Source organism: Nitrogeniibacter aestuarii (genome assembly GCF_017309585.1).
GTDB lineage: Bacteria > Pseudomonadota > Gammaproteobacteria > Burkholderiales > Rhodocyclaceae > Nitrogeniibacter > Nitrogeniibacter aestuarii.
The window spans coordinates 3797672-4255589 of record NZ_CP071321.1; the positions used below are offsets into that span (position 1 = coordinate 3797672).

423 protein-coding genes, 4 tRNA genes, 1 other RNA gene, 2 pseudogenes and 1 riboswitch (2 of these 431 cut by a window edge) are annotated in these 457918 nt (G+C 63.8%); of the genes and pseudogenes, 179 read left to right on the forward strand and 251 right to left on the reverse strand.

The annotated features are described in order from the left end of the window. From J0W34_RS17600 to crcB, 5 genes are all read right to left on the reverse strand, one after another. Positions 1–340, reverse strand: partial view of a competence/damage-inducible protein A gene (locus tag J0W34_RS17600; RefSeq protein ID WP_227816559.1) — the 5' end (the start) only. 407 nt of this gene lie to the left of the window's left edge; the window shows 340 of its 747 coding nt (coding positions 1–340); the start codon lies at positions 338–340; the stop codon falls past the left edge of the window. A gap of 12 nt (positions 341–352) precedes the next feature. After that, complete coding sequence (locus J0W34_RS17605) at positions 353–1105, reverse strand: EI24 domain-containing protein (RefSeq protein ID WP_230969648.1); 753 nt, start codon at positions 1103–1105, stop codon at positions 353–355. Between the two features lie 156 nt (positions 1106–1261). Continuing rightward, positions 1262–2803, reverse strand: coding sequence for a sensor histidine kinase (locus J0W34_RS17610; protein WP_230969649.1), 1542 nt, complete (start codon positions 2801–2803; stop codon positions 1262–1264). Between the two features lie 133 nt (positions 2804–2936). After that, positions 2937–6899 (reverse strand): ATP-dependent RNA helicase HrpA, encoded by a 3963-nt coding sequence (gene hrpA / locus J0W34_RS17615; RefSeq protein ID WP_230971697.1) that lies wholly within the window; start codon positions 6897–6899, stop codon positions 2937–2939. Positions 6900–6942: 43 nt separating this feature from the next. After that, positions 6943–7326 (reverse strand): fluoride efflux transporter CrcB, encoded by a 384-nt coding sequence (gene crcB, locus J0W34_RS17620; protein WP_227816562.1) that lies wholly within the window; start codon positions 7324–7326, stop codon positions 6943–6945. A gap of 123 nt (positions 7327–7449) precedes the next feature. Here crcB and J0W34_RS17625 point away from each other — a divergent pair, with 123 nt between their 5' ends. Together J0W34_RS17625 and J0W34_RS17630 are read left to right on the forward strand one after the other, a co-directional pair. Further along, a complete protein-coding gene (locus J0W34_RS17625; RefSeq protein WP_230969650.1) occupies positions 7450–7965 on the forward strand; it encodes a sigma-70 family RNA polymerase sigma factor in 516 nt (171 codons plus the stop codon). Then, positions 7962–8663 carry a DUF3379 family protein gene (locus J0W34_RS17630; protein WP_227816564.1) on the forward strand — a complete coding sequence of 234 codons (702 nt, stop codon included), beginning with the start codon at positions 7962–7964 and terminating at the stop codon, positions 8661–8663. The genes J0W34_RS17625 and J0W34_RS17630 overlap by 4 nt, the downstream gene beginning before the upstream one ends. 5 nt (positions 8664–8668) lie before the next feature. Here J0W34_RS17630 and J0W34_RS17635 read toward each other — a convergent pair whose 3' ends face one another. The 5 genes from J0W34_RS17635 to J0W34_RS17655 are packed head-to-tail and all read right to left on the reverse strand — an operon-like array spanning position 8669 to position 18203. Continuing rightward, complete coding sequence (locus tag J0W34_RS17635; protein ID WP_230969651.1) at positions 8669–10795, reverse strand: putative bifunctional diguanylate cyclase/phosphodiesterase; 2127 nt, start codon at positions 10793–10795, stop codon at positions 8669–8671. A gap of 8 nt (positions 10796–10803) precedes the next feature. Continuing rightward, positions 10804–13599, reverse strand: a complete 2796-nt coding sequence (locus J0W34_RS17640; protein ID WP_230969652.1) for a hybrid sensor histidine kinase/response regulator — start codon at positions 13597–13599, stop codon at positions 10804–10806. A gap of 1 nt (position 13600) precedes the next feature. Further along, positions 13601–14131, reverse strand: a complete 531-nt coding sequence (locus tag J0W34_RS17645) for a YfiR family protein (protein ID WP_227816567.1) — start codon at positions 14129–14131, stop codon at positions 13601–13603. A gap of 4 nt (positions 14132–14135) precedes the next feature. Then, positions 14136–16163: a TonB-dependent receptor plug domain-containing protein gene (locus tag J0W34_RS17650; RefSeq protein ID WP_230969653.1), complete on the reverse strand. Its 2028-nt coding sequence runs from the start codon at positions 16161–16163 to the stop codon at positions 14136–14138. 12 nt (positions 16164–16175) lie between these two features. Then, positions 16176–18203: a TonB-dependent receptor plug domain-containing protein gene (locus J0W34_RS17655; protein WP_230969654.1), complete on the reverse strand. Its 2028-nt coding sequence runs from the start codon at positions 18201–18203 to the stop codon at positions 16176–16178. A gap of 213 nt (positions 18204–18416) precedes the next feature. Between J0W34_RS17655 and J0W34_RS17660 the strand changes: the two genes are divergently transcribed. The 7 genes from J0W34_RS17660 to J0W34_RS17690 all read left to right on the forward strand — a co-directional run bounded on the left by J0W34_RS17660 (position 18417) and on the right by J0W34_RS17690 (position 26222). Beyond that, a complete protein-coding gene (locus tag J0W34_RS17660) occupies positions 18417–20147 on the forward strand; it encodes a glutamine--tRNA ligase/YqeY domain fusion protein (RefSeq protein WP_230971698.1) in 1731 nt (576 codons plus the stop codon). Between the two features lie 50 nt (positions 20148–20197). Then, positions 20198–20626, forward strand: coding sequence for a molecular chaperone DnaJ (locus J0W34_RS17665; protein WP_227816571.1), 429 nt, complete (start codon positions 20198–20200; stop codon positions 20624–20626). 106 nt (positions 20627–20732) lie between these two features. After that, the gene (locus tag J0W34_RS17670; RefSeq protein ID WP_230969655.1) at positions 20733–21881 is read left to right on the forward strand and encodes a L,D-transpeptidase Cds6 family protein; all 1149 of its coding nucleotides are present in this window, start codon (positions 20733–20735) and stop codon (positions 21879–21881) included. A gap of 63 nt (positions 21882–21944) precedes the next feature. Continuing rightward, on the forward strand, positions 21945–23114 hold the full coding sequence (locus tag J0W34_RS17675; RefSeq protein WP_230969656.1) for an efflux RND transporter periplasmic adaptor subunit: 1170 nt from the start codon (positions 21945–21947) through the stop codon (positions 23112–23114). Positions 23115–23118: 4 nt separating this feature from the next. After that, a complete protein-coding gene (locus tag J0W34_RS17680) occupies positions 23119–23808 on the forward strand; it encodes an ABC transporter ATP-binding protein (protein WP_227816574.1) in 690 nt (229 codons plus the stop codon). Next, on the forward strand, positions 23808–25016 hold the full coding sequence (locus J0W34_RS17685) for an ABC transporter permease (RefSeq protein ID WP_230971699.1): 1209 nt from the start codon (positions 23808–23810) through the stop codon (positions 25014–25016). Before J0W34_RS17680 ends, J0W34_RS17685 begins: the two co-directional genes overlap by 1 nt. A gap of 6 nt (positions 25017–25022) precedes the next feature. Continuing rightward, positions 25023–26222: an ABC transporter permease gene (locus tag J0W34_RS17690; RefSeq protein ID WP_230969657.1), complete on the forward strand. Its 1200-nt coding sequence runs from the start codon at positions 25023–25025 to the stop codon at positions 26220–26222. On the opposite strand, the gene J0W34_RS17695 is transcribed toward J0W34_RS17690, so the two are convergent. The 13 genes from J0W34_RS17695 to J0W34_RS17755 form a co-directional block, all read right to left on the reverse strand. After that, positions 26208–27344, reverse strand: a complete 1137-nt coding sequence (locus tag J0W34_RS17695; protein WP_230969658.1) for a hypothetical protein — start codon at positions 27342–27344, stop codon at positions 26208–26210. The two genes, J0W34_RS17690 and J0W34_RS17695, sit on opposite strands and share 15 nt — an antisense overlap. Before the next feature lie 177 nt (positions 27345–27521). Beyond that, positions 27522–28349: a pseudouridine synthase gene (locus J0W34_RS17700; RefSeq protein ID WP_230969659.1), complete on the reverse strand. Its 828-nt coding sequence runs from the start codon at positions 28347–28349 to the stop codon at positions 27522–27524. Between the two features lie 70 nt (positions 28350–28419). Further along, complete coding sequence (locus J0W34_RS17705; RefSeq protein WP_230969660.1) at positions 28420–30108, reverse strand: Na(+)/H(+) antiporter subunit D; 1689 nt, start codon at positions 30106–30108, stop codon at positions 28420–28422. Beyond that, positions 30101–30325, reverse strand: a complete 225-nt coding sequence (locus J0W34_RS17710) for a hypothetical protein (RefSeq protein WP_230969661.1) — start codon at positions 30323–30325, stop codon at positions 30101–30103. The genes J0W34_RS17705 and J0W34_RS17710 overlap by 8 nt, the downstream gene beginning before the upstream one ends. Positions 30326–30328: 3 nt before the next feature. Beyond that, positions 30329–31825 (reverse strand): proton-conducting transporter transmembrane domain-containing protein, encoded by a 1497-nt coding sequence (locus J0W34_RS17715; protein WP_230969662.1) that lies wholly within the window; start codon positions 31823–31825, stop codon positions 30329–30331. After that, complete coding sequence (locus J0W34_RS17720; protein ID WP_230969663.1) at positions 31822–33300, reverse strand: monovalent cation/H+ antiporter subunit D family protein; 1479 nt, start codon at positions 33298–33300, stop codon at positions 31822–31824. The genes J0W34_RS17715 and J0W34_RS17720 overlap by 4 nt, the downstream gene beginning before the upstream one ends. Before the next feature lie 3 nt (positions 33301–33303). Further along, complete coding sequence (locus tag J0W34_RS17725; protein WP_227816582.1) at positions 33304–33681, reverse strand: cation:proton antiporter subunit C; 378 nt, start codon at positions 33679–33681, stop codon at positions 33304–33306. Continuing rightward, positions 33678–34118, reverse strand: a complete 441-nt coding sequence (locus J0W34_RS17730; RefSeq protein ID WP_227816583.1) for a Na(+)/H(+) antiporter subunit B — start codon at positions 34116–34118, stop codon at positions 33678–33680. Before J0W34_RS17730 ends, J0W34_RS17725 begins: the two co-directional genes overlap by 4 nt. Further along, positions 34115–34636 carry a DUF4040 domain-containing protein gene (locus J0W34_RS17735; protein ID WP_230971700.1) on the reverse strand — a complete coding sequence of 174 codons (522 nt, stop codon included), beginning with the start codon at positions 34634–34636 and terminating at the stop codon, positions 34115–34117. The genes J0W34_RS17730 and J0W34_RS17735 overlap by 4 nt, the downstream gene beginning before the upstream one ends. A gap of 23 nt (positions 34637–34659) precedes the next feature. Then, positions 34660–34989: a monovalent cation/H(+) antiporter subunit G gene (gene mnhG, locus J0W34_RS17740; protein WP_227816745.1), complete on the reverse strand. Its 330-nt coding sequence runs from the start codon at positions 34987–34989 to the stop codon at positions 34660–34662. Continuing rightward, positions 34986–35285 carry a monovalent cation/H+ antiporter complex subunit F gene (locus J0W34_RS17745; protein WP_230969664.1) on the reverse strand — a complete coding sequence of 100 codons (300 nt, stop codon included), beginning with the start codon at positions 35283–35285 and terminating at the stop codon, positions 34986–34988. Before J0W34_RS17745 ends, mnhG begins: the two co-directional genes overlap by 4 nt. Next, a complete protein-coding gene (locus tag J0W34_RS17750) occupies positions 35285–35767 on the reverse strand; it encodes a Na+/H+ antiporter subunit E (protein ID WP_230969665.1) in 483 nt (160 codons plus the stop codon). Before J0W34_RS17750 ends, J0W34_RS17745 begins: the two co-directional genes overlap by 1 nt. 145 nt (positions 35768–35912) lie before the next feature. Continuing rightward, positions 35913–36863, reverse strand: a complete 951-nt coding sequence (locus J0W34_RS17755; protein ID WP_230969666.1) for a D-2-hydroxyacid dehydrogenase — start codon at positions 36861–36863, stop codon at positions 35913–35915. 91 nt (positions 36864–36954) lie between these two features. Between J0W34_RS17755 and J0W34_RS17760 the strand changes: the two genes are divergently transcribed. Next, positions 36955–37740: an IclR family transcriptional regulator gene (locus tag J0W34_RS17760; RefSeq protein ID WP_230969667.1), complete on the forward strand. Its 786-nt coding sequence runs from the start codon at positions 36955–36957 to the stop codon at positions 37738–37740. Positions 37741–37792: 52 nt separating this feature from the next. On the opposite strand, the gene pbpG is transcribed toward J0W34_RS17760, so the two are convergent. The 3 genes from pbpG to J0W34_RS17775 form a co-directional block, all read right to left on the reverse strand. After that, the gene (pbpG, locus tag J0W34_RS17765; RefSeq protein ID WP_227816588.1) at positions 37793–38728 is read right to left on the reverse strand and encodes a D-alanyl-D-alanine endopeptidase; all 936 of its coding nucleotides are present in this window, start codon (positions 38726–38728) and stop codon (positions 37793–37795) included. Between the two features lie 151 nt (positions 38729–38879). After that, a complete protein-coding gene (locus tag J0W34_RS17770) occupies positions 38880–40010 on the reverse strand; it encodes a patatin-like phospholipase family protein (RefSeq protein WP_227816589.1) in 1131 nt (376 codons plus the stop codon). Positions 40011–40078: 68 nt separating this feature from the next. Beyond that, entirely contained in the window at positions 40079–42373 is a 2295-nt protein-coding gene (locus J0W34_RS17775) for an NADP-dependent malic enzyme (RefSeq protein WP_230969668.1), read from the reverse strand. A gap of 407 nt (positions 42374–42780) precedes the next feature. On the opposite strand from J0W34_RS17775, the gene J0W34_RS17780 reads away from it, so the two are divergent. Both J0W34_RS17780 and J0W34_RS17785 read left to right on the forward strand, forming a co-directional pair. Continuing rightward, positions 42781–44622: a phosphoenolpyruvate carboxykinase (GTP) gene (locus J0W34_RS17780; protein ID WP_227816591.1), complete on the forward strand. Its 1842-nt coding sequence runs from the start codon at positions 42781–42783 to the stop codon at positions 44620–44622. A 140-nt stretch (positions 44623–44762) separates the two neighbouring features. Next, positions 44763–45932, forward strand: coding sequence for a pyridoxal phosphate-dependent aminotransferase (locus J0W34_RS17785; RefSeq protein WP_230969669.1), 1170 nt, complete (start codon positions 44763–44765; stop codon positions 45930–45932). 47 nt (positions 45933–45979) lie between these two features. On the opposite strand, the gene J0W34_RS17790 is transcribed toward J0W34_RS17785, so the two are convergent. The 7 genes from J0W34_RS17790 to J0W34_RS17820 form a co-directional block, all read right to left on the reverse strand. Then, entirely contained in the window at positions 45980–46717 is a 738-nt protein-coding gene (locus tag J0W34_RS17790; RefSeq protein ID WP_230969670.1) for a transglycosylase SLT domain-containing protein, read from the reverse strand. A gap of 395 nt (positions 46718–47112) precedes the next feature. Next, positions 47113–47586 (reverse strand): peptidoglycan-binding protein LysM, encoded by a 474-nt coding sequence (gene lysM, locus J0W34_RS17795; RefSeq protein ID WP_227816594.1) that lies wholly within the window; start codon positions 47584–47586, stop codon positions 47113–47115. 60 nt (positions 47587–47646) lie between these two features. Continuing rightward, positions 47647–48267, reverse strand: coding sequence for a 1,6-anhydro-N-acetylmuramyl-L-alanine amidase AmpD (gene ampD / locus J0W34_RS17800; RefSeq protein ID WP_230969671.1), 621 nt, complete (start codon positions 48265–48267; stop codon positions 47647–47649). Then, positions 48264–49658: a sigma-54-dependent transcriptional regulator gene (locus tag J0W34_RS17805; RefSeq protein WP_230969672.1), complete on the reverse strand. Its 1395-nt coding sequence runs from the start codon at positions 49656–49658 to the stop codon at positions 48264–48266. The genes ampD and J0W34_RS17805 overlap by 4 nt, the downstream gene beginning before the upstream one ends. Beyond that, positions 49655–51208 (reverse strand): sensor histidine kinase, encoded by a 1554-nt coding sequence (locus tag J0W34_RS17810; RefSeq protein WP_230969673.1) that lies wholly within the window; start codon positions 51206–51208, stop codon positions 49655–49657. Before J0W34_RS17810 ends, J0W34_RS17805 begins: the two co-directional genes overlap by 4 nt. Beyond that, the gene (locus J0W34_RS17815) at positions 51201–51434 is read right to left on the reverse strand and encodes a PP0621 family protein (RefSeq protein WP_227816598.1); all 234 of its coding nucleotides are present in this window, start codon (positions 51432–51434) and stop codon (positions 51201–51203) included. Before J0W34_RS17815 ends, J0W34_RS17810 begins: the two co-directional genes overlap by 8 nt. A gap of 69 nt (positions 51435–51503) precedes the next feature. Beyond that, positions 51504–52661, reverse strand: coding sequence for a pyridoxal phosphate-dependent aminotransferase (locus tag J0W34_RS17820; RefSeq protein ID WP_230969674.1), 1158 nt, complete (start codon positions 52659–52661; stop codon positions 51504–51506). 160 nt (positions 52662–52821) lie between these two features. Between J0W34_RS17820 and J0W34_RS17825 the strand changes: the two genes are divergently transcribed. The 7 genes from J0W34_RS17825 to J0W34_RS17855 all read left to right on the forward strand — a co-directional run bounded on the left by J0W34_RS17825 (position 52822) and on the right by J0W34_RS17855 (position 62762). Beyond that, positions 52822–53580, forward strand: coding sequence for a helix-turn-helix transcriptional regulator (locus tag J0W34_RS17825; RefSeq protein ID WP_230969675.1), 759 nt, complete (start codon positions 52822–52824; stop codon positions 53578–53580). 110 nt (positions 53581–53690) lie between these two features. Beyond that, positions 53691–56747, forward strand: coding sequence for a PEP-CTERM sorting domain-containing protein (locus J0W34_RS17830; RefSeq protein WP_230969676.1), 3057 nt, complete (start codon positions 53691–53693; stop codon positions 56745–56747). A 99-nt stretch (positions 56748–56846) separates the two neighbouring features. After that, positions 56847–57899 (forward strand): S-methyl-5-thioribose-1-phosphate isomerase, encoded by a 1053-nt coding sequence (gene mtnA / locus J0W34_RS17835; protein WP_230969677.1) that lies wholly within the window; start codon positions 56847–56849, stop codon positions 57897–57899. Next, positions 57896–58543 carry a class II aldolase/adducin family protein gene (locus tag J0W34_RS17840; RefSeq protein ID WP_407941105.1) on the forward strand — a complete coding sequence of 216 codons (648 nt, stop codon included), beginning with the start codon at positions 57896–57898 and terminating at the stop codon, positions 58541–58543. Before mtnA ends, J0W34_RS17840 begins: the two co-directional genes overlap by 4 nt. Before the next feature lie 9 nt (positions 58544–58552). Continuing rightward, positions 58553–58882, forward strand: coding sequence for a metal-sulfur cluster assembly factor (locus J0W34_RS17845; RefSeq protein WP_230969678.1), 330 nt, complete (start codon positions 58553–58555; stop codon positions 58880–58882). Continuing rightward, positions 58875–59945: a hypothetical protein gene (locus tag J0W34_RS17850; RefSeq protein WP_230969679.1), complete on the forward strand. Its 1071-nt coding sequence runs from the start codon at positions 58875–58877 to the stop codon at positions 59943–59945. Before J0W34_RS17845 ends, J0W34_RS17850 begins: the two co-directional genes overlap by 8 nt. A gap of 63 nt (positions 59946–60008) precedes the next feature. Next, positions 60009–62762, forward strand: coding sequence for a putative bifunctional diguanylate cyclase/phosphodiesterase (locus J0W34_RS17855; RefSeq protein ID WP_230969680.1), 2754 nt, complete (start codon positions 60009–60011; stop codon positions 62760–62762). 239 nt (positions 62763–63001) lie between these two features. On the opposite strand, the gene J0W34_RS17860 is transcribed toward J0W34_RS17855, so the two are convergent. Continuing rightward, positions 63002–63877: an NAD(P)-dependent oxidoreductase gene (locus tag J0W34_RS17860; protein ID WP_230969681.1), complete on the reverse strand. Its 876-nt coding sequence runs from the start codon at positions 63875–63877 to the stop codon at positions 63002–63004. After that, complete coding sequence (locus J0W34_RS17865) at positions 63874–64752, reverse strand: NAD(P)-dependent oxidoreductase (RefSeq protein WP_227816609.1); 879 nt, start codon at positions 64750–64752, stop codon at positions 63874–63876. The genes J0W34_RS17860 and J0W34_RS17865 overlap by 4 nt, the downstream gene beginning before the upstream one ends. 95 nt (positions 64753–64847) lie before the next feature. Between J0W34_RS17865 and J0W34_RS17870 the strand changes: the two genes are divergently transcribed. From J0W34_RS17870 to J0W34_RS17905, 8 genes are all read left to right on the forward strand, one after another. After that, the gene (locus J0W34_RS17870) at positions 64848–66668 is read left to right on the forward strand and encodes an ATP-binding protein (RefSeq protein ID WP_230969682.1); all 1821 of its coding nucleotides are present in this window, start codon (positions 64848–64850) and stop codon (positions 66666–66668) included. A 54-nt stretch (positions 66669–66722) separates the two neighbouring features. After that, positions 66723–67643 carry a DNA-binding protein YbiB gene (gene ybiB / locus J0W34_RS17875; RefSeq protein WP_230969683.1) on the forward strand — a complete coding sequence of 307 codons (921 nt, stop codon included), beginning with the start codon at positions 66723–66725 and terminating at the stop codon, positions 67641–67643. Between the two features lie 151 nt (positions 67644–67794). After that, positions 67795–70521 (forward strand): nitrate reductase, encoded by a 2727-nt coding sequence (locus tag J0W34_RS17880; RefSeq protein ID WP_230969684.1) that lies wholly within the window; start codon positions 67795–67797, stop codon positions 70519–70521. Between the two features lie 140 nt (positions 70522–70661). After that, on the forward strand, positions 70662–71027 hold the full coding sequence (locus J0W34_RS17885; RefSeq protein ID WP_230969685.1) for a DUF2946 domain-containing protein: 366 nt from the start codon (positions 70662–70664) through the stop codon (positions 71025–71027). A gap of 109 nt (positions 71028–71136) precedes the next feature. Next, positions 71137–73227: a TonB-dependent receptor gene (locus tag J0W34_RS17890; protein ID WP_230969686.1), complete on the forward strand. Its 2091-nt coding sequence runs from the start codon at positions 71137–71139 to the stop codon at positions 73225–73227. A 10-nt stretch (positions 73228–73237) separates the two neighbouring features. Next, on the forward strand, positions 73238–74071 hold the full coding sequence (locus tag J0W34_RS17895; RefSeq protein ID WP_230969687.1) for a hypothetical protein: 834 nt from the start codon (positions 73238–73240) through the stop codon (positions 74069–74071). Then, positions 74064–75116 (forward strand): 4Fe-4S binding protein, encoded by a 1053-nt coding sequence (locus tag J0W34_RS17900; protein WP_230969688.1) that lies wholly within the window; start codon positions 74064–74066, stop codon positions 75114–75116. The genes J0W34_RS17895 and J0W34_RS17900 overlap by 8 nt, the downstream gene beginning before the upstream one ends. Continuing rightward, a complete protein-coding gene (locus tag J0W34_RS17905; RefSeq protein WP_230969689.1) occupies positions 75113–75841 on the forward strand; it encodes a sulfite exporter TauE/SafE family protein in 729 nt (242 codons plus the stop codon). Before J0W34_RS17900 ends, J0W34_RS17905 begins: the two co-directional genes overlap by 4 nt. Before the next feature lie 16 nt (positions 75842–75857). On the opposite strand, the gene J0W34_RS17910 is transcribed toward J0W34_RS17905, so the two are convergent. Then, entirely contained in the window at positions 75858–76301 is a 444-nt protein-coding gene (locus tag J0W34_RS17910) for a BLUF domain-containing protein (RefSeq protein ID WP_227816617.1), read from the reverse strand. A gap of 101 nt (positions 76302–76402) precedes the next feature. Here J0W34_RS17910 and J0W34_RS17915 point away from each other — a divergent pair, with 101 nt between their 5' ends. From J0W34_RS17915 to J0W34_RS17945, 7 genes are all read left to right on the forward strand, one after another. Further along, positions 76403–76591 (forward strand): hypothetical protein, encoded by a 189-nt coding sequence (locus tag J0W34_RS17915; protein ID WP_227816618.1) that lies wholly within the window; start codon positions 76403–76405, stop codon positions 76589–76591. Positions 76592–76665: 74 nt separating this feature from the next. After that, positions 76666–77172: a disulfide bond formation protein B gene (locus J0W34_RS17920; protein ID WP_227816619.1), complete on the forward strand. Its 507-nt coding sequence runs from the start codon at positions 76666–76668 to the stop codon at positions 77170–77172. 254 nt (positions 77173–77426) lie between these two features. Next, a complete protein-coding gene (gene nirB / locus J0W34_RS17925) occupies positions 77427–79868 on the forward strand; it encodes a nitrite reductase large subunit NirB (RefSeq protein WP_227816620.1) in 2442 nt (813 codons plus the stop codon). 20 nt (positions 79869–79888) lie between these two features. After that, positions 79889–80218: a nitrite reductase small subunit NirD gene (nirD, locus tag J0W34_RS17930; protein ID WP_227816621.1), complete on the forward strand. Its 330-nt coding sequence runs from the start codon at positions 79889–79891 to the stop codon at positions 80216–80218. Between the two features lie 125 nt (positions 80219–80343). Then, positions 80344–81810, forward strand: coding sequence for a NarK family nitrate/nitrite MFS transporter (locus J0W34_RS17935; protein WP_227816622.1), 1467 nt, complete (start codon positions 80344–80346; stop codon positions 81808–81810). A gap of 169 nt (positions 81811–81979) precedes the next feature. Next, the gene (locus tag J0W34_RS17940) at positions 81980–83698 is read left to right on the forward strand and encodes a bifunctional protein-serine/threonine kinase/phosphatase (RefSeq protein WP_230969690.1); all 1719 of its coding nucleotides are present in this window, start codon (positions 81980–81982) and stop codon (positions 83696–83698) included. A gap of 110 nt (positions 83699–83808) precedes the next feature. Then, positions 83809–85104: a nitrate regulatory protein gene (locus J0W34_RS17945; protein WP_230969691.1), complete on the forward strand. Its 1296-nt coding sequence runs from the start codon at positions 83809–83811 to the stop codon at positions 85102–85104. 14 nt (positions 85105–85118) lie between these two features. Here the strand turns inward: J0W34_RS17945 and J0W34_RS17950 are convergent, their stop codons facing one another. Then, positions 85119–86231, reverse strand: coding sequence for a mechanosensitive ion channel family protein (locus J0W34_RS17950; protein ID WP_230969692.1), 1113 nt, complete (start codon positions 86229–86231; stop codon positions 85119–85121). A gap of 194 nt (positions 86232–86425) precedes the next feature. Between J0W34_RS17950 and J0W34_RS17955 the strand changes: the two genes are divergently transcribed. The 3 genes from J0W34_RS17955 to J0W34_RS17965 all read left to right on the forward strand — a co-directional run bounded on the left by J0W34_RS17955 (position 86426) and on the right by J0W34_RS17965 (position 88631). Beyond that, positions 86426–87739: an APC family permease gene (locus tag J0W34_RS17955; RefSeq protein ID WP_230969693.1), complete on the forward strand. Its 1314-nt coding sequence runs from the start codon at positions 86426–86428 to the stop codon at positions 87737–87739. 81 nt (positions 87740–87820) lie between these two features. Beyond that, a complete protein-coding gene (locus tag J0W34_RS17960) occupies positions 87821–88123 on the forward strand; it encodes a ferritin-like domain-containing protein (RefSeq protein WP_230969694.1) in 303 nt (100 codons plus the stop codon). Between the two features lie 10 nt (positions 88124–88133). Then, a complete protein-coding gene (locus J0W34_RS17965) occupies positions 88134–88631 on the forward strand; it encodes a ribonuclease HI family protein (RefSeq protein ID WP_230969695.1) in 498 nt (165 codons plus the stop codon). A gap of 12 nt (positions 88632–88643) precedes the next feature. On the opposite strand, the gene J0W34_RS17970 is transcribed toward J0W34_RS17965, so the two are convergent. The 13 genes from J0W34_RS17970 to J0W34_RS18030 all read right to left on the reverse strand — a co-directional run bounded on the left by J0W34_RS17970 (position 88644) and on the right by J0W34_RS18030 (position 108099). Beyond that, positions 88644–88949 carry a PilZ domain-containing protein gene (locus J0W34_RS17970; RefSeq protein WP_227816629.1) on the reverse strand — a complete coding sequence of 102 codons (306 nt, stop codon included), beginning with the start codon at positions 88947–88949 and terminating at the stop codon, positions 88644–88646. Between the two features lie 182 nt (positions 88950–89131). Next, a complete protein-coding gene (locus J0W34_RS17975; RefSeq protein ID WP_230969696.1) occupies positions 89132–90895 on the reverse strand; it encodes an ABC transporter ATP-binding protein in 1764 nt (587 codons plus the stop codon). A gap of 30 nt (positions 90896–90925) precedes the next feature. Next, positions 90926–91942: an ABC transporter permease gene (locus J0W34_RS17980; RefSeq protein WP_230969697.1), complete on the reverse strand. Its 1017-nt coding sequence runs from the start codon at positions 91940–91942 to the stop codon at positions 90926–90928. Positions 91943–92009: 67 nt separating this feature from the next. Beyond that, entirely contained in the window at positions 92010–93413 is a 1404-nt protein-coding gene (locus J0W34_RS17985) for a CmpA/NrtA family ABC transporter substrate-binding protein (RefSeq protein ID WP_227816632.1), read from the reverse strand. A gap of 418 nt (positions 93414–93831) precedes the next feature. Then, entirely contained in the window at positions 93832–95391 is a 1560-nt protein-coding gene (locus tag J0W34_RS17990; RefSeq protein WP_227816633.1) for a SpoIIE family protein phosphatase, read from the reverse strand. Between the two features lie 58 nt (positions 95392–95449). Next, on the reverse strand, positions 95450–96349 hold the full coding sequence (locus tag J0W34_RS17995; RefSeq protein WP_227816634.1) for an ATP-binding response regulator: 900 nt from the start codon (positions 96347–96349) through the stop codon (positions 95450–95452). Beyond that, the gene (locus J0W34_RS18000; RefSeq protein WP_230969698.1) at positions 96346–100137 is read right to left on the reverse strand and encodes a PAS domain S-box protein; all 3792 of its coding nucleotides are present in this window, start codon (positions 100135–100137) and stop codon (positions 96346–96348) included. Before J0W34_RS18000 ends, J0W34_RS17995 begins: the two co-directional genes overlap by 4 nt. An 81-nt stretch (positions 100138–100218) precedes the next feature. Beyond that, complete coding sequence (locus J0W34_RS18005) at positions 100219–100443, reverse strand: YgaP family membrane protein (RefSeq protein ID WP_227816636.1); 225 nt, start codon at positions 100441–100443, stop codon at positions 100219–100221. Beyond that, the gene (locus tag J0W34_RS18010; protein WP_230969699.1) at positions 100440–103703 is read right to left on the reverse strand and encodes an efflux RND transporter permease subunit; all 3264 of its coding nucleotides are present in this window, start codon (positions 103701–103703) and stop codon (positions 100440–100442) included. Before J0W34_RS18010 ends, J0W34_RS18005 begins: the two co-directional genes overlap by 4 nt. Positions 103704–103707: 4 nt before the next feature. Beyond that, positions 103708–104745 (reverse strand): efflux RND transporter periplasmic adaptor subunit, encoded by a 1038-nt coding sequence (locus J0W34_RS18015; RefSeq protein ID WP_230969700.1) that lies wholly within the window; start codon positions 104743–104745, stop codon positions 103708–103710. A 113-nt stretch (positions 104746–104858) separates the two neighbouring features. Next, a complete protein-coding gene (locus J0W34_RS18020) occupies positions 104859–105779 on the reverse strand; it encodes an ATP-binding response regulator (RefSeq protein ID WP_227816639.1) in 921 nt (306 codons plus the stop codon). Beyond that, on the reverse strand, positions 105776–107629 hold the full coding sequence (locus J0W34_RS18025; RefSeq protein ID WP_227816640.1) for a sensor histidine kinase: 1854 nt from the start codon (positions 107627–107629) through the stop codon (positions 105776–105778). The genes J0W34_RS18020 and J0W34_RS18025 overlap by 4 nt, the downstream gene beginning before the upstream one ends. An 86-nt stretch (positions 107630–107715) precedes the next feature. Next, entirely contained in the window at positions 107716–108099 is a 384-nt protein-coding gene (locus J0W34_RS18030) for a sirohydrochlorin chelatase (protein WP_227816641.1), read from the reverse strand. Positions 108100–108158: 59 nt separating this feature from the next. On the opposite strand from J0W34_RS18030, the gene J0W34_RS18035 reads away from it, so the two are divergent. Then, entirely contained in the window at positions 108159–108971 is an 813-nt protein-coding gene (locus tag J0W34_RS18035) for a peptidoglycan DD-metalloendopeptidase family protein (RefSeq protein ID WP_230969701.1), read from the forward strand. Here the strand turns inward: J0W34_RS18035 and J0W34_RS18040 are convergent, their stop codons facing one another. Beyond that, the gene (locus J0W34_RS18040) at positions 108972–109751 is read right to left on the reverse strand and encodes a tRNA threonylcarbamoyladenosine dehydratase (RefSeq protein WP_230969702.1); all 780 of its coding nucleotides are present in this window, start codon (positions 109749–109751) and stop codon (positions 108972–108974) included. 56 nt (positions 109752–109807) lie between these two features. Between J0W34_RS18040 and J0W34_RS18045 the strand changes: the two genes are divergently transcribed. Continuing rightward, a complete protein-coding gene (locus J0W34_RS18045; RefSeq protein WP_230969703.1) occupies positions 109808–110434 on the forward strand; it encodes a tetratricopeptide repeat protein in 627 nt (208 codons plus the stop codon). Here the strand turns inward: J0W34_RS18045 and J0W34_RS18050 are convergent, their stop codons facing one another. Then, positions 110435–111382 (reverse strand): MBL fold metallo-hydrolase, encoded by a 948-nt coding sequence (locus J0W34_RS18050; RefSeq protein WP_230969704.1) that lies wholly within the window; start codon positions 111380–111382, stop codon positions 110435–110437. 177 nt (positions 111383–111559) lie between these two features. Here J0W34_RS18050 and J0W34_RS18055 point away from each other — a divergent pair, with 177 nt between their 5' ends. Both J0W34_RS18055 and J0W34_RS18060 read left to right on the forward strand, forming a co-directional pair. Next, positions 111560–111823, forward strand: coding sequence for a hypothetical protein (locus tag J0W34_RS18055; protein WP_230969705.1), 264 nt, complete (start codon positions 111560–111562; stop codon positions 111821–111823). Positions 111824–111897: 74 nt separating this feature from the next. Further along, positions 111898–113052 carry a MalY/PatB family protein gene (locus tag J0W34_RS18060; protein ID WP_230969706.1) on the forward strand — a complete coding sequence of 385 codons (1155 nt, stop codon included), beginning with the start codon at positions 111898–111900 and terminating at the stop codon, positions 113050–113052. An 84-nt stretch (positions 113053–113136) separates the two neighbouring features. Here J0W34_RS18060 and J0W34_RS18065 read toward each other — a convergent pair whose 3' ends face one another. Genes J0W34_RS18065 through J0W34_RS18080 form a run of 4 tightly spaced genes read right to left on the reverse strand, consistent with a single transcriptional unit; the run spans position 113137 to position 117060 of the window. After that, positions 113137–113550, reverse strand: a complete 414-nt coding sequence (locus J0W34_RS18065; RefSeq protein ID WP_227816648.1) for a hypothetical protein — start codon at positions 113548–113550, stop codon at positions 113137–113139. Next, positions 113544–114419, reverse strand: a complete 876-nt coding sequence (locus tag J0W34_RS18070) for an alpha/beta hydrolase family protein (RefSeq protein WP_230969707.1) — start codon at positions 114417–114419, stop codon at positions 113544–113546. The genes J0W34_RS18065 and J0W34_RS18070 overlap by 7 nt, the downstream gene beginning before the upstream one ends. Before the next feature lie 2 nt (positions 114420–114421). Beyond that, a complete protein-coding gene (locus J0W34_RS18075; protein ID WP_230969708.1) occupies positions 114422–116104 on the reverse strand; it encodes an ABC transporter ATP-binding protein in 1683 nt (560 codons plus the stop codon). After that, entirely contained in the window at positions 116104–117060 is a 957-nt protein-coding gene (locus J0W34_RS18080; RefSeq protein ID WP_230969709.1) for a molybdopterin-guanine dinucleotide biosynthesis protein MobB, read from the reverse strand. The genes J0W34_RS18075 and J0W34_RS18080 overlap by 1 nt, the downstream gene beginning before the upstream one ends. A gap of 489 nt (positions 117061–117549) precedes the next feature. On the opposite strand from J0W34_RS18080, the gene J0W34_RS18085 reads away from it, so the two are divergent. Continuing rightward, positions 117550–118566: a zinc-dependent alcohol dehydrogenase family protein gene (locus J0W34_RS18085; RefSeq protein WP_230969710.1), complete on the forward strand. Its 1017-nt coding sequence runs from the start codon at positions 117550–117552 to the stop codon at positions 118564–118566. A 65-nt stretch (positions 118567–118631) separates the two neighbouring features. Here the strand turns inward: J0W34_RS18085 and ssb are convergent, their stop codons facing one another. Together ssb and J0W34_RS18095 are read right to left on the reverse strand one after the other, a co-directional pair. Continuing rightward, positions 118632–119129 carry a single-stranded DNA-binding protein gene (gene ssb / locus J0W34_RS18090; RefSeq protein ID WP_227816653.1) on the reverse strand — a complete coding sequence of 166 codons (498 nt, stop codon included), beginning with the start codon at positions 119127–119129 and terminating at the stop codon, positions 118632–118634. Next, complete coding sequence (locus J0W34_RS18095) at positions 119130–120467, reverse strand: MFS transporter (RefSeq protein WP_230969711.1); 1338 nt, start codon at positions 120465–120467, stop codon at positions 119130–119132. It lies immediately after the preceding gene. A 172-nt stretch (positions 120468–120639) separates the two neighbouring features. Here J0W34_RS18095 and uvrA point away from each other — a divergent pair, with 172 nt between their 5' ends. Both uvrA and J0W34_RS18105 read left to right on the forward strand, forming a co-directional pair. Then, positions 120640–123468, forward strand: a complete 2829-nt coding sequence (uvrA, locus tag J0W34_RS18100; RefSeq protein WP_230969712.1) for an excinuclease ABC subunit UvrA — start codon at positions 120640–120642, stop codon at positions 123466–123468. A gap of 155 nt (positions 123469–123623) precedes the next feature. Continuing rightward, positions 123624–123935: a hypothetical protein gene (locus J0W34_RS18105; protein ID WP_230969713.1), complete on the forward strand. Its 312-nt coding sequence runs from the start codon at positions 123624–123626 to the stop codon at positions 123933–123935. A gap of 3 nt (positions 123936–123938) precedes the next feature. Here the strand turns inward: J0W34_RS18105 and J0W34_RS18110 are convergent, their stop codons facing one another. From J0W34_RS18110 to J0W34_RS18125, 4 genes are all read right to left on the reverse strand, one after another. Continuing rightward, a complete protein-coding gene (locus tag J0W34_RS18110; protein ID WP_227816657.1) occupies positions 123939–124856 on the reverse strand; it encodes a mechanosensitive ion channel family protein in 918 nt (305 codons plus the stop codon). A gap of 46 nt (positions 124857–124902) precedes the next feature. Continuing rightward, complete coding sequence (locus J0W34_RS18115; RefSeq protein WP_230969714.1) at positions 124903–125364, reverse strand: MarR family winged helix-turn-helix transcriptional regulator; 462 nt, start codon at positions 125362–125364, stop codon at positions 124903–124905. Between the two features lie 78 nt (positions 125365–125442). Next, positions 125443–126465, reverse strand: coding sequence for a UDP-glucose 4-epimerase GalE (gene galE, locus J0W34_RS18120; protein WP_230969715.1), 1023 nt, complete (start codon positions 126463–126465; stop codon positions 125443–125445). A gap of 123 nt (positions 126466–126588) precedes the next feature. Continuing rightward, a complete protein-coding gene (locus J0W34_RS18125) occupies positions 126589–127017 on the reverse strand; it encodes a copper chaperone PCu(A)C (protein ID WP_230969716.1) in 429 nt (142 codons plus the stop codon). A gap of 223 nt (positions 127018–127240) precedes the next feature. Here J0W34_RS18125 and J0W34_RS18130 point away from each other — a divergent pair, with 223 nt between their 5' ends. The 3 genes from J0W34_RS18130 to J0W34_RS18140 are packed head-to-tail and all read left to right on the forward strand — an operon-like array spanning position 127241 to position 129353. Continuing rightward, entirely contained in the window at positions 127241–128422 is a 1182-nt protein-coding gene (locus J0W34_RS18130) for an ATP-binding protein (protein ID WP_230969717.1), read from the forward strand. Beyond that, complete coding sequence (locus tag J0W34_RS18135; RefSeq protein ID WP_230969718.1) at positions 128419–128967, forward strand: response regulator transcription factor; 549 nt, start codon at positions 128419–128421, stop codon at positions 128965–128967. The genes J0W34_RS18130 and J0W34_RS18135 overlap by 4 nt, the downstream gene beginning before the upstream one ends. An 11-nt stretch (positions 128968–128978) precedes the next feature. Then, a complete protein-coding gene (locus J0W34_RS18140; RefSeq protein WP_227816663.1) occupies positions 128979–129353 on the forward strand; it encodes an RNA-binding S4 domain-containing protein in 375 nt (124 codons plus the stop codon). Between the two features lie 54 nt (positions 129354–129407). Here the strand turns inward: J0W34_RS18140 and rplQ are convergent, their stop codons facing one another. The 46 genes from rplQ to J0W34_RS18370 all read right to left on the reverse strand — a co-directional run bounded on the left by rplQ (position 129408) and on the right by J0W34_RS18370 (position 161508). Beyond that, positions 129408–129818, reverse strand: coding sequence for a 50S ribosomal protein L17 (gene rplQ, locus J0W34_RS18145; RefSeq protein WP_227816664.1), 411 nt, complete (start codon positions 129816–129818; stop codon positions 129408–129410). Positions 129819–129843: 25 nt separating this feature from the next. Further along, on the reverse strand, positions 129844–130824 hold the full coding sequence (locus J0W34_RS18150) for a DNA-directed RNA polymerase subunit alpha (protein ID WP_227816665.1): 981 nt from the start codon (positions 130822–130824) through the stop codon (positions 129844–129846). Positions 130825–130861: 37 nt separating this feature from the next. Beyond that, positions 130862–131491 (reverse strand): 30S ribosomal protein S4, encoded by a 630-nt coding sequence (rpsD, locus tag J0W34_RS18155; protein ID WP_227816666.1) that lies wholly within the window; start codon positions 131489–131491, stop codon positions 130862–130864. Between the two features lie 13 nt (positions 131492–131504). Beyond that, entirely contained in the window at positions 131505–131894 is a 390-nt protein-coding gene (gene rpsK / locus J0W34_RS18160) for a 30S ribosomal protein S11 (RefSeq protein ID WP_227816667.1), read from the reverse strand. 12 nt (positions 131895–131906) lie between these two features. Next, positions 131907–132269, reverse strand: coding sequence for a 30S ribosomal protein S13 (gene rpsM, locus J0W34_RS18165; RefSeq protein ID WP_227816668.1), 363 nt, complete (start codon positions 132267–132269; stop codon positions 131907–131909). Between the two features lie 53 nt (positions 132270–132322). Next, on the reverse strand, positions 132323–132436 hold the full coding sequence (gene rpmJ, locus J0W34_RS18170; protein ID WP_011767118.1) for a 50S ribosomal protein L36: 114 nt from the start codon (positions 132434–132436) through the stop codon (positions 132323–132325). Positions 132437–132458: 22 nt separating this feature from the next. Next, positions 132459–132677 carry a translation initiation factor IF-1 gene (gene infA / locus J0W34_RS18175; protein ID WP_173767272.1) on the reverse strand — a complete coding sequence of 73 codons (219 nt, stop codon included), beginning with the start codon at positions 132675–132677 and terminating at the stop codon, positions 132459–132461. Positions 132678–132682: 5 nt separating this feature from the next. Continuing rightward, positions 132683–133945, reverse strand: coding sequence for a preprotein translocase subunit SecY (secY, locus tag J0W34_RS18180; RefSeq protein ID WP_227816747.1), 1263 nt, complete (start codon positions 133943–133945; stop codon positions 132683–132685). A 75-nt stretch (positions 133946–134020) separates the two neighbouring features. Beyond that, complete coding sequence (gene rplO / locus J0W34_RS18185) at positions 134021–134455, reverse strand: 50S ribosomal protein L15 (protein ID WP_227816669.1); 435 nt, start codon at positions 134453–134455, stop codon at positions 134021–134023. A 1-nt stretch (position 134456) separates the two neighbouring features. Continuing rightward, a complete protein-coding gene (gene rpmD / locus J0W34_RS18190) occupies positions 134457–134639 on the reverse strand; it encodes a 50S ribosomal protein L30 (protein WP_227816670.1) in 183 nt (60 codons plus the stop codon). 4 nt (positions 134640–134643) lie between these two features. After that, complete coding sequence (rpsE, locus tag J0W34_RS18195) at positions 134644–135168, reverse strand: 30S ribosomal protein S5 (protein ID WP_227816671.1); 525 nt, start codon at positions 135166–135168, stop codon at positions 134644–134646. Between the two features lie 12 nt (positions 135169–135180). Then, positions 135181–135534, reverse strand: a complete 354-nt coding sequence (gene rplR / locus J0W34_RS18200) for a 50S ribosomal protein L18 (RefSeq protein WP_227816748.1) — start codon at positions 135532–135534, stop codon at positions 135181–135183. Between the two features lie 15 nt (positions 135535–135549). Beyond that, entirely contained in the window at positions 135550–136083 is a 534-nt protein-coding gene (gene rplF, locus J0W34_RS18205; protein ID WP_227816672.1) for a 50S ribosomal protein L6, read from the reverse strand. 10 nt (positions 136084–136093) lie between these two features. After that, complete coding sequence (gene rpsH / locus J0W34_RS18210) at positions 136094–136489, reverse strand: 30S ribosomal protein S8 (protein WP_227816673.1); 396 nt, start codon at positions 136487–136489, stop codon at positions 136094–136096. Positions 136490–136500: 11 nt separating this feature from the next. Next, positions 136501–136806 (reverse strand): 30S ribosomal protein S14, encoded by a 306-nt coding sequence (rpsN, locus tag J0W34_RS18215; protein ID WP_227816674.1) that lies wholly within the window; start codon positions 136804–136806, stop codon positions 136501–136503. A gap of 7 nt (positions 136807–136813) precedes the next feature. Continuing rightward, complete coding sequence (gene rplE / locus J0W34_RS18220) at positions 136814–137353, reverse strand: 50S ribosomal protein L5 (RefSeq protein ID WP_227816675.1); 540 nt, start codon at positions 137351–137353, stop codon at positions 136814–136816. Positions 137354–137362: 9 nt separating this feature from the next. After that, positions 137363–137680, reverse strand: a complete 318-nt coding sequence (rplX, locus tag J0W34_RS18225; protein ID WP_227816676.1) for a 50S ribosomal protein L24 — start codon at positions 137678–137680, stop codon at positions 137363–137365. Between the two features lie 9 nt (positions 137681–137689). Next, the gene (gene rplN, locus J0W34_RS18230; protein ID WP_227816677.1) at positions 137690–138058 is read right to left on the reverse strand and encodes a 50S ribosomal protein L14; all 369 of its coding nucleotides are present in this window, start codon (positions 138056–138058) and stop codon (positions 137690–137692) included. A 135-nt stretch (positions 138059–138193) separates the two neighbouring features. Next, positions 138194–138463: a 30S ribosomal protein S17 gene (gene rpsQ, locus J0W34_RS18235; RefSeq protein WP_227816678.1), complete on the reverse strand. Its 270-nt coding sequence runs from the start codon at positions 138461–138463 to the stop codon at positions 138194–138196. Further along, complete coding sequence (gene rpmC, locus J0W34_RS18240; RefSeq protein WP_227816679.1) at positions 138460–138654, reverse strand: 50S ribosomal protein L29; 195 nt, start codon at positions 138652–138654, stop codon at positions 138460–138462. Before rpmC ends, rpsQ begins: the two co-directional genes overlap by 4 nt. A 2-nt stretch (positions 138655–138656) precedes the next feature. Continuing rightward, positions 138657–139070 carry a 50S ribosomal protein L16 gene (gene rplP / locus J0W34_RS18245; RefSeq protein ID WP_227816680.1) on the reverse strand — a complete coding sequence of 138 codons (414 nt, stop codon included), beginning with the start codon at positions 139068–139070 and terminating at the stop codon, positions 138657–138659. Further along, on the reverse strand, positions 139070–139843 hold the full coding sequence (gene rpsC, locus J0W34_RS18250; protein WP_227816681.1) for a 30S ribosomal protein S3: 774 nt from the start codon (positions 139841–139843) through the stop codon (positions 139070–139072). The genes rplP and rpsC overlap by 1 nt, the downstream gene beginning before the upstream one ends. A 9-nt stretch (positions 139844–139852) precedes the next feature. Then, a complete protein-coding gene (rplV, locus tag J0W34_RS18255; protein ID WP_173768861.1) occupies positions 139853–140182 on the reverse strand; it encodes a 50S ribosomal protein L22 in 330 nt (109 codons plus the stop codon). Between the two features lie 12 nt (positions 140183–140194). Then, the gene (gene rpsS, locus J0W34_RS18260) at positions 140195–140470 is read right to left on the reverse strand and encodes a 30S ribosomal protein S19 (protein WP_227816682.1); all 276 of its coding nucleotides are present in this window, start codon (positions 140468–140470) and stop codon (positions 140195–140197) included. A 10-nt stretch (positions 140471–140480) separates the two neighbouring features. Then, a complete protein-coding gene (gene rplB / locus J0W34_RS18265) occupies positions 140481–141305 on the reverse strand; it encodes a 50S ribosomal protein L2 (protein ID WP_227816683.1) in 825 nt (274 codons plus the stop codon). Positions 141306–141312: 7 nt separating this feature from the next. After that, complete coding sequence (gene rplW / locus J0W34_RS18270; RefSeq protein WP_230969719.1) at positions 141313–141618, reverse strand: 50S ribosomal protein L23; 306 nt, start codon at positions 141616–141618, stop codon at positions 141313–141315. Then, positions 141615–142235, reverse strand: coding sequence for a 50S ribosomal protein L4 (gene rplD / locus J0W34_RS18275; RefSeq protein WP_227816685.1), 621 nt, complete (start codon positions 142233–142235; stop codon positions 141615–141617). The genes rplW and rplD overlap by 4 nt, the downstream gene beginning before the upstream one ends. Further along, positions 142235–142870 carry a 50S ribosomal protein L3 gene (gene rplC, locus J0W34_RS18280; RefSeq protein WP_227816686.1) on the reverse strand — a complete coding sequence of 212 codons (636 nt, stop codon included), beginning with the start codon at positions 142868–142870 and terminating at the stop codon, positions 142235–142237. The genes rplD and rplC overlap by 1 nt, the downstream gene beginning before the upstream one ends. A 113-nt stretch (positions 142871–142983) precedes the next feature. After that, complete coding sequence (rpsJ, locus tag J0W34_RS18285) at positions 142984–143295, reverse strand: 30S ribosomal protein S10 (protein WP_227816687.1); 312 nt, start codon at positions 143293–143295, stop codon at positions 142984–142986. A gap of 52 nt (positions 143296–143347) precedes the next feature. Beyond that, positions 143348–144538: an elongation factor Tu gene (gene tuf / locus J0W34_RS18290; protein ID WP_227816688.1), complete on the reverse strand. Its 1191-nt coding sequence runs from the start codon at positions 144536–144538 to the stop codon at positions 143348–143350. 33 nt (positions 144539–144571) lie between these two features. Beyond that, complete coding sequence (gene fusA / locus J0W34_RS18295; protein ID WP_227816689.1) at positions 144572–146665, reverse strand: elongation factor G; 2094 nt, start codon at positions 146663–146665, stop codon at positions 144572–144574. 109 nt (positions 146666–146774) lie between these two features. Then, positions 146775–147245 carry a 30S ribosomal protein S7 gene (gene rpsG, locus J0W34_RS18300; RefSeq protein ID WP_227816690.1) on the reverse strand — a complete coding sequence of 157 codons (471 nt, stop codon included), beginning with the start codon at positions 147243–147245 and terminating at the stop codon, positions 146775–146777. Between the two features lie 36 nt (positions 147246–147281). Beyond that, entirely contained in the window at positions 147282–147659 is a 378-nt protein-coding gene (rpsL, locus tag J0W34_RS18305; protein WP_173767320.1) for a 30S ribosomal protein S12, read from the reverse strand. Between the two features lie 131 nt (positions 147660–147790). Next, positions 147791–152071: a DNA-directed RNA polymerase subunit beta' gene (gene rpoC / locus J0W34_RS18310; protein WP_227816691.1), complete on the reverse strand. Its 4281-nt coding sequence runs from the start codon at positions 152069–152071 to the stop codon at positions 147791–147793. Positions 152072–152110: 39 nt separating this feature from the next. Then, positions 152111–156244: a DNA-directed RNA polymerase subunit beta gene (gene rpoB / locus J0W34_RS18315; protein WP_227816692.1), complete on the reverse strand. Its 4134-nt coding sequence runs from the start codon at positions 156242–156244 to the stop codon at positions 152111–152113. Positions 156245–156382: 138 nt separating this feature from the next. Continuing rightward, positions 156383–156763: a 50S ribosomal protein L7/L12 gene (gene rplL, locus J0W34_RS18320; RefSeq protein ID WP_227816693.1), complete on the reverse strand. Its 381-nt coding sequence runs from the start codon at positions 156761–156763 to the stop codon at positions 156383–156385. 63 nt (positions 156764–156826) lie between these two features. Next, complete coding sequence (rplJ, locus tag J0W34_RS18325; RefSeq protein WP_227816694.1) at positions 156827–157351, reverse strand: 50S ribosomal protein L10; 525 nt, start codon at positions 157349–157351, stop codon at positions 156827–156829. A gap of 285 nt (positions 157352–157636) precedes the next feature. Beyond that, entirely contained in the window at positions 157637–158338 is a 702-nt protein-coding gene (gene rplA, locus J0W34_RS18330) for a 50S ribosomal protein L1 (RefSeq protein WP_227816695.1), read from the reverse strand. A 2-nt stretch (positions 158339–158340) separates the two neighbouring features. After that, positions 158341–158772 carry a 50S ribosomal protein L11 gene (gene rplK / locus J0W34_RS18335; RefSeq protein ID WP_227816696.1) on the reverse strand — a complete coding sequence of 144 codons (432 nt, stop codon included), beginning with the start codon at positions 158770–158772 and terminating at the stop codon, positions 158341–158343. Positions 158773–158857: 85 nt separating this feature from the next. Beyond that, positions 158858–159391: a transcription termination/antitermination protein NusG gene (nusG, locus tag J0W34_RS18340; RefSeq protein WP_227816697.1), complete on the reverse strand. Its 534-nt coding sequence runs from the start codon at positions 159389–159391 to the stop codon at positions 158858–158860. A gap of 2 nt (positions 159392–159393) precedes the next feature. Then, a complete protein-coding gene (gene secE / locus J0W34_RS18345) occupies positions 159394–159741 on the reverse strand; it encodes a preprotein translocase subunit SecE (protein ID WP_227816698.1) in 348 nt (115 codons plus the stop codon). Between the two features lie 26 nt (positions 159742–159767). Then, a tRNA-Trp gene (locus tag J0W34_RS18350) sits at positions 159768–159843 on the reverse strand. 70 nt (positions 159844–159913) lie between these two features. After that, positions 159914–161104, reverse strand: a complete 1191-nt coding sequence (gene tuf, locus J0W34_RS18355) for an elongation factor Tu (RefSeq protein ID WP_227816688.1) — start codon at positions 161102–161104, stop codon at positions 159914–159916. Positions 161105–161173: 69 nt separating this feature from the next. After that, positions 161174–161248 (reverse strand) — tRNA-Thr (locus tag J0W34_RS18360). A gap of 17 nt (positions 161249–161265) precedes the next feature. Next, positions 161266–161339, reverse strand: a tRNA-Gly gene (locus J0W34_RS18365). A gap of 84 nt (positions 161340–161423) precedes the next feature. Next, a tRNA-Tyr gene (locus tag J0W34_RS18370) sits at positions 161424–161508 on the reverse strand. Positions 161509–161728: 220 nt separating this feature from the next. Between J0W34_RS18370 and J0W34_RS18375 the strand changes: the two genes are divergently transcribed. The 3 genes from J0W34_RS18375 (at position 161729) to J0W34_RS18385 (ending at position 166975) form a co-directional block, all read left to right on the forward strand. Beyond that, positions 161729–165268 (forward strand): indolepyruvate ferredoxin oxidoreductase family protein, encoded by a 3540-nt coding sequence (locus J0W34_RS18375; RefSeq protein ID WP_230969720.1) that lies wholly within the window; start codon positions 161729–161731, stop codon positions 165266–165268. Positions 165269–165366: 98 nt separating this feature from the next. After that, entirely contained in the window at positions 165367–166128 is a 762-nt protein-coding gene (locus J0W34_RS18380; RefSeq protein WP_227816700.1) for a class I SAM-dependent methyltransferase, read from the forward strand. Positions 166129–166219: 91 nt separating this feature from the next. After that, a complete protein-coding gene (locus J0W34_RS18385) occupies positions 166220–166975 on the forward strand; it encodes a P-loop NTPase family protein (RefSeq protein WP_230969721.1) in 756 nt (251 codons plus the stop codon). 53 nt (positions 166976–167028) lie between these two features. Here the strand turns inward: J0W34_RS18385 and J0W34_RS18390 are convergent, their stop codons facing one another. Continuing rightward, positions 167029–167664 carry a response regulator transcription factor gene (locus tag J0W34_RS18390; protein WP_227816702.1) on the reverse strand — a complete coding sequence of 212 codons (636 nt, stop codon included), beginning with the start codon at positions 167662–167664 and terminating at the stop codon, positions 167029–167031. Positions 167665–167949: 285 nt separating this feature from the next. Between J0W34_RS18390 and J0W34_RS18395 the strand changes: the two genes are divergently transcribed. From J0W34_RS18395 to J0W34_RS22340, 4 genes and pseudogenes are all read left to right on the forward strand, one after another. Continuing rightward, entirely contained in the window at positions 167950–169995 is a 2046-nt protein-coding gene (locus tag J0W34_RS18395) for a TonB-dependent receptor plug domain-containing protein (protein ID WP_230969722.1), read from the forward strand. Between the two features lie 7 nt (positions 169996–170002). Beyond that, positions 170003–170926, forward strand: a complete 924-nt coding sequence (locus J0W34_RS18400; protein ID WP_230969723.1) for an ABC transporter substrate-binding protein — start codon at positions 170003–170005, stop codon at positions 170924–170926. Continuing rightward, on the forward strand, positions 170923–172857 hold the full coding sequence (locus J0W34_RS18405; RefSeq protein WP_230969724.1) for a hybrid sensor histidine kinase/response regulator: 1935 nt from the start codon (positions 170923–170925) through the stop codon (positions 172855–172857). Before J0W34_RS18400 ends, J0W34_RS18405 begins: the two co-directional genes overlap by 4 nt. A gap of 99 nt (positions 172858–172956) precedes the next feature. Next, positions 172957–173346 (forward strand): annotated as a pseudogene (locus J0W34_RS22340) (PhaM family polyhydroxyalkanoate granule multifunctional regulatory protein); the annotation flags it as partial. 353 nt (positions 173347–173699) lie between these two features. On the opposite strand, the gene J0W34_RS18415 reads toward J0W34_RS22340, so the two are convergent. Then, complete coding sequence (locus tag J0W34_RS18415) at positions 173700–174599, reverse strand: AEC family transporter (protein ID WP_230969725.1); 900 nt, start codon at positions 174597–174599, stop codon at positions 173700–173702. 125 nt (positions 174600–174724) lie between these two features. Between J0W34_RS18415 and J0W34_RS18420 the strand changes: the two genes are divergently transcribed. Next, a complete protein-coding gene (locus tag J0W34_RS18420; RefSeq protein WP_227816707.1) occupies positions 174725–175312 on the forward strand; it encodes a ferritin-like domain-containing protein in 588 nt (195 codons plus the stop codon). A 246-nt stretch (positions 175313–175558) separates the two neighbouring features. Here the strand turns inward: J0W34_RS18420 and J0W34_RS18425 are convergent, their stop codons facing one another. The 13 genes from J0W34_RS18425 to J0W34_RS18485 all read right to left on the reverse strand — a co-directional run bounded on the left by J0W34_RS18425 (position 175559) and on the right by J0W34_RS18485 (position 189180). After that, positions 175559–176119, reverse strand: coding sequence for a cytochrome P460 family protein (locus J0W34_RS18425; protein ID WP_230969726.1), 561 nt, complete (start codon positions 176117–176119; stop codon positions 175559–175561). A gap of 162 nt (positions 176120–176281) precedes the next feature. Further along, positions 176282–176968 carry an anti-sigma factor gene (locus J0W34_RS18430; RefSeq protein WP_230969727.1) on the reverse strand — a complete coding sequence of 229 codons (687 nt, stop codon included), beginning with the start codon at positions 176966–176968 and terminating at the stop codon, positions 176282–176284. Beyond that, a complete protein-coding gene (locus J0W34_RS18435) occupies positions 176965–177540 on the reverse strand; it encodes a sigma-70 family RNA polymerase sigma factor (RefSeq protein WP_227816710.1) in 576 nt (191 codons plus the stop codon). The genes J0W34_RS18430 and J0W34_RS18435 overlap by 4 nt, the downstream gene beginning before the upstream one ends. Positions 177541–177614: 74 nt before the next feature. Then, a complete protein-coding gene (locus J0W34_RS18440; protein ID WP_230969728.1) occupies positions 177615–178703 on the reverse strand; it encodes a CaiB/BaiF CoA transferase family protein in 1089 nt (362 codons plus the stop codon). Continuing rightward, positions 178700–179284: a carbonic anhydrase gene (locus J0W34_RS18445; protein WP_230969729.1), complete on the reverse strand. Its 585-nt coding sequence runs from the start codon at positions 179282–179284 to the stop codon at positions 178700–178702. The genes J0W34_RS18440 and J0W34_RS18445 overlap by 4 nt, the downstream gene beginning before the upstream one ends. A gap of 33 nt (positions 179285–179317) precedes the next feature. Next, positions 179318–180547 (reverse strand): phenylacetate--CoA ligase family protein, encoded by a 1230-nt coding sequence (locus J0W34_RS18450; RefSeq protein ID WP_230969730.1) that lies wholly within the window; start codon positions 180545–180547, stop codon positions 179318–179320. Between the two features lie 111 nt (positions 180548–180658). Next, positions 180659–181486, reverse strand: a complete 828-nt coding sequence (locus J0W34_RS18455; protein WP_230969731.1) for an ABC transporter ATP-binding protein — start codon at positions 181484–181486, stop codon at positions 180659–180661. A gap of 164 nt (positions 181487–181650) precedes the next feature. Further along, positions 181651–182973, reverse strand: coding sequence for an ABC transporter substrate-binding protein (locus tag J0W34_RS18460; protein WP_230969732.1), 1323 nt, complete (start codon positions 182971–182973; stop codon positions 181651–181653). Positions 182974–183047: 74 nt separating this feature from the next. Next, positions 183048–184115, reverse strand: coding sequence for a branched-chain amino acid ABC transporter permease (locus J0W34_RS18465; RefSeq protein ID WP_227816716.1), 1068 nt, complete (start codon positions 184113–184115; stop codon positions 183048–183050). Between the two features lie 277 nt (positions 184116–184392). Beyond that, positions 184393–185319 carry a branched-chain amino acid ABC transporter permease gene (locus J0W34_RS18470; RefSeq protein WP_227816717.1) on the reverse strand — a complete coding sequence of 309 codons (927 nt, stop codon included), beginning with the start codon at positions 185317–185319 and terminating at the stop codon, positions 184393–184395. Positions 185320–185337: 18 nt separating this feature from the next. Further along, positions 185338–186120 (reverse strand): ABC transporter ATP-binding protein, encoded by a 783-nt coding sequence (locus tag J0W34_RS18475; protein ID WP_227816718.1) that lies wholly within the window; start codon positions 186118–186120, stop codon positions 185338–185340. A gap of 9 nt (positions 186121–186129) precedes the next feature. Further along, positions 186130–188094, reverse strand: coding sequence for an AMP-dependent synthetase/ligase (locus J0W34_RS18480; protein WP_230969733.1), 1965 nt, complete (start codon positions 188092–188094; stop codon positions 186130–186132). A gap of 174 nt (positions 188095–188268) precedes the next feature. Next, complete coding sequence (locus J0W34_RS18485) at positions 188269–189180, reverse strand: AraC family transcriptional regulator (RefSeq protein WP_230969734.1); 912 nt, start codon at positions 189178–189180, stop codon at positions 188269–188271. A gap of 273 nt (positions 189181–189453) precedes the next feature. Here J0W34_RS18485 and J0W34_RS18490 point away from each other — a divergent pair, with 273 nt between their 5' ends. The 6 genes from J0W34_RS18490 to J0W34_RS18515 all read left to right on the forward strand — a co-directional run bounded on the left by J0W34_RS18490 (position 189454) and on the right by J0W34_RS18515 (position 194714). Then, a complete protein-coding gene (locus J0W34_RS18490) occupies positions 189454–190215 on the forward strand; it encodes a nuclear transport factor 2 family protein (protein WP_230969735.1) in 762 nt (253 codons plus the stop codon). A gap of 185 nt (positions 190216–190400) precedes the next feature. After that, entirely contained in the window at positions 190401–191450 is a 1050-nt protein-coding gene (locus J0W34_RS18495) for a YihY/virulence factor BrkB family protein (RefSeq protein WP_230969736.1), read from the forward strand. Between the two features lie 71 nt (positions 191451–191521). Beyond that, positions 191522–192592 carry a flagellar motor protein MotA gene (locus J0W34_RS18500; RefSeq protein WP_230969737.1) on the forward strand — a complete coding sequence of 357 codons (1071 nt, stop codon included), beginning with the start codon at positions 191522–191524 and terminating at the stop codon, positions 192590–192592. Then, positions 192592–193695, forward strand: coding sequence for a peptidoglycan -binding protein (locus J0W34_RS18505; RefSeq protein ID WP_230969738.1), 1104 nt, complete (start codon positions 192592–192594; stop codon positions 193693–193695). The genes J0W34_RS18500 and J0W34_RS18505 overlap by 1 nt, the downstream gene beginning before the upstream one ends. A gap of 141 nt (positions 193696–193836) precedes the next feature. Next, the gene (locus tag J0W34_RS18510) at positions 193837–194037 is read left to right on the forward strand and encodes a hypothetical protein (protein WP_227816725.1); all 201 of its coding nucleotides are present in this window, start codon (positions 193837–193839) and stop codon (positions 194035–194037) included. A 137-nt stretch (positions 194038–194174) separates the two neighbouring features. Beyond that, the gene (locus J0W34_RS18515) at positions 194175–194714 is read left to right on the forward strand and encodes a hypothetical protein (RefSeq protein ID WP_230969739.1); all 540 of its coding nucleotides are present in this window, start codon (positions 194175–194177) and stop codon (positions 194712–194714) included. A gap of 9 nt (positions 194715–194723) precedes the next feature. Here the strand turns inward: J0W34_RS18515 and J0W34_RS18520 are convergent, their stop codons facing one another. Then, a complete protein-coding gene (locus J0W34_RS18520) occupies positions 194724–195194 on the reverse strand; it encodes a hypothetical protein (protein WP_230969740.1) in 471 nt (156 codons plus the stop codon). Positions 195195–195407: 213 nt separating this feature from the next. Here J0W34_RS18520 and J0W34_RS18525 point away from each other — a divergent pair, with 213 nt between their 5' ends. The 3 genes from J0W34_RS18525 to J0W34_RS18535 all read left to right on the forward strand — a co-directional run bounded on the left by J0W34_RS18525 (position 195408) and on the right by J0W34_RS18535 (position 197486). Then, a complete protein-coding gene (locus J0W34_RS18525; protein ID WP_227816728.1) occupies positions 195408–195755 on the forward strand; it encodes a NifB/NifX family molybdenum-iron cluster-binding protein in 348 nt (115 codons plus the stop codon). 56 nt (positions 195756–195811) lie between these two features. Then, the gene (locus J0W34_RS18530) at positions 195812–196354 is read left to right on the forward strand and encodes a flavodoxin (protein WP_227816729.1); all 543 of its coding nucleotides are present in this window, start codon (positions 195812–195814) and stop codon (positions 196352–196354) included. Between the two features lie 295 nt (positions 196355–196649). Continuing rightward, on the forward strand, positions 196650–197486 hold the full coding sequence (locus J0W34_RS18535; RefSeq protein WP_230969741.1) for a hypothetical protein: 837 nt from the start codon (positions 196650–196652) through the stop codon (positions 197484–197486). Between the two features lie 45 nt (positions 197487–197531). Here J0W34_RS18535 and J0W34_RS18540 read toward each other — a convergent pair whose 3' ends face one another. The 4 genes from J0W34_RS18540 to nirJ all read right to left on the reverse strand — a co-directional run bounded on the left by J0W34_RS18540 (position 197532) and on the right by nirJ (position 201436). After that, positions 197532–197867, reverse strand: a complete 336-nt coding sequence (locus J0W34_RS18540) for a hypothetical protein (RefSeq protein ID WP_230969742.1) — start codon at positions 197865–197867, stop codon at positions 197532–197534. Positions 197868–198135: 268 nt separating this feature from the next. Further along, complete coding sequence (locus J0W34_RS18545; protein ID WP_227816732.1) at positions 198136–198483, reverse strand: hypothetical protein; 348 nt, start codon at positions 198481–198483, stop codon at positions 198136–198138. A gap of 183 nt (positions 198484–198666) precedes the next feature. Further along, the gene (locus tag J0W34_RS18550) at positions 198667–200226 is read right to left on the reverse strand and encodes a cytochrome D1 domain-containing protein (protein WP_230969743.1); all 1560 of its coding nucleotides are present in this window, start codon (positions 200224–200226) and stop codon (positions 198667–198669) included. 13 nt (positions 200227–200239) lie between these two features. Beyond that, positions 200240–201436, reverse strand: a complete 1197-nt coding sequence (gene nirJ, locus J0W34_RS18555; protein ID WP_230969744.1) for a heme d1 biosynthesis radical SAM protein NirJ — start codon at positions 201434–201436, stop codon at positions 200240–200242. Positions 201437–201697: 261 nt separating this feature from the next. On the opposite strand from nirJ, the gene J0W34_RS18560 reads away from it, so the two are divergent. From J0W34_RS18560 to J0W34_RS18585, 6 genes are all read left to right on the forward strand, one after another. After that, on the forward strand, positions 201698–202009 hold the full coding sequence (locus J0W34_RS18560) for a BON domain-containing protein (protein ID WP_227816735.1): 312 nt from the start codon (positions 201698–201700) through the stop codon (positions 202007–202009). A 429-nt stretch (positions 202010–202438) separates the two neighbouring features. Further along, positions 202439–202804 carry a hypothetical protein gene (locus J0W34_RS18565; protein ID WP_230969745.1) on the forward strand — a complete coding sequence of 122 codons (366 nt, stop codon included), beginning with the start codon at positions 202439–202441 and terminating at the stop codon, positions 202802–202804. Between the two features lie 81 nt (positions 202805–202885). Further along, entirely contained in the window at positions 202886–203335 is a 450-nt protein-coding gene (locus J0W34_RS18570; protein ID WP_230969746.1) for a hypothetical protein, read from the forward strand. 93 nt (positions 203336–203428) lie between these two features. Further along, the gene (locus tag J0W34_RS18575; RefSeq protein ID WP_230969747.1) at positions 203429–204004 is read left to right on the forward strand and encodes a hypothetical protein; all 576 of its coding nucleotides are present in this window, start codon (positions 203429–203431) and stop codon (positions 204002–204004) included. Positions 204005–204089: 85 nt separating this feature from the next. Next, the gene (locus J0W34_RS18580; protein WP_230969748.1) at positions 204090–204356 is read left to right on the forward strand and encodes a hypothetical protein; all 267 of its coding nucleotides are present in this window, start codon (positions 204090–204092) and stop codon (positions 204354–204356) included. 64 nt (positions 204357–204420) lie between these two features. Further along, complete coding sequence (locus tag J0W34_RS18585; protein WP_230969749.1) at positions 204421–205053, forward strand: hypothetical protein; 633 nt, start codon at positions 204421–204423, stop codon at positions 205051–205053. Between the two features lie 86 nt (positions 205054–205139). Here the strand turns inward: J0W34_RS18585 and J0W34_RS18590 are convergent, their stop codons facing one another. The 8 genes from J0W34_RS18590 to J0W34_RS18625 all read right to left on the reverse strand — a co-directional run bounded on the left by J0W34_RS18590 (position 205140) and on the right by J0W34_RS18625 (position 212727). Next, the gene (locus tag J0W34_RS18590) at positions 205140–206534 is read right to left on the reverse strand and encodes a phospholipase D-like domain-containing protein (protein ID WP_230969750.1); all 1395 of its coding nucleotides are present in this window, start codon (positions 206532–206534) and stop codon (positions 205140–205142) included. A 221-nt stretch (positions 206535–206755) separates the two neighbouring features. Beyond that, the gene (gene ahbB, locus J0W34_RS18595) at positions 206756–207247 is read right to left on the reverse strand and encodes a siroheme decarboxylase subunit beta (protein ID WP_230969751.1); all 492 of its coding nucleotides are present in this window, start codon (positions 207245–207247) and stop codon (positions 206756–206758) included. Continuing rightward, positions 207244–207714, reverse strand: a complete 471-nt coding sequence (locus tag J0W34_RS18600; RefSeq protein ID WP_227818234.1) for an Lrp/AsnC family transcriptional regulator — start codon at positions 207712–207714, stop codon at positions 207244–207246. The genes ahbB (J0W34_RS18595) and J0W34_RS18600 overlap by 4 nt, the downstream gene beginning before the upstream one ends. After that, a complete protein-coding gene (gene ahbB, locus J0W34_RS18605; RefSeq protein ID WP_230969752.1) occupies positions 207707–208738 on the reverse strand; it encodes a siroheme decarboxylase subunit beta in 1032 nt (343 codons plus the stop codon). The genes J0W34_RS18600 and ahbB (J0W34_RS18605) overlap by 8 nt, the downstream gene beginning before the upstream one ends. A 10-nt stretch (positions 208739–208748) precedes the next feature. Then, positions 208749–209930, reverse strand: a complete 1182-nt coding sequence (locus J0W34_RS18610; RefSeq protein WP_230969753.1) for a cytochrome D1 domain-containing protein — start codon at positions 209928–209930, stop codon at positions 208749–208751. After that, positions 209927–210289 (reverse strand): c-type cytochrome, encoded by a 363-nt coding sequence (locus J0W34_RS18615; protein ID WP_230969754.1) that lies wholly within the window; start codon positions 210287–210289, stop codon positions 209927–209929. Before J0W34_RS18615 ends, J0W34_RS18610 begins: the two co-directional genes overlap by 4 nt. A 116-nt stretch (positions 210290–210405) precedes the next feature. Next, complete coding sequence (locus J0W34_RS18620) at positions 210406–210732, reverse strand: c-type cytochrome (protein ID WP_230969755.1); 327 nt, start codon at positions 210730–210732, stop codon at positions 210406–210408. Between the two features lie 264 nt (positions 210733–210996). Next, the gene (locus tag J0W34_RS18625; protein ID WP_227818229.1) at positions 210997–212727 is read right to left on the reverse strand and encodes a nitrite reductase; all 1731 of its coding nucleotides are present in this window, start codon (positions 212725–212727) and stop codon (positions 210997–210999) included. 156 nt (positions 212728–212883) lie between these two features. On the opposite strand from J0W34_RS18625, the gene cobA reads away from it, so the two are divergent. The 5 genes from cobA to J0W34_RS18650 all read left to right on the forward strand — a co-directional run bounded on the left by cobA (position 212884) and on the right by J0W34_RS18650 (position 216792). Beyond that, on the forward strand, positions 212884–213819 hold the full coding sequence (cobA, locus tag J0W34_RS18630) for a uroporphyrinogen-III C-methyltransferase (RefSeq protein WP_227818228.1): 936 nt from the start codon (positions 212884–212886) through the stop codon (positions 213817–213819). 84 nt (positions 213820–213903) lie between these two features. After that, the gene (locus J0W34_RS18635) at positions 213904–214386 is read left to right on the forward strand and encodes a TlpA family protein disulfide reductase (protein ID WP_230969756.1); all 483 of its coding nucleotides are present in this window, start codon (positions 213904–213906) and stop codon (positions 214384–214386) included. Positions 214387–214535: 149 nt separating this feature from the next. Then, positions 214536–215261 carry a DUF6683 family protein gene (locus tag J0W34_RS18640; protein ID WP_230969757.1) on the forward strand — a complete coding sequence of 242 codons (726 nt, stop codon included), beginning with the start codon at positions 214536–214538 and terminating at the stop codon, positions 215259–215261. A 406-nt stretch (positions 215262–215667) separates the two neighbouring features. After that, positions 215668–216177 carry a hypothetical protein gene (locus J0W34_RS18645; protein ID WP_230969758.1) on the forward strand — a complete coding sequence of 170 codons (510 nt, stop codon included), beginning with the start codon at positions 215668–215670 and terminating at the stop codon, positions 216175–216177. A gap of 78 nt (positions 216178–216255) precedes the next feature. After that, positions 216256–216792: a hypothetical protein gene (locus J0W34_RS18650; protein ID WP_230969759.1), complete on the forward strand. Its 537-nt coding sequence runs from the start codon at positions 216256–216258 to the stop codon at positions 216790–216792. Between the two features lie 283 nt (positions 216793–217075). On the opposite strand, the gene J0W34_RS18655 is transcribed toward J0W34_RS18650, so the two are convergent. After that, positions 217076–217984 (reverse strand): LysR family transcriptional regulator, encoded by a 909-nt coding sequence (locus J0W34_RS18655; protein WP_230969760.1) that lies wholly within the window; start codon positions 217982–217984, stop codon positions 217076–217078. Positions 217985–218132: 148 nt separating this feature from the next. Between J0W34_RS18655 and J0W34_RS18660 the strand changes: the two genes are divergently transcribed. From J0W34_RS18660 to J0W34_RS18675, 4 genes are all read left to right on the forward strand, one after another. After that, entirely contained in the window at positions 218133–218489 is a 357-nt protein-coding gene (locus J0W34_RS18660) for a hypothetical protein (protein ID WP_230969761.1), read from the forward strand. Between the two features lie 46 nt (positions 218490–218535). Continuing rightward, a complete protein-coding gene (locus J0W34_RS18665) occupies positions 218536–220389 on the forward strand; it encodes an outer membrane protein assembly factor BamB family protein (protein ID WP_230969762.1) in 1854 nt (617 codons plus the stop codon). Between the two features lie 96 nt (positions 220390–220485). Next, positions 220486–221151 (forward strand): cupin domain-containing protein, encoded by a 666-nt coding sequence (locus J0W34_RS18670; protein WP_230969763.1) that lies wholly within the window; start codon positions 220486–220488, stop codon positions 221149–221151. A 109-nt stretch (positions 221152–221260) separates the two neighbouring features. Beyond that, entirely contained in the window at positions 221261–223045 is a 1785-nt protein-coding gene (locus J0W34_RS18675) for an ABC transporter transmembrane domain-containing protein (RefSeq protein ID WP_230969764.1), read from the forward strand. A gap of 76 nt (positions 223046–223121) precedes the next feature. Here J0W34_RS18675 and J0W34_RS18680 read toward each other — a convergent pair whose 3' ends face one another. The 6 genes from J0W34_RS18680 to J0W34_RS18705 all read right to left on the reverse strand — a co-directional run bounded on the left by J0W34_RS18680 (position 223122) and on the right by J0W34_RS18705 (position 226708). Beyond that, positions 223122–223712 (reverse strand): molybdopterin-dependent oxidoreductase, encoded by a 591-nt coding sequence (locus J0W34_RS18680; protein WP_230969765.1) that lies wholly within the window; start codon positions 223710–223712, stop codon positions 223122–223124. Positions 223713–223745: 33 nt separating this feature from the next. Next, on the reverse strand, positions 223746–224210 hold the full coding sequence (locus J0W34_RS18685; protein ID WP_230969766.1) for a DUF4265 domain-containing protein: 465 nt from the start codon (positions 224208–224210) through the stop codon (positions 223746–223748). Between the two features lie 215 nt (positions 224211–224425). Continuing rightward, on the reverse strand, positions 224426–224665 hold the full coding sequence (locus J0W34_RS18690; RefSeq protein WP_230969767.1) for a hypothetical protein: 240 nt from the start codon (positions 224663–224665) through the stop codon (positions 224426–224428). Positions 224666–224886: 221 nt separating this feature from the next. Continuing rightward, positions 224887–225357 carry a T6SS immunity protein Tdi1 domain-containing protein gene (locus tag J0W34_RS18695; protein WP_230969768.1) on the reverse strand — a complete coding sequence of 157 codons (471 nt, stop codon included), beginning with the start codon at positions 225355–225357 and terminating at the stop codon, positions 224887–224889. Between the two features lie 43 nt (positions 225358–225400). After that, positions 225401–226063: a hypothetical protein gene (locus J0W34_RS18700; RefSeq protein WP_230969769.1), complete on the reverse strand. Its 663-nt coding sequence runs from the start codon at positions 226061–226063 to the stop codon at positions 225401–225403. Positions 226064–226213: 150 nt separating this feature from the next. Beyond that, entirely contained in the window at positions 226214–226708 is a 495-nt protein-coding gene (locus J0W34_RS18705; protein WP_230969770.1) for a DUF3592 domain-containing protein, read from the reverse strand. Between the two features lie 247 nt (positions 226709–226955). Between J0W34_RS18705 and J0W34_RS18710 the strand changes: the two genes are divergently transcribed. Then, positions 226956–227381 carry a c-type cytochrome gene (locus J0W34_RS18710; protein WP_227818213.1) on the forward strand — a complete coding sequence of 142 codons (426 nt, stop codon included), beginning with the start codon at positions 226956–226958 and terminating at the stop codon, positions 227379–227381. Between the two features lie 36 nt (positions 227382–227417). After that, positions 227418–228797, forward strand: a complete 1380-nt coding sequence (locus J0W34_RS18715; protein ID WP_230969771.1) for a cbb3-type cytochrome c oxidase subunit I — start codon at positions 227418–227420, stop codon at positions 228795–228797. Positions 228798–229154: 357 nt separating this feature from the next. Here J0W34_RS18715 and J0W34_RS18720 read toward each other — a convergent pair whose 3' ends face one another. The 4 genes from J0W34_RS18720 to vgrG all read right to left on the reverse strand — a co-directional run bounded on the left by J0W34_RS18720 (position 229155) and on the right by vgrG (position 236380). Then, positions 229155–229691, reverse strand: coding sequence for a T6SS immunity protein Tli3 family protein (locus J0W34_RS18720; RefSeq protein WP_230969772.1), 537 nt, complete (start codon positions 229689–229691; stop codon positions 229155–229157). 81 nt (positions 229692–229772) lie between these two features. Continuing rightward, positions 229773–230189: an effector protein Tle3 domain-containing protein gene (locus J0W34_RS18725; protein WP_331001544.1), complete on the reverse strand. Its 417-nt coding sequence runs from the start codon at positions 230187–230189 to the stop codon at positions 229773–229775. Positions 230190–230654: 465 nt separating this feature from the next. Beyond that, a complete protein-coding gene (locus J0W34_RS18730) occupies positions 230655–231473 on the reverse strand; it encodes a DUF7738 domain-containing protein (RefSeq protein WP_230969774.1) in 819 nt (272 codons plus the stop codon). Then, a complete protein-coding gene (vgrG, locus tag J0W34_RS18735) occupies positions 231470–236380 on the reverse strand; it encodes a type VI secretion system tip protein VgrG (RefSeq protein WP_230969775.1) in 4911 nt (1636 codons plus the stop codon). The genes J0W34_RS18730 and vgrG overlap by 4 nt, the downstream gene beginning before the upstream one ends. Before the next feature lie 168 nt (positions 236381–236548). On the opposite strand from vgrG, the gene J0W34_RS18740 reads away from it, so the two are divergent. From J0W34_RS18740 to J0W34_RS18775, 8 genes are all read left to right on the forward strand, one after another. Continuing rightward, positions 236549–237145 (forward strand): cytochrome c oxidase subunit 3 family protein, encoded by a 597-nt coding sequence (locus J0W34_RS18740; RefSeq protein WP_230969776.1) that lies wholly within the window; start codon positions 236549–236551, stop codon positions 237143–237145. 5 nt (positions 237146–237150) lie between these two features. Beyond that, the gene (locus tag J0W34_RS18745) at positions 237151–237414 is read left to right on the forward strand and encodes a cytochrome C oxidase subunit IV family protein (RefSeq protein ID WP_227816267.1); all 264 of its coding nucleotides are present in this window, start codon (positions 237151–237153) and stop codon (positions 237412–237414) included. Positions 237415–237431: 17 nt separating this feature from the next. Beyond that, positions 237432–238235, forward strand: coding sequence for a CbbQ/NirQ/NorQ/GpvN family protein (locus tag J0W34_RS18750; RefSeq protein ID WP_230969777.1), 804 nt, complete (start codon positions 237432–237434; stop codon positions 238233–238235). 12 nt (positions 238236–238247) lie between these two features. Beyond that, positions 238248–238661, forward strand: a complete 414-nt coding sequence (locus J0W34_RS18755; RefSeq protein ID WP_230969778.1) for a hypothetical protein — start codon at positions 238248–238250, stop codon at positions 238659–238661. After that, positions 238654–239640: a 4Fe-4S binding protein gene (locus tag J0W34_RS18760; RefSeq protein ID WP_407941107.1), complete on the forward strand. Its 987-nt coding sequence runs from the start codon at positions 238654–238656 to the stop codon at positions 239638–239640. The genes J0W34_RS18755 and J0W34_RS18760 overlap by 8 nt, the downstream gene beginning before the upstream one ends. Then, positions 239640–241478: a nitric oxide reductase activation protein NorD gene (locus J0W34_RS18765; protein WP_230969779.1), complete on the forward strand. Its 1839-nt coding sequence runs from the start codon at positions 239640–239642 to the stop codon at positions 241476–241478. The genes J0W34_RS18760 and J0W34_RS18765 overlap by 1 nt, the downstream gene beginning before the upstream one ends. A gap of 225 nt (positions 241479–241703) precedes the next feature. Next, on the forward strand, positions 241704–242558 hold the full coding sequence (locus J0W34_RS18770) for a lectin-like domain-containing protein (protein WP_230969780.1): 855 nt from the start codon (positions 241704–241706) through the stop codon (positions 242556–242558). Positions 242559–242753: 195 nt separating this feature from the next. Next, a complete protein-coding gene (locus J0W34_RS18775) occupies positions 242754–244016 on the forward strand; it encodes a phospholipase D-like domain-containing protein (RefSeq protein ID WP_230969781.1) in 1263 nt (420 codons plus the stop codon). Between the two features lie 6 nt (positions 244017–244022). On the opposite strand, the gene J0W34_RS18780 is transcribed toward J0W34_RS18775, so the two are convergent. Continuing rightward, positions 244023–244826: an SGNH/GDSL hydrolase family protein gene (locus J0W34_RS18780; RefSeq protein ID WP_230969782.1), complete on the reverse strand. Its 804-nt coding sequence runs from the start codon at positions 244824–244826 to the stop codon at positions 244023–244025. A 185-nt stretch (positions 244827–245011) separates the two neighbouring features. On the opposite strand from J0W34_RS18780, the gene J0W34_RS18785 reads away from it, so the two are divergent. The 10 genes from J0W34_RS18785 (at position 245012) to J0W34_RS18830 (ending at position 254583) form a co-directional block, all read left to right on the forward strand. After that, on the forward strand, positions 245012–246604 hold the full coding sequence (locus tag J0W34_RS18785) for a methyl-accepting chemotaxis protein (protein WP_230969783.1): 1593 nt from the start codon (positions 245012–245014) through the stop codon (positions 246602–246604). An 83-nt stretch (positions 246605–246687) separates the two neighbouring features. Beyond that, the gene (locus J0W34_RS18790; protein WP_230969784.1) at positions 246688–247824 is read left to right on the forward strand and encodes a hypothetical protein; all 1137 of its coding nucleotides are present in this window, start codon (positions 246688–246690) and stop codon (positions 247822–247824) included. A 372-nt stretch (positions 247825–248196) separates the two neighbouring features. Next, positions 248197–249627: a phosphatase domain-containing putative toxin gene (locus J0W34_RS18795; RefSeq protein WP_230969785.1), complete on the forward strand. Its 1431-nt coding sequence runs from the start codon at positions 248197–248199 to the stop codon at positions 249625–249627. 14 nt (positions 249628–249641) lie between these two features. Continuing rightward, positions 249642–250052: a hypothetical protein gene (locus J0W34_RS18800; RefSeq protein WP_227816257.1), complete on the forward strand. Its 411-nt coding sequence runs from the start codon at positions 249642–249644 to the stop codon at positions 250050–250052. Between the two features lie 81 nt (positions 250053–250133). Further along, a complete protein-coding gene (locus J0W34_RS18805; RefSeq protein WP_230969786.1) occupies positions 250134–250526 on the forward strand; it encodes a roadblock/LC7 domain-containing protein in 393 nt (130 codons plus the stop codon). 32 nt (positions 250527–250558) lie between these two features. Next, the gene (locus tag J0W34_RS18810; RefSeq protein ID WP_227816255.1) at positions 250559–252163 is read left to right on the forward strand and encodes a 2Fe-2S iron-sulfur cluster-binding protein; all 1605 of its coding nucleotides are present in this window, start codon (positions 250559–250561) and stop codon (positions 252161–252163) included. Then, positions 252160–252777, forward strand: coding sequence for a hypothetical protein (locus tag J0W34_RS18815; protein WP_230969787.1), 618 nt, complete (start codon positions 252160–252162; stop codon positions 252775–252777). Before J0W34_RS18810 ends, J0W34_RS18815 begins: the two co-directional genes overlap by 4 nt. A gap of 1 nt (position 252778) precedes the next feature. Continuing rightward, positions 252779–253171, forward strand: coding sequence for a roadblock/LC7 domain-containing protein (locus tag J0W34_RS18820; RefSeq protein WP_227816253.1), 393 nt, complete (start codon positions 252779–252781; stop codon positions 253169–253171). A gap of 22 nt (positions 253172–253193) precedes the next feature. Continuing rightward, positions 253194–254039 (forward strand): hypothetical protein, encoded by an 846-nt coding sequence (locus J0W34_RS18825; RefSeq protein ID WP_227816252.1) that lies wholly within the window; start codon positions 253194–253196, stop codon positions 254037–254039. Next, positions 254029–254583, forward strand: coding sequence for a GTP-binding protein (locus tag J0W34_RS18830; RefSeq protein ID WP_227816251.1), 555 nt, complete (start codon positions 254029–254031; stop codon positions 254581–254583). Before J0W34_RS18825 ends, J0W34_RS18830 begins: the two co-directional genes overlap by 11 nt. Here the strand turns inward: J0W34_RS18830 and J0W34_RS18835 are convergent. The 6 genes from J0W34_RS18835 to tmpT form a co-directional block, all read right to left on the reverse strand. Next, the gene (locus tag J0W34_RS18835) at positions 254580–255470 is read right to left on the reverse strand and encodes a ribose-phosphate diphosphokinase (RefSeq protein WP_230969788.1); all 891 of its coding nucleotides are present in this window, start codon (positions 255468–255470) and stop codon (positions 254580–254582) included. The genes J0W34_RS18830 and J0W34_RS18835 overlap by 4 nt on opposite strands. Then, positions 255470–257068 carry a thymidine phosphorylase family protein gene (locus J0W34_RS18840; RefSeq protein ID WP_230969789.1) on the reverse strand — a complete coding sequence of 533 codons (1599 nt, stop codon included), beginning with the start codon at positions 257066–257068 and terminating at the stop codon, positions 255470–255472. The genes J0W34_RS18835 and J0W34_RS18840 overlap by 1 nt, the downstream gene beginning before the upstream one ends. Positions 257069–257205: 137 nt before the next feature. Next, a complete protein-coding gene (locus J0W34_RS18845) occupies positions 257206–257748 on the reverse strand; it encodes an SRPBCC family protein (RefSeq protein ID WP_230969790.1) in 543 nt (180 codons plus the stop codon). Positions 257749–257862: 114 nt separating this feature from the next. Further along, positions 257863–258834: a cytochrome D1 domain-containing protein gene (locus J0W34_RS18850; protein WP_230969791.1), complete on the reverse strand. Its 972-nt coding sequence runs from the start codon at positions 258832–258834 to the stop codon at positions 257863–257865. A gap of 229 nt (positions 258835–259063) precedes the next feature. Beyond that, positions 259064–259834, reverse strand: a complete 771-nt coding sequence (locus J0W34_RS18855) for an oxygen-binding di-iron domain-containing protein (RefSeq protein WP_227816246.1) — start codon at positions 259832–259834, stop codon at positions 259064–259066. Between the two features lie 161 nt (positions 259835–259995). Continuing rightward, positions 259996–260634, reverse strand: coding sequence for a thiopurine S-methyltransferase (gene tmpT, locus J0W34_RS18860; protein WP_230969792.1), 639 nt, complete (start codon positions 260632–260634; stop codon positions 259996–259998). 155 nt (positions 260635–260789) lie between these two features. Here tmpT and J0W34_RS18865 point away from each other — a divergent pair, with 155 nt between their 5' ends. After that, positions 260790–263153: a fatty acid cis/trans isomerase gene (locus J0W34_RS18865; protein ID WP_230969793.1), complete on the forward strand. Its 2364-nt coding sequence runs from the start codon at positions 260790–260792 to the stop codon at positions 263151–263153. Here J0W34_RS18865 and J0W34_RS18870 read toward each other — a convergent pair. From J0W34_RS18870 to J0W34_RS18910, 9 genes are all read right to left on the reverse strand, one after another. After that, positions 263150–263848, reverse strand: coding sequence for an alpha/beta fold hydrolase (locus J0W34_RS18870; RefSeq protein ID WP_230969794.1), 699 nt, complete (start codon positions 263846–263848; stop codon positions 263150–263152). The genes J0W34_RS18865 and J0W34_RS18870 overlap by 4 nt on opposite strands. 16 nt (positions 263849–263864) lie before the next feature. Then, the gene (locus tag J0W34_RS18875; protein ID WP_227816242.1) at positions 263865–264152 is read right to left on the reverse strand and encodes a hypothetical protein; all 288 of its coding nucleotides are present in this window, start codon (positions 264150–264152) and stop codon (positions 263865–263867) included. Then, positions 264139–264630 carry a DM13 domain-containing protein gene (locus tag J0W34_RS18880; protein ID WP_230969795.1) on the reverse strand — a complete coding sequence of 164 codons (492 nt, stop codon included), beginning with the start codon at positions 264628–264630 and terminating at the stop codon, positions 264139–264141. The genes J0W34_RS18875 and J0W34_RS18880 overlap by 14 nt, the downstream gene beginning before the upstream one ends. Positions 264631–264696: 66 nt before the next feature. Continuing rightward, positions 264697–264939, reverse strand: a complete 243-nt coding sequence (locus J0W34_RS18885; RefSeq protein WP_227816240.1) for a hypothetical protein — start codon at positions 264937–264939, stop codon at positions 264697–264699. Next, entirely contained in the window at positions 264936–266780 is a 1845-nt protein-coding gene (locus J0W34_RS18890) for a Na/Pi cotransporter family protein (RefSeq protein WP_230969796.1), read from the reverse strand. The genes J0W34_RS18885 and J0W34_RS18890 overlap by 4 nt, the downstream gene beginning before the upstream one ends. A 184-nt stretch (positions 266781–266964) precedes the next feature. After that, on the reverse strand, positions 266965–267336 hold the full coding sequence (locus J0W34_RS18895; RefSeq protein ID WP_230969797.1) for a glyoxalase superfamily protein: 372 nt from the start codon (positions 267334–267336) through the stop codon (positions 266965–266967). A gap of 153 nt (positions 267337–267489) precedes the next feature. After that, positions 267490–267957, reverse strand: coding sequence for a type II toxin-antitoxin system RatA family toxin (locus J0W34_RS18900; protein ID WP_230969798.1), 468 nt, complete (start codon positions 267955–267957; stop codon positions 267490–267492). 151 nt (positions 267958–268108) lie between these two features. Then, a complete protein-coding gene (locus J0W34_RS18905) occupies positions 268109–268468 on the reverse strand; it encodes a hypothetical protein (protein WP_230969799.1) in 360 nt (119 codons plus the stop codon). A gap of 197 nt (positions 268469–268665) precedes the next feature. Then, positions 268666–269592 (reverse strand): LysR family transcriptional regulator, encoded by a 927-nt coding sequence (locus tag J0W34_RS18910; RefSeq protein ID WP_230969800.1) that lies wholly within the window; start codon positions 269590–269592, stop codon positions 268666–268668. 103 nt (positions 269593–269695) lie between these two features. On the opposite strand from J0W34_RS18910, the gene J0W34_RS18915 reads away from it, so the two are divergent. Continuing rightward, on the forward strand, positions 269696–270298 hold the full coding sequence (locus tag J0W34_RS18915; protein ID WP_227816233.1) for an FMN-dependent NADH-azoreductase: 603 nt from the start codon (positions 269696–269698) through the stop codon (positions 270296–270298). Between the two features lie 34 nt (positions 270299–270332). Next, entirely contained in the window at positions 270333–271181 is an 849-nt protein-coding gene (locus J0W34_RS18920) for a pirin family protein (protein WP_230969801.1), read from the forward strand. Positions 271182–271212: 31 nt separating this feature from the next. Here the strand turns inward: J0W34_RS18920 and J0W34_RS18925 are convergent, their stop codons facing one another. Together J0W34_RS18925 and J0W34_RS18930 are read right to left on the reverse strand one after the other, a co-directional pair. Then, a complete protein-coding gene (locus J0W34_RS18925; RefSeq protein ID WP_230969802.1) occupies positions 271213–272259 on the reverse strand; it encodes a methyltransferase domain-containing protein in 1047 nt (348 codons plus the stop codon). Between the two features lie 75 nt (positions 272260–272334). Then, positions 272335–272961, reverse strand: a complete 627-nt coding sequence (locus tag J0W34_RS18930) for a CGNR zinc finger domain-containing protein (protein ID WP_230969803.1) — start codon at positions 272959–272961, stop codon at positions 272335–272337. A 107-nt stretch (positions 272962–273068) separates the two neighbouring features. Here J0W34_RS18930 and J0W34_RS18935 point away from each other — a divergent pair, with 107 nt between their 5' ends. Both J0W34_RS18935 and J0W34_RS18940 read left to right on the forward strand, forming a co-directional pair. Next, positions 273069–273701 (forward strand): FMN-dependent NADH-azoreductase, encoded by a 633-nt coding sequence (locus J0W34_RS18935; protein ID WP_230969804.1) that lies wholly within the window; start codon positions 273069–273071, stop codon positions 273699–273701. Positions 273702–273722: 21 nt separating this feature from the next. Then, the gene (locus J0W34_RS18940; RefSeq protein ID WP_230969805.1) at positions 273723–273938 is read left to right on the forward strand and encodes a tautomerase family protein; all 216 of its coding nucleotides are present in this window, start codon (positions 273723–273725) and stop codon (positions 273936–273938) included. Positions 273939–273959: 21 nt separating this feature from the next. Here the strand turns inward: J0W34_RS18940 and J0W34_RS18945 are convergent, their stop codons facing one another. Next, entirely contained in the window at positions 273960–274337 is a 378-nt protein-coding gene (locus tag J0W34_RS18945) for a DnaJ family domain-containing protein (protein WP_230969806.1), read from the reverse strand. 186 nt (positions 274338–274523) lie between these two features. Here J0W34_RS18945 and J0W34_RS18950 point away from each other — a divergent pair, with 186 nt between their 5' ends. Both J0W34_RS18950 and J0W34_RS18955 read left to right on the forward strand, forming a co-directional pair. Beyond that, entirely contained in the window at positions 274524–276218 is a 1695-nt protein-coding gene (locus J0W34_RS18950; protein WP_230969807.1) for a methyl-accepting chemotaxis protein, read from the forward strand. 198 nt (positions 276219–276416) lie between these two features. After that, a complete protein-coding gene (locus J0W34_RS18955) occupies positions 276417–277007 on the forward strand; it encodes a CBS domain-containing protein (RefSeq protein WP_230969808.1) in 591 nt (196 codons plus the stop codon). An 89-nt stretch (positions 277008–277096) separates the two neighbouring features. Here the strand turns inward: J0W34_RS18955 and J0W34_RS18960 are convergent, their stop codons facing one another. From J0W34_RS18960 to icmF, 3 genes are all read right to left on the reverse strand, one after another. Then, a complete protein-coding gene (locus J0W34_RS18960) occupies positions 277097–277717 on the reverse strand; it encodes a hypothetical protein (RefSeq protein WP_230969809.1) in 621 nt (206 codons plus the stop codon). A gap of 177 nt (positions 277718–277894) precedes the next feature. Further along, the gene (locus J0W34_RS18965) at positions 277895–280732 is read right to left on the reverse strand and encodes a zinc-dependent metalloprotease family protein (RefSeq protein ID WP_230969810.1); all 2838 of its coding nucleotides are present in this window, start codon (positions 280730–280732) and stop codon (positions 277895–277897) included. Positions 280733–280944: 212 nt separating this feature from the next. Next, positions 280945–284208, reverse strand: coding sequence for a fused isobutyryl-CoA mutase/GTPase IcmF (icmF, locus tag J0W34_RS18970; protein ID WP_230969811.1), 3264 nt, complete (start codon positions 284206–284208; stop codon positions 280945–280947). A 127-nt stretch (positions 284209–284335) separates the two neighbouring features. Here icmF and J0W34_RS18975 point away from each other — a divergent pair, with 127 nt between their 5' ends. Continuing rightward, positions 284336–285412, forward strand: coding sequence for an AraC family transcriptional regulator (locus J0W34_RS18975; protein WP_407941108.1), 1077 nt, complete (start codon positions 284336–284338; stop codon positions 285410–285412). Positions 285413–285424: 12 nt separating this feature from the next. Here J0W34_RS18975 and J0W34_RS18980 read toward each other — a convergent pair whose 3' ends face one another. Further along, positions 285425–286276, reverse strand: a complete 852-nt coding sequence (locus J0W34_RS18980; protein WP_230969812.1) for an aldo/keto reductase family protein — start codon at positions 286274–286276, stop codon at positions 285425–285427. Positions 286277–286406: 130 nt separating this feature from the next. Here J0W34_RS18980 and J0W34_RS18985 point away from each other — a divergent pair, with 130 nt between their 5' ends. The 3 genes from J0W34_RS18985 (at position 286407) to J0W34_RS18995 (ending at position 289931) form a co-directional block, all read left to right on the forward strand. Beyond that, on the forward strand, positions 286407–288464 hold the full coding sequence (locus J0W34_RS18985; protein WP_230969813.1) for a PAS-domain containing protein: 2058 nt from the start codon (positions 286407–286409) through the stop codon (positions 288462–288464). Next, positions 288461–289168 (forward strand): response regulator transcription factor, encoded by a 708-nt coding sequence (locus J0W34_RS18990; RefSeq protein WP_230969814.1) that lies wholly within the window; start codon positions 288461–288463, stop codon positions 289166–289168. Before J0W34_RS18985 ends, J0W34_RS18990 begins: the two co-directional genes overlap by 4 nt. Positions 289169–289454: 286 nt before the next feature. Then, positions 289455–289931 (forward strand): VOC family protein, encoded by a 477-nt coding sequence (locus tag J0W34_RS18995; RefSeq protein ID WP_227816217.1) that lies wholly within the window; start codon positions 289455–289457, stop codon positions 289929–289931. Positions 289932–290147: 216 nt separating this feature from the next. On the opposite strand, the gene J0W34_RS19000 is transcribed toward J0W34_RS18995, so the two are convergent. Beyond that, positions 290148–290756 (reverse strand): Lcl C-terminal domain-containing protein, encoded by a 609-nt coding sequence (locus J0W34_RS19000; protein ID WP_230969815.1) that lies wholly within the window; start codon positions 290754–290756, stop codon positions 290148–290150. Here J0W34_RS19000 and J0W34_RS19005 point away from each other — a divergent pair. After that, positions 290755–290943: a hypothetical protein gene (locus J0W34_RS19005; protein WP_230969816.1), complete on the forward strand. Its 189-nt coding sequence runs from the start codon at positions 290755–290757 to the stop codon at positions 290941–290943. The genes J0W34_RS19000 and J0W34_RS19005 overlap by 2 nt on opposite strands. A 95-nt stretch (positions 290944–291038) precedes the next feature. On the opposite strand, the gene J0W34_RS19010 is transcribed toward J0W34_RS19005, so the two are convergent. Both J0W34_RS19010 and J0W34_RS19015 read right to left on the reverse strand, forming a co-directional pair. Continuing rightward, positions 291039–292133, reverse strand: coding sequence for an inorganic phosphate transporter (locus J0W34_RS19010; RefSeq protein WP_230969817.1), 1095 nt, complete (start codon positions 292131–292133; stop codon positions 291039–291041). Between the two features lie 140 nt (positions 292134–292273). Then, positions 292274–293239 (reverse strand): annotated as a pseudogene (locus J0W34_RS19015) (LysR family transcriptional regulator). 121 nt (positions 293240–293360) lie between these two features. Here J0W34_RS19015 and J0W34_RS19020 point away from each other — a divergent pair. Beyond that, the gene (locus tag J0W34_RS19020; protein ID WP_230969818.1) at positions 293361–294608 is read left to right on the forward strand and encodes an MFS transporter; all 1248 of its coding nucleotides are present in this window, start codon (positions 293361–293363) and stop codon (positions 294606–294608) included. Between the two features lie 47 nt (positions 294609–294655). On the opposite strand, the gene J0W34_RS19025 is transcribed toward J0W34_RS19020, so the two are convergent. From J0W34_RS19025 to scpA, 11 genes are all read right to left on the reverse strand, one after another. Next, on the reverse strand, positions 294656–296338 hold the full coding sequence (locus tag J0W34_RS19025; protein WP_230969819.1) for a methyl-accepting chemotaxis protein: 1683 nt from the start codon (positions 296336–296338) through the stop codon (positions 294656–294658). A 400-nt stretch (positions 296339–296738) separates the two neighbouring features. Continuing rightward, the gene (locus J0W34_RS19030; protein WP_230969820.1) at positions 296739–297182 is read right to left on the reverse strand and encodes a hemerythrin domain-containing protein; all 444 of its coding nucleotides are present in this window, start codon (positions 297180–297182) and stop codon (positions 296739–296741) included. A gap of 28 nt (positions 297183–297210) precedes the next feature. Continuing rightward, positions 297211–297663 carry a hypothetical protein gene (locus tag J0W34_RS19035; protein WP_230969821.1) on the reverse strand — a complete coding sequence of 151 codons (453 nt, stop codon included), beginning with the start codon at positions 297661–297663 and terminating at the stop codon, positions 297211–297213. Positions 297664–297686: 23 nt separating this feature from the next. Then, positions 297687–298166 (reverse strand): DUF4112 domain-containing protein, encoded by a 480-nt coding sequence (locus J0W34_RS19040; RefSeq protein ID WP_227816210.1) that lies wholly within the window; start codon positions 298164–298166, stop codon positions 297687–297689. A gap of 3 nt (positions 298167–298169) precedes the next feature. After that, positions 298170–299573 carry a mechanosensitive ion channel family protein gene (locus J0W34_RS19045; RefSeq protein ID WP_230969822.1) on the reverse strand — a complete coding sequence of 468 codons (1404 nt, stop codon included), beginning with the start codon at positions 299571–299573 and terminating at the stop codon, positions 298170–298172. 137 nt (positions 299574–299710) lie between these two features. Continuing rightward, a complete protein-coding gene (ypfJ, locus tag J0W34_RS19050; protein ID WP_230969823.1) occupies positions 299711–300568 on the reverse strand; it encodes a KPN_02809 family neutral zinc metallopeptidase in 858 nt (285 codons plus the stop codon). A gap of 177 nt (positions 300569–300745) precedes the next feature. Further along, positions 300746–302143 (reverse strand): KamA family radical SAM protein, encoded by a 1398-nt coding sequence (locus J0W34_RS19055; protein WP_227816207.1) that lies wholly within the window; start codon positions 302141–302143, stop codon positions 300746–300748. A 410-nt stretch (positions 302144–302553) separates the two neighbouring features. Further along, positions 302554–304542 carry an acetyl-CoA carboxylase biotin carboxylase subunit gene (locus J0W34_RS19060; protein WP_230969824.1) on the reverse strand — a complete coding sequence of 663 codons (1989 nt, stop codon included), beginning with the start codon at positions 304540–304542 and terminating at the stop codon, positions 302554–302556. A gap of 142 nt (positions 304543–304684) precedes the next feature. After that, positions 304685–306217, reverse strand: coding sequence for an acyl-CoA carboxylase subunit beta (locus J0W34_RS19065; protein WP_227816205.1), 1533 nt, complete (start codon positions 306215–306217; stop codon positions 304685–304687). 54 nt (positions 306218–306271) lie between these two features. Continuing rightward, entirely contained in the window at positions 306272–307279 is a 1008-nt protein-coding gene (gene meaB / locus J0W34_RS19070; protein ID WP_407941109.1) for a methylmalonyl Co-A mutase-associated GTPase MeaB, read from the reverse strand. A gap of 56 nt (positions 307280–307335) precedes the next feature. After that, the gene (gene scpA / locus J0W34_RS19075; RefSeq protein WP_230969825.1) at positions 307336–309495 is read right to left on the reverse strand and encodes a methylmalonyl-CoA mutase; all 2160 of its coding nucleotides are present in this window, start codon (positions 309493–309495) and stop codon (positions 307336–307338) included. Positions 309496–309910: 415 nt separating this feature from the next. Between scpA and J0W34_RS19080 the strand changes: the two genes are divergently transcribed. Next, on the forward strand, positions 309911–310582 hold the full coding sequence (locus tag J0W34_RS19080; protein WP_230969826.1) for a GntR family transcriptional regulator: 672 nt from the start codon (positions 309911–309913) through the stop codon (positions 310580–310582). 71 nt (positions 310583–310653) lie between these two features. On the opposite strand, the gene J0W34_RS19085 is transcribed toward J0W34_RS19080, so the two are convergent. Beyond that, positions 310654–312837, reverse strand: coding sequence for a patatin-like phospholipase family protein (locus J0W34_RS19085; protein WP_230969827.1), 2184 nt, complete (start codon positions 312835–312837; stop codon positions 310654–310656). Between the two features lie 131 nt (positions 312838–312968). On the opposite strand from J0W34_RS19085, the gene J0W34_RS19090 reads away from it, so the two are divergent. The 3 genes from J0W34_RS19090 to J0W34_RS19100 all read left to right on the forward strand — a co-directional run bounded on the left by J0W34_RS19090 (position 312969) and on the right by J0W34_RS19100 (position 317114). Next, entirely contained in the window at positions 312969–313751 is a 783-nt protein-coding gene (locus J0W34_RS19090) for an enoyl-CoA hydratase/isomerase family protein (RefSeq protein ID WP_230969828.1), read from the forward strand. 75 nt (positions 313752–313826) lie between these two features. Beyond that, positions 313827–315002: a mechanosensitive ion channel family protein gene (locus J0W34_RS19095; protein ID WP_230969829.1), complete on the forward strand. Its 1176-nt coding sequence runs from the start codon at positions 313827–313829 to the stop codon at positions 315000–315002. Positions 315003–315185: 183 nt separating this feature from the next. Beyond that, positions 315186–317114, forward strand: a complete 1929-nt coding sequence (locus tag J0W34_RS19100; RefSeq protein ID WP_230969830.1) for a PhoX family protein — start codon at positions 315186–315188, stop codon at positions 317112–317114. Between the two features lie 74 nt (positions 317115–317188). On the opposite strand, the gene J0W34_RS19105 is transcribed toward J0W34_RS19100, so the two are convergent. Next, positions 317189–317902 carry a phospholipase D-like domain-containing protein gene (locus tag J0W34_RS19105; RefSeq protein ID WP_230969831.1) on the reverse strand — a complete coding sequence of 238 codons (714 nt, stop codon included), beginning with the start codon at positions 317900–317902 and terminating at the stop codon, positions 317189–317191. Between the two features lie 139 nt (positions 317903–318041). Between J0W34_RS19105 and J0W34_RS19110 the strand changes: the two genes are divergently transcribed. Further along, positions 318042–319070, forward strand: coding sequence for an alpha/beta hydrolase (locus J0W34_RS19110; RefSeq protein ID WP_230969832.1), 1029 nt, complete (start codon positions 318042–318044; stop codon positions 319068–319070). A gap of 110 nt (positions 319071–319180) precedes the next feature. Here J0W34_RS19110 and J0W34_RS19115 read toward each other — a convergent pair whose 3' ends face one another. The 12 genes from J0W34_RS19115 to J0W34_RS19170 all read right to left on the reverse strand — a co-directional run bounded on the left by J0W34_RS19115 (position 319181) and on the right by J0W34_RS19170 (position 328354). After that, positions 319181–319402, reverse strand: a complete 222-nt coding sequence (locus J0W34_RS19115; RefSeq protein WP_227816196.1) for a glycine zipper 2TM domain-containing protein — start codon at positions 319400–319402, stop codon at positions 319181–319183. A 171-nt stretch (positions 319403–319573) separates the two neighbouring features. Further along, complete coding sequence (locus tag J0W34_RS19120; protein WP_227816195.1) at positions 319574–320380, reverse strand: sulfite exporter TauE/SafE family protein; 807 nt, start codon at positions 320378–320380, stop codon at positions 319574–319576. Further along, on the reverse strand, positions 320370–320849 hold the full coding sequence (locus J0W34_RS19125) for an EVE domain-containing protein (protein ID WP_227816194.1): 480 nt from the start codon (positions 320847–320849) through the stop codon (positions 320370–320372). The genes J0W34_RS19120 and J0W34_RS19125 overlap by 11 nt, the downstream gene beginning before the upstream one ends. A gap of 59 nt (positions 320850–320908) precedes the next feature. Continuing rightward, positions 320909–321283 carry a hypothetical protein gene (locus J0W34_RS19130; RefSeq protein WP_230969833.1) on the reverse strand — a complete coding sequence of 125 codons (375 nt, stop codon included), beginning with the start codon at positions 321281–321283 and terminating at the stop codon, positions 320909–320911. An 86-nt stretch (positions 321284–321369) separates the two neighbouring features. Then, positions 321370–322578: an ABC transporter permease gene (locus tag J0W34_RS19135; protein ID WP_227816192.1), complete on the reverse strand. Its 1209-nt coding sequence runs from the start codon at positions 322576–322578 to the stop codon at positions 321370–321372. Then, a complete protein-coding gene (locus J0W34_RS19140; protein ID WP_230969834.1) occupies positions 322575–323285 on the reverse strand; it encodes an ABC transporter ATP-binding protein in 711 nt (236 codons plus the stop codon). The genes J0W34_RS19135 and J0W34_RS19140 overlap by 4 nt, the downstream gene beginning before the upstream one ends. Then, a complete protein-coding gene (locus tag J0W34_RS19145) occupies positions 323282–324559 on the reverse strand; it encodes an efflux RND transporter periplasmic adaptor subunit (RefSeq protein WP_230969835.1) in 1278 nt (425 codons plus the stop codon). Before J0W34_RS19145 ends, J0W34_RS19140 begins: the two co-directional genes overlap by 4 nt. Further along, on the reverse strand, positions 324556–326004 hold the full coding sequence (locus J0W34_RS19150) for an efflux transporter outer membrane subunit (RefSeq protein WP_230969836.1): 1449 nt from the start codon (positions 326002–326004) through the stop codon (positions 324556–324558). Before J0W34_RS19150 ends, J0W34_RS19145 begins: the two co-directional genes overlap by 4 nt. 148 nt (positions 326005–326152) lie before the next feature. Continuing rightward, positions 326153–326336: non-coding RNA, 6S RNA (ssrS, locus tag J0W34_RS19155), on the reverse strand. 12 nt (positions 326337–326348) lie between these two features. Further along, positions 326349–326645: a cell division protein ZapA gene (locus J0W34_RS19160; protein WP_227816188.1), complete on the reverse strand. Its 297-nt coding sequence runs from the start codon at positions 326643–326645 to the stop codon at positions 326349–326351. Between the two features lie 5 nt (positions 326646–326650). After that, positions 326651–326845 (reverse strand): hypothetical protein, encoded by a 195-nt coding sequence (locus J0W34_RS19165; protein ID WP_227816187.1) that lies wholly within the window; start codon positions 326843–326845, stop codon positions 326651–326653. Positions 326846–326878: 33 nt separating this feature from the next. Further along, positions 326879–328354, reverse strand: coding sequence for a cobyric acid synthase (locus J0W34_RS19170; protein WP_230971704.1), 1476 nt, complete (start codon positions 328352–328354; stop codon positions 326879–326881). Between the two features lie 97 nt (positions 328355–328451). Here J0W34_RS19170 and cbiB point away from each other — a divergent pair, with 97 nt between their 5' ends. The 4 genes from cbiB to J0W34_RS19190 are packed head-to-tail and all read left to right on the forward strand — an operon-like array spanning position 328452 to position 332101. Continuing rightward, positions 328452–329387, forward strand: coding sequence for an adenosylcobinamide-phosphate synthase CbiB (cbiB, locus tag J0W34_RS19175; RefSeq protein ID WP_230969837.1), 936 nt, complete (start codon positions 328452–328454; stop codon positions 329385–329387). Continuing rightward, a complete protein-coding gene (cobD, locus tag J0W34_RS19180; RefSeq protein WP_230969838.1) occupies positions 329380–330384 on the forward strand; it encodes a threonine-phosphate decarboxylase CobD in 1005 nt (334 codons plus the stop codon). The genes cbiB and cobD overlap by 8 nt, the downstream gene beginning before the upstream one ends. 5 nt (positions 330385–330389) lie before the next feature. Next, the gene (locus J0W34_RS19185) at positions 330390–331280 is read left to right on the forward strand and encodes a cobalamin-binding protein (protein WP_230969839.1); all 891 of its coding nucleotides are present in this window, start codon (positions 330390–330392) and stop codon (positions 331278–331280) included. After that, on the forward strand, positions 331277–332101 hold the full coding sequence (locus J0W34_RS19190) for an ABC transporter substrate-binding protein (protein ID WP_230969840.1): 825 nt from the start codon (positions 331277–331279) through the stop codon (positions 332099–332101). The genes J0W34_RS19185 and J0W34_RS19190 overlap by 4 nt, the downstream gene beginning before the upstream one ends. Here the strand turns inward: J0W34_RS19190 and J0W34_RS19195 are convergent. From J0W34_RS19195 to J0W34_RS19225, 7 genes are all read right to left on the reverse strand, one after another. After that, a complete protein-coding gene (locus J0W34_RS19195; protein ID WP_230969841.1) occupies positions 332089–333240 on the reverse strand; it encodes a M48 family metallopeptidase in 1152 nt (383 codons plus the stop codon). The two genes, J0W34_RS19190 and J0W34_RS19195, sit on opposite strands and share 13 nt — an antisense overlap. Positions 333241–333514: 274 nt before the next feature. Continuing rightward, positions 333515–335212 (reverse strand): 2-isopropylmalate synthase, encoded by a 1698-nt coding sequence (leuA, locus tag J0W34_RS19200; RefSeq protein WP_230969842.1) that lies wholly within the window; start codon positions 335210–335212, stop codon positions 333515–333517. Between the two features lie 365 nt (positions 335213–335577). Further along, positions 335578–335898, reverse strand: coding sequence for a YggL 50S ribosome-binding family protein (locus tag J0W34_RS19205; RefSeq protein WP_227816180.1), 321 nt, complete (start codon positions 335896–335898; stop codon positions 335578–335580). A 69-nt stretch (positions 335899–335967) separates the two neighbouring features. Then, positions 335968–337335 (reverse strand): HD-GYP domain-containing protein, encoded by a 1368-nt coding sequence (locus J0W34_RS19210; RefSeq protein WP_230969843.1) that lies wholly within the window; start codon positions 337333–337335, stop codon positions 335968–335970. A 76-nt stretch (positions 337336–337411) separates the two neighbouring features. Further along, positions 337412–338632 carry an MFS transporter gene (locus J0W34_RS19215; RefSeq protein ID WP_407941177.1) on the reverse strand — a complete coding sequence of 407 codons (1221 nt, stop codon included), beginning with the start codon at positions 338630–338632 and terminating at the stop codon, positions 337412–337414. Positions 338633–338640: 8 nt separating this feature from the next. Continuing rightward, entirely contained in the window at positions 338641–339108 is a 468-nt protein-coding gene (locus tag J0W34_RS19220) for a MarR family winged helix-turn-helix transcriptional regulator (protein ID WP_230969845.1), read from the reverse strand. 68 nt (positions 339109–339176) lie between these two features. Then, complete coding sequence (locus J0W34_RS19225; RefSeq protein WP_230969846.1) at positions 339177–339725, reverse strand: YaeQ family protein; 549 nt, start codon at positions 339723–339725, stop codon at positions 339177–339179. A gap of 243 nt (positions 339726–339968) precedes the next feature. Between J0W34_RS19225 and J0W34_RS19230 the strand changes: the two genes are divergently transcribed. Beyond that, on the forward strand, positions 339969–341366 hold the full coding sequence (locus J0W34_RS19230; RefSeq protein WP_230969847.1) for a DEAD/DEAH box helicase: 1398 nt from the start codon (positions 339969–339971) through the stop codon (positions 341364–341366). A 29-nt stretch (positions 341367–341395) separates the two neighbouring features. Here J0W34_RS19230 and J0W34_RS19235 read toward each other — a convergent pair whose 3' ends face one another. From J0W34_RS19235 to J0W34_RS19255, 5 genes are all read right to left on the reverse strand, one after another. Continuing rightward, complete coding sequence (locus J0W34_RS19235) at positions 341396–341773, reverse strand: DUF779 domain-containing protein (RefSeq protein WP_230969848.1); 378 nt, start codon at positions 341771–341773, stop codon at positions 341396–341398. Between the two features lie 105 nt (positions 341774–341878). Beyond that, positions 341879–343399 (reverse strand): aldehyde dehydrogenase, encoded by a 1521-nt coding sequence (adh, locus tag J0W34_RS19240; RefSeq protein ID WP_230969849.1) that lies wholly within the window; start codon positions 343397–343399, stop codon positions 341879–341881. Positions 343400–343592: 193 nt separating this feature from the next. Beyond that, complete coding sequence (locus J0W34_RS19245) at positions 343593–344033, reverse strand: MaoC family dehydratase (protein ID WP_230969850.1); 441 nt, start codon at positions 344031–344033, stop codon at positions 343593–343595. A gap of 142 nt (positions 344034–344175) precedes the next feature. Continuing rightward, positions 344176–344469 (reverse strand): HU family DNA-binding protein, encoded by a 294-nt coding sequence (locus tag J0W34_RS19250; RefSeq protein WP_331001545.1) that lies wholly within the window; start codon positions 344467–344469, stop codon positions 344176–344178. A 370-nt stretch (positions 344470–344839) separates the two neighbouring features. Continuing rightward, a complete protein-coding gene (locus J0W34_RS19255) occupies positions 344840–345955 on the reverse strand; it encodes an ABC transporter substrate-binding protein (protein ID WP_230969851.1) in 1116 nt (371 codons plus the stop codon). 90 nt (positions 345956–346045) lie between these two features. Between J0W34_RS19255 and paaY the strand changes: the two genes are divergently transcribed. Continuing rightward, positions 346046–346648, forward strand: a complete 603-nt coding sequence (gene paaY, locus J0W34_RS19260) for a phenylacetic acid degradation protein PaaY (protein WP_230969852.1) — start codon at positions 346046–346048, stop codon at positions 346646–346648. Here paaY and J0W34_RS19265 read toward each other — a convergent pair. Then, positions 346645–347553 carry a LysR family transcriptional regulator gene (locus J0W34_RS19265; RefSeq protein ID WP_230969853.1) on the reverse strand — a complete coding sequence of 303 codons (909 nt, stop codon included), beginning with the start codon at positions 347551–347553 and terminating at the stop codon, positions 346645–346647. The two genes, paaY and J0W34_RS19265, sit on opposite strands and share 4 nt — an antisense overlap. A 98-nt stretch (positions 347554–347651) precedes the next feature. On the opposite strand from J0W34_RS19265, the gene J0W34_RS19270 reads away from it, so the two are divergent. The 3 genes from J0W34_RS19270 (at position 347652) to J0W34_RS19280 (ending at position 351085) form a co-directional block, all read left to right on the forward strand. Continuing rightward, entirely contained in the window at positions 347652–348044 is a 393-nt protein-coding gene (locus J0W34_RS19270) for a cupin domain-containing protein (RefSeq protein ID WP_230969854.1), read from the forward strand. A gap of 131 nt (positions 348045–348175) precedes the next feature. Continuing rightward, positions 348176–350335: a malate synthase G gene (locus tag J0W34_RS19275; protein WP_230969855.1), complete on the forward strand. Its 2160-nt coding sequence runs from the start codon at positions 348176–348178 to the stop codon at positions 350333–350335. Between the two features lie 108 nt (positions 350336–350443). Further along, positions 350444–351085, forward strand: coding sequence for a lipoprotein (locus tag J0W34_RS19280; protein ID WP_230969856.1), 642 nt, complete (start codon positions 350444–350446; stop codon positions 351083–351085). A gap of 15 nt (positions 351086–351100) precedes the next feature. Here J0W34_RS19280 and J0W34_RS19285 read toward each other — a convergent pair whose 3' ends face one another. After that, the gene (locus J0W34_RS19285; protein ID WP_230969857.1) at positions 351101–353179 is read right to left on the reverse strand and encodes an ABC transporter ATP-binding/substrate-binding protein; all 2079 of its coding nucleotides are present in this window, start codon (positions 353177–353179) and stop codon (positions 351101–351103) included. 101 nt (positions 353180–353280) lie between these two features. Then, positions 353281–354192: a LysR family transcriptional regulator gene (locus J0W34_RS19290; protein ID WP_230969858.1), complete on the reverse strand. Its 912-nt coding sequence runs from the start codon at positions 354190–354192 to the stop codon at positions 353281–353283. Positions 354193–354488: 296 nt separating this feature from the next. Here J0W34_RS19290 and J0W34_RS19295 point away from each other — a divergent pair, with 296 nt between their 5' ends. Further along, positions 354489–354773: a DUF1127 domain-containing protein gene (locus tag J0W34_RS19295; protein WP_230969859.1), complete on the forward strand. Its 285-nt coding sequence runs from the start codon at positions 354489–354491 to the stop codon at positions 354771–354773. Positions 354774–354786: 13 nt separating this feature from the next. On the opposite strand, the gene J0W34_RS19300 is transcribed toward J0W34_RS19295, so the two are convergent. The 6 genes from J0W34_RS19300 to J0W34_RS19325 all read right to left on the reverse strand — a co-directional run bounded on the left by J0W34_RS19300 (position 354787) and on the right by J0W34_RS19325 (position 358230). Beyond that, positions 354787–355134: a GFA family protein gene (locus J0W34_RS19300; RefSeq protein ID WP_230969860.1), complete on the reverse strand. Its 348-nt coding sequence runs from the start codon at positions 355132–355134 to the stop codon at positions 354787–354789. Between the two features lie 50 nt (positions 355135–355184). Continuing rightward, the gene (locus J0W34_RS19305) at positions 355185–355643 is read right to left on the reverse strand and encodes an SRPBCC domain-containing protein (protein ID WP_230969861.1); all 459 of its coding nucleotides are present in this window, start codon (positions 355641–355643) and stop codon (positions 355185–355187) included. After that, the gene (locus J0W34_RS19310) at positions 355640–356074 is read right to left on the reverse strand and encodes a VOC family protein (protein ID WP_230969862.1); all 435 of its coding nucleotides are present in this window, start codon (positions 356072–356074) and stop codon (positions 355640–355642) included. The genes J0W34_RS19305 and J0W34_RS19310 overlap by 4 nt, the downstream gene beginning before the upstream one ends. A 21-nt stretch (positions 356075–356095) precedes the next feature. Continuing rightward, complete coding sequence (locus tag J0W34_RS19315) at positions 356096–356524, reverse strand: YybH family protein (RefSeq protein WP_230969863.1); 429 nt, start codon at positions 356522–356524, stop codon at positions 356096–356098. 11 nt (positions 356525–356535) lie between these two features. After that, positions 356536–356880 (reverse strand): YciI family protein, encoded by a 345-nt coding sequence (locus J0W34_RS19320; protein WP_227816158.1) that lies wholly within the window; start codon positions 356878–356880, stop codon positions 356536–356538. Between the two features lie 96 nt (positions 356881–356976). Beyond that, positions 356977–358230 carry an RNA polymerase sigma factor gene (locus J0W34_RS19325; protein WP_230969864.1) on the reverse strand — a complete coding sequence of 418 codons (1254 nt, stop codon included), beginning with the start codon at positions 358228–358230 and terminating at the stop codon, positions 356977–356979. Positions 358231–358305: 75 nt separating this feature from the next. Between J0W34_RS19325 and J0W34_RS19330 the strand changes: the two genes are divergently transcribed. Continuing rightward, the gene (locus J0W34_RS19330; protein ID WP_230969865.1) at positions 358306–360060 is read left to right on the forward strand and encodes a CHASE2 domain-containing protein; all 1755 of its coding nucleotides are present in this window, start codon (positions 358306–358308) and stop codon (positions 360058–360060) included. Then, positions 360053–361195 (forward strand): FecR family protein, encoded by a 1143-nt coding sequence (locus J0W34_RS19335; RefSeq protein WP_230969866.1) that lies wholly within the window; start codon positions 360053–360055, stop codon positions 361193–361195. The genes J0W34_RS19330 and J0W34_RS19335 overlap by 8 nt, the downstream gene beginning before the upstream one ends. Before the next feature lie 6 nt (positions 361196–361201). On the opposite strand, the gene J0W34_RS19340 is transcribed toward J0W34_RS19335, so the two are convergent. After that, the gene (locus J0W34_RS19340) at positions 361202–361579 is read right to left on the reverse strand and encodes a hypothetical protein (RefSeq protein WP_227816154.1); all 378 of its coding nucleotides are present in this window, start codon (positions 361577–361579) and stop codon (positions 361202–361204) included. A 163-nt stretch (positions 361580–361742) separates the two neighbouring features. Between J0W34_RS19340 and J0W34_RS19345 the strand changes: the two genes are divergently transcribed. The 3 genes from J0W34_RS19345 (at position 361743) to J0W34_RS19355 (ending at position 364741) form a co-directional block, all read left to right on the forward strand. Then, the gene (locus J0W34_RS19345; RefSeq protein WP_230969867.1) at positions 361743–363245 is read left to right on the forward strand and encodes a protein adenylyltransferase SelO; all 1503 of its coding nucleotides are present in this window, start codon (positions 361743–361745) and stop codon (positions 363243–363245) included. A gap of 207 nt (positions 363246–363452) precedes the next feature. Further along, a complete protein-coding gene (locus tag J0W34_RS19350) occupies positions 363453–364226 on the forward strand; it encodes a hypothetical protein (protein WP_230969868.1) in 774 nt (257 codons plus the stop codon). Next, complete coding sequence (locus J0W34_RS19355; RefSeq protein WP_230969869.1) at positions 364223–364741, forward strand: PIN domain-containing protein; 519 nt, start codon at positions 364223–364225, stop codon at positions 364739–364741. The genes J0W34_RS19350 and J0W34_RS19355 overlap by 4 nt, the downstream gene beginning before the upstream one ends. A 49-nt stretch (positions 364742–364790) precedes the next feature. Here J0W34_RS19355 and J0W34_RS19360 read toward each other — a convergent pair whose 3' ends face one another. Continuing rightward, positions 364791–365234, reverse strand: coding sequence for a nuclear transport factor 2 family protein (locus J0W34_RS19360; RefSeq protein ID WP_230969870.1), 444 nt, complete (start codon positions 365232–365234; stop codon positions 364791–364793). Between the two features lie 283 nt (positions 365235–365517). Here J0W34_RS19360 and J0W34_RS19365 point away from each other — a divergent pair, with 283 nt between their 5' ends. The 7 genes from J0W34_RS19365 (at position 365518) to J0W34_RS19395 (ending at position 378167) form a co-directional block, all read left to right on the forward strand. Next, positions 365518–368064 carry a cytochrome c gene (locus J0W34_RS19365; RefSeq protein WP_230969871.1) on the forward strand — a complete coding sequence of 849 codons (2547 nt, stop codon included), beginning with the start codon at positions 365518–365520 and terminating at the stop codon, positions 368062–368064. A 14-nt stretch (positions 368065–368078) separates the two neighbouring features. Beyond that, on the forward strand, positions 368079–368978 hold the full coding sequence (locus tag J0W34_RS19370; protein ID WP_230969872.1) for a hypothetical protein: 900 nt from the start codon (positions 368079–368081) through the stop codon (positions 368976–368978). A gap of 18 nt (positions 368979–368996) precedes the next feature. Continuing rightward, positions 368997–370892, forward strand: a complete 1896-nt coding sequence (locus J0W34_RS19375; RefSeq protein WP_230969873.1) for a hypothetical protein — start codon at positions 368997–368999, stop codon at positions 370890–370892. Further along, complete coding sequence (locus tag J0W34_RS19380; RefSeq protein WP_230969874.1) at positions 370882–372387, forward strand: c-type cytochrome; 1506 nt, start codon at positions 370882–370884, stop codon at positions 372385–372387. The genes J0W34_RS19375 and J0W34_RS19380 overlap by 11 nt, the downstream gene beginning before the upstream one ends. 9 nt (positions 372388–372396) lie before the next feature. Next, positions 372397–373866, forward strand: coding sequence for a c-type cytochrome (locus tag J0W34_RS19385; protein ID WP_230969875.1), 1470 nt, complete (start codon positions 372397–372399; stop codon positions 373864–373866). A gap of 182 nt (positions 373867–374048) precedes the next feature. After that, positions 374049–376283 carry a GGDEF/EAL domain-containing response regulator gene (locus J0W34_RS19390; protein WP_230969876.1) on the forward strand — a complete coding sequence of 745 codons (2235 nt, stop codon included), beginning with the start codon at positions 374049–374051 and terminating at the stop codon, positions 376281–376283. A 12-nt stretch (positions 376284–376295) separates the two neighbouring features. Continuing rightward, positions 376296–378167, forward strand: coding sequence for a sensor histidine kinase (locus J0W34_RS19395; RefSeq protein ID WP_230969877.1), 1872 nt, complete (start codon positions 376296–376298; stop codon positions 378165–378167). Between the two features lie 4 nt (positions 378168–378171). On the opposite strand, the gene J0W34_RS19400 is transcribed toward J0W34_RS19395, so the two are convergent. Then, positions 378172–378639, reverse strand: a complete 468-nt coding sequence (locus tag J0W34_RS19400) for a winged helix-turn-helix transcriptional regulator (RefSeq protein ID WP_227816142.1) — start codon at positions 378637–378639, stop codon at positions 378172–378174. A 129-nt stretch (positions 378640–378768) separates the two neighbouring features. On the opposite strand from J0W34_RS19400, the gene J0W34_RS19405 reads away from it, so the two are divergent. From J0W34_RS19405 to J0W34_RS19430, 6 genes are all read left to right on the forward strand, one after another. Next, the gene (locus J0W34_RS19405) at positions 378769–380067 is read left to right on the forward strand and encodes a D-amino acid dehydrogenase (protein WP_230969878.1); all 1299 of its coding nucleotides are present in this window, start codon (positions 378769–378771) and stop codon (positions 380065–380067) included. A gap of 7 nt (positions 380068–380074) precedes the next feature. Continuing rightward, positions 380075–381145, forward strand: a complete 1071-nt coding sequence (gene alr / locus J0W34_RS19410; RefSeq protein ID WP_230969879.1) for an alanine racemase — start codon at positions 380075–380077, stop codon at positions 381143–381145. A 164-nt stretch (positions 381146–381309) separates the two neighbouring features. Then, positions 381310–382467: an FIST N-terminal domain-containing protein gene (locus J0W34_RS19415; protein ID WP_227816139.1), complete on the forward strand. Its 1158-nt coding sequence runs from the start codon at positions 381310–381312 to the stop codon at positions 382465–382467. Next, positions 382464–385457 (forward strand): EAL domain-containing protein, encoded by a 2994-nt coding sequence (locus tag J0W34_RS19420; RefSeq protein WP_230969880.1) that lies wholly within the window; start codon positions 382464–382466, stop codon positions 385455–385457. Before J0W34_RS19415 ends, J0W34_RS19420 begins: the two co-directional genes overlap by 4 nt. Before the next feature lie 160 nt (positions 385458–385617). Further along, entirely contained in the window at positions 385618–386775 is a 1158-nt protein-coding gene (locus J0W34_RS19425; RefSeq protein WP_230969881.1) for an FIST N-terminal domain-containing protein, read from the forward strand. Further along, positions 386772–389828, forward strand: a complete 3057-nt coding sequence (locus J0W34_RS19430; RefSeq protein WP_230969882.1) for an EAL domain-containing protein — start codon at positions 386772–386774, stop codon at positions 389826–389828. The genes J0W34_RS19425 and J0W34_RS19430 overlap by 4 nt, the downstream gene beginning before the upstream one ends. An 81-nt stretch (positions 389829–389909) precedes the next feature. On the opposite strand, the gene J0W34_RS19435 is transcribed toward J0W34_RS19430, so the two are convergent. From J0W34_RS19435 to J0W34_RS19460, 6 genes are all read right to left on the reverse strand, one after another. After that, positions 389910–390278 carry a group I truncated hemoglobin gene (locus tag J0W34_RS19435; protein ID WP_227816135.1) on the reverse strand — a complete coding sequence of 123 codons (369 nt, stop codon included), beginning with the start codon at positions 390276–390278 and terminating at the stop codon, positions 389910–389912. A 35-nt stretch (positions 390279–390313) separates the two neighbouring features. After that, positions 390314–390667, reverse strand: coding sequence for a c-type cytochrome (locus tag J0W34_RS19440; RefSeq protein WP_230969883.1), 354 nt, complete (start codon positions 390665–390667; stop codon positions 390314–390316). A gap of 11 nt (positions 390668–390678) precedes the next feature. Beyond that, complete coding sequence (locus tag J0W34_RS19445) at positions 390679–391236, reverse strand: Tll0287-like domain-containing protein (protein ID WP_227816133.1); 558 nt, start codon at positions 391234–391236, stop codon at positions 390679–390681. Between the two features lie 26 nt (positions 391237–391262). Then, complete coding sequence (locus J0W34_RS19450) at positions 391263–392795, reverse strand: cytochrome c3 family protein (protein ID WP_230969884.1); 1533 nt, start codon at positions 392793–392795, stop codon at positions 391263–391265. Positions 392796–392802: 7 nt separating this feature from the next. Then, on the reverse strand, positions 392803–394758 hold the full coding sequence (locus J0W34_RS19455) for an FAD-dependent oxidoreductase (protein WP_230969885.1): 1956 nt from the start codon (positions 394756–394758) through the stop codon (positions 392803–392805). A 321-nt stretch (positions 394759–395079) separates the two neighbouring features. Continuing rightward, positions 395080–395448: a hypothetical protein gene (locus J0W34_RS19460; protein ID WP_227816130.1), complete on the reverse strand. Its 369-nt coding sequence runs from the start codon at positions 395446–395448 to the stop codon at positions 395080–395082. A gap of 151 nt (positions 395449–395599) precedes the next feature. Between J0W34_RS19460 and J0W34_RS19465 the strand changes: the two genes are divergently transcribed. The 5 genes from J0W34_RS19465 (at position 395600) to J0W34_RS19485 (ending at position 399929) form a co-directional block, all read left to right on the forward strand. After that, on the forward strand, positions 395600–396100 hold the full coding sequence (locus tag J0W34_RS19465) for an SRPBCC family protein (RefSeq protein ID WP_227816129.1): 501 nt from the start codon (positions 395600–395602) through the stop codon (positions 396098–396100). 207 nt (positions 396101–396307) lie between these two features. Further along, positions 396308–396781 (forward strand): SRPBCC family protein, encoded by a 474-nt coding sequence (locus tag J0W34_RS19470; RefSeq protein WP_230969886.1) that lies wholly within the window; start codon positions 396308–396310, stop codon positions 396779–396781. Positions 396782–396805: 24 nt separating this feature from the next. Then, on the forward strand, positions 396806–398221 hold the full coding sequence (locus J0W34_RS19475) for a HAMP domain-containing sensor histidine kinase (RefSeq protein ID WP_230969887.1): 1416 nt from the start codon (positions 396806–396808) through the stop codon (positions 398219–398221). Further along, on the forward strand, positions 398196–398825 hold the full coding sequence (locus tag J0W34_RS19480) for a response regulator (protein ID WP_230969888.1): 630 nt from the start codon (positions 398196–398198) through the stop codon (positions 398823–398825). Before J0W34_RS19475 ends, J0W34_RS19480 begins: the two co-directional genes overlap by 26 nt. A 48-nt stretch (positions 398826–398873) precedes the next feature. Further along, complete coding sequence (locus tag J0W34_RS19485; protein ID WP_230969889.1) at positions 398874–399929, forward strand: hypothetical protein; 1056 nt, start codon at positions 398874–398876, stop codon at positions 399927–399929. A gap of 28 nt (positions 399930–399957) precedes the next feature. On the opposite strand, the gene J0W34_RS19490 is transcribed toward J0W34_RS19485, so the two are convergent. Beyond that, positions 399958–400635, reverse strand: coding sequence for a PEP-CTERM sorting domain-containing protein (locus J0W34_RS19490; protein ID WP_227816124.1), 678 nt, complete (start codon positions 400633–400635; stop codon positions 399958–399960). Between the two features lie 296 nt (positions 400636–400931). On the opposite strand from J0W34_RS19490, the gene J0W34_RS19495 reads away from it, so the two are divergent. The 6 genes from J0W34_RS19495 to J0W34_RS19520 all read left to right on the forward strand — a co-directional run bounded on the left by J0W34_RS19495 (position 400932) and on the right by J0W34_RS19520 (position 410414). Then, the gene (locus tag J0W34_RS19495) at positions 400932–401669 is read left to right on the forward strand and encodes a tetratricopeptide repeat protein (protein WP_230969890.1); all 738 of its coding nucleotides are present in this window, start codon (positions 400932–400934) and stop codon (positions 401667–401669) included. Then, positions 401666–402154: a MotA/TolQ/ExbB proton channel family protein gene (locus tag J0W34_RS19500; protein WP_227816122.1), complete on the forward strand. Its 489-nt coding sequence runs from the start codon at positions 401666–401668 to the stop codon at positions 402152–402154. Before J0W34_RS19495 ends, J0W34_RS19500 begins: the two co-directional genes overlap by 4 nt. After that, positions 402154–402498, forward strand: coding sequence for a DUF2149 domain-containing protein (locus J0W34_RS19505; protein ID WP_227816121.1), 345 nt, complete (start codon positions 402154–402156; stop codon positions 402496–402498). The genes J0W34_RS19500 and J0W34_RS19505 overlap by 1 nt, the downstream gene beginning before the upstream one ends. A gap of 73 nt (positions 402499–402571) precedes the next feature. After that, on the forward strand, positions 402572–404002 hold the full coding sequence (locus tag J0W34_RS19510) for a PAS domain-containing sensor histidine kinase (RefSeq protein ID WP_230969891.1): 1431 nt from the start codon (positions 402572–402574) through the stop codon (positions 404000–404002). Then, entirely contained in the window at positions 403999–406455 is a 2457-nt protein-coding gene (locus tag J0W34_RS19515; protein ID WP_230969892.1) for a two-component system response regulator, read from the forward strand. The genes J0W34_RS19510 and J0W34_RS19515 overlap by 4 nt, the downstream gene beginning before the upstream one ends. A 266-nt stretch (positions 406456–406721) precedes the next feature. Beyond that, a complete protein-coding gene (locus J0W34_RS19520) occupies positions 406722–410414 on the forward strand; it encodes an FIST N-terminal domain-containing protein (RefSeq protein WP_230969893.1) in 3693 nt (1230 codons plus the stop codon). 20 nt (positions 410415–410434) lie between these two features. On the opposite strand, the gene J0W34_RS19525 is transcribed toward J0W34_RS19520, so the two are convergent. Next, complete coding sequence (locus tag J0W34_RS19525; RefSeq protein ID WP_230969894.1) at positions 410435–410905, reverse strand: hemerythrin domain-containing protein; 471 nt, start codon at positions 410903–410905, stop codon at positions 410435–410437. A gap of 231 nt (positions 410906–411136) precedes the next feature. Here J0W34_RS19525 and J0W34_RS19530 point away from each other — a divergent pair, with 231 nt between their 5' ends. From J0W34_RS19530 to J0W34_RS19545, 4 genes are all read left to right on the forward strand, one after another. Continuing rightward, a complete protein-coding gene (locus J0W34_RS19530) occupies positions 411137–411799 on the forward strand; it encodes a response regulator (RefSeq protein WP_227816116.1) in 663 nt (220 codons plus the stop codon). Beyond that, positions 411796–413115 (forward strand): ATP-binding protein, encoded by a 1320-nt coding sequence (locus J0W34_RS19535; RefSeq protein ID WP_230969895.1) that lies wholly within the window; start codon positions 411796–411798, stop codon positions 413113–413115. Before J0W34_RS19530 ends, J0W34_RS19535 begins: the two co-directional genes overlap by 4 nt. Before the next feature lie 76 nt (positions 413116–413191). Then, on the forward strand, positions 413192–414658 hold the full coding sequence (locus J0W34_RS19540; protein ID WP_230969896.1) for a DegQ family serine endoprotease: 1467 nt from the start codon (positions 413192–413194) through the stop codon (positions 414656–414658). A gap of 193 nt (positions 414659–414851) precedes the next feature. Continuing rightward, positions 414852–415445 carry a response regulator gene (locus tag J0W34_RS19545; protein WP_227816113.1) on the forward strand — a complete coding sequence of 198 codons (594 nt, stop codon included), beginning with the start codon at positions 414852–414854 and terminating at the stop codon, positions 415443–415445. Positions 415446–415470: 25 nt separating this feature from the next. Here J0W34_RS19545 and J0W34_RS19550 read toward each other — a convergent pair whose 3' ends face one another. From J0W34_RS19550 to J0W34_RS19590, 9 genes are all read right to left on the reverse strand, one after another. After that, positions 415471–416304, reverse strand: a complete 834-nt coding sequence (locus tag J0W34_RS19550) for an HD-GYP domain-containing protein (protein ID WP_227816112.1) — start codon at positions 416302–416304, stop codon at positions 415471–415473. Then, positions 416301–416819 carry a hypothetical protein gene (locus J0W34_RS19555; RefSeq protein ID WP_230969897.1) on the reverse strand — a complete coding sequence of 173 codons (519 nt, stop codon included), beginning with the start codon at positions 416817–416819 and terminating at the stop codon, positions 416301–416303. The genes J0W34_RS19550 and J0W34_RS19555 overlap by 4 nt, the downstream gene beginning before the upstream one ends. Then, positions 416816–420511, reverse strand: coding sequence for a PAS domain S-box protein (locus J0W34_RS19560; protein WP_230969898.1), 3696 nt, complete (start codon positions 420509–420511; stop codon positions 416816–416818). The genes J0W34_RS19555 and J0W34_RS19560 overlap by 4 nt, the downstream gene beginning before the upstream one ends. A 20-nt stretch (positions 420512–420531) precedes the next feature. Beyond that, entirely contained in the window at positions 420532–421728 is a 1197-nt protein-coding gene (locus tag J0W34_RS19565; protein WP_230969899.1) for an ABC transporter substrate-binding protein, read from the reverse strand. 9 nt (positions 421729–421737) lie between these two features. Further along, on the reverse strand, positions 421738–422127 hold the full coding sequence (locus J0W34_RS19570) for a response regulator transcription factor (protein ID WP_227816108.1): 390 nt from the start codon (positions 422125–422127) through the stop codon (positions 421738–421740). A gap of 22 nt (positions 422128–422149) precedes the next feature. Beyond that, the gene (locus tag J0W34_RS19575) at positions 422150–423271 is read right to left on the reverse strand and encodes a sensor histidine kinase (RefSeq protein WP_230969900.1); all 1122 of its coding nucleotides are present in this window, start codon (positions 423269–423271) and stop codon (positions 422150–422152) included. Between the two features lie 279 nt (positions 423272–423550). Further along, entirely contained in the window at positions 423551–424126 is a 576-nt protein-coding gene (locus tag J0W34_RS19580; protein WP_227816106.1) for a hypothetical protein, read from the reverse strand. 81 nt (positions 424127–424207) lie between these two features. After that, positions 424208–425224 (reverse strand): UDP-N-acetylmuramate dehydrogenase, encoded by a 1017-nt coding sequence (murB, locus tag J0W34_RS19585; RefSeq protein ID WP_230969901.1) that lies wholly within the window; start codon positions 425222–425224, stop codon positions 424208–424210. Then, a complete protein-coding gene (locus tag J0W34_RS19590) occupies positions 425221–425667 on the reverse strand; it encodes a PACE efflux transporter (protein ID WP_227816104.1) in 447 nt (148 codons plus the stop codon). The genes murB and J0W34_RS19590 overlap by 4 nt, the downstream gene beginning before the upstream one ends. 137 nt (positions 425668–425804) lie before the next feature. Here J0W34_RS19590 and J0W34_RS19595 point away from each other — a divergent pair, with 137 nt between their 5' ends. From J0W34_RS19595 to J0W34_RS19610, 4 genes are all read left to right on the forward strand, one after another. Continuing rightward, on the forward strand, positions 425805–426236 hold the full coding sequence (locus J0W34_RS19595) for a DsrE family protein (protein WP_227816103.1): 432 nt from the start codon (positions 425805–425807) through the stop codon (positions 426234–426236). Between the two features lie 58 nt (positions 426237–426294). Beyond that, complete coding sequence (locus J0W34_RS19600; RefSeq protein WP_227816102.1) at positions 426295–426729, forward strand: acyl-CoA thioesterase; 435 nt, start codon at positions 426295–426297, stop codon at positions 426727–426729. Further along, entirely contained in the window at positions 426722–427090 is a 369-nt protein-coding gene (locus tag J0W34_RS19605) for a hypothetical protein (protein WP_230969902.1), read from the forward strand. Before J0W34_RS19600 ends, J0W34_RS19605 begins: the two co-directional genes overlap by 8 nt. Positions 427091–427419: 329 nt before the next feature. Further along, positions 427420–427893 (forward strand): FxDxF family PEP-CTERM protein, encoded by a 474-nt coding sequence (locus J0W34_RS19610; protein WP_230969903.1) that lies wholly within the window; start codon positions 427420–427422, stop codon positions 427891–427893. An 88-nt stretch (positions 427894–427981) separates the two neighbouring features. On the opposite strand, the gene J0W34_RS19615 is transcribed toward J0W34_RS19610, so the two are convergent. Next, positions 427982–429916 (reverse strand): ATP-binding cassette domain-containing protein, encoded by a 1935-nt coding sequence (locus J0W34_RS19615; protein WP_230969904.1) that lies wholly within the window; start codon positions 429914–429916, stop codon positions 427982–427984. Positions 429917–429982: 66 nt separating this feature from the next. Here J0W34_RS19615 and J0W34_RS19620 point away from each other — a divergent pair, with 66 nt between their 5' ends. Beyond that, the gene (locus tag J0W34_RS19620; protein ID WP_230969905.1) at positions 429983–430327 is read left to right on the forward strand and encodes a hypothetical protein; all 345 of its coding nucleotides are present in this window, start codon (positions 429983–429985) and stop codon (positions 430325–430327) included. A 42-nt stretch (positions 430328–430369) separates the two neighbouring features. Here the strand turns inward: J0W34_RS19620 and J0W34_RS19625 are convergent, their stop codons facing one another. Continuing rightward, on the reverse strand, positions 430370–430930 hold the full coding sequence (locus J0W34_RS19625; RefSeq protein ID WP_230969906.1) for a rhodanese-like domain-containing protein: 561 nt from the start codon (positions 430928–430930) through the stop codon (positions 430370–430372). A 211-nt stretch (positions 430931–431141) separates the two neighbouring features. Here J0W34_RS19625 and J0W34_RS19630 point away from each other — a divergent pair, with 211 nt between their 5' ends. The 4 genes from J0W34_RS19630 (at position 431142) to proX (ending at position 435769) form a co-directional block, all read left to right on the forward strand. Then, a complete protein-coding gene (locus J0W34_RS19630) occupies positions 431142–432764 on the forward strand; it encodes an ABC-F family ATPase (protein WP_230969907.1) in 1623 nt (540 codons plus the stop codon). Between the two features lie 24 nt (positions 432765–432788). Further along, on the forward strand, positions 432789–434039 hold the full coding sequence (locus tag J0W34_RS19635) for an MFS transporter (protein WP_227816095.1): 1251 nt from the start codon (positions 432789–432791) through the stop codon (positions 434037–434039). Between the two features lie 52 nt (positions 434040–434091). Further along, complete coding sequence (locus tag J0W34_RS19640) at positions 434092–434688, forward strand: 1-acyl-sn-glycerol-3-phosphate acyltransferase (RefSeq protein ID WP_230969908.1); 597 nt, start codon at positions 434092–434094, stop codon at positions 434686–434688. A gap of 61 nt (positions 434689–434749) precedes the next feature. Then, positions 434750–435769 carry a glycine betaine/L-proline ABC transporter substrate-binding protein ProX gene (proX, locus tag J0W34_RS19645; RefSeq protein WP_230969909.1) on the forward strand — a complete coding sequence of 340 codons (1020 nt, stop codon included), beginning with the start codon at positions 434750–434752 and terminating at the stop codon, positions 435767–435769. A gap of 4 nt (positions 435770–435773) precedes the next feature. Here proX and J0W34_RS19650 read toward each other — a convergent pair whose 3' ends face one another. From J0W34_RS19650 to J0W34_RS19660, 3 genes are all read right to left on the reverse strand, one after another. Further along, positions 435774–436673: an EamA family transporter gene (locus tag J0W34_RS19650; RefSeq protein WP_230969910.1), complete on the reverse strand. Its 900-nt coding sequence runs from the start codon at positions 436671–436673 to the stop codon at positions 435774–435776. Continuing rightward, positions 436670–437284 carry a LysE family translocator gene (locus J0W34_RS19655; RefSeq protein WP_227816091.1) on the reverse strand — a complete coding sequence of 205 codons (615 nt, stop codon included), beginning with the start codon at positions 437282–437284 and terminating at the stop codon, positions 436670–436672. Before J0W34_RS19655 ends, J0W34_RS19650 begins: the two co-directional genes overlap by 4 nt. Before the next feature lie 100 nt (positions 437285–437384). Then, on the reverse strand, positions 437385–437621 hold the full coding sequence (locus tag J0W34_RS19660) for a hypothetical protein (RefSeq protein WP_227816090.1): 237 nt from the start codon (positions 437619–437621) through the stop codon (positions 437385–437387). 219 nt (positions 437622–437840) lie between these two features. Between J0W34_RS19660 and J0W34_RS19665 the strand changes: the two genes are divergently transcribed. Further along, positions 437841–438482: a cupin domain-containing protein gene (locus tag J0W34_RS19665; RefSeq protein WP_227816089.1), complete on the forward strand. Its 642-nt coding sequence runs from the start codon at positions 437841–437843 to the stop codon at positions 438480–438482. 62 nt (positions 438483–438544) lie between these two features. On the opposite strand, the gene argC is transcribed toward J0W34_RS19665, so the two are convergent. The 3 genes from argC to J0W34_RS19680 form a co-directional block, all read right to left on the reverse strand. Continuing rightward, entirely contained in the window at positions 438545–439504 is a 960-nt protein-coding gene (argC, locus tag J0W34_RS19670) for an N-acetyl-gamma-glutamyl-phosphate reductase (RefSeq protein ID WP_227816088.1), read from the reverse strand. Between the two features lie 76 nt (positions 439505–439580). Then, entirely contained in the window at positions 439581–440066 is a 486-nt protein-coding gene (locus J0W34_RS22250; RefSeq protein WP_269144627.1) for a hypothetical protein, read from the reverse strand. 33 nt (positions 440067–440099) lie between these two features. Next, a complete protein-coding gene (locus J0W34_RS19680) occupies positions 440100–441047 on the reverse strand; it encodes a LysR substrate-binding domain-containing protein (protein ID WP_227816086.1) in 948 nt (315 codons plus the stop codon). Between the two features lie 110 nt (positions 441048–441157). Here J0W34_RS19680 and J0W34_RS19685 point away from each other — a divergent pair, with 110 nt between their 5' ends. The 8 genes from J0W34_RS19685 to J0W34_RS19720 all read left to right on the forward strand — a co-directional run bounded on the left by J0W34_RS19685 (position 441158) and on the right by J0W34_RS19720 (position 450533). Next, entirely contained in the window at positions 441158–441505 is a 348-nt protein-coding gene (locus tag J0W34_RS19685; protein ID WP_230969911.1) for a DUF2917 domain-containing protein, read from the forward strand. A 62-nt stretch (positions 441506–441567) separates the two neighbouring features. After that, complete coding sequence (locus tag J0W34_RS19690; protein WP_230969912.1) at positions 441568–442449, forward strand: alpha/beta fold hydrolase; 882 nt, start codon at positions 441568–441570, stop codon at positions 442447–442449. After that, a complete protein-coding gene (locus tag J0W34_RS19695) occupies positions 442446–443057 on the forward strand; it encodes a 2-hydroxychromene-2-carboxylate isomerase (RefSeq protein ID WP_230969913.1) in 612 nt (203 codons plus the stop codon). The genes J0W34_RS19690 and J0W34_RS19695 overlap by 4 nt, the downstream gene beginning before the upstream one ends. Before the next feature lie 74 nt (positions 443058–443131). Beyond that, on the forward strand, positions 443132–444430 hold the full coding sequence (locus J0W34_RS19700) for a dicarboxylate/amino acid:cation symporter (protein WP_230969914.1): 1299 nt from the start codon (positions 443132–443134) through the stop codon (positions 444428–444430). Between the two features lie 60 nt (positions 444431–444490). Further along, complete coding sequence (locus J0W34_RS19705) at positions 444491–444934, forward strand: rhodanese-like domain-containing protein (RefSeq protein ID WP_230969915.1); 444 nt, start codon at positions 444491–444493, stop codon at positions 444932–444934. Positions 444935–445046: 112 nt separating this feature from the next. Next, a complete protein-coding gene (locus tag J0W34_RS19710) occupies positions 445047–446336 on the forward strand; it encodes a glycerophosphodiester phosphodiesterase family protein (RefSeq protein ID WP_230969916.1) in 1290 nt (429 codons plus the stop codon). A 129-nt stretch (positions 446337–446465) separates the two neighbouring features. Further along, complete coding sequence (locus J0W34_RS19715; RefSeq protein ID WP_230969917.1) at positions 446466–449306, forward strand: CHAT domain-containing protein; 2841 nt, start codon at positions 446466–446468, stop codon at positions 449304–449306. 93 nt (positions 449307–449399) lie between these two features. Further along, a complete protein-coding gene (locus J0W34_RS19720; protein ID WP_227816078.1) occupies positions 449400–450533 on the forward strand; it encodes a hypothetical protein in 1134 nt (377 codons plus the stop codon). A 19-nt stretch (positions 450534–450552) separates the two neighbouring features. Here the strand turns inward: J0W34_RS19720 and J0W34_RS19725 are convergent, their stop codons facing one another. Continuing rightward, positions 450553–451557 carry a toll/interleukin-1 receptor domain-containing protein gene (locus J0W34_RS19725; protein ID WP_230969918.1) on the reverse strand — a complete coding sequence of 335 codons (1005 nt, stop codon included), beginning with the start codon at positions 451555–451557 and terminating at the stop codon, positions 450553–450555. Positions 451558–451803: 246 nt separating this feature from the next. Between J0W34_RS19725 and J0W34_RS19730 the strand changes: the two genes are divergently transcribed. Further along, on the forward strand, positions 451804–452496 hold the full coding sequence (locus tag J0W34_RS19730; protein ID WP_230969919.1) for a hypothetical protein: 693 nt from the start codon (positions 451804–451806) through the stop codon (positions 452494–452496). Here the strand turns inward: J0W34_RS19730 and J0W34_RS19735 are convergent. From J0W34_RS19735 to metH, 3 genes are all read right to left on the reverse strand, one after another. Beyond that, on the reverse strand, positions 452486–453463 hold the full coding sequence (locus J0W34_RS19735; RefSeq protein WP_230969920.1) for a PEP-CTERM sorting domain-containing protein: 978 nt from the start codon (positions 453461–453463) through the stop codon (positions 452486–452488). The two genes, J0W34_RS19730 and J0W34_RS19735, sit on opposite strands and share 11 nt — an antisense overlap. 181 nt (positions 453464–453644) lie before the next feature. Then, complete coding sequence (locus tag J0W34_RS19740) at positions 453645–454100, reverse strand: ribosomal protein L7/L12 (RefSeq protein ID WP_230969921.1); 456 nt, start codon at positions 454098–454100, stop codon at positions 453645–453647. Positions 454101–454108: 8 nt separating this feature from the next. Then, positions 454109–457801 carry a methionine synthase gene (gene metH / locus J0W34_RS19745; protein ID WP_230969922.1) on the reverse strand — a complete coding sequence of 1231 codons (3693 nt, stop codon included), beginning with the start codon at positions 457799–457801 and terminating at the stop codon, positions 454109–454111. Positions 457802–457863: 62 nt separating this feature from the next. Next, positions 457864–457918: riboswitch (S-adenosyl-L-homocysteine riboswitch) on the reverse strand (it continues 25 nt past the right edge of the window).

Here is a 457918-nt window from a genome sequence, read left to right on the forward strand (position 1 = left end):
TTTGCAGACGATGGTCGGTAATTTCGTCACCGAACTTGTCGCGAATGATCTGCTCGGCCTGCGGATGCAGGACCAGAGGCAGATCGAGCGCAGCGGCGGCGCACTGGCGCGTGTGATCGTCGGGTGTCGCGCCGATGCCGCCGAAACTGAAAACGATGTCGCCGGTCTCGAAGCTCTCGCGCAGCGTCTGCGTGAGCAGTGACGGGTGATCACCCACATAGCGCACCCAGCTGAGCTTCAGGCCGCGCTCGGAGAACAACTCGATCAGTTTGGTCAGATGCTTGTCCTGACGACGACCGGAAAGAATTTCATCACCGATGATGATGGCGCCGAAACCCATGATGCGTGTTCCTCAGTAAGTGCCGTGATTCGGGCTGGAGAGGTTGCCCGTCCGGTCCCGTCGCAACGCTTCGAGCAGATAGTGCACGAAGGCCAGACCGCAGAACGCCGGCGCGAAGAGATTGACGATCGGTACGTAGGCCAGCAATGCGCAGCCAACGCCCAGGCCGAGCATGGCGCCGCTGTGGCGCGAGCGCAAACGGGTCATTTCGCCCTTGTCGGCGTGGAGCATGAGGGCGTCGTAGCCGAAAGCCTTCTTGTTCATCCAGGCCGTGAGCATCAGCGACACCACCAGTCCGACACCGGGGATGAGCCAGAACGGCAGCGAGACCAGCATGGCGAGTATGAACAGCACCACCGCCACGACGGCATTGAACGCACTGCCCGAGACGGTGCCGCCCTTGCGCATCTCCAGATCGGAGTAGCGGGTCACGGCCACCTTCTCGAGCATCATCGGCAGCGCAAAGACGGCCACGATCAGCGCCGCGGTCACATACACCAGCGGCAGGAACAGCACAGCGAGCGAAATCTTGACCATCACGAGGACGAAAGCCGCCCCCAGGTCGCTGGTGCTCATCTGGTTGGCGGCCCAGTCCCAGCTGCCGATAAAGGCCATGACCGCATCGACCATGGGTTGCCAGAATGCCACGCCAACGCCCAGCCAGATCACGGCGGCGACCAGCGAAGGCCAGATCAGATGCCAGAGGACGCCTCGCTCGGTCAGGCTTTTGACGGCACGGGCATAGGCCAGCAGGATGTCTTTCATGGGTACGCTTGTCTTCCCTGATGATGATTGTATGACGCACGACGCGCCTGCTTCAGCACGACGATTGTAGCGCGCGCATCGAAACAGCGCGGCGTGGGAAGAGACAATGCCGGACGGCGGGCGGTTCCGCGAACAGAGCCAGGAAACTCGGACAATTCAGGCCGTCGCTTCCGGGTCACCATCGTGGGTTTGCGATATCGGCAGCCAGGCACACAAGGCCGTTCGACCATCGTCCTGCGCGAGCGACATGACACCACCGTGCAAGTGCGCGATCTGGCGGCAGATGGCAAGCAACAGGCCGGTGCTCGCGGCCTGGGCATCCATCAGCTCATCCTCAAAGTAGGCATCAAAGGCCCGTGCGGCCTGGGAGGCCGGGAGCCTGGCCCCGGTATCGGTCACTTCAATGAGGCAGCCCGGCTGCGCGCCATGCTCGTCCGGGCCGGCCTGAAAACGTGCCGACAACTCGACCGTCGAGCCCTCGGGCGCACGCGCGCAGGCGTGGGAGAGCATGGCTGAAACCAGACGCGACATGAGTTGCGCATCGGCGCGCAAACGCCCCTTAAGCAGAATCCCGGTCTCAAGCGTGAGAGACTGGCTGGTGAAGCGTTCGTGCATGTCCATGCAGGCCTGCTGCAGCAGCAGGCCGATATCGAGACGTTCGAAACACTGCGCTGCGGCCTCGGGATTGAGGCTGCTCAGAATCACGAGATCGTCAACGAATCGGTTCATTTCCTCAGCGCTGGTGTGGATGCGCTCCATGTAGCTGCGCATGCGCTCCGGCTGTTCGTTGGGCAGGCGAAGCCCGAGACTTGAAAACGCCTTGATGGCATGCAGTGGGGTACGGATCTGGTGCGACACATTGGCCAGGAAACAATCCTTGGCCCGTGCCACCGAGGCGACCACCTCACGGGCGCGCACCAGATCTCGCGTCTGGGTCTCAAGCAGACCGGCCATGATGGCGGCCTCCTGGGCACGGACCTGATCACCCGCACGCCGATCACTGATGTCACGCACGAAGCCGATCACGAAACGCTCGCCATCCAGGTCGATCACCCGCGCGTTGAGCTCGACCGGATAGCGGCTACCGTCCTTGCGCTGATGCACGGATTCGAAACGCGTCATGTGCTGCTCGATCTGGCCGGAGCGAATCAGCTCGCGCATCTGCGCCAGGCTTCGCTCCGACTGCCACAGCATGACACTGGCGCCGTCGAGGGCGTCACGATCATGGCCGACCATGGCGCAGAACGCCTCGTTGGCGTCGACCACCGTGGCATCGGCATCGAGCATCACGATGCCATCGCGACTCTTGCGAAACGCCTCGATGCCCAGCACGTGACGCACCGAACTCTGTTTCGCCAGCGCCCGGCTGTGCCAGCGCTCGGAGAGAAACCCGATAGCCATCGGGAACACCATCAGCGCCGCCGCATCGTCAAGAGAAACCGGCCCCACAAGGGCGGCAAGCGCGAGATTGAATGTGGCCAGCAAGCCGGCGCCCAATGGACGCAACATCACGGCGGCAAGCATGACGCACCCGAGTACCACCGGCGTCAGCTCGCCGGCGAGGCGCAGGCTCATGCCCGTCACCAGCAAGGTGGCCGGCAACAACCAGTTGATGGATGCGCCCAGCACGGCACTGCGTCGCGCATGCGTCAAGGGCTCTGCGGGTGTGGCACCAACCTCGGACAAGCGAGCATTCAATCCATTTCTCCAGTCTGAAAACGCTGGAAACAACCTCGGTCTGGCGACAGCTCGAGGGCAGGAAGACTTAACACTTTGGTAATAATGTCACAGCCAGCCGCCGACGACATGACCCGCATCAATCAATCGAGCCTCAGCGCGGCCGGCTCTCCCACATCTTTGCCATGCGTTTCACGGAAACGGGCATCGGCGTGCGCAACTCCTGGGCGAACAGGCCGACGCGCAATTCCTCCAGCAGCCAGCGGAAGTCCTCCAGAAACGGGTCGTCGGCCCCCGTGCGCTTCATCTCGATCCATTCGCGCTCGAAGGCGCGATGAAGCGCCTGCCAGTCGGCCGTGAGTTTGGCGTCGCGATCCGGATTGTTGCGCACCTTGTCCAGCCGCAGGTTGGCCGCTTTCAGATAGCGCGGGTACTGGCTCAGTCGTTCGTAGGGCACGGTCGTGAGAAAGCGTTTGACGATCAGCCCATCCAGCTGGCGGCGAATGTCGTCCACCAAGGCGTCGAGCCCCTTGAATCCGCCCAACCGCTTCTCCAGCTGGGTACGCTCGGTCAGGATGCCGTCGGTGAGCTTGAGCAACTCCTGCCCCACCAGCATGATGCGTGGCTTGGCCTGCTCGGTGCGCTGCTCGAAGCTGGCAGCGTCGGTCGGTAGCGGGTCGATCACGCAGGTGCGCCCGAGCGTCGCGCTCACCAGCTGATCCTTCAGCTCCTGCTCGCTGCCCAGCGTCGCGTAGCGCAGGGCGACATCGCGCAAGCCACTCATGCGATGCAGCGCCTTGACCTGATCCTTCAGACGCAGGGCAAACAGCCGCGCCATGCCGATGCGATGGACGCGCTCGGCCTCTTCCGGCGTGTCGTAAGGGCGCAGCGATACGGTCTCGCCATCGTCATGCAGCGCAGGGAATCCGATGATCTCCCGGTGGCCGACCTTGAGCGAGATGAGTTCGGGCAGCTCGCCAAAGCTCCAGTCGGTGAGCCCGGCGTATTCGGACACCGCGGTCTCCGCCTCGGGCGCCTCGGCCTTGTTCTGGGCGGGCGCCTCGTCCGACGGGATCACTTCTGCGGTTTCGAGCGCCGCCTCGAACGCGGCGGCAATCTGCTTCTGGAATCGCCCGCGCAGCTCCGCCAGATTGCGCGACTGCCCCATGATCCGGCCGTGCGGGTCCATGACCCGGAAGTTCATGAAGCAATGCGGATTGAGGTTCTCCGGGCGGAAGGATTCGAGCGGCAGTTTCAGCTGCACCCGCTCCTCCACGAATTGCTGCAAGACCTTGAGCAAGGGCTGATCCGGCGTCCACTCGCCCTGCTCGACCGCATCCAGAAACGCGGTCACGCTGTCGGCCATGGGCTGCAGCCGGTGACGATGTTTCTGCGGCACGGTGCGCAGCAGGCCGTTGACCTTCTCTTCGAGCAGGCCGGGCACCAGCCATTCACAGCGATGGGCCGGCACCTGGTTGAGCATGGCCACCGGCACGGTCAGCGTCACCCCATCGTCGGCCTCGCCCGGCGCATGGACGTAGTCGAGCTTGAGCCGCTGACCAAACACGCTCATGTGCGCCGGGAAGCGCTCGGTGGTGATGCCCTCGGCCTCGTGACGCATGAGCTGCTCGCGATCCAGGTAGAGCAGTTTCGGGTCCGTTTTCTCCGCCTGCTTGCGCCACTTTTCGAAGCTGGCCAGATCGGTCACGTCCTCGGGAATCTTGGCGTCGTAAAAGGCTTCGATCAGCGCCTCGTCCACCAGCACGTCCGGTCGGCGGGCCTTGTGCTCCAGGCGCTCGATATCCGCCACGAGACGGCGGTTGTGTTTGAGAAAGCCCATGTGTCTGAGCACGCCCGCATCCACCTCTCCCGGTACCAGACCCTCGCGGATGAAGATGCGTCGGCTCTCGGCCGGATCGAACTCCCGATAGGCGACCGGACGGCGCGCATAGAGCACCACGCCATGCAGCGTGCCGCGCTCCCAGGCCCGCACGCTGCCGGCCTGCTTCGACCAGTGCGGATCGAACACATGACGCTTGATCAGATGCGCGCCCACCTCTTCGAGCCATTCGGGCTGCACCCGCGCGATGCAGCGGCCGAACAGGCGCGTGGTGTCGATCAGCTCGGCACAGACAATCCACTTGCCCGCCTTCTTCGACAGGGTCGAGCCCGGGTGCGGCCAGAACTTGATCCCGCGAGCGCCGTGGTAAGCACCGGCGGGCTGGCCCGGGCTCGGCTTTTCTTCTTCCACCCGGCAGCCCAGGTGGCCGAGCAAGCCCGTCAGCAGGGCCTTGTGAATGGCCTCGTAGCGCGCCGGGATGCTGTTTTCCCTCCAGCCGTGCTCGGCACACAGGGTGTGCAGCTGGGCGTGAATGTCACGCCACTCGCGCATGCGCAGCGGCGACAGGAAGTGCTCCTTGCACCACTGGCGCTGCTTGTTGCTGCTCTGGTGGCGCTGCACCTCTTCAAAGGCTTTCCAGGCATTCCAGTACCAGAGGAATTCCGATTTCTGGTCATTCTCGCTGCCGCGGAACAAGGCGTGTTTCTGGTCGGCCGTGCCGGCCTGCGCCTGCGGGCGGTCGCGCGGGTCCTGCACCGACAGCGCGGCGGCGATCACCAGCACCTCGTTCAGGCAGCCTTGGTCGCGTGCGGCCAGAATCATGCGCCCGATCTTGGGGTCGATCGGCAGCTTCGCCAGCTCGCGACCGCGGTCGGTGAGCTGGTTGTCCTCATCCATGGCGCCCAGCTCCTGCAGCAGCTGATAGCCATCGGCCACCGCACGGGGCGTGGGTTGATCGAGAAAGGGGAACTGATCCACCTCGCCCAACCCGAGCGAACTCATGCGCAGAATGACGGCGGCCAGCGACGAGCGCAGGATTTCCGGATCGGTGTGCGAAGGCCGGCGGTTGAATTCATCTTCCGCGTACAGGCGGATGCAGATGCCGTCGGACACACGGCCGCAACGGCCGGCCCGCTGACGCGCCGCGCTCTGGGCCACCGGCTCGATCTGCAGCTGCTCGACCTTGTTGCGCACCGAATAACGCTTGACCCGCGCCAGGCCGGTGTCGATCACATAGCGGATGCCCGGCACCGTCAGCGAGGTTTCGGCCACGTTGGTGGCCAGCACTACGCGTCGCCCCTTGGAGCGGCTGAACACCCGGCTCTGCTCCTGCGCCGACTGACGGGCAAAGAGCGGCAGAATTTCGGTATCGGCCACATGGTGCGCCTTGCGCAAGGCCTCGGCGGATTCGCGGATCTCGCGCTCGCCAGGCAGGAAGACGAGGATGTCGCCCGGCCCTTCGCGCTGCGCCTCGTCCACCGCATCCACCAGCCCTTCCCACGTGTCCTGGTTGCGCTTGGTCTTGGTGGCGTCTTCGTCGGGCCGGTAGCGCACTTCGATCGGATACAGCCGGCCGGACACCTCGATCACCGGCGCCGGCTTGCCCGCCCGGTCGGCAAAGTGATTCGCAAAACGTTCGGCGTCGATGGTGGCCGAGGTGATGATCACTTTCAGATCCGGTCGCCTGGGCAGCAGGCGCTTGAGGTAACCGAGCAGGAAGTCGATGTTCAGGCTGCGCTCATGCGCCTCGTCGATGATGAGTGTGTCGTAGGCATTCAGATACCGGTCGCCCAGGGTCTCGGCGAGCAGGATGCCGTCCGTCATGAGCTTGATATGACTCGTCGGGCTCAGGCGGTCGGTGAAGCGGATCTTGTAGCCCACCGCCTGTCCAAGCGGGCTGTTCAGCTCTTCGGCGATGCGTTCCGCCGTGCTTCGCGCGGCAATTCGCCGGGGCTGCGTGTGCCCGATGAGCCCGCCAATGCCACGGCCCAGCTCGAGACACATCTTGGGCAGCTGGGTGGTTTTGCCCGAACCGGTCTCGCCGCAGATGATCACCACCTGATGCGCCTGCAGCGTCTCCAGAATCAGCTCGCGCTGCGCGCTGACCGGCAGTTCTTCCGGATAGGTCGGCGTGGGCACGGCCCTGGCGCGCGCCTCGAATCGCGCCATGGACGCCTTGATCTGTTCGCGCAGCTTCTCCGGCAATGCGTCGAGCGCAGGCGGCACGGGCTTCAGGCGCCCGAGCGCGCGAAGAAAGCGGTGGCGATCGGCCACCATGCACTGGTCGATGAGGGAACGGACGTCGGACACGGTCAGGAAATCAGGCGCGAATCAGCTGGAAGGTATAAATGCCCAGCCCGGTCATGAGCAGGGAGCCGAACAAGTGGGCGGCGGCGGTGATCAGTGCCCAGGCATACTGCGCCGCACCGATCATGGTCACCACTTCGGCCGAAAAGCTCGAAAATGTGGTCAGCGCGCCGAGAAAACCCGTGACGATGAACCAGCGCACCTCGGGCGGCAAGGCCGTCTGGTGGGCAAAATAGGCCACGGCAATCCCGATCAGGTAGCCGCCCAGCAGGTTGGCCACCAGCGTGCCGAGCGGCAACGAGATGAAGACGGGATTGAGGCGCACTCCCAGCCACCAGCGAATCCAGGCGCCGAGAGCCGCGCCGACACCGACGGCAAGGAATCCGGTGGGATTCATGAATGCGGGCTTCCATTGGGCAAGACCGCTGCATTCTACCGGCTCGGCGCCCGTGCCGAAATGTTGGCAACGATGTAAGTTATCTTCGCGCCCGCCTGTCTATGGGGGCAGGAGGACATTTTCATGCTACTCAATCTGGGCCAGCGGCGCGCTTTCGATCAGGTGGTGCGCGCCTACAGCAGCGACATGTACCGCTTCGCCTACTGGCTGTGCGGTGACCGTTTTGTCGCCGAGGACATTGTGCAGGAAGCCTTTACACGGGCCTGGCGCAATTGGGAACAGCTGCGCGACAAGAGCACGCCCAAACCCTGGCTGCTCACCATCGTGCGTAACGAACATGCCCGCCTGTATGAACGCAAGCGGCTCGAGATCGTCGATGCCGCACCGGAGGATCTGGCCATCGCCGCCGATGACAATCCGCTGGAATTGATGGAACTGGAACAAGTGATCGATCAGCTGTCGCTGTCGCTGCGCGAACCCTTTCTGCTGCAGACCCTGGGCGGTTTCAGCTGTGCCGAGATCGCCGAGCAGCTGGAGACGACCGAAGGGGCGATCATGGTTCGACTGACCCGTGCCCGCCAGGCCCTCAGAGGGCTGCTGGAAACGGCCACCGGTCAAACGCGTCGGAGAGCGAAATGAGCACCAACTACACCTGCATGGACCTGCGTCGGGAAAAACTCGCCGACCCCAAGCGTTTGAGCGCAGCGGCGAACGCACACCTGGCCGAGTGCCCGAACTGCCGCCGTTTTGCCCAGGGTATCGACGCCACCGAAATCAAGGCGGCTCAGGTCCTCAATGTCCCCGTCCCCGAAGGGCTCTCCGATCGTGTGCTGTTGCGTGTTCATCGCGGACAGAAGCGCCCGTGGCGCCTGTGGGCGATTGCGGCGGCCTTCGTGTTCAGCTTCGGCATCGGCATGGTGCAGTGGCAGCCTCGCCCGGACACCGACTATGCCAAGTTCGCCATCGAGCATGTGCGACACGAGCCGCAGTCATTCACGACGCATCGTCTTGCGGACCCGTCGCGATTCCAGCTCGTCATGGCCAACTTCGGCGGCACCATGAAGACGCCCATCGGCAAGGTCAGCTACATGCGCCTGTGCCCAGTCCCCAACGGGACCGGCTGGCACATCGTGCTGGAAACCGAGGCCGGCCCCGCGACCCTGCTGCTGATCCCGGGCGAAGACATCTCGGGGGCCGTGCTTGAGGCCAAGTTCGACGGACTGACGGCACGTGCCCTGCCCGGCGGACAAGGCTACTACGCCATCGTCGCGGAAACACCGGAGATTGTGGATGCCGTCGAAAAGCTCATGAAAGAGCGGGTGAGCTGGAAGGGCTGAACGCCTCAGGCGGTATGGCGCGCCAGCAGGCGTGCGTTCGGCAGGCCCACCTTGAGGGCCTTGCCGAACTCGCTGGCGGGAATGGGGCGGGAGAACAGGTAGCCCTGCATGATCGGACAGCCTTCGGCCTGCAGCACGCGCGCCTGGGCGACCGTTTCAACACCCTCGGCCACCAGCCCGATGCCGAGGCTGCGCGCCATCGCGATGATGGCGCGGACGATGGCCGGATCGTCCTGCCCGGCATCGCAATCCTGAACGAAAGAGCGATCAATCTTGAGTGTATTGACCGCAAAGCGCTTGAGATAGGCCAGCGAGGAGTATCCGGTCCCGAAGTCGTCAACGGCCAGCGACAAGCCCGAGTCATGCAGACGGCCAATCAGGTCGGCCGTGACCCGGGTGTCGCGCATCAGCGCCGACTCGGTGACCTCGATTTCGATCAGCCCCGGATCAGTGCCGGTTTCGGTCAGGACGCCCTTGACCTGTTCGAGCAGATCCTGTCGGGCGAACTGGCTGGCTGACAGATTGACCGCCACCGGCATGAGGGCGGCACCGCTCTCGCGCCAGCGCGCCAGATCCTCGCAGGCCCGGCGCAGCACCCACTGACCGATGGTGTTGATCAGGCCGAGTTCTTCGGCGAGCGGAATGAAGGCATCCGGCGTGATGGTGCCCTCCAGGGGGTGCTCCCAGCGAATGAGCGCTTCGCTGCCGACCACCATCCCGGTGTTGGCGTCCACCTTGGGTTGATAGAGCAGATTGAACTGCTGCTGTTCGACGGCTTGCTGCAAGTCGTTTTCCATCGACAGACGGGCGAAGGCGTCGACCTTCATGCGTTCGGTGTAGCACTGGATACTGTCGAGGGCCTCGCGCCGGCGCAACGCCCCGAGCGCCATTTCGGCGCACTTGAGCAAGCCCTCGGCCGTCTGCCCGTGCTCGGGAAAGAAGGCCAGACCGGCACTGAGCGACAGGCTCAGCGTCTGCTCCCCTTGCTGAACAGGGGAACTGGCCCGCTGCAACAGCATGCGAATCTCGGCTTCGACCGACTCACGCCCCTCGGCCCCTTCGATGAACAGCCCGAAATTATCGGCGCTCAGGCGGGCCATGCGGGGCGCATCCATGCTCTCCGGGCCGACCACGTTCATGTTGGCGCCGCCATACCCCTGACCGAGACGCACCGCCAGCACCTGAAGCACCTGGTCGGCGCTGTCCTGCCCCAGGGTTTCGTTGATGCGTTTGAAGCGGTCCACATTGATCAGCACCACCGCACAATGGCCGCCCCGGCTCGTTTCCCGCAGGAGCGCCGACTGCAATGCCTCCCGGAAGTGGGCGCGGTTGGGCAGGCCGGTCAGATCGTCGAAATAAGCCAGCTGGCGAATCTTGCGTTCGGCCTCGACGCGCTCGGAAATGTCCTGCAAGGTCCCTTGCACGCTCACCACGTCGCCATCGGGACCGACCGCGGGCACCGCCACTTCCTGGGCGGTGCTGACGATGCCGTCCGGCCGGACGATGCGGTATTCGAGGGTATAGCGCTGCCCGTGACGCGCCTGTTCGATGGCGTCACGCACCTTCTCCCGATCGGCCGGATACACCCGTTCGAACAGATCTTCCATGCGCGAGCCAAACGTCTCGACGCTTTCACCAAACAGGGCGCAGTAGGTTTCGGAACGCTCGCAGCGGTGGGTGGCGATGTGCAGCTTCCAGCTGCCGATACGGGCAATCTGCTGAGCGGAACGCAGGTTGCTTTCACTGGCCACCAGTTCATCGAGCGCCCGCGCCGCGCGCAGGGCGTAGATCACGCGGTGACGCAACAGGACCCAGTTGATCGGCTTGGTGATGAAATCGGTTGCGCCGCGCTCGTAGGCCTTTTCAATCGACTCGGTGTCTTCCAGACCGGTGAGCATGATGATCGGTTCGCGTGCGCCTTGCTGGCGCAGCAGATGGCAGGTTTCGAAACCATCCATGACCGGCATCATCACGTCGAGCAGGATCAGGTCGGGACGAAACTCGGCATAGGTCATGAGCGCACTTTGCCCATCGGCGGCTTCTGCCACATCGAAGCCGGCCTCCTTGAGCGCTTCGCAGGCCAGCATCCGATTGACATCATCATCATCCACTACCAGCAGACGAGTCTTCATGCTCTCCGTCATCCGTCGTTCCCCTCGACCGTCGAGGGGGGTGTCTCCGCCGAGATCCCGTGGGATTCCAGTGCGTCCATATATCCTGTGAAGGACAATCGCATCATAGCAGCCCGCTCGGCTGCGCCGTCGATCCCGCCCACTTTCAGTCGCGCATCCAGCTCGCGTGCCTGGGCCGCCAATCGACTGGCGCCCACCGACGCCGCAGCGGATTTCATTTTGTGGACGATGCGCTGCCCTTCTTCGGCATCGCCGACCGCCAGCACCTGTTCCAACTGGTCGAGCTGAATGCTGGTCTCGCGCACGAACAGCGTGAGCAAGCGCTTGAGCAAAGGCGCCTCGCGATTGCCTTTCACCCCCGGCACCCCGAGCAGGGTCTTCAGTTCGAACAGCGGCAATTCTGCCTCAGCCCGGGCCGGTGCGCTCGCCGAGGTCTCCTCGGCCGCGCTCTCCTCGGCCTTGGGCGCCGTCAGTTCGACCGCCGCCACGCCGGTGAGCCAGCGCGCCAGGGCCGCTCGCAGGCGCTCGCCGGTGAGCGGCTTGGTGAGGTAATCGTCCATACCGGCACTGAGTGCCGCACTGCGATCATCATGCAGCGCGTTGGCGGTCAATGCGACGATGGGCACACGATCATGCCCGGACTCGCGCTCGATCTCGCGAATGCGCTGGGTCGCTTCGACGCCGTCCATTTCGGGCATCTGGATATCCATGAGGACCAGATCGAAGGCCCCGGCCTGATAGGCCGCCACCGCTTCGCGTCCATTGGCCGCCACGGTGACACGGCAACCACATTCGCCAAGCAGCGCACACACGATCTCGGCATTGACCGGGTGATCCTCGGCCACCAGCACGCGGGCGTTGGTCCGCAGCCCGACCGTGCGCTCGGGCCGACGGGCGCTGGCGCTGACGGACTTGCCCTCGAGCACCCGGATCAGTTGGCCATCGAGCACCGGCTTGGACAGCGAACCGCCGGCGCCTGACTGGCGCGCATCTTCTTCATCGCTGGCCGAGCGCAACCGCACAAGCGCCACCATCCGATCGGCAGCCGCCTTGATCGTCTCGAAGCGATCGCGCCCTCGTTCGCCGGAGACCTGGCCGTCCACGAGCAAGACATCGAAGCGGCCATCACTGGCCACGGCGGTTGTCAGCGCGCCATCGTCCTCGAACGTGCTCACGTCGGCGCCATAGGCCTGGATATGACGCGCCAGCACCTCACGCTGCCGGGCCACCCCACCGACCACTGCCACGCGCAGCGGTCCGATCGCGACAGGCGTGGCGGCCGTGACCAGCGCGGCCTCGATGTCGAAGTTGAAGCGTGCGCCGCAACCGGGTTCGCTGTCTTCGGTCAGGCTGCCGCCCATCAACTGGGCCAGTTGCCGGGAGATGGCCAGCCCGAGGCCGGTGCCTCCGTAGCGCCGCGCCATGGAGCTGTCCGCCTGTGAGAAGGCCTGGAACAGGCGTGGCCGCATGTCGTCGGGAATGCCGATCCCCGAATCCTCGACCTGAACCTGAAGTCTCACCTCGTGATCGCGGACCGCCGAGCGCACGGCAATGCGAATGAACCCCGAAGCGGTGAACTTCACCGCGTTGGACACCAGGTTGTTGAGCACCTGACGGAAGCGGTGGCCGTCGGCACACACGGTTTCGGGCAGGTCCGGTGCAATATCGAGAATCAGTTCCACCCCTTTTTGCTGCGCCCGCTCGGCAAAAAGCAGCGCCACATCCTCGACCGCCTTGCGGGGCGAGAAATCCACCGAATCGAGTTCAAGCTTGCCCGCCTCGATCTTGGAGACGTCGAGCACGTCGTTGATGAGGTACAGCAGGGACTCCGCCGAACCGTGCAGGGTGTCGATCATGCGCGACTGGCGTTCATTCATGGGCGTACCGCGGAGCAGTTCCACCATGCCGAGCACCCCGTTCATGGGCGTGCGGATCTCGTGGCTCATGTTGGCCAGGAACAGGCTCTTGGCGCGGTTGGCGTCCTGCGCCTCGTCACGGGCGCGGTCGGCCTCTTCCTTGGCGGCCGAGAGTTCCTCTGTGCGGTGCGCCACCTCGATCTCGAGGCGATCCCGATGGGCCGCCAGCGCCGAGTCACGCTCCTCGATTTCACTGAGCATGCTGTTCACCCCATCGATGAGGTCGCCCACCTCGTCGCGGGGCCCGGCCGGTGCGCGCAGATCGAAGCGCGCGTGATTGCGCACATCCCGGACCATGGCCGCCAGGCGAATGATGGGGCGTACGATGGACTGCTCGGCACGCCTGACCAGCATGGTGGCCGCCAGGCCGCCGACCAGCAGGCCGACGCAGGCGAACAGCGTCCATTCCGCCAGGTCACTGAGGTTCTCGGCCAGCGACACATCCAGCACCAGATCGCCGAGCTTTTCACCGTCGTGCAAGACCGGCCAGGACTTGATATAACGAGGGAACTGCCACCGGCCTTCGCCCTCGCCCTGCGCCTTGATCAGATCGCCGAAGCGCTCGTGGGTCGCCACCAGATCGGAGGGATAGGTGGCGAAGACCTGTCCGTCGTTGCGCAACAGTACGGCCGCGCGAATGGCCCCCACATGGCGCAAGGAGCCAAGCAGGCGCTCGGCACTGGCCACGTCTTCAAAGCGCATGGGCGCAGAACCATTCTCGATCACCAGGTCGGCGTAGATGTTGGCCTGTGCGCGAATCTGCCCGAGCTCCTGGCGGAACTCGCTGCCCACCACGGTCATGAAGCTGATCAGCAGCGCCACGGCAATGCCGGCCAGCACAATGGCGCGCAGCTTTTCTCCGATCGAGCGATCACTGAAGCGTGCCATCTCAGGGCCCTCCGTCGCCGATCAACTTGCGCGCGAGTTTGAGCAGCTGCGCACTCAGTTTGATGTGATCGCGCTCAAGGGTGTTGCGGTTGATATCGAAACGCACCCGATCGTCTTCGGTCACGAAGCCGATCGCACCGCCCGCCTCCACAAACCCTTCAATGTCGCTCACCGTGAGCACCGGGGCATTGGCCAGTTCACGGAGGGTCACGTTGAGCCGGCGTAACTCCGAGCCGGAAACGAATACCACGTCGCATTGCCGGGCTTCAGTGGCCGTGGCCGGATACAGAATGCGCACGTCGCGCCCTTGTGCCTGACGAGATTCGAGCCCGGCCAGATGCGCCCCGAAGGGATCGCGGCCGAGCACGCAGATATCGATCGGATCGTCCTCCGGCAAAGACTGTTCAGGCCAGGTGGCGTAGCGCGCAAAGTTGAGCAGGAAGACCGCCTTGAGCTGATACTCCGTCGGGACGGCACGAGCCGTCGCGGCGAAGGACATCATCAGCAGGAGGATGAGAAGGCGGCGCAGCATGGGCTCAGAACTGCCAGCGTCCGGTCAGCACGGCGCGACGCCCGTCATAGGCGTAGGGCGAAGGAAACTGGTCCGAGTTGAACTCGGTGTGATGTTCATCGAACAGGTCATAGATACCCAACGACCATTCGAAGTTTTCGCTGACACGCTGCAGATACTGCACATCCGTCACGGTGTAGGAACTCACCCGCTCCGCCCCCGGCGTCTTGAGCGCACCCGAGTGTCGGATGGTGGTGTCGAGCTGGCGCCGCCCCGGCAGATCGACACGGGCCTGCACAGTCAGCCAGTGATTGGCATTGCGCGATTGAATCGCATCGTTGGCCGCCGCCTGTGTCGCGTCGTCGGTTTCGTCGAAATGCACCCGCAGCAGGGTGTAGGCGGCAAGCAGTCGGACGTTGCGGTGCACGCGCGTGTCGGCGGCCAGTTCCAGCCCCTCCGATACCGCTTTGCCTGCGCTGCCGCGGTCGATGTAGATGCGCTGCATGAGCGGATCGACGCTGCCCATGTGCTGAGAAACGAGCCCATCGTACCGGTGCCGGAACAGTACGGCTTCCAGGTTGCCGGCGTCCAGCTGACGGCGGTAGCCCAGCTCGATCGCACGAAGATTCTCCGGCTTCAGGTCCGGGTTGGCGCGGGAGATCACGGTGAACGGGAAGGTGCCGAAGGGCGGTACGCTGACCTGCTGGGTGCCGATGATGAAGTCGGTCGTGCGCTCGCCGATCGATGGGGTGCGCACGGCCCGCGACCAATGTGCCCAGAGACTGTCCCGATCCGTGGGCGTCCACATCAGCCGTGCGCTGGGTTGCCACTCGGGCGTGCTCTCGTTGCGCGCCTCGAACCGGGCCCCGAGGCTCAGACGCCATTGTTTGGGCACCAGCGTGATTTCGTCCTGGGCGAAGGCGCTGACCGTCTTGAGCTGAGTCACTTCCGGATCGAACCGCAAGGTCGTCTGCCGGGCGCGAGCCTCCGCATTCTGGTAGCGCACGCCAAGCCCCCAGATCCACTCATGCCGCCCCATCGGCATGAGTCGATGCTGGAAGTCCACGTCGCCGGTCGATACGATCGCGCCGGCCACCGGATTCATGTCAATGCTCTGGTAATCGAGATAGGCCCTCAGCGTGGCCTCGCCGCCCAGCCAGTCCCACTTGCGCGACGCCAGCAGATTTGCGCCCTCATAGTCGATCACCACATCAAGGGCGCCGGGCGCGGGTAGATCGACGGCTTCTTCTCCGCGGTGCTGATAGACCGAACCACTGACAGACCAGCGATCGCGCTCTTTTGAATCGATGCGAAAACCGGCCCGCCAACCGTTCTGCGCATCCTCGATCCGATGACCATCCATCGTTTCGAACGAGGCGCGATTGGTGGTCAGCGCATACACACGCCCATCGGCCCAGTCGCCAAGCTCGAAGCCCTGGCGCACGGCCGCTTCCGGCGTGCCGCGGTGGTCGACCGACAGACGCACGAGGGCACCGCTGGTCTCGCTGGCCCGCTTGGTCACGATATTGATGACCCCGTTGACCGCATTGGCGCCCCAGAGTGAGGCACCCGGCCCGCGCACGATTTCGATACGCGCCACGTCCTCGAGCATGAGGTTCTCGATGTCCCAGAACACCCCGGAGAACAGGGGGGAATAGATGCTGCGCCCGTCGATCTGCACCAGCAGCTTGGAGGCGTAACGCCCATTGAGACCGCGCACCGACACCGCCCAGCGGCCGCTGCCGATACGCGCCACCTGCACCCCCGGCACCAGCCGCAAGGCTTCGGGCACGCTGCGGGCGCCGGAGCGCATGATGTCGTCGTTGGTCAGCACGGTCACGGCGGCGGGCGTGTCGGCGAGGCGCTGCGCCTTGCGCGAGACCGACAGCACCTCCACGCCGGATAGTTCTTCAAGGCTCAGATCAAGCAGGTCGCTTGCGGCCTGACTTGGCGAAGTGGCGGCGGTCAGCACGGTCGCCAGGGTCACGGCCAGCCGGACCGGACGGCTACGGAAATGCGACCCCAGCCCCGGGATGATTGCGTTGCTTCTCATGACACTCCGGATTCAGTCCAGTGACCACTGGACGGTGACATGGACGGCCCTTTCGATCTCGCGCACGGCCATGGGCATGTAGTCGCGGCCAAACTCGGCATGGCGCGCATCGAGCAGGTTGCGCCCGACCACCGACACCGTGGTCTGGCGCGAATAGCGCCATGCGTATCCGAGATCGAGTTCGGTATAGGCCGGCGGGGTCTCGACGCCGGCCTGCTGATGAATCAGTGTGTCCACGTGCCGGATGATCATGTCCACCGCATGGCCGGAGTACGGCTTCCAGGTGGTATGCAGGCTGAAGGCCTCCTGTGGCACCCGGGCCAGGTAGGCCGCCGTGCTGTCGTCGACCACCGCGTTACCCGTATTCACGGCGCTGGGCTGGGTGCGCGTGTAGGCCAGGCGGTGCCGCCAATGGGCGGTTGGCTGCCAGTCGAGCGCCAGCTCGACCCCGGCCACGCGGCCCCCGGCAGAAAAGGACATGTCCACGTCCTGCACCACCCAGGGCGGCTCGACGGAGACGCTTTGCTGCGGCACCAGCGTCCTCAGATTGCGGTACTTCATGTAGTAGGCCGTGGCGTCGAAGTGCACGGTCGGATCCGGTTGCCCCCGGTAGCCGATCTCATAGGAGCGCATGCGCTCGGTGCGCAGCGACTCGGCGCCATTGACCCGCGAGATGACGGGCGGCATCTGGTTGAGCACGAATGGAAAATGACTGGTATCGGTCTCGATCGCCGCCGGCGTGCGTGTCGCTTCCGACACGGCACCCCACAGCAGGTGTTTCGGCGCGATCTGCCAGGCCAGACGGACATTGGGCAGCCACTCGTTGCCGGTCAGGGTGTGGTGCTCGAATTTCAACCCTGTGGTGAGGGTCAGCGTATCGGGCAGCAGGGTGAAATCGTCGTGAATGAAGGCGCTGACCAGGCCGTAGCGCCGATGCGGATGGTTGATCACGAACAGCCCGGAGTTGGCCTCGATCCACTGGTCGTTGAAGCGCAGCCCGCCGCCGATGATCAGTTCGTGCGCGCCGGTGCGGAACAGGTATTGCCCCTCGAGATCGAAGGTGTGACGCGTCTCGTCGAGCACGTCACCGGTCTGCTTAAAGTATTGCCAGGACCCCTGCACGGAGCGCTCCGTCTGGTCCGATTCGATCTGGTTGAGGCTGAAACTCAACGATGCCCCCGTGTCTCGCTGAGTGAAGGGGTTTGGCCTCAACAGACCCGGTGCGGTGATGTCGGGCACAAACCAGTAGTCTTCGCTCTCGTTGCGATAGACATCGCCCATGACCTGCAGCTCACCCCAGTCATCGGTGAAACGTTCCATGCGAAAGCCGATGCGGTGATTCACCCATTCGTCACTGCCATCCCGGCCGCTGGGCGTGATGCTCGACTCGCCACGCACACGCCCCTGGTAGCTGACCCGGTAGTGCCCGCCATCGAGCGCCCCACCATGGCGTGCATAGGCCAGGGCATGATCCACATTGCCGGTGGTCAGGCGCAGTTCCTCACCCTGGGTGGCGCGAGACCATTTGGTGATGATGTTGACGATGCCATTGACCGCGTTCGCCCCCCAGATGGACGCGCCCGGGCCGCGAATGACCTCGATCCGGTCCACCTCCGCCATCGGGATGTCGAGCGCCTCCCAGAACGTGCCGGAAAACAGGGGTGAATAGACCGTGCGCCCATCGACCATCACGAGCAGCTTGTTGGCAAAGCGGCCATTCGAACCGCGCACCGACACGGCCCAGCGGTTGTTGCCCAGTGCGGCCACCTGCACCCCCGGCACGAGACGCAGCGCGTCCGGCAGGGTCGTCACACCGGTGCGGGCAATATCCTCGGCACTGACCACGTAAACTGCGGCTGCCACGTCGCCGATTTCCTGACGCTTCTTGGCCACGGTGATCACTTCCTGCGTCACCAGCTCCCCGAGGGAAAAATCCAGGGGGTCAAGCTCCGCCGCAGCCGCACGATGAGCCCCGGCAAGAAGCGGCAGGAGGATCAGCAGCGCGCGGCAGTGGATCCCAAACGATTTGGGCTGACTCATGATCTTTTCTCGCATCGGGCAACGGCATTGGGGCCGGTGCCACGAACAGTCACATGGAATTTCGACTCAGTGTGAGATATCGGCACATCATCGGCCCCCTTTAGACACGATGTCACCCGCCGCCGTCAAGCACATCACCCCCCGCGCCGAATCGCGTCAAGCACGCCGCCATCCGCTACAATTCCGCCTTTGTCCGAATCGACCGCCTTGATCATGTCGTCTGCTCCGTCCAACGAGACCCAAGCCCCTGTCCAGAACTTCATCCGCTCCGCTGTCGAGGCGGACCAGCGCGCCGGCAAGTGGGGCGGGCGCATCGAGACGCGTTTCCCGCCGGAGCCCAATGGCTACCTGCACTACGGCCACGCCAAATCGATCTGCCTGAACTTCGGCCTGGCCGAAGAGCTGGGCGGCGCGTGCCACCTGCGCTTCGACGACACCAACCCGACCAAGGAAGAACAGGAGTATGTGGACGCGATCATCGAGTCCGTGCGCTGGCTCGGTTACGACTGGGGCGAGCACCTGTACTACGCCTCCGACTACTTCCCGCGCATGGTCGAGTTCGCCGAATACCTGATCAAGGCCGGCAAGGCCTATGTGGAGTCACTCTCGGCCGAAGAGATGCGCGCCTACCGCGGCACCCTCACCGAGCCCGGTCGCAACAGCCCCTACCGCGAACGGACCATCGACGAGAACCTGGATCTGTTCGCCCGCATGAAGGCCGGCGAATTTCCCGATGGCGCCCACATCCTGCGCGCGAAGATCGACATGGCCTCGCCCAACATCAACCTGCGCGACCCGGCCATCTACCGCATCCGCCACGCCAGCCACCACCGCACGGGCGACCAGTGGTGCGTCTATCCGATGTACACCTTCGCGCATCCCATCGAAGACGCCATCGAGAACATCACCCACTCCCTGTGCACGCTCGAATTCGAAGACCAGCGCCCGTTCTACGAGTGGCTGCTCGAGCAATTGGCCGAAGGGGGCTTCTTCGAGCGCCCCCTGCCCCAGCAGATCGAATTCGCGCGTCTGAACCTCACCTATGTGGTGCTTTCCAAGCGCAAGCTCATCGAGCTGGTCGAAGGCGGCCACACCGACGGCTGGGACGACCCGCGCATGCCGACCCTCATCGGCGCGCGTCGTCGCGGTTTCACCGCCGAAGGCTTCCGCAACTTTGCCGAGCGCGTGGGCATCTCCAAGGCCAACAGCTGGATCGACATGAGCGTGCTCGAAGAGTGCATGCGCGAGCATCTCAACGACACGGCCGAGCGTCGGGTCGCCGTGCTCGATCCGGTCAAGCTGATCGTCACCAATTACCCCGAAGGCCAGTCCGAGGACTGCAACGCGCCCAACCACCCGCTCAAGCCGGAACTGGGCAGCCGCACCATGCCCTTTTCCCGCGAACTGTGGATCGAGCGCGAAGACTTCATGGAAGAGCCCGTCAAGGGCTTCCGCCGCCTGTTCCCGGGCAACAAGGTGCGCCTGCGCTACGGCTACGTGGTCGAATGCACCGGCTGCGAGAAGGATGCCGAGGGCAACATCACGGCCGTCACATGCGAATACTTCCCGGACTCCAAATCGGGTACGCCGGGTGCGGACAACTACAAGGTCAAGGGCAACCTGCACTGGGTCAGCGTCGAACACGGCGTCGAAGCCGAAGTGCGCCTCTATGATCGCCTGTTCGCCTATCCGCACCCGGGGCAACGCCGCGAGGGCGATGCCGAAGATCTCGAACGCAACTACCTTGACGATCTGAATGCCGACAGCAAACGCACGATCCGGGCCTGTCTGGAACCGTCGCTGGGTGACACCACCGCGGAGTCACGCTACCAGTTCGAACGCCACGGTTATTTCGTGGCGGATCGCTTCGACCATCAAGTCGGATCTCCCGTGTTTAATCGCACGGTGACGCTGAAGGATTCGTGGAAGAATTCTGGCTCGTAAACCAGCACCCGAACGAGGGTGCGATTTTGACGTAGTCAGTTGTTCCATTGATGAAAACGCGCACCCTCTACGATGTCCTGCAGATCGCTCCCAACGCCGCGCCGCCGATTGTCGACGCCGCCTACGAGCACCTGCGCACACAGTGCGATCTTGGTGATGATCCAGCGGCGGGACGGCTCGTAGATGACGCTTACGCGACCTTGCGCAACCCCGAAGCCCGTCATGCCTATGACGCCAGGCTCGCACGTCTTGCCCTGGAGTCCGCGCAGCACTCGGCGCCGGCCACCCCGGTGCGAAGCAAGGGCGCGTGTCGTCTGGTCCTGATCGGCTGGGCCGTGGCAGCAGCCATGATCGGTTATGGCACCGCCACCGTCTGGCATGGCGCCAACCCACCGCGCGCCGACGCCTCGCTCGACACCTCCTCATCGATGGTTGCCCGCCCCCTGACGCAAACGGACACTCGGCCCACTGATCGCTGATCGGTATCCGGCCCGGGCAGCCGCCGCAGCGGCCATCCATGTGTCATTTTTTGCAATTGCATGACGCCGGGCACGCTACAATGCGGCCTTTTGCCCGCACGCCCTGATGAGTCGCGACACCCCAGCCCTGATTGATCGTATCCCCGGCATCGTCTGGTTCTTTGCCGGCATGCTGATCACGAGCCTCACCGTGGGTCTGCTGCTGGCCATTGCCCACCATCAGCTCAACAAGGACACTGCCGACACGGCCTCGCCCCTGACGCCCGGGGTTCAGCACAGCGCCGTGAACTCGCCCTGTCCGTCCTCCCCCGCGCCCCTCAGTCTGGCCCACGCCATCGCGTGCGGCGAGCTCGATGCGGCGCGCCGGTTGTTGTCCTCGGGCACGCCCCCCGACCAGATCGACACCCGGCCGGACTGGCATGGCCGCACGGCCCTTCACCACGCCGCCCTCATCGGCAATGAAGCGGCCGTTGCCCTGCTGCTCGAAGCCGGCGCCAATCCCACGGCCTCCGATACGGAAGAGAACACCGCGCTTCATCTCCTGCCCCAGACCAAGGACCCGGTCGCGGCGGTGGCCATCGCCAGGCGGCTGGCAGCTGCAGGCGCTACCATCGACGCCGTCAATCGCGCGGGCCAGACCCCCCTGCAGACGCTCGAAGGCGAGCCTTCGCGTCTGATGGCGCATCAAGCGCTGGCCCAATGGCTCCATCGCGGCCGTAAGGCCCGTGCCGACAAGGCGATCAGCCTCGCCGAAACCACCATGGCCCAAGCACCCACAGGGGCCGGGCCCGTGGAGAGCCCATCCGCCGCCGCCCTGGCTCAAGCGCAGCCCGCCACCGAGCAAGCAGCACTGCCGACTGCCGCCGACGTACCGACAGAGCCCGCACCGTCGGCCGCCGAGATGCAACGCACGGCCAAGGAAGACATCCGCAAAACCCTGCAGGCATGGACCATGGCGTGGTCCAGCAAGGACATGCCAGCGTATCTCGCGCAGTATCACGCCGATTTCACCCCGGACGAAGGGCTCGATCGCACGCGCTGGGCCCAGCTGCGTCACCAGCGCATTGCCGGCAAATCCGGGCGCATCACGGTCTTCCTGCGCGACATCGATATCGAGTTTGACGGCGAGCAAGCCATCGCCACCTTCGTGCAGGACTATGACTCCGGCAACTACCACGACAGTACGCGCAAGCGCCTGAGGCTGGCCCGTGCGCTCGATCACTGGCAGATCCTGAACGAACAGAGCATCGATTGACCTATGTCATGAGCGTGCGCTTGCACTGAAACGCCCAGGGCGGGAAGATCAGGGTTTCCCTATATGTTTCCCTCAGCCATGCGCGCCCGATACCTGATCCTGCTTGTCCTCATCCTCGGCATTGGTGCAGGTGTGTGGTGGGTCAAGCGTCCCAAGCCGATTCCGGTGGTCCTGCAAACCGTTGATCGCGGCACTGTCGAGGCGACCGTTTCCAACACCCGTGCGGGTGAAATCGAAGCCTGCCAGCGCGCCAAGCTGTCCACCATTGCCGGCGGCCGTATCGAATTCATCGGCGTCGCCGAAGGCGACCATGTGAGCAAAGGGCAGGTGTTGATGCGCCTGTGGAACGAGGATGCGGCCGCTCAGGTGGTCGTGGCGGAGCGCCAGCTCGACACGGCCCAGAAGCGCGTCTCCGAAGCCTGCACCATCGCCGCCAACGCCCAGCGCGAGGCCAAACGCCAAGAGGCCCTCAACGCCAAAGGGTTTGTGTCCAAGTCGGCCGTTCAGGCCGCCGAGACCGACGCCCGCGCCCGCACTGCCGCCTGCCAGAGCGCCCGCACGGCCATCGCCACCGCCGAAGCTCAGGTGGATGCCGCCCGCGCCACCAACGAACGTACCGTGCTGATCGCCCCGTTCGACGGCACCATCGCCAAGATCGAGGGCAAGCTCGGTGAATACACCACCCCCTCGCCCCCGGGCGTGGCCACGCCGCCGGCCATCGACCTCATCGATGAAACCTGTCTGTATGTGAAAGCCCCCATGGACGAGGTGGATGCCCCGCGCATCAAGGTCGGCCAGCCGGTGCGCATCACGCTCGACGCCATCTCCGGTCAGACCTGGGCGGGCAAGGTGCGCCGTATCGCGCCCTATGTGCAGGCGATCGAGAAGCAGGCCCGCACGGTGGATGTGGAGGTGGATTTTGCCAATCCTGACGAAGCCCGCGGCTTGCTCGTGGGCTACAGCGCCGATGCCGAAGTGGTACTCGACGTCGCGCAGGACACCTTGCGCGTCCCCACCGCGGCGCTGCGCGAAGGCAACACCGTGCTGCGCTTCAACCCGGCAGACAGCACGCTGGAAGCGCGCACCATCACGCCGGGCATCGCCAACTGGGAATACACCGAGGTGAAGGACGGCCTGGCCGACGGCGACCGCATCGTCACCTCGCTCGAACGCGAGGGGGTCGAGGCCGGCGCCTTTGTTACGCCGGACGACGGCTCCCGGAAGGCCGACTGAGCCCATGGCCCAGATCGAGCTGGAGAATATCGAGCGCGTCTTCCTGCTGGGTGACACGGAAGTGCACGCCCTGCACGAGATCAGCCTCGAGATCGAGGCGGGCGAGTACGTGGCCGTGATGGGTCCGTCCGGCTCGGGCAAATCGACCCTGCTCAACCTGCTCGGCCTGCTCGACCGACCCAACCAGGGCCACTACCGGCTGGAAGGGCGCGACGTCACCACGCTCGATGCCGATGAACAGGCCCGGGTGCGCCGCGAGCGCATCGGCTTCGTGTTCCAGAGCTTTCATCTGGTGCCGCGCCTGACCGCCGAAGAGAACATCGCCCTGCCGCTCATGCTCGCCGGCATCGACCCGAAGACCCGCAAGAGCCGCGTCACCAAGGCGCTGCAGGACTTCGGCCTCGCCAGCCGCGCCGACCATCGCCCCGACCAGCTCTCCGGCGGCCAGCGCCAGCGGGTGGCCATCGCCCGCGCCACCATCATGCAGCCGGCCATGCTGCTGGCCGACGAACCGACCGGCAATCTGGACCGCAGCACCGGCGACGAAGTCACCCAGCTGCTCGAAGCACTCAACGCCAGCGGAGTGACCCTCATCGTGGTGACCCACGACCCGAGCATGGGCGAGCGCGCCCGCCGCCAGCTTTACATGGAAGACGGCGCACTCAAGACAGACACGCGCAGGCCGACGCCATGATGAGCGTGCGCGACACCCTCGGTTTCGCCACCCGCGCCGCCACCGGCTATCCGGTGCGCACCGGCCTCATGATGCTGGCCATGGCCATCGGCGTCGCCGCCGTGGTGTTGCTCACCGCCCTTGGCGATGGTGCCCGGCGCTATGTGGTCGATCAGTTCAATGCCCTGGGCAGCAGCCTCATCATCGTGCTGCCCGGTCGCACAGAAACCGGTGGCGTGGGTGCCGGCAGCTTCTCCACCAGCGCCTCGCGCGACCTCACCACGGGCGATGCCGCTGCCCTCCGCCGCGCGAGCAGCGTCACCCGCACCGCCCCCCTGCTGTTGGGCAACTCGGAAGTGGCCTGGGGCGGCAAGCTGCGCGAGACCCTGATCGTCGGCACCAGTGCCGAGTTTCTCGACATCCGCAACCTGAAGATGGCGCAGGGCCAGTTTCTGCCGGTGGAAGACCTCGACCGCGCCACCCCGGTGGCCGTCATCGGCGCCGAAATGCGCGAGCAACTCTTCGGGGCCGAGCCGGCGCTGGGCAAGATGATCCGCGTGGCCGATCGCCGCTACCGGGTCATCGGCGTGCTTGCCGCCTCCGGCTCCGGCCTGGGCATGACGGCGGACGAACTGGTGATCATCCCCGTCGGCGCCGCCCAGGCCCTGTTCAACACCTCGGCCCTGTTCCGGGTGTTTGTCGAAGCCCGCAACCGGGACGCCGTCGCCAGCGCCAAGAAGGAAGTCCTCAAGATCCTCAAGGCCCGCCACGGCGGCGAGGAGGACGTCACCCTCATCACCCAGGACGCGGTGCTCGGCACCTTCGACCGCATTCTCGGCGCCCTCACCCTGGCGGTGGGCGGCATTGCCGCCATCAGCCTGGCCGTGGCCGGCATTCTGGTCATGAACGTGATGCTCGTGGCCGTCACCCAGCGCACCTCGGAAATCGGCCTGCTCAAGGCCCTCGGCGCCACCGCCCCCAACATCCGCTACGTGTTCCTGGCCGAAGCCGCCCTGCTCTCCATCGCCGGCGCCCTGTGCGGCCTCGCCCTCGGCCACGTCGGCGCCTGGGGCCTGCGCCAGGCCTTCCCCGACCTGCCCGCCTACCCGCCCGACTGGGCCATGCTCGCCGGCCTCGGCACCGCCATCACCACCGGACTGCTGTTTGGCGTGATGCCGGCGCGCCGCGCGGCGAGCATGGACCCGGTCGATGCGCTGGCCAAGCGGTAAAACCGAATGACCTGGCGTGACTTCCTCGCCCTCTCCACCCGTGCCCTGGTCGCGCACCGCATGCGCAGTTTCCTCACGCTACTGGGCATTGCGGTGGGCATTGCGGCGGTGATCCTGCTCACCTCCATCGGCGAGGGCATCCATCAGTTCGTGCTCGCCGAGTTCTCGCAATTCGGCACCAACGTGGTCGAAATCACCCCTGGCACCAAGGGGGCCAAGGGCGGGCCGCCGGGGCTGCCGAGCACAGCGCGCCAGCTCACGCTGGAAGACGCCAAGGCGCTGGAACGGGTGCCGGGCGTGACGGGCGTGATCGGTATCGTCTGGGGCAACTCGGAGATCGAGGGCAACGGCCGGGTGCGGCGGACCTCGGTCTATGGCGTCGGCCCCGCCATGCAGGACGTGTTCACCATGAAGGTGCGCAGCGGCCGATTCCTGCCCCACGACAATCTGGACCAACCCCGTGCCTTCGTGGTGCTGGGCAGCACCCTCAAACGGGAGCTGTTCGGCGCGCAAAATGCCTTGGGCGAGCGAGTGCGCATCGGCGGTGAGCGCTTTCGGGTGATTGGCGTGATGGAAGAAAAAGGCCAGCTGCTGGGCACCGACCTGGACGACACCGCCTACATCCCCACCGCCCGCGCCATGGCCCTCTACAACCGGGACGGGCTCATGACCATCGACGTGTCCTACCGCGAAAGCATGCCCGCAAAAATGGTCACCGCCGGCATCACCCGTGTGCTCGAGGCGCGCCACGGGCGGGTCGATTTCTCGCTGCAGACGCAGGAAGACATGCTCGACAGCCTCTCCAACATCCTCAACATCCTCACCGCTGCCGTTGGCGCGCTGGGGGGTATTTCGCTGCTGGTGGGGGGCGTGGGCATCGTCACCATCATGACTATCGCGGTCACAGAACGCACCGGCGAAATCGGCCTGCTGGTCGCACTGGGGGCGCGCCGTCGCACCATCCTCGGCCTCTTTCTCGGCGAAGCCATTGCCCTGGCTGCCGTGGGTGGCGCCTGCGGCCTGCTCATCGGCATGGGTCTCGCCCAGCTGGTGGGCCTGCTGGTGCCGGATCTGCCGGTACATACGCCCTGGAGCTTCGTCATCCTGGCCGAGGTCACGGCCGTCCTGATCGGCCTGCTGGCCGGCGTGCTTCCCGCGCGCAAGGCAACGACGCTCGACCCGGTCGAAGCGTTACGGGCGGAGTGATTCGGGGCTCAGTACAGGGGACGAGTCCGGCATGAGCATATCGCGCACCGCCTCATCAAGCGCGTCGATACGGTCAGCCTCCGCCAGGACGGCAATCGGCTCCCCCGCCCCGTCGGACAGCGCCATACCGGACGGCGCCAGACGGATGAAGAGCGTACGGTCCGATGCAACAAGGCGTCGCACCTGCGCAAACTCCCAATCCAGCGCTTCCGATTCGCGGGCGGATAGCACGAACACCACCAGCCGCGCCTCGTGCAAACACCGCAGCACCGCCTCCTGCCAGAAGGCATCCGCCACCGAAATGACCGGCAGGGGCCCGAGCGTGAGGGTGCTGGCACGGCGCCGAACGCGCTCGAGAAGCGTCTCCATCACCAGCTCCAGCTGATCCGCCGATTCAATGCGGCGCGGCAAGAGCAGCGCGCGCTGAATGCTGACAATCAGCCACCGGATCAGCAGCGCTGCCACAAACCAGGCGAGGCAGATTCCGGCGATCAGCACGATCGGAAAGACAAGGTCGCCGACACTGCCCCAGGATCGGGCAAGCTCGCGCAGCCAAGCGAGCCATGAAGCGTCCAGCTGCCCCAGCAGGACGAGCGAGATCAGCACCAGGCCAAGAAACAGACTCGTCCCCCACCAGCCGCCCACCGGCGGCGCATCGCCACGCGCGGCATCGTCCATCACCTCCGCGTCGCCCCCGAGACTCTCCTTGGCACGAAAATCGGCGTTTTCGAGGGTGACCCAGTAACCCCAGGCCCCGCCGCGCCGTCGCACGTACTCGGCCGCAAGCTCGGCCACGTCACGACTCTGAAAGTCGCGCAACAGCACCATGAGCTGTGGCGGCCGGCGCGAATGGCGCAGCAACCAGGGGCCGGCCACCGCGAGCAGTGCCGTCGCAAGCGCGCCGGCGGCAAGAAGCCGGTCGACTGTCCACGGCCCCCAGAGATGAACTTCCTTCAACGAGGCCAGCGGCGCCCACCACTGCGCTCCAATGCCGATGACAAGCAACGCGAGCCACCAGAGCGCACAGACCATGAGGGTCAGATTGGCCAGTCCGTCTCGACGTGCGAGAAAGCGTTGGTAATCGAACAACGGATCCAGGCGGGGTTCATTCGGACTCGACACCGACGCGGCACTCCTTCGGGTTTCAGCGATGGACTCGCCGTGTTGTGAAGGTCAGTTGCTATGGGAACATTATGCTTGCAGGCAGCATAAAATCACCAGCACTCTGGCTGCGCGGATGCTCTGGAGTGCGCGTGACCTCGGCTTGCGCGCCGTCGCCCCGCCCAAGGCCGTGACACGTCAGAACATCTCCCCGTCCCGCAGATACCGCCACTGCCCCATCGGCAGATCTCCCAGCCGCACCTTGCCGATGCGCACGCGCTTGAGGCCCACCACCTTGAGCCCCACCAGCTCGCACATGCGGCGGATCTGGCGTTTCCGACCTTCCTTGAGGATGAAGCGCAGCTGGTCCTTGTTCATCCACTGCACCTTGGCCGGGCGCAGGGCTTTGCCGTCGAGTTCCAGGCCGTGATTGAGCAGGGCCAGGTCGGCGTTGGAGAGTTTGCCCTCGACCCGCACCAGATATTCCTTCTCCACCTTGGTGTCGTCACCAATCAAACGTTTGGCGACCACGCCGTCCTGGGTGAGCACGAGCATGCCGGTGGAGTCGATGTCGAGGCGGCCCGCCGGCGCCAGGCCTTTGAGGTGCTGACGCTGAAAGCCTTGCTTGCCGCCGGGAGCGAGGTTGTCCGGGGTGATGAGTTCGACGGCCGCACTGTAGCCATGCTCCGGCTGGGCAGACACATAGCCCACGGGCTTGTGCAGGATGATGGTCACCCGGTCGGCCTGCAGGGCTTCGCCTCGACGGCTGAGCTTGATGTCCACGTCCGGGGGGAAACGCACCCCGAGTTCGTTAACCCGCTCGCCGTTCACGAAGACCCAGCCCTTTTCGATGAGGTTGTCGGCTTCGCGACGCGAACACAGGCCACGCTCGCTCATGAGTTTGGACAGACGCACGCCATCCGGATGGGCATTGGCCGCGGGCTGGGCTTCGGCGGCAGGTTTTGGGGCGCGTTGAAAGCGGGGCTTCGGCGCGTCGTCTTTCGGGGTTTTGTCGTCTTGGGTCACGGCGTCTGATCGTGTGCTCACAGGGAATGGTCACCGCCCTCCGGCAGCGACCGCCCCTATTGTCCTTCAATCAGCCCGGCACATAGAAGAGCAAGAGATACATCAGCAGCAAAATGGCCACCCACAACACCATATGGCCCGAGGCCCAGGTGCGCGCAAGCACGCCGGTCGGGCCATAGTGCTGGCGCAGACGACCGCCGATCAGGCCGATGGCGTTGCCCACGGCAGTGCCGAAGCCCCGCTGCAGCGCGCGGATGCCATTGCCGGCAATCCGTGTGAGCGCGGTGCCGAATTCGCGATAGACCCAGTCCAGATCCCACAGCCGCCCGCGCTCGGGCGCCAGGTATCTGCGCACGGCAAAGAACGCCACCATGCCCAGCAGCACGGCTTGCAGCTGATGCACCACATGGCTACCGGTGTAGGGCACGTAGTCGACCGCATAGGGCAGTTGCGCGTAGAGCACGTCCGGCATCACGCCCATGCCAACACAAATGGCCGCCATGACGATCATGCCCAGTTTCATGCTCAGGGGCGCAGGCTCGGGGCGCAGGCCAGCGTCCTTGCTGAAGAACACATAGAACGGGTAACGCACGCCTGCATTGAAGACCATGCAGGCCGAGGCCACCGACAGCCCCAGCCACACCCACAGCAGGTGTGCCTCAGCGGCGGCCGAGACCATCATCGACTTGGTCACGAAGGCGGAGAACAGCGGCAGCGCCATGGCCGCCATGGCGCCAATGAGCGCCAGCACCGTGGTGAAACGCATGGCGTGCCACAGGCCGCCCAGGTCGGCACAGTGACTGCGGCCGGTGCGGTAGAGCACGGCACCCGCCGTCATGAGCAACAGCGCCTTGTAGGCGATATGGGCGAAGGCGTGGGCCGCCACCCCGTTGAGGGCCAGCTCGGAGCCGATGCCCACGCCCACCACCATGAAGCCCACCTGATTGACGATGGCGTAGGCCAGAATGCGGCGCATGTCGCCGGCCACGGCCGCGTAGAAGATGCCGTAGAACACCATGGCCATGCCGATGGGGATGAGGATCTCCGTGCCCGGAAAGCCGCGCATGAGCACATACACTGCCGTCTTGGTGGTGAAGGCGGAGAGGAACACCATGCCACTCCAGGAGGCCTTGGGATAGGCATCGGCGATCCACGACCACAAGGGGGGCGCACCGGCATTGACCAGGAAACCGGCCAGGATCAGCCAGTGGGCGATGCCGTCGGCCTGCATGGCTTCAAAAGCAATGCCGTTACCGGCAGCCACATGCCCGGTGATCCCCGCCATGAGCAGCACGCCGCCGAAAAAATGCACCATCAGGTAGCGGAAGCTGGCCGCGCGGGCCGATTCACCTCCCGCCCAGATGACCACGGTGGAAGCGACGGCCATGAACTCCCACCACACAAACAGGGAGATCAGGTCAGCCGCGAGCACCGCCCCCACGGCGGAACCGGCATACACGAGCGCGGCTGGCAGTTCGATGCGACTGCCCTGGCGGGCACTGAAAATGGCCCCCGCAGTGGTGGTGATCAGAAAGACCGTGGCGAACAAGCGGCTCAGGGTGTCGAGTCGATACGGCGACAACTCGAAATCCAGGAACGGCACCGTGGGCCCGGCACCGAGCGGCGTATTCCACAGCGCCAGCAGCGCCAGGACCGGCACGCCGGCGCCGATGACGGTGCGCGGCAGCCCGCGCACGAACACGAGGACGAGGCCGGCCACGACCAGCCACAGGGCGGGATGCATCAGCAGATCAGGCATCTTCCGGGTCCTCCGGTCGGCTCAGCAGCGCGCGAAACACACCCGCGATCACGGCACAGAACAAGGCCCCGAACAGCGGCAACGCCAGACCAAAGCCGGGAATTTCCTCGATCTCGAAATACGGGTGGCCGTGATAGGCAAAGCCCGCCACGACAGACAACAACGTGGCCGCGAACAGAATCATCCAGCCGGTGCGTTCGGTTTTCTTGATCGCCATGGCTTACTCCATCCCGGCCACGCGTCGCGCCAGTGCCAGCACCGGCTCGTGATAGAGGAACAGCAACACGGTCAGCGCCGCCGTGGTGGTTTGCGCCGCCACCATGATGACCGGGGCCTCACCATGGGCCTCGTGGTGGTCGTGGCCATCGCCGTGATCGTCGTGGTGATCGTCCGCCGGTGGCGCGCGGAAGAAGGCACGCCACACGATGGGCAGAAAGTAGCCCGCGTTGAGCAAAGTACTAAGCACGAGCACGCCCACGGCCAGCCAGTGCTCGGTGCTCATGGCGCCCGAGAGGATGTACCACTTGGAGATGAAACCGGCGGCCGGCGGCAGGCCGATCATGGACAGCGCGCCAATGGCGAAGGCCGTCATGGTCCACGGCATGCGGCGGCCGATGCCGTCGAGCTGGCTCACTTCGGTCTTGTGCGCCGCCGTGTAGATGGAACCGGCCGCGAAGAACAGGGTGATCTTGCCCACCGCGTGGGCCGCAATGTGCATGGCGGCGCCGACGATGGAGATCGGCGCCAGCAGCGTGGCGGCAAGCGTGATGTAGGACAGCTGGCTCACCGTCGAATAGGCGAGGCGGCGCTTGAGGTTGTCGGCATGCAAGGCCACGATGGACGCGGCAATGATGGTGAAGCCGGCAATGAGCGGCACCCAGTCGGCGCTGCCGGTGGCCACCAGATGATCGACCCCGAAGATGTACACGATCACCTTCACCACCGTGAACACCCCGGCCTTCACCACTGCCACCGCGTGCAGCAGGGCCGAGACCGGCGTGGGCGCGACCATGGCCGCGGGCAGCCAGCGATGGAAGGGCATGAGTGCGGCCTTGCCGATACCGAACATGTAGAGCGCCATGAGCACCGTGGTGCCCAGCGCCCCCACCTGCCCGGCGAGGATGCCGCCCTCACGGAAGTCGAGCGTGCCGGTCATGGTCCACGTGGCGAGCGTGCCGGTGAGCAGGAAGGCGATCGAGGTGCCGATCAGAATGCCCAGATAGATGCGCGCCGACTTCTTTGCGTGCTCGGTGCCGCTGTGGGTCACCAGCGGATAGGTGACCAGCGTCATGAACTCGTAGAACAGGAACAGGGTGAGCATGTTGCCTGCCAGCGCAATGCCCTGCGCCGCAAAGATGGCCCCAGCAAAACAGGCGAAGAAGCGGGTGTGGTGCTTTTCGTTGTTGCCGCGCATGTAGCCGATCGAATACAGCGTGGCGATGATCCACAGCCCCGACGAAATGAGCGCGAACAGAATGCCCAGCGGCTCCACGGTCAGCTTGAGCGGCATGCCCGGGATCATGTAGATCAGCACCAGCTCCGGCCGGGCGCCCGCGGCGACCGCGCCATGCAGGCCAAGCACCTGGACGAACAGGGCCACCGCCGTGATCAGCGTGACCGACTCGCGCAGGTTCGGCCAGCGACCACACGCACTGCCGAGGAACAGCCCCACCAGCGGCGTGGCCAGAATGGCCAGCAGACTCAGGTCACCACTCATCGGCGGCCCTCCATGAGCGCTTCGGCTGCACGCAGCGCCAGATCCATGGACCAGCCCGAATCGAGACCGAACCAGACACAGGCGCCGATCATGAACAGGGCCGGCACCATCATGCTCAGTGGTGCTTCACCCGGCTTGGGCGCATCTTCGGGCGGATCGCGGAAGTAGGCGATTTCAACAAAGCGCCACACATAGATCACCGCAATCAGCGAACTGGCCACGATGGCGGCTGCCAGCCACCACATGCCCTGCTCCATCACCGCCAGCACCAGCGCCCACTTGCTGATGAAGCCGGCCGTACCGGGAATACCGATCAGGCTCAGGCCACCGATCACGAAGGCGAACGCGGTGATCGGCATGGTGCGCCCCAGGCCGGCGAGCCTGTCGAGCGAAGCGCCGCCACAGCGCAGCACCGCGCCGCCGAGTACGAGGAACAATCCGCCCTTGGTGAGCGCATGGTTGAACAGATGCACCAGCGCCGCCGTGGTTCCGGCCACCGAATCGAGGGCGATCCCCAGCGTGATGTAACCGATCTGCGACACGCTGGAATAGGCCAGCAGGCGCTTGACGTTGGCCTGGTAGATGGCCACCACGGCCGGAATGAACATGGCCGCCAGCGACAAGGCCAGCAGGATGGCCCCGGTGGCGCGCGAATCGAACACCACCGTGGCACCGAAGATGCTGAAGAAGAAGCGCATCAGCACATAGATGCTCACCTTGGTGGCCGTGGCCGCCAGGAAGGCCGACACCGCCGAAGGCGAATAGGCGTAAGCATTGGGCAGCCACAGGTGCAAGGGGAAGAGCGCGATCTTGAGCGACACGCCCACGGTGATGAAGGCCAGCCCCGCCAGCAGCGCGCGGGTGTCGGCCATGTGCAGCCGCGTCGCCATATCGGCGAGATTGAGCGTGCCGGTTTCGAGATACAGCATGCCGATACCGATCACGTACAGCGAGGCACCGATGGTGCCCATGAGCAGGTACTGGTAGGCCGACACCACCGCCCGCCGATCGCGCCCCATGGCGATGAGCACATAGGTGGACAGCGACGAGATCTCGAGGAACACGAACAGGTTGAAGGCGTCGCCCGTCAGCACGATGCCGATGAGGCCGGCGATGCACAGCATCATCAGCGAGTAGAACAGGTAGTGCTCTTCGCGCCGCACCTCGGCGGCAATGCTGACCCGGCAATACGGCATCACGATCAGTGCCATCGCCGCCACGATGAAGGCCACAAAGGCGTTGGCCGAATCGACGCGATACTCGATCCCCAGCGGCGGCTCCCAACTGCCCATGGCGTAGGAAATGATCTGCCCGCCCGACGTCTGGTGAATGAGGTCGATGGAAAACACCACGCTCACCAGCGCGGCAACCGTGGCCAATAGCCAGGCGAGTTCCGACCGGCGCACCAGCACGATGAGCGGCGCGGCAATCAGGGGGGCGGCAACGAGAAGAACCGGGGCGTGTTGGCTGAGCAAGGCTTAGTCGGCTGAGTGAGGTTGTTTTTCCTGTTCGGCGTCGGCGGCGAGAATTTCGTCCTCTTCCGCCGACCCGTAGGCTTCCTTGATGCGCACCGCCAGGGCGAGGCCCAGCGCGAGCGTTGCCACCCCGACCACGATGGCGGTGAGGATGAGCACATGCGGCAGCGGGTTCGAATACACCGCAAAGCCTTCACCAATGATCGGAGCCGTCCCGCCGATGAGTTTGCCCGGCGCGATATAGAGCAGATAGACCGCTGTCTGGAACAGACCGAGCCCGACCAGCTTCTTCACCAGATTGCCGCGGGCAATGACGATGAACAGCCCGACCATGAGCAGCAGAATGGTGACGAAGTAGCTATAGTGACTGGCGAAGCTCATATCACTTCCTCGTCGTCGGCGTCGCGCTGGCGCCCGGCAAACATGTAGAAGATCTTGAGCATGACGGCGGCCACGGTGATCGCTACACCGCCCTCGACCAAGAGAATGCCGCGGTGCTGGCCATGCACGCCGTCGTGGGCCAGCACGAAATAGTCCAGGAAATTGCCACCGAGCATGATGCCGGCCACCCCGACTGCCAGATAGAGCAGCACACCCAGTGCGACGCACACTTCCACCGCTGCGTAGGGCACCACTTTGCGGGCACTGGGCAGACCATAGATGAGCGCATAGAAGATCACCGCGGCAGCAATGATCACGCCGGCCTGAAACCCGCCGCCCGGCCCGAAATCGCCATGAAACTGCACATAGAGCGCGAACATGAGCGCAAACGGAATCATCAACTTGGCGATGACCCTCAGGATGATGTCGAGCTTCATGCGTCGTCACCCTCCTTGGGAAGGCGATCGCGCACACGACGCCGGCGCAGCAGTGCAATGACACCGATGCCAGCAGTGAACACCACCGTGGTCTCACCAAGCGTATCGAAGCTCCGGTAGCTGGCCAGCACCACCGTCACCACATTGGGCACCCCGGTCTTTTCAGGCCCCTCGGTGAGGTAGCGCGGCGCCACGTGCTGATGGATCGGCGCCTGCGGATCGGAAAAAGCCGGCAGCCCGAGCGTGCCGTACACCAGCATGCCGCCGGTCACCACCACCACGAACAAGGGCAGCCAGGGCTTGTGCACCGGCTTGGCCTCTTCACCCCCGATGAGATAGAGCGCACCGAACAGCAACACGGTCGAGATGCCGGCACCGACGGCGGCCTCGGTCATGGCCACATCGACGGCGTCGAGCACCACCAGCAAGGTGGCCATCAGGAAGCTGTAGATACCCGAGAGCAGTACGACACCGAACAGATTGCGCTGGCGCGCGATCCCGATGGCCGCAGCCCCCATGAGGGTCAACAGAACGACGGCGGTCAGCGTGGTGAGGATGATGACTCTCCTTCGTCGGTCAGGCCGGGCTTGATGCCTCGGCGCAAGGCAGCATTGGCCAGCGAATGCGTGGCCGTCGGCGAGGTAAAGAAGATCAGCAACCCCAGAATCAGCATCTTCACGGTCGCCAGCGACCAGCCCGACTGCAGGATCAAACCGAGAATGATGAGCCCGGCACCCAGCGTATCGATGATGCTCGCCGCGTGGGTACGGGTGAAGAACGTCGGCATGCGCAGGATGCCGACAGCACCAATGACGCAGAACACGCCACCGACAGACATGAGCACCCAGGAAACGATGTCCACCACCGTCATGCGCGCTCCTCCGTCGAAGGCGCATCGTCGCCCGGCTCGCCCAGGTCGCCATAGCGGAAGAACTTCTGCACGGCGATCGTGCCGATCACGTTCAGCAGACCATAGACGATCGCCAGATCAACGAACTCGGGCCGCTCGGCGATGAACTGAAAGATCGCCAGCAGCAGCATGCTCACCGTCCCGATCGCGTTCCCCGCCAGCGCCCGATCGAAGACGGTCGGCCCCTTGAAGGCGCGAATGAGCGCCAGCGTGAGCGTCACGAGCAGGGCAGCGACCACCACCGCGTAGAGCCCCATCACTGCATTCCCTCGAAAGACGACACGCGGGCATCCATGACGCCGTCAGCCACGTCCTCGGCACCCGCTTTGGTCAGTGCGTGGACGAGTATTTCGTCGCCCTCGATGACCACAGAGAGCGTCCCGGGCGTCAGCGTAATCGAGTTGGCCAGGACCACCTGGCCCACTGCGCTCTTCTGCGATGTCTTGATGCGCACCATGGTCGGGCTGATCGGGAGTTTGGGATCGAGGATGATACGGGTCACCTTGAGCCCGTCGGCAATGATGTGCCACATCAGCCAGGGCCAGTAGCTGAGCGCCCCGGGGCCGAGATGAATCGGGTGGCCTTCATGATCGACCACTTCCATGCGGTGAGAAAACCACACCACCGCAAGCGCACTGAGTACGCCCATGGCCAGCAGAAACGGGATGAAATAGCCCGATAACACCAACCAGAAGGCGAACAGCGTGAGCACGATACTCAGCGATCGGATCCAATGCATGGTTCTGGGTCGAGCCTCTTGTGATATCCCTGTGATGCGCCCCTCAGCGCCCCTTGTTCAAATGCGCGGCAGCCACACTATAACCACGCCTACGGCGGGCGACAAATGGCTTCGCTGCACTGCAAACCCTCAGTAACGACCGCCGTCACGCCAATTGGTTTCGCGGATTTCCTCTCGCAAACGCCTCAATGTTGTCGATGACCTGATCGGCCAGGACCTGCATGGCCGACTGCGAGGCCCAGGCCACATGCGGCGTCACGATCAGATTCGGAATGCTCGCATCGAGCAAGGGATGATCCTTCGGGGGTGGTTCGCTTGAGAGCACATCCAGCGCAGCACCGGCGATCACACCGTCACGCAGCGCCTGCGCCAGGGCCGGCTCATCGACCAGCGCGCCGCGGGCCGTGTTGATGAGGAAGGCCGTCGGCTTCATGCTCGCCAGGGTGCGGGCATTGATCAGGTGCTTCGTCTCCTCGGTCAGCGGACAGTGCAGTGAAAGCACGTCCGCCGTGCGCAACACGTCGTCAAATGCCACGTGCCCCTCACGCACACTGCTGGCCCCCGGACGTTCCGCAAAGATCACGTTCATGCCCAGCGCACGCGCACGATCCGCCACCCCGGAACCCAGGGAGCCAGAGCCCACCAGACCCAGGGTGGCCCCCGCCAGATCACGCACCTTGTGATCGAGCAGACAGAAATTGCGCGCCTCACTCCAGCGGCCGGCGGCCACGTCGGCGGTGTATTGAGGCAAACGCCGGGCCAGCGCGAACATCAACGCCACCACATGCTCCGGCACGGTGGTCACGGCATAGCCCCTGACATTGCTCACCACGATGCCGCGGGCCTTGCATGCTGCCAGATCCACGTTGTCCGATCCGGTGGCGGCGATGGCCACCATCTTGAGATCCGGGAGCGACGAAATCATGTCGGCCGTCAGACGCGTCTTGTTCACCACCGCCACATGAGCACCGGCCAATCGGGACACGGCGTCATCGGGCGCCGTCCACGCGAAGTCCGCCCAGGTGTGGCCGACATCCGGCCGGCGGAAACTCGCATCGACAGAATCTCGCTCGAGCATCACGATCCTCAGGGTCATCGTTGCCTCCTTTCGTTGAGCGGCACATCATTTCACTAGGCGAAATGTACGCCGTTCAAGTACCATCGCCCAATCAGGGAAAGCCGCATACATGACCATCAAGGAAGCCAAACCGTCCTCCATTCAGGTGATCGAGCGCATGATGACGCTGCTCGATGCGCTCGCCGAACATCCGGACCCGGTGCCACTCAAGCAGCTGGCCGCCGACACCGGACTGCATCCGTCGACGGCGCACCGCATCCTTGCCGCCATGGCGCACAGCGGATTCGTCGAGCGTGGCGAGAACGGGGTGTACCGCCTCGGCATCCGCCTGCTGGAACTGGGCTCCTTGGTCAAATCGAGGCTATCGCTGCGTGAAACCGCCATTGCCGACATGCTCGCCCTGCACCAGAAGACCGGTGAAAGCGTGAACCTCGGTATTCGCGACGGCGACCAGATCGTCTATGTGGAGCGCACCTCAAGCGGCCGCTCCGCGGTGCGGGTGGTCCATATCGTAGGCGCACGCGCCCCCCTGCACACGACCGCCACCGGCAAGCTCTTCCTCGTTGAAGATGGCGCCCAGGCCGTCAAGGAATACGCGCGCCGCACAGGCCTGCCCAGCAGCACACCCTCGTCGATCACCGAACTGGGCGCGCTGGAGAAGGAACTGGACCGGGTGCGCCGCCATGCGGTCGCTTTCGACCTGGACGAAGTGGAGAACGGCGTGCGCTGTATCGCCGCCGGCATCCGTGACGACAACGGCGAACTGATCGCCGGCCTGTCGCTGTCCACCCCGTCGGAGCGCTTCAATCCCGACTGGGCACCGCTGGTGCGGGAGACTGCGGAACGCATCTCCAAAGCGCTGGGTTACATCCCGCCGCGCAGCCAGAACCTCTAGAAAACAAAAAGGCCTGCAGTTCGCAGGCCTTTTTCGATGGCGGGGTCTTGTACTAACCCTTGATGCGATCCGCCCGGGCCAGGGTCTGGTCCCATTTGCGCTCGGCGAGCCATTTGCGCAAGCGCTGGGCATCGGCCGTGCGGGTGTACTTGCCGGTCGAATCGAGCAGCACGACAAGCAACGGGCGCCCTTTCAACCAGGCCTGCATCATCAGGCAGCGCCCGGCCTCGCGGATATAACCGGTCTTCGACAGACCGATCCGCCAGTCAGGATCGCGCACCAAACCGTTGGTGTTGCGAAACTCGCGCAAACTGCCGTTGGCCACGTCGACGGTGTAATCGGTGCCGGTGGAGAACTCGCGAATCAGCGGATAACGGGATGCCGCCATCAACATGCGCGACAGATCGCGTGCGGTCGACACGTTGCCTGCGCTCAGGCCCGTGCTTTCGGAAAAATAGGTGTTCCCCAGGCCCAGCAGGCGCGCCTTGGCATTCATGGCCTTCGCGAAGGCACGACTACCGCCCGGGTAATGGCGCGCCAGCGCCGAGGCGGCCCGGTTTTCAGAAGACATCAGGGCAAGGCGCAACGCCTCTTCGCGCGTGATGGTGGTCCCCACCGGCAAGCGCGAGCGGCTGTGGCGCAGCGTATCGACGTCCTGATAGCTGATGCTGATCGTCTCTTTGAGCGACTGCTGGCGGTCGAGCACCACCATGGCCGTCATGAGCTTGGTGAGCGAGGCGATCGGCACCACTTCATTGGCATTGCGGGACAGCAGAACCCGGCCTGTCAGCTGATCGACCACCATGAAGGCGCGTGATCGCAACTCCGGATCGTCATGGCGGGCCTCATCGGCCAGCATGGGCGCCTGTTGCGTAGACAGCGAAGGGATGGTGACCGAAATGCGCGCCAACGCGGCCTGGTCGGCGTGGGCAACACTGCCAAGAACGCCCCCAGCCAGGGCGATCAACCAGAATTTCAAACGACGCAAGATGTTCCCCTAACCAAATCCAGATATTCTTCTTTCACTACGGCGAGTAAGTGTCTGGACTTAAATTAATTTTTGATCACTCTACCCAATGCCAAAACGGAAAGGAAGGGGGTGGTCAGTCCGATTTTGCCGGGGCGTGATTCCGTGGAGTTCAGAGTTGCAGAAAATCGGAGACCTCCCCCCGCCGTTCCATGGTGTCCTCGTAACCCAGGTCCATCAGCGCCCGCGTGAATCCGGGTTCGAACAAAAGGTAGGACAACAGGGTGGAGCCCCCTCGCCGCATGCCGCCGATGCCGCCCAGCACGGCACGCATGGCCCGCGGCAATTCGGTCCGGTGATGCCCGGCGATCGCGTCGATGCGCCGGGATGGCGAGATCACCAGCGTATCGATGGGGCGCAGCGTAATGCCAGCGGCCTCGCGCTGCGTATCACTGAGGGTGCTCAGCGTGTGATTGATCCGTTCGAGCCGCTCCAGATCAACCGCCAGGCTGTCCAGAAAGATGCTGGACATGGCGTGACCGGCGATCTGCGCCAGCGATGGATAGGCCTCCGAACGCTGGCGCCCCTCCTCCGCAAGGCGCCCTGCCCCGATGACCAGAATGCGCTCGGCCCCCAGGTGCACCGCCGGGCTGATCGGCGCCAGTTGACGCATGGACCCGTCACCGAAATGCTCCCGATTGATCTTGACTGCGGGAAAGACGAAGGGAATCGCGCTGCTTGCCATCAGGTGGGCATAGTCGATCTGTGCCGGAAGCCCGACGCGCTGAGCCCGGCGCCAACCGGACACGTGATCCGCCGCCTGGAAGAAGGTGAGCGACTCCCCCGAGGTGTAGCCTGAGGCGGTGATGCTCAAGGCGTCGATATGCCCCGCCGCGATAGCCGGGCCGACTGCCGCCAGATCCATGGTCCGCCGCAGCAGCGCCTCGAGCGGCGCATTGTCCAGCAGGGACCGGGGCGTCTGATTGATCAACCAGCCGGTTGCGAGCGCCGAGCCCCAGCGCAATCCGGTTTCGAGCAGGGCCAGGGCGTCTGCCCGATAGACCTGATCCACATGAAAGTGACGCCAGATATAACCGATGCGGCGCACCGCCATGGAGAAATCATCGGCAAAAACCGCCAGCGCGGTGGCGTTGATCGCGCCGGCGGAAGTGCCACACAGGATGGGAAACGGGTGCCCCGCACGACCGCGCCAAAGCTCGCGGACGGCCCCGAGCACACCCACCTGATAGGCTGCCCGCGCACCACCGCCCGTCAGCACCAACGCTGTTTTCCCTTGCGCCATGGATTGCCCCCTCTGCCTCATCTACGGCGAAGGGGGCAACAGGCTTTAGGGTTGGAGCCCCGATTGTTTCAGCCCTTGAGCGCGGCCTCTTCACCCACATTCATCGCCTCGACCACCGTCAACGCCGTCATATTGACGATGCGCCTGACGGTCGCGGTCGGCGTCAGAATATGCACCGGACGCGATGCGCCCAGCAGGATCGGTCCCACCGTCATACCTTCGCCGGCGGCCGTCTTGAGCAGGTTGAAGGCGATGTTGGCCGAGTCCAGCGTCGGAAAGATGAGCAGGTTCGCATCGTCGCGCATGCGGGCATTGGGGAACACCTGCAAGCGCGTGCTGGCGTCCAGGGCGGCATCGCCATGCATCTCGCCTTCTACCTCGAGTTCGGGATGGCGTTCATGCAGCAGTCGCAGTGCTTCCTGCATTTTCGCGGAAGTCGGTGACGGCTCGGTCCCGAAGCTCGAGTGCGACAGCAAGGCAACCTTCGGCTCGACACCGAAGCGGCGCATCTCCTCGGCGGCAAGTACCGTCATCTCGACCAGTTGCTCGGGCGTCGGGTCGTAGGTGACATAGGTGTCCGCCAGGAACACGGTACGCCCGGGCAGGTTGAGCAGATTGAGCGTGTAGCACTTGCTCGCACCCGACTTGCGACCGAGCACCGTCTCGATGAAGGCCAGGTGCGCCTGGTACATGCCGTAGGTGCCGCAGATCATCCCGTCGGCGTAACCGAACTTGCACAGCAGCGCACCGATCAGCGTGGTACGGCGACGCACTTCACGCTTGGCGTATTCGACCGACACGCCACGACGCTCCATGAGCTCGTGGTAGTGGCCCCACAGGGCGTTGAAGCGGCTGTCTGAATCGGGATTGACCAGTTCGAAATCGGCATCGCGCCTGAGGCGCAGGCCGAAGCGTTCGATGTTGCGGGCCACCACGTCGGGGCGACCGATGAGGATCGGTTGGGCAATGCCTTCGTCCACCACGTTCTGCACCGCGCGCAACACGCGCTCGGATTCACCCTCGGCAAAGATGATGCGCTTGGGATGTCGTTTGGCCGCCGCGAACACCGGCTTCATGATCAGACCGGACTGCCACACGAAGTTGTTCAGCTGCGCGGTGTAGGCATCCCAGTCGTCCAGCGGGCGGGTGGCCACGCCGGATTCGATGGCGGCCTTGGCCACGGCCGGGGCGATGCGCACGATCAGGCGCGGATCGAACGGACGCGGAATGATGTAGTTCGGGCCGAAACCGGACACCTTCTCGCCATAGGCTGCGGCCACAATATCGCTTTGCTCCACGCGGGCCAGCTCGGCGATGGCGTGCACCGCCGCCATCTTCATCTCATCGGTGATGGTCGTGGCGCCCACATCCAGCGCACCGCGGAAGATGAACGGGAAGCACAGGACGTTGTTCACCTGGTTCGGATAGTCAGAGCGGCCGGTGGCGATGATCGCGTCATCGCGCACGGCATGCACGTCCTCGGGCAGGATCTCCGGACGGGGGTTGGCAAGCGCCAGCACCAGCGGATTCGGTGCCATTTTCGCCACCATGTCCTGCTTGAGCACGCCGCCGGCCGACAGACCGAGAAAGACGTCCGCGCCCTCGATGATCTCCCCCAGCGTGCGGGCATCGGTGGGCTTGGCGTAACGCGCCTTGATGTCATCCATCAACACCTTACGGCCCTCGTAGACCACCCCCTCGATATCGGTCACCCAGATGTTCTCGACCGGCACGCCGAGCATCACCAGCAGATCCAGGCAGGCCAGCGCGGCCGCACCGGCGCCGGAGGTCACCAGCTTCACCTCCTTGAGCGACTTGCCCTGCAGATGCAGACCATTGAGCACCGCTGCGCCAACGACAATCGCCGTACCGTGCTGGTCGTCATGAAACACCGGAATGTTCATTCGCTCGCGCAGCCGCTTCTCGATGTAGAAGCACTCGGGCGCCTTGATGTCTTCCAGGTTGATGCCCCCGAATGTGGGCTCCAGGGCCGCGATCATGTCGATCAGCTTGTCGGCGTCCGGCTCGTTCACCTCCAGATCGAACACGTCGATGTTGGCGAACTTCTTGAACAGCACGCCCTTGCCTTCCATCACCGGCTTGGCCGCCAACGGCCCGATGTTGCCCAGCCCGAGCACCGCGGTGCCATTGGTGATGACGCCGATCAGATTGCTGCGTGCCGTCAGCGTGGCAGCTTCGGACGGATCTTCTGCAATGGCTTCGCACGCAAAGGCCACGCCCGGCGAGTAGGCCAGTGAAAGGTCTTGCTGGTTGGTCAGCGCCTTGGTCGGCGTGACCGAGATTTTCCCGGGCCTGGGCTGGCGGTGATACTCCAGCGCGGCGTCACGGTTGGATGCGCTCATGGCGTCTTTTCCCCCTCGGATGGTGGCGATCCGGATCAGGTTCGTGTGGAACCACAACCGTTCGCCGTTAATCAGATTCCCGGCCTGAGACCCAACCTGGTAACAGGGTGTATCCAGCCTTGCCGGTTGTGCATTATTACCGCCGACGTATTTCCGTAAACCCTTACGGCGTGGCATAATAATAGGCTTTCACCGACGATACTGTCGTTCGTGATTTCCACAAGCGCTAGCACTGTCGAGGGACAGGCGGGCGTGAGTTGGCGGCCTCCGATCCGCGTGCTTCAGTCGGCGCAGCCCGACGGATGCATTGGGCACCAGACCGGCCGATCGCCATGAGAACAGCGGTGACGCATTGGGTGATGCGTCACCTGCAGGTTTACCATCGCAAATCTGGAGAGTTCTACCCAATGAGCCAATTCGCCGATGCCGCACTGGCAGCCGCACCGGACTACGTCCGCAATGAAAAACTCAAACAGTGGGTCGCACAGATCGCCGAGCTCACCGAGCCCGCGCAGGTCGTCTGGTGCGACGGCTCCCAGGAAGAATACGACCGTCTGTGTGCCGAAATGGTTGAAGCCGGCACGCTGATCAAGCTGAACGAAGAAAAGCGTCCGAATTCCTACCTGGCCTGGTCCGATCCGTCGGATGTGGCCCGTGTGGAAGACCGCACCTTCATCTGCTCCGAAAACAAGGGTGACGCCGGCCCGACCAACAACTGGGAAGACCCGGCCACCATGCGCAAGACCCTGAACGAGCTGTTCAAGGGCTGCATGCATGGTCGCACCATGTACGTCATCCCGTTCTCCATGGGTCCGCTCGGCTCCCCGATCGCCCACATTGGCGTCGAGATCTCCGACAGCGCCTACGTGGTGACCAACATGCGCACCATGACCCGCATGGGCAAGGGCGTGTTTGACGTGCTCGGCACCGACGGTGAATTCGTGCCCTGCGTGCACACCGTGGGCGCACCGCTAGCCGAAGGCGAGAAAGACGCCCGTTGGCCGTGCAACCCCGACACCAAATACATCGTCCACTACCCCGAAACCCGCGAAATCTGGTCATACGGCTCGGGTTACGGCGGCAACGCACTGCTGGGCAAGAAGTGCTTCGCCCTGCGTATTGCCTCCACCATGGCGCGTGATGAAGGCTGGCTGGCCGAGCACATGCTCATCCTTGGCGTCGAGTCCCCCGAAGGCGAAAAGACCTACGTGGCGGCGGCCTTCCCGTCCGCCTGCGGCAAGACCAACTTCGCCATGCTGATTCCGCCGAAGTCTTTCGACGGCTGGAAAGTCACCACCGTGGGTGACGACATTGCCTGGATCAAACCGGGCCCGGACGGTCGCTTCTACGCCATCAACCCTGAAGCCGGCTACTTCGGCGTTGCCCCGGGCACATCCGAGAAGACCAACTTCAACGCCATGGCCACCCTGAAGGAAAACATCATCTTCACCAACGTCGCACTGACCGACGACGGCGATGTGTGGTGGGAAGGCATGAGCAAGCAAGCACCGGCTCACCTGATCGACTGGCAAGGCAAGGACTGGACGCCGGAAATCGCCAAGGAAACCGGTCGCAAGGCCGCTCACCCGAACGCGCGCTTCACCGCCCCGGCCAACCAGTGCCCGTCCATCGACGCCGACTGGGAAGATCCTCAGGGCGTGCCCATCTCCGCCTTCATCTTCGGCGGCCGTCGCGCCACCACCGTGCCGCTGGTCTATCAAGCCTTCAACTGGAACTTCGGCGTGTACATGGCCGCCACCCTCGGCTCCGAAACCACGGCTGCTGCCTTCGGCGCCCAGGGCGTGGTCCGTCGTGACCCGTTCGCCATGCTGCCGTTCTGCGGCTACCACATGGGTGACTACTTCAACCACTGGCTGAAAATGGGTCACGTGGTCGAGAACACCCCGAAGATCTTCTGCGTGAACTGGTTCCGCATGAACGAAAAGGGCGAGTTCATGTGGCCGGGCTTCTCCGACAACATGCGCGTCCTGAAGTGGATCGTCGATCGCGTCAAGGGCAAGATCGGTGCGAAAGAAACCGCACTGGGCTGGATGCCGAAGTTCGAGGATCTGGACTGGACCGACGCCGACATCACCCGCGAAGAGTTCGATGCGCTGACCACGGTGGATGCCGAAGCCTGGCAAAAAGAGCTCGAGTTGCACAAGGAATGGTTCGACAAGCTGTCCGACCGCCTGCCGCGTCAGATGACGCTCAAGCGTGAGCTGTTCGAACTGGCCCTGTCCGCCTGAGCCAGCCCCCGCGGGCGAATCAACGCTCCATGACAAACGCCGGCCCTGCGCCGGCGTTTGTTTTTTGCAGGGACGCGCATCGGCTGACGGCGCCGCATGATCCGCCTATCATCTTCACATGCCCTCTTCCCGGATGTCTCATGAACCGTCCCGACCGCTTTCTTTCCGACCGCCTCCATGACATCGAGCCATTCCATGTCATGGAATTGCTTCGGCGCGCGCGAACGCTCGAGGCACAGGGGCGCGACATCATTCACATGGAAGTGGGCGAGCCGGATTTCAACACGCCTCAGCCCATCATCGACGCCGCGACGCGATTTCTGGCCACCGGCCATGTTCACTACACCTCCGGCCTGGGCATGCCGTCGCTGCGAGAGGCGGTCGCCCGCTTCTATGCCGAGCGCTTCAAAGTCGACATCAACCCAGATCGCATCATCATCACACCGGGGGCATCCGGCGCCCTGATGCTGGCTCTGGCCGCCACCACCAACCCCGGGGACATCTGGCTCATGGGTGACCCCACCTATCCGTCCAATCGTCACCTGGTCCGTGCTTTCGAGGGCTCGGTTCATCTGCTGCCGGTGGGGCCGGAGCAGGCCTACCAGCCCTCAGCCGCCCAGGTGACAGACGCCTGGCAGGCCCGTTGTCGCGGTCTCATGGTGGCCTCACCCTCGAACCCGACCGGTACGATCATCTCTCCGGAGCAACTCGATGCGCTGGCCACTGCCGTACGCACGAAAGCGGGCGTACTGATCGTGGACGAGATTTACCAGGGACTGACCTACGGGGTCAGTGACAGCACCGCGCTACAACACCTGGACGACGCTTTTGTGATCAACAGCTTTAGCAAGTTCTTCGGCATGACGGGATGGCGCCTCGGCTGGCTGGTCGCCCCGGAAGGTTTCGCACGCGACATCGAACGACTGGCGCAACATTTCTTCATCGCGCCATCAACCGTCGCCCAGCATGCCGCGCTCGCTGCTTTCAGCCCGGCCGCCATGGCCATCCACGAAGAACGCAGAGACGCCTTTGACGCGCGACGCAAGGTGCTGCTTCCGGGCTTGCGCGAACTAGGATTCAAGGTGGGCACCGAGCCGCAGGGCGCGTTTTACGTTTACGCCGATATCTCCGCACTCGCCGACGATTGCGAATCCCTGGCGCAGCGCCTGATCGAAGAGGCGGGCGTCGCCGCGACGCCTGGCATCGACTTTGGTCACCACCGCAGCCGCGCACACATGCGCTTTGCCTACACCACCGGGATTGACCGCCTCCACGAAGCACTCGAGCGGATCGCCAGAATCGTCAAATAATGAAAAGGCGACGCTCAGTGCGTCGCCTTTGCCACCACCTTGAACGCTCAGGCTGCACTGGAGGCAATCTTCTCCAGTTTGGCTTTCATGGACAGGACCTTGCGGGCATAACCCGCCTCAGGGTCGGAAAGCGCGCCGCCGTAGTACTGCAAGGCGCGGGTCAGAGACCCGTAGCGACGCAGACCCTCCTTGATCACCAATGAGCCGACACGGACATTGGTCACCGGATCGAAAAGTGCATTCGGCCCGGCGTCCTCGCCGATCTTGTCCATATGAAACTTCGGGATCACCTGCATCAAGCCTTGGGCACCGACGGTCGACTCCGCCATCGGATTGAAACTCGACTCGATCGCCATGACGGCGACGATCAGCAGCGGATCAATGCCAAGTTGCTCACCGGAAACGAGCGCACGCGTCATCGGCGCTTCAAGTGCGCTGGCTGACACACGGTAACGCTTGGCGACGTAGCGGCGCACGCGGTCGAGCTCGGGCGTCAATCCGGCCACATCGTCAGCCTGACCGTCCGACTCGAGCATCTTGGCAACGGCAAGGTCAAAATGAGTATCGACCTGAGCCTGTTGCGCTGGCGTGGGCACGGCTTCGGCGGCGTTGGCGGCATTCATCGCAGCGGCCAGAGGCACTTCGATGCGCTTGTGCTCGATGGCGTTGGCAGCAACGCCGATGATTGACATGATCCCCATGGCCAGCAAGGCACCGTGGGCAAGATGGGATGCAAACGCACCAGCGGCGCGAGAGCTTTGTTGGAGTGCTGTTGCGAACTTCATGTGGTACCTCCAAGTGGCCCGCCCGTTCGCCATGAATCCAGCCTGGATTCACTTGGTTCCGGCACCTCGCATCCGGCGCTCCGTGCCGGGGTATCGCGAGTGAATCTGGCGGGTCGCCAGTGGGGTTCCATCGCACCGCAACGTGTGTAGATGGAACATGTGCTGTCATGCCCGAAGGCACGAATTAACTATGCTGCACTGCAGCAGGAGTCGCACTTTATTGATTTGTAAGAGAATTGTCAATCCGTCCGGATCCCGCGTGTTTACAGGAGATGCAAAATGCATGAGCCTGAATGCCGCGCGTTTACTGAACATCGGGCACCGCAAAAAAACGGGGCCCGAAGGCCCCGTTCGTCGGATTTCGTCGGTCCGCGCCGACGATCACAGGCTGAAACTCAAGCCAGGGGCGGGATCCGCAGCACTTGACCCGGATAGATCTTGTCCGGATCGGACAACATCGGCTTGTTGGCCTCGAAGATCACCATGTACTTGTTGGCGCTGCCATAGAAGGTCTTGGCAATGCCCGACAGCGTGTCACCACGCACGACGGTATGGAACTGTGCCTCCGGCTCCGGGTTGGTCACGGTGATGGTGTCTTCCACCTCAGCCACCCCCGCGACATTGCCTGCGGCCAGCAGCACCTTCTCCTTGCTTGCCTGATCCGGCGTGGTACCGCCAACGGTGACGACAGACCTGGCACCATCGAATGAAACAGTCAGGCCCTCAACAGGCAGTTTCAGCGTTTCGATGTATTTCTTGATGGCTTCGGCCGCCTTGGCATTGGCATCGGGCGCACTTTCGGCCGCAGCCGCTTCGCCCGTACCGAACAATTTTTCACCGGCTTCCTTGATGAAGCTGAACAGACCCATGGTTCTGACTCCTGTCTTGATTTTTCACAACGCCGCAAACACCTTGCAGCCTATCCGACCTTATACGTCAGTTCGATGACACAGGGAAATCCCTGCAAAGGAAACTTGCGTGTCTTGCCCCGGCGGCAGTGCGCCCACGGCCTGTGCCAGCGCCGTCCAGTCGAAGTACGGCCCCGGATCCGTCTTGCGTCCCGGGGCGATATCGCTGTGTCCTGCAATCGCCATGATGGGGTAGTGCCGCCGCACCGCGGCGATGACCTCCGCCAACCGGACATACTGGCCGGGCTCGAAAGGCTGGGTGTCCGAGCCCTCAAGCTCGATGCCGATGGAAAAGTCATTGCAGCGCGAGCGTCCGTTCCACTCGCTGAGCCCGGCATGCCATGCCCGTTCGTCGAAGGAGACAAACTGGATCAACTCGCCGCTGCGGCGAATGAATACGTGGGCGGAAACCCGCAGGTGATCAATGGTGGCGAAGTACGGATGTGCCGCCGGGTCGAGGGTATTGGTGAACAACTGCGCCACCCCGGGTCCGTCGAACTGCTCCGGCGGCAGACTGATGGCATGGACCACGACCAGATCGATGGCGTGTCCTTCGGGCCGGGCGTCGCGATTCGGAGAGTCGATTCGCCGTACGCCTTCGAACCAGCCCTCGGCATCCACCACCAGCGCCGGGGCACTCATTCCTTCATGCCCAGGCGCTCCATGCGGTAACGCAAGGAGCGGAACGTCACCTTGAGCAAACGGGCCGCTGCCGTGCGGTTGCCATCCGTGCGCCCCAGCGCCTCGAGAATTGCCTGGCGCTCGGCTTCGTCCAGGTATTCCTGCAAACCATCACGCAGCGCCTGGCTGCCGTCGAAACCCGACTCAGCACTGGTGAGATCGGTATCTGCGGGCAACACCGGATCAAGGGCGAGATCCTCGACATGAATGATGTCGTCTCCACACAGGGCAAGCGCGCGTTCGAGGGTATTTTCCAGCTCCCGCACGTTGCCCGGAAATCCGTAGGCGGCGAGCGCCTGTGTAGCTTGCGTGGACAGCCGGGGAATGGGCAACCCGGCCTGTTCCGCCAAGCGGCTCAGGAGTGCGTCAGCCAGTGCCGGAATGTCTTCCTTGCGCTCGCGCAGCGCCGGCATCTTCAGTTCGATGACGTTCAGCCGGTAGAACAGATCCTGCCGGAAACGCTGGTCGTCCACGAGTTGCTTGAGGTTCTGATGGGTGGCACTGACGATGCGCACATCCACCGGCGTCTCCTCGGTCTCGCCGATGCGTCGAACCCGCTTTTCCTGGATCACACGGAGCAGCTTGACCTGCATCGACAGGGGCAGGTCGGCAACCTCGTCGAGAAACAGGGTGCCTCCATGGGCCGCATGGAAAAAACCGTCATGATCCTTGTCGGCCCCCGTGAATGCCCCCTTCCGGTAACCGAAGAACTCGCTTTCCATGAGGTTGTCGGGGATTGCGCCGCAGTTGACCGCCACAAAAGCCGAGTCGGCCCGCGGCCCTAGACCGTGAATCGCTCGAGCGGCCCGTTCCTTGCCACTGCCGGACTCGCCCGAGATGTAGACCGGCGCCTGACTGCGTGCGAGCTTCTCGATGAGCTTGCGCACCTGCTCCATGGCGCCAGATTCACCAATGAGAAAGGCACTGGCGTCTTTTTCACCAGCATCCTTGCCTTGCGTCGGCAGTCTGAACACCGACTTGACCAGCGCCCGCAGCTGTTCGAGCGATACCGGTTTGGCCAGATAGTCAAAGGCACCCGCCTTGAGTGCAACCACCGCGTTCTCCATGCTCCCGTAGGCAGTGATGACCGCCACCGGGAGATCGGCACAGTGCTCACTGATATGACGCACCAGCGCCAGTCCATCGCCATCGGGCAAGCGCATGTCGGTGAGGCACAGCCGGTATTCGTTCTCGTCGAGCAGCGCCCGCGCATCGGCCACGCTGCCGGCTGAATGCGAGCCCAAGCCCATGCGAATCAGCGTCATCTCGAGCAGTTCGCGGATGTCTTCTTCGTCATCCACCACGAGCACGTCCGCTCCGCGGGGCCCCTGGCGTCGATCATTCGTACTCATGGCTGGCTCAGTCCCGTAAGGCAGAAATGCGCACCACGCTCGCTGTCGAGGAGCGTCAGACTGGCGCGATTGGCTTCGGCCAGTTCCCTGGCGATGTAGAGGCCAAGGCCGGTGCCCTTGGCGTGAGTCGTGAAGAAAGGCTCGAACAGCTGGGCGCGGTGGTCAGGGCTGATGCCCGGACCGTCGTCGATCACGTGCAGGGCTGTCCGCACGCCGTCGCCTTCCACCCACAGGCGGATTGCGCCGGGGCGCTCGCTCGCATACCGACGTGCGTTGCCGAGCAGGTTCCACAGGATCTGGTGCAGGTGAGCGCGATCGAAGGCCAGCGTGGCGCGAGCGTCGATATCAGCCTCCACCTGAGCTTTCTCGGCCTCACCGTGCAAGGTGAATTCATCCAGAAATTCGGTCAGGTAGGCATCAAGCTTGAGCGATTCGAGATGTGCCCGGTCCCGCCGACCGAGTGACAGGACATCACGGACTAGCTGTTCGATCCGCTGAGCGTTGTCGTTAATGATGCGCGTCAGGCGAATCTGCCCTTCTGCCCGCTTCTCTTCACGCAACAACTCCGCGGCATGACTGACCGCCGTCAGCGGATTGCGTATCTCGTGCGCGATGCCTGCCGTCAGGCGCCCGAGGGCGGCCAGTTTGATCTGCTGGGCCTGCGCCTGAATCTGCTCCATGTCTTCAAGATAGACGATCAGATCGCCCCCTTCTTCCATGGGAGGGATCGCGCGAAAACGGATCGCTTTGCCGCTGGAGAGCATCAGTTGATGGCCTTCGGCACAGCTTGCGGGCTCGCTCAACGCGGTGGCCAGCACCGGCGCCACCGCGGCCAACGGGCGACCTGGTGCGAGTTCGCAGCCCAGCAGGCGAGCCGCCTGGGGATTGCCCTGGCTGACCGTGAGCGATTCATCGAGCACCAGCACACCATCGGGCATGTCTTCAATGATGCGCTCGTTGATCGTGCGCTGCTTGACCAGGTCGGCCCCACGGGCCTCGGCAAGTACTTCGTTCGCCAGCGCGCGGCTGGCCAGATAGCGGGCCACCAGGGCCACGCCGAAAAACCCGACGCACACCATGCCGACCAGCGCGAAGTCGGAAGCCTCCCGCCCGCCGAAAGTCCGGAACACGTTCTCGACCAGGACGGCCACAGTGGCCAGTGCCGCGTAGAACAGCACCAGACGCCCCTGGCCGACGAGGCCACCACCGGCCAGCATGATCATGAGCAGGGTCGGCAGTCCCCCTCGCACCCCCCCGCTGGCGTGCATCAGCAACGCCAAGGCGAGAATGTCGGCCACCATCTGGATGGTGACGAGACGATTCAGCCCGAGTTTGCGAATGGCGTCGGGAAAACCAAGGGCGAGCACCGTGACCAGGTAGGCGATCGACACGGCGACGAACATGACCGGCGCGTCCTCGCCCAGGCCGAGCGAACTGCCGAAGACGAGAAAAACGATCGCGATGAACAGCCGGAACAGGTTCAGGTAGCGCAGCGCCGCACTGCGCGACGCGTCGGCACTGGGGAGGACGACCGCTCGAGCGTCAGTCATCCTGGCCACGCGCATGCGCGTCACAGCAATAGAAGTGTTCGCGCTGGGTGACGCCTTCGCTTTCCGGCACATGGAGTCCGCAGCGGTGGCAGGCGAGCATGCGTTCAGCGTTCGGTGCCTGCTTTGAGGACGCCCGGGGCCGGGAGGCCTTGCCCATCTGGCTGATCAGGCGTCGCCCCCAGAAAATGGCGGCGAGGACGAGGACAAAAACCAGCAGTTTCAACACGACGGCGCACGCTCAGGAAGGAATCCGGCCGAGTTTAGCATGGCCCTGAAGAGGGCAATGTCACGCCGCTCAGAGCGCGCACAGGCGCTCGCAAGCGGCCGCCAGCGTGGCCTCATCCTTGGCAAAACAGAAGCGCACGACATGCGCGTCCCGGCCATCATGATGAAACGCCGAGACCGGAATCGCGGCGACCCCTACCGTCCGGGTCAGCCACTCGACAAAGCTGGTATCCGGCTCGTCGGAAAGCGCCGCATACGAGGCCAGCTGGAAGTAGGTGCCGCCGCAGGGCAGCAAGTCGAATTTCGACGCCCCCAGCGCCTCGCGAAAATAATCCCGCTTGGCCTGATAGAACGCGGCCAGACCGAGGTGACGCTCGGCCCGTTCCATGTAGTCGGCCAGGGCCAGCTGAACAGGCGTATTGACCGTGAATACGTTGAACTGATGCACCTTGCGGAACTCGACCATCAACTCGGCGGGCGCCAGCACGTATCCGACCTTCCAGCCGGTGATGTGATAGGTCTTGCCGAAACTGGACACGATGATGCTGCGCGCCGCCAGATCCGAATGGCGTCCACAGCTCTCATGACGCGCGCCGTCGAACACGATGTGCTCGTACACTTCGTCCGACACCACGACGATATCGGTTCCATCGACCAGTTGCGCCAGCGCACGCAAGTCGTCTTCGGTCCACACGGCCCCGGTGGGGTTGTGCGGCGTGTTGATCATGATCATCCGCGTACGCGGCGTGATGGCTGCCCTCAACGCCGTCCAGTCAGGGCGATAGTGCGGCGCGGCCAGTGACACTCGCACCGGAATCCCCCCCTGCAGTTCGATGGCGGGCACGTATGAGTCGTAAACGGGTTCAAGCACGACCACTTCATCGCCCGGATGCACCAGTGCGGCCACGGCCGTAAACAAGGCTTGAGTGGCCCCCGCGGTGACCGTCACTTCGGTTTCGGGGTCGTACTCGGCGCCGTACAGGTGGCTCACCTTCGCCGCAATCGCTTCGCGCAGGGCCGGCATCCCCGCCATGGGTGGGTATTGATTCATGCCGGCATGCATCCAGTGCGATACGCGATCGAAAAGGAATGGCTCGGCATTGAAGTCAGGGTAGCCCTGGGACAGATTGACCGCTCCCGCTTCATGCGCCATGCGCGACATCACGGTAAAGATGGTCGTGCCCACCCGGGGCAATCGGGATCGGGGCATCACGGCAGCGTGGGGCATGGGCAGCACTCTCGAGGGGTGAGGTTGGCCATTCTACCGGGCGGAAAGCCCGCGCTTCCACAGACCCACCTGAACGAACGAGCGGGAATATTCCACAGTCGTATTGACTGAGTCGCGCCCCCCGCCTTTACTGAGTTGATCAACCTGACCAGACTCCCCCATGCGTCTGCAAGACCACCTGGACAGCCTACGCCGCGCGACCGGCCTTGAAGCACTTCAGAAGGCTTTCGAAGGCGCGCTGACGTGCTTTGGCTTCCAGCACTATCAATTCGTCCTGCTCAACGACCATCCCCAGCTGCATGCCGGCGACAAAGGGGTGGTTCTGTGCACCTATCCGGCAGCCTGGACCCGACGCTATGAGCGCGAGGGGTTTGCCCACCTCGACCCGATGCGCCAGGCCGCCATCGAGCACCACACACCATTCACCTGGGACGCACTCAGGCAAAACCCGTCGCTGAACGGCAGCCAACAAGCCGTTCTGGATGCGATCGAGGAGGCGGGTCTGGTCTCAGGGATTGGCATTCCCCTGCATGGGCCCGCCGGCGCCTGTGCCACGATCGGCCTGGCCTCCACACAGGCTGACATCCGCCTGGACGCCCGCGTCCTCACCCAACTGCACATGCTCGGTCTCGGCCTGTACAACCGGTTCTGGAGCCTTCAGTTGCGTCGCAGCGAGGGGTCCGACCGCACCGCACTGTCAGCGCGTGAGCAAGACATCCTGCTGCTGCTGGCGCGAGGCCACACCAAGGCGGACATCAGCCGCATCCGGCACATCTCGATCCATACGGTCGACCATCATGTGCGCAACGTGCTCAAGAAACTCAATGCGCGCAACGCCACTTCAGCCGTCTATCACGCCACCAGCCGCGGGCTGATTCCAATGATGGGCAAAAATGGTGACGAATTGAAAACCACGTGATTACGTAGGTCCGGCACGCATTCATTTTCCATAAATTCAAGCATGCCAGCGCACTAACGCCAGCACGCTTGCGTCGGGCGCCTTCGTCCATGTCATCCAGGGGGTCTGTCATGACAATCCGCTCTGCCCGGCGCTTTCGCCTGGCGCCTGCCGCCGCTGCCATCGGGCTCGCGTTCTCCTGCGCACCCGCACTGGCGATCAATGTCACTGCGATCAACTCCGGCGACTGGATCAGCCCAACCACGTGGGATCAGGGTGCTGAACCCGGCTCCCTTGACAGCGCCAGCCTGGCGTTCTTTACACTGACGCTCGATGTGGACCGTGACATCGCCGGGTTTTTCCACACCAGCGGCACGCTGACCGGCACCGGCAACCTCATCGTCACCGGCGACTCGACCTGGACCAGCGGCACCCAGAGCGGCACCGGCTCGACCACCTACACCGGGCTGCTCAATCTCGAAGACGGCACCAGCACCATCAGCGGCCGTGCCGTCTCGGCCAGCAACACGCGCTGGAATGCCGGGCATCTGAACCTAACCGGTGGGGCCACCTTCAACAACAACGGTACTTTCGACAACGTCACCAGCACCAACTTCGTCGTCTTTGCCAACGCCGGCTCCGCGTTCAACAACACCGGCACCTACAACAAGTCCGGCGGGGCGACCAACCAGATTCAGGCGCTCTTCAACAACACCGGCACCGTCAACGTCGACGCCGGGGTGCTCCAGCTGAGCGGGGGCGGCACCCACACCGGCAGCTTCAACATCGCCTCGGGCGCCGAACTGGCCTTCTACGGTGGCACCCACAATCTGGATGCCGGCACCGCCGTCAGCGGCTCTGGCGGGCTGCGTGCCTACAACGGCACCATCAACGTCAATGCCGGCGCCAGTCTGGCCGACAACACCGCGCTGACCATCAACTTCGCCACCGTGAATCTGGCCACCGATGAGCAGATCGCCACGCTCGATCAGACCGGCGGCACGCTGACCGGCACCGGCAACCTCATCGTCACCGGCGACTCGACCTGGACCAGCGGCACCCAGAGCGGCACCGGCTCGACCACCTACACCGGGCTGCTCAATCTCGAAGACGGCACCAGCACCATCAGCGGCCGTGCCGTCTCGGCCAGCAACACGCGCTGGAATGCCGGGCATCTGAACCTAACCGGTGGGGCCACCTTCAACAACAACGGTACTTTCGACAACGTCACCAGCACCAACTTCGTCGTCTTTGCCAACGCCGGCTCCGCGTTCAACAACACCGGCACCTTCAACAAGTCCGGCGGGGCGACCAACCAGATTCAGGCACTCTTCAACAACACCGGCACCGTCAACGTCGACGCCGGGGTGCTCCAGCTGAGCGGGGGCGGCACCCACACCGGCAGCTTCAACATCGCCTCGGGCGCCGAACTGGCCTTCTACGGTGGCACCCACAATCTGGATGCCGGCACCGCCGTCAGCGGCTCTGGCGGGCTGCGTGCCTACAACGGCACCATCAACGTCAATGCCGGCGCCAGTCTGGCCGACAACACCGCGCTGACCATCAACTTCGCCACCCTGAATCTGGCCACTGATGAGCAGATCGCCACGCTCGATCAGACCGGCGGCGCGCTGACCGGCACCGGCAACCTCATCGTCACCGGCGACTCGACCTGGACCAGCGGCACCCAGAGCGGCACCGGCTCGACCACCTACACCGGGCTGCTCAACCTCGAAGACGGCACCAGCACCATCAGCGGCCGTGCCGTCTCGGCCAGCAACACGCGCTGGAATGCCGGGCATCTGAACCTGACCGGTGGGGCCACCTTCAACAACAACGGTACTTTCGACAACGTCACCAGCACCAACTTCGTCGTCTTTGCCAACGCCGGCTCCGCGTTCAACAACACCGGCACCTACAACAAGTCCGGCGGGGCGACCAACCAGATTCAGGCGCTCTTCAACAACACCGGCACCGTCAACGTCGACGCCGGGGTGCTCCAGCTGAGCGGGGGCGGTACCCACACCGGCAGCTTCAACATCGCCTCGGGCGCCGAACTGGCCTTCTACGGTGGCACCCACAATCTGGATGCCGGCACCGCCGTCAGCGGCTCTGGCGGGCTGCGTGCCTACAACGGCACCATCAACGTCAATGCCGGCGCCAGTCTGGCCGACAACACCGCGCTGACCATCAACTTCGCCACCCTGAATCTGGCCACTGATGAGCAGATCGCCACGCTCGATCAGACCGGCGGCGCGCTGACCGGCACCGGCAACCTCATCGTCACCGGCGACTCGACCTGGACCAGCGGCACTCAGAGCGGCACCGGCTCGACCACCTACACCGGGCTGCTCAATCTCGAAGACGGCACCAGCACCCTCAATGGCCGCGCCGTCTCGGCCAGCAACACGCGCTGGAATGCCGGGCATCTGAACCTGACCGGTGGGGCCACCTTCAACAACACCGGCACTTTCGACAACGCCACCAGCGCCAACTTCACGGTGTTCGGTAACGCCGGGACCGCGTTCAACAACGTCGGCACCTACACCAAGAGCGGCGCATCGGTCTCCAGCGTCAATACGACGTTCACCAACAGCGGCCTGATCGACATCCAGTCCGGGATATTGCAGATCAACACCCCCTTCGAGAACACCGGCACCATTCAGATCGCCAGTACCGCCATCCTGGTCGGGAATACCAGTGATTTCCGCAACGAAGGCGTGCTGACCGGGTCCGGGCACGTTGATGCCCCCCAAGCCGCAGGGTTCGTCAATCAGGGCGTGATCGCGCCGGGAAGCGGCATCGGCACAATGTCCTTCGGCGGAGACCTGCATCTGGGGACCGACAGCGTGCTGGAGATTCAACTGACCGATGCGGCCAGCTTCGACCAGATCGCCATCGATGGCGACATCAGCATCGGCGGCTTGCTTGCCCTCGAGAATCTCGGCTATAGCCCGACGGTGGGCGACAGCTTCGTGATCGCGACCTTCGATGCACAGACCACGCCGGGGTCCTTCTCGGACATCACCTGGAGTGGCTTTGGCGCGGGTGTCACGTTCTTTGCCACCTACAACGCCGACCACATCATCCTGAACGTGGCCGCGGTGCCCGAGCCCGCGGAATACCTGATGATGCTCGCCGGCCTTGGCGTCATTGGTGCCGTTTCCCGGCGACGCCAGAGACGCTGAGAGGTTCAGCCTGCCGAGGCGCCCGCTCAGGGCGCCTTTTCTTATTGCAGGAGGCTTCGTCGGGATAAAATCGCGCTCATGACCGACGCCGGAAGTTCGATGACACCCACACGCCCGATCACCTGGTTCGATGATCACGCCCTCATTCTCGACCAGACCCGACTGCCCCACGCAACCCACATGCTGACGCTACGCACGCTGGAGGCCGCGGCCGAGGCGATTCGCGACATGCAGATCCGTGGCGCGCCATTGATCGGCGCCACCGCGGCTTGCGGCGTCGCCCTGGCCTTGCGAGACGACGGATCGGACAGCCGCCTCGAATCCGCCCTGGCCCTCCTGGCCGCAACGCGGCCGACTGCGGTCAACCTGCATTGGGCGCTCGAACGCATGGCACGGCGTCTTCGTCCGCTACCGGTGTCTGACCGACATGCGGCGGCGGTTGCCGAAAGCCACGCCATCATCGAAGAAGACATCGACACCAATTGCCGCATCGGCCAACACGGGCTGGACATCCTTCGCGCGATTGCAGAACGCAAGCATGGCCGGGTGCGCGTCATGACCCACTGCAACGCCGGCTGGCTGGCAACGGCCGACCATGGCACCGCCTTGTCGCCCATCTATGCGGCCCACGCCGAGGGCATGGACGTGTCGGTCTGGGTCAGCGAAACACGTCCGCGCAATCAGGGGCTACTCACCGCCTGGGAGCTGCGCGCGCGGGGTGTCCCGCACACACTGATTGCCGACAACGCAGCCGGCCTGCTGCTGATGCGCGGCGAGGTGGATGTGGTCATCACGGGGGCCGATCGCGTTGCCGCCAATGGCGACACGGCCAACAAGATCGGCACCTACCTCAAGGCGCTGGCGGCCCACGACAACGCCGTGCCCTTCTATATTGCCGCGCCGGTATCGACCATCGACTTTGCCTGCCCCGGCGGCGAGCACATTCCGATCGAGGATCGCCATGGCGACGAAGTCCGTTGCATCGCCGGACTGACCCGAGACGGCCAATCCGCCGAAGTGCGCATTGCGCCGAGCGAAACGGCCGTGGCCAACCCTGCGTTCGACGTCACGCCAGCACGTCTGATCACCGGCATCATCACCGAGCACGGCATCTGCACGCCCGCGCAGGTCAGGGCACTCGGAGGGACATGAGCATGGAAACCACTGACCAGCTTCTGGAGATCGCCCGCGGCATGAGTGACGCCCGGCTGTCGGTGGGCACCGCGGGCAATGTCAGCCTGCGCACGCCGGCAGGCATGGTCATCACTCCTTCCGGTCTGGCCCCGCACCGCTGTACCGCTGCCGAAATGAGCAGTGTCGGCATGGACGGCAAGAGCACCGGCCGCCTGGCACCGTCGAGCGAATGGCGCATGCATCGGGACATCTACGCCGCACGCCCCGACATCAATGCCATCCTGCATGCCCATGCGCCCTTCGCCACCGCACTGGCCTGCCATCGGCTGACCATCCCGCCCTTCCACTACATGATTGCGCGCTTCGGTGGCGACGATGTGCGTTGCGGCGACTACGCCACGTTTGGGACCCAGGCCCTGTCGGATGCCACCCTCGCCGCCCTCCATGAGCGCAGCGCCTGCCTGATGGCCAACCACGGCATGATCGTGCTGGCCGAATCAGCCGACGAACTGCTGCCACGCGCCATTGAATTCGAAATGCTGTGCGAACACTTCTGGCGCACCCGCAGCCTGGGGGACCCGGTTCTTCTGAATCCCGACCAGATCAAGGAAGCCATTGTCCGATTCAGCGACTATGGACGTCCCCAAGACAATCCGGACTGACACCCCCTCATGAATCCCCACCCAGCCGCCCCCGACGCATCCGCCATCCGCGAAGCACTTCGCGCCGTTCAAGACCCCGAGATCGGCATGAACATCGTTGACCTGGGCCTCGTGTACGACATTGCGGTCGAGGGCAATCGGGTGGCCGTACGCATGACCATGACGAGCCCTGCGTGCCCGATGGGCCAGATGATTCTCGACGACGTGGATGAGGCCATCGCACGGCTCTGCCCGGATCGTGAACGCTCCGTCGAACTGGTGTGGTCTCCGGAGTGGTCGCCCGCCTTGATGAGTGAGTCCGCCAAGGCGCACTTCGGCTGGCAGGACGACGATGCCTGATCTGCCGCCGCCGGGGCGCGCGCCCTTGCTGATCGGCGGTTTTGCCGGATTGATCGCCGGTGTGCTGGCCGGGCTGTGGCGCTTCGGCTGGCCGATGCCCGATCTGGTGGCCGGCGCACCGCACGGCGTCCTCATGATGTGCGCGTTCTTCGGCACGCTGATCAGCCTGGAGCGTGCCGTCGCCGTCTCGCAAGCCTGGGCCTACACCGGTCCGCTGGCCGGCGCGCTCACGTCACTTGCGCTGATCGCCGGGGCGCCGGGTCTGAGCGTCGCGCTCGGTTTTCTGGTCTGCGGCGTCGTCCTGATCGCGGCCTCTGCGTGTGCCCAGCGACGCCACGACGCCGTTCACACACGCGTGCTGACCCTGGGCGCGGTCAGCTGGCTGGTCGGCGTCATGCTCTGGCTGTGGCAACAGACACCCGACGCGGCCCAATGGTGGTGGCTGGGTTTTCTGGTGCTCACGATTGCGGGCGAACGCCTCGAGCTGTCACGTCTGGTGCGCGTGAGCCCGACCATGCAGCGGCTGTTCGTCCTGATCATCGCGCTCATCGTGCTGGGCCTCGTCGCAGCCTCGGTGGGACACACCTCAGTGCTGGGCGGCGCGCTCATCGCACTGGCCGGCTGGCTGTTCAAGGAAGACATTGCCCGACGCAACCTGCGCGCCCGGGGTCTGCCGCGCTATATCGCCATCTGCCTGCTGTCCGGTTACCTGTGGTTGATGGCCGGCGGCACCCTTCTGCTGACAACCCCCTCGCCCGGTTCGGCTGGATGGGACAGTGCCATGCACACTCTCACGGTGGGATTTGTGTTCGCCATGGTATTTGGTCACGCCCCCATCATCTTGCCTGCTGTCTTGCGCGTGAAAGTCCCGTACCATTCGGGTTTCTATCTACCTTTGGTCGGTTTGCACCTGAGTCTGGCGCTGCGTGTCATTGGCGATCTGGGCGACCTGTTTGCGCTTCGTGCCCATGGCGCGATGGGTAACGCTTTGAGCATCGCCCTGTTTGTGCTCATCATGGTGACCACAGCCACACTTGCTCGCGCTCGGACGCCGACCGCCTGACATGCGTCTGGAAGACACTCTCCGCTCCGTGCGGCAACGATCGCTCTGGAAGTCCGGCCCGGCATGAGTTCCCTGCTGAGCCTGCCCACGTACTGGCTCAGGCGGCTGAGTCTGGCCACTGTCGTCCTGGTGGTGCTCGGCCTGGCCAGCGAATTCGTGTACCGCAGCGCGCTCACCGCCCAGCGAGACCGCGTCTATGCCGAATTCCAGCTCGCCGCTGCACAGCACATCGACACCCTGCGCACACGACTGTCGGCACTGCTCGACCTGCAGGAATTGCTGGCCAAGCACGTGGATGTGGCCGGCCCCGGCTCATCGAACGAATTCGGGCAGGTCACGCGGCCCCTGATGCGCGTGCATCCTTTCATCTCGGCCATTGTCTATGCCGAGGTCGACGCGCGCGAATCGGGCGTTCGCTATCCGGTACGTTACGCACTGTCCGATGGCGTCTGGCCGCAGCCCGGCGCCAACCTGGCCGAAGAAGGGCCGCATGCCGCGTCGGCCATCGTCGCCGCCCTGGGTTCATCCAGAACCTATGCCACGCCGCCCCTGGCCAGCCCGGATGACGGCACCCCCGATGGCATCCGCCTGTTCGCCGCCGCCGGCCAGGGTGTGACCGCCGTCTTCATGCATCTCAACGATCTGGCCGAGAGCACCCTGTGGGCGGGCATGGACCCGGATGCCCGCGACATTGCCTTCACCATCGTCGACACCACCGACGGCCCGAGCCGCGCCAACGAGATCTACCGCGACACGGTCGAGGATGGCTTTCAGACCGCCTATGTCGAGGCCATACCCTTCGCCAACCGCAACTGGCTGGTGATTGCCACGCCCATGCCGACTCACTACCAGCTCGACCCGCTGCCCTCGGTGAGCCGACAACGCTATGCTGGCTGGGCCATCACCCTGCTGGCCACGCTCATCGTCGCCTTCCTGCAGTCACGCAATACGGTGATCCGCGGCCATGTGGCCCGACGCACCGCCGAGCTGGCGCGCTCCAACCAGATGCTGGCCGAGACCAACGCCACGCTCGAAGCCGAAATTCGTCACCGCATCGCCTCCGAAGCCGCCCTGCGCGAGAGTGCGACCCTGCAGCAAGCCATCCTGCACAGCGCGGACTACGCCATCATCCTCACCGACAAGGACGGCCTGGTCCGCGTCTTCAATCCGGCGGCCGAACAGATGCTCGGCTGCTCGGCGGCCGACGTGGTCGGCAAGCGCACGCCCGCCGCCTTCATTCACGAAGACGATCTGGCGCGACTCAATCAGGGCACCGGCGAGACCGGCTTTGCCGCATTGCTCGCCGGCACCCAGGATCGCGATGCGTCCGACCCGCTCGAACTCGACCTCATCCAGTGCGACGGCGGACGCCTGCCCTCATCCATCTCGGTATCGCCGATCGTCGACGCCTCGCACGGCAGCATCAGCGGCTATCTGGCCATCGCAGCGGACATCACCCACCGCAAGGCCGCCGAGTCGCGCATCCTGCACCTGGCGCACTTCGACCCACTCACCGATCTGCCCAACCGCAGCCTGCTGCATGCCCGTCTCGAAGAGGCCCTGGACACCGCCGCCACCTGCAAGCAACCGCTGGCGGTGCTGTTCCTGGATCTGGATCGCTTCAAGTACGTGAATGACTCGCTGGGCCACCAGGCCGGCGATGCCCTGCTCAAGGCCGTGTCGGGCCGCTTCCGCCACTGCGTGCGCGAGCAGGACACCGTGGCACGCATGGGCGGTGACGAGTTCATCGTCGTGCTCTCCGACTTCGAAGGCCGTGAACACGCCGCCGAGGTGGCGGGGCGCATCATCGAAGCACTCAACGCCCCGTTCGAGATCAAGGGCCACCGGCTCACGGTCACCCCCTCCATCGGCATCGCCGTGTATCCGGAGGATGGCGACAAGGCCGACCTGCTCATCAAGCATGCCGACGCGGCCATGTACCACGCCAAGGAGCAAGGGCGGAACAACTACCAGTTCTATGAGCGGCGCTTCTCCACCGACGTATCGGCCCGGCTCAATATCGAGAACCGCCTGCGCCGCGCGCTGGAAAAGGCGGAGTTCGAGGTCTACTACCAGCCGCAGGTGGAAACGGCGACCGGCGAGTTCATCGGCCTGGAAGCACTCCTGCGCTGGCGCGATCCGGAACACGGCATGGTCAGCCCGCAGGAATTCATTCCCATCGCCGAAGACTCGGGGCTGATCGTCCCCATCGGCGAATGGGTGATGCGCACGGCCTGCCAGCAGAATCAGGCCTGGCGGGCCGCGCGCCTGCTCGATGTCCCGGTGGCCGTGAATCTGTCGGCCCGCCAGTTTGACGAACACACCCTGCTGGGCACGGTATCCCGCATCCTCGAAGACACCGGCCTGCCTGCCAGCCGGCTTGAACTTGAGCTGACCGAGACTCTCATCATGCGCAATCCCGAGATGACCGCCGATGTCCTCGATGCCGGCAAGCGTCTGGGCGTGCAGATCAGCGTGGACGATTTCGGCACCGGCTACTCCAGCCTCGCCTACCTCAAGCGCTTCCCGATCGACCGGCTCAAGATCGACCGCTCGTTCATCGCCGACATCGAGACCGAGCCGGACGACGCGGCGATTGCCCAGACCATCATCGCCATGGCGCACACCCTGCGCATCGACGTGCTGGCCGAGGGAGTCGAAACCGTGGCCCAACTGCGCATGCTGCGCAACTGGGCCTGCAGCGCCTATCAAGGCTACCTGTGCAGCCACCCGCTGCCCGCGCATGAGATGACGGCCTTGCTGCGCGGATTGCGGGCTGCGCACATGCTCGGGCTGCCCGAAGCAGGGCATGTCTGAACCCGGCGTGTCGGCAAGACCGAACTGACCACGCTTGTCTTGATCGCATCCCGGACGCAGCGAATGCCATCAACGTGAAGATCCGGGCAGCGCAGATGTACCTGGTGTCGCTGAACGCAAACCACGAGCCACTGAAACCCGGCCCAATGGCGGCGGTGCGCGACCAGAGCTCTGCCAGGCCGACAAGCGAGCCGGCCACTAAGGTGCTCGCCCTTCCCCGCTGATTCCGCGAACGGGCCTCAGGTCTTCCGGCTCATCGCCTCGATGACGGTCACCAGCGCGGCCGTATCCAGCCTCGCGCCACCGCGCCCCATCAGGGCATTGAGCTGTTGCCAGACCACCGAGGCGATGGGCAGTGGCGCTCCCAGCTCGTGGGCCTCGCCCAGCAGAATCCTGAAGTCCTTATGGTGCAGCCGGCAATCGACGCCGCGCTCGAAATGGCCCGTCACCATGCGCTCGCCCATCACCTCAAGCACCCTGGAGGCGGCCGAGCCGCCCATGAGCGCCTGGCGCACCTTGGCCGGATCCACCCCGTTGGCCTTGGCCAGATTCATGGCTTCGGCGGCCGCTTCGATGGCTGCGACCATGATCATCTGATTGCACGCCTTGGCCACCTGACCGGCACCGTTCTCGCCAATACGGACAATGCTTCTGCCCAGGATCTCGAGGACCGGAAAACTCCGGGTGAAGGTATGTTCGTCGCCACCGACCATGATCGCCAGCGAAGCTTCGAGCGCGCCCTTGGGGCCACCCGAGACGGGCGCATCCAGCCAGCCGATCTGCCGTTCGGCGTAGCACGCGGCGAGCATGCGGGCCGTGGCCGGCGCAATCGTGCTCATGTCCACGTGAATGCCCCCCGGCTCGAAACCGGCGAGCAAGCCATCGCCGCGCAGCACGAGATCTTCCACATCGGCGCTGCCGGTGACCATGGTGATGACAAGCTCGCTGCGTCTGGCCAGTTCGGCGGGCGTGCCACACCAGCCGGCGCCATCGGCGATCACCGACTCGGCCGAGGCTTCGCGCCGCGCCCACACGGCCACATCGTGGCCCGCGCGCATGAGGTGCCGCACCATCGAGGCCCCCATGTCACCCAGCCCGATGAAGCCGATCCTCATGCCTCGCCCCCGCTCATGGTCTCGAGCAGCTTGAGCATGGCAATCGAGTCATCCTCGCCCATGCCGCTGCCGACCATGGCATTGAACATCTGTGCCGTGATGGCCGCCGATGGCACGGCCAACCCCAGGCGATGCGCCTCTTCCATGACGATGCGCATGTCCTTCTGATGCATCCAGGCCTTGAAGCCGGGCTTGAAGTTGCGGTCAAGCATGCGCTGACCATGGTTTTCGAGGATACGGCTGTAGGCGAAGCCGCCCAGCAGCGCTTCGCGCACGCGGGCCGGATCGACCCCGCTTTTCTGCGCAAAATTGAGCGCTTCGGCGACAGCGGCAACGCCCACACCAGTGAGAATCTGGTTGCACGCCTTGGCCACCTGACCGGCCCCCGAGTCGCCCACCAGGTTGATGGTCTTGCCCACGGCCTGAAGGGCCGGCAAGGCCTTGTCGAAGGCGGCCTGTTCGCCACCGACCATCACCGTCAGCGTGCCGGCAATGGCGCCGACTTCACCACCGGAGACCGGCGCATCGAGCATGGAGACACCCCGTGCCTTGAGCTTGTCGGCAATGTCGCGGGCGGCCGCCGGGGCGATGGTGCTCATGTCCACAAAGACCAGACCATCACGGGCGCCATCGGCCACGCCCTGCTCGCCAAGTGCCACCTGGGCCACGTCGGGGGCGTCGGCCACGCAGGAGATCACCACATCGGACGCTGCCGCCACCTCGGCCACCGACCCCAGGGCCCTGGCGCCGTGCTCAACCACCGGTGCGAGAGAAGCCTCCCGCCGCGCCCAGACATTGACACTGAAGCCCGCCTTGAGCAGATTCAACACCATGGGGCGTCCCATCAAACCCAGGCCGATAAAACCGATATTCATTTAAGCTCTCCTTGCCACTTGGATGTCCGGCCGTTCACGGCCGACTTTGAGCCATTGTAACCAAGGCCCGCGACGCTGTCGGAAACAACACGCCCATGACTTCAGACGACCGGAACTTCGAGCACGAACGAAAACTCGACGCCCGAGTACGCACCGGACTGGTCCAGACACACCTGGAGAGCAACCGGGTCTCGCTGGCCGGGTCAGTGGTGGTCAGCACCCTCGTCCTGCTCTTCTCCGATGCGGAGGGCCACCTCTTTCAGGATGTCCTGATCTGGTGGGTCGTGCTCACGCTCACCACGGCATTGCGCCTCTGGCACGTGCTCCGATTCAAGAAAGCTGCAGACCCTGACCAACGTGCAGCGCGTCTCTATCCGATCCTGATTGTCGAAGCCGCCATCGCCGGCGCGCTCTGGGGCTTGCTGTGCACATGGCTATACCCGGAAGACTCCAGCGTACTCAAGGAACTGACGGTGCCGATCATCATGGGGGTGTCCTCGGCAGCGCTGGTGTCGCTGGGGCCCATCCTGCCCGCCTACATCGCGTTCTTCGGGTGCATGCTCATCCCGGGGACTGTCGCCATGGCCCTGCGGGACAGCTACGTGGAGCACATGCTGGCACTCGTGCTGGGCTTGCTGAGCATCGCACTGCTGCTCAACGGCATCCGCATCAGCCGCAACCACATGCGTGACCTGCGCCTGACGGCAGAGTTGGAGAGCGCGCTCCACAACGAGGCCCAGGCCCGCATTGCCGCCGACGCGGCCAGCGAGGCCAAGACCCGCTTTCTGGCTGCCATGAGCCACGAGATCCGCACGCCCATGAACGGCGTCATCGGCATGGGCCAACTGCTTTCCCGCACCGAACTCAATGAACGCCAGCGACGCTGCCTCGATTCGCTCAATGACTCCGGCAAGCACCTGCTCGGCCTCATCGACGAGATTCTCGATTTCGCCAAGGTCGAATCAGGTCAGCTCACGGTGCGTCACACCCCCACCGACCTGCGTCACCTGTGCCAGCAGGTGGTGGACATGTTCACGCCGCGCGCTGAAGAGAAGCGGCTCTCGCTGCTGTACAAGGTAAGCGACAGCGTACCGGCCATGATCGAGACCGATCCCCAGCGCATGCGCCAGATTCTTACCAACCTAGTGAACAACGCCATCAAGTTCACGAGCAAGGGCGGAGTGACCGTCAATGTATCGGCGCGACTCGACGCAGAAGGCGTCAAGCCCCTGCTCGAGATTGCCGTCATCGACACCGGCATCGGGATTGCGGCCGAAGAGCAGCACCGCATCTTCGAAGCCTTCGCCCAGGTGGACGACAGCATGAGCCGAGCCACCGGAGGCGTCGGGCTGGGGCTGGCCATCTCCCGCGATCTGGCGCGCCTCATGGAGGGCGACCTCCTGTGCAAGAGCGTGCCCGACGTGGGCACCACCTTCCGCCTTCAGCTCCCGCTGCGCGTTCCGGCGCAACCGCGTCAGGCGCAGGAGGTCCCGCAGGAGCCCCCGGTCGGCAACAGTTTTCCGCGCTTCAGCGGGTGCGTGCTGGTGGTCGAAGACAGCCCAACCAACCGGGAGGTGGCGGTCATGACCCTGCAGGAACTGGGGCTTGAGTGCGACATCGCCGAAGACGGCCGCGAGGCGCTCGAGCGCCTGCATGAGCGTCGCTACAGCCTGGTGCTCATGGACTGCCAGATGCCGGTCATGGACGGCTACGAAGCCACACGCGCCCTGCGCAAGCTCGAAGAAGACCTGGGCTGGCAGCGCACGCCCGTCATTGCACTGACGGCGAACGCGGTGGCGGGCAACGAAGCGCGGTGCTTTGGCGCCGGCATGGACGACTTTGTCCCCAAGCCCTTCGAAATCGAGGACCTGGTGAAGGCCCTGAAACGTTATCTGAGCGTTCAGCGCGCGGCCTGAATTTGCCGTCATGGAACGATGTGTGCGGCGCAAAACGCTGCCATAATCGCGCACATGAAATACGCCAGCACCATCAAGGAAATCGGCCGTGGCGCCAAGGGGGCCAAACCCCTGCCGGTCGATGCCGCCAGATCCCTGTTCACCGACATCCTCGCGCAACAGGTGCCCGAGCTCGAACTGGGCGCCATCATCCTGTCCATGCGCATCAAGAGCGAATCGCTCGACGAGCTCATCGGATTCAAACAGGCCATGGACGCGGTCACGCCGCAACTGAGCGTGCCGGCGGGCTGGCGCTGCGTGGTCCTGCCCAGCTACAACGGGGCGCGCCGCCAACCCAATCTCATGCCCCTGCTCGCCATGCTACTGGCGCGCGAGGGCGTCCCGGTGCTCATTCAGGGCCGGCATGACTTCGACGCCCGCGTCAGTCCCTTCGAGCTGCTGGCGGAACTGGGCATCACGCCGCAGCAAGACGTCCAGGCGGCCAGCGCACAACTGGCGGCCGGCCAGGTGGCCTGCCTCAAGCTCGACACCCTGTTGCCGGGGCTGGATGCCCTTCTGGCGCTGCGGCCCCGATTGGGTGTGCGCAACAGCGGCCACACCATGGCCAAGCTGCTCGATCCGGCCCGGGGCCACAGCGTGCGCGTGGTCGCGGTCACCCACCCCGAATACCTGGAGCGCATGGATGAGTTTCTCCTGGCCGATGGCGGCAGTGCCATGCTCATGCGTGGCACCGAGGGCGAAGCCTATGCCAACCCGCGGCGACGCCCGGCCATGAAACTCTATGCCGACGGTGCGCTGGTCGAGACGATCGAAGCAGAAGCCGGCGGTGCACCGCCCCACGCGGATGTCCCCGACGTGCCCGAGGTGCGCGAAAACGCCGGACTCATCCGCGACATGCTCGCCGGCAAGACACCCATCCCTGCGCCCATCCGGGCTCAGGCCGAGGCCCTGATCCGCCGCGCCCGCCTCACCTGACCCCGGCACCCGCCGCACCAGTGTTGTGCAAATTGCACCAAGCTGGCGCACCCGAATTCGACTCGGGGCGATTTTGCAGCGCAAAACCGCCTCAAGCACGCCAGATCTGGCTGGCACGCCGGTTGCTACATTGCGCAGCAAAGGAGTGCCCATGTCTGAGACCAAATCCACCTGTTGTTATTGCGGCGTCGGCTGCGGCGTCATCATCGAGCATGATGGCGACCAGATCACCGGCGTGCGCGGCGACCCCGACCATCCAGCCAACTTCGGTCGCCTGTGCACCAAGGGCTCGACACTCCACCTGACGGCGGCGCCCGAGACCCTGGCGGTGCGCGCCAAGGTGCCGCAACTGCGCACCACCCGCGACGCGGCCCGCCTGCCCAGCGACTGGGACACGGCCCTCGACCATGTCGCCGGGCGCTTTGCCGACATCATTCGCACCCACGGCCCCGACGCGGTTGCCTTCTATGGCGCCGGCCAGTTGCTGACCGAGGACTATTACGTCTTCAACAAGCTCGCCAAGGGCCTGATCGGCACCAACAATCTCGACACCAATTCGCGCCTGTGCATGTCCAGTGCCGTGGCCGGGTACAAGCTGAGTCTCGGCGCCGACAGCCCACCGTGCAGCTACGAGGACTTCGACCACGCGGGCTGTCTGTTCATCACCGGCAGCAATACCGCCTTCGCCCACCCGATTGCCTTCCGCCGCGTCGAAGACGCCCGCAAGGCCAATCCGGACATGAAGCTCATCGTGGTGGACCCGCGCCGTACCGACACCGCTGAAGCCGCCGACCTGTTCCTGCCCATCCTGCCCGGCACCGACATCGCGCTCTACAACGCCATGCTGCATGTGATGCTGTGGGAGGGGTGGATCGACCAGGCCTATGTGGACGCGCACACCGAGGGCTTCGATGCCCTCAAGAAGCTGGTGCGCGATTACAGCCCCACCAGTGCCGCCGACATCTGCGGCATCCCCAAGGCCGACATCGAAAAGGCCGCCGAGTGGTTTGCCACCTCCAGCGCCACCCTGTCGCTCTACTGCCAGGGTCTGAATCAGTCCAGTTCAGGCACCCACAAGAATTCCGCGCTCATCAACCTGCATCTGGCCACCGGGCAGATCGGCCGTGCCGGCGCCGGCCCCTTCTCGCTGACCGGGCAACCCAATGCCATGGGGGGCCGCGAAGTCGGCGGTCTGGCCAACCTGCTGTCCGCCCATCGCGACCTCGCCAACCCGGAGCACCGCGCCGAAGTGGCCGCTCTGTGGGGCATCGACGATGTGCCTGCCGAACCCGGCAAGAGTGCCGTCGAACTGTTTGAAGCGGTCAAGGAAGGTCAGATCAAGGCCGTGTGGATTGCCTGTACCAATCCCGCGCAATCGATGCCCGATCAGACACTCATTCACGAAGCACTCAAAACCGCCGAACTGGTGGTGGTGCAGGAAGCCTTCGAGCACACCGAAACCTGCGCCTACGCCGACGTTCTGCTGCCGGCCACCACCTGGGGCGAGAAGAACGGCACGGTCACCAACTCAGAGCGCCGCATCAGTCGGGTGCAGCCCGGCGTGGCCGCCCCCGGCGAGGCTCGCCACGATTGGGCCATTGTCTGCGACTTCGCCCAGCGCCTGGGCCACACGCTGGGCAAGGGCGCGCTGGCCGAGCGCCTGTTTGCCTACGACGGCCCCGAAGCCATCTGGAACGAACACCGTGAAAGCACCCGGGGTCGTGATCTGGACATCACCGGCCTGAACTACGCCATGCTCGAAACGGCGGGTCCACAGCAGTGGCCCTACCCGGAAGGCGCGACCGGCGGCCAGGTGCGCCTGTACGAGGACGGCGTCTTCCCGACCCCGAGCGGCAAGGCACGCTTCGTGGTCACCGAATACAAGGCCACGGCCGAAAAACCCAGCGCCCGCTATCCGCTGCACCTGATCACCGGCCGCCTGCGCGACCAGTGGCACGGCATGAGCCGCACCGGCCTGGTGGCGCGACTCTACAGTCACGAAACCGAACCGCTGCTGCACATGCATCCGGACGACCTCGCCCGCCGCGATCTGGGCAACGGTGACGTCATTCGCGTCAAGTCGCGCCAGGGGAGCGTCGTGCTCAAGGTGCTCGAGACCGATACCGTCCGCCCCGGCCAGTGCTTCCTGCCCATGCACTGGGGCGGCAATGCCATGGCGGGCACCCTGGGGGTGAACGCACTGATGCCCTCGGCCTTCGATCCCTATTCGAAGCAGCCGGAGCTGAAGCACGCGGCCGCTCAGGTCGAGAAGGTGACCAGCGGCCACCCGATCGTGGCCATGCGTCGGGTGGATGTCACCAAAGAGAACCCTTACGAGGTCATGGCCCGGATCCGCACCCGTCTGGCCGCTCTCCCGTACGCCAGCCTCACCCTGGCCGGCCGGGACGTGCCGGTCGTGATGCTGCAATCGCGGGTGGAAGAGCATGAGCCCGAACTCATCAACGCCATCGACGCAGCATTCTCGCTCGATGATCCGACCCAGGCCCTCAGCTATGCCGACCCGCGCCGCGACATCGGCAAGCGCGCGCGCATCGACGACGACATCCTCACGGCGGTGCGGCTGGTGGGCGAAACCAAAGCCGCCGAGTGGCTCGCCCAGTTGATGACGGTCGGCGCCTCCGCAGCGCCCATGCGCCGCTGGCTGCTGGCGCCGGTCACGCAACCGCCCGAGGGCGGGCCCACCCGCGGCAAGGTCATCTGCAACTGTTTCGACATTTCCGAGGACGCCATCAAGGCCGCCTTTGACGCTGGCGAATCCATCGAACAGCTTCAGGCACGCACCAAGTGCGGCACCAATTGCGGCTCCTGTGTGCCGGAACTGCGGCGCCTGAAGAATCAGTACCGTCTGCCGGCCTGACCACCGCCCCCTCGCCATCCCGGTGAGGGGCAGCCCCGTGACCTGACCAAGGTCTGAGCCTGCGCGGCAAAGTGTCGCAAAGCCCGCTTCCAGGGCGTCACGCTCGCTATATTCGCCGGATGCCTGATTTGCGCGTCCGGATGCCCATTCGTATCGCCGTGGCCTGGGTGGCCATGGTGATGCTGCTCGTGGCGCCCCTGGCCGCACAGCCGGGCACCGCCGGAAGCAGTGCCTCGTTCATCGAGCTCTGTACCGGGCAGGGGATAGAGCAGGTGAGGGTCGACGACGGCGCCGCCGGCGACGTCCCCGGTTCGGCCTGCGGCGGCGAGCGGTGCCCATGGTGCGTGCTCCAGGCCACGCCCGCCGTGCCCGCCACGCGCGTGTCGATGGCACCGCAACCGACCAGGCCGATCCTTCGCCTCAACCACGCGTTCGCCGACGCGCCCCTCGCCAGGCGCGATGCGGACCCACCCCCATCGCGCGCGCCACCCCGCCTGTATCACTGACCCCACGCCAAACCATAGCTGACACCGGCGGCCACCGGCCGACTGGTGCCCCTTCGTGCGTCCGTCGTCCACTGCACGCGGATGCCCACGATGTTTCCCGAGGTCCTCCATGCAGGTATTCCGACTCGCGCCGATCACTGCGGCGCTGTTCGGCACGGCGCTGTCGTGCCACGCCCAGACACTCGTCCAGCTCGACGAAGTGAGCGTCACCGCCACCCGTGAAGCACGCGCCACCGCCGACGTCCCGCAGGCCATTTCCGTCATCGGCCGCAGCGCGCTGGCCCAGAAGAAAATGTACAACCTGAAAGAAGCGCTGGAGGAGATCCCGGGCGTCATGGTCGACAGCAAGAACGGCGGCTTCGACGCCCGCCTGATCATTCGCGGCGCCGGCCTCAAGGCGCCCTACGGCATCCGCGAGATCATGGTGCTGCGCGACGGCGTGCCGCTGACCGACCCGGACAGCTTCACCCGGCTGGACTTCGTCGACACCCAGGACATCGAGCGCATCGAAGTGGCCAAGGGGCCGGGCAACCTGTTCGCCTCCGGCAGTGCGGGCGGCGCCATCCAGGTCATCTCGAAATCGGTGTTCGATGACAGCGCCAACAGCGCACGCATCGGTCTGGGCACCCAGAGCACCGAGAACTATCACCTGCGCTACGGCGGCATGATCAGCGACACGCAGGCCCTGGCGCTGACCGTGTCTCACCGCAACCAGGACAATGACTGGCGCCACTGGAACAGTTTCTCCACCACCCAGACCTCGATCAAGCATGGCTGGATGCTGTCCGGCGACGACACCCTGGAGAGCGAGCTGTCGTATGCGGAAGCCGACATGCAGTTGCCGGGCAGCATGGACGAGTCCCTGTTCAACGCCTATCTGCATGACGGCCGCCAGCGCGATACCGACGACCCGTGGAAGCACTCGGGCCGCTACTCCAAGGTCTGGTTTTTCAACACCCGCCTGGAGATGGTGCGTGGCGACTTCAGCTTCAAGCCGCGCTTCTACTACAACACCTGGCACCACTATCACCCGGTCACCGGCCTGATCAACGACCCCTCCTCCTGGGTCAGCAACATCGGTACCGATCTGGAGGGGCACTGGCGTCACACCGACGGCACCCTGGTGGCGGGGGTGTCGATCCGCCGGGAGAAGGCACCGGACCAGAAGAAGTACGAATACCGCGACGTGCGCACCCTGCCGAGCGGACGCATTCTCGCCACCCTGTCGGACGCCCGGGGCGACCTGGCGTCCACCAGCGACAGCGAGAGCCTGCTCACCGGCCTCTACGTCCAGGAGAGCTGGCGCCCCGGCGAGCGCTGGATCGTGGACTCCGGCCTGCGTTACGACGTGATCGAGATGGAGAACACCACCGACGAGATCACCCAGTACAGCTGGGCCCTCGGTCGCTATGTGGCTGGCGACGGGTACGAGCACACGAAGAAGACCTTTCGCCTGCCGGCTCCCAAGCTGGCCGTCACCTACAAGCTCGGTGGCGGCATCAACCTCTTCGGCATGATTGCCCAGGCCGCCCAGGTGCCCTCCTCCGGCGAGGTGTCGAGCAACCCGTCGCTGGACGCTTCGGTGTCGCGCAATATCGAGTTTGGCCTCAAGGGCCGCCACCGGGACTGGAGCTTCGACGCCAGCGTCTATCACACCACGGTGCGTGACGAAATCGTCCAGATCAACACCGGCGGGGTCACCGAATACGCCAACGCCGGGCGGACAGACAAGAAAGGCATGGAGCTGTCGGGCAGCGTCAACCTGGGCCACGGCGTCTCGCTTGGCGGTTTCTACGCCTGGTCGGACTACACCTATGACGCGTTCAGCGAGCCGCTGCGTGTGGGCTTCACCACGGTCAACGAGGACCGCGCCGGCAAGCGACTGCCCTTCATCCCCCGTCATCAGTACGGCGCCCACATGGCCTGGACCACCGGCGCCTGGAAGCTCCGCCTGGCCGGACTGAGCTGGGGCGAATACTGGATGGACAACGCCAACACGCAGAAATACCAGGGCTGGGACTGGGTGCTGAACCTCTCGGCGAGCTATCAGCAGGGCCCCCATGTCATGTCCGTCAACGTGGGCAATCTCACCGACAAGCGCTACGCCGTGGAGGCCAAAAAGGACACCAGCGGCAACCTGAGCTACACCGCGGCGGCGCCGCGCTCCGTGATGCTCACCTACCGATATGACTTCAACTGAGGCAGATCACATGAGATCGATCCTGATGATGATCACCGTGCTCGCCATGAGCCCCCATGCACTGGCTCAGCATCGCCACGACGGTGGCGCTTCGGGCGCAGGCGCCGACGCCACCTCCTGGACCACCGTCCCGCGCCTGCAGCCGGCCGGTGGCGGTCGTGGCGAGATGCGCCTCGCCCTGGCCGGCATCGATGCCCCCGAACTGGTCATCTACGCGCCCGGTGGCGCACCGGAGACCCGGGTGCGGCATGTGCCGGTCGAGGCGGGTCGCGCCCGTATCTCGCCGGCCGCGCCGATGACCGGCAACTACCACTGGGTTCAGGGCCGCGAGGTACGCCCGGGCATGTTCCACGTGGCCAGCACGGCGGTGTACTTTTCCAACCCCGGCCCGGCGCCCACGGCCCTGCTGGCCGAGCCCAGAAGCGAGCTGGAGATCGTGCCGACCCCGTTGCCGCGCGAGCATTCACGGTATCGCGAGGGGGAGCGCTGGCCGTTCCTGGTGCGCTGGCAAGGACAAGCGCTCGCCGCCCAGAAGCTCGTTCTGGAGACGGCCAACGGCAGCCGGACCGAGGCTCTGAGCGACGCCGATGGCCGCGCCGTGTTCGTCTTTCCGCTCGATTTCGACCCTGCGCAGCGCCCGGGCGGCCACGACCGGACGAGCGCGCCCTTCGTGCTGTGGACCGAGCACCGGAGCGACGGCGTGCACTACCTGAGTTCATTCACCAGCCAGTATTCGCCAGCCCCCGAACGCACCCGCAGCCTCGCCTGGGGTGCCGGCTTCGGCCTGTTCGGCATGGCACTCGCCGTGCCGCTGTTGTTTCGCCGGGAGCACCGCCATGACTGATGCCACATCCCATCGCCCGACCCTTGGCCGGATCCGTCTCGGTGTCCAGCTGTTCATGTTCGTTCTCACCGTCTGGGGCGCCAGTGTCGTGGGGCATTACGCGGCCGACAAGATTTCCGACGCGCTGCCCGCGCTGTCCTGCGCCTACGACATGGAGAACGGCAGCTACTGCGTGCTGATTCCCCTCCAGCACCAGATGCATCACCGGGTCGGTCAGGCCCTGGTCAGCGCTCAACAGGTGGGCCTCAAGATCCTGCTGCCGCTGGCCATGACCCTGCTGAGCTTCCTGGTCTTCTTTTTCATTCTCGGCAAGGCGTTCTGCGCCTGGGTCTGTCCCCTGGGAACGCTGCAGGAGCTGATACAGCGTGTGGGGCGGCGCTTCGGCCTGCCACTGCATGCGCTGAACAAGACCGGCACCCATCGGGTTCGCCCCGTCAAATGGCTGATCCTGCTGGGCCTGGTGCTGGCCCTGCCCCTGCTCACCGGGCTGGGGGTGACGCCGCACGAATTCGGCAATCCCTACTGCGACGTGTGCCCCGCCCGCATCGCCACCACCCTGCTCAGCGGCAACACCGAGCAGCTCTCGATCAACGCCGCCAGCCCCCTGAGCTTTGCCATCGGCGCCCTGGGCAACACCCTGTTCGGTTTCGTTGCCGTGAGCGCTCTGGCCATCCGCCAGCCCTTCTGCCGCATGTGCCCCATGCTGGCCCTCAACGGCGCCTTTCGCCACCTGTCCCTGACGCGACTGGTCAAGCGCCCGCACGACAAGTGCACCCGGTGCGGCATCTGTACCCAGGCGTGCCCCATGGATATCCACAAAATCCAGTCTCAATCGGGGCGCGCGGCCTTTCATGAAGACTGCACCCTGTGCGGTCGATGCGCCGAATACTGCCCCGACGACGATGTGATTGCGCTCAAGTTCGGCCCCTGGCGCCTGTTCCGCTCAAGCCGTGCCTACTACAAGCGCCGCGTCAAAGGCGAATCGCCCCAGGGGGACGTCAAGCCGCTCAAGCGCCTGCCCCGCCCCGCGCCGGAGCGGCCGTGAGCCCGGACGTTCTGGCCGCCTGGGTGGCACCTGACGGCCGGATCGGGCTGGCCGGCGCCCTGCTGCTGGGGCTGTCCATGGGCCTGACGGCGTGCACGGTCACGTGCCTGCCCTTCATGGGCACCTGGGCGCTCGGTCGTGCCGGCAGCCGTCGGGAGACCTGGCGCCATACCGCCGCCTTCATTCTCGGGCGTGTCATGGCCTATGCCGCGCTAGGGGCGGTGGCCGGTCAGATGGGGCAATGGTTGCTGACGGCGCCGCAGGGCCGTCCGGGGATGCTGGCCCTCGGCGTGGCCAGCACGCTGGCGGGTCTGTGGTTGATGGCCTCGGGCGCGCCCACCGGCCCGACAGCGCCGGCATCCGGCGACACGCGGCCGGTCACTTATCATCCGGCGCGTGCCGGCGCCGTGTCCACGTGCACCCGCCATCGCCTCAGCGCCACACCGCCGCTGCTCATGGGCGCCGCCATGAGCCTGACGCCGTGCGCGCCGCTGGGGTGGCTGATCGGGGTGTGCGCCAGCTCGGGCAGCCTGGCGCAGGGGTTGGGTCACGGGCTGGCCTTCGGCATCGGCGCCGGGGTAACACCGCTGATCCTGCTGGTGCCGGCCTTCGGCCTGCTGGGGCGGCGAATGGTGGATGATCGTGCCTGGCTGGGGTTCTGGCTGCGCCTGGCCGCTGGCGGCGTGCTGATCTTTCTGGGCACCCAGCGGCTGTTCTCGGCGTAGCGCGTCGGCGCGATGCTCAGGCGTGCCCGGGGCGACGCAGCATGTCGTCCCGCAAGGCCACCATGAAACGATGTGCCGTGGCACGGCGATCCGCCAACGCAGCCGTGTCTTTCGACGGGTCGAGAAACGGCGAAAACGCCACCAGCTGATTGGGGTCGATCGCCTCGGGCGGCACGAAGGCCATGGCCCAGGTCGCAAACTCGCGCACCGCAATCTTCGACTCGTAAAGCAGGTGATTCTGGCTGTTGCGCGGGTCGCGAACGATGTCCTCGTACAAGGCGCCGACACGAGGTTCGTCCCCTTCGAGCACCTGCATGAAGGTCTCGCCGTGATAGACCAGCAAGCCGGTGATGCCTTCGCGCTTGTTTCGCCGACGCGAAACCTCGAGCAAGGCCAGCAGATCGTCTGCCGCCATGGCCCGGGTGGCGCGGCTGATATACACCAGTTGAATCAGTTCCATGGTTCGCCCTGCCTGTCCAGCCATCGACCAACGGCACCGACAGCGCGACCCATCGTCGCAGCGCCGGCCTGAAACGCTGCTTTCAGTCTAGATTCTCGGAGATGCTCTCCCCAAGTACTGTGCGCATCGTCCTGCTGTGCGCCACGATCACCGTCATCGTCGTCTTCGCGCCCTGGCTGGCTGCGCAGACCGACCCTGCCGAGCCCGGCCTGTTCAACCAGCTGTGCACTTCGCTGGGGATCATCGACGCGCCGCCCGAGCCCGCGCCACCCGCTCATATGCATCACTGAGGCCAGTCAAAGCAACACGGTCGAAAAACACCTGCTGCTAGAATCGAGCCTTCCCGTTTCCGCTTCTGTCCATCATGCTGCTCGACCTGCTCCGCCGTCCCCGCCTGCCCTTTGCGGTCCTCACCGTTGTGGTTTTCGGCCTCCTGGGTTACGGCCTCTATCTTCAGCATGTGGTCGGGCTCGTGCCCTGCCCCATGTGCATCATGCAGCGTTACGCCTTTGTCGTGGTCGGTCTGCTGGGCGCACTGGCGGCGGCCCACGGTAGCCGTGGGACAGGTCGCAAGGTCTGGGGTGCCCTGATCGGCGGTGTCGCCGTGGCCGGCATCGGCGTGGCCGCACGCCAGAGCTGGATTCAGCGCTTCCCGCCCGAAATTCCCGAATGCGGTCCGGGGCTGGAATACCTGATGGAGAGTTTTCCGCTGACCGAACTGCTGCCGATGATTTTCCAGGGCGAAGGGGAATGCACGGCCATCGACTGGAGCTTTCTCGGTCTGTCGATCGCCAACTGGTCCTTCGTGTGCTTTGCAGCGGTGATCATTTTCTCGCTGTGCATCATTTTTGGGCGCACGCACCAGAAGTAATCAATGCGCACCAAAGGTGCATCTTGCACCACGGCAGTGCAAAAAACCGCTGCCCTCATCTGTTCTACCCCTCAAAAGCCCCGAAAATCGGGGCTTTTTTACGTGGCACACCGCTTGCTAAGAGTTTCACCGTGCAGCGCACAAACGCGCTGGTCTGAAATTGAAAGGCATCAGGCACCCGGTTAACGGCGATCGGCTGCGATTCGAAATCACGAATGGTTTCGAGTGCCAACTTCACATGCAAGGATTGAACGATGAGCAAGCTGAAGCTGGTGATGGTCGGGAACGGGATGGCCGGTGTGCGCACCCTGGAAGAACTGATCAAGATCGCCCCCGGGATGTACGACATCACGGTGTTCGGGGCCGAACCGCACCCCAACTACAACCGCATCCTGCTCTCGCCGGTGCTGGCGGGCGAAATGACCATCCAGGACATCATTCTGAATGACCTGGACTGGTACAAGGACAACGATATCGATCTGCGCCTGAACAACAAGGTGGTCAAGATCGATCGCAAGGGCCGCAAGGTGGTGGCCGAGAACGGTGACGAGGTTGAATACGACCGCCTGCTGCTGGCCACCGGCTCGAACCCCTTCATGCTGCCGATCCCCGGCGCCGACCTGCCGGGCGTGATCGCCTATCGCGACATCGCCGACACCGACGCCATGATCGACGCGGCCGCCAACCACAAGCACGCTGTCGTGATCGGTGCCGGCCTGCTGGGTCTGGAAGCGGCCAACGGCCTGGCCCTGCGCGGCATGGACGTGACCGTGGTGCACATCTCCGACTGGATCATGGAGCGCCAGCTCGATGAAGTGGCCGCGAAGATGCTGCAGAAGTCGCTCGAAGAGAAGGGCCTCAAGTTCAAGCTGCCTGCCTTCACCGCCGAGTTGCAGAAGGGCGAGGACGGGCGCGTTTCCAAGGTGGTCTTCAAGGACGGCTCGTCCATCCCGGCCGACCTGGTGGTGATGGCCGCCGGTATCCGCCCGAACACCGCGCTGGCCGAATCGGCCGGCATCCACTGCGATCGCGGCATCGTGGTGAACGATACGCTGCAGACCTACGACCCGCGCGTGTATGCCGTGGGTGAGTGCGCCAACCACCGCGGCATCGCCTACGGTCTGGTGGCGCCACTGTTCGAGCAGGCCAAGGTGTGTGCGAACCACCTGGCCATGTACGGCATCGGCCGCTATGAAGGCTCGGTCACCTCCACCAAGCTCAAGGTCACCGGCATCGACGTGTTCTCTGCCGGCAATTTCAGCGGCGGCGAAGGCACCGAAGACATCGTGCTGCACGATCCGGGTGCGGGCGTGTACAAGCGCGTGGTGCTCAAGGACGACAAGCTGGTCGGCGCCGTGATGTACGGCGACACCAAGGACGGCGCCTGGTACTTCCAGATGCTCAAGGACGAGCAGGACATCTCCGAGTTGCGCGACCACTTGCTGTTCGGCAACAGCCACCTGGGCGACGCCGGCCACAAGGGCCAGAACTCGGCCTCCGCCATGCCCGACGAAGCCGAAGTGTGCGGCTGCAACGGTGTGTGCAAGGGCGACATCGTCAAGGCCATCAAGGCCAACGGCCTCTTTTCGCTCGACGAGGTGCGCAAGCACACCAAGGCCTCCAGTTCCTGCGGCTCCTGCACCGGACTGGTTGAGCAGATCCTGGCCTCCACCATTGGCGGCGCCTACACCCCGGCCGATTCCAACAACAAGGCGGTATGCGGCTGTACCGACTATTCGCACGGCGAAGTGCGTGCTGCCATCCGCGAGAACAAGCTGCTGTCCGCCCAGGCCGCCATGGACTTCATGCAGTGGAAGACCCCCAACGGCTGTTCGTCCTGCCGTCCGGCGCTCAACTACTACGTGATCTCCACCTGGCCCCATGAAGGCACGGACGATCCGCAGAGCCGCTTCATCAACGAGCGCGCCCACGCCAACATCCAGAAGGACGGCACCTACTCGGTGGTGCCCCGCATGCTCGGCGGCCTGACCACGCCGGACGAACTGCGCGCCATCGCCGATGCGGCCGACAAGTACCAGGTGCCGACCGTGAAGGTCACCGGCGGTCAGCGCATCGACCTGCTGGGCGTGAAGAAAGCCGATCTGCCGCTGATCTGGCACGACCTCAACAAGGCCGGCATGGTCTCCGGCCACGCCTATGGCAAGTCCATCCGCACGGTCAAAACCTGCGTCGGCGCCGAGCACTGCCGCTTCGGCACCCAGAAGTCCATGGAAATGGGCGTCAAGCTCGAGAAGATGCTGTTCGGCATGTGGAGCCCCCACAAGGTCAAGCTGGCCGTGTCCGGCTGCCCGCGCAACTGTGCCGAGGCCGGCATCAAGGACGTGGGCGTGATCGGCGTCGATTCCGGCTACGAGCTGTATGTGGCCGGCAACGGCGGCATCAAGACGGAAGTGGCGCAGTTCTTCTGCAAGGCCAAGACCGATGAAGAGGTGAAGGAAATCTCAGGCGCCTTCCTGCAGCTGTACCGCGAAGAGGGTTACTACCTGGAGCGCACCGTGCATTACGTGGAGCGCGTGGGCCTCGACTACGTGAAGTCGAAGGTGCTCGAGGATGCCGAGAACCGCAAGGCCCTGTACGAGCGCCTGCTGTTCGCCCTTCAGGGCTACAACGACCCGTGGGCCGACCGTGCCGAGAAGCCCGAGCTGCGCGCCGCGTTTGAAGATTTCGCCGTCTGATTGCCAAGGAATTGAAGACCATGAGTACCACCATCGACAACGCCACCTGGCACCAGATCTGCGCGCTGACCGACATTCCCGTGCTCGGCTCGCGCGTGGTCAGGACCGAGGCCCACGGCGACATCGCGATCTTCCGCAACCGCGAGGATGAAGTGTTTGCCATGCATGACAAGTGCCCGCACAAGGGCGGGCCGCTGTCCCAGGGCATCGTCTCCGGTCGCACCGTGATCTGCCCGCTGCACAACTGGAAGATCCAGATGGAAAACGGCGAAGCCGTGGCGCCGGACGTGGGTTGCACCAAACCGTTTGCCGTCAAGATCGAAGACGGCAACGTGCTGCTGCAAACCTAAGACCACACACAAGCCCCACCACAAGACCACAGCTGGCGCCGCCGACGCGGTGCCGGCAGGGGCTTCGTACGCCTGAGCAAGACGCTGAGGCAGAGAGCAAATCTTTTATATTCAAGAGGTTCCCCATGAGCCAGGAAAAATTCAATCTCCTGTCCTTTACCGGCAAGATGAAAATCCTCCACCTGTCGTGGATGGTCTTTTTCATCACCTTCTTCGTGTGGTTCAACCACGCGCCGCTGCTCGGTGCCATCGCCGCGTCCCTCGGGCTTGAGAAAGCCCAGGTCAAGACGCTGCTGATCCTCAACGTGGCGCTGACGATTCCCGCGCGGATCCTCATCGGCATGCTCACCGACAAATACGGCCCGCGCATCACCTATGCGGCGTTGCTGTTCGTCTCGAGCATCCCGTGTTTCATGTTCGCCATGGCCGACGACTTCGCCCAGGCCGCCATCGCCCGTTTCATGATGGGTTTCATCGGCGCCGGCTTCGTGGTCGGTATCCGCATGGTGAGCGAGTGGTTCCCGGCCAATGAGCTGGGCACCGCTGAGGGCATCTACGGCGGCTGGGGCAACTTCGGCTCCGCCGCCGCGGCCATGCTGCTGCCGACCATCGCGCTGCTGTTCGGTGGTGACGACGGCTGGCGCTACGCCATCGGCGTGACGGGCGCCCTGTCGCTGGTGTTCTCGTTCATCTGGTATCTGAACGTCTCCGACACCCCGAAGGGTTCGACCTACTTCAAGCCCAAGAAGAGCGGCGGCATGGAGGTGACCAGCAAAGGCGATTTCTACTTCCTGCTGCTCATGAAGATCCCGATGTACGCGGCCCTGGCCGTCCTTACCTGGAAGCTCTCTCCGGCCGGCGTGACGCTCATTTCCGAAGCGGCGGCCAACGGCATCTACATCGCCCTGATCGCCATCTTCATCTACGACTGCTACGGCGCGTGGCGGGTCAACCAGGAGATCTTCCACACCCCCGTGCCCGAGATGCATCGCTACAAGTTCAAGCAGGTGGCCGTGCTCAACGTGCTGTATTTCGCCACCTTCGGCTCCGAACTGGCCGTGGTTTCCATGCTGCCGCTGTTCTTCTCCGAAACCTTCGGTCTGGACCCGGTCAAGGCCGGTCTTGTGGCCTCGGCCTACGCCTTCATGAACCTGATGTCGCGCCCGGGAGGCGGCTGGATCTCCGACCGTTTCGGTCGCAAGAAGACGCTGCTGATTCTCACGGCCGGTCTGGCCGGCGGTTACGCCCTGATGGCCATGACCAACGCCAGCTGGCCGCTGTGGGTGGCCGTGGTCGTCGCCATGGCCTGCTCGTTCTTCGTGCAGGCCGGGGAAGGCGCCGTGTTCGCCGCCGTGCCGCTGATCAAGCGCCGCCTGACCGGGCAGATCGCCGGCATGACCGGGGCCTATGGCAACGTGGGCGCCGTGATCTACCTGACCGTGCTGTCGATGGTCAGCTACCAGGCCTTCTTCCTGGTGATTGCGGCCACCGCCGTGGTGGGCTTCATCGCCCTGCTGGCCATGGAAGAACCCAAGGGGCACATGGCCGAAATCAAGGATGACGGCACCGTCGAACTGATCAATGTAGGTTGAGGGAGGGCGCGCGTCCGCCGAGCCCCGGCCCGGTCTCCTCCACCGGGGCACGGCATCACGCGCGATGACAAGGCAAGGGCGGCCCTCGGGTCGCCCGCGCCATTTCCGGGGGCACGACCACGGGGTTATGCTTGCCCCGTCAGCATCCCACCATCATGGACACACACCCATGAGCACCGAGCTCGAAGTCCGCTTTGGCGGCACATCCCAACCCGGGGTCAAGGCGGTCAATCAGGACGCCTTCGCCGCCTTGCTGCCGCCCGAGCGGAATGAGCGCGCACTCAAGGGGGCGATCGCGGTCATCTGCGATGGCGTGAGCAGCGGCAAGGAATCCGAAGTGGCCAGCCAGATGGCGGTCACCGGTTTCATCGACGACTACCTGGCCACGCCGCCCAACTGGGGCGTGAACAAGGCCGCCGGCACGGTGCTGCGCCAGCTGAACCAATGGGTCTATCGGCAGAACGCGTCGCGCCACCAGAGCCGCGACAGCATGCTCACCACCATCTCCGCCGCCATCATCAAGTCGAACACCCTGCATGTATTTCACGCGGGCGACTCGCGCGTGTGGCTGCTGCGCGGCACATCGCTCGAATGCCTCACCCGTGACCACGTGCTGCGCGAGGGCGGACGCGAATACCTCGCCCGCGCCCTCGGGGCCGACACCCATCTGGAAGTCGACTACGTGAACCGCGAGTTGCAACCTGGCGACACGCTGCTGCTCACCACCGACGGGGTGCATGGCTTCGTCAGCAACTCACGCATGCTCGAGCTGATGCTCCAGTACCGGGATCTTGAAGAAGCCGCCAGGGTGCTGGCCGGAGAGGCGCTCGCCAACGGCTCGGACGACAATGTGTCGGCGCTGGTCGTCGCCATCGACGAGCTGCCTTTCGAAACCCTCGAAGAAACCCATCGCCGGCTCATGCAGCGGCCGATTCCGCCGGTGCTTGAAGCGGGCAACAAGATCGACGGCTTCGAGGTGCTGGATGTCATCTTCTCCGGCACGCGCAGTCACATGTACCGTGTCAAGGACATCGAGTCCGGTGCCCACTACGTGCTCAAGGCGCCGTCCGAGAATTTCACCGAAGATGCCCTGTATCTGGACGGTTTCATCCGCGAGGAGTGGGTTGGCCAGCGTATCGATCACCCCAATGTGATGAAGACCTACCCGAGCCCGCGGGAGAAGCAGTTCATGTATTACCTGGGCGAACACGTCGAGGGCATGAACCTGCGCGAGTGGATGCAGGACAACCCCAATCCGCCACTCGATGCCGTGCGCGCGCTGGTCAGGCAGATCATTGCCGGACTGCGGGCTTTCCAGCGGGCCGACATGGTGCATCAGGATCTCAAGCCCGAGAACATCATGATCAACCGCGACGGCCGGGTGAAGATCCTCGACTTCGGCACCGTGCTGATCTTCGGGACCGACGAAATTGCCTCGCCCCTGGACAAATCGGTCCCCCAGGGCAGCGTGAATTATGTGGCCCCGGAATACCTCATGGGCGAAACCGGCAGCTTCAAGGCCGACCTGTTTTCGCTGGCGGTGATCGTGTACGAAATGATCACCGGCGCCCTGCCCTTCGATGAACCGTCGATCAAGCGGGTGAGCATCAAGTCCTACAACGAGTACCAGTACATCCCGGCCCGCCAGCGCCGGCGCGACCTCCCCGTCTGGGTCGAAGGCTGCCTGACCAAGGCCTGCCAGCCCAACCCGGCCAATCGTTACGACGCATTCTCGGAATTCGAGAAGGACCTCACCGTCCCCAATCCCCTACTCGAGGCGGGCATGCGCAAGAAGCCGCTGATCGAGAAAGACCCCGTGCTGTTCTGGAAGGTGCTCGCGCTGATGCTGCTGGTGGCCAATCTGGTTCAGGTCGCCTTCCATCACTGAACCCATGGCATGGCGCTTGCTTCGTATTCTGTGGGGAGCGGTTGGGAACGCTGACGGGCACCCGCCCGGCACGCGAAACCCGCTCGAAAACAGAACACAGAGAGAGCACCATGGACCTGTCCGTTTCCAGCATTGTGCTGGTCGCCAAGCAGCAGGAGATCGCTGAACTCAAGCGCCTTGAATCGCGCGCCCAGCTCGTCGGCGATATCGGCCACCTGATTCACTATCTGCAAAGCGAGCGTGGCGCATCCAGCCTGTTCCTGGCCTCGGGCGGCAAACGATTCGGTGATGTCCGCGCAGGCTTGATGGCATCGGCCGTCAAGCGCGAAACACATCTTCGCCAGAGCTTCCGGACCCAGCTCGAAGAAGGCCATCGCAGCGGAGCAAAACTGTATTCGCTGATGGCCTGGGTCCTCCTCGGGCTTGACCACCTGCCCGCGCTGCGCGCCCAGGTCGACGCCCAGCAGCTCACACCGGACGCCGCCGTGGCCGCCTACAGCCGGCTCATCGGCGGGCTCTCGTCGCTGATCTTCGAAGTAGCCGAAACCACCATCGACCCCAGCATCTCGCGCTCGCTGGTGGCCCTCTTTAACTTCGTTCAGGGCAAGGAGCTGGCCGGTCAGGAGCGCGCCGTGGGCGCGGCCATTTTCGCCTCGGGCAAGAACGACAGGACCCACCAGAAACAGCTGGGCGAACTCATCAGTGCGCAGGAGCGCAACTTCCAGGTGTTCTGCGAGTTCGCCGACGAGACCTCGGTGGCCATGTGGCACGAGATCCATGCCGCGTCCTATCTGCTGACCATCGAGCGGATGCGCCGGGTACTGATCAGCACCGAGTCTCAGCTCGATCCCGACCTGAGCGACACCTGGTTCGCCAGCTGTTCCGACCGCCTCGCCGCCATGTGGTCCCTGCAGTGCATTCAGGTCGATCGGCTCAAGAACGAGTGTGCCCGCCTGATCGCCGATGCCGAGCGCAACCTGCTCGACGTCGAAGGTCTGTTGCGCGACCTCAAGGACAGCCCGCCGCCCGATGCCGGCCTGGCCAACCGCTTTTTCGATCCGAACATCCCCATCGACCAGGCATTGCGCTTCACCCCGCGCGAAGGCAACGCCCCCGTGATCGAGCGCTCCATCATCGACGTGCTGCAGGCCCAGTCCGAGCGCATCGCCAAGATGGAATCCGAACTCGATCATGCCCGCCGCGCCCTGCAGGAGCGCAAGCTCATCGAGCGCGCCAAGGGCGTGCTCATGGCCCGCTTCGAGATGACCGAGGAAGCGGCCTACAAAATGCTGCAGAAAACCTCCATGGACCAGAACCGCCGCCTGGCCGACGTGGCCGAGGCAGTGCTGGCCCTGCCCGCCTTCTTCACCCCTCAGCCCTCCAACGTGCGGCCGGAGCTGCAGTAAAACGACGCACCATTTCAGTGATCAAGCACTGCCGTGGTGCGCTCCGCACCAACGAGGTCGCTACGGATCTGCGGCAGGAACTGCGGATACTCCCGCTGGATGAAGTCGACCATGCCCTCGCGCACCCGGCAGCGCAGATCCCAGGCTTTGGGGGCGTCGGGCGCGCTCACCAGGGCGCGTAGCTGAATGGCCCGGTCGCTGGCGTCGACCACCTGAATCAGCTGCGCCCGCCCATCCCATTCGGGGGCCGTCTCGCACAGGCGCTTGAGCTCGTCGCGCATGGGCTGCAGCGGCATGCGGTAATCCACCCACCAGTGCACACCGCCAATGAGCTGCGAGCTGTCGCGCGTCCAGTTCTGGAACGGGGTTTCGATGAAGTAGTTGAGCGGCACCACCAGGCGGCGCTCGTCCCACACGCGCACCACCACGTAGGTGGAAAAGATCTGCTCGATCCAGCCCCACTCGTTTTCCACGATCACCACATCACCGATGCGGATCGGCTGCGTGAGCGCAATCTGCAGGCCGGCCAGCAGGTTCGACAGCACCGGCCGGGCGGCAAAACCGATCACCAGCCCCGCGACCCCGGCCGAGGCCATCATGCTGGCGCCGATCTGGCGCACACCGGGAAAGGTCATCAGCATGCCGGCCACGCCCACCAGCCCGATCAGAAACCCGAGAATCCTCACCAGCACCCGCGTCTGCGTCTGCACACGGCGCGCGTGATATTCCCCGCGACCGTTGCCGTCACCGTAGTTGTCGAGCACACCGGCTCCCACGCTGCGCACGGCCGCCACCGCCACCCAGGTCAGTCCGCCGATGAGTAGCAGCAAGGCCCCGTGGCGCACCTCCTCGATGGCCACCAGGTCATCCGGCGACACATTGAACAAGGCCGTGAGCCCGGCCGCGATGAGCGTCCAGCGCATGGGGCCGCGTGTGCCGTTGACCAGGGCGTGCATCAGCGGCACGGGTCGCGTCACCCGTGTGAGCGCGAAGTGCAGTGCGACATGAATCATCCCCATCGCGACGATCACCAGCGCCACCACCACCAGCGTGGTGACCCAGGGATGCGACGAGGTGTCGATCAGGGCTTCGACCTTGCCCAGTTCCAGCGGCAGTTCTTCTTCCATTGAGGCGTCCTTTGGCGTGGCCCCGGGCCTGCCATTTTTTTGCGATGCAATAAATGGGGTCGCTTTGGCGCGCGAAGGTTCCGCAAAAGATGAAGGCCATGCCACACGGGACAATCAACCGCCCCGGCGAAACTGCGCGAAGTGCGCGTTGTCGGACCCGTGAGCGCAACGCACACATCACTGACGGAGAGTCAATGAGCGAGCATGCCCACGATCAGCAATACGAAAAGAACAGCCTGAGCCTCGGTGGCGCTGTCGCCATGGGCACCGGCGTCATGATCGGCGCCGGCATATTCGCGCTCACCGGGCAGGTGGCTGAACTTGCCGGCGTGTGGTTTCCACTGGCCTTCCTCGCCGCGGCCGTGGTCGCCGGATTCAGCGCCTACTCCTACGTGAAGATGGCCAACGCCTACCCCTCGGCGGGCGGCATCGCCATGTTTCTCAGGAAGGCCTATGGGCGCAGCGTCATGACCGGCGCCTGCGCCCTGCTCATGTACTTTTCCATGGTCATCAACGAGTCGCTGGTGGCCCGAACTTTCGGCACCTACGCACTGGAGCTCTTCGACGTGGGCAAGCCCGAATGGCTGGTGGTCACCCTGGCCGTCGGCCTGCTGGTGGTGGCCCTTCTGGTCAACATCCTGAGCAACAGCGTGATTGAGCGCCTGTCGTATCTGACCGCGTTTCTCAAGATCGGCGGTATCGCGGTCTTCGCCGTGGGCGGGCTGTGGGCCGCAGGGCTGTCCGTGGGCAGTCTGACCGCTCAGGGCAGTGGAGCAACCCCCGGCAGTTTCCTGGGTGCCACCGCGCTGGCCCTGCTGGCGTTCAAGGGATTCACCACCATCACCAACAGCGGCGGTGAAATCACCGACCCGCACCGAAACGTGGGACGGGCCATCATCATTGCCCTGCTCATCTGTCTGGCGCTCTATCTGCTGGTGAGCGTCGCCGTGGGTGCCAATCTGAGCATCGACGCGATCATCCAGGCGCGAGACTACGCGCTGGCCGAAGCCGCACGACCCGCCTTCGGCGACGCCGGACTGTGGTTCACCGTCGTATTCGCCATCATCGCCACCGTCTCGGGCGTCATCGCCAGCGTATTTGCCGTCTCGAGGATGCTGGCCATGCTCACGGACATGGAACTGGTGCCGCACCGCCATTTCGGCATGCCGGGCGATATCCAGAAGCACACCCTGGTCTACACCGTGGTGTTTGCCATCGTGCTGACCCTCTTCTTCGACCTGAGCCGCATCGCCGCGCTGGGGGCGATCTTCTACATCATCATGGACATGGCCATCCACTGGGGCATCCTCCGTCACGTCCGGGACGACATCGACGCGGCCCGCTGGGTCTTGATCACTGCGCTCGTCCTCGACGCCGTGCTTCTGGTGGCACTGATCGCCGTCAAGGCCAGCGACGACAGGGTCGTCATTTACGCGGCCGTCGCCGGACTGGCGATCATTTTTGCCGGCGAGCGCCTGTTCCTGCGCCATCACCCCGGCGAGGACTAGACGCCCGTGCAGCGGCCGATTGCGCTACTCTGTGGTCAGACGCCGGTTTTACCAACTCTCAATCACGAATGGAGAAGCATCATGGCAAGTGAGGGCTATCACGAACCGATCGAGGAGCTGAGCGACGAGACCCGCGACATGCACCGGGCCATCGTATCTTTGATGGAAGAGCTTGAAGCCGTCGATTGGTATCAACAGCGCGTGGACGCCTGTAAAGACCCGGATCTGAAGGCCATCCTGGAGCACAACCGTGACGAAGAGAAAGAACACGCCGCGATGGTGCTCGAATGGATCCGCCGCCGCGACAAGAAGTTCGACCACGAACTGAAAGACTGGCTGTTCACCGACAAGTCGCTCAGCCACGGCGACGGTCACGACCATTGATCGAACCGGCATGGGAGCGCTGAGCGCGGTGCTCCCGCCGCAACCGGCCGTGGCTCCTGCCGAGGCAGTCTCCCTGTGGCGGTTGTGGATCGATGGCACTGCAGCGCCCAACCCGGGCGCGCTCGGGATGGGCGTGGTGCTTGAAGCACCGGACGGCAGCACTCGCCGCGAGTCACTGCGCGGGCGTCACGGATGCAGCAACGCGGCGGAACTTCACGCACTGATCCATGGACTTGCGCTCGCGCGCGACGCCGGGATCACCGCCCTGACGATCTTCAGCGACAGCGACTTCGTCGTCCGACATGTTGGCGGCGAACACCAGACGCGCTCGGAAAGGCTTCGGGAGCTGGTGCTCGATGCCAGAAAAGCACTGCACGCCTTCGAGCACGCTGAACTTTTCTGGATCCCGCGTCACCGCAACAGCGAGGCAGACACACTGGCCCGAGGGGCGCTCGGCCTGGCGCCCAAGCCGGCGAACCGGCCGATTTCGCGAAAGCGCCGGCCTTAGCCCTGCCGTCGGCTACTTCATGACCTGAATGATCTGAGCGCCAAGCTGGTACTTGCCTTCCTCGGTGCGATGGCAACGCTTGACCTCGACCCGCACATGCAGCGGCGGGCGCTCGATGCCGCCATCGGGCTGATGCACCAGCACATCGAGCACTTCCGAGATACGCGGCACGTAATCGGTTTCGAGCGTCAGCCCACCCGGGCTGATCTCAAGACAGGCCGCCTCGTAGCGCTGGGTCTGGTTGGGCGGCTGGATCAGGGCGTCACAGCCGAGCGGAATGCGCCGGGAGGTGCGGCGGTCATCGCGAGCAGAGGTCATATCTCTCCACAATCAGGCAGAACGCGAACCGATTTTCGCGTTATCCGAAAGACTATCGGCACAATCGCGACGAGCTTCAACCCGAATACACGCCATGCGTGAAAAAAAACCGGCCCAGTGGGCCGGTGAAGCAGAGAGCAAACTGATTGCAAGTTCGTTTGCTGAGGTACTTCGGGGTGCGCTCAGTGGTTGTCACATTCCTCGAGGAAGGTGAGCAACTCTTCACGCAAGCGGTAGTAGTCCGGATGCTCGAGCAGCATCTTGCGGGTGCGCGGGCGCGGCAGATCCACTTCGAGGATCTTGCCGACCTTGGCGTTGGGGCCATTGGTCATCATCACCACGCGATCGGCCAGCAGAATGGCCTCGTCCACGTCGTGGGTGATCACCATGGCGGTGAGCTGTTCGCGGCTCCACACGTCCATCAGCACTTCCTGCAGATCCCAGCGGGTCAGCGAGTCGAGCATGCCGAAGGGCTCGTCGAGCAGCAGCAGCTTGGGCGACAGGGCAAACGCACGGGCGATACCCACACGCTGCTTCATGCCGTTGGACAGCTCGGCCGCCTTCTTGTGCACGGCATCGGCCAGTCCGATCCGCGCCAGGAAGTGCATGACGATATCGTGGCGTTCCTGCCGGGTGGCGTGCGGATAGACCTGCTCCACACCCAGCGCCACATTGTCGTAGGCCGACAGCCAGGGAATCAGGCTGGGGGCCTGAAACACGATGCCCCGGTCCGGACCGGCGCCATCCACTTCCCGGTTGTCGAGCAGCGCTGCGCCACTGGAGATCGGGTTGAGACCGGCCACCATCGACAGCACGGTGGATTTGCCGCAACCGGAATGGCCGATCACGGAGATGAATTCGCCCTTGCGGATGCGCAGGTCGAAGTCTTCCACCACGGTGAGCGGGCCTTTCTTGGTCGGATAGACCTTGCAGACCTTGGAGAACTCCACGTAGCGGTCGTAGTGCGGCAGCTCGGTCGCATCGGCCGCGCTGGCCGAACCCGGCCGCAGATCCTTGTTGATCCCGCCGATGTATTCACTGCTCGTGTTCGGCAGGATGTTCGGCTTGGCCACCACGTCGCCGGCCTCGGCGGCCTGCTCGGCACCGACGCGCATCAGGTACTCGGTCACTTCCTTGCGCAGGCGCTTGAACTCCGGATCGTGGTTCATCGCAGTACGGTCGCGCGGACGCGGCAGATCGATGACGAACTCGGGGCCGAAGGTGGCGCCGGGGCCCGGGTTGAGCGGGATGATGCGGTCGGCCATGATCAGGCCCTCATCCACATCGTTGGTGATGAGGATGACGGTCTTCTTCTCCTTGTTCCAGATCTCCAGGATCTCGTCCTGGAGATTGGCCCGGGTCAGGGCGTCGAGCGCCGAGAGCGGCTCATCGAGCAGCAGGATCTCGGGGCTGGCCGACAGGGCGCGCGCCACGTTCACCCGCTGGCGCATGCCGCCGGAGAGCTCTGCCGGACGGCGATCGACCGCGTGCGACAGGCTGACCATGTCGATGTACTTCTCGACGCGGCCCTTGCGCTCAGCGGCAGACAGGTCGGGGAAGATCTGATCCACGGCCAGCGCCACGTTCTGGCGCACGGTCATCCACGGCATCAGCGAGTAGTTCTGGAACACCACGCCGCGGTCGGGCCCGGGCTCGGTGACCTTCTTGCCCTTGAGCACCACCTCGCCCCCGTCGGCCTCGATGAGGCCGGCGATCAGCGAAATGAGCGTGGTCTTGCCACTGCCGGAGAAACCCACGATGGCGACAAACTCGCCCTCGCGGATGCTGAGATTGATGTCCTTGAGCACGCAGGTTTCATTGGCGCCGCTGCCGTAGCTCTTGGACAGGTTCTTCACTTCCAGGAAGGCCGGCGCCGTGGGCGCCACCGTGCGCAGCTCGGGCGAGCTGAGCACGGCTTCTTCCTTTTTCACGGGTAATGCATTCATCACGGTGTCCTCAATTCGATGGGCAGCGTCTTACTGCTCGTTTTCACCAAAGCTCACGAGCAATTGCAGCGTGTGCATGATGCGGTCGAGCAGGAAGCCCACGAAACCGATGGTGAACACCGCCACCATGATGCGGCCCAGCGAGTGGGAGGAACCGTTCTGGAACTCGTCCCAGACGAACTTGCCCAGGCCCGGGTTCTGCGCCAGCATCTCGGCGGCGATCAGCACCATCCAGCCCACCCCGAGGGACAGGCGCAGACCGGTGAAGATCAGCTTGAGCGAGGACGGCAGCACGATCTTGGTGACCTTGGTCCACCAGGACAGGCGCAGCACCTTGGCCACGTTGATCAGGTCCTTGTCGATGGAGGCCACACCCACCGCGGTGTTGATCAGGGTCGGCCACAGGGAACACAGGGTCACGGTGATGGCCGAGACGATGAAGCTCTTTGAAAACATCGGGTCGGCAGACACATACACCGCGCTGACCACCAGGGTCACGATCGGCAGCCAGGCCAGCGGCGAGACCGGGCGGAAGATCTGGATGAGCGGGTTGACCGCGGTCTGCACCATCTTGGACAGGCCGCACAGAATGCCCAGCGGCACGGCGATCAGGGTACCGATCGCAAAGCCGGTGAACACCGTGTAGAGGCTGGTCACGATCTGGTCGAAATAGGTCGGCTTGCCGGTATAGGGACGAATGCTCACCTCGGCCTGGGGGTTGCGCTCCAGGATGGCGGCGTTGCGCTTTTCCTGACGCTCGTAGAAGGCCACGGCCTTCTCGCGTTCGGCGTGATGCTCATCGATCAGGCCGATGGCCTCTTCCCACACCTGCGCCGGACCGGGAATCGCGCCCAGGGAGGTCTGCACGCCCGAGGCGGCCACATGCCACACGCCGAGGAACAAAGCCATGGCGATGATCGGCACGCCGATCATCATGAGAATGTTCTTGATCTGCGCGCTGGGGTCATCGCCCTGCACCAGTCGAACGAAAGGAACAAACCAGGTCAGCCCGGTCTTGTTCAGGAAGTTTGCGGTTGCGTTCAGCATGATTTTGCCCTCCGCCTGTATCTGCCCGGCCGGTCGGTGCCGGCCGGGTCAGCACAAGTCGTGATTTTTACTTGATCTCGTCTTTGCCCTTCAGGCCGATCTTGAAGCTGTCGATGTAGGCGTTCGGCTTGGAGCCGTCATAGACAATCCCGTCGAGGAAGTCGTCCTGGGCCGGCTTGAAGCCGGTTTCGGTGGCGAAATCAGGGAAGTCGGACGCCTTCATCTTGCCTTCGGCGATCAGCTCTTTCGCGGCTTCGGCGTAGATGTCCGGGCGATACACGCTCTTGGCGGTTTCCATGTACCAGCTATCGGGCTTGAACTCGGCGATCTGGCCCCAGCGACGCATCTGGGTGAGGTACCAGATGGCATCGGAGTAGTACGGGTAGGTCGCGTTGTAGCGGAAGAACACGTTGAAGTCAGGCACCTGACGCACGTCACCCTTCTCGTACTCGAAGGTGCCGGTCATGGAGTTGGCGATGACCTTGTAGTCGGCGCCCACATAGTTGGAAGCGGAAATCATCTTGGCCGCTTCCTTCCGGTTCTTGTTGTTGTCCGCATCCAGCCAGTAAGCGGCGCGAATCATGGCCTTGACCACGGCCTTGTGGGTGTTGGGATACTTGTCGTTCCACTCTTTGGTCACACCGAAAACTTTCTCCGGATTGTTCGTCTGGATTTCGTAGTCGGTGATGATCGGTGCGCCAATGCCCTTGAACACGGCCTGCTGGTTCCACGGCTCGCCCACGCAGTAGCCATAGATGGTGCCGGCTTCCATGGTCGCCGGCATCTGCGGCGGCGGGGTCACGGAGAGCAGCACGTCGGCGCTGATGGTGCCGGCGGTATCGCCCTTCTTCGGCGCGTAGTAGCCCGGGTTCATGCCACCCGAGGCCAGGTAGTAGCGCAGCTCGTAGTTGTGGGTCGAGACCGGGAACACCATGCCCATCTTGAAGGGCTTGCCTTCCTTCTTGTAGTCGTCGACCACTTCTTTCAGGTATTTGGCCTGAATCGGATGCACCGGTTTGCCGTCCGGCTGAAGGGGCAGCTTCTTCTTGAGCTTTTCCATGACCTCGTTGGACACGGTGATGCCGTTGCCGTTGAGATCCATGGAGAAGGCGGTGATCACGTGGGCCTTGGTGCCGTAGCCGATGGTGGCACCCAGCGGCTGGCCGGCCAGCATGTGCGCGCCGTCGAGCTCACCGGAAATGACGCGGTCGAGCAGCACCTTCCAGTTGGCTTGCGCCTCCAGGGTCACGTACAGGCCTTCTTCCTCGAAGTAGCCCTTCTCGTAAGCCACGGCCAGCGGGGCCATGTCGGTCAGTTTGATGAAGCCGAACTTCAGGTCCGGCTTTTCCACGTCCTCGGGCAATGCGTGGGCGGCGTTCATGGCACCGACCGCGATGAGCGTGGACGCCACGATGCCACGGATGGCGCTCTTGATGGCGGAATGGGAGGGCTTTTGCACTTGATGCGTCATGGATTCAACTCCTAATGCGAAATCAAAATATTTGAAATCAATGAGTTGCCCCCATCGTTAGAGGCGCTGACCGTAGCATCCTCGCCCGGCCCGGTCCGACAGACCGTTCAGCTCGTATCTCTCACCCGCACATCCGCTCGACCCGTCATTGGGATGATCGAATGCACCCGGTGTTGTCGCCTCAAACTACGCAAGCGGTGTGCCAAAAAACATAAACACATGTTTTATAAGGATTTGATTTGTTTACCCTCTCATTTTCATTCCTGGAGCCACTCCCTTTAAAGAGGCGCTGCGCACCCGGAACGTGCATCGGCACACGAATGGTGCAACGCAATAGTGCAAGCAAATGCTTCCTGAGGAATGCCGGGCAGAAAAAAACCCGGCACGCAGCCGGGTCGTCAACACGTCGGTGAGTCCGTCAGATCACGGGATCGATGGCGCGGGTCGCCGATTGCAACGCGTCGGTGTCGACCATGAGCAAGGACATGTCGTCATGGGCCGATATGCCCGCCAGATGGTCAGCGAGCGCCTCCTTGGCGGCGGTCACGCGCTGATCGCGGGGCGCACTGGCCAGCACCTCTTCCAGGCGCAGCAGACCGAATTCATGCCCATCGGCACCAATGGCCTCCGTGACACCGTCGGAATACAGGACCACCTGCTCGCCGCTCGACAGCTTGATACGCTCGGGCTCGCAGCCCTCGCGCGTACTCTCGATGACCCCCAGCGGCAATTGCTTGGACGGCACGCGCATGCGCACCCGGCCGTTCTCGCCCACCACCAGCACCGCCGGGACACCCCCTACCCACACATCCGCGGCACCACCGGCCGGTTCGATACTCATGATGGCGGCGCCGACAAAGCGCCCCACGGGCAGTGACTGGTTCAGCAGATCATTGATCTCGCTCACCAGCCGGGCCAGCGACACATCCTGGGCCACCAGTGCGTAGAACACCGGTAACACCGGTTGAACGCTCACGGCGGCAGACAGGCCATGCCCGGTGGCATCGGCCAGCATGGCATAGAGGCGGCCACTGGGCGACGCGGCCGCCACCACCAGATCACCCGAAAAGTTCTGCGCAGGCATCACCGTGTAGTGAATGCGCGGATCGAGCATGGCCTCGGCATTGATCTGGCTGGCCATGATCTGGCGGGCCAGCTCCTGCTCCCGGTGCTGTTCGTCATGAAACCGCTGCAGGTGCTCCGCATGCTGTTCGCGCTCTTTGCGCACCCGCACCCGCTCGCTGATGTCGCGCAGCACCCCGATGAACACCTTGCGATCATCAATGATCAGCTCGGTCACACCCAACTCAAGCGGAAACGATTCTCCATTGGCCCGCACACCGGCCAGTTCGCGAACGGTACCGATGATGTTCTTTGCACCGCCATTGGCATAGTTCTCAAGATAGCGGTCGTGGTTCTCCCGGTGCGGGCTCGGCGTGAGGATGCGCACGTTCTGGCCCACCAGTTCGCCCGCGCCGTAGCCGAACATCTGGTGCGCCGCCGGGTTGGCGGACTGGATGATCCCCCGCTCGTCCGTCGTGATGATGCCGTCGATCACCGCATTGGAAATCGCCTGCACCCGCCCCAGCAGTTCGCGCTGCCCGCGCTCCATGGCAAGCAGCCGCTGCATGGTGCGCATCTTGGCCGCGAACACGGTAAAGGAAATCGGTTTGACCAGATAGTCGTCCGCACCGGCATCCAGCCCGGAGACAATATCGGCATCGGCGTTGAGCGCCGACATGATGACGATGGGCGTCCACTCACCGAACTGGGCGGCTCGAATCCGGCGGGTGGCTTCGAAGCCATCCATTTCCGGCATCATCAGATCCATGAGCACGATGTCGGGCTTTTCCCGCTCGAAGGCTTCGACCGCGTCGCGGCCGTCGACCGCGCAGATCGACTCGAGCCCGAGTTTTTTCAGGAACAACTGCATCATGTTCCGGTTCGCGGAGGTGTCGTCCGCGATCAGAACGGTCATGGGCGCCGATTTGCTTGGGTCGTTAGCGTTCACGATAGGAAGCTCTGCCACAACGGCATCAAGAAGCCTGTCTCATCACCACGGCGCGAACAATATTGCCCTTGCCCTGATATTCAAGCGAACTGAAGGCCAGCTGGCGCGCCAGTGCGATGCCACGCCCGTTCGGCGCGAAGGCGCGTTCCGGAGCCAGCTCGAGAAAGTTGTGCCAGTCGAAGCCCGCGCCCTGATCCTCGATGACGAAAGTCCATGCACTTTCACTGACCGAGATGCCGAGTTTGGCCTGACGCTCCGCGTATTCGGGCATCTGCAGCCGACGCACGACCTCTTCCTCCCAGTCCCCGGATTCGCGCAGCCGGGATTTTTCGTCGAAATCGATCCCCAGATTGCCGTGCTCGACCGCGTTGATGAGCAGCTCCGACAGACCGAGCACCACGATCTCGGGCTCGTCACACAGGGATGCGGCCAGAGCCGCCAGCGCGTGGGCTTCATCCAGGGTGCGGAAGCGGAATTCGCCGTTGTTGAGCGTGCGCAGGGCCCCCACATGCAGTTCAATGCGTTGAGAGAGGCTGCGGCGGTGCTTCAGGTCATCGAGTGCGGCGCGCACGATGCTCTGCAGGCTTTCCGGCTCGAAGGGCTTGGTGAGGTAGTAGTAGGCACCCGCCGCCAGGCCCTCGCGCACCTGATCGGGGCTGGCCGCTGCGGTCTGCATGATGACCGGCAACTCATTCAGACGCGAATCCGCCTTGATGCGCCGGAGCACTTCCATCCCGTCAATGCCGGGCATCATGCGGTCGAGAATGACCAGATCGAACGATGAGAGGGGATCGAGCAGCTTGTCCCACGCCTCTTCACCGCTGGCGGCCATGTCGAGAAGGTAGCCCTCCTCTTCCAGGTATTCACCCACGATGTCCAGATTGAACGGCTCGTCGTCCACCACCAGAATCTTGGTCGAACTCATCTTGTGTGTCCCTCACTTTCCTTTTTCTCGTTTCGGACTACCGCGTCGGCTTCAGGCACTTCCATCACCAGAACAGCACCCGCGCCATCACGCAGGACCGCGTGAATGCGACCGCCATGCGCCGCCACGATCTCCCGGCAGATGGCGAGTCCGAGGCCGGTCCCACCCGCGCCGGTGCGCGTTTTACTGCTCTGGGCGAACTTGTCGAAAACACTTTCCAGTTCATCGGCAGGAATTCCCGGTCCTTGATCCATTACCGTCAACCGGACGGATCCGAGCAGCGTCTTTCCATCCATCATCTCACCGCGAGACACGCTCAAGGTGATCTGGCCACCGTCCGGTGAAAACTTGATGGCATTGGAAATCAGGTTTCGCACCACCTGCGCCATCCGGACCGGATCGCCGACGATATACGGTTCGTCCGCCTCATGATCGAACACCAACTCCAGCCTGCGCGCAGCACACAGCCCCTCGACCTCGTGCGCCACGTCCTCGCAGACGCGCGAGAGCAGACACGGTTGCAGATCGAGCACCATGCGCCGGGCCTCGAGCTTGGACAGGTCGAGCAGGTCGTTAAGCAGCACCAGCAGCCGCTCCCCACTGACGCGAATGCGCGAAAAATAGTCGCGCACTTTGCCTTTGTCGACCTTGTCGATCTTGTCCTCACCCAGACGGGCGTAGCTGAGGACCGCATGCATGGGTGATCGCAATTCATGCGACATGTTCGCCAGAAATACCGTTTTCGCCTCGTTGGCGCGCTCGGCGGCCTCCTTGGCGGACATCATGCTGGCGGTCTGCTGGTTGACCAGCTCGGTGAGGTGATCCCGGTGTTTCTGCAATTCGGCGTTGGCGTCATGCACTTCCGTCATGTCGGTGGCACAGCACACAAAGCCGAGGAATTCACCGTGGTCACCCAAATTGGGCGATACGGTGACTTTCACGACCGCATAGTTGCCCTCTTTGCGCCGGAACCGCGCTTCGGTCTCGAAGGGCGTTCGCGTGCGCCGGGCCTCGTCCATGAGCCGCTGAACCACGTCCTGGTCGTCGGGATGAACGAACTGGATCCAGGCACGCCCGAGTGTCTCGCGCTCGCTGGCGCCGGTCATTTCATACCAGCGGCGGTTGGTATAGGTGACGTTGAACTCCTGATCGCCGAGCCAGATGATCACCGGCGCGGCCTGCGCCAACAGCCTGAACCGGCTCTCGCTCTCGCGCAGCGCGGTAGCGCGGCGTTGCTGCTCGGTCACGTTCTTGATGAGGATCAGCACACCGCCCGTACTCACCGGCGCCACCCGTGCCTCATAGTGCTGCAAGGCATCGTTGGCATTCGGCGCACTGTACTCGACCACTTCGACGCGACGCTCGCGCATCACCTTGCGCACCACCGGCTCGACCATCGCATAGCGCTTGGGACTGAGGATGCGCTGCATGGGCAAGCCCATCACCGTGCCCGGATTGATGCGCATGGCTTCGTCCTCGGAGGCACGGAAGGCGATGAAGTGCAGTTGAGCATCGAACTGCACCAGCACGTCGGGAATGGCATCGAGCATCGACTTGTTGGTGGCGTTCATGCGCCGCAAGGCATCTTCGGCCGACTTGCGCTCGGAGATATCCTCGACCACCGTCCACACGCCGGGCTCGCCGTCCTGGCCGCGCACCAGTGCGCCACTGAGCACCACCGGCACTTCGGTCCCATCCGGCCGCACGAAAGCACGCTCGTAAGGCGTCACCGCGCCACGTCGCAGGGCATCGATGGTTTTTTCCCGATCGAGCGGATGGAAGCGTTCTGGCGTCAACTCGGCATAGTAGAGCCCGATCAGCTCACTCTCCGAGCGCCCCACAATGCGGGCAAAAGCCGCGTTGGCCCGACGGATCTCACCGCCCTTGGTCACCATGGCCATGCCCAGCGGCGAATTGTGGAACAGCCCGTCAAGCTCACTCAGTGACGTGCGCAAGGCGCGCTCGGCCCGGCGCTGGGCAGTGACGTTCGAGAGCACCACGATCACGACCTTCTGCCCGTCCGCACCGTCGACCGAGGCCTTGCTCACCACCACATCGCCTTCACGCCCGTCATGACTGCGCATATGGTATTCGCGGGCAATCACGCCCCCGGACCTGAGCACTTCGCTGTCGACCGCCAGATGTTCTTCGGACTGACCGGGCAACAGATCGGCCGTAGTGCCGTTGAGCAGCGCCTCGCGAGAGGTGCCGATGAACTCGCACGCCGCCGAATTGGCATAGATGTAGCGGTGATCCTGCGACTTGATCAGCACCGGATGCGGGAAGACTTCGAGCACCCGGGCATAGAAGCGCTGAACCCGCTCCAGCTCGTCTTCGCGCGAGCGCAAGGTGGTCACGTCGGAGATGGCACCGGCCACGCGAGTCACCCGGCCGAGCCCATCCCACTGGGCCTGCCCGCGCACGCGAAGACGTCGCCGCTGGCCTTCCCGGTCGAAGGAAATGATCTCCACATCAAGCGGTGTTCGTTGCTTCAGATGCGCACGCAAGGCCGTCAGCACCACGCTGCGCTCACCCGCCTCGATCTGTCGAAGCACCTCCCGGTAAGACACCGGACCGCGGTGCGGCAGATCGAACACGATCCGGCAACCCCGGCTCGACAGAAACATCGACCGGTCGCCAGGACGCCATTCCCAGATGCCGTCGCTGGTGGCCGCCGTGGCCAGCGCAAAACGGCTTTCACTCTCGGCCAGCTCACCGGTCATGCGCTTGACCGTATGCACCGCCTGACTGCGACCGGTCAGCAGAACGAAGCACAGCCACGCCAGGCTCACGCTCAACAGCCCCCCGGCCACTTCCGCCGTGAGCTGAACCAGGCTGCCGAGTTCCTCGTCCCGATGAAAGAAGCGCAGCGTGAGCTGCCGCCCACCCAGAGTGATGAGGTGCTCACGCCCCACCTGAGGGAGGCCCGCCGCCACCGGAATGAGCGCCCGATTGGCGCCGGCGGAGGGGTCGCGAAGCTCGACCGCGTAGCGATCCTGCCAGTCGGCCAGCACGGAGTCGATCCAGCTCTTGTAGTGAATGCCCACCGCCACGACACCACGCAACTGACTCAAGGGGTGAGTCTCGACGGCGGCACGGCTCAAGCGCTCTTCAAGGGGCACGACGAGCAACGCACCGGCCGAACGGTCGGCGCCCTGCCACAGCGACAGAGGCGCGGACAGCACCGGACCACGCACCGACATGGCATGCATCACCGCGTCGCGTTCCGCCTGCCCTTCCGCAAGGTCACGACCGACCTGCAGGCCGTGCGGGGAAAACTCGGGGGCGAAATACAGAATGGGCAAGGCCGGCGAACTGCCGAAGCTGGAAATACGCACCGGCTGCGAGTAGAGCAACTCGGCGCGCTTTTGCCATTCTCCGCGCTCGAAGGCTTCGACCTTGGGCGCATAGACGACGCCCGTCGCCCCTCGGCTGAGTACCACCTCCAGGCCGCTGGCACCGGAAAACCGCAGCCACTCATCGTAGGAGACATCTTCGGAGGCGTTGAACAGCCCGGCCATGGCACGGGCCAGCGCCTCGAAATCGGCCAACCGGGCGCGCAGACTGGCGCCGATGCGAGCCACTTCCTGCTCGCGATCATGCGCCCGATAGGATTCCTCAAGACGCCCCAGCAAGGTACTGCCCAGGGCCGTCAGCAACAGTCCGACCAGGAGCACGGCCAGGGTGGTGACCCACACCGACCGCTCAACGCGGACGCGCTTCGGCGCAGCGCCGCTGAAATGCGTTTCGGCGAGCGCAGGATGATCCTGAGGGCGGGAGGTCGTCATACGGGCAATATCGGCCCGTCTGCCTCAAAACTTAAGCGCCCCCGCCGGATTTAACCGTGTTCATTACAGGGTTTTACAAGTTCAGCTGCAACCGACGCTGTCCTTGACGCCAAGCTTGCGCAGAATGGTCTCCAATGGACAGATCCGGGTGAAGCCACTCTGAAAGAGATTGGCCCCCACGAAGGCGGTAAACCACAGGAAGTTCTTGCTCACGAACAACGGCGAGCCCTCGACACCCAACCCCAGTGAAATGAGGACGAATGCGCCTGCGAAAATACGGACGAACTGATTGACGGTCAGGGTCATGCGACCTCTCCTTGCTGGATTTCGGCCACGCGCTTGCGCATGGCGGCGTAGTAAAGCACCGGGATCACCACCAGGGTGAGCACGGTGGACACGAGAATGCCGAAGATCAGGCTGATGGCCAGCCCGTTGAAGATCGGGTCATCCAGAATGAACACCGCGCCGATCATGGCCGCCAGGGCGGTCAGCCCGATCGGCTTGGCCCGCACCGCGGCCGAGTGCACCACCGCATGGGCGAAGTCGGCGCCCTCGCGCATCTGGTGGTTGATGAAGTCCACCAGCAGGATCGAGTTGCGCACGATGATCCCGGCCAGCGCGATCATGCCGATCATGGACGTGGCGGTGAATTGCGCCCCCAGCAGGGCATGGCCCGGCATCACGCCGATGATGGTCAGCGGAATCGGCGCCATGATGATGAGCGGCACCAGGTAGCTCTTGAACTGCGCCACCACCAGCAGATAGATCAGGATCAGGCCCACCGCGTAGGCGATGCCCATGTCGCGGAAGGTTTCATAAGTGATCTGCCACTCGCCGTCCCACTTGATGCTGTAGCCGGTGTAGGGGTCAGCCGGTTGCTGGATGAACCACTCGCCCAGGGTGCCACCCAGCCGGTCGCCCTCCAGCGGCATGTCCAGGATGCGGCTGCGGATGTCGAACATGCCGTACAGGGGCGAATCGATCGGCCCGCCCATGTCGCCGGTCACATACACCACCGGCAGCAGGTCCTTGTGATAGATCACCTGCTCGCGGCCGGTGTGTTCCACCGTCACCAGTTCCGAAACCGGAATCAGCGTCCCGTCCCGGGCGCGTACCTTGAGCTGCAGCAGATGGTCGATGGACGACTGGCGCTCGGCGGGCAACTGCACCCGCACCGGGATCTCGTACTTGTTGTCGCGCCCGTGCACCGGGGTGACGTTCTGGCCGTTCAGCCCGAGCTGCATCACCTCGACGATGTCGGTCTGGGCCACGCCCAGGAGCGCCGCCTTGGCCTGATTCACGCGCAGGATGAGTTTTTCGGCCGTCTCGTCGACGGTGTCGTCGGCGCCGATGATGTCCGGCGTGTTGTCGAAGGCGTCGCGCACCTTCTGCGCCACCGCCAGCTGACCGCCGTAGTCTGGCCCATAGACCTCCGCCACGATGGGCGAGAGCACCGGCGGGCCCGGCGGCACTTCCACCACCTTGGCGTTACCGCCATGCGCCTTGGCAATTGCCATGATGCGGTCACGCATGCCGATGGCGATCTCGTGGCTCTGCTCGCTGCGATGATGCTTGTCGAGCAGATTGATCTGCAGGTCGCCCTGCTCCGGCGCGCTGCGCAGATAGTACTGGCGCACCAGGCCATTGAAGTTGATGGGGCTGGCCGCGCCCGCATAGGCCTGCCAGTTATCCACGAAAGGCGATTCGGAAACGTATTCCCCGATCTCGAGCAGCACCTGCGTGGTTTCTTCCAGCGGCGTGCCCACCGGCATGTCGAGCACCACCTGGTACTCGGACTTGTTGTCCAGCGGCAGCATCTTGAGCACCACCAGCTTGACCACCGCCAGCGACACCGACGCGGCAATGAGCACGATCACCGCGAGCCACAGCAGGCTTCGGTTGCGCCCGCCGCGGCGCTCGTCGAGCATCGGCCCCATCACCTTGCCGAAGAAGCCGGACAGGCGACGGGTCATGGCATCCTCCCCCCCTTCGGCGCCTTCCCCATGGTGGGCCTTGCCGAGGAACATGTTCGCCAGCCACGGTGTAACCATGAAGGCCACCAGCAGCGAGATGAACATACCCATAGAGGCGTTGATCGGGATCGGGCTCATGTAGGGGCCCATCAGGCCACTCACGAAGGCCATGGGCAGCAGCGCTGCGATGACCGTGAAGGTGGCCAGAATGGTCGGCCCGCCCACTTCATCGACGGCACCCGGGATCAGTTGCCACAACGGTTTGGACGGCTCCAGTGTCTTGTGCCGGTGGATGTTCTCCACCACCACGATGGCGTCATCCACCAGGATGCCGATGGAGAAGATGAGCGCAAACAGGCTCACCCGGTTCAGCGTAAAGCCCCAGGCCCAGGAGGCGAACAGGGTCGCCGCCAGCGTGAGCGTGACCGCAATGCCGACGATCAGCGCCTCGCGCCAGCCCAGGGTGAGCAGCACCAGCACCACCACCGCGCTGGTCGCGAACACCAGCTTGCCGATGAGCTTGTTGGCCTTGTCGCGGGCGGTGTCGCCGTAGTTGCGGGTGACGGTCACGTTCACACCGTCCGGAATCACCGTGCCTTCCAGACTGTGCATGCGGGCGATGAGCGCATCGGCCACATCCGAGGCGTTGGCGCCCGGTTTCTTGGAAATCGACAGGGTCACGGCCGGATACGCACCGGGCGCAGCGCCGCCTTCATGCCCGGCGCCGGTGCCGAACCAAACGTAGCGCGAGGGTTGGTCCGGCCCGTCCTCGATGGTCGCAACATCGGCCATGAACACCGGTTTGCCATCGGTGACGCCCACCACCAGTTCGCTCACGTCGCGCGCCGAGCTGATGTAGGTGCCGGTCTGCACCAGCACTTCGCTGTTGTCGCGCACCAGCTGGCCCGCCGGCTGCGATGCGTTGGACAGCTGCAGGGCATCCTTGATATCCGAGGCGGTGACGCCATGGGCGTTCATCCGCGCCGTGTCGAGCAGGATACGGATCACATGCCCGGGTCCGCCGATGGTGGTCACGTCGCGCGTGCCGTCGATGCGCTTGAGCGCGATCTCGGCCGCCCGGGAGACCTGTTGCAGGTCAAAGCCGGAGCGCTCGGTGTCATCGGTCCACAGGGTGAAGGCCACAATCGGCACATCATCGATGCCTTTTGGCTTGACGATGGGCGGCATCACGCCCAGTTGCGGGCTGAGCCAGTCCTTGTGCGATTCAAGCGTGTTGTAGAGTTTGACCAGCGCCTCCTGGTTCTTGACGCCGACCTCGAACTGCACGGTCATGATCGCCATGCCTGGGCGCGAGACGGAATACACGTGCTCCACCCCGGCGATGCGCGAGAGCACCTGCTCGGCCGGTGTCGACACCAGCGCTTCCACATCCTCAGCCGAGGCACCCGGCCAGGGCACCAGCACGTTGGCCATGGTGACGTCGATCTGGGGTTCTTCTTCCTTGGGCGTGATCAGCGTGGCGAAGATGCCCATGAGCAGCAGCACCAGCGCCAGCAGCGGCGTGATGGCGTTGCGGTCGAACGCCGACGCCAGCCGACCGGAGATGCCCAGCTTTTTTGCGGTCTCGGCCATGGCCTCAGTCCGCCGCTTGGGTCTGCTTGAGGCTCAGGCTGGCCTTGATCGGATCCAGCGCCACCTGTTCGCCATCCTTGAGGCCGGCCAGCACCTCGATGCGCCCATCTCCCACCGATTCACCCGGGCGGATCTGGCGCAGATGAAAGCCATCCTCTTTCCTGACATAGACGGCGACAATCTCGCCTCGGCGCAGCACCGACGCCGCCGGAATGGTCACCCTCGACGTTTCGCCCACGAACAGGTGCATGCGCGCGAACTGGCCCGGTGCGATGCCGTCCACGCCCTGCGGCAAGGTCGCGCGCACCTCAACGGTGAAGGTGCGCGGGTCGGCCGCCGGCAGCACGGTCACACGCTCGGCCGCCACCAATTGGTTGAGTGCCGGCACTTCGAGCTGGGCCCGCAGCTTGGCGGTGTTGGCCCGGCCGATGACGGTCAGCGGCACCTGGGCCACGACGCGCATCACGCCCGGCGAGTAGACCTCGATGAGCGGGCGGCCCGGCTGAGCCATGTCACCGGCGTCCACATGGCGCACCGACACGATCCCGTCGAAGGGCGCGGTAATCGTGGTGAAGTCCCGCGCCACCAGGGCTTGCCCCTGCCCCGCCTGCGCCGCCTTGAGGCTCGCCTCCGCCGCCCGCAGCGAAGCACGGGCCTGGTCCACATGGGCCTGACTGACAAACTTCTGCTTGAACAAGGCCTGGGTGCGCTCCCATTCAGCGCGCGCATTGGCTGCTGCCGCCTGGGCACTGGCCACGTTGGCCGCCGCCGCGGCCACCGACTGGTTGGCCTCGCTGGCGTCTACACGCATCAACACCTGCCCCTTGGTCACCGTATCGCCGGCATCGACGGCCGTGCTCAGGATGCGCCCCTGAACCTGAGCCGCCACGGTGGCCGAGGACACCGCCTCGACAACACCTTCAGCCACATGCTGAGTGGCCACGGCACCGCGTTCGACCGGTGCGATTTCGACGGATTGCGCCCAAGCCGACCCGAAGGGCAGCAGGCACGCCAGAACAAGCGGGATATGTCGGATCATCATGTTTATTAGTATATGCTTATATACGCGAATTTCAAGCACTCGACCCCGCTTGCACGCGGGCGCGCCCGTGACATGCGAAAGCATGGCACGGGGGGCAGACAGACAGATTGATCTCAGTCGCGAAAACGCGGTGCCGGGGTGGTGGTGATCTCGACGCAGCGACCTTCGTCGGAATAGTCCAGCACCGGGAAGGCCAACTTGCGCGCCAGTGCGATGCCACGCCCGGTCAACTGCGCGGCGTTGACGTCAGGCATGTCCAGATGACGCCTCGGATCGAAGCCAGCGCCCTGATCTTCGATCCGGAGGGTGATGTCTTCCGCGCGAATCCGGACGGTCAGGGAGGCCACACGATCGCGGTACGCTGAATCCGCCAGGCGGCGGGTGATTTCCTCATGCCACCGACCGGATTGCACCATGAGCGCCTTGGCGTCATAGCCGATGCCCAGGTTGCCATGTTCGACGGCATTGACCAGTAGCTCGAGCAAGGCAACCCGCACCAGATCGGGCGCCGAGCACAGCATCGACACCCCGTGCGCGAGCGCCGAAGCGTCATCGAGGGTACGAAAGCGGAATACCCCCTCGCCCAGGAGGCGCAACGCCGCGCTCAGGTCCGTGGCACGCTCGCGCAGGTCTTCGGTCTCGCGATGTTGTCGCAGCGCCGCCCGAACGATGCGGGTGAGCGCGCTGATTCGATAAGGCTTGGTGAGGTAGTAGTCAGCGCCCGCCTCGATCCCCTCGGCCACCTGCACCGGATCGGCCGCGGCCGTCTGCATGATGACCGGGGTCCGGCTCAGGCTGGGCGTCTCACGGATGTGGCGAAGAATCTCCATCCCGCCCGGTTCGGGCATGCGGCGGTCCAGCACCACCAGATCGAAGGGCGGGCCGCTGCGCTGGAGCATCTCCATGGCCTGCTGCCCGCTTTCGGCTGCGGTCACTTCGTAGGATTCGCCCAGCACATCGGACGCAATCTCGAGACTGAAGGGCTCGTCGTCCACCACGAGGATGCGTGCACGTTCGGCACTGCGCTGCATCATGCGTTCGCCTCCTCGGTTTCCTGCGTGAGCGGCATGGCCGGCAGGATGACGCGAAACAGCGCCCCGCCGCCCGTGCGGTTCTCGGCCTCGATACGCCCCCCGAAGGACTGAACGTGCTGACGACACACGGCCAGTCCCAGTCCGGCCGACATGGTTTCATCTTCCGCTGACACCTGCCGCGGAAAGGCTTCGAACAGGCGCTGCGGGTCCTCCTCATCCAGACCGAAGCCTTCATCAGAGACTTCAAGCACGACGGCCCCCGAAGGACTGTCCGGCGCGTCGGGCAGCGGATACAGGCGCAGGTCAATCGCCCCGTTGCTGGGGGAGAACTTGATGGCGTTGATGAGCAGATGCTCGACCACCTGACTCAGGCGTTTGGCATCGGCGCGGACCGGCCCCACTCCGTGGGCATCGATCACCTGCGCACGCAGGCGCTTGGCACCGAGCATGGGTGCGCTGTCGCGCACCACATCTTCGCAGACGGTTTGCCAGGGAACGGGCTCTAACTTGAGCGGACCGGCCGTCAATTCGGCGCGGGAGACATCCAGCAGATGCGCCACCATGTCGAGCATGCGCTGGGCGCTTTGCTCCACCCGATCGCAGTATTCGAGCACCGATTCGCCCCGTCGCCCCCTGCGCTCGGCCATCTGCGCGAAACCCATGATGGCGTGGAGGGGTTCGCGCAGCTCGTGGGAGAGCGACGCCAGAAAGTCGGCCTGCTGGCGCCGTGCCCGTTCGGCCGCATCCTTGGCCAGCAGCAGATCGATGGTCTGCTCGGCGACAAGCTCGGCCAGATTGTCCCGGTGCCGCCGGATCTCGGCCTCCTGCTCCTTGCGTTCGGTGATGTTGCGAATGATGCACAGGAAACCACCGGTGCTGATCTGGACCATGCGGCCCTCGAACTGCACATCCTCCGCCTCCATGGTGTCGAGCCGGTATTCCATACTTTCAACGGGACTGCCGACACGCAGTCGGGCACAGGCGTCGTGGAACTGGAGCGCGACCCTTGGCGGCAAGACCTGATCGACCTTGCGGCCCATAAACTCGTCAGGTGGCACCGCAAGATCGGATTCACGAGGCGCATGATAGCGAACGAAGACCAGAGACTCGTCGAGTTCGAACATCAGGTCGGGCATGGCTGCGAGCACACTGGCATGGCGCGCCGACAGCTCGGCCTCGGCCGTCTGCGCCAGTCGCGCATCGGTCACATCGGCAACGAAACCGGAAGCGCCCACCACCAGGCCCAGTTCGTCGCGCATCAGCCGACCGCGACTGCGCGCCCAGCGGGTCGCGCCATCCGGGCGCACGACACGATAAGTGACATCGTAGGGCACACCGTGCGCCTGGTGACGCGCCATGGCCTCCTTGACCATCGATCGATCGGCCGGATGCACCCGCGCAACCCACTGGTCGAACGGCACCCGGGCAACCCCTTCACCGCCCCCAACGCCATATATTTCGCAGGACCGCTGCGAGGCAGTAACCGTGCCCGTCGAGGCCTCCCAGTCCCACCAGCCCTCGCGGGTGGCTTCGAGGGCGAACAGAAAGCGGCGCTCCTGCTCATCGAGGCGGCTCTGGAATCGGGCGGCCGTCTGCGTGCTGGAGCGCCGCTGACGCTCGCGCAACGCAAATACGGTGGCGCCCAACGCGATCACGGCGAGCACGGCAACCAGCGCGGTGGCGCTCACGCCTTCGAGCCCATTGAGATCGGCACGGGCCGGTGCGCTCGCACACATGCCGACCAGGGCGACCACCCCGGAAAGCGACAGGCGACCCACGCCGTTCGGGCTTACGCAGTCAGTCTGACCGGCAATGGCTGGCGACACGCGATCGCGCAACTTCAATGGCATGACTTCCTCACTGCGCCAGGGAACTATTCTCAGAAGACCTATCGTCAAGCCTGCCAGCGACTTGAGCGCTTTATTATTCCATTGTTCTATCCCGCAAGGGCGTACTCAGCGATGGCATTGACGACAGGTTCGGCCTCGCCGGCAGCCGTGACCAGCGTCATGCCCACGTCCGGGTGGCGCGCGCGCGCCTGATCGACCAGAAGCGGCACATCACGCTTGAGGTGCCCGCCCTGGGCGAGAAACACCGGCACGATGCGGATCTGCCCTGCACCGTCGCGCACCAGCCGGTCCACCGCCTCATCCAGGGTCGGACTCATGAACTCCATGAAGGCCAGCGCCACTGGCGTGCCCGGCGCAGTCTCTTCAATGCGCGCGGCCATGCGCTTCATCGGCCCCGCCCACTCGGGATCACGGGCGCCATGCCCGAACAACACGATGCCGGCCCTACCTGTCTGTTCATTGCTGCTCACACTGTTTCCTTAAGCATAGTCGCCGATTGGCTCGTTATCATATGGCCATGATGACCTCAATGACGACCCGATTGTTCCTTGCCCTGGGTCTGGCATGCCTGACCCTGCCCCTCCACGCTGCCCCCAGGACCGCCCTTGTCCCCGGCGGCATCGCCCACATTCCCCTTGGCCCCATCAATAGCGGACGGCCCGAAGCGCGCTTTGGCGGTGCACCGGTGCTCGTCATGCAGGAGGACAAGCGCTGGGTTGCCTGGGTAGGCCTGCCGCTGGACCTGAAGCCCGGCATCCACACCGCGACCGTCAAGCAGGGCGGCGACACCGCCGAGATGCCGATCGAGGTCGGGGACAAGGCCTACCCGGTGCAGCATCTGAAGGTCAAGAACCGGCGCATGGTCAATCCCGATCCGGACGACCTGAAGCGCATCGAACGCGAGGCGGCCACCCAGAACGAGGTCAAGACCCTCTTTCGCGATGAGGCCCAGCCGGAGATCGACTTCGTCATACCGGTCAAGGGCCGACGCTCAAGCACCTATGGTCTGCGCCGGACCTTCAACGGAGAACCGCGAGCCCCTCACCGGGGGCTCGACATCGCGGCCGCCAGAGGCACACCGATCGTGGCCCCGTCGGGCGGCGTGGTCACGCATGTGGGGAACTTCTTCTTCAACGGGAATACGGTTTTCATCGACCATGGTCAGGGCCTGATTTCCATGTTCTGTCACATGGACCGGGTGAGCGTCGAAGCGGGCTCACGGGTGCGCCAGGGCGAGGCGGTCGGCACCGTGGGCAATACCGGCCGGGTGACTGGCCCGCATCTGCACTGGAGCCTGTTCCTGAACGGGACGCCGGTGGACCCGGCGCTTTTCATCGACTGATCATTTGACGCCGTTCGCAAGGGTGTCGATCACCCGACCGGCGGCCATGATGCCGAAGCTGGCTGTCACCGCCATGCTCGAACCGAAACCGGCACAGCTCAGCCCCTGTGGCCCGACGTCGGCTTCGCAGTGCCCCTCGGGATACTGAAGGGGCTCGAGCGAATAGACCGCCTCGATGTTGAAGCGCTTGTCGCCCCCGCGCGGGAAGCCATGTTTTTGCCGAAGGCGCTTGCGCAGGCGGGCCAGCAACGGGTCCTGCGACGCGCGCGCCAGATCCACCACCTCGATGAGGCGCGGATCCTTCTGCCCACCCGCCGCGCCAATGGTGATGACCCGCACCCCCTCCTGCCGGCACCAGCTGAGCATGGCCGCCTTGGCACTCATGTCGTCCACCGCGTCGATGACGAAATCAAGCGAGGTGTCGAGCACCTCGCCCACGTTGTCGGGCGTCACGAAATCATCGACACACATCACCTCGGTGCGCGGATCAATGGCCTTGATGCGCTCTGCCATGGCGGACACCTTGGCTTGCCCCAGCGTGTGTTCCAGCGCGTGAATCTGCCGATTCATGTTCGACTCGGCCACATGGTCAAGGTCGATCAGGCGCAGATAGCCGATACCGCTGCGGGCCAGGGTTTCCACCGCCCACGAGCCCACGCCCCCGAGCCCGGCCACGGCCACCCGGGCCGCGCGCAAGCGCGCCAGTCCGTCGGCCGCGTAGAGACGCGCAATACCGCCGTAGCGGCGGGTCTCGTCAACGATGTTGTCAGATTCGCTCACGTCAATGAACTCCGGGGCCAAAGCCCCCTCAAAACATAAAATCCCGGAGCTTGTGGATGTTCTCTCTTCCTGCCCCTCTTGTCCTCGCCCTGGGTCTGGGCATCACCACCGCCAGCAACGCTCAGAGTCTCGACACCGTGCAGATCGCACTGCGCGGCATCAATGCCTACGCCAACGGGCAGATGACTGCGGCGGCGCGTGACTTCGAGGTGGCAGGTCGGCGCGGGAACCGCCTGGCGCAATACAACTTCGCCATCATGGTTGCCCGTGGAGAAACCACCAGCGAAGACGCCTATCCGGTGTGGCGATGGCTGCGCCGCGCCGCTCATCAGGGACTGCCCCCCGCGCAGTACGCCTTTGCCCTGCTTTACGCCAATGGTGATGGCGTCGAGCGCAACCCGGCCACCGCGGCGAAATGGTATCGCAAGGCCGCGGTCCAGGGGCATGTGGACGCGCAAATGGCGCTGGCGCAAATGTATCTCGACGGGAATGGTTCGACGGAAGACCGAGCCCAGGCGGCTCACTGGCTGGCCGCGGCGGCGCGTTCGGGTGACCGCCAGGCACAACGCCAGCTGGCACACATGCTCGACACCGGCGACGGCGTATCACGCGACCCGGAAGCGGCTCGATTGTGGCGACAGCGGGCGGACGAAGCCGAAACGCGCGCCGCCGAGCCCCATTGATCAGGCCGTCTGTTTGTCCAGCCACACCTCCAGACCCTGGGCATTGAGCTCGAGGTCCATGGCGAAAAGGTCGAACAAGGTATTTTCATCCACCGGCCATTGCTGGCGCTGGGCTTCCTGACGCATGAGCGCTGACAGCCCGTTGCGAATGATCTGGTGCCGATGATCCAGCGCGTCAGCCCCTGAACGCGCAATCGCCACATGGGCGTCGATCAGCCGGTGCAGATCCGAAGCGAGCCGCGGCAGATCGGTCACCCTTGAGTAGTGCGTCAGATACATGGCAGTGGGCTGCTCGGCCATCAGGCGATCGATGGAGGCATGCAGCGCCTCGGGGTCGAACTGGACCGGCGTGGTGGACGGAAACACGAATTGCCGGCCGTCATGATCGAGTTCCCGATACGACAGACCGAAGGTATCGCCAGTAAACCAGGCGCGGGTCTGTTCATCGAAGTAGCACACATGATGCGCCGCATGACCCGGCGTGTCGGCCACGCGAATCTTCCGTCCGGCCAGATCAAGCACCAGTCCATCGGTCGCCTCGATGATGCGTTCGGCCGCCACCGGCTGGATCTTGCCGTACTTGGCAACGGCGTCATCCTCGCCATAGACCGCCACGGTGCCGGCCCACAACTTTGACGGATCGACCATGTGGCGCACGCCACGCGGGTGCACCACCAGTCTGGCGTTGGGACACGCCGCCATGAAGGCGCCTGCGCCTCCGGCATGATCCAGGTGGATATGGGTCAACAACACATACTTCACCTGCTCGGGCCGATAGCCGAGCTCGGCCAATGCCGACATCATCCGCGGGGCGGTGTCGTTGTTCCCCGTATCCACGATGGCCAACGCGTCGTCCGACACGATGACGTGAATGGCTGCGAGCTGTTCTCGGAGGTATCCGGATTCGATGGCATGAATGCCTTCAGGATAGGTGGTCAGCAACTGCATGAAACGCTCCCGGGCAAAATCCCCCACATTCTAGCGGCCAATGCCCCGTTTTTTGCCCAGGATCAATAAAGCCGTGCGCTTGCAGTGCTTCAATGAAACATGAATGCAACACATGGCGCCTGCCGCGCGTCATGTCGGCGGGCACACACAATGTCCATAATGAGAGGGAGACTCGCCATGCTGACACTTGACGACTGCATTGAACTGTCAGAACTGACAGAAGAGGAAATTCTCGCCATCGCCGAGCACGAACACCTGCCCGAAATGGTGGCACTGGAACTGGGCAACTACCTGACCCACACGTCGAGCGGCGAAAAGCGCATCAAGCGCATGATCTGCGACGACATGGAAGAAGCGCGAGCCAAGGGCGACGCGCATCGGATCAGCATGCTCAAGATGGTGCTCAAGCATTTCGTGGAGCACCATCACAGCGGCGCGTAAGTGCGTACGCCTGCGGGTGACAGGCCGGGACAGCTTCCCTACACTCGAAGCTTTCCCGCCTGCCACGCCGCACCATGAACCCAGCGACCGCCCCCTTCGACTTCACCACTCCCATTGACCGTACCACCACGCCGGGCGAGAAGTGGGGTAAATACGCCGGTCGGGACGTGATTCCCATGTGGGTGGCGGATATGGATTTTGCCGCGCCCAGCGCAGTGCTCGACGCCCTGCACTCGCGGATCGATCACGGCGTCTTCGGCTATACCGACGCCTGGCCCGGCCTGGTTGAAGCGGTCATTGACGGCATCGAGCGCGACCACCGCTGGCGCATCGAGCCCGACTGGATCGTGTGGCTTCCCGGCGTGGTCACCGGCTTCAACGTCGCCTGCCTGCTCGCCGGCGAACCTGGCGACAGCGTATTCACCACCACACCGGTCTATCCCCCGTTCCTGCAGGCACCGGGCAACACCATTCGCCAGTTGCAGCGCGCAGACATGGTCGAGCGTGCCGGTCGCTGGGAATGGGACTGGGACGCCGTCGATGCCGCCATGGACCCCACCACCCGCCTGGTCCTGCTGTGCAATCCGCACAACCCGATCGGTCGCGTCTTCACCCGGGATGAGCTGAGCGCGCTGGCCCAGCGCGCCGAAGCGCGCGACCTCATCATCTGCTCGGACGAAATCCATTGCGGGCTGGTACTCGATGGGGAGCACATTCCCATCGCCAGCCTTGACGAGCACATCGCACGCCGCACCATCACCCTGATGGCGCCCAGCAAGACCTGGAACATCCCGGCCCTGTACGCGAGCTTCGCCATCATCCCCGATGCTACCTTGCGTGTGCGCTACAAGCGCGCCATGCGCGGCCTCGTCCCCCACCCCAACGTGCTGGGTCTGGTGGCCACCGAAGCGGCCTATCGGGACGGAAACCCATGGCGCGAGGCCCTGCTCGATACGCTGCGAGAGAACCGCCAGCGCGTTCTGACCGCCATCGACGCCATGCCCGGCCTGCGCACCACATCGCCCGAGGCGACCTACCTGGCCTGGATCGACTGTCGGGACGCCGGCCTCGAGAACGCCGCTGATTTCTTTGAGACCCACGGCGTCGGTCTCTCCAATGGCACCTATTTCGGCGCCCCCGAGGGGTGGGTGCGCCTCAACTTCGGCTGCCCGGCCCAGACACTGGAGGCTGGACTGGCACGCATGGCGGCGGCACTGGCCTCACGCTGAACACGCGCCCCGCATCGAACGCGTCACCGGCTGCTGCTGCGCTGAAAAGAAACAGGCCCGAACTCGCTGTCCAGGCCTGTTCTTTCAGAGCTTCTTGGTGTTTCCGGGCTCGAAGCGCTCATAAACCACCGACAGCAACCAGCGCTTCTTGGAACGGCGATATTTCTTCACCACGCCATCGTCACCCATGGCGACCACTCGACAGCTGGCCTTGAGCGCATCGTCCATTTGCAGGCACATGCGCCCCTTGGGGTCGACGTACCAGATGCCCATGCGCTTACGCCCGTTACGCAACTGCCGTACCTGACCATCGTCGGTGTAATAGCTGACCGACTGTGTGTCCGTCCGAACATTCCGCGCGTAGACCGTCTTGCCTGCGAAGAGCGTGCGAATTTCGTCCTCCATGACATAGCGCCCACCCATGAAAGGCATCGACACACACCCCGACAACGCGACTGCCACCGCCCCCGCACTCAACCCAGCTTTCCATTTCAACATCGGATCGATTCCTCCTGGTGTTTGCGGACAGCGTCCTTATGCGCCGCCCTGTCGAAAAATTCGAAGACTTCGAACGTCATCCCGGGCACGCGTGCGCACGCGTCGAAGTCGTGATCGGCACCGGGCAGCAACATCAGCTCATGCTGTCCTTCCACACCGAGCAGTTGGGCGGCATGGCGCATTTCGGTCACCCAGGCCCGGGCACGCTCGACACGGTCGAGCCCCTGGAGTCGATTCACTTCAGCGCGCTGGCGCAATTCAGGGTCGCGATTCACATCGTTCCCGCCCACCATCACCAGGGACGGCACCCGCAGCAACGCGGGTAAGGAGAACCGCGCCTGCTTGAGGCGCGGATTCACACCGATTCCGAGGGGATACGGAAACGCAGGGTTCGGCAGGGTGTACCACCCCGCCGCCCCCATCACCATGGCCTGGACCCGCGCCGGATGAACAAAGGCGAAGCGATGCACGAACTGCGCGCCCCCTGAGTAACCGAACAGGCTCACACGCCGGGTGGAACACCCGGTGAGTGCACTGACTTCATCCAGGATCTCCAGCAATACCCGGTCTGCCCGACGACCGCACCCACTGCGGTTCAGGCGCTGATAATCGGCGAAGCGTTTTCGCCCGAAATACGGCGCCACCAGCACAACGCCCCGTCGCTCGGCCTCTGGCCGGAATGCATGAACCATCTGCGCGGCATTGCGCGAGATGCCATGGACGGTCACGACCACCTGTGCATTCGGACTCAGGTTGCGAGGGATGTACAGCAAGTAGCGCTGGGACGGACGCGTGCGCAAATGTCGCCACTGAGGATCGGCGCTCGGCAAGCCGTCGTGCAAATGTCGCTGAATGCCGGGATCTGCCATGCTCACGCCTCCACCCGTCGACGCAAAGGCAGCACCTGTCCTGCGCGGGCGGTGTGCGTCAGTCGCCCATCGATGCCGAGATACAGCATCTGATCAGCGCGATCGAACCTGCTTTCAGTGTGGGACACCCAGAGGACGGTCCCCGGGTAAGCCTCCAGCATGGCGTCGATGAGCGATACGCCATCGCCGTCAAGCACGCCGTCGATTTCATCCAGCAAGAGCACCTTCGGGGCGCTGAGCAGCGCACGGGCGAGCATGATGCGCACGCGTTGCCCGGCAGACAGATTCGCACCGCCATCGGTGATTCGATGCAAGCGCCCCTCCGGCCACTGCGACACCAAGGCGTCGATGCCGCACCAGCGTTCCACTTGCGCCCGCCATGTCGGGTCTGGTCGCCGACACGCATAGGTCAGGTTGTATTCCACGGTCCCGCGCAGCAGCGGCAGATCCTGGCTGACAAGGCCGACCTGGCGGCGCAGATCGCGCAGGTGAAGCTGCCCGATATCATGTCCGTCAAGAAAAATGCGCCCCTGTAGCGGCTCCACCAGCCGCACTAGCGCCGCGAGCAAGGTCGACTTCCCTGTTCCGTTGGCCCCGACAACGGCCACGCGCCCGCCTGCGGGCAGGGTCGCGCTCGCGTCCTGCACACTTCCGGGAAGACTCAGCCCCTCGAAACGGATGCTGCCTTCCGCCTCAGAGACGCGCACCGGCTCTGCCACTTGTCGAATCCGGCCCTTGAGCGCAAACAGATCATCGATTTTCCGAGCCGATACCCGGTAGCCATGCCAGTACTCAAGCACGCGCCCCAAGCCGCGCAACTGCGGCATCAGGATGCCGACCGTGGTCATCGCTGCAACCACCATGCCCACACTGGCAGCGCCCGCCATGACCTCAAGCGCACCGATGAGCAGCACGGCGGAATACGCCAGCAGCGCGCCGGACTCGGCAACCCCGCGCGTCAGACCGGCCCAGGCCATTCGCGCGACGGACGCCCGGCGCACCGCCGACAGATTGCGCCGCATGCGCCGCTGCTCGCGCAGGCCTTGTCCGCACGCGTGAATACTGCTGATGGCAAACACACGCTCATTGATGAAGGCCGCCAACCGGGAGGTACGACGTCGCGTCTCGAGGGTCCGTGGCCGCAGGCCCTCGCCCACCCGCCAGGCAGCCAACACGCCGGCCACCAGACTCAGCGCCAGGCCGACGGCCAGCCAGACTGACTCGGTGGCCAATACGATCAACACGCCCGTTGCCGTCATGCCGGTCACGATCAGCCGCGCCAGTCCGAGGCTGATCCAGCGCCTCAACGCCCCCATGTCACCGATGAATCTCAGGGTCAGGCCACCACGGTGTCGCGCCTGTAGCGCACGCGGTGACAGTTTCAGCAGATGGGCGAACAGTCGAGCTCTGAGGACCTCAACGTAAGACTGCCCCAGCTGTTCGGCAAAATGCGCATGCGCATACTGCACCCCAGGCCCCAGCACGGCCAACCCAATCAGGCCGGCGCCGACTCCCAGCATGTGATCGCCCTGCAACCCCTGTGCGGCAAGTGCATCGAAAACCCACTTGACGGTCAGCATCAAGGCCACTGCGAGGCTTGTCTGTGCCAGGCCGACCACGATCAGCGCCGCCAGATAACGCTTGCGCTCTCCCGACAGGATGGGCGGCCGACGAGGCGGGTTCATCAGGCCGCCACCGCCCGCGGCTGGCACTGACGTTCAAGCTTGAGGACATCAGCAATGCCAGGGTCGCTCAGCGCCATGGTGTGGATCACTGGCACCCGGATCGCTTCGCCTGCTTCCCGAATCGCCAGCGGTGCACTGGTGAGCACGCCAGACACCGCCAGCAAGGGCAGGCCCAGCGTATCGAGCACCGACACGCCGGCCATGGCGCACAGTGGATCGCCGGCCGCCAACAGGACACCATCGACCGTGTTGGAGAAACAGGCCGACCGGATCAGTGCCGCGGTTTCCTGCTGGAGCAGACCGTCTGCCACTTCGAGCATCACCACGTCGTTTCCCGGCGATGCGGCCGCCGCCAGATCGCTCACGAGCGCCTCGACCACATCGACCGGTTGCTGGTAGGTCGTCGCAACCCCCAGGTCGGAGAAATCCAGCACCGTCCGGGCGCCAGCATCGCGAAACTGATTGACGTCCCGGGGTGACGCCGTGCCGGTGGCCTTGACAGCGCCGACACGCCACCCGGCGCGGGTCAGCCCGCGGATCAACTGCGCCGTGACGGTCGTCTTTCCCGCATCCATGGTGGAGCCGAGCACAGCAATGGTCAGAGGGCGGCGGCCCGACGTGCGCACCGGCCCGATCCCGTAGTTGCGCAAATTCAGCGGCGTACCCGACGCATCAGTCACCAGTCCGATGGGCGTGATGGCGGTCGCACGGCTCATGCGCTGATGCGCGCTCAGGACGTCTCCTGCCACACCGCCGGCCGCCACCAGATGGCACGGGCCCAGGTTGCCTGGCACCACCGCTTCGAACTGGTTCATCGCGTATCGAGCCCCGTAAGCGACAATGATGGTGTCGCCCTCGTAGAGCACCACGCGACGCCCCTGGGCGGTTTCGAGCCCTTTGTGCTGACCGATACGGTCAATCCGCGCCAACACCAGATCACCGCTTCGGGGCGTCATTGCGCCAGTGCTGATGCCACGGATATGCTCGCTCGGCACATGGCGGCACGAGTACGCAATGTACGCATCCTGGGGGCGAAAATGGGTCCTTAACGCGCTGGGCGTCTCAAGGTGCAACCGGGTGCCATCTCTCAGATCGTTTTCGCTCATCATCGGGTCTCTCCGGATCAACTCGCCCCTGGCGGGCGATGTCCTCTAGAACATGATTGAGCGCCAGCTTTATTCCCCAACCTTAAGTGCCCCTTAAGAGAAATGCCTCATCAAGGGATGCTCGCACCAGTAACAGACTGTTTTATATATATTTTTTTCACACCCCCGAAATCCACCAATAAATCTCTAAATGTTGTCGGGCGCTGCAAATCGAAAAAAACGCCAGGCGCGGCCCCACCCTCACCGGGGTCGCGACCATCGGTCAATCGAGCGTCGTATGACACCGGCAGGCGATTCCGGATAAGCTGCCCCTCTCCCCGAACCACCCTCGGAGTCCTTATGCAGGCCTACCAGCTCACCCCGGGCGAATCCATCGCCAGCCTCCGTCTGATCGACGCAACCGAACCCACGCCGGGCGCCCACGACGTCACCGTGGCAATCAAAGCCGTCTCGCTCAACTTCAGGGATCTCATGATCGCGGCCGGTCACTACCCGGTGGGCAGCGACGGTCCGGTGGTTCCCTGCTCGGACGGTGCAGGCACCGTGATCGCCGTGGGCGATGCCGTGACCCGATTCAAGGTGGGCGACACGGTCGCCGGCAGCTTCTTCCCCGACTGGATTGCCGGGCCCCAGACGGCAGCCGGCGTGGCGCGCTCCCTGGGGGCGAACATGCCCGGCATGTTCGCCGAGCGCGTCGTCCTGCCGGAGACGGCCCTGGTCAAGGCGCCTGCCCACATGAGTGCAGTCGAAGCCGCGACCCTGCCCTGCGCCGCGGTCACGGCCTGGAATGCCATGTTCGATCTTGGCCAGCTCAAACCCGGCCAGCGGGTCTTGCTGCTCGGCACCGGCGGGGTGTCCATCTGGGCACTGCAAATGGCGCATGCCGCAGGACTTGAGACGCTGATCACTTCATCGAGCGACGATAAACTCGAACAGGCCCGCGCCCTGAGCGCCAGGCACACCATCAATTACCGCAACACCCCCGAGTGGCAGGACGAAGTGATGGCCCTCACCGGCGGGGAGGGCGTTGATCTGGTCGTCGAAGTCGGCGGTGAAGGCACTCTGCGCCGATCGGTCAACAGCACACGCGTGGGGGGGCTGACCGTACTCATCGGCGGCGTCAGCGGCTTCGGCGGGGATTTTGATCCGCTTGGCGTCATTCTCGGCGCGCGTCGCATGGCCGGGATTTTCGTCGGCAGTCGCGCCATGTTCGAAGACATGAACCGCTTCCTCGAGATCACCGGCATCCGACCGGTGATCGACAAGGTTTTCCCGTTCGCCCAGGCACAGGACGCCTACGAGTACATGAGTGCAGGCAAACACTTTGGTAAGGTGGTGATCGAGGTCGGCGCCTGAATCACGAGACAGACCCGGCATGAAAAACGGCGCCCACGGGCGCCGTACTTTTCTGACTCCGTCCTTCAGAACGGAATGTCGTCGTCGAAATCACCAAAACCACCGCCAGAAGACGACGGGGCCGGCGCACTACCGCCCTGCGCAGGCGCCTGGCGCGGCGCCGGGCGGCTGCTCTGGGCAGGCGCACCGTAATCATCACCACCGCCCATGGGCACGTCGCCACCTTCACCGCGGCCACCGAGCATCTGCATCTCGTTGGCGCGAATTTCGGTGGTGTAGCGGTCCTGACCGTTCTGATCCTGCCACTTGCGCGTGCGCAGGCTGCCTTCCACATACACCGGACGACCTTTCTTGAGATACTGCCCCGCGATCTCGGCCAGCTTGCCGAAGAAGACCACGCGGTGCCACTCGGTGTTCTCACGCTTCTCGCCGGTCTGCTTGTCGCGCCAGGTATCGGTGGTGGCGATGCTCACATTGCAGATCGCGTCACCCGACGGGGCGTAGCGGATTTCAGGATCGCGGCCCAGGTTGCCGACGATGATGACCTTGTTGACCGATGCCATTCAGATTTCTCCTCCGATGAGTTGGCGCAGGCGGGCTTCATCCCACCGGTCCAGATTCACTTTCAAATGCGCCATACGCGCTTCAGTTTCGATGACCGCCTCGCGCACGCCGGGCAGATCCACAATCTTCGCACGAAGCGCCTCGATGTCCACCCCGTCACCGATGGGATAACTCTTCGACGCCACCTTGGGTGGCGGCAACATGGTCGCCGCTGCGGCGAACCAGAGCACGGCCAGCACTGTGGTCAGGATGAACACGCTATCGGCACCGACGTGCTGGTTGAGCCAGCCCCCCAGGCTTGCCCCCAGGAACAACCCGAGGGCCTGCGTGGTGTTATAGACCCCCAAGGCGGCACCCTTCGCATTGGGCGGCGCCACGCGCGACACCAATGAGGGCAGGGTCGCCTCAAGAATGTTGAACGCCACGAAAAAGAACACCAGCCCGAGGGCAATCGGCCACAGCCCGGTGCGGCCGAACAGGAACCCGACCTGCGTGAGCGCCAGCAGGACGATTGCGCTCATGAAGATGGGCTTGAGCCGGTTCTTGCGTTCGGCCACGATGATGGCCGGCACCATGAAAAGGAAGCTCACCAGCACAGCCGGCAGATAGACTTTCCAGTGCGAAGCCACCGGCAGCCCGCCTTTGGCCACCAGCGCCGCCGGGATCACCACGAACATGGCCATCTGCACCAGGTGCAGGGTGAAGATCCCCAGGTTCAGGCGGAGCAACTGGGTATTGCGCAGCACGCCTTTGAAGCGAACCGGCTTGGCCTCCACCTTGGGCGGATTCGGCACCACGCGGCGCAGCACGACGATCGCCAGCAGGGCCAGCCCGGCGGTCAGCCAGAAGATCCCCGACATGCCAATCGCGGCATACAGCACGGGCGCAGCCACCAGCGACACGGCAAACACCATGCCGATACTGGATCCGATCATGGCCATGACCTTGGTGCGATGCTGCTCCCGCGTGAGATCCGCGGCCAGCGCGGTCACAGCGGCAGAAATGGCGCCCGCCCCCTGAATGGCACGCCCGGCGATCACCCAGTAGATGTCTGTGGACATGGCGGCAATGGCTGACCCGACGGCAAACAGCAGCAGCCCGGCAATGATGACCGGCTTGCGCCCGAAGCGGTCGGAGGCCATGCCGAAGGGAATCTGCAGACAGGCCTGGGTCAGCCCGTAGATACCCAGCGCGAGCCCCACCAGCGTCAGGCTGTCACCCCCCGGCAGGCCCCGCGCATGAATCGCGAACACCGGCAGGATCAGGAACAGCCCGAGCATGCGCAAGCCGAAGATGCCCGCGAGCGAGGCGCCGGTTCGGCGTTCAGCAGGAGTCATCTTTTCAGGCTGTGTCATGGGAAAAAACGGAACTTGGTCAGGGCGAAGCGAGTTGCGTATATTAGCAGGTTGCGCCGGCCCGAAGCAGCGCAACAGAACCACGGCGGCCGCCCCACCGGACGGCTACGAACCACGGAGCTTCCGCCCGCTATCCGCGGGTGCACATCAGGTCATGGACGATATTCGAATCCGCGGGGCACGCACCCATAACCTCAAGAACATCAACCTGGATCTGCCGCGCAACCGGCTGACGGTGATCACGGGCCTGTCGGGCTCAGGCAAATCCTCACTTGCCTTCGACACCCTGTACGCCGAGGGGCAGCGTCGTTATGTGGAGTCGCTTTCCGCGTACGCCCGCCAGTTCCTGCAGCTCATGGAAAAGCCGGACGTCGATCTCATCGAGGGGCTGTCGCCGGCCATTTCGATCGAACAGAAAGCAACCAGCCACAATCCGCGCTCGACCGTGGGCACCGTGACCGAGATTCACGACTATCTGCGCCTGTTGTACGCACGCGCCGGCATCCCGCATTGTCCCGACCACCCGGAGCATCCGCTCGAGGCCCAGAGCGTGAGCCAGATGGTCGACCATGTGCTGTCGCTGCCGGACGAGACCAAGCTCATGATCCTGGCGCCGGTAGTCAGCGGTCGCAAGGGCGAACAGCTCGAACTGTTTGCCGAACTGCGCGCACAGGGCTTCGTGCGCGTGCGGGTCAATGGCGAGGTGTTCGAACTCGATGCCGCGCCAAAGCTCGACAAGAACAAGCGCCATGATGTGGATGTGGTCATTGACCGCCTCAAGGTCCGGGCGGACGCCCGTCAGCGGCTGGCCGAATCTTTCGAGACCGCGCTGACCCACGCCGAGGGGCGCGCCATCGCGCTGGAGATGGACAGCGGCGACACCCATCTGTTTTCCTCGCGCTTCGCCTGCCCGGTCTGCAGCTTCGCCCTGGCCGAACTCGAACCCCGTCTGTTCTCCTTCAACAACCCGGCCGGCGCCTGCCCGAAATGCGACGGTCTCGGCCTGATGGAGTTCTTCGATCCGACCCGGGTGGTGGCACACCCGCACCTCTCGCTCGCCGGCGGCGCCATCAGGGGCTGGGATCGCCGCAACCAGTTCTACTTCCAGATGCTCACCTCGCTGGCACGGCACTACACCTTCGACGTCGAGACCCCGTTCGATGAATTGCCCGAGAGCGTGCGCGAGGTGGTGCTGTACGGAAGCGGCCGCACGACCATCGCATTCAACTATCTGTCGGACAGTGGCCGCGCCGTGCTCAAGGAGCATGCCTTCGAAGGCATCATTCCCAATCTGGAGCGGCGTTTTCGCGAAACGGACTCGATCACCGTACGGGACGAACTGGCGAAATTGCGCGCCGAACAACCCTGCCCGACCTGTGGCGGCACGCGGCTGCGGGCCGAGGCACGTCACGTGCGCATCGGGGAGCGCAACCTGCCCGAGGTCAGTCAGATGCCCCTGGCCGAGGCTGCCCGGTTTTTTGACTCACTCGAGCTGTCGGGGCACCGCGCACAGGTGGCAGACAAGATCGTGCGCGAGATCACCAGCCGCCTGCAGTTTCTCATCAATGTCGGCTTGAACTACCTCACCCTCCACCGCTCCGCCGACACCCTGTCGGGCGGAGAAGCACAGCGCATCCGGCTTGCCAGCCAGATCGGCTCCGGCCTGACCGGCGTCATGTACGTGCTCGACGAGCCCTCCATCGGCCTGCACCAGCGTGACAACGACCGCCTGCTCGGCACGCTCAAGCGCCTGCGCGACATGGGCAACACGGTGATCGTCGTCGAACACGACGAAGACGCCATACGGGCGGCCGATCACGTGGTCGACATGGGCCCGGGTGCGGGTGAGCACGGCGGCGAAGTGATTGCCGAAGGCCTGCCGGAAGACATCGCGCTCGATGAGGCCTCTCTGACCGGCGCCTACCTTTCCGGACGGCGAACGATTCCGGTCCCCGCCCAGCGGACCGAGCCGCAGGCCGACCGGCAACTCGAACTGATTCATTGCCAGGGCAACAATCTCAAGAACGTGAGCGTCTCCATCCCGGTCGGCCTGCTCACGTGCGTGACCGGCGTGTCGGGCTCGGGCAAGTCCACGCTGATCAACGACACGCTCTATGCCGTTGCCGCAAAGCATCTCTATGGCTCGAATACGGACCCGGCACCCCACGAAACCATCGAGGGGCTGGCCTTCTTCGACAAGGTCATCAATGTGGACCAGTCGCCGATCGGCCGCACGCCGCGCTCGAACCCGGCCACCTATACCGGCTTGCTGACCCCCATCCGCGAACTGTTTGCCGGGGTGCCCGACGCCCGTGCCCGCGGCTACGGGCCGGGTCGTTTTTCATTCAACGTGAAAGGCGGCCGCTGTGAGGCTTGCCAGGGTGACGGCCTGATCAAGGTCGAGATGCACTTCCTGCCCGACATGTACGTGCCTTGCGATGTATGCCACGGCAAGCGCTACAACCGGGAAACGCTCGAAATCCGCTACAAGGGCCGCACCATCCACGACGTGCTCGAGATGACGGTCGAGCAGGCACTCGACTTCTTCTCGCCGGTGCCGGTGGTGGCGCGCAAGCTGCAGACGCTCATGGATGTGGGGCTGGGCTACATCCGCCTCGGCCAGAGCGCAACCACCCTCTCCGGTGGCGAGGCCCAGCGCGTCAAACTATCGCTTGAACTGTCCAAACGGGATACGGGTCGCACACTCTACATCCTCGACGAACCCACCACCGGTCTGCACTTCCATGACATCGAGCTCCTGCTCGGCGTGCTGCATCGGCTGCGCGACCATGGCAATACCGTGGTGGTGATCGAACACAACCTTGATGTCATCAAAACCGCAGACTGGCTGCTGGATCTCGGCCCGGAAGGTGGCGACGGCGGCGGCACCATCGTGGCCACCGGCACCCCTGAGGACATCGCCGCCACGGCAGCCAGCCATACCGGCCGCTATCTGGCGCCCTTGCTCAACAAGGGGCATTGAACCCGGCACGTGCTTACCTATGACGAAGGTTGTAAGTGCTTGTTTCGCAAACAGCCGGTCATGCATCAAATCCTGCCGATCAGCGGCCTGAACTGGTGTGTACGCAGCGCCGTGCTAGCGTCCAGTTACCCCTCTTTTTTTTGAGCCTTGATCCCATGCCCGAAAACGCCTTGCCGGAAGACCCGAACGAGCGTTACAACAATCGCCTGGAGCGTCGTTTGAAGGTGCTTGAACTACTCGAGCAGGCCGGGTTTGGCCTTTATCTGCCGCCCGATGGCAAGCAGCGCAAGGACGCCGTCGACAAACTCGCACGTCTGATCGCAAGACAACGCGAACTGCCCAAACTGTCCCGGGCCACGCTGGATCAGGCCAGCGCCCAGCTTGAAAGCCGCCTTGAAGCCATGCAGAAGCACCTGCCCACCGACGTGCAATACAGGAACCGCATCCGTAGCCGGAACGACTGGTAAGCGCTACGCCGGCCGGCCCTGATCTGCTGGCTCGGGCATGGCGACCTCCAGCCGGCCGCTGCGCACATGCAGATCGCGCTGCGGGAATGGAATCTCGATCTGCGCGCCGCTCAGCGCCGTCTCGACAGCCCAAAGGTATTTGGCGAGCATCCGTCCGGGCGCCCGGACGCCGGACTCCCCCACCCAGACCAGCAGTTCGAAATCGAGCGAGCTTTCGCCGAAACTCACCAGCCACACCTCCGTCTGGTGAGTCGCATCTTCGACGGTGTCCTCGATTGATCGCGCGGCCTCAAGCACCACATCCCGCACCATGTCCTTGTCGGTCCCGTAGGCCACACCGAAAGGGACGCGAATCCGACGCAGCGAATCACCGAAGGTCCAGTTCACGACACGCCCGTTGATGAACTCGGAGTTCGGCACGAGCACGTCAACCGCATCATTGGTGATGATCCGGGTGTAGCGCATGTTGATTTCGGCCACGCGCCCCATGACGCCGGACTCCAGGTCGACGAAGTCACCCACTTTCAGGGTTTTTTCAAGCAGGATGATGATGCCCGAGATGAGGTTGCTGAAGATATTCTGCAACCCGAAGCCGATGCCGACACCGAGCGCGCCGCCCATGATGGCCAGAGAACCGAGATCGAAACCGATGAAACTCAGGCCGATCACCGAGCCGATGATCCAGATCACGTAGCGCATGATCCGGCCCAGCGCATACAGCGCCGAGTCGCTCATGCCGGTCTTGCGGCCAGACGACAGGCGAACCATGGTCCGCTCGATCATGCGCGCCGCCCACCAGGACAGAATCAGAATCAGCACGAGACCGACTATCCGCATCGCGTTGACGTCGGTTTCACCCACCGAGAAAAGCGGGGTATTCAACCAGCGGATGAGCTGATCCAGCGACAGTTCCAGATTCATCGGACGTCCTGTTGCGAAGCGTGTCCGTCAGACCGTGAAAGCGTGTTCAGAGTTCGGAGAATGGCTTGTCCGCCGCGTCGACCTTCACCGACATGGTCGACGCAAGCGTCTGGAGATCATCCCGCAAGCGGTCAAGGATGTCGTCGGGCAAGCGCCCCAGCGCATCGGGCAGAAGACCGGCCACCGGTTCGGGCGCCTTGGCCAGCACCTCGCCACCAGACTCGGTCAGATAAAGATGCACGACCCGCTGGTCACGCCTGGAACGCTCTCGACGGACCAGGCCTGCGCGCTCGGCCTTGGCCACCAGATTGCTCGCGGTCGACGGATGAATCGCCATGGCCGCCGCCAGCTCGGTGACCCGGATGCCGGGCTGGCGCGACACGGTCGCCAGCGCCCAGACCTGGGCACCACTGGCGCCGCATTGACGTTCGATATTCTGGAGGTGGTGGCGTACTGCGGCGTAAATGGAGCGAAACAGCCGCAGCGCCTCATGTGCGGAGGGGTTCAAATCAGACCGCCGATCTCGAGGTTGTCGCAGACCGCCGATCATAGGCGCGCGCGGGACACGCGTCCAGCATCGGGATCCTCAGCGATCGACAAATCCGTCGGGATTGAGGGATTGCCAGCGCCAGGCGTCGTCGCACATCTGCTCGAGACCGAAACGAGCCCGCCAGCCCAACTCGGCCTCTGCCCTCGCGGGGTCGGCAAAGCAGGTGGCGATATCACCCGGACGGCGCGGCGCGATCTTGTACGGCACAGGCCGGCCGGATGCCTTCTCGAAGGCCTTGACCACATCCAGAACACTGTAGCCTTGCCCGGTGCCCAGATTCACCGTCAGCACGCCATGGCCTGACATCAACTTCTCCACCGCGCGCACATGCCCCTGAGCGAGATCGACCACATGAATGTAGTCGCGTACGCCGGTGCCGTCATGGGTCGGGTAGTCGTCACCAAACACCTGAAGCTGGGGCAACCGGCCGATGGCCACCTGGGTGACATAGGGCATCAGGTTGTTGGGAATGCCGTTCGGATCTTCGCCAATGCGCCCCGAGGCATGCGCCCCCACCGGATTGAAATAGCGCAGCAGCGCGACATGCCACTGCGGATCGGCCGCCGCAATGTCACTCAGGATGTATTCGAGCATCCACTTGGTCCGCCCATAGGGGTTGGTCGGCCCGGTGGGGAAATCTTCACGTATGGGCACCGACGACGGATCACCATAAACGGTCGCCGAAGAGCTGAATACGATCCGTTTCACCCCCGCCTCGGCCATCACCTCGGCGAGCACCACGGTGCCGCTCACATTGTTGTCGTAGTACGCCATCGGCTGGCTGACCGACTCGCCGACTGCCTTGAGCCCGGCAAAATGAATGACCGCGTCGACGGCATGCTCGGAAAAAATCTCGGCAAGGCGGGCCCGATCACGGATATCGGCCTCATAGCGCGCTGTCAGCCGCTGTCCCGAGATTTCCTCCACCCGGTCGAGCGCGACCGGCTTGCTGTTGCAGTAGTTGTCGAGCACAACCACCTGATGACCGGCTGCCAGCAGTTCTACGCAGGTATGCGAGCCAATGTAGCCGGCGCCGCCCGTCACAAGGACACATGCCATGGTACTTTCCATTCCGTTACGTCAGGGTTCCCCGATGATAGCGCGCCCGACCCGCAATCACTGCGACAAAAAATGAAAAAGGCCGCACGAGGGCGGCCAGATTGGGGTCCCGGGCAGGAGGTGTCAATGATGCTTCATCTGCCCATGAGTCATGCCCCCGGCAGCAAGCGCACGGACCGGCGCCGCCACTGTCTGCTCGACGAGGCCACCGTCAGCCGTTTCGAGCTGCAGGGTGATATCAACCTGATCCCCTTCTGCGAGTGGTGCCTTGAGCCCCATCAGCATGATGTGATAACCGCCGGGTTTGAGCTCCACCGGCTCGCCGGCCGGCAGATTCAACACGTTGATCGGGCGCATCTTCATGATGTCGCCCTCCATCTTCATCTCATGAACTTCGGCCACGCTGGCTGCGGGGCAACTCGCGCCCACCAGGCGCATGTCAGCCGGGGCGGTCAGCGTCATGAAAGCCCCCGTCGCCTTCTGCGCTGCCACAGTCCCTCGCACCCAGGCCCCCATGACCTGCACCTCTCCGGCCCAAGCCACGGAACTCATCCATCCCGCCATCAACAGGGCCAACCCAGCCATTCGCCGCATTCCGAAGCTCCTTGCCTAGCAAAAGCCACAGCTTAGCGGCTACGACGCTGGAGCGCATGCGACCCGATGTCGCAGCGGCTTGGCGCGAACGAAGATCGGGGATAATGGCTCGGTGAGCTTCGACACGACAATCTCCCTACCCTCTGCCGCCATCGCCAATCCATTGCAGCGACTATTGTCGATGCGATGGCTCAGCATCTTCGTCATGCTGATGGTCGGGGTGGGCGCCGAGCCTCTCTTCGGCATTCGTGTACCGACGCTCGCCATCCTGGTCATTGGCACGGCCCTGACCGCCTGGAATCTTTTCGCCTACCGGACCCAACCCGCAGCTACAACCAGCACGACGTTTATGGAGTTACTGGTCGATCTCGCCGCGTGGGCGAGCTTTCTCTACCTCACCGGCGGCGCCACCAATCCGATGGCGTCCATGCTGCTACCCCTGGTCGCCGTCGGCGCCACGCTGCTTCCCATGGCACAGGCCTGGCTGCTCGCGGGCATTTCAATCTCAATCTATGCAACGCTCTGGTTTGCCCACCGACCGCTGTATCTGCCCAACCCCGATCAGGCCGCCATGTGGCACCTGGCGGGCATGGAGGCCACCTTCGCCGTCTCCGCAGGCGTGGTCGTGTGGTACGTATCGCGACTGACGCAAGCCATTCGGCTACGCGACCAGACACTGGCTCATGCACGTGAGCAAGCACTCCGGAACGAGCGCATCCTGGCACTCGCCAACCAGGCGGCGAGCGCCGCCCATGAGCTGGGAACGCCGTTGGCATCGATGCGGCTACTCGTCACCGAGCTGATTCCATCCATGCCCGACGCCAGCACTCGCGAAGACCTTCAGCTGGTTGATCAACAGATCGAACAATGCAAGACGATTCTGTCGCGCCTGACCGAGGTCGCAGGTCGCGCACGTGCTCGGGAGCAACGAAAGCAGCCCGTCGGCGAATGGATCGCGCAGCAAGTGCAGGCAGTTCGTGTCCAGCGACCTGACGCCGACGTGGCCCTAAGGGCGCCGGCCGAGAATCCGGCGATCGTTGCAGATGCGGCGCTCGACCACGCCCTGCATAACCTGCTGACCAACGCACTTAAGGCGGCGCCTGATACGGCAATAGATATCGAAGTCGTGCTCAGGGGCAATATCGTCGACATTCGCCTCATGGATCGGGGCCCTGGCATACCTGCCGGCGTACTCTCGAGCACCCTCCCTTCCGGTCGAAAGACCCTGCCGGGCGAGGGCTTGGGCATCGGTCTGTTACTCACCCACACGGCAATCGAGTCGCACGGGGGCTCGTTGACCTACCAACGGCGGCCCGGGGGCGGCACAATCGCCATCATGACACTCCCCACCGTCGCCCCATGAACACCGACTTTCACCTCAAAAGGGTCTTCATTATTGATGACGACCCCACGTTCAACCGCATTCTTCAACGCGCTCTGTCGAATCGCGGCATCGCCACCGCCGGCGCACAGAACGCTGACGGCCTCGCGCAGACACTCCACACATTCAAACCGGATGCGGTCATCCTCGATCTCAACCTGAACGGCCACTCAGGCCTTGAACTCATAGACACCATAAGGAAAGCGGTGCCAGGCGCGAGAATTCTCGTGCTCACGGGGTACGCGAGCATCACCACGGCTGTCGAGGCAATCAAACGCGGCGCCTACCAATATCTGGCCAAACCCACAGATGTGGACAGCATCCTTCGGAGCCTGGAAAGTCCGTCGGACGAAACGGCGGGCGGAGAGTTGGAGGCCAAACCCATGTCGGTCGGCCGACTCGAGTGGGAGCATATTCAACGCGTCCTGGCCGAACACAATGGCAACATATCGGCGACGGCGCGCGCACTCAAAATGCATCGGCGCACACTGCAGCGAAAACTCGCCAAACGACCGGTAAAGACCTGAGCACCACCCCTATGGACAAGTTACGACTCGACAAGTGGCTGTGGGCGGCGCGGTTCTTCAAGACGCGCTCTATGGCGACTACGGCCATCGATGGCGGCCGCGCACACCTCAACGGGTCCCGAGTCAAGCCGGCCCACACGGTTCATATCGGTGACGAAGTAGAAATCACACGCGGGCAGGATCGAATCACTGTCCGCGTCATTGCCTTGTCGGACAAACGCGGCCCTGCCCCAGTCGCGCAGGCGCTCTATGAAGAGACGCAGCAAAGTGTTGACCGGCGAGCCCAAGCCAGTGCCGCACCGGTCGAATCCGGCCGCCGTGGGGGACGACCGACAAAGCAGGACCGGCGTCGCCTCGGGAAAGTGCGGGGGTTCAACGACCTGTAGATAAAACAAAGCCGGCCCAGAGGCCGGCCTTGTTATTGCTACTTTTTACCCGACTCAGGCAGCCTGCCCCTCGGCAGCGGGTGCTTCCACCGGAGCCTCGGACTCTTCCGGCCGGTCAAGCAGCTCGACATACGCCATCGGCGCATTGTCGCCATCACGGAAGCCGAACTTCAGGATTCGCAGGTAGCCGCCATTACGGTTGGCATAACGCGGACCCAGCTCGTCGAAGAGCTTCACAACCATCTCGCGATTGCGCAGACGATCGAAAGCCAGACGACGGTTGGCCAGTGACGGCTTTTTGCCCAGCGTAATCAGCGGCTCGACGACGCGACGCAGCTCTTTTGCCTTGGGCAGGGTAGTTTTGATCGCTTCGTGTTCCAGCAGTGAGTTCGCCATGTTGCGGAACATCGCTTGGCGATGCGAACTCGTGCGGTTCAGTTTGCGAAGACCGTTACGGTGACGCATGATCTTGTTCCTCTATCCTGGCCGATCAACCGAGCTTCTCAAGCCCGGCCGGCGGCCAATTTTCCAGTTTCATGCCGAGGGTCAGGCCGCGGGAGGCCAGCACTTCCTTGATCTCGTTCAGCGACTTGCGACCGAGATTCGGCGTTTTCAGCAGTTCGGTTTCCGTCCGCTGGATCAGGTCACCGATGTAATAGATGTTCTCGGCCTTGAGACAGTTGGCCGAACGAACAGTCAGTTCGAGGTCGTCGACCGGGCGCAGCAGCACCGGATCAATAGCCGGCGCCTGAGCCTGCTCTTCTACAACCGGCGTACCTTCCAGATCGGCAAATACGGAAAGCTGATCCACCAGTACGCGTGCAGCGTAGCGAATGGCCTCTTCCGGATCGACAGCTCCATTGGTCTCGATATCGATGACCAGACGGTCGAGGTCGGTTCGTTGCTCGACGCGAGCACTTTCCACCTTGTAGCTGACGCGACGCACCGGACTGAACGAAGCGTCCAGCATGATGTGCCCGATGGCGCGAGACTCGGCACTCGTCGGACGCTGGTTGGCAGGCTGATAGCCCCGGCCTTCCTCGACCTTGATCTGCATGTCCAGTTTGCCACCCGGGGCCAGGTGAGCAATCACGAAATCGGGATTGATCACTTCAACGTCGTGAGTGGTTTCAATATCACCCGCCGTCACGACCCCTTCACCATCTTTGGTCAGACGCAGCGTGGCTTCGCCACGATTGTGCATCTTCAGTACCACACCCTTGAGGTTGAGCAACAGATCAACCACGTCCTCGCGGACGCCATCCAGAGTGGAATACTCGTGCAGAACACCATCGATGCTCACCTCGGTAGCGGCGCAACCTGGCAGCGACGACAGCAGGATGCGGCGAAGGGCGTTGCCCAACGTATGACCGAAACCGCGTTCAAACGGCTCCATGGTCACACGCGCGTGCACCGGGGAGAGGCTTTGCACGTCAATGATGCGAGGTTTCAGCAGTGCGTTGCTTTGCATCAGCAGTCCTTGGTTCGCAAATTACGACAATCCGCAATTAGCGGGAATAAAGTTCGACCACCAGACCTTCGTTGAGGGTCGCAGGCAGTTCGGCGCGTTGCGGATAAGCTTTGAAGGTACCCTTGCCAGCCTTGACATCCACCTCGATCCACTCAGGAAAACCGCGACCTTCCGCAGCCTCGAGAGCAGCCTTGACTCGCAGCGTGCCACGGGTGCTTTCCGTCAGCTCGACCACGTCGCCCGGCTTCACGTTGAAGGACGGAATATTCACACGGCGCCCGTTCACGAGGACGCCATTGTGACGGACCACCTGGCGCGCTTCAGCACGGGAAATACCAAAACCCATGCGGTATGCGACAGAATCCAGACGCCCTTCGAGCAGCTGAAGCAGGTTTTCACCGGTCTGCCCCTTGCGGCGATCAGCTTCCGCGTACACCTTGCGGAACTGACGCTCAAGCACGCCGTAGAGGCGACGAATCTTCTGCTTCTCGCGCAGTTGCACGCCGTAACCAGACATACGCTGACCGGAACGTTGACCATGCTGACCCGGCGCATACGCGCGGCGCTCGATAGCGCACTTGTCGGTAAAGCACTTTTCGCCTTTCAGGAAGAGCTTTTCGCCCTCGCGACGGCACTGGCGGCACTTGGGATCAAGATTGCGAGCCACGTTTTACTCCTTGTTAGATACGGCGCTTCTTGGGCGGCCGGCAACCATTGTGCGGAATCGGTGTGATATCGGTGATGCTGCTCACCTTGATACCCAGCGCATTCAGAGCACGCACGGAAGACTCACGGCCAGGGCCCGGGCCCTTGATGCGCACTTCCAGATTCTTGATGCCGCATTCCTGAGCAGCCTTGCCAGCCGCTTCGGCAGCCACCTGGGCTGCGAAAGGCGTGCTCTTGCGCGAGCCCTTGAAGCCAGCACCACCAGCGGTCGCCCACGACAGGGCGTTACCCTGGCGATCCGTGATGGTGATGATCGTGTTGTTGAAGCTCGCATGAATGTGAGCGATGCCTTCGGCAACGTTCTTTTTGACCTTCTTGCGAACTTTGGTAGCAGTCTTAGCCATATATATTCTCTATCACTTCTTGCCGGCAATCGCCTTGCGCGGACCCTTGCGGGTACGAGCATTGGTGCGGGTACGCTGACCACGACACGGCAGGCCACGACGGTGGCGCAGGCCGCGGTAGCAGCTCAGGTCCATCAGGCGCTTGATGCTCATCGTCACTTCGCGACGCAGATCACCTTCGACGACAAACTGACCGACCGCTTCACGCAGACGCTCCATGTCGGTCTCGGTCAGATCCTTCATCTTCGCGGAACGCTCAACGCCTGCCGCATCGCAGATTTGCTGCGCGCGGGTACGGCCGACACCAAAAATCGCAGTCAGTGCGATTTCGGCATGTTTGTGATTGGGAATGTTTACCCCAGCAATACGGGCCATCCGATCACCCCAGAAAGCTAAACTTTAAATTATAACCTTGACAGCCGAAGCCATCAACCTTGGCGCTGCTTGTGACGCGGGTCCGTGCAAATCACACGAACAACGCCCTTGCGGCGAATGATCTTGCAGTTGCGGCAGATGCGCTTGACTGAAGCCTGCACTCTCATTTTGATACTCCCGTAAATTCAGTTACTTGGAGCGGAAAACAATCCGCCCTTTTGTCAGGTCGTACGGGGTCAGCTGCACAGTGACACGATCCCCGGGCAAAATCCGGATGTAATGCATACGCATCTTTCCGGAAATATGCCCCAGTACTTCGTGGCCGTTTTCCAGACGCACCCGGAAGGTCGCGTTCGGGAGGTTTTCAAGCACCTCCCCCTGCATCTCAATGACGTCTTCCTTCGCCATTACACTTACCGCATCGGAATGCCTGCACCCTTGAAGTTAGCCTTCTTGAGAAGACTTTCATACTGGTGAGACATGATGTACGCCTGAACCTGCGCCATGAAATCCATGGTCACGACCACGATGATCAACAGCGAGGTACCCCCGAAGTAGAACGGCACGTTCCACTTCAAAATCAGAAACTCGGGCAACAGACACACCAGGGTGATGTAGATTGCCCCGGCAAAGGTCAAGCGCATCAGGATGCGATCGATGTACTTCGCCGTTTGCTCTCCTGGACGAATCCCGGGCACGAATGCGCCGCTCTTCTTCAGGTTATCCGCCGTCTCCTTGGCATTGAAAACCAACGCCGTGTAGAAGAAGCAGAAGAACACGATTGCAGCCGCGTAAAGCATCACGTATATCGGCTGCCCAGGTGACAGGGTTGAAGAAAGATCCTTCAACCACGACATGCCGGCCGACTCGCCGAACCACTGCCCCAGCGTTGCCGGGAACAGGATGATGCTCGACGCAAAGATTGGCGGAATGACACCGGCCATGTTCAGCTTCAGAGGCAGATGAGAGCTTTGCCCCCCGTACACCTTGTTGCCAACCTGGCGCTTGGCGTAATTGACCAGAATCTTCCGCTGCCCCCGTTCAACAAACACGACCACACCAGTCACGAGCACCACGAGAATGCAAATGAACAGCGCAGTAAAGGGGTGCATTGCACCGGTGCGAACCAGCTCGAACAACCCACCAATCGCATTGGGCAAACCAGAGGCGATACCCGCGAAGATGATCAGCGAGATTCCGTTGCCAAGCCCCCGCTCCGTGATCTGCTCTCCGAGCCACATCAAGAACATGGTGCCAGTCACCAGCGTGGCAACCGTGACAAACCGGAACATCAGACCCGGATCAATGACCAGGCCCGGCTGCCCCTCGAGCGCCACGGAGATACCGATGGCTTGGAACAACGCTAGGGCAACCGTACCGTAACGCGTGTACTGAGTGATCTTGCGACGTCCGGCCTCGCCTTCTTTCTTCAGCGCTTCGAGCTGAGGCGACGCTACCGTCATCAGCTGCATGATGATCGACGCCGAAATATACGGCATGATCCCCAATGCAAAGATCGTGAAGCGAGAGAGCGCACCGCCCGAAAACAGGTTGAACACCCCGAGGATGCCACCCTGCTGCGACTGGAACAAATCTGCCAGCGCCTTCGGATCAATGCCCGGCACCGGAATGTGCGCACCGATCCGATAAACGATCAGTGCGCCGATCAGGAACATGAATCGACGACGCAAATCGCCGAACTTGCCCTGATTTCCGATTGCTGCGGGTTGCTTTGCCACTTTGCCCTGACCTTAAGCCGCGATGGAACCGCCGGCAGCCTCAATGGCAGCCTTGGCACCCTTGGTCACACCAACACCCTTGATCGTCACTTTACGGGTGATTTCGCCCGAAAGAATGACTTTGGCAGTGATTGCGTCGGCAGCGATAACGCCGGCCTGCTTCAGCACCAGCATGTCGATTTCGTCCACCGGCAACCGATCGAGCTCGGAGAGGCGAACCTCAGCCTTACGACCTTTCATCAGCGACACGAAACCGCGCTTGGGCAGTCGACGCTGAATCGGCATCTGACCGCCTTCAAAACCGACTTTGTGAAAGCCGCCAGCGCGGGACTTCTGACCCTTGTGGCCCCGACCAGCGGTTTTGCCGAGACCGGAACCGATACCGCGACCAACACGCTTGGAAGCATGCTTGGCGCCTTCGGCCGGCTTGATGGTATTGAGTTTCATCTTAACCCTCGCACTTCACCAGGTAGCGAACCTTGTTGATCATGCCGCGCACTTGCGGAGTATCAACCAGCTCGACCGTGTGGTTCAGACGACGCAGCCCGAGACCACGAACAGTGGCACGGTGAGACTGCTTGGTACCGATCACGCTCTTGACGAGCGTTACCTTGATTTTGTTGTCAGCCATGATTTCACCCAATCAACTCTTCGACCGACTTGCCGCGTTTGGCAGCAATCTGGGCCGGCGTGCGCACGGCGAACAGGCCGTTCAACGTCGCGCGAACGACGTTGTACGGGTTAGACGAGCCAATGCACTTGCAGATGATGTCGGTCACACCCATGACTTCGAAGACGGCACGCATCGGACCGCCGGCGATGATGCCGGTACCGTGCGGAGCCGGCTGCATCAGGACGGTAGCGGCACCGTGCCGACCGACCACTGCATGGTGCAGAGTCCCTTCTTTCAGGGATACCTTCGCCATCTTGCGGCGGGCTTCGTCCATGGCCTTCTGGACGGCGACCGGCACTTCACGTGCCTTGCCCTTGCCCATGCCGACACCGCCGTCGCCGTCGCCGACAACCGTCAGTGCTGCGAAGCCGAGAATACGACCACCCTTGACAACCTTGGTGACGCGATTGATCGCCACCATCTTTTCGCGCAGGGAATCGTCCCGCTCTTCGGCTGCCTGGGCGCGCTTGGTTTGCTGTTTAGCCATTGCTACCCTCGCTTAGAACTTGAGGCCGGCTTCGCGAGCCGCCTCAGCCAACGCCTTGACGCGGCCGTGATAGTGGAAACCAGCACGGTCGAATGCCACCTGCTCTACGCCAGCAGCTTTCGCACGTTCGGCGATACGCTTGCCAACCTCTTCGGCCGCTGCGACGGTGCCACCCTTGCCATTCTCGGCACGGGCACCTTTCTCGTTGGTCGAGGCAGATGCCATGACCTGAGAGCCGCAGCCGGAAATGATCTGGGCATAGATGTGCTGATTGGAGCGATAGACCGTCAGACGGACCGTCTTGAGCTCGGAAATTTTGGCTCGAGTTTTGCGAGCCCGGCGCAAACGCACCGCTTTCTTGTTCATCATGACAAACCGCCCTTACTTCTTCTTGGTTTCCCGGATCACAACACGCTCGTCGGAGTAACGAACACCCTTGCCTTTGTAGGGCTCGGGCGGACGGTACGCACGCACTTCAGCGGCGATCTGACCAACCAGTTGTTTGTCCGTTCCCTTGATAACAATTTCTGTCTGGGAAGGGGTCTCAGCGGTCACACCGTCCGGCAATTCATGCTCGACCGGATGGGAGAAACCGAGGCTGAGGTTCAGCTTCTTGCCCTGAGCCTGAGCGCGATAACCCACGCCAACCAGGTTCAGCTTGCGCTCGAAACCCTTGCTCACGCCAACAACCATGTTGTTGACCAGAGCGCGCATCGTGCCAGACATCGAACGGGAGATCTTGCTACCGTCGTTTGCAGAGCAAACGAGCGCACCGTCTTCCTGGGCGACCGTCACTGCAGGGTGCACCGGGCGGCTCAGCTGACCCAGCGGGCCCTTCACGCTGATCTCGCCGCCTGCAATCTTGACCTCGACGCCAGACGGCAACGAGATCGGATTCTTAGCTACTCGAGACATTCTTGCCTCCTTACGCGACGATGCAGATGACTTCACCGCCGACGCGATTGGCACGCGCGGCACGATCAGTCATCACGCCCTTCGGCGTAGAAACAATGGCAACACCCAAGCCGTTCATCACGCGCGGCAGGTCGTTGCTACCCTTGTAAACACGCAGACCCGGCTTGGAAACACGCTCGATTCGCTCAATAACCGGTTCGCCGGCATAGTACTTGAGCGTTACGTCGAGCTCGGGCTTGCCTTCGCCTTCGCGAACGCTGAAACCGTCGATATAGCCTTCTTCCTGAAGCACCTTGGCGATAGCCACTTTCAGCTTTGATGAAGGCATCACCACGGAAGCCTTCTGAGCCATTTGGCCATTACGGATGCGGGTCAGCATATCGGCGATCGGATCGGACATACTCATTTCGTCTCTCCTTACCAGCTCGCCTTGGTCATGCCGGGCACTTCGCCACGGAATGCCACTTCACGCAGCTTGTTACGACACAGACCGAACTTGCGGAAAACACCACGCGGGCGACCGGTCAGCGAACAGCGATTGCGCTGACGCGTCGGGTTGGCATTGCGCGGCAACTGCTGCAGCTTAAGGCGAGCAGACATACGCTCTTCTTCCGACAGGCTGGAATCCTTGATTTGCGCTTTCAGAGCAGCGCGCTTGGCGGCATATTTAGCCACCAGCTTTGCACGCTTTTCTTCGCGATTGATCAGAGCCAATTTCGCCATATCGCCCTCAATTCTTGAACGGGAACTTGAATGCCTCGAGGAGCGCACGCGCCTCGGCATCCGTTTTCGCCGTCGTGGTGATACTGATGTTCATGCCACGGATCGCATCCACTTTCTCGTATTCGATTTCCGGGAAAATGATCTGCTCTTTGACACCCAGGTTGTAGTTGCCACGACCGTCAAAGCCCTTACCGCCAACACCGCGAAAATCGCGGACACGCGGCAGCGCGATCGTCACCAGACGATCCAGGAATTCGAACATGCGCGGACCGCGCAGGGTCACCATGCAACCAATCGGGTATCCATCGCGAATTTTGAAGCCAGCGATCGATTTACGAGCCTTGGTCACCACCGGTTTCTGACCGGCGATCTTGGTCATATCACCAACCGCGTGCTCAAGCACCTTCTTGTCACCGACCGCCTCACCAACACCCATATTCAGAGTGATCTTGGTGATTCGCGGAATCTGCATCGGCGACTTATAGCCAAATTTTTCGGCCAGACCCGGAGCAACGGTGTCCTTGTAAAATTCTTGCAAGCGTGCCATCACGAATCCTTACGCGTCGACCAGTTCGCCGTTCGACTTGAAGACGCGAACCTTGCGGCCATCCTCAAGCGTCTTCACACCCACGCGATCACCCTTCTGGGAGGCCGGGTTGAACAGCGCAACATTGGAAACATGAATCGGCATTTCCTTCTCGATAATGCCACCCACTTCACCCTTCATCGGGTTCGGACGAACGTGTTTCTTGACACGATTGACGCCCTCGACAACAACGCGCTCATCATCAACACGACGCAGCACGGAACCACGGCGACCGCGATCCTTGCCGGCCAGGACGATAACTTCGTCGCCAGTACGAATCTTGTTCATGACCGCTCCTTAAAGCACTTCAGGAGCGAGGGACACGATCTTCATGAAGCGCTCGGTACGCAACTCACGCGTCACCGGCCCGAAGATACGGGTGCCAATCGGCTCCAGCTTGGTGTTCAGCAACACAGCAGCATTGCCGTCAAACTTGATCAGGGCACCATCCGGACGGCGAACGCCCTTGGCCGTACGAACAACAACGGCGTTGTACACGTCACCCTTTTTAACGCGACCGCGAGGCACCGCCTCTTTGACCGCAACCTTGATGATGTCACCCACTCCGGCGTAGCGACGCTTGGAGCCGCCCAGCACCTTGATGCACATCACCGAACGCGCGCCCGAATTGTCGGCGACGTTCAGAATCGTCTGCATTTGAATCATTGAATTAGCTCTCCAACTTGCCCCGCACCGAAGCGGTCAGTCTTGGAACCCGTCTGGGTAAATTTGCCCGAAAAGGCAAAGAAGCGGAATTATAGGGGTTTGGCGCCCACTTGCCAAGCCCCTATCGCAACTTTTTTAGATGATGCGCGCTTTTTCCACAACGCGCGACACGCGCCAGGACTTCGAGCGGGAGATCGGACGGCACTCCTGAATCTCCACAGTATCGCCTGCAGCGGCCACACCGTCTTCATCATGTGCGTGGTATTTCGCGGAACGCACGATCACCTTGCCATACAGCGGGTGCTTCACGCGGCGCTCAACCAGCACAGTTACCGTCTTCTGCATCTTGTCGCTGACAACCTTGCCGTACAGCGTACGGGTTGCTTTCACAGTTTCCTGACTCATTGCTGAACCGCCTTTTCACGCAACAGGGTGCGGACACGTGCGATGTCGCGACGCACCTTGCCCAGTTGGCTGGTGTTGTTCAACTGCTGGGTCGCGTGCTGCATGCGCAGGCTGAATTGAGCCTTGAGCAGCTCCAGCAATTCCGTATTCAGTTCTTCTACGCTTTTCGCGCGGAGTTCACTTGCTTTCATGATTACCCCACATGCCGCGTGACAAAGGTGGTCGCGAACGGCAGTTTGGCGGCGGCAAGGCGAAACGCCTCACGTGCCAGCGCCTCGTCAACACCATCCATTTCGTACAGGACCTTGCCCGGCTGAATCTCGGCAACCCAGTACTCCGGATTCCCCTTTCCCTTACCCATACGAACTTCCGCAGGCTTGCGGGAGATCGGCTTGTCCGGGAAGACGCGGATCCAGATGCGGCCGCCACGCTTGATGTGACGGGTCATGGCGCGACGCGCGGATTCGATCTGACGGGAGGTCATACGACCACGGCCAGTTGCTTTAAGACCGTATTCACCGAAGGAGACCTTGTTACCACGGGTCGCCAGGCCAGTGTTACGACCTTTTTGCTCTTTACGATATTTTCTGCGTTTCGGCTGAAGCATTATTCACTCCTGCTCTCGGCGCCTTCGTTGCGCTCAGCATCGCGACGACCGCCACGACGAGCATTGCGCCCTTCGCCATCGCCACGGCCACGGCGTGAACGACGCGGCTCGTTTTCATTTTCACCAGCGGCCGGCTGTTCGTTGCGGCCCAGGACTTCGCCCTTGTAGACCCACACCTTGATGCCGATGATGCCGTAGGTGGTCTTGGCTTCCGAAGTGCCGTAGTCGATGTTCGCGCGCAGGGTGTGCAGAGGCACACGACCTTCGCGATACCACTCGGTACGGGCAATTTCGATACCGTTCAATCGACCCGCACTCATGATCTTGATGCCCTGCACGCCCAGACGCATGGCGTTCTGGATGGCGCGCTTCATGGCACGACGGAACATGATACGGCGCTCGAGCTGCTGAGCGATCGAATCGGCGATCAGCTGCGCATCCGTCTCCGGCTTGCGCACTTCTTCGATATTGACGTGAACCTGCACGCCCATCATCTTCTGAAGCTCGGCCTTGAGCTTCTCGATGTCTTCGCCTTTCTTGCCGATCACGACACCCGGACGAGCCGAATACAACGTGATGCGCGCATTCTTCGCTGGGCGCTCGATGAGGACACGCCCGACGGATGCGTGTGCAAGCTTCTTCTTGAGGAAATCACGCACCGCGAGATCGTCAGCGAGCGTCTTGGCGAAATCCTGCTTGTTGGCATACCAGCGCGCCGTCCAGTCACGTGTGACGGGGAGGCGGAAACCGGTAGGATGAATTTTCTGTCCCATAAGTCCCCCTTAGTCACCCACCGTGACGAACACGTGGCAGGTCGGTTTGAGGATGCGGTTGCCGCGGCCTTTCGCGCGCGCCGTGAAGCGCTTGAGCGTCATGCCTTCCTCAACGTGAATGGTCTTCACCTTGAGCGCGTCGATGTCTGCACCGTCGTTGTGTTCTGCATTTGCGATAGCCGACTCGACCACCTTCTTGATGATCTTGGCGCCTTTTTTCGGCGAGAAAGCCAGGATGTTCAGGGCCTGCTCGACGGATTTGCCGCGAATCTGGTCCGCCACGAGACGACCCTTCTGGGCGCTCAGGCGCACACCGCGGAGAATGGCTTTAGTTTCCATTTCCATCATTCCTTAGCGCTTGGACTTCTTGCTGTCGAGATGCCCCTTGAACGTACGGGTCAGGGCAAATTCGCCAAGCTTGTGGCCAACCATGTTTTCAGTCACGAACACGGGCACGTGCTGACGGCCGTTGTGAACAGCGATGGTCAGGCCAATGAAATCCGGAAGGATCGTGGAACGACGCGACCAGGTCTTGATCGGTCGCTTGTCGTTACTTACCCGCGCCGCATCCACCTTCTTGAGAAGGTGCGCGTCGATGAACGGGCCTTTTTTCAGAGAACGAGTCATCTGTTACCCCTTAACGCTTACGGCGCTGAACGATCATGGAAGTGGTGCGCTTGTTACTGCGGGTACGATAACCCTTGGTCGGCTGACCCCACGGGCTCACCGGATGGCGACCACCAGAGGTACGACCTTCACCACCACCATGCGGGTGATCAATCGGGTTCATAACCACACCACGAACCGTCGGGCGCACACCACGCCAGCGCTTTGCACCTGCTTTGCCCAGCTTGCGAAGGGCGTGCTCGCCGTTACCGACTTCACCCACGGTCGCGCGACACTCGACATGCACACGACGGATCTCGCCAGAGCGAAGACGCAGCTGAGCATAGCTGCCATCGCGAGCCAGCAACTGGACCGAAGCACCGGCGGAGCGCGCAATCTGCGCACCCTTACCCGGCTGCATTTCGATGCAGTGGATCACGGTACCGACCGGAATGTTACGGATCGGCAGGGCGTTACCCGGCTTGATGGGCGCCTCGGAGCCGCTTTGCACCTGCGCACCGACTTCAAGGTGACGCGGCGCAATAATGTACCGACGCTCGCCATCCGCGTAGCACAACAGCGCAATGTGCGCAGACCGGTTCGGATCGTATTCGATCCGCTCGACCTTGGCCGGGATGTTGTCCTTGTTACGACGGAAGTCGACAACACGATAGTGTTGCTTGTGACCACCGCCCTGGTGACGGACGGTAATGCGACCCGCGTTATTGCGGCCAGCACTCTTGCTCTTTTTCTCAACCAGACCTGCAAAGGGCTTGCCCTTGTACAGATCCTTATTGACGACCTTGACGACAGCACGACGGCCAGCGGAGGTCGGTTTGACTTTTACCAACGCCATGACTCAATCACTCCCCTGCCGCAAAGTTGATTTCCTGGCCAGGCTGGAGGCAGACAAACGCCTTTTTCCAACCCTGACGACGCCCGATCATGCGACCGAAGCGCTTTTCCTTGCCCTTGACGTTGCTGACCTGCACCGACTTGACCTTGACATCAAACAGCTGCTCGACAGCCGCCTTGATCTCAGGCTTGGTCGCATTGGAAGCAACGCGGAAAACGATCTGCTCGTTCTTGTCGGCTACGTAGGTAGCCTTCTCCGAAATCTGCGGGGCAAGCAGCACCTGGAGCAGACGCTCTTGATGAAGCTGACTCATTGCCAACCCTCCTGCATCTTGGCCAGCGCACCCTTGGTCACAACAACCTGCGGGAATCGCACCAGCGAGACCGGATCTGCTTCGGAAACTTCGAGCACCAGCACATTGCGCAGATTGCGCGAGGACAGGAACAGGTTTTCGTTCAGATCGTCGGTAATCACGAGCACCGAATCGAGACCCATGCTCTTGAGCTTTTCAGCCAGCAGCTTGGTCTTCGGTGCTTCGAGAGAGAAATCCTCAACCACGCAAATACGGTCCTGACGCGCCAGCTCCGACAGAATCGAAGCCACGCCGGCACGGTACATCTTGCGGTTGATCTTCTGGGTGAAGTTTTCATCCGGGCTATTCGGGAAAACCTTGCCACCCCCACGCCAGATCGGGCTGGACGCCATACCGGCACGAGCACGACCCGTACCTTTCTGGCGCCACGGCTTGCGCGTGGATTTTTGCACTTCGGAGCGATCTTTCTGCTTGCGATTGGCAGAACGGGCGTTGGCCATATAAGCCACTACCAGCTGATGCACCAGCGCTTCGTTGTATTCGCGACCGAAGAGCGTATCGGAAACCTGAACGGTTTCAGCCGACTGACCCTGGTCGTTGAGAAGCTTGAGTTCCATTACGCCCCCTTGACGGCCGGTCGAACGACCACATTGCCACCCTTGGCACCCGGGACCGCCCCTTTGACCAGCAGCAACTGGCGCTCGGCGTCCACGCGAATGATTTCCAGGTTCTGGGTCGTCGTACGAACATCACCCAAGTGACCCGCCATGCGCTTACCCGGGAAAATTCGACCCGGATCCTGCGCCTGGCCGATTGAACCCGGGGCGCGATGCGACAGAGAGTTACCGTGAGAAGCACGGTTTGACGAGAAGTTGTGGCGCTTGATCGCACCGGCAAAACCTTTACCGATCGACGTACCAACAACATCAACTTTTTGACCCACTTCGAACAGATCCACCGTCAGCGCGTCACCCGGCTTGAAATCGGGCAATGCATCCACGCGGAATTCCTGAAGCAGGCTGCACGGCTCGACGCCGGCTTTCGCAAGGTGACCGGCGAGCGGTTTGCCCACGCGGCTGGCCCGGCGCTTTCCAAAAGCAATCTGAACGGCCAAATAACCGTCTGATTCCTCGGACTTGATCTGGCTAACGCGGTTGTCGGACATGTCAAGCACCGTCACCGGGATGGACTGACCATCCTCGGCGAAAATGCGAGTCATGCCGACCTTGCGACCAACAAGGCCTAGACTCATTTTATTCTCCTAAACCCGGTTACGATTGACCGGGACCGTAAATAATCTTTTTTGCGCGAAAAACGCAAGGGCCGGATTATACCGGCCCAATCGCGCCAAACACAAGCCCTTGATTACTGCAACTTGATTTCCACATCGACGCCGGCAGGCAGATCGAGTTTCATCAGCGCATCAACCGTCTTGTCAGTCGGATCCACAATGTCCATCAGACGCTGATGGGTACGGATTTCGAACTGATCACGAGAAGCCTTATTCACGTGCGGCGAACGCAGCACGTTGTAACGCTCGATGCGGGTCGGCAGCGGGACGGGACCACGAACCACGGCGCCGGTGCGCTTGGCGGTTTCGACGATCTCGAGCGCAGACTGATCGATCAGGCGATAGTCGAAGGCTTTCAGACGAATGCGGATTTTCTGGCTTTGCATGATTTTTTCCAAAGAGCGAGGGCGGCCGACCATCGGCCGCCCGGTAGCATGATTACTCGATCACTTTTGCAACGACGCCGGCGCCGACGGTACGGCCACCTTCGCGAATTGCAAAACGCAGACCTTCTTCCATGGCGATCGGGGCGATCAACTTCACGGTGATCGACACGTTATCACCCGGCATGACCATCTCGGTGCCTTCGGGCAGCACGATCGAACCGGTCACGTCCGTGGTACGGAAGTAGAACTGAGGGCGATAGTTGTTGAAGAACGGGGTGTGACGACCGCCCTCTTCCTTCGACAGCACATACACCTCACCCGTGAAGTGGGTGTGCGGGGTGATGGAGCCCGGCTTGGCCAGCACCTGACCACGCTCGACGTCTTCACGCTTGGTGCCGCGCAGCAGCACGCCCACGTTGTCGCCAGCCTGACCCTGATCCAGCAGCTTGCGGAACATTTCCACGCCAGTGCAGGTGGTCTTGACGGTGTCCTTGATACCCACGATTTCCAGTTCGTCGCCCACGGTCACGATGCCGCGTTCGACACGACCGGTCACCACGGTGCCGCGACCAGAGATCGAGAACACGTCTTCGATCGGCAGCAGGAACGGCTTGTCGATGGCACGCTCAGGCGTCGGGATGTAGCTATCCAGCGCAGCTGCCAGTTCCATGATGGCCGGCTCGCCGATCGGGGACTGGTCACCTTCCAGGGCCTTCAGTGCAGAACCCTTGATGATGGGGATGTCGTCGCCCGGGAACTCGTACTTGGAGAGCAGTTCGCGAACTTCCATCTCCACCAGCTCGAGCAGCTCTTCGTCATCGACCATGTCGCACTTGTTCAGGAACACGATGATGTACGGAACGCCAACCTGACGGGCCAGCAGGATGTGTTCGCGGGTCTGCGGCATCGGGCCGTCAGCGGCGGAACACACCAGAATCGCGCCGTCCATCTGGGCGGCACCAGTAATCATGTTCTTCACGTAATCGGCGTGACCCGGGCAGTCAACGTGAGCGTAGTGACGGCTTTCGGTCTCGTACTCGACGTGTGCGGTGTTGATCGTGATACCACGCGCCTTCTCTTCGGGCGCGCTGTCGATCGCTGCATAGTCCTTGGCTTCGCCACCGAACTTGGCGGTCAGCACCGTGGTGATGGCGGCCGTCAGCGTGGTCTTGCCATGGTCAACGTGACCAATCGTGCCAACGTTCACGTGCGGCTTGTTACGCTCAAACTTTCCCTTAGCCATTATTGCTTCCTTGATTTCCTGAAAATTTCGAAATTACTTCTTGTTAATCACGGCATCGGCGACGTTTTTCGGCGCCTCGGAGTAGTGCTTGAACTCCATGGAGTAGGTCGCACGACCTTGCGTCAGCGAACGCAGCGAAGTGGCATAGCCAAACATCTCGGCCAGCGGCACTTCTGCACGGATACCCTTCATGTTGCCAGCGATGTCGTCCATACCCTGAACGATACCGCGGCGGCCGGACAGGTCGCCCATGACGTTACCCATGAATTCTTCCGGCGTCTCCACCTCGACAGCCATCATCGGCTCAAGCAGCACCGGGTTTGCCTTGCGCATGGCGTCCTTGAAGGCCATCGAACCGGCCATCTTGAACGCGTTTTCGTTCGAATCGACATCGTGATAGGAACCGAAGACCAGCGTGACCTTGACGTCGACAACCGGGAAACCGGCCAGCACGCCATTCGGCAACGTGTCCTGGATACCACGATCAACCGCAGGGATGTATTCGCGCGGCACCACACCGCCCTTGATAGCGTCGATGAATTCGTAGCCCTTACCCGTTTCGTTCGGCTCCAGCTTGATCACAACGTGACCATACTGACCGCGACCACCGGACTGCTTGACGAACTTGCCTTCCTGTTCAACGGTGGAGCGAATCGCCTCGCGATAAGCCACTTGAGGCGCACCCACGTTTGCCTCGACGTTGAATTCGCGCTTCATCCGGTCCACGATGATCTCAAGGTGCAGCTCACCCATACCAGAGATGATGGTCTGACCAGACTCTTCATCCGTACGCACACGGAAGGAAGGATCCTCCTGGGCGAGTCGCGACAGGGCGAGACCCATCTTTTCCTGGTCGCTCTTGGTTTTCGGCTCGACCGCGACGTGAATCACCGGATCCGGGAACTCCATACGCTCAAGGATGATGGGCGCAGCCGGATCGCACAGGGTTTCACCCGTGGTCACTTCTTTCAGGCCCACTGCAGCCGCGATATCACCTGCGCGGACTTCCTTGATCTCCTGACGATCATTGGCGTGCATCTGCAGCAAACGGCCAATACGATCCTTCTTGCCTTTGATCGAGTTCAGCACGGTATCGCCGGAATTGAGAACACCGGAGTACACGCGAATGAACGTCAGCTGCCCCACAAACGGATCCGTCATCAGCTTGAACGCCAACGCCGAGAACTTCTCGTCATCGCTCGACTTGCGGGTCGCCTCGTTACCGTCGTCATCGATACCTTGCACCGCCGGGACTTCGGTCGGGTTCGGCATGAATTCGATCACTGCGTCGAGCATGCGCTGCACACCCTTGTTCTTGAATGCAGTGCCGCACAGCATCGGCTGGATTTCGCAGGCGATCGTGCGCTTGCGCAAACCGGCGACGATCTGCTCTTCGCTCAATTCTCCGCCTTCGAGGTAAATATCCATGAGCTCTTCGGAGGCCTCAGCAGCTGCCTCAACCATCTGCTCGCGATATTCAGCTGCCTTATCCGCCAGATCCGCCGGGATATCGACATACTCGAACTTGGAACCCATTGAAGCGTCATCCCAGATGATCGCTTTCATCTTGACCAGATCGACCACGCCGGCAAAGTTTTCTTCAGCACCGATCGGCAACACCACCGGAACCGGGTTCGCCTTCAGCCGCGTCTTCATCTGCTCAACAACCTTGTAGAAGTCGGCACCCTGGCGGTCCATCTTGTTCACGAAGGCAAGACGAGGCACACGATACTTGGTCGCTTGACGCCACACCGTTTCGGATTGAGGCTGAACACCACCCACCGCGCAATAAACCATGCACGCACCATCAAGCACACGCATGGAACGCTCCACCTCGATGGTGAAATCGACGTGCCCCGGGGTGTCAATAATATTGATGCGATGCTCCGGCAAGGACAGATCCATGCCTTTCCAGAAGCAGGTCGTCGCAGCGGAGGTAATGGTAATACCGCGCTCCTGCTCCTGCGCCATCCAGTCCATGGTGGCCACACCATCATGAACCTCACCGATCTTGTGGTTCACACCGGTATAGAAAAGGATACGCTCGGTCGTGGTGGTCTTGCCGGCGTCAATGTGCGCGGAGATACCGATATTGCGGTAGCGCTCGATAGGAGTTTTGCGGGCCACGGTGTTGTCCTGCCTAGTTAAATCGCCAAAAGGATGCGATTTTCATTCCAAACGATGACAAAAAGTCGAGCCCCCTCACATGGGGGCTCGACTCACTGATACTTGTGAATCAGAAGCGGTAGTGCGAGAAAGCCTTGTTGGCTTCAGCCATGCGGTGAACTTCTTCGCGCTTCTTCATGGCAGAGCCGCGACCTTCAGCAGCTTCCAGCAGCTCACCAGCCAGGCGCTGAGCCATGGACTTCTCGGCGCGCTTGCGCGCAGCTTCACGCAACCAACGCATGGACAGCGCCATACGGCGGGAAGGGCGAACTTCAACTGGCACCTGGTAGTTTGCACCACCAACACGACGGCTCTTGACCTCAACCACCGGCTTCACATTACCGAGAGCGGTTGAGAACACCTCAAGCGGATCCTTGCCGGACTTGCTGGAGATGGCATCAAAGGCACCATAGACGATACGCTCAGCAACGGCCTTCTTGCCGTCCTGCATGATGACACTAATAAACTTGGACACATCCTGACTACCGAATTTCGGGTCAGGCAGGATTTCCCGCTTGGGAACTTCGCGACGACGGGGCATGACGATCTTCCTTCAGATTCTTGTGTGAGCCAACAATCAGGCTTGCTTCGGACGCTTTGCGCCGTACTTGGAGCGCGACTGCTTGCGATCCTTCACGCCTTGCAGATCGAGCGAACCGCGCACGATGTGATAGCGCACACCCGGCAGATCCTTCACACGACCACCACGAATCAGGACCACGGAGTGCTCCTGCAGGTTGTGACCTTCACCGCCGATATACGAGATCACCTCGTAACCATTGGTCAGGCGCACCTTGGCGACCTTACGAAGCGCAGAGTTCGGCTTCTTAGGCGTCGTGGTGTAGACGCGGGTGCACACGCCACGCTTCTGCGGGCAGGCTTCCAGCGCCGGGACGTTGCTTTTGACAACGGCGGATTTCCGCGGCTTGCGGACGAGCTGATTGATTGTTGGCATAGCTTGAGAATTTCCCAAAAAACCGAGGCAGCCACTCGGGCCGCCTCGGGCGGTTTATTCCGGCTGCAACTGACTACGATTGGCCAGTCTACAAAAAGAGGCCGGATTTTAACGCTGGTTTCTAATAAAGGTCAACTAGTCGGTGCATCTTCCTGCGGGAGGTCGATGATGATTTCCTCACCTTCGGCCCATGCATGCTGCCCACCCAGGTCTTCCCCTTCGTTCTGAGCACGTCGATTGCGGTGGTATGCCAAGCCGGTGCCGGCCGGGATGAGACGCCCCACAATCACGTTTTCCTTCAAACCACGCAGCTCGTCGCGCTTACCCATAATGGCAGCCTCGGTGAGGACGCGGGTCGTTTCCTGGAAGGACGCCGCTGAAATGAACGAGTCGGTCGAGAGCGATGCCTTGGTGATACCGAGGAGCACGTACTCATACCGCGCCGGCAGCTTGCCTTCGGCTTCCATCTTGTCGTTTTCGTCCAGCACTTCGGAACGCTCGACCTGCTCTTCGCGAATGAAACGGGTATCGCCGGAATCGATGATGACCACACGACGCAGCATCTGGCGAACAATCACCTCAATGTGCTTGTCGTTGATCTTCACACCCTGCAGACGGTACACGTCCTGCACTTCATCGATGATATAGCGAGCCAGCGCTTCGACGCCCTGCAGGCGCAGGATGTCATGCGGGTCCGCAGGACCATCGACGATCGCCTCACCCTTGTTCACCACCTGACCGTCGTGCACCATCACGTGCTTGTCCTTCGGAATCAGGAACTCGTGCGAGTTGCCGTCCGGCTCGGTGATCACGAGACGCTGCTTGCCTTTGGTTTCCTTGCCGAAGGACATGGTGCCGGTGTACTCGGCGAGCACGCCGGCGTCTTTCGGAGAACGGGCTTCGAACAGCTCGGCCACACGCGGCAGACCACCGGTGATATCGCGGGTTTTCGCAGATTCCTGCGGGATGCGAGCGAGAATTTCACCCACGTCGATCTTCTGACCGTCCTTGACGGCGATAATCGAGCCCACCTGGAAGGTCATGGCAACGGCGTGATCCGTGCCGGCGATCATGACTTCCTGACCGTTGTCGTCGAACAGTTTCACCTGCGGACGTGCGCCCTTGGACTGCGTGCTCGAGCCGCGTTTGGCATCGATCACGACCAGGGTCGACAGACCCGTGACATCGTCGATCTGCTTGGCAACGGTCACGCCTTCTTCCACGTTCTCGAACTTCACCGTACCGGCGTATTCGGTCACCACCGGGCGGGTGTGCGGATCCCATGTCGCAAGCTGCTGGCCGGCCTTGACGGTATCACCATCGTTGACCTGAAGGGTCGCACCGTACGGCACCTTGTGACGCTCACGCTCACGACCCATATCGTCGGCCACCAGCACTTCCGCCGAACGCGCGATGATGATCTTTTCGCCCTTGGCATTGGTCACGTAACGCATGTTCTGCGTGAAGCGGATCGAGCCGGCCGACTTGGATTCCACCGAGCTTGCAGCGGCCGCACGAGATGCGGCACCACCCACGTGGAAGGTCCGCATGGTGAGCTGGGTACCCGGCTCACCAATCGACTGCGCAGCAATCACGCCCACCGCTTCACCGCTATTGACCAGGGAACCACGTCCCAGATCGCGACCGTAGCACTTCGCACACAGACCATAGCGGGTTTCACACGTGAGCGGTGTCCGCACACGCACTTCGTCAATACCCAGGCTCTCGATCAGCTCACACGCGGCTTCGTCGATCAGGGTGCCCTGCTCAAGCACCGTTTCCTGACTGTCTGGATTGACCACATCTTCGGCGGTCACGCGGCCAAGAATACGATCACGCAATGGCTCGATGGTCTCGCCACCTTCGATGAGCGCCTTCTGATTGAAACCTTCGCGAGTACCGCAATCATCCTCGGTCACCACCAGATCCTGAGTCACGTCGACGAGACGACGAGTCAGGTAACCGGAGTTGGCGGTCTTCAGTGCCGTATCGGCCAGACCTTTACGCGCACCGTGGGTGGAGATGAAGTACTGAAGCACGTTCAGGCCTTCACGGAAGTTGGTGGTAATCGGTGTCTCGATAATCGAGCCATCCGGCTTCGCCATCAAGCCTCGCATCCCCGCCAGCTGTCGAATCTGTGCAGCTGAACCACGTGCACCGGAGTCGGCCATCATGTAGATGGAATTGAACGACTCAAGCGCGGTGTCCTTCGGCTGCGGTTTGTCGACGCCACCGGCATAGACGGCTTTCCACCAGTCTTCGCGCGGCAGGTCGCCGAAGGTATCCTGCACCCGGTCCTTACCCAGCTGATCCATCATGGCCTTGGCCACCTGATCACCGGTGCGACCCCAGATATCAACCACCTTGTTGTAGCGCTCGCCGTCGGTCACAAGACCGGAGGCGTACTGCTCGGCAATTTCCTTCACCTCGTTTTCGGCTGCGTGGATGATGTCTTCCTTCTGGGTCGGGACGAGCATGTCCTTGACCGCAATGGAAACACCAGCGCGCGTCGCGAGGCTGAAACCGAACTGCATCAGCTTGTCGGCAAAGACAACCGTTTCCTTCAGACCGCACTGGCGGAAGGAATGGTTGATCAGTTTGGAGATCTCTTTCTTCTTCAGCGGTTTGTCGATGAACTTGAAGGGCAGACCCGCAGGAAGAATCTCTGAGAGCAGCGCGCGGCCCGCCGTTGTTTCGTGGCGCACGATCTTCTCGACGCGTTCCCCCTCTTCGGTCAGATCGACTTCCTTGATACGCACGGTAATCCGGGCGTGCAGAGAAATCTTGCCGGACTCATAGGCACGCTTGACCTCGGAGATATCGGTCATGATCATGCCTTCGCCCCGCTCGCCAATACCCTCACGGGTGGCGTAGTAGAGACCCAGCACCACGTCCTGCGACGGCACGATGATCGGTTCGCCATTGGCCGGGGAGATCACGTTATTGGACGCCAGCATCAGGGTGCGGGCTTCCATCTGGGCTTCGAGGGACAGCGGCACGTGCACAGCCATCTGGTCACCGTCGAAGTCGGCGTTGAACGCGGCACAGACCAGCGGGTGCAGCTGAATGGCCTTCCCTTCGATCAGCACCGGCTCAAAGGCCTGAATACCCAGTCGGTGCAGGGTCGGCGCACGGTTCAGCATCACCGGATGCTCGCGGATGACATCTTCAAGGATGTCCCACACCACCGGCTCCTGGCTCTCGACCATTTTCTTGGCCTGCTTGATGGTCGTTGCCAGCCCCATCAATTCGAGCTTGTTGAAGATGAACGGCTTGAACAGCTCGAGGGCCATCAGCTTGGGCAGACCACACTGGTGCAGCTTGAGCTGCGGGCCCACCACGATGACCGAACGACCCGAATAGTCGACACGCTTACCAAGCAGGTTCTGACGGAAACGACCGCCCTTGCCCTTGATCATGTCGGCCAGCGACTTGAGCGGACGCTTGTTGGCGCCCGTCATGGCCTTGCCGCGGCGACCGTTGTCGAGCAGCGAGTCAACCGCTTCCTGAAGCATGCGCTTTTCGTTGCGCACGATGATCTCAGGCGCCTTGAGCTCGAGCAGACGCTTCAGACGGTTGTTCCGGTTGATGACGCGACGGTACAGATCGTTCAGATCCGAAGTCGCGAATCGGCCACCGTCCAGCGGCACCAGCGGACGCAGGTCCGGCGGTAGCACGGGCAGCACTTCCAGAATCATCCACTCGGGCTTGATACCGGATTGCTGGAAGGCCTCAAGCACCTTCAGGCGCTTGGAAAATTTCTTGATCTTGGCGTCAGAGCTGGTGGCTTCGAGTTCGCCGCGCAGCTTTTCGATTTCGAGGTTGACGTCCAGCGTGCGCAGCAGTTCGCGCACACCTTCCGCGCCCATGGCCGCGTCGAACTCGTCGCCGTACTCTTCCACCTTGGCAAGGTAATCGTCTTCGGTGAGCAGTTGCGCACGGTTGAGCGGCGTCATACCCGGCTCGACCACCACGAACGCTTCGAAGTAGAGCACACGCTCAATGTCACGCAGGGTCATGTCGAGCACCATGCCAAGACGGCTTGGCAGGCTCTTCAGGAACCAGATGTGCGCGACTGGCGACGCCAGTTCGATATGGGCCATACGCTCGCGACGCACCTTCGAGAGCGTGACTTCAACACCACACTTCTCGCAAATGACGCCACGGTGCTTCAGGCGCTTGTACTTGCCGCACAGGCACTCGTAATCCTTGACCGGGCCGAAGATCTTGGCGCAGAACAGGCCGTCACGCTCGGGCTTGAACGTACGGTAGTTGATGGTCTCGGGCTTCTTGACTTCACCATACGACCAGGAACGGATCTTGTCCGGCGACGCGAGACCAATGGTGATCGCGTCGAACTCCTCCTCGTTGGGGAGGGTTTGCTTGAACAGGTCAGCGAGCAAACTTTTCATGTATCACTCCATCCGATTGAGCATGTGAGCGCAATCGGCTCAGTAACGGTCCAGGTCGATATCGATACCCAGAGAACGGATTTCCTTCACCAGCACGTTGAAGGACTCCGGCATTCCGGCATCAATCTTGTGTTCGCCCTTGACGATGTTCTCGTACACCTTGGTACGACCGGTCACATCATCCGACTTCACGGTCAGCATTTCCTGCAGGGTATAGGAAGCGCCGTAGGCCTCGAGTGCCCACACCTCCATCTCACCGAAACGCTGTCCACCGAACTGGGCTTTACCACCCAGCGGCTGTTGGGTCACCAGGGAGTACGGACCAGTCGAACGGGCGTGCATCTTGTCGTCGACCAAGTGGTGCAGCTTGAGGATGTGCTTGTAACCGACCGTCACCTTGCGTTCAAACTGCTCGCCGGTGCGACCGTCATACAGCGTGACCTGACCGGACACGGGCAGACCGGCGATTTCGAACATGGCCTCGATCTCTTCTTCCTTGGCACCATCGAACACCGGCGTCGCAAACGGGACGCCCTTGGTCAGGTTGCCAGCGAGTTCGACCACTTCGGTATCGGACAGTTCGTCGAGCTTCTCCGCCTTGCCATTGGTGTTGTAGATCTGCTCCAGCAGACCGCGAACTTCCTTGGCGGTGGCTTCGGCGCGAAGCATGGTGTCAATCTTGGCACCCAGGCCTTTCGCGGCCCAGCCCAGGTGGGTCTCCAGAATCTGACCGATGTTCATCCGCGAGGGCACACCCAGCGGGTTGAGCACCACGTCGACCGGCGTACCGTCCTCCATGTAGGGCATGTCTTCGACCGGAACGATCTTGGACACCACACCCTTGTTACCATGGCGACCCGCCATCTTGTCACCCGGCTGAAGACGACGCTTCACTGCCAGATAGACCTTGACCATCTTCTGAACGCCCGGGGGCAATTCGTCGCCTTGAGTGAGTTTCTTCTTCTTCACTTCAAAGGCCAGCTCGAAGTCCTTGCGCGTCTTCTCGAGGCCTTCACGAACGGCCTCAAGCTGAGTTGCCAGCGATTCTTCCGCCATCCGGATATCGAACCAGTGGTATGACTCCAGACCGTCCAGATAGTCGTTGGAGATCTCCGTGCCCTTGGCAAGCTTCTTCGGTCCGCCGTTGGCCTTCTGGCCCACGATCATTCGACGGATACGAGCAAATGCATCGCGTTCAACAATACGCATCTGGTCGGCAAGATCCGTCTTGAAGCTACGGAGTTGGTCATCGATGATCGACTGGGCGCGCTTGTCGCGCTCGATGCCTTCACGGGTAAAGACCTGAACGTCGATGACAATGCCGTTCATGCCGGAGGGCACGCGCAGCGAGGTGTCCTTCACATCGGAGGCCTTCTCGCCAAAGATCGCGCGAAGCAGCTTCTCTTCCGGCGTCAGCTGTGTTTCACCTTTCGGCGTCACCTTGCCCACCAGTACGTCGCCCGCTTCGACTTCCGCGCCGATGTAGACGATGCCGGACTCATCGAGTCGGCTCAACTGAGCTTCGCCGAGGGAGGCGATATCGCGCGTGATTTCCTCAGGCCCCAGCTTGGTGTCACGGGCGACCACCGTCAGCTCCTCGACGTGAATCGAGGTGAAACGGTCATTCGCAACAACGCGCTCGGAAATGAGGATCGAATCCTCGAAGTTGTAGCCGTTCCAAGGCATGAACGCGACCAGCATGTTCTGCCCAAGAGCCAGTTCACCCAGGTCAGTCGAGGCGCCGTCGGCCACCACGTCGCCCTTGGCGATGATGTCGCCAACCTTGACGATCGGACGCTGGTTAATGTTGGTGTTCTGGTTCGAACGCGTGTACTTGATCATGTTGTAGATGTCGACGCCAACTTCACCCGGCAGGGTTTCATCGTCGTTGACACGCACCACGATACGATTCGCGTCAATGTAATCGACCACGCCACCACGCGTCGCCTGAACCGCGGTTCCCGAGTCAACGGCAACCGTACGCTCGATACCGGTGCCAACCAGCGGCTTCTCGGGGCGCAGACACGGCACGGCCTGACGCTGCATGTTCGCGCCCATCAAGGCACGGTTGGCATCGTCATGCTCAAGGAACGGGATCAGCGAAGCGGCCACTGACACGATCTGGCCCGGCGCCACGTCCATGTACTGAACCGTATCGGCGGTGGCCAGCGTGAATTCGCCCTTGTGACGGCAGGAAATCAGCTCACCCGCCAGGGTCTTGTCTTCAGCGATCTCGGCATTGGCCTGGGCAATGACGTACTGACCTTCTTCAATGGCCGACAGGTAATCGATCTGGTCGGTCACGGTACCGTTTTCCACCTTCCGGTACGGCGTCTCGAGGAAACCATAGCGGTTGGTACGGGCATACACGGCCAGCGAATTGATCAGGCCAATGTTCGGACCTTCCGGCGTTTCGATCGGACACACACGACCGTAGTGGGTCGGATGCACGTCACGTACTTCGAAGCCCGCACGCTCGCGGGTCAGACCACCGGGGCCGAGAGCCGAGACACGACGCTTGTGCGTAATCTCGGACAGCGGGTTGGTCTGATCCATGAACTGGGACAACTGACTGGAACCGAAGAACTCCTTGATGGCAGCACTGATCGGCTTCGCGTTGATCAGGTCATGCGGCATCAGGTTGTCGGATTCGGCCTGGGACAGACGTTCCTTCACGGCGCGCTCGACACGGACCAGACCCGCGCGGAACTGGTTTTCGGCCAATTCGCCGACCGAACGCACACGACGGTTACCGAGGTGATCGATATCGTCAATTTCGCCACGACCATTACGCAGTTCGATCAGGATGGCGATCACGGCTAGGATGTCGTCGTTCGACAGGGTACCCGGACCTTCCTCACCCGGCTGCCCGACCTTGTCGAGCATGCGGCGATACCATTCGGGCGTCTTGTTATCAATCTTCTCCGGATACGCACGGCGATTGAACTTCATCCGGCCAACTGCGGACAGGTCATAACGCTCTTCAGCGTAGAAAAGCCCCTGGAACAAAGCCTCGACGGCATCTTCCGTGGGCGGCTCGCCCGGACGCATCATGCGATAGATGGCGACCTTGGCAGCCCACTCGTCCGTGGTTTCGTCCGTACGCAGGGTCTGCGAGATGTACGCGCCGCGATCCAGGTCATTGATGTAGAGCGTCGGCAGCTCAGCAATCTTGGCGTCGCGGAGCGAGTCCAGCAGGTCCTCGGTGATCTCGTCGTTTGCGCGAGCAACGATCTCGCCGGTTTCAGCGTCGATCAGATCCTTGGCAATGACACGTCCGAGCAGGAACTCGTCCGGCACATTGATGGCGCTGACGCCTGCTTCGGCGAGCAGCTTGATATGACGGGCCGTGACACGTTTGCCTTCTTCAACAATCACGTTGCCGGCGTTGTCGGCGATGTCGAACTTCGCGACTTCACCCCGCAGACGCTCGGGCACCACCACGAAGGACGCACCTTCGGGCTGAAGCGTGAACTGGTCGAAGTCGTGGAAGGTCGACAGGATGTCTTCCGTGCTCATGCCGATGGCGCGCATGAGAATGGAAACCGGCATCTTGCGGCGACGGTCGACACGGAAGTACAGGAAGTCTTTCGGATCGAATTCGAAGTCCAGCCACGAACCACGGTACGGAATCACCCGCGCCGAGAAGAGCAGCTTGCCTGAGGCATGCGTCTTGCCGCGGTCGTGCTCGAAGAACACGCCCGGGGAGCGGTGAAGCTGGGACACGATGACCCGCTCCGTACCATTGATCACGAAGGAGCCGGTGTTGGTCATGAGCGGAATTTCGCCCATGTACACTTCCTGCTCCTTCACTTCCTTGATGGTGTCCTTCGGCGCTTCCTTGTCCATCAGCACGAGGCGCACGCGAGCACGCAGCGGCGCAGCGAACGTCAGACCACGCTGCTGACATTCCTTGACATCAAACGCAGGTTCGCCCAACAGATAATGGACGAACTCAAGACGGGCGTTGCCGCTGTGGCTGCTGATCGGAAAAATCGATGTGAAAGCAGCCTGAAGACCCTGGTTGGCTCGCTGGGCCGGCGGGGCCTCAGCTTGCAGGAAGGAAGCGAACGACTCGATCTGGGTCGCCAGCAGAAAGGGCGCATCAAGAACAGCTGCGCCTTTGGCGAAGCTTTTTCGAATACGCTTTTTCTCGGTGTAGGAGTACGCCATAGATGCTCCGGGTAGCGTTCAGACGTGGGAAGACAGGAGACAAAATGCTTCGATCAAAGCACGCTCTCTTCTGGCTTCAGAAAAGGACGAAAGGGCTGGCACCCTGAACAGGCGCCAGCCCCGCGAAACAACGGGATCTTATTTGATCTCGACAGTCGCGCCAGCTTCTTCCAGCTGCTTCTTGAGGCCTTCGGCCTCGTCTTTGGCAACGCCTTCCTTGATGGTCTTCGGAGCGCCGTCAACCATTTCCTTGGCTTCCTTCAGACCCAGGCCGGTAGCGGCACGCACGACCTTGATGACCTCGACTTTCTTGTCGCCGACAGTGGCCAGAACCACGTCGAATTCGGTCTTCTCGGCAGCAGCGGCGCCAGCGTCGGCAGCAGCCGGAGCGGCCACGGCGACGGCAGCAGCAGCAGCGCTAACGCCAAACTTCTCTTCCATTTCCTTGATCAGTTCGGACAGTTCCAGAACGGACATGGAAGCGATTGCTTCGAGGATATCTTCTTTGCTGATAGCCATTTGTGTAACTCCTGATATCGAATCACGTGTCTTCCTGCTCGGAAGACAGAATCTTTGAAAAAGTTATGCAGCCTCTTTCTGGTCACGGACCGCGGCGAGCGCACGCACGAACTTGGAAGGCACTTCATTGAGCGTCTGGACAAACTTGGCAACCGGGGCCTGCATCGTGCCGAGCAGCTTGGCAAGCAGCTCTTCACGACTCGGCATGGTGGCCAGGGCATTCACGCCGGCTTCATCCATGATGAAGTTCGGCATTGCACCCGCCTTGACGACGAGTTTGTCATTGTCCTTGGCGAAAGTCTTGAGCACCTTGGCCGGCGCCACCGGATCTTCGGAAATACCGTAGATCAGCGGACCGACGAGCTGGTCGCTCAGGCCTTCGAAAGGCGTGCCGGCAATGGCACGACGCGCAAGGGTGTTCTTCAGCACGTGGAGGTACACGCCCGCTTCACGCGCCTTCGCGCGCAATTCGGTCATTTGACCCACTTCGAGACCACGGTACTCAGCGATGATGATTGCCTGGGCGTTCGAGACCTGCTCGTTCACCTCGGCAACTACCGCCTTCTTACCTTCAAGATTGAGACCCACGGTCATCTCCCACTGAATGGTTGATCCCTTCCGATGAAGCATGGAAGGAACGACAACGGCGACCGTCATTCAGGAGAACAGCTCACGAGGCATCGTTCGACACCCCGACTAACCTGATTCGGGCAACGCCATCTACGCTGGGCCCACATGCTTGTGCATGCGGATTTGAGGTCTGCTCCGGCCATCCCGGCCCGGACGTCCCCCAGCGGTCTTTGACAACCTGCACGCCCGAAGGCGTGCAGCCCAAAGTTCCGACTCGCCCGCGAGCGGGTCGGAGATTCTTCGTCAAGCGGCGGTAACGACGCTCGACGGCTCCACGCGCACGCCCGCACCCATGGTGCTGGAGACGGCCATACGGCGCAGATAGAGACCTTTCGATGAAGCCGGCTTGGCTTTGTTCAGGGCTTCGATGAGCGCCTGGGCATTGGTGCGCAGAGCATCGACATCGAACGAAGCACGGCCGATCGTGGCATGCACGATACCCGCCTTGTCGGCGCGATACTGAACCTGACCAGCCTTGGCGTTCTTGACAGCGGTGTCGACGTCCATGGTCACAGTGCCAACCTTCGGGTTCGGCATCAGACCACGCGGGCCGAGAATCTGACCCAGCGCACCGACGACGCGCATGGCGTCCGGAGTTGCGATACACACGTCGAAGTCGATGGTGCCGCCCTTGACCTGCTCAGCCAGGTCGTCGAAACCAACGACGTCAGCCCCAGCAGCCTTGGCTGCCTCAGCCTTGTCACCCTGGGCGAACACGGCAACGCGCACGCTCTTGCCGGTACCGGCAGGCAGCACGACTGAACCGCGGACCACCTGGTCGGATTTACGCGGATCGATACCCAGATTCACGGCCACATCGATGGATTCATCGAACTTGGCGGTAGCGCATTCCTTGATCAGGTTCAGCGCTTCGTCCAGACCATAGACACGATTGCGATCGATTTTTTCGCGGAGCGCTGCAACGCGCTTGGAAACCTTAGCCATGATTACATGCCCTCCACAGTCACACCCATGCTGCGCGCAGAACCAGCAATGGTGCGCACAGCCGCTTCCAGATCAGCCGCAGTCAGATCGGGCTCTTTGGTCTTGGCGATCTCTTCGATCTGGGCACGCGTGATCGAGCCCACTTTGTCAGTGTGCGGACGCGGAGATCCCTTGGAGATGCCAGCCGCCTTCTTGATCAGAATGGACGCCGGCGGCGTCTTCATGATGAAGGTGAAGCTCTTGTCGCTGAAAGCGGTGATGACCACCGGAATCGGCAGACCCGGCTCAAGGCTCTGAGTGCGAGCATTGAAGGCCTTGCAGAATTCCATGATGTTCAGACCACGCTGACCCAGCGCAGGACCGACCGGGGGACTCGGGTTGGCTTTACCTGCAGGGATCTGCAGCTTGATATAGCCGATGATTTTCTTTGCCATTGCGGCTGACTCCTATGATGAGTGCAAACGCGCCAGCCCTGCGGCTGACGCTCCTCGACACCGCCCCGAGGAGCGGCGACTTTGGTCAGGTCTTTTCGACCTGACCGAATTCGAGCTCAACCGGCGTGGCGCGACCGAAAATGGTCACGGACACGCGCAGCTTGCTCTTTTCGTAGTTGACGTCTTCGACCGAGCCATGAAAATCCGTAAAAGGACCTTCCTTGACTCGAACAACCTCGCCAACTTCGAAGAGGACCTTGGGGCGCGGCTTCTCAACCCCTTCCTGAATCTGGCTCATGATCTTCTCGACCTCCTTCTCGGAGATCGGGGTCGGCTTGGTGGCCGTGCCACCGACAAAGCCGGTCACGCGGGGCGTGGACTTGACCAGATGCCAGCTTTCCTCGTCCATATCCATCTCAACGAGGACGTAGCCGGGAAAAAACTTGCGCTCGGAAATGGCCTTCTGACCACCCTTCATCTCGACGACTTCTTCGACGGGAACGAGCACCTGACCGAACTTGTCTTCCATGCCGGAACGCGCGATGCGTTCAAGCAAAGCGCGCTGCACCGACTTCTCGAAGCCGGAATAGGCGTGCACTACGTACCAACGCTTGGTCATGTTCACTTCCACCCCAGAACCAGGTCGTACAAGACCCACTCCAGGCTCTTGTCCGTCAGCCAAAGGAAGACAGCCATTGCCAGCACGAATGCAAAGACGATTCCCGTCATCTGCATCGTCTCCTTGCGGGTGGGCCACACGACCTTTTTGGTCTCGGTGATGGTCTCTTTCAGGAACACCGCGAAACGGCGCCCTGGCTCGGTAAACCACGCAACCGCCGCACCGGAAATCACACCGGCGAGCACAGCGAGCACACGCAACACAAGAACCTGCTCGGAGAGCAGGTAGAATCCGGCCACGCCGGCCGCGATCAAAATCAGCGCCAGCGCGAACTTGAGCTTGTCAGCCATTCAGGTCCAACGATTCAGAAACAATATGGCAGGGGCAGAGGGAATCGAACCCCCAACCTTCGGTTTTGGAGACCGACGCTCTGCCAGTTGAGCTATACCCCTGCAGCAGAGACTACAAAGCGCCCCGTCGGGGGACAGGGCGCTCCAGCCAGCCCTTACGGGCTTGCGTTTTTTACTCGATCACTTTTGCAACGACGCCGGCGCCGACGGTACGGCCACCTTCGCGAATTGCAAAACGCAGACCTTCTTCCATGGCGATCGGGGCGATCAGCTTCACGGTGATCGACACGTTGTCGCCCGGCATAACCATCTCGGTGCCTTCGGGCAGCACGATCGAACCGGTCACGTCCGTGGTACGGAAGTAGAACTGAGGGCGATAGTTGTTGAAGAACGGGGTGTGACGACCGCCCTCTTCCTTCGACAGCACATACACCTCACCCGTGAAGTGGGTGTGCGGGGTGATGGAGCCCGGCTTGGCCAGCACCTGACCACGCTCGACGTCTTCACGCTTGGTGCCGCGCAGCAGCACGCCCACGTTGTCGCCAGCCTGACCCTGATCCAGCAGCTTGCGGAACATTTCCACGCCAGTGCAGGTGGTCTTGACGGTGTCCTTGATACCCACGATTTCCAGTTCGTCGCCCACGGTCACGATGCCGCGTTCGACACGACCGGTCACCACGGTGCCGCGACCAGAGATCGAGAACACGTCTTCGATCGGCAGCAGGAACGGCTTGTCGATGGCACGCTCAGGCGTCGGGATGTAGCTATCCAGCGCAGCTGCCAGTTCCATGATGGCCGGCTCGCCGATCGGGGACTGGTCACCTTCCAGGGCCTTCAGTGCAGAACCCTTGATGATGGGGATGTCGTCGCCCGGGAACTCGTACTTGGAGAGCAGTTCGCGAACTTCCATCTCCACCAGCTCGAGCAGCTCTTCGTCATCGACCATGTCGCACTTGTTCAGGAACACGATGATGTACGGAACGCCAACCTGACGGGCCAGCAGGATGTGTTCGCGGGTCTGCGGCATCGGGCCGTCAGCGGCGGAACACACCAGAATCGCGCCGTCCATCTGGGCGGCACCAGTAATCATGTTCTTCACGTAATCGGCGTGACCCGGGCAGTCAACGTGAGCGTAGTGACGGCTTTCGGTCTCGTACTCGACGTGTGCGGTGTTGATCGTGATACCACGCGCCTTCTCTTCGGGCGCGCTGTCGATCGCTGCATAGTCCTTGGCTTCGCCACCGAACTTGGCGGTCAGCACCGTGGTGATGGCGGCCGTCAGCGTGGTCTTGCCATGGTCAACGTGACCAATCGTGCCAACGTTCACGTGCGGCTTGTTACGCTCAAACTTTCCCTTAGCCATATCGCTACCTCTGTACGAAATTCGGATTACGCGCTGTACGATTCACACCGGCCGCATCGAGTCGAGGCGTGGTGCCCATGGGCAGGATTGAACTGCCGACCTCTCCCTTACCAAGGGAGTGCTCTGCCACTGAGCTACATGGGCCTACCAATAACCAACTCTGGAGCGGGTGAAGGGAATCGAACCCTCGTCGTAAGCTTGGAAGGCTTCTGCTCTACCATTGAGCTACACCCGCGCACAACGCTTTGCGACCCTTTGCACCGCCCGCCTCGCCAAGAGCTCTTCGCTCTTTACGACGCAGTCCAACTGCCAAAAAATCTGGTGGAGGGGGAAGGATTCGAACCTTCGAAGGCTGAGCCGGCAGATTTACAGTCTGCTCCCTTTGACCGCTCGGGAACCCCTCCGCGAGAAGCGCCGCACTATAGCCCGCCCACTTAGGCATGTCAAACCCTTTTTCCAAAATAGTTGGCCGGGCGTGCAGTATCCAACAACAGCATCAGGGTATGCCGTGATTGTCACGGCGCGGAATCCGCCTATGCTGGAGGCGTCTGCCCCCTGTGTGCGACCGGCCTCACGAGGGCTGAGCATCGAACCGGAAAAACACGATTTTTTGCGGAGATTCACATGGATTCGTCTGCCGACAGACAAACGCCTCTCAGCCTTGATGACAAATACACGACCGCCAAGGGTCGCGTCTTTCTGACCGGCTATCAGGCACTGGTTCGCCTGCTGCTCATTCAGAAAGAACGCGATCAGCGCGCCGGACTGGATACGGCCGGATTCGTGTCGGGCTACCGCGGCTCACCTCTGGGCGGGCTTGACCAGACCCTGTGGAAGGCGCGCGACCACCTGGCCAGCCACCACATCGTTTTCCAGCCCGGCATCAACGAGGATCTTGCCGCCACGGCGGTCTGGGGCTCTCAACAAGTCGCGCTGAGCCAGAAGGCAAAGCACGACGGCGTGTTCGCGCTGTGGTACGGAAAGGGACCAGGCGTGGACAGAAGCGGGGATGCGTTCCGGCATGGCAACGCAGCCGGGAGTTCCGAGTTCGGGGGCGTGCTGGTCGTCGCGGGCGACGATCATGCGGCCAAGTCGTCGACCTTTCCGCATCAGACCGACCATTTTTTCAAGTCGATGATGATGCCGGTGCTGGCCCCGGCGGGTGTTCAGGAGTACATCGACTTCGGCATTCATGGCTACGCCCTGTCGCGCTATTCGGGTTGCTGGGTTGCTTTCAAAGCTTTGGCCGACACGGTGGAAACCTCGGCCTCGGTCGATGTCGATCCGGCCCGCATCGAGATCCGCACGCCCGCCGACTTCGAACGCCCACCCGACGGGCTCAACATCCGCTGGCCGGATCCCCCGCTGGTGCAGGAGCGAAGACTGCTCAATTTCAAGCTCTACGCGGCGCTGGCGTACTGCCGGGCCAATGAACTCAACCAGGTGGTGATCGACGCGCCGGAGCCTCGTCTGGGCATCATTACCAGCGGCAAGAGCTATCTGGACGTACGTCAGGCCTTTGACGATCTCGGTATCGACGACGCACTGGCGGCGAAGATCGGCATCCGGCTGTACAAAGTGGGGATGGTGTGGCCACTGGAGGCCTCGGGCGTCCGCGCATTTGCAGAAGGGCTCGACGAAATTCTCGTGGTCGAAGAAAAACGGCAGTTACTCGAGTACCAGCTCAAGGAAGAACTCTACAACTGGCGGGAAGACGTTCGGCCGCGGGTGGTCGGCAAGTTCGACGAGAAAGGGGAATGGTCCTCGACCCCCCGCAGTGACGGGACGGTCGATCACGGTCACTGGCTGCTCCCCGCCGCCGGAGAACTGACGCCGGCCATGATCGCACGCGTGATCGCGGCACGGATCGCCAGGTTCTTCACCTCCGACCGCATCAAAGCCCGCCTGACGTTTCTCGAGGCCAAAGAGGCTGCGCTGGCGGCACGTGATTTCTCAATCGATCGCGTCCCGACCTTCTGTTCCGGCTGCCCGCACAACACCTCGACGCACGTCCCCGAGGGCAGTCGCGCCCTGGCGGGTATCGGGTGTCATTACATGGTCACCTGGATGCCGGAGCGTCGCACCGGCACGTTCACGCAGATGGGCGGGGAAGGCGTGCCCTGGGTGGGTCAGGCCCCCTTCACCGAAGAGAAGCACATCTTTGCCAACCTGGGCGACGGCACCTACTTCCATTCCGGTCTGCTGGCCATCCGCCAGGCGGTGGCCGCCGGGGTGAATATCACCTACAAGATCCTCTACAACGACGCCGTCGCCATGACCGGCGGCCAACCCCACGACGGTGAACTGACGGTGCCCAAGATCGTCCGACAGCTCCAGGCAGAGGGGGTGCATAACGTCGTGGTCGTTAACGATGGCACTGCGCGCGACTACGGCCCGAGCGACATCGCCCATGTACCGATCCGGCACCGTGATGAAATGGACGCCATTCAACGCGAGTTGCGCGAATCGGGCGGCGTTACCGCACTCATCTACGACCAGACCTGCGCGGCCGAAAAGCGCCGGCGCCGCAAACGCGGTACCTACCCTGACCCGGCCCGTCGCGTGTTCATCAACGAGGCCGTGTGCGAGGGCTGCGGCGATTGCGGCACTGCAAGCAATTGCATGTCGATCCTCCCCGTCGAAACCGAGTTCGGCCGCAAGCGCCAGATCGACCAGTCCAGTTGCAACAAGGACTATTCCTGTCTGAACGGCTTCTGCCCCAGTTTCGTGACCATCGAAGGCGGGGGCTTACGCAAACCCTCCGCGCAGACCATCTCCGAGTCAGCATTTCCAAGCCTGCCCTCGCCCGATATCCCGGAGACATCGAGACCTTTCGGCATTCTCGTGACGGGCGTCGGCGGGACCGGCGTGGTCACCATCGGTGCGCTCATCGGCATGGCGGCGCACCTGGATGGCAAGGGCGTCACCGTGCTTGACATGACGGGACTGGCCCAGAAAGGGGGCTCGGTGTTCTCTCACATCCGGGTGGCGAATCATCCGGATGATCTGCACGCCGTGCGCATCGCGGCCGGAGAGGCGGATGCCGTCATCGGGGGTGACGTGGTGGTCTCGACCAGCTCGGAAGCCTTGGCCAAGATGTCGGCCGAGCGCACGCGCGCCATCATCAATTGCGCCGAAACGCCAACGTCCGAATTTGCCAAGAATCCGGACTGGCAGTTTCCCCTCGCCGACATGGAGCGCGCGGTTGGCGATGCGATTGGCGCTGCGCGTGCCGATTTCTTCGACGCTACTGCGCTGGCGACCCGGCTGATGGGTGACGCCATCGCCACCAACCTGTTCCTGCTCGGGTACGCGTGGCAAAAGGCGATGGTTCCGGTCAGTCACGCGAGTCTGATGCAAGCGATCGAACTCAACGGCGTCGCCATCGACATGAACAAGGCCGCCTTCCTGTGGGGGCGCCGCGCCGCGCACGACCTGGCGCGCGTCGAGCGCATCGCGGCGCCCGAGGCAGCCACTGCCGAGAAGGAAGTCGACCTCGACGCACTGATTGAGCGAAGAGCCCAATGGCTGAGCGGCTACCAGGACACCGCGTACGCCGAACGCTATCGCCAGCTTGTCGAGCGCGTTCGGCGCGCGGAGGCGACGCTGGGTTCGGAACGCCTGACGCAGGCCGTGGCCTTTCACTATTTCCGCCTGCTGGCCTACAAGGATGAGTATGAAGTCGCGCGCCTCTACTGCGACCCGGATTTCTGGGCCCGGATCGGGGCCACGTTCGAAGGCGAGTACGAGGTCAGATTCCATCTGGCGCCGCCGCTGACCGCACGTGTCGACCCACGCACCGGTCGCGTCCCGAAACGCAGCTACGGCAAGGGCATGCGGCACATCTTCCGTCTTCTAGCCCGGCTGAAGCGCTTGCGAGGGACGCGCTGGGATCCGTTCGGCTGGACATCCGAACGGCGCGCTGAACGCGAACTGATCACGCGCTATGAGGCGGACGTGGCCGAACTGCTCGATACCTTGAGCTTTTTGCGTCATCCCCTGGCGGTGCAGATCGCCGAGTGCCCCGCCACGATCCGCGGTTACGGGCATATCAAGGCTGCGAACATGAAGCGCGCCGAAGCAGAGCGCGAGCGCTTGCTCGAACAATGGCGCGACATGTCGACCGTCACCGCCGAAAGCACCGACAATCGCCGCGCCGCCTGAGAGGAGAAAAGCGCCCGTTTTTACCGCCACACACGGGGACTGGATGGCGCACTGGCGGACTACGATGCAGCATCCGCCCACAACCGCCGACTGTCGCCGTGCCTGTTCTGCGCTTCATCCTCGCCCAGGTGGTGGCCTGGGCACTCGTCTATGCCGCGCTGTACCTGGGCGTGCCATTGCGTGGCGTGGCCCTGGCGCTCACGCAAGCGGTCGCGGCGGCCGGCCTCGCTCACGTGCTGCGTTCCGAGCGCTGGTGGCGTTGGGTCCACCTGGCGTTCACGCCCCTGATCTGGGCGGCCAGCCAATTCAACGTTGCCCCCGGGTGGTATCTGGCTGCCTTCGCGGTTCTGGCCGTGTTTTACTGGAGCAGTTTTCGCACCCGGGTGCCACTCTTCCTGAGCAATCGGCCAACCCTGAACGCGCTGGCCAAGCTGCTGCCCACACACAGCATCCACTTCCTCGACGCGGGCGCCGGCACAGGTACCGTCCTTCGCCCCCTGGCCCGACAACGCCCTGAGTCAAGCTTTGTGGGCTTCGAAGCAGCCCCCGGCCCCTGGCTGATCGGATACTTGCTCAATCGGAGGCAGGCCAACCTGCTATGGCGGCGGGGGGATTTCTGGCAGCACGACTGGTCCATGTACGACGTGGTGTATGTCTTCCTGTCACCCGTGCCCATGGCCGATGTCTGGGGTAAGGCCCAGCGGGAGTTACGCCCGGACGCACTGTTGATCAGCAACAGCTTCCCGGTTCCGGATGTCGAACCGGACCGGGTGATCGACCCCGAAAGCGATGGAGCGCGACCGCTCTATGTGTACCACCCGGGCCGAACCCGCTCGGCCAAAAGACAGAAAAAGGGATAAAAAATCGGGTCAATTTCAGCCACGGGACTTCCCTTCGCCTGCGGATAATGCAATGCATGCGGCCACGTCGCCGCGCACAGGAACGACCGTTATGGCTGACATCATCTGCATCATTGGAAACAAGGGCGGCACCGGCAAGACCTCCCTGTCACACATGCTCTGCCAGGGACTGGGCCTGCTAGGCCAGCGCTCAGCCTGCGTATTGACCGACACCGCCCGCGAGCCCCTGCGACCGGATGGACGGCGTTATGTCACCGCCGACGCGCGCACGCCCGAGGCGCTGGCCAAAGTAGCGACCAAGCTGCGATCACTCGACGGCTGGATCGGCGTCATCGACGGTGGCGGCAATCGACACGAGGTGGATCGCCAGCTCTACGCACTGGCCGACATCGTGCTCCTGCCCTTTCGAGAATCGCACGAAGACATCCGCACCGTTCTCAACGATCTGGAACATTTCCCGCGCGCCTACGCCCTGCCCTCCCAGTGGCCGACAAACCCGTGGGCCCGCGAGGCGGCCGACCGCAACGTGGCACAGATGATGGGGGCCTATCGCCATCGCATCCTGCGCCCCGTCAACAGTCTGTCGTCGTCCAAGCTGCTGCTGCAAAGCGAGATTCCGGAGCAGCTGCCGACGCAACTGTCGAATACCTGCCGGCGCCTGGCCAGGCAGATGATGGAGGTGCTGGAAATTCAGTACACCGACGTCGCCGACGAACCGGAGACGTCATCGCCCGGGGCGAGCAACCTCCCCGAAACCGGCTTTGCCGCCCACGCACCTGCGGCAGAGCCGCCAGATGAGCCCTGCGAGGCGCCGGACGAAACCATGGACGCCTACGCCGCCCACTGAATGAAAAAGCCCCGGCAATCACCGGGGCTTTTCAGTTGCGCGTTCGATGCAACTCAGAGTCGGGCGCCGTGCCGGGTGATGACCAGCACTGCCTGGGCCCGATTGCTGACGTTGAGCGCGCGGAAAATGGCCGACATGTGCACCTTCACCGTGCCTTCGGACAGGCCCAGCAAGTCGGCGATTTCCCGGTTGGTCTTGCCCTGGGCAAGCAACTCCATGACGCGTGTCTGCGCTGTGGTCAGGCCGAAGCGCTCCTGAATCGGCGCACCGCCGCGCCGGCGGGCCGCCGCGCTGCTGCTGTCGTCCTTGGGTGTGTAGACACCGCCGTCAAGCACCGTGCGGATGGCACTGAGCAATTCCTCGCTGGAGCATGACTTGGGCACAAAGCCGGACGCCCCGGAGCGCATGGCACGCTGAATCGAGGCGCTGTCGTCCAGGGCCGAGACAACGATGCACGGCAACTCCGGAAAACGCTTGGCCAGGATGCCCAGGAGCGAGAAACCGTTCATGTCGGGCAGCATCAGATCAATCACGGCCAGATCGCGGTCAGGATCCTTTTCCAGCTCGGCCAGCGCCTCGTCCGCCGCCTTGACGCCAACGCACTTTACGTTGTCATCCAGACGAGAGAGCGTCTGCGCCATGGCCTCGCGCACCAGCACATGATCTTCAACCACAAGAATATTCGTCACGAAATCGCCTCCGATCGATTCCGGGTGCCGCGAAGGGAGTTCTTTAGCAGCAACTTGGTTCATCGCATTCATTCCGAAAGCATAGCATGATCGATCTATTGTCAACACGAATCCCGATATCACGCCGGAATTTCGCCCGTAGGTCTGAGCATACCTGAGGCACGACCGCATGACATCGGCGATCAACAACAAAATTCACGGCAACACCGATTAATGCAGTCCGGGCACTGGCCTCGGACGATAATTAACGCAACAATGGCCGGGTTAACCCAGTGCCTTTCCCACATGGCCCGTCTGTTGCCCCTCCTTGTCGGCGTCTCGATGCTCGGCGCATCGCTCTCTCCCTCGCTTGCGGCGACGCCCTCGGCGGCGGCCACCGAGCTGACCATCTTCGGCGACATGCCGGTGGTGCTGTCCGCCGCACGCTTGATTCAACCTCTGGATGATGCCCCGGGTGCCGTCACGGTCATTGACCGGCAAATGATCGAAGCATCTGGCGCGCGCGACCTTGCCGAACTGCTCAAGTACGCCCCGGGGTTCCAGTTGGGTCGTTTCAAAGGCGCGACGCCGCTGACCACATACCACGGACTTTCGGATGACCAGTCGCGTCGCATGCTGGTGCGGGTGGATGGCCGCTCCGCCTATTCGCCCTACTTCGGCAGCGCTATCGAGTGGGCCAAGCTCTCGGTCGACATCGACGATATCGAGCGTATCGAAGTCTTCCGCGGCTCAAATTCTGCGGCCTACGGCAGCAATGCATTTCTGGGCATCGTCGATATCGTCACCCGTCCTGCCGCTGATACGCCGCGCTTTCGCACACGGATCACCGAAGGGGCCAACGGTCTCCAAGACCAGATGGTCTCCGTAAGGCAACGTCTGGGAGACGCGACCGCGCGGCTCACGCTGGGGCAGAATCGTAGTGACGGCACCGACCCCAATCACGACAGCTACCGCAATCAACGCATTGACGGACGCATCGACTGGCCCCTGAGCCCTGATGACACACTCGAGATTCATCTGGGCTTTGTAGACACGCGCGCAGACGAAGGCGCGGCGGAAGACATCACGGACCCGGAGCGGAGCACCGACTCGTACACGGGCTTCGCACAAGCTCGCTGGCGCAGGCAACTGGCCAGCGGAGATGAACTCAAGCTCACCTATTTCCATCAGGAAGAGCGTTACACGGACCCCGGGTTCCGCCTCCCCTCACTGTCCTCCTACCTGATCAACGTGGCCGGTTTTTCTCCGGCAGCCGTCAATGCCTTCTTCGTGTCGAACGGCATTCCCGCGGACGCTTACGTGGACGGCTCCATCAACAACCGGGCACTGCGTGACGACATCGAACTGGAGCACCAGACCTTGCTTGGCGAGCGCGCTCGACTGGTCTGGGGCGGCGGCATCCGAAATGACCGCGTCCGTTCAGAACGCGTCTTCAGCCGCGACGACGACATTCACATCCGCCAGCGACGCTTGTTCGCCAACCTGGAGTACCGACTACCGCCGATGTGGACGTTCAACGCGGGCGCCATGATAGAAGACACCAGCGAAACCGGGCCGCGTGTATCGCCACGACTGGCGGTCAACCTCCATCTGAACAAACAGCTCACGACCCGGGCCGCAGTCAGCCGCGGGTATCGCAACACCTCTCCATTCGAGCGTCAGGCCGATGTCCGCTATGCCGAGGCCCGCAGCGGATACGTCCTCGCTCAGACCTTGCAGCCTTCGGGCGACCTTCGTCCCGAGAAGGTGACTGCCCATGAAATCGGACTGAGATTCCAGTCGACCGACGGTTTCAGCAGCATTGACCTGCGGGTTTTCAACGAAGAGATCAACCAACTGCTCGAGCGCAAGACAACCGCCAGCAACATCTCCCCGCCGCCGCCGCTCAACTCCAAAGGTGAGAGCCCGCTCTACATCAATGGTGCGTCTGCGACGATCAATGGCGCCGAGCTATCGGGCGTTTATCGCTGGGGTACAGACGCGTGGATCGGCGGTCACTACACCTACACCGATATCGACAGCAACGTGATCGAAGCTCAGATCAGTGCGCCGCGCGAGGCCTTCTTCCTGTTCGCAGCGACGCAACTTCCCTGGCAATGGCAACTCAGTGGCGGCTGGGGGTACATGGGCATGATGAGCTGGTACGACGATGATGACTGGATTCACGGCTACCACCACGCCAGCGCCCGAATTGCCAAGCGCTGGCGAACGGGCAACACCACGGCCGAACTTGCCGTCGGAATGGATCGAATCGCCGGAGCCGTCTCCGACTATCGTCCGGAAATCAGTCGCCCTCCAGAGGGCTACGTCACGCTTCGACTGACCTACTGATCCCGACATGCGCCGCGCCTGCATCTTCCTTCTGCTGATCTTCGCCGCCCTATCGGGTGGACGCGGTTCAGCGTGGGCGGGGCAGACGCTGCTCGTCCTCAGCGACGGGTCGGACGCCTACGAGCGCACGGCCACCCGGATACGCGAGCGCATGTCGCGGTTTTCGCCGGAGCTCGTCGTCCAGTCGGTTCCGGTGGCAGAAACGTCGTCCGCCCAACTGGCCAGCGCAACCCTGGTGGTGACCATCGGCACGCAGGCAGCAACGGATGTCATCATGTCGCATCAGCCCAACCGCCTGATCTGCGCCTTGCTGACACACCAGACCTACGATCGCATGCAGCCGCCACGGCCGGGCTCGCAGCGCACGGCCGTGTTCATTGATCAACCCGCCAGTCGACAGATTGCCCTGATCAAAGCAGCCCTGCCCCAGATCGACAAGCTCGCGCTGGTCTATGGTGATGCTTCGGTGCGCTATGCAACCGCCCTCTCGGCGGCGGGCCGCCAGCGCGGCCTTGATGTGCGCAGCGCTCGTGTCGATGATTCGGCCGATCTGTACAACGCACTGCGTGATGTGCTCGACCCGTATTCAGCGCTGATTGCCGTACCGGACAACGTGGTTTACAACAATTTCACCATCCAGAACATCTTGCTGACCGCCTATCGCCAGCGCACCCCCGTCATCGGTTTCTCCCCGGCCTATGTGCGCGCGGGGGCCGTGGCCGCCGTCTACTCCACCCCCGAACAGGTCGGTGACCAGGTGGCCAGCATCGCCATTGCCGCCCTGCAAGGCGTCAACCTGCCGCCGCCGGCCTACCCCACCCAGTTCTCGGTCTCCACAAACACGCACGTCGCGCATTCCCTGTCGATCGAGTTGCCCACCCCTGCCGAACTGGAGGCGCGCATTCTGGCCACCGAGGGACGTCGCCCATGAAGCGCTGGGGCATTCGCGCTCGGGTCGTGCTGGCAGCCGTCGTTCCGGCCATCGTGCTCGGGGCGTTCATGATTGCTTACTTCACCCACCTGCGCCTGACCGATCTTGAGCAGGCCTACACCGATCGCGGTCGCGCACTGGCACGACAGGTGGCCACGGCGACGGAATACGCCGTGTTTTCCAATAACGTGGAAGACCTCAACCGGCTGCTCGAAGCGGCGCTGAAAGAAGAAGGCGTGGAAGGCATCGTCGCCCTGAGTCCCGGGGGGCGCCTGCTGACCAAGGCAGGCAACCTCAATCCCACCCCCGCCTATCTGCCTGTCACCAGCGCGCAGCAGGAAACGCTGCCGACGCGGGTGCGCTTCTATGAACCGATTCTGCCGGCCCGCATCGTCATTGGCGATCTGGGCTTCGACGGCCTGACCTCGGTGCCCACGGCCTCGCCGCTGGGGGCCATCATCATCGACATTTCCAACGCCCGACTGATCGAACAGCGCTCTGAGCTGCTCTACGCCGGCGCCTCGGCGCTGATCCTGGTGCTGTTGGGCAGCGTGGCACTGGCGTCGCGCATGAGCCAGGGCGTGAGCGAGCCCATCCGCCAGGTCGCGGGCACCGTTGCGCGCATCGGCGCCGGCAAGCTGCATGAGCGGGTCCCGGTGCAAGGTGGCGGCAGTCTTCGCCGCCTGGGCATGGGCGTAAACGACATGGCCGAGCGGCTCGAATACGCCCATCGAGAGATGACGCAGAAAATTGACGAGGCCACGGCAGAATTGCGCCGCCGCACCGACGAAGCCGAGCGCGCCGACGTGGCCAAGTCGCGCTTTCTCGCCGCCGCCAGCCACGACCTGCGCCAACCCATGCATGCGCTCGGCCTGTTCATCGCCGAACTGGCCGACCACCCCCATCCGCCGGAAACCCACCGGCTGGTGCGTCAGATCCAGGCATCGGCCGATGCCATGGAGAACCTGCTCGACTCGCTCCTCGACATCTCTCGACTCGACGCCGGCGCACTCGAGCCGAAGATTGCCCCCTCGCCCATCCAGCCGATCCTGGATCGCATCGCCAATGATTTCCAGATCTGGGCCGAAGAGCGCGGGCTGCAGCTGCGGGTCCGCCCCTGCCGGGCCTGGGTGCGCACCGACCCCTTGCTGTTCGAGCGCATTCTCTCCAATCTGGTCAGTAACGCCATTCGCTATACGCCCTCGGGCACCATCCTGCTGGCCTGCCGGCCAGACGGGCGTCATCTGCGTCTCGAGGTCCGCGACAGCGGCAAGGGCATCGAGCCGGACAAGCAGGAGGTGATCTTTCAAGAATTCGTCCAGCTGGACAATCCCGAGCGTGCCCGCACCAAAGGGCTCGGCCTTGGCCTGGCCATCGTGCGTCGCCTCACCCAGCTGCTGGGTCATCACCTGACCTTGCGCTCGCGGGTCGGCCAGGGCTCGGTATTCGGCGTCCGGCTCGAACGCTGTGAGCCCGGCGTCACGCCCATCAGCGAACCCATGGTCCGCACGCCGGGCAACCTCTCCGGCACACGGGTGCTGATTGTCGACGACGATCCACTGGCATTGGCCAGCCTCGACAGCCTGCTGGCCGCCTGGGGTTGCGATGTCACCGGCGCCGCTTCGCTCGACGAAGCCCTCGCACTGACCGACCCGGACCTTCCACCCGAGGTGCTCATCACCGATTACCGGCTCCAGGGACACCAGACCGGCCTTGAGGTGGTTACCGGCGTGACCCAGCGGATCGGCTACCAGGTGCGTTGCATTCTCATCACCGGCGATACCGGCTCGGACACCATCAACAAGGCCCGCGCCGCCGGCGTGCCGATGCTGCACAAGCCCGTGCGCCCGGCCAAGATGCGTGCCGTGCTCCAGCGCCTGCTGCAAACCCACGAAGCGGACGAATCGGCCGCCACCCAAGACAGCCCTTGAAACACGCCGGCATGCTGCCGTGCATCATGCACCCGGCGTGCGTCTGCGCTAGGATGGTCGCTGAAACCACCTATTCATCGGCTTTTCGGGAGCAACGCCATGTCGCAGGAATCCAGCAACGACCCCCTCGAATTTGTGCGCAACATGTGGAAGGGCATGGGCTTCAATCTGCCGGGCATGGTCACCCCGACGATGGACGTGGACGAACTCGACAAGCGCATCACCGACATGAAGGCGGTTGAGGGCTGGTTGAAAATGAACCTGAACATGCTGCAGATGAGCATTCAGGGGCTGGAGATGCAACGCGCCACCCTGATGACCATCAAGCACATGGGCGACGCAGCGCGCCGTCACGCCGAAGGCGCCCCCGAGCCGGAAGAACAGATGGTCAATCCCTTCGCGGGCTGGCCCTGGATGCAGCAGGCCGAAGCGGAGCCCGAGCCCCCTGAAGAGGATGCGTCCGAGGACGACACCTCGGCCCAGAACACCGAGGCGGCAGCCAAGGCGGCACAGGCTGCGGGCGATGCGGCCAACGCCTTTGCCACCGCTGCGGCAGCCGCCACGAACGCAGCAGCGAGTGCAGCGATGTGGCCATTCCAGGTCATGGAGCACGCCGGCAAGGACACCGAAACCAAGGCCCCGGCGAAGAAAGCCCCTGCACGCAAGAGCGCCGGCACCGCCAAGCGCACGACAGCTGCGAAACCGGCCGCCAAGAAACCCGCCACCCGCAAGACCACAACGGCTGCGAAAAAGCCCGCTTCGACGGCAAAGCGCACGACCGGCACGGCCAGCACGCGCAGCACCACCAAGAAATAAACCGAGTCGTTGCCCCGGGCGCGCCGTCAGCCCGCGCCCAGCAGGGCGAGCCACAACGCCATGGTCGGCATGGCTGCCAGCGTGGTGGCCGAAATCAGCCAGGCCACGCCCGGTCCGTCCCCGCCCATGCGCGTCGCAAGGATGTAGGCTGAAGACGCGGAGGGCAAGGAGCCGAACAGCACCACCACACTGCGCTCAAGCCCTTCGAGGCCATACCAGACGGTGACAAACCAGGCGATGGCCGGCAAGGCCATCAGCTTGACCACCGCGATCCATACCGTGCCGCCCCAGTGCCCGCCGATGCGCCCCCAGCGCAGGGCAGCGCCCACCGCCAGCAGGCCGAGGGCGATCGAAGCGTCTGCCAACCGGCCCAGAAACGACGCTGCAGGCGTCGGCAGGGTGAGGCCGGTAGCGTTGAACAGCAAGCCTGCAAGCGTCGCCAGAATCAGGGGATTACGCACCAGCTCACGCCACACCCGCCCCTGCCCGTGCCGCGCCAGCAGACTGACCGCCATCACGTTGGCAAAGGGCACCATGGTGCCGGCCAGAACGCCCATGGTGGCCAGTCCGGCCGTACCAAACGCCTTGCCGGCGATGGCCATGCCGATATAGGTGTTGAACCGGTAGGCGCACTGCACGCGGGAGGCAAAGCTCATGTCGTCCAGCCCCATCCACTTGCGCGGCAGCAGGCCAAGCACGAAGCCGCTCACCATCACGGTGAGGCCCGCCAGGAACAAGGGCAGCGTCGTGGCCAGATCAATCTCGACCTTTGCCAGCGCATTGAACAGCAGCGCGGGGAAGAGGACGAAATAGACCAGCTTTTCCAGCCCCATCCAGAAGCCATTGGAAAACGCGGCCTGGCGGCGCAGCCACACCCCCAGCAGGATGAGCGCAAAGTCCGGCAGAAGCAGAAGAAAGGTGTCCATGACCGGAGCTTATCTGCTGCGGGATTCTCCCGTCGATCCGTAGCGTCCGCATCCAATCCGCGACGATGCCCGTACAGACATCAGCGCGGGCCACTCGGGCCGGCCGCACAGTTCTGGAGAGACCCATGAAAGTCATTCAAGATCAAAGCGTCGATACCACTCAATTCCGTCGCACGTTCCTCAAGACCGGCAGCCTGTTCGCCCTGGGGGCTGTTGCCGCCACCGGACTGGCCCTGCCCGGCCGCGCGCTGGCCATGAAGGGCAGTCAGTCGGAGCAGGACGACATCGCCATTCTCAACGTCGCACTGGGGTTGGAGTACCAGGCCATTGCCGCTTATCAGGTGGGTGCGGAGTCAGGTCTGCTGTCCAAGTCGGTCATGGTCACGGCGGTGGGCTTCCAGTCCCATCACAAGGCGCACGCCGACGTGCTGGCCGGCACCATCGCTCAACTCGGCGGCACCCCGGTGGTCGCGAAGAAGGCTGAGGACTACGGATTCCCGGTCGGCGATCTCAAGAGCCAGGCCGATGTCCTGCGCTTTGCCGCAGGCCTGGAAAAAGGCGCGGCGGAAGCCTACCTGGGCGCGGTGCCGCAATTCACCAACCGCGACCTGGCCAAGGCGGCAGCCTCGATTCTGGGCGATGAGACCATGCACTGGTCGGTGCTGCTCGGCGCCCTGGGCAAGGACCCGGTGCCGGTTGCCTTCATCGGTTGATCCATCCATGCCACCCTTCGGGCCGCTGCGGCGGCCTTTTTTGCGTCTGTCGACAACCGGATTCCGGGACTCGATCAGTGACACACCGATGTGCCGTCCCCTGGCGTGACGCCGACAGCGGGTGGCTCGCCGGGTGCCGGCCGCGCGAACCGTCGCGCGTCGTGCGGCCATGCCTCCGTCCGCTCCGGCATTGAACGCAAAAAAAGGTCGCCGCAGCGACCTTCCGGATGCTTTGCGCGCAGGCAACTACATCGCGAAATGCTCATCGTAGCGGGCTACGTAGTCAGCGTCCTTGAGGGGCGCGTGACAGCCCCGACAACTGTTGTAGTCCACCTTGGCCGGCGTCGTGCCGTCCGCTTCATACGCGGCATAGACCCAGTCACCGTTATCAACGGTGCCGGCCGGTTGCGCGGCGCCCCAGCCTTCACCCTTCTTCATGACGAAGACTTTCTTGAGGTCACCCTTGATGAGACGACCGTTGCCGTTCATCACCGGTTTGCCGTCCGCGCCCATCTTGGCCGCGTAAATCTCCATGACCGACTCGGTCCCGTTGGGAAAGGCATCGCCCTTGGTCATCTTCGTGCCCATGGTGTTGATGTAGATCTCGCGCACCTGGCCTGCGGCGGCCTTGTCCACGGTCTGCACGAACTTGGGCCAGGCGCGGTAGTTTTCAGGCGTGGCCACCTGCCCGTCCATGGGCGCGGCCATGGACGAATCGCTCTTCGCCATGTGATGACAGCCGGCCAGCCCGAGGGCTGAGACGATGACAGCGAGGGCCAGAGTGGTGGATTTTGTCGTGGTTTTCATCGGTGATTCCTCCAGGCATTGTTTTTTCAGCTCACACGTATCGGCATGGATACGCCCCCTGTACGAATCAGATTCAGTCCTGGATGCACGCCCGATCAAAATTGTTCAAAAAAAACGCCCGCACAGGGCGGGCGTGAATGACCATGCCTGGTCAGCGAAAAATCAGACTTGCGGATCAATCCTGCCCGACAGGATGATCGGCCCCGTCGGCGCACCGGTGGGAGAGCCCCCGGCGGGCTCGACCGACACGGCGAGGGTGTCACCACGGGTGATGAGCGCACGCAGGGGCTCGGGCACTTCGACCCGACCATCGAGCGCGGCCAGTACAGCCATCGACAGCGGCGCCGAACCATCCTTGCGCACCAGCCACACTTCGTAGCTCTGCCCCGGCGAGGCTTGCACCGGCCGGCTCGGCGTCATTTCCATCCACTGATGATCGGGCGACATGGACACCTTCACACCACTGGCCCCTTCGCCACTGCTCAGCGTGGACACTGCGACCAGTTGCGGTTGAACGACCATGAGGGACGAACCCACCCACACGGCCAGTGCGGCCGTTGTCACCAGTGCCCAGCCGCGCCACAGCCCGATGCGGGCGTACCACGGCGTTTTGTATTTGTGCAGCGACAGATCCTGCGAAATGCGCTGCCAGACTTTACGATCCGGTTGCATGCGCTGCGTCTCCGCGGGGTTGGGAATCATGAGGTTCTGCCAACTGGCCAGGCGGCTGGCCACGAAGGGCTCCTGCCGCAGTGCCCGCTCGAAGCGGCGGCGGGCCGCCCCTCGCAAGGTGCCGAGCAGGTATTCGCCACACAGGGCGTCAAGGTGCTCCGACCGCCCCAGTCTCATGATTGCACCCCCGAGCAGCTCTCGACACAGCTCTTGAGGCTGCGCATGCCCCGCCGCACCCAGGACTTGATGGTCCCGAGCGGCGCGGCCAGATGACTGGCCAGCTCCCCATGACTGAGCCCATGGAGGTAGGACAGCACCAGCGCCTGGCGCTCGCTACCCTTGAGTTCGGACAGGCAATGCTGCAGCCAGCTGTGCATCTGGCGGCCTTCCTCGTGGCTTTCGGCCGAGCCGTGCCAGTCGAAGTCGCGGTCGAGGATCACGTCCACATCCTCGACCTGTGCCACCCGGCTGACGTCGGCCCGGCTGACCACATCGATGGCGCGATTGCGCACGATGGTGGCCATCCAGGCCACCGGCCGGGTAGCGCTGGCATCGAAGCGGCTCGCGTCGTTCCAGATTTTCACGTAGGCGTCGTGCAACACCTCTTCGGCCAGCTCCTTGCGCAGCGTGACCTTCCAGGCCACCGACATGAGCACCGGCGAAGTCAGTTCATATAGCGTTTGAAAGGCATCCGCCTCGCGCATGGCACTGCGCAGGATGAGATGCTTGATCTGTTGGTCGTCTAACATAGTGTGCCCCCGGCACCTGGATGGCGCCGCTCTCCTCATTACGATTCAGACGCCCATCTGGATGCGCCAACGCGTCACTTTTTTTCGATGGGGGCGGGCGTGGCATCACTCAGGTTGATTCCGGCCATGCCGAACGGCGGCGCGAACTGACGCATGCCGCCGACGGTGCCGACCATGTTGCGCGCCTTGATCTGGACGTTGTCGAGCGACTCCTCCAGGCTCAGGACGGGCGTCACACAACAGTCGACGGCATCGAACACGGCCTCCCACTGCGCGCGCGTCCTGTGCCGGAAGATGGCGGCCAGCTCCGCACGTGCGCGGGCGCCCGCAGCGCCCTCGCTCAAGTGCAAGGGCTTGAGATCAGGGCGCTGCAGCGTGTCGCAGAGCAGGTGCCAGAATTTCGCTTCCAGCGCGCCCACCGCCATATGCAGCCCATCGGACGTTTCATAGACACCGTAGCACGGCACGCCGCCGGTGAGCAGGTCTTCGCCGCGCGCCGTCGGCCGGCCGTCGGCCAGGGTCTGGACCATGGGGAAGATGTTGTGGGCCAGCGCGGCATCGGTCATGGCCACGTCCAGATAGCGCCCCCGCCCGTGGGTCCGGGCTGACACCAGCGCCGCCAGCACGCCCACCAGCGGCGTCAGTGCGCCACCGAGCAGATCGGCGATCTGCAGGTTGGACAACGCCGGCGCGCCGCCTGCCACACCCATCTGATCAAGCACCCCGGCGTAACCCAGGTAGTTGATGTCGTGACCGGCACGCTGGGCGTAGGGGCCGGTCTGTCCATAGCCGGTGATGCTGCAGTAGACGAGTCGTCTGTTGCGTTGGGCGAGGGTCTCGTAGTCCAGCCCGAGCCGCCCCATCACCCCCGGGCGAAAGCCTTCGAGCAGGATGTCGGCACTCTCGACCATTTCGAGCAGCACGGCCCGGTCGTCCGCCGACTTCAGATCAAGCACCCGGCTACGCTTGTTGCGGTTGATGAGCTTGAAGAAATAACTGGCGGCGCCATCCATGGCTCCCATCACCCGGGCGTAATCGCCCGCACCCGGGTCTTCGATCTTGAGCACATCCGCCCCCAGATCGGCCAGATGCAGGCTGGCCATCGGCCCCGGCAGCAAACGGGTCAGGTCGAGGACGAACACCCCCGCCAGCGGTTTGTTCATGCCTTGCCGGCCTCCAGTGCCTGGATGCGACCGGAACTCATGTCATACACCCAGCCGGAGAGCCGCAGCTTGCCCTGCTCCATCGCGCGACCCACGAAGGGATAGCTGGCCAGATGCTCCAGTTGCAGGCGCACGTTCTCTTCGACAATGCGATTGTGACGGGTCGTCGCGTCCAGCCCGGGCTCGCGCCGGTCCACCCGGTGAGCGGCCTCGCGGGCGTTGTGCAGCCAGATGGGCACGTACTGGTCGTGCTCACTGCTCTGGTCGAGGGCCAGGATGCCGCCGCAGCCATAGTGGCCGCAGATGACGATGTCCGGGATGTTGAGGTGGTTGATCGAGAATTCGAGGACTGCCGACAGGTTCCAGTCATTAGGCGCGACGATGTTGGCCACGTTGCGATGCACGAAGATTTCGCCCGCCGGGGTCTGGGTGATGGTGTTGACCGGCACCCGCGAGTCGGAGCAGCCGATCCACAGCACCGTGGGCTTTTGCGCCTTCGCCAGCTCGGCGAAATGCTCGCGCTCGTTTTCGAAGACGGTTTCGACGAAGCGGGCGTTACCGCGCAGCAAATCGTTGATCATGCGTTCTCCAACGGACGCCGGCGCGCCACCGGGTCAATCGTAGGTACGGATGTCGTCGATGACCTTGCCGTCATTGGGCAGGCCCCCCGGCGCCACGAACTCGATCTCGCCACGCAGCTTGGTGATGTCACGCAGGCTGGCAATCAGGGCCTCACCAAGGGCTTCGCTGCCATGGACTTCGCACCGCAAGGTCATGCGATCCGTCAGGTCCGGGTTGTCCACGACGAGGCGTGCGCGCGCCACCTCGGGGTGGCGCTTGAGCACTGCGGCGACCTGCCCCGGATGCACGAACATGCCCTTCACCTTGGTGGTCTGGTCGGCACGGCCCATCCAGCCCTTGATACGCGTATTGGTACGGCCACACGGGCTCTGTCCGGGCAGGTAGGCGGACAGATCGCCGGTGCCGAAGCGGATGAGCGGGTAGTCCGGATTGAAGGTGGTGACCACCACCTCGCCCACTTCGCCTTCAGCGACCGGATCGCCCGTACCGGGCCGTACGATCTCGACCAGCACATCCTCGTCGATCACCAGGCCTTCGCGGGCCGGCGTCTCGAAGGCGATGAGGCCGATGTCGGCGGTGGCATACGCCTGATAAGCCTCGATGCCGCGAGCGGACAGCGCCTCGCGCTGGCTGGGCGGGAACGCCTCGCCCGACACGAAGGCCTTGGTGAACGGGACCGTCATGCCCGCCTCGTCAGCCTTTTCGATGAGAATGCGCAGGAAGGACGGCGTGCCCGAATAGGCATTGGGTTGCAGGTCGCAAATCGCTTCGAGCTGCTGATCGGTCTGACCGACGCCGCCCGGGAACACGGTACACCCCAAGGCATGCGCGGCCGTTTCCATCATCGAGCCGGCCGGGGTCATGTGGTAGGAGAAGGTGTTGTGGACCAGATCACCCTCACGGAATCCAGCCGCGTGAAAGGCCCGGGCCAGTCGCCAATAGTCGGGGCGATTGCCTTCGGGTTCATAGATCGGCCCCGGCGACGCAAACACCCGCGCCGTCGTCCGCCCCCAACCCGCCGCGGCAAACCCACCGAAAGGCCGCGCGCCCTTCTGCAGCTCGAGCAGTTCGGACTTGCGGGTCACCGGCAGTGCCGCCAGTGCCTCGCGGGAAGTGATGGTTGACGGATCGATGTTCGCCAGCAACCGGGCAAATGCCGGCGCCTTGCTTCGCGCATGGGCGATCTGCCCCGGTAATCGGGCCAACAGATCGCGCTCCCGCTCGGCGGGGTCACGGGTTTCTCGCGCGTCGTAATGGGTCATGGTGATTCCTTTGTTGCTTGCGTACCACTGGCCTTACTTGAGTCACATCGTCCCCGGCGTCGCCTTGCTCGGCCGGGCTGGGTTTGCAGCCGCGATGATTGCTCCAAGGCGTCACGACAGCCAGCGCTTGCGGCGGCGATAGTGCTTCACATCCCGGAAGCTCTTGCGCCCCTCGCCCGACAGACCGAGGTAGAACTCCTTCACGTCCTCGTTGTTGGCCAGATCCTTCGCGTCGCCTTCCATCACGATGCGGCCAGACTCGAGGATGTAGCCGAAGTCGGCATAGCGCAGGGCCACCATGGTGTTCTGCTCGGCCAGCAGGAAACTCACGTTTTCCTTGCTGTTGAGGTCCTTCACGATCTCGAAGATCTCTTCCACGATCTGCGGCGCCAGCCCCATGGACGGCTCGTCGAGCAGCACCATTTCGGGGTTGGCCATGATGGCGCGGCCAATCGCGCACATCTGCTGCTCGCCGCCCGAGGTGTAGCCGGCCTGTGAGCCGCGACGGGTCTTCAGGCGCGGGAAGTAGTCGTAGACCATGTCGAGGGTGCGCTTGATGCCGGCGTTGCCATCGGGCCGGGTGTAGGCGCCGGTGAGCAGGTTTTCCTCGATGGTCAGATGCTCGAAGCAGTGGCGCCCTTCCATCACCTGGATCACGCCCTTGCGCACCAGATCGGCCGGGGTCATCTGGTCGATGCGCTGGCCCTTGAATTCGATGTTGCCCTTGGTCACATCACCGCGCTCGGCGCGCAGCAGATTGGAGATGGACTTGAGCGTGGTGGACTTGCCCGCGCCGTTGGCGCCCAGCAAGGCCACGATCTTGCCCTTGGGCACTTCGAGTGAGACGCCCTTGAGCACGAGGATCACGTGGTCGTAGATGACCTCGATGTTGCTGACGCTCAGATAGACATCATTGGGTGCGGCGGTCGCAGTGTTCATGAAGTTCGTCCTGCCTGCGTGGGTTCGGGATGCCCCGAAGGGCATTCGGAGGGTCGGCGAAACGCACGCGCGGTCCTGCAGCACATGCGCTTGGCCGACCTCCCGGTGGGGAGGTCGCCGGCATCACCCGAAGGTGACGCCGGTCACGGTGGCTACCGCGGCAATTACATTTCCTTGGAGCAATCGCGCGGGGTGATGCCCTTTTCCTTGGCGTAGGCCGCGGCGGAGGCCTCGATCATCGGACGCACCACTTCGCGGTCGGCCTCGATCCAGTCGGTCACCACGTTCCACTTGGCACCGTCCCAGGTCTGGAACTTCACCTTGCCGGCACCTTCGTGATCGGAGCAGGTGACCTTAAGGTCGGGCAGGAAGCCTTCGGCACCCAGGGTCTTGAGGCGGGCAGCGTCGATGTTCAGGTGCTCGAAGCCCCAGCGCACCTGCTCGCCGGTCAGGGCCTTGCCCTCACCGAACTTGGCCTGGGCTGTGCGCAGCGCCTCGACCATGATGATTCCGTGCACCACGCCGCGGTTGTAGAGCACGGAGCCGACCAGGTCCTTCTTCTCCATGTTGCCGTGGCCCTTGGCGTAGACGTTGGATTCGATGTCCTTGATCACCGGGTAGTCGGCGCCAGCGACGTTGAAGCCGGCGGCGGTGTAGCCCTTGGCCACGTTACCGGCCGGGATCACGTCTTCCTCGGAACCGGACCACCACACGCCGACGATGTTGTCGGCCTTGTAGCCGGTCTTGGCGGCCGTCTTGATGGCGGTGGAGTTCATCACGCCCCAGCCCCACAGCACGACATAGTCCGGGCGCTCCTTGCGGATCTGCAGCCACTGGGCCTGCTGCTCGTTACCCGGGTGGGCCACGGCAATCTTGAGGACCTCGAAACCATGCTTGGCCGCCAGCGCATCCATGATGGCGTGGGATTCTTTACCGTAGGCGGAGTCGTGATAGAGCAGGCCGATGCGCTTGCCCTTGAGCTTGTCCATGCCGCCGGCCTTCTGACCGATGTATTTGACGATGGTCGAGGCCTGGGACCAGTAGGTGGTCACCAGAGGGAACACCCACGGGAACACGGAGCCATCGGCCGCGTCGGTGCGGCCGTAGCCGATGGTCACCAGCGGGATCTTGTCTTCGGCAACCTTGTCGATCACCGAGTAGGTGATGCCGGTGGACACTGGCTGGAAGGCCGAGTTACCGGTCTCCCCCTTGTTCTTCAGACGCTCGTAGCACTCGACGCCACGGGCGTTGTTGTATTCGGTCTCGCACTCTTCCCAGACCAGCTTCACGCCGCCAACGCCGCCATCGCGCTCGTTGATCATCTGCATGTAGTCGATCCAGCCGCCGAACAGGGAGGCCCCGTTGGCGCCATAGGGGCCGACACGGTAGCTGGGCAGACCGATGAACTGCTCGGCCGACCAGGCCGCGGCGGAACCGAGCATGCCGGCAATGGCAGCACCGAGTACGACTGTTTGCTTGAGCTTCATGAATGTCTCCTCTCTTTATTTGGTGTGTCGCGCTTACTACAGATGAACAGTGGCCTTTCCCGAACGGATTGGCCTCAGTGCGGGAACGGCCAGAGCCGCAGTTTTTCCTTGCCGATCTGCCACAGGCGCGCGAGCCCGTGCGGTTCGACAATCAGGAAGAAGATGATCAGCCCGCCGAAGACGATGAGCTGGAGGTTGGATACGAAGGATGCCGACACCAGGTCGCCGAGCACCACCGGCACAAAGTTGTCCAGGAAGATCGGCAGCAGCACGATGAAGGCCGCGCCCAGGAAGGAGCCCATGATCGAACCCACCCCACCGATGATGATCATGAACAGGATCTTGAAGGACAGATCCAGGTTGAAACCCTCGGGCTCCACCGTGCCGATGTAGGCGTAGGCGTAGAGCGCCCCGGCCACGCCGCAGTAGAAGGACGACACCGCAAAGGCCAGCAGCTTGGTGCGCATCAGGCGGATGCCGATCACCTCGGCCGCCACGTCCATGTCACGCACCGCCATCCACATGCGCCCGGTGGTCGAGCGCACCATGTTCTTGGCCAGCAGCGCCATGACCACCACGATGGCCAGGGTGAGCAGGTATTTCGACTCCGGGCTCGCAAAAGTGTAGCCGAGGATGACGATATCCTGCGCCGTGATCACGCCCGAAGACGAGTAATTGGAGAACCACTCTACCTTCACCAGCACCCAGACGATGAAGAACTGCGCCGCCAGCGTGGCCACCGCCAGATAGAAGCCCTTGATGCGCAGGCTGGGCAGGCCGAACAGGATGCCCACCAGCGCCGCGCACACCCCGCCGAGGATGAGCGCCAGGATAAAGGGCATGCCGTCGATGCGCAGGATGAAGTTGTAGGCCCCGAAGGCCCCCACCGCCATGAAGGCGGCCGAACCGAGCGAGAGCTGACCGGCGTAGCCGGTGAGGATATTCAGGCCCAGCGCGGCGAGCGAAAAGATCAGCACCGGGGTGATGATGGCCTTGAGCCAGTACTCGCTGGCGATCATCGGCACCACCAGGGCAAAGACCCCGATGAGCAGCAGGATGCCGATGCGGTCCTGCGCGATCGGGAAGATCTGCTGGTCTGCCTCGTAACTGGTCTTGAACTGACCGGCTTCACGGTAAAGCATGGGTTGTCTCCGGACTCATTCTTGTCATCAATTCAAACGTGTTCATCGTGTCAGGCTGAGGCGTCATTCTTCGTAGGCCTCGTCCCTCCCCCTTCAAGGGGGAGGTCAGGAGGGAGATGGGTTGCCGTTCGATTCGCCCCCATCCCCACCCCAACCCTCCCCTTGAAGGGGAGGGAGAAAACAGCACCCTCACCCGCCGCCGGGCCGCCCCAAGGCGGGTGACAGCCCCCTCGGGGGGCAGCGCCGAGGCGCCAGCCCCAAGCGTGGGGGCTTACACTCACACTCGATCAATGTGCTTTTCGCCGAACAGACCTTCCGGTCTGACCAGCAGGAAGCCCAGCGCCAGCATGTACGGGAACCAGGATTCGATACCGCCGCCCACGAACGGGCCGACATAGACCTCCGCGAGCTTCTCCGATGCACCGATGATCAGGCCGCCCACGATGGCCCCCGGCACCGAGGTAAAGCCCCCCAGAATCAGCACCGGCAGCGCCTTGAGCGCGGTGTAGGTGAGCGCGAACTGCACGCCGTTGCGGGCGCCCCAGATCATGCCGGCCACCAGGGCCACAAAACCCGCCACGCCCCAGACGATGGCCCAGATGTGCTTGAGCGGGATGCCGATGGACAGCGCCGCCTGGTGATCATCCGCCACCGCGCGCAGGGCACGCCCGATGCGGGTGTATTGGAAGAACAGCGCAAGCACCGTCACCAGCACGCCGGCGGCGACCGCCGCGAACACATCGAAGGTCGAAACCAGAATGTTGAATTTGTCGAGCAGCCACTCGACCGGCACGTCCTCGATGCCCAGATCCAGACCGCGCACACTGGCGCCCCAGATGCCCTGGGCAATCCCTTCGACCAGGAAGGTGAGACCGATGGTGGCCATGAACAGGGTGATCGGCGGCTGATTGACCAACGGGCGCAGCACGAACTTCTCGGTGCAGATGCCCAGCACGATCATGCTCGCCAGCGCCAGCAAGAAGGCCAGCCAGAACACCGCCTGGCCACCGGCTTCCAGTCCGGTCCAGCCGGGCAGCACCTCGAGAAAGCCCACGAAGGTCAGCGCGGCAAAGAACACCATGGCGCCCTGGGCGAAGTTGAACACCCCCGAGGCCTTGAAGATGAGCACGAAACCGAGGGCCACCAGCGCGTACAACACACCGGAGAGCAGACCACCGATAAGCACTTCGAAAAAGAAAGTCATTTCATCTGTCTCCCGTGCTCAGTGCGAGGTGCCCAGGTAGGCCGCAATGACCTCGGGGTTGTTCTTCACTTCATCCGGCTCGCCGTCGCCGATCTTCTTGCCGTAGTCGAGCACCACGACGCGGTCGGAGATGTCCATCACCACGCCCATGTCGTGCTCGATGAGCACGATGGTGGTGCCGAACTGGTCATTCACATCGAGGATGAAGCGACACATGTCCTGCTTCTCTTCCACGTTCATGCCGGCCATGGGCTCGTCGAGCAGCAGCATGGAGGGCTCGGCGGCCAGCGCCCGGCCCAGTTCCACCCGCTTCTGCAGGCCATAGGGCAGGCGCCCCACCGGCGTCTTGCGGATGCTCTGGATCTCGAGGAAGTCGATCACTTCTTCCACCTTGTGGCGGTGCTCGATCTCTTCCTTGCGCGCCGCGCCCCAGTGCAGGGCGTGCTGCAGGAAGTTGCACTTCATCTTGAGGTTGCGCCCGGTCATGATGTTGTCGAGCACACTCATGCCCTTGAACAGGGCAATGTTCTGGAAGGTGCGGGCGATGCCCTGCGAGGCGGCCGTGTAGGGCTCCATCTCGCGGCGCACTTCGCCACGGAAGGTCACCTGCCCCTCCTGCGGGTGATACACCCCGTTGATCACGTTGAGCATGGAGCTCTTGCCCGCGCCATTGGGGCCGATGATCGAACGGATCTCGTGCTCGCGCACGTTGAAGCTGATGTCGGTCAGTGCCTTGACGCCCCCGAAGGAGAGCGAAATGTTCTCCAGGTTCAGGATGACGTCGCCGATTTCCCGTGCCATGTCCTCTCCTCAGGCAGCAGGCCGGGCGGCCTGGGACGCGAAGGTCTTCACGTCGAGAATGCGCAGGTCCGCCGAGACCTTGCCCCGACGACCATCTTCGTACTTCACTTCGGTTTCGATGTGCTGGCGGGTCTTGTCCGAGAACAGCGCCTCGATCAGCTCGCCGTACTTCTCCGAGATGAACTTGCGGCGCACCTTGCGGGTACGGGTCAGTTCGCCGTCGTCGGCGTCCAGCTCCTTGTGCAGGATCAGGAAGCGTTTGACCTGCGACTCGCTCATCATCGGGTCGGAGGCCAGTTGGGCATTGACCTCTTCCAAACACTCGCGGATGAGCTCATAGACCGCGTCCTGCCCGGCCAGATCGGTATAGCCGGCATAGGACAGGCCACGTCGCTCGGCCCAGTTGCCCACGGCTTCCAGGTCGATGTTGATGAAGGCGGTCACGAAGTCCCGATCACTGCCGAAGGCCACGGCCTCCTTGATGTGCGAGAAGAACTTGAGCTTGTTCTCGATGTAGTTGGGCGCGAACATGGCGCCGCTGTTGAGCTTGCCCACATCCTTGGCGCGATCGATGATCTTGAGGTGGCCGTCTTCGTCGAAGAACCCCGCATCGCCGGTAAGGAAGTAGCCCTCGTCATTGAGCGATTCGGCCGTGGCATCCGGGCGCTTGTAATAGGCCTTGAGCAGCATCGGGCCTTTCACCAGAATCTCGCCGTTCTCGGCCAGCTTCACTTCCACGCCCGGCGCCGGCTTCCCGACCGAGTCGAGCTTGATCTGGCCGTCCGGCTGCAGGCACACATAGGCGCAGGTTTCGGTCTGGCCGTAGAGCTGCTTGAGGTTGATGCCGATCGAACGATAGAAGCGGAACAGGTCCGGCCCGATGGCCGCGCCGGCCGTGTAGGCCACGCGAATGCGCGAGAAACCGAGCACGTTCTTGAGCGGGCCATAGACGAACACGTTGCCCAGCGCATACATGAGCTTGTCGCCCGCCGACACCGGCTTGCCGTCCAGGATGTCCGCGCCGCAGCGCTTGGCCACGTCCATGAATTTGTTGAACAGGGTGCGTTTGATCCAGCCGGCGTCTTCCATGCGGATAAGCACGGTGGTGAGCAGGTTCTCGAACACGCGCGGCGGGGCGAAGTAGTAGGTGGGGCCGATCTCGCGCAGGTCGGTCATCACCGTCTCACCCGACTCCGGGCAGTTGATGGTGAAGCCGGTGACCATGGCCTGAGCATAGGAGAACAGGTGATCGCCCACCCACGCCATCGGCAGGTAGGAGAGGATGTCTTCGTTCTCGGTAAGCTTGTCGAACTGCTGGCCGCCGCGGGCCGATTCGATGAAGGCAAGGTGCGTCTGGCACACGCCCTTGGGCTTGCCGGTGGTGCCCGAGGTGTAGAGCATCACCGAGATGTCGTTGCTCTGGCCCTTGTCGATTTCGTTGTCGAGGAAGTCCGGCTGGTTCTTGTCGTGGGCCTCGCCCATGGCAATCAGCTCGTCCAGCCCGAGCAGGAAGGTGTCGGCGTAGTGGCGCATGCCCCGGGCGTCGTCATAAACCACATGCTCAAGGAAAGGCGCATCGCCCTTGATCTCGAGCATCTTGTCCACCTGCTCCTGATCCTCGACCACGGCGATCTTGATCTCCGCGTCCTGGAGCACATAGACCATCTCCTCGGCCACCGCGTCCTGATAGAGCATGACGGGGATGCCGCCCAGACACTGGCACGCGGCCACCGACCAGTACAGTCGGGGCCGGTTATCGCCAATGATGGCCAGCCGGTCGCCGCGCTTGAAGCCCAGCTCGGCCAGCCCGCAGGCCATGGCCCGCACCTCCCGGGCCACATCGGCCCACGAGTAGGTCTGCCAGATGCCGAATTCCTTCTCCCGCATGGCGGGGTGATCCGGTCGAGTCCGTGCGTGGTGCATCAGCATGCGCGGGAACGTGTCCAGCACTGCCTGACCATGGGGGTCTGACATACCCGTCTCCTCTCCTCCGTTATTCGTCCCGCCTCTGTCGAGCGCGGTTGGGGCGTCTAGGCCCCGAGTTGAGGATGGAGTCTGCCGGCGCACCTTTGCGCAACTTCTTCGCAAATGTACGCAATTGTGACAATCAAGAAATCGAACAGATACCGCCGTCGCACCGAGGCCGGGTCAGCCGTCGCGATCGCCGGTATACCGCTGCCGAAAGGCCGCCGGCGTCACCCCGGTCATGCGGCGAAAGAACTTGACGAAGTTGGTCGGCTCCGAAAAGCCCAGCTCATGCCCGATGGTGGCCACCGGCGTATCCGCATGGGCCAGCAGACGCTGCGCTTCGAGCGTCACCCGCCGATCGATGACCTGTTTGGCGCTGCGCCCTTCCATGCGAAGACAGGCCCGGCTCAGCGTACTGGCGGCATACCCCAGGCGCGCCGCGTAGTACTGCAGGCTGTGCTGCGCGCGAAAGCCTTGCTCCAGGGCATCGACAAACAAACGATAGGGGCCTTGTGTCACGCCGGCGCTTTCCGATATTGCCCCGGTCGCGGCATGGCATTTGGCCAGCTGCAGCATGACCACCAGCAACTCGTGCCGTATGAGCTGCACGTCGCGCTCGCTGCCGTCGTAACGCGTGAAATCGGCCTCCAGACCCCCCGCACTGGCGCCAACCCGGGCGTGCCCGGGCCCGTCGAGCCAGGCATGCGTCGGCCATTGATCGAGCAACAGCAGATCACGCTCGCGCCGCGCATCACCCACGGCGGTGTTCTGCGGCAACGCGACCGGCGACACCAGCGCCAGCATGCCCCCGTAGTCCCCCTCGAGATGCCATCGCTGAACCTGCCCAGGCCGGACGAAGATCACCGCCCCCGGCCCCAGAGGGTAATCGACGAAATCCACCGTGTGACGCCCCGAGCCGTCTGACACCAGCATCAGCATGAAGAAGTCCACACGCTCCGGCTGGGCCATCACCCCGGCATCGACGCGCTGCCGGAAGCGGGCCGGGCTCATCAGTTCGATCCCCAGCCGCTCAAGCGCTGGATTGTGGAAAGCGACATGCCGAAACGGCGGCTGGACATCCACGCCGCTCATGACCGAACCCGCTCGATCAATCCAGCAGGCGCCAGTCCATCAGACGCTCGATTTTGATCATTGAAACGCACCATACGACCTGCCTGATCAGCACTCAAATATCCAGAATATGGCTCATTAGAACCAACAACCCGACAAATCATCAAGCGCATTCAATCTGACAAGGAAACGAAAATGATCACTTCATGCATCCAGCACCTCGGTCGTGCCGCCGTGCTCCTCGCGTGTCTCACGAGCGCCGCCACTGCCGCCACCCCCTCAACGGAGAAACCCATGTCCAATACCGAAAAAGTCGTCGCCCTGCTCAAGAGCATCGAAACCGGTGACACCGCCCCCGTGGCCTACATCAACCCCACCCGCTACACCCAGCACAATCTGGCGGTCGGTGACGGCCTGGCCGGCTTCGGCGCAGTGCTTCAGGCGCTGCCGCCCGGCAGTGCCCGCGTCAACACGGTGCGCGCCTTCGCAGACGGGGATTACGTCTTCACCCACACCAAATACAACTTCTTCGGCCCCAAGATCGGCTTCGATATCTTCCGCTTCGACAACGGACAGATCGTGGAGCATTGGGACAACCTGCAGGTCACGCCCGAGGCCCCCAATCCGTCGGGCCGTTCGATGATCGACGGCCCCACCCAGAGCGAAGCCCTTGAGAAGACGGAAGAGAACAAGGCGCTGGCGCGGCAGTTTGTCGAAGACATCCTGATCGGCGGCAAGATGGCCCAGCTTCAGCAGTACTTCGACGGCGACAACTACATTCAGCACAACCCGCAGATCGCCGACGGGCTGAGCGGCCTCGGCGCCGCGCTTGAGGCCATGGCCAAGCAAGGCATCGAGATGAAATACGACCGGATCCACAAGGTGCTTGGTGAAGGCAACTTCGTGCTCGTGGTCAGCGAAGGATCGCTGGGCGGCACCCATACCGCGTTTTACGATCTCTTCCGCATCGCCGATGCCAGGATCGCCGAACATTGGGATGTCATCGAAGCCATCCCGCCGCGCGCCGAATGGAAGAACGACAACGGCAAGTTCTGAGCCCTCCGGCTCCGGGTCGTTCACCGCGCCCCGGAGTCCGCACGGCCGGGGCGCCCGCGGGCGGCGCTCCCGGCCATTGAAACGTCATCATCGGCAACACACGCCCTTATCAGCCGGCGCTGACACGCGAACGGGCGAGAAACTGGGTAAAGTTGGGCTGACAGCCACTCGACCCGATCCGCCGCATGCGCCCTCGCCACATCATCCGACTGCTGCTCGTTCCCATCCGCGCCGTCATCAAGACGCTCTCGGACCGCTGCACCACCTACGCGGCGGCACTGGCCTACTACTCGGCCTTTTCGCTCGCCCCGATCCTGGTGCTGGCGGTCTCGGTGGCCGGCCTGTTCTTCGGGGAAGAAGCCGCCAGCGGCCGCATCGTCGGCGAGCTGCAATCGCTGATCGGGCCCGATGGCGCGGCACTGGTCCAGCGCCTGATTGCCGCCAGCGCCCAGTCGGGCGACGGCCTGATCGCCACGCTCATCAGTACCGGCGTCATGCTGCTCGGTGCCACCGGCCTGTTCATGCAGATGGGCCACGGCTTCGAAGCGGTCTTCGGCCGTCCCAACAAGTCACGCGCCGCCTGGGTGAACCTGCTCATGGCCCGCCTCAAGGGCCTGACCGTGGTGTTCGGCATCGGCTTTCTGCTCATGGTCTCGCTGGTGGCCAGCGCCGCCATCGTGGCGGTGGGCGAGTACGCCACCCGCGGCATGACGGCCCTGTTGTGGCTGGCCTCCATCCTGCAGCTGGCCATCACCATCAGCCTGCAGAGCGTCATGATCGCCATCCTCTACCGGGTGCTCATTCCGGCGCGCCTGACCAAGAAGTCACTGCTCGCCGGCGCCATGGTCACGGCGGTGCTGTTCGAGGTGGGCAAGTGGGGCGTCGGCCTCTACATGGGCCGCGCCGGGCTGGACAGCACCTTCGGCGCCGCCGGCTCACTGGCGGTCATTCTGGTGTGGGTCTACTACGTGTCGCTGATTCTGCTTTACGGCTCGGAGATCACCTACCAGCTCGACCGCCTCGATCGCATTGACGGACGGATCATTCGCCATCCGAAGAAAAAACAGCGCAAGGCCGATGTGGCCGCGGCAAAACAGCGCCAGGTCGCCGACGCGCTGCGCGCGGACGAAAACACGCCGGTACTGCTCAAGCCCGCCGCCGATGGCATCGCTCCCGCCGCCCGACCGCTCACCCCGGCCGCAAACACCCGGGAACAGGTCAGCCCGGGCGCGTGACGCATCCAACGAAACCGGGGCCGCCAACTGCGCTAGACTGAACGCCATCGCCCACGATGGAGTCGACGCGCATGCAGCCTCAGGTTTTCACCCGGCCCGCCAAGGCCACCACCTGGATGAGCGTATTCCTCGCCGTGGTCGCGGTCATCGCGGCCATCCTGGCCCCGCAGCTGGCCGATGCCTTCATGGCCAACATGGCCTTCAACGGCCTCATCCTGCTGGTGTTGCTGGTGGGCATCGGCGTCAATCTCCGTCAGGTCTGGCGCCTGCAGCGCGAGGTGCTGTGGGTCGATGACTTCGCCCAGCGCCCCGACGCCCCCCCCAGTGCCGAACGCCCGGTGCTGCTCGCCCCCATGGGCCGCATGCTGGCGGGCCGCTCACAAGGCCGCTTCCATCTCTCGCCGGCGTCCATGCGCTCCATCCTCGACAGCGTGCAGATCCGCCTCGAGGAACAGCGTGACCTCTCCCGCTATCTCATCGGCCTGCTGATCTTCCTCGGTCTGCTGGGCACCTTCTGGGGCCTGCTGGCCACCATCCGCTCGGTGGGCGACATCATCGGCTCCATGAACGTGGGCGCCGATGCGGTGGCCATGTTTGACGCCCTCAAGACCCGTCTCGACGCGCCGCTTTCGGGCATGGCCACCAGCTTCTCCACTTCATTGTTCGGACTGGCCGGCTCGCTGGTGGTGGGTTTTCTCGACCTGCAATCCGGCCACGCGCAGAACCGCTTCTACAACGAGCTGGAAGAGTGGCTCTCGCACATGACGCGTCTGCCCTCGGGCACACTGAGCGAGGGCGACGGCGGCTCGGTGCCGTCCTATGTACAAGCCCTGCTCGAACAGACCGCCGAGAGCCTCGACCGCATGCAGCGCACCGTGGTCGAGAGCGAACGCGAACGCCGCCAGAGCGGCGAACAGCTGGGCGAACTGAACAACCACCTCAACCGGCTGGCCGACCTCATGGGCCGCGAGTCACGCGACCTGGCCACCATGGCCGAAGACCAGAACGAGCTGCGCGCCCTGATCCGGCAAATGGCCCAGCACCCGGCCCAGGCCAACGCCCTGTCCGAGGACATCCGGGCCGAACTGCGGCTGCTGTCGCGCACCATCGCCGCGGCCCTCGACAACCGCAAGGCCGACTGATGGCCGTGCTCAGACGCCGCCGCGGGCTCGACTTCTGGCCGGGCTTTGTGGACGCCCTGGCCGCCCTGTTGATGGTGATGATCTTCGTCATCCTCATCTTCACCATCGGTCAGTTCGTGCTCAGCGACGCGGTCAGCGGCCGCGACCGGGCCATCTCGCGCCTGAATGCCGATCTGGCCGAAATCGCCCGCCAGCTCAGCCTCGCCACCGACGCGAAAACCCAGGCCGAAGCCCAGATGGCCGAACTGTCTGCCAGCCTCGCCCAGTCGCAGGAAAAAGAGCGCACGCTGGCCATCGACCTGAGCGCTTCGGAAGACGCCCGCCTGGCCGCCGAAGAAGAGTCGGCCCGGCTGGTCAACGACATCGCCGCCCTGCAGCGCCTCAAGGCCGAGCTGGAAGTCGAGGCCGCGCGCCTGGCGGTGGCCCTCGACACCAGCGAGACCAGCCTCACCGCCGAGAAGGAAGTGTCGGCCCAGAGCATTGCGCAGATGGAGCTGCTCAACCGCCAGCTGGCCGCCGTGCGCACCCAGCTTGAAGAACTCAACAACGCCCTCGATGCCGCCAAAGCCGCGGCTGCGGACAAGGACCTCAAGATCGAGGAACTGGGCAAGGAGCTGAACATTGCCTTGGCCCAGCGCACCCGGGAACTGGCCCGCTACCGCTCCGAGTTCTTCGGCCGCCTGCGCGCGGTGCTCGACAAGCGCGATGACATCCAGATCGTGGGCGACCGCTTCGTGTTCTCCAGCGAAGTGCTGTTCGACAGCGCCTCGGCCGATGTCTCCGAAGCCGGCAAGGCACAACTGGCCCAGCTGGCCAGCACGCTCAAGACCCTGGCCAAGGACATTCCCGACGATCTGCCCTGGGTGCTGCAGGTGGACGGTCATACCGATCGCCGCCCCATCAACACCGAGCGCTACCCCTCCAACTGGGAGCTGTCCACCGCCCGCGCGGTAGCCATCGTCAAGTTCCTGCGCAACGCCGGCATCCCGCCAGCGCGCCTGGCCGCCACCGGCTACGGGGAATACCACCCGCTCGACCCCGGCAACTCCGCCGAGGCCTACGCCCGCAACCGGCGCATCGAACTCAAGCTGACCAGCCCCTGAGCGACACCCGGACGCCAGCGCCACGGTGACGCGACGTCTATACTGAACATGGCTCTTGATGCATTGCACGGGCGCTTCCGCCAGGGAGACGTGCCGGCCGTCGGCCGGCATTCAACGCAGCGCATGAAAGGAGGACCCATCATGGTCAAGACGCTGACCGCCGCCTACGGATCGCTGGATGCGGCACGCAACGCGCTCGATGAACTGATCTCGGACGGTATCGACCGGGAAAAGATGTTTCTCGACACCTCGCGTGCAGAACTCAAGGTGATGATCCCCGACGCCATTGAGCGGGAGATCACCGAGATCCTCGCGCGGCACGACCCCAAGTCGCTCCACTGAGCGCACCCCACGGCCCTGCGCCGGAGGCTGACGCCTTCGCCCAGGGCCGTTTCATGTGCAGCAGGCGCCCCTGGAGCAAGTGGCATCAAGCTTGCACGCCTGTCGGCTGTCTTCCGCAATCCGACATCGACACCGACATGCTGACGCCAGACGAAGCCCGCGCCCGACTTGCCGCCCGCCCCCTGCCCGACAACCCGTGGATCGAAGTGACCGAACAGGCCATCCTGATCCACGCCGGCTACACCGAGACCATTGAGCACCTGCTGCGCTGGGTGCCGAAAACCCGGTGGTCGGCCCGCCATCGCTGCTGGATCGTCCCGCTGACCGGTCTGGAAATGGTGCGCACGGCCCTGCCCGAAATCAGCCGTCTGGCCGAAGCCATGCATGGCGCACCGCCCAGCGTTGCCGACGACCCTGCCCAGCCCCTGACCGAGGCCACGGCCCGCCGCCTGTTTCGCGACAATGCCCGCCTGCTTTTCGGCAGCGACTGGCAACGCGAGACCGCCCGCGCACTCGGCCGGGACGAAGCTGCGCTGGCCCAGTGGCTGATCGGCGAAGCCGTCCTCGAAGCGCCCTACCAGACCCTGCTCGTCGAGATGCACGCGCTCATGGTGCGTCGGGCAGCCGCCATCACCAGCGCCGCGGAACAGCTCGCAGCGCGCGTCAATCCGCAGTAGGTCGCCCTCTCAAAGACGACGCACGGGGGCAGCCAGGGCGGTGAATTCGATTGCACTGGCGCGATCGAAAACCGTCGGCTCCAGATCGAACACGAACTGGTTGTCGTACCAGGTACCGGCATAGGGCAGGAAGCACGGGCTTTCGGGCAATTCGGCCACCGCCTTGCCCTCGGCCAGCAACGCCGGCTTCACGCCCCGTTCCGCTTCGAGCGGCACATTGTCGTCACCGAAGACCTCGAACTGCAGAAACAGCTTGACGCTCTTCTGCCCGCCTTCGGGCGTCTCCACCAGGGTGGCGCGAATGTTCTGGTAACGACGACCGACGGCCTCGTCTTCCAGGGGCTGCAGAAACTCGTTGAGCTGGCCCTTCTTGAGCCGGGTCTCGTCCGACAGGGGAATGCCCAGCGATCTGAGGCTCAATCCCTTGGCCTTGCCGGGGGCCAGTTCGATACGGGTCGTGTCTTCCTTGAGTGCGATCACACCAAACTCCTTGTCATGTTTCCGACATCACGCCGGGGTCTCGACAGGAAACAGCAGGTTTGATGCCAGGCAGACTGTCCACATGCGCGGCCTCAATCGCCCGCGCTGGCGGGCGTTGCGGCGCATCCGGGCGAGCGCTGCGCCGCCCTGGCCCGGCCAGGCACGGTTTTCGCAGAACAGGACTGAGCCCATCACTGCCGTGCGCACACCACCATGCCGACCGACGCCCAGCCCCTGCTCGTTGCCGTCTCGACCAAGGACCAGCACCAGATCGACCAGCACTTCGGCCATGCCGACGTGTTCGCCATCTATGCCCTCGATGATGCGGGCGCCCGCTTCGCCGAGACGCGGGAAGTGGCCCACTACTGCCAGGGCGGCTACGGCGACGAGGACAAGCGCGAGGTCATCCTGCGCACGCTGGCCGACTGCACGGCGCTGTTCACGGCCCGCATCGGCGACGGCCCCCGATCACGACTCGAAGCGGCCGGCATCCAGGCCGTCGACGACTACCCCTATGGCGCCATCGAGCCCTCGCTGTGCGACTGGTTCGCCAAGCGCTAGACACGCCACCAGACACTCACCCCCGCCCCTCATCTGACCTCCAGGAGTTCAACACCATGGCACGCATCGGCATTTTCTTCGGCACCGACACCGGCAAGACCCGCAAGGTGGCCAAGCAGATCAAGAAAGCCTACGACGACGAGACGATGGACAAGCCGGTCAATGTGAACAAGGCCGACCCGGACGCATTCGCCGCCTACGACTACCTGATTCTCGGCACCCCCACCCTCGGTTCCGGCGATCTGCCCGGCCTGTCGGCCGACGCCCAGGAAGAGAGCTGGGAAGAGTTTCTGCCCAAGATCGAGGACAAGGATTTCAGCGGCAAGACCATTGCCCTGTTCGGCCTCGGCGACCAGGAAGGCTATCCGGACGAGTATGTAGACGCGCTGGTCGTGCTCTACGACTTCTTCAGCGACCGCGGCGCCAACATCGTGGGCGCCTGGCCGACCGATGGCTACGAATTTGCCAGCTCTCAATCGGTGATCGACGACAAGTTCGTCGGCCTCGCGCTCGACCTGGACAATCAGGCCGACAAGACCGACGAGCGCGTGGCCGCCTGGCTGGCACAGATCGCCCCGGCCTTCGATCTGCCGACCTGAGCCTGCCCTGTTCTGACACACGGCGCCATCAGGCGACGAGCGGACCGGAAGACCGCCAACGCAGGGCATTTCACGCCATCTCGCGTGCGGAACGAGGCTCTTCTCTAATAGCGCGGGCTTTTGATGGCGAATGCCCGAACGACACGGCGTCCTCCGGGCGTGTCAGCACGGCGGCGATCAGCCGCCATCGCCATGCGTCACCCGTCACCGGGGCTTGAGTCCGGCCGCACGCCTCCGTTAGGGTATTGAGCCTTGCTCGAATCCTTGATCCGATGGCGTAAGGAGTCCTGACACCATGCGCTGGCAACACGCCGCCCTCTCCCTGCTGCTGGCGCTGGTCCTCACGGGCCCGGCCCGAGCCGCCTCGCCGCTGGACGACCCGCGCCAGCATGGCATGGTGCGCGTGGCCGAAGACATCTGGGCCGATGCGGCCATGGAGGCCGAGGCACGCGAGCAACTGGTGCCGCTGGTGCGCCAGGCGCAACAGCGAGTCGCACGTCATTACGGCACACTGGCCGGGGCGGCCAACGTCGTTTTCTGCGCCACCCGGAGCTGCTATCAGCGCTTCGGCGCCCATGGTCTCGGCTTTTCCGATGGCAGCCATGTTCTCATCGCGCCCCGTGGCCGTCGCGTCGCCATCGTGGCCCATGAACTGGCTCATGTGGAGTTGGCCACACGCCTGGGGGGCATGGATGCGGTCATGCGTTCGGTGCCCCAATGGTTCGACGAAGGGCTCGCGGTACTGATCAGCGGGGCAGAAGAGTTCAACGAAAGCACCTGGCGTGCCGCCACCGACGAAGGGCGCAGCGCCCCCGCCCTCGACGAGCTGGCCGACATGGACAGCTGGAACCGGCTGACCGGCACCGACGGCGCCGGCATGCACCTGACCTATGGCACGGCTTGCCACGAACTGCGTCGCTGGACGCAAGCCGCTGGCCCCGAGGGGCCGCGCAACGTCGTCAGCGCCCTGCGCAATCATGAGCCCTTCGCGGCCGCCTATCGCCGTATCGAGGCGCAGTCCGACCCGTTGCCCGTGTTTGCGGCCCACGACGGCCAAGCATGGACCTCGGCCAATGCCGCCGATGGCGGGCTGACCCCGCAAACGATTCGGGCCTCGGTCGCCCGCCCATGAAAAAGCCGCTTGTGAAAGCGGCTTTTGGCTGAAGGCTTCACCCGATCAGTTCGGGTTGAACGCGCGATCATAGATCGCATGCCCATCGGGCGCCCAGCCCCCCTCCCGGCTCATCGGCTCGATCACCCCGCGATTCAGGGTGTTGCGGTTGTTGCCGCTGAGAATCTTCCGGCTGTAGCGCTCGCTGTTTTCGGTGGGTGCGCCATACACGGCCTTGCCGGACATGCGCATCGGGCCCACACCTCGCGGCGGGGTCATGGTCTCGTTCATGCCATAGAAGGCATTGTAGTAAGCATCGTGCGGTGTCACGTGGGCGCTCGCCACGCCGGTGCTCATCATGGCGGTCATACCCATCGCTGCAATGATCATTCTGGTTTTCATGTGTGCTCTCCTGTTGCTTTGAAACGGGACCAGCGCCTGATATTGGTCGCTGGTTACAGTCTGTACGGACGTACTGCCGATCTGGATGCAGTTTTTTTCACCCATCCGGTCTCGCGATCCGCGCCAGGCATTCGGACATGCACGCTTGCTCGCGAGGCGCCTGAAGCGCTTTCCATCGGCTCAGGACAAAATCAGCCCCACGGTCAGCGCCCACTCGAGAAAGAAAAAACCGCCCGCAGGCGGTTTCTTCATCCGTCGCGAGCGGCGATCAGTTCGGCTCGGTCGCCTTGTCATAGGCCTTGTGGCCCGCGCCCTTCGGCAGCGTCTCGCCCGTATGGACCGGATCCGCCACGTCGTTCATCTCGTTCTTGTTCTGACCGCTGAGGATTTCTTCGGAGTAGCGGGTGTCACCGTCGCTGGGCTCGCCGTAGGCCGACTTGCCTTCCATGGTGTCGATGTCTTTCTTCATTTCGCCATGCGGCGGCGTGGCCAGCTGGTTATCGCCCTGGATCGCCTCATAGTAAGGCTCCTGCGGCACCTGGTCGGCAGCCAGCACGGCACCGGTGGTGAGCATGGAAGAGACGCCGATCACGGCAGCAATCATCTTGGTTTTCATGTGTGTTCTCCTTTTCAGTTTCTTGGTGATCTGTCCAGAAGCTGTCATGTCGTCGTGCGACTGAACATGGCTCAATGCTAAGGAGCAGGCCGGGCGCCCAGCATCGGCACAGACTGAAACGCCTGTCGGCACAGGCTGACAGGCGTCGGAGAAGACTCACAGGACCACGGATCGGGTTCCGGGTCAGTGACTCGTGCCCTCGGAGCGACGGGTCTTGTTGAACACGTTGTACTTGCCGATAGGCTTGGACGCCGGCAGGCGCTTGATCTCCTGCCAGGTGGTCGCGTCGTAGAAGATGATGGCGCCGTCCATTTCCATGAGGCTGGCAATAGCGTAGCGCCCGTTGCGCTCGAACTCGATGTGCGCCAGCGTCTTGCCCGGCTCGCTGACGGTGCCCACGATCTCGAAGGTCCGCTTGTCGAGAATCTGCAAGGTGTCGTGGCCCTCGCGGCTCATCATGGAATCGATCCAGGCGTAGGGCGAGTTCTCATGACTGCGCATGAAAAAGCCGGGGCCGAGGGTCTTCACCTCCTTGAGCAACGACCAGTCCTTCATGTCGATGATGCTGATCTTGCCCTCCTTGAGATTGGGGGAGGCCATCACCGTGCGCCCCTCCCACTGCCAGGTGATCCCCGAGCCCAGATGCGGCATGCCGCTGATGGCCAGGTCGGCGATCTTGCGACGCACGTCGAGATTGACCACCTGCCCCTGGTGCGTCTTGCGCGCCGTGCCCATCACCTCGGCGTAGTCCTGGGTGAAGAAGAAATCATCCAGCACGTCGTCGAGCACGGTCCGGCGCGGGTTGAGGTAACCCGGCACGAAGCTGCCTTCCTTGTACTGATAGTCGTGGATGTAACCGGTCGCGACCGCTTCGGCCTTGGGGTCGTAGCTGATCTCCCACAGTTCGGGCACATCCTTGAGCGCGGCCACAAAGCTCTTGCGCGGCGCGGCGTCATATACGGCCGAGACGCGTGAGCTGTGCTCGCCAGTGGCGTCTTTCGCTTCGATCACCTTGATGAGATTCAGATCTCCGTCGAGCAGCACCAGCGAGTGCGGCAGGTAGTTGGCCACGGCGATCACCTTTGCATCGGAGGACACGGCCAGGTTGCGGGTGTTGATGCCGGCGCGGATCTCGGCAATCGGGGTCAGGTTCCAGATGTCGTACTTGGTGATCCAGCCATCGCGTGAGGCGAAGTAGACAAAGCGCCCGTCGGGGGTGAACTTCGGCCCGCCATGCAGGGCAAAGCGCGAAGCGAATCGATGGACGCGCTCCATGCGGTCGCCGTCGAGCACCGACACATGATGGTCGCCCTGCTCCACCACCAGAAACAGGTTGAGCGGGTCGGCATCGAAGCTGATCTTGTTCGGCAGCGTGCTCGCATCCGCATGAACGATGCGGGATGCGCGAATCTGCGCCGCGCTCCACTCAGGCACAACGCCGGTGTCGGTGTAGATCCATGCCGCCACGGCATCGATCTGCGCGCTCGAAAGCGTGCCGGCAAAGGCCGGCATCTGGGTAGCGGCACGCCCATTGGCAATCACCTGTTTTGCGACGGCCGGCTTCAGGCGCGCCAGACTCTCGGGCAGCAAGGCCGGCCCCATCTGACCGATGCGCCCGGCACCGTGGCAGGCGGCGCAATGCTGCTCGTAAATGCGTTCGCCTTCGCCCGGCGCATCGGCGCGCGCAAACGACACGCCCAGCGCCAGGGCCACCAGCACGATCACATGAATGAGGGTGTGCATTGCCGTGGCTCCGTCAGGCCGAGCGTCGCACGAAAGGCGTGAGCTGCACGCGCGGCTGACGCAGCCCGTGGCGGACGCCGATTTCGTCGTCATCGAGATAACAGGCCGGGTCTTCCTGCCAGGCGTCGCCGGTCAGTTGCTGCGCCCGCACCCGCGTGTTGCCACCGCAGATGTCAAAGAAGGCGCAGTCGCCGCAACGCCCCTTCACCTGCCGGGGCCGGGCCTTGAGCCCCGCCATCAGCGGGTCGGAGGTATCGGACCAGATCTCGCCAAAGGCCCGCTCCTTCACGTTGCCCAGGGTGTGGTGCCACCACATGGTGTCCGGGTGCACATTGCCCAGGTTGTCGATATTGGCCACGTTCACGCCGCTGGCGTTACCGCCCCACTGGACGAGCTTCGCGCGCAGGTGCTCCGCCTTCTCCGGGAAGTGCCGTTCCACCCACTGCAGGAAATAGACGCCATCGGCATCGTTGTTACCGGTGGTGAATTCGCGCACCCGACCGGCGAGCACGTCGCTCCAGCAGGTCTCGAAGAGCAGATCCATCGCCCAGCGGGTGAGCTGGTGGTGGGCATCGTCCTTGCGGTTCTTGTTACCCCGCCCAGCGTAGTTCAGGTGTGAAAAATAGAAGCGGTCGATGCGCTCTTCCTCCACCAGGTCGAGCAAGGCGGGCAGATCGTCGGCATTGTCCTGTGTCATGGTGAAGCGCACGCCCACCTTGACACCCAGCTCGCGGCACAGGCGAATGCCGTCCAGAGACTCGTCGAACGCCCCTTCCTTGCGGCGGAAGCGGTCGTGCGTCCCGGCGATGCCATCCAGGCTCACGCCCACGTAGTTGAAATCGACGGCGGCAATGCGATCAATGTTCTCTTCGGTGATCAGCGTGCCGTTGGACGACAGCGCGGTGTAGAAACCCATCGATTTGGCACGATGGGCGATCTCGAAGATGTCGGGGCGCAACAGCGGCTCGCCGCCCGAGAGGATCAGCACCGGCACTTTGGCGGCTTTCAGATCGTCCATCACCGAAAACACCTGCGACGTGTTCAGCTCACCCGGGAAATGCGTGTCCGCCGAAATGGAATAGCAGTGCTTGCAGGTGAGGTTGCAGCGGCGGATCAGGTTCCAGATCACCACCGGGCCGGGCAGGTCGCGGCGCGGCCCGGCCTCGGTCGGCTTGACCAGTTCCTGCATGTACTGTGAGAGGCGAAACATGCCAGAGCACTCCTCGAAGTTCGTGCAGGCATTGTCCGGCGCCACCTGTCCGTGTGCGTTGATTGGCGTCAAGCGCATCGGCCATGCCGACGAATTCCCCAGCCGCTCCGGATGCCCGTGCAGGAATCGGCTGACAAGGCTATCAGCCGTGGCGGACAGGCCCGGCCATCGGCGGCACGTACAGTGGATTCGTCGCTTCCACGGTGTCTCTCCCACCCACCTTGGCCGCGAACAACAACTCAACAGACCAAGGAGCAACCCATGAAAAGCACAGTCATGAGTGTCGCCCTCGCCGGACTGCTCTCGCTGTCCGCCGTCGGCTGCGCCGTCACCCGAGACCAATCCACCGTTGGCGAATATGTCGACGACGCCACCATTACCACCCGCGTGAAGGCGAAGTTCGCCAAAGACCCCGTGGTGAGCGCCATGGCCATCAGCGTCGAGACGCTCAAGGGCACCGTCCAGCTCTCCGGCTTCGCCAAGTCTTCCCTTGAAAAGAACAAGGCCGAAGCCCTGGCACGCCAGACCCCGGGCGTGAAAGATGTAAACAACGAGATCCAGGTCAAGTCCTGACCTATTCCCGCTGATACGTCGAAACTCTGAAAAGGCGACCTGACCAGTCGCCTTTTTTACGTTTACTGCTTCGGGGATGTGCGGGAGGCGTATGCGAATGATCGCCACTGGCGAGGAGCGGTCTGTCGAGCTCTCGCGCTAACGGTCCCCTTCGGACCTGAAGCGGTCCTTGGCGTAAGCCGCTCGAACACATTCGATAGACATGACGTCATGCCAATCGTATGCTCGTGGGCACGAAATGCTCCTGTCACGACTGCGGGGTTTGTTGATTTGGTTATCACTGCACATAAATACAGTTTCTGTTGTAAGTCCCAGTGTCATCAAGGGATTCAGCCTGCCGGCTTCGGCAGGTTATACCGCAGTCCCGTGGTTACGCCCGCAATTTTGCGGTCTACAACGAGTTAGTTTTCTATAGCTATGAATGTGATATTGGATTTTGAACGCTTGGCTTACGAGGCGAGTGCTGAGGTGGAAAGAACGGGCAACATTTCCAGCATTGTCCCTTTTTGCACAGGTATGCTTGATCTGATTAAGCGAAACCCTGCATTGCGTTCGGAATTCTGCGAAGCAATTAAAAGACTCTGGTACAGCAAAAAAGTTGAAGAGGGGCTAATTGAATTATGTTGTCATGCACTCCAATGGCATGAGTTAAAACGTGATTTTGCTGAAGCCCTCGTTGAGGCAGAGAAAAATGGGCCTTGGAATGACCGGCAGTATTTAGGCCGTGTAGTTGAAGCGTTTGATTCAGACTGGGAAGACGCCAAGGATTTTTATGCTGACTACTTCAACAACTAACAATCGCGTCAACGGGACCGGTTTTCCGCTGGCGCTCCAAACCGGCTCGTTACGCTAGCGTTGGGCATCTCTGGGAGGCATATGTCATTCGTTAGCTGGTTAAAACGCTCTTTCGGTCGTACCGCCGAAGGTACAAAAGCTCATCTCGTTGGAACAGCTCAGTTGCTCGGCGCTGATGCAATTATTCTTGAGCGCATGAAAAATGCATCTGACGAGGAAAGCGAGCAAATATTATTTGAGAGCATTGAGGGAAGACATGGAACAGTGGTTGATTGGAAGGCATCTCTTGAAGACATTCTGGAAAACTTGGAGTACCTATCCGACCAAGAGCGCGACGCGCTAATGAGGGCGTCGGCATCATTGGCGAAACAGCGGATCTATGAGGTGCCGCGCCAACTCACGGAACTACTTCAGCCGCCGCTGAGGGCGCTCCGAATCGTGGAAACCTTTGGTGATTCCTACTTTATTTTCTTGGTTCCGCCTCAGTTGGTCGAAGCATTTGATCGCACTAATAAACATTGGCTTATCTAGCAAATACCCAACCCTACGGTCAAGTTCGCTCCGCTTCGCTGCGCTGGGACTGCGCTAAAGCGCAGCCCCTTACCTTCACGTTATGGTTGAAAAATGACATTTCCACTGACGAAGGAAGATCGAGCGGGATGCATTGTCAAAGAGACAGCGAAAATGTCGTACCCTTCTTCGATGAGCCGAGGAAAGAAGCCCGTCGTTATGAAGGGAACTAAGGCGCTAGTCGCGGACTATTTTGTTAAGCAATTTTCTCTAGCCAGCCTCGAAAAAATAAAAACCGCACAAGAATATGAAAAATGGCACTTCACATTAACTCGCGAGCTTGCCCGGCATATATGCAAGCATGTTCATAATTACAACGAACCAATGTCGGTGGCCGCAAAATTTGCAAACACATTCATGCATCAATTAACGAAATATTCTGAAGCACGGCACCTACTGCCTTTCCTGCATGTCCCCTTGGATGCTCGGGTATTTGCGAAACTGCGAAAATCCAAAACCACCGCCCTTTCAATATGCCACTCTGTCTTGAAGCAGTCGCCATATTCTTTACGTTATCGCCACCATTTGCGAGTCCAAAAACAATTGCTTGTATGGATGAAAGAGCTAAATGAACGGTCCAATACAGATATCTGTGTATCACGAATCGATTTCAATTGGCTATGGCTATAGAAAACCATAACAATCACATCAAGTTCGCTCCCTGCGGTCGCCGGACCTCGCTATCGCTCGGCCGCTTATGTGGGCGTTGGGCGTCATGAGCGATAGCATCGCCGTACATTTGTCGCGCGATGAAGCCCTTGTGCTGTTCGAATTTTTTGCGCGGTTTGATCAAGACAACCAGTTTCGTCTAAGGAACAACTCGGAATTCGTTGCGTTCATGAAAATTGCAGGGCAATTGGAGAAGACTCTATCTGAGCCGTTTCAGGAAAACTACCTTGATCTCCTTGCGAGCGCGCAAGCGAATTTGGCGGTTGGGTATGAAGCGCTTGCTCTGGGTGTGGAACCAAAAGGCAAAACATAGCTATGTCCAGTAATTGGCAAAAGTACTTGCACGCGATCACGCGCACACCAAGAAAGGGGCGTTGATGCTTACCAATCTTCGAATGAATGATGTTTTTTCCCACTATCAGCGCCGTATCGCGGCGCAGCAGCGCCTCAGAGGCTATTTCTCCTCAGCGAACATCCAGAATTACGTCGATTTGGCCCTCGGCATTTCGGATCCGGCTGGTAACTACAGCGCCGCCGAGCATGGTCTCGGCCCCCAAGTCCTTAGCAATAGTCGGCCAGATTCAGTGTTTGCCTTAGCTCGAGATTTGGATGCGCTATCCGACTCTAACCACGTTCCCGACACTATTTATCGCGCGAATCTCCCATATCTGCGGATTAGCCTAGGCTCAGAAATGGCGATGATGCTCAGGCCCGAGGCATTCTGGGTCGGCAATGTTCGAACCGTATATTCTCATCTGCTGCTAAAACATCACGGCAATCAGACATTGGCTGATGAGGAACTTCGACTTTACCGCGAGCCAGATGGGGCTAGACCTTCTCAAATGGAATACAGAATTTGGCGGGACATATACTTGGCACTGGAAAGCAGCCTTCGAGAGATTTCGCGCATGGGTCACGAAGAGGCGCAGCGCCAGAACGCGCAAAGCGGCACCGAATTGTTCATTTGGGCAGACACAATCTGCTCACATTTATATGAAAAGCATGTCTAACAACGCGCTTCGAGGGAGTAGCAGCGGTGCATCTCCAGCGCCCGCCAACATCGACACGAGGTCTCTCATCGACTCAGATTCTCCCGTCACAACCAGTACTGCCACACCTGCCCGACCATCTCCATCACCCGGCGCCCCAGCCCCCGGTCCGACCATGCCTCAGGCGTGACGCGTTCGGCGGCTTCGCGATCCTTCGCGAACAGGGTGTCCATCTGCTGACCCACTTCGCGACCGAGGATGACGACGTTCACCTCGTCGTTGTGCAGGAAGCTGCGCCAGTCGAGGTTGGATGAGCCAACCGTGCTCCACACGCCGTCGATCACCGCGGTCTTGGCGTGCAGGAAGCGGTCGTGCCGCTCGAAGATCTTCACGCCGGCGTCAAGCAGGTCGTCATAGCGGGCCTGGCCGGCGCGCAGCACCAGCAGTGAGTCGCTCTTGCCCGGCAGCACCAGTTGGGTATCGACGCCGCGGCGAGCGGCCGCCTTCAAGGCGTCGAGCATGGTGGGGTTGGGCACGAAGTAGGCCATGGTGATGTGAATGCTGGAACGGGCGGTCTCGATGGCGCCGAGCAGGGCACGGTAGAAGCGGCCGGAGTCGCCATCGCCCTGGCTGAGGATGGCGAGCACCAGGCGGTCGTCCGGCTCGCCCGGCGTGGGCTCTGCTTGACCGGCATCACGCTCTGGCAGATCGAAGGGTGGCCCACCACACGCCTGGCGATGCCAGGTGTCTTCGTAGCCCCTCAACAGTTCGAGGGCCACGGGCCCCGACAGCCGGGCATGGGTATCGCGCCAGCCCGCCCCTTCGCCCGACTCACCCTCATCACTGGCAGCTTCGTCGCGACTGAAAGAGCCTCGGGAATACACCGAGCTGATATTCACCCCACCCACAAAGGCAATCTTGTCATCGATGAGCAGGAGCTTGCGATGATCGCGGTGGTTCACATCGAGTGGCGCTGCACGGCCTTCATCCACGCCTACCGGGTTGAATTCACACACTTCGATGCCGCCCTCGCGCAGGCTGTCGAAGAACCGGCCCGAGGTGGTCAACGCGCCCACGCCGTCGTAGATGATGCGCACGTCCAGCCCTTGGGCCTTCTTGGCCAGCAGATGTGTGCGCATTTTCTTGCCGATGTCGGTGTCTTCGAAAATGTAGCTCTCGACGAACACCCGGTGCTCGGCCCCCTTGATGGCGTCGAACATGGCATCGAACGTGGCGGGGCCGTCGATCAACAGGTCGACAGAGTTGTTGCTGGAGAGGGTTTCGCCCAGCGCCGTGAGCCGGGCCAGGTGGGCCTTGAAGGCGCGGCTGCGCCCCTCTGCCTCAGCCTGTTCGATCGCCTGCCGACTGCGCGCTTCATCCTGAAGCCCTTGCCGGCCCTCCACGACCACGGCCACGGGCGGGGCCACCACATGCCCCGGCTCCGCGGCGGGTTCGGCCCCCAGACTGGCGCAGCCGGTCAGGATGCTCAGCAATACGATCATGAGGCCAGCGCTACGGATGGATGTGGGACTCGTGCCGGAATCGCCTCGCATCATCACTCCTGTCGCTTGATGGCGGGGCCGAATGAGCCCCAGACAAGCTCATCGTATGCGCTCAGGCAAGGCGTGGCTGTAGGCAAGGCACGACGGTGCGTGTCAGACAGATCCGTCATGTGCGCCACTGGTCAAAGGCGCCGCAGGCGGCGCGTATCCAGCGCGAGGCCTCAGGCGCCGATGCGAAGCCCGGTCTTCTTGAGAATCTTCGAGCTGAAGAGAATGTCCCGCCCGCGCAGGGCGTCGCCCAGCAGTTCGGCGATCTGGTTGGCCAGGTGCTCCACCTCACTGCGATCGGCCGCATGCACCATGGCGAACAGGTTGTAGGGCCAGTCGGGCAGATGCCGGGGGCGGTGATAGCAGTGGGTCACGAAGGGCAGCGCGCCGACGCGTTCGCCCAGGGCGTCGATCTGCTCGTCGTCCACATCCCACACGGTCATGCCGTTGGCGGCGTAGCCGATGGCGTAGTGGTTGGGCACGGCGCCGATGCGGCGGATGATGCCGGTCTCGAGCATGCGCGCCAGCCGGGCCTTGACCTCGTCGGCACTGATGCCCAGCTCGGCGCCCAGCGCGTGATAGGGGCGCGACACCAGGGGCAGCCCGCCCTGGGTGGCAACGATGAGCGCGCGGTCGAGGGCGTCGATGGGCTCGGGGGCGCTCATGCGGACAGCTTCATTTCCACGAAGTACTCCTTGAGCTTCGGGAAGGGGTAGACCGGCAGGCCGGTGTCGGCCTCGATTTGCGCGACGGCTCGATCAATGCCCTCCGGCGTTTCGGTGGCGAGCACGAACCACATGTTGAAGGCGTGATCGCGGCGGTAGTTGTGGGCCACCTCGGGCAAGGCGTTGACCTGCGCGGCGACGGCGTCGAAGCGCGCTTCGGGCACCGCCATGGCGGCGAGCACGAACCTGCCGCCCATGCGCTCGATCTGGTACATGGGCCCGAAACGGGTCAGCACACGCATGTCGAGCAATTCGCGCAGACGATCCAGCAAGGCGTCTTCGCTGATCCCCAACGGGTCGGCCATGTCGCGATACGGCGTGTCGGTGAGCGGAAAGCCGCCCTGCATGGTGTTGATGATGCGCCGATCAAGCTCGGTGAGTTCGGCGCGGGCCTGGCGCTCACGCATGCGCCACCTCTCGCGCGTAATGTGCACCGCACTGCTTGAAGCGCTTGGTGGAGAAGAGCACCGCCGAAGCGTAGTCGCGGAGTCCGCAATCGCTGCGAAGCTGCTCCCAGCGTTCGCGCACTTCGTCGCGATCCTTGCCGTGCAGCATGCAGTACAGGTTGTAAGGCCATTCGGACCCGGCGCGTTCGCGCCGATAGCACAGGTTGACGCGCTCGACGCCCGCGAGGCGGGCACCCATTGCTTCAACCAGCGCATCCGGCACGTTCCAGACGCACATGGCGTTGGCGCGGTAGCCCAGTTCGTGATGACGCACCACCACGCCGAAGCGCTTGATGACCCCTTCGTCACCCCAGGCCTTGATCTGATCGAGCACGGTGCGCTCATTGACGCCGATGCGATGCGCCACGCTGGCAAAGGGGCGGCTCACCAGGGGCAGTCCGCCCTGCAATGCCTTGAGCAACCGGCTTTGTTCCACCGACATGTCCACCGGTCGCATCGGGACACGTGGGGCACGGGCGGTGGTGCGATGACCATGGACAAGATCGAAGCCCAGATCGATGTGGTACTCGCTGCGCAGGGGCAAGGCGATCACTTCACAGCCGGTGTCGCGGCGAATCTGACGCAGCACGCGCGCCACGCTGACGGCGTCCGGCGCGGTCACCACGAACCAGAGGTTCCATTCGTGCTCGCGGGCGTAGTTGTGATTGACCTCTGCGTGCATGCTGACCATCTCGGCAATATCGTCGAGAATGCGCGGCGGCGCCTTGAGGGCAGCCAGCGTGCTGGCGCCGATGCGCCGCGGGGCAAACACCGGGCCCACGCGGCTGACCGTGCCGTTGCCACGCCACTCGTCCAGGGTCGTGAGCACTTGATGCTCGTCCAGCCCGGTCTCGCGAGCAATGCGCGCAAAGGGCCGGGTGATGAGCGGGAAGTCCCGCTGGTACTCGTTGAGCAGCTTCAGTTGAGCGCCGGCTGCGGCCTCGGGGGGCTGCATGACGGTGCGGTCGGGCATGGCGAGCAACATGGCGCGCTCCTCAGAAGCCGATGCGACTGGCGCGATGGGTGAAGAAGATGCCCGAAGGGGCTTCCGCCGGCAGCACGGTGCGCGCTTCGAAACTCGCCGTGTCATAGACCGTGACCCGGTTCGAGTCGCGGGCCGACACCCACACCGCTTCGCCGCGCGGGGTGAATTCCATGTGCAGCACCGCCTTGCCCGGTTCGAGGGTCTTGGCCACTTTCAGCGTGGGCACATCGATGACCTGCACCCAGCCGTTGTCGGGGAAAGCGAAGTTTACCCACACCTGGCGCCCGTCGGGGCGTGCCATGACGAATACCGGCTGGCTCTTGACCGGGATGCGCCCCGCCTCTTTCCAGGTGTGCGTATCGACCACGAGCACTTCATGACGCCCCACGGCCGGCAGGAACGCATAATCCCCCGCCATGGCCCAGCCGCGCAGATGCGGCATCTTGTAGACCGGCAGCTTCTGCTCGCCGCGCCCGTAGCCGTCGAGAATCTTGCGCACCCCTTTTTCCGGGTGCCACAGATCGAGCAAGGCGATGCCGTCTTCGCCGAACAGGCCGGCCAAGAAGTAGCGGCCATCCGGGGTCACCAGACCGTCGTAGGGTTGCAGTCCGGCCTTGTGGCGTTCGGTGGTCGGGTGCTTCGGATCGGAGAAGTCGGTGACCCAGATTTCGCCTGCATCGAAGAGCGCGTAGGCAAACTTCTGGCCCGGCACGTCCGCCAGCCCGACGACTTTCGAGAACTGCCCCGGTGCATATTCGGCGGGCACCTCGGCCACCAGTTCAAGCGTGTCGGCGTCGAAGGCCTTGATGCCGCCGGGCTCGTAGTTCTGCGCCACCACCAGCGAGCCGTCCTGCGACACCGAGCCGCCAATGGAGTTGCCCGCCTGAATGATGCGTTTGACAATGCTTTGGGTGAGCAGATCGACCTTGGTAAGCCCGCCGTCGCGTCCGAACACGAAGGCATAGCGGGCATCGCGCGAGTAGGTGACGTGGGCGTGGGAGAGATCGCCCAGCCCCTCGACCCGACCCAGGCTGGTGCGATGGGTGTTCTCCACCACCTGCACCGAGCCGCTGGCGCGTTCGATGACCACGCCCAGATCGCCGGTGCCGCGCAAGGGCGGCATCTGCGTACAGGCGCTCAGCAGGCCGACAAGCAGACCGGCGATTGCAACACGCAGGCGCGGGGTTCTCATTGCGCCCCCTCGGCCTGTGCGACCTGCGGGAACCCTGCCTTGAGGCGGCTCACGATCCATTCGGCTTCCGGCTCGGACATGAACCGCGACCAGCCGGGCATGGCGGTGCCGGGGCGACCGTTCATGATGGTGGCGACCAGCGAGTCGTCCGGCTTGTCGGCAATGGCATCAGGCACCAGCGCCGGGCCGAGGCCGCCCTTGAGGGTCATGCCGTGGCAGGAACCGCAGTCCTGCCGGACCATGTTGATGATTTCATGCAGGCGTTCGCCACGCGGCTCGGCGTGGGCGGTGCCGACGGCCAGGGCAGCCAGCGCCACCATGACCACGATGTGGGTGAGATCGGCCCGTTCCAGCTTCATTGTCGTGTCTCCGATCGAATGCTGGCGTCACATTAACGATCAGGGGCAAAACGGGCCTTGATAAGCATCAAAGGGGGCCAATGGCCCCCTTTGACTTGACTCAGATCACGCCGTGATTACAGCGTGAGGATCCACTTGACGATGGTGTGCAGCTCTTCGTCGGAGACACGCTCCGGCGGGTTGGGCGGCATGGGGATGTTGCCCCAGTTGCCGGCACCACCAGCGCGCACCTTGTTGAACAGTTGTTCCTCGGCGCCCTCTTGCCCCTTGTACTTGGCGGCGACGTCCTTGAACATCGGGCCCATGCGCTTCTTGTCCACCTGGTGGCACGCGGCACAGCCCGCCTCCTGGAACAGGGTCGCGCCGTCAGCCGCATGAGCGGCCGGCATGGCCATCATGCCCACGAAGGCGACAGGGATCATTTTGATGATGATTTTTTTCATTGCTTCTTGCCTCTCCATTCACACAAAAAAACGCCCAATCTCGCTTATTGAACGCTTGCTGCTCCCGTGGTGTGATCGTGCCGCAACACCGCGACGCCGGACCGGGGCACCACCCGGTGGCCATCCTCGCCACCAGTGCAGGTCAACGATCATGCCATCAATCGGTTGACAGACAAACACGCGCCACCGACTTTTGCAGGTGGCGCGTGCGCCGGGGGCCTTGCGCCCCCGTTCTTGCGGACGGCCGTAGTCGCCCTGGGTCGATCAATACACGTCGTGCTGCGTGTTATAGACGTTGAAGTGACCGGTCGGGGTGATCAGCTTCGGATCCTTGATCACCGTCTTCAGTTCAAGGGTCTTGTCATCGACCACCACGATGGCCGAGGCCTTGTCCTTGGCAGACCACACCGAGAACCACACCTCGTCACCCGCCTTGTTGTACTCGGGCTGAACCACGCGCTTGGCACCACCGTCGTCCGGCAGGCCGGCCCACTCGCCGATCGGCAGCACCTTGTAACCGGCATCCAGGTTGTTGATGTCGTACACCGCAACCGACTGGCTCACGCCGGTGTCCGGGTGCAGCGGGTTATCCACATACAGATGCTTGGACTTGGGATGCGTCTTGATGAAGAGTGATCCGCCGCCCTGGCTCTTGAGGTTGGCCACCAGCTGCCACGCCTGCTTCGGATGCTTGGCCGGATCGGTGCCGATCAGGGCGATGGAATCGTCGCCCAGGTGACCCGTGGCCCACACCGGACCGAACTTCGGATGGACGAAGTTGGCGCCGCGACCCGGGTGCGGAATCGCGCCCACTTCGGTCAGGCCGACCAGCTTGCCTTCCTTGGCATCGATGGCCGCAATCTTGTTGGACTTGTTCGCCGCCACCATGAAGTAGCGCTTGGTGCTGTCCCAACCGCCATCGTGCAGGAAACGGGCGGAGCCGATTTCGGTGGTCTTGAGGTTCTCGATGTCCGAGTAGTCGACCATCAGAGTCTTGCCGGTCTCCTTCACGTTGATCACGAACTCGGGCTTGAAGTGCGAGGCCACGATGGAGGCCACGCGCGGTTCCGGGTGGTACTCCTGGGTATCGACGGTCATGCCGCGCGTGCCCACGACCTTGAGCGGCTCGAGCGTGTCGCCCTTCATGATCACGTACTGGGGCGGCCAGTAAGAGCCGGCCACCGCGAATTTGTCTTCATACCCCTTGTACTTGGAGGTATCGACCGAGCGAGCCTCGAGACCGACACGGATTTCGGCCACGTTGTCCGGCGTCTCCATCCACAGGTCGATCATATTGACCTTGGCATCACGGCCCACCACGTACAGGTAGCGTCCGGAGGCCGACAGGCGGGAGATATGCACCGCGTAGCCGGTCTTCACGATGTTGATGATCTGCTTGGTGTCGCCGTCGATCAGTGCCACTTCGCCGGTATCACGCAGCGTGGTGGAGAAGATGTTGCTGATGTTGTAGCTGTTCATCTTCTTGGTCGGACGCTTCTCGGGCGGCACGATCACCTTCCAGGTGGCCTTCATTTCGGCCATGCCGTATTCCGGCGGCTGCGGAGGCGTCTGCTGGACATAGCGGGCCATGAGGTCTACTTCATCCTCGGTCAGTTCGCCCGAGGTGCCCCAGTTCGGCATGCCGGCCGGGGAGCCATAGTTGATGAAGGTCTTGAGATATTCGGTGCCACGCTCAAGGGTGATGTCCGGGGTCAGCGGCTTGCCGGTGGCGCCCTTGCGCAGCACGCCATGACACCCGGCACAGCGCTCGAAGTAGACCTTGCGGCCCTTCTCGAACTCTTCCTTGGACATGGCGGGCGCCTTCGGATTGACGTCCTGGTGCATCTCGACGTCACCCAGGGGCGAACCACCTGCGCCTTCGTACTTGATTTCAGCTGCCGGCACATTCTTGTCGGCCGCAAAAGCCTGACTGACGGCAAACGGCATCGCCGCCAGCGCAAGCATCGTTAGTCCCAGTGTTCGACTCGTCTTCATGCTCGGTCTCCCTTTGATTGATCAAGCGGATGCACTTCGATCCGTTGCGGGGCGAACAATGAACCTCGCATCAGGTCGCGTCCTTGACTCGCGTCAAACTTATTCCGGTGCCCTCGGCGATAGAGTCTCCCCAACGATGCCAATGGAGAAACGGTCATGACCCGCCTGCCCGACTGCACGCACACGATGCGCCTCGACACCGACGCCCTGCCCTTTGTCATGCGGCGCCTGGTCGAACGTTTCGACGCCCGCGGCGTGACCCTGCGCAGCACCACCGGCCACCCGGCCTGTCCGGAGGGCGCACGCCAGCCCGCGCTCAGCCCGCGCACCGGCAAGGTGAGCCTGGTCGGCGCCGGCCCCGGCGACCCCGAACTGCTGACCCTGCGCGCCGCGCGCCTGATCGCCGCCGCCGACGTGGTGGTGTACGACGCCCTGGTGGGCGACGGCATTCTGGCGCTGATTCGTGATGACGCCGAGCGCATCTATGTGGGCAAACGTTCGGGCCATCACACTCTGCCGCAGGAAGACATCAACGTGCTGCTCGTGCGCCTGGCGCTGGCGGGGAAACAGGTGGTACGCCTGAAGGGGGGTGACCCCTTCATCTTCGGGCGCGGCGGCGAAGAGATCGAAGAGCTGGTCGACGCCGGCATCCGCTTCGAGGTGGTGCCGGGCGTCACTGCCGCCTCCGGCGTTTCGGCCTATGCCGGCATTCCGCTGACCCATCGCGACTACGCCCAGTCCTGTACCTTCGCCACCGGCCACCTCAAACAGGGCTCGGCGGATCTGGACTGGGAGGCCCTGGCCCGCCCCAATCAGACGGTGGTGATCTACATGGGCGTGGGCGCCCTGCCAGAGATCTCGCGTCAGCTGGTCGCCCATGGCGTACCAGCGAACATTCCGGCGGCGGCCATCCAGAACGGCACCCGGGACGATCAGCAGACCGTGGTCGCCACACTCGAGACGCTGCCCGCAGCGCTCAAGGCCGCCGGCCTCAAGCCGCCCTGCCTGCTCATTATCGGCGAGGTGGTGCGACTGCATGACCGGCTCAACTGGTTCGAAAGCGCCGCCGCGAAAGACCGCTGCGCCGCTTGAGCGGCGCACAGCTCACACGACCCGCATCGCCCGTTTCCAGTACGCTGTGGCAGTGGCGCCCTGACACGTACTGGAAGACACCTCATGATGCGACTGCTATGTACCCTCGCCCTGCTCCTGGCCACCAATCTGGTTCAGGCGGCCGACGCCAGCGCCTTCTTTGCCAGCGCACTGCCCGACCTCAGGAACCAGCCCATGCCCATGGCTCAGTTCAAGGGCAAACCGGTGGTGGTCAACTTCTGGGCCGAATGGTGCAAGCCATGCCGCAAGGAAATCCCCGAATTCGTCGCCCTTGCCGAGCGCGCTGGTGACCGCCTGACCGTGGTGGGCGTCTCGCTGGACGACTACGCCGACGAATCCGCTGAATTCGCCAGCTCGCTGGGGATCAACTACCCACTGGCCTTCGCCGGCGCCGCCGATGGCATCGACCTGATGCGGGCACTGGGCAACGCGCAGGGCGGCATTCCCTTCACCGCCATCATCGACGCCCACGGCGAAGTGGTGTTCGCCAAGCTCGGTCTGATGAGCGCCGAGGATCTGGAAGCGGCCACGCGCGGCCTGTACTGAAGTTGCGGCGGCGTAAACGCGCCGTTACGTTTCCCGTTGGACCCGCGCGACACTCGCGCCTATGCTGTTCGCATCCATTCGCATCGAACAGCCCGGCCCTGCGGGCGACGCAGGTCGATGCGCCCCATTGCCCGGACACCGCCGCCACCATGCACGCCCATCACCGCACGCCCCGACACCCGTTCCATGCCCTGCTGCTGGCATCGTTTCTGATCACGACAACCCTCGCGACGCCCACAGCCCAGGCCTTCGACTTCGCCCCGCCACCGCCGCCGGTGTATCAGGGCCTGATCTTCCCCCTCTTTCCCAATGGCAAGACCATTCCGTTCAGCGGCCGTCGCAGCACCTCGTCCGACTCGAAAACGTCTCGGCCCGACACCCGCGCCACGGGCAAGGCCCAGGTGCAGCAAAACGCCCTCGCGCTCGCCGCCCGGCTGCCGAACAACTACCGCGCGCAGATGAAAGACGTGTATGTCCAGTCCTTCGACGTCTTCACCCAGGTAGAGCAAAAGCTCAAGCTGCAGCGCGAAGATGTCGCCAACGGGCTGGCCGCGTTCATCGTCGGCAACTACATGGTGGCAAACAACGTGGAAGTGCCGGACGAGGACTTCGCCCGCGTGGTGCCCCAGGTGCGCAACGGCCTGCTCGCGAGCAAGCGATTCCAGACCCTGTCACCGGATCAGCGTCGCCAGCTCTACGAACAGACGGCGATGGTCGGCACCTTCATGGTCATCGCCCGCATGGCCTTCCGGAAGACCCCGAACCCACAGGCCGAAGCCTCGTTCCGGGAAACGGCACGCGCCAATCTCGCCGCCGTGCTGGACCGGCAAGCAGATCAACTGCGGGTGGATAGCGAAGGCCTGCACTTTCGCTGAGTGAGGCGACGGCCTTCGCGGCATTGTGTCGGATGTCCTCGACGACGAGACGGGACTCCTTCGCCTGCCAACGCATCTCAGCATCCGGGACACGAGGGCCCACACAAAATGGCGCAGAAGGTGAGCCGGTCGGGGGAATGTGCCCTCAAAACCGCGGGGCTGACTATGAGCCTCAGTGACGCCATTCGGCCAGGAGCAGCCGTTCAGTTGTGAGACTAAATATCCATTGGGCATTGCTCGCGATTGGCCGCAGAGGCAATATGGAACCCCATTTGGAATAACGCCCTTCGGCTCTTGTCCTATATGAGCTGTACTGGCAGGGCTGACGCCTAATATTTCCAATAGCGGTGACCTGCGTTCGGCAGACCTGCTACCTCAAACTTTGGGTGTGTTATAGGAGTCTCGCTTGCTCAGCCTAGACGATCCGCACTGGTCCGATCTTCAGCATGCATATGGCAGTGCCGGGGACATCCCAGCGTTGTTGAGGAAACTCGCTGACCTTCCGTCGTCCGAGAACGACAAAGAGCCGTGGCATTCCATCTGGAGTTCCTTGGCGCATCAAGGCGACGTTTACTCCGCTTCTTTCGCAGCAGTGCCTCACATTATTGAGGTTCTCGCCTCTGCTCCGTCGAGGGCGGACGTATCCTACTTTCAATTTCCGGCCTGGGTTGAAGTCTGCCGCGCCAAGACGGATGTCCCCATTCCCGAAAATCTTGCCCCAGACTATTTCGACTCGTTGTCCCGCTTGCCCACGCTTGTCGCTGCTGCATCTTCGCGCCAGTGGGATGAAAGGCTTCTTCGTGTTGCGCTTTCAGCGGTCGCGGCAGCAAAGGGACAACCCGCAATTGCCAAAGCGGTTTTGGAGCTTTCGCCCGAGGTCGCTGGCAAGTTTATTGAGTGGTTTTATGAACGCTAAGAGGCCCGACTACTCGGTAGAAATGGCACGCCGACCAGCTGCGCTTTCGTGCCGCCTAGCACGTTGGGCCTCGGCATCATGAGCCTCGACTTTTATGTGGCGCTGAATCGAAAGGATATCCCTTCTACTGACCAATGGGCTTCTGCGCTGCGAGACCATGGCTTCACTGTTCTCTTGGACCCTTCGCTCGACCCCTCAACTTCCTCCGGCTTCTGGCCATGCCCCGACTCAAACCAGGGGTTTGAGTACTCAGTGGCCCCACTTACCCGAGAAGAACTTTCAAACCTCGGGCTCTCTTCCAAGAATGAGGAGCGACTGCGGCATTTCGATTCGCTTGCGGTTTTGAGTTACAAAACCGAGGCTGACTTAGCCGTTACGCAACCTGCATCAGCAGTTCTTTCCAATATCTGCGGCGGCGTTCTGATCGAGGGAGAGTCCGGGGCATTCATTCCCGCCGACCAAGCGCTAGATTGGGCCAGGGGCGGGTATGAGCCGGCAAGCGAAACCAAAATGCAACCGCTTCTGGCCAAGAGACGAATATCGAGTGTCACTTTGATCAAGCTCGCACTTTTTATATGCATTGCGGGCTATTGGCTATACCGATGGGCAACTTAATATTGGCCATCCTTGATGTCGCGAGCCTGACCCTTCTTCGTTTTCATACACTTCTTCATAGATTGCCTCATTCTTGGACTGCCCCAGGGTGATTCAGGGCCTTGGTCCGTGAAACGCTTTATGCGGTGGATCCAGTGGACGGCTTGCGACTGCCGGCATATCCAAACGTTCCGGCGTCTGCTTCGGGTCGGATGCAGCCGCCAAGAGCCCCCCAGCAGAACGAAGGGCGTCCCCGGAAGGCCTTCCGACAATTCGACCACTATCTGTGGCGAAGGCATCTCACCTATCGTGCGCCCGGCACCGCCTCCACCGCGGCACTCATGAGGTGCTCCCTGAATCTCTGCCAGGCGCCTTCACGCACATCATCCCGCCGCCACGCGGCCTCGAACTCGATCATGGCCGGTTGCCCGGCCTTGTCCACGATGGGCAGGGCGACGTCGCTGGTGGTGATGCTCGAGCGCGGCAGGATGGCCGCGGCGATGCCGAGCAGGGCCCAGTCCTGCAACACCTGATAGCTCATCGCCTCGCCCGAGTATTCGATCAATTTGCGCCGGTGGGCGCGGAACAGTTCGCGCGTGGCGCGGGCCAGGCCGCAGGTGTCGGGCACCATCACGAAGGTCTCGTCCGAAATGTCTGAAAGCCGCACCCCTTCGACGCTGGAACGCTCCATCGAGGGGCCGCCCCGGGGCACATACAGCAGCGGCTCGCGGTAGAGCGTGGCGGTGGTCCAGGTGCCGCGCTGCTGCCCGGCCACACCGATGACGACATCGAACTGGGTCTCGTCGAGCAGCCGGTACAGGTCACTCATGTTCATTTCGCTGAGCACCACATCGACGTCCGGATGCGCCATGCGGAAGGGTTCGACGATGCGCCCCAGCAGCGCGGGCCGCACCAGTGGCGAGGTGCCGATGCGGATGGTCTCGCGCGCCGGGCCGAGCAGCTCGCGCGCCTGACGGGTGAGCGACTGCTGCGCGCGCAGCACCTCTTCCATGGCCGGCAGGAGCTTTTCCCCATGCGCCGTGAGGCCGACGCGCCGCGTCGTGCGCTCGAACAATCGCACGCCCAGCTCCTGCTCTAGCTGCGCGATGGCGTTCGACAGGGTTGGCTGGGTCACACAGCACTCGGCCGCTGCCGCGGTGAAGGATCCGGCGCGTGCAACGGCGCAGGCGAAACGAAGCTGACTGAGATTCATCCGCTATTTATAGACCATTTCAATAAATGACATGTGAAAGAAGAATTTGTTGAGGGAAACAAGGACTCGTAGCCTTTGATCTGTCGGGACCGGCCTTGAATTGCGGCCCGCACAAAACCATCGCCCCAACTCTTTTCGGAGCATCACCATGTCCCAGTCACTGACAAAACGCCTCGCCCTCAGCGCTGCCCTGCTCGCCCTGCCCCTCTGGGCGCATGCCGGCGGAGCCTATCTGGAAATCACGCTGAAGGTCGATCCCAAGGACCGCCCGGCCGCCGGGGCCGTCTACACCAAGTATCGCCAGCCCTTCCTCGACCAGATTCCAGGCGCGACGTCCAAGGAGCTGCTGATCCGCGACGAGGACGTGCAAGTGCTGCACGGCTTTAAGACCAAGGAAGAAGCCACGGCCTACCTCGGCAGCGATCTGTTCACTCACGACGTGGTCAGCGAGCTCAAGCCGCTGCTCAAGGCCGACCCTGAAGTGCGCATCTACACCACCAACTGATTCCCCAGGCCCGGCGGTTTTCGGCCACCCCTCCAGGAGAAGAAGCATGTCATATCGCCCCCGGCGCCGCAGTGCGGCGCTTGCGGCCATCCTTGCGATGGCTGCCCACGCCCCGTTCGCCATGGCGGACGATGCGGGCAACTGGCCGGTGTATTCGGCCGACGCATTCAATACCAACTGGAACCGGAACGAGACGATCATTTCACCCCGTAACGTGGCACGACTGACGCGGGCCTGGAGCACATTCAACGACGCGCAATGGCGGCCGGAACCACCGCCCACCGGCTTCATCCTCGAGGACGCGCTGGACCTGCGCTTTCCGGCGTCGGTCGTCGGCGTGGTCGCCCCGCCGCTGGTGATCGACGGCACCATCTACTACATCGACAGCCTTGGCACCATGTTCGCGCGCAACGCGAGAACGGGCACCATCACGCACACCCGCCGGCACTGGACAACCACGCTGGTCGACCCTGATTTCACGGCGCAGACCCCACCAGTCGCCCCGGATCTGTATTACTCCGCGCCGGTGGTGGACGATGGCCTGATCTGGATTCACAGCTCCCTGAACGGCCGGCTTCACGCCATCCGGCAGATCGGTGGGCAGGAGATCGACTTCGACCCCGCCACACCGGGCATCCAGCCCTATGCCATCACCCCGGGGGAAATCCTGGCCTCCAACCTGGGGGAACCGGTGATCGTGACCACTCCGGTGGCCAACCCCGCCCTGCCCGGCCTGCGCAAACTCTTCATCACCGAGGTGAACGTCATCATCAATGACGCCGTGGAGCAGGGCGATCAGGTGGGATTCGTCGTCGCCATCGACATCACCGACCCGAGGCGCCCGGTCGAAGCCTGGCGCACCGCTACCATCGACATCGACCCACAGACCGGCAAGCGCTATGGTTCGGGCGTCTCGGCAGGTTCGGGCCTGGCGGTCGACCGCGCACGGCACCTGATCTACGGCGGCACCGGACAGAACACCAGCCGCCCCTACCCGGGCTACCCCGATCCTGCTGCGGCCCCTGCCGGCTATGTGGACCGCAGCGACGCGATCTATGCCATCGATTACCGCACCGGCGCATTCGTCTGGGTCAATCAATTGCATGTGGGAGACGTGTTCGACCTCAACAATCCGACACCCGCCGGCCCGGGCTCGCCCCCGACCGACGCCGACGTGCTGTCACCGCCGGTGCTCTTCACCGCGCGCACGGCGGACGGTACCCGACGCGATCTGGTCGGCTGCGGCAGCAAGGGCGGCCTCTACCGGGTGGTCGACCGGGTCACCGGTGAAACGGTCTGGGAGCGCTGGATCAGCAAGCCTACCGGCCTGGGCGGCATTCAGGCAGGTTCAGCCTACGCGGACGGCGTTGTCTATGTCGCTGGCTTCGAAGGCATCGACGACGGCTTCTCGGACGCCAACTTCGACGCGCCGAACAGCCGCTTCCTGAACGCGTTCTTCGCCACCTTCAGCCCGGTCTTCTGGGCCGATGTGGAAGATGTGAGCGACGACGGGCTGGCCATCACCGGCATGCAGACCAAGGTCTACGCTCTGGATGCCGGCACCGGCGAGCCGTTGTGGTCGCCCCCGGACACCGGTCTCGACCATGTCGTGCTCAAGGCCGGCGCGGCCTTGCGCCATGTCTCGGTCGCCAATGGCCTGCTCTACGTCACCACCTCATCGGGCCAGCTCTTCGTGCTCAACGCCCGCAACGGGCGTCAGCTCTTCACGGACCAGACGCTGGATCTGAACCAGGAATTCCCGCTGGGTCTGGGCAAGCCGCATCACGCGAGCATGAACGCGGGCACCGTGATCAGCAACGGCATGGTCTACGTGCCCTACGGCGCGCAGAACAATCCGTCCGGTGGCATGCTGGCGTACAAGATCGGCCCGCTGGAGTAAGCGTTCGTCCTCCGTCAGATCAAGGCGATCCACCTTGATCTGACGGAGACACGGTCAGAAGACCGCGCTGCGCGAGACCTTCGACAGGAGCATCCCATGTCAATGAACATGAAGCTGAACGACGACATGACCGGGCGGGTCATCGTCGACACCGTCAGCACCCCCTGGGTCGAAAGCCCGACACCCGGCGTTCGCCGCCGCATGCTGGCTCGGCACGGCGGCGAGCAAGGCTTGGCGACCAGCATCGTGCGCTACGATCCGGGCGCACGCTTTCCCGAGCACGCCCATCCGGAAGGAGAAGAGATCTACGTGCTGAGCGGCTGCTTCGAGGACGAGCACGGGCGCTACCCCGCGGGCACCTATCTGCGTAACCCGCACGGTTCGACTCACACGCCGTTCAGCCAGACCGGCTGTGACTTGTTCGTGAAACTGCGCCAGTTGCCCGCCCATGCCACACGTTCAGTCGTCGCGCCTCCCGGCCCCGCGGACTGGCGACCGGGCCTGGTTCCCGGGCTGTCTGTGTTCAGTCTCGACGCGCAGGGGCCGGGGCACACCGCGCTGGTCCGCTGGTCGCCGGACACCCGTTTTCAGCGCCATTGGCACCACGGAGGCGAGGAAATCCTGGTGCTCGATGGCACATTCGAAGACGAACATGGACGTTACCCCACCGGCACATGGATCCGCTCCCCGCACATGAGCACCCATGAGCCCTTCTCCCGCGAAGGCTGCCTCATCCTGGTGAAGGTCGGGCATCTGGCCTGAGTCCGCTGCTCGTGCGCGTGTGCACGGGGGCAGCAACGTACTGCCGCACTTCCAGGCGCCGCACCGCAGCCCCAAGTCACGTCTGCGCGCCGGGGCTCATAATGGGCGCATGCCAGACCAGACCCAAGCCCCGCTTCGCATCCCGCCCCTCACCGCCCTGTGGCCCTTCATGCGGCCCTACCGGGCACGCATCGCACTCGCCTTCGTGCTGCTATGCCTGGCGTCGGCCACCATCCTGCTGGTTCCGCTTGCGTTCAGGGATGTGGTCGATGCCGGCTTCGGCGCGCCCGCGCAGCCGCACGACACCCTGCTGGGCGGACTCGGCCTCAATGGCCAGTTTCTCGCCCTGTTCGGCATGGCCAGCTTCTGGGCGGCGATGGTCGCTGCGCGCTACTACACCGTCTCGTGGATCGGTGAGCGCGTCAGCGCCGATCTGCGCGCAGCGGTCTATCGGCGGGTGCTGTCGCAGTCGCCGGAGTTCTTCGAAACCACCCAGACCGGCGAAGTGCTCTCCCGACTGACCGGCGACACCACGCTCATCCAGACCGTGGTGGGCAGCTCCGTCTCGCTCGGGCTGCGCAGCCTGTTTCAGTTCGTGGGCGGCATGATCATGCTCGCCGTCACCAGCTTTCATCTGTTTGCGCTCAACCTGGGGCTGATGGTCGTCCTGGCCCTGCCGATTTTCGGCATCGGCCGCAGCGTCAAGAAGCTCTCGCGCGAGTCACAGGACCGCATCGCCGACACCTCGGCCCTGGCGGGCGAAATCCTCAATGCCATGCCCACGGTGCAGGCGTACACCCAGGAACACCGAGAGGCCGAGCGTTTCACGCAACGCACCGAAACCAGCTTTGTCACGGCCATCCGCCGCACCCGGCTGCGCGCCCTCATGACCGCACTGATCATCGCTGCGGTGATGGGCATCATCGTGTTCGTGCTGTGGGTGGGTGCGCGCCAGGTCAATGAGGGCCTGCTCACCCATGGCGAGCTGCTGTCGTTCGTGCTCTATGCCGCACTGGTGGCCGGCGGCGTCGGGACCCTGTCCGAGGTATGGGGCGAAGTCATGCGCGCGGGCGGCGCGGCCGAGCGCCTGCTTGAGCTGCTGCACGCGCAACCGGCCATTCGCGAAACCCCGCGGCTCACCCGCCCCGCCAGTGCGGCACCGGTCGGACTGAGCTTCGAGCATGTGAGCTTCAGCTATCCGGCACGCCCTGACACGCTGGCGCTGGATGACATCAGCCTGCAGGTGGGGGCCGGCGAGAGCGTGGCGCTGGTGGGCCCGTCGGGCGCCGGCAAGAGCACGCTCTTTCAGGCCCTGTTGCGCTTTTACGACATCTCCGCCGGCACCATCTGTATCGACGGGCAGGACATCCGCGACCTGAGCCTGCACGATCTGCGCCGCGATATCGCCATCGTGGCGCAGGACCCGGTCATCTTCTCGGCCAATACGCTCGAGAACATCCGCTACGGCCGCCCCGACGCCACCGACGACGAGGTCAAGGCGGCGGCCCGCGCTGCCTTTGCGGAGGAATTCATCGAGCGCCTGCCCGAGGGCTACCAGACCTTCCTGGGCGAGCGCGGCACCCGCCTGTCGGGCGGCCAGCGACAGCGCATCGCCATCGCCCGCGCCATCCTCAAGGGCGCGCCGGTGCTGCTGCTGGACGAGGCCACCAGTGCGCTCGATGCCGAGTCGGAAGTGCTGGTCCAGCGCGGACTCAAGGCCGCCATGCAGGGGCGCACCACCATGGTCATCGCCCATCGACTCGCCACCGTGCAGCAGGTCGATCGCATCGTGGTCATGGAGCATGGACGCATCGTCGAGATCGGTACGCCGGCCCAGTTGCGTCAGCAAGGCGGGCTCTACGCACGACTGGCGGCACTGCAACTGGAGGGCTGAGCGAGCCACCCGTGAGCGGATTCAAGCTGCGACCGGCACGACTCGCCACGTCATCACACCACCGACGAGCCGCGACCTACCCCGGCACGACGTGAATGGAATACAGCCCCCACGGACACCCGGCGAAGCGCTCGGGCAGCGGCCGGGCCGCGAATTCGGGGATGCGGTCAGCATCGTACAGCGCCCACAACGGGCCCAGACCACCGAGCGCCATGGGCGTGTCGTCGAGGGTCAGCGCGAGGATGAAGCCGAGCCGTTCGATTTCGCCGACGCGGCTCTCCAGCGTGTAGCCATCGAAGGCCCGCAGGGTGACCTGTGTGGCAGCGCCAGCGGGCGCGCCGGCGTCTGCAAGCACCGTTGAAAGCCTCGGGCCGCGCAGCGTGTGGGCACGGCCGTCATACTCAAGCGTCGGGGCAATGGTGTGCTGGGCCATGGCGGCCAGCGTGGCGTAGCGATACGTGCGGGCGCGATCGAACTGCACGCCGTGCTTGCTCATGAGCACATCGCTGGCCGGGTCGAGCGGACCGCGATTGGGGTGCGTGACCGCCCCGGAGACCGTGAGCAGCACCGGCCCGTCGGGTTCAGAGGACGCCGCTTGCACCGCCGGGGCCGCTGTCGCAGCCATCGCCAGCCCGGCCCCCCGCTGGATGAAAGCGCGTCGATCCATGTCACACCCCCCGGCGTGGATGCAAGGCCACAATCAGGCCTCTTCAGGAAACAGCGAATCGTAGGTGGGGTCGGCGTATTCCCATTCAGTGTCGTTTTCGACCAGCAGCTCGCAGACGGTGTCCAGGTCGACGCCCGGCGGAAGATCCACCGAGAAGAAACGCGGATCTGCCCCTTCGTAGGTACACCCGAGTTTGACCAGCGCCTGCAGCACGCGATCGGCGCGACCTTTTTTCCTGGCCCGCTCCTCGAAGATCACACGCACGGTCCGGTGCCCCGACTTCGCATCCACGCGCTCGACGCACGGCAATTCTTCAGCCGGGTCGAACGGAGCAAACACCGTGTCCTTCCAGGACACGCCGTAGGCATAGAAGGGGGAATTGGCCAGTTCGTAGCGATCGTCCCCAAGCGGCTTTGCCCACAGGGTCTCGACATCGTCGGTACCGTCATCCGCGGGGACACGGAAGAGAATCTTTGCAAAGCCGTCTGGATTCGTCATGAAACACCCTTGTCGTTGAATACACCCCAGCCGTCGAGATCACCGTCCATGGCCGACGGGCGCTCGAACGCCACGACCTTCTCAACCGTCACTTTCATGATCGGGAACCGTTCGCGCCATACCGTCACCCGACACCCAGACGACGGAAGAGCCCCCTGAATTGAGCCGAAACAGGCGTAAGGCCGTCAGCGGAACGCGGTGGCGTGATCGGGATTCTACTTCCGGCTGATGCGCTCCGACACCCGCTGGAGCATGGCGCGCATCGGCTCGTCGATCTCGTGGGGCTTCACTTTGGAAATGATGCTGTGGAGCACCCGGATTTCGTTGGGGTCGATCACCCCGTCTCGCTCGGCGATCGCCAGAATTTCCCCGAGTTCTGCTGCCGACAGTTTGCCGTCGTCGGCAAAGCAGTTGATCGACCTGAAGGTCATTTCCAGATAATCCCGTGATTCCATCGCATACACCTCAATCAGACAATCATCTTCCCGGCGCCATGCAGCGCCAGATCACGGACGGCGCATGGGGCGCGCCGCCAACTCGAACGGCATAACTATACGCGGATCACGAGGTCAATCACCTGCGCGTCGTCGATGCCCGGTTCTCTGCCGAGGGCAAACACCAGAGGCACCACAAAGAACGGCGCGCGGGCGTCGAACAGCGTATCCGCAAGCCCCCTTCACTCGTCGAGCACGAGATTCACACGCGTGCCGTCAGGCAGGTCTTTGATCTGCTGGTGGATCTGTGCGAGCAGCCCGTAATTGACGGCCAGATCCACCACCTCGATATTCCCGGCTTCGTACTTGCCGCCGAGCACCGGCGCAATCCTGAAGCTGTAGCACTGGCCGGGCGCGAGCGTCAGACCGGCGGCCACGCATTCATTGGTGAGCGAGATCAGCAGCCAGTAGTCGGCGTTGTCCCCGGTGTCGATCAGGGTGCAGAAAGTCTCACGACTATCGGCCAGCGGCGTCACCACGCCGGCGCCGATGTCGAGTAACTGAACGCTGCCGTCGTCCGGCACGAAGATGATGTCCCCGAAGCGATTGACCATCCACACGGTCAGATCTTCCGGCAGCAGCCACGCCCAGTCCGACAGCATGGCTGCCCAATCGTGGCCGGCCTGATCGATCAGGTAATCCGAAATATTCATGTCTGTCTCGATTCGACGTGAGCGGTCGATATGCCGTTACCGCTCACCGTGCGTCGTTGAAATTCTTCAGGACGACGTATTCGATTTCCTGGTTGGTCGCCCGGATGACCTTCATGCGCGCGCCCTTGTAGATGATGACGTCGCCTTCTGACTGATCCATGGTGAAGTTGGTCGTCACTGGCGCGTTCATGCGACTGCCGAAGTACTCCCGGTAGGTGAAGTTGAGCACTTCGCCGGCCTTGCCGTTGTATTCGATGATCTTCTGCTGTGCATTCGGATCGGAGCACACCGCGTCGCTTCGATACTTGATGGAACCGAACTCGCTCCCGAAGCAGCCCGACCACATGTCGTCCAGGCACACCTCGTTGGTGGCAGGCTTGTAGGTGAACTTGTTGGTCGACCCGCGCGATCCGCCCAGGAAGTTGAGGAACACGATGGGCCGGGAACCGAAGTTGAAGAAGGTATCGGTGCCGGGGACACGGCAATAGGCCCCTTCACCGATGATGGCGTACTTGCCCCGCAGGGTGCTCACATCGACGATGTCCGTGCGAAAGCCGCGCCCCTGCATCATGAGTCGATCACCCAGATAGGCGGTGCTCGTCTGGTTGATGGGTGGATAGGACACGTCCTGAAAGTTGAACCTGGGCGTGCTCGCGCACCCGGCGAGCAAGGCGACTGAAGACAGCAAGGGGATCGAGATTCGCATGTTTTCTCCGTGAGGGTGCTTTGGGTGTATCTGGCTCGGAACGCATTCGCGTCCCGACGCTATTCTTTCGTGAGGCTCAAGCGAGCCGGGACATCCACCCCATCAAGGTCGACGCTTCTGGCACGGTCTGCACGTCGAATTCCAACCGGATCATGTGTGGAACTCAAGCGCGTAGTAGATGCTCGGCAGCACGGCAAAGGCCAGGGTGACCAGCAACCCGGTCATGCCGGGGCGAATCAGAAAACTCTTCTCCGGTTTTTTCGGATTGTAGAAAACGTCGACGCTGCCGTCCTTATGCCTGCGGATCTTGTTCAATTGCCTGCGCAACAGGAAGCGGGCATTGTGGGACGCGACGATGACCCATGGCGACACCCGCGTTCCGCGAAACGTCTGCCCGGAAACGACATATTCGTAGAGTGAATCGACCTTGTAGTCCTGTTCGGAAACAAGCGGCTCGGTGCCGCCCCATTGCTTGACGGCCGCATCCAGCAGCACCCCGCTGACGCAAGGCCATTGCCGCACCAGAAGCTGTCGCACGAACGAGTAGACACAGATCACGAGCGCATACACGGCCACCAGGAACAGGACACCCTGCCGGTCACCGTCGAGGGCAAGCGCCCACATGTCTTTCACGTAGTCGATCATCGTCTGGATCACTCTCCCGACCAAGGGGAAACGCGCGCTGCCGCGGCACATTGACCAGCTTACCTGACGCAGCGTCATATGCCAGCCGCTTTCGCCCGCGACCCACAAAACCCCACTATTCAAGCGGTTTTTAGCCCGACTGCTAGCCCGCCCGCGCCCTTGACCCGAGTCAAGGAGCCAACCCCCGTCCCCGCTGCACACTGCCCCCCATGCTGCGAGCGCAGCGTTGACCAATACGGGAGGCCCCATGAGCGGCACATTCACAAAATCGATGGCGCGAAACATCTTTTACGGGGGGACAGTGTTCTTTGCCCTGCTGTTTCTCGCGCTCACGTTCGACACCACCAGCGCATTACCGAAGCGCGACAACCGACAGAACCTGACCGAGTCGGTGGCCCGCGGGAAACTGGTGTGGGAGACCAACAACTGCATTGGCTGCCACACGCTGCTGGGCGAAGGCGCCTACTTCGCGCCGGAGCTGGGCAACGTCTATCCGCGTCGCGGGCCGGAGTTCATCAAGGCCTGGATCCAGTCGCAGCCGACCGGCGCGCCGGGCCGTCGCCAGATGCCGAACTTCAATCTCACCGAGCAGCAACTGGACGACCTGGTGGAGTTCCTCAAGTACTCCTCCGAGATCGACACCAACAACTGGCCACCCAACATCGAAGGCTGATCGGCTGAACGACACGGACTCTCAGGAGATAGAACAATGCAATACAAATCCCAGGCTGTCGCGAAGCCTTACTTCATCGCGGCCATCGGGTTGTTCGTCGGGCAGATCCTGTTCGGCCTCATCATGGGCCTGCAGTATGTGGTTGGCGACTTCCTCTTCCCCACCATTCCGTTCAACGTGGCGCGAATGGTCCATACCAACCTGCTGATCGTGTGGCTGCTGTTCGGCTTCATGGGCGCGGCCTACTACATGGTGCCGGAGGAATCCGAAACCGAGCTGTACTCGCCCAAGCTGGCGATCGCCATGTTCTGGATCTTTCTGGTCGCCGGCGCGCTGACCATCGTCGGTTACCTGACGGTGCCCTACGCCACGCTGGCCGAATACACCGGCAACAACATCCTGGCCACCATGGGGCGCGAGTTCCTGGAGCAACCGCTGATCACCAAGGTGGGCATCGTGGTGGTCGCGCTGGCCTTCCTCTTCAACCTGACCATGACCATGCTCAAGGGCCGCAAGACCTCCATCAGCCTGGTGCTCATGCTCGGGCTGTGGGGCCTGGCAGTAATGTTCCTGTTCTCGTTCTACAACCCGGATAACCTGGTGCTCGACAAGTTCTACTGGTGGTGGGTGGTGCACCTTTGGGTGGAAGGCGTGTGGGAACTCATCCTCGGCGCACTGCTGGCCTTCGTGCTCATCAAGGTGACCGGCGTCGATCGCGAAGTGATCGAGAAGTGGCTGTACGTGATCATCACCCTCACCCTCATCACCGGCATCATCGGCACCGGTCACCACTACTTCTGGATCGGCACGCCGGAGTACTGGCAGTGGTGGGGTTCGATCTTCTCCGCGCTGGAGCCGATCCCCTTCTTCGCCATGACCGTCTTCGCCTTCAACATGGTCAACCGTCGCCGCCGCGACCACCCGAACAAGGCCGCCACCCTGTGGGCCCTGGGCACCGGCGTGATGGCCTTCCTGGGCGCTGGCGTGTGGGGCTTCCTGCACACCCTGGCACCGGTGAATTACTTCACCCACGGCACGCAGATCACTGCCGCCCACGGCCACATGGCCTTCTACGGCGCCTACGTGATGGTGGTGTTGTGCATCATCAGCTACGCCATGCCGATCCTGCGCGGCCGCGCCGCCAACAGCAACAAGTCGCAGGTGATGGAAATGTGGAGCTTCTGGCTGATGACCATCTCGATGGTGTTCATCACCCTGTTCCTCACCGCCGCGGGCATCCTGCAGGTATGGCTGCAGCGCTACTCCGACACCCCCATCCCGTTCATGCAGGCACAGGACCAGATCAGCCTGTTCTACTGGATGCGTGAATGGACCGGCGTGGTCTTTCTGATCGGCCTGGTCATCTACATCGCCAGCTTCTTTGTCAAAGGAGAAGAGAAGGCCGCAACGGCTTGACCCGATCACACACAGAGCATGAAAACGGCGGGTCTTCGGGCCCGCCGTTTTTCTATTCGAGACACCCGGGCGATTCGATGTCCGAACCGTCATCATCTGGAAGCATGTTGCTTCGGCGTGGACGTCCCCGCGCGAGAACTATTCGTCAGTCACCTACACCGGAGGCGACGGAATGCTCTAAACCACCCTGACGAGAGCAAGCCCTTCCTTCACGAATTGAGCGCAGGCGTTCGAACAGCTAACAATGACACTTTGCGATCTTGCCCCGCAACCGCATGTCGCATAAAAAACAGGGCGCCGCAGCGCCCTGTTTGCTTCCTGCCTGAAATGCCATGGCCCGTGGCGTGACCTCGACAGTCAAAGATTCGGATCGCAGCGCATCTGCGTCCAGCCCTTGTAGTTTTTCACCTCGGGGACTTTGGTGGGGAGGCCTTGGAACTCGGGGAGTTCAGCGTAACGCTTGGTAGGTAAATCATTCACAACATCGACCACTCTCATTCCCCAATAATCACCAAACGGCTTCGACGTCATGAAAAGCCGCCCGTCCTTGGATTCAATGAAGGCTTGCTGGTTGATGATGGTCAACTTGGTGATCTCTTCCACCCATGGACGCGTTCCGACCCAACGAGCGGTCGAAAATGTGCGACCTCCATCGCGTGAAACACGAAAAGCCGACACGTCGCTAAATGGTATGAAAACGTAATCCCCGTCGTCGTCAGCGTGGGTGATATCTGGAAGAAACACCCTGGCGAACTGGCTAATCACCTCGGTATTCAGGCCACGTTTTTCATCAACATAGAACAGCGCACCTTCGCATTCGTGGCCCGTCAAGGTCAGGTATCTGTGGTCGTCGAACCGATACACAACCTGCGTTGGCATCTTGTCACTGGGCATCGGTGCCTTACACCCAAAAAGCGCCCCGGTTAGCAGCAAGAACGTGAGTACAACGCGTAGCTTTGACACGTCTTTTTATCCCTAAATTGAGCCTAAAACGTACGAATCTGATGAACGCTCGGGGACTCTTTTGATTTCATTCAAGACTCCTGGCACAGCCAGAGGCCGACTCATTTGGGTTTTGATTTCTCGCGGCAGCTCCCCGGTGTTGTAATACTTAACGTCGTCCGGCTCCCTACTCAATCGCCAATCCGCCATCAGCAGCAGACGCTCCCAGAACGGCCCGCCATTGGGCAGGTTCGGATCGTAGCTCTTGCACCGTCCGATCGCCAGATCGAACGCTGCCGCATATTTCGAGGCGTTCATGTCCAGCACCATGGCTGAATGGTGGCTATTGACCGTCTTGGTGCTCGCGACCTTGGACCTGACCTCATCTTCATGATCAATGGGGTCAGAGTCATTGTTTTCTGCCTTCCCTGAGCGCCACCGACTTTCGATCTCCGCCCCGCCCCAAAGGCAAACAAATTAATGACTCTGACCCCATTGATCCTAGCGGCTGACCAGACTCCCCTAGGCTAACAAGGCCATCAGCGGGAACAAACGTGCACAGAAGCTCATTCCATCGGACACCTTTTTTTGAGCATCTTCGACCAGACCCGGCAAGCAACTGCTCAGTGGCTATCAGGTCCTCAGGGATTGTCGAGCCTAGTCGACTTCTTGCCGCCATTGCGCTCGCGGGCGCGCCGGTACACTGCTTCGCGCAACGGCTCTTTACCTAGGGTTTCATCCGCCGTTTGGGCCGATGGGGCGGTCTGGCTTAGGGATTCTGGTTGGTCGCTGGCGTGACACGCCGGGGCCAGCGCAGCTGAGAGCAAGAGCACACGCGTAAGAGTGCTCACTTCTTACGTTGATTCCTATCGTTGAAAGGCGACATCATTCACGGCACACAGGCCTTAAGGAGAGTCATTCTTCATAGCCAGAAATGCTGAACTCATAGACGTTTCCATGTTCAGATGCGCTATTGAGTCGCAAGTAAATGCGGGCTTTCTCACTGAATCCTCCGAATGGATGACTACAGTCGTTCGAGCCACAACGCAGCTTACGTTCAGGGTTGGCTCTTTCGCGGATTTCCCAGAACTCGGTTTCTGCATCAATGCCAAAGCCGTCAAGCTCCAAGTAGCCGGGAAACGGGTTCCTCGGACTTAGATCTGGAGGTTCAGGCATGGTCGACCCGTCAGGCATCAAAGGATTCCATGGCTCCCGTTCTTCTTTGATAATCGTAATCATCAAGAAATTCGCGATCTTGTGGTCTTTAAGAGACGAACCGACTTCTATACCTAAATCATCCCACGCACAAAGCACTCTCGAGTTTATCCCAGACGTGCACCTCGGATTACCCGGCAGCGCCAATTGCCAATTTTCTATGGGGTCGCCGACCGAGATGAGTGTGCCATCAATCATGATCTGCTCGCCCTGAATAACAATTTCGGGCTTCGCACCACGGACAATTGTGCGTGGCGTGCCATAGTCCGTGACCGCTCCGGTTTCCTCGTATGCCTTTCGGGCAAATTCGTTAATAAGTTCAAGCCTGGTAGGCTCCTTGCCTCCATTGCGTTCACGGGCCCTTCGGTAGATTTCCTCGCGCAACGTCTCTTTACTTGTCGCCTCTTTCGCCCCTTGTGATGACGGGGCAGACTGCCGTGAAAATGCCGATTGGTCGCTGGCGTCACACCCCGTGGTCAAGGCAGCTCCGAGCAGGAGCACTAGAGCGTAAGCCTTCATTTCGTCACCTGATTCTTTTCACCGAACATCGCTTCGAAATTCTCGTTTATGTAGTCCCAGAATTCCTGGCTACGTTGGCCGAATTTGTTGATCCCATCGCGTACTTCCTGTTCATGCGCCTTTCGTAGGGCCTCCCACTCGGTGGAAGACTCACCACGTTTGATCTGCTCAGGGTGGCTTTGGCCCCACGCCGTCACCGTCTGATCCTGCCAATTGGTATCGAAAGGGTGAACTAGGAACGCAGCCGCAACGGCGGCGGGATCCACGCTGACATCACCCCGCCAGCGGGCAGCCATGGCGGCGCCAACGGTCTTTACGGCCGATTGAGCAAGCTTGGCCGCCAAGGTGTGGAACGGATGGTTGTCATGGTCCTTCGCGAGCTGCGAATGTGTGGGGTCGGTGGACCCGTTGGTATTTGGGTCACCGGCACGATAGACCTGTTCGTCGCTCACACTGTTGGCGATCAGATGCAACAAGCTGTTGTAAACAAAACTGTAGAGGTTGCCAACCATGCCAAAAGTGTAATGCATCAGCGCTTCCGGGACTTGATGCCCTGGCACGCTCGCCCACTTGTCTCGCAGCCAAAGATATTGCTTGAATCGCTTCAAGTACGCCGGGTCGCTATGTTCTTCAAGGAGGATGAGCATCGCCCGATCGCTCGGCGTGCGCTCCCCGGGTTTGTTGGCCTGGAATTCCCACTGAACCTTGAACAGCATGTCGGCAATCATGCCGAAGGTGCTGGCAATCACGTCTTCGGAATCAAACATGCCGGTCACGACCGGGTAGGGGTGCTTGCCCGCCGCCTTGGACGTCCATGGCAGCACATTGGTGTAGCCCACCTTACGCAGGCTCAGTTCGACAAAGTTACTGTGCGCAAAATAGTCTTCCAGCACGTGCAGGCCGGCACCAAAATGGCGGTATCCCTCGGGCGTCCTTCCGGCCATGGCAGCCGTGTCCATCTGCGAGCGCATGTACTCGCGTGAGGCCGCGATGTAGCGCTTCATCGAGGTGACCGGATCCACGCCCAGCGATTCACGCGTAGGGAGCGGCTGGAAGTCCGGGTCGATGCTTCGGGGATCTTTGGCGGCCGGATCGTTGTTGGTGGGGTTGTCGATGTGCTCGACCGGACGGTAGACGCCGAGTATTTTCGGCGTCACGGCATAGAGTTTCCGCTCTTCGCGTTTATCGCCGAACTCGATTTCCGCCTTAAGGGCGACCAACTTGGTCAGGGTTTCGCGTGAAAGATAACGCCCAATATCCTTGGGCAGGTTGGGCGGACGGACGATTTTCGGATCAAGGACTTGAGAATAGTCTCGCAGCCAGTTACCAAAGTAGATCTGTTTACGAATTTCGGGTCTTGCATACTCCTCACGGTCGCTATCTAACAGCGCATCTTCAATCGATTGGTGCCCAAACGAGCTCTCCGGCCGTTCCTCGGCATGCTCACCCCGGCCTGCGCCAAAGTACTCCAACGTGCCGCTCTTGCCTTCATTGCGCTGAGCCTCCTCCCCTTGGGCCAGCTGGATGGCTTTTCGGGCCGCGTTGTAGTTGACGCTCAGTGGCCCGGTGTAGTCGGGCGAGGCGTAGTGCGCGAATTCGGTCTTGGATGTGTTTTCCAGGTCGTACTGTGCAATTTCATAGGCAAACTTGGCACCCTCATCTCCGGAGGCATCGGGCTCAACACGTGGACTGCCATCCGCGTTTTTGTCTGCCAGATCCTCGCGCAGCACGGCGTCAATGTAGTGACCGAACTCGTGAAGTAGCACAGTCAGCAGATGCCACGCCTCAGCGTTGTCTTCGGCGGCGCGATCCGCTGCGACGCGATGAACGCGGATCTCCCGCGTCTCGTTGTCAAACGCGGCCGGGTACGGCCCTCCCGACATCAGCACGATCTTTGCATTCGGGATGGAACCGCTTTTCAAGCCCTCCTGCAGTTTGATGTATGTCTTGGCGTCAATGTCAAAGCCAAAAATTGGCGCAACCAAAGCGATGAACTCGGCCCTTGTCGACTTTTGAGCGAACTGAGTCAGTTGATCGTAGGCGAAGGTGCTTTCCAAGCGTCGCTCCGGCTCCGGTGCAATGAAACTCGCGGGCAGCACCGGCAACGCATAGCTTTCACTCGTCGGCCCACTAAAACTCTTCTTGCTCGCATGCACCGTGATCGTCCCCGGGCACTGCACGGTGATGCCCCCGTCGATGGTGATGCTGGCCCCGCCACCGACTGACATGACGATCTTCTTCGCCGCCGCAAAGTCGATGTTGGCGCTGGCCGAGACGAGTTTGAGGTCTTTCTTGCTCTGGAACTTCATCTCGTCGCTCTGGGCCTGGGCGTCGATGTCGCCCTGGGCGGCAATGAGCTTGATGCCGGTGTTCTGCTCGCCGGGCTGAATGGCGCCGGCGAGCAGGCCGATGGCCTGGCCGGTGTGGATGCGGGTCTTGCCGGCGATGGCAAAGTTGGTGTCCTGACCGCTCATGAGGGTGGCGGTCTCGCCCACGGTCCATTGCAGGTGTTGCCCGGCAACCATGGCCAGGCCGGCTTTGGCGGCCTGGACGATGGCGGCATCGGTGAGGTGCGGGACTTTGCCATCGCCCACGGCGGTGTTCTTGGCGCCCGCGTCGCTGTTCGCGGCGCCGGTGCTGTCTTTGGCGACCATGCCGCTGGCGACGGTGTGCAGGGCCTTGATGGGGGCGGCGTCGGGGTCGATGGCGCTCTGGTTGGCGGCCTGGGTGCCCAGGGCGCTGGCCAGTTGCACGGTCTGGTGGGTCTTGGCGGCGCCCGAGAGGGTTTCGCCGAGGGTGGTGGCTTGCTTGAGCAGGGCCATGCCGGCGCTGTTGTCGCCGGCCGGTTCTCGGTCACTGCCTTTGGCCCAGGTGCTCATGAGCAGGCCGTTGCCGGCGCGCAGGGCGCCCCAGGCGTCGGTTCTGAGTTCGACGCCGGTGCCACGGAAGGAGCCGCGGTAGTTGTCGGCCTGGTGGATGAGGTGGCCGAGGTTGAGTTCGCTGGTCGATTCGGTGCTCTTGAGCTGCACGCGCTGCTGGCTGTCAGTGTCGTCGAAGACGAGCTGGTTGTAGCCGGCGTAGCTGCCGTTGGCACCAAACTCTTTGGTCTTGAAGCCGGTCAGGGCAGCGGCGTGGCCGTGGCCGGTGGAGGCGCCGCCGTGCCAGGCGGGGCTGTTGCCGGCGCTGAGGTTGCCCTGGGCGGAGGGGCTGTGGTCGGTGGCCTGGGTGAAGACGCTGGTGTCCGATGCGCTGCCCGCCTCGCCGCCCGGGGTCGGCACCACGCCGCCTTCACCCCGGCCGTTGTAGAGCGCGCCGATGACGATGGGGCGGTCGATGTCCTGCCCCAGGAAACCCACGAGCACTTCCTGCCCGATACGCGGGAGAAACTGCCAGCCCATGCCTTCGCCGGCCTGGCGGCTGGCCACGCGCAGCCAGCAGCTGCGGTTGTCGTCCGCTTCGAGGCCTTGCTGCCAGTGGAAGCGCACCTTGATGCGTCCGTATTTGTCGCAGTAGAGCTCGTCGGCGCCGTTGGGGCTGGCTTCGCCCTGCGGGCCGACGACGATGGCGGTCATGGGGCCGGGGGCGGTAGGGCGCGGGTTGAGGCGCTCGCCGGTGCCGTCGGCCAGTACGGGGCGCCAGGGCACGCTGAGGCGTTGGGTGTCGAACTGGTTGCCGTAGCCCCGTTCGCAGGCCAATTCGAGGATGCGATCGGGCAGTTGGGCGGGGGCGTGGGCGATGTCGGCGCGGGGTGTCTCGGCCTCTTCCCAGGCGCCGGGGTCGGTGTGCAGTGCGCCGGACAGGCGCTTGGCGATGCTGGCCATGGCTTCGCCGGTGAGGTTGTTGATGCCCACATGCAGCACCGAGCGCAGGCCGAAGCGGGTGGCGTTCTCGTCGGTGGCGTCGTCGGGTGAGTCGACCAGGGCGTCGAGCGTCGATTCGCTCAGGCTGAAGGCCAGCCCGGGGCGGAAGCTGCGCACGGTGCCGCGGCCGATGAAGGTCTTGAAGCGTGCTTCGCGCGCTTCGAGCATGAGCCCGGCGTAGTGCTCGGCTTCGGCCCGGTCGGCGTAGGCGTAGAGCCCGGCGTCGTCGAAGTCTTCGAGCACCGGGGCGTTGGGGCCGCCGGGGCGCTGCACGCTGGGCAGGCTGGTGGCGACGATCTTCTTGTGCTTGTAGTCGTAGCTGAGCGTGGTGCCCACCGACAGGCCGAGCTTGCGGTGGGCGCCGAGCGCGACGATGGCGTCGCTCTCTTCCTGCGAGTCGGCGCGGTGAAAGCGGATGCCGCCCGCCTGGGACTGGACGTCTTCGGGGAAGGCGCCGCTGTCGGCGAACAGGCGCATGCGGTGGCCGGCCGGGGCGCTGTCGTCTTCTTCCATGCACCAGCCGATGCCTTCTTCGGCCAGCAGGCGGGAAATGAAGGCGTAGTCGGTTTCGCCGTATTGCACGCAGTAGCTGCGGGGGCGCACGCGCTCCAGAAAGCCTGCCACTTCATCGCTCCACTGCCAGGCAGCGAACTGCTGGTGGGTGGCGAATACCTGCTCAACGATCTGGACCACGCTCTTGTCCTGGAAGACGCGGTTGTTGCGCGTTTGCGTGAGCAGCCAGCTCCAGGACACCACCACCAGCCGGTGGCGGGTGAAGCCGCCGTCGCTGCCCAGTTTGAAGGCGGCGCGCACGAGACCGCTGCGGGTGCTGGCGCTGCCGTCGGGCAGGGCGCAGCGCAGGCTCACCGCCTTGCCCAGAAAGTCCTTGAGCGCCAGGTGCGCGTCGGTCGACAGCGCGTCGATGCACAGCTCGAACCCCTGCGACAGGGCCTCATGGCCCCACCAGGCTTCGACCAGCACCGCAGGGCCGCTGTCGCGCCAGCTCAGATCGTACAGCCGCGTGGCGGTGGAAAACTCGGAAAACATGGGCTTGAGGAAATGACAAGAGGGTTGGATTTTCGCAAAACACCATTCGAATGTCATTTGCAATTTGTCACATGCGGACACAAATCCTCATGCCGCCCTCCACCGTCGCGTCACGGACTTTTGGTCGACATCAAGGAAAGCATGTGCCGTCCCGGCCAAGATGCCGTCATGGAAAACGTGCTCCAACCCACCGCCCCCCCCACCCGGCAGGATGCCCCGCCGGGCGATCTGGCGATCTGGTTCTTCATCCTTGCAGAATTGCTGGCCTTCGCCGTGTTCTTCGCGGCCTATGCGTTTGCGCGGGCGCATGACGTCGCGCTCTTCAACGAAATGCAGCTGCAGGTGGATCGCAACGCCGGAGCCCTCAACACGGTGTTTCTCATTACCGCCTCCTGGTGCGTGGCACGGGCGGTCAATGCCGTTGAGCAACGTGGCGATTCGGTGCGCGGCGCGCGCTGGCTGGCCGGCGGCATGGCCTGCGCGAGCGGGTTTCTGGTGGTGAAAATCTTCGAGTACGCCGCCAAGTTCGGCGCCGGCATTTCGCTCTCGACCAACACCTTCTGGATGTTCTACCTGTCGCTCACCTTCTTTCACTTCATGCACGTCATCCTCGGCATGGTGATTCTCGCGGTGCTGTGGCATCAGACCCGGCGCGGCGCCTACGGGCCGGACAACACCAACGGGCTGGTCAGCGGTGCGGCCTACTGGCACATGGTCGATCTGGTGTGGATCGTCCTGTTCCCGCTCGTTTACGTTATGCGGTGAGCACCATGAAATTCGATCGACTCGACCTCGTCTGGCTTGTCCTGCTCGCCGCCACCGCGGCCACCTGGGTGCTGGGCGAGCGTGGCGCCAGCGGGCTGGGTGTCATGGCGGCGCTGCTGGCGCTGTCTTTCATCAAGGGCCGCTTGGTCGTGCTCGACTTCATGGCCCTGCGCGGCGTGCGCCTGATGTGGCGCGCACTGCTCATTGGCTGGCTGGTGCTGGTGGCCAGCCTGATTGCCCTGGCCTACTGGCTGAGCCTGGGCGGATAACCCAACGGAAAAAGACAATGGATACCCGAGTGAACCCCACCACCGAGCCCCCCTTCTATCAGAGCACCGGCAACGAGATCGAACTGTTCGAGCTGGCCTGGAAGAACCGCCTGCCGCTGATCATCAAGGGCCCCACCGGCGTGGGCAAAACCCGCTTCGTGGCGCACATGGCCGCAAAGCTGGGCCTGCCGCTCTATACCGTGGCCTGCCACGATGACCTCACCGCGGCCGATCTGGTCGGTCGTCACCTGATCGGTGACGGCCAGACCGTCTGGTGCGACGGGCCGCTCACCCGGGCGGTGCGAGAGGGCGGCATCTGCTATCTGGACGAAGTGGTCGAAGCACGCAAGGACACCACGGTGGTCATCCACCCGCTGGCGGACGACCGGCGCATCCTGCCCATCGACCGCACCGGAGAGATCCTGCAGGCGCCCGACAACTTCATGCTGGTGATGTCGTACAACCCGGGTTACCAGAACTTCATGAAGGGCCTCAAACCCTCCACCCGCCAGCGCTTTGTCACCCTGCGTTTCGACTTCCCCACCGCCGAGGCCGAGGAATCCATCCTGCTCGGCGAAACCGGTTGTGAGCCGATGCTGGCCAAACAGCTGGTGTCCATCGCCCGCTCGTTGCGCGCGCTCAAGGATGTGGATCTGGAAGAAGCCGCCTCCACCCGATTGCTGGTCTACGCCGCCCGCCTCATCGGCGTGGGCATGGACCCGGTCGAAGCCTGCCGCGCGGCGCTCATCGAAAGCCTGACGGATGAAGCCGAGGTGGTCGAGGCGCTCATGGAAGTGGTCTCGGCCACCTTCGGGCGCTGAAGGACCGCGAACATGACGCCCGACCCGATCCCGCCACAGGAGACCCCGTCTGCCGTGCCCGGTTTCGGTATCGCGGTGGCGGCCGAGGCGCTGTATCTGGTCAACCTGATGCTGCTGCCGGGGGTGGCCTTTGCAGCCTTGCTGATGTTGTGGTGGCGCCATCGTAACGGCACCCCGCCGCTGGCCCGCAATCATCTGGCGCAGACGATGGCCGGGAGCCTGTGGGGCGGGGCTGCCCTGGTCACGGGCATTGCGACCATCCTGCTCATGGGGGGGTTCGACGCCCCGCATACCTGGGTGGTGCTGGTGCTCTACTTCACCACCTGCCATTCCACCCTCATCCTCTTCGGCGCGCTGGGCTTCGCCAAGGCCTTGTCGGGCAAGCCCTATGTGTATCCGCTCATCGGGCGGCGCCTTGATGATTGAGCACGCTCTCATGCCCAGCCTGTGCGACCGCCCCGCGAGCGATCCCCGCCAACGCCTGCGCCTGATCACGCAGGTGGGCTTCTTCGTGCTGTTCGTGATGGCCCCGGTGTTCGACTGGCTGCGCTATGACCTCACCGCGGGTCACGCCTGGTTCCTGGGCATGGAATGGCACGCCGGGCTGGAAGACTTCTCCGCCGGGCGCGTCAGCGCCGGCGAGGCCGCAGGCAACATCCTGCTGCGCGTGTTTTTGCCCCTTGTCGGCGCGGGGGCCGTGCTCATCGGGGTGGCGTGGAAATGGGGCCGGCTCTACTGCGGCTGGCTATGCCCGCATTTTTCCGTGGTCGAGACCATCAATCGCGCCATGCGCCGCGCCACCGGCAAACCCAGTGTGTGGGACAAGCGCGCCCTGCCGCCCTTCGAGCCGGACGGCACGCCCATTCGCATCGACCGCCGCTGGTGGTTGGTGACCGTGCCGCTGGCCGTGGGCTTCGCCTTCGTGTGGGCGGTGGTATTGCTCACCTATCTGCTGCCCCCCGTCGAGGTGTATGGCAATCTCATCGCCGGCACGCCCACGCGCAACCAGTTCATCTTCATCACCGCCGCGACGGTGGTATTGAGTCTGGAGTTTCTCTTCGCGCGCCACCTGTTTTGCCGCTTTGCCTGTGCGGTGGGGCTGTTCCAGTCCCTGGCCTGGGTGGGCAACCGCCGGGCGATGGTGGTGGGCTTCGAGCGTCAGCGCGCGGGCGACTGCGCCAGTTGCCATTCGGCCTGCGATCACGTGTGCCCCATGCGACTCAAGCCACGCACGCTCAAGGCGGGCATGTTCACCTGCACCCAATGCGCCCAGTGCGTGTCGGCCTGCGAAACCACCCAGCGCGACAACCCGAACGGGCCGCTGCTGCAATGGGTGCGCGGCGCGGCTGCCGAGGCCAACGAGGCGCCCGTCCTGCCGGTGCAGGGCGCGCCCAGGAGACGGTAATGGAAGAATTCGTCGGCGGTCTGTGGCACCGCTTCATCACCCGCGCCGCGCGGCAGACCTACCCCGAGGCGGCTGTCTCTCTCAGCGAAGTGGAGCGCATGGCAGGGGTCATGTTCCGCGCCTTCGGTGGCGACCCCGGCCTGCGGGTCACCGCCGCCGCCCATGAACACCACGGCGCCCGCCGCCGCTGGCTGGCCCGCGTCGCCCATGTGGACGACACCGTGGCCCATGCCCGGCGCGACGCCCAGACCCTGAGCCTGCCACCGTCGCTCGACCTGTTTCCCGACAAGACCGCCAACCGCGACCTCTACCTGTGGCTCATCGCCCAGGCCGCCGCCACCCATGAAGGCAACGCCGCGTGGATCGTCGCCTGCCAGCAGGCCACCGTGAGCACGCTGGCGCGCTTTCCGGGCATGCGGCCCCGCTACCAGCGACTGGTCGATGCGGTGCTGGCCTTGCGGCTGCCCATCGACAAGATGCCGGCTGACGAAGCGGCGGCCGAAGCCGCCATCCGCCAGGCACTCACCGAGCCCGGTTCGGTCGATCACCTGCCCGCGGCGAAACATCCGCCGCAGCCAGTGCCGCTCTGGATGTATCCCAGCCCGGCCGCGCAAGAAGCGGCACCACGCCGGGCCGACAGTGATCTCGATAGCGACGACGGCGCCGAATCGGGCGACTCCCAGGACGCCAGCCAGAAGCGCCGCAAGGCCAAGCGCGAGGACGCGCCCACCGGCCACAACGCGCTGATCCTGCCCTTCCGCGCCGAGAGCCTGCTGTCCTTCGGCGAGTATGTGAAGGTCAATCGCGGGCTGGACGACGACCCCGAGGCCAACGCCGGTTTCGCCGACGACTTGGACGAGATCGCCATCGCCAACGACGGCCAGCGCACTGCATCGAAAGTCCGCTTCGATCTCGACCTGCCCTCGGAGGCGGTGGATGACATCCCCCTGCGCGAGGGCATCCTGCTGCCCGAGTGGGACTGGAAGCAACGCGTGCTCAAACCCGACCAGTGCAGCCTGACGGTGCTCGAACCCAAGGACGCGGCCCCCTGCACCCTGCCGGACCGCCTCGCCCGACCGGCCCGCAAGGTGCGCCGGCAGCTCGAAGCCATCGCCCCGGGCCGTCGCTGGCTGCGCAATCAGCCGGATGGCAGCGAGGCGGACATCGACGCCTGCCTGCGTGCGATGGCCGACCACAAGGCCGGTCACCGGGTGGGCGAGCTGGCGTCTTATCTGGCCTGCGAACGACGCGAGCGCGACCTGGCCACACTGGTGCTGGCGGATCTGTCGATGTCCACGGATGCGTGGGTGGATAACGAGGCCCGCGTCATCGACGTGATCAAGGACAGCCTCATGCTGTTTTCCGAAGCGCTGGCCGCCATCGGCGACCGCTTTGCGCTTTACGGCTTTTCCTCGCGTCGGCGCGACCACATCCGCTTCTCACGCATCAAGGATTTCGCCGAGCGCCACGGCCCCAATGTGCTCGGCCGCATCCACGCCCTGCGCCCCGGCTACTACACCCGCATGGGCGCCAGCATCCGTCAGGCCACGCACATCCTCCAACGCCACCCGGCCGCTCTGCGCCTGCTGCTGATCCTCTCGGACGGCAAGCCCAACGACCTGGACCACTACGAGGGGCGCTACGGCATCGAGGACACCCGTCACAGCCTCATCGAAGCACGCAAGGCCGGCCTCAAGCCCTTCTGCGTGACCATCGACAAGGAAGGCGCCGGCTACCTGCCGCATCTGTTCGGCCCCGACGGATTCATGGTGGTGCGCAAGCCTTCGGAGCTACCACTGGTGCTGCCGAGGCTGTACTCGCGGCTCACGGAAGATTGAACGCTGACTGACGCCCGGTGTGCGGGTCGCGTCGTCGGCTTTCTTTACAAAACATTGTGCCGCTGCGTTGCGGCAAGCGGTTGCGCACGGCAACTTATTGATTTTTCGTAAATAAAAACCCAAACAGTTCATTGGCATGGAGTATGCCTTCTCCAGCGATAGATTCTTCGTTCGCCCGAATACGTGCTTTCGGGCGTCAGAAAACGCCAACTATCGGAGACAACAATGCACCCGACGATTCGTCATCTCGCTGGCCTGGCTTCGCTGCTTGTCATGGGCTCCGCTCACGCCGTGGCCATCAGCTACACCGACTTTTCCGACCTGTCCGCATTCCAGCAGAACGGCTCAACGGCCGCCATTGCTGATCCGACCGTCGACAACCTCGGACGCAGCGTCCTGCGCCTGACCAACAGCACCAGTCAGAGCGGTAGCGCATTTCTCACCAACACCATCAGCCTGGCGAACAATGCCTCCTTCAGCACGGCATTCTCGTTCCGCATCAGCAACCCGCTCGGCATCAGCGACGCAGATGGACAAGGGGCCGACGGTATCGTCTTCGTGGTTCAGACAGTCTCGAATACGGCTGGTGGCGTGGGCGGCGGCATCGGTTACACCGGGATCGGAAACAGCCTTGGCGTCGAATTCGACACATGGATGAACGGCGGCGGTTTCAACGACCCCGATGGCAATCACGTGGGCATCAACCTGGGCGGCGCATTCAATGGCCCGACCGCATCCGTTGCGACACGCATGAACGACGGCGACGACTGGTATGCCTGGGTTGACTACAACGGAGCAACCAATGTCATCGAACTGCGCCTGGCAATGGACGCAGTGCGGCCCAGCGACGCCCTTGTGAGCCGGACAGCCGACCTGGCCGCCGTGCTCGGCACGACTGACGCATACATCGGTTTCACCTCCGGCACCGGCGCCGCCGGCGGGTATCACGACATCGTCAGCTGGCAGTTCGTGGATGATTTCCAGCCGATTGGCGGTAACAACAACGTACCCGAGCCGGCCACGCTCGCCCTCCTGGGCCTCGGCATCGTCGGCATTGCGTCGATGCGCAAGCGCCGCTGAGCGGCAACCTGCTTTGGCAGAACAACCCCGCTACTGCGGGGTTGTTTGTCTGGTGCGCTTCGTGAGCGGAAAGAACCGTGGCACATCGCACGTGTAGGACACGCGCCTACGACGCCTTCATCCTCGGCCTACGCGCAGCGTCATCCGGGTGAGTTAGCCTTGCACTGAGATATCGTCGCAAGGAATCAGCGTTCCATGGATCAGGCAGTGCTCGAACCGGTCAGGCCCTTTTCGCGTCGCCCTCAGGTGGATGAAGGTCTTGCCGTGCTCGAGTATCACCGCAAGTGGATGCAGCATTGCGGCTACGCCCTGTCCGACGACAACGCTGCCCGGCTGTTGATTGACGGCCCGTCCACCTACGACGCCATGTTCGACGCGGTCAGCCGAGCCAAGTGTTCGGTCGACGTGGAGAGCTACATCTTCGAGAACAAGGGGCCGGGTGAAACGCTCGGCAACCTGCTCATCGAGCGTGCCCGAGCGGGCGTGAGCGTGCGCGTGCTCTACGACAGCGTGGGCAGCTTCGAAGTCGATGACGCCTTCTTCGAGCAACTCGAAGCCGAGGGCATCACGGTGTGCGAGTTCAACCCGATCCGCCCGTGGCGACGCCTCACCGGCCTGCTCGATATCAACCACCGCGACCACCGCAAGGTGATGATCATCGACGACACGGTGGCCTTTGTGGGCGGGGTGAACATCAGCCATGTTTACTCTTCGTCATCCATGAAACTGAAGCGCGCCAAGAAGGTGCGTGGACGCGGCGGCTGGCGGGACACCCACATGCGACTGCGCGGCCCGGCCGTCACCGAGCTGGCCAGGGCCTTCGATGCCAACTGGGATGCTCAGGGCTGCAGCAACGCCCGGGAACGCCCGGCCTGCGATCCGGCCACCGATTGCGACACGGAGGAGTGTGCCGCTGCCGTTGGTATCGTGGCGTCCAACGCCGATGAGGGCGACAGCCCCATCCGCGCGTTGCTGCGTGATGCGCTGGTCAATGCGCGCGACTCGGCGCGGCTGACCATGGCCTATTTCGTCCCCGATGACGCCATGCTTGACGCGCTGGTGCGCGCAGCGCGACGGGGCGTGAAGGTGGAGATCATGCTCCCCGGCAACTCGGACTCGGCGGTGATGGCCTACGCGGGGCAATTCCACTATCAGAAGCTGCTCGAGGCGGGCGCCCGCATCTTCGAACACAAAGGCCAGATGCTGCACGCCAAGACAGCCGTTGTGGACGGCGTGTGGTGCACTATCGGCTCGTGCAACTTCGACTGGCGCAGCTTCCGCCACAACGACGAGATCAATGCGGTCGCCATCAGTCGGGATCTGGGCGCGGCCATGGAGGCCTTGTTTGCTGAAGATCGCGACAATGCCCGCCAGATTCATGCTTCCGACTGGCGCCGTCGCGGGCTGTGGCAGCGGTTTTGCGAGCGCTTCGTCATGCTCGGCGCCTACTTTCTCTGAGCCGGCTCACGCCAGGCCGATCTCCTCAAGCACCGGTTTCCAGGCGGTTTTCGCCAGCTTCCGGAACCCCTTGCCCTTGGGGTGCAACTCGTTGGACCAGTCCTTTTCCTGCAGGATGTTCCGGCTGTCCACCCGCCGAATGCGCACCGGGTCGGTGGCCACGATGGGCACCAGCGCGTCTGCGAAGCGATCGATGAGGGTTTTGACGCAGGCGTGACGCAGGGGGTCGGGCACGCCGGCGTCGACCAGCGCCGGCAACAGCCATCGACTGTTCTTGCCGAACACGCCCCGGCCGGTCGGAAACGCATGATCGTAGGTGTGGGTCACGATGCGGATGTCCGGATGCGTGCTCACCATGATGCGCCCGATCAGCAGCCGGTAGCTGGTGGCGATCTTGTTCATCAGCCAGCCGATGGACTCGGGTTCGGCATCGGGTCTGAAGCACGCCGCGGCACTGCTCGCACCCCGGCAGTCCGGATTCAGCAAGGGGCGCAGATCGTTGAAACCGGCAAAGTCGTTTCCGGCGCCACTGATGAACACGGCCGACAGATTCTTGCCGTAACGGTCCAGCAGCATCTCGATGCGTTTCTTGTATTTGCCAAACATGTAGTCGTAGGCTTCGGCACCATTCTCGCCCACCGCGAGAATCACATGCCCCTTGTCGGCCACCATCCGGGCCAGAGGGTTGAGCAGGCTGCCGCCGGGCATGGGATACCAGAACCAGGAATCCCCGATCGCCAGAATCGTCGGCTCGACGCCCTGTTCGAACATGTCGTGAGCATTCCAGAATACATTCGGCGCAAGCGGCATGGCGCTCTCCCCGTCCCTGACGCTATCAGCATAGACCATTGATTCCACATGTCATTATCAGTCCACGACAGGCAGAAGAACTCGCACATTCTCCAGGAAAAATATCCTAAAGGGCTTGAGTTAAAATCCGTTAAGCCGGCTGTGTGCGCCTGACTCAAGCCAGGGGCAGAGGGAGAGAAAACCACATGAAAAACAATCAACCGGTCACAAGTGTCGAACACTTCCTGCAACCGGGCCGCCCCATCGTCACCAAGACGGACCGCAAGGGCATCATCACCTACGCCAACCCGGCATTCGTGGACATCAGCGGCTTCACCAAGGAAGAACTGGTCGGGCAGAATCACAACGTCGTTCGCCATCCCGACATGCCGGTGGAAGCCTTTGCCGACCTGTGGAAAACGGTGCATGCCGGCCATACCTGGCGCGGTCTGGTGAAGAACCGCAGCAAGGACGGCGGCTTCTACTGGGTCGATGCCTTCGTCACGCCCATCACGGACAACGGCCAGATCACCGGTTACATCTCCGTGCGCTCGACGCCGCAGCGCAGTGCGATTGCCGAGGCGGAGAAACTCTACGCCTCCATCCGCAACAAGCAGGCCAAGATGCCCGCGACCGTGCCACCGCGCCCGGCCTCGCGCGATCATCTGGCCTTCATCGGCACACAGGCCCTGTGCGCGCCGCTGGCCATCGCTGCCGCCTTCATGGACGGCACGCCGGCCATCGTGCTCGGAGGGGCCGCCGCGGCACTCGCGCTGGCCGCCGCCGCACTCGTTCACACCCGTATCTTTGCCCCGCTCGACGCGCTGAAACGACACATGTTGCGCATTGATGAAGGTCAGCTGGATCAGGCACTCGAACCCCGAAGCACCGGCGCGCTGGCCTCGGTCACCAGCCAGGCCGAAGCCCTCCGGGTGCACCTCAAAGCCATGTTTGCCGACGTACTGGTTGCCACCCGCGAGGTCAACGGCCAGGCCGTGGCCCTGGAAAAATCGTGCGCGGCATTGATGACCGCCAGCGACGAGCAGGGCGAGCGGGTCATGCAGGCGGCCGCCGCCATGGAAGAGATGAGCACGTCGGTGAACGAGATTTCCAGCAATACCGAAATCAGCACCAAGGCGGCTCAGGATACCGAGACAGCGCTCGATCAGGCACAGTCCGACATCGAGAACGGCATCAGCAGCAGCAGCAGCGTGATTGCCGTGGTCAACAGCGCCCGCGATCAGATCGTCGAGATGGACGCCGCGCTGCAGAACATCGGCAACGTCAGCCAGATCATTCAGGAGATCGCGGAGCAGACCAACCTGCTGGCGCTCAATGCCGCCATCGAGGCGGCACGGGCGGGCGAGCAGGGTCGCGGCTTTGCCGTGGTCGCAGACGAAGTGAGGAAACTCGCCGAGCGCACCGCGCTGAGCACGGCCGAGATCGCCACCTCGATCGCCGAAGTGGGCTCCAAGTCGAACCGTGCGATGTCCACGATCGAAGCGGCTGCCAAGGACGTTCAGTCCGGCTTCGACCAGGTGGCCCAGAGCGCGGACAGTCTCAACAACATCCGCCAGGCCAGCCAGCGCACCACCGAGGTGGCCAAGGAAATCCGCTCCATGCTCGAACAGCAGGCGGCCGCGTCGGAAGACGTCGCCTCGGCCATGGAAAGCATTTCAGCCCGCGTTGAGCGCAATCACGACAGCGTCACCCAGGTCGGGACCAGCATTCGCGGGCTGACGCACATCAGTGGCGAGCTCAACGAACTGATACGTCACATCGAGAAATCCATTCAGTAAGATCCCGCAACGTCATATCACCATGGCGTGAAGAATCCGCTCGTCTAGACTCAGGAGATCGACAGTCTGGCAGGAGCGGATTCATGGCCTTGCAATTCGAAGGAGACTTTCTCGTCGGGGGCGGTGCGCGCGAGCGTGCCACACCCAACTTCACGGTAGGCGAATATGCCGCGGCCGACGGCTCTGTGCGCATGCATCGCGAGGTGCTGGCGGCCGTTCAGATGCTGCGTGAAGCGCTCGGTCGTGCGGTCCGGATCGCCTCGGTTCGCGCTGCGGACGGCCTGGGCGCGGGCCGTCGTGGGCAGTTCGTCTGGATCGAGTCGGGCGACCCTGAAGAGGTCGCAAGCGCCGCCCGGGCGCTGATCAAGGATGGCACACTGGATCGCGTCGAGATCCGGGGTCAGCGCGTCTTTCTGCAGATGCCCGATGCCAACGCCCTGCCCGCGCTGGTGCCGCAATCGGCGCTGGAACGCGCCATCCAGGTGACCGCCGCGTTCGAGACCTCGGGCAACCCCTACCATCAGGTGACCGGCAATTTCGATGGCGCCGGCCTGTCGTACGGCCCGATCCAGGTCAACTTCGGCACGGGCACGCTGCCCACCCTGTTCAAGCGATTCGAGATGCGCAGCCCCGCCCTGCTCAAACGCTGCTTCGGCGATCTGTGGGACGAGTGGCAGTCGGTCATGAAGATGAGTCGCACCCGGCAGATCGCCTGGGCCGACGCGCTCAGCCGTGGCCGCAACAAGGCCGACTTCGACCCCGACTGGAAAGCGGCCTTTGAGCGCATCGGCGACACCCCCGCCTTTCGCGACGAGATGGTCAACTACGCCTACGACGTCTACGGCCGCAAGCTCATCGCCGCCCTCTCGTGGCTCAACGGCGTGTGCCCGATCACCATTGGCAATTTCCGCTGCCTCGCCGCACTGTACGACCTGTGCGTGCAACAGGGCAGCCTAACAAAGGCCGACAGCGCCATCCGCAAGCGCATCGAGCAGGAACAACCCCTGGACGAGTTTCACCTGACCCGCATTGCGGTGGAGGAACGGGGTCGAAAAGCCAGCCCCCGCTGGCGGGCGGACTGCATCAGCCGCCGCTTGAGCATTCTGGAATGCGCCCCGGTCAGCGTGGCCGAATCCGGTCAGACCGCCCGACGCAACAACCCCCGCCTCTACCTGCTGCGCAATGCGCCGGTGAAGGATATGGCGCGCTATCTCCTGTAGGTGAGCGCTGCCACGCGCGCTGGCTGACCGGGCTGCCATTGAAAACACCTCATGAAAATCCGTATGACGAAGGTGTTCTCGCAATCACTTCAAACACAAACCAGGAAAGTAGAGGGATTCCGGCGTAGAAGCACGGCATAACCCCTTACAAATCGGCATTACAGCAGCTTTTCGGCGAACTCAGATTTCAAACACAACATATCGTTTGTCATATTTCTTTCGTTGTAATCCAAGGCCGACATTCCTTTCTTCATAGCCCATTTGCTTACATTGAATCGTTAAAGATTTCCTTGGCATCTCCGTAATCCGTCCACATTGAAAGTCATTCTCAAATGACATCGTCAACCCAGGACGTACTTCGGAAACATGCAGATGGGCGTTTCAACCGGCCGAAGCTCGCATGCGGCAAGCACCTCGCCCACCGCGGCGAGTCCCTGCGAGGCCTTGCTCGAGCTCAATGGCTTCGGCATCGCTTTCGGCGAGCGCGTGGTCCTGAGCAGCATCGACCTGCAGGTACCGGACCGCGGTGTGCTGGTGATCCTCGGCCCTGCCGGCACCGGCAAATCCACCTTGCTGCGTACGCTGGCGGGCTGCAACGACGCCAATCCGTCACTGCGTCGATGGGGCGAGGCGCGCTATCGGGGCGAACCTCTCGAACTCACCGAACCGCCAGCGCTGGTCGCCCAGAGCGCAAGACTGCTGATGTCATCGGTGCTCGAAAACCTCATGTCGCACCTGCCCGAGCGCAGCACCCTCACCAAGCCGGCCCAGCGCGAACTGGCCCGGCGGTTGCTCGCCACAGCCGGGCTGGCGCCACTGGGCGACCGACTCGACGCGCCGGTCCGCGAGCTACCCCTCTGGCAGCAACGGCAGATGGCCATCCTCCGCCTGTGTGCCGGCAATCCGCCCTTGCTGTGCGTGGACGAACCCACCGTAGGCCTGTCGGCCGACGAAGCATCACGGGTGCTCGACTACCTGCGGGCGGAGGGCGAACGCCGCGCCGTGATGGTGGTGCTGCACAACCAACTCGAAGCGCGCCGCCTCGGCGGCCAGAGCGTGTTGCTCGCGGGTGGCCGTGTGCAGGAGCAAGGCCACACTGACGCGTTCTTCGCCGCCCCGCAAACCACGCCCGCCCAGGACTTCGTTCGCAGCGGCAGCTGTGCCCTGCCGGCACCGGATGCACGACAGGAGGACCTGGACGAAACCGTGGCGCCTCCGCCTCCGCTGCCCCCGGCCGCGCGCGACTACGTACCCCACTCGTTCGGCCCGCGGGGCTTTTTGTGGCTCAAGAAAGGCCGCCTGGCGGGCACACCGCGACCGGGCGTGGTGCACGACCTGGGCTACGACCTGAGCGCCCTGAAACGCGTCGGGGTCACCGTGCTGATCAACCTGACCGAGCAGGCGATGAGCGACGCGGCCATTGCCGAGGCCGGCATCGAAAGCCGCTGGTACCCCATCGATGACATGCATGCACCCGAACTCGCCCAGGCCATCGACATCTGCACCGAAATCGACACCCGGCTCGCCCGCAACGAAGTGCTTGCCGTGCATTGCCTGGCCGGACTCGGCCGGACCGGCACCGTGCTGGCCGCCTACCTGATCTGGGAGGGCCACAACGCCCTCGATGCGCTCGAATCGGTCCGCCGGATCGAGCCACGCTGGGTGCAGTCCGACCGGCAGGTGGAATTCCTGCAGCGCTTTGAGACGCATCTGAACCAACACCCCGAACCTGGCCGCCGCCGCAAGGCAGACGACCAGACAGATCCCCCCGAGGCCGGCCCGGGTCGGCCCCCATCTCCCTGACAGAGGAAACAACCATGACAACGTCCCTCGACAATGCGCTCCAGAAAGCCGTCACCAACGTGCCCGAATGTGTCGCCGCCGGTTATGTGGATCTGTCCACCGGCATGCTGCTTGCCATCAAGACCGTGGACTCCCACCCCGACGAGGTGATCGAACTGCTCGCCGCCGCCACCGCCGACCTCTTCCAGGGCAACAACGTCACCCTGATCGAGAGCATGTTCAAGAAGTCGCGCGGCCTGGCCAACAACGACCACCACTATTTTCAGGAAATCATCGTCAACAGCGACAACCTCATCCACGTGTTCATGCGCGGCAAGCAGTACAGCGACCATGTGACCACCTTCGTGTGCCGCAAATCCGCCAACCTCGGCATGGTGCTCACAAAAGCACGCTCCAGCCTGCCGGACATCGAAGCCAACCTGTAACCACGCGCCGCCATTGAACCCGAGGCCCGCACCCGGCCGAGCTCCGGCATCGCCCGGTGCGTGCCTCCTGACGGAATCCCCATGCAAGCAGACGAACTTCGTGCAAAACGCATCCGCTCACTGTTGAGAAACCTTGCCGTCGCCAACGGCGACATCGAGTCCTCGGCGGTGATTTCCTCCGATGGGCTGGTGATCGCAACCGTGCTGCACGCCGGCGTGGATGCCGACCGCTTCGGCGCCATGTGTGCCTCGCTGCTGGCGCTTGCCGAACGCGCGGCCGGCGAGGTGGGGCGCGGCAAGCTCAAGCAGACCCTGGTCGAAGGCGAGGCCGGCAGCATGCTGCTTGTGCAGGCCGGAACCGACACCGTGCTGGCACTGGCGGCACGCACGACCCAGAACCTGGGCCGGGTTTTCCTCGACGCACGCCGCGCAGCGGCGGAAATCGCCACCCTGATGGCCGGCAACGCGGCCTGAGCCCCTGAAAGAGATCAAGAGGACAGGAACCCATGGTCGCGCATATCGATTTCGAAGGCCGCACGCTCACCTGCCGCGAGGATGAAACCCTGCTCGATGCGCAACTGCGCCAGGGGGCCAATGTGCCGTTTTCGTGCAAGCGGGGCATCTGTCATGTGTGCATGCAGCACTGCGCCGAGGGGCAGGTGCCCGCCGAAGCCCTGGCCGGCTTGCGCCCGTCGCTGGTGCGTGACGGTTATTTCCTGCCCTGTCGCTGTCACCCGAACGGCGACATGCGGGTCGCCCGCCCCGACCCCACCACCCTGTTCCAGACCGCCGTGGTGCTCGACCACCAGCGCCTGTCGGACGACGTCTGCCTGATCCGGCTCGGCCCGACGCATCAGATGGACCACCGGCCCGGCCAGTTCATCCAGCTACGCCGGGCCGACGGCCTCACCCGCAGCTACGCGCTGGCCAGCCTGATCGAAGACTGCCTGCTGGAAATCCACGTGCGCCGCCTGGCCCGCGGCTCGCTGAGTCAATGGCTGACCGACGAACTGAAGATCGGCATGGATGTGGAGGTGGCCGGCGCCATGGGCTCGCCCTTCGTCGACGACCAGTTCGGTGACCGGGCCCCCTGGTTACTGCTGGCCGGCGAAACCGGCATGGCCCCGCTGTCGGGCCTGTTGCGCGAGGCGCTTGCGCGCGCACCCGCGCGCCCCATCCGCATCGTGCACGAAGCGCCGGACCGCGATGGCCACTATCTGGACGATGCCCTCATTCAACTGGCCGACGACTATCCCAGCCTGAGCTACACCACCTGCCTCAACCCGGCCGGCAGCACCGCCCATGCGGAACTGATTGCCCAGACCATGGCCACCCCGGCGAACGTGGCCGGCAAACAGATCTTCCTGGCCGGTCCTGAAGGTTTCGTGGCCGATCTCGAAGCGCATCTGGCGGCGCTGGGCGTTCCGCCGGAATCGGTGCACGCGCGCCCCTTCATGTTCCGCGACCTGCGCCGCAAGGCGCGCGAGGACGAGCCCGCCCCACTGGCGAACCGCCCCGCGCCTGAACGCGAGGACCCACCCCCCGACCCCGAACTGTGGCAGGCCCTGGACGACGGTCGGCGTCTGAACGCCATTCTCGACGACTTCTACACCCGGGTCTTCGCCGACGAACGCCTCTCGCCCTTCTTTCATGGCACCACCCGCCGACGCGCAATCGAGAAGCAGTTTCTCTTCCTGCGACAGCTCATGACCGGCGAAAAGGTCTACTTCGGCGACCGCCCGCGCAACGCCCATCACTGGATGGTGATCTCCGACGAGCTTTTCAACTATCGCGCCCGTCTGCTCGCCCGCTGCATGCGCGCCCACGGGCTCGACGAAGCCATGATCGGCCGCTGGCTGGACATCGAAGAGCACTTCCGCGACCAGATCGTCAAGCGCGAACCGATTGCGCGCGTCATGAACGGGGTCGAGCTGCCCCTGGACGGTTTCGAGGAGGCCGTCATGGAGGTGGGCACCCTGTGCGACTCCTGCCAGACCGAGATCGCGGCCGGCGAGACGGTGCGCTACCACCGCCGCACCGGCCACACCTACTGTTCGGCCTGCATGGGCCACACCCGGGCGCCGGCCCCCACGCCCCGGAAGGCCGGATGAACACCCCCACACGCTACCTCGTTCCGCGTCCCCGGGGCGCCAGCTGGGCGGTCAGCTCACGTCAGGACGAGCCCGACCGCCGCATCATCCTCACCCTGATGGGCAAGGCGGGCGAACAGCCCATGGACCTGGATGCGCTCGCCGGCAGCGCCGGGATGGCGCCGGGGACAGAATTCGGCAAATTCGTGTTCGGCCTGCAGCGCCGCGGCTATCTCACCTGCGACACCGCGCCATTGAGCCTGCCCGAACACCCCACTTTCGCTGAAGCCATCAACGACTGCCTGGCGCAACTGGCCCTGTCAGGCACGGCCATTCTCGCCAACGAACACGGCCTGGCCTATGGCCGGGCAGGCGCCTCGGTGACCGACGCCAACCTGATGGCCAGCATGGCCTGGCGCATGTTCGAGATGCGCGAGCGACTCCGGCGCAGCATGAGCCGCCACCCGTCGAGCGAGCACATGAACCTCACCGGCGCCTACGTGATTGAAGACCTGCAGCTCATGCCCATCGACACGGGCAAGCGCCGCTTTCATCTGGTGACGCTCGGCCAGCCCGAGTTCACCAATGGCGCCTACGTGGCGCTGATCGCCCTGCTGATCAGACGGTACCAGTGACATGAACACCCCGACCGGACATGACCCCGACGCCCCGCAGACCGTGCGCGGGGTGCTCGACTTCCTGCTGCGTTCGAGCCCCGACATCGAAACCTGCCTGCTGTTCACCCACGACGGTTTCGTCATCGACTGGGTCGGCGAAGACGACCGTGAACACGCCGAGCGCGCCGGCATGACCTGCACCGACCTGTTCACCCGCTGTGGCCACATGATCAACGACCTGCGCGAAGGCCAGCTCAGGCAACTGGTGGTCCGGCGCGACACGCAGATGGTGGTCATCCAGTGCGTGAACCGGATCACCGAACTCGTGGTGCTGTGCAAGCCCGAATGCAGTCTCGGGCTTGCCCTCACCGAAACCGAACATGCCGCTGACCTCATCAGCCCGCTGCTCTGACCCCGGCTGCGAGAACCCCGCCATGGAAGCCACAACAATGACGAACCCGCTGCCCGACACCCCCCGCGCCCCGGACGAGGCCCCGACACGGGTCGCCCCGCCCGAGATCCAACCCCTCGTCCCGCCGGGGCTGACCACCGAGCGTGCGCCCCAGACACTGGCCGACAAGGTGCATGGCTCGGTGGAGCACGACGTGTGCGGCAACCTGCCCGACCTGGCGCCCGCCGAGCTGCGCGCCGTGCCCGAGCGACATCAGTTCGACGCCAGCAATTACTTTCTGCATGTGCTCAGCCGTGCCTGCCAGAGCGTTCGCAACGGCGGGGAATCACTCGAACTGCGCGGCATGCGCTGGCCGATCCGGATTCAGGGCTCCACCCCCATGTTGGTTCATGTCGGCTGCAAGGACACGGTGCTGCGCCCCTTCTGCGTGATCCGCACCGAACCGGGCGCCATCATTCCGGTGCCCGCCAGTGCAGCGCCCGAGGACGGCGCTCGCCTCATGCGGGCGGAAGACGTCCTGTGGAACGTGGCCTTGTGGACCAGCCGGGGCCGGCTGCCCAGCGGCACCGACCCGCTCAAGCCGGTCCGCCTGCGTGCCTGGCCCAACTTCACCCGCGTGGCCGCCGTCCCCAACGCCATGCGCATCACCGCGCTGTGGACGAGCGCCATGTTCAGCCCGATCGAAATCGCCCAACGGCTCAAGCTCCCGCAGCGCGTGGTGTTCACCTTCTACAGCGCCGCCGTCTCCGCCGGGCTCATGGTCACGCAAGGCGAATCCCGCGCCGAACCCGCCGCGCCGCCGGCCACCGAACCCAAACGCCGCAGCCTGTTCGCTCGCATTCTCCGGACGCTGACCCATGCACGATAAACAGCACAACAAGATCGTCTTCGCCGGCCCGGTCGGCGCGGGCAAGACCACCGCCATCGGCGCCATCAGCGACATCGACCCGGTCAAGACCGAAGCCAACGCCAGCGACGACGTGGCGCTGCTGAAGCAGAACACCACGGTGGCCATGGACTACGGGGTGCTCAATCTCGACGGCGGCGAAAAGCTGATGCTCTACGGCACCCCCGGCCAGACCCGCTTCAGCTTCATGTGGGACATCGTCTCCAAGGGGGCCATCGGCCTGGTGCTGTTGATGGACAACCGCCGCGACAATCCCATCGACGATCTCAAGACCTTCATCGACGCCTTCGGGACGCTGGTGGTCGACACCGCCTGCGTCATTGGCGTCTCTCACTGCGACGAAGCGCCCGCGCCCGACCTGGTCCAGTACCGCCAGGCCCTCACCGCCCTCGCCCTGCCCCGCGTCCCGCCGGTGTTCCAGGTGGACGCGCGCAGCCACGACGATGTGGCCACGCTGGTCAAGGCACTGCTGTTTGCACTCGATCCGGAGCAGGCCGAGGTCTAGCTCAGCAGACCGATATCGCGCAGAGCATCCGCCAACATCGGCGCGACCGCAACCGCATTGCTCGGGTGAGCCACGCTGTCGGTGCTCCAGACCTCACCCACGCCGGCGGCCTTGACCACCTCGAGCGCGTCATCGGCGAAAAGCGCGTGGGTCAGCGCCACATCCACCGAGGCAGCACCGGCCGCCAGCAGCGCTTCTGCGGCACGGGCGACGGTGCGACCGGAGCTGGCCATGTCGTCCACCAGCACCACGGCGCGGCCCACCGGATCGAGTCCGGCAGGCAGCTCGATCACCACCTCGCGGTCGCCATGGCGCTGTTTGGTGCACACCCCGGAGGCCCAGCCATGCGCCGCCGCGGCCTGCGCCACCCATTGTGCCGACTCGGCATCCGGACCGATCAGGAGGGGATGCTCATGGTGAGCCGCGATGAGTTCGCCCAGCAGCGGCGCGCCTGACAAGGCCACGGCATGCATGACCGGAATGGCCTCGTCGAGCGAATCGATGCGGTGCAGATGCGGGTCGATGGTGATCACGTCGTCGAACAGGTCGGCCAGAAAACCGCCCACCACCTGCTGGCTGACCACCTCACCCGCGTTGAACGCGATGTCCTGACGCATGTAGGCCAGGTAGGGGCTGACGAGCGCGACGCGCTCTGCCCCCAGCTGGCGCGCGGTGCGGGCCACGAGCAGCAGTTCCAGCAACTTTTCGTTGGGGTGGTCGAGGCTGCGAAACACCACCACGGTGGCCGGCAGTGAGGGCGGCAGGCGCAGGCGCAGCTCGCCGTCGGGGAAGCGGTGGCGCTCGATGGCCACGGCGTCGAGCCCGGCCGCGTCGGCCAGACGCCGCGCGGCGTCGCGCTCGTCATCGAAATGCACAATCAGGCTCATCAGAACTCCACAAAGACGTGGGGCATGGCGTCGGCGGCACCGATTCGATAGCCGCTGTCGTCACCGGTCGCGGCGCGGGCAAAGGCCAGTTCGGACGCGTAATCGGCGTACACCCGATAGAGCACCTGCCCGGGCTCGACGACATCACCCAGCTTGCAGAACAGATCCACTCCGGCTCCCTGGATCTTGGGCGCGCCGGCCAGGCGGGCGATGCTGGCGATCTGCAGGTTGTCGATGCCGATCACCGTCCCCGCGGCGTTCGCGGGCACATCGAAATAGTGCCGTGCCACCTGGGGTGCATGGCGATCAAAGGGGCGCGCGCCCTGCGCACGAATGATGTCGTCCATCTTGGCCAGCGCGCGACCGGACTCGAGGATGTCGCGCGCCATCGCAAAGCCGTCGCCGCCGCGCACATCCGGATCGAATTCGAGCATGCGCCCGGCCAGACGCAGCGCTTTCTGTCGCAGGTCCGTGGGCGCGGCGGGATCGTTTTCGAGCACCTGCATGACGTCGCGCGCCTCCAGCACCGGACCGATGCCATTGCCGATGGGCTGACGGCCATCGGTGATGACCACATCCACCGTCAGGTTCATCTGACTGGCCACATACTGGAACAGGCGGCGCAGGGCCTGCGCCTCGGGCATGGAGCGCACTTTGGCACTCGGGCCCACGGGAATGTCGAGCACCAGGTGGGTCGAGCCGGCGGCGATTTTCTTGGACAGGATGGAGGCCACCATCTGACCGGCCGAATCGACCGCCAGCGGGCGCTCGACGGAGATGAGCACATCGTCCGCCGGGCTCAGTGCTGCGGTACCGCCCCAGGCGAGGCAACCCCGATGGGTGCGGACCAGCTCCGACAGCTGCCCCATGGGCAACTCCACATTGGCGAGCACCTCCATGGTGTCGGCGGTGCCCGCCGGCGAGGTGATCGCACGCGACGAGGTCTTGGGGCACAGCATGCCGTGGGCGGCCACGATGGGCACCACCAGCATGGAGGTCCGGTTGCCGGGGATGCCGCCGATGCAGTGCTTGTCCACCACCGGGCGCTCGTGCCAGTCGAGGCGTTGCCCGACCGAGGCCATGGCGTCGGTCAGGAAGTGCACCTCTTCCCGGTCGAGTTCGCCCTGATTGCAGGCCACCACGAAGGCGGTCAATTCGATCTTCGAGTAACGATGCCCGGCAATGTCGTGCACGATCGCGGCGAAGTCGTCACGACTGAGGCGCTCGCCGGTGATCTTGCGCTTGAGCGCCGGGATGGACGAAGCCAGGGGCGCCTGCGAGATGCGCGCCGAGTGCCCGTCCTGCACCCCGAGCTGGGCAAAGGCGTCTTCCGACAGGCCGATCTCGTTGCAACCGACGATGTTGGTGTCGTCCACCACATTGAGGGTGGCCAGAATACGCTTGCTGTTGGCCCGCACCTCGACCTTGGCCAGGGCCTGAAACCCCTCGGCGCGGTACAAGGCACAGTCCCGGTGCAGGTAGGCCACGTTCTCGCGCCAGGTGTCGATGGCCACCCGCTTGAGCACGAGCGGGAATGCCTCGCTGTCGACCATCCCGCCTTCCGGTTCGTGCTCTTGTGCTTTCTTGTCTGGACTCATGCCGGCCCTTGATCACTCCTGGCTGATGAGACCGATTCTACGCGCCGCTACCCGCTGCGTATTGCGGCAGCGCACACCGACGCGCCAGACGGAGACGCCCGGCCGGGGCCGGGCGTCTCAGGCGCTGCTATCGGGGCCTACTTGCCCTCGACCATCTTCTTCAGATTGGTCAGACCGCTCTGATAGATGCCGGTGATGGCCTTGATGGCGGCCTCGTCATTCAGTTCCGGTGGGGGGTCGTTGTTCGGGTAGCCGCGATAGAACGCGCCTTTCCATTCCACCTCGGTGCCGCCGTCCTTGGGCGTGAGGCTGAACCAGGATGAATAGTTGCTCACCGGCACCGGGCCGGGGTCGGTCATGCGGTAGAAGAAGCTCATTTTCTCGGCGTCGTACTTCTTGAGCACCTCGACCACCTTGGCCCCGCCATCGAGCGTCAGCGTGCGGACCGATTCGATCTCGTTGCCCTTGGGGGCGTCGGTGGCCACGACCGGCGGCAGCCAGGTGTGCAGGGCGCCGAAGTCCTTGACCACGGCCCACACCTTCTCGGGCGGTGCGTCGATCTGGATGGTTTCGACCACTTTCTGACGGGTCGGCCCGTGCGCCTGACTTTCTTTCGACACGCCCATGAGGGACATTGCCATGACGAAGGACAGGCCTGCAGCCTGCAGGATTCTTTTCATCTTTCTAACTCCCGGATGTGGAACTGGCCCGTGCTTTGCCGTTGGGGGCAGCGACGGCACGGACATTGAACATGCCCGCGGGCGGGCAATCTTGAATACGGTGTTGCCGGCCGCTCACTGGCCGATCTCGGGCACGGTGGCCGTCAGGAAGGGGCCAAAGCCCCGGGGGTTGCTGCCCAGATCGACGCTGGCCACCTCCTTGCCGCTGTGTTCGTCGAGCAGTTGCAGGCGGTCTTCCATCCAGCTGACCACCCACACCCGACCGCTGGACCAGGCAATGCCTTCCGGCGCTTCGGCAGCCGGCCAGGTGGCACTGACCGTCAGACGGGACAGATCAATCACGGAGACCGAATCGGCGTGCTGATTGGTCACAAAGGCGCGCGAGCCGTCGGCATTGAAGGCGATGCCATAGGGCGCCGTGCCGACCGGGATTCGCGTGGTCTCCCTGCGCTCGGCCACATCGACGATGCTCACGTCGTTGCTCACCACATTGGCCGCCAGCAAGCGGCGGCCATCCGGCGTCAGTCCAATTGCAAACGGGTGCTCGCCCACCGGCACACGCCCGATCGATTCCCCATCGCGCGCGTCGATGATGCTCACATCGTTGTCTTCACGATTGGCCACGAAGACCCAGGCACCATCCGGACTGACCACCACGCCGGCGGGCACGTGCCCCACCGGCACCGAGCGCTGGATGCTCAGCGTCGCGGTGTCGACCACCAGCAGCTGATCGCGATACCAGTCGGCCAGATACAGGGTTTTGCCATCGGGGGCGGCGGCCATGCCGACCACGGTGCTCTCGAGCTTGAGCTCGGCCACGAGCGTACCCGTGCGCAGATCAATCGCGGAAATGGAGGGTGCGTCGGCGTTGCTGATGAACACCCGGCGGGCAGCTTCGGACACCACCACCCCGGCCGGGGATTTGCCCACCGCCACACGGGCGACTTCAGTGAGGCGCTCGCCATCGACGATGCTCACATCGTTGGAGGCCTGATTGGTGATGTAAGCCCAGGGCGCGGCGCTTGCCGGCCCCATGGCCGAAAGCAAGACGACGCACGCCAGCAGGGCACGCCCGAAGCGATTCATGACATCCGATACCTGTGTTTGGGGCCACAGCGGGTCGGCACCCCGTCATGCGACGGAGCAATACAACCTGTCGAGCGTCGGGTGTCCGGGGTCTTGTGCCCCGATCTGGTGTCTCCTCCAACCCTCATCGGTCTGGGAGACATGGTGGTCGGATCGATGGCCGGGGGCCATCGCGGTTTACCCTAGGCCGGGCGCCTCACCCGCTCGGGCGCGCGCCCCGCCAGGGACCTCAGGGCACGGTATAGAGCGATTCGTCCACCAGATCGACACCGCACTGCAAACCGTCAATCCAGTTGATGAACTGATTGCACATGGCCTTGCCCTCGAAACGGGCACCGTGCTGCGGCACGATCATTTCGATGTCGAGACCGCGCACCATGCGCGCCCACAGCCGGCAGACCTTGTTGGAGATCATGTAGCGGCGATGGAAGCCGATCATGCTGTCCACGTGACGATCGAAATCGGTCACCGGCAGGGCGGCCACATCGTGGTCGACCAGCGAGGCGCCCAGGTCACCCGAGAACAGGATCTTGGAGATCGGATCGTAGAACTGGAAATTGCCTTCGGAGTGAAGGAAGTGGGCCGGTACCGCCTTGAGCTGGCAATCGCCGACCGGAATGATCATGCCCGTGTCGGGGATGCCTGCGATGCGATCGGAGTAGTCCTTGCCGGAGGTGAAATGCGGCACGAACCGGGTCCACAGCTTGGAGATCAGCACTTTGCAATGGCTGGCCACCATCCACTTGTTGAGTGATGCCAGGATGTCCGGGTCGGCATGGGAAGCCAGAATGAAATCGAGCCCGCGCGACGGCACGTACTTCTGCATGGCCATGAGCAGATCGTTGTAGGTCATGTTGCCACCCGGGTCGATCAGTGCCCCGTGTTTGCTGTTGGCAATCAGGAACTGGTTGCACTGGACCGCGTGGTCGCGCTCTTCATCAACCAGATCATAGAAGGCCACACACACGTGTTTGCCATCGTTGTAAAGCTCTACCGGCATGTTGTTCCCCCTCAAGGAAGCGTTTTTATGGCTGTCGGAATATCGACATTTTTTAACATTCTAGCGCGCTTCTCGCCGATGTTCCGCCAGCCTCAAGCACTCACAGGGTTTCAACGACACCCGCATCTATGCCTTGAGGGTGTTTCATGCCGATTCATTGCTCACGCCAGGGTCATCAGCCAGGCACGGTTGATCGCAGCCACCTTGCCCTTGAAGCCGCCTTCGATGTCCTCGATCTGCAGCGAGGTGACGTCATGGCTGTCACCGTACAAGGCCCGCACCTCGGCTTCTTCAACCGAAAACGGCGGCCCGTCGAGCAACTGCTGGTCGTATTCGAAGGTGATCAGCAGCACGGGCACCCCACCGCTGATGCTCACCACCTGCGGGACATAGCGTGCGCGCATGGGCGGGGGCAGCGCCACCAGCGCGGCCCGGTCGTAAATGGCGTCGACCGTACCGAGCATCTCGGCCGTCAGGTCGAACAGGTCGCCCACGAAAATATCGAGCCCGTCCGCCTGATAGACCCGCATGCCCGCATGCTCGGACACCTGCGGGACCACATCCAGCTCTTCGAAGAGCTCCTTCACGGCCATCTCGCTCAGCTCGACACCCACCACCGGATGCCCCTGATCGAGCAGCCATGCAATGTCGCGGGTCTTGCCGCACAGGGGCAGAAAGAGGCGCGCGCCCTCACTCAGCCCCAGACGGTTGAGGTGCCGCGCCAGCATGCTGTTGACCTCGCCTTCGTGAAAGGCAATGTGCCGCTGTTCCCATTTGCTGTGCCAGAAGGCTGCGTCCATGTGTCATCCCTGTCATGTCCTGGATCAAGGCGCCCATTATCGCCGCGCATGCGCCCGAGTGCCTTCCGGGTGGCTTGATCGCCTCAAAAGGCGTACCACGGGAACAGCCCATCGCTTACGATAGGCCGCTCAACGATACGGGGTGACAGGAGAGCATGAGCGCCTGGAAGGAGTGGGGTCGAGGTCTGGCCATGGTGGTCACGGCCGTGCTATTGGCCGCCTGTGCGGCAGACGAATCGGTGACCGAGCCGGTCACCCCAACCCGCTACGACACTCGCCAGAGCTTTCCGGACGCCGTGTCGTATCAGCAGAGCGTCCAGCCCATTTTCGCCAATCGCTGCATTGTCTGCCACGCCTGCTACGACGCCCCCTGCCAGTTGAAGCTCACCGCCTGGGAGGGGGTTGCCCGTGGCGGCAGCAAGACGCCGGTTTACGGCCAGCCCCGGCTGAACGAAATCCCGCCGACCCGCCTGTTCGAAGATGCCTCGAAGGCCTCCCAGTGGCGGCAGATGGGCTTTCATCCGGTGCTGGATGAAAATGCGCCGCCCGGGGGCGATACCGCCGCCCGTTCGGCCAGCCTGATGGCCCGCATGCTGCGGCTCAAGGCGCAACACCCCGGCCCCACCGCCGGGCCTCTGCCGGCCGAAGACTTCGAGTTCGACATCAATCGCAAGCTCAGCTGCCCGGCGCCGGACGAGTTCGAGGACTTCGCCGAGGCGAATCCCGAATGGGGCATGCCCTATGGCTTGCCGGCGATTCCCGCGGACGAGCAGGCCACGCTCATCCGCTGGCTCGACCAGGGCGCCCCCGCCGATGCGCTCCCCGAGCTGACCGCGCAGCAGCGCGGTTCCGTGCAGGCCTGGGAGGCGTTCTTCAACGCCGACAGCCTCAAGGCCCGGTTGATGAGCCGCTACATCTACGAGCACCTGTTCCTGGGGCATCTGTATTTCATTGACGATCCGGAGCGCCGCTACTTCCGCTTGGTGCGTTCGAGTACGCCACCGGGCCAGCCGGTGGCGCGCATCGCCAGTCGCCGGCCCCATGACGACCCAGGCGTGCCACGCGTGTGGTACCGGCTGGTGGCGGACAACGAGGTGGTCGTGGCCAAGACGCACATGCCCTATCGGCTCGACGCCGAGCGCATGGCCCGCTGGCAGGCCCTGTTCATCGACGCCGACTACACCGTGGACGCCCTGCCCGGCTACCGCCCGGAGGACATCGCCAACCCCTTCCGCACCTTTGCCGCCATCCCCCCGGCCAACCGCTACCGCTTCATGCTCGACGAGGCGGCCTTCACCATTGGCGGCTTCATCAAGGGGCCGGTGTGCCGCGGCCAGGCCGCGCTGAACGTGATCAACGATCATTTCTGGGTGTTCTTCGCCGATCCGTCCAACGATCTGCGCGATGCCCGCGTGGACGAATACCTGCGCGATCAGGCCACCAACATGGCCCTGCCGACCAACTGGGCGAGCGACCTGCCCCTGGCCATCAACTGGGTGAAGTACAGCGAGCGCGAAGTGAAGTATCTAGAAGGCCGCTCGCGCTTTCTCGACAAGGTGCTGGACGGCCCGCTCGATCTGGACCTGAACCTGATCTGGGACGGCGACGGCCGCAACCCCAACGCGGCCCTCACCATTTACCGTCACCTGGACAGTGCCACCGTGCTGCAGGGGCTGGCCGGCGACACGCCCAAGACCGCCTGGGTGTTCACCTACCCGCTGCTCGAACGGGTGCACTACCTGCTGGTGGCCAATTTCGATGTCTTCGGCTCGGTGAGTCACCAGCTCGAAAGCCGGCTTTACATGGACTTCCTGCGCATGGAGGGGGAATTCAACTTTCTCGCCTACCTGCCCAAGGCGCTGCGCAAGCCGACCCGCGACGCCTGGTATCGCGAATCCTCCGACGAAGAAAAGAAGTTCATCTACGGCGAGTACGCCTGGCTCAACCACGAGACCGGCATCCACTACCGGAGCGCTCACCCCGAGACCGAGCTGTTTGAACTGATGCGCGAGCATGTGAGCCCGGCCATCGGCCAGCGCAACCGTATCGAGGCGCTGCCCGACGCGGCGCTGCGTGACGCCCTTGCCCCGCTGGCGGCACTGACCGGCCAGGCGCTGGCCTGGCTCCCCGAAAACGTCATCCTGCGCATCGACATGCCATCGGGCGAGTCGCAATACATCAGCCTGATGCGCAACACGGCGCACCTGAACGTCTCGCAGATTCTCGACGAGGCCGACCGGCTCGACCCCGATCGCAACACCCTGTCGCTGGTGCCGGGCGTGGTGGGCGCCTACCCGAACGCGCTCTATCACATGGCCCTGCACGAGCTGCCCGCCTTCATCCCGGCGGTGGCATCGCTCGACTCAGAAGAAGCCTACAGCCACCTGGCGGCCCGCTACGCCATTCGCCGCACCGCGCCGGCATTCTGGACCGAGAGCGACGCGCTGCATGCGGCGTACCGCAAGCTCGCCCCCATCGAGGCCGGCATGCTCGACTACAACCGGCTCGAGAACCGCTAAGCCGACCCGACCCAGCCGCGCAGAATGGCGGCCAGCGCGTCCGCTTGGGACAGCGGCAGCATGTGCCCGGCCCCCTCGAAGGCATGCGCCCGCACGCCGGCACCATCGCGCAAGAAGCGCTCGCGCCAGCGGGCGTCGAGCATGGGATCGTCACGGCTGAAGACGAGATCGATGGGGATGCCCGCAGCGGCCAGCGGCGCGGCCAGGTCTGCGCGCTCGGTGGTGACACGCAGCTGGTGCATGAGCACCGTGCCCCCCAGGGCAGCATCCATGGCCAGTATCGTGTCGACAATGCGGGCCTGCTGCGGCCCATCGCCCGCCATGGCAAGCGCCTTGGTGCGGCTCAGCCCCTTGTAAGTGTGGTGCTCCAGCCAGGCCATGGCCGCCAGCCGCTGGGTGCGCTCGCTCGCCACCAGCGCGCACGGGGTGCTCGACACCAGCATGAGCCGACCAATCCGGGCCGGCTGTGCTGCCAGCACGGCAGCACTCAGGTAGGCGCCCAGCGAAAAGGCCGCCACCCACGCGCCCGGCCCCTCGATACGCTCGGCCAGTGCGGCCACCGTGGCGGGCTGATCCGCTTCGAGCGGGATGTCCACATGCACCGGTTCGATCACCTCGGAGACGCGCTCGACCACCGGCGCCCACAGGGCCTCGGTGCACATGGTGCCGGGGATGAAATGGACGCGCGGCCTCACGCGGTGCTCACCGGGTTCAGCTCGGCTCGATGGTGTGCCGCGCGACCGCTTCGGCATAACACTGCACACAGACGATGGCCAGATCGTTGAATTCGCGAAAGGCCTCGGTCATGCCGTCTTCTTCCATGAACTTCTCTTCGCAGTCGTAACACCAGGCCTGCAGGTCGTCCGGGTCGTCGCTGTTCTCGATGACACCGCGCGCCGGCCCGTCGGTCGCCAGCATGTGCCGGCAGATCACGGCAGCCACGCGACGACCGTGGTCACCGCAATTGACCATCAACACATCGCCTTCACTGTCGTCCATGCGCTTCACCCTCCTGATACCGGGCGGCCGAAATGAATTCGCCGAAGGTTTCGCACCACACGATGGCGGTGCGGTAGGCGCCCACGTCGATGCTCGGCGGGACGGCGACGATGAAGTTCTTGAAGGTTTTCACCTCGCCCACCTGCACCATGGTGTGCTTGAGCCGTTTGAAGTCCGCCTCGGTTTCGACGAACTGCGGCGACAGGTACAGCCGGTAGTCCGGCCCCGGCGCAATCTCGCCCGCCAGGCCGATGCGCTCGTTCGACACCGACAGTGTGCCCTCGCCCCAGTGCAGCGCATCGCTGTCCTTGAGGTCGCGCCGGAACGTGCCGGTAAACCGGGCGGCCGCCGCTTGCGCCTGCACGTCGGCTGGTGACGGTGGCGGGGGCGCAATGAGAATGGGGAGTGCGTAGATCCCGGCGGCGAATCCCACCACCAGCATCAGCCCGTGCGAGACAACGAGCAGGAGTTTTTTCATCGGGCATGCCCCGGGCATCGGAGAAGCCCACAGCCTAGCGCCGGCGCCCGGCCACGACAAGCCGCCTCAGCCGGTCTTGATCTCCCGGTAGCGCTGCTGGCCCTTGAGCCGCTGGGCGCGGATCACGTGAATCTTCTGTTCCAGGCGCTGGCGCGCCCGTTTGCCCTCAGTCTGCATCAGCCGCGCTTCGAGTTCGCGCTGTCGGGCCTTGAGCGCCTTGATGGCCTTGCAGATCTTCTTGCGCGGGGTGTCCTCAAGCGGGCCGCGCAGCAGCGCACGCAATTTTCCGAGCATTTTCTGCGTCTTCATTTTGCGTGCTCCACATGACTGGGCGCACGCTCCGGTTCGTCATCGATCCGGTCAAGCACGGCCTCCACCTCGTCTGCACTGAGGGTCAGGTCCGTGGGCAGACGCTCGGGGGAATCGAGCGCCTCGACCAGGGCCGTGGCCATCCCCAGCAGATGCGTCATCAGATCGTGTGCGTAGGCACTGTCGTTCATCAGCGAGGTGGCCATCTGCGGCGTGATTGCGCCCTCCCGGATCAGGGAGGCCACGGTGCGCTGGCCGTGCCGGCGCTCGTCCGCCAGATGCACCTTAAGCGCGTCGAGTGACAGTTGTGTGACGGCGTCTTCATCGTCGCTGCGCAGCACCGCCAGCTCACGCAGCATTTCGCCCACATTGATGCGCAGCCGGTTGTATTCCCTGCGGATGTGGGTGTTCTGGGCGGCGGTGTAGTGCACCAGGTTCTTGCGCAGGTGCTTGGTGGCCTTGATGGCCGCAATCAACTCCATGTTGGCCTGCCACACATGCTTGAAGCGCTGTGCAAGCGACTCATGCATGGGCTTGGCGGTGGCCTGCGTGTAGAAGGCCATGTTGGCGCTGTAGATATCCTTGATGACCAGCTCGTACTGACGCCCGATGTCGATCTCGATCTCGTCCGCCTTCGGCTCGAGCAGCGTCTGCAGATCGCGCCCGGAGGTGACGTCCGAGCGGGTCAGGTTCATGCCGTGGGCAATCAGGGTGAAGGCGTTATCGAACAGGTGAAGCGTCTCGCGTCGCAAGGCCGTGATCGCCACCTCCGGGAACTCCAGCGCAGTCGCACTCAGGAAACGCGGCTGGTCGCGGGTCACGACCTTGCCCTTGATCGACACCGTCAATTGCTCGGCCAGGCGGCCGATGAAGGGGGTGAACAAGGCCACCCCGACCCCGTTGAACACCGTGTGGAAGACCGCCAGCTTGAGCGTGTAATCGTCAGCCGCAATGCCCACCCCACGGCTGATCGCATCGACCGCCATCACGAACACCGGCATCATCACCAGCGCAATCAGTCCGGTCGCCACATTGAAGAGCAGATGTGCCGCTGCCAGCCGCTTGCCCTCGACCGGCGCGCCGATGGCGCCGAGCAAGGCCGTGATGGTCGTGCCAACATTGGCCCCCACCGCCAGCGCCAGCGCGTTCTCGTAGGTGGTCTGTCCCGCACCCAGGGCGGTGATGATCAGCACCATGGTCGCGTGGCTCGACTGCATCACCACCGTGGCAATCACCCCGAACAGGGTGAACACGGCCAGGCCGGCGATGCCGGTCATCGCGTAGCGGGTCAGATCCAGTTCATTGGAAAAGCCCGCAAAACCTTCTTTCATGAAGTGAATGCCGAGAAACAGAAAACCCAGCCCCACCAGAATCCAGCCGATACCCTTGCTCGCGCGCGCCTCGCGCAACAGCATGAGCACCCCGAAGATGAGCATCGGCATCGCGTAGGCCGAGATCTTCACCTTCAAGCCGAACCCGGCCACCAGCCACGCCCCGGTGGTGGTCCCCAGGTTGGCCCCGAAGATGATCCCGATCCCCTGCGCCAGCCCGATCAGCCCCGCGCTGAGAAAACTGATGGTGATCACCGACACCAGCGAGGACGACTGCATCAGCGTGGTCGTCACCACCCCGAAGCCCAGGCTCTTGGCCACCGTGTCGGTCGTGCGCCGCAGAATGCCTTCGAGCGTGCCCCCCGAGAACGCCTTGAAGCCCTCCTCCATACACAGCATGCCGAACAGGAATACGGCCACGCCCGAAGCAATGTCGGTAAAGGTGGAGCTGGTCCACAGCCCCCAGGCCAGCGCGGCGAAAACGACGGCGAGGGTCAGGCGGTTAAGCATGGGGGCCGGGTGCGGCGGGAATGGAAAGGGAGCGCTTCATCCATGTGCGGATGATAGGAGGGTGCGCTGACAGGCGCCAGCATGCACTGACCGACAGCTGCCCGGCGAGATGGGTGCCCCACCGGAAACGCGATCGCGTGCAATAACCGGGCAACCCGATTGATCCGTGGGGCGGTCGAATGACCTATCGCGATTCGCTCGATGCCTCGTTGAACAAGACCTTGTTCGAAAACGGATCAGTCACCGTGAAACACCGTCCGCCCCAGGGCGCCTGCTCGATACCGGGCTTGCAGTAGGTGTATTGCCGCGAGGAGACCTCGCGATACAGCGCGTCGAGGTCTTCGACATCGACGAAGACCTTGCTCCCGGGCGTGCAGTCACCCGAATGCTCGCTCAAATGCAGCACCAGATCGCCCTTTGACACCTGCATGTAGATCGGAAAGCCCGGCTCGAACCGATGCGCCCAGTCCAGTTTCATGCCCAGAAAGCCCAGATAGAAATCCTTGGCCTTCTCTTCATCAAAGATGCGGAGAATCGGTATGACCTGACATTTCATGCTCACCTCGTGACCCTCAATTGACATCGCGTGATATTCCCGAGAAACGGTCTGATCAGGGCGAGTGGGGGCAAAACGACGGATATCGAAGCCGTGTTGGGTCGGCCCAAAGCTACACACTCCCAGACTACGCCATGCCCCACATGTCGTGCATCACGCCGGCTCGCTCTTGAAGCTTGATTCGCAATATTGCTTGAGGCCAGCCAGACGCTTTCTCGTGGTCCAGGAAAAGTAGGCGGAGGCAATTCGGTCTCCAGCCCACGCGAACCAGGCCGGTCGTGTCGAGATCGAATACCGAAATTTCACGATCGTGCCTGCGTCCCCCGCGCACTCGAATATCCAGGAACCCGCAAAGCGCTTCAGCAAGGCGGGCCCTTTGATCATCTTGATTGCAGCCCGCTGCGGGGGTGCGATCTGGACAAACTCAACCCACATTTTCATGCCCAGTTTGGATCTTACGAGTACCTGGGAACCGATGGCCGGCGGACTCATGGAGCCGCGAACCACTTCGATGGACTCGGGAAACGGATCCCATTCATAGCGGACGCCGTAGTCTTGCGACACTTGGTAAACATGCTCGACCGGCGCGCTGATGGCGATGCATTGCTCGATGATGGCCATGGAAGACGTCTTGAAAGTAGCGACAAAGCGCGCTTGATCAGAAACAGGGACTTGATTTCCCGAAGGCAGCAATCCGGTGGCAGTTTGAAGTGATGTCTCGTTTTGACCTCAAGTAACACCAAAGAGTGGCGCGCTGGGCCACGATCATGCCTTACGCAGCCATCAAGAGACCGAACTTGTACAAGCCCTGGAGCACCGCCAGCTGGATCGCAACGATCAGGAACGTGAGAAGGAAAGCGCCAAGAAACGAAGGGCGTAAAACGAGCCAGTAGACAACAGAAATGGCGACGTAAGGAGCGAGAAGCCCTGCAAACCCGGGAAACGCATAAAAGGATGCAGCGGTCGCGATGACCCCGAAGAACACTGCGATTGCGCTGGACACCAGCGTTGTGTTCTCCGCACCGATGAGGCTGGCCCCGACTTTGACGGGAATCACCGTCGTGAGAAGCAAAAGCACCCCCAGGACGAGCAGCGAATTGCTTGAGTAGTGAAGATTGATTGCTGATTCCATCTGTTTCCTTCCTGAGGACATTCCGTCTGCGAAATTCTCGGCACGCCGCGGCCCTCGCGATGACGCCATCAGCCGTCCCGGGAACGCGAGTCATTGCGGCTTCGCTCGACTCGCGGCGCACGACGCAATACTAAACAACCCCTTCGTCATACGCCATTCAAATAATCATGCTGCCGAAAAAGTGCCAGTGAAAAGTCTCACTGAAGCGAACGGGCAGCGCTCCTGACGGAACATTCCGCATCTACGACCTCTCGGGCAATCTCCACCAATCTCGCCACCCCCCGCCCCGCGAAGTCCGGCTCCGCCATTACCAGATAAAGCGTCACCTTCATCTCACCGCCATCGCGCATCTCCAGCGGCGCGAGCTCACCTCGCGCCAGCGCCCACCGGATGTGCTCTTCCGGCAACCATGCAAACCCATGACCCGAGGCCACCGCGTCGATGGCACTGGCCATCTGGCTGAAGGTCCATCGCTGTTCGACTTCCACCGACCGGGTTTTCCGGTCGCGGGTGGTGCCGCTGTCACGCACGACGATGTGGCGGTGGCGTTTAAGGTCACTGCCGGTGACCGGTCGGCCGAGGGCATGCAGAGGGTGGGACGGGTGGGCGACCGGGATGATGCTCAGGCTCATGAGCGGGTGGCCGAAGAAGCCGGTCGGTACATGGGGGGTGATGGCGATGTCGGCCTGGCCGGCGAGCAGCGCTTCGGTGGTGCCGTGGAGGACGGATTCGAGGACTTCGACGCGGGTGTCGGGTGCCTCTGCGCCGAAACGGGCCAGGCATTTGAACAGCAGCCAGGTGGGGAACAGCACTTCGGCGGCGAGCCAGATTTCCGGCTCCCAGCCGGCGGAGAGGCTGCGGGCCGACTTTTCCAGCTGGGCGGCTTCATCCACCAGCACGCGGGCGCGGCGGTAGAGGAGCTGGCCGACCTCGGTGAGCTGCGCGCGGCGCCCGACCAGTTCGAAGGCTTTCACGTTCAGTTGCGCTTCGATGCGCTGCACCGCGTAGGTCACGGCGGACTGGCTCTTGTGCAGTGCTTCGGCGGCCTGGGCGTAGCCACCCGCCTCGACCACGGTGACGAGGGCGCGCCATTGCTCAAGGCTGATGTGGGGCACAGGCGACATAGATCAATTCATTCGATAGGAATCGTCAAAATATTCTGCTTTTTTATCAACCTGTTCAACCTTAAATTCACTCCATACCCCCAACACGTTAAGGAGTGACCCCATGAGCACCCTGCTTCAGATTCGATCCAGCCTGTTTTCCGACCAGGGCCAATCCAGCCAGTTGGCCGATCAGTACGTGGCCCGTTGGCAAGCCGCCCATCCGGAGGGCACCGTGGTAACCCGAGATCTGGCGGCCAACCCGATTCCGCACCTGACGGCCGAGCGCTTTGGTGCCTTTACCACGCCGGCCGAGCAACGCACTGCCGAGCAGCAGGCCGTAGTGACCGAATCGGACGCGCTGATTGCCGAGCTGCGCGCTGCCGATGTGGTGGTGCTGGGCCTGCCGCTGTACAACTTCGGCATGCCCTCGACGCTCAAGGCGTATATCGACCACATCGCCCGCGCGGGTGAGACCTTCCGCTACACCGCCAACGGCCCCGAGGGTTTGCTGGGCGGCCGGCAGGTGCGCGTGTTCGCGGCGCGCGGCGGGCTGTATGCGGGCACGCCGCTCGACACCCAGAGCAGCTACCTGCGCAACTTCCTGGCCTTTCTGGGCATCACAGACGTGGAGTTCATCTACGCCGAGGGCCTGGCCATGGGCGATGAATCCCGTCAGAACGCCCTGTCGCAAGCACACAGCCGCGTGAGCGCGCTGGCCGTCTGAGGCCGCGACGCGCTCCGCCTCACAGGAGAGACACATGACAACCAGAACCCTTGCCCAACGCATTGTCTCGGCGCCCACGTCGGATGGCGCCGGGGTACGCCTGCGCCGTAGCCTGGGGCAGCACCAGGGCGCCCGGCTCGACCCCTTCCTGATGCTCGACGAGTTCTCGAGCGACAAGGCCGATGACTACATCGCCGGCTTTCCGTCGCATCCTCATCGGGGCTTCGAGACCGTCACCTACATGCTCGACGGCCACATGCTGCATGAAGACCACATGGGCAACCGGGGCGATCTGCTGCCCGGTGGCGCCCAGTGGATGAGCGCGGCGCGCGGCATCATTCATTCGGAAATGCCCCAGCAGGAGTCGGGCCGCATGCGCGGCTTCCAGTTGTGGATCAACCTGCCCGCGGCGGAAAAGATGAAGGACGCCGGCTATCGCGACATCCGGCCCGAGGAAATCCCCGAGGCAACGCTGCCGGGCGGCGCTCAGGTGCGGGTGCTGGCGGGGCGCATCGAGACCGCATCCGGCACGCTGGAAGGCCCGGTCACGGGCGTGACCACCGAGCCGGTGTATATCGATGTCAGTCTGCCGGCGGGCGGCCGTTTCGAGCATGCCGTACCCGAGGGCCACAGCGCGTTCGTGTATGTGTTTGAAGGTCGCGCCGCGATCGGCACGGACACGCTCGACACCCATGCGGCCGGAGTGCTCACGGAGGGCGACCGGGTCGAGATGGCCGCCCACGAGGGGCCGGTGCGCTTTCTGCTCATTGCCGGGCGGCCGATCAGGGAGCCGGTGGTGCAGTACGGCCCCTTCGTGATGAACACCCGCGAGGAGATCGAGCAGGCACTGGCGGATTACCAGTCGGGGCGGCTGACAGCCTGAGCCTGTCGGCGGCCGTCAGCCCACCCGGGGTTCAGCAGCAGGCACCCGGTGTGCCTGCACGCTGGGCCACGTCGAAGGGCACCGCCTCGCCGCAGCCTTCGAACAGGCCGTAGTGGGTGTCGAAGTTGCCGATGAACTCGAAGTGCGGCGCAAAGCGGGTGTCGTGCAGCATGCGCCAGGTGTTACCACACACCGGGAAGATGCGGCCGGTGTCGATGCTGTGGTGCTTGTCGAGCACGAAGCGGTGCGGGTGCTGCGGCACCGTGCCGCGATAGATCACGGCCTGGCCGTAGTCTTCGCAGGCGGTTTCGAGCCCGTCGAGCTTGAAGAGGCGATAGGTGGCCGAAAAGAAGCGGATGTTGCCGGTACGCTCGGCCAGCGTCGGGTCGGTCACTTCCAGCGGGCGGTCTTCGAGCAGGCGCGGGTCGGCGAAGCCGGCGGCGTGCGAAAGCCGGTTGAAGTCTTTCCAGTACAGCGCACCACCCAGGCATTCGCCATAGAGCACCGGGTCGTTGCGCACCGCGTCCGGCACGCGGCGATCCGCATATACGTCCGAGAAGTAGAACTCACCGCCCGGCTTGAGCAGGCGAGCGACACCGTCGAGCACCGCCGCCTTGTCGGGGGAAAGATTCACCACGCAGTTGGAGACGATCACGTCGAAGCTGCCGGGCTGCAGCTCGAGCGCGTCGAGCTGCTCGATGTAGCCATGCTCGAAGCGCACATTGCTTTTCGCGTAACCGAAGACCTCGCGGTGAAAATCTTCATGCGCGCGGGCAACCGCCAGTTGCTCGTCGGTCATGTCCACACCGACCACCTCGCCGGCAGGGCCCACCAGTTGCGCCAGCGCATACACATCGCGGCCCGAGCCGCAGCCCAGGTCGAGCACGCGGCAGCCTTCGATCTGCGGGGGCGCGACCAGCCCGCAGCCGTAGTAGCGGCTGAGCACTTCCGGGTGAATCTTCGCGAGCAGCGGCTTGAGCCATTCGGGGATGAGGGTGATGTCGCAACACGCGGTGGTCTTGAGGTCGTCGCTGCTGCTCAGTTGCTTGCCGTAGTAATCCTGAACGATGTCGTGCATGAATGCTGTCCTGTGGGTGACTTCAGTGTTTGACCCCGCCAAGGCGCCACGCCTTACATCGGCCCGCCCCGATCATCACTTTTTCCGGGCCCGGTGGGCGGCGGCCTTGGCGCGGTTGCCGCACACCGCCATGGAGCACCAGCGGCGCTTCTGGTTCTTGCTGGTGTCGACAAACCACAGCGTGCACGGCGGCCATTCGCAGTTCTTCACGCTCACGAGCTGATCCGACGCAATCAGTTCGGCCATCTGCGCCGCCAGCGGTGCGAGCAGATGCTCCGGCCGGCTGAAGCTGGCCTGCCAGTGCAGATGCACATGCGATCCCACGGCCTCGATGACACGCACCTGCTTGTCGCGGGCGAGCCAGCGGTTGAGCGGCTCGAGCTCGTCGATGGCGCTGGCAGGAAAGGGGTCACCGGCATATCGGGTGATGAGGTCGCGGTACCACTCGCGTAGTTGCCGGGCCTGAGTGGCGAGCTTGTCGAGCACGTCCTCGCCCGCCTCGCTCGCAACGCGCTCGATCACATCGTCGTCCACCAATCCCGCCGCCCGCAGCCAGTCGAGCAGCCCGGCGCCATCGCCCCACCACTCGATCTCGTTGCCCCACGGCGCGCAACGGCTGTTGAGCGCATCGAGCGCCGGATGCTCGGCCACCAGAAACGGCGCCGGCTTTTCCTGACCCGCCTCCATCGTCATTCCTTTCATGAAACCGAAACAAGAATAACCATCAAAAAACATGTTGACAAGTTACCAATACCCACAATAACTTGTTAACAGCGATTTTGCTGGTTACTTTTATTCAGGAGTTCATCATGACTCGTTTGCTGCACATCATTGCCTCGCCCCGCGACGAGGCCTCCCATTCCAACACCCTCGCCAAGGCCTATCTGGAAACGCGCCGCAAGGTCGATCCGGGGGTGACGGTGGACACCATTCACCTGTGGCATGCCAAGCTGCCGGAGTTCGACGGCGACAAGGCCGCCGCCAAGATGACCTTCTTCGGGGTCGGGTCCATGGACGACACCCGCCAGAGCGCGTGGGACCAGATCGTGGACATCACCGAGCGCTTCCGCCAGGCGGACGAATACGTGTTTGCGGTGCCCATGTGGAACGGCGGCGTGCCCTACAAGCTCAAGCAGTACATCGACCTCATCACCCAGCCCGGGCTACTGTTCGGCTTCGACCCGGAGCGCGGCTACTTCGGTCTGCTGGAAAACAAGCGGGCCACGGTGTTCTACACCGCCGGCGTCTTCGCCCCAGGCGTCGAATCCAAGTACGGAGAAGACTTCCACTCCACCTATCTGAACTGGTGGCTCAAGACCATTGGCGTCAATGACATCGATGCCGTGCGTCTTCAGCCCTCTTTGCTGACAGCTGACCCCGCCGGCGACCAGGCCGCGGCCGTCAAGCGCGCGGAAAACCTCGCGACCACGCGATTTCAATAATCCCAATCAAAGGAGCACACCATGCCCATCATCGACATCAAGGTCTTCAAGGACGAACTGAGCCCGGAGCAGTCCCGGGCACTCATTGCGCGCATCACCGATGCGGTCACCGAAGTGACCAGCGAAAAACTCAGGGAGGTCACCTGGGTGACCATGACCGAAGTGAAGGACGGTCACTGGGGCGTCGGCGGCAAGGCCATCGGCCTGCCCGATGTGAAGGCCATGATCGCCAGCTGAGGCGGGCATGGCGTCGGGTCGTCAGAGGCGGCCCGACACCCGCATGCCTTCCAGTCGCAGGGCAATGGCCTGCTCGATGTCGTTCAGTTGCGAGCGGATGCGCGCGGCCTCGGCCGGGTCGGTCGTGTGTTCGAGTGCGTCTCGCAGTTCGGCCCGTTTGCGGAACATGAAGATCTCGGGCGGGACCGCATCGGCATTGCGCAGCACCTTGAAGGGCATGCGGAACTCGCCCGGCGTTTCAACAAAGCCGTCGGCCTTCATGGGCTTGCCGAAGCTCTCGGCACTCTGGATTTCACCCGTCTCGTACGCGCGGGCGATGAGCTTGCCGATTTCGTCGTCCTGCGTCTGGATCAGCAGGTCACGTTTCTTGCGGCGCTCGGATTCGGCAGGATCGGTCATAAGGGCGTCCAGACGGGCGTTGACGGAAATTATGACCCCCCAGTGGGGCGTGATGGTTCCCCGGTCGCCGCCCTGCCGCCCGTAAAATGACAATTAAATTGTTGATAACGAAGCTTAAAGTTCTGCGAACGAACGGTCGATAGCGCTCCTAGAGAATTAATAAAATTCCAAAGGGAGACACTCCGCATGTTCACGCTCACCCAAGGCATGAACCTGCGCCATCAGTTTGCACTGCTGAGCGCACTTGCCTCTTTAATCCCCATCGCTCTCATCGTTGCCATCGTCAATGCGCTTGGCACCCCCCTGAACGCAACCGCCCATGCCCTGCTCTGGCCGACGGCCGTGGGCACCGTCTGGCTGTTCAGTTTCTTGATTGCCGGCGCCCTGCTCAAACCCCTGGACAGCCTCAGCGAACACCTGGCGCGCGTCGAAATGGGGGATCTGCAGACGCCATTGCGCCTGCCCGGTTCGCTACAGGACAGGGCCGAGGCCAGCGTGCGCGAATACCAGCAGGGACTCACGCGTCGCCTCGAAGCCATCGCGGGCGACTTCCAGTCCATGTTCAAGGCGCCCTTCACCATGAAGCAGGACACACAGGTCCAGCTGGGCGGGCTTCGCGTGCCAGAGCTGTGGTCTGGCTCGTCACAGCTCTCGGGCAACAATCAGTCACTCGAGTCCTTCACCGCGCGCACCGGCTGCCCGACCACGGTCTTCATCAAACTCGGCAAGGAGTTCGTCCGCGTGGCGACCACCTTGCAAAATGCCGAGGGCAACAAGGTGGTGGGCACCCCACTGGGTATTTTCCACCCGGCCTATGCGCCACTCACCGAGCAGCGCGAGTATGTCGGCCCGGCGCAGCTGTTCGGCCGCAACTATGCGACCAAATACACCCCCATCAAGGACGCCAGCGGCGAGGTGGTGGCGGCGCTGTTCGTGGGCGTGCATGCCGACGGCGACGTCACCGGCAACCAGCTGGTGCGCATGGCCATCGCGCTGTCGTCGCTCACCGGCAAATATGTGCGCCTGCTCTCGCGCATCAAGAACTCGTCGGGCATGTCCACCGATGCGGCCGGCAAGCTCGGCAGCAATATCGAACAGACACGCCAGATCGTCCAGAACCAGCAGGCCCAGGCCGTGGAAGCGGTGCAACTGATGGAACAGCTGCAGTCGCGTGCGGACAAGCTCTACGAAAACTCCGTGCAGGCGTCCGAACTGGCGGCGCGCGCCGATGCCGAATCCACCAACAACCGGGCCACCATCGACTCGGTGCAGGCAATGTTCAGGTCCCTGACCGAATACGCCGAGGAAACCCTGGCGGTGGTGCATCAACTGGTCGAGGAGTGCGAACAGATGAGCGGCATTACCGAGGCCATCAACCGGCTCACCGAGCAGACCAACCTGTTGGCACTCAATGCCGCCATCGAGGCGGCCCGCGCCGGCGAGGCCGGTCGCGGCTTCGCCGTGGTGGCCGACGAGGTGCGCAACCTCGCCAACCAGACCAAGGAGTCGGCGGGCGGCATCATGCACAACATCCAGAACGTGCAGGCCAAAGCCAAGGCGACCGACCAGATCATGTCGAAGCAGCGCGACCAGGTGACCGCCGGCGTGGCTCAGGTTCGCCAGGCGGGCGAGGCGATGACCTTCATTACCGACTTCGTCCACGACATCAGCCAGTACAACAAGAACAACGCCACCTTCTCGTCCGAGCAGTCGGACCTGGTGCGCCACATGAAAACCAACGCGAATGCACTGGCCGACATGGTCAGCCAGATCGTTCAGGGCAATGACGACATCGAGGACTCGGCCTCGCGCATGGGCGAGATATCGCATCAGCTCAATTCCATCGCCAACCAGTTCCGGGTGGGCGCGGCGAGTCACTGATTTTTTCACGCAGTACGCGAACCGGTCAGGCGCTGGCCGGTCCGAATACAGGTAGGGTCGCCGCGCGTCCCGCGTGGCGACCGCTCAGGTCATTTCAACCTGGAGATGACCGTTGCGCACGTGGCGGCACTCGCACGCACGGTGTCGCGCCGCCAGCGCTCCTCGGTCGTTCCCGGGATCAACCCAGGAGGGACCACCATGAACGACTCAACCCACCGTCTTCAGAACGTACGCCTCGGCGATGTCCGCTATCAGGTGCCGGAGCCCGGCATGCCCCGCCATGTGGATGCGCGCTCGTCGGCCATCGAAGTCATGACCGACCTGCACCGCGTCCCCGCCGCCACCGTCTCGGCCTCAATGCCTTTGGACATGACCCGTCAGGCCATGATCCTGCGCGGCGTGCGCATGCTGCTGGTGGTCGACACCGAGCGCGCGGTCAAGGGGCTCATCACCGCCAGCGACCTGCTCGGCGAGCAACCCGTGACCATCTCCCAGGCCCGCGGCATCAAGCCCTCGGAACTGACCGTGGGTGACATCATGACGCCGGTGGCCCAGATCGAAGCCTTCCGCTTGCATGACGTCCTCAAATCCAGCGTGGGCGAAATCGTCACCGCCCTCAAGCAGATGGGTCGCCAGCACGCCCTCGTGATCGAAAGTCATGCCGGCGAAACGCCCAGCATCCGCGGCATTTTCTCGGCATCGCAGATTGCCCGTCAGATGGGCATCCCGCCGTTCGTGGATGAACTGGCGCGCACGTTTGCGGAGATCGAGGCGGCCGTCGGCGCCTGAGTCGAGCGGGTCGCCGCCTGCCCGCTCCCCTGAACGGCCACGCTGATCGCCCACGTTGGCGCGGTCCGCCTGTGACCGCGCCTCGAGCTTTACTGCGCCGACGTGCGCTCCAGTTCGAATTCGGCGCACGGACTCACCGCGCCGGTGGCGCATTCGAAGGTGAGTTTACGGAATTTGAGCGTATTGGCTGCGCTCCAGCGCACGTCAGCCGGGCCCCAGTCCGGCGTCTGCACCTTGTGGACGAGTGTCAGATCGCCATCCACATAGCGATGGATTTCGAGCACATTGGGGTCGTAGTCGGCTTCAACGTCCTGCTGTGCCATGGCCACCAGGTCGCCCTCGGGGGCAAACAGGGGGTATCCGCTCAGGGTCCGATACGCGCCGGAGCGAAGATCAAGCCAGCCGAATCGCCCGCCCTCGGCCGTCTGCTCGAACACCACCAGGAGTCGGCGGTCCGCCAGCAGTTCGATCGCCACGTAGGTGACACTGCCCGCCTCGAGCACCCGAGCATGTCCGTTGTCGAGCGTCACGCGCAAGGCGCCGGTCGCGTTGCGTTCAACCGGCGCATCCAGTTGCGCTTCGAGCTGGCGCGCGCAGTCGAGCGAGTTCGACAGGGCCGGGCACTCGAATTTGCCCTGAACCGCGCTGAACTGTCCGGCGGTACACACGGCAGACATCAGGCTCAGCCACATGGTCAGCAGGATCTTCATGGTCGGACCTCGTGATCAGCTTGTCATCATCGCCGGGGTCACCGGCAGCACACCTGCACTGTAGCGTTCGCCCGTGCGCGCGCCCATGGGGCATCCACCCCATCCTGGCGCATCACCACGCAAAAAACCGGCTCGCGGGAACCCCCGCGAGCCGGTTCAAGAGGCCTTGGGGCCGGATCAGTAAGGTGAGGTCACGATCACGCTGCCCGCCCCCGAACCATCGAAGCCGAGCGTCGCGTGCGTTACGGTGCTGACCGTAAAGCTCACGCTGGGTACCGTGCTCTTGAGGCTGGACTTGCCCACTGCACACTGTCCATTGGCATCACTGGTGCACGATGCGCTGCCGTTGGCGCCATCGCCCCAGTTACCGCTCAGGGTGGCATTGGCGACCGGGTTGCCCAGGTCATCAACCAGTTGCACATAGACGATGGCCGTCCAGCGCTGGCCCTTGTCGGTACTCACGCCGGTCTGCAGATCCGCCACCCGCACGGTGCTCGCCACCGCCTGGTCGGTGATGGTGACCGACACGGTTTCGCTCACGGTGTTGCTGGCCGAATCGGTGACCGTGGCCGTGATGAGGTGATCCCCCAGGCTCAGGGTCGTGACGGCCAGATTGGGGCCGCTGCCAATGAAGCCATCCAGGCTGGAGCTCCAGCTGATGCCGGAGGACAGGTCGCCGTCCTCGTAATCATCGGCGCTGGCGCTGAGGACCACGGGCTCGCCCTGGAGCACCACGGCGCCATCGGTGGGCTCGCTCACCGTAAGGACCGGCATCTGCTCGCCCGGCTGGCCCTGGCTCTCGATACGCACCAGCGACACACTGACGCTATCGGTGTTGCCGTTGCCGGTCGTGCGATCGGTGTCCTGCACACGGACGATCACGGTGCCCGAGGTGGTGGCCGGCAGCGTCGTGCTCAGGGTCTGCTCGCCCGTACCGTTGTCCAGCACGCCGAAGGTCGTGAAGGTGCTGCCATCGTCGGACCAGGCAAAGCTGAAGTCATCGCCCTCGCTGTTGGCCGGCGCATTGGCGACCACCGACAGCGTCATGAGCGCACCCGGTTGCACGCCGGTGATGTTCCAGCGGTGATCCAGGCTGCTCACACGGTTGCTGGGGCGACCGCCCTGATGCGTCTCGGACAGCTGTTCGCTGCCGGTGACGACGGTGGTATTCACATAGGAACCGGCGCTCACCGTGCCGTCCACCGTGGCTTCACTGGTGGCATGGAAACGGCTGGGCAGGCTGATGGTGACCGCTTCGCTCAGGTTCGACCAGGCCGAACCGGCGCTGTTGTAGGCCTCCACCTGGTACACATAAGTGCCGCTGGCGAGGTTGTTGTCGCTGAAGCTGCCTCCGTCTTTGGCCACGGCGCCGACCTGCACAAACAGGCCGCCATCGACCTGGCGCATGACACGGTAGCCGGCTTCGTTGCTGGTGGCGGTGGAGGCCGGATCGGTCCACACCAGGGCAATGCCGTTCTCGCCCACGAGCGAAGCCGTCAGATCGGTCGGTGCGCTGGGCGGCTCGGTGGCCACCACGTCTTCGGGCACAGAACCGCTGATGGTGTATTGCCCCAGGCTGCCATAGCTGGAATAGCCGGTGGCCGGATCGCCCTCGCCCACCCCGGCGACGGCCAGATAGTAGCGGCCTGCAGCGACGCTCACCGACACGCTGGCGTCGGTCTCGCCGATGGGGTTGCTCTGGGCGATCAGGTTGCCGGCCCCATCGTAGAGGGAGGCCAGGACATCCAGGTCGGAACCGCGCAGGTTCGAGCTGGCATAGCGCTCGCGCCAGTCGGGCACGACGCTCAGGTCGATCACGCCAGCCCCGGAGTCAATGTAGAACAGGTCGATATCGCTGCTGTCTTCGATCACGCCCTTGTTGTGGGAGAACACATTGTCAGGGTCGCTGACCGGGGTGCTCGAAGCGATGGTCGTGCCGCTGCGCACCAGGGGCGTCGCATTGGCCAGCACGATGTCTTCGTGATCGTCGGCGCGATAACCGAGGCGCCCGGCGATGATCGCCAGGTCGTCCTGGGTGTTGTTGGCATCGGCGTATTCGCCGCGGCTCCACTGGGTGACGTTGGTGTAGTAGCCCGCACCCATGATCGGCGCCCACGAGGTGTTGCCGCTGCCATGCCCCAGGTAGTAACCGGTGGTGGAGGTGCCGTCATGGGACAGCCCCAGGTTGTGACCCAGCTCGTGCGAGGCCGCTTCGGCGATGGTGTGGACCGAGTTCACGCCGTCCTGGAACACCAGGGCCGGTTGATAGTAGGGGTAATTGCTGTTGCCCCACACGCCCACGTAAGCCACACCGCCACAGGAACAGGTATAGATCGGGTTGCCGTTCTGGTCCGCCTTTCGGGTCACGAGAATATGACCCACATTCGGGCCGAAGCTCGCCGGCTGTTCGGTCGTCACGTCGATATCGAAGGCGGCGAAATCCTCGGCAATGCGCTTCCACACATCGGCGATGGCATTGACCTCGGTCTGCGAGAAGCTCGCCGGATTACCGTCGGTGTCGTAGGGCTTCATGATCAGCGGATCGACCCCGGCATTGGCGTTCCAGACCGTGCCGGACACCGTGTGACCGTCCATGTCCAGATAGACCGTGCGCGAAGCGCCCGGCTTGCTGTGCAGCAGGAAGACATTGCTGGCATCCACCTGCTCGATGCCCGGCGTGGCAGTAACGTCGACCGTACCGGCCTGCTCGATGGTCGGGTCTTCGTAGAAGATGCCGCCGCGAGGGTCCACGCGCAATTGAGCCGCATCGGCCGCCGGGAATTCGAACCCCTGCAGCCAGCGCAATGCACGTGCCTTGGCGGCAGGCGGCAGGTTCTCCAGATTGGAGCGCAACAGGCCCGGGGGCAGCTCGGTGATGTCACCGGGCTGTCCAAGACCGAAAGCGGCCGCCTGCGGGGGCGCGGCGTTGGCGTCGGCAATGACAAAGCCGGCACTGGCCAGCCCCACCATCACAAGACGCATGAAACGCGTCGACATGCGAACGGAATAAGTCATCGGCATTGCCTCCTCAGGCTGGCGTTCTCGGGGTCCGAATCCTAACGTCAGATGAGTCCGTGTCTTGAGTCACACGACGTAAGCGCGGTTCGAACGGCCGGATCGCCTGACCAACGGTCGACACCGCCCGAGGCAGACCCCAAAAAAACGGCCTGCAGTGCAGGCCGGGAAGAGACAAGCAGGTAATCCTGCAAGCAATGGACGGGCGACGCTTACATGCTGCGGCGGTACTGGCCACCCACCTCGTACAGCGCGCTGGTGATCTGGCCGAGCGAGCAGTGGCGCACCGCGCCCACCAGCAACTCGAACACGTTACCGTTCTCGATCACGGTCTGGCGCAGCTTGCCCAGCCAGGCTTCGGCCTCGGTAGCGTTGCGCTGCTGGAAGTCGGTCAGTCGGGTGAGCTGGCCCTGCTTTTCCTCTTCCGTGGAGCGGGCCAGTTCGATCTCCTGATCCACATGCCCCTTCGGGTTGAGGAAGGTGTTCACGCCAATGATCGGGTAGGAGCCGTCGTGTTTCTTGTGCTCGTAGTAGAGCGACTCTTCCTGGATCTTGCCGCGCTGGTAGCCGGTTTCCATGGCGCCGAGCACGCCGCCGCGATCGGAGATGGCTTCAAACTCGCGCATCACCGCCTCTTCGACCAGATCGGTCAGTTCGTCGATGATGAAGCTGCCCTGGTTGGGGTTCTCGTTCTTGGACAGGCCCCACTCGCGGTTGATGATGAGCTGGATCGCCATCGCCCGGCGCACCGACTCCTCGGTGGGGGTGGTGATCGCCTCGTCGAAGGCGTTGGTGTGCAGGCTGTTGCAGTTGTCGTACAGCGCAATGAGCGCCTGCAGCGTAGTGCGGATGTCGTTGAAGTCCATCTCCTGCGCATGCAGGGAACGGCCCGAGGTCTGGATGTGGTACTTGAGCTTCTGGCTGCGCTCGTTGGCGCCGTACTTGTTCTTCATGGCCACCGCCCAGATGCGGCGCGCCACACGGCCGATCACGGTGTATTCCGGGTCCATGCCATTGCTGAAGAAGAAGCTCAGGTTGGGCGCGAAGTCATCGATGTGCATGCCGCGCGCCAGATACGACTCCACGTAGGTGAAGCCGTTGGCGAGCGTGAAGGCCAGCTGGCTGATCGGGTTCGCGCCGGCCTCGGCGATGTGATAGCCGCTGATCGACACCGAGTAGAAGTTGCGCACCTGGTGGTGCACGAAGAACTCCTGAATGTCGCCCATCATCTTGAGCGCAAACTCGGTGGAGAAGATGCAGGTGTTCTGGCCCTGGTCTTCCTTGAGGATGTCGGCCTGCACCGTGCCGCGCACGGTGGAGAGCGTCCAGGCACGGATCTTCTCGGCTTCTTCCTCGGTCGGTTCGCGGCCGTTGTCGGCGCGGAACTTGTCCATCTGCTGATCGAGCGCGGTGTTGAAGAAGAAGGCCAGGATGATCGGCGCCGGGCCGTTGATGGTCATCGACACCGAGGTGGTCGGCGCGCACAGGTCGAAGCCGTCGTACAACACCTTCATGTCGTCGAGCGTGGCGATAGAGACACCCGAGTTGCCGACCTTGCCGTAGATATCCGGACGCAGATCCGGGTCGCAGCCATAGAGCGTGACCGAATCGAAGGCGGTCGACAGACGATGCGCCGGCATGCCTTCGGACACTTTCTTGAAACGACGGTTGGTGCGGAAGGCATCGCCCTCGCCCGCGAACATGCGGGTCGGGTCCTCGCCCTCGCGCTTGAAGGCGAACACGCCGGCGGTGTAGGGGAAGGAACCGGGCACGTTCTCTTTCATCAGGAACTTGAGAATCTCGCCTTCGTCCTCGTACCCGGGCAGCGCCACCTTGCGGATCTTGCTGCCGGAGAGCGATTGGCTGGTGAGCTGGGTGCGGATCTCCTTGTCGCGGATCTTCACCACATATTCGTCAGCGGCGAACAGCGCCTTCTCGGTCGGCCACTGTTCAAGCAACTTGCGGGCGGTCGGCGTGAGCTCGCCGTCCTTCCAGTTGATCAGCTCGTCGAAATGGGCCGCCGGCTTGTCGCACTGTTCGAACAAGGCCTTGGCCGTGCGCAGGGACTGACGCTCGCGGGCGATGCGCGACTGACGCTCGATCTCCTTGTGATAGCCGCGCACGGTGTCGGCGATTTCGGCGAGATATCTAACCCGCTCCGGCGGCACGATGGCACGGCCGCGGGAGGAGGAACGCACCGTCACGCGGGGCAGCTTGCCCGGCTTGGCCTGCAGGCCATGCTCGACCAGGGTCGGGAAGATGGACTGATAAAGCGCGGTCACGCCGTCATCGTTGAAGCGCGCGGCCATGGTGCCGAACACCGGCATCTCGTCCGGGCTCAGGGAGAACAGCTCGCGGTTGCGCTGGTACTGTTTGCGCACGTCGCGCAGGGCGTCTTCGGCGCCCTTGCGGTCGAACTTGTTGATGGCCACGACATCGGCGAAGTCGAGCATGTCGATCTTCTCGAGCTGGCTGGCCGCGCCGAACTCCGGCGTCATCACATACAGCGAGGTATCCACGAAAGGCACGATGGCCGCATCGCCCTGGCCGATGCCGGAGGTCTCGACGACTACCAGATCGAAGCCCGCCAGCTTGCAGGCGGCGATCACCTCGGGCAGCGCCGCCGACACCTCCGCGCCCGTGTCGCGGGTGGCGAGCGAACGCATGTAGATGTGCTCATGCTCGATGGCGTTCATGCGGATGCGGTCGCCCAGCAGCGCACCGCCGGTGCGCTTGCGCGACGGGTCGATGGAGATGATGGCCAGCTTGAGCGCGTCTTCCTGATCGAGGCGGAAGCGACGCACCAGCTCGTCGGTGAGCGAACTCTTGCCCGCCCCGCCGGTGCCGGTGATGCCCAGCGTCGGCACTGTGAGCTTCTCTGCCGCGGCGATGATGGCCTTGCCGGTGGCCGCGTCGTAGGCGCCGTTCTCCAGCGCGGTGATCACCTGCGCCAGCGCACGGCGGTCGCCCTTTTCGAGCAGCTTGACCACATCCTTGCCCTTGGGCGCGAAGGCAGTGGCCTCGAAATCCGCCTGCTCGACCAGATCGTTGATCATGCCCTGCAGGCCCATGCGGGCGCCGTCTTCGGGCGAGTAGATGCGGGTTACGCCGTAGTCGTGCAGATCCTTGATCTCGGACGGCACGATCACGCCCCCGCCGCCGCCGAAGACCTTGATGTGCTCGCCGCCATGGGCCTTGAGCAGATCGATCATGTACTTGAAGTACTCGACATGACCGCCCTGGTAGGACGTGATGGCGATGCCCTGTACATCCTCCTGCAAGGCCGCGTTCACGATTTCGCCCACCGAGCGGTTGTGCCCCAGGTGGATCACCTCCGCCCCCGAGGATTGCAGAATCCGCCGCATGATGTTGATCGAGGCATCGTGCCCGTCAAACAGGGAAGCAGCGGTGACGAAACGCACCTTGTGCTTGGGCTTGTAGGGTGCCAGTTTGTTGGCAACGCTCATATCGGTCATGGTTGTCTCTCTCGCTCTTCGGGCGGTGATCCTCTGCATCTTAGAAGGGCAAGGCCCGTCCCGCCATTGCCGACGCAGACGTCAATCGTGCAAAATCGGTCAATCTCATCAAACCCGCTGACCGACCGTGCCCGCTCACCCGACAGCCCCCGACGCCGACCAGACCCGCGCCGCCCCGCCCCGCGCCACGGTTGCCAATGGCTTCGTCACCGGCATGCTGGCGGGGATGACGCGCCAGGGCCGGGACACCGGGGCGCTACTGACCCGCTTCGGCATCGACCATGCAGACCCGGCCAGCCGCATTCCCATCGAACGCTATGCGGCGCTCTACAACGCGGTCATCGACGCACTCGACGACGAGGGCTTTGCCCTGTTCAGCCAGCCCATGCGCCGCGGCAGCTTCGAGTTCCTGTGCCGGGCCGCCCTGGGTGCGCCGACACTGGCCATCGGGCTTGAGCGCGCCAGCCGCTTCCTGGATCTGGTCTTGCCCGACATGCGGGTGCAGATCGAACGCGGCCGCGAGTTCGCCTTGCTGCACATTGCCGAGCGCCGGTCGCTGGCCGACGATCCGGACGACGCCGGCCGGGTGTTTGCCTTCGAGTGGCTGCTGCGCCTGTTTCACGGCGTGGCCAGCTGGCTGGCCGGGCGCGGGCTGGCGCTCGATGCGGTGAGCTTTCCCTACTCGCCCCCGGCCCATGTGGCCGACTACGCGCTGGTCTATACCGCCGACTCGCGCTTTGGCACCGGCATGCTCACGGCGCAGCTGCGCGACCATCTGCTCGATCTGCCCATCCGCCGCGACGAAGCCGCCCTGCAGGCCTTTCTGGACGGCGCTCCGGGCAAGATCTCCATGCTCTACCGGCGCGACCGCAACACCGTGCTGCGGGTGCGTGATCTGCTGCGCTCGGCGCTACCCGACACGCTCACGGTCGACGCAGTGGCCGAACGCCTGCATATCTCGCCCCGCACCCTGCACCGCCGGCTTGAAGAGGAAGGGGCGGGCTTTCGCACCATCAAGGACGCCCTGCGCCGGGACATTGCCCTGGCCCGGCTGGCCAAGACCGACCAGCCGGTAGCGGCACTGGCGGCGGAACTGGGTTACGCCGACCCGTCGGCGTTCTACCGGGCCTGTGTGGCCTGGACCGGACGCTCACCCGACCGGTATCGACGCGAACTCAGGGCCGGCAAACAGCCCCGGCGCTGAGTCCGCACCCGCTCACCCCGCCCGCAGGGCGTGCGTGACGGCCTGCATCTCGGTCTCATCGAGCGTGAAGCCGAAGATCGCCAAGTCATCGCGCATGTGCTCGTCGTCACTGGTGCCCGTGAGCGGCACGATCCCCAGCTGGGTGACATGCCGCAACAGCACCTGGGCGGGCTCGCAGCCATGGCGGCTGGCAATACGACCGAGCGCCAGTGCCCCCAGGGCATGGGTGTTCGCGGTCAGCGTCCAGAAGCTCTCGTAAATGATGCCGCGGGTGTCGCACCAGGCACGCAGCGCGACGTCGTATCCCGATTTGGCATAAAAACGGTTCTGCACGATCGAGGGCTTGATGTCGGCCTGAGCCTCCAGATGCTGCAGCAGGGTCAGGTCGTCGCAGTTGCTGATCCCCAGCAAGCGCACCTCGCCCTGCCGATGGAGCTGTTCCATGGCCCGCCAGGCGCGCAAGGTATCGTCGGCCGTGGGCAGGGGCGAATGCAGGATCAGTGCATCCGGCCGCGCAGGGGCGAGATTCGCGCAAGACACCGAAAAGGACGCGACCACCTGAGCCTCGATCGGTGCGTTCGGCGCGTACGGCACGTTTGCCGGGTCCTGGCCCGACGGCGGCGTGAACTTGGTCTGGACATACAGCGGTGGGCTGTCGGCGGCACGGGGTGCCGCCGCAATGCCCTGCCCCACGCCGGGCTCATGGTAGTGCTTCGGTTGGCAGGCGGTGTCGATGCCGCAGAAGCCGGCCGCCAAGGCGCGGCTGACCAGCCGGGCGGTGTCGGCCTTCTTCCAGGCGGTCCCGTAGAGGATCGGCGGTATCAGCACCCCGTCGCGGGTGCGCCTCCAGTGAGCGAGATCCATGATGCGTTCCGGTGATTGCGCTTTGCCAGTGTGCCGCAGGCCTGCCCCGTGTGAAAGCGCGGCCGCCCCGGCACGCCCGATTGACGCACCGCGCAATGTGTTCGCACGCCCGTTTCGGTTACATTTCGGCATGGCCCGAAAACCCGCACCACTGCCCGACGCTCCGCCCGCCCCGGTCCGCTCGCCCGAAGACCTGCGTCGCTACGACCTGCTGCTGGCGGGGTTGGACCTGCTTGACCAGGCCATTGCCGTGTTCGACGCCACGCCCAAGCTGGTCACCTGGAACCGTGCCATGGTGCGACTGCTGGAGTTTCCCGAGTCGCTCATGAAGGTGGGCACACCCTTTGAGGCCTTCGTGCGCTTCAATGCCGAGCGCGGCGAATATGGCGAGGGCAACATCGAGCAGCAGATCGCCCAGCGCATGGCCTCGGTGCATGCCTTCGAACCCCACTATGTGGAACGCACCCGCCCCAATGGCAAGGTGCTGGCGATTCGCGGTGTGCCGATCCCCAACCTCGGCTTCGTCTCGCTGTGGACGGATGTGACCGAACAGCGCCGCTACGAGACACTGATCCAGCAGCAGAACGTGTTGCTCGAATCGCGGGTGCGCGAGCGCACCGCCGAGCTGCTCTCCGCCAAAACCGAACTCGACGACATCGCTGCCGCGCTCGGGCGCAGCGAGGCCCGCCTGCAGACCATCGTCGACTCCATTCCCGCCCTGGTGGCCTATACCGACGCCAGCCTGGTCTATCAGTTCGTGAACAAGGGCTACGCCGACTGGTTCGGGCTGGACAAGGAGGCCCTCATCGGGCGCAACATCGCGCAGGTGTTCGGCGCCGAGGCGTATGAACAGATCCGCGCCCATGTGGATCGCGCCGCAGCCGGCGAGCAGGTCAGCTATGAATACGTGCGCACCGGCGACAAGGGCCGCCAGGTCTATGCGCGCAGCGTGGTGGTGCCGGATGTGGACCCGAACGGCGAGGTGATCGGCCTGTTCGTGCTCTCCATCGACATTACCGAGCAGAAAGCCAGCGAAGCGGCGCTGGTGCAGGCGCAGAAAATGGAAGCGGTCGGCCAGCTCACCGGCGGGCTTGCACATGACTTCAACAACCTGCTCACCATCATCATGGGCAACCTGGACGCGGCGCGCGCCCAGGTCGACCCGCTCGTGGCCGCCGATTATCTCGACCCCGCCCGGCGCGCTGCCGAGCGCGGCGTCGAACTGATCCGGCGTCTGCTGACATTCTCCCGTCGCCAGACCCTGGAACCCACGGCGGTGGACGTGGGCAAGCGCATTCGGGAATTCACCCATCTGCTGCAACGCTCATTGAGCGAGTCGATCCATATCCACACCACGTTGCCCAATGCGCCGCTGCATGCGCTGGTCGACCCCCACCAGCTGGAAAACGCACTGCTCAACCTGGCCATCAACGCCCGCGACGCCATGCCCGGCGGCGGCACCCTGAGCATCACGGTCAGCGAACGCCATATTCCGGAAAGCCAGTCGGCACTGGTGGAACTGCCGGTGGGCCACTATGTGCAGATCGATGTCGCCGACACCGGCACCGGCATCGAAGAAGCGCTGCTGACACGGGTGTTCGAACCCTTCGTCACCACCAAGCCCTTCGGTCAGGGCTCGGGGCTGGGCCTGTCGATGGTGTATGGCTTTGTGCGTCAATCGGGCGGCAACATCCGCGTGCGCAGCACCCCGGGTAAGGGCACCACGGTCACCTTCGTGCTGCCGCGCACCGAAGCACCCGCCCCGGTTGCCCCCGAACCGCCGCGTGCCAGTAGCGACCGCAAACCGGTGCGATGCCCGGTCCTGCTGGTGGAAGACGACCCCGAGGTGCGCAAGGTGATCCGCCTTCAACTGACCGAGCTGGGGTACCCGGTCGTCGAAGCCGACAACGGCGTCGAAGCGCAGACCATGCTCGAACACGTCCCCGACATCGGCCTGCTCATCTCCGACACCGTCATGCCCGGCGGCATCGGCGGGCGCGAACTGGTGCAGATCGCCCGACAACTGCGCCCCGAGCTGCCGCTGCTGCTCATCACCGGCTACGCCAGCGGCCAGGCCATCGCCGAAGTGCAGGATCTGGACGTGCCCATCCTGCGCAAACCCTTTGACCGCAGCGTGCTCGAGCGCACGCTGGATCAGTTGCTCAGCCACGTAGAATCTCCGGTATGACACAAGCGCGCATCCTCATCGTCGAAGACGAGCCCGATATCGCCCGGCTCATCGCCCAGTCCCTGGACGGCTATGGTTTTGTCACCGAACTCGCCCCCAACGGACGCCGGGGCCTCGATCAGGCCAAACGTCAGGCGCCGGACCTGGCCATCGTCGATCTCGGCCTGCCCGACATGGACGGCATGGAAGTCATCCGCCAGCTGCAACAGCAGACCCCGTGCGCGGTGCTCATCCTCACCGGGCGCAACGACGTGATGGACCGGGTGCTGGGGCTCGAGCTGGGCGCCGACGACTACCTGGCCAAGCCCTTCGAGCCGCGCGAACTGGTGGCCCGGGTGCGCTCCATCCTGCGCCGCTATCTGCGCACCAGCGCCTCCGAGTCCGGGAGCACCCCGGGCATTGCCCGCTTCGCCGACTGGCAGTTCGACATCGGTCGCCACATGCTGGTCGCACCCGACGGCCACGAGGTGAGCGTCTCCGCCACCGAAGCGAGCATGCTGCAGGCCCTGCTCAAGAACCCCAACCGCATCCTCTCCCGCGAGCAACTCATCGGCGAACGCGACATCGACCCCTACGACCGCAGCGTCGACGTGCGCGTCTCGCGCCTGCGCCGCAAGCTCGAAGACGACCCCCAGAACCCGCGACTCATCAAGACGGTGTATGGGGCGGGGTATCTGTTTACGGCGACCGTCGAGTGGGCCTGATTGATCGGTCGGGCGGAAGCATCGAAAGGGTCATTCGCCATCGATCAGGACGGGCGCAATTCGTTTGGGCGAAGTGACAGAGCGCGACCTCCCCGCCCATGAAGTCTCCAGCCATCAACCTGCAGCCGGGAACGGCGCTGAGCAAAGAGGCGTTGATTGACGGACGAAGCCTTCGGCGCTCCCTCACTACGCCTCAGCCACTTGAACACACGCGCTTGAAACAGGACTCGACATCCCCTGACAGTCATTTCATAATTATGGATTATTGATTTTCCCGGAGACATCCATGAGCCAACGCCCCTTCAAGGTTCTCGGCATCCAGCAAATCGCCATCGGCGGCCCGAGCAAGGACCGCCTCAAGACCCTGTGGGTCGACAAACTCGGCCTCGACATCACCGGCAACTTCGTCTCCGAGCGCGAAAACGTGGACGAAGACATCTGTGCCATGGGCACCGGCCCATTCAAGGTCGAAGTGGATCTCATGCAACCGCTCGACCCGGAGAAGAAACCTGCGGTGCACACCACCCCGCTCAACCACGTGGGCCTGTGGATTGACGACCTGCCCGCAGCCGTCGAATGGCTCACCGCCGAGGGCGTACGCTTCGCCCCGGGTGGCATCCGCAAGGGCGCCGCGGGCTTCGACATCTGCTTCCTGCACCCCAAGGCCAATGACGAGTTTCCGGTCGGCGGTGAAGGCGTGCTGATCGAGCTGGTCCAGGCGCCACCCGAGGTGGTGGATGCGTTTGCGAAGCTGGCGGGATGACCTGTCCACGGTCGTGACATCACATGCCATGAAAAAGGGCTCCATCGAGGAGCCCTTTTTCATGGGTCGCCGCTTTTCGCGCGACAACTTCCGGCCATGTCAGACGGAGGAGATGCGCTCCATCACCCGGATGGCGCGCAACCGCTTCCGGGGGAAACGGTCAATCCATCGCGCTGTGCCGGAGCCACCGGCGCACTTTGCCCGACCCGGTCCCGCTCACGGTTCACCACACACCAGCCGCACCGCAAACAGATAGCCGCGATAGCGGTGGCTGAACTCGAGATCACCCGCGTTGAAGCCGACATACCACCCTTGCGAGGCATCAGACGGCGTACTGCTCCAATACCCGTAGTTGATTTTGTCCAGATTCGGGAACGCTACCGGGTCAATGGTCGGGGTGCGCTTGGCTTCCACGCGCGCTTGATCGACCAGACTCCCCAGCTCTTCCTTGGTCGGGACTCTCCATTGGCCGCCGCCCTGCTCCTGGGCCTCGTCAAAACTGAAAAACCTCACGTCGCCAACGCACCCCCTAGCGTTGTCCCAGCGCTGCCCGACGCTACAGCGCTGCCAGGTCAGTTGCGTGTCCTGATCGAAAACGATAGCACCATGAAGGACATATCGACCGAAGGCTCGCGGTTCGGATTGCTCCGCGCCTGCGCCTGCTTTGCATCCGACAGCCCCCTCGGCGTCACCCGCATGCCCCATGAGCGGGGTAAGTGGCGCGCAAAGCAACACGCCAACCATCTGTAACCATTTCACCGATCGCTCTCCCACACAGCTCGCTTCCGACAACGCCTGCCTGCCCTGCTTTTTCGATCGCCGCATGCTCTCACATTCTCTCTGGGCCGCCCTCGATTCGTTTCGTCCGGTGGTGTCGTCGCCCAGGTGCAGCGAAACGGAATCCGGGCTCCCGGAGGCGGCCGGTCGGACCGTGTCCCGGCAACGCTTGCTGATCAAGCAGATTCAGGCACTGCCCGAGATGGTGGGCTCGCTTTCGAAACTGGCGGGCTGACCGAGCCGCACACGACATCTTCAGCCGCGTTCGCTGAACGACAAGGGCTCCCTCGGGAGCCCTTTACATTGATCGAACACACGACCGAGACGACGTCAGCGCCCGAGTACGGCCATCGCGCCGGCACCCAGCAAGGCCCCGGTGGGCAGCGTGATCAACCATGCGAGCGCGATCTGGCCGATGACACCCCAATGTGCACGGTGCGTACTGGCACCGATCCCGAACAGCGCACTGCAGGAAACGTGTGTGGTGGAAACGGGAACCCCCAGCTTCGAGGCGAAAATGACCAGGCTAGAGGTAATCAGGTTGGCCGTCAGCCCCTGCCCCGGGTTGATCTCGGCGATGTCGTGGGACATCTTTTCGGCGACACGACGCGCACTGATCAACCCTCCCACGGCCATGAGGACGCCCACCGCAATCAAGGCCATGTCGGCATCGATGGTGCCACCTGCGAGAAGCAGCGCAGCAATCTTGGGGGTGTCGTTGAGGCCGCGAGCAAAGCACACTGCGCCAGCGCTCAGGTAATGCAGTCCATCGAGGAGACGCCCTACCGAAATCCCCATCACGGCCCCCTGATAGCGCACCTTGCAGTTCGCGCTTTCATCCAGCGTCAGGCTGACGGATTGCAACGCGGCCGCTGCCCCGGGATTTCCCGGCAGCGTGGCAACAACGTCCTGACCCACACAGACGCAGGTTTCGTGGGTCACCCCCAGGCGGCGCCGAGCGCGCCGCACGAGCGGATAGAGGGTCACGGCCAGCGCCATGGCGAGCAACGGACTGACCAGAAGCGGCACCAGAAACTTGTCCGTGAGGCTGCCGAGATTCAGCAGATCGCCTGCGGCCACCAGGCCGGCTCCCACCAGCCCGCCAATGAGGGCATGCGTCGTTGAAATCGGGAAGCCGAGTCGCGTTGCCAGCAGGACCGTGCCACCCGCAGCCAGCCCGACCGACGCCGGAAATGCAGGGGAGGCGATCACGCCGGGCGGGACCAGCCCTTTACCCGAGAACGCCGCCAAAAGACCATTCGCCAGCACAAGGGCAACCGCCGATCCGGCCAGCGTCGTCACCGTTGCCCAAACAAGCGAGCCCCGGTACCGGGCGGTGCCGCTACCGAACAGCGTCGCGACCCCCTTGAAGTTATCGTTCGCACCATTGGCGTATGCCAGAAGCAAGCCCGCGATGAATACCATTCCAACTATGCTCACCGTAATCCCCACGCATCCTGTTCATCGATGCTTAATGAGAACCGGCTCAAGCAGGCCAACCTTACGTCGGCGCATCACGGTGGCATGAAAACCGACGGCTGCTCGCCCGCTGACGAAGACCCGACTCAGACCGATACCACCTCCGGCAAGGCCTCACGGAACATGTCGATGAACAGCTTCAAACGCGCCGGGTAATAGCGGGCATAGCGATACACCAGACTCACCGGTGAGGGCTCCGCTGCCCATCCGGGGAGCAGCTGCACCAGCCGGCCGCTGGCCAGGTCGTTGGCAAACACCCAGCTCGATCCGACGCACACACCCAGGCCGTGCAGGCAGGCGCTGCGCAGGGCGTAGAGGCTGTCGGTGGACACCCGGGGGCGGAAACTCACCGCGTGCGAGGCACCATCGCCGGCGTGATGCAGCGTCACTTCAGTCCGTTAGAAGCTGCGCAGCGCGAGCCAGGGCAAGGTGGCCAGATCCGCGGGGGTGGCCGGCATGGGGCGATCGTTGAGCAAGTCGGGGGCGGCCACCACGATGCGGGGTACTTCGGAGATGCGGATCGACACCAGTTCAGGGTCGGTCACTTCACCCACCCGGATGGCGCAATCGATGCCGGCGGCGATGAAGCTGTCGATGGCGCGGTCGTCGTGCAGCAGCCACTCCACCCGCATGTTGGGGTAGGCGTTCAGATAGCGGGCCAGCGGTTCGACGAGACGATCTTGCCCGAAGGCGTGGGGTGCGATCACCCGCAGCACGCCTTCGGGGGATTCATGAGCGCCGAGCAGCTCGCTCTCGAAGGCTTCCCAGTTGTCGATGAGTTCGCGCGCACGCCGGTAGCAGCGCTCGCCGTCTTCGGTCAGGCGCATGCGGTGCGTCGAACGGTGAATCAGGCGCACCCCGAGCGTCTGTTCAAGCGCTTTCAATCGACGACTGACGGTGGGCTGGGTGGTCTGCAGTTGCTCCGCAGCGGCGGTCAGGCTCCCCGCTTCGACAATGCGCACGAAGGTGCTGACCAGTTCGATGCGCCCGCCATGGGTGCCGGTGTTTGCCGCTGCGGCGGCAAGTGGGGCACGCCCTTTGTTTTCACTCACGATCCATCCCGCCAGCCTCTATATACAACCAGCGTATAAAAGCCTTACGCTTTTGGCTACTACCGCAACGGGCAACAAGGCACGAAAATCGCCCGGAACACATTTCCGCCCCCCGGCTTTCATGACCTCAGCACACTCAAGCACCTGCGACACGGACGCCCCTCACCCCCCCATCGGCACGCCCCCTGCGCAGCACCCGCTCTCCCACCGACTCGTGCTGATCATGGCCACGGCCACCGGTCTGGGTGTCGCCTGTCTCTACTATGCGCAACCGCTGCTCGGCGTCCTCACGGCAGAGCTGGGGCTGAGCGCGCAGACAGTGGGCTACATCCCCACCCTCACCCAGCTGGGCTACGCGCTGGGCATCATCTTTCTGGCACCCCTCGGGGACCGCCATGACCGACGCGTCATCATCCTCATCAAGGCCATTCTGCTGACCGCGTCGCTGCTCGCCTTCGGGCTGTCTTCCCATCTGTCTGCCCTGCTGATCGCTAGCTTCGCCATCGGGCTCACGGCCACGCTCGCGCAGGACATCGTGCCCACCGCCGCCACGCTGGCCCACGACACTCAGCGCGGGCGCATTGTGGGTACGGTGATGACCGGGTTGCTGATGGGCATTTTGCTGTCGCGAGTGTTCAGCGGGCTGTTCGCCGAGCAGTTCGGCTGGCGCAGCGTGTTTGTCCTGGCGGCGGTGAGCATGGCGCTGACGGGGGCCGTGATCTGGCGCACCCTGCCCCATGTGGCGCCGACCACCACCCTCAGCTATGGCGCCTTGATGCGCTCTTTGCTGGCGCTGATCCGCGAACACAGTGCGCTGCGCCGTGCGGCGCTGGCACAGGGGCTGCTGTCGGTGGCTTTCAGTGCGTTCTGGTCCACCCTGGCGGTCATGCTGCATGCCGAACCCTTCGAGATGGGCAGCGCGGTCGCCGGGGCTTTCGGGCTGGCCGGAGCGGCGGGCGCACTGATCGCCCCGATTGCAGGCCATCTGGCCGACCGGCACGGGCCACAGGCGGTGACGCGGGTGGGCACCGCCGTCACCACTGTGTCGTTCGCGCTCATGTGCGCCGGCGTGTGGCTGGCCCCGACGCCTCAACTGGTGGTGCTTGCGGTGGCGACCCTGGGCTTCGATCTTGGCCTACAAGGCACCCTGATCGCGCACCAGACCATCGTCTACGGTATTGCGCCCGAGGCCCGGGCACGACTCAACGCCATCCTGCTCGGTGGCATGTTCATCGGCATGTCGCTGGGCTCGGCGATCGGCAGCCTGCTGCTCGACCGTTTTGGCTGGCTGGGCGTCACGCTGCTGGCCACGGCAGCGGCCGGCAGCGCGTTTTGTCTGCGTATGCTGCCGCCGCCGCGCAGCGCATGAAACAAGGCGCCCGGAAGGGCGCCCTGTCCATTCGCACCGACCTGCCTTCAAGCCACGCGGAATCGCCCGGCCAGGCCTGACAGCTCGGTCGACAGCTTCGCCAGCTCACGCGCGGACTCTGCGGTTTTCTGGACCGTGCGGTTGTTGGCTTCCGTACTGTGCGCGATGGTATCGACCTTGCGGGCCACATCACGGGCAGCCGCGGTCTGCTCCTCCAGGGCCTGCGAGATCATTTCCACCACGGACGCGGCCCGGTCGGCGTGACCGCGCAGGGCGGTGACCGAATGTCCCGCCCGGTTGGCCACCTGCACGCCTTCACTGACCCGCGCAACGCCAGCCTCCATTTCACGCACGGCCCCCTGGGTGCCTTCCTGGATCTGGTCGATGACGCCGGAGATTTCCAGGGTTGAGGCGCTGGTGCGCTCGGCGAGCTTGCGCACCTCATCGGCCACCACCGCAAAACCACGCCCCTGTTCACCCGCGCGCGCAGCCTCGATGGCGGCGTTGAGGGCCAGCAGATTGGTCTGGTCGGAGATCTCTTTGATGACCTGCACGATGCCGGAGATCTGCGCCGAAAACTGCTCGAGTTCGCGGATGGTGCCGGCGGTGTTGTTCACGGCCCGGGCCACCCCTTCCATCTCGGTGGCAGTTTCGTGAATGATGCGGCCGCCCTCGGCCGCTTCGGCACTCGAACTGCGGCTCACGCTGTGGGCTTCACGGGCGTTGTCACCCACCTGATCGATGGACGACGACAGCTGTTCGACCGCCGCCGCCATGCTCGATGCGGCGCGGGACTGGTCTTCGATGGCGGATGCACTTGTGTCCGCCGCACTCGAGAGCGCTTCGGCCTGCTGGCTCAGCGCTTCCACATTGCCGCGAATGGCGGTCACCAGCTGATTGAGGCCGCTGCGCATGGTGGCGAGCCTGGCCATGAGCTGGCCGATTTCGTCCGAGCCCGCCACGGGGATCTGCGTGACCAGGTCACCGTCGGCAATGGCAGACGCCGCGTCGCCAGCCTTGCGCAGACTCGTGGTGATGTACCGCAGCGTCAGCAGCGCCGGGATACCCACCAGCACGGCGCCGACCACAAAGAACACCATGAGCAGCGTCTTGCTCACCTCGTAGCGGTGTTCGGCCGCCTGATATTCATGCTGCGCCACCTCGGCCTGGTAGGCCATGAGCTTGCCCATGGCGTCCAGCGTCACCTGACGCTCTTCGCGCACCGAATAGAGGAAGTTGATGAGCATGGCCGTGTCGTTCATCTTGCGCGCTTCGATTTTGGCGAGCGTTTCCTGAAGGCGGCTCTGCCACGCCTCATGCGCGTCGAGAAAGGCCTTGATCAAGGTCCTTTCGTCGTCTGTGTGCGCAGTGGACATATACGACGCCCACAGCTCGGCAAAGCGTTTCTGATTCCCTCGAACAGCCTCGGTCAACGAGGTGACCGAATCGTCCATGAGACCCGAGGCCGGCCGACCCGGTGCGTTCTCGAACGCGAACAGAATATTGACGCTGTCCTCACGGATGTTGGCGTCGATCTGGGCCAGTTCCTGCATGGGCACGGCCCGGTCTTCATAGACCGTGCGCAACGAGTCACTCGCCTCGCGCAGGCCCATCCAGCCAATGACCGCCGCGATCAGGTAGAGCACGATGGAAAACACCGCAATGTACGCAATGCGGTACGAAATCTTGAAACCCGAAAAAAAGCGCTGACGTCCGATGTCGATCGCCATGTCCTGTCATCTCCTTCCTCTGCTGAGCCACGCCGTCGTGACGGCGCAACAGACCACAGCATGCTTCCTGCGCGCACGAAGGCTGATGCACGCGCAGGATCAATGCCCGATGTCTGCTACCCGAGTTGTCTTGTATCTGGATTTTTTTGCGCCCCGAAATCCGGCGTGTCGTCACTCCTCTCCGAGTCACGCACACCAGAGGCGTCTGTGCTGCCCGGTTGTTCCGGGCTGGCAGTGCTCACGTTTTAGCGACGTCCCGAACGCCACGCGGCCTGCCATTTTTCTTACGGAAGACATGGACAAAACTTTAGGACAGACACATGCCCAGCCCATGACATCCGAAAAGCATGAAAAGAAAAGGCGCCCCGAGGGCGCCTTGTGCACAGCGCGGCTGCGATGATCAGGCGGTTTCGATGCGCTTGTTCATTTCTTGCCGGTAGGCACCGGCAAGGCTTTCTTTCTGCGTCTCGCTGAGCGCCTTGCCCGCGAGCTGGAAGACCTCGTGTTCTTCCTCGGCCAGGTGGTGGAACACCTTGTGATGCAGCTTCTTGGCCGTCACGAGCCAGGCCGGCGAACTGGCATCGGTCGTTTCAAGCATCTCGACCAGTTCATCCAGCTCGTGATGCTCCGCCACGCTATGGCGCGACTTCTCCTGGGTCAGGTCGTGTTGCATGAGCGGCACGTAGAAGTGGCGCTCTTCGGCATCAGCATGCGCCGACAGCTCGTTCTTGAGCCGGGTGAACAGCGCGTCGCGCTTGTCGCTGTCGCCATGGGTCTGGATCAGCGCATCGGCCAGTTCACGCTGGGTGTCGTGGTCCTCGCGCAGGGCTTCGAAAATGTTCATGTCAGTCGTCCTTCTGAAATCGAGTCAATCAGTTCACGGGCGCAGACATCACACCGTGGGTCATCTGCTGGCGATAGCGCATGGCGATCTCGGCCCGTTTATTGTCATCGAGCACGTGGCTGGCCAGGCTGAACAGCTGGTGCTCTTCCTCGGCCAGATGAAAATGCAGACGATGGTGCAAGGTGCGCGCGATCGCCAACCAGCGCGTGGACTCGTATTCGGTCTCCTCGAGCATGTCGATCAGCATGAGCAGGGCGCGGTGGTCCGAGAGGCTGCCGAACGAGGCCTCACGCGTGAGGTCGTTGGTGAGCAGCGCGTGATGCAGATACTCGGCCTCGGCATAGACATGGGCGGTGAGTTCGCGCTTGAGGCGCGAGAAGACTTCCATGCGCGTGCCGGCATCGGTATGGGTGTGGATCAGGGCGTTGGCCAGTTCGCGCTGGAAATCGTGGTCCTTGCGCAGGTCGTCGAAAATGCACATGCGTATTCTCCTTGGGTGTCTGGTCAGGCAAAGAGGCCCAGGGCACCGATCACCAGCGCCAGCCCCAGGGCCACGAGGCCCACAACGATTGCCGCGAGCACCAGCAGGCCCACGGCAACCACGGCGGCACCACGGCGTGCCGATGTCGGAAAGGATCTTGGCGTGCCGATTGCGCCGGCTTCGATGGCCTCGCGCATGATCGCCACATTGCGTTGATTGGCCTTGTAGCCCATGTCGAACAGGTCACCAATCACCGGAATCGTCCCCACCAGTGATTCGAGCGCCACGTTGCCTGCCATGCGGATCACCACATGCCAGGGCAATCCGAGACGCACGGCATGGGCCACGATCCACGCCGACGCACCGCCAGCGATCAGGTCACCAATACCGGGGATGAGGCCGATCAGGCCATCGAGCCCCACACGCCACTTCGTGCCCGGCACCTTGAAGGCGGCGTCCATCCACCAGGCGAGTCGATCGAGTTTTCTGAGTTCTTCGTCCATGGCTTACAACTCCGCAGGGGCGGCGGGGTCCAGCAGGTTCTCTTCTTCATGGCGGCGCGCATCGGCCTCGACGCGAGACTCGATGGTGCGGTCCGCCGTCACGTCCTGCATGTCGCTGCGCTTGTTGGCCGGGCGGCTGGGTGGCGCCGGTGTCTCGGGCGATGGCCGCTCGGCGGCAGCCGTCGAGGTGGTCAAGGCGGTAGCCGCGTCCGCATTGACCAGCCGCAGCTTGTAGATGGGCTCCGGCATGACGATGTCGGCATCGTCGAAGGCCTGTTTGACGTTGCGGATGGCCTCAGAGCGCACTTTCACGAAGCTGTATTCGCGCTGATCGACCCAGCCGAAGACGCCGAGCACCACGTTCGAATCGCCGATGGCCTCGACCACCACCATGGGCGCCGGATCGTCCAGCACGCCTTTCATGGCTTCGAGTGTCGTGAGCGCCACCGACTGGGCTTCGAGCAGATCCAGGTCGGTATCGACCCCGATCTCGAAGCTGAAACGTCGCTCGGGGTGCCGGGTGTAGTTGGTGATGACCGCCTTGAATACCGCTGCATTCGGAATACGGATGTGATTGCCATCGGCCGATATGAGCACGGTGGCCCGTGTGGTCATGCGCGCCACCGTCCCTTCGTGACCGTCCACATTGACCAGATCGTTCATCTCGAAGGGATTGCGCAGGCTCAACAGCAGACTGGAGATGTAGTTCTCCACCGTGTCCTTCACCGCAAAGCCCAGCGCCAGACCGAGAATACCGGCCGCACCGAGCAGGGTGCCGATGATGGCCGTGGCATCAAGCAGTACCAGTGCGAGCACCAAACCGAGCACAAGCACGCCCAGTTGGGCGAACTGCGCGGCAAGCGTGGCCACGAACGGATTCCTGATGAGACGTCGGAACAGGGTCTGCTGGCGCCCGACCCAGCGGGAGAGAAAGAAAAACGCCACGACCACGACACCCGCGGTGACGATCAGCGGCAGCGCGCCAATCCCGCGTTCGACAAGCGCGGCAAGCTGATCCCAGGTGGCGTTGATGCGCGCACCCAGCGCCTGATTGACGTCCAGCTTGTTGATGGTTTCGACAACGCCCTCGATCTGGCCGGCCAGCGCCAGTGCTCGCTGCTCATCCGCAATCGCATTGACTTGGCCAGACAGCGTGACCACGCCCTCTGTCACCGACACCTCGACCTGATCGAGCCCGCCAAGCGCCCCGAAGATCTCGTCGATGCGGGCGGCAATACGCTTGTCCTGGGCGCCATCGTGACTCAGCGCAATGGCAGGCGCCTGCACCGGGTCGGCACTCTCGGCCGTCTGTCCGTAGGCGCCATCCACCACGATCAAGGTCAGCGCCATCATCCACACGGCGATCAGGCCGCGCAGGTGGAATCGACGATAGGGCGCAGCGAGCATGCAGTTGTCTCCGAAAGCCACCGGCAAAGCGCCTGGGCGATGACAACATGCTAGAGACAAAAAAGCCCGCCACCTGTCGGCGCGGGCTTGTTTCGGGTGTCAGCCGCTTCCTACGCGGCCTCCTGCGACCGAGTGGCTTACAGATTGCGGGTGTTGAAGGTATCGCAGGACTTGAGTGAACCACTCTGCAGACCGGTCTTGAACCAGCGCACGCGCTGAGCCGATGAGCCATGGGTGAAACTGTCGGGCACGGCATAGCCCTGCGACTGTTTCTGCAGGCGATCATCGCCAATGGCGGCGGCTGCCGTGAGCGCTTCTTCCACATCACCGGCTTCGAGCACCTGACGCGCCCGGTCGGCATGATGCGCCCACACACCCGAGAAACAATCTGCCTGCAGTTCGAGCCGCACCGAGAGCTGGTTGGCGTCCGCCTCACTCATGCGCTGACGCGCCGACTGCACCTTGTCGGAGATGCCCAGCAGATTCTGCACATGGTGACCCACTTCGTGAGCGATGACATAGGCCTGGGCAAAATCACCCGGCGCGCGGAAGCGGGTGCGCAATTCATCGTAGAACGACAGGTCGATGTACACCTTCTGGTCCGCCGGGCAGTAGAACGGCCCCATCGCCGCCTGTCCGACCCCGCAGGCGGTGCGTGTGGCACCCGAGAACAGGACCAGTGTGGGCTCGCGATAGCGACTGCCGCCTTGTTCGAAAATGGCGCTCCAGGTGTCTTCGGTGTCGGCCAGCACCATGGAGATGAACTTGGCCTGACTGTCGTCAGCGGGAATTTCCCGGGCCGGCTCGTTGCTGACCATGCTCCCACCACCACCGGAATTGAGCACCACACTCGGGTCCACGCCAAAGTACATGGCCACCAGGGCCAGCACGATGGTGCCGATACCGATCTTGCCGCGCCCGACGCGCATGCCACCACCACGGCTGCCTCGGCGGTCCTCAACGTTGCTGCTTTGACGTCCGTTATCGAATCGCACGGCATGTCTCCTTCATCTCTGGCCTCACCCGGATTCTGGCACGTCTGAGGCAAAAAACCGTCAGCCCTCGCGGAGAAACTTGCATGCTGTAACACCGCCGAGGGATCAAGCGATCACGACAAAAGAAAACGCCACCTGGCAAGGTGGCGTTTTCCTCATTCCAACCGCGGTGTTCGATCAGTCCTGAACGGCCGCCAGTTTGCCCTCACGGAGCTCCTCGTATTCATCCTCGAAGAAGAACTTCTCTTCGCCGAACGCGGGCTCGAGATGATGCAGCCAGGTGGCCTCGGGGTTGTACTTGGCAAAGAACGGGCGCTGGACCCAGTCCGGATTGCGGCCCTGGATGAAGCGCAGGGCGAAGACTTTCTCGCCATTGATTTCGGTCACGCCCTGGATCTCGACCTTGCCCGGGCTGGCGGACATGGACGGCCCCCGCGCGGTACGAGCCAGACCCGACACCTGCTGCATGGCCTTGCGGTAGATCTCCCAGGCACGCTCGAGCGGCACTTCGAAGTAGCCACGGGCACCGGTATCGCGCTCGACGAACATGTAGTACGGGATGATGCCGAGCTTGACCTGCATCTTCCACATCTTGGCCCACACGTCCGGATCGTCGTTGATGTTGGCGATCAGCGGGCCTTGCGCGCGGATCTGAGCGCCGGTGGAGCGGATGGAGCGAATCGCCTCGCGGGCCGCTTCGGTATCCAGTTCTTTCCAGTGGTTGTAGTGCGCCATCACGGCCACATGCTTGCCGGCACGGACCATCCTCTTGAGCAGGTCGATGAGTTCGCCCGCATCTTCCGCCCCGAGGAAGCGGTGCGGCCAGAAGGTCAGCGCCTTGGTGCCGATGCGGATGGTCTGGATGTGGTCGAACTCCGGCTCCAGCAGCGGCTCAAGGTAGGCCTTGAGGTGTTTGGTCTTCATCACCATGGGATCGCCGCCGGTGAACAGCAGGTCGGTCACCTCGGTGTGACGCTTCAGGTAGTTGTGCAGGTTGCTCGCTTCGGAGGCGGCAATGCGCAGCTCCTTGTCACCCACGAACTGCGCCCAGCGGAAGCAGAAGGTGCAGTAGGCATGACAGGTCTGGCCCTGACTCGGGAAGAACAGCACGGTTTCACGATACTTGTGCTGAATGCCGTCGAGGCGGTTGCCCTCCTCGTCACGCGGCATGTTCATCTCCATCTGGTCCGCCGGATGGGGATTGAGCTCGTGGCGAATCTCGTGCACGACCTCATTGATGAGCGCCTTGTCGGCATCATCCTTCAGGAGTTTGGCCACGCGGTCGTAGTGCTCGGGAGTGAGCATGCCACGCTGCGGGAAGGTCAGTTGAAAGATCGGGTCTGCCGGGATGTTGTTCCAGTCGATCAGCTCATCGATCACATACTGATTGACACGGAACGGCAACACGGTCGAGACCACCTTCATCTCGAAGCGCATGGCTTCGGGCAGTGTCTGCAGCGGTTCGATCCTGTCCAGATCGCGCTGGGTGAAGACCTTGAATGGCACGTTCTCGTAACCACCATCCAGGGCGTGAAGCGGCCACTGCTGCAACGGTTTCTGAGCCTGCTGAGGCATAAGCATGTCTCCTTAACGGCTGGGCCGCCACGGCAATCCGGCTGCGGGCGGCGTCAGCGGGGCCCCGCGTGCGAATCGCATGCGTGAGTCTCGCCGAGTTGATACGGGCAGTGCCGGAAATGGTGGGCGCACTTGATTGAGATTGCGCAGGCAACTGCCGGGGTGAGCATCACGGCCATCTTATGCCGCGATTCAAGCCCGCCAATGTTATTGCACAAAACAATTTTTGGCAAATTATTTTATTAGTCGAAAGTAATAGAGCGGTCACATTCGCAGCGATGGCTCAAAAAAAAGGCCCGCACACAGTGCGAGCCTTCGGGGTCCGACAAGGCCCCACCCTCTTGTGTGGCGGGTCTCCCTCCCTATCGTCCTCTAAATCATGGGGGGCAAGCCCCCCGATCCGCCAGAATCTATTCGAACTCCACGATGATCTCGTCAACGCTCAGGCTCGCGCCGGCTGCAGCAACCACTTTCTTGACCACGCAATCGGAGTCGGCCTTGAGCACGTTCTCCATCTTCATGGCCTCGATCACGGCCAGCTTCTCACCCGCCTTCACTTCCTGCCCTTCCTTGACGGCCACTTCGCGCAGCAGGCCCGGCATGGGCGAAAGCAGGAACTTGGACAGGTCGGGCGGGAGCTTCTCGGGCATCAGTGCCTGAAGCTCAGCAGCGGTTTCCGACAACACCATGGCCTCGACCTGCAGGCCGAAGTGCGAAATGAGGAACTTCAGATTGCGTCGCTCGATCTGCAGGCACACCGGCATGCCGTTGACCGTACCGCTGAACAGCAGATCGCGGAAGGTCCAGTCGGAGACGATCTCGTAGACCTTGTCGGCATGAGTGATGCGCATGCCGCCCGGAATCGGATCCACCGACACAGCGTATTTCTCGCCGGCCATGAGCACGACAAGATCGTGCACCACCTTGCGGCCGTGCCCCGGCATCTGGCCGGAAATGTTCACCACCCGGCCGATGTAGCGCATGCGCGCGAACGTGGCGACTGCGGCCAGCAGCGCCGGATCGTCGTGCGGCACCATGGAGGCGTCGAAGCCGTCCGGGTACTGCTCGGCGATGAAGCCGGTGTTGAAGTTGCCTGAGCAGAATACAGTGTGCTGCAGCAGCGCCGCCTGGAAAGGAATGTTGGAGCTGATGCCGCGGATCACGAAGCCGTTGAGCGCATCGCGCATGCGGCGGATGGCGTCGGCGCGATCGGTGCCATGCACGATGAGCTTGGCAATCATCGAGTCGTAGAACATGGAGATCTCGCCGCCTTCGAAGACGCCGGTATCGACACGCACACCATCGCCTTCCGCGGGCGCCTGGAATTTGACCAGACGACCGGTCGAGGGCAGGAAGCCGCGGAACGGGTCTTCGGCGTTGATCCGGCACTCCATGGACCAGCCGTTGATCTTCACGTCGTCCTGCGTCAGTGGCAGCGTCTCGCCGTAGGCCACGCGGATCATCTGCTCGACCAGGTCGAGCCCGGTGATCAGTTCGGTGACAGGGTGCTCCACCTGCAGACGGGTGTTCATCTCCAGGAAGTAGAACTCCTTGGTCGCACCGGAGACCACGAATTCCACCGTACCGGCGGACTCGTAATTTACCGCACGCGCCAGCGCGACGGCCTGCTCGCCCATGGCCTTGCGCATCTCGGGATCGACGAAGGGGCTCGGCGCCTCTTCGATGACCTTCTGGTGACGGCGCTGGATGGAGCAGTCGCGCTCGTTGAGATACACATAGTTGCCATGCGAATCGCCCAGCACCTGGATCTCGATGTGGCGCGGCTCGAGCACGTACTTCTCGATGAACACGCGATCGTCGCCGAAGGAGTTGCGCGCTTCATTCACGCACGAGGAAAAGCCTTCGTGCGCCTCCTTGTCGTTGAAGGCCACGCGCAGGCCTTTACCGCCACCACCGGCGGAGGCCTTGATCATCACCGGGTAGCCGATGCCCTTGGCGATCTCGACCGCTTCGTCCGGACCGGAAATGGCATCGTTGTAGCCGGGGATGGTGTTCACCTGGGCCTCGATGGCCAGCTTCTTGGACTCGATCTTGTCGCCCATCTTGGCGACCGAGTAGTGCTTCGGCCCGATGAACTTGATCCCTTCCGCTTCCAGACGACGGGAAAACTCGGCGTTTTCGGACAGGAAGCCGTAGCCCGGGTGCACCGCTTCGGCGCCGGTCTGCTTGCAGGCGTCGATGATCTTGTCGATGACCAGATAGGACTGGGCGGACGGCGCCGGGCCGATGCACACGGCCTCGTCGGCCATCTCGACAAACAGCGCTTCGCTGTCGGCCTCTGAGTGCACGGCCACGGTGGCGATACCCATCTTGCGGGCCGTCTTGATCACGCGGCAGGCAATTTCACCGCGGTTGGCAATCAGAATTTTCTTAAACATATCGGATCTCCGCGGTGAAATCGCCTGAGCACGCTGCGCATGCAAGGCAATTTGACTTCGTCGCTGCGCCGCGTTGCGGCTGGTCACCGCGGTTGGCAATCAGAATCTTCTTGAACATTGGATGCTTTCCTTTCGCGGCCGATCAGAGCGGGATGTTGCCGTGCTTGCGCCACGGATTTTCGACTTCCTTGTCACGCAGCATGGCCAGCGAGCGGCACACGCGCTTGCGGGTTTCCTTGGGCATGATCACGTCGTCGATGAAGCCACGGGCGCCGGCCACGAACGGGTTGGCGAACTTGGCCTTGTACTCGGCCTCGCGCTCGGCGATCTTCTCCGGGTCGTTCTTTTCCTCGCGGAAGATGATCTCCACCGCACCTTTCGGGCCCATCACCGCGATTTCGGCGGTCGGCCACGCCAGGTTCACGTCACCGCGCAGGTGCTTGGAGCTCATCACGTCGTAGGCACCACCATAGGCCTTGCGGGTGATGATGGTGACCTTGGGCACGGTGCACTCGGCGTAGGCGTAGAGCAGCTTGGCACCGTGCTTGATGATGCCGCCGTATTCCTGACTGGTGCCCGGCATGAAGCCCGGCACATCCACCAACGTCACCACCGGAATGTTGAAAGCGTCGCAGAAACGCACGAAGCGCGCTGCCTTGATGGAGCTCTTGATGTCCAGGCAACCGGCCAGCACCAGCGGCTGGTTGGCCACGATGCCCACGGTGGAACCTTCCATGCGGGCAAAGCCGATGATGATGTTCTTGGCGTAGTCGGGCTGCAGTTCGAAGAACTCGCCGTCATCCACGATCTTCACGATCGCTTCCTTCATGTCGTACGGCTGGTTCGGATTGGCCGGCACCAGGGTGTCGAGGGAGTGGTCGAGACGGTCGGCCGGATCCTCGCAGGGCACCACCGGCGGCTTCTCGCGGTTGCTCGACGGGATGTAGCTCATCATCCGGCGGATGACCATCAGCGCTTCGACGTCGTTTTCAAAGGCCAGGTCGGCCACGCCGGACTTGCTGGTGTGGGTCACGGCGCCGCCCAGTTCTTCGGCGGTGACTTCCTCGTGGGTCACGGTCTTGACCACTTCGGGACCGGTCACGAACATGTAGGAAGAGTCTTTCACCATGCAGATGAAATCGGTCATGGCCGGGCTGTACACCGCGCCACCGGCGCAGGGGCCCATGATCAGGGAAATCTGCGGCACCACGCCGGAGGCCATCACATTGCGCTGGAACACGTCGGCGTAACCGCCAAGCGAGGCCACGCCTTCCTGGATGCGGGCACCGCCCGAATCGTTGAGGCCGATCACCGGGGCGCCGACCTTCATGGCCTGGTCCATCACCTTGCAGATCTTTTCCGCGTGGGTTTCGGACAGGGAGCCGCCAAACACGGTGAAGTCCTGCGAGAACACGAACACCAGACGGCCGTTGATGGTGCCGTAACCGATCACCACGCCATCACCCGGCACATGGCTCTTGTCCATGCCGAAGTCGGTGCAGCGATGCTCCTTGAACATGTCCCACTCTTCGAAGCTGCCGTCGTCGAGCAGCAGTTCGATACGCTCGCGGGCCGTCAGCTTGCCCTTGGCGTGCTGGGCATCGATGCGCTTCTGGCCACCACCCAGGCGGGCCTTTTCGCGCTTCTCCTCCAGTTGGCGGATGATTTCTTGCATGGGTTTTTCTCCGTCTAGGAAATCGTCATTCAGCTCGGGGGGATGCCCCTCGCCTCAGTGTTCTTCACTCAAATATTTCAGTAGCTTGTGCGCCGCGGCGGCCGGCGTTGTCAGCCCTTCGGCGACCGCCTGCTGCAGGCCCGGCAGCTCGTGCTTGACCGAGGTGTTCTCGCGGAAGCGCTCGCGCAGACCGCTGTCGATCAGCTCCCACATCCAGTGCTGCGCCTGGTCGCGGCGCTTGGCCTCGAATTCGCCCGAGGCCTGCATGGTTTCCCGGTAGCGTTCGATCTCGCCCCAGAACTGTTCGATGCCATCCTTCTTGAGCGCCGACAGGGTCAGCACCGGCGGCAACCAGTTGGGCGACGTATGACGCAGCATGTTGAGCGCCGACTTGATCTGGCTCTTGGCCAGCGTGGCCAGGCGCGGATCGATGTCGGCCTTGTTCACCACGATCAGGTCGGCCAGCTCCATGATCCCTTTCTTGATCGCCTGCAGATCGTCGCCCGCGTTGGGCAGCTGCAGCAGGCAGAAGATGTCGGTCATGCCGGCCACGGCCGTCTCGGACTGGCCCACGCCCACGGTCTCGACGATGATCACGTCGAAGCCCGCGGCCTCGCACACCATCATGGTCTCGCGCGTCTTGCTCGCCACGCCCCCAAGACTGCCCGCGGACGGGCTGGGGCGGATGAAGGCCTCGGTACGTTGCGAGAGCAATTCCATGCGCGTCTTGTCGCCGAGGATGGAGCCGCCGGTCACGCTGGACGACGGATCCACCGCCAGCACCGCGACCTTGAGGCCCTGCTCGATCAGATACAGGCCGAGCGCTTCGATGAAGGTCGACTTGCCCACCCCCGGCACACCCGAGATGCCGACGCGCATGGCCTTGCCGCTGTGAGGCAGCAGGGCCTCGAGCACACGGCGGGCGCGGGCACGATGGTCCGGGCGGAGCGATTCGATGAGCGTGATGGTGCGGGCCAGCGGCCGAAGCTGCTGTGCCAGCACGCCATCGACCAGCAGCTGGTCGGTGGCGGGCAGTTCGATGGGATCGTGCGGCATATTCATGGCGTCGGAATGGCGGGCTGGCACGTCGCGAAACGTGCCAGCGTCATCCTGCCTGATTATGCGGTTTTGCGCGCTGCGCGGATGGCGGCCAGCACTTCACGGGCGGCTTTCGGAATCGGGGTGCCCGGTCCGAAGATGCCCTTGGTACCCGCCTCGACCAGCATGTCGTAGTCCTGCGCGGGAATCACGCCGCCCACGAACACGATGATGTCGTCGGCACCCTGCGCCTTGAGGCTGTTGATCACCTGCGGCACCAGCGTCTTGTGGCCGGCGGCCAGCGACGAGCAACCGACGGCGTGCACATCGTTTTCCACCGCATGGCGTGCTGCTTCTTCCGGGGTCTGGAAGAGCGGACCGATGTCGATATCGAAGCCCAGGTCGGCAAACGCAGATGCGACCACCTTGGCGCCACGATCGTGACCATCCTGACCGAGCTTGGCGATCATGATGCGCGGGCGACGGCCTTCTTCGGCGATGAACGCATCGATGTCGGCCTTGAGGGTCTTCCAGTCTTCGGTGTCTTCCACGACCGAAGCATACACGCCGGATACGGCCTGCGGATTGGCGCGGTAGCGACCCCACTCGGATTCGAGCGCGTCGGACACCTCGCCCACGGTGGCACGCAGACGGATGGCGTTGATGGCCAGGTCCAGCAGGTTGCCCTCGCCGGTCTTGGCACACCGGGTCAGCGCCGCCAGGGCCGCATCGACGGCCGACTGATCACGGGTCTCGCGGATGGTGTTGATGCGTGCGATCTGCGCTTCGCGCACGGCATGGTTGTCGATGTCGAGAATCTCGATCGGGTCTTCCTTGGCGAGCTTGTACTTGTTCACGCCAACGATCACGTCCTTGCCCGAATCGATGCGCGCCTGCTTCTCGGCAGCGCACTCCTCGACCTTCATCTTGGCCCAGCCGGACTCGACCGCCTTGGTCATGCCGCCCATGTCCTCGATTTCCTCGATGAGCGCCCAGGCGGTGTCGGCCATGTCCTGGGTGAGCTTTTCCATCATGTAGGAACCGGCCCAGGGGTCGACCACGTTACAGATGTGGGTCTCTTCCTGGATGACGATCTGGGTGTTACGGGCGATGCGCGCCGAGAACTCGGTCGGCAGCGCAATGGCCTCGTCCAGGGCGTTGGTGTGCAGCGACTGGGTGCCGCCGAACACGGCCGCCATGGCCTCGATGGTGGTGCGGATCACGTTGTTGTACGGATCCTGCTCGGTGAGCGACCAGCCCGAGGTCTGCGAGTGGGTGCGCAGCATCATCGACTTCTGCGATTTCGGGTTGAACTGCTTCATGATCCGCCACCACAGCAGACGCGCGGCACGCATCTTGGCGATCTCGAGGTAGAAGTTCATGCCCACCGCCCAGAAGAAGGACAGTCGGCCAGCGAAGGTATCCACATCCATGCCGGCCTTGATGCCGGTGCGCACGTATTCGAGGCCGTCGGCCAGCGTGAAGGCCAGTTCGATGGCCTGGTTCGCCCCCGCCTCCTGGATGTGGTACCCGGAGATGGAAATGGAGTTGAAGCGCGGCATGTGCGTCGAGGTGTACTCGAAGATGTCCGCGATGATCTTCATGGACGGCTCGGGCGGATAGATATAGGTGTTGCGGACCATGAACTCCTTGAGGATGTCGTTCTGGATGGTCCCGGAGAGCTTCTCCTGCGACACGCCCTGTTCCTCTGCCGCCACCACGTAGCCGGCCAGGATCGGCAGCACCGCGCCGTTCATGGTCATGGAGACGGAAATCTTGTCGAGCGGAATGCCGTCGAACAGGATCTTCATGTCCTCGACCGAGTCGATGGCCACACCGGCCTTGCCCACGTCACCCGTGACGCGCGGATTGTCCGAGTCATAACCGCGGTGCGTGGCCAGATCGAAGGCCACCGACACGCCCTGACCACCGGCGGCCAGCGCCTTGCGATAGAACGCATTGGAGGCTTCGGCGGTGGAAAAACCGGCGTACTGGCGGATGGTCCACGGACGCCCGGCGTACATGGTCGCCTGCGGGCCTCGCAGAAAGGGTTCGAAGCCCGGCAAGGTGTTGGCGTAAGGCAGATCCTTGGTGTCTTCGGCCGTATAGAGCGGCTTGACGGTGATGCCCTCCGGCGTCACCCAGTTATAGCCAGCAAGATCGTTGCCGGGGGCGTGCTTGGCGGCAGCCTTCTGCCATTCTTCAAGCGAAACCTGGGGCAACTCAGGAGCCTTGGACATGTTTCCCTCACTCATCATCTGTCGTGTCTGTGGGGCGCGGCCTCTCACGTACCGTCACCACCGAAAATGCAAACGGGGCCTGAAGCACATCCTCACAGGAACAGCTTCAAGGCTCCGCATTGAGTATTGTTATAGACCGGCGGCGACTGCGCCGCCCGCGACACCTGCGCGGGCGGCCGTCGACGCTCCGTGTTGCATCCCTCCCTCTCCACGAGATCCGCAGCGACGCTGATCCTCGTGCCCTTCACTTCTGGATACCGCACGGAAACTTGACCCGGTCAGGCGTGAATAATACTTTATCCATAATTATGAATGCAAGGCGTGACCATCTCGCGTTATCATGTCGGCTTGCACGCGGTCCGGACGGCTGGAGCAGCGGCCCCACCAGACCCGAACCCAGGAGATAGCACACACCATGAACGCATCCCGCATCGCTCCGCTGGCGCTCTATCAGGAAGTGGCCGAACGGTTGCGTGAGCGCATCTTCTCTCACGAACTCAAGCCCGGCGCCTGGATTGACGAACAGGCCATCGCCGAACAGTACGGCATCTCGCGCACGCCGCTGCGCGAAGCCCTCAAGGTACTCGCCTCGGAAGGTCTGGTCACCCTCAAGCCGCGTCGCGGCTGTTACGTGACCGAGATTTCAGAGCGCGATCTGGACGAGATCTTCTCCGTCATGGCGCTGCTCGAAGGCCAGTGCGCGCGGGACGCCGCCGGCAAGGCGAGCGAGTCCGACCTTGCGCAGTTCAAGAAACTGCACGATGCACTCGAAGCCGCCGCTGAAAAGAACGATATCAACGGGTTCTTCGAAGCCAACCAGGCGTTTCACCACGCGGTTCAGAGCGTGGCCGACAACCACTGGCTTCAGCACGTGATCGAAGACCTGCGCAAGGTCATCAAGCTGTCACGTCACCACTCCCTGTTCAGCGACGGCCGACTGGAGCAATCGCTGGCCGAGCATCGCGACATTCTCAAGGCCATGCTGGCCCGGGATGCCGCCGGCGCCGAAACCGCCATGCGCACGCACATCCACAGCGGGCGAAAAGCACTGGCCCGCATAGCGGCGGCACGCACCGAAGCGGCCTGACCAGCACCCCAGAATCAAAAGCCCCCGCCTGGCAACGCCTGCGGGGGCTTTTTCATGGGCGCAAAGTCGCGTCAATACGGCTGACCGAACAGCAGGTAATAGCGTACCTGCCCGATTTCGGGCGCATAGCCGGCACCGACATACAGCGGCCCGAGTACCGTATCGGCCCCGGCGAACAGGGACGCGGAGCGCGCGCGACCGCTCTCGGTGGTGTTGCCCGCCACGTAGTCGGACAGATCGGCCCATTCATAGCTCGCCCCCAGGTACACCCCGCGGCCGAAACTGTCCGGCAACTTGCTCACCCGGTGATAGTAGGCACCGCGCAGCATCACGATCTGGTCCGCGTTGATTTCCCCGTAGCGGTAACCGGACAGCTGGAATGGTCCCCCCGCCAGCGAGCGGGCGGCGGTGGGCAACTCGCTGTCCGGACTGCCCACGGCCCAGAGGCCCAGGCGCACGCTGTGGTCGCCCCACGACATGGCGGTATCCGCTGTCAGGCTCGAGAAGAGAAACGACAGTTCGCTGCCGTAGGCCTCGTCATGCTGCTCGATGTCCAGCCGCGCCGCATAACCCCGGCGCGGAAAGAAGGGGCTGTCGAGCCGGTCGAGCGTTGCCGACACGCCGATCCAGCCATCGTCGAGCTCGACCGCCGGATACAGCGGCAAACCGGACAGCACGTTGGCCCGTATGCGGCCGCGGTGCACACCCGCGCGCACCTCGCCCCAGGCCCCCAGCTCGACCCCCACATCGAGGCCGATCGATCGCTCCCGCACCTTGTATTCAGCCAGTTTCAGTCCCTCGACATACACCGGAACGGAGCGCATGTGATAGTCGAACGACGGCGCCACGAACCAGTTGGAACGCAGGCCCAGCGGCTGATAGAACTCGGCGCGGAAACGGTTGTTGGTGCCCAGCAAGAGGTCCACGTTGGCCTCCGCCCCCCAGCGATTGAGCCAGCGTCTCGACAGCCCGCCATAGAGGCCGACCACGCCACCGCCGTCAAAGTCCGAGGCAAAACCGCCGCCGAAGCGCAGGTACGTCGGCCCCCAGGATTTTTCCACTGCCTCGATGTTGAGATCGGCCTGCGGGCCGTCACGCAACAGGCTGTAGCGAAGGCGTTCATAGTCCCCCTCGCTGTAAAGCGCGGCGAGTTTGCGCTCCAGTGCAGCCTTGTCGAGGGGCTCGCCCACCATCGCATCCAGTTGCGCCTTGAGGGCCGCTTCGGGAACATAGCGCAGCGGCGACACCTTGACCGAGCGAATCACCGGCGCGGGTAACTGCCAGCGCGCTTCGCGTTGTTGTTTCCATTTGGCGTAGGTCGCCTCATCCACGCTGAAGCGCGACAGCTCGGCCGCTGCGGCGCGGGCCGCCTGCTCCCCGGCCGGGATGGTCTCGAGCACCCGATCGAAATCCGTCGACACCATGTCGCCGATGTTCACATCGACGAGCACATCGCCCGGCCCCAGCAGCGCACGCTGGGCGGCCACGTTGTGTCCCAAGGCCAGATGGATGGACTGCAGCACGATGTCTGCGGCCGAGCGCAGGCGCTCCCGCGGCAGCGGCGGCGTGCCCACGTCGATGGCAATGACACGCGGACCGCACAACTGACGCCCCACGGAGACCGGCAAGTTCATGGCCAGGCCACCATCGACGAGTAGCCGGTCATGATGCTCGATCGGCAGGAACGCGCCGGGCACCGCCATGCTGGCGCGCATGGCGCGCCACAGCGGGCCATCATTCAACTCGACGGATTCCCCCGTGACCAGATCGGTGGCCATCGCCCGAAACGGCAGGGACAGGGTGTCGAAGGTATCGAGCTCATCCGGCGTCCCCACCAGGTCCTGCAGGAAGCGGTCGAGGTCCTGCCCGGCGATGGCGCTGTGCGGCAACAACACCCGCCCCTCGCCATACCCCATGGTGATGGCGCTATGGCCGGAGACCGCATCCTGCTTTTCCCGGAAGGGCTGATCATCCCGTGGCGTGGAACTGGAGAAGATGCGCTCCCAGTGCGCCGCGCGCACCTTGCGCTCCAGCTCCTCGAGCGGCACACCCGAGGCATAGCTGGCGCCCACGATCGCCCCCATGCTCGTGCCCACCACGCAATCGACCGGCACTCGCAACTCTTCGAGCACCTTGAGTACCCCCAGGTGGGCCACGCCGCGAGCGCCGCCGCCCGACAGCACCAGCGCCACGCCATCGGCAGCGGCCACGGGGAAACTGAACACACATGCCACGAGGGCCAGAAAAACGCGCACGAAACCGTCCTGCCAAACATTCGGATCAATCGGACGCGAGTGTAATCCCTCTGCCGGCGTGCGCCCATGATTCACACCGGGTTTCGCTATCATGGCGGGGCACCAACGACTCGCACGCTTCGGAGACCCTCATGCCCGGACAGGTTCTGCTCACCATTGACGAGCACATCGCCACCATTACCCTTAGCAACCCCGGCAAGCTCAACGCGGTCGACTCGGTCATGTGGCAGGCCCTGCGCACTCACATGAAGGACATCGCCGAGCGCGACGACGTCCGATGCGTGATCCTGCGCGGTGAGGGTGACGACGCCTTTGCCGCCGGCGGCGATATCGAAGAGTTCCTCTCCGTCCGTGCCACCGTGGACGACGCCCTGCACTACCACGAGGCCTGGGTGGCCACCGCGCTCGACGCCATCCGCGAATGCCCGGTGCCCACCATTGCGGCCATTCGCGGCGCCTGCGTGGGCGGCGGGCTGGAGATTGCCGGCTGCTGCGATCTGCGCATCGCAGGGGAAAGCAGCCGCTTTGGCGCACCGATCAACAAACTGGGCTTCTCCATGTACCCGCGCGAGATGGCCGGTCTGCTGGAGGTGGTCGGCCCGGCAGTGCTGCTCGAAATCCTGCTCGAAGGGCGCATTCTCCCGGCCAGCGAAGCACTCGCCAAAGGCCTGCTCACCCGGCTGGTCACCGATGAGAGCGTCATGGACGAAGCCGGCGCCGCGGCAAAGCGCATCAGCGCCGGTGCACCGCTGGTCGCCCGCTGGCACAAGCACTGGGTGCACCGCCTCGCCCATGACACCCCGTTGTCGAACCACGAGAAGCGCGCCGCCTTCGCATTTCTCGACACCGAAGACTATCGCGAGGGCATGCAGGCCTTCTTCGAGAAACGCAAACCCCGGTTCAAGGGAAAATAGAACACTCGCCCACCGCCTGGGTCGCCAAGCGCATTGCATTGAACTTTGCGCCCGGGCCCGCTTCTGACATGGGACATGAAAAACGCCAACACACCCATGGAATTCATCCAGAAGTTACTGGAAAACAACAGCACTGAAGCCTTTGCGATTGCCGCCGGCATCGCCACCGTGGCCTTCTTCGTATTCATCAGCATCCGGGGGTTCATCAACACCCGCCTGCGCAAGCTGGCCGACAGGACATCCCTCGGCTGGGACGACCTGCTTGTCGAGGTGCTTGGCGGCACCTACGGTTGGATGCTGTTTCTGTTTGCCGTGCTCATCGGTGCGCAGTACATCGAGTTTTCCGACAAGATCGAGACGCGTCTGGGCCAGGCGCTCATGGCACTGGTGTTTCTGCAGATCGGCTTCTGGCTGAGCAGTGGCGTCGCCTACTCACTCAAGAAGAAGGCCGCGCGCCACGAGGCCAACAACGAGGGGGCCAGCGCCACGGCCATTGCGGTCGCCGGCTTCACGATCCGCCTCGTCCTGTGGTCCATCGTGGTCATCCTGGTGCTCGACCAGTTCGGCTTCAACGTCACCACCCTGATCGCCTCGCTGGGTGTCGGGGGCGTGGCGGTGGCGCTGGCGGTGCAGAACATCCTCGGCGACCTGTTCGCGTCCCTGTCGATTGCGCTGGACAAGCCGTTCGTGATCGGCGATTTCATCATCGTGGGCGACGTGACCGGCACGGTCGAGCATGTGGGTCTGAAGACCACACGCATCCGCGCCCTGTCCGGCGAGCAGATCGTGGTCTCCAACGGCGACCTGCTCTCCTCCCGCATCCACAACTACAAGCGCCTGCGCGAACGACGCATCGTGTTCCAGTTCGGGGTGCTCTACGACACGCCGGCAGATCTGCTCGAGTCCATTCCCGGCATGGTGAAATCGATCATCGAATCGACCGACAACACCCGCTTCGACCGCGCCCACTTCTTCTCCTTCGGCGCGTCATCACTGGACTTCGAAGTGGTCTATTACGTCACCTCCGACAACTACACCACCTATATGGACGCCCAGCAGCGCATCAATCTGGCCATGGTGCGACAGTTCGGCGACAAGGACATCGGCTTCGCTTTCCCGACCCGCACGTTGCACCTGGAAAGCGTTCCAAAAGGCTTCGGCGCCGTCGAACCGCCCGCCGGCGACAAGGACTCGCCGTCGGAGGATACCCCCAGAAAGGCGCCAAGCGCGGCTCAGGCAGAGCCCTCCTGAGACGGCCAGACGGTGCGCTCAAGGCTCCGTCTGGGGCCGCGCGTGGACTGGCGTTGCGGCATCGCGCGAGTATCCGCAACTTTTCATCGGACTGTCACCAGCGTGTCACGCACCGTCGATAGCTTTGCCGGGTTCCGGTTCGCGGGAAGGTGGACCGGATTTCAACCCTTTTGGAGACTTTCGATGTCCGATTCCGTTTCGCTGTCTCGCCGCCGTGCCCTGCAACTGCTCACCGGCGCGCCGATGCTCCCGATTGCCGCCTCGCTCGCCGCTCTTCCGCTGACCGCGGCCGCACATGGCGAGGGTCGTCACATGGGTGGCCACCCCCGCTTCGGCAAAGGCATGCGCTACGAATTCGGGGGCATGGCAGCCCCGACCCTGGCCGAGCCGGCCAACATGGCCACCACCCATGTGGCCTCCACGCTCACCCGCAGCATCGGCAAGCACAGCGAGACCTTCGCCCTGGGCTATGAAGCCTTCTTCCTGACCGGTGAGACCGTCCCGGCCACCGGCGGCGGCACCATCGTGGCCGGCAGCTACTTCGACATCAACGGCGCACCGATCATGGACGCCACCGCCGCCACCCCGACCCAGTTCTACTCCGACTGCCCGGACGGCATGTCCCTGCTGCAGGTCAAGCGCGGCCGTTCGCACCGTCGCGGCTGCAACCGTCTGTTCGCCGTGGTGCAGTTCGAATACACCTCGGCCAACGCCGCCGGCGAATCCATGTACGGCAAACTGCCCTCCCCGATCGCCATCCTCACTCTCGACCAGAACCAGCGCACCGGCCAGCTGTCGCTGGTGAGCTACTACAACGTGGACACCGCCCCGGTCCGTGGCCTGTGGATCACCTGTGGAGCCAGTGCCTCCCCCTGGGGCACGCACCTGTCGTCCGAAGAATACGAACCGGATGCCACCCTGGCCTCCAACAGCCAGCTCAAGGCCTTCAGCCTGAACCTGTTCGGTGACGAAAACGCCGCCAACCCCTATGACTACGGCCATCAGCCGGAAGTGTTCGTCAACGCCAACGGCACCGGTCACATCGTCAAGCACTACTGCATGGGCCGCATCTCCCATGAACTGGTTCAGGTCATGCCGGACGAGCGCACCGTGCTGATGGGCGATGACGCCACCAACGGTGGCCTGTTCATGTTCGTGGCCGATCGCAAGCGCGACCTGTCCGCCGGCACGCTGTATGTGGCCAAGTGGACCCAGACCTCCAGCGTCGGTCCGGGTGCCGGCGACATCGGCTGGATCAACCTGGGTCACGCCACCAGCGACGAAATCAAGGCGCTGGTGGACAGCGGCATCACCGCCGCCGACATCATGGATGTGAAGACCTCCGACCCCGCCGACCCCGAGTACACCCGGATCCGTTTCAACGGCAAGAACAACTGGGTCAAGCTGGTGCCGGGCATGGAGAAGGCCGCTGCCTTCCTCGAGACCCATCGTTACGCGGCCCTGGTCGGTGGCTCGATGGGCTTCTCGAAGATGGAAGGCACGACCGTGAATGCCGCCGACAAGCGCGCCTACTCGGCCATGTCCTATGTGTACAAGTCCATGACCGACGGCACCACCGACATCCAGGTGGAAGGCCCGGTCGCCGGCGCAGTGTATGAACACATTCTCAAGGGCCACCAGTACGACCTCGGCGGCCAGCGCATCCACAGCGAATGGGTCTCGACCCACATGTCGGTGCCTGAAGGCCTGGCCGGAGAAGATCTGGGCAGCCCGGACGATATCGGCAACACCGCCCTGGCCGACAAGATCGCCAACCCGGACAACATCAAGTACTCCGAGGCCATGCGCACCCTGTTCATCGGTGAAGACAGCGGCATGCACGTGAACAACTTCCTGTGGGCGTACAACGTCGATACCGGCAAGCTGTCCCGTCTGCTCTCCTGCCCGGCGGGTGCCGAATCCACCGGTCTGCAGGCCGTCGATGACATCAACGGCTTCAGCTACATCATGAGCAACTTCCAGCACGCGGGTGACTGGACCGGCAGCCCGTCGGCCGAAACCAAGGCCCTGCTCGAGCCGCTCATCGATGCCAACTACAACAACAAGACCAGCGCCGCCGTGGGTTATCTGACCCTCGCCAGTCGCGTATAAACACAACGAAGCACCACGACCGCCCGCGCGGTCTTGCACGCCCGGTCAGACGCATCTGCGTCACCGGGCGTTTTTCATGCGGGCTCGGCGTAACGTCGCCACAAGGATTCGAAGCGATCGGTAAAGGCCCGTACGGCAACCGGATCGCCCGTTTGCAGCAGATTCTCCTCATTGTCACTGCTTGCGCTGCGCGTCCAGTTGAAACTGCCGGTGTGCAGGACGGCGCGATCGTAGAGTGCGAACTTGTGATGCATGTGCGCCGGACTGCGGTCCTCCGCGATGCGCAAGCCCGAGCGGCGAAGCCGATCGACATCGCTGCCCGCGTCGAATTGCTTGTCATTGTCGGTGAGAATGCGCACATCGACTCCACGCAGATGGGCCGCGAGAATCGCCTCGGCAATCCGGTCATCCGAAATGGTGAACACGCAGATGCACACCTGCTCACGTGCCGTCTTCAGTTGATGGATCACGCCGTTGCGGCAGGCATCGCCCGGACTGAACCAGGCGCGGGTCTCGACCGCACGGGTCGTTGGCATGCGGGCCACGTCGATGGCCTTGGCCACCCGCTCCAGCCAGCCCACCAGCGCGACCGGGTCCTCCGCGCCCTTGATGCGATCGCGAACCAGTTCAAAAGCGGCATTGCGCAGCCGGCGAAGGCCCTCTTCATTCGGACGCGCCTGCCCCAGCAAGGCGTCGAACCGACGCCGCTCGTCGGTGCTCAGCCGCAGATCCTCCGCACTGACGCGCAAATGGGCCAATATGTCTTCAAGGCCTGCATCCGGCTTCATCAAGTCGCCCTGTCCGTCATCAACAAGCGCCCATCATGCCCCACACCGGACATACCGTCATCCGCGGGGCGTGTTGCACTGCCGCATGTCAGGACATCAACATATAATGCTTTGGCACTAGTTCCTGGATTCACGCACCATGTTCGGAAGCCTCCGGCCTTTCCTGCTTTTGACTTCACTCGCCGTCGCCTCGATATGGCCGCCGATGGCGCAGTCGGCCGACGCGCCGACGGCTGAATCGCCAGCGCAGGCAAGTGATGAAGTGATGCAAGATGACCGGGAGGACGCGGGGGGCACCTGCGCCGAATGGGTCAGGCGCGTGAAGCTGCTCGAACGCTTCCGCGACAAGCAGGCCAGCCCCGAGCCGAGCATTGCAGACGTGCCTTACGGCCCTCACCCGCTGCAGACCTTCGATGTCTATCGCCCCGTCGCCGCGGAATCGGGCAGCGCCTCGCCCATCATCGTCATGGTGCATGGCGGCGGATGGTGCGTGGGCGACAAGGGCGCGCCGGGGGTGACGAATCTCAAGGTCGAACGCTGGGTCGGCAGGGGCTTCGTACTCATTTCCCTCAACTACCCCATGGTCAGCGATGGCAGCAACGCGCTGGCACAAGCCCGCGATGTGGCACTGGCGCTGGCGCACATTCAGGCCAATGCCCGGCGGTGGGGCGGTGATCCCGACAGGCTCATTCTCATGGGGCACTCGGCCGGCGCACACCTGGTGTCGCTGGTGAACGCCGACAGCACCTTGCGCGAGGCCGCTGGCGCCCGCCGCCCTCTGGGCACCATCTCGCTCGATGCCGGTGCCATCGACGTGCCCATGCAGATGCCCCGGGTCTATCGCTTTCTCGAAACCCGCTATCGGGAGGCATTCGGCGAGACGCGTGAAGAGTGGCTGGCGGCCTCACCCTACCATCGTCTCGACAGGCAGGCCTCGCCATGGCTGGGCGTGTGCTCGACCCGGCGCCGTGACGACCCGTGCGAGCAGGCGAAGCGCTATGCCGAAAAAAGCCTTGAACTGGGTGTGGCCGCCGAGGTGCTGCCGCAATCGCGCAGCCACGCCAAGATCAATGAGCAACTGGGCGAGCCCGGCGCCTACACGCGCGCGGTGGAGCGATTCATGGGGTCGCTCGATCCGGTCGTTGCGCAGCGTCTGAAGGGACGCTGACGCCGCTGCTCGCGCCATGCGGTCGCCCGGAACGCGAACAGGCCGGTGCTCTGCACCGGCCTGAACACACTGGCGGCTGAGGTCGCGTGAGCCCGCCTGCGCGTGAAAACCTACTTGTTCTTCTCGATCTGGTCACCAACGACACCGCCGATGGCGGCACCACCGACCGTCCCCAGCACGCTGCCGTTCGACACGGCGGCACCCACGGCGCCGCCAACGGCAGCACCGCCCACCGTGCTCTTCTCACGAGCCGACATGCCTTCCCAAGTTGAACAGGCACTCGTGGCCAGAGCGATGGCACCAATCACAATGAATTTGCTCGGGGTCTTCATGATCTGCTCCTTGTCTCTTGTTTTGAGTACGCCCGGCGCTCTGGAGGGAACACCAAGCGTTGGAACAATCATGGGCTGATGAGATGTCGAGCCGTGTCAGGCGAGGCGGATACAGCCGTCAGACACGGCTTTGCCTGCGCGTCGGGCGTCTCCGACACGCAGGCGCCCGGCTCAGCCAAAGACGCTATGCAGCATCTTCAGGCACAGCAGAACGAGCACACCGGCAAAGATCTTCTTGAGTGTGGCCACGGGCAGCTTGTGTGCCAGCCGCGCGCCGGTCGGCACGGTGATGATGCTGAAGGCAGTCACCAGCACGAACGCGGGCAGGTAGATGAAACCCGCCGTGTATTGCGGCATGCCTTCGGCGCCCCAGCCGTTCACGATGAAGCCGACAGTGCCGGACAACGCGATCGGCAGGCCGATGGCGGCCGACGTGCCGATGGCGTTCTGCATCTTGATGTTGCACCAGGTCATGAAGGGCACCGACAGCGACCCACCGCCGATGGCCACCAGCGCGGAAATGGCGCCGATGCCGAACCCCACCAGGCTCATGCCCACCGGCCCCGGCAGATCGCGGGTCGGCTTGGGCTTGATGTTGAGCATCATCTGGGCCGACACATAGGCCATGAAGCAGGCAAAGAAAATGGCCAGCGGTTCGGACGGGACGTGCGAGGCCACGAAGGTCGCGCCAAAGGTGCCGATCAGGATGGCCGGCGTGATGCGCTTGACCACATCCCAGCGCACCGCGCCATGGGCGTTGTGCGCCCGCATGCTGGAAAACGAGGTGATGACGATACTGGCCATGGAGGTGCCGAGTGCCATGTGCACCACCTTGTCCATACCGAACCCCTGGGCGATGAACAGGGTCGCCAGCGAAGGCACCATGATGCCGCCACCGCCCACCCCCAGAAGACCGGCAAAGAAACCGACAAAGGCGCCCAGGACCGGGTACGCCAGCCACCACACATCAAAGTTCATTGGGATTCAGTTCCAGAATCGTGCCGACGATATATTTCCACTCGTCCGGATCCACCGGCGTAATCGACAAGCGGTTGCCCTTGGCGAGCACGCGCATGTTCGCCAAAGCCGGATGCTCGCGCAATTCGGGCAAACCCACCAGTCGCGTCTTGCGCACGAAAGCCACGTCCACATTGAACCAGCGCGGCGTGTCCGGACTGGCCTTGGCATCGTAGAAACGGCTGTCCGGCTCGAACTGGGTTTCGTCCGGGTAGGCGGTCGACGCCACCTTGGCAATGCCCGCGATGCCAGGCTCAGGACATGAGGAGTGATAGAAGAACACCGGGTCGCCCGGCGTCATCTGGTTCATCATGAAGTTGCGCGCCTGATAGTTGCGCACCCCGTACCATGGCACGGTCTGGTCCGGCATGGCCGCCAGATCGTCGATGGAACAATCATCCGGTTCGGACTTCATCAGCCAGTAGCGCACGACATGTCTCCGGGGTGAGAGGGCGCTACTCTAGCAAGCTCGCGCCGAGCGTCAACGCCTCATGGCATCTCAAGCGACTGCGTGGAGGTGACACAGACGCGCTCGACCTCGGAAGGCGCATCGGCACGGCGCAGAAATGCCTCGCACTCGGCCACGCTCGTCTGCGGATTGAGCGCCAGTGAGGCCTCCCCCAGGACCAGTTCGTAAGCATGCCGCGGTGCCAATTGCGCCTTGGCATGCGAAAACCGCACGAAGCGCAGTTCGGAGGGGATGCAGCGCAACTGCTTCACGTCGGCGCCCCCCTGCCGGAGCACGGCACCGACGGATCCGGCGCGCGCCTCGCACGCCGCTGCGCTTTCGGTATTGACGAAGGCCGCCGACATCTGGCCATCGGCCAGCAGGGTCAGAATCACCAGCACGTGGGCAACACTCATGATTTGCCTCTCAACCTCGTGAAAGAGCGTTCAGGCTAATCCGGCCCGGGCCGGCATGCCCTGACACGGATCAGGAAACGGTTGATCTACTCGTGACGTAGCGCGTCAATCGGGTCCAGCCGCGCCGCCCGGCGTGCGGGGAAGAATCCGAAGACCACCCCGATGAGCGCCGAGAAACCGAAGGAAATCAGATTGATGCCCGGATCGAACAGGTAGGGGATGTTCATCAGGGACGACAAGCCGATGGATGCGGCCGTCGCCAGCACCACGCCGGTGAGCCCGCCAAGGCAGGCCAGCACCACGGCTTCGATCAGGAACTGGAGCAACACTTCTTTTTCCATGGCGCCGATGGCCAGGCGGATGCCGATCTCGCGGGTGCGCTCGGTCACCGACACCAGCATGATGTTCATGATGCCGATGCCGCCCACCAGCAGACTCACCGCCGCCACCGCGCCGAGCAGCGTGGTCATCACCTGGGTGGTACTCGACAGGGTCTGGGCGATCTGTTTGGTGTCGAGCACGTTGAAGTCGTCGTCCTCGCCATCGCCGATGCGACGCAACTCGCGCATGAGCAGCTCGAGCTGCCCCTTGGCCCGGTCGGTCGACACGCCATCATTCACCGACACCATCATGCGGCTGATGTCGGTGCTGCCGGTGAGGCGGCGCTGGGCGGTGCGCAAGGGCATCACGATGGTGTCGTCCTGGTCGGAGCCGAAGGCGGACTGTCCCTTGGGCGCGAGCACCCCGATCACCTCGCAGGTGAACTTGTTGATGCGCACCCGCTCACCCACCGGATTGCCGCCGCCGAACAGCTCACGCCGGATGGTATCGCCGACCAGGCACACGGCGCGCCCGGCACGCAGTTCGGTGGCGGTGAACTCACGCCCTCCGGCCAGGGTCCAGTTCCCGGCCACGAAATAGTCATTGGTCGACCCCGTGACGGTCGTTGACCAGTTCTGATTGCCCACCACCACGGTCACCGTCTTGAACACCGTCGGCGCCACGGCCTGAATGCTGCCCATCTGACTGCGCACCGATTCGACCAGTTCGGGCTTGAACGGCGCCGCCCCGGCCGAACCACTGCCGGGTCCGAGCCGCTGGCCCGGTCGCACGATCAGCAGATTGCTGCCCATGGCCGAAATCTGATCGGAGATGGCCCGTGTGGCCCCGTTCCCGAGGGTGACCATGGTGATCACCGCCGACACCCCGATCACGATGCCCAGCACCGTCAGAAAGGAACGCAGCAGGTTGCGGCGGATCTCCCGCAAGGCCAGCAGCAGCGTGTTCCAGATCATGCCGTTTCCTGCGGGGCGAGACTGTCGGTATCGACCTTGCCGTCGACGAAATGCACCTGCCGCGAAGCAAACTCCGCCATGTCGGGCTCGTGGGTGACCATCAGCACGGTGATACCCCGCGTGTCGTTGAGCTCGCGGATCAGCGTCATGATCTCGTGGCTGCGCTGGGTGTCCAGATTGCCCGTGGGTTCGTCGGCGAGCAGCACCTTGGGTTGGGTGACAATGGCGCGGGCGATGGCCACCCGCTGCTGCTGACCGCCGGACAACTCGGCCGGGGTGTGATCGGCCCAGCGGTCGAGCCCGACCAGTTCGAGCGCTTCGCGCGCCAGCCGATGTCGATCCGCCGCCGTCTCCCCCCGGTACAACAGGGGCAGTTCCACGTTCTCCTGCGCCGAGGTGCGTGCCAGCAGGTTGAAGCCCTGAAACACGAAGCCCAGATAATTCCGCCTGAGCATTGCCCGCTGATCACGATCCAGTTGCTCCACCGCGGCACCCATGAACCGGTACGAGCCGGTGGTGGGCGTATCCAGACAGCCGAGAATGTTCATCACCGTGGACTTGCCGGAACCGCTCGGGCCCATCACGGCCACGAATTCACCGCTGTCGATTCGCAGGTCCACCCCGCGCAGGGCCTGAAACATGGCCTGCCCCTGCCCGTACGTCTTGGTGACCGCGGCCAGCTCGATCAAGGGTGCTGGCGCATTCATGTCTCCGTGCTCACGCTGTCGGTGATGACCGCGTCGCCGGCCTTGAGGTCACCGCCCACGATCTCGGTCTGGCGACCGTCGGTCACGCCGATCGTCACATTGACGGCCTCCGCTTGATCGCCACGCAGTACCCACACCTGACGCGCCGTCGACCCCTCGATAGGCTTGGCAGTCTTGGGAGCCCGGTTACGCGGCGGGCGGGGCATCAGGCGCTCGACCAGCGAGCGGCTGCGCTCCGCCGCGCCCGTGACGGGCGTGAAGCGCAAGGCCGCGTTGGGCACGAGCAAGGCGTTGGCCCGCGTGACGGTCACGATTTCGGCGGTGGCCGTCATGCCCGGCCGCAGGGACAGATCGTCGTTATCCACCTTCAGGGTGGTCACGTAGGACACCACGTTGTCGGTGGTGGTCGCGCCGAAGCTCACTCGTGTGATCGTGGCCGGATACCTGCGATCGGGATAGGCATCGACCGAGAAGGAAGCCTGCTGACCTTCGGCCACCTGCCCGACATCGGCCTCATCCACATTCACCTCCAGCTCCATCTGTGACAGATCTTCTGCCAGGGTGAACAGCACCGGCGCCTGCAGCGAGGCGGCCACGGTCTGGCCCGGTTCGGCATCGCGCAACAGGACGACCCCGTTGATCGGGGACTTGATCGACGCCTTCTCCAGATTGGTGTCGGCCGAGCTGAGCTCGGCTTCGCGCACGGTGACCGCCGCCTTCGCCGCGGCCAGATCCGCACGCGCACGGCTCAGGGTCGCGCGTACCGTGTCGAGCTCCGCCTTCGAGGGGACTTTGCCCCCGGAGATCTTGAAGACGTTCTCCTGCCGCGCCAGGTTCGATTGGGCTTCGGTCACGGTCGCCTGCGCCTGCAGCACCCCGGCACGCGCCGATTCGAGCGAAGCCCGCGCGCTGGTGATGGCGTCCTTGAGTTTGGCGGTGTCGAGCTGCGCAATCACCTGCCCTTCGCTCACTTCGTCGTTATCCTCGACAAGCACGCGGGTGATGATGCCCGAGAGCTCGCTGCCCACATCCACCTGATTGGTCGGTTGCAAGGTCCCCGTGGCAGAGACGGTCACGGTCATGTCGCCGCGCACAGCGTCGGTGCTCTGGTAACGCACGCTGCGCTGCGAGTCCCCCGACGCCAGCCACCCCCAGAGGCCCCCGGCAATCAGCACCAGCAGAACAAGCCAGCGCCATGCCCGCCCCCCTGCGCGGCGCCTGGGCCCCAGGTCGAGGGTGCTCGCCTCGTCGGCAGCGCGTTTTGAATCACTCATGAAATCTGTCCTGCCATGTCATCGTCAGCCGGGTCTGCCCACGCGTCCGGCACCCAGCCGCCGCCAAGCGCCTTGATCAATTGAATGCGTGCCGTGGCCAGCTCCGCCCTTGCCGAGGCATGGCTGTCTTCGGCACTCAGTCGGGTGCGCTCGGTATCGAGCACGGTTTCGTAATCGGCGACGCCGGCATCGAACTGGTGGCGTGCCAGCAAGGCTGCGTTGCGGGCAGACTCCGCAGCCACCGCCAGCAATTCCACCCGGCGCTCGCCATTGCGCACGGCCACCAGCGCGTCTTCCACATCCTGCAGGGCGACAAGCACCGCCTGCCGATAGTTTTCCAGCGCCTCGTCGCGATTGGCGCGCTGCAGATCCACCTGTGCCACCAGCCGCCCCCCGTCGAACAGGGTGGCCGCAATGCTGGCCGCCAGCGAACGTGTCAGCGACTCGGCGCCGCCGAGAGCACCAAAGCTCAACGCCTCGAAACCGAGCGAGCCGCTCAGCGTGACACTCGGATAACGCTGCGCCTGTGCCGCACCGATCCGGGCGGTGGCCGCCGCCAGGGTGCGCTCCGCCTCCCGCAGGTCCGCGCGCTGGCGCAGCAGGTCGGCGGGGATGCCGAGAGCAACCTGAGCCGGAATGCTCGGCATGGGGCGATCCACCGACAATGCCTCAGTCAGCGCGCCCGGTGCCTGCCCACACAGCACGGCCAGCGCATTGGCGTAGCCTGCAAGCGTGGTTTCGAGGGCCGGAATCTGTGCTGCGGTCTGTGCCCGGTTGGCCCGTGCCTGTTCCAGCGCCAGCGAGGCGGACAGGCCGGCCTGAACGCGCCAGTCGGTAATCTGCAGTGTTTCGCTCTGGGCCTCGAGATTGGTGCGCGCGATGCTCAGACGCTGGCCGGTGCTGCGGTAGAGCACATAGTTGCTGACCACCTCGGCCACCAGGCTGGCCTGCACATCGGCCAACGAATAGCGGCTGACCTCGGCCGAGGCCTCGGCAGCCTCCAGCGCACGTCGATTGGCGCCGAACAGGTCGGCCTCCCAGCGCGCATCGAAACCCGCCTGATAGAGGGAGCGCGCCTCACCGGAACTGCCGGTCTCGCGGCTGCCTCGTGAGCGGCTCGCGCCGCCGGAGGCCTCGATGGTCGGCCCCAGATCCGCACCCGCGGCACGCCACTGGGCGCGGGCCGCGCGCAAGCGAGCTTCGGCTGCCGCCAGCGTAGGGCTACCAGCCAGCGCGGCGTCCACCAAGGCAATCAGTTGCTCATCGCCGGTGAGCTGCCACCAATGGGCAAGGACATCGGGCGCCTGCGCCGGTGCATGCCCTTGCCATGCACCCGGCACCGCCATCGTCGGGCGTTGATAGTCGGGTCCGACGGAAGCGCAGCCCACGAGCAGGAATGCGGCGGTCAGGGAGGCAAGGCGAGCAGATGTACGGGCGGGGGGCATGGATCGGTCGGGCCGTTGGATTCTTGTTGTCGATGATTGCCGCTGGCCGGGTTAATCCCGGTTAGTCCAGTGTAAAGACCCGTAAATCCATGCTGCGTTCGATGACTCGACATGAAAAAAGCGCGGCATGAAGCCGCGCTTTTCGTGTAGGTCCCCCGCTGATGCCGACCGGGCCGATCATCCTGAACCGAGGGTTCAGGGTGGCCGCGTTCCAGACGCTTCAGGCGCGCCCGACAGTGGGGTGCGCACAACGGCGTCGATTCGGTCCGCGGCCATGTCGCTAGACATTGGTTCAAGGAAATTACGGCCTAACGCGAACACCGCAGGGGATTAATCGGTGCTACCTAAAACAGCTTTTCCTGCTGAGCCACGACGTCATCCAGTCGCGAACTCATGGATTCGATTCTACGCTTCATGCCCGGCATGTCAAACCCGCCGGAACGCTGAAACTGGAGGTATTCATGAGCGATATTCAGCGCCGTCATCACGGCCAGTTTTTCGCCCGACGCCTGGGTTTTGGCCCCCAGATCGATGAAACGTTCTTCAAGGAAACGCACCGCCGATTCGAGCGCCTCGCGCTCTTCCGGCTGGCAGCCAACGCGGTATTCCTTACCCAGCAGGGTGATGTCCAGTGTGTCCATGGTGATCATTGCTCGGGAAGGGTTTCCAGCACTTGGGTGACGCTGCGGATGGCCGCCTCGACCTTGCCGGTGAGGCGCGTATTCTCCGCCTGCAACTCGCCGACGCGAGTCTTGAGCTCACGGTTTTCCTGCTTTTGAGCTTCGAAGAGCGTAATCAGCTCGCCGAGTTGTTGTTCGAGGCGTTCGAGTTCTGCGTCCATGGCACGAATGTTAGTGAGGCTTCTCGCAGCCGGTCAAGCGAGTAATTCATACAGTGTTTCATGCTGTGACGAATCAAAACACCGGGCAAGCCTGCGCATGTCCAGATGATTCGCCAGCGTATCGGCCAGCCGCTCGAGATCGGCCTCCCGACGAGCGGCAGCGTCGACCCGCTCGGCGCCCGCCAAGCCCGCCCATTCGAGCAATGCCCCGAGTGCTTCCGGCGTATCGAACAGCCCGTGTGCGTAGGTGCCGAGCACCTGCCCGTCCTCGCTGATCGCCCCGTCACCCCGACAGTCGTCAAACATGACGGCCGGCCGCTCCAGGGCCAGCCCGGTGCTCACCCCCATGTGGATCTCGTAACCGCTGACGGGCGCTTCAGCGCCAAACGTCAGGCGACCGCGGACATGTTTCAATTGCTTTTCGGGCGCCAGGCGCGTCTCCATCGGCAACCAGCCCAGGCCCTTCAAGCTGCCCGGCGCGCCCTCAAGCCCGAGTTCGTCATGCAACTGCGCCCCGAGCATCTGAAAACCGCCGCAGATACCGACCAGCTTGCCGCCGTAACGCAGATGGCGCGCAATCGCGGCCTCCCAGCCCTGATCGCGCAGCCAGGCCAGATCCGCCTGCACACTCTTGGAACCCGGTAGCACGATGAGATCGGCGGCCGGCATCGACTGCCCGGGGCCGACCCACTGAAAATCGACCTGCGGGTGCAGACGCATCGGGTCCAGATCGGTGTGATTGGAAATTCGCGGGAATGCAGGCGCGATAACCTTGATGGCGCTTTCCGACTTGTCGAGTTCGGCGCTGGCCAACGCATCTTCGGCGTCAAGAAAGAGGCCGTGCAGGTAGGGCAACACCCCGATCACCGGCTTGCCGGTCCGGGCTTCGAGCCATTCGAGCCCGGGTTCGAGCAAGGCGATGTCGCCACGGAAACGATTGATCACGAATCCCTGAATCCGTGCCTGCTCGGATGGCGACAGCAACTCGAGGGTGCCGACCAGGTGAGCGAAGACACCGCCCTTGTCGATGTCCGCCACCAGGATGACCGGACAGTCGGCCGCCTCGGCAAAACCCATGTTGGCAATGTCGCGGTCACGCAGATTGATTTCGGCCGGGCTGCCCGCCCCCTCCACCAGCACCATGTCGTAGGTGGCGGTCAGGCGCGCCCAGCTTTCCATCACCGCCGCCATCGCGGTGGGCTTGTAGTCGTGGTAGTCCTTCGCGCTCAGGGTGGAGATGGCCTTGCCGTGGATGATGACCTGCGCGCCGATGTCGGAAGACGGCTTGAGCAACACCGGGTTGAAATCGGTGGACAGCGGCACTCCAGCCGCCATCGCCTGCAGGGCCTGAGCGCGGCCGATCTCGCGGCCATCCGGCGTGACGGCTGAATTCAGTGCCATGTTCTGCGGCTTGAAGGGCGCGATGCGCACGCCCTTGCGCGCCATGAGCCGCGCCAGGCCCGCCACCAGGGTGGTCTTGCCTGCGTCGGAGGTCGTTCCCTGAACCATCAGGGTGGCGCATGGAGGCTTCACGTACAATTCCGCTTCGTTTTCTGATTGACGCGGATTATCCCGCAAGCGCGCCCCGCACGCTCGCCCATCGACCATGCCCCACTTCACCGCCCTCACCCTTGCCCTGTGCGCCGGCGTGCTGCTCGACCGACTCCTGGGCGAACCGCGTCGCTTTCATCCGCTGGTGGGTTTCGGACGTCTGGCGGGCGGGCTGGAGCGGCGACTCAACCCTGGCGCTTACCCGGTGGCCACCGGGCTACTGGCATGGTCACTGGCCATCGTGCCGATCGTCGGACTGGTGTGGCTGGTGCGCCTGCCGGGCGGCGCCTGGGCCTGGGCGATTGACACGCTGGCCCTCAGCCTGTGCATCGGCGCGCGCAGCCTGGAAGAACACGCCCGTGCCGTGGCCGCTCCGCTCGCCGCCGGCGATCTGACCCTGGCCCGCGAAAAACTGGGCTGGATCGTGTCGCGGGACACCGCCGCGCTCAACGCATCCGAGATCGCTTCGGCGACGACGGAGTCGGTCCTCGAGAACGGTCACGATGCCATCTTCGGCGCGCTGTTCTGGTGCCTGATCGGCGGCGCGCCCGCCGTCGTCCTGTTCCGGCTCGCCAACACCCTGGACGCCATGTGGGGTTACCGCACACCCCGCTTCGAACACTTCGGCCGGTTCGCCGCCCGCGCCGACGATCTCCTTGGCTACATCCCCGCCCGCCTGACGGCACTGACCTACACCGTGCTCGGCGACTCGGCGCGCGCCTGGCGCTGCTGGCGCACTCAGGCCCCCGTCTGGAAAAGCCCGAATGCAGGCCCTGTCATGGCGGCCGGGGCCGGTGCACTGGGCGTACGCCTGGGTGGCCCGGCACCGTATCATGGGCGGATTCAGTCTCGTCCGGTGCTCGGCGACGGCGCAAGCGCCAACGCGGACACACCCTCGCAGGCCATCGCACTGGTCAAGCGCAGCACCGTGTGGTGGTGCGTGATCAGCCTCATGCTCGGTCTGCTCACCTTGGGAATTTCACATGCTTGAACATGGTGGCAATCTCGTGCAGGCGATGGCGCAATACGGCCATCGCCGCGCCGACTGGGTGGATCTGTCCACCGGCATCAGCCCGCACGGATACGCCGTCCCCCCGATTCCGCCCGCGCGCTGGCACCGCTTGCCGGAGGATGACGACGCCCTGATCAAGGCGGCAAGCGCGTTCTACGGGAGCGACGCTCTGCTGCCCGTGGCAGGCAGTCAGGCGGCCATCCAGACGCTGCCGGCCATCGTCGGCGGACGCGATGTGGGCATCCTCTGGCCCACCTACAACGAACATGAACGCGCCTGGCAACGACATGCCCCGGTGAAAGTCAGCACAACCACCTTGTGCTCAGCATCGGAGCGCCTCGACACGCTGGTGGTGGTCAATCCGAACAACCCCACGGGGGAACGCATCAGCCGCGACACCCTCATCCACTGCCATGCGCGTCTGGCCGAACGCGGCGGCACGCTCATCATCGACGAAGCCTTCGCCGACACCGATCCGGGCGACAGCCTGGCGGACCTGGCCGGCCGCCCTGGCCTGGTCGTGCTGCGGTCACTGGGTAAGTTCTTCGGCCTCGCCGGCGCCCGCACCGGTTTCGTACTCGGCCCTGACAGCGTTCGCGCCGCACTGGCAGAACGACTGGGGCCCTGGTGCATCAGCGGGCCCGCCCAGTTCGCGGCCACCACGGCCCTGCTCGACATCGACTGGCAGGACAACGCCCGACAACGCCTGCTGGACGAGTCGACCCGACTCGATACGCTGCTCATGGCCCATGGCGCTCCGGCACGGGCGGGTTGCGCCCTGTTCCGCTGGATTCCCACTCCCGACGCGCGCCGCTGGCAGGAGCATTTTGCCCGCACGGCCATCTGGGTGCGTGCGTTCGACATGCCGACCGCCCTGCGTATCGGCCTGCCGGCCGACAACACGGGCTGGGCGCGCCTGGACGCCGCACTGGCTGCCGGGACTCGCGACGGCCTCCGCCTCACCAACGAGAATTGATCACCATGACCCTGTTCCGCCGCGGCCTTGCCCTGATCGCCGCTGCCATCACGGCAATCCCTGCCTTCGCCACCATCGATCTGACCGACGATATGGGCACTCCGGTGCATCTGGACGCACCAGCCCGTCGCATCGTCTCCCTCGCACCGCACGTCACCGAGCTCATCTATGCGGCCGGTGCCGGTGAAGCGCTGGTGGGCGTGGTGGACTACAGCGACTACCCCCCCGAGGCAAGTCGCCTGCCGAGCGTAGGCAGTTACACCCGCGCGGATCTGGAAGCCATCGTGGCCCTGAAGCCGGATCTGGTCATTGGCTGGCGCAGTGGCAATCCCCCCGTCCAGATCGACCGGCTCCGCGCACTGGGCATCCCGGTTTTCGTGAATGAATCGAGAGACTTGGGAGCCGTCGCCCGCACCCTGCGACGCATCGGCACCATGGCCGGCACTGAAACGGCGGCAAACGCCGCGGCTGACGCCTTTGAAGCACGCGAAGCCGCGTTGCGTGACCGCTACGCCTCGCTGGCGCCAGTGAGCGTCTTCTACCAGATCTGGAACAAGCCGCTCATGACCATCAATGGTGAGCACCTCATTTCCGCCGTGATCCGTCTATGCGGCGGTCGGAACGTGTTCGATTCCGAGGATCTGCTGGCCCCTAAAATCGGCGAGGAATCGGTGCTTGTCGCCAACCCGGAGTCCATCGTCGCCAGCGGCATGGGTGAAGCACGGCCGGAATGGCTCGACACCTGGCGGCGCTGGCCCCAGCTCAGGGCCGTCCAGCAGGACAACCTGTTCTTCATCCCGCCGGAACTGATCCAGCGCCACACGCCGCGCATCCTCGACGGCGCCACCCGCCTGTGCGAGCAACTCGACCAGGCGCGCCAGCGAAGAGCACCATGAAGGCCGGGCTGCCCGAGCGCATCGTGTGCCTGTCCACCGAAACGGTGGAAGTGCTCTACGCGCTCGGCGAGGCGTCGCGCATTGCCGGTATCAGCGGCTTCACCGTGCGCCCCGCGCGGGCCCGGAAGGAAAAGCCCAAGGTCAGCGGTTTTTCCACCGCCAGGATTGATCGCATCCTCGCGGTGCGCCCGGATCTGGTGCTCGCGTTCTCCGACCTTCAGGCGGACATGTGCGCCGACCTGATTCGTGCCGGCGTGGCCGTGCACGTGTTCAACCACCGGAGCGTCGAGGGCATCTACGACATGATCCTGACCCTGGGACGCCTCGTTGATGCGACGACGCGAGCCCAGGACCTGGTGAACGACCTGAAAGAGCGCGTCAACAGGGCGGTGACCGAGGCCGCTCGGCGCATTGAACGCGCGGGTCGACGGCCCCGGGTGTATTTCGAAGAGTGGGATTCACCGCGCATTTGCGGCATCGGATGGGTCTCGGAGATCATCACCCTCGCAGGGGGTGAAGACATCTTTGCCGAACGATCACGCCTGGGCAACGCGCGGGATCGCATCATTGCAGACGATGACGAAATCATCACCAAGGCGCCGGACGTGATCCTCGCATCCTGGTGCGGCAAGAAGGTCAGACCCGAAAGTATCGCCCAGCGCGAGGGTTGGTCAGCGGTCCCTGCCGTACAGCAGGGTCAGATCAGGGAAATCAAGTCCGCCATGATCCTGTCACCGGGGCCCGCGGCCATCGAAGAAGGACTTGACGCGGTAGGTCGAGCCCTGAACGCCTGGGCGAAGACGGCCGATCAGTCGTCCTGACCGATCTGGCATGCCTTGTAGTATTCACGCCATGCCGGACGTGTTGCCCGCCACCACATGCCATCGAATCGCTTCGAAAGACCCGGCAGGGCCGGGCGCAGGTAATGGCTCGCCGCCGAGCGTTTGGTCTTGCGGATCGGCACTCGCGGTGCGACACGCAGGGCCACGAGGCGATCGGTCAGGGTCGGGTGCATGATGCCGCCGCTTTCGTCGCTGATGAGCGAACGCAGCAAACCGTTCTGCGGTAGTGCCTGAAAACCGGCGGCCACACCCATGCCCATGTCGCGGAAGGGGCGAATGGTCGGCCGCGGCGAGTGCTCAGCCTGCGCCATGACCTTTTCCCAGTAGTCCCCCTCGATGAATTCCGATTTCATGGCCACTTCGACCAGGGTATCGCCCAGCAACTTCGCGGTCACCACGCGGGAGGCCACGCGATCGGCTTCGTATTCTTCGAGATGATTGAGTTCCAGCGCTTTCATGATGCCGGCTTCGGCCCAGGGGGTCAGCAGCCATGTCAGCAGGCGCGCGCTGGCGCTGCCATCCGAAGCAATACGCTCGCAGACCCGGTGCCACCAGGCACGCAGGTGGGCATCCCAGGCCAGCGATCCGTGACGCTGACGCACCAGATGGGCCATTTCATGTGCCAGGATCGCCGTGAGCTGACGGGGCGAAATGCTGTGCACGAGCGGCAGACCGAGAACAAGCGTGGTTTCCATACGGCCCCAGAGCCCCTTGACCGGGCGCTGATGGACGGCGGCGTTCATGTCGGCGGTGATGCGAATGCGGTCGACCATGGGCGCCGACATGCGACGCGCAAGGTTGTCCACCAGCATGTGCAGAGACGGCGCCTTGTCACGATCCAGCCGCACCCCTTCGGGACGTGGCGCAGGGATCACGAGCCAGGTGTAGATCCTGAACGTGGACCACCCCAGGAAGAAGGTGATCGACAGGTGGAGCAGCATTTCGCCCAGGCTCATGGCCCACTCACCGAAAATCAGCAGATAGACGCCGATGGCGCACAGCAGCGCGCACATCAGACCGATGGCGGCAAAAACGCCCAGACCCAAAGCAGCCCGCCGGCTCAATTGCCGGGCGAGTTTGCGTACAGTCTTCGCGGAACGGGGGCGGATGGTGTCCATCAATCAAACAGCCGATAAAGGATGAGCGCACTGTAGACGATCAAACCGGCAAGAAAAATACACCAAAGGTAATAGGCTAACGTGAACAAAACCCCGTTTTTCGATGCCAAATAACTATGACATTTGAGCATTACAAGCCACGGCAAGGGTTACACCCGTTTGGTATGCACAGGATATAACGGCAAAAATGCCTATTAAATCAAGGCGGTAATTTGTCACAGCAGACGAAAGAACGGGACGCTCCCTGCGTCCCGCCCTGTTGACCGAGGCCGACTCAGGCACTCAGGTGCTGCTGCGAGGCGACCGGCTGGCGCTGATGCGTGAGCTGATGGACGGCCGACACGATGGCACGAATGGACGCCGTCACGATATTGCCATCAATACCCACGCCGAAAACGCCGCCCGGCACGTCATCGGACGCCAGCTCGATGAACGCCACGGCGCGCGCATCCGACCCCTTGCCGAGACTGTGCTCTTCATAGCTGAGCAGGCTCGCCTCGGGCATGAGTGCATGCAAGGCGGCGTCGATGGGCCCATTGCCCACGCCACGCAAGGTCTGCCGCACGCCCGCCCGCGTTACGGTAAGGCTGATGCCCTGCTGATCGCCGTGCTCGAACAGGTGGTGTTCGACGTAAGCCACACCTTCCTGAGTGGACAGATAGGTCGACTCGAATATCTGCCAGAGACCCGCAGCTTTCATCTCGCGACCGGTGGCGTCCGTGGCGGCCTGTACGATGCTCGAGAACGCGACCTGCATGCGTCGGGGCATGGCAAGCCCGTATTCGCTTTCGAGCAGATAGGCGATGCCGCCTTTACCCGACTGGCTGTTGACGCGAATGACCGACTCGTAACTCCGACCCAGATCGGCAGGGTCCACCGGCAAGTAGGGCACTTCCCAGAGCGCCCCCGCCTGCTGGACCGAGAGTCCTTTCTTGATGGCGTCCTGATGCGAGCCGGAAAAAGCGGTAAACACAAGATCGCCGACGTAGGGATGGCGCGGATGAACGGGCAGCTGGGTGCAGTGCTCAACCGTGCGTGCGATCTCGTTGATGCGTGAAAAATCGAGCTGCGGGCTGACGCCCTGCGAGTAGAGATTGAGTGCGAGAGTCACGAGGTCCACATTGCCGGTGCGCTCGCCGTGGCCGAAAAGACATCCCTCGATCCGGTCCGCACCGGCCATGACGGCCAGTTCCGCCGCGGCCACGGCGGTCCCGCGGTCGTTGTGCGGATGAACGGAGATGACCACCGAATCGCGGCGATCGATATGACGACACACCCACTCGATCTGGTCGGCATACATATTGGGCGTGCTCATCTCCACCGTGGCCGGCAGGTTGATGATGCACGGACGTTCCGGCGTCGGCGCCCATTCGGCAATCACCGCGTTGCATACCTCGACGGCAAAATCGAGCTCGGTGCCCGAAAACACCTCGGGGCTGTACTGAAAGACAAACTCGGTCTCAGGCTGCGCCTCGGCAAGCTCGCGGATGAGACGGGCATGATCGACGGCGATCTGCTTGACCCCGGCCCTGTCCTGCCCGAATACGATCTGGCGGAAGTTGGGCGCCGTGGCGTTGTAAAAGTGAATGATCGCCCGGCGCGCACCGCGTACCGACTCGAAGGTGCGCCGGACGAGGTGCTCGCGCGCCTGGGTCAGCACCTCGATGGTGACATCGTCCGGCACGTGATCGCCGTCGATGAGTTCGCGCACGAAGTCGAAATCGGTCTGGCTGGCGGCCGGGAAAGCGACTTCGATTTCCTTGAAACCGATCGCAACGAGCATCTTGAACATGCGCATCTTGCGCTCGCTGTCCATGGGCTCGAAAAGCGCCTGGTTTCCATCGCGCAGATCGGTACTCATCCAGATCGGTGCGCGCTCGATGCGCCGGTCCGGCCAGCTGCGGTCGGTCAAGGTCTGCCCGCCCGGGAAGGGGTTGAAGGGGCGGTATTTCTGGTTCGGTTGTTTCAACATGGGATGCTCCAGTCAGTCAGTGATCGTCTAATGCGGCGCGCAGACAACCGGGCAGGCCTGATCCCTCGGCCCGGTTGCCGGTCGGCAGTCGTAGAACGGTCATCACTGAGTGGCACATGGAAACACTCCCATCGAAATCGGGACGCACGAAAAGCGTCATTCCCCTCTCGGGGTCTTTGAAACAAACAGCAGGAAGGGGAAAGGAATTAGCTGCGCGAGACGCGCAGCAGCAGGCCCAGACCGGCGAATGCGGTCGTGGAGAACGCCAGAAGCGTGGCGAAGGAGCGGGACTGCTGCGTAGTCATGCGTGTGAAACTACCGGCAGGCGGGCGCTCCTGTCAAGCACTCCGCTGCCGATCGGCACATCAACCGTGCCAGACGTCCATCAGCGGCCCCACCCGGAAGCCACTGAGCATCGGCTGAGAATCGAGCCAGGACGAGACCGAGGTGCGCTGCGCTTCGGTGACCGAGCCGCGCTGGCTGGAGCACACGAAGCCGGCGTCGGCCCAGCCGGCGAACACCAGGCCTTCAGGCATCACGGCTTCGGAGAAAAAACGGTCGAAGAATCCGTCCATCTGGGCTTCGTTCGCTTTGGCGTCAAATGACAGGTCCACTTCAAAGCCCAGCTCGCGGAATTCACCCACAAACAGCTTCTTCCTCAATCGGCGGCTACGTGTTTTGGACATGTTGACTCTCCTCATTGTGCGCCGGCCAATCGGACTGCACCGGGCAAAAGGGACCAGAGCCTACACGATTCATGCGGCGAGCGCCGCCGCTTCCGGATCGACGGCGATGAGACGATGCAAGGAGCGCTTGAGTGCGGCGAAGCATTCGGCGTCGATGGCCGTGCCCACATTTTCGGCCATCATGTCGAGCGCCTTGGGCAGCGGAATCGCGCCCCGATAGGGGCGTTCGGCGGTGATGGCATCGAAGATGTCGGCCGTCGTGATGATGCGGGTTTCGAGCGAAATCTGCTCACCCGAGAGCCCGTGCGGATAGCCTTTTCCGTCGAGCCGCTCATGGTGCGCGCCCGAGATGACGGCCAGCTCCCGGAATGCGGGAATCCGGCAGAGAATCTCCTCGGTATAGGCGGCGTGCATCTGCACCGCATGCCATTCGTCGCTATCCAGCTTGCCCGGCTTGTCGAGAATGAGATTGCTCACGCCCAGCTTGCCCACGTCGTGCAGCAGCGCCCCGCGCTTGAGCCAGCGACGTCGCGCCTCGGGCAGCCCCATGGCCTCGGCGATCACATCGGTATAGAGCGCCACCCGGGCACTGTGCCCGGCGGTGTAGGGGCTTTTGGCATCGACCACCTCGCCAAAGGCCACGGCGATCTCGTCCAGATAGTCCTCGTCGAGAGCCACTTCCGCCTGCCCGGGTTCCAGCTCGAACACCGCACGATCGATCTCGGGGCTGCGCAACATGGTCCAGAAAGCCCCGTCCCGCGCCACCGAGCGGAAGGCGTCGACAAGCGCCGGGTCAAACCAGGCACCCGCGCGGGCGGTGGCTTCTTCGAGCGCTGCGTGGTCGCCTTCGGACATGAAGAACACATCGATCACCTGCGACAGCAGCGCAATCTGAGAGTACAGCGGAATTTCGGTCCTGATCCGCTGGCCGGGCCGACCCGTGCCGTCCCAGTGTTCGTCAAGACAATGAATCCCTTCCGCCACGGCCTCGCTGAAACGCAGCCGCCGCGCAATATCGGCGCCGCGCTGACAGCGGGTCTGAATCAGTTCCTGGGCAATGTCATCGCCTTCGCGGAAGATCGTGAAGATCGCCCTGAAACGATCGGCAAGGTTGGCCCCCAGGCCCGTGTGCCCGATCACGAAGTTCAGCACCTTCGGCAGCGAACCGTTCACGAGCTTGAAGTCGCGCTTGAAGCTCAGGTCGTCCGCCAGATAGAGCTCACAGATCCGCGCCGCGTTGGAGCTGCACCCCAGATCCTTCAGCAGCAGGGTGTAGTACAGCTCGCGCATCTCCTGCTCCGGCAGCATCAGCTCGCGGCCGATGTGCGTACCGATCCAGCAGCAGCGCACGCAATGACCGGCCGGTTGCCCCTCGGTCATATCAAGGGCGTAACTGAGCGAACCGATCAGTTGAGACAGCTTGAGCGAATTGGGCATGGCGTGGGCTCCGGGACATCCTGGAGCGAGGGCTCCGATATCTCATGAACGGGGCCGGACGATCATTCTTGAACGCTCATGTGGTCGGAACGTGACGTACGACACGCCCTTCACGAATCGGCAGATTGGCCATCGCCGCCAGCGCGGCCAGCACCATGTCGGCGTACCACATCCACTGGAAATCACCGTGAGCGCTGATGGCGATCCCCCCGAGCCATGCGCCCAGAAAGCCACCGATCTGATGAGTGAAAATGGTGAGCCCGAACAGGGTGGCGAGATACCGTGAGCCATGGAGCTTGCCCACCAGCGAAGCCGTGGGCGGTACGGTCGCCAGCCAGGTAAAGCCCAGCCCGACAGCGAACAGGTAGAAGGTCAGTTCGGTTTTCGGGGCCATCAGGTAGATCGCGACCAGCACGGCACGCGAGCCATACATCCAGAACAGTACGTGCTTGCTTCGATAGCGTTGCACGCACCAGCCCGCATACAGGCTGCCGGCAATATTCGACAGACCGATGATGCCCAGTGACCAGCTGGCCACCGACGGCGGCAGGCCGCACAGCCCCACCTCCCCCGGCAGATGCGTGACCAGAAACGCGATGTGGAAACCGCAGGTGAAGAAGCCGGCGTGCAAGAGCAGATAACTGCGGTCGGCAAAGGCGTCCTTGAGCGCAGCCTTCATGCCGCGATCGACGGTCGTGCCCACGGCCGATGGCGAGGTGTCCGGTGCCGGCGTGCGCAGCACCCGCGCCAGGGGCAGCGCCGTGATGACGATGAGGGCCATCGCCCACATGGCGCCCATCCAGCCGATCATCGCGATGAAGGCCTGCATGAGCGGCGCGAAAATGAACTGCCCAAAAGAGCCACCCGCGTTGATGGCGCCGGAGGCCATGCCACGATACTGCTCGGGCACCCGCGAGACGGCCGCACCCAGCAGCACCGCCAGACTGCTGGCCCCGGCACCGCCGGCCAGGAGCACGCCCACCGTGATCGACAAGGTCAGGCCGGTATGGGCCCATGGCGTCAGGGCCGCCCCGAGCGCCATGCAGATAACCCCCGCCGCCAGGGCGCGCCCGGCACCATAACGGTCGGCGACCGCGCCGGCCAGGGGTTGAACCGCCCCCCAGGACAGCTGCGCCACCGCCATCACCAGGCTGATGGTCGTGATGCCCAGACCGGTCGAGGTGTTGAGCGGCGAGACAAACAGCCCGAGGGACAGACGCCCGCCGTTGGTGATGGCCAGCAGTGCCGCGGCGGTGGCGGCCAGCATCCAGTAGGACCACTTCGGATCGTTGGACATGCGCATGCTCAGTTCTCCGGCGACAGGGCAGGACGCAAGCGCTCGAGCGCTGCTTCGAGCTGCGCGTTGAGTTCGGCCGTGAAATCGCGACCCAGTACCGTCTCGAGTGCCAGCTGGGCCTCCACCCACACCACCTGGGCCTGATCCCGCTTCTGGCGCCCGCTGTCGCTGAGCGCGTACAGGCGCTGACGGGCATCGTCGCTCGCATGACGCACGACCCATCCGGCTTCCACAAGGGGTTTGAGCGCCCGGGTCAGGGTGGTGCGATCCATGTCCATGCGTTCGGCCAGATGGAGCAGCGACTGAGGCGCCCGTGTCAGGTGCATGAGCAGGGAATACTGAGGCAGGCGCAGGCCGGCCTCGCGCAGATAGCCTTCGTAGAAAGCCGTCATCCGGCGGGTGAGCCGCCTTGCACGCGCGCCGGTGCACGGCAAAGGGGGCAGTGCTTTGCTCTCTTGTGCGGTGCCTGATGTCATGTGACCAACCATCGAATTACGTGTATATGCACGTTATAAGATGCCGGGCCGACATGTGTCACGGCCAATCAGGTGCTCATTTCGCGCCAGGTGTCCGGTGTGAGCGAAACGCAATCGCTGCCCGTGGTGACCATCATCTCGCCATCCTGCACGGTGATCTGCCACTGGCAGGTGCGCTCGACGCTCTTTGCCAGCTGTTTGACCGCCGCCTCCGGGAAGGCAATCACGTCGAGCTTGCGCACCCGCAGCAACTCCTTGCGTACGCCTTCCCACCACAGGCTCGATGTCGGTCCGCCGTAGGGATGAATCGTCACGCGATCGGCGCGACCGGCCGCCTTAAGCACACGACGCGCGTCCGGCTGACCCACATCGATCCAGTGCTGGATTCGCCCGTCCAGCGTCTTGATGCACAGGTCGGGTTCATCCGGCTCGCACAGCGCCGAAGTCATGTCGATGCCCTCATCGGCAATGCGGCCGAAGGCCAGCACCCGGGCGACCAGGCGCTCGTCGGTCTCGGACGGATGACGTGCCAGCGTGAGCGCATGCTCGGCATAGTAGTGACGATCCAGATCCGAGATCTGGAGCTGGAACTTGAAGATGGTGGATTTGAGCGCCATGGCAGGAACCGGAAGACAGATGTAGCGAAAGCGCGACATTCTAGGCCGTTTGGCGCCGACCGATGGAAATACCTCAACCCGCGCGCCTTTTTTCCGTTAGACTGCGCGTCCGCACATTGCAACGACCAATCGGCATGTGCGCGTCTCTTATCACCCAGGCAGCCTGGCTGCCCGAATATCCCGTCCGCCTCGATTGGTGTCTCTCCTCGCGATAGACAGGCCGTCGCCGGAGACTCACACAACATGTCATCTGACACGAATTTTGCCGACCTCGGTCTGGCCGAGCCGCTGCTGCGCGCGCTTGCCGAGACCGGTTACACGAAACCCACCCCGATTCAGGCCCAGGCGATTCCGGTCGTCCTCACCGGCCAGGATCTGCTCGCTGCCGCGCAGACCGGCACCGGCAAGACCGCCAGCTTCGCGCTGCCGATCCTGCAACAGCAGATGAAACACGAAAAACGTGCCCGCGATGGCCGTCCGCGTGTGCTCATCCTCACCCCGACCCGCGAACTGGCCGCCCAGGTGGACGAGTCGGTGCGCGCCTATGCCGCCCACGTGCCGGTGCGTTCCTTCGCCGTCTTCGGTGGTGTGAACATCAGCACCCAGTCGCGCGCGCTGCGCCGCCCAGTGGAAGTGATGGTGGCCTGTCCCGGCCGTCTGCTCGACCACATCAACCAGGGCAACATCAAGCTCACCGACGTGGAAACCCTGGTGCTGGACGAAGCCGACCGCATGCTCGACATGGGCTTTATCCACGACATCAAGAAAATTCTCGCCAAGCTACCGGCCCAGCGCCAGAACCTGCTGTTCTCGGCCACCTTCAGCAAGGAGATCCGCCAACTGGCCGAGGGCCTGCTGAAGAACCCAGCCAGTGTGGACGTGGCGCCGCGCAACAGCACCGCCGAGCGCGTCAAGCAATCGCTCATGCTGGTGAACAAGCACGAGAAGCGCGACCTGCTGATTCATCTGGTGCGCGAGCGCCAGTGGTTCCAGGTGCTGGTCTTCAGCCGCACCAAGCATGGCGCCGATCGCCTCGCCCGCCAGCTGCACGCCGCCGGCATCAGCTCGGCTGCCCTGCATGGCGACAAGGCACAGAACGCCCGCATGCGTGCGCTCGATGCCTTCAAGGCCGCCAAGTTGCAGGTGCTGGTCGCCACCGACATCGCCGCGCGCGGCATCGACGTGGATCAGCTCCCCCATGTGGTGAACTTCGACCTGCCAAACGTGCCCGAAGACTACGTGCACCGTATCGGCCGTACCGGCCGTGCCGGTGCCGAGGGCGAAGCCCTGTCGCTGGTCGATCCGCACGAGGAAGCCAAGCAACTGCGCGATATCGAGCGCCTCATCGGCCAGAAGATCGAGCGCATCGAAGTCGGCGGCTTCACCATCGACGAGCCCGAGCATTTCAAGGCACCGCAGCGCCAGCCACGCGGCAACCAGGCGCCCAACCAGCGCAACAGCCACCGTCACCAGCGCAGCGGCAATGGCAATGGCGGCGAAGGCGCGCAGCGCCGTGGTCGCACTGGCCAGTCGGGCGATCGCCCGCAGGCCAAGGCCGACGGCGCGGGGGCCGGCAAGCCCCAGCAGCGTCGGCGCCGTCCGGCCCAGTCGGGCCAGGGCAGCCGCCCCAGCAAAGGCTGAAATCGAAACCGGGCGTCACGCCCGGTTTTTTATTTCACCACGCCCGAGGTTTCGAGCTCGGCCCACTCCTCGTCCGAGAACAGTCTCGACTCGGAAATGAAAGCGCGCCCTTCAGGCCCTTCGAGCGAGAAAGTGCCACCATGACCGCCTTCGACCACGCCGATGATGATCTGGGTGTGCTTCCAGTATTCGTACTGCGCACCACCAATGTAGAAGGGCAGCCCACCCACGTCGCCCAGATACACATCGGCCGGGCTGACCATGAATTCGCTCTTCTTGTAGCAGTTGGCGGCACTGTTGTCGCAGCAGCCACCCGACTGCATGAACAGCAACTCGGGACCATATTTTTTCTTGAGCACTTCGATCAGTTCGAGTGCTTCCGGTGTCGCAACGACACGATCAACCATGTTCGTGCTCCTTGGCTCGCCGGCCATCCACGCCGGCCGAAATGAAAAATGCGGACACTCCACAAGGAGTGCCCGCAAAGAAAAGCACCGGTCGGGTCAAACAGATCAGAAGAAGCCGAGCTTGTTCGGGTTGTAGCTCACGAGCAGGTTCTTCGTCTGCTGGTAGTGATCCAGCATCATCTTGTGGGTTTCGCGGCCGATACCGGACTGCTTGTAGCCACCGAAGGCAGCGTGTGCCGGGTAGGCGTGGTAGCAGTTGGTCCACACACGACCCGCCTTGATGCCACGGCCCATGCGGTAAGCGCGGGAACCGTCACGCGACCACACGCCGGCACCCAGACCGTAGAGGGTATCGTTGGCGATCTCGAGCGCTTCAGCTTCGGTCTTGAAGGTGGTCACGGCCAGCACCGGTCCGAAGATCTCTTCCTGGAAGATGCGCATCTTGTTGTGGCCCTTGAACACCGTCGGCTTGATGTAGTAACCGTCGGCCAGATCGCCACCCAGACGGGCCTGCTCACCACCGATCAGGCACTGGGCGCCTTCCTGCTTGCCCAGATCCAGGTAGGAGGTGATCTTGCTCATCTGCTCCTGGGACGCCTGGGCACCCATCATGGTATCGGTGTCCAGCGGGCTGCCTTGCTTGATCGCATTGATGCGCGTCAGGGCGCGGTCCATGAATCGGTCGTAGATGGATTCCTGAATCAGCGCGCGGGACGGGCAGGTGCACACTTCACCCTGATTGAAGGCAAACAGCACCAGACCCTCGATGGCCTTGTCGAAGAACTCGTCGTCGGCCTGAGCCACGTCTTCGAAGAACACGTTGGGGGACTTGCCACCCAGTTCCAGCGTGGCCGGGATCAGGTTGTTGGCGGCGGCCTGACCGATCAGACGACCGGTGGCGGTGGAACCGGTGAAGGCGATCTTGGCGATACGGGTGCTGGTGGCCAGCGGTACACCGGCTTCGCGGCCGAAACCGTTCACGATGTTCAGCACGCCCTTGGGCAGCAGGTCACCGATCAGCTCGGCCAGCACCATGATGGAGACCGGGGTGGATTCAGCGGGCTTGAGCACCACGCAGTTGCCTGCGCCGATGGCCGGGGCCAGTTTCCAGGCAGCCATCAGGATCGGGAAGTTCCACGGAATGATCTGACCGACGACGCCCAGCGGCTCGTGGAAGTGGTAAGCGACCGTGTTTTCGTCGATCTCGGAGAGCGCCCCTTCCTGGGCACGCAGGCAGCCCGCGAAGTAGCGGAAATGGTCTGCCGCCAGCGGAATGTCGGCCGCCAGGGTTTCACGGATCGGCTTGCCGTTGTCGCAGGTTTCCGCGTACGCCAGCTTTTCCAGGTTCTGCTCGATACGATCGGCAATCTTGAGCAGAATGCCGGCGCGCTCTGCCGGTGCGGTCTTGCCCCAGGCATCCGCTGCAGCATGGGCAGCGTCCAGCGCCTTGTCGATGTCGGCGGCGCCGGAGCGGGCCGCCTGGGTGTAGGGACGACCGTTGATCGGGGTGATCACGTCGAAGTATTGTCCCTCAACCGGCGGCACAAACTCGCCACCAATGAAATTGTCGTACTTGGCCTTGAACTGAACGGGGGCGTCGGCCTGGCCCGGCATGGCGTAAAGCATGAATGTCTCCTTGTGTACTGAGGGTGCGAAAGGTCAATTCGCAACGTCAGCACACCCGCATACGCCATGCCAGTATTGACAACTCATTGATTGAGCGATGGAAACCCCAATTATTGCAAAAGATTTCCTATTTAATAGGCAATTTCGTGCACTCCAAAATGGAGCAACTGTGTCTTTATGACACATGCGCCAGTCAGCGCTTGGGCACCATGATCTCGGCTTCGCCGGTCAGCACCACGGTGTCGCCCACCGTACATTCGGTCTTGAAGAGCGCCTTGCGCTTTTCCGGCACGAGCTCCAGCAGCGTTACACGCGCCACGACCGTATCCCCCGCGCGGACCGGTGCCTTGAACTTCAGGGTCTGGGAAAGGTAAATGCAGCCCGGACCGGGCAACTTGGTGCCGAAAACCGTCGAGATGAATGACGACGAGAGCATCCCATGAGCGATGCGACCCTTGAACATGGAGTCGGCAGCCAGCTCCTCGTTCAGATGCACCGGATTGGTGTCGCCTGAGATACCGGCAAACAGCAGGATGTCACTCTCGGTGATCGTCCGACCGTAGGCAGCCGTCATGCCCTCGGACAGTTCCTCAAAACGATATCCATAAAACTCTTCGAAGCGCGGGTCAGCCATGATTGAAACCTCCAATGAAATTGCGTTCATGTTGCGCTGGCACAGGTTTCATTATTTTGACGCAACGCAACAGAGCGCTTGATCGAGGCGATAAAAAACCCGGCCGGAGCCGGGTTTTTGCTGACAAGGCAATCGGAATCGATTACTTGCCGTTGACTGCAGACTTCAGGGTTGCGCCAGCAGAGAACTTGGGCACGCTGGAAGCAGCAATCTTGATCGAAGCGCCAGTCTGCGGGTTGCGGCCGGTGCGGGCTGCGCGCTTGGACACTTCGAAGGAACCGAAACCGGTGAAGGCAACTTTGCCACCCTTGGCCAGTTCTTCGGTGATGATGTCCAGGACGGCGGACACGGCACGGTCGGCTTGAGCACGGGAGACGTCCATACGGTCAGCCAGGGCTTCGACGAATTCACCTTTGTTCATGTTGATCCTCGAGATTGGGAGTGGATGGGTGTTTCTCAGTGGCGGATGATAGCACCGATATTTTCCGCGTGTAGCCCTGAAAGCAAGTAATGGCGCGGTTTTCGTGAAATCTGCCGCGCGAATGTCATGCGCCTCGAATACAAGATGTTCATGATGCAGCCTTCGCTGGCAACACGCTTGGCGCAATGCCACAGACTCGATATTGCAGAGCAACAAAGTCGATTTTGACGAAGTTGATTGATCTTGCAGGCGTTTTGGCGCCACACGTGCCAAATGCGGCGTATCAAGCACCCCGGAATTCTGCGGCGCAGCATGTCAAACGGGAAGATGAACCCGCCATTCGGGAACGCCCGTCGGATTCGTGAAAATTTACGCTTCTGTTACCTCAGTCCGCCCGCTTCCAGCCATTTTCATCAGGGGTGACCAGAATGACCGCGCGCTGATCCAGGCCCACGTGGTCACCTGCCGACATGGAAAAAACACCGTTGACGCCGGAGAGCGATCGAACCGATTCAAGCCCATTGCGCAGTGCCTGACGCGTGCCGGCAGCGTCCGCCATGCGCGTCGCCCGCGATCGGCGCAGTGCTTCTTCCAGCAGGATGCCCGCATCCCAGACGTAGCCACCGAAGGCCGTGGCGGCCGGCCCCAGCTGCGACCGGAATCGGGCCCCTGCGCCCTCCCCTTCCGCCAGCCGTGCGGGGCTCGCCGGCATCATCACGTCTTTGCATTGCCCTTGGCAGGCATGCCGAAAAGCGTCGACCGCAGCCGCGTTGGTCTGATAGATGGGCCCGTCGAAACCGGCTTTGCGCAGCGCCTGCACGGCGGCCACGGCGGCAGACCCGGCGGCCACAACCATGACCGCATCAGGCGATTCGCGCGCTACCGCCGACGGCCAGGGCCAGGCGGCCGGCCCGGCGTCGAAGCGACGGAAGGATTCCACCTCGAGCCCCCGCGTTTCAGCCAGCGTGCCGAACGCCGACCACCACAGATCGCCATAAGGGCCATCGATCGCGACAAAGGCGAGACGGCGTCGGCCATGGGCGAGCAGATGCGCAACCACGCCATTGGCCATCAGCCAGGGATCCGGCGCCGTGCGGAATGCCCAGTACCCTGCCGCCCCCGGCTGAATGCGGCCGAGTTCGAGCGCCGACGGCGTGATCACCGGGACGCCTCTGCCTGCCATCGCATTCACGATTTCATGCGAGCTGGCGACAGTGGTCGAACCGATGATCAGATCCACCGATGCTGCGTCGGCCAGATCGATCGCCAGCGCGCGTGCCTGCGCGGGGTCGGACGCGTCGTCGCGGACGAGATAAGCCACCGCTTCGCCATCCACCTGGCGGGGCAAATGATCGACCACCGGCGCTTGTGCACGCCCGACCGGCGCAGCCGGGCCGCTCAGCGAGAGCACGACCCCCACCACGATATCGGCGCGCGCACTGGTCGCGAGCACGCACAGGACGGCACAGATCAATCCCCTGGCGGCGCGTTGATGGAGCATGTCGTCGTATCCTTGGGTTTTCAGTTCAAGAGCTGGGCAGGGCGGCAGTGTAGCGCGCCCGGCCTGATGGTTTCGACCCGGAGAATGTGGATGGCCTGCTACGAAATTGACGGATTGCGACCGGTCATCGACCCGACCGCCTATGTTCACCCCGACGCCGTGCTGATCGGCGACGTGATCATCGGGCCGCACTGCTACGTGGCCCCGACCGCCTCATTGCGCGGCGATTTCGGACGCATCGTGCTCGAGGCCGGCTCGAACCTGCAGGATGGGTGCGTGATGCATGGTTATCCGGGGGCCGACACAGTGGTCGAAGAGAACGGCCACGTCGGCCACGGCGCGATCCTTCACAGCTGCCGGGTGGGGCGCAATGCGTTGATCGGCATGAACGCGGTCATCATGGACAACGCCGTGATTGGCGAGTCCGCGTTCGTGGCCGCGTGCGCCTTCGTGAAGGCCGGCATGATCGTGCCGCCACGTCGCCTCGTTGCCGGAATGCCGGCCAAGGTCATGCGCGAACTGACCGACGACGAAATCGGCTGGAAGGAAGACGGCACGCGTATCTACCAGCAACTGGCCGAGCGCTGCCACGCCAGCCTGCGTCCGTGCGAACCACTTGAGCGCATGGAGCCGGATCGCAAACGCCTCGAATTCGAGGGCGTCATGTCGCTGGATGACTTCAAGAAAGCCTAGCTCCGCTCCCAGTAGCCCGGCCGATTGTAGATCTCGCGCAGATACTCGATGAAGCAGCGGATCTTGGCCGGCAGGTAGCGCTGCTGCGGATACACCACCTGGATCGGATAGCTGTCCACCGCGAATTCATCCAGCACCGTCATCAGGGTGCCCCGGGTCAGCTCCGGCTGGATCTCCCAGGTGGAGCGCCAGGCAATACCAAGCCCCTGACGCACCCACTCGAACAGCGACTCGCCGTCGTTACAGGCCATGTCCCCGTCCACGCGCACCGACATGCGCTTGCCGTCCCGTGCGAATGCCCAGCCCCGCTGCTGCCCGCCCTGCGGATTGAAAGCCAGACAGTTGTGATCGACCAGATCCTCCGGCTGCTTCGGAATGCCATGTTGCCCGAAATACGCGGGCGTGCCGCACACCACGCGGTGGTTCGGGTACAGGGGCACGGCCACATAATCCGGATCGACCACCTCGCCGATGCGCACGGCCATGTCGTAGCCCTCGCGCACCAGATCCACCACGCTGTCGGTGAAATTGAACGACACCTTCAGATCGGGATACTGCTGCTTGAAGGCCGGCGCATGCGGGCCCACATGGCGGCGTCCGAAACCGGCCGGCGCGGTCACCACCAGATGCCCGCGCACATCATGACGCCGCGCGCTCACGCTCGATTCGGCGGCCTCGAAATCCTTGAGCAGCTGACGGCACTGCACGAGAAAGTCCCCACCCAGTTCGGTGAGCGTCAGCCCGCGCGTTGACCGGTGCATCAGGCGCACGCCCAGGCGTCGCTCCAGCGCGTCGAGCCGGCGCCCCATCACCACCGGCGTCACGCCCTCGATGGCAGACGCCGCGGCAAAGCTCCCCTGCTCGGCGGTGAGCACGAAACTGCGAATCTCGGTATATCGATCCATCTCGTTTTTCCGATCCATTCGATACTTTTAGTATCGACAGAAGCGACCTTAACAGGAATTCCCTTACCTGGCTTCAACAGCTATGCTCCAAGTGCCTGATGAAGGGGCCACAACGCCCCGTCATTTCCCTGTCCGACGACGAGGAGAACACGACCATGGCTGCCATCCAGCGCGGTTCGCTGCTTCACCCTCTGCCCGACGCTGGTGCTGACGAGCATGTGGATCTGCTCAAGGTGACGCCCAATGTCAGGATCGAACGCATCGTGTCGCATGGACAGGTCAGCCCGCCGGGTTTCTGGTACGACCAGACATCGGACGAGTGGGTGATGGTGGTGGCTGGCCGGGGCGTCATTGCCTTCGACGACGGCCACCGCGAAACACTGCAATCAGGCGACTGGATTTGGTTGCCGGCCGGGTGCCGGCACCGGGTGGAGGAGACAACCTCGACCACGGTCTGGCTGGCGGTGCATGCACCGCCAGCCGATACGTGAGCGAGTGAACTATAAGACTCAAGAGCGAGCGCACCCGAAACACGAGCCGGCACTTTGATCGGCAAGGTCTAAAATCCCAATTCATCCCGGCGCTCGGCGCCGGTTCATTTTTCTGACGAGGTTGATGCTCCATGACCGAACGTACCCAGATCGGTGGCCTGCAGGTCGCCAACGAACTCAAGTCCCTGCTTGAAAATGACATCCTGCCGGGCACCGGCGTCTCGGCCGATCAGTTCTGGTCCGGCCTCGAATCCATCGTCGATGACCTGGCCCCGAAGAACGCCGCCCTGCTGGCCAAGCGTGACGACCTGCAAGCCAAGCTCGACGCCTGGCACAAGGAAAACGGCAAGGGCAACTTCGCCGACTACAAGGCCTTCCTGCAGCAGATCGGCTACCTCGTGCCGGTCGGCGGCGACTTCAAGATCGAAACCGAAAACGTCGAGCCCGAGATCGCCATGCAGGCCGGTCCTCAGCTCGTGGTGCCGGTGATGAACGCCCGCTTCGCCCTGAACGCGGCCAACGCCCGCTGGGGCAGCCTGTATGACGCCCTGTACGGCACCGACATCCTGCCGGAAACCGATGGCGCCGAGAAAGGCAGCAGCTTCAACCCGGTGCGCGGCGCCAAGGTCGTTGCCTACGCCCGCAATTTCCTGGACGACGCCGCCACCCTGAAGGACGCCTCCCATGCTGACGCCACCGGCTACGCCGTTGAAGGCGGCAAGCTGGTCGTGTCCCTCAAGGACGGCTCCACCACCGGTCTGGCCGACGACGCACAGTTCGCCGGTTACCAGGGCGACGCCGCCAACCCGACCACCGTCCTGCTCAAGCAGCACGGCCTGCACTTCGAGATCCAGTTCGACCGCGAAAGCCCGATCGGCAAGACCGACGCCGCCGGTATCAAGGACGTGGTGGTCGAAGCCGCACTGACCACCATCATGGACTGCGAAGATTCCGTGGCCGCCGTGGACGCCGAAGACAAGGCCCTGGCCTACGGCAACTGGCTGGGCCTCATGAAGGGCACCCTGACCGAGTCCGTGAGCAAGGGCGGCAAGACCTTCACCCGCGCCATGAACCCGGATCGCGAATACACCGCGCCGGACGGCTCCACGCTGACCCTCAAGGGTCGCTCCATGCTGTTCGTGCGTAACGTCGGCCACCTGATGACCAACCCGGCCATCCTGTTCGACGGCGGCAAGGAAATCCCCGAAGGCATCATGGACGCCATGTTCACCACCTGCGCGGCCATTCACGATCTGAAGGGCAACGGCCAGTTCCGCAACTCCACCACCGGCAGCGTGAACATCGTCAAGCCGAAGATGCACGGCCCGGAAGAAGTGGCCTTCGCCGTCGAACTGTTCGGTCGCGTGGAGCAGGCCCTCGGCCTGCCGAAGAACACCATGAAGGTCGGCATCATGGACGAAGAGCGCCGCACCTCGGTGAACCTGAAAGAGTGCATCCGTGCCGCCAAGGAGCGTGTAGTGTTCATCAACACCGGCTTCCTCGACCGCACCGGTGACGAGATCCACACCAGCATGGAAGCCGGCCCCTTCGCACCCAAGGGCAAGCTCAAGACCATGAAGTGGATCTCCACCTACGAAGACCAGAACGTGGACGTCGGCCTGGCCTGCGGCCTGTCCGGTCGTGCCCAGATCGGCAAGGGCATGTGGCCCGTGCCCGACAACATGGCCGACATGATGGCCGCCAAGATCGGCCACCCGAAGTCCGGTGCCAACACCGCCTGGGTGCCCTCGCCGACCGCCGCCACCCTGCACGCCCTGCACTACCACATGATCGACGTGTTCGGCCTGCAGAAGGACATCGCCCAGCGTGCCCCGGCCAACGTGGACGACATCCTCGACATCCCGCTGCTGGGCGACCAGCAACTGACCGCCGAAGAGATTCAGCGCGAGCTGGACAACAACGCCCAGGGCATCCTCGGCTACGTGGTGCGCTGGATCGACCAGGGCGTGGGCTGCTCCAAGGTGCCCGACATCAACGACGTCGGCCTGATGGAAGACCGCGCCACCCTGCGCATCTCCAGCCAGCACATCGCCAACTGGCTGCACCACGGCATCTGCTCGGAAGCGCAGGTCATGGAAACCATGAAGCGCATGGCCAAGGTGGTGGACGGCCAGAACGCCAACGACCCGCTGTACAAGCCGATGGCCCCGGCCTTCGACGGCGTGGCCTTCCAGGCCGCCTGCGACCTGGTGTTCAAGGGCCGCGAGCAGCCCTCCGGCTACACCGAGCCGCTGCTGCACGCTCACCGTCTGACGGTGAAGGCACAGTAAGCTTCGGCCACTGTCGCAAACAAGCCGGTGCAGCGATGCACCGGCTTTTTCTTTTTGTATCCGCATGCGCGCGGGCGAACCCTTCTCGACACACAGGATCTAAACTGCATGCAGATCAATGTGCCGACGCCCTTTGCCATGACTCGATTGCTTCGCTGGTTTGTCCTGTTGCTGGCCCTGGTCTCCCTGACCGGTTGTGCCACCAGCCTCTACCGCCCGGTGTGGACGGCGCCCGACGCCGCCAACATTGCCCTGGGACGCAGCGCCGTCGCGGTCCTCGTGCCTTCCGAGTCGGAGCGCAGACTCTCCGAAGACGCCTTCGTCCAGTACCTGCAACCGGCCCTCGACATGACCGCGCTGCACATGGCCGCCGGTCAGGCGAGCACGGTGCCGGGCTCGGTGGATGCCGCCCGCAGCGAGGCCAAGCGGCTCGGCTTCCAGTCGCTGGTGGTTGCCGAAGTCGTCGAAACCTATGAGCGTGAGGTCTTTCGCCCCCGCTTCGGCGTGTTCGTGGGCTCCGGCTACCATTACGGTCTGTGGGGCCGCTTTCCCTTCGGCTACCCGGACTATCCCTATGGCGAGACGGTACGCCGCAGCGTCATCGAGGTCAGCCTCTTCAGCCTCACCAACAACGAACTGCTCTGGAGCGGCAAGGCCGAGTTGTTTGCCACCGACAGCTTTGTCGACTCGGTCGAACCGCTCGCCGATGCCCTCATCAAGGATCTGGTCGCACGCGGCATCGTGCGCTGACCGGCACGCGCCCGCTCACGCGGCGTACGCCCGGCCTCTCCGGCTGGCCGCGCTGACCTCGAAGCCGCGCAGGTAGCTGGCCATCTGTTCGCTGTCGAACAGGCGCCCATCCATGAAGTGATCACCGCCCAGCTCCAATCCGTCGGCGCGTCCATGCCAGCGCCACGCGGTCTCGTGCGTGCCTTCGCATTTGCTGTCGGCATCGGGCAAAGCATCACCGAACGCACTGGCCTGTCGGTAGAGATCGGTCCGATAGGTGGCGGCACACAGCCCGGCGACATCGTCGGGCAGACCGAACTGCCCCCAGCGCACCATCTGACTGACGAACCACGCCGCATGCGAATGCCAGGGAAAATTGGCCGCCCCGGCGCTGAACACCAGACGCGCATCGAAACCGGCAGTGCCGGAGAGCGAGCGCATGAGCACGTCGGGTGACTGATTCACGTAGCGCCCGTGGCTGAGCCACTCGCAGGCCAGGGGCCGGTTGCCCGGTTTGTCCAGCCACCAGCAGGCATCGAGCAAGGCACGAATGAGCGCCTGGTGTGTGTTGGGATGGGCCTCGGCCCAGGCGCGGGTCACGCCGAGCACCTTTTCCGGGTGGTTGTTCCAGATCTGCCAGCTGGAGTGCACCGGACGACCGGCGCCGGCATCGAGTGCCACGGTGTTCCACGGCTCGCCCACGCAACAGCCATCGATCATGCCCGCCGACAGATAGGCCACCATCTGCGACGGCGGCACGACACTGAGCACCACATCCTCGTCGGGGTCGATCCCTGCGCTGGCCAGCCAGTAGCGCAGCAGGTAGTTGTGCGTCGAGTAGTACCCGACCACGGCCAGCGCCAGGCGCCGCAGCCCGGCCCGCTTGCGCCGATCCACCTCGGCGCGTAGCGCAAGCGCCGTCTGCATGGGATCGAACGGCCCCTCGCCTTTGAGACCCAGGGTCTCGAACAGCGCATGCGACAGGGTGATGCCGTTGCCGTTGCAGCCCAGCCCCACCGCCGTCACCATGGGCACCGCGCCGTGGCCCAGTCGCGCCGCCAGCGGCATGGGCGCGAGCATCTGGGCCCCGTCGAGCAGCCCCAGCGACACCTTGTCGAGGATGTTGCTCCAGGACGACTCACGCGACAGCGTCACCGACAGGCCCTCGCCGGCAAAGAAACCTTCTTCGAGCGCGATGGCCAAGGGTGCGCAGTCGGTGAGCGGCAAAAAGCCGAGCGTGAGCTCACGCTTTTCGAGCATCTTGCCGGCCAGCCCCTGACGCGGCGGCGCATAGTGGCTCAGTTCGACCACGGTGGCACTCGGGGCTGGCGCCACATGGGCTGAGACGTCCGACGGCTCCCGTCGCCACAGGGACTGCACCAGAAGCTGGGCCTGCTGGTCGCGCTGAAGATCTTGCCGGGCCCGTGGCCGCGGCAGATGAACGTCGAAGTGCCGCGCCACGATGCGCCCGTCCACGGTGTCGAGACACAGCACCTGATCGGCGAACAGCACGGCCTGATCGATATCCCCGGTGGCCATGACGAGGGTCGGCGTCAGCGACTCCTGCAGTTCGAGGAGACAGTCGAGACAACGGTGACCGGACGCACCGCCAATGCCGTCAAACAGTTGGTCCAGGAACAGTACCGAGGCCCCCCCGGCAAAGGCGCGGGCGAGCTGTACGCGCGCCAGGGCGCCGGGCGACAGCCAGCGCAGGCGGTTGCCCGCCAGATCGGTCGCATTGACGAGCGACAGGTGGTGACGTACCCAGCGTTGCGTCTGCTCTCGCGACAGGCGCCGGTCCGCACCCGCACGCACGGCCGAGCGCACCAGCCTCTCGGCCCGCTGGATACCCAGCCCCGGCCAGTCGCGACGCACGATGGCAATGCGCGCATCGTCCGCGTCGAATTCGCGGCCGTCGAGCAAGACCCCGCCAAAGCCGGGTGCCGTCTGACTGGAAAGCACCTTGAGCATGGCGGAGGCCAGCCCGGGTCGGGAGGCCACGATGGCCAGTGTGGCCCCGCTGACCAGATGAAGATCGAAATCCCACAGGGGCCAGGTTTTTCCGTCCGCGTCCGCAAGCGTCAGACCGAGACGGCTGGCATGAAGCAAGGCCATGAAACCTCCTTACGCCCGGCCAGGGAAGCGCCGGGACTACGGTTTCATTGTAGGACGACGATGGCGCAGTGCAACATAAATGGAAAATAAAACGCGCCTGCTCAGCCGGCCAGCCGCGTTTCACTTGTGTCGCTCAGCTCCCAGACTTGCCGCACCGCAGCGACCACCGCACGAATCAACGGGTCATTGGCGCGCTTGCGGGCATAGACCAGATAGAGGGGATTGGGCGCCAGCGGCAGGTCGAGCGCGTAGATGCTGCCATCGCGCTGGGCGATCGCGACCACCTTTTCGGCACGCACGATGCCCAGGCCCACACCGGCGCATACCATATCGAGGAGTGCATCCTCCTGCTCGGCCACGACAACCCGTTTGGGTTCGCAGCCGGCGGCCTCGAACAGACGGCTCATCACCCGGTAATGCGGACAATTCGGCGAAGTATGAATCCACGGCTGACGCGCCAGCTCGGTCAGATCAGCCGCGTCGAACTGCCCTCGCAGGGACGACGGCACCGCCACCACCAGGGCCTCATCGGTCACCTTGAGTCGGTCGAGCAAGGGGTCGTCGAAGTGCCCGCCCACAAATCCGGCATCGAGTTTGCCGGTGCGCAGGGCCGGCAGATTGGCTTCGCTGCTACCGCCCATGAAGATGGTGGCCAGCTGTGGATGGGCCGCGCTGATGGCACGCTGGGTGTCGATGACGCGGGAGAAACGGGCATCGGTATTGAGCCCGATATGCACCTCGCCCACCAGCTCGTCGTGCATGGAGCGTGCCTCGTCGAGCAGATCGCCGGCGGCAGCCAGGGTGTGCTGGGCGCGCTCGAGCAATTGCCGGCCGGCAGCCGTCAGCTGCATTCCCTTGGGGGTGCGATCGAACAGAACCACCCCCAGTTCCTCTTCCAGCGCCTTCACATGAGCGCTGATGGCCGGCTGACTGGTGAACAGGCGCTCGGCAGCACGGGTCAGGTGGCCCTCTTCGGCCACGGTGATAAAGGTTCTGAGGTGGTACAGCTCCATGGGGCGGCTCCGTGTTCAATGCCATAACCTGGAAATCGCGGTTGGGCACGCCCTCGGGTGTGTAGCGCGCTGACTGGCCGGGTGCGCCTCGTCGGAGCACACATTCATCGACGCCCCCCCTTGTCCTGACGGACAGGCACAAGCGATCAACTGCGTTTTCCGGGTTTTATTGAACCGCAAGCCGCCAGACGACGCCATCACATTTTCCGAACACGCGCATCCGAATAAACGATTGGAATGAAATACGCACCTGCGGGAAGCTGCAAGCCATGCACAGCGCCCCACAGGAGAACGCCATGACCAGCCTCAGCCAACCCGCCACCCTCGTCCCCGGCCCTGCCGACGCGAGTGCCAGCCTCGGGCGTGATGTCGGTCCGGCCGCCTGCGTCAAGCCCACGGCACCGCGCGCCGACATCCGTATGTCCGCCTTCGAGCGGCTGGCCCGTACCCTGATCCTCTGGCACCACCGCAGCCGCAGCCGCGCCGCCCTGAAGAGACTCGACGACCGGCTGCTGCACGATATCGGCCTGGACCGCGACACCGCCCGGCGGGTCGCCGCCAAGCGCTTCTGGCAGGACTGAAGCGCGTCGGGCCTCAGATCGAGCGGCCGTCGAACGCCTGCACGCTCAAGGCGTCCAGATCGACCTCATCCAGACAACGCACGTTGATGGCCGCCATGGCGTTGCCGTCCGGCGTCTGCGCCTCGCCAAAGGGATGAATGCCGCAGCGCGGGCAGAAGCGGTGCTGGATGTTGTGCTTGTTGAAGGTGTAGGTGGCCATCGCCGAGTCGGGGGTCTTGAGCTCGAGCGCCACGCGTGGCACGAACCACATCATGGCGCCCTTGCGCTGGCAGATGGAGCAGTTGCAGGTGGTGACGCTGTCGAGTTCGCCCTCGACCTCAAAGGCGATGTCGCCACAATGGCAGCTTCCGGTGTACTTCATGGGGTCTCCGTGAGCGGGGGCGAGGCACTGGCCTCGCCTTAACATGGGGGTCAGGCAGGATCGCGGCCATCGAGCACCGCGCCCAGCCGGTCGAGATTATCCTCGTTTCCCTGCAGACAGCGTGCGCGCACGGCGTCGGCCGTGGCCGCATCGTCAAAGGCCTGCACCCAATCCAGCGCCGTGCCCTCATCGACCGCCGTCAACGTGATGCTCAGCGTGAACAGCGGTGCACAATCGTGACGCACCGCCACCCGCCGGCCCGGCTCGATGGCGTCGAAAACGGACGAGTTGGCGTAGCTTTGCCCGTCCGGCCCGTGCATCTGGAACACCCAGCGCCCACCAGGCGTGAACTCGAACACCTCGAAGGTATTGGTGAAGCCCGCCGGCCCCCACCAGCGGGCCAGTTGTGCGGGATCGGCGATGGCCTCGAACACCCGTTCCGGCGGATACGGCAGGACGCGGCCGGTCCGCATGATGCGCCGCGCGTCCTCCGGAGCGGCGGCGCTCATACCCCGGCCTCGCATTCGCGCGGCACGATGACCATCCAGCTGGCGCCGAAGCGGTCGGTGCACATGCCGAACTGCTCGGCAAAGAAGGTGGGCGCCAGCGGCATGATGATCTGGCCGCCCTCGCCCAGGGCATCGAAACAGTTGGCTGCCTGGATCTCGTCATCCGCAGTCAGGGACAGCCAGACACCCGGTGCGCCGGCGGTATGGTCGGGCGCATCCGAGGCCATGATCAGCGTCTCGCCGAGCATGAAGGCGCCATGCATGATCTGCTGTGGATCGCTGACCGGACATTGGCCCTGTTCGGCCTGCGGCGTGTCGGGGGCGTCGGCGTAGCGCATGAGGGCGGTGATCTTCGCGCCCAGGTGCTGTTCGTAGTAGGTCATGGCGTCTTCACAACAGCCGGCGTACATCACGTAAGGGGTGACATGCATGATCGTTCTCCAGTGTGGGGGTCAGGCGCCCGGCGCGCAGTCACGCGGGTCGAACGGCATCGAATAGTGTTCATGGCGGATCTTCCAGCCGGCGCTCGTGCGTCGCAGGAACACCGAGGCACGCATCTCGCCGGTCTGCTCACTGCCATCGGGCTTACGGCCGCCGCAACGCACCAGGTAGTGCACCAGCGCGGTGTCGCCGGTGGGCTCGATGCAGCGATCGCGCATCTCGAAGATCATCTCGCCGTCGCACATGTCCAGGCACTGCTGCCAGTGACTGCGGTAGGTGGCCAGGTCGTTGAATGAGAGCGCCCCGATGGCATCGAAAGCCACCAGATCATCGGTGTAGAGGCTGAAAATGCGCTCGAGATCGCCACATTTGGCGGCCTCGACCCAGGTATCGATCACGTCGCCGATGGCGCGGATGTCGTCTTGCAGGTTCTTGTCCATGGTGTTTCTCCTCAAACCTTGAGCTGGCGCACCGGGCGCACTTCGACACTGCCCACCCGACAGGCCGGAATGTTGGCCGCCAGCTGGATCGCTTCGTTCAGGTCACGAGCTTCGACGAGATAGAAGCCGGTGAGCTGCTCCTTGGTCTCGGCGAAAGGGCCGTCGGTGATGCTCACCTTCCCGCCGCGCATGCGCACGGTGGTGGCCGTGGCCACGGGCTCCAGGGCGTCGGCCGCCAGCATGCGACCGCTCTCGGCCACCTGCTGCGCATAGGCGAAGCATTCGGTGTCCTCGGGGCTGTCGGGCAGGCTGTGCAGCAGGGACTCGTCGGCATAGACGAGGCACAGGTACTTCATGTCGGACCTCCTTGGGGTTTGGTGTCTCACTCTCTTGTCGTCGGGGCGAGTCCGGATTCGACAGCACTGGCCGACCGTTCGTCGGGCACCGGGCGATCAGCCCAGCACGCCGCGTCGCGCCAGCATGTGATCGCGTTCGGCCGACGGCCGTGTCAGTGCAAGGGCCGCATCCCACGCTTCACGCGCGGCGGCCGCATCGCCCTGCTGCTGCAACAGCTCGGCCCGGGCGGCATGGGCCAGGCGGTAGTCATCCAGGCCCCCATCGGCCATCAGGGCATCGATCAGGCGCAGCCCGGCGGTCGGGCCGTCGCGCATGGCCACCGCCACGGCCCGGTTGAGTGCCACCACCGGCGTCGGCATGCGCTGCATCAGGGCGTCGTAGAGGCCGACAATCTGCGGCCAGTCGGTGGCGCCGGCATCCCCGGCTTCGGCATGAACGGCCGCGATGGCGCCCTGCAAGGCATAGGGGCCGATGCGTTTCGATTCGAGCGCGCGGGTCACCACCGCGCAGCCCTCTTCGATCATGGGCTTGAGCCACAGGCTGCGGTCCTGATCGCTCAGCAGGACCGGCCGCCCCGCCGCATCGGTGCGCGCCGGTCGCCTCGCTTCGGTCAGCAGCATGAGCCCGAGCAGGCCCATCACTTCCGGCTCGGGCAGCAGATCGACGAGCAGCCTCGCCAGCCGGATGGCCTCGGCGGACAGCTCCGTGCGCATGAGCGCTTCGCCACTGGAAGCCAGATAGCCCTCGTTGAAGATGAGATAGATCACCTGCAACACGCTGTCGAGCCGCGCTGGCAGGTCCGGCGCTTCCGGCACTTCATAGGGGATGCCGGCGTCGCGGATCTTGGCCTTGGCGCGCACGATGCGCTGCGCCAGGGTGGTCGGGCTCGTCAGATAGGCCGCGGCGATTTCTTCGGTCGTGAGCCCGCACACCTCGCGCAGGGTGAGCGCCACCCGCGCCTCGGGGGCCAGCGCCGGATGGCAGCAGGTGAAGATCAGCCGCAGGCGGTCGTCCTCGATACCCGGGCCGTCGGTGTCGGGGTGAGCCACATCCTCGCCGGTTTCCGCGAGCCGGAAGGCCAGATCGTTCATGGAGGCATCGAACCGTGCCCGCTGGCGGATGCGGTCGATGGCCCGGAAACGCCCGGCCGAGACCAGCCAGGCACGCGGATTGTCCGGCAAGCCGTCCACCGGCCATTGGGCACTGGCCGCCACAAAGGCTTCCTGAAGGGCCTCTTCCGCCAGATCAAAATCGCCGAGCAGGCGAATCAGGGTGGCCAGCACGCGCCGCGACTGCTCGCGGTACAGCCGACCGATCACATCGTCCATCGCCATCTTCGCTTGCGGCACACCGCCTCCTCATGCAAATTGAATCTGGCACTAGGTCATAGCAGCGCATTCACGCAGCATGTCTAGAATCAAGACATGACCGCGAAGCCTGCGCCATCCATTTTCATCAGCTACCGACGCTCGGACGCCAGTTCGCCCGCCGGCCGCCTGTGTGACTGGCTCAAACGCCAGTTTGGCAGCAAACGGGTCTTCCTCGATACCGATATCAACTACGGAGACAATTTCGCCCAGGTGCTCGAATCGCGCCTGGCCGAGGTCAGTGTGCTGATCGTGGTCATCGGCCCGGACTGGCTTGACTGCCGCAACGAGCACGGGCGCCGGCTCGACCAGCCGGACGACTATGTGCGCATGGAGGTGGAGACCGGTCTTCGACGCGGCATCCGGCTTATTCCGGTGCTGGTGGGCGGGGCCGAGATGCCCGCTGCCGACGATCTTCCGGAAGCGCTCAAGCCTCTTCACCTGCACAACGCCGCCCGCATTGACGACCACAGTTTTCGCCAGCATTTCGACGCCCTGGTGGATCAGCTGGTCGGCCCGCGCGACCCGCGCCAGCAGGAGCGGGACCGCCTCATGCGCCTGGTCCGGGGGCTGGGCGCCGGTGCCCTGCTGTCGGCGGCCATCGCCATCGCCATCGTCATGGCGGTGTGGACCGGCGCGCTGTCGCTGTTCAATCTCGACACCTACAGCGATGCCCTGCTGCTGAGCGCAGCGGATGCCGTCGATCCGCCGCCCGAATCGCCCGGCATCATGCTGGTGGGGATCGACGACGCCAGCGAAGGCGCGCTCGGCCCGCCTGCCCTGGGGGCCAACGCCCACTGGCGACAACTGCATGCCCGCCTCATCGAGCGCGCGCACCGTGCCGGCGCCGAGGCCGTGGTGTTCGACATGAGCCTGGTCACCCCCACGGACGCCGATGATGCCCTGGCCGGCGCCGCAGCGCGCGCCGCCTCGGGCGAGCCGCGCACCCGGGTGGTGATCGGTGGCAATCGTCTGAATGAATCGGATCTGGCCGTCGCGCCCGGCCTGCGCAGCCTGCCCGCTGGATCGACCTGCCTGCAGCGGCGCGGCCATCGCTACGCCGTGCCGCTTGCGGTGCTGGACCCGGCGGCGGATATCGAGGCCACCGTGCCCGTCATCCGACCGGCACTGGCGCTGCTCGCCAGTGTAGAAGGGAAGGCCATCGATGCCGACCTCGACCGTCGTCGCCTCAATGTCAATGGCCTGCGCCTGAGCGAGTCGCCCCGATTCACGACCATTGCGCGGGTTCGTGAGGGCGCCTGCCAGGCACTGGCTGCCAACGACGAAGTGGCCAGCCTGATGCTGCGCCCCACACCACCGGCCTACTGGCGGGATCCGGAACGCACCATGAGCTATGCCGCCGCGCTGGACGCGGCCACGCCCGACACGCGACTGGCCGGCCGCATTCTGCTGGTCGGCGACACCCGTAGCCAGTCGCGAGACCGCCACCCGGTACGACACGGCCTGAGCAGCACGGTAGTGCCGGGCGTGCAGTTGCATGCGGACGCCATTCTTTCGCTGCGCCACCATCGCGAGCCGGTGCAACTGACGGCCGGCGGCACGCTTGCCACCGCACTGCTGTGCGCACTGACCGGCGCCATTGCCAGCTTTCTGCTCTTTACGCGCCCGCCCTGGCAGCGCCGGCTCGCCTTCGGCGTGTTGTGCGTCGGCTATCTGCTCGTCGCCTGGGGCAGCGCCGTGTTCAACGTCTTGCTCAACCTGCCCTACGACCTCATCGCCTTCACCCTCGCCTACCTCATCGTGTGGCGCTGGCAACGACGCGACCAAGCCCCGGAGCTCCCCCATGACTGACCTGCGACGCCTGCCCTTCCTCTGGCTGACCCTCCTCGCCCTTTGCCTGACCGGTTGCGGCCCCAGCCTCAGCAAGGTCGTGCGCGAAGCGCCCGGCGGGGGCTTCGTGGCCGTCGACGCCGGCAGCGCACCCAACATCGTGTCGGTGACCCGCAACGGCGCGCCGCTCAAGGTGGGTGTGCCGCTGGCACTGCAGAAAGGCGACATCATCGAGACGGGCGACGGCGGCGCAGTGTTGCGGCTGGAAAACGGGGAAGTCGTGCTTGCGCCGCGCACCCGGGTGCGACTGGGCTCCATCGAAGTGTTCTTCGGCAAGGTCTTTGCCAGCGTGCGCGGCGTGTTCCGCGCCGAGGACGACACCGTGGCCGCCGATGTGGAGGGCACCCAGTTCATGTTCGAATCCACGCCGGGCCGTGGCATGCGCGTGGTGGTGCTCGAAGGGGTGGTGCGATGCTCGTCGAAGTCTGCCCAGTGGAATCCACTGCGCGTCGTGGCCGGCCGGGAAATGACGCTGTCCCGGTCCGATGCTACCCACCCGCATGTGAATCCGGCCAGCGAGGCCGACATGGCAGAGATTCACCGCTGGGTCGACCGTATCCGGAGCGCCCCCAGAGCCGGCTATTGCTGCGCCGGCGGCCGCATCAGCGAAAGCCTGTCAAACGCCTGCCGGGGGCACTTCTACGACAGCATGAGCACCGCTCAGCGCCAGTGCACACCCGGATGGTGCTGTGCCAACGGCAAGGTGAGCGACAGCCTGCGCGCAGACTGCCGGGGCAGTTTCCACACCGGGCAGCGCGATGCCATCCAGGCCTGTACCGAGCCGACCGGCTGGTGTTGCAGCAACGAGAAACTCAGCCAGACGAAACGCAGCCAGTGCCGGGGGCAATTCTTTGGCGACGACGCCTATGCGGCGCGACGTGCGTGCACCCCGCCAAGCAATCCACCCGCGTCCACAGGCACGGTGCGTGAGCCGATCCGGGTCGATCCGCGCACCATCGAATTGCTGCAACAGAAGGTCTGGTGCTGTGCCGGCGGCGTGGTCAGACAGCTCGACAAGACCAGTTGCACCCGCCTGAGCGGCAGCGCCTACCCGGACGAAGCCACCGCCCGGCGCCGCTGCGTGGTGATTCGCTGAGAGCGTTCAGCGGGTGCAGGCCCGGCGCACCTGGGGCGTAAGCAGCAGCGCGATGAACACCGCCAGCATGGCCACCACCAGCCACACGCCGGTGTCGGGCAGATGCGCGAGGCTGTGTCGCTGGACCACCCACCAGGCCACACGGCCCAGTTGCACCAGCGCCCCGACCAGGCCCAGCCACCAGGCCCAGGCAAAGCGCTTGCCCAGCCCCCACGCCGTGAGCATGGAGATGATGACGATCAACCAGGTAATCGGGTTGACCAGATTCACGCGCAGGCTGATGGCGGCCTGCGACAGGCCGATATGCAGCAGGCTGCCACTGGCCACGTACCAGGTGTAGAGCAGCAGCACCGAGATGGCGAGATAACGAAGGGCAGCGTTCACGGGGTTTGCAACTGAGGGGAACCGGAAAGGCGCGAAGCTTATCCCAATCAGTGACGTCGCGCGATCAAACCCCTGCAGCGCGCAGGGTCGAACATCGCCGCGATGCATGACACACTGGCACGAAGCCTGCAAAGACAGGCCCATCACCCCGAACGGAACTCAAATGCGTCGCAATACTGACAATCACGGCCGCCATCGCCTCGATGCCCTGCCCTTCGACAACAGCTTCGCCCGCCTGCCCGAGCGTTTCTACACCCGGCTCGACCCGTGGGGCCTGCCCGACCCGCACCTGATCGCCGTGAGCGAAACCGCCGCGCAACTGATCGGCCTGCATGCGGACGAACTGGCAAAGCCCGAGTTCGTGCAGGCCTTTGCCGGCAATGCCCCCCTGCCCGGCGGCGAGACGCTGGCGGCGGTGTATTCCGGCCATCAGTTCGGCGTCTGGGCCGGCCAGCTGGGCGATGGGCGCGCCCACTTGCTGGGCGAGATTCAGACCCCGGACGGCCCGTGGGAGCTACAACTCAAGGGCGGCGGCCAGACGCCCTACTCGCGCATGGGCGATGGCCGCGCGGTGCTGCGCTCGTCGATTCGCGAGTTCCTGTGTTCGGAGGCCATGGCCGCGCTGGGCATCCCCACCACCCGGGCGCTGGCGCTGGTCGGCTCCAACGCCCCGGTGCGCCGCGAGACCATCGAAACCGCCGCCATTGTCACCCGCATGTCACCCACCTTCGTGCGCTTCGGCTCCTTCGAGCACTGGGCGGCCAACAACGACATCGAGGCCCTGCAGACGCTCACCGACTACGTCATCGACCGCTTCTACCCGGCCTGCCGGGAGGACACCAACCCCGCCCGCGCCATGCTCGCCGAAGTCAGCCGCCGCACCGCCGAGCTCATGGCCGACTGGCAGGCGGTGGGCTTCATGCACGGGGTGATGAACACCGACAACATGTCGATTCTGGGCCTGACCATCGACTACGGCCCCTACGGCTTCATGGACCATTTCAAGTCCGGGCACATCTGCAACCACTCCGACAGCGCCGGGCGCTACCGCTTCAGTCACCAGCCCCATGTGGCCATCTGGAACCTGCAGGCCCTGTGCCATGCCCTCATGCCGGTGATGGAAAGCCCGACAGCCCTCAAGACCGCCGTGGAAGAGCCTTTCGTGGAGGCCTACAACCGCGCCTTCATCGGCAAGATGGCCGCCAAGCTCGGCTTCGAGCAGGCGCAGGCCAGCGACGCCGATCTGGTCGTCGATCTGTACAAGGTCATGCAGGAGAGCAAGGTGGATTACCCAAGCTTCTTCCGCGCGCTGGCCAGGCTGCCGAAATCCCCGGCAGGCGCCGAGGCCGACGCCCCGGTGCGAGACATGTTCATCGACCGCGACGCTGCCGACGGCTGGCTCGCCCAATGGCGCGAACGCCTCGCCGCCGACACACGCAGCGACACCGAGCGCCAGGCCGCCATGAACGCGGTCAACCCGAAATACGTGCTGCGCAACTGGGTCGCCGAAAGCGCCATCCGCGCCGCACAGCAAGGCGACTACAGCGAACTGCACACCATCCACGACTGCCTCAGCCGGCCCTTCGACGAGCAGCCAGAGAACGAGCGCTACGCCGCACCGCCGCCGGACTGGGCGGAGGATCTGGAGGTGAGTTGTTCGAGTTGAATTCGAAAGTTCGACTACGCGGTTGTGTCGTGAGGAAAGCGATTGCACTGGGCTGCAGCCAAATGCATCATGACAAAGCTATTTTTGAGACTCTTTGTGGGATCGCAATGGACAGAAGAGCTGATGTCGCAGCACTTAATCATTCATTCGCGATTCCACGAACAGCTCATGCTGACGGAACTACCTGATAAGCCTACAATTTGACTCATGGAACCGACAAACGAACTACGTTTCGCTGTGAGCGACCTCATCAGGGATGCTGAGGTCGGGCCACAGCACGTCCCGTTGAGCTTGCTTGGTGATTTTCAGAAAGACGTATCCGAGTTTTTGCGGGGCTCCTGCCGGGATGTTGACCCGACTGAGGTTATGGTTTCTGTAGAGGAGGGCTCGTTGGCACTCGTTGCGACAGGAATTCTGTCAGCTATGACGCTTTGGTCAGACATTGAACGCCTTCAGCTTCCTGACTCACTGAGTTCAATCGACAGCAAGCGCGCTGCAGTGATCGAACGCTGGCAAGCGGCTGCGCGACAAAATCCGCACCGAAAATATAAAGTTGTCGATAGCTCGAAGCAAATCCGCATATTCGTAGACTCGTCGTCGGATTTTCGAAGAATTGAGGACGCATGGGTTCACGTCGAAAAATACATCCCAGGTCAAGTCGTTGACTGGGGGGGCAAAACACGAGCGAACGTGCATCTCGAAACAGAGGGGGGATCCATACTCGTGGTCTCTGCCACACAAGAACTCCTCGCGAAAGAAGAGCAAAACCGTCTCTACCGGCAAGCGTTATTGCACATATCTGCTGAAGAAAATTTGCTCACGGGAGATCTAAGGAACCCGCGCTTACTGGGCTTTGAATCGCATCAGCCTGCTTTTGACGAAGAAGAATTCGCGCGAATGGTCAATCGCGGGACTGATGCTTGGGCCAACGTTCCAAATAGTACTGAGTGGCTAGAAAATCTCCGGGGAAGCAATCAATGACGGCAGCTGTTTTGCTAGATACAAGTTTCCTTATTTCGTTGGTAGATCAAAACCGAACAAATCATTCCGTTGCAACGCAGTACTACCGCGCACTTATTGAGCAACAAGTGCCGATGTATTTTTCTGCGATAGTCGCAGCGGAGTTTGATATCAAACAGCCAATTACTGATCTCCCACTAAAAAACTTCCGTGCAATCCCGTTCAACATCCCTCACGCAAGAGAGGCTGGGCGCTTATGGAATGAGCTCGGGAAACGGGATGACGGTGACGTACGCCATGTCGTCAGAGACGATGTGAAACTGATCGCTCAAGCCAATCATGAATCTATTCCGTTTATATTGACCGAAGACGAGTCGACACTTTACAAATACTGCGAGCGCCTGAAAGCTTCGGGGGCCTCGAAAACCCGAGCCATCAAATTGGCTGACGGCTTTGATGTGTGTGCTTTGAGAGAGGATGGGCAACGAGGGCTTGAGTTTGAAGGGAAGCACGACGATTTGCAGGAAGGCCGGTAAGCGCCCCTCACTCGACGCAGCTCGCGCGTCTAAAGCACCAAGCCCCGACTCACTCCCAACCCAACTGCGCCAACCGCCACGCCCCATCCCGGTACTGCCACAAGCCCCGCACCGAATACGCCCGCCCGGTCTCCGGAATCAGCCCTTCGGCGCCGGTGAGCACGACCGTGGCCTCGCTCCACGCCTGTTCCGGGTCGTGCGCCAGGGGTTCGACAGTGATGGCGGTCACGACCACACCGATGTTCTTGTAGCGCAGGAAGTAACCGGCCAGCATGCGTTGCGCGCCGCGCTTGTCGAGTGAGCCGGCCGCATCGCCCGGCCCGCCCTGGAAATCGTCCGTGAGATGCTCGCGCACCCCCGCGTTGTCCCGGGCGCTGATGGCCTGCTCGATGTCGGTGATGGCGTCGCGAATGCCCACTTCGGGTGCAGGCCGTTCGCAGGCCATCAAGCTCATCGCGAGCACACCTGCGCTGATGATGCGTTTGAACTCCAAAACCACCGCCCCTCCTTTTGTCCGCCTTGTCGCAATTCAACGACACCACTACACCGTTTGGATGATTGACAACGCCATTGTCATGTCATGAAGTGCACCATGTCACTTCCAGCTTGGCATTCCCACACCGCGTGCTACACCAAAGAAAAAACATACTGAAAACGCGTTGACGCGGATTCCCCTGTCTCGCGCGCATCCCGAAGGGGCAGCCCGGTCTCATGCCGACAAGACCTCACATGCTTTCAGCGCACTCGAACCCAGTCCAACCGAACGGAGAGAAGCCATGTTCCGCGCACTTTCGGCCGTCATCGCCCTGCTGCTTGCGATGGCGTTCCCTGCCGCCCACGCCGACAGCGTCGCCCAGCCGGCCCTTGCCATGGCCTCAACCGGCCAGATCCATGAACAGGATAGGCCGTATTACGAAGCCTGTGCCCGTGAGGGGCTCAATGCTTCGGAATGCGCGGGCCGGCTGATCTGGTTCAAGGCCACGGCCGGCAATGACCGCTTCCACACCTATGTGTTTCAACAGCGCGTGGGTGTGCTGATCGACTGGTTCCGGGTGCTGCGCACCGATGAACGCGGCGACCGCTTCCGTGCCTGGGGCGCCATCAACGACCCGAACTGCTGCACCCCGGGGTCGCCCAACTGCCCTGCCAAGAGCCTGGACGAAACCTTCGGCCTGGACTGGTGCCCGGGTGACGAAGAACTGCTCAAGTATGTGGGCAAGACGGGCTACAAGGACCCGGCCTGTGATTTCAGGGACGCGCCGCTGGCGTCGGGCGACCCGCACGGCCCCGCCGACCAGCGCCAGAGCGCCTGCGACCTCAAGTTCGGCACCTCCACCGGCGCACTGGGCATCCGCAAGTTCCCCAACCCGCGCTTCGACCTCGACAAATGGGTGGCCCTCAATGGCCGTGCCGGCAGCTGGGCCGGCTACAACGGCAAGATTCCGGCCGCCGGCGGCTCGGATGAGCCCGCCAAGAGCCGCCTCATGGACGGCAGCGTGGAACCGCCCTTCCTGATCGGCACCTCCTGCGGCTCCTGTCATATCTCCTTCGACCCGCTCAACCCGCCCAAGGACCCGGCCAATCCCAAGTGGGAGAACATCAAGGGCCTGCTGGGCAACCAGTACACCCGCATCTCCGAGATCATGGTCTCGGGCATGAGCACCAACACCCTGGAATGGCAGATGTTCGCCCACGCCCGACCGGGCACTACCGACACCTCGGCCATCCCCAACGATCAGGTGAACAACCCGGGCACCATCAACGCGCTCATCAACATCCCGCAGCGGCCGGTGCACGAGGGTGAGCAGGTGCTCAAATGGCGCAAGGCCACCTCCTGCGAGGGCAAGCCGGAGGCCATCTGCTGGTGCGAGCCGGAACGCGACGGCAAGTGCTGGGAGAAGTCGCTCAAGACCGAGACCGTGCATCACATCCTCAAGGGTGGCGAGGATTCCATCGGCGCGCTCGAGGCCATCCAGCGGGTGTATTTCAACATCGGCTCCTGCTCGGAGCAGTGCTGGGTGAATCATTTCTCCGATCTGCGCCAGCTCGACCCGCAGCAGCGCGGCTTCGGCCAGACGCCTTTCGATATCGGCCAGTGCCGTCGTGACTGCCCGAACTTCCGCGCCATCGAGGACCGGCTGGTCAACATTCTCGACTTCTTCCTCTCGGCCGAGGCCCGCGCCACCGATCTGCAAGAGGCCCGTCAGAACGAGTTGAAGAAGGTGTCGCGCACCGCCGAGTATTCCGAGCAGGATCTGCTCGCGGATCTGGAAGCGGAGTTCGGCGACGGCGCCGTAGCCCGCGGCGAGCAGGTGTTCAAGCAAACCTGCGCCCGCTGCCATTCGAGTTCCGAAGAGGCCGCCGCCGGCAACTTCGACGCCATCGACTTCCACAAGACCGACGCCAACAGCGGCTTGCGCGCCGACTGGATGGGCAACGACAAGCCCACGCTGGTCTCCGAGGTGGGCACTTTCCGCTGCCGTGCCCTGCATTCGAACCATATGGAGGGGCGCATCTGGCAGGAGTACGGCTCCGAGACCCTGCGCGCCCAGAAGGACGACCCCAACCTGGTCGAACCCTCGGACGGCGGGCGCGGCTACTACCGCAACATCTCGCTGCTCAACCTCTGGGCCCACGCCCCCTTCATGCACAACAACGCCATCGGCCCCGAGCTGTGCGGCAAGCCCACCAACGGCGACAACGCCTTCTACGCCCAGCGCCCGCGCTACGTGGATGGCAAGACCCTGTCGCTGCTGCCGCCGGATCAGCAACCCGCCTGCTGGGAATACGACCCGAGCGTGGCCGGCCGCTTCGAGCTCTACAAGGCCAGCATGGACGCCCTGCTGAACCCGGATGCCCGCACGCCCAAGGTCACCCTGCTCAACCAGGACGTGACCCTGCGCGTCGGCCCACGCCTCTACGACGGCACCGAAAAGGAGAAGCTGCTGGGCTTCTCGCTGACCATCCCCGCCGAAATCGACGGGCGCGGCGTCAACGCCGGCACCCTGGGCAACTTCAAGCACAAGGAGTTCGTGGTCGATCTGGTGCAGGCCAAGTTCAAGCCGGACGAAGCCAAGGCCCGCCTGGTCAAGCACTGGGGCGAATCCGAGGGCGAGAAGATCTTCAAGGATCTGCAAGGCATCACCGAAGAGGTGACCAGCCAGCCCAACGGCCTGGTCGAGGCGCTCAAGAAGCGGCCGTATCTGGTCAAGGAGATCTACAGCTCCTGCTTCGCCGAGGTGGAAAACGCCGGGCATCGCTTCGGCGAAGACCTCTCTGAAGAAGACAAGAAAGCCCTGACCGCCTTCCTGGCCACGATGTAACGGAGGACACGGACATGCATCCCATCAAGACCGGCCTCCTGGCCCTGACCGCCGCCACCGTGCTCGCCGCCTGCGGCAGCAAGGAAGACACCACCGCACCCGACGTGCCCTTCGCCGACTGGGGCGAATCGCACAGCGCCAAACCCGATTTCGCCACGGTGGAATACAAACACCCGCTGGCGGTGGACGACCTCTACAAACTCACCCCCAAGAACCTCGCCCTGCTCGATCAGGAACAGGTGGACCAGATCTACGCCCGCCTCACCGCCGGCCCGATCCCGGAAGGCCCCTATGAGGGGGACCTGTTCTTCCCGCGGGGCGAGAGCGGCAAGACGCGGCTCTCCGAAATTGCCGGCGGCAAGCTGCGCGGGCTGCTGGTGAACGTGGGCGTGAAGAAGCTCGACCTCATGGGCGAACTGCTGTGGAAGGGCAAGGTGTTCTACAAGGACGAGATGCTGCTGCGCAATCGCATCGAAGACCTCAAAACCCTCAAGGCCGTCGGCCTAATCGAAGAGACGGACGACAACCCGCTCATGGAGATCGAGGTCCATGGCCGCGACCAGTGGCTGCTCTTCCCGGCCAGGCTGTACTGCGGCCAGAGCCTGCTCGACGGTCGGCGTGAATCGATCATCATCGACTACGCCTTCACCGACCAGTTGCCCGGCTACCGGCGCATGCCCGACATGATGGCCGGGCGCGACGGCTTTGCCATCCGCGACGAGATCCGCATGGTGCGCCCCGGCTTCTACCTGGGCCGCGCCTATATCGACCGGGCCTTCGTGGTGAACTTCGTGCTCTACAACGAGGACGTCGCCGAGGCCGCCAAGGCGGACTTCATGAAGACCGGCACCGTGCCCGAAGACTGCTGGACCGGCACTCAGCCCCGCAAGATCATCACCGCATCGGCCAAGTGATCCTCAGTGCTTGCAAACATGGTTTGGCCGACCATTCTCCTCCTGTTGGTGGTGATGCCACTCGGCGCGCAGGCCGCGCCGGGTGGCAGCGTTTTCGAACAGGTGGCGGTGAAAGACAATGCCGTGATCTGGCCGCTGGACGCCCTGCTTGAACACATCGCCAGACAACTGGCGGACGGGCGCGACGGCATGCGCACCGTCCTCATCCCGGTGGGGCGCTCGCTGCAGCGCCACGCGGCCGGTGATGCCCACTACTTCGATTCACCGCGCGCCGTCATCGCCATCACCGGCGAACCGGTCAGCGCCACCGCCCCACTGCTCAAGGATCGCCTCTACCTCGGCCACCATGCCGTCGCCGGCATGCTGGAGGTGATCAGTTACCACGAGGGCAGCGGGCGCTTCGAATTCTTCATCGTCGACGATTACCGCGCCAGCGGCACGCCGCACCTGCGCGCCGGCAACCGGGGCATGTGCCTGGCCTGCCATCAGAACGACGCCCCCATCTTCTCGCGCCCGAACTGGGACGAGACCAGCGCCAACCCGATCATCGCCCGCCTGCTGGCCTCGACCGGCAAGGATTACGATCATCTACCCTGGCGCCACGGGGTCGATGTGCCGTTGGCCATCGACGAGTCCACCGAACGCGCCAACCTGCTGCCGGTCGCCCAGCGCCTGTGGGCTGCCTGCGGCGACACCGCCTGTCGTCGCCAGTTGCTCTGGCGCACCCTCAAGAGCCGCCTCACGGGCCTGCCCGAAACCGCTCCGCTAACCGAAGACCCCGCCCTCGCCTCACTGACCGACACCTGGCAACGCCAGTGGCCCGGCGGTTTCGTCATCCCCGAGCCCGACATTCCCAACCGACAGCCCTTCGCCGCCACCCTGCCCTGGCAAAGCGTGCCCACCGACGCGGCCACCTTGCGCCAACTGGCCGATGTGGCCGAGCGCTTCGACGCCCTCGCCCTGCGCCCACCGCGAGACCGATGGCTGCTGGACGACCGTCAGACACCGGCACGTGTTTTCCATGCCCTGGGCCAGTTCTTCTCGAACACCGACATCAACGCGCTGACCGATGCCCTGGCCGCCGACGACAACACCGTGACGGCCGCAGCGCTCGACTGCCGTTTCGCCCAGCGCGGGGCGCGTCGCAACGTGGACTGCCGGCTGGGCGAGACGCTGCACCTGCAAGGCCGCGAGCAGGGCGACCGGTTGATCGTGGACCGTCTCGTCATCGACGGACGCAGCCGGCCTGGCCTGGTCATGCGGGCGACTCAACAGGGCTTTGTGGCAGCAGGGGCGACGCCTCGCCTGAGCGATGGTCGCGCCATCCGCGCCCTGCGCCTCGATCCCTCACCCCCGGTGCTCGCCCTGGCCGATGATCTGACGCGCCTGAGCGCCGCCGTCGCCGCAATGCCCTTGCCGGACAAGACGCCCCTGCAGCGACGCACCGTCCTGTCGGCCTTGTTCGCCGGGCTCGACGCCGAGGGCCCGGCCCCGGTCGAAGCGTTTGCCCCCCTGGCCACAGCCGACCGGGGCGAGCGCGCCCGCGACCCGGCCCTGGCACCGTTCTACCGCCACTGTGCCCTGTGCCACAGCAGCACCGATGCGTTCCCGCCCGGCTTTCTGCGCGGCGATGACGACACCGTCCACCAGCGCCTCACCGACTGTGCCCCGCGCATGCTGCGTCGCCTGAGCATGTGGGAGCACCCGGCCGGCAGCAGAGAAAAAACCCCCATGCCGCCCCCCGCATCGGCCCAGGCCAGCGACATTCAGCGCGGCGACGATCTGACGACCATGCGCGCCTGGCTCGCTGGCCGCCTTGCAACCCGTGGTCAGCGTGTCGACACCTTCGCCCACACCGCCTACGCCGATCTACCGCCCTGCGCGATCTACCCGGAGTCTGCCCATGTCCGCTGACGCACCTGACACCCCCAACAAGACACACGGGATGCTGCGCACCCTCCTGTGGTTGCCCTGGGTGCTCGCACTGGTGTTCGGCATCTACGCCCTGGGCCGCTTCACCGCCGACATTCCGGTGGCCTACCAAGCCATCGACATGCACTTCAAGTACGGCTCTACCGGTGGCGAGCGCGAGTCGGGCTTTCCGTACTGGATCTGGAAGGTGCTGCCCAAGGTGTGTCCGGAGCACCTGCCCGGCGACGGTTACCAGTCGCTGGGCTTCATTTTCGAGCCCGGCCGCGACCTGCCCGTGGGCGTCTCCAAGCGGCAGCATCTGGGCATCGACCGGGTGTTCCTGAACTGCGCGGTGTGCCACGCCAGCACCGTGCGCGATGCCCCGGGCGCGGCCCCCAAGGTGGTGCTCGGCATGCCCGCGCACCGGCTCGACATCAAGGGTTTCGAGAGTTTCTTCTTCAACTGCGCGGCCGGGCCGAAATTCCGCACCGAATACATCGTGCCCGAGATCGAGGCGGCCGCCGGCGGGCTCTCGCCCATCGACCGCTATCTGGTCTATCCGGTCGCCATCAGCCTGATGCGCGAGCGCCTGCTCATGCTGAAAGACCGCTTCAGCTTCGCCTTCGAACAGCCCGACTGGGGCCCGGGGCGGGTGGATACCTTCAATTCAGCCAAGGTGTTGTTCAACTTCCCCATGCACAAGCTGCCTAAGAAGGAATTGCTGGGCGCCTCAGACTTTCCCTCCATCTGGCTGCAGGCACCGCGCATGAAGCGGGACGACGGTCACCGCATGGAGTTGCACTGGGACGGCAACAACACCCACACCGAAGAGCGCAACAAGAGCGCCGCCTTCGGTACCGGCACCACGCCGCCCACCATCGACCTGAAGGCCATCGGCCGCATCGAGGACTGGTTGCTCACGGTCGAGCCGCCGCCCTGGCCCTATCGCATCGACGATGCCAGGGCCGAGCGCGGCAAGGCGCTGTATGGCGAATACTGTGCGGCCTGCCACGGCCAGAGCGGACGCGACTTCTCCGGCAAATACGTCGGCCATGTGACCCCCATCGCCCAAATCGCCACCGACCGGGCACGCCTCGATTCCTACACCTACACCCTGGCGGTCAATCAGGGCACGCTCTACGCCGGCTATCCGCACCGCTTTGCCAACTTCCGCAAGACCTACGGCTACGCCAACATGCCGCTGGACGGCATCTGGCTACGCAGCCCCTATCTGCACAATGGCTCGGTGCCCACGCTGCGCGACCTGCTCGAGCCCACGTGGAAGCGCCCGACCACCTTCTATCGCGGCAACGACATCATCGACCGGGACAAGCTCGGCTTCGTCTCCGACGTGGCCGATGAGCCCGATCGCCGCTTCTTTCTGTTCGATACGCGCCTGCCCGGCAACGGCAACGGCGGTCACGAGGGCGCCGCCTACGGCACCGAACTGGCCGATGCCGACAAGGACGCGATCGTCGAATACATGAAGACCTTCTGAGGCCTGCGCATGACCACCCACACCACTCACTCCCGCTGGCGCGTCCTGCTCGCCATCCTCGGCATCACCGTGCTGGTCGCCGCAGCCGGCGCGGTCTATGGCTGGTTCAAGTTCTTTCGCGAAGTCCCGCAGCCGGCGTGGATCACCGAAGACCCGCACATGCGCTTCAAGTACGGTTCCATCGGCGCCGAGAACGATGCCGGCATCCCCTACTGGATCTTCTACGTGCTGCCCCGGGTCTTTCCCGACAAGCTGCCGGGGCCGGGCGGCTACGCGAGCTTCGGCGTGGCGTGGGAACAGGGCATGGAGCTGCCGGTGGGCTTTACCAAGAAAACCATCGGCTTCGAGCGCGTCGCCAACACCTGCGCGGTGTGCCACACCGCCAGCTACCGCACCACGGAAGACAGCAACCCGGTGTTCGTGCCCACCGGCCCCAACCACACGCTGGATCTGGCCGCCTTCTTCCGCTTCCTGATCGACTGCGCGAAAGACCCGCGCTTCGAGCCCGACGTGCTTATGCGCGAGATCAATCTGGTCACCGATCTGAGCTGGGACGACGCGCTCATCTATCGCTACCTGCTCATCCCCATCACCAAGAAGCGCCTGCTCGAGCGGCAGACCCAGTTCGCCTGGCTCTACCACCCGGCGTTCCCCGACTGGGGCCGCGGCCGGGACGACTCCATGAACCTCACCAAGTACTTCATGATCCAGTGGCCCATGGACGAGAGCTTCGGCCCCACCGACATGCCGTCGATCTGGAACCTGGGCAAATACCAGCCCGAGAAAGGCCACCGCATGAACTTTGCCGGCGACAGCCACAACGCCCGCTCGGTGGTCATCGACTCGGCGCTGGGCCTGCTCGGGGCGCCCCCCAAGCGCAACGAAGACTTCCTCGCCCAGGTGGCCTGGATGCTCGACTACCTCAAAGCCGCCCGCGCGCCGGCCTACCCCTTCCCGATCAGCACGGTGCTGGCGGAACAGGGCAAGACTGTTTTCGATGCCAACTGCGCGCAGTGCCACGCGTCGGCGCGAACCGGCACCGTGGTGCCGGTCGAGGAAGTCGGCACCAGTCGGGACCGCATGGACACCTGGAATGAAAAGGCGGCGGCCGAGGCCAATGCGGTGGTCACCGAGATGGGGATCGAGCGCGAAGGTCTGGTCGAAGCACCCTTGCGCGGTTATGTGGCGGCCTTTCTGGACGGCATCTGGCTGCGCGCGCCCTATCTGCACAACGGGTCGGTACCCACGCTGGCCGACCTGCTCAAGCCGGCAGCGGAGCGCCCGGTCACCTTCTGGCGCGGCTACAACCTCTACGACCCGGTCAAGGTGGGCTATGTCACCTCGGGCAGCACTGCCGAGTATGAGGGCTCACTGCATGACACCCGCCTCAAGGGCGGAGGCAATCAGGGACATGAATTCGGCATCCATCTGGCCGATGAGGAAAAATCGGCCCTGATCGAATACCTCAAGACCCTCTGACAAGAGCGCAGGATTGACCCGAATAGAATTGAACCGATCGCCAACATACGCTTTAAGCATGCCGCCTCAAGAATTGTGCAAAGGCGTCGTCAACCCGTCTAGTAGCAGCTATAAAGATTGATGGTTGCCCCACGCGTAGAATCGCATTGGGCGTCTGCGCCGACGCGAAAGAAAGACGAAACATGCTGGAAGATGATCATCCGCTGGACCCAGACCGGATCGTTTTCCGGCCTGAAGACAATGCCTCGCTTCCAAGGCTCAAGCCTTGGCGCATTCTGGCGATTGACGACGACATCGATTTCCAGGCCTCCCTGCAACACACGCTGAAGGGCGCCAACATCCTCGACCGTCCGGTCGAACTGCACCTGGCCAATGGTCGCCAGTCGGCTGCGCATCTGCTCGCCCGCGACCGCGATTTCGCGGTCATTCTGGTGGATGTCGTCATGGAAACCGACGACGCCGGTCTTCGGCTCATCAAGGGCATTCGCGAAATGCTCGGCATGGTTGAGCCACGCATCATCCTGCTCACCGGCCAACCCGGCTTCGCGCCCATCGAAGATGTCATGCGCGACTACGACCTGAGCGACTACTGCCTCAAGTCAGATCTGGCCAAGCGGGGCCTGAAGAACATCCTCACCGGTGCCATCCGTGCCTATCATCAGCTCGCCACCATCAACGGTGCGCGCAAAGGACTGCAACTGATCCTCGAGGCCAGCAACCGCTTCTCGGTTGCCCGCTCCGTCCCCGATATGGCCAGTGCGGCGCTCGCCGAGCTGGCCACGCTGCTCGGCATCCCCGAGGAGGGCATCGTCGCGGTCGAAGGCGCCTCTGTCGCGAGCCCGCCAAATGTCGCGGGTGCGGCCATCATCGGCGCCGCCGGACGCTATGCACCTCATATCGGCCAGTCCATCGCGGTACTGCCAGACACGTCGATTGCGCAATTGCTCGCGGACACGCTTGCTGAGCGAAGCAGTATCAGCGCGACTGCGTATCAGGTGCTCTACATACCCCGGCAACACGCACTGGCCGACTACGCCATCTATGTGGAAACCGGTCGACCACTGGGCGAGCCGGAGACCCAGTTGCTTGCCGTCTTTGCCGCCAATGCAGCCAAGGGCTTCAGCAATGTGGCGCTGATCAGCCGGCTTGACCGCATGGCCTACGAAGACGACCTGCTCGGCATTCCGAACCGGAACGGGCTGCTGCGCGAGATCGAACGTATCAGGCTCTCGCCCGAAGGCCACTCGGCGCAACTGATGCTCGTCGACCTGGACAACTTTGCGGGGATCAACGAGGCCTTCGGTGTCGCGGTCGGCAACGCTGTCCTGCGGGCCATCTACGCGCCCTTGCGCATTTTGTTTCCTCCCCCTTGCATTGTCGGGCGCATTTCCGCCGACCTGTTTGCCGTGCTGGGTCCGGAATCCAAAGTCGATCTCTCCCGAGTCGAACGCATTTCCCATGAGGAGCTGCACATCGCCGGGCAATCGTTTCGCTTCACGGTGTGTGCCAGCCAGATCGCAGTCGGCGAACTCCCGGGCGAAGCGGCCGATCTGATGCGGGCCGCCCGATCGACGCTCCGTCGCGCAAAACGGCAAGGTCAGGGCTCCTTGCTGAAACATGATCCACAAGTCGAACTCGAAGCCGGCGCGCGCTTCGAGCTGATGTCCCGACTGGCGCATGCAATCGAGTACGATCAGCTCGAACTGCATTTCCAGCCCATGGTGGACTTCGACACCGGCCGCATCATCGGCGCCGAGGCGCTGATACGCTGGCCCGCCGAGCACGGCGGCGTTGGCCCCGACGTGTTCATTCCACTGGCGGAAAAATCGAGCTATATCCACGCCATCGGCAATCGGGTGCTTGAACAGGCCTGCGCAGCGCTTCTCCGTTTCGACGCCGCCGGCCTGGGTGGCTTGACCGTGAGCATCAACGCGTCGGCCCGACAGTTCGAATCGCCCACCTTCATCGGACACATCGTGCACACGCTCAAGACGCGTGGCATCGAGGCCCGCCGCCTGAAAGTCGAGGTCACCGAAACCGCAGTTGTCGAGAACATTGTGCGCCTGACGTCCCAGTTGGCCGCTTTGCGCGCCACCGGGGTGCGGATTGCCATCGACGATTTCGGGACCGGTCAGGCCTCACTGGCGTACGTCCATCTGCTGCCCGCCGACCTCATCAAACTGGACATGAGCTTTGTTCAGCGCATCGGGCGCCAAGACCGAAGCGAGGCGATCACGAAAATCATGATCGACATGGGGCATGCCATCGGCGCCGATCTGGTGGCCGAGGGCGTCGAAACCGAAGCGCAGGCGATCTGGCTGCGCAAACACGGTTGCCAGATCGGTCAAGGCTGGCATTTCGGCCGCCCGATGCCCTTGCCGGAATTCATTGCTTTCTGCCTCGAGCAGCCGTCCTGACCGGGAGGCCGAGTGCGAACCCTCCTTAGGATCGGCGCGCCGCTCATCCTGCCGTGGTGGATTGTCATCCCCGCCATCACCTGGCTGGTCTACGAGCTGCGCCTGGAACGCGACCTCGAGCGCCTTGAGCAGCAAACTGTCGAGTCCATGGCGCAGGCCAACGACATCATCGTCGACAGCATCAGACAACTGTGGCTCGACTCGCGCATGATCACGCGCGTCGCCGCGACGCAGCTGGGCAACCCGGCGGCCACGGAGGGGCAGTCGGTGCTCGCCTCAGTAATGAATGACTTCATGCAGACCCATCCGCGCTACACCCAGGCGCGCCTGCTCGATACCGGGTGCAAGGAGCGGATTCGCTTCGATCGCCGTGGTGACCTCATTCTCCAGGCCACCGAAAAGGACCTGCAGGACAAATCCGACCGCTACTACTGCCGCGAAACGCTCTCCGTGCAGGCGGACCAGGCCTACTTGTCCCCACTGGATCTCAACGTCGAACGCGGCGAGATCGTCTTACCCCATGAGCCCACGTTGCGCATCGGCACCCGTGTCTTCGGGCCCGACGGCGAAGCGCTCGGACTGATCGTGCTCAACTTCAACGCCGGCGACATTCTTGCGACCTTCAGCCGCAGCGGGGGTGGTCAGATGTCCCTCCTCAACGACGAAGGCTACTGGCTTGCCAGCCAGGACCCGGCGGACAGTTTCGGTTTCATGCTCGAACGACCTGACCGCCGCATCTCGCTCACCCAGCCGGATCTGTGGCAGGCCATGACCAACAGCAGCGCGGTGGCCGGCCACGTCAAGACCAGCGAGTCACTCTGGCTGTACCGACGGCTGCCGGCAGTTCAGGTGAGCACGACCCTCAAGGGCCCGACCTGGTACATTGCGGGCCACCTCGATCCCGCCAAACGCGATGCACTCGTACAGGAGCAAGCCTGGCAACACGTGCTTCTCGGCGGGCTGGCCTTGATGGTCGTCACCGCGCTGGCTGCCATGCTCACCCAGCGAGACGCGCGCCAGGCACGCACCAGCGCCGCGCTCGCGGCGGCCAACATCCGGCTGCGCGAGTCGCTGGAGCGGCTCGAATCCTCACTCGACGAGCGGGTGCGCAGTGAAAAACTCGCCTCGCTCGGTCTGCTGGTCGCCGGGGTGGCGCACGAACTCAACACCCCGCTGGGCGGCGCCATGCTCACCAGTACCCAGCTTGAGGATGAGTTGAGGACACTGGAACAGGCCTACGCCGCCGGCCTCCGGCAATCGGACATTCAGCGCCACATCGAGCGCAGCCAAGAAGGGCTCCAGCTCCTGCATCGCAATCTTGACCGGGCTGGCCGACTCATCAGTCGCTTCAAGGGGGTCGCCTCGGACCGGGCCACGTCCGAACGCAGCCGTTTCACGCTGCGGGAAACCGTCGACGACATTCTGGCGCTGATCCACTCGGAAACGAAGCACAGCCCGATCCGGGTGACCGTGGATGTGGACGAAAGCATCGTCATGGACAGCTACCCCGGTCCGCTCGGCCAGGTGATCCAGAACCTGGTACAGAACGCCTTCCGGCATGGCTTTCGGAACGGCGCCACCGGCACGATCGTCATCACCGCGCGCCGGGCCGGAGACGAGGTGACGCTCACCGTAGAGGATGACGGCGGCGGCATTCCCCAAGGGGCTCAGGCACGCATCTGGGACCCGTTTTTCACCACGGCACGCAGCAGCGGCGGCACCGGGCTGGGCCTGCATCTGAGCCAGCAACTGGTCGGGAACGTCCTCGGCGGCAAACTGGAGCTCGCGCATTCAGCACCGGGAGAAGGCACCTGCATGCGCCTGACGATGCCCTGCACGGCGCCGGAGCACGTGACCGAAGAAGCGTCGACCGGCGCGACCTGAGTGCTCAGGGCGCCACCGGCAGTGAAAGCGTCTCCTTGAGTTCTTCCATGACCACGAGACTGCGTGATTGCGCCACGCCCGGCAGCTTGAGCAGGATGTTCTCGAGCAGCTGGCGATACTCGCTCATCTGCCCGATTCTGGCCTTGATGAGGTAGTCGAACTCGCCCGAGACCAGGTGGCATTCGAGCACTTCGGGCACGAACATCATTTCGTGGCGCACACGCTCGAAGGCCTGGGCCGACATGGCCGCCAGACGGATCTCGACAAACACCAGCATGGACTTGTCCAGCGCATCCGGGCTCAGGCGTGCGTGATACCCGGTGATGACACCTTCACGCTCAAGCCGCCTGACCCGTTCGGTGCAGGGGGTTGCCGAGAGCCCCACTTTCTCCGCCAGCTCGGTCATGGGCATGCGCCCGTTGGCCTGCAGCAGTTCGAGGATTTTCCGGTCCATCCGGTCCAGATCGCGCATTTCACTTCTCCGTGCCAGGTTTGACGTGACATTCACGCCGTGCCGCAGCATTTGATCGATATTTCAGTGAGTTTCACTACAGCAGCAACGTTACGCTGAGCAAACCCTCCAACAGAACAGGATTCACGCATGGAAGCCATCGTGCTCGGCAGTGGAGTGATCGGCACAACCACCGCCTACTTTCTCGCCAAACGGGGCGTCCGCGTGACGGTGATCGACCGCCAGAGCGGACCTGCCCTCGAGACCAGCTTCGCCAATGCCGGCCAGATCTCCCCGGGCTACACCACCCCGTGGGCAGCCCCTGGCATTCCCCTCAAAGCGCTCAAATGGCTCTTCGACCGGCACGCCCCGCTCATCGTCCGACCCGACGGCAGCCTGTTTCAGCTCGCCTGGATGCTGGCCATGTGGCGGGAGTGCGCGCCCGAACGCTATACCCTCAACAAATCGCGCATGATGCGTCTGGCCGAATACAGCCGGCAGACGTTGAAATCCCTGCGCGAAGCCGAGGATCTTGCCTACGAGGGTCGGACACTGGGCACGACCCAGTTGTTCCGCAGCGCATCACAAGTTTTGGCAGCGAAACGCGACATCGCCGTGCTGGACAGATTCGGCGTGCCCTACACCCTGCTGGCTCGCGACGATATCGCCGCCGCGGAGCCCGCGCTGGCCCGTGTCGGCCACAAGCTGGCCGGGGCATTGCACCTGCCTGACGACGAAACCGGCGACTGTCATCTGTTCACCCGCGCACTGGCCGAACGGGCCGAACGGCTCGGGGTCCGCTTCCGCTACAACACCCCGATCGACGGCATCGAAACCGGCGGCCAGCGGGTCACGGCAGTGCGCGTGGGCGATGAGCGCCTCACCGCAGACCGCTACGTGACCTGCCTGGGCAGCTTCAGCCGGCTCATGCTCAAGACGCTGGGACTGAATCTGCCGGTCTATCCGGTCAAGGGCTACTCCATCACACTGCCCATCAAGGATGCCGAGGCCGCGCCACGCTCCACCGTGCTCGACGAGAGCTACAAGGTGGCCATCACCCGGTTCGACCAGCGCATCCGCGTCGGCGGCATGGCCGAGCTGTCGGGTTACAACCAGCGTCTTGACGCCCGCCGGCTCGCCACCCTGAGCCATGTGGTGCGCGATCTGTTTCCCGATGCCACCGACCGCTTCGAGACCGAATTCTGGACCGGCATGCGCCCCATGACACCCGACAGCACCCCCATTGTCGGCCCCACGTCCTTGCGCAATCTGTTCACCAACACCGGGCACGGCACCCTGGGCTGGACGATGGCCTGTGGATCGGGCAAGCTCGTGGCCGACCTGATGACCGACCATGCTCCGGACATCAGCCCTGACGGGCTTGCACTCGATCGCTACGCGCGTGAGCGGCCGCCGCGCCGGTTGCATGTCTGGGGCAACGCAAACTGAGGACACCGTGAGCCGACCCGCCTTCGCGCACATCGATCTGGACGCCCTGCGCCACAACTACCGCGTTGCACGCAGCCGCCACGGCGGAAAGGCACTGGCGGTGGTCAAGGCCAATGGCTACGGTCACGGCGCCATTCGCTGTGCGCATGCGCTCGCGCCGGTGGCTGACGGCTTTGCGGTGGCCATCACCGAAGAAGCGGTCGCCTTGCGTGAAGCGGGCATCGAGCAGCCGATCCTGGTCCTTGAAGGCGCCTTCGGCGCGGACGATGTGACCCTGGCTGACCAGCACCGCCTGTGGCTTGTCGTCCATCAGGATGAACAGATCGACATGCTGCGGGCGCACACCCCCCGACACCCGATCCCCGTCTGGCTCAAGATGGATAGCGGCATGCATCGGGCCGGTTTCTTCCCGCACGCCTATGCCGACGCATTCGCGCGGCTCCAGACACTGCCATCGGCAGGCCCCGTCACCCTGATGACCCACTTTGCGCGCGCTGACGAGCCCGACGCCGACACCACGCGAGTGCAGCTGGCAAGCTTCGAGGCGGCCACGGCGGCCCTGCCCGGCGAGCGCAGCCTGTGCAATTCGGGCGCCATCCTGGGCTGGCCGGCGGCCCACCGGCAATGGTGTCGACCGGGGATCATGATGTACGGCGCCGACCCCATGCCGACCCCGGATGCCGACCTGAAGGCCGTCATGACCCTGGGCAGCGCGATCATCGGCGTGCGCGAACTGGGCGTGGGCGAACCGGTGGGCTACGGCGGGCGCTTCATCACCGGGCGACCGACCCGCGTCGGCCTGGTGGCCATGGGGTATGCCGACGGCTATCCGCGGACCGTGCCGGACGGCACGCCAATCATCGTGGGCGGGCAGCGCACCCGCGTGATCGGGCGTGTTTCCATGGACATGATGACCGTCGACCTGACCGATCTGCCCGAGGCCGGTCTCGGCACCCCCGTGGAGTGCTGGGGACCGCATCTGAACGTGAATGTCGTGGCGCAGGCCGCCGGCACGATCGCCTACGAGCTGCTGTGCAACGTCAAACGGGTCGCTTTCAGCGACACGGCGTCACGCTGATCCCGCTCTGCTCCGAACGCCGTTCGTCACCACCGGCGCTGAAAAACTCAAGGAGTCGGCGCAAAATCCGCTAGAACAAAGGTAATACATCAAACTATGTAGCCGGCGGGACCACGACGAAAGGGTCACCCCGGACGACGGGAATCGGATTGGGGGGCATCATCGTGGATTCAGTCCGCATTGCATCGGCATGCGAGGGGACCACGGAAGCAACGGTGGACGCGGTTATCGGCCAGTTGGGCCAGGCCACCGATTGCCTGTGGATCGTCTTTTGTGCTGCTCGCTTCGACACCGAGCTGGTGGCGCGTCAGCTGCGCGCCGCCGCCGACGGCAAGACTCAGATCATCGGTTGCACCACCTCGGGCGAAATCGGCCCCGGCGGGTTCCAGCAGGACTCCCTCGTGGTTGTCGCGCTGCCGGGTGGGGATTTCGTGGCCAGCACCACCGTGCTCCGCGACATCGACCAGCTCGAAACGCCCCGCTGGCGCGACCGCCTCGAAACGGCGATGGTCTATCTGGACACCCAGCCCCTCGACGGTCCGGAATACGGACGCTTCGCCTTCACCCTGATCGACGGGCTGTCGATGCGTGAAGATGCGGTGGGGCATGCCTTGCGCGCGGTGGTCGGCGACGTCCCGCTGTTCGGCGGCTCTGCCGGCGACGATCTGAGCTTTACCGGCACCCGGGTGATCCACGACGGTCAGGCCCACGACAATGCGGCGGTGGTCGCAGTGGTGCGCAGCCGCCGTCCGTTCCATGTGTTCCGCACCCAGCATTTCGAACGCACGGAAGTGCGCATGGTGGTGACCGGCGCACGACCGGCCGAGCGCATCGTCACCGAGATCAATGGCCTGCCCGCGGCTGAGGAATACCTGCGGCTGACCGGGCTCGATGTGCCCGCAAACCATCTCGACCCGATGGCCTTTGCCGCCTATCCGGTGCTGGTCCGCATCGGCAAGGGCGATCATGTGCGCTCGATCCAGAAGGTCAATGCCGATGGTAGCCTGACCTTCTATTGCGCCATCGAAGAAGGCATCGTGTTGCGTCTGGCACGGGGCGTCGACCCGCTCGAAAACCTCGCCCGGAGCTTTGCCAGCCTGCCGGCGGAGGTGGCCGACGCGGAGGCGATCATCACCTGCGATTGCATTTTGCGGCGGCTCGAATTCGCGCAGAACGGCACGCTCGATTCGGTCTCGCACTTCATGCGCCAGCACCGCGTCGCGGGCTTCTCCGACTATGGCGAGCTGTTTGACGGCATTCATCTGAACCAGACCTTTACCGGCGTTGCGATCGGCAAGAGCGCCCTGGGAGATGATGTGTGAGTGAAGCACCGCGCCCGTCGGTACCGGTGGACGTTGATGCCGAGCTGGCCCGGCGGGACAAGATCATTGAAGTCTTGATGGACCGGGTGGAGCGCGGCATGGATGCGCGACACCAGGACTACAGCTTCTTCGAAAAAGCCATCGTTCTCGGCCAGCAGGTCGAGGAACGGACGCGCGAGCTGGGCGAAGCACTCAAGACCGTGCGTGGACTGAACACCGCGCTGGCGCACGAATCGCGCGAAGCGGCCGCCTCCCAGGCGCGACTGATGGCTGCCATCGGTGCCAGCTCGGACGGCTTCGCCCTGTTCGATGCTACCGATGCCCTGGTGCTCAGCAATCCGGTGCTCGACCAGGTTTTCGGCGATGAGTTGATCGTCGAGGTGGGGCAAACCCACAGTGAGCTCATCCGCGACATTCGCACCCGTGACTGGGCCCTGCAGTGGAACCGGGTGCATGTCCAGGCGAGGCGTGGCAGCGCGGTACGCGATGAGGTGCGCCTGTCTGACGGCCGCTGGCTGCGCATCTCGGAACAACCGACCCCGGACGGTGGCATCGTCGGCATCTACACCGACATCACCGAGATGAAGACCCGCGAGATGGCGCGCCGCGAGCACGCCCTCGCCCAGCAGGCGGTGCTGCTGCAGACCACGCTGGACAATCTGGAACAGGGCGTGCTGGTGCTCGATGCCCGTGACCGGCTCGTGGCGTGGAACCAGCGGGTCGAGCAGATGCTGGCAAGCACCCAGTTGCAGCACGGCATGCCCTTTGAACGGCTGCCGGTGCTGGGCACCCTGCCTGCATTGCGCAATGTGTCGGAAACCAAGGACGAACTCGAACTCGAAGACTCACGCATCCTGAGCATCGTCGCGGCCGGCATGCCCGATGGCGGGCGCGTCATCACCCTGAGCGACATCACCGAAAAGCGGCGGCAGGCGGCGCGGATCCAGAACCTCGCCGACGAACTGCGCCTGATCTACGACAACGCGCACGTGGGCATCGCCTACGTGCGTGATCGCGTCATCGTGAACTGCAACAGCCGCATGGCCGAGATGTTCGGCTGGGCCTCGGTCGACGACCTGACCGGCCTGAGCACCCGGGTGATCTATCGGTCGGACGAGGAGTTCGAATCGCGCGGCGAACAGATCTACAGTGATCTCGACATCCGGGGCTACAGTGATCGCCTGGACTGGCACGCGCGGGCGGACGGCGGCGAAGTCTGGTGTCAGCGGACCGGACGCCTGATCCACCCCCAGCGCCCGCAGGATGGCTCCATCTGGGTCTTTGCCGACATGACCGACCGGCGCGAGCAGGAGCGCAAGCTGCATCTTGCCCAGACCGTGTTCGCCCATTGCGCCGAGGCCCTGATGGTGACCGACGCCAACGGGGTGATCATCGACGTCAATGCAGCATTTTCAATGATCAGCGGCTACGAACGTGACGAAGTGGTGGGACAGACCCCGCGACTGCTCAAGTCGAACCGTCATGGCGAAGAGTTCTACAAGCGCATGTGGCACCGGCTGACAACAGTGGGCAGCTGGAGCGGCGAGGTCTGGGACAGACGCAAGAACGGGCCGGAATACCCCAAATGGCTCTCCATCGCCGCCGTGCGTGACCAGGACGGGACCATCACCCACTACGTGGCCGCCTTCGAGGATGTCACCTCCCGCAAGGAGGCCGAGCAACGCATCCGCGATCTGGCAGAACACGACCACCTCACCGGCCTGCCCAACCGGTTGTTGCTGCGCGACCGCTTCGACCTGGCTATCAAGCAGCATCGTCGCCAGGGGCACAACCTGGGCTTCATGTTCCTGGACCTGGACCACTTCAAGCGGGTCAACGATTCGCTCGGGCACCCGACCGGCGACCGCTTGCTGATTGCCGTCGTCGAGCGCCTGCGCACGGTGCTTCGCGAAGGCGACACCATCAGCCGGCTGGGCGGGGACGAATTCGTCATCCTGCTCAACGACATCGGCACCTCTTCGGCCGCGGCGGCGATTGCCGAGAAGATCATCATGGCCTTCAAGACGCCGATCGACATCGGCGGCAATCCCCTGGTCACCTCCGCCTCCATCGGCATCGCCATGGCGCCGCAGGATGGCGAGGATTTCGATGCCCTGCTCCAGCGCGCCGACACCGCCATGTATCGGGCCAAGGAACAGGGTCGCGGCGGCTTTGCCTTCTTCCGCAAGGAAATGAACGAAGCCGCCACCTCTCGCCTCCGCCTGGTCAATGCGCTGCACGATGCCATCGGCGGCGATCAGTTTCACCTGGTCTACCAGCCACTGGTCAGTACCGATACCCGCAGGATCGAGTGCGTCGAGGCGCTCATGCGCTGGAACTGCGGCGGCCGCCCCATCCCGCCCGACGAGTTCATTCCCATCGCAGAAGAGACCGGGCTGATCCTGCCCATGGGCGAGTGGATCATGGAGACGGCCTGCCAGCAGGCACGGCGCTGGCGTGACGCTGGCCACGACCTGCGCATTGCAGTGAATGTGTCGGGTATCCAGCTCTACCGGACGGACATCCCGGCCCTGCTGGCAAAACATGCAGCGGCGGCAGGCATCCCGCCCAGTGCCATCGAGATCGAAATCACCGAATCGACCCTCATGCATGACAGTGCTGGCGTGGAGGGCATCATTGCCGACATCAAGCGTCTGGGCAGCTCGGTGGCCATCGACGACTTCGGCACCGGTTACTCGAGCCTGGCCTACCTGTCCCGCTTCAAGGCCGACAAGCTCAAGATCGACCGCTCGTTCATCGACAAGGTCGAGACCAGCGAGGAGGACCGCGCCATCGTCCAGATGGTCGCCAACATTGCCCGCGTGCTGAAGATGCACTGCGTTGCCGAAGGGGTCGAGAACGCACAGCAACTGGACTACATCCGCCAGTGCGGTTGCGACACCGTCCAGGGCTACTTCATCAGCCGACCGGTCCCCGCAGTGCAGATGGACAGGCTCTTCCGGCAAGCGTCCGAACACCAAGCCGCCTGACCCGATCATCAAGCCTTGAACATCACGCTCGCCCATGGAAATTAAAATTAATATTTTTTACTTATTTAACAGTTAAAGGCCAATACAGTACTAAAGTAATAGAACGACAGACTTGGGATGGGTCTGTCGCACCCGCCCACGACGGGCCAAGGAGTGCGAAATGGGGACGATTCAGGTCGCCAGCAGCAGCCGGCTCGGTGCCGAGCTTGCGGTGGCCGATGTGCGCAACCAGCTCAATGCAGAGCCCCTGTCACTGGTGCTCGCGTTCTGCTGCCCGCGGCAAGACCCGGACGCGGTCGCACAGATACTGCGTCAGCAGCTGCCTGCGCACACCCATGTGCTCGGCTGCACCACGGCGGGCGAAATCGGTCCGAAAGGCTATCAGTCGGACACACTGGTGGTCCTCGCGCTGCCGGCGGACGAGTTCATCGTCAGCGTCTGCGCCCTGACCGATCTGCGCGCACTTGAATCCACCCAATGGCAGACGGCGCTGGACGGCGCCCGGATCGAAGTGGAAAACGGCGAGCTTTCGCCGGGCGCCGAGACCAATCGTTTTGCCATCGTGCTGGTGGACGGACTGTCCCGATACGAAGAAGTGGTCGGCCAGGCGGTCCGTCGGCTCGTGCCCGACATGCCCCTCGTCGGCGCGTCGGCCGGAGACGGGCTGGCCTTCGAGCGCGCACCGGTCATCTGCCAGGGCCGGGCCATCGACAATGCCGCGGTGGTGGCCCTGGTGCGCACGACGCGCCCCCTTGAAGTCCTCCAATGCCAGCACTTCGAAATGACCGACACCCGCATGGCCATCACCGGGGCGCGGCCGGCCGAACGCATCGTCACCGAGATCAATGGCTACCCGGCGGCAGAGGAATACGCCCGGCTCACCGGCCTGGACAGCCAGGCGCTGGATGCCATGTCCTTCGCCGCGTTTCCGCTGGTGGTGCGCAATGGCGAAGGCGAATATGTGCGCTCCATACAGCAGGTCAATGCGGATGGCAGCCTGACCTTCTTCTGCGCGATCGACGAAGGCGTCGTCTTGCGTCTGGTGCGCAGCACCGACCCGAGACGGGATCTGGCCACGCGTCTGGGTGAGCTGGCGGGCCGGCTGGGCCGGGTCGACCGTGCGCTGACCTTCGACTGCATCCTCCGGCGCATCGAGTTCAAGCGCAGTCTGTGCCTGGATGCCATCTCGGACCTGCTTCGACAGCATCGCTGTGTCGGATTCTCGAGTTACGGCGAGCTCCTGAACGGGATTCACCTCAACCAGACCATGACGGTGCTCGCCCTGGGCGAACCCCGACCCGCGGAGGTCGTCTCATGAGCGCAGAGCAACGGGTAACGCCGCTACGTGTCCCGCCCGACGTCCCCAGCGAACTTGCCGACGAACTCGCCCGGCGGGACAAGATCATTGCCAAGCTCATGGACCGGATCGAAAGCGGCCTGGAGAGCGAGGGTTCCCAATATGCCCTGTTCGAAAAGGCGATCTCGCTCGGCCATCAGGTCCGCGCACGAACGGAGGAGCTGGAAGATGCGCTGACTCAGGTCCGGCGCCTCAACATGGCGCTGTCGTACGCCAATCGGGAGGCCGAGACCGCCCACAGCCGACTGGTCACCGCGTTGGGAAGCAGCTCGGACGGCTTTGCCATGTACGACGCCAGCGACAAGATCGTCCTGAGCAACCCGATGCTCGACCGGATCTTCGATACCATCCTGCTCCCCAGCATCGGCGCCTTGCTGTCGGACCTGCTGGCCGACCATGCGCACAGGCCCTGGGCACTGACCTGGCTCAAGGTCCACCGGGGCGCACGCCAGGGCATCTCCGGCAAGTGCGAGGTCCAGCTCCCCAATGGCCGCTGGCTGCAGATCTCGGAGCAACCCACGCCCGACGGCGGCGTCGTCGGTGTCTACACGGACGTCAGCGACATCAAGTTGCGCGCCACGGTCGAGCGGGATCAGGCCTTGGCCGGCCAGGCGCTGCTCCTGCAATCGACCCTCAACCATCTGTCTCAGGGCGTCCTGGTCACCGATCCGCAACTGAACGTGACCTACTGGAACGACCATGTCACGGAACTGCTCGATGGCGCCCGCCTTGTTCGCGGACAGAAGGCAGATGAGCTGCCGCTGATCGGCGATATCTTCAGCGCACGCTGTGTCGGGCGACCGATGTGCGACCGAGAGATCCTGACGCCCGCCGGGCGCCTGATCAGCATTTCCCAGGCTCCCATGCCCGGCGACGGACGCATCGTCACCCTCACGGACGTGACCGGGACGCGGGACTACGAGCAGCGCCTCAAGCGCCAGGCGACGGAACTGCAGCTGATTCAGGACAACACGCACGTCGCCATCCTGCTCATTCGCGACGGCCACATCGTCCGCTGCAACTCGCGAACGGCGAAACTGTTCGGATGGCCGGACGAAGCCGCGCTCGAAGGGCAGGACGCCTCGGTGCTGGCCTTACCTTCACAACCCTGGAACAGGATGCGCGACGACATTTTCAGTCGCTTGCACAAAGAGGGGTTCAGTCGGGATTCGGACTGGCACGCCAGAAAGGACGGCACCCTGCTGTGGTGCCACCGCACCGCCCAGCTGATCGATCCGGGGCAGCCGGAAAACGGCTCGATCTGGGTGATGGAGGATGCCACCCATCTGCGCAAGCAGGAGCAGCGCCTGTTGCGATCCCAGCAGGTGTTCGACCACTGTTCCGAGGCGCTCATGGTCACCGACATCGACGGGGTGATCGTGGAGGTCAATACCGCCTTCACCGCCATCACCGGCTACCCGCCTCAAGAAGCCATCGGCCGGACGCCGGGCCTGCTCAGGTCGTCCCGCCATGACAGCGACTTCTACAAGCGCACCTGGGCCCATCTGCTTGTGCACGGCCACTGGCGCGGGGAGGTCTGGAGCCGCCGCAAGGATGGCAGCGAATTTCCCCAGATGCTGGCCGTCTCGGCCGTGCGCGACGCCGACGGCAACATCGTCAATTACGTCTCCTCGTTCGAGGACATCACCGAGCGCAAGGCCTCCGAAGCCCGTATCCGCGATCTGGCCGAGCATGATCACCTCACCGGTCTGCCCAATCGTTTCCTGCTGCGGGCCCTGTTCGACCGGGCCGTGTCTCAGTGTCTGCGCGATGGCCGCCTGCTGGGGTTCATGTTCATCGACCTCGACCGGTTCAAACAGATCAATGACAGCCTCGGCCACAAGGCCGGTGATGAGTTGCTGATCAAGGTGGTCGAACGCTTCAAGCAGGTCTTGCGCAAGGGGGACACCATCAGCCGGCTGGGGGGTGACGAATTCGTGGTGCTCGTTCACGAGGCCGACTCCCCGCTGGCCGTCACCCGTGCCACCGAAAAAATCATCCAGGCACTCAAACCCCCGATGACGCTCGATGGCCACTCGATCACCACCTCGGCATCGATCGGCGTGGCCATCGCCCCGCAGGACGGGACCGAATTCGACACGCTGCTCCAGCGGGCCGACACGGCCATGTACCGGGCCAAGGAAATGGGCCGCGGCTGCTCCGCGTTCTACCAGCAGGAAATGAACGAAGCGGTGAACCGGCGGCTGAAAATGACCTCCGAGTTGCGCAGCGCCATGAGCTCGAACACGCTCGAACTGGCCTACCAGCCCATCGTGAACCTGGCCAAGGGCTGCATTGCCAGCGCCGAAGCCCTGTGCCGCTGGCCAACGCCCGAACGGCCGATCATGCCGGACGAGTTCATTCCGCTGGCCGAGGAAACCGGGCTGATGGTCGATCTCGGCGAATGGGTGCTGCAGAACGCCTGCCGGCAGGCACGGCTGTGGCAGGACGCGGGGCGCCCCTGCCCGATTGCGGTGAATGTCTCCGGCGTCCAGATCACCCGCAGCAGCCTGCCCGATCTGCTACTGCAGTGCTGCCGCGACGCCGGTATCCCGCCCGCGCTGATCGAGATCGAACTGACCGAATCCATCCTCATGGACGACGCCGACGGACTGCGCCGGGTCATCGAGGATCTATCGCGCATCGGCTCCAGCGTGGCGATCGATGACTTCGGCTCGGGCTACTCCAGCCTGGCCTATCTGTCACGCTTCAAGGCGGCGCGACTCAAGATCGATCGCACCTTCATCGAGCATATGGAAGCGAGCCACGAAGATCGCGCCATTGTGCGCATGGTGGCGAAAATGGCGCACAGCCTGCGCATGCAGTGCGTGGCAGAAGGCGTCGAGACACAGGCCCAGTTCGATATGGTGCGCCGCCTGGGCGGCCACCTCGTGCAGGGGTATCTGCTGGGCAAACCCATGGGTGCCGAGCAGTTCTCGCGGGCGGGTCTGCTCCCCTGCCAGGTCAAACCGCTCTCCAGCCGTCGGACAACGGCCAGGCCGACTGACCCCTGATCCCGTGCCCGATTGAAAGAAGGGGGCGCCGGCCTGTGGCCGACACCCCCTGACGGCGGCTGACAGATGCGACTCCGTCGATTACTTGCAGAGCACGTCGTCGCGGATCGACTCGGCCACCAGCGCCACTTCACCGATCAACTCGTCGGACACGCCCAGTTCCTTGAGCGTGGTCGCCAGATCGTCCACCACCGCATCGAAATGGCTGTCGTTCAGGCCCATCTTGTCCACCAGCGGCTGGTGCGCAGCGCGCATGCCGAGGCCGTTCCAGGTGCCGGAGCCGCCGAAGGCATAGGTGAGGAAGTTCTTCTGGTGCTGGCGCTGCTTGGCCATGTCGGTGTTCACGAAGAAGTGCTTGATGCGCTCGTCCGCAAGCACCTTGTCGTAGAAGATATCGACAGCGGCATCGATGGCGGGCGCGCCACCGAGTTTTTCGTAGAGGGTCGTCATGGTGTTACTCCTGTTTAACCTGGATTGAGCTGGATTCAGCGTTTCTGTTGTGCCGCGGCAACCATGTAGTCCACCGCCGCTTTCACGTCTTCATCAGACAAGTCGTCATTGGCACCCCGTGCCGGCATCTCGTCCCCGAGGGGGCCGGTGAAACCGGTCAGGGCATGGGTGTAGAGGGTCGGCTTGCCTTTTTCGATACGGGGCGCCCAGGCCTTGGCGTCGCCGATCTGCGGCGCGCCGGTGGCCGGTTCGGCGTGGCAGAGCTGGCAGGTCCCCGCCCATACCTCGCGACCACGCTCGAAGCCGTCGATCACCGGCGCCTCCGCGGCGCGTACCGCCGTGGCCCCGAGGGCCGCGGCAATCAAGGTCCAGACCAGCATCGAGCGCATGGGCCGTCTCCTTACATCGGCAGGCGCAGGACCACGCCACCCATCACGTCACCCATCTTGAAATCGGTGCGCGGGCTGTCCTTGTGATCGTTGTGACAGCTGATGCAGGCCTTGGCGATGGCCTTGTCCGGATACACGGCAGTGAAGTACTTCTTGCCGCCCAGTTCCTCTTCCTTGTAGAAGGGCTCGCCGGTCTTGGCGATGGCCTGCAGGCCTTCCTTCTCCACATCGGTCTTCGGTGCGTTCTGCTTGTTCACCGGCCACTCGGAGAGCAGGGAGTAGGAGAACTTGGCGCCCTTTTCGGCCACCATTTCGGAGCCGTAGCGGAACATCTGGGCAGGCAGCACGAGGGCCTTGTCGTCCTTCCAGTGCTCGCTGGCCTTGATGACCTTCTCCTGGTTCTGCAGGCGGTTGACGATCAGACGGGTGTAGACCGTGCGATCGGACTCCATCACCGAGTGCAGGGCGTCGGCGATGTCCTTGTGGGACCAGGCCTCGGCGCCCGCGGGCGCGGCAACACAGCCGAGGGAAAGGGCAATCGCGGTGGCTTTGAGGGTCAGAGCTTTCATGGGTATCTCCTGGGTCAGGGGGAAGGTCATTCCGGTCGGGGGTTGCCCGGCTCCGGATCTGTGGGGGATTCGGAATCTGTTGGCGCCGCGCTGGCCGCCTCGGCATCGGCACGGGCCTTTTCGGCTTCCTCGGCGGCGCGTGCGGCGGCCGCTTCATGCTCGCGGGTCACCGCCATTTCAATGCTCTCCACGTGCTGCGCCGGCCGGCCGTTGAAGTTGTTGCGCAGCAAACGCTCGTCGGCGAGGGCGTCGATCGAAAAGCCCAGCCCGTGACAGTTGAGGCACACCTGACGGGCCTGCTTGATGGGCGGGTTGAGGTTGGCGCCCTGGGCATGCACCACCAGCGTGCGGCGCACGAAGTCGGGGGTGTCATGAGCCACGCGCGGCATGTGGCAGGTGGCACAGGTGACGGCCGTGTCGGCGGCCGCTTCACCGGCCTTCACCTTGTCCAGCGTGCGGGCATGGGGCGAGTCGGCATAGGCCAGGGTGTGTTCGTCGTTGTGGCAGCTCTGGCAGGTGTCCACCGCCGCCTTGGCGGTATCGAAGCGGTGCGCGCCATGGCAGGTGGTGCAGGTCAGGGCGTCATGAGCACGATCCGCTTTCATGGGCAGGCGTGCTTCAGCCGGCGTCATCGGGGGCAAGCCGGACTTGATGCGCATGCCGTGCTTGCCGGCGAGAAATCCGCTCACCTCGGGGCCATGGCACTGGGTGCAGTTGTCCTGGGTCGGCTTCTCGATCCACGTGGCCTTGGACAGATCGCCGCCCTGCTGGTCGGCCGGCACATGGCAGCCGCTGCAGTTCACCCCCGCCTTGGCGTGGGCGGTACTCATGAAGTCGGCGTGCACCTCGTCGCTGGCCGGCAGCATGGGGCCGTTGTCCGCCTCTTCCACTGCCACGTTGGGCGGATAGGCCTCGTAGGGGTATTCGCTCAACTCTTCGATGATGCGGGCCAGATCGCGCTCGAGCACCTTCGGGTCATCCTGCATCATGCCCACCCCGGCATGCTTGACGAGGTAGTCCTCGTACAGCGCGGTGTTGTCGTGGTAGTTGTGGCAGCCCGCGTTGGTACAGGTCGTGAAGGCCATGCCCTCGTGGGAGGGACGCTCCTCGGCGATGTCCTTGTGGCAGATGACGCAGTAGTCTTTCGGCAGCGTCACACCGGCCCCATGGGTGACATCCGGCTTGTGCTCCACATGGCAGGTCACGCAGTGTGTGGCATCGAGCAGCGCGGCGCGCTCGGCGTTGCGCGGGTCGGTGAATTTCGCCTTGGGGTGGCTGTCATCCACGGCCTTCAGATCCGCGGCATGACAGGACTCACAGGTCTCCTGGACGTCTTCGCGGCTCGGGAAGGCACTGGCGTGACAGTCGTTGCAGGCCAGCTCGATCTGATAGTGCCCATGGCTGGTCGTGCCGGGCAGCAGCCAGCTGCGCAGGCTCAGATCCACCGGACCGGGCTTGGGGTTGTCGAGGCTGTCGATGGCGGCAAAGGCAATGCCGATGAGGGCGAAGGAGAACACCGCCCACAAGCCCCACCAGCGCAGATTCGTTTTTTTCTTCATCTGCGCCTCAGAAGTAGTAGGCCTTGAGGATGTGCAGGCCGAGCAGCGCCGGCAGTCCCCAGAGGGCAAGAATGTGAATCCACACGGCACCGCGCTGGGTCCGCTTCACGAAGCCCGGCGCCAGCGCCTGCTGGCGACCGACGATGAGTGCGAGGGCCGCCCCCGACAGCACGGCCACCACACTCATGAGCGTCATCACCATGTCGAGATTGGCACCGAGGCGCCCGCCGGTATGCACCAGCATGACCGCCACCAGCAGGGCGCCGAGCATCACGTGGACAACGCGCCAGCCCGAGAACTGGAACAGATTGCTCAGTGTCGGCCAGCGCTTGCGCAGGCCGATGATCGCCAGCAGCACCATCACGCCCAGGGCGCTGTAGCCGCTGATCTGCTTGTAGAGGCTCTCGCGCCAGATGACGTCCCAGCGCCAGGCCAGATCGGCGGTATCGGGGAAGGGAATCTTGAGCAGCAGGTAGAACAGCGCCGCCAGCAGGGCGACCCCACCGAAAACGGTGAGCGGCTTCCAGCCGCGCTCGGGCGGCAAGGGCCCGCCGCCGGCCAGATCGACCAGCAAGGGCTTGCAACTGCCACACACGGTGCCGGCCCCCGTGGCCTGGCTCAAGGCCTCGACGCTCTTGCACCCTTGCTGACAGGCCACATCGAGCTGACCCCGGGTCACGCCGGTGCAGTTGCACACGGTCGCGTCGGCGGGCCAGAGATTCACGTCGGAGGCGTCGGTGTCGGGCCACAGCTGGCCAATGCGCATGAAGCGCAGCGTCTGCCACGGGTAGAGCCGCCGCCCCTGGCGCACGGCCTCCTGCACGCGCGGCGTCTCGGGCCAGGGGCCTACCGCCTGGGCGCCGACCAGCTGGCCGTTGCGCACCATGATGCGTCGATAGCCATCGCCGTCGGGGTCGGCAAAGCTGTATTCGCGCACCGGATCGGCGGCACTGCCCCGCTCCACCTCGCCCAGGCTGAACACCTTGCAGCCGAGCACCTTGAGATTGGTGGCCAGTACACTGCCGGTGTAGACCGCCTCACCACCGCAGATCCTGTTGGCGGCAACGGCTGCCTGCTCGAGCCCCGGCGCAACCAGGCCATACACCTCGCCGTTGTGTTCGGCGCATTCGCCGACCGCGTAGATGTGTTCGTCGGAGGTTCGGGTCGCATCGTCGATCTTGATGCCGCGCCCCACCTGCAACCCGGCGCGCAGGGCCAGCTCGTTGTTGGGCACGATGCCGGTGGCGATGATGACCGTATCGCAGGCGATGACCTCACCCGAGCGCAGCAGCACGCCCTTGACCTCGCCCGTGCCTTCGATGCCCTTCACGCCCGCCGACAGGCGCACCTCGATGCCGGCGGCAAGCACTTCCTTGAGCAACCACTGGGCGCCCTCGCCGTCGAGCTGACGCGACATGAGGCGGTCGGCATGCTCGACCACGATCACATGGGTGTTGTAGCGGCGCACGGCACGCGCCGCCTCGAGACCCAGCAAACCGCCGCCGATGACCACGGTGGTGCGGCTGCGCACGCTGCGTGCCTGCAGTTTCTGGGCGTCGTTGAGGTGTCGGAAGGTGAATACGCCGGGCGTCTGCACGCCCGGAATCGAGGGCACGTGGGCCCGCGAGCCGGTGGCCAGCACCAGGGCACCATAGCGCTGACGCTGCCCCTGAACGTCGATGACCTGCGACTCGGCCCGGTCAATCCGCTCGATACGCAGCCCGAAGCGCGTCTCGACCGCGTCGGGGATCGGGGTCGCTTCGGTGATGTCGTCCCAGGAGGCCTCACCGGCGAGCAGGGAAGAGAGCTTGACCCGGTTGTAAGGCGCCCACGGCTCGTCGCCAAACCACACGATCGGCGTGCTCGGCGCACGCTGGCACACCGCCTGGATCAGGCGATGCCCGGCAGGGCCGCTGCCCACCACCACAAGGGGGTGATCGAGTGAAAGCTGTTCCGGCGACATGGCGTCTTCGACTTCGTCCGTCCTGATGAAAAATGGTCGGGTTCGACACTGCGGCGTACGCCACCACTGCATCGAAAGACCCGGGTTCCGGATCGGACTGCCGCCGTTAGCAGACCTGGCTTCCCCATAGCCAGCGCCGTGCCAATTTTGGTAACAAACTGTTTTTTAAAAACTTTATTGGGAAATCCGAGCCGACCGACTCAGGACGAAAGTGATACGGTCGCACTCTTGCAGTGCAACATATTCGCGACTTGCACCAACACGGAACGCGCCGACCTGTTTTCGTGCGCCGCATACGCGCGCATCAACGCCGGACGCGGATCAGGTCTCGGGCGTGTCGTCCTCAGCGCCGTCACGTGCCGGTTTCCTGCGCACGTCGGCGCCCAGCTCTTCGGCCATGAACCGCAGCAGATGCGTGCGTCCGCGGTGCGTACTCACCCCCACCCACAGCAGCACCACCACACTGCACACCAGCACAATGGCCAGCGCCTTGGGGTAGATCACCGCGCAGAGCATGATGGAGGCCATCACCAGCCACACCATCACGATGGCGTTGCGGCGGATGTTGCCCAGGCAGCGCTCGGCCTTCTCCAGCGAGTCGACGCCCGCCTCCCGGAGCGCTGCGCTCACGGCGACATAGTCACGGGCCTGCTTGGCGGCCTGGCGGCCAAAGGGATCGTTCAGGGACATGGCAATGGGCGTTCTGGGACGGCGCCCATCATACGCCTTGCGGCACAATCCGGCAGGCCGGGCAATTTGCCCGCCCGGTGGCAGGCAGCCCGCCCGCGCGTTCGCGCCATGACGCGCGCAAGATCGGAAGCTCCCGTAAGGAGGAGTCATCATGAAAAACAACCAGATCAAAACGCTTTTCGCCACCGCCCTGACCTGCGCCAGTGTCATGGCCCATGCCGGCGCCCTGTCCGTGACCGAAACCACTGTGCTGACCGCCCCCCCAGCCAAGGTCTGGGCGCAGATCGGCAACTTCGCCAGCCTCGGCTGGCATCCCGCCGTGGAAAAGACCGAAATGGCCTCGGGTGAAGCCGGGCATGCCGGCGCCGTGCGCCATATCACCCTCAAGGGTGGCGGCCTGATCGTCGAAGAGCAGACCGCCCAGGGCGAGCATTCCATGAGCTACAAGATCCTCGAATCGCCCCTGCCCGTCACCGGCTACGCGTCGGATCTGAAGGTCGAAGCCGACGGCGACAACACCAAGGTCACCTGGAGCAGCACCTTCGACGCCAAGGAAGGCGTCAGCGACGCCGATGCCAAGGGCGCCATCGCCGGCGTCTACACCGGTGGTTTCGAAGCCCTGGGCAAGACCTTCGGCACCCCCGCCAAATAAGCCCGCACAGCGCGTGGCAGGCCGGTCCGGCCTGCTGCGGCGCCACATTCCGCATGGGCGAATCCGGCCTATATTGGACTCAGGGGCGGCGTACCGCCGCCTCGCGCGCATTGAATTGAATCGATTCATCGGTGCCCTGCCCCTGGCGCTTCGAGCGCCCGTTCCGATCAACCTGGTCCTGATCCGGTCAGGCAAGGAGGCATGACGATGAACAACGATCAATTCAGAATGTTCGCCCCCTCCGGTTCGCTCTTCATCGAAGAGAGCACCACCCTGTGTGGCACGGCGGACGAGGTGTGGCCCGAGATCGGCCGCTTTTGCAGTCAGGACTGGCATCCGGGCATACTTCGCTCCGAAATCTTCGAAGGGCTCGACGGACAGATCGGCGCCCTGCGCGATCTGAAAACACGTGACGGCATGCACTGCATCGAAGAACTCCTTTGGCAGAATGACGACCTGCACACGCAGGTCTATCGCGCCATCGACACGCCGCTGCCGGTCAGGGACTATGTGGCGGAGATGGAGGTCTCCGACGAGGACGGGCACTGCCGCTTTACATGGCGCAGCCGCTTCGACCCCGACGAGACCACCACCGACAGCGAGGCGCTCAATGCGGTCGCCCAGATCTTTCAGGCCGGGATCCATGCCCTTCACCAACGTTTCGATGCTCCCCCTTCCTGATCACGCCCGACGGAACACCGGCGCGTGAGCGAGGCCGCGATACCCGCCCCGGCACCGCCCGGCTTCGACCTCAAGCGTCACCTGATCATCCGGGTGACGCTGTTTGCCTGCCTGATCTGCATCCTCGCCTCGGCGGTGATCTTCGATCAGGCCGCGCGCCGCATCCGCGAACACGTACAGCGCAGTGGTGCCACCATCGAGCAGCTCATCGCCCGCGAACTGGACGACGAGCGCCCCAGTTTCGACCGCCGCTTCGACCAGTTGCAGTTCAGCATGCTCAGCGAACTGGGGCTGCTGCTCAAGCTGTGCATTACCGTTCAGGACATCTACGGCTCCGACCCCTTTACCCGCTGCTTCGGCACCGAAGAGGCACGCGCGCCCGACTGGGTCACCGCCGTCCTCCACCGCTGGATCGGGGATGAGGCCCGTTACGCCGGCCTGATCCGTCGCTACCCGGGCATCAAGGTGGGCGAATTCCTGCTCAACACCGACGTGGAGAGCGAGTCGGCCGAGGTGTGGTCGCAACTGCAGCTGGTGCTGGCCATCACCGTCGGCGTGCTGCTGGTGAATCTGCTGGTGTACCTCCCGGTGCGCCGGGCGCTGCGTCCGACGGATCGCATCCTCGACACCATCGGCCGGCTCGAGGCGGGCGACCTCTCCGCGCGCATGCCGCGCCCCAAGCTCATCGAATTGCGTCGCATCGCCGAAGGCTTCGACCATCTGGCCGAGCGCCTGCAGCGCACCGACCGGCGCCAGCGCCAGCTGGCCCAGCGCCTGCTCTCGGTGCGCGAAGAAGAGCGCCGCCGACTCGCCCGCGAGCTGCACGACGAATTCGGCCAGAGCCTCACCTCGATTCGCGCCGAAGCGAGCATGGTGGCCGAGGATGCCGGCGACAAGATGCCCGAACTGCAGCCTTCGCTGACCGCCATCGGACGCATGACCGGTGACATGATGGAGAATCTGCAGCGCATCCTTCATCAGTTGCGCCCCGTGGCGCTCGAAGAATTCGGCCTGCACGCCAGCCTTGAACAGCTGGTCTCGTCGGCCCGACGGGCCCGCCCCGGCTGCGAGGTGAGCCTGAGCGTGGCCGGCGAGGTGGACGACCTGCCTGACGACCTCACCGCCAGCCTCTACCGCATTACCCAGGAAGGGCTCAACAACGCCCTGCGCCATGCCGAACCGCAGCGCATCGACATCACCCTCACCCGTGACGAGAGCGGCCTGCACCTGGCGATCATCGATGACGGGGCCGGCGGCCACCGCGACACCCGCGGCAGTGGCCTGGGCGTGCTGGGCATGACCGAGCGCGTCGAAGCCCTGGGCGGACGCTTTTCCATGACACCGCGCGCACCGAACGGCATGACCGTCGACGCCTGTTTTCCGAAGCGCGCAGCCGAACCCGAGGAGGATTGGGATGATCCGTCTGTTGCTGGTCGATGACCATGCGGTCGTCCGCGAGGGCTACCGACGCCTGCTTGAACGACGTGGCGACCTGACCATCGTCGCCGAAGCCGGCAGCGCCAGTGAGGCCATCGACGCCTTCCGTGAGCAGTCGCCCGACGTGGTGGTGCTCGACCTCTCATTGCCCGACATGGGCGGCGTGGAGCTCATCGGCCGGCTCAGGGCCCGCGATGCGGGCGCACGCATCCTGGCCTTCTCCATGCACCGGGAGCCGCTGTTTGCCGCCCAGGCCCTCAAGGCGGGTGCGCTGGGCTATGTCACCAAGAGCAGCGAGCCGAACGTGATGGTGCAGGCGATCTACAAGGTGGCCGCCAATCAACGCGTGATCAGCCCGGACATCGCCCCCGAGCTGGCGATGGCCCTGCTCGACGAAGCCCCAGACCCCCTGCGCGAACTGTCGCCACGCGAGTTCGAAGTCCTGCGCCTGCTGGTGGACGGCCTCACCCACGAAGCCATCGGCCAGCGCCTGTCGATCAGCCCCAAAACCGTGCAGAACTGCCACTATCAGATCAAGAGCAAGGTGGGCGCGCGCAACGACATGGAACTGGCCCGCATCGCCGCGCGCTTCGGCCTCGGAAACTGAACGGGGCGGGCGCTATCATGACGGCCTCGTCCGGCCGTCGACCCGCCCATGCCCCGCCACCGCCTCACGCTGCCTGCCATCGTCTCCTTTGTCCTCGCCCTGGCCGGTCTCGCCTGGCAATGGCTCAACGCACCCGCCCCGCTGGCCGATGGCCCGCTCGCGCGCTGTCTGGGCGCATCCCGGCCGCTGCAGATCGTGAATCAGATGCCTTATGTCGATGTCACGGTCGATGGCCGACCCGGTCATTTCGTCATCGATTTCGGGGCTGATGTCAGCGCCATGACGCCCGCCGGCTTCACCGGCATGCCGCCCCAACCGATGCCCGGCACCAGTGACCGCTACGCCCGTTTCGACTTCTTCGGCCCGTGGTCACGCGTGCAGCTGCGCCCCCAGCCCCAAGCCCCGGTCTCGGGCGGCGTGCCTCAGGCGGGGGTGATCGGCACCAACTTTCTCGGCGAGCATGTGATCACCCTCGACTATTCAGGCCGGCAGGTGTATCGCGCTTCGCCGCGCACGTTCTGCGGTGATGGCCTGTTGCGTGAGGCCGGCTTCCGGGCACTGGACAGCTCAGGCTACTACGCAGCCGACACGGCGACGCTCCAGTGTCCCAACGCCGGCATGGCGGGCCGTTGCCCGAACATTCCGGTGCTGCCGGTGCGCGTCGGCACGGTGCGCGCCGTCGCCCAGATCGACACCGGCTTCGACGACGGTCGCGTGCCGCATTCGATGAACATCAATGTCGCGTTTCTTCACACCCTGCAGGCAGCCGGCATCCGCCTGGAAGCGCGGCCGGACATCGCGCTCACGCTGAGCACCTGTCAAACCGGGGTCACCGAACGGGTCGAGGCCTGGCGCCTGCCCGATGGCCTGGCGCTCGAATTCGTGGGCATGGATGGCAGCACGGTGCGCCGATTCACCGACGCCACCCTGTTCGTCAAACGCCCCCCGCCGGCAGCCCGGGTGTGCGGCGGTATCGGCGTCTGGCCGCAGCCGGCCGCGCAGCTGGGCGCGTCCTTCTTCGCCGAAGACGCCCTGATCGTTGATCCGCAGACCAGCCGGGTCTGGCTGCGCCCGAACACCCAGACAACAAAAAGCCCGGCCTGAGCCGGGCTGTTCGTGCCGCCAGTGCAGATCAACCGCGGCGACGTTTCACCATGGCACCAATGACGCCCAGACCGGCCAGCAGCATGGCGTAGCTCTCGGGCTCGGGCACTGCCGTGACGTTGTATTCGATGTTGTCGATGCCCACGTTGTAGGCGCTGTTGAACCATTCGATGGCAATCCCCTTGCTCGACGACACCCCCAGTGCAAACGATGTGGGCAGGTTGGCGCCACCGGCCGTGCCGACCGTGATGCCCAGCGCCGAGTAAAGCACGCTGCCGTCGGCCAGATCGTAGATCGTCACGTTGGTGCCACGCGCGGCATCGGCGTAGGCCCCCAGATCGAAACCGACGAGTTCGATGCCGGCCAGCGGATCCTGCGACATCAGTTCGATGCGCGCGGTGGAATTGGCATCGCTGCCACCCGCGTAGCTGACCCCGTAGAGGTTGTTGTAGCGGGTGGACCACCATTGGAGCGACTGCCCCAGCTGCGGTGCGCCGTAGGTCACTTCGACCAGATCGCTCACGTCACCGTAGCTCTGGTTGATGAAGCTCGCGTTGCCACAGCTCATCAGGGCACCCAGCCCGTCGGCGGAGGCGGCGCATACGGCCGGGGATCCGCTGGATCCGAAATCGATGGTCAGTGCCAGTGTCGGGGCCGAAACAGCGGACAGGGCGCCGAGCAGCGTCAGTTTGGACAGTACGTTCATCGATGACCTCGTGCTGAATGCCGGATGTGATGGATATCACGCAAATTACATGCCGTCCGTATTCAAGTCAAAGAAATCCGGGGATTGATTCCTCGCATCGCAGCACCGCCGGAACGCCGCTGTAAAGCCTTCCGACAGAATCGCGGGGCAATTCACCCTGCAATGCATCCATAACGGACGCCCACCGGGTCATCCCCACGTCATGGCACGGGCAATCTGCCCGGGCACGCCTCAACCGCTTCTCCGCGCACGACATTGCCGGGACCATAGGCACTCGATCCCCCGGGAGCCCCCCAATGACACGATGCCGATCACTCATCCACCGCCTCGCGCGCCTGCTCATGGTGCTGTGGTGCGCCCCCGCACTCGCCCTGATTCCGCCCACGTCCTGCGGCGGACCGCCGGACGAGAATGGCCAGGTGAGCGATCTGTCGATGGAGTACTGGGTCCAGCAGGAGGCGAGCAGCACCATGTGCGCCTACGGCTACTGGGCAGAGAAGTGCGGCGACCACGCCACCGCCCTGGCCATTTTCGACAAGTGCATCGACGCCGGTTTCGTGGGCGCCATGGTCTGGAAGGCCTTGATGCTGGAGACCGGCAACGGCGTCGAGCAGGACAGCGTTGGCGCGGCCGAACTCCTGCGCCGGGCGGCTCACAGCGACAACAAGGACTATGCCACCCTGGGCAAGCTTCACTGGGCAACCGCCCTGTACCTGGGCAAGGGCGTCGAGCGCAACGAAGCCGAGGCCATGAAATGGTTCAAGGAGGCCGCGGCCGAGGGCGACCCGGACGCGCAGGAGTTTCTCGCCACCGGCAATCACACCGCCGATCGCGATCTGGAAGCCCGTTCCGTGGCCGCCCAGCTGGCCGCCCAGGGCCCGCAGGGCCAGAAGCTCGAACCGGTCGAGACGCCACCGGCCGACACCGCCCCGGGCGCCCCCGTGACGCCCCTGTTGTGGGGGCTCGGGGTGTTGATGCTCGCCGGCATCGCTCACCGGGTCGCCACCACCCGCCGCATGGAGGCGCGCGCATGATCGCCACCCTCGACAGCGCCATGTACCAGCTCGGCCAGGTTTTTCTCGCGCCGGTACTCATCACCATCGCCCTGGTCTTCGCTTACGCCTTTTACGCCCTCGGCGCCTTCCTCTGGCAGGGCTGGCAACGGCGGGGGCGTCGGTCGGGCGGCTTCGAGCTCATCGCCCTGTGGCAGGCACAACCGGCGCTGTCGCAGCAGGATCTCGAACTGATCGCCCTGCAGCGTCTGGACGTGGCGCGCATCATCACCCGGGTGGCCCCCATGCTCGGGCTGGTGGCCACCATGATCCCCATGGGACCGGCCTTGCGCGCACTCGGGAATGGCCAGATGAGCGATGTCTCCCAGGCCCTGGCGATTGCGTTCTCGGCGGTGATTCTCGCCCTCATCTCGGCCTCCATCACCTACACCATCCTCAATGTGCGGCGACGCTGGTACGCGGCCGAACTGGCTGAGGTGGACAAGCAACGGCAGGAGTCCGCCTGATGCGCAACGCCCTGATGGATGAAGCCCATGACGAAGATCCGATCCTGTCGGTGGTCAATCTCATCGACGTGTTCCTGGTCCTCATCGCCGCCCTGCTGCTGAGCGTCGCCAACAGCCCCCTGTCGCCCTACGGCGCAGACCAGGTCACGGTCATCCGCAACCCGGGCAGCCCGGACATGGAACTGGTGATCAAGGACGGCGAAAAGATCGAGCGCTTCAAGGCTGACGGCACCGGCGGCGCCGGCGGTGGCGAGCGCGCCGGCGTGGCCTACCGGATGAAGGATGGCTCCATGGTTTACGTGCCGGAGACGCGCCCCGCGCCCCGGATCGATTTGCCCGATTAGCATTCAAGTTTGAGCCAGGCGGGCCGATAGACTGGGTTGAGCGAGCCTTTGCACTCGCGAGCGGGGACATGCCTTGGTCGATGCCACTCAAAGCCATACTCAGCTGAGCCCGCCGTTCAGCCTGCTCAATTCGGTGTTGGGCATGGTCGCGGTACTGACCGGCGACGGTCACGTCGCCCAGATCAATCATGTGTTGGCCAGCTGCGATGGCACCACGCTTGACGAGGTGCGGGGTCGGCCGTTCTGGACGTGTCACTGGTGGAGCTTCGATCCGGATGTGCAGGGCTTGATCCACCGCGCTGTCTGCGCGGCGGCCCAGGGCGAGGTGCAGGCGTTCACCTCGATCAAGCGCATGAAGGACGGCTCGCTCATCGATGTGCGTATCCGCCTGTCGCGCTGGCCCCCCCCCGATGACGCCGCCACGCCCTACCTGATCTACTGTGCCGAGGATTTCACCGCACAGTCCGCCGGCGCCGAGCAGCTGGCCCAGTCGGAACAGCGCTTCCAGAAGGTGTTCGAAGCCGTGGCGGACGGGCTCATCAAGATCGATCAGGACAGCCGGATCATTCTGGCCAACGCAGAGATGGAGCGTCTGTTCGGCTATTCGCGCAACGAGCTGCTGGGCATGTCGGTCCATCAGCTGATCCCCGAGCGCCACCGGGAGGGCCACACCGGCCATGTGCGCAGCTATTTCGCCAAACCGGTCGCACGCGCCATGGCCGACCGGCGCAAGCTCTTCGCCAAACGCAAGGACGGCACCGAATTTCCGGTCGAAATCGGGCTGAACCCCATCCCCACCGAGGAAGGGCCGATGGTGCTGGCGACCATTCAGGACGTCACCCTGCGCGATGCCGTCCAGCAGGCCACCGAGCAGGCGCTGAACGAGAAGACCGTGCTGCTCAACGAGGTTCACCATCGGGTGAAGAACAATCTGCAGGTCATCACCAGCCTGCTCAACCTGCAGGCCCGCTCGGCCTCCGCCGAGGTGTCCAGTGCCTTGTTCGAGAGCCAGGGGCGGGTCAAGGCCATGGCCCTGATCCATCAGTTGCTCTACGAGCGCGACGATTTTTCCAATATCGACATGGGCGAATATCTCGATCGCCTGTGCTCGCTGCTGCGCGAGAGCTTCCGCGAGAGTCGCACCCGCTTCACGCTCACCGTCGACGCGCCGAGCGGTGTCACCATCAGCCTGAAGCAGGCGGTGCCCTGTGGCTTGCTGGTCAACGAGCTGGTCACCAACGCGATCAAACATGCGTTCCCCGAGCCGCGCAGCGGCGAAGTGCGCGTGACGCTCAGGGGGACGGACGACGGTTTCGATGTGCGGGTCTCCGACAATGGCATCGGCCTGCCCGAGAACATCGAGCCGGCGGTGACGCGCACGCTCGGCATGCAGTTGATCCCGCTGCTCGCCGATCAGGCCAAGGGCGCCTGGCAGCTGGAGCGAGAGCATGGCACCCACTTCGAAATCCGTGTCAAACGTGACATGGCGGACATCGACACATGACTCAGGCACGCATTCTCGTGGTCGAGGACGAGCGCATCGTGGCCCTCGACCTGCAGCACACTCTGGAGAGCTTCGGTCACGAGGTGGTGGCCACGTCGCCCTCGGGGGAGCGGGCGGTGGAACTGGCCCGGGCCCACCAGCCTGATCTCATCCTCATGGACATCAATCTGGAAGGGAAAATCGACGGCACCGAGGCGGCCGAGGCCATTCAGGCCGAGATGCACACCCCGATCATCTTCCTGACCGCATACACCGAATCGAGCACCCTGGCGCGGGCGGAGCGGAGCGCGCCCTACGGCTATCTGGTCAAACCGGTGGAAACCCGCGCGCTGCAGGCCACCCTGCGCATGGCCATGGCCCGCAGCCGCGCCGAGCGCCGGGTGCGTCAGAGTGAAGAGCGACTGCGCATCGCCATGGAGGCGGCCGATCTGGGGGTGTGGGAATGGGATGCAGGCGAGTCCGAATTCCATAGCCTCGGCAATCTGGAGCGCATCCTTGGTGCATCACCGGACGGATTGTCGGAAAGTCCGAACGCGCTGCTGGCCCGACTCGCGCCGGCCGACCGGGCGGCCATCTTCAATGCCCTTGAACGCGGCGAGGGCGTCCAGACCACGGTCCGTCTGATGAACAGCGCCACCGAAGGCGGGCGCCCGGTCTGGATCGACTTCCTCGCGCGCTTCTACACCTCGACCGAAGGGGTGCTTGAGCGCGCCATCGGCGCCGTGCGCGACGTGACCCAGCGCCAGGAAGCCGAGACTGCGCTCAAGCAGGCCAGCCTGGCCTTCGAGAGCATTGCCGAGGGCATCGTCATTCTCGATGCCGACCGCCGGATCATCATGGTCAACGACGCCTTCACCCGACTGACCGGTTATACCGGCACAGAGGTCGAAGGACAGGATCTGGAACAATTGCTGCTGGGCCGACGCCCGGGCGACGCGATCTTTCACAAGCTCGATCGCGCCGGCACCGATCGCTGGCATGGCGAAATTGCCGCCCGCCGGTTGAACGGCAAGCACTTTCAGGCGTGGATGCATGTGTGCAGCCTCACCGACACGGACGGCATCACCAGCAACTATCTGGTCGCCCTGTCGGATGTCACGGCCCTGCGCGAATCCGAAGCCCTGGTTCGCCATCAGGCGCAACACGACGCCCTCACCGGCCTGGGCAATCGCAACATGCTCAGCATCGTGCTGGCGCGCGAGCTCGAGCGACAGCAGCATGGAGGGAACGGCTTTGCGCTGATCTTCATCGATCTGGACGGCTTCAAGCTCATCAACGACACCATGGGCCATGACGCCGGCGACCTGTTGCTGGTGGAGATGGCCTCGCGCATCCGCCGGGTGCTGCGCGCCAGCGATACCTGCATCCGGCTGGGCGGTGACGAATTCCTCATCGTCGCACCCGAGGTTGAAGACGGTCCGACCGCTCGCCTGCTTGCCGACAAGGTGCTGGCCAGCATCCGCGAACCGTTGGTGGTCGGTCGTGAGCAGGTGTCGGTATCGGGCAGCATCGGCATTGCCCTGTGCCCGGAGCACGCACTCACCGCCGAAGACCTGATCAAGGCGGCCGATAGCGCCATGTACAGTGCCAAGGCCCTGGGGCGCAACCGGGCCCGGGTGTGGTCGCTCGACATGGCCCAGCGGGCCGCCACACGACTGCGCATGGAGCAGGGCCTGCTGCGCGCCATCGCCAATGAAGAGCTGTTCATGGCCTACCAGCCGGTCGTCGACATCGGCACCGGCATGATCATCGGCGTCGAGGCGCTCATGCGCTGGACCTCGCCCACCGACGGCGTCATCGATCCGGGCCGCTTCATTCCGGTGGCCGAGGACTGCGGCTTGATGGAGTATCTGGGCACCTGGGCACTGCGCACCGCCTGCGAGCATGCGTACGACTGGATCCAGTCGGCGGCGCCGCACTTGCGCGTGGCGGTGAATGTGTCGGCACGGCAGTTCCAGTCCGGCGACTTCCCCGAGATCGTGGCGCGGATTCTCAATGACACAAGCATGCCCGCCAATCAGCTGGAACTCGAAATCACCGAAAGCGTCCTGCAGCAGATCGAGCAGAGCCGCGAGCAGATCAACGCCCTCAAGCAACTGGGCGTTCACGTGGCGATCGATGACTTCGGCACCGGCTACTCGTCGCTGAGCGTGCTCAAGCACCTGGCGATCGATCGCATCAAGATTGACCGTTCCTTCGTGAAGGACCTGCCCGGCGCACCGAGCGACGAGGGGATTACCGAGGCCATCATCGCGCTGGCCTCGGCGCTGAAGGTCGCGCTCACCGCCGAAGGTGTCGAGACCGAGGCGCAGCGCGACTTTCTGGCCGAACGCAGCGCCATGCACGCTCAGGGTTGGCTCTATTACCGGGCTGAACCGCCGGAACGCATCGCCGCATTGCTGGCTTCAGGCCCGCAAGAAGAATCGCCGGGCAACACGGATCGGGGGCGCTGAATCAGAGGCTAAACCATCCCCCTCGCCCTCCACCAACGCGATTCACGGCTGATTTGAGGCGTATCGGGACGAGGCGCATCGCACCAGGCAAGCTCACACGTAACAAGGTTAAAGACCGTGTCGCCGGCGCCGTTCACAACACGAGCAGTTCGCCTCAACCCGTCCTGGATGTCTCCCATGGCTCGCGCCTTCACCATCGTCTGTCGTGCACTCGTGTCTGCCTGCCTGTGCAGGGTGCTCCATGCTCGACGGCCCCGGGGCGCCCCATGAACAGACCGCTGATCGACATCGGCCACGGATGGTCGAATCATGTCGATGCCGATGTCGCCGGCCAGATCGCGACGGATGAAGCCCTTGCCGGTATCAGGCATCACACCCCCTCGCTGGTCACCGTTCACGCCTCGGCGGGGTATCGGCTCGACGTCCTGCTCAAGACCATCCGCCGGTCGCTCGGAAGCGATGAAGTGCCGGTCATCGGCGCCACGGCCTCGGGCGAATATCGCAACGATGTACGTCAGGGCGGCGTGCTGGTCACCCTTCTGGCCTCCCCCTACCTGCGCGCCCATGTGGGCGCCGGCCACCAGGTGGCCCAACGCTGGGAGGACGCGGTCGAGGCGGCCGTTGCCACGCCCGCCATCAAGCCCTATTTTTCCAACCAGCCCGCGCACTGGCGCGAGCTCGTGCGGCGCGGCACCAGTGTGTTCGGGCTGGTGTTCTCACCGGCACAGACGCGTCATGCACCGTCGCGCTGCTTCCACATCCTTGAAGATCTCAAGGCACGCAGCCAGTGGCAGATCCCCTTTGTGGGGGGTGCGGCCACCGATGCCGGCCACATGGAGACCAACTACGTCTTTGCCAACGACGAGGTGATCGAGGGCGGCCTGGTGGTCGCCATCGTCGAGACCGAGTTGCGCTTCGGCATCGGGCTGAGCCATGGCTTTCAGGCCTCCGGCCTTGAGATGGAAGTCACCGGTGCCGATGCGCATGAGCTTGTCACCCTGGATCATCGCCCTGCCTTGGAGGTGTTCGCCGAGCACACCGGACACTCCGCGCGCCAGCTCATGGGTCGTCATCTGACGCTGACCACCGGCCGCGGTTTCGGCCACGCCGGCAGCATGGGGCTGTACCAGCTCAACACCGCCGGTTTCGCCACCGACCGGGGCGGCATCCAGCTGACCCGCCCGGTGCCCCACGGCACCCGCCTGCGCCTGCTCGACGTGGACCGCAGTGACCAGCACTTCGATACCGCCGCCGACGCGCTGCGCAAGGCCATGATGCGGGCCCATCACACCCGGCCCGCCGCAGCCATGATGTGGTACTGCGCCATGCGGCCGCAGTTGCTGCCTGCCCGGACCATCGACGCGGAGCTGCGCAATGCGGCGCAGCTGCTGGGCGATGCGCCGCTGCTGGGCTGTTTCAGCCAGGGCCAGCACGGTGTTGCCCAGGACGGGGCCAGCGCCCACTACAACGGCGGGGTCTCGGTCTTGCTGATCGGGAACGAGCTGACCCCCTGTGCCATGGTGGCGCGTGAAAACGAGGCCTTGCGCGCGGAGCTCTCCGCGCACAGTGCGGTGCTTCAACGCGCCCACGAAGAACTCGAAAAAGTGGTCGCCAAACGCACAGGCGACCTGAAGACGGCCAACGAGCGCTTGCGCACCGAGCTGCTCGAACGCAGCCGCCTCGAAGCCGCCATGATGGCCCAGGCGCGACTGGAAGTGCAGGAGGCGACGTTGCGCGAACACCTGCAGGTGCAGGAAGCCCTGTTCGATGCCATTCCGGTGCCCGTCTTCCACAAGGACGCCCTCGGGCGCTACACCGGATGCAATCGCGCATTTGCCCGGTTTCTCGGACGCGAGAAACGCGACATCATCGGTCGCACGGTGTTCGAGGTGGCCGCTGGCGCCCTGGCCAGGAATTACAGGGACCGGGACCTCGACCTGCTGAACGACCCCGCCGGCACCCAGGAGTACGAGACCGTCGCGGTGCGCGCCGACGGACAGGCGCGCAACGTGGTCATCCACAAGGCGCGCATCCTGAATACCGAAGGTCAGCCGGTGGGCATCATCGGCACCATTCTCGACATTACCGAACTGAAGGCCGCCGGTCAGGCCCGGGAGAATGCCCTGGAAGAAGCGCACCGGCTGGCCCGGGTGCGCAAGGACTTCCTCTCCAACATGAGTCATGAGATCCGCTCGCCACTCAATGTGGTGCTGGGTCTCGCCCAGGCGGGTCGGCGCCAGAGTGCGGGGCGAAAGGCCGGCGCCACCTTCGAGCGCATCCTCGGGGCCGGACAGATGCTGCTGGCACTGGTAAACGACATTCTCGACTTCTCGAAGATCGAATCCGGCAAGCTCTCGCTGGCGGACGAGCCCTTCGAACTGGGCAATGTCTTCGATCAGGCCATCTCGGTCGTGGCCCACCGCGCGCTGGAGAAAGGCCTGGCACTGCAGGTGAATGAAGCCCCCGATCTGCCCTTGAGTTGCCGGGGCGATGCCCTGCGCCTGGCCCAGGTGCTGGTGAACCTGCTGTTCAACGCGGTGAAATTCACCGACCATGGGTCGGTGCACCTGATCGTCAGCCGCGACGGCGATGTGCTGCAGATGAGCGTGGTCGACACCGGCATCGGCATGACCGAAGAACAGCAGCGCCGTCTGTTCTCGGCCTTCGAGCAGGCGGAGACGACCACCACGCGCCGTTTCGGCGGCACCGGACTGGGGCTGGCGATCACCGCCCGCCTCGTCGAGCTGATGCAGGGCGATGTGCGGGTCAGCAGCGCGCCTGGTGAAGGTAGCCGCTTCGATGTGCGCATTCCGATGCGCGCGCCGCTCGAAGCGCCCGCCGCCAGCGGACAGGTTGCCCTGATCGGCCTGCCCGAGGACGAACAGCAACGGCTCACCGACATGCTGGGTGAGCACCGTATCCAGGTGGTGAGGCCGTCTGCCGAATGTGACGACCCGACCCATACACTGTTGCTCTTCGACGCGCACGACCATCAGCATCCGCGGGTGCGCGAAGCGCAGGCGGCCGGTCAGGCGCTGGCACTGGTCTGTTGCCCCGGCGGCGAGGACGTGCCTGAAGACTGGGAGGGCAGCGTGATCGAACGGCCCATCCGGGTGCGCCACGTCCTCAACGCCCTGATGCATCGTCACGCGCCCGCCGCCGAGCGTACAAGGTCGCGCGGGCGTTTGCCGGGTGTCAGGATACTGGCCATCGAAGATGCCGAATTGAACCGGATCGTAATCGAGGAATTGCTGTGGGATGAAGAGGCGCAACTGACCCTGGTCGAGGACGGACTGCGTGCCATTGACCTGGTCACCCGGTCAGGCGCCGATGCCTTCGATGTGGTGTTGACCGACATCCAGATGCCCGGCATCGACGGCTACGAGACGGCACGGCGCCTGCACGCGCTGGCACCATCGATCCCCATCATCGGCCTGACTGCCTTTGCCATGCCCGAAGAGCGCGAGCAATGCCTGCAGGCCGGGATGGTCGACCACGTGACCAAGCCCATCGAACTCGACCGCCTGATCGCCACCATCCGCGCTCATCTGCACGCGCCCCCTCCGCTGCCCGAGGTTCGCGACGAGGCCCTGCCGGCCGCGAACCAGGCGGTGCAACACGCACCGGTGGACTGGGAGGCGCTCAATGCCTGCTTCCCGGGGAAACCCGAGGTGGTCACGCGTCTGGCCCGGAGTTTCGTGCGCAGCCACAGCCACACGCTGGCGCGTCTGCAAAACGCCATCGATGCATACGACCTGCAGACGCTGGCCGACATCGCGCATTCACTCAAGGGCACCGCAGGTCACCTGCGTGCCCGTGCCCTGCACGAGGCTGCCGATCAGGCCTGCGCCAGTGCCCGCGCGGCCGATCCGCAGGCCATCGTGCTCGGTCGCCGGCTTATGGCAGCGCTGGAGAGCACGCTGATCGAGACGCGGTCTCACCCCCCCGACGCACATTGACCGGGGCGGGCCGCGCTATCTCAGAGTGCGGCAAGCCGCTTCAGAAAAGGCGTATCGAAATCTGGAATGTGCTGATGCGTGAGGCGGTCGAGAACGGCCTGAAGTCGCCGGATCAGGGAGACGGCGGGCGCCTTGTCGATATCCGTGATGATCTGGAACAGGGCCTCGCACAGGTTGGCGTGGTCTTCCACATGACCGGCGTGAAGATCGGGCTCATGGGTGGAATACCCGACCGATTTCATCATGCGCTCTTCATTGATGAAGTGCATGAAGATGAATCCCGCCACGTCATCGAGCAAAGGTGAAAGGCCGCGCTGACACTCGGACGCGCCCAGGCGATGACACGCGTCACACGAATCGCGCCCTTCCGGGGCGGCGCACAGCGCGCCGAGCCTGTCGAAAAATTCGCGCGTGTGCGCGTGCTCGCCGGCCAGCTCACGCGGCCATTCGTCCCGCGCCGGCAACGGCGGCAGGGAAGGTGAATCGGACATGCCTTCTGCCTCAGTATCAGTCTTGCGATGACGCCGAATTGGGGTATTCGATCACTCATGCAAGCCGTTATTTTTGCGCCGCCGCGCTGATCCGGGCGAGCGTGCTTTAACTTTCGTCGTAGCTCTTTCCGGCGCGAGCATACGCCTCCCGAGGGCACCATTCCAGTGCGGAGAACAAATTTCACGTCGCCTTGTCGCTAGAATATCTCCTCCCGAACCGATGACCCCTCTGTGAGAATCCTGCTCGTCGAAGACGATCCGATGATCGGCACCAGCGTTCAGCGCGGCCTGCGCAGCGAAGGCCATGCCGTGGACTGGGTGCGCGATGGCGTGGCCGCCGAGCTGGCCCTGGGGGATACCGGCTATGCCCTGGTGCTGCTCGATCTCGGGCTGCCGCGACGCGACGGCCTTGACGTGCTGTCCCGCTTGCGTGCGCGCAACGATGCCACTCCGGTGCTGGTGCTGACCGCCCGCGATACCGTCGGCGACCGGGTGCGCGGGCTCGACGCCGGCGCCGACGACTATCTGGTCAAACCCTTCGATCTGGACGAACTGTCGGCGCGCATCCGGGCCCTCACCCGGCGGGCGCACGGCCAGAGCAGTCCCGTGTTGCGCTGGGGCCGACTCGAACTCGACCCGGCGGCGCGCAGTGTCACCCACGACGGCGCGCCGGTCAGCGTGGCCGCCCGGGAATTCGCCCTGCTCGAAGCACTGGTCGAGGCCGGCGGCAAACCCCTGTCGCGCGTTCAACTCGAAGAGCGCATCTACGGCTGGGGTGAAGAGGTCGGCAGCAACGCGGTGGAGGTGCACATCCACGCGTTGCGGCGCAAGCTGGGCAACGACACCATCCGCAATGTGCGTGGGGTCGGCTATTTCATTCCGGAGGACGCATGACATCCATCCGCCGCACCCTGATGGTGTCCCTGCTCGGGGCCATCGTCGTGGTGCTCGGCCTGGGGGGCTTCGCCACCTACCGGGCGGCGCGTGATCAGATCGATACGGTCATGGACTACCACCTGCGCCAGTTCGCGCTCTCCATGCGTGACTCGCGCTTCGCCCAACCCGCGCCGATCACCGCGCCGGAACGCGCCTTCGATTTCGTCATCCAGATCTGGGACCGCAACGGCCTGCGGCTGTATCTGTCGCACCCGCACACGGTGCTGCCCGACCTGGCCCGCTTCGGCTACGCCGACGTGGACACCAGCGCCGGACAATGGCGGGTGTTTTCCATGAGTCTGCCCGATCGCGTGGTGCAGATTGCCCAGCCCATGCGCGTTCGCAGCCGCATGGCCGCCAGCGCAGCGCTGTCCAGCCTCACCCCCCTGTTCATCGCACTGCCCCTGCTCGGCGGCCTGATCTGGTATCTCGTCGGGCGCAGCCTGCGGCCGCTCAACCGGCTCACCCGCGCCGTGGCCAGCCGCCAGCCCGACGCCCTCACGCCCCTGGCGGCCGACCGCCAGCCGGAGGAGGTGCGCCCGCTGGTGGGCGCCCTCAACGATCTGCTCGGCCGGCTCGATCAGGCCCTGAGCGCCCAGCGCGCCTTCGTGGCCGACGCCGCGCACGAACTGCGCACCCCGCTCACCGCCCTCAAGCTGCAATTGCAACTGACCGAACGCGCGACCTCCGAGGCGGACCGCGAGCAGGCGTTGCAGGAATTGCGCAGCGGTCTGGAGCGCAGCATCCATCTGGTGGGTCAGCTGCTCACCCTGGCCCGTGCCGAACCCGACGCACAGGACAGCGCTGCCATGGGCCCGGTCGCACTGGCCGATCTGGTACGCAGCGAACTGGCCGCCCACCAGCCGCTGGCCGAGGCCAACGGGATCGATCTGGGCGCCACGCGGCTGGACGAAGCAACCATCACCGCAGACGACGGCGCGCTGCGCATTGCGCTGGGCAATCTGGTTGCCAACGGTCTGCGCCATGTCCCGCGCGGCGGGCGGGTGGACGTGGCAGTGCGCGCCAGCGCACACGACGTGCTGCTCACCGTGTCGGACGATGGCCCCGGCATCCCGGCGCATGAGCGGGCACGCGTGCTCGACCGGTTCTACCGCCGGGCCGAGGCCGACTCCCCCGGCAGCGGGCTGGGTCTGGCCATCGTCAAGGCCATTGCCGAGCGCCATCAGGCCACGCTCACGCTTGAGGACAGCGACAGCGGCGGCCTGCGCGTCAGTCTGGCGTTCGCCCGGGCCGAGCCACCGGCCAACGCTTAAGTTTCTCTTAAGTCGACTGCTCATACAGTGTGCTCATCGCGGGCCCGGCCCGCTCCATGCACATGAGGAGTTCGACATGCAAAACAAGACCTTCAAGCGTTCCGTGATCACCCTGGCCCTGCTGGCCTCGGCCGGTGGCGGCTACGTGGCGGCCCGTCACGGGGTGGGTGAAGTGCATGCCGCCAGCCCGGTGGCCGCCGTTGCCACCGCGGCACCGGCCACGACCATGGCCCTGCCGGACTTTGAATCCATCGTCGATCGCTATGGCCCGGCAGTGGTGAACGTGAGCGTGGAGGGCACCGTGGAACAGGGCGGCGGCGTGATGTCACCCTTTGGCCCGCTCGATCCGAGGGACCCGATGTCCCAGTTCTTCAAGCGCTTTGGCCCGCAATTCCAGGTACCGCAGGGCGAGCGTGTCGTGCGTGGCCAGGGCTCGGGCTTCATCGTCGATGCCGACGGCGTGATCCTGACCAACGCCCATGTGGTCGACGGCGCCGATACGGTCACGGTGAAACTCACCGACAAGCGCGAGTTCACCGCGGAAGTGGTCGGAGTCGACAAGCTCAGCGATGTGGCGGTGCTGCGCATCGACGCCAAGGACCTGCCGACGGTGCCGCTGGGCGACCCGTCCAACACCAATGAGGGCGAATGGGTGCTGGCCATCGGCTCGCCCTTCGGTTTCGAAAACAGCGTGACTGCCGGCATCGTCTCGGCCAAGTCGCGATCGCTGCCCAACGAGGGCTACGTGCCGTTCATCCAGACCGATGTGGCCATCAATCCAGGCAATTCGGGCGGCCCGCTGCTCAACCTCAAGGGCGAGGTGGTGGGCATCAACTCACAGATCTATTCGCGCTCGGGAGGCTACCAGGGCATTTCCTTCGCCATCCCCATCGATGTGGCGGTGCAGGTGAAAGACCAGCTGCTCGCCGACGGCCACGTCACCCGCGGGCGCATCGGCGTGGGCATCCAGGACATGAACCAGAGCCTGGCCGAGTCTTTCGGTCTCAAGTCGGCCAATGGTGCCCTGGTCACCCAGGTCGAGCCGGACGGCCCGGGCGAGAAGGCGGGCCTCAAGGCCGGCGACGTGATCCTCGGCTTCAACGGTGAGCCGGTGGTCAGCTCGGGCGAACTGCCGCCACGCGTGGCGGTGATGAAACCGGGCACGGACACCAGCATCGAGATCTGGCGCGACGGCAAGGCCAGGACGCTGGATCTGACGGTGGGCAAGCTGGACGCCAAGGATGAGGTGGCCAGCGTGGACGATGACAAGCTCGATCAGGCCCGACTGGGCGTGGCTGTTCGTCCGCTCACCGAGCAGGAACGCGAGCAGGCCAAGGTGGACGGCGGCCTGGTGGTCGGTCAGGTAGCCGGGGCGGCCGCCAAGGCCGGCATTCAGCCGGGCGACGTGGTGCTGTCGGTCAATGGCAATCCGGTGGACAGCATTGCGGCCCTGCGGGCCCAGGTGGCCAAGTCCGGCAAGCACATGGCCCTGCTCATCCAGCGCAACGACGCCCGCATCTTCGTGCCCATCGAACTGGGCTGATCCGGCCCTTCACCGTCTTTTCCATTGTCATGAAGACCGGGGGTCGCCCCCCGGTCTTTTGACGTCTGACCGACCGTTCGTCAGGGCACACGCGCATCGTGATGGCATAGGGCGCCTCCACCCCGCACCAAAGCTGGTAGGATTCACACATTCAAAGAATTTGCCATTTCGCGCTTTTTGTGGGGGTCAGACCATGGCAGAACCCAAGTACATCAGTACCCGCGAAGCCGCCAAACGGCTCGGGCTTTCGCTCGGCACCGTGCAACAGATGGTCGAGCGGGGCGAACTGCGGGCCTGGAAGACGGCGGGCGGGCATCGCCGCATCGACGAGGCATCGGTCGAGAGCTACCACCAGCGGGCACGCACCGGCGCCACGGTCGCCAACGGCACGCGTGCGCTGCGCCTGCTCATCGCCGAAGATGATCGCATTCTGCAGAAGCTGTACACCCACACGCTGGAAGGCTGGGGTCTGCCGCTGGAAGTGCAGTTGGTCACCAGCGGCTTCGACGCGCTGCTGGAAATCGGTCGCCACCCCCCCGATCTGCTCATCACCGATCTGAACATGCCGGGGCTGAACGGGTTTCAGATGATCCGCCGCATCCGTGAAAACAAGCTCACGGCAGGCACCGACATCGTGGTGGTCTCGGGCATGTCGGATGACGAGATCGCCGACGAGGGCGGCCTGCCCGATGACGTGACCCGCTACGGAAAGCCCGTGCCCTTCAAAGAGTTGCGCGGCTACGTGCAGGCCAAGGTCGCCCAGCTGCGACGCGAACACAGCGCCTGAAGCACGCGTGCGCCAACTCGGCGCATCAGAACACCCGCCACCAGCCTTCGGGCCAGTCGAAGCCATCGGCTGCGCCCTGGACATTCACGAAATCACGCGCGCCACACAGGCGCACCGCGTTGTCGAGCAAGGCCTCGGCCACCACCGGATCGAGCCGCTTGCCCCGCTCGGCGCGCACCGCGCGCAGGGCGATGGAGTCCGGCAGGCGTTCATCGTCCGGCCCCAGCGTGATGGTATCGAAGTAGTCGGCCACGGCGAAGATGCGTGCCTCCACCGGAATGGCCTCGCGCGCGAGCCGGCTGGGGTAGCCGGCCCCGTCCCAGCGCTCGTGATGGTTGAGCGCGATGGTGGCCGCCATCTGCAGCACCGGCACATCCGTCCCACCGAGCAGGCGCGCGCCCTGACGGGTATGGTCCCGGTAGGATTCGTTGAGCGCGCCCGTTTGCGGCGTGGCGTCTTCGGGCACCATGCACAGGCCGATGTCGGCCAGGGGGGCTGCACGCGAGAGCATTTCACACGCGCTCGGTGACCAGTCGATCGATTCGGCCAGCAACGCCGACAGGGCGGCAATGCGCAGGATGCGTGCCGAGTCCCCGCCGGCGCGCATCTCGATCATGAGGGCCAGACGGAACAGGGTTTCATGGTGCGCATCGGCCAGGGCACGAAACGCGGCATCGCGGTTCAGGCGCAGTTGCCTGAGATCGTCGGCGACGCGGTACATCTGCTGGTAGGCGTCGCGGGCCTGATCCTGATGGGGCACGACATCATCCGTCGCCTTGTCCCAGGTGCTGGGCAGGGAGGCGTCCGAAAGCACCACCTCCTCAGCCCCCAGCGCTTCGACCACCGGGTGGGGGCTCATGACATCTGCTCCCCGGGCATGGCGTCGTCGAACTCCACGAGATTGAAGCAGGGCAGCCACACCGACAGTTCAGCCGTCCCGGTCGAATCCCAGGCCACTTCCAGATTCGCGCCCATGGATTCGACAAACGCGGTGATGGCCTCCATGGCACGCGCCACCTCGGCACCGTCGCGCCGCAATCCTTCTTCGTTTTCGCGGATTCTGACGGCGACCCAGTTGCGTCCGTTCATGACCTGGGCAAACGTCCAGATGTTGATGCTGCTCCCGCCGGGCGACAGGCGCGTGAGAGCATGCAGCACGCCGGACAGAGCCTGGATGAGATCGGCGGCCTCACCCCGCACGTGGATGAACTGACGCGGGGGTTCGAGCACGAAGACATGCTCGACGCAGTCAGCGGCCACGGCCGACACCGTCTGGCACACCAGGGTTTCGAGATCGAAGCCGGGCGGCAAGGGGCCCATGCCGCATTGAATCTGCTGAAGGATGCCACGGGTCTGTTCGAGGGTATGGGTCATGTCGTTGTCTCCTGTACCAGATGGGCACGCGCGTGCGCCGGGGTGACCGGCAGCCACAGGGTGATCTGCGTGCCTTCGCCAAATGTGCTTTCCAGCCCCACACGGCCACCGTGGAGCTCGACGATTTCCTTGACCAGCGACAGTCCCAGCCCGGTGCCCGGAATGTTTCCGGAGTCATCCGCACGGAAGAAGCGCTCGAAGGCCATGGCGGTCTGTTCGGGCGTCATGCCCAGACCGTGATCGCTGACGCGGATGCCGATCAGGCCACCGCGCTTGCCCTCCCCCGCCGGCTGCTCGATCACGTCGAGGCAGATGTCGCCGCCATTGGGCGAATACTTGTAGGCGTTGGAGAGGATGTTGGTGAGCGCCTGGGTCATCTTGGCCCAGTCCACGCTGATCTCGGGGAGCTGATCGGGCAGCTGCATCTGCACCTGGCGGTCGTCACCCGGCATCATCAGGGCGGCCACGGTGTCGTCGATGAGCTTGCGCAGGGGAATGCGCTCGATCTTGAAGTCCTTGCCGGCACGCGCTTCGATGCGCGCCAGATCCAGCAACTCGTTGAGCAGCCCGGTGAGCCGTTTCGACTGCCGGTTGATGGTCTGCAGCAGGTCTGCCGTGCGGCCCTCGTCGAACTTGCGTGTCAGCAGCAGCTCCGAGAAGCCCATGATCGAGGCCATCGGCGTGCGCAGTTCGTGTGCCGCCGTGGAGAGGAATTCGCTCTTCATGCGATCGACCTCGGTCTCGCGGGTCACGTCACGGAAGTAGAAGACCTTGGTGGCGGCGTCGGACTCGCAGTGGCGCACGCTGCGCTGGAGCACACGCTGGCCCGGCCCGGCCAGGTTCAGGGTGGTAAGGCCGCACAGACCGTCTTCATCGGGGTCGTCGTCCATGTCGAAGACCGACACATAGGGCAGCTTGTCGTCGCACAGCCCGCGCAGGATCTCGTCGAACTCGGCCTCGGTCTTGCCTTCCAGATCGCCCGAGTTCAGGCCGACCATGCGCTCGAAGGCGGGATTGAGGTAGGCGAGCCGGTCGGTGTTGTCGAAGAACACGAAACCGTCCGGGCTGAGGGTGAAGATCGTCGACAGCCGCACATACCATTCGAACAGCTGCTTTTCGGCATCGAGCTTGGAGGTGACGTCGTTCTGCACGCCCACGAAGTGGGTCACCGCGCCGGTATTGGCATCACGCACCGGCGAGATCGACAGTTCGTTCCAGAACAGCGAGCCGTCCTTGCGTTTGTTGCGCAGGATCACCGTCGTCTCGCTGCCCTCGCGCAGCGCGGTTCGAATATCGTCCAGCCGCCCCTGGTCGGTCTGGTCACACTGCAGCAAGCGGCAGTTGTGCCCGAGAATCTCGTCCTGGGCGTAGCCGGTCATGCGCTCGAAGGCCGGGTTGGCGTAGATGATCGGGTTGTCCGGCTGGGCAGTGTCGGCAATCACAATGCCGTTGGAGCTGGCCTGCAGCGCACGATCGCGAAGGTGCAGTTCCTCTTCCCACTGATGACGCTCGGTCATGTCGATGAGGGTGCCGGTGAAGCCCTGGACCATGCCGAATTCGTCGACCGTGCTGCGGGCATAGACCGACATCCAGCGTGTCTGGCCGTCGCGGGTGAGATACCGGATTTCGTGCTCGCAGGTCTCCTGGTGACCTCGCGCCATCTCGGCGTAGGTCTCCCGATACGCTTCGCGGTCCTCAGGGTGGATGAAATCGAGAAAGTTCAGCCCCAGTGATTCGCGCACGGTAAAGCCGGTGACCCGCGCCCAGGCAGTGTTGAGGAAGACCCATCGGCCTTCCCGATCGGTCTGGAAAATCACCTCCTTGACGCTGTCGACCACGTTGCGATAGCGCTGCTCGCCGATCACGCGATCATGGATGTCGTTGAACACGCCCACCATGTGATCGATCTGATCGCGCTCTTCACTGCGCACGGGGGCCACGCTCAGTTCAACCCAGCGCAGCGCCCCATCCTTGCAGCGCAGACGCAGGGTCACCGTAGCCTGACGATGGCTCACCACCGCCGCACGCAGTTCTTCAACGGCAAAGCGATCTTCGCTGTCGGCATGGAGGAAGCGCCAGTCGCGCCCGTCCGTGTCGGCGGCCAGGTAGCCGGTCATGTCGTGGAAGGCGTCGTTGGAATAGACGATGCGCTCGGCCTCGCCGCTCACATCGAGAATCAGCACGCCGTTGCTGCTCGAGGCCAGCGCCTGGTCCTTGAGCCTCAGACCGCGCTCGGCGTCGCGGCGCGCCCGCTCGGCCGCCATGCGTGCACTCACGTCGGCAACGATGCCGTCGATACGACAGGGCTCGCCCGCATCGTCGAACACCAGATAGACCCGTTCGCGCACCCAGCGCTCGACACCGTCGAAGCCGATGATGCGATAGCGCAGCTCGGCAAACCCGCTGTCTCGCACCTGCGCCATCATGGTGCTGACCGCCGCCTGATCGTCCGTATGCACACACCCCCGGAAGGTTTCGATATCCAGATCGGAGGTGGCTGCGGGCAAGCCCATGAGCGGCGCCGCCGCCGGCGACAGGTAGCGGGTGCGCCCGTCGCGCAGATCCACCGAATAGAGCATGTCCTGAATCGATTCGAGAATGCCCGACAGGCGGGACTGGGCCTCGGCGAGCGCATCCGTGCGACGGCGCACCTCGGACTCGAGCCGCTCGTGGTGGTCGTAGATGGTGTGAATCATGCGGTTGAACGCGCCAGCCAGCGAGGCGATCTCGTCTTCGCCATCCACCCTGCATTCGAGCTTGCGCACGGTACCGCCCGTGGCAATTTCCTGGGCAAGGGCGCTGAGCGCACGTACCGGCCGGGTCACCGCCTCGGCCGCGCGGGCACTGAAGCGGGCGATGGCGAACAGGGACAGCGCACCGAGCAGAATGAAGATACCCAGTAGCGAAAGCATGGGGGTGTAGACCCGCCACACCGATGTTTCGACCCGGGCCGTCATCTGCACATCACCGGCCACGATGGGCAGCGTGGCCGACAGCACCGGGCCATCAATGGGCGTTCCGGCCATGGCGATGAGCCGCCCTTCGTTGTCGATCAGGGAGATGACCTCCCCGGCCTCGGCCAGGACCGAGGCGTCGGCAAACATGCGGTCCAGATCGAGTTCGAGGCGCAATGCCCCTTCGACGGTACCGGTGCGCGGGTACAGAATCGGAGACACCACCACCAGATGGGCATGGTCGTTGCCGTTGTCGCGATACAGATGAATGGTCGGCGTGTTCGACGCGACCACGCCCGCGGCCAGCGCGGCTGACTGCCCGGCATCGGCCGACGCGTTGCCATGAAAAGAGATGTTCTCACCCTTGTAGTCCGTGATCGCAACGTTCCAGATGCCGGACTCCGAGCTCACCAGTTCGCGCAGGAACGGGTCCAGATAGGCGCGACGACCGCCGGAGTCGGCCAGTGCATTGCGCACGATGGAGCGCTCGGCCAGCGACGCCGCGGTCGCCATCAGCGAATCGATTCGGTATTGCAGGCGGGACTGGGGCACTGCACCGTGCGAAATCAGTTCGGCCTCGACCCGCTGAGACACCAGATGCCCGATGGTGAGGTAACTGAGCAGGCCCAGCACCGACACAGCGATCATCGCGATCAGCATGGTGTAGGCGGTCACCCGGTGACTGAAGCTGCTGTCGAGCCAGCGGCGAATGCGTTTGATCGGATTCCGGTCACTCATGATGTTCTCCTCCGTCCGGCTCAGCGCACACGCAGCAGGTGGCCAGCGGCCGTGTAGCGGGCCAGGAACAGGTCGCCCGGCTCCGTCGCCTCATGACGATCGGCCGTGAACGCGCGCGCATAGTGGCGGACCACACCGTCGTAAGGGGGCAGGTGCTCCAGGGCATCGCGAATAGCGAGGCGATTGGTGGTGCCCGCCTGGTCGATGGCCAGTGCCAGCATGTGCATGAGGTCGTAGGCGTGGGCAATGCCGATCACAGAGGGGATGGCCGTTGGCGCCAGACCGTCGTAGCGGCGGCTCGCCTCCTGTGCCAGCGCGGTCGCACGGGCATTGCGCGGGTGTTCGAAACTGAAGGTCTGGATAACGCTGAAATCGACCTTGCCGAGCGCATCGCCACACAGTTGCGGGAACTGGCCCCCCGTCACACCCCAGTGGCTGAAGATCGGCAGGCGCTCTTCGACCGGCAGGGTCGCCATGGCACGCACCAGCGCGGCGCCTTCGGGCTCGTTGGCAACGAGCACAATGGCTTTCGCCCCGCCCGAACGCAGACGGGCAATCGGCTCCCGCCAGTCGGGGAACCCGCCCCAGTGGTGCCATTCCGGCTCAAGGATCTCGATATCGGCCCGCCCTTCGGCGTGACTGCGCGCCGCGCGGTCACAGCTGCGGCCCCAGCCGGTGCTCGGCAGCATGAGCCCGCAGCGTCCCAGCCCTCGCCGGGCGGCCGCGTCGAGCAGAGAGGCCATGGCCCAGCTGTCGATCAGGCCCACCCGAAAGGCGAAGTTGGGGCGAGAGCCGTTCCGGGTAATCGCGTCCGCGGCCGCCCAGGGATTCATGAGCGGCAGGCCGTAACGCTGGATCAGCGCAATCTGCTCAAGCACCACGGGGCTAAACTTGCCGCAGAAGTAGGCCACCAGTTCGGGCATGTCGATGAAGGTGCGTACGTTCTCCACGCCACGCGCCGGCATTGAACGATTGTCCAGTGCCATGAGCTTGAGCATGCGACCGCCCAGCACACCACCCGCGGCGTTGATCTGCTCGATGGCAATCTCCATGCCGTGGCGGATGGCCTCGTCGGACGTGCTGGTGTGTTCGCGGAATTCGGCATCCAGCCCCACCAGCACCGGCTGCCTGCCGGCGGTCGCTGCCGTGGCCGGCGCCAGTACGGCGCTGGCACCGAAGCCCGCCATCGCGCAGAGGAAGTCGCGTCGCGTCGCCATGACCGATGCTCAGATGGTCTCGGCCGCCTGACGCTCAAGCAGTCCGTCGACGGTGTCGATGAGCTCCAGCGGGCTGAAAGGCTTGGTGAGGTAACCGTCACAGCCGGCCGCTGCGCCGGCCTGAAGGTCCGATTGCTGGCCGCGCGCGGTCAGCATCACCACCATGACATGCTTGAGTGCCGGGTCCTGCTTGATGCGCTCGCACACCTGATACCCGTCAAGCTCGCCCGGCATCATCACATCGAGCAGCACGACATTGGGCTTGACCCCCTCGGCCATGCGCAGGCCCCCCACGCCGTTGTCGGCCTCATGCACTTCGTAGTCGCCGAAGTCGAGGGTCATTCGGATCAGTTTTCTCAGATCGGGCTGGTCTTCGACCACCAGGATGACTTTGCTCATGTCGCACTCCTTGGCTGTTCTGTTAAGAGGTGGCTTTGGCGGTTCGGCGCTGCATCAGTTGCGCCAGATCACGCGCGTAGCGCTGGGCCTGCTCGAGATCGAGCTGGCGAGAATCGCTCTTGGGGGCGCCGGTGGGCATTTCGATGGCGCATTCGATTTCGTCGGTTTCGGGCTGGTCGATGACCAGCCGGCCGCCATGCAACTCAACCACCTGCCTGGCAAGAGAGAGGCCGAGACCAAGGCCGGGCTCGCCTGCCGCCGTGGCGTTCTTGCCGCGATAGAGTGGCCGCAACAGGCGCTGGCGCAGGTGTGCCGGAATGCCGGCAGCGCCCATGTTGCGCACGCTGATGCGCACGTATTCACCCTGGGCGACCGCCGACAGATACACCTCGCTGCCCTGGGCGCCGTAGCGCACGGCATTGTCGATGCATTCGATGAGCACGCGGTCGAGCCACTTCTCGCTGCCATACACCGGCGGCAATTCCTCGACCTTGCCATCAATGAGAATGCGCACCTGACGCTCGTTGGCCACACGCCGGCAGTAGTCGGCGGTGCGGGCCAGCCACTGGGCCACCACGATGCGCTCCTCGGCCACCAGTGCCTCGCCATCGCTCAGGGCGGCGAGGCCTACCAGCTTGCCCACGGTATCGAAGACCGCATGGCCGGCGTTCTTCACGGCTGTGCGCAGGCGCGTGACCTCGCCCGCATCCGCCGTATCGATCTGCTGCTCCAGTGCTTCGAGCGCTGCACTCAGGGCCTCCATGTCGTCGCCGCATTCGCGCTGCAACATGCTGCTGAAATTGGACATGGCGGTATCGAAGAACTGGCTTTCGGTGAGGTTGTGCAGGATCACGACCAGATCGGTGCCGACCGGACTGGACATCAAGTGTGCCCGGATCACGTCGGCGTCAGCCACCAGGCAGTCGCGACCCAGTTCGATGTCTTCGGCATGCGGCAGCGCCGTGTACCCGGAAGCCACGGAGACGACCATGCGCTCCAGGTCGGGGTTCGGAATCCGGGCGCCGAGCGCTGCCGGGATGAGTCGCAATGCCGCCTCGTTGGCAAAGCGCACCTCGGCCTCACGCGACACGATGAACAGACCATCGCGAACGGTGTGGAAGAGACGTTTCATCAGCGGATTCATGGCGCACCTCGATTACATTTGATATTTGCTGTTTCTTTTTATCATTTCTATCACTTTTGACGGTATTTGCAAGATAAGTTTGAGTTTCGATCGCCCGTAACCGACGAACGGCAGGTTTTCGGGCAGCAATGAAAAACGGGCAGCCGCTGGATGGCGACTACCCGCTGGGAATGGATCCGGCGCCAACCTTCTGCGCCGGTGCGTCCTGACTGTCATGAAACCTGCAGACGAAAAAAAACGGCCGCCGCAGCGACCGTTTGCTCAATAACGCGGGCTCGATCAGAACAACTCGATATCCTCGTCGCCGCGATCGTGCTTACCTGCCATGTACTGGGCCAGCGCTTCCTTCACCGGCATGCCGTTCATGACCGCTTCGAACATCTCGATTTCTTCCCGGGTGGAGTAGCGCACACGGATCTTCTCCTGAAGCGACACCCACTCGTAGGGATTGAAGAGCCGGTTCTGGTCGACCACCAGATTCGACAGGGCGCTGAGACTGTGACAGACGTGGGCCAGACGCTGGACCAGCTTGTCATAGAACTGGAAGGCGATGATGGACTGCTGAACCCGGTCGCTCAGCTGGGAGGCCTGTGCCTGCAGCCCGGTTTTGATCTCGCCCATCTCGCCCTGGTCGGGCAGTGCATCGAGCTCGTTCGACATGCCGCGCACGTAGCCCGCCAGCGAAGTGAAGGCATCGGTCAGGGTTTCAACGGAGTTGTCGCCATCGCGCATGGCCGCTTCGATCTGGCCCGCGGCCAGTTCGAGCATGAGCACTGTCTCGCGCACCTGGCTCCAGTCGAGATCCGGCTTGTGGGCACGGGTGCCCCGGCGTTCGTCTGTATCCACTTCACTCATCGCAATCCTCGCGTACTCGGCACTGGGTAGGTTCTACACGGCACCGACACGAAAAACTTGATGGTGTTCGGGCAGGGCGCCTCAAATAAAGAGGGGTTCCGGTTCGAGGTCGACGCTGAATCGCGTCTTCACGTCCTGGGCAATACGTTCCGCGATGCGCTCAACGTCAGCGCCCGTGGCCCCACCCCGATTGACCAGCACCAGCGCCTGGCGGTCGTGGCAGGCCACCGGCCCGAGCGCACGCCCCTTCCAGCCGCACTGATCGATGAGCCAGCCTGCCGCCAGCTTGATGCGCCCATCCGCCTGGGGATAGTGCGGCGCTTCGGGATGAACGGCCAGCAACGCGCCGGCCTGTTCCGCCGACACCACGGGATTCTTGAAAAAACTGCCGGCATTGCCGATCACGGCCGGGTCGGGCAGTTTGGCCCGACGGATGGCGATGATTGCATCCGAGAGCTGATGCGCAGTGGGTGCGCCCACCCCATGCTCGTCCAGCCAGCGGCGCACGTCGGCATAGCCCTGCACCGGCTGCCACACCCGCGGCAGACGAAAGACCACACGCGTGATCAGATAGCGCCCTGCGGCCGCGCGCTTGAAGACGCTGTCGCGGTAACCGAAAGCACACGCACTGGCATCGAAACGAACCTTCGCCCCGGTGTCGAGATCGACCGCATCGAGGTGGTCGAAACGCTCGCACAGTTCGAGACCGTAGGCACCGATATTCTGGACCGGCGCAGCGCCAACGGTCCCCGGGATCAGCGAGAGGTTTTCCAGCCCCGGCCAGCCCATGTCCAGGGTCCAGCGGACGAAATCGTGCCAGTTCTCGCCCCCGGCCGCCGCCACGCGGACGTCGTCTGCGGCCTCCTCCACCAGCGCGCGCCCCTTGAGGGCCACATGCAGCACCAGCGCGTCCACATCGCCTCGCAGCACGATGTTGCTTCCGCCCCCGAGCACCAGACGCGGCGCGCGTAGCCGACCGTCGGCCGCCGCCGCGACGAGCGTGTCCACGTCGTCCACCCGCCAGTAGCTGCGCGCACGACCAGGCAGGCCGAAGGTGTTGCTGTCATCGAGGGGCACCTGGGCGTCGAACTCGGTCATGCGTCGGGCGGGCTGGCAATGGGAAAGAGGCGATCGTAAGCAATATTGAACACGAATGCGTAAACCACATAGGCGACGACAAGCCCGATGTCAGCCATCAGGGCGTCGAACCACCCCAGGCCGGTCCACAACATGACCACCGGCAAGGTCATCGTCAGCAGGCCCAGCTCGAACCCCAGGGCATGGACCAGCCTCAGCGACCATGGGCGCTTATCGGCGGTGCGCCCGGTCAGGCGAGCCTCCAGCCAGTCGAAGCTGGTGTTGTAGGCGCCGTTCCAGAGCGCGGCAATGAGCGCGATGATGGCGAGCATCCCCACCGAATCGAGCAAGGGCACGTCGCCCAGCCAGGCGAATGCAGGCGAAATGATCAGCAAACCGCCGATTTCGAACAGGGCGATCTGCCGGATGCGGTCAGCGAGGGTACGGAGAGCGGGAGCAGTCACGGGCGGTCGGGCACGAATCGAGCCGGCATCATGACCATAGCCCCGCGATCATGCAAGCGCGCTTGTGCGCCGCAACTTGCCAGTGACAGGCGCTCGGCGCACGCTTCGCCCACCCCACCGCAACGGAGTCAGAGATCATGCAGACCAAGACAAGACAGACCCTCGCCGCACTCACCCTGCTCACCGGCGCGCTGCTCGCGCCATCCATGGCAACGGCGGGCGAAAAGCCGGGGGTGGTCATCCAGATGAGTGAAGCCGATCCGGCCAAATGGAATCTGGCGCTCAACAACGCCAACAACCTGGTCACGGCCATGGGTGGCGCTCATGAAGTGGATGTGGAGATCGTGGCCTTCGGACCGGGCCTGTCCATGCTCAGGGAAGACTCGCCGGTCAGCGAACGCCTGGGCGTCGCGCTGTCCGATGGCGTCAAGCTCGCCGCCTGCGGCAACACCATGAAGAAGATGAAGGTCACCGACGGCGACCTCTATCTGGGCGTGACCGTGGTTCAGGCCGGCGTGAAGGAAATCGTCGATCGCCAGCGGGCTGGCTGGTCCTACGTGCGCCCGTAACACCGAAACAGGGGATGTGGTTGAATGATGCCTTGCGCATCACACGACCACATCCCCCATGGCACGCATCAGGATCGACCTGCCCGAACAGTTCGGCTTTTCCACCGAACTGCCCATCTACCTGAGCCATATCAACTATGGCAATCATCTCGACAACGCCTTGCTGCTGACCCTGGTGTCCGAGGCACGCAGCCGCTTTTTTCATTCGCTGGGTTATCAGGAACTCGACGTCGAAGGTCTCGGCATCGTCGTCTCCGATGCCGCCGTGCAGTACCGCTCGGAAGCCCATCATGGTGAAACCATGCGCGTGGCCATGCAGGCGACGGACTTCAACAAATACGGCTTCGATCTGGTGTGGCAGATGAACGATGTGGCCACCGACCGCGAAGTGGCCCGTGGCAAGACCGGCATCGTCTTCTTCGATTACGACGCCAGGCAGATCGCCTCGGTGCCCTTCGCCTTTGCCCGGCGGGTTGGCGGCACCAGTGCGTAAGCGGATGCGTCGCGCCCTCGGCGTACTCCTGCTGCTCGCCGCGACCGGTGTCCACGCCGGCAAGGCGGACGTCCTCGACGCGCAAGCGCAATGCGATACGCAACGCCAGTGCACCCTGAGCGTCACCGTCCGCCATGCCGACAGCGGCTGGGACCACTATGCCAACGCCTGGATCGTCCGCACGCCTGACGGCACCGTGCTTGCCACACGCGCCTTGCTCCACCCCCACGTGAGCGAGCAACCCTTTACCCGGTCACTGCCGGGGGTGGTCATTCCCCCCGGTATCGAGACCGTGATCATCGAAGCGGTGGACTCGGTTCATGGCTCGGGCGGAACGCGATTCACACTCCCGATCGATTGAGATCACCCGTGTAGGACAGGTGTGTAGGACGCACCGAAATGGTGTCGATTCCGGCCCGAAAAGGTCTCGAATATCACAATCGTTGTGCATTTTTTGCTGCACAACAGCATGACAATTTCGCACCCAAAGACCTCGTAACAACTGGAAAAACTTTGTTTCAACCCCCGCAAGCTACTGTTTCGCAACAATTTTGATTTCATGACATTGGCGTCGACCCGGCGGTTTTCAGGCAACGCCTGAGTCCACACGCACAGTGGCATGCCGCTTGCATCGTGGTGTGCGTCGGGTGGCGCCCCTGCGCCGCCCCAGAGAGCAGAGAGGCATCGACCATGAAACGAAAGCTGTTAGCCATTGCAGTACCCCTTGCACTGGGCTTTGCCAGCAGTGCCAACGCGCTTGTCTATTCCACCTACGACGGTGAAGTGCACCAGACAACCGAATCCGTCTTCGCCGTGGGTGCCGATGCGATGGCCCCCATGACCTTCGACTTTTCCCTGGACACGGCGTCCTACCTGAGCTTCGAGGGCTTCACGTCCATGAGTTCGGTGCTGGTGAGCCTGTCGAGCACCAGTGTGCTCGGTGGCTGGCTGATCACGCCATCGTCCTCGGGATTCAGCTCCATGACTTCGCTTCTGGCCGCGGGCGACTACAGCCTGAGCACCATGGCCTTTGGCGATCCGGGTTACTACGCGTTCGAAACCACCGTGACGCCGGTGCCGGAACCCGAAACCTACGGCATGTTCCTGGCCGGCCTGGGCATGCTGGGCCTGATCGCCCGCCGCAAGCTCGACGCCAAGGCCTGACCCTCCGACACCGGGCGCCTGTCACCCCGCCCGGTGATTGCCGCACGCAGGCACCTCCTGGCCTGACGTGCGGCTTTTCTCATGGGCGTCAGTCCTCGCCCATGGTCTCAAGCTGCTCTTGCACGTCGAGCCAGCGCATTTCGGCCGCATCGATATCGTTGCCCAGCACCGCCTGGCGCTTGAGCAGATCCTGCAGCAAGGCGCTGTCCGGATCGGCGTAGAGCCCCGGATCGGCCAGACGCTCGTCAAGCAACTGTTTTTCCTTCTGCCAGCTGGCGAGCTTCTTCTCCAGCTGCTCAGCCTCCTTCACCAACGGACGCCGGAGCGCCAGCCGCGCCTTGCGATCGGCGGCAGCCTGCTCGCGGTCCGCCTTGCGCTGTGCCTTGTCCGCCGAGCGGTCCGGGCAGGCCGCGTCGGCCAGCGCCTGGGTACGCTGCGCAGCCAGCCAGTCGCGGTAATCGTCCAGATCCCCGTCGAAGGGCTGTATCCGCCCGCCGTCGACCAGCACGAAGCGGTCACAGGTCGCCGCCAGCAAGGCGCGATCGTGAGAGACCAGCACCATGGCGCCATCGAAGTCCTGCAGAGCCAGCGTCAGGGCGTGGCGCATCTCCAGATCCAGGTGGTTGGTGGGCTCGTCGAGCAGTAACAGGTTCGGCTGCTTCCAGATCAGCAGTGCCAGCGCCAGACGGGACTTCTCACCACCCGAAAAAGGGCCGCACGCGCTTGTGACACTCGCGCCCACGGCCACGCCGTCCTTCTCGCCCCGGAAATCGAAGCCGCCCAGATAGTTGCGCAAGTCCTGCTCCCGCGCCGCCGGGTCCAGCCGGGCCATGTGCTGTAGGGGAGACTCATCGGGCCGCAAGGTCTCAAGCTGATGCTGGGCGAAGTAGCCCACCGCCAGCCCTTTGCCATCGCTGCGGCGCCCCGACTGGGTCGAGAGCTGACCGGCAAGCAGTTTGATGAGCGTGGATTTGCCCGCGCCGTTGCGACCGAGCAGGCCGATGCGCTCGCCGGGCCGCAAGGTGAGCTTGATCTGATCGAGCACGGTCTTATCGCCATACCCCACCGCCACGTCCTCGAGCGTGATGATGGGATCAGGGGCTGCCGGCGCTGGCCGGAAACTGAAGGTGAACGGGGTGTCCACATGGGCGGCCGCCACCGTCTCCATGCGCTCCAGTGCCTTGATCCGGCTCTGCGCCTGGCGGGCCTTGGTGGCCTTGGCCCGGAAGCGGTCCACGAACTTCTGCAGGTGCGCACGCTCGCGCTGCTGCTTGTCGAACATGGCCTGCTGCTGCGCGAGCCGTTCGCCACGCTGGCGCTCGAATTCGGAGTAGCCGCCGCTGTAGAGCGTGAGCCGTTGTTGCTCGAGATGCGCCACATGGCCGACCACCGCATCAAGAAACACCCGGTCGTGGGAGATGAGCAGCAAGGTGCCGCGATAGTCCCGCAGCCATTGCTCCAGCCAGATGACGGCGTCCAGATCCAGGTGGTTGGTCGGCTCGTCGAGCAGCAGCAGATCGGAGCGACACATGAGCGCCTGAGCCAGATTCAGGCGCATGCGCCATCCGCCGGAAAAATCCGACACCGGGCGGGCGGCATCCCCTGGAACGAAGCCTAGGCCATCGAGCAGCGCTGCGGCACGCGCCGGCGCACTGTAGCCGTCAATCTCCTGCAGCCGCCCATGCAACTCACCGATACGCTCACCGGCATGGGCCGCCTCGGCCTCGCCCAGCGCCCGTTCGACGTCGCGCAATTCGGTATCGCCATCGAGCACGTAGTCGAGCGCGCTGCAATCGAGCGCTGGCGTCTCCTGAGCCACGTGCGCGATGGTCCAGTTGGGTGGCATGTCGCAATCACCGCGATCGGCGTGCAACTGCCCGCGCAACAGGGCAAACAGACTCGATTTGCCACAGCCATTAGCCCCCGTCAGGCCCACCTTCCAACCGGGGTGGATCTGCAGGGTCGCCTCATCGACGAGGACTTTCGCACCACGGGCCAGGCGCAGGGCTCTGAACTGAATCACTTGGGCAAAACCGTGAAAAAACCGCTATTGTACGGGCTTGTTCATCCAGCCTGACCGTGTCCGCCCATGCCGTTGATTCCCCGCGCCCTGTGCCTCGCCCTGATGCTTGCCGCCAGCGGACATGCCATGGCCGAAGAGCCAAGCAGTGGCGAACTGCGCGCCCAGGCAAAAGCGATTCGCGACGATGCCGAGCGGGCCTTCAAGGTGACCACCTACCATTGCTACGGCAAGTTTCTCGTCAATGCCTGCCTGGATGAAGCCAAGCTCGATCGTCTCGAGCAGGTAAAGGTGGCGCGCGCACTCGAGGCAAAGGCCAGCACCATGGACCGCCGCAAGCGCGTCAAGGCCATGGAGGCGCGGCTACGCAAAACCGAAGCATCCGGCGACACAGCGCCTGACGGCACGCAATGAAAAAACGCCCCGTTCCGGGGCGTTTTTTCTGTTTGGGGCAGGTCAGAAATCGCCGGGTGCCGTGGTGAAACCCAGCGCATCCCAGTCGAGCATGCCCCCGCGGTAGTAGTAGATGTGATCGGCCGGGAAGCCTTCGCGCACCATGGCGTGAATCGCCATCGGGCTTTGCGGACAGACCGGACCATTGCAGAACGCGTACACCTTCTTCGGCGTCGCGCACTTCCAGGCGTCGGCGGACTTCTCGCAACCCAGTTCATCCAGGCGTGTCGCAACCTCGGTGTATGGAATGCCCATCGAGCCGGGGATGGTCTTGGCCAGGTATTCTTCCTGACTGCGCATGTCGATCACCAGCGCATCGCGATCATTCAGCGCGTTGAGGATCTCGATCTCGCCCACCACGGTCACGCCCGGCTCAGGCTCCATCACCTGGATCCAGCCCTTGTTCTTGGCACACGGCGTCATGGTCCGGGTGATGGTCACCTGCTGGCCATTGGCCTTGGTGACCACGAACTCCGTGGTCTCATCAATGATGCGCAGATTCTCCGCAGCGACGGTGCCTGTCGCGAGTGCCAGCGCGGCGGCCAGCATCCAGTGCTTGTTCATGTCTCTCTCCTCTGATGACAGTTGAGTGTTGTTGTCGTAATGGAGAGGCGACTATATAAGCATTTTCTGATATTTAAAACCCCCACACCCCTTTTCCCTTCGATGCGACGCTCGGCGGGTTTCATGTCTTTGAATCTCTGATAAAATTTCGCATCTTTCGCGCCAGCCGGTTTGCTGGCGCTTTGCTTTTTCCGGATTCAGGATTCGCGCAGTGCTTATCGCCAACAACATCACCATGCAGTTCGGGGCCAAGCCCCTGTTCGAGAACGTCTCCGTCAAGTTCGGTGACGGCAACCGCTACGGCCTGATCGGTGCCAACGGCGCCGGCAAGTCCACATTCATGAAGATCCTGTGTGGCGCGCTTGAGCAAAGCGCCGGCAACGTCACCAAGGAAGACACCGAGCGCATGGCCTACCTGCGCCAGGACCAGTTCGCCTACGAAGACATGCGCGTGCTCGACGTGGTGATGATGGGCCATGAAGAGATGTGGGCCTGCATGCAGGAGAAGGACGCCATCTACGCCAACCCTGAGGCGACCGAAGACGACTACATGAAGGCAGCCGAACTGGAGGGGCAGTTCGCCGAATACGACGGCTATACCGCCGAGGCACGTGCCGGTGATCTGTTGCTGGGCGTGGGCATCCCCACCGAGCAGCACAACGGGCCCATGAGCGAAGTGGCCCCCGGCTGGAAGCTGCGGGTGCTGCTGTGTCAGGCGCTGTTCTCCAACCCGGACATCCTGCTGCTAGACGAACCGACCAACAACCTGGACATCAACACCATCCGCTGGCTCGAAGACGTGCTCAACCAGCGCGACTCGACCATGGTGATCATTTCCCACGATCGTCACTTCCTGAACCAGGTGTGCACCCACATGGCCGATCTGGACTACGGCACCATCAAGGTCTATCCGGGCAACTACGACGACTACATGGAAGCGTCCACCCTGGCGCGCCAGCGTCAGACCCAGGCCAATGCCCGTGCCAAGGAAAAGATCAACGAGCTGCAGGAGTTCGTGCGCCGCTTCTCGGCCAACAAGTCCAAGGCCAAGCAGGCCACCAGCCGCCTGAAGCTGATCGACAAACTCAAGCCCGAAGACGTCAAGCCCTCGTCCCGTCAGTACCCGTGGATCCGCTTCGAGGTCGACGCCAAGGACAAGCTGCACCGCCAGGCGGTCGAGATCGAGAACCTCTCCTTCGCCTACGAAGGCATGGAAAAGCCGCTGATCGACAAGTTCAATATCGCCATCGACGCCGGTGACCGGGTAGCCATCATCGGCGAAAACGGCGCCGGCAAGACCACGCTCATGCGTCTGCTGGTGGGTGAGCTCACCCCCCAGAAAGGCAACATCAAATGGGCAGAAAAGGCCAAACTGGGCTACTACGCACAGGACCACGCGGCTGATTTCGATTCCGACGCGTCACTCACCGACTGGATCGCCGAACACGTGCGCGATGGTGGCTTCGAGGGCGAAGACATGGAGACCCTCATCCGCGGCACCCTGGGTCGCCTGCTGTTCTCGGGCGACGAGGTGAAGAAGCCGGTGCGCGTGATTTCCGGTGGTGAGCAGGGCCGCATGCTGTTCGGCAAGCTCATGCTCCAGAGCAAGAACGTGCTGCTCATGGACGAGCCAACCAACCACCTGGACATGGAATCGATCGAATCGCTCAACGCGGGCCTCGAGAAATTCAACGGTACCTTCATCTTCATCTCCCACGACCGGGAGTTCGTCTCCTCGCTGGCCACCCGCATCATCGAGATCAAGCTTGACGGCGACATCATCGACTATCGCGGCACCTACGAAGAGTACCTGTCGAGCCAGGGCATCGAATAAGCGGCCACAGGCAGTCGAAGCCTCATGATCCACGCTGTTCGCCCCGTTGCCAGCCTGCTGCTGGGCATGGCCATCCTGCTCGCGGGTTCCGGCCTCATCGGCACCCTGCTGGGCCTGCGCGGCAGCGTTGAAGGCTTCAGCGGTTTCACGCTCGGGCTGGTCATGTCGGGCTTCTTCACCGGCTACATCGCTGGCGCGTTCACCACCCCGCCGCTGATCCGGCGGGTGGGCCACATCCGCACCTTCACGGCCATGGCGGCGCTCGCCGCGGTGGTCTCCATGCTCTACGGCCTGTGGGTCGACCCCTGGTTCTGGTGGGTGCTGCGCGTTATCAACGGGATCGCCATGGTGGCCATCTACATGGTCATCGAGAGCTGGCTCAACGAGCAGATGCACGAGCAGCGCGCCAAGATCTTCGCCGGCTACATGATGGTCAGCTTTGCCGCTTTGGGCGCCGGCCAGTTTCTCATCGGCGTCTATGGGGCCGACCATCTGGCCTCGTTCGTGCTCGTGGGGGTGTGCTTCACCCTCGGCCTCATTCCGATTGCCCTGACACCCGTCACGCAACCGACCCCGATCGACACCCATCGCTTGCCGCTCGCACATTTGTACCGGGTGTCCCCGGTCGGCTATTTCGCCGGCCTGGTCTCGGGGCTGGTGTCAGGCGCTTTCTGGGGGCTGGCGGCCGCCTTCGCCGCTCATCAGGGACTCGACGATGGCCAGGTGGCGGCCCTGACCGCGGCCGCCATTTTCGGCGGCGCACTCATGCAGTGGCCGATCGGCAAGCTCTCCGAAGGGCGCGACCGACGCAAGGTGCTGGTCGTGGTGTGCGCGCTGGCCGTGCTGAGCGCCGGTGCCATGTTCCTGATCGGGCCGCGTGACCCGATGGGCCTCATCATCGCCACCGGCTGCTACGGCGGCTTTGCATTCTCGCTCTACGGACTGGCTGTTGCCCAGACGCACGACCGTTTTCACCCCAGCGAGGCCCTTGAGGCCACCAAGGCCCTCCTGCTGCTGTCAGGACTCGGCGCCGCCATCGGCCCCATGGGCACCGGGGCACTCATGAGCCTGACCGGGCCCCGGGCCCTGCCGCTGATTCTTGCGGGCCTGTTGCTGGGCCTGGTCGCGCTGACGGTGTGGCGAATCCTCCGGGATGCCCCCGTGGCCGACAACGAGCGCACCGAGTTCATGCCGGTGCACCGCACCTCGCTGGCCGCGACGGACATGGATCCACGCATTCCCCACGCGGAAGACGCCGTCGCTCGCACGGAATGAGCTTCGCTGCCGGGGCATTCCGCTCAGCGCCCACGTCCTGCACAATGCACTCATGAGCCTGACCTCCGACCCCGATCAGCGCCCGCTGCCCACCCGGCCGCGCTCTTGGGCGATCTGGCTCATGCGACGGATCGGCTGGTCGCTGAGCCTGCCTGCGCCACCCGGCCCCCGGTTCGTGCTGATCATGTATCCGCACACCTCGAACTGGGACTTCTTCATCGCCATCGTCGCCCGCTACGCCTCCGGCTGGCCGGTCAAATGGCTCGGCAAGCACACACTCTTCCTGCCCCCCTTCGGTCGCCTGTTCAGCGCCATGGGCGGCATTCCGGTCAACCGGACAACCCCGGGCTCCCTGCTTCAGGATCTGACCCGCTACTGCCAGACCCACGATCACGCCATCATCGGCATCGCCCCCGAAGGCACGCGCAGTCACGTGGCGTGCTGGAAAAGCGGTTTTCATCGCATCGCACGCGCCGCGGACATCCCGATCGCGCTGGGCTACATCGACTACCGACGTCGCACCATCGGCGTACTGGACTACATGCCGGCCTCGGACGACTTCGCCGCCGACATCGACAAGATGGCCGAACGGTATGCCGGCATCACCGGCCGTCACCCCGCCGCTGCGGGCCGGATTGCGGCGCGGTAAGGCAAACGTCCGAACGTTCGGTGCTTGATGTTTGGCGATGAGCCGATATGCTCAAAGTGGTATGAAACATGTATATCGTCCGCTTCTCGGGTCACTGATCGCCCTGGTGCTGTGTGTCGGCATGAGCGGCACGGGTGCCCGTCAGGCCCCGGATGTGCCGGGCGTCGGGGTCGTCGTGCGCCCCGCGCAAAGCCAGCTGGACGAAGAGAGCTTCCAGACCCGCCTGGTCACACGCGCTCTGGCATCGCTGGGCTACGCGATCGAACCCACGATGCGCACGCCCTATGCCGAGGCCCATCAGGCCGTCGCCAGCGGTGAGGCCACTTTTCTGGCCGACCACTGGGATCCGCTGCATGCGCCCTTCTTTGATGCCGCCGGCGGTGTTACCCGCTTGAGCATGGGCGGTACGCTGACCGATCAAGCCGTCCAGGGCTACCTGATTGACCGCAAGAGCGCCGAAGCCCTGGGCATCCGTGACCTCGGGCAGCTGCGCGAGGCCCGTCTCGCGCGCCTGTTCGACGCGGACGGCGACGGCAAGGCCGACCTGGCCGGCTGCAATCCGGGCTGGGGGTGCCGGCAGATCATCGACCATCAACTCGCGGCGTTCGACCTCACCGACACGGTCACACACCACCATGGACCCTATGAGGCGCTCATCGAGCAGGTCATCGAACGGCACCGCAAGGGCCGGCCCGTGCTCTTTTACACTTGGACGCCGTATTGGGTCAGTAGCGTGCTGGTGCCGGGTCGGGACGTGATCTGGCTGACCGTCCCGTTCTCGAGCCGGCCGGGTGACACCGATCGATCGCGCACTGCGCTGCCCGACGGCACCGACTACGGTTTTGCCCTCAACACCATCCGCATACTGGTGAACCGACGCTTCGCCGAGGCCCATCCCGACGCGATGACGCTGTTCAGACTCGTGCGCCTGCCGGCGCGCGACATCTCCGCTCAGAACCTGCGGATGCACCATGGTGAATCCAGTGAGGCTGATGTCGAACGTCATGTCAGCGAGTGGATTGCCCAACACCGTGTCACCTGGGAAGGCTGGCTTCAACAGGCCCGCGCAGCGGCTCCTTGAACCCTCAGGCGCGGATCAGGCGCTTCGCGATCCGCGGCCAGAAGAGATTGACGATCAGGCCCAGCATGAGCAGCACCCCGCCGGCGAAATGCACCGCTTCGAGGCGCTCATCGTAGATCAGCCAGCCGGCGGTCAGCCCCACCAATGGCACCAGCAATGGATAAGGCGAGACCTGACTGGCCGGATAGCGAGACATGAGCCGGCTCCAGAGCCCGTAGCCCAGCAAGGTGGCACCCCAGGCCAGGTAGAGCACGGCGCCAGCGGCGGTCAGGCTGAATCCGGCGAGTGCGGCCCCCATGGCTGCGGGCCCCTCGATCAACCAGGACAGCAGCAGGAACGGAATCGGCGGCACCAGACTCGACCACACCACGAACCCGAGCATATTGACCGGACCATGCCGAGACAGCGAGCGATTGACGATATTGCCCACCGCCCAACTGGCCGCGCCCGCCACGGTGAGCAGGAATCCCCCGAGCGGCATGCTCACCCCGTGCGCAGTGCCGATCAGCATCAGCCCGCCCCCGGCCAGCACCAGCCCCACCAGCTGGCTCGGGCGCCAGGCTTCCTTGAGAAAGACCACGGCAAAGATGAGGGTGAAAAAGGCCTGCGACTGCAGCACCAATGAGGCCAGCCCCGAGGGCATGCCGATGTGGATCGCGGTAAACAGACAGGCGAACTGCCCCACCGCAATCGTCATGCCGTACTTGAGGTAGAGGCTGACGGGCAATCGCGGGGCGCGCACGAACAACAGCGCCGGAAAGGCCGCAGCCGCGAAACGCAGTGCGCCGAGCAGCAACGGCGGCACCTCGCTCACCCCGGCCTTGATGACCACGAAATTCATGCCCCACACGAGCACGACCACCAGGGCGAGCCCGACATCCGCGGGCCGCATGGGCGCGTTCATCGGCGCGTCGCCAGAAAGACGCCGGCGCCGATCATGATCGAACCGGCGCCGCGATTGAGTCGCTGTGCGGCACGCGGTGTGCTCAACAGTCTTCGCGCCCGTGCCGCGCCGAGGGCAATGCTCATCAACGCGAGCATCAGCGCAACAAGACTGAGCCCGAGCGCCAGGATCACGTCAAGCGCGTCGAGTGCGCTCAGGTCCATGAAGGTCGGCAGAAATGCCATGTAGAACAGGATGACTTTCGGATTGGAGGCCGAAATCAGAAAACCCTGCACGAAACCGGCGGCCTGATCGCGACGACTGATCGCCACCGGCGCGTCCGTGACCACCGGTGCTCGCCACAAGCGCACGCCCAGATAGATGAGATACGCGGCACCCGCCCAGCGGATGACGGTGAACACCTCGCCCCACTGACTGGCAATGGCCGCCAGACCGAGACAGGCAAAGAGCAGGTAGAGCATGTCGCTCACCACCATGCCGAGCGACAGGCCCACACACGCCCCCGCCCCGGACGCCAGCGCACGCCCGAGCACGGCAAACACGCCCGGTCCGGGAGTGATGCCGAAGATGAACAGGGCAAGAAAGAAGCTCAACGCGGTGTGCAGGGTCATGATGTCGGTGCGCAATCAATCAGGAACCTTATTCAACGCGCTTGGCGACCACCGGGCCATGATCACATTCGATCTGCCCGACCGGGCCAGTTGGTGATGGCTATCGGCACTCCAGCGCGCCGGACCCGGTCACCACCACGCACTGCATGGCGCCGCACTGGCAGTTGAGCACGCGCGAGCCACTGACTGTATCGATCACGAGCCCCTTGGAGCAGACGCACTCGTCCGGCGCCAATGATGTCTGGGCATGAACCGGCGTGCTGGTACCGGTGGCGCTGAGCGCCAGGAGGCCGATTCCGGCCAGGGTGAGGCAGGCAAGCAAGAGGGCGCGCAACATGGTGAGGTCCTTTCTGGTGGGGCGGCCCTCCAGCCTACGCGGACACCGCCGCTGGCGCAAAATCAGCGGCCGCCTGTCAGGTTTGTCGCACCCATGCGGTCTTAACTCACACTCGGCAACTTCGACTCGGGGTAGCATCGCAGTCATATTCATGCAACATATGCTTGCACTCCGTAACGACCTCCACACGATCCGACGCGACACATGGACTCGATCAACATGGATTTTTCACGCCGCGTGGTCATCCACACGGCGCAGATGGACTGGCAACCCAGTCCTGCACAAGGTGTCTGGCGCAAGCCGCTGGCCCGGGAATTCGCGGAATGCGGCCACGCGACCAGTATCGTTCGCTACGACGCCGGCTCCCGCTTCTCCAGCCATGAACACCCGGGCGGCGAAGAGATTCTGGTGCTCGAGGGCGTTTTCTCGGACGAACACGGGGACTACGGTCAGGGCACCTACATCCGAAATCCCCCGGGCACGAGCCATGCCCCGTTCAGCGAGCCGGGCTGTGTCATTCTGGTCAAGCTCCACCAGTTCGCCCCGGGAGACGACACCCAACTGCGTATCAATACCAAGATGGAAACGTGGCTACCCTGCCACGGCGCCATCGAAACCCAGCCACTGCACGAGTACGGTAGCGAACGCGTCAGCCTGGTGTTCTGGCCGGCCGGCACCTCCCTGAGGCGGGAGCGTTTCCAAGGCGGCGAGGAGTTCTACATCGTGCGTGGTGCGCTCGAGGACGAAAATGGCCAGTACCCGGAGGGCACCTGGGTGCGCACGGCCAACAAGCACGGCCATACACCCCGCGCCACCACCGACACCCTGGTCTGGATGAAGGTCGGGCACCTCGCTCCGTGAATCCGCTGGCCCACCCATGAAAAAGCCCGGCGATGCCGGGCTTTTTCATGGGCCGAATCCGCTCAGGCGGCCAGACCGGTCGACTCGTCCAGCCCCAGCATGATGTTCATGCACTGGATCGCCGCCCCGGAGGCCCCCTTCCCGAGGTTGTCGAAGCGCGCGGCCACCAGAATCTGCTCCTCATGACCGAAGGTGAAAATCTCGGCACGATTGGTGTCGTTGCAGGTGGTGGCCGGCAGGAAGCCGTTGTCGAGCAAGGGCGCAGCGTCCAGCGGCATCGGCTTCACGAAGGTTTCCCCCGCATAGAACTCGCCGTAGAAATGCGCAATATCGGCAGCAGCCACCGGACGCGAGAGCAGGCGCGGCAAGAGCGGCACCGCCACCACCATACCCTGGGCGAAATTACCCACGATCGGCGTAAATAGCGGCTTGTTGGCCATGCCGGTCATGGCCTGCATTTCGGGCAGATGCTTGTGCGCCAGACCCAACGCATAGAAACGCGGGCTCTTCATGTTGTCGCCCAGTTCGCCAGCCTCTTCGTAGCTGGCGATCATCTCCTTGCCGCCACCGCTGTATCCGGTGATCGAATAGGTGCTCACCGGATAATCCCCGGGGACGATGCCGGCGGCCACCAAAGGCGCCATGAGCATGATGAAGCCACTGGCGTGACAGCCCGGCACGGCGACTTTCTGGGCATTCCTGACGCGCTCACGCTGCCCCGGGTTCATCTCGGGGAGGCCATAGACCCAGTCCGGGTTGGTGCGATGGGCCGTACTGGCATCGAGGAAGCGGGTGCGGGTATTACCCGGCGCGAGCAGTGACACCGACTCTTTCGAGGCCGCATCGGGCAGACACAGGAACACCACATCGGCCGAGTTGATGTACTCGGCCTTCACGGCCGGATCCTTGCGCTGGTCATCGGGGATGGTGAGGATCTCGATCTCGTCGCGACCGCTCAGTCGCTCGTCGATCTTCAGGCCGGTCGTGCCATGGCGGCCGTCGATGAACACCTTGTAAGTCATGCTGCTGCTCCGCTGAGGACTCTTTCAAACCCTTATTGTAGGCCTGAACGTGTTACCCGCGCTGCAGCGCCGCCGATCAGGGCACCACGTAGAAGCGATAGACGCGCGGCAGCCCCTGGCGCAGGCGGATCTGGCCGTCCACGGCACGCTCCGGATCGCGGGTGAATACCTGCACGGTGGGCGAAGGTTTGGCCAGCAGCAGATCGGCGTCACAGCGCACGATCCCGCCGGCCAGCTGGACCGACTGACATTTTTTCAGCCACTCGGGGCCGGGCACCGCCTGTGGCTCCGGCGCTGCCGGTCGAGGCGCAGGTGCAGGCACCGGTCTGGCTGGTTCCGGTGCGGGGGGTTTCGTGCGCGTTGCGGGCTTGGGCGCCGGAGGCGCCAGCACCTGGGCCGGCGTCGCTTCGGGCGTCGGCTTCGGCTCAGCCGCGTCGGTCGCCGGTGCTTCTTCGCCACGCACCTTGTCAACGGCTTGCTGAATGGAAGCGCAACCGCTCACCACCGACACGGTGAGTAAGGCAAGCAGGAGACGGCGGGACAACACGAGAGAATGGTGCATGAGGGTATCTGGAACAGGGCCGGTCACGAGAGCTTACGGCACCGGGACGTCAATGTTGAGCCCGGGTTCGCCCTGATCACCCGATTGCTCAACGGCGACCCGTCGGATCCAGTTCGCGAACAGGGCCACCTCGTCACGCATGGGCCCGGGCGCAGCGATCAGCCAGGTGCTGCGGCCCTCAACGCCCTTGCGGCCGCACCCCACGGTCGTCAGGCGTCCCTCTTCGATCAAGGGTCTGATCGTCTCTTCCCGGCCGATGGCGATTCCCTGTCCCGACATCGCCGCCTGGATGACCTGGTCGTAGTGGGAAAAGCGCACCCGCGAGCGCGGCTCGACATCCTCAAGCCCCTCGGCCGCCAGCCAGTGGGACCAGTTCAGCCACGGATAGCCCACCCCTTCGTAGTCGAGCAGCACCTGACCCGGGAGCGTGTGTTCATCGAGTGTGAGCCCCTCGGCCACCGAGGGATGGGCCACCGGAATGATGGTCTCGCCGAACAGGCGCCAGGCATCGGCAGGCGCATCCCGGTCGGCGCAATACCGCAAGGCCAGATCGAGATCTTCATGCAGCAGATCCACCACCCGGTTGGTGGTCGAGATGCGCACGTCGATGTCCGGATGCATGGCCTGGAAGTCACGCAACTGGGGCAGCAGCCACAAGGCGGAGATGCCCACGCTGGCAGTGATATTGACGGTCGGCCGTTGAGGCCGTTGCAGCCGCGCCGCCAGCTGACCGTACTCGCTCAGCCAGACCGCCGACCGTTCGGCCAGGCGCTCACCCGCCTCGGTCAGCGCGAGACTGCGTGTACCGCGGACAAAAAGTTTCACCCCCAGTGCTGACTCCAGCGTTTGCACTTGCCGCGAAATGGCGGACTGACTGAGGCACAACTCCTCGGCAGCCAAGGTAAAAGACAAATGACGCGCCGCACAAAGAAAACCCCGAAGCGGATCAAGCGGCGGCAGGCGAAGCAAGGGGCTATTCATGCAATAAACGCATCCATCCAATGAAAACAAACCGTTTGTGAGCAGCGTAGTCGGTGTTGATACTGGCTTCAAGCCACACGCCGGTGGCCCATGAAGAAAAGGAGCCGACCATGGCCATTCACCTGACCGATACCACCCTCACCCTGCAACCGGGCCGCCCCTTGCTGATGAAGGGCGTCGCCGGTGCACGCATCCAGGTCATGTCGGGCTGCGTGTGGATCACGCAGTACGGCCAGTCGCGCGACTTCGTGCTCAGCGCCGGCCGCGAGATCGAACTGGATCTGCCTTCGCCGGTGGTCATGAGCGCAAACACACTCGCCTGTGTGCGCGTCGAGCTGGCAACAGCGGCGCATCCGGCGCCCTTCTGGAAGCGCCTGCTCAGCTGGTTCGATCCGCGCTGGGGCAGTGCGGCCTCCCGGGATCTGAGCCGTCATTTGCCTGGGGGCGCACTGCGCTGACCGCATCCGTGGCTGTGCCATACTGTCTTGCACCGACACTCACGCACAGCCACGGAGCGTCCATGTTCGAACCGGGCTTCACCCACCGCCAGATCGAGACTTCAAACGCCCGCATCCACGTAGCCCAAGGCGGTTCGGGCCCACCCCTGCTGCTGCTCCACGGATACCCCCAGACCCATCTGATGTGGCATCGGGTCGTCCCTGCGCTGCTCTCCAGCTTCACCCTCGTCTGCCCCGATCTGCGCGGCTACGGGGACAGCAGCAAGCCAGCCGGTCAAGCCAACCACGCCAACTATTCGAAACGCGCCATGGCGCAGGACATGGTCGAGGTCATGTCCGCCCTGGGTTTCGAGCGCTTCGCCATGGCAGGGCATGACCGCGGCGCACGGGTCGGCCACCGGCTCGCGCTCGATCACCCGGAGCGCCTCACCCGGTTGTGCGTGATGGACATCGCGCCCACACTGCACATGTTCGACCAGACCGATCAGGCCTTCGCCACCGGCTACTATCACTGGTTCTTCCTCATCCAGCCCGACGGCCTGCCGGAACGACTGATCGGCAATGACGCCGCCTATTATCTGCGCGAAAAACTGCGTCGCTGGGCTGCGCCGGGTGCACATTTCGACCCGGCCGTAGTCGAGGACTACATTCGGTGCTTCGCCACCGCCGAGGGCATCCACGCCAGCTGCGAGGATTACCGCGCCGCCGCCACCATCGATCTTGAGCATGATCGGGCCAGTCGCGACCAGCGCGTGCGCTGCCCGCTGCTGGTGCTGTGGGGTGACACGGGCTTCGTGAATCGCAGCTATGACGTACTGTCGGTCTGGCGCAACTACGCGAACGACGTGGTCGGCCACACCGTTAGCAGTGGCCATTTTCTGCCCGAAGAGGCGCCCGACGATGTCGCCGACGCCCTGATCGATTTTTTCAAGGAGACCCGATGAGCACCCCTGCCCCCATGACCCTGTGGTACGAGTTCGCCAGTTCATACTCCTATCTGGCCGTCATGCGGGTTCAGGCCGCTGCGGATACCGCCGGGGTCGAACTGCACTGGCGCCCCTTCCTGCTCGGCCCGGTGTTTCTCAGCCTCGGCTGGAACGATTCGCCCTTCAACATCTATCCGCCCAAGGGCCGTTACATGTGGCGCGACATGGAGCGCCTGTGCGAACGCTACGGCTTTCCCTTCACCATGCCCAGCGAGTTTCCGCGCAACGGCCTGCTGGCGGCGCGTGTGGCCCGACTGGGTCAGGAAGAGGACTGGATCGGCCCGTTCTCGCGTACCGTGATGCAGGCCAACTTCGGCGAGGACCGGGACATTGGCGACCCGGATGTGCTCGGCGGCATTCTGGACGATCTCGGCCTCGATGCCGACACCCTCATCCTGCAGGCGCAGTCGGACGACAACCGCAAGGCCCTGCGCGCGCAGGTGGAAGAAGCCACCCAGATGGGCCTGTTCGGTGCGCCGACCTTCGTGGTCGGCAAGGAACTCTTCTGGGGCAACGACCGGCTTGAAGACGCCCTGGACTGGGCGCAACACCATCCGGCGGTTTGACTGCGTTGGGTCAACACGGCCACGGGCCGGCCGTGGTCGAATGATGTTGTCCTGACACCCTGGCCGCCCCCGCCATGTCCTCACCCGTTCACCCGACGCAGCCATCGCGCGTACGCGATCTCCAGTGGGAGGTCCGCTCCTGGGTCGGCGCACGTCTGTGGGCCCAGGTGCTCCTCGGGCTGTTGCTGGGCATCGTTGCCGGCGCCGCGCTCAGCCCCGAAGCGGGCTGGGTCTCGCGCAGCACGGCCGTCAGCGCGGGCGCGTGGCTGGCCGTTCCGGGGCGACTGTTCCTCGCCATCATCGGCATGGTGCTCATCCCCCTGGTGATGGTCTCGATCATCAAGGGCATGCTCGGTGGCGGCAGCATGGCCCAGCTCAAATCGGTGGGGCTGCGCCTGCTGGTGTTCGTGACGCTGACCACCGGCATCGGTGCCGGCCTGGGCGTCGGTCTGGGCCAGTGGATCGCGCCGGGCGCCGCCCTGGCCGAAGCCGATGCATTCACGCCGGCCCAGGTGGCGGCACGTCCGCCCACGCCCGACCTGCCCTCGCTCATCGTCAATCTGGTGCCCGCCAATCCGCAGGCGGCGCTCGCCGAGCGCGACATGCTGGCCATCGTCGTGCTCTCGCTCTTTCTCGGCGCCGCTGCGCTGGTGGCTGACCGCAAGAAAACCGCGCCCTTCCTGGGCGCACTCGACGGCCTGCTGGAAATCTCCATGACCCTGGTGAAGTGGGCCATGTACCTCGCCCCATGGGCGGTGTTCGGACTGCTGGCCGATGTCATTGCGCGCTCCGGGCTGGACGCCGTCGCCAGCCTCACCAGCTATGTGCTCACCGTGCTGGCCGGCCTGCTGGCCTTGATGGTCTTCTACCTGGTCGTGATCGCACTGTTCGCCCGGCGTCATCCACTGCAGTTTCTCAAGGACATCGCCAGTGTGCTGCTGCTGGCCTTCTCCACCTCGAGTTCGGCGGCAGTGATTCCGCTGTCCATCGACACGGCCGTGCGCCAGTTGCACGTGCCCGAGAGCGTCGCCAACTTCACCATTCCCCTGGGCGCGACCATCAACATGGCCGGCACGGCGCTTTATCAGGCGGTGGCAGTGTGTTTTCTGGCGCAGATGTCGGGGGTGGTGCTCTCCCCGGAGTCGCTCGCCACCATCGTGATCACGCTCATCGTCACCTCCATCGGCGCTCCGGGCACACCGGGCGTCGGCATCGTGATTCTGTCGAACATCGTGGCCGGTTTCGGCATCCCCACGGCCGGGATTGCGCTCATTCTCGGCGTCGATCGTCTGCTCGACATGTTCCGCACCACGGTCAACGTGACCGGCGATCTGACGGTGAGCGTCCTGCTCCGTGGCGCCCGCAAGGACTGAGGCAGGCTCGACAGCGTCAGCGTACAATCAGCAGATGCTGATATACCCGGAGAGACGCGCATGCAACGCATTCTGACCGCCCTGACACTGGGTCTGGCCGCACTTCAGGTTCATGCAGAGGTGATCAACATCGATAACGCCGAGTTGCTTCGCCTCCAGGCGGCGGGCGTGCCGGTGGTGGATGTCCGCACTGCACCCGAATGGCAGGAAACCGGCATCGTGCCGGGCAGTCATCTGCTCACCTTCTTCGGCACCGGGGGCCGCGCCGAACCCGCCGCGTGGCTGCGCAAGCTGCAGCCGATCGCCACGCCCGACCAGCCGGTCATCCTCATCTGCCGCAGCGGCAACCGCACGCGCACGATCAGCAACTTCCTGTCCTCTCAGGTCGGCTACACGAAGGTGTACAACGTGACGCGCGGCATCAAGGACTGGATCAAGGACGGCAAGCCGCTCAACAAGGCCGAACAGGCGGCGTCCACCTGCAACTGGGCCAGCACCTGCTGAAACACGAGATCGTGCCACCTGGCACGTTGCAGCGTCATCGCGCTGTCATGACCGCTTGTTTCCATAGGCACCGGGCACCCTGCCCGAGCACCGAGACAGGAGAGACACGGTCATGAAAACCACCTTGATTCGCGCGATGGGCGCAGGCGCACTGGCGCTCGCGACCCTTGCGGCCGGACCGGCCTTGGCCGGCAACGGCTCACACGACGACCACGACAATCGCAGCGATCGCCGCTGGGGCCACCACGACCGCGGGGCGCAGATGGTCTCCGTGGGCGTGCGGCCGTACTACCTGGTGGACCAGCTCGAAGAGGGGCGACTCAAGCACAAGCTTCAGTCCTGCGAGAACCGGCCGGTCAAACCGACCGCCTTCTCCATCGGGCATCGTGGTGCGGCCATGCAGTTCCCCGAGCACACCCGGGAATCGTACGTGGCTGCTGCCCGCCAGGGCGCCGGCATCGTCGAATGCGACGTGACCTTCACCAAGGATCGGGAACTGGTCTGCCGCCACAGCCAGTGCGACCTGGCCACCACCACCAACATCCTCGGCATTCCTGAACTGGCGGCCAAGTGCTCCCAGCCCTTCATTCCGGCCGACCTGGCCACTGGCGCTCCGGCCCAGGCCACCTGCTGCACCTCGGATCTGACCCTGGCCGAATTCCGCGCCCTGCGCGGCAAGATGGACGGCGCCAACCCGATGGCCACCACGCCGGAAGAGTACATGGCAGGTACCCCGTCATGGCGCACCGACATGTATGCAGCCACCGGCACGCTCATGACCCACAAGGAATCCATTGCCCTGTTCAAGCAACTGGGTGTGGGCATGACGCCGGAACTCAAGAGCGCCAGCGTGGCCATGCCGTACGAGGGTGACTACACCCAGGAAGCCTATGCCCAGCAGATGATCGACGAGTACAAGGAAATGGGCGTGTCGCCGCGCAAGGTGTGGCCGCAGTCTTTCAACCTTGACGACGTGCTGTACTGGATCCACAACGAGCCGCGCTTCGGCAAGCAGGCCGTTTTCCTCGAAAGTGTCGATAGCGAAGCCGACGTGCCCGCCGCCATCGCCAGGCTGCCTGAACTGGCCGCCCAGGGGGTGAACATCGTGGCGCCGCCGCTGTGGACGCTGGTCACGGTCGAAGGCACCGACACCATCGTGCCGTCGGACTACGCCGTGGCGGCCAAGGCGGCGGGTCTGGACATCATCACATGGACGCTGGAGCGCTCCGGCACGCTGGTCGACGGCGGCGGGTGGTACTACCAGAGCATCACCGACGCCACCACCGGCCCCGGCGATACCTACCGCCTGCTCGACGTGCTGGCACAGGACGTGGGCATCATCGGCATCTTCTCAGACTGGCCGGCCACGGTCACCTACTACGCCAACTGCATGGGTAAATAGACGACGCAGATGGCCTGAACGCGCCGCGCTCCAAGAGCGCGGCGTTTGCTTTTGTGCACTGGCGCATTGCCACGGGAGACATGCCCGCCGACTATACTGAGGTACTGCCCATCCGCACCCGCCAGCTTCGTGCACATTTTCCTCTCCTACTCATCGCGCTACCGGGATCAGGCCGACGACATCTGCTGTCGCCTTCAGGCCCTGGGGCATGAGGTTTTTTTCGATCACGAGGATCTGCCTGCCGGCATCAGCTTCGACGATCTGATCCGTCAGGCCATCGAATCGGCCGACCTGTTCATCTTTCTGGTGTCGCCCGAAGCGGTCGAACAGGGGCGCTACACCCGCACCGAACTGAAACTGGCCCAGCGCAAGTGGCCCACACCGCACTGGCATGTGCTCCCCGTGATGATCGCGCCCACGCCGTTTGACGCAATTCCGGCCTATCTGCGATCGCTCACCCTGTTGCAACCCGAAGGCAATCTCACCGCCGAGGTGGTGATGGAGGTGGAGGACCGGGTCCGCGCCCACGGAGCGCCCCCGGCCGGACCTGCCGATACAGCCACCGACGCCCGCGATGAGGCGCACACCCCCAAGGACGCCACCGAGGGCGGCTATCGCTCCCTGTCGTTCAGATTCTCGGGGGATGAAATCCGGGGTTTCGCCGTGCATATAGGGCCGGGTGGCGCCCAATCGCCGCCGCCGGCCCTTGCGCTTGACCCGGCGCAGGTGGAGTCAGCCCTCTGGGCTCACGCAACGCCCATTGCGGGCGCGGCGCGGCGCGGGACACCGGGCGCCCCGCCCAGCCGGCTGCCGTCGGGTGCCGACGCGCGCAAGATCGGCCAGACCCTTTACGAAGCGCTTTTCGATTCGATCCGCGGCGAACAGCTGCGTGAGCAGCTGCGGACACTCGATCCTCAACGGGGCGACGGGCTGCGCTTCATCATCGACACCACCGAGGCTCCCGCCCTCGCCCGTCTGCCCTGGGAATTCCTCTACAGCCCGAGCGATGACGACTTTCTTTTTGCCGACCGGCTCAAACCGGTCGTGCGCTGGCTCGATGTGGATGCACCGCCGCCGAGTCTGGCGGTGGCGCCGCCGCTGCGCATGCTCATGGCGGTCGCGGCCCCCGCGGATCGGCCCGAGCTGGCGGTAGGCACGGAGCTGGCCCACCTGGACAGTGCGCTGGCCGAACTGGCGGCCGCCGGCGTGCTCGAAACCACGCGGCTGGAACATGCGTCGCTCGAAAAGCTCGATGCAGCGATGCTGGAGCATCAGCCACACGTACTGCACTTCATCGGCCACGGCGATTTCGTCGGCGACGACGGCGTGCTGCTGCTTGAATCCGATCGCCCGGGCGGCCCGGCCGAAGCCATCGCCGGGCGCCGGCTCGCCGTGCTGCTGCGCAACTACCGATCCCACCTGCGCCTGGTCTTCCTGAACAGCTGCATGGGCGCCGCCAGTGCGCAAGGCGATCCGTTCGGGGGGGTTGCTCAGAGTCTCATCCGGCGGGGCATCCCTGCCGTGATCGCCATGCAGTTTCCCATCCCGGACGATGCCGCCATCGCACTGGCACGGCATTTCTATCGCTATCTGGCCGCCGGGCAACCGGTGGACGCGGCCCTGAGTTCTGCCCGCGCCTTTCTGTACGCTCGCGGCTTTGCGGTCGAGTGGGGGGCACCCGCACTGCACATGCGCTCGCCCGACGGCCGGCTGTTCGACCTCAAGCAATCGAAGTTGCCCCCCACCGCGGCGGCGCCTCAGCCCATGGCGCCACCCGCCGCCACAGCGCCCGCGCCGGCACCATCGCCGGTCGTCCCACGATCAACCTCCCGCCTGTGGCTCGTGGGCGGCATCGTCGTCGCCCTGGCGGGCGCAAGCATCGCGGCTTGGCTGCTCATGTCCCCGGCGAGCGAAGACACCGGGGTCGATCCGGGATCGCAACCCCCAGTGATCACCCCCCCACCACCGCCTCCACCACCGCCGCCTGTGGTGGAGCCCCCGATGAGAACGCCGGCCGAGCTGGCTCAAGCATCGATTGATGCCGTCATCGCGGACCTGGAAAACAAGCAGCTGGCGCGCGCCGAGGCCACACTGGCCACGCTGCTCGACGCCGAGGACCCCGCCGTGCAGGCGACCCTTCGCGGCCCGAGTTACGGGACACTGCTCGATGCGCTCGATCAGGCCATCGATCGGGCAGACGCCAGCGGAAACGCACTCGAAGCCGAGCGGCTCAGCGCGCTGCTGAGCCGCTTGTCGCCGGATGAACCCGTGATGGTCCCTGACACGCCAGCCCTTCCGCCCCCGGCACCGCTGACCGCCATCCTGAAGCAGCTCGACACCGGCGACGCCGACGGCGCCATCGCCCAGCTGGAAGCGCTCAGCGATACCACCGTGCAAGAGTGGAACACGAGCCTGAGCGACGACACTCACCAGGCACTGGTCACCTCGGTCGCAAATGCCGCTTCGGACGCTTTAAGGATCGGCAACCAGGCACTCGCCGAACGTGCGATTGCTCAGCTCAGGCGTATCGAACCATCGGTCGACTGGCGCATCGATCCCCCAGCAGCCGCCGCGCCACCGGACGATCGCCTCTACCACGTACGTCGCGGGGACACCTTGTGGAGTCTGTCACAGCGCTTCCTCGGTGACGGGCGGCAATGGCCGGTGTTCATGGAGATCCACAACGAACGTGTCTCGGTCGGCAGGGGCGGCGATCTCATTACCCACCCGGACAAGCTCACCGTGGGTCAGCGCCTGCATCTGCCCGAACGCTACGATCCGTTGGGGCGGGCAATCTACGAATACCGGGTCATGCCGGGTGACACCCTGTCCGGCATTGCCTGGCGGGTCTATGGCGACGCCAGCCTGTGGCCGATACTTGCGCGGGACAATGCCGCCACCATCAGTCATCCCGACCTGCTGTTCGTCGGCCAGACGCTGACATTGCGCCCGACCCCGGGTGATGATTGACGAGGCCTGTTTGCAGAAGAATCGACAGGTGAGCCATCAAGTCTGCCGAAAGCTCGCCGATAAAATGCCAATGGAATCGTGCAGGGAGTTGCAATGAACGAAGTGCCGCTGGAACCGGTCAAGGTCGCCGCACCCTGGATGGATGAACGCTCGCACGGCATGCTGCGCGAGTTCTTCCGCGTGGGCTGCAAGGCGCGATGCGTTCTGGTCGAGCCCGAGCGGGCGCAAGCGATCATCATCGACGTGGACCGTGGCGATGCCACCCGTCGCCTGCAAGAGGCCCGGGAGCGCTGGCCCGGTGCGCCCGTCATCGAACTGAGCGTGAATTACACGGACCAGGCCCTGTTCGTGCGCAAACCCCTGCGCCCGAAAGGCATGACCCGAGCGCTGCTGAGCGTCCGCCGACGGCTCAAGCTGGTCAACGACCCGGTCGTCGAGTCGGTCAGCGACGCCCGTACCCCACCGCCGCCTCACGAGGGCTCTGCCAGCTTCAAGCCGCGCGGTCCGGTGCCCGAACCAGGCACCGAATCCCTCTATGTCGGCCAGGGCGCCAATCTGGATCGGGGCGCGCCTGAAACCTGGACGCGGGCGCTCTACGACCCGGCGCTGTTCCTGCAAGGCTTTCTTCAACAGGCCGTCACGCTGGCCGAAGAATCCGGCCAGGCGGTCACGGTGACCGGCGTTTGGGGCCAGTGGCGCATCCCGCCCACGAATGGCCCCATCGACATCAACATGCCCGACCACCACCTGCGCTCCCTGTGCGTGGTCAATATGAACGAAAAGGAAGTGCGCCTCGCGCTGGCCGATGACAGTGAGCCACTGACCTGCATGTCGGACCCGATTTCCCGGGACGCCTTCATCTGGAAGGTCACGCTCCTGACCGCCCGTGGCCGGGTGCCGCTCGGCACGCCCCTGGGCGCCCCGGTGTTCCTGCGTCACTGGCCCGACCTCAACGAGTTGCTGGTCCCCCCGGACGCCATGCGCATCGCGGCCCTGTGGCTGAACCACCCGATTGACCTCATCTCGCTGGCCGAACGGCTCGATATCCCCCAGCGCCATGTCTTCAGCCTGTACAGCGCGTGCAGCGCCATCGGACTGGCCGGCCCGGCGCGACGCGCGTCCGACGGCCTGGTGGACGCACCACAGGTCGACGGGCGCGGCATGCGCGGGCTGATCAACCGTCTGGGTGAAAAGCTGGGCCTCGGCGCCCAGACCGAATCAGCCTGACACGCCCGCCAGCCCGCGCCTACTGGATGCGGAACAGCTGGGTCACCTCACGCTGGTTGGTGGCCGGATCGATGATGATCACATCCATCCGGCGTCCGTCTTCGGAGACGGTAAAACGGGACTGGAGCGTATAGCCGTTGTAGAGATAGGTCGTCTCGCCCTGACGACCGTTGATGACCCCCGTCCCGGAGACGAAGCCGTCCGGCACCTGCCCGCGAAATTGCAGCTGGTTCCCCTGCTGATAGACCTCATGGACACCCCCTTCGACATCACGCCACATGCCCGTGAGGTTGACGGGCATGGCGGGCGCCGCGGCTGACGATACCGGCACGTCGGCACCCGAGCCGTCGACGGCAGGCGGCGAGCCGGCCCCCGGCATCGACACATTGCCGGGCGCATCGATCACCATCGGGTCGTATCCACTCCCGTCCTCCACCAGGGCAACGATCACCACCACGAACGCAAGCGCAGCGCCGATGAGCCATTTGCGTCGCGACGCCGGTGCGGATGCAGGGGGCACCGCGTCCGGTGCCGGCGCAGGCGGGACGGGCTCGGGCAGATCCAGGGTCTTGCGCAGGGAATCGACCAGTTGCGACACGTCGAAATCCCATCGCTTGTCCGCCAGTTCGATGGCATTGCGTCGCGCCAACGGCTCCAGGTCGTCGGGCAATTGCGCCGTGGTCGGCATGTCGGCCCCTTCGACCAGCACCGGAATCACCCGAACATCCTTGCGCCGCAGCGCGGTGGCGATTTCAAGCCGGGTGTAGTCGTTCGGATCGTCCAGCCGCCGTGAGCCATCAGCGTGTGCCGCATCGACCCAGCGCGGGCCAATGACCGCGATCAGGACCCGGCATGCACGCAGTGCCCGGTCAATGGCATCGACAAAGTCCACACCCGGCTCGATGGTCTCCACATCGCGAAAGATCGGCACCTCCGGCAGATGTTCCTTGAGGTGATCCGTGAGCCGCCCAGCGGCGCTCTGGCTGTCCTGCCGGCGGTAACTGACGAAAATTCCCTGCTCCATCTCGGCTCCGGTGCATGTGTCCTGCCTTCAGTCTGGCACGCGATGCGTTCAAACTCCATGCGCATTCAGCAGGCTCCGCCGTCATGATGGCACCGGTACAACACATGCCATGTCACACTCCGTCAAATGCCGGGCACGAGGTTGAAGCCCAGTGCCCACCCAAGCATACTGGCGACTGATCCCCGACAGACCCGGATGACAAGGGCAAATGCCCTGTCGTCGCCTTCCGCCGCAAAGGAATCCCCAATGCCCGGCCTCCGCCTGCTGAGTGCTGCGACCCTGATCGCACTGCTGACCGCCTGTACCGCGAGCAACCCGCCTCGTGCCGATGTCGACCCCGACGCGGCCGGGGCCGAGACCACCGAACCCAGCCCCGCCCCCGAGGCGAGCGCGCCGGATGAAACCGGCGCGACCCAGGCGGGCGACAACGGCCAGGGTCAAGGCGCTGCACAGCAGATTTTCTACACCCAGGCGGAATATGAAGGCATGACCCGCTGCGTCGAGATGGCCGACATCTCCATGCACTCGGCCATTCGCAAGCGGGGCGGCATGGCCCTGACCGACGCCAAGAACATCTACCGTACCCAGCCGGATCCGGAGATGCGCATGGCGATTGTCGAGCAGGTCTATGGCGACAGGATCCAGAACACCTGGGACTACACGGTGCGGCACTTCCAGCGGTGCGCCATCACCACGGCGCAAGTACCCCAGGAGCGCCTGCAAATGGCCAGCTATTGCATGCAGCGCCAGATGATTGGTGACCTGAGCTACTCATTCAAGGCCAGCGAGCGCCCGGTGAGCGATGCGTATGCCTATTTCGCCAACTTCAAGAGCCCGGTGGTCAAGCAGATCATCGATGCGGTCTATGCCACCGACGTGTCGAAAGAAGAGGTCAAAGCGCAGCTGTGGACAGGCTGCATGGCGCCGATCACCGGCTGAATCCGCGGCCACGCCGACGGTGCCGGGCGATGCCCACCGTCAACAGCCCGGCCAGCATCAGCGCATAGCTGGCGGGCTCGGGCACTGCCGTCACAACCACATTCTGCAGCAGGGAATCACCTGACACCGTCACCCCTTGAGGCACGTACAAGGTGAATTCGCCGGTATGGGAAAAATCCACCACGCCGGCCGAGGCCAGCAGTTCCGCGCTCGTGCCTGACGAGAAGCTTCCGGGCTCGGCAGTGACGAGCCCGAGCAGGTTGCTCGAGAAGATGTAGCTTTGCACCGGGTCGACTTCAAAACTCAGGCGCACAATCCCCTCAAGCGACGATGCAGCATCACTCACAACCACCTGAGTTGCGCCAGCGTAGGCCGGATCTACCGTCTCGACACCGCCAGCCTCCTCCGTCGCCAGACTGGTCAGCACCGCCACCGGTTCATAGGTGGCAGTCGCCTTGCTCATGATGAACGCCAGCTGCGACTGGTAGATTGACTGGGTGAACGGGATGGCCGTGAAGGTGGTGGCCGTGATGTTGCCCGCCAGTGAAAGCGTCGGCAGGCCATCCAGTGCGGTGAAACTGCCGTCGAACCTCAATTCGGCGGTCACCGTGAATGGCCCCGTTGCTCCACTGAATGTCACGGGCGAAGTCACACTCCCGAACACTGACGAACCGATGGTATCGGCCGTATTGAACGTGCCGCTGCTGGGAAGCTCGAATTCTGCATAGCCCTTGATGACGCCCCGGTCCGCATCAACACTGATGCTGGTCACGGAGTCATATCCATGCACGGTGCTCACACGCTCGCGCGCGGCATTAAGTTCGATCAGACCTGACGCCGCGTTGGCCACTTCGCTGTCATCGGCCGCCACATTGGATGGTCCGCGCACGGCGGAACCAGCCGCACCGGCCAGCAAGGGAGATACCGTCAGAACGGTCGCGAACAGGGTTTGAAAGAGACGGCGCATGAGATACCTCTGGATGCTGTGGCCCATGATTGACTGATCACCCGATGCGAAACGCAACTCGGCAATCCTCGGGGAATGACCACAGCATGGCATCGCTGCGCGCGAGCGTCTACCCCTCGGGCGCGTCTCCGCAGGACCGTTGAGCGAACCAGCGACCGGCCGCCACAATGCCCCCGAACGCTCAGGTCAGCAGCACGTACCAGGCAAGGCAGAGCACCGCGACCAGCACGAAGACCAGCGCAAAGGGTCGCCGACGCTCCGCCGGGCCCGCAAATCCGATCCCCGTCGCGCCCTTCCCGCTCATACGGGCGCGAGCCTCATCCACACGCTGTTTGGCCGCCTTGAGATCGATGCCTTCAACGCGCCGGACGATCTTGATGGCCTCGATCACCCGACCGCGAGCCAGAGCCGCCGCTGCCGCCGAAGGCAATCCGTGCGCCGGGCTCGATGCCCGGTGGCGCTCCGATGCATGAGCATCAGAGGCACCGGCATCGATTTCGCCCCGCTGGTAGCGCTCCACCAGCGATTTGGCCTCTGCCAGGCCCAGTCCGGTATCGGCCCGCACAAGGCGAATGGCATCGATCAGATGACCACGCTCAAGCGCGGCCACCGCTTCCGGGCAGACCCGGTGATCCATTGCGGCCCTCAACCCAGCAACGGCGCCAGCCAGCGACGGGCCGCGTCGATGCTCATGCCGGTGCGATGCGCCCAGTCGGCGAGCTGGTCTTCGCCGATCTTGCTGATGGCGAAGTAGTGGCTCTCCGGATGGGCGAAGTAGAAACCGCTCACCGAGGCCGCCGGCGTCATGGCCATGGATTCGGTCAGCCCCATGCCCGCATTGGCGGGCACATCGAGCAACTGGAACAGCGCAGCCTTGACCGTGTGGTCCGGACAAGCGGGGTAGCCCGGCGCCGGGCGGATGCCGCGGTAGTTCTCCTTGATGAGATCGTCCTTGGTCAGGTTTTCGCCCCAGGCATAGCCCCAGAACTCCTTGCGCACGCGCCAGTGGAGCCATTCGGCACAGGCTTCGGCGAGACGGTCGGCGAGGGCCTTGAGCATGATGGCGTGATAGTCATCATGGGCCGCCTCGAACTCGGCCAGCTTGTGTTCGATGCCGATGCCGGCGGTGACCGCGAAGGCGCCACACCAATCCTTGACGCCCGAGTCCTTCGAGGCGACGAAGTCGGCCAGGCACCAGTGCGGCTTGCCGCTCGGGCGCTCGTGCTGCTGGCGCAGACCGTACCAGGTCATGATCGGTGTCTGACGAGACTCATCCTCGAAGAATTCGATATCGTCGCCCACCCGGGCGGCAGGAAAGATGCCGAACACCGCCTTGGCCTGCAGCCACTGCTGAGTCACCAACTGGCCCAGCATGCGCACGGCGTCATGGAAGACCGAGTTCGCCGTCTCGCCGACCACCGGGTCGGTCAGGATCTGCGGGTACTTGCCGGCCAGATCCCAAGTCTGGAAGAAGGGGCCCCAGTCGATGTACTCAACGATATCCTCGAGGGCCACGTCAATGGCCATCACGCCCTGGGTGTTGGGCTCGACCGGCTTGTAGTGCGCGAGTTTGAGTGGATCGAAGGCATTGGCACGCGCCGCCTCGAGCGTCACCAGCTGCACGCCCTTCTTGTTCGCGTGCTGCTGGCGGATCTTGTCGTAATCGGCAGCCAGATCTTCCTTGAATTTCGCGCTTTGCCCTTCGGAGAGCAATGCGGTGACCACACCGACTGCACGCGAAGCATCCGGCACATAAACCACCGGCTCGTCGTAATGCGGGGCGATCTTGATGGCCGTGTGGGCACGGCTGGTGGTGGCACCACCGATGAGCAAAGGCACGTCGAAACCCTGGCGCTTCATTTCGCTGGCCACATGGCTCATCTCTTCGAGCGAAGGCGTGATGAGCCCGGACAGACCGATGGCCTGGGCACCGTGTTCCTTAGCCGCGTGCAGGATCTTCTCGGTGGGCACCATCACGCCCAGATCGATCACCTCGTAGCCGTTGCAACCGAGCACCACGCCGACGATGTTCTTGCCGATGTCGTGCACGTCGCCCTTCACCGTGGCGATGACGATCTTGCCCTTGCTGGTCGCGCCGGTACGGGCCTTTTCTTCTTCGATGAAGGGGATGAGATGGGCCACGGCCTGCTTCATCACGCGGGCGGATTTCACCACCTGCGGGAGGAACATCTTGCCCGCGCCGAACAGGTCGCCCACCACATCCATGCCGGCCATCAGCGGCCCCTCGATCACCGACAGGGGCGGCTTGCCTTCGGCGGCGAGCTTGGCGCGCACCTCTTCGGTGTCTTCGACGACGAATTCGGTGATGCCCTTGACCAGCGCATGCTTGAGGCGCTCTTCGACCGACTGCTCGCGCCAGGTGAGGTCCGGCCCGGTGTCCTTGGCGGCGCCGGCCTGCACGGTCTGGGCGAAGTCAACCAGCGCCTCGCCGGCGCCCGGGTGGCGGTTGAGCACCACGTCTTCGACCTTCTCGCGCAGCGCGGGGGCCAGATCGTCATACACGCCAAGCATGCCGGCATTGACGATACCCATGGTCATGCCCGCCTTGATGGCGTGATAGAGGAATACGGTATGGATCGCTTCGCGCACCGTGTTGTTACCGCGGAAGCTGAACGACACATTCGAGACACCGCCCGAGGTCTTGGCGTGGGGCAGATTCGTGTGAATCCACTTGAGCGCCTCGATGAAGTCGACCGCGTAATTGTCGTGTTCGGCAATGCCGGTGGCGATAGCGAAGATGTTCGGGTCGAAGATGATGTCTTCGGGCGGGAAGCCGATGCCGGTAAGCAGGTCGTAGGCGCGTTTGCAGATCTCGATCTTGCGGGCGTAGGTATCGGCCTGGCCGGTTTCGTCGAAGGCCATGACGATTACCGCCGCGCCGTACTGACGGCACAGGCGGGCCTGACGGAGGAATTCTTCTTCACCCTCCTTCATGGAGATGGAGTTCACCACCCCCTTGCCCTGGATGCACTTGAGACCGGCTTCGATCACGCTCCACTTGGACGAATCGAGCATGATCGGCACACGCGAGATGTCCGGCTCGGAGGCGATGAGTTTGAGGAACTTCTCCGTGGCCGCCAGCGAATCGAGCATCGCCTCGTCCATGTTGATGTCGATGATCTGGGCGCCGTTTTCCACCTGCTGGCGGGCGACCGACAGGGCGTCGTCGAAACGCCCTTCGAGAATCATCTTGGCGAATACGCGAGAGCCGGTCACGTTGGTCCGCTCGCCCACGTTCACGTACAGCGAATCCTCGCCCACATTGAAGGGTTCCAGACCCGACAGGCGCAGCTTCTTCTCCACCGCCGGCAGCTTGCGCGGGGCCACGTCAGCCACGGCTTCGGCAATGGCTTTGATGTGGGCCGGGGTGGTACCGCAGCAGCCACCCACGATGTTGAGCATGCCGTGCTTCGCCCAGTCCACAATCTCGCCGGCCAGCGCCTCGGGGGTCTCGTCGTACCCGGTGGGCGACAAGGGGTTGGGCAGGCCGGCGTTGGGGTGGGCGGACACATGGCAGTCGCACACGCGGGAGAGTTCCTCCACGTACTGGCGCAACTCCTGCGCGCCCAACGCGCAGTTCAGGCCGAAGGAAATCGGCTGGGCGTGGGAGAGTGAATTCCAGAAGGCCTCGGCCGTCTGGCCGGAGAGCGTGCGACCGGAAGCGTCGGTGATGGTGCCGGAGATCATCACCGGCAGGCGACGACCGAGGTCAGCGAACAGCTTTTCAACGGCAAAGACGGCGGCTTTGGCGTTCAGCGTGTCGAACACGGTCTCGATCAGCAGCAGGTCCGAGCCGCCTTCCATGAGTGCCCTGGCCGCGTCGTAATAGTCGTCGACCAGCGCATCGAAGGTGATGTTGCGAAAGCCCGGGTCGTTCACATCCGGGGAGATGGACAGCGTGCGCGAGGTCGGGCCGAGCACGCCGGCACAGTAGCGCGGCTTGTCGGGGTTCTTTGCGGTGTACTCGTCGCACAGTTCGCGCACCAGACGTGCACCCGCCACGTTGATTTCGTAGGCGACCTCGGACAGCCCGTATTCGGCCTGAGAAACGCGGGTGCCGTTGAAGGTGCAGGTCTCGATGATGTCGGCGCCGGCCTCGAGGTAATCGCGGTGGATGCCGCGGATCACGTCCGGCCGGGTCAGCACCAGCAGGTCGTTGTTGCCCTTGAGGTCCTTGTCGTGGTCCGCAAACCGCTCACCGCGGTAGTCGGCTTCGGCGAGTTTGTGCTGCTGGACCATGGTACCCATGGCGCCGTCGAGAATCAGAATGCGCCTGGCGAGCAGGTCGGTCAGTTCGGCAGTACGGTCGGCTTGCATCAATCATCCTTTGGGTAAAGCTTGGCGCCACGCAAACAAAAACGGCGCGGCAAACCGGTAACAGTTTGCGAGCGCCGTTGTTCGTTGCTGAGCCTGGCCCCGGGATCACAGCCCACC

What these genes read in the sequence shown, in the direction of transcription:
- J0W34_RS17605 (WP_230969648.1), bottom strand. Translation starts at nt 1,105, where the DNA reads ATGAAAGACATCCTGCTGGCCTATGCCCGTGCCGTCAAAAGCCTGACC.
- hrpA (WP_230971697.1), bottom strand. Translation starts at nt 6,899, where the DNA reads ATGGTGGCCGATCGCCACCGCTTTCTTCGCGCGCTCGGGCGCCTGAAG.
- crcB (WP_227816562.1), bottom strand. Translation starts at nt 7,326, where the DNA reads ATGAATCCCACCGGATTCCTTGCCGTCGGTGTCGGCGCGGCTCTCGGC.
- J0W34_RS17625 (WP_230969650.1), top strand. Translation starts at nt 7,450, where the DNA reads ATGCTACTCAATCTGGGCCAGCGGCGCGCTTTCGATCAGGTGGTGCGC.
- J0W34_RS17630 (WP_227816564.1), top strand. Translation starts at nt 7,962, where the DNA reads ATGAGCACCAACTACACCTGCATGGACCTGCGTCGGGAAAAACTCGCC.
- J0W34_RS17635 (WP_230969651.1), bottom strand. Translation starts at nt 10,795, where the DNA reads ATGAAGACTCGTCTGCTGGTAGTGGATGATGATGATGTCAATCGGATG.
- J0W34_RS17640 (WP_230969652.1), bottom strand. Translation starts at nt 13,599, where the DNA reads ATGGCACGCTTCAGTGATCGCTCGATCGGAGAAAAGCTGCGCGCCATT.
- J0W34_RS17645 (WP_227816567.1), bottom strand. Translation starts at nt 14,131, where the DNA reads ATGCTGCGCCGCCTTCTCATCCTCCTGCTGATGATGTCCTTCGCCGCG.
- J0W34_RS17650 (WP_230969653.1), bottom strand. Translation starts at nt 16,163, where the DNA reads ATGAGAAGCAACGCAATCATCCCGGGGCTGGGGTCGCATTTCCGTAGC.
- J0W34_RS17655 (WP_230969654.1), bottom strand. Translation starts at nt 18,203, where the DNA reads ATGAGTCAGCCCAAATCGTTTGGGATCCACTGCCGCGCGCTGCTGATC.
- J0W34_RS17660 (WP_230971698.1), top strand. Translation starts at nt 18,417, where the DNA reads ATGTCGTCTGCTCCGTCCAACGAGACCCAAGCCCCTGTCCAGAACTTC.
- J0W34_RS17665 (WP_227816571.1), top strand. Translation starts at nt 20,198, where the DNA reads ATGAAAACGCGCACCCTCTACGATGTCCTGCAGATCGCTCCCAACGCC.
- J0W34_RS17670 (WP_230969655.1), top strand. Translation starts at nt 20,733, where the DNA reads ATGAGTCGCGACACCCCAGCCCTGATTGATCGTATCCCCGGCATCGTC.
- J0W34_RS17675 (WP_230969656.1), top strand. Translation starts at nt 21,945, where the DNA reads ATGTTTCCCTCAGCCATGCGCGCCCGATACCTGATCCTGCTTGTCCTC.
- J0W34_RS17680 (WP_227816574.1), top strand. Translation starts at nt 23,119, where the DNA reads ATGGCCCAGATCGAGCTGGAGAATATCGAGCGCGTCTTCCTGCTGGGT.
- J0W34_RS17685 (WP_230971699.1), top strand. Translation starts at nt 23,808, where the DNA reads ATGAGCGTGCGCGACACCCTCGGTTTCGCCACCCGCGCCGCCACCGGC.
- J0W34_RS17690 (WP_230969657.1), top strand. Translation starts at nt 25,023, where the DNA reads ATGACCTGGCGTGACTTCCTCGCCCTCTCCACCCGTGCCCTGGTCGCG.
- J0W34_RS17705 (WP_230969660.1), bottom strand. Translation starts at nt 30,108, where the DNA reads ATGCCTGATCTGCTGATGCATCCCGCCCTGTGGCTGGTCGTGGCCGGC.
- J0W34_RS17710 (WP_230969661.1), bottom strand. Translation starts at nt 30,325, where the DNA reads ATGGCGATCAAGAAAACCGAACGCACCGGCTGGATGATTCTGTTCGCG.
- J0W34_RS17715 (WP_230969662.1), bottom strand. Translation starts at nt 31,825, where the DNA reads ATGAGTGGTGACCTGAGTCTGCTGGCCATTCTGGCCACGCCGCTGGTG.
- J0W34_RS17725 (WP_227816582.1), bottom strand. Translation starts at nt 33,681, where the DNA reads ATGAGCTTCGCCAGTCACTATAGCTACTTCGTCACCATTCTGCTGCTC.
- J0W34_RS17730 (WP_227816583.1), bottom strand. Translation starts at nt 34,118, where the DNA reads ATGAAGCTCGACATCATCCTGAGGGTCATCGCCAAGTTGATGATTCCG.
- J0W34_RS17735 (WP_230971700.1), bottom strand. Translation starts at nt 34,636, where the DNA reads ATGGGGGCTGCGGCCATCGGGATCGCGCGCCAGCGCAATCTGTTCGGT.
- mnhG (WP_227816745.1), bottom strand. Translation starts at nt 34,989, where the DNA reads ATGACGGTGGTGGACATCGTTTCCTGGGTGCTCATGTCTGTCGGTGGC.
- J0W34_RS17745 (WP_230969664.1), bottom strand. Translation starts at nt 35,285, where the DNA reads ATGGGGCTCTACGCGGTGGTGGTCGCTGCCCTGCTCGTGACGCTCACG.
- J0W34_RS17750 (WP_230969665.1), bottom strand. Translation starts at nt 35,767, where the DNA reads ATGCATTGGATCCGATCGCTGAGTATCGTGCTCACGCTGTTCGCCTTC.
- J0W34_RS17755 (WP_230969666.1), bottom strand. Translation starts at nt 36,863, where the DNA reads ATGACCCTGAGGATCGTGATGCTCGAGCGAGATTCTGTCGATGCGAGT.
- J0W34_RS17760 (WP_230969667.1), top strand. Translation starts at nt 36,955, where the DNA reads ATGACCATCAAGGAAGCCAAACCGTCCTCCATTCAGGTGATCGAGCGC.
- J0W34_RS17770 (WP_227816589.1), bottom strand. Translation starts at nt 40,010, where the DNA reads ATGGCGCAAGGGAAAACAGCGTTGGTGCTGACGGGCGGTGGTGCGCGG.
- J0W34_RS17775 (WP_230969668.1), bottom strand. Translation starts at nt 42,373, where the DNA reads ATGAGCGCATCCAACCGTGACGCCGCGCTGGAGTATCACCGCCAGCCC.
- J0W34_RS17780 (WP_227816591.1), top strand. Translation starts at nt 42,781, where the DNA reads ATGAGCCAATTCGCCGATGCCGCACTGGCAGCCGCACCGGACTACGTC.
- J0W34_RS17785 (WP_230969669.1), top strand. Translation starts at nt 44,763, where the DNA reads ATGAACCGTCCCGACCGCTTTCTTTCCGACCGCCTCCATGACATCGAG.
- J0W34_RS17790 (WP_230969670.1), bottom strand. Translation starts at nt 46,717, where the DNA reads ATGAAGTTCGCAACAGCACTCCAACAAAGCTCTCGCGCCGCTGGTGCG.
- lysM (WP_227816594.1), bottom strand. Translation starts at nt 47,586, where the DNA reads ATGGGTCTGTTCAGCTTCATCAAGGAAGCCGGTGAAAAATTGTTCGGT.
- ampD (WP_230969671.1), bottom strand. Translation starts at nt 48,267, where the DNA reads ATGAGTGCCCCGGCGCTGGTGGTGGATGCCGAGGGCTGGTTCGAAGGC.
- J0W34_RS17805 (WP_230969672.1), bottom strand. Translation starts at nt 49,658, where the DNA reads ATGAGTACGAATGATCGACGCCAGGGGCCCCGCGGAGCGGACGTGCTC.
- J0W34_RS17810 (WP_230969673.1), bottom strand. Translation starts at nt 51,208, where the DNA reads ATGACTGACGCTCGAGCGGTCGTCCTCCCCAGTGCCGACGCGTCGCGC.
- J0W34_RS17820 (WP_230969674.1), bottom strand. Translation starts at nt 52,661, where the DNA reads ATGCCCCACGCTGCCGTGATGCCCCGATCCCGATTGCCCCGGGTGGGC.
- J0W34_RS17825 (WP_230969675.1), top strand. Translation starts at nt 52,822, where the DNA reads ATGCGTCTGCAAGACCACCTGGACAGCCTACGCCGCGCGACCGGCCTT.
- J0W34_RS17830 (WP_230969676.1), top strand. Translation starts at nt 53,691, where the DNA reads ATGACAATCCGCTCTGCCCGGCGCTTTCGCCTGGCGCCTGCCGCCGCT.
- mtnA (WP_230969677.1), top strand. Translation starts at nt 56,847, where the DNA reads ATGACACCCACACGCCCGATCACCTGGTTCGATGATCACGCCCTCATT.
- J0W34_RS17840 (WP_407941105.1), top strand. Translation starts at nt 57,896, where the DNA reads ATGAGCATGGAAACCACTGACCAGCTTCTGGAGATCGCCCGCGGCATG.
- J0W34_RS17845 (WP_230969678.1), top strand. Translation starts at nt 58,553, where the DNA reads ATGAATCCCCACCCAGCCGCCCCCGACGCATCCGCCATCCGCGAAGCA.
- J0W34_RS17850 (WP_230969679.1), top strand. Translation starts at nt 58,875, where the DNA reads ATGCCTGATCTGCCGCCGCCGGGGCGCGCGCCCTTGCTGATCGGCGGT.
- J0W34_RS17855 (WP_230969680.1), top strand. Translation starts at nt 60,009, where the DNA reads ATGAGTTCCCTGCTGAGCCTGCCCACGTACTGGCTCAGGCGGCTGAGT.
- J0W34_RS17860 (WP_230969681.1), bottom strand. Translation starts at nt 63,877, where the DNA reads ATGAGGATCGGCTTCATCGGGCTGGGTGACATGGGGGCCTCGATGGTG.
- J0W34_RS17865 (WP_227816609.1), bottom strand. Translation starts at nt 64,752, where the DNA reads ATGAATATCGGTTTTATCGGCCTGGGTTTGATGGGACGCCCCATGGTG.
- J0W34_RS17870 (WP_230969682.1), top strand. Translation starts at nt 64,848, where the DNA reads ATGACTTCAGACGACCGGAACTTCGAGCACGAACGAAAACTCGACGCC.
- ybiB (WP_230969683.1), top strand. Translation starts at nt 66,723, where the DNA reads ATGAAATACGCCAGCACCATCAAGGAAATCGGCCGTGGCGCCAAGGGG.
- J0W34_RS17880 (WP_230969684.1), top strand. Translation starts at nt 67,795, where the DNA reads ATGTCTGAGACCAAATCCACCTGTTGTTATTGCGGCGTCGGCTGCGGC.
- J0W34_RS17885 (WP_230969685.1), top strand. Translation starts at nt 70,662, where the DNA reads ATGCCCATTCGTATCGCCGTGGCCTGGGTGGCCATGGTGATGCTGCTC.
- J0W34_RS17890 (WP_230969686.1), top strand. Translation starts at nt 71,137, where the DNA reads ATGCAGGTATTCCGACTCGCGCCGATCACTGCGGCGCTGTTCGGCACG.
- J0W34_RS17895 (WP_230969687.1), top strand. Translation starts at nt 73,238, where the DNA reads ATGAGATCGATCCTGATGATGATCACCGTGCTCGCCATGAGCCCCCAT.
- J0W34_RS17900 (WP_230969688.1), top strand. Translation starts at nt 74,064, where the DNA reads ATGACTGATGCCACATCCCATCGCCCGACCCTTGGCCGGATCCGTCTC.
- J0W34_RS17910 (WP_227816617.1), bottom strand. Translation starts at nt 76,301, where the DNA reads ATGGAACTGATTCAACTGGTGTATATCAGCCGCGCCACCCGGGCCATG.
- J0W34_RS17915 (WP_227816618.1), top strand. Translation starts at nt 76,403, where the DNA reads ATGCTCTCCCCAAGTACTGTGCGCATCGTCCTGCTGTGCGCCACGATC.
- J0W34_RS17920 (WP_227816619.1), top strand. Translation starts at nt 76,666, where the DNA reads ATGCTGCTCGACCTGCTCCGCCGTCCCCGCCTGCCCTTTGCGGTCCTC.
- nirB (WP_227816620.1), top strand. Translation starts at nt 77,427, where the DNA reads ATGAGCAAGCTGAAGCTGGTGATGGTCGGGAACGGGATGGCCGGTGTG.
- nirD (WP_227816621.1), top strand. Translation starts at nt 79,889, where the DNA reads ATGAGTACCACCATCGACAACGCCACCTGGCACCAGATCTGCGCGCTG.
- J0W34_RS17935 (WP_227816622.1), top strand. Translation starts at nt 80,344, where the DNA reads ATGAGCCAGGAAAAATTCAATCTCCTGTCCTTTACCGGCAAGATGAAA.
- J0W34_RS17940 (WP_230969690.1), top strand. Translation starts at nt 81,980, where the DNA reads ATGAGCACCGAGCTCGAAGTCCGCTTTGGCGGCACATCCCAACCCGGG.
- J0W34_RS17945 (WP_230969691.1), top strand. Translation starts at nt 83,809, where the DNA reads ATGGACCTGTCCGTTTCCAGCATTGTGCTGGTCGCCAAGCAGCAGGAG.
- J0W34_RS17950 (WP_230969692.1), bottom strand. Translation starts at nt 86,231, where the DNA reads ATGGAAGAAGAACTGCCGCTGGAACTGGGCAAGGTCGAAGCCCTGATC.
- J0W34_RS17955 (WP_230969693.1), top strand. Translation starts at nt 86,426, where the DNA reads ATGAGCGAGCATGCCCACGATCAGCAATACGAAAAGAACAGCCTGAGC.
- J0W34_RS17960 (WP_230969694.1), top strand. Translation starts at nt 87,821, where the DNA reads ATGGCAAGTGAGGGCTATCACGAACCGATCGAGGAGCTGAGCGACGAG.
- J0W34_RS17965 (WP_230969695.1), top strand. Translation starts at nt 88,134, where the DNA reads ATGGGAGCGCTGAGCGCGGTGCTCCCGCCGCAACCGGCCGTGGCTCCT.
- J0W34_RS17970 (WP_227816629.1), bottom strand. Translation starts at nt 88,949, where the DNA reads ATGACCTCTGCTCGCGATGACCGCCGCACCTCCCGGCGCATTCCGCTC.
- J0W34_RS17975 (WP_230969696.1), bottom strand. Translation starts at nt 90,895, where the DNA reads ATGAATGCATTACCCGTGAAAAAGGAAGAAGCCGTGCTCAGCTCGCCC.
- J0W34_RS17980 (WP_230969697.1), bottom strand. Translation starts at nt 91,942, where the DNA reads ATGCTGAACGCAACCGCAAACTTCCTGAACAAGACCGGGCTGACCTGG.
- J0W34_RS17985 (WP_227816632.1), bottom strand. Translation starts at nt 93,413, where the DNA reads ATGACGCATCAAGTGCAAAAGCCCTCCCATTCCGCCATCAAGAGCGCC.
- J0W34_RS17990 (WP_227816633.1), bottom strand. Translation starts at nt 95,391, where the DNA reads ATGACCGTTCTGATCGCGGACGACACCTCCGCGAACCGGAACATGATG.
- J0W34_RS17995 (WP_227816634.1), bottom strand. Translation starts at nt 96,349, where the DNA reads ATGAGTTCGACCAAGATTCTGGTGGTGGACGACGAGCCGTTCAATCTG.
- J0W34_RS18000 (WP_230969698.1), bottom strand. Translation starts at nt 100,137, where the DNA reads ATGACGACCTCCCGCCCTCAGGATCATCCTGCGCTCGCCGAAACGCAT.
- J0W34_RS18005 (WP_227816636.1), bottom strand. Translation starts at nt 100,443, where the DNA reads ATGACCCTGACCGTCAATCAGTTCGTCCGTATTTTCGCAGGCGCATTC.
- J0W34_RS18010 (WP_230969699.1), bottom strand. Translation starts at nt 103,703, where the DNA reads ATGGCCGAGACCGCAAAAAAGCTGGGCATCTCCGGTCGGCTGGCGTCG.
- J0W34_RS18015 (WP_230969700.1), bottom strand. Translation starts at nt 104,745, where the DNA reads ATGATGATCCGACATATCCCGCTTGTTCTGGCGTGCCTGCTGCCCTTC.
- J0W34_RS18020 (WP_227816639.1), bottom strand. Translation starts at nt 105,779, where the DNA reads ATGATGCAGCGCAGTGCCGAACGTGCACGCATCCTCGTGGTGGACGAC.
- J0W34_RS18025 (WP_227816640.1), bottom strand. Translation starts at nt 107,629, where the DNA reads ATGCCATTGAAGTTGCGCGATCGCGTGTCGCCAGCCATTGCCGGTCAG.
- J0W34_RS18035 (WP_230969701.1), top strand. Translation starts at nt 108,159, where the DNA reads ATGACGACCCGATTGTTCCTTGCCCTGGGTCTGGCATGCCTGACCCTG.
- J0W34_RS18045 (WP_230969703.1), top strand. Translation starts at nt 109,808, where the DNA reads ATGTTCTCTCTTCCTGCCCCTCTTGTCCTCGCCCTGGGTCTGGGCATC.
- J0W34_RS18050 (WP_230969704.1), bottom strand. Translation starts at nt 111,382, where the DNA reads ATGCAGTTGCTGACCACCTATCCTGAAGGCATTCATGCCATCGAATCC.
- J0W34_RS18055 (WP_230969705.1), top strand. Translation starts at nt 111,560, where the DNA reads ATGCTGACACTTGACGACTGCATTGAACTGTCAGAACTGACAGAAGAG.
- J0W34_RS18060 (WP_230969706.1), top strand. Translation starts at nt 111,898, where the DNA reads ATGAACCCAGCGACCGCCCCCTTCGACTTCACCACTCCCATTGACCGT.
- J0W34_RS18065 (WP_227816648.1), bottom strand. Translation starts at nt 113,550, where the DNA reads ATGTTGAAATGGAAAGCTGGGTTGAGTGCGGGGGCGGTGGCAGTCGCG.
- J0W34_RS18070 (WP_230969707.1), bottom strand. Translation starts at nt 114,419, where the DNA reads ATGGCAGATCCCGGCATTCAGCGACATTTGCACGACGGCTTGCCGAGC.
- J0W34_RS18075 (WP_230969708.1), bottom strand. Translation starts at nt 116,104, where the DNA reads ATGAACCCGCCTCGTCGGCCGCCCATCCTGTCGGGAGAGCGCAAGCGT.
- J0W34_RS18080 (WP_230969709.1), bottom strand. Translation starts at nt 117,060, where the DNA reads ATGACGCCCCGAAGCGGTGATCTGGTGTTGGCGCGGATTGACCGTATC.
- J0W34_RS18085 (WP_230969710.1), top strand. Translation starts at nt 117,550, where the DNA reads ATGCAGGCCTACCAGCTCACCCCGGGCGAATCCATCGCCAGCCTCCGT.
- ssb (WP_227816653.1), bottom strand. Translation starts at nt 119,129, where the DNA reads ATGGCATCGGTCAACAAGGTCATCATCGTCGGCAACCTGGGCCGCGAT.
- J0W34_RS18095 (WP_230969711.1), bottom strand. Translation starts at nt 120,467, where the DNA reads ATGACTCCTGCTGAACGCCGAACCGGCGCCTCGCTCGCGGGCATCTTC.
- uvrA (WP_230969712.1), top strand. Translation starts at nt 120,640, where the DNA reads ATGGACGATATTCGAATCCGCGGGGCACGCACCCATAACCTCAAGAAC.
- J0W34_RS18105 (WP_230969713.1), top strand. Translation starts at nt 123,624, where the DNA reads ATGCCCGAAAACGCCTTGCCGGAAGACCCGAACGAGCGTTACAACAAT.
- J0W34_RS18110 (WP_227816657.1), bottom strand. Translation starts at nt 124,856, where the DNA reads ATGAATCTGGAACTGTCGCTGGATCAGCTCATCCGCTGGTTGAATACC.
- galE (WP_230969715.1), bottom strand. Translation starts at nt 126,465, where the DNA reads ATGGCATGTGTCCTTGTGACGGGCGGCGCCGGCTACATTGGCTCGCAT.
- J0W34_RS18125 (WP_230969716.1), bottom strand. Translation starts at nt 127,017, where the DNA reads ATGAGTTCCGTGGCTTGGGCCGGAGAGGTGCAGGTCATGGGGGCCTGG.
- J0W34_RS18130 (WP_230969717.1), top strand. Translation starts at nt 127,241, where the DNA reads ATGCGATGGCTCAGCATCTTCGTCATGCTGATGGTCGGGGTGGGCGCC.
- J0W34_RS18135 (WP_230969718.1), top strand. Translation starts at nt 128,419, where the DNA reads ATGAACACCGACTTTCACCTCAAAAGGGTCTTCATTATTGATGACGAC.
- J0W34_RS18140 (WP_227816663.1), top strand. Translation starts at nt 128,979, where the DNA reads ATGGACAAGTTACGACTCGACAAGTGGCTGTGGGCGGCGCGGTTCTTC.
- rplQ (WP_227816664.1), bottom strand. Translation starts at nt 129,818, where the DNA reads ATGCGTCACCGTAACGGTCTTCGCAAACTGAACCGCACGAGTTCGCAT.
- J0W34_RS18150 (WP_227816665.1), bottom strand. Translation starts at nt 130,824, where the DNA reads ATGCAAAGCAACGCACTGCTGAAACCTCGCATCATTGACGTGCAAAGC.
- rpsK (WP_227816667.1), bottom strand. Translation starts at nt 131,894, where the DNA reads ATGGCTAAGACTGCTACCAAAGTTCGCAAGAAGGTCAAAAAGAACGTT.
- rpsM (WP_227816668.1), bottom strand. Translation starts at nt 132,269, where the DNA reads ATGGCCCGTATTGCTGGGGTAAACATTCCCAATCACAAACATGCCGAA.
- rpmJ (WP_011767118.1), bottom strand. Translation starts at nt 132,436, where the DNA reads ATGAGAGTGCAGGCTTCAGTCAAGCGCATCTGCCGCAACTGCAAGATC.
- infA (WP_173767272.1), bottom strand. Translation starts at nt 132,677, where the DNA reads ATGGCGAAGGAAGACGTCATTGAGATGCAGGGGGAGGTGCTTGAAAAC.
- secY (WP_227816747.1), bottom strand. Translation starts at nt 133,945, where the DNA reads ATGTTCCTGATCGGCGCACTGATCGTTTATCGGATCGGTGCGCACATT.
- rplO (WP_227816669.1), bottom strand. Translation starts at nt 134,455, where the DNA reads ATGAAACTCAATACCATCAAGCCGGCCGAAGGCGCCAAGCATGCTTCC.
- rpmD (WP_227816670.1), bottom strand. Translation starts at nt 134,639, where the DNA reads ATGGCTGACAACAAAATCAAGGTAACGCTCGTCAAGAGCGTGATCGGT.
- rpsE (WP_227816671.1), bottom strand. Translation starts at nt 135,168, where the DNA reads ATGGCTAAACAGCAAACCAAGCGCGCCCAGGCAGCCGAAGAGCGGGAC.
- rplR (WP_227816748.1), bottom strand. Translation starts at nt 135,534, where the DNA reads ATGAACAAGAAAGCGGTGCGTTTGCGCCGGGCTCGCAAAACTCGAGCC.
- rplF (WP_227816672.1), bottom strand. Translation starts at nt 136,083, where the DNA reads ATGTCTCGAGTAGCTAAGAATCCGATCTCGTTGCCGTCTGGCGTCGAG.
- rpsH (WP_227816673.1), bottom strand. Translation starts at nt 136,489, where the DNA reads ATGAGTATGTCCGATCCGATCGCCGATATGCTGACCCGCATCCGTAAT.
- rpsN (WP_227816674.1), bottom strand. Translation starts at nt 136,806, where the DNA reads ATGGCGAAATTGGCTCTGATCAATCGCGAAGAAAAGCGTGCAAAGCTG.
- rplE (WP_227816675.1), bottom strand. Translation starts at nt 137,353, where the DNA reads ATGGCACGCTTGCAAGAATTTTACAAGGACACCGTTGCTCCGGGTCTG.
- rplX (WP_227816676.1), bottom strand. Translation starts at nt 137,680, where the DNA reads ATGAACAAGATTCGTACTGGCGACGAAGTTATCGTCCTGGCCGGCAAG.
- rplN (WP_227816677.1), bottom strand. Translation starts at nt 138,058, where the DNA reads ATGATTCAAATGCAGACGATTCTGAACGTCGCCGACAATTCGGGCGCG.
- rpsQ (WP_227816678.1), bottom strand. Translation starts at nt 138,463, where the DNA reads ATGAGTCAGGAAACTGTGAAAGCAACCCGTACGCTGTACGGCAAGGTT.
- rpmC (WP_227816679.1), bottom strand. Translation starts at nt 138,654, where the DNA reads ATGAAAGCAAGTGAACTCCGCGCGAAAAGCGTAGAAGAACTGAATACG.
- rplP (WP_227816680.1), bottom strand. Translation starts at nt 139,070, where the DNA reads ATGCTTCAGCCGAAACGCAGAAAATATCGTAAAGAGCAAAAAGGTCGT.
- rpsC (WP_227816681.1), bottom strand. Translation starts at nt 139,843, where the DNA reads ATGGGACAGAAAATTCATCCTACCGGTTTCCGCCTCCCCGTCACACGT.
- rplV (WP_173768861.1), bottom strand. Translation starts at nt 140,182, where the DNA reads ATGGAAACTAAAGCCATTCTCCGCGGTGTGCGCCTGAGCGCCCAGAAG.
- rpsS (WP_227816682.1), bottom strand. Translation starts at nt 140,470, where the DNA reads ATGACTCGTTCTCTGAAAAAAGGCCCGTTCATCGACGCGCACCTTCTC.
- rplB (WP_227816683.1), bottom strand. Translation starts at nt 141,305, where the DNA reads ATGGCGTTGGTAAAAGTCAAACCGACCTCCGCTGGCCGTCGTGCTGTC.
- rplW (WP_230969719.1), bottom strand. Translation starts at nt 141,618, where the DNA reads ATGAGTCAGCTTCATCAAGAGCGTCTGCTCCAGGTGCTGCTTGCCCCG.
- rplD (WP_227816685.1), bottom strand. Translation starts at nt 142,235, where the DNA reads ATGGAACTCAAGCTTCTCAACGACCAGGGTCAGTCGGCTGAAACCGTT.
- rplC (WP_227816686.1), bottom strand. Translation starts at nt 142,870, where the DNA reads ATGAGTCTAGGCCTTGTTGGTCGCAAGGTCGGCATGACTCGCATTTTC.
- rpsJ (WP_227816687.1), bottom strand. Translation starts at nt 143,295, where the DNA reads ATGCAAAGCCAGAAAATCCGCATTCGTCTGAAAGCCTTCGACTATCGC.
- tuf (WP_227816688.1), bottom strand. Translation starts at nt 144,538, where the DNA reads ATGGCTAAGGGAAAGTTTGAGCGTAACAAGCCGCACGTGAACGTTGGC.
- rpsG (WP_227816690.1), bottom strand. Translation starts at nt 147,245, where the DNA reads ATGCCCCGTCGTCGCGAAGTTCCCAAGCGGGAAATCCTGCCTGACCCG.
- rpsL (WP_173767320.1), bottom strand. Translation starts at nt 147,659, where the DNA reads ATGCCAACAATCAATCAGCTCGTCCGCAAGCCGCGGAAATCCGCCGTT.
- rpoC (WP_227816691.1), bottom strand. Translation starts at nt 152,071, where the DNA reads ATGAAAAGTTTGCTCGCTGACCTGTTCAAGCAAACCCTCCCCAACGAG.
- rpoB (WP_227816692.1), bottom strand. Translation starts at nt 156,244, where the DNA reads ATGGCGTACTCCTACACCGAGAAAAAGCGTATTCGAAAAAGCTTCGCC.
- rplL (WP_227816693.1), bottom strand. Translation starts at nt 156,763, where the DNA reads ATGGCTATCAGCAAAGAAGATATCCTCGAAGCAATCGCTTCCATGTCC.
- rplA (WP_227816695.1), bottom strand. Translation starts at nt 158,338, where the DNA reads ATGGCTAAGGTTTCCAAGCGCGTTGCAGCGCTCCGCGAAAAAATCGAT.
- rplK (WP_227816696.1), bottom strand. Translation starts at nt 158,772, where the DNA reads ATGGCAAAGAAAATCATCGGCTATATCAAGCTGCAGATCCCTGCAGGT.
- nusG (WP_227816697.1), bottom strand. Translation starts at nt 159,391, where the DNA reads ATGACCAAGCGTTGGTACGTAGTGCACGCCTATTCCGGCTTCGAGAAG.
- secE (WP_227816698.1), bottom strand. Translation starts at nt 159,741, where the DNA reads ATGGCTGACAAGCTCAAGTTCGCGCTGGCGCTGATTTTGATCGCGGCC.
- tuf (WP_227816688.1), bottom strand. Translation starts at nt 161,104, where the DNA reads ATGGCTAAGGGAAAGTTTGAGCGTAACAAGCCGCACGTGAACGTTGGC.
- J0W34_RS18375 (WP_230969720.1), top strand. Translation starts at nt 161,729, where the DNA reads ATGGATTCGTCTGCCGACAGACAAACGCCTCTCAGCCTTGATGACAAA.
- J0W34_RS18385 (WP_230969721.1), top strand. Translation starts at nt 166,220, where the DNA reads ATGGCTGACATCATCTGCATCATTGGAAACAAGGGCGGCACCGGCAAG.
- J0W34_RS18395 (WP_230969722.1), top strand. Translation starts at nt 167,950, where the DNA reads ATGGCCCGTCTGTTGCCCCTCCTTGTCGGCGTCTCGATGCTCGGCGCA.
- J0W34_RS18400 (WP_230969723.1), top strand. Translation starts at nt 170,003, where the DNA reads ATGCGCCGCGCCTGCATCTTCCTTCTGCTGATCTTCGCCGCCCTATCG.
- J0W34_RS18405 (WP_230969724.1), top strand. Translation starts at nt 170,923, where the DNA reads ATGAAGCGCTGGGGCATTCGCGCTCGGGTCGTGCTGGCAGCCGTCGTT.
- J0W34_RS18415 (WP_230969725.1), bottom strand. Translation starts at nt 174,599, where the DNA reads ATGGACACCTTTCTTCTGCTTCTGCCGGACTTTGCGCTCATCCTGCTG.
- J0W34_RS18420 (WP_227816707.1), top strand. Translation starts at nt 174,725, where the DNA reads ATGAAAGTCATTCAAGATCAAAGCGTCGATACCACTCAATTCCGTCGC.
- J0W34_RS18425 (WP_230969726.1), bottom strand. Translation starts at nt 176,119, where the DNA reads ATGAAAACCACGACAAAATCCACCACTCTGGCCCTCGCTGTCATCGTC.
- J0W34_RS18430 (WP_230969727.1), bottom strand. Translation starts at nt 176,968, where the DNA reads ATGAGACTGGGGCGGTCGGAGCACCTTGACGCCCTGTGTGGCGAATAC.
- J0W34_RS18435 (WP_227816710.1), bottom strand. Translation starts at nt 177,540, where the DNA reads ATGTTAGACGACCAACAGATCAAGCATCTCATCCTGCGCAGTGCCATG.
- J0W34_RS18440 (WP_230969728.1), bottom strand. Translation starts at nt 178,703, where the DNA reads ATGAACAAACCGCTGGCGGGGGTGTTCGTCCTCGACCTGACCCGTTTG.
- J0W34_RS18445 (WP_230969729.1), bottom strand. Translation starts at nt 179,284, where the DNA reads ATGATCAACGATTTGCTGCGCGGTAACGCCCGCTTCGTCGAAACCGTC.
- J0W34_RS18450 (WP_230969730.1), bottom strand. Translation starts at nt 180,547, where the DNA reads ATGACCCATTACGACGCGCGAGAAACCCGTGACCCCGCCGAGCGGGAG.
- J0W34_RS18455 (WP_230969731.1), bottom strand. Translation starts at nt 181,486, where the DNA reads ATGAACACTGCGACCGCCGCACCCAATGATGTCTATCTGAGCGTCAGC.
- J0W34_RS18460 (WP_230969732.1), bottom strand. Translation starts at nt 182,973, where the DNA reads ATGAAGCTCAAGCAAACAGTCGTACTCGGTGCTGCCATTGCCGGCATG.
- J0W34_RS18465 (WP_227816716.1), bottom strand. Translation starts at nt 184,115, where the DNA reads ATGCTTTACCGTGAAGCCGGTCAGTTCAAGACCAGTTACGAGGCAGAC.
- J0W34_RS18470 (WP_227816717.1), bottom strand. Translation starts at nt 185,319, where the DNA reads ATGACTTTCTTTTTCGAAGTGCTTATCGGTGGTCTGCTCTCCGGTGTG.
- J0W34_RS18475 (WP_227816718.1), bottom strand. Translation starts at nt 186,120, where the DNA reads ATGGCACGGGAAATCGGCGACGTCATCCTGAACCTGGAGAACATTTCG.
- J0W34_RS18480 (WP_230969733.1), bottom strand. Translation starts at nt 188,094, where the DNA reads ATGTCAGACCCCCATGGTCAGGCAGTGCTGGACACGTTCCCGCGCATG.
- J0W34_RS18485 (WP_230969734.1), bottom strand. Translation starts at nt 189,180, where the DNA reads ATGAGCGGCGTGGATGTCCAGCCGCCGTTTCGGCATGTCGCTTTCCAC.
- J0W34_RS18490 (WP_230969735.1), top strand. Translation starts at nt 189,454, where the DNA reads ATGTCCAATACCGAAAAAGTCGTCGCCCTGCTCAAGAGCATCGAAACC.
- J0W34_RS18495 (WP_230969736.1), top strand. Translation starts at nt 190,401, where the DNA reads ATGCGCCCTCGCCACATCATCCGACTGCTGCTCGTTCCCATCCGCGCC.
- J0W34_RS18500 (WP_230969737.1), top strand. Translation starts at nt 191,522, where the DNA reads ATGCAGCCTCAGGTTTTCACCCGGCCCGCCAAGGCCACCACCTGGATG.
- J0W34_RS18505 (WP_230969738.1), top strand. Translation starts at nt 192,592, where the DNA reads ATGGCCGTGCTCAGACGCCGCCGCGGGCTCGACTTCTGGCCGGGCTTT.
- J0W34_RS18510 (WP_227816725.1), top strand. Translation starts at nt 193,837, where the DNA reads ATGGTCAAGACGCTGACCGCCGCCTACGGATCGCTGGATGCGGCACGC.
- J0W34_RS18515 (WP_230969739.1), top strand. Translation starts at nt 194,175, where the DNA reads ATGCTGACGCCAGACGAAGCCCGCGCCCGACTTGCCGCCCGCCCCCTG.
- J0W34_RS18525 (WP_227816728.1), top strand. Translation starts at nt 195,408, where the DNA reads ATGCCGACCGACGCCCAGCCCCTGCTCGTTGCCGTCTCGACCAAGGAC.
- J0W34_RS18530 (WP_227816729.1), top strand. Translation starts at nt 195,812, where the DNA reads ATGGCACGCATCGGCATTTTCTTCGGCACCGACACCGGCAAGACCCGC.
- J0W34_RS18535 (WP_230969741.1), top strand. Translation starts at nt 196,650, where the DNA reads ATGCGCTGGCAACACGCCGCCCTCTCCCTGCTGCTGGCGCTGGTCCTC.
- J0W34_RS18540 (WP_230969742.1), bottom strand. Translation starts at nt 197,867, where the DNA reads ATGAAAACCAGAATGATCATTGCAGCGATGGGTATGACCGCCATGATG.
- J0W34_RS18545 (WP_227816732.1), bottom strand. Translation starts at nt 198,483, where the DNA reads ATGAAAACCAAGATGATTGCTGCCGTGATCGGCGTCTCTTCCATGCTC.
- J0W34_RS18550 (WP_230969743.1), bottom strand. Translation starts at nt 200,226, where the DNA reads ATGCACACCCTCATTCATGTGATCGTGCTGGTGGCCCTGGCGCTGGGC.
- nirJ (WP_230969744.1), bottom strand. Translation starts at nt 201,436, where the DNA reads ATGTTTCGCCTCTCACAGTACATGCAGGAACTGGTCAAGCCGACCGAG.
- J0W34_RS18560 (WP_227816735.1), top strand. Translation starts at nt 201,698, where the DNA reads ATGAAAAGCACAGTCATGAGTGTCGCCCTCGCCGGACTGCTCTCGCTG.
- J0W34_RS18570 (WP_230969746.1), top strand. Translation starts at nt 202,886, where the DNA reads ATGTCATTCGTTAGCTGGTTAAAACGCTCTTTCGGTCGTACCGCCGAA.
- J0W34_RS18575 (WP_230969747.1), top strand. Translation starts at nt 203,429, where the DNA reads ATGACATTTCCACTGACGAAGGAAGATCGAGCGGGATGCATTGTCAAA.
- J0W34_RS18580 (WP_230969748.1), top strand. Translation starts at nt 204,090, where the DNA reads ATGAGCGATAGCATCGCCGTACATTTGTCGCGCGATGAAGCCCTTGTG.
- J0W34_RS18585 (WP_230969749.1), top strand. Translation starts at nt 204,421, where the DNA reads ATGCTTACCAATCTTCGAATGAATGATGTTTTTTCCCACTATCAGCGC.
- J0W34_RS18590 (WP_230969750.1), bottom strand. Translation starts at nt 206,534, where the DNA reads ATGATCGTATTGCTGAGCATCCTGACCGGCTGCGCCAGTCTGGGGGCC.
- ahbB (WP_230969751.1), bottom strand. Translation starts at nt 207,247, where the DNA reads ATGAGCGCCCCCGAGCCCATCGACGCCCTCGACCGCGCGCTCATCGTT.
- J0W34_RS18600 (WP_227818234.1), bottom strand. Translation starts at nt 207,714, where the DNA reads ATGCGTGAGCGCCAGGCCCGCGCCGAACTCACCGAGCTTGATCGGCGC.
- ahbB (WP_230969752.1), bottom strand. Translation starts at nt 208,738, where the DNA reads ATGTTGCTCGCCATGCCCGACCGCACCGTCATGCAGCCCCCCGAGGCC.
- J0W34_RS18610 (WP_230969753.1), bottom strand. Translation starts at nt 209,930, where the DNA reads ATGAGAACCCCGCGCCTGCGTGTTGCAATCGCCGGTCTGCTTGTCGGC.
- J0W34_RS18615 (WP_230969754.1), bottom strand. Translation starts at nt 210,289, where the DNA reads ATGAAGCTGGAACGGGCCGATCTCACCCACATCGTGGTCATGGTGGCG.
- J0W34_RS18620 (WP_230969755.1), bottom strand. Translation starts at nt 210,732, where the DNA reads ATGAAAAAAATCATCATCAAAATGATCCCTGTCGCCTTCGTGGGCATG.
- J0W34_RS18625 (WP_227818229.1), bottom strand. Translation starts at nt 212,727, where the DNA reads ATGAAGACGAGTCGAACACTGGGACTAACGATGCTTGCGCTGGCGGCG.
- cobA (WP_227818228.1), top strand. Translation starts at nt 212,884, where the DNA reads ATGACCCGCCTGCCCGACTGCACGCACACGATGCGCCTCGACACCGAC.
- J0W34_RS18635 (WP_230969756.1), top strand. Translation starts at nt 213,904, where the DNA reads ATGATGCGACTGCTATGTACCCTCGCCCTGCTCCTGGCCACCAATCTG.
- J0W34_RS18640 (WP_230969757.1), top strand. Translation starts at nt 214,536, where the DNA reads ATGCACGCCCATCACCGCACGCCCCGACACCCGTTCCATGCCCTGCTG.
- J0W34_RS18650 (WP_230969759.1), top strand. Translation starts at nt 216,256, where the DNA reads ATGAGCCTCGACTTTTATGTGGCGCTGAATCGAAAGGATATCCCTTCT.
- J0W34_RS18655 (WP_230969760.1), bottom strand. Translation starts at nt 217,984, where the DNA reads ATGAATCTCAGTCAGCTTCGTTTCGCCTGCGCCGTTGCACGCGCCGGA.
- J0W34_RS18660 (WP_230969761.1), top strand. Translation starts at nt 218,133, where the DNA reads ATGTCCCAGTCACTGACAAAACGCCTCGCCCTCAGCGCTGCCCTGCTC.
- J0W34_RS18665 (WP_230969762.1), top strand. Translation starts at nt 218,536, where the DNA reads ATGTCATATCGCCCCCGGCGCCGCAGTGCGGCGCTTGCGGCCATCCTT.
- J0W34_RS18670 (WP_230969763.1), top strand. Translation starts at nt 220,486, where the DNA reads ATGTCAATGAACATGAAGCTGAACGACGACATGACCGGGCGGGTCATC.
- J0W34_RS18675 (WP_230969764.1), top strand. Translation starts at nt 221,261, where the DNA reads ATGCCAGACCAGACCCAAGCCCCGCTTCGCATCCCGCCCCTCACCGCC.
- J0W34_RS18680 (WP_230969765.1), bottom strand. Translation starts at nt 223,712, where the DNA reads ATGGATCGACGCGCTTTCATCCAGCGGGGGGCCGGGCTGGCGATGGCT.
- J0W34_RS18685 (WP_230969766.1), bottom strand. Translation starts at nt 224,210, where the DNA reads ATGACGAATCCAGACGGCTTTGCAAAGATTCTCTTCCGTGTCCCCGCG.
- J0W34_RS18690 (WP_230969767.1), bottom strand. Translation starts at nt 224,665, where the DNA reads ATGGAATCACGGGATTATCTGGAAATGACCTTCAGGTCGATCAACTGC.
- J0W34_RS18695 (WP_230969768.1), bottom strand. Translation starts at nt 225,357, where the DNA reads ATGAATATTTCGGATTACCTGATCGATCAGGCCGGCCACGATTGGGCA.
- J0W34_RS18700 (WP_230969769.1), bottom strand. Translation starts at nt 226,063, where the DNA reads ATGCGAATCTCGATCCCCTTGCTGTCTTCAGTCGCCTTGCTCGCCGGG.
- J0W34_RS18705 (WP_230969770.1), bottom strand. Translation starts at nt 226,708, where the DNA reads ATGATCGACTACGTGAAAGACATGTGGGCGCTTGCCCTCGACGGTGAC.
- J0W34_RS18710 (WP_227818213.1), top strand. Translation starts at nt 226,956, where the DNA reads ATGAGCGGCACATTCACAAAATCGATGGCGCGAAACATCTTTTACGGG.
- J0W34_RS18715 (WP_230969771.1), top strand. Translation starts at nt 227,418, where the DNA reads ATGCAATACAAATCCCAGGCTGTCGCGAAGCCTTACTTCATCGCGGCC.
- J0W34_RS18720 (WP_230969772.1), bottom strand. Translation starts at nt 229,691, where the DNA reads ATGCCCAGTGACAAGATGCCAACGCAGGTTGTGTATCGGTTCGACGAC.
- J0W34_RS18730 (WP_230969774.1), bottom strand. Translation starts at nt 231,473, where the DNA reads ATGAAGGCTTACGCTCTAGTGCTCCTGCTCGGAGCTGCCTTGACCACG.
- vgrG (WP_230969775.1), bottom strand. Translation starts at nt 236,380, where the DNA reads ATGTTTTCCGAGTTTTCCACCGCCACGCGGCTGTACGATCTGAGCTGG.
- J0W34_RS18740 (WP_230969776.1), top strand. Translation starts at nt 236,549, where the DNA reads ATGGAAAACGTGCTCCAACCCACCGCCCCCCCCACCCGGCAGGATGCC.
- J0W34_RS18745 (WP_227816267.1), top strand. Translation starts at nt 237,151, where the DNA reads ATGAAATTCGATCGACTCGACCTCGTCTGGCTTGTCCTGCTCGCCGCC.
- J0W34_RS18750 (WP_230969777.1), top strand. Translation starts at nt 237,432, where the DNA reads ATGGATACCCGAGTGAACCCCACCACCGAGCCCCCCTTCTATCAGAGC.
- J0W34_RS18755 (WP_230969778.1), top strand. Translation starts at nt 238,248, where the DNA reads ATGACGCCCGACCCGATCCCGCCACAGGAGACCCCGTCTGCCGTGCCC.
- J0W34_RS18760 (WP_407941107.1), top strand. Translation starts at nt 238,654, where the DNA reads ATGATTGAGCACGCTCTCATGCCCAGCCTGTGCGACCGCCCCGCGAGC.
- J0W34_RS18765 (WP_230969779.1), top strand. Translation starts at nt 239,640, where the DNA reads ATGGAAGAATTCGTCGGCGGTCTGTGGCACCGCTTCATCACCCGCGCC.
- J0W34_RS18770 (WP_230969780.1), top strand. Translation starts at nt 241,704, where the DNA reads ATGCACCCGACGATTCGTCATCTCGCTGGCCTGGCTTCGCTGCTTGTC.
- J0W34_RS18775 (WP_230969781.1), top strand. Translation starts at nt 242,754, where the DNA reads ATGGATCAGGCAGTGCTCGAACCGGTCAGGCCCTTTTCGCGTCGCCCT.
- J0W34_RS18780 (WP_230969782.1), bottom strand. Translation starts at nt 244,826, where the DNA reads ATGCCGCTTGCGCCGAATGTATTCTGGAATGCTCACGACATGTTCGAA.
- J0W34_RS18785 (WP_230969783.1), top strand. Translation starts at nt 245,012, where the DNA reads ATGAAAAACAATCAACCGGTCACAAGTGTCGAACACTTCCTGCAACCG.
- J0W34_RS18790 (WP_230969784.1), top strand. Translation starts at nt 246,688, where the DNA reads ATGGCCTTGCAATTCGAAGGAGACTTTCTCGTCGGGGGCGGTGCGCGC.
- J0W34_RS18795 (WP_230969785.1), top strand. Translation starts at nt 248,197, where the DNA reads ATGGGCGTTTCAACCGGCCGAAGCTCGCATGCGGCAAGCACCTCGCCC.
- J0W34_RS18800 (WP_227816257.1), top strand. Translation starts at nt 249,642, where the DNA reads ATGACAACGTCCCTCGACAATGCGCTCCAGAAAGCCGTCACCAACGTG.
- J0W34_RS18805 (WP_230969786.1), top strand. Translation starts at nt 250,134, where the DNA reads ATGCAAGCAGACGAACTTCGTGCAAAACGCATCCGCTCACTGTTGAGA.
- J0W34_RS18810 (WP_227816255.1), top strand. Translation starts at nt 250,559, where the DNA reads ATGGTCGCGCATATCGATTTCGAAGGCCGCACGCTCACCTGCCGCGAG.
- J0W34_RS18815 (WP_230969787.1), top strand. Translation starts at nt 252,160, where the DNA reads ATGAACACCCCCACACGCTACCTCGTTCCGCGTCCCCGGGGCGCCAGC.
- J0W34_RS18820 (WP_227816253.1), top strand. Translation starts at nt 252,779, where the DNA reads ATGAACACCCCGACCGGACATGACCCCGACGCCCCGCAGACCGTGCGC.
- J0W34_RS18825 (WP_227816252.1), top strand. Translation starts at nt 253,194, where the DNA reads ATGGAAGCCACAACAATGACGAACCCGCTGCCCGACACCCCCCGCGCC.
- J0W34_RS18830 (WP_227816251.1), top strand. Translation starts at nt 254,029, where the DNA reads ATGCACGATAAACAGCACAACAAGATCGTCTTCGCCGGCCCGGTCGGC.
- J0W34_RS18835 (WP_230969788.1), bottom strand. Translation starts at nt 255,470, where the DNA reads ATGAGCCTGATTGTGCATTTCGATGACGAGCGCGACGCCGCGCGGCGT.
- J0W34_RS18840 (WP_230969789.1), bottom strand. Translation starts at nt 257,068, where the DNA reads ATGAGTCCAGACAAGAAAGCACAAGAGCACGAACCGGAAGGCGGGATG.
- J0W34_RS18845 (WP_230969790.1), bottom strand. Translation starts at nt 257,748, where the DNA reads ATGAAAAGAATCCTGCAGGCTGCAGGCCTGTCCTTCGTCATGGCAATG.
- J0W34_RS18850 (WP_230969791.1), bottom strand. Translation starts at nt 258,834, where the DNA reads ATGAATCGCTTCGGGCGTGCCCTGCTGGCGTGCGTCGTCTTGCTTTCG.
- J0W34_RS18855 (WP_227816246.1), bottom strand. Translation starts at nt 259,834, where the DNA reads ATGCCGGTAGAGCTTTACAACGATGGCAAACACGTGTGTGTGGCCTTC.
- tmpT (WP_230969792.1), bottom strand. Translation starts at nt 260,634, where the DNA reads ATGGACGCAGCCTTCTGGCACAGCAAATGGGAACAGCGGCACATTGCC.
- J0W34_RS18865 (WP_230969793.1), top strand. Translation starts at nt 260,790, where the DNA reads ATGAGCGCCTGGAAGGAGTGGGGTCGAGGTCTGGCCATGGTGGTCACG.
- J0W34_RS18875 (WP_227816242.1), bottom strand. Translation starts at nt 264,152, where the DNA reads ATGGACGACAGTGAAGGCGATGTGTTGATGGTCAATTGCGGTGACCAC.
- J0W34_RS18880 (WP_230969795.1), bottom strand. Translation starts at nt 264,630, where the DNA reads ATGAAAAAACTCCTGCTCGTTGTCTCGCACGGGCTGATGCTGGTGGTG.
- J0W34_RS18885 (WP_227816240.1), bottom strand. Translation starts at nt 264,939, where the DNA reads ATGAAGACGCAGAAAATGCTCGGAAAATTGCGTGCGCTGCTGCGCGGC.
- J0W34_RS18890 (WP_230969796.1), bottom strand. Translation starts at nt 266,780, where the DNA reads ATGCTTAACCGCCTGACCCTCGCCGTCGTTTTCGCCGCGCTGGCCTGG.
- J0W34_RS18895 (WP_230969797.1), bottom strand. Translation starts at nt 267,336, where the DNA reads ATGAAATGTCAGGTCATACCGATTCTCCGCATCTTTGATGAAGAGAAG.
- J0W34_RS18900 (WP_230969798.1), bottom strand. Translation starts at nt 267,957, where the DNA reads ATGGCCATCATCGAGCAATGCATCGCCATCAGCGCGCCGGTCGAGCAT.
- J0W34_RS18905 (WP_230969799.1), bottom strand. Translation starts at nt 268,468, where the DNA reads ATGGAATCAGCAATCAATCTTCACTACTCAAGCAATTCGCTGCTCGTC.
- J0W34_RS18910 (WP_230969800.1), bottom strand. Translation starts at nt 269,592, where the DNA reads ATGTCGCCTGTGCCCCACATCAGCCTTGAGCAATGGCGCGCCCTCGTC.
- J0W34_RS18915 (WP_227816233.1), top strand. Translation starts at nt 269,696, where the DNA reads ATGAGCACCCTGCTTCAGATTCGATCCAGCCTGTTTTCCGACCAGGGC.
- J0W34_RS18920 (WP_230969801.1), top strand. Translation starts at nt 270,333, where the DNA reads ATGACAACCAGAACCCTTGCCCAACGCATTGTCTCGGCGCCCACGTCG.
- J0W34_RS18925 (WP_230969802.1), bottom strand. Translation starts at nt 272,259, where the DNA reads ATGCACGACATCGTTCAGGATTACTACGGCAAGCAACTGAGCAGCAGC.
- J0W34_RS18930 (WP_230969803.1), bottom strand. Translation starts at nt 272,961, where the DNA reads ATGAAAGGAATGACGATGGAGGCGGGTCAGGAAAAGCCGGCGCCGTTT.
- J0W34_RS18935 (WP_230969804.1), top strand. Translation starts at nt 273,069, where the DNA reads ATGACTCGTTTGCTGCACATCATTGCCTCGCCCCGCGACGAGGCCTCC.
- J0W34_RS18940 (WP_230969805.1), top strand. Translation starts at nt 273,723, where the DNA reads ATGCCCATCATCGACATCAAGGTCTTCAAGGACGAACTGAGCCCGGAG.
- J0W34_RS18945 (WP_230969806.1), bottom strand. Translation starts at nt 274,337, where the DNA reads ATGACCGATCCTGCCGAATCCGAGCGCCGCAAGAAACGTGACCTGCTG.
- J0W34_RS18950 (WP_230969807.1), top strand. Translation starts at nt 274,524, where the DNA reads ATGTTCACGCTCACCCAAGGCATGAACCTGCGCCATCAGTTTGCACTG.
- J0W34_RS18955 (WP_230969808.1), top strand. Translation starts at nt 276,417, where the DNA reads ATGAACGACTCAACCCACCGTCTTCAGAACGTACGCCTCGGCGATGTC.
- J0W34_RS18960 (WP_230969809.1), bottom strand. Translation starts at nt 277,717, where the DNA reads ATGAAGATCCTGCTGACCATGTGGCTGAGCCTGATGTCTGCCGTGTGT.
- J0W34_RS18965 (WP_230969810.1), bottom strand. Translation starts at nt 280,732, where the DNA reads ATGACTTATTCCGTTCGCATGTCGACGCGTTTCATGCGTCTTGTGATG.
- icmF (WP_230969811.1), bottom strand. Translation starts at nt 284,208, where the DNA reads ATGACCGATATGAGCGTTGCCAACAAACTGGCACCCTACAAGCCCAAG.
- J0W34_RS18980 (WP_230969812.1), bottom strand. Translation starts at nt 286,276, where the DNA reads ATGGATCTCGCTCACTGGAGGCGCACCCGCGACGGGGTGCTGATACCG.
- J0W34_RS18985 (WP_230969813.1), top strand. Translation starts at nt 286,407, where the DNA reads ATGGCCCGAAAACCCGCACCACTGCCCGACGCTCCGCCCGCCCCGGTC.
- J0W34_RS18990 (WP_230969814.1), top strand. Translation starts at nt 288,461, where the DNA reads ATGACACAAGCGCGCATCCTCATCGTCGAAGACGAGCCCGATATCGCC.
- J0W34_RS18995 (WP_227816217.1), top strand. Translation starts at nt 289,455, where the DNA reads ATGAGCCAACGCCCCTTCAAGGTTCTCGGCATCCAGCAAATCGCCATC.
- J0W34_RS19005 (WP_230969816.1), top strand. Translation starts at nt 290,755, where the DNA reads ATGCTCTCACATTCTCTCTGGGCCGCCCTCGATTCGTTTCGTCCGGTG.
- J0W34_RS19000 (WP_230969815.1), bottom strand. Translation starts at nt 290,756, where the DNA reads ATGCGGCGATCGAAAAAGCAGGGCAGGCAGGCGTTGTCGGAAGCGAGC.
- J0W34_RS19010 (WP_230969817.1), bottom strand. Translation starts at nt 292,133, where the DNA reads ATGGTATTCATCGCGGGCTTGCTTCTGGCATACGCCAATGGTGCGAAC.
- J0W34_RS19020 (WP_230969818.1), top strand. Translation starts at nt 293,361, where the DNA reads ATGACCTCAGCACACTCAAGCACCTGCGACACGGACGCCCCTCACCCC.
- J0W34_RS19025 (WP_230969819.1), bottom strand. Translation starts at nt 296,338, where the DNA reads ATGGCGATCGACATCGGACGTCAGCGCTTTTTTTCGGGTTTCAAGATT.
- J0W34_RS19030 (WP_230969820.1), bottom strand. Translation starts at nt 297,182, where the DNA reads ATGAACATTTTCGAAGCCCTGCGCGAGGACCACGACACCCAGCGTGAA.
- J0W34_RS19035 (WP_230969821.1), bottom strand. Translation starts at nt 297,663, where the DNA reads ATGTGCATTTTCGACGACCTGCGCAAGGACCACGATTTCCAGCGCGAA.
- J0W34_RS19040 (WP_227816210.1), bottom strand. Translation starts at nt 298,166, where the DNA reads ATGGACGAAGAACTCAGAAAACTCGATCGACTCGCCTGGTGGATGGAC.
- J0W34_RS19045 (WP_230969822.1), bottom strand. Translation starts at nt 299,573, where the DNA reads ATGCTCGCTGCGCCCTATCGTCGATTCCACCTGCGCGGCCTGATCGCC.
- J0W34_RS19055 (WP_227816207.1), bottom strand. Translation starts at nt 302,143, where the DNA reads ATGCCTCAGCAGGCTCAGAAACCGTTGCAGCAGTGGCCGCTTCACGCC.
- J0W34_RS19060 (WP_230969824.1), bottom strand. Translation starts at nt 304,542, where the DNA reads ATGTTTAAGAAAATTCTGATTGCCAACCGCGGTGAAATTGCCTGCCGC.
- J0W34_RS19065 (WP_227816205.1), bottom strand. Translation starts at nt 306,217, where the DNA reads ATGCAAGAAATCATCCGCCAACTGGAGGAGAAGCGCGAAAAGGCCCGC.
- meaB (WP_407941109.1), bottom strand. Translation starts at nt 307,279, where the DNA reads ATGAATATGCCGCACGATCCCATCGAACTGCCCGCCACCGACCAGCTG.
- scpA (WP_230969825.1), bottom strand. Translation starts at nt 309,495, where the DNA reads ATGTCCAAGGCTCCTGAGTTGCCCCAGGTTTCGCTTGAAGAATGGCAG.
- J0W34_RS19080 (WP_230969826.1), top strand. Translation starts at nt 309,911, where the DNA reads ATGAACGCATCCCGCATCGCTCCGCTGGCGCTCTATCAGGAAGTGGCC.
- J0W34_RS19090 (WP_230969828.1), top strand. Translation starts at nt 312,969, where the DNA reads ATGCCCGGACAGGTTCTGCTCACCATTGACGAGCACATCGCCACCATT.
- J0W34_RS19095 (WP_230969829.1), top strand. Translation starts at nt 313,827, where the DNA reads ATGAAAAACGCCAACACACCCATGGAATTCATCCAGAAGTTACTGGAA.
- J0W34_RS19100 (WP_230969830.1), top strand. Translation starts at nt 315,186, where the DNA reads ATGTCCGATTCCGTTTCGCTGTCTCGCCGCCGTGCCCTGCAACTGCTC.
- J0W34_RS19105 (WP_230969831.1), bottom strand. Translation starts at nt 317,902, where the DNA reads ATGAAGCCGGATGCAGGCCTTGAAGACATATTGGCCCATTTGCGCGTC.
- J0W34_RS19110 (WP_230969832.1), top strand. Translation starts at nt 318,042, where the DNA reads ATGTTCGGAAGCCTCCGGCCTTTCCTGCTTTTGACTTCACTCGCCGTC.
- J0W34_RS19115 (WP_227816196.1), bottom strand. Translation starts at nt 319,402, where the DNA reads ATGAAGACCCCGAGCAAATTCATTGTGATTGGTGCCATCGCTCTGGCC.
- J0W34_RS19120 (WP_227816195.1), bottom strand. Translation starts at nt 320,380, where the DNA reads ATGAACTTTGATGTGTGGTGGCTGGCGTACCCGGTCCTGGGCGCCTTT.
- J0W34_RS19130 (WP_230969833.1), bottom strand. Translation starts at nt 321,283, where the DNA reads ATGAGTGTTGCCCACGTGCTGGTGATTCTGACCCTGCTGGCCGATGGC.
- J0W34_RS19135 (WP_227816192.1), bottom strand. Translation starts at nt 322,578, where the DNA reads ATGATCTGGAACACGCTGCTGCTGGCCTTGCGGGAGATCCGCCGCAAC.
- J0W34_RS19140 (WP_230969834.1), bottom strand. Translation starts at nt 323,285, where the DNA reads ATGAATGCGCCAGCACCCTTGATCGAGCTGGCCGCGGTCACCAAGACG.
- J0W34_RS19145 (WP_230969835.1), bottom strand. Translation starts at nt 324,559, where the DNA reads ATGAGTGATTCAAAACGCGCTGCCGACGAGGCGAGCACCCTCGACCTG.
- J0W34_RS19150 (WP_230969836.1), bottom strand. Translation starts at nt 326,004, where the DNA reads ATGCCCCCCGCCCGTACATCTGCTCGCCTTGCCTCCCTGACCGCCGCA.
- J0W34_RS19160 (WP_227816188.1), bottom strand. Translation starts at nt 326,645, where the DNA reads ATGGACACACTGGACATCACCCTGCTGGGTAAGGAATACCGCGTTGGC.
- J0W34_RS19165 (WP_227816187.1), bottom strand. Translation starts at nt 326,845, where the DNA reads ATGGACGCAGAACTCGAACGCCTCGAACAACAACTCGGCGAGCTGATT.
- J0W34_RS19170 (WP_230971704.1), bottom strand. Translation starts at nt 328,354, where the DNA reads ATGGTTCAGGGAACGACCTCCGACGCAGGCAAGACCACCCTGGTGGCG.
- cbiB (WP_230969837.1), top strand. Translation starts at nt 328,452, where the DNA reads ATGCCCCACTTCACCGCCCTCACCCTTGCCCTGTGCGCCGGCGTGCTG.
- cobD (WP_230969838.1), top strand. Translation starts at nt 329,380, where the DNA reads ATGCTTGAACATGGTGGCAATCTCGTGCAGGCGATGGCGCAATACGGC.
- J0W34_RS19185 (WP_230969839.1), top strand. Translation starts at nt 330,390, where the DNA reads ATGACCCTGTTCCGCCGCGGCCTTGCCCTGATCGCCGCTGCCATCACG.
- J0W34_RS19190 (WP_230969840.1), top strand. Translation starts at nt 331,277, where the DNA reads ATGAAGGCCGGGCTGCCCGAGCGCATCGTGTGCCTGTCCACCGAAACG.
- J0W34_RS19195 (WP_230969841.1), bottom strand. Translation starts at nt 333,240, where the DNA reads ATGGACACCATCCGCCCCCGTTCCGCGAAGACTGTACGCAAACTCGCC.
- leuA (WP_230969842.1), bottom strand. Translation starts at nt 335,212, where the DNA reads ATGTTGAAACAACCGAACCAGAAATACCGCCCCTTCAACCCCTTCCCG.
- J0W34_RS19205 (WP_227816180.1), bottom strand. Translation starts at nt 335,898, where the DNA reads ATGTCCAAAACACGTAGCCGCCGATTGAGGAAGAAGCTGTTTGTGGGT.
- J0W34_RS19210 (WP_230969843.1), bottom strand. Translation starts at nt 337,335, where the DNA reads ATGCCCAATTCGCTCAAGCTGTCTCAACTGATCGGTTCGCTCAGTTAC.
- J0W34_RS19215 (WP_407941177.1), bottom strand. Translation starts at nt 338,632, where the DNA reads ATGTCCAACGATCCGAAGTGGTCCTACTGGATGCTGGCCGCCACCGCC.
- J0W34_RS19220 (WP_230969845.1), bottom strand. Translation starts at nt 339,108, where the DNA reads ATGACATCAGGCACCGCACAAGAGAGCAAAGCACTGCCCCCTTTGCCG.
- J0W34_RS19225 (WP_230969846.1), bottom strand. Translation starts at nt 339,725, where the DNA reads ATGGCGCTCAAATCCACCATCTTCAAGTTCCAGCTCCAGATCTCGGAT.
- J0W34_RS19230 (WP_230969847.1), top strand. Translation starts at nt 339,969, where the DNA reads ATGTCATCTGACACGAATTTTGCCGACCTCGGTCTGGCCGAGCCGCTG.
- J0W34_RS19235 (WP_230969848.1), bottom strand. Translation starts at nt 341,773, where the DNA reads ATGGTTGATCGTGTCGTTGCGACACCGGAAGCACTCGAACTGATCGAA.
- adh (WP_230969849.1), bottom strand. Translation starts at nt 343,399, where the DNA reads ATGCTTTACGCCATGCCGGGCCAGGCCGACGCCCCCGTTCAGTTCAAG.
- J0W34_RS19245 (WP_230969850.1), bottom strand. Translation starts at nt 344,033, where the DNA reads ATGGCTGACCCGCGCTTCGAAGAGTTTTATGGATATCGTTTTGAGGAA.
- J0W34_RS19255 (WP_230969851.1), bottom strand. Translation starts at nt 345,955, where the DNA reads ATGCTCCATCAACGCGCCGCCAGGGGATTGATCTGTGCCGTCCTGTGC.
- paaY (WP_230969852.1), top strand. Translation starts at nt 346,046, where the DNA reads ATGGCCTGCTACGAAATTGACGGATTGCGACCGGTCATCGACCCGACC.
- J0W34_RS19265 (WP_230969853.1), bottom strand. Translation starts at nt 347,553, where the DNA reads ATGGATCGATATACCGAGATTCGCAGTTTCGTGCTCACCGCCGAGCAG.
- J0W34_RS19270 (WP_230969854.1), top strand. Translation starts at nt 347,652, where the DNA reads ATGAAGGGGCCACAACGCCCCGTCATTTCCCTGTCCGACGACGAGGAG.
- J0W34_RS19275 (WP_230969855.1), top strand. Translation starts at nt 348,176, where the DNA reads ATGACCGAACGTACCCAGATCGGTGGCCTGCAGGTCGCCAACGAACTC.
- J0W34_RS19280 (WP_230969856.1), top strand. Translation starts at nt 350,444, where the DNA reads ATGCAGATCAATGTGCCGACGCCCTTTGCCATGACTCGATTGCTTCGC.
- J0W34_RS19285 (WP_230969857.1), bottom strand. Translation starts at nt 353,179, where the DNA reads ATGGCCTTGCTTCATGCCAGCCGTCTCGGTCTGACGCTTGCGGACGCG.
- J0W34_RS19290 (WP_230969858.1), bottom strand. Translation starts at nt 354,192, where the DNA reads ATGGAGCTGTACCACCTCAGAACCTTTATCACCGTGGCCGAAGAGGGC.
- J0W34_RS19295 (WP_230969859.1), top strand. Translation starts at nt 354,489, where the DNA reads ATGACCAGCCTCAGCCAACCCGCCACCCTCGTCCCCGGCCCTGCCGAC.
- J0W34_RS19300 (WP_230969860.1), bottom strand. Translation starts at nt 355,134, where the DNA reads ATGAAGTACACCGGAAGCTGCCATTGTGGCGACATCGCCTTTGAGGTC.
- J0W34_RS19305 (WP_230969861.1), bottom strand. Translation starts at nt 355,643, where the DNA reads ATGAGCGCCGCCGCTCCGGAGGACGCGCGGCGCATCATGCGGACCGGC.
- J0W34_RS19310 (WP_230969862.1), bottom strand. Translation starts at nt 356,074, where the DNA reads ATGCATGTCACCCCTTACGTGATGTACGCCGGCTGTTGTGAAGACGCC.
- J0W34_RS19315 (WP_230969863.1), bottom strand. Translation starts at nt 356,524, where the DNA reads ATGGACAAGAACCTGCAAGACGACATCCGCGCCATCGGCGACGTGATC.
- J0W34_RS19320 (WP_227816158.1), bottom strand. Translation starts at nt 356,880, where the DNA reads ATGAAGTACCTGTGCCTCGTCTATGCCGACGAGTCCCTGCTGCACAGC.
- J0W34_RS19330 (WP_230969865.1), top strand. Translation starts at nt 358,306, where the DNA reads ATGACCGCGAAGCCTGCGCCATCCATTTTCATCAGCTACCGACGCTCG.
- J0W34_RS19335 (WP_230969866.1), top strand. Translation starts at nt 360,053, where the DNA reads ATGACTGACCTGCGACGCCTGCCCTTCCTCTGGCTGACCCTCCTCGCC.
- J0W34_RS19345 (WP_230969867.1), top strand. Translation starts at nt 361,743, where the DNA reads ATGCGTCGCAATACTGACAATCACGGCCGCCATCGCCTCGATGCCCTG.
- J0W34_RS19350 (WP_230969868.1), top strand. Translation starts at nt 363,453, where the DNA reads ATGGAACCGACAAACGAACTACGTTTCGCTGTGAGCGACCTCATCAGG.
- J0W34_RS19355 (WP_230969869.1), top strand. Translation starts at nt 364,223, where the DNA reads ATGACGGCAGCTGTTTTGCTAGATACAAGTTTCCTTATTTCGTTGGTA.
- J0W34_RS19365 (WP_230969871.1), top strand. Translation starts at nt 365,518, where the DNA reads ATGTTCCGCGCACTTTCGGCCGTCATCGCCCTGCTGCTTGCGATGGCG.
- J0W34_RS19370 (WP_230969872.1), top strand. Translation starts at nt 368,079, where the DNA reads ATGCATCCCATCAAGACCGGCCTCCTGGCCCTGACCGCCGCCACCGTG.
- J0W34_RS19375 (WP_230969873.1), top strand. Translation starts at nt 368,997, where the DNA reads ATGGTTTGGCCGACCATTCTCCTCCTGTTGGTGGTGATGCCACTCGGC.
- J0W34_RS19380 (WP_230969874.1), top strand. Translation starts at nt 370,882, where the DNA reads ATGTCCGCTGACGCACCTGACACCCCCAACAAGACACACGGGATGCTG.
- J0W34_RS19385 (WP_230969875.1), top strand. Translation starts at nt 372,397, where the DNA reads ATGACCACCCACACCACTCACTCCCGCTGGCGCGTCCTGCTCGCCATC.
- J0W34_RS19390 (WP_230969876.1), top strand. Translation starts at nt 374,049, where the DNA reads ATGCTGGAAGATGATCATCCGCTGGACCCAGACCGGATCGTTTTCCGG.
- J0W34_RS19400 (WP_227816142.1), bottom strand. Translation starts at nt 378,639, where the DNA reads ATGCGCGATCTGGACCGGATGGACCGGAAAATCCTCGAACTGCTGCAG.
- J0W34_RS19405 (WP_230969878.1), top strand. Translation starts at nt 378,769, where the DNA reads ATGGAAGCCATCGTGCTCGGCAGTGGAGTGATCGGCACAACCACCGCC.
- J0W34_RS19425 (WP_230969881.1), top strand. Translation starts at nt 385,618, where the DNA reads ATGGGGACGATTCAGGTCGCCAGCAGCAGCCGGCTCGGTGCCGAGCTT.
- J0W34_RS19430 (WP_230969882.1), top strand. Translation starts at nt 386,772, where the DNA reads ATGAGCGCAGAGCAACGGGTAACGCCGCTACGTGTCCCGCCCGACGTC.
- J0W34_RS19435 (WP_227816135.1), bottom strand. Translation starts at nt 390,278, where the DNA reads ATGACGACCCTCTACGAAAAACTCGGTGGCGCGCCCGCCATCGATGCC.
- J0W34_RS19440 (WP_230969883.1), bottom strand. Translation starts at nt 390,667, where the DNA reads ATGCGCTCGATGCTGGTCTGGACCTTGATTGCCGCGGCCCTCGGGGCC.
- J0W34_RS19445 (WP_227816133.1), bottom strand. Translation starts at nt 391,236, where the DNA reads ATGAAAGCTCTGACCCTCAAAGCCACCGCGATTGCCCTTTCCCTCGGC.
- J0W34_RS19450 (WP_230969884.1), bottom strand. Translation starts at nt 392,795, where the DNA reads ATGAAGAAAAAAACGAATCTGCGCTGGTGGGGCTTGTGGGCGGTGTTC.
- J0W34_RS19455 (WP_230969885.1), bottom strand. Translation starts at nt 394,758, where the DNA reads ATGTCGCCGGAACAGCTTTCACTCGATCACCCCCTTGTGGTGGTGGGC.
- J0W34_RS19460 (WP_227816130.1), bottom strand. Translation starts at nt 395,448, where the DNA reads ATGTCCCTGAACGATCCCTTTGGCCGCCAGGCCGCCAAGCAGGCCCGT.
- J0W34_RS19465 (WP_227816129.1), top strand. Translation starts at nt 395,600, where the DNA reads ATGAAAAACAACCAGATCAAAACGCTTTTCGCCACCGCCCTGACCTGC.
- J0W34_RS19470 (WP_230969886.1), top strand. Translation starts at nt 396,308, where the DNA reads ATGAACAACGATCAATTCAGAATGTTCGCCCCCTCCGGTTCGCTCTTC.
- J0W34_RS19480 (WP_230969888.1), top strand. Translation starts at nt 398,196, where the DNA reads ATGATCCGTCTGTTGCTGGTCGATGACCATGCGGTCGTCCGCGAGGGC.
- J0W34_RS19485 (WP_230969889.1), top strand. Translation starts at nt 398,874, where the DNA reads ATGCCCCGCCACCGCCTCACGCTGCCTGCCATCGTCTCCTTTGTCCTC.
- J0W34_RS19490 (WP_227816124.1), bottom strand. Translation starts at nt 400,635, where the DNA reads ATGAACGTACTGTCCAAACTGACGCTGCTCGGCGCCCTGTCCGCTGTT.
- J0W34_RS19495 (WP_230969890.1), top strand. Translation starts at nt 400,932, where the DNA reads ATGACACGATGCCGATCACTCATCCACCGCCTCGCGCGCCTGCTCATG.
- J0W34_RS19500 (WP_227816122.1), top strand. Translation starts at nt 401,666, where the DNA reads ATGATCGCCACCCTCGACAGCGCCATGTACCAGCTCGGCCAGGTTTTT.
- J0W34_RS19505 (WP_227816121.1), top strand. Translation starts at nt 402,154, where the DNA reads ATGCGCAACGCCCTGATGGATGAAGCCCATGACGAAGATCCGATCCTG.
- J0W34_RS19515 (WP_230969892.1), top strand. Translation starts at nt 403,999, where the DNA reads ATGACTCAGGCACGCATTCTCGTGGTCGAGGACGAGCGCATCGTGGCC.
- J0W34_RS19520 (WP_230969893.1), top strand. Translation starts at nt 406,722, where the DNA reads ATGAACAGACCGCTGATCGACATCGGCCACGGATGGTCGAATCATGTC.
- J0W34_RS19525 (WP_230969894.1), bottom strand. Translation starts at nt 410,905, where the DNA reads ATGTCCGATTCACCTTCCCTGCCGCCGTTGCCGGCGCGGGACGAATGG.
- J0W34_RS19535 (WP_230969895.1), top strand. Translation starts at nt 411,796, where the DNA reads ATGACATCCATCCGCCGCACCCTGATGGTGTCCCTGCTCGGGGCCATC.
- J0W34_RS19540 (WP_230969896.1), top strand. Translation starts at nt 413,192, where the DNA reads ATGCAAAACAAGACCTTCAAGCGTTCCGTGATCACCCTGGCCCTGCTG.
- J0W34_RS19545 (WP_227816113.1), top strand. Translation starts at nt 414,852, where the DNA reads ATGGCAGAACCCAAGTACATCAGTACCCGCGAAGCCGCCAAACGGCTC.
- J0W34_RS19550 (WP_227816112.1), bottom strand. Translation starts at nt 416,304, where the DNA reads ATGAGCCCCCACCCGGTGGTCGAAGCGCTGGGGGCTGAGGAGGTGGTG.
- J0W34_RS19555 (WP_230969897.1), bottom strand. Translation starts at nt 416,819, where the DNA reads ATGACCCATACCCTCGAACAGACCCGTGGCATCCTTCAGCAGATTCAA.
- J0W34_RS19560 (WP_230969898.1), bottom strand. Translation starts at nt 420,511, where the DNA reads ATGAGTGACCGGAATCCGATCAAACGCATTCGCCGCTGGCTCGACAGC.
- J0W34_RS19565 (WP_230969899.1), bottom strand. Translation starts at nt 421,728, where the DNA reads ATGGCGACGCGACGCGACTTCCTCTGCGCGATGGCGGGCTTCGGTGCC.
- J0W34_RS19570 (WP_227816108.1), bottom strand. Translation starts at nt 422,127, where the DNA reads ATGAGCAAAGTCATCCTGGTGGTCGAAGACCAGCCCGATCTGAGAAAA.
- J0W34_RS19575 (WP_230969900.1), bottom strand. Translation starts at nt 423,271, where the DNA reads ATGAATCCGCTGATGAAACGTCTCTTCCACACCGTTCGCGATGGTCTG.
- J0W34_RS19580 (WP_227816106.1), bottom strand. Translation starts at nt 424,126, where the DNA reads ATGAGTGAAGTGGATACAGACGAACGCCGGGGCACCCGTGCCCACAAG.
- murB (WP_230969901.1), bottom strand. Translation starts at nt 425,224, where the DNA reads ATGACCGAGTTCGACGCCCAGGTGCCCCTCGATGACAGCAACACCTTC.
- J0W34_RS19595 (WP_227816103.1), top strand. Translation starts at nt 425,805, where the DNA reads ATGCAGACCAAGACAAGACAGACCCTCGCCGCACTCACCCTGCTCACC.
- J0W34_RS19600 (WP_227816102.1), top strand. Translation starts at nt 426,295, where the DNA reads ATGGCACGCATCAGGATCGACCTGCCCGAACAGTTCGGCTTTTCCACC.
- J0W34_RS19610 (WP_230969903.1), top strand. Translation starts at nt 427,420, where the DNA reads ATGAAACGAAAGCTGTTAGCCATTGCAGTACCCCTTGCACTGGGCTTT.
- J0W34_RS19620 (WP_230969905.1), top strand. Translation starts at nt 429,983, where the DNA reads ATGCCGTTGATTCCCCGCGCCCTGTGCCTCGCCCTGATGCTTGCCGCC.
- J0W34_RS19625 (WP_230969906.1), bottom strand. Translation starts at nt 430,930, where the DNA reads ATGAACAAGCACTGGATGCTGGCCGCCGCGCTGGCACTCGCGACAGGC.
- J0W34_RS19635 (WP_227816095.1), top strand. Translation starts at nt 432,789, where the DNA reads ATGATCCACGCTGTTCGCCCCGTTGCCAGCCTGCTGCTGGGCATGGCC.
- J0W34_RS19640 (WP_230969908.1), top strand. Translation starts at nt 434,092, where the DNA reads ATGAGCCTGACCTCCGACCCCGATCAGCGCCCGCTGCCCACCCGGCCG.
- proX (WP_230969909.1), top strand. Translation starts at nt 434,750, where the DNA reads ATGAAACATGTATATCGTCCGCTTCTCGGGTCACTGATCGCCCTGGTG.
- J0W34_RS19650 (WP_230969910.1), bottom strand. Translation starts at nt 436,673, where the DNA reads ATGAACGCGCCCATGCGGCCCGCGGATGTCGGGCTCGCCCTGGTGGTC.
- J0W34_RS19655 (WP_227816091.1), bottom strand. Translation starts at nt 437,284, where the DNA reads ATGACCCTGCACACCGCGTTGAGCTTCTTTCTTGCCCTGTTCATCTTC.
- J0W34_RS19660 (WP_227816090.1), bottom strand. Translation starts at nt 437,621, where the DNA reads ATGTTGCGCGCCCTCTTGCTTGCCTGCCTCACCCTGGCCGGAATCGGC.
- J0W34_RS19665 (WP_227816089.1), top strand. Translation starts at nt 437,841, where the DNA reads ATGGATTTTTCACGCCGCGTGGTCATCCACACGGCGCAGATGGACTGG.
- argC (WP_227816088.1), bottom strand. Translation starts at nt 439,504, where the DNA reads ATGACTTACAAGGTGTTCATCGACGGCCGCCATGGCACGACCGGCCTG.
- J0W34_RS22250 (WP_269144627.1), bottom strand. Translation starts at nt 440,066, where the DNA reads ATGCACCATTCTCTCGTGTTGTCCCGCCGTCTCCTGCTTGCCTTACTC.
- J0W34_RS19680 (WP_227816086.1), bottom strand. Translation starts at nt 441,047, where the DNA reads ATGAATAGCCCCTTGCTTCGCCTGCCGCCGCTTGATCCGCTTCGGGGT.
- J0W34_RS19685 (WP_230969911.1), top strand. Translation starts at nt 441,158, where the DNA reads ATGGCCATTCACCTGACCGATACCACCCTCACCCTGCAACCGGGCCGC.
- J0W34_RS19690 (WP_230969912.1), top strand. Translation starts at nt 441,568, where the DNA reads ATGTTCGAACCGGGCTTCACCCACCGCCAGATCGAGACTTCAAACGCC.
- J0W34_RS19695 (WP_230969913.1), top strand. Translation starts at nt 442,446, where the DNA reads ATGAGCACCCCTGCCCCCATGACCCTGTGGTACGAGTTCGCCAGTTCA.
- J0W34_RS19700 (WP_230969914.1), top strand. Translation starts at nt 443,132, where the DNA reads ATGTCCTCACCCGTTCACCCGACGCAGCCATCGCGCGTACGCGATCTC.
- J0W34_RS19705 (WP_230969915.1), top strand. Translation starts at nt 444,491, where the DNA reads ATGCAACGCATTCTGACCGCCCTGACACTGGGTCTGGCCGCACTTCAG.
- J0W34_RS19710 (WP_230969916.1), top strand. Translation starts at nt 445,047, where the DNA reads ATGAAAACCACCTTGATTCGCGCGATGGGCGCAGGCGCACTGGCGCTC.
- J0W34_RS19720 (WP_227816078.1), top strand. Translation starts at nt 449,400, where the DNA reads ATGAACGAAGTGCCGCTGGAACCGGTCAAGGTCGCCGCACCCTGGATG.
- J0W34_RS19725 (WP_230969918.1), bottom strand. Translation starts at nt 451,557, where the DNA reads ATGGAGCAGGGAATTTTCGTCAGTTACCGCCGGCAGGACAGCCAGAGC.
- J0W34_RS19730 (WP_230969919.1), top strand. Translation starts at nt 451,804, where the DNA reads ATGCCCGGCCTCCGCCTGCTGAGTGCTGCGACCCTGATCGCACTGCTG.
- J0W34_RS19735 (WP_230969920.1), bottom strand. Translation starts at nt 453,463, where the DNA reads ATGCGCCGTCTCTTTCAAACCCTGTTCGCGACCGTTCTGACGGTATCT.
- J0W34_RS19740 (WP_230969921.1), bottom strand. Translation starts at nt 454,100, where the DNA reads ATGGATCACCGGGTCTGCCCGGAAGCGGTGGCCGCGCTTGAGCGTGGT.
- metH (WP_230969922.1), bottom strand. Translation starts at nt 457,801, where the DNA reads ATGCAAGCCGACCGTACTGCCGAACTGACCGACCTGCTCGCCAGGCGC.